Below are 453,069 nucleotides of genomic sequence, written 5' to 3'. Positions count from 1 at the left end.
TCGTCAGGCATGGCCGACATGTCGTGCAGATAGCGCCGTGACAGCGACAGGAAACGCGGCGTCGGGCCTACGTCTTCATACAAGGGATCACCTTCTTCATCGGTGGCCACCACGTTTCGGCCCTGGATATACGGAAAGCTGGCTTCCAGCTCTTCCAGGGCGGCGCCGATCAGTTCGCCGAGCAATTCCTCGGTGCTGCGCTTGGGGTACATCTCGCGGATGGCCGCCAGCCGTGCGGCGGCCTCTACATCCAGGTGGATGGCATATTCGGTCTTGGTCAATCGACCCTTGGCGGTCTCTTCCCATTGCTGGGCCAGTTCTCGGATTTTCATGGCAACCTCAGTAAAGCCCAGGGTAGCGGGCGGTGATGAGTGACCGGTCGCGGCGTGGATAACGCGTCGACGTAACCTTGAGACTAGCTGCAACCCACAAAGTTGTCGGAGCCGGCTTGCCGAACATTGCTTGTAAGACCGCGCCTTGATCGGCACTCTTGAAGGTCAAAGCATCCCGGATTCCTGGCTGGAGATTGGCTGATGAGCGATATCGATGCACGTTTGCGTGAAGATGTTCACCTGCTGGGTGAGCTGCTGGGCAATACGATTCGAGAACAATACGGTGATGAGTTTCTCGACAAGATCGAGCAGATTCGCAAGGGCGCCAAGGCCGATCGCCGTGGCGGGGCAACGGAGGCGGCGGCTGGCGAAGAGCTCAGCGCCAGCCTCAATCAGTTGCAGGAAGACGAACTGCTGCCAGTGGCGCGTGCGTTCAACCAGTTCCTTAACCTGGCCAATATCGCCGAACAGTACCAACTGATTCATCGACGCGATGAATCCCAGCCGGCGCCGTTCGAATCGCGGGTGCTGCCCGAGTTGTTAGCGCGTTTGCAACGTGAAGGCCATAGCAGTGAGTCCCTGGCCCGGCAGTTGGCGCGCCTGGACATCGAACTGGTGCTCACCGCCCACCCCACCGAAGTTGCGCGCCGTACCCTGATCCAGAAATACGACGCCATCGCCGCACAATTGGCCCTGCAGGACCACCGTGACTTGACCTGCGCCGAGCGCGAGCAGATTCGCCAACGCCTGCAACGCCTGATCGCAGAAGCCTGGCACACCGAAGAAATCCGTCGTACCCGGCCCACGCCGGTGGACGAGGCCAAGTGGGGTTTTGCGGTAATCGAGCATTCGCTGTGGCATGCCATCCCCAACTATCTGCGCAAGGCCGATCAAGCCTTGCATGCCGCCACTGGCTTGCACCTGCCCCTGGAGGCGGCACCGATCCGTTTCGCTTCGTGGATGGGCGGCGACCGTGACGGCAACCCCAACGTCACCGCACCGGTCACCCGCGAAGTGCTGCTGCTGGCGCGCTGGATGGCGGCAGATCTGTACTTGCGTGATATCGATCACCTGGCGTCCGAATTGTCGATGCAGCGGGCCAGCCCCGAGTTGCAGGCCAAGGTCGGTGATAGCGTCGAGCCTTACCGGGCGTTGCTCAAGCAATTGCGCGAACGCCTGCGTGCCACCCGCAATTGGGCGCATGCGGCGTTGACCAGCAGCCTCCCGGCGCCGGCCGATGTACTGCAAAACAATCGTGACCTGCTGGAGCCGCTGGAACTGTGCTATCAGTCCTTGCACGCCTGCGGCATGGGGGTAATTGCCGACGGCCCGCTGCTTGATTGCCTACGTCGCGCGGTAACGTTCGGTCTGTTCCTGGTGCGCCTGGATGTGCGCCAGGATTCCAGCCGGCATTCGGCGGCGATGACCGAGATCACCGATTACCTGGGCCTGGGTCGCTATGAAGACTGGGACGAGGATGCGCGCATCACCTTCCTGATGAAGGAGCTGGCCAACCGCCGCCCCTTGTTGCCGGGCTATTTCAAGCCTTCGGCCGATACCGCTGAAGTGCTCAATACCTGTAAGGAAATTGCCGCCGCGCCGGCGGCCTCCCTTGGCTCCTATGTCATCTCCATGGCGGGCGCGGCGTCCGATGTGCTGGCGGTGCAGTTGTTGCTCAAGGAGTCCGGGGTGCAGCGGCCAATGCGCGTGGTGCCGTTGTTCGAGACCCTGGCCGACCTGGACAACGCCGGCCCGGTGATCGAACGCCTGTTGCTGTTGCCTGGCTACCGTGCGCGGTTGCAAGGTCCGCAGGAGGTGATGATCGGTTATTCCGACTCGGCCAAGGACGCAGGCACCACCGCTGCGGCCTGGGCGCAATACCGCGCCCAGGAACGCCTGGTGGATATCTGCCGCGAGCAGCAAGTGGAACTGCTGTTGTTCCATGGTCGCGGCGGCACCGTTGGCCGTGGCGGCGGCCCGGCCCACGCGGCGATTCTGTCGCAGCCGCCGGGTTCGGTGGCAGGGCGTTTCCGTACCACCGAGCAGGGCGAGATGATTCGCTTCAAGTTCGGCTTGCCGGATATCGCCGAGCAGAATCTCAATCTGTACCTGGCCGCAGTGCTGGAGGCGACCTTGTTGCCACCACCGCCACCTGCGCCGGCCTGGCGGCATTTGATGGATGAATTGGCGGCTGATGGCGTCCGTGCTTATCGTGCGGTGGTGCGGGAAAATCCGCAGTTCGTCGAGTACTTCCGCCAGTCCACGCCCGAGCAGGAACTGGGCCGTCTGCCCCTGGGCAGTCGTCCGGCCAAGCGCCGTGCCGGGGGGATCGAGAGCCTGCGGGCGATCCCGTGGATTTTCGGCTGGACCCAGACCCGCTTGATGCTGCCGGCCTGGCTGGGTTGGGAAGCGGCGTTGAGCAAGGCGCTGGAGCGGGGCGAAGGTGAGTTGCTGGGGCAGATGCGTGAACAATGGCCGTTCTTCCGCACCCGTATCGACATGCTGGAAATGGTCCTGGCCAAGGCTGACGCGGATATCGCCCGGCTGTATGACGAGCGTCTGGTACAGCCCGACCTGCTGCCATTGGGTGCGCATTTACGCGACCTATTGTCGCAGGCGTGCGCCGTGGTGCTTGGCCTGACCGGCCAGTCGCAGTTGCTGGCCCACAGTCCCGATACCCTGGAGTTCATCCGCCTGCGCAACACCTACCTCGACCCGTTGCACCTGTTGCAGGCCGAGCTGCTGGCCCGGTCCCGCCAACAGGAAGCGACACAGGACAGCCCTCTGGAACAGGCGCTGCTGGTGTCCGTGGCCGGTATTGCCGCCGGGCTGCGTAACACCGGCTGACATTTGTCGCGTGTTCTCAAGGGCTTGCAGACAAAACCGCCGGCTGACCCGAAAGGGCTGTGCCGGCGGTTTTGTGTCGGGGTTGCACCAAGGGATACCGCGACCAAAAGGCTTGTGTGGTGCGGGTTCTTCCGACTTTTGGCGGCTTGTGTGGTTAGGGCTCGCTGTGTATCTTGATCAGCCTTTGGCCGTTTGGGCGGCCTGGATTCGTATTTTTACGAGCATATTCTACGAGATTGGCCCCATGCGGCGAATCCGAGCGTCATCTTTATAAAAAATTGAGGAGCACATCGATGCGCGTCATTCTGCTGGGAGCTCCCGGGGCCGGTAAAGGTACTCAGGCAAAGTTCATCACTGAAAAGTTCGGCATTCCACAAATCTCCACTGGCGACATGCTGCGCGCAGCCGTCAAGGCCGGCACCGAACTGGGCCTGATCGCCAAGAGCGTGATGGACAGCGGTGGCCTGGTCTCCGACGACCTGATCATCAACCTGGTCAAGGAACGCATCAGCCAGGACGACTGCAAGAACGGTTTCCTGTTCGACGGTTTCCCTCGCACCATTCCCCAGGCCGAAGCCTTGGTGAAAGCCGGTGTTGAGCTGGATGCCGTGATCGAAATCGCGGTTGAAGATGAAGAGATCGTCCAGCGTATCGCTGGTCGTCGCGTGCACGAAGCCTCGGGCCGCGTTTACCACATCGTCTACAACCCGCCAAAAGTGGCTGGCAAGGATGATGTGAGCGGTGACGACCTGGTGCAGCGCAAAGACGACACCGAAGAAACCGTGCGTCATCGCCTGTCGGTCTACCACTCCCAGACCAAGCCACTGGTGGAGTTCTACCAGAAGCTGTCGGCAGCCCAGGGCAAGCCGAAGTACAGCCACATCCCAGGCGTGGGCTCGGTTGAAGCCATCACTGCCAAGGTGATGCAAGCGTTGAGCTGATCTGACGATTGGCTTGATGTTCAACGGCCCGCTTGCGGGCCGTTGTTGTTTATACTGGCGAACTTTTTTTCGATTTGGACACCCACACCGATGAGCACCCTGCTGGCCCTGGACACCGCGACTGAAGCTTGCTCCGTTGCCCTGCTGCATGACGGCAAGGTCACGAGCCACTATGAGGTGATCCCGCGCCTGCATGCGCAAAAGCTGTTGCCGATGATCAAGCAGTTGCTGCTCGATGCCGGCACCACTTTGTCGGCGGTGGACGCCATCGCCTTTGGCCGCGGCCCGGGTGCGTTCACGGGGGTGCGTATTGCTATTGGCGTAGTGCAGGGGCTGGCGTTCGCCCTGGAGCGGCCGGTATTGCCGGTGTCCAACCTGGCCGTGCTGGCCCAGCGCGCGCTGCGCGAGCATGGCGCGCAGCAAGTCGCGGCAGCCATTGATGCGCGGATGGATGAGGTCTATTGGGGCTGCTACCGCGAGACCGCCGGCGAGATGCGCCTGGTGGGTATCGAAGCCGTGCAGCCACCCGAGGCCACTGCATTGCCGGCCGAGGCCACGGGTGACTGGTTTGGCGCCGGCACAGGTTGGGGTTATGGCGAGCGCATCGCCGTACCCACGGTCGGCCAGGATGCCGCGATGCTGCCCCATGCCGAAGACCTGCTGACCCTGGCGCGTTTTGCCTGGGAACGCGGCGAGGCGATTCCCGCCGACCAGGCCGCGCCGGTATACCTGCGCGATAAAGTGGCGCAGACCAAGGCCGAACGTGGGATTGTTTGACGTCAAAAAAACGGGGATTTAGCGGCGAATTTCACCAATCGTCAGAATTTGGCCGGGTGTTTAAACCTTTCTTCATTTATGTGTTCTAGTTATCACCAGAGCATTTGCGTGCCAAGGAAAGTGCCGCTAAATTGCCATCATTGATCGCGGATCTGCATGCATGCGTATAGACGGCTTTTCCTCCCAGTCCTACCCCCTCAAGCGCAAGCCACGCAAGGCGAACGTGACGGTAGATGAGTCCGTCGAAGAATCCCCCGACTTTATTGAAGTCCAGCCCGAAACATCCCAGGGCGCGGCGCTTTCCGCACGTTCCCAAGGGGCCAGCGGTGCGCGTATCGGCGGCGTTCCGGCCCGCCAGCAAGACATGGTCTTCCCGCGCTCCATGAGCAAGAACGTCGCCACGGCCCTGGCCAGCTACCTGACCACCGCCGGCTTTGTCGAATGGGATATGGAAGTGCTGGGTCTCGATATCCACATCTGATGTTGCTGCCTTATTTCCTCGGTTGCCCGTCCTGGAGTGAAAACGCCTGGCGCGAGTACCTGTACCCACAGGACGCCCGCACCACGGATTTTCTCGGCCTGTATTGCCAGGTGTTCAATGCCTGCGAAGGCAACACCACGTTCTATGCGCGGCCTTCGGTCGCGACGGTGCAGCGCTGGGCCGAGATCATGCCCGCGCACTTTCGGTTTACCGCCAAGTTTCCCGGTGATATCAGCCACAGCGCTGACCTGCGCGAACAACTACCCGCTGCCGAAAGCTTCCTCGGCTTGATGAGCCCGCTGGGCGAGCGGGTTTCACCGCTGTGGCTGCAACTGCCGGCCAGCTTCACCCCACAGCGCCTGGGTGAGTTGGCAGGCTTTATTGACGGCCTGGAGCGCCCGCTGGCGGTGGAAGTGCGTCATCGCGACTTCTTTGCCAAGGGTGAAGCCGAGCGCAGCCTCAACCGCCTGCTGCGTGACCGTGGAGTGGAGCGCATCTGCCTGGACCCTCGGGCCTTGTTCAGTTGCACTTCAACCTCGGCCGCCGTGCTCCATGCCCAATCGAAAAAGCCCAAGGTGCCACCGCGTCCGGCCGCGTTGACGCAGTTTCCCCAGGTGCGTTTTATCGGCCATCCAGAGTTGGAGGCCAACGATCCATACCTGGTGCCGTGGGTTGATAAAGTTGCGGGCTGGATCGAGGAGGGGCGAACGCCCTACGTGTTCCTGCACACCTCGGATAATCGCCTGGCGGCCCAGTTGGCGATGCGCTTTCATCAGCAATTGATGGCGCGTTTGCCGGGGTTGCCGGCGTTGGCGCAACTGCATCGGGAGCCCGCGGTGGAGCAGTTGGGGTTACTCTAGGATTCTTTTGTGCCTGGAGTCAGTCATGGATGCCCAAACCCTTCGCGCCGAATCCTTTAGAGCCCTGCACGAGCGTGATCGTGCATTCGTGATGCCCAATCCCTGGGACGCCGGCTCCGCCAAGATGCTCGCCAGCCTCGGCTTTGAAGCCTTGGCCACTACCAGTGCGGGGTTTGCCTTCAGTCTTGGGCGTCCGGATGCCGAGGGTGCGCTTTCGCTGGAAGATACCCTGGGCAACGCTGAGATGATCGTCCAGGCTACCGCGTTACCGGTGGCAGCGGATCTGGAAAACGGCTTCAGCGATACGCCTCAGGGTTGCGCCCAGAGCCTGTTGCGCGCCGCCGCTACCGGCATCGTTGGTGGCTCCATAGAAGACGCCACCGGGATTGCGGTCGATCCAATCTATCCTTTTGACCTGTCCGTTGAGCGGATTGAAGCGGCCGTCGTCGCCGCGCGCAGCTTGCCATTCCCCTTCATGCTGACGGCCCGTGCGGAAAACCTCCTGCATGGTCGCCTGGATTTACCCGACACCATTCGCCGTTTGCAGGCCTACGCTGAAGCGGGCGCCGACGTGCTATATGCCCCCGGCCTGCGCAGTGCCGAGGAAGTATTGGCGGTGGTGCGGGCGGTGGCACCCAAACCAGTGAATGTGTTGATGTCCGGTGGCCTCAAGCTCTCGGTGGTGCAATTGAGCGAGATGGGCGTCAAGCGCATCAGCGTCGGCTCGGCTATGGCCCTGGCTGCCTATGGCGAGTTCTTCAGGGCCGCACGGGAGGTTCAGGAGCTGGGAACCTTTACCTTTACCGAACGCTCGATGCCGTTCAGCCAGGCCAATCAGTTGTTCAAGGGGGAAGCGCCGAGTACGTAAGTGTCGTCGCCGTTACCGAGCTTGGGCGAGCCAGCGTTTTGCCGCGAAGCGGTCGTAAGCCATCTTGCACGGTCTAGCGGGTGGAGTGAGATCACCTGGATGGCGAGTGCTACGCGAAGGCGTAATCTGATCAAGCCGCCAGGCGCAGGTTCTGCAGGATCAGCGGGCGCGCCCAGCCGCAGTCGAAGTCCAGGGCCTTTTGCTGCTGCACCAATTCTTCTTGCGGGTACGGTTCGGCCGCAGGTGGCAGCAGGTCCAGTTCGAATTCGGCAATCGGCAGAAACAGCGGCTTGGGTTGCGGCGCAGGGCCGGGCTCGGGCAGTGGCTGGCCGGCAGTCAGCACGATTGGCCGCACCCAGCCACTTTCGAAGTTCTGCTGGCGCTGCTGGGCGACGATTTCATCCTCGGGGAATGGCACGGCCGCCGGTGGCAGCAATTGCAGTTCGAACTCGGCAATTGGCAGGAACAACGGTTCAGGCGGGGCGATCTCGGTGTCCTGAACATCGCAATGGCGCTGGGTAACGATTTGCGTCAGCAGGTCGCTGCCGGCGCTGGGTTCGACCGAGGCGTCCACCGGCACCGGATCTGCGGCCACCTGCGCACCTGGCTCCTGGCCAAGTTGCTCGGCCAGCGCCCGGGCGAAGAAGTCCTGCCACACATGACTGACGCCGGCCAGCGCTTGGGTATTGCGCAGGCCGAAGTGGTTGTGGGTCGGCAGTACACCGGTGAATAGGGAATGAATGTCTGACATTTCTCTCGGTCGACGCTCAGGGTCTGGCAAAATGCCTGATCCTTTTTTATCGGCCGCTGTTTGCCGATCCTTAATATTTTTGAGCGTAGTAAACGATGAGCGAACAACCTGCGGCCAGCCGCATTCGGGTCGAGGCCCTGGCCGATGGTTTCCAGGCCCGTGCCGAGCACTGGGCCGAGCAGTTGGGTCTGCCCTTACAGTTGGCAGACGCCGATTTTTCCCTGCAAGTGGGGGAGCATGGCTTGCAACTGCAACAGCTGGGGCCTGATGCACCGGGTGCGGTGCGGGTGGATTTTGTCGAAGGCGGCGCAGCTCATCGCCGGCTCTATGGCGGGGGCAGTGGGCAGATGATCGCCAAGGCCGTGGGGGTGTCTCAAGGCGTGCGCCCGCGAGTACTGGATGCCACGGCTGGCCTGGGCAAGGACGCGTTTGTGCTGGCCAGCCTGGGTTGCGAGATGAGCCTGATCGAACGTCAGCCGTTGATTGGTGCCTTGCTTGAGGATGGCTTGGCGCGCGCGGCAGATGATTTTGAAGTGGCGCCGATTGTGGCGCGGATGACCTTGCTCAAGGGCAACTCCATCGAGGTCATGCGCAACTGGGAAGGTGAGCCACCGCAAGTGATCTACCTGGACCCGATGTTTCCCCATCGTGAGAAAACCGCTTTGGTGAAGAAGGAAATGCGCCTGTTTCGCCCGCTGGTGGGCGACGACCCGGATGCCCCGGCGCTGCTGGCCGCGGCATTGGCCCTGGCCAGCCATCGGGTGGTGGTCAAGCGCCCGCGCAAGGCACCGTGCATCGATGGGCCCAAGCCGAGCCACGCGCTGGATGGCAAATCCAGCCGGTACGATATTTATCCTAAAAAAGCGCTCAAGAATTAAGCGACAAGCACTGGCCGCTTGCCGCTGCGTCAGCCCTATAAGCCCGCATAAACAACCCCACCACTTCCTGCACGTGCTCCTCGGCGGCCGCTTCGCTCAAGCGTTCGCCACAGCCATACAGCAAGCGGAAATTCGCCGTGCCCTTGAGCAGGCAAAAGAAGTGCTCGGCAGCGGTAAACGGTTTGTCGATATTCAGCGCCCCGCTCTGGTTGATCTTGCCCAGCAAGCGCTCCATCCCCTGCAACATCCGCATGGGGCCGGCTTCGAAGAAAATCTGCGACAGCTTGGGATCCTGATTGCCCGACGTCATCATCAGGCGATGCAGGTTCACTGATTCATCGCTGTTGATCAGCAGGTGAAAGCCACGGGCGATGTTCAGCAGCACCTTCTCCACCGGCACGCCGTCTGGCAGCTCGAAATACATCACCGGCAGTTGTGCTTCGCACTTGGCTTCGACGGCAGCGGTGAACAGTGTCTCTTTGTCGGTGAAGTGGCTGTAGACCGTCAACTTTGACACGCCAGCCTCAAGGGCCACGGCATCCATGCTGGTGCTTGCATAACCGTTGCTCAAGAACAGGATTTTCGCTGCGTCGAGGATTGCCTGGCGTTTTGCCATGTCCTTGGGACGCCCGGGGCTATTGGTGTTTACAGGATTGTTAGACATTTTCACTTTAATACTGGACTGGTGAGTTTGGTATTAATAACATACTGGCCAGTATAATTACTCCAAGCACCATTTGCGAAAGGTCCTTCAGCATGCGCAGCACTTTCCTGCCCCTCGCGTTGCCTGTCAGCCTGGCTTTTTTATTGGCCGCCTGCGGCCATGAAGAAGTGCCCCCAACCACCGTGCGCCCGGCGATGGTGGTGCAGCCGCAGCCCTCGGCGCTGGCAATGGACAGCTATCCTGGCGAGGTGCGTGCCCGTTATGAGCCGGACCTGGCCTTTCGCATTGCTGGCAAAGTCAGTCGACGGCTGGTGGAGGAGGGCGAGCGCGTCAAGGCCAACCAACCGCTGGCAGAGCTCGATCCCCAGGATGTGCGCTTGCAGCTGCAGGCCACGCGGGCCCAGGTCACGGCAGCCGAGGCCAACCTGAGCCTGGTGCGGGCCGAGCGTGATCGCTACAAGACCCTGATGGACCGTCAGATGGTCAGTCGTTCCCAGTACGATAATTCCGAAAACCTCTACCGCGCAGGTGTCGCGCGCTTGCAGCAGATCAAGGCCGAATTCGACGTGGCCAACAACCAGGCCGGGTATGCCGTGCTGCGCGCCCCCCAGGACGGAGTGGTGGCCAAGCGTGCGGTGGAAGTCGGGCAAGTGGTGTCTGCCGGGCAAACCGTGTTCACCCTGGCTACCGATGGCGAGCGTGAAGTACTGATCAGTTTCCCGGAACAAAGCTTCGGCCGCTTCAAGGTGGGCCAGCCGGTCTCGGTGGAGTTGTGGAGCCAACCCGAACAGCGTTTCGAGGGGCGCATTCGCGAGCTGTCGCCAGCGGCGGATCCCAAATCGCGCACCTTTGCCGCCCGTGTGGCCTTCAACGCCGGCAAAGTCCCGGCAGAGCTGGGGCAAAGCGCGCGGGTCTTCATACAGGCCGACGGTGTCATTCCCCTGTCGGTGCCGTTGTCTGCCCTCAGTGCAGAGAACGGTGCGTCCTACGTCTGGTTGGTAAAGCCGGACAACACCCTCAAGCGCACAGCCGTGCGTATCGGCGCGTTCGGTGAAAAAAACGTGCCGGTGCTGGAAGGCCTGAGCCCGTCCGACTGGGTGATTGCCGCCGGTGTCCATGTGCTCCATGAGGGCCAGCAGGTGCGCCCGGTGGATCGTTCCAACCGGGTGGTGAATCTGGCGGCCAACAAGGAGTAGTCCCCGATGGGTTTCAATCTTTCCGAATGGGCGTTGCGAAATCGCCAGATCGTGCTGTTCCTGATGCTGTTGCTAGCTGTTGTCGGTACGTTGTCCTACACCAAACTGGGGCAAAGCGAAGACCCGCCGTTCACCTTCAAAGCCATGGTGATCAAGACCAACTGGCCCGGTGCTACAGCCCAGGAAGTCTCGCGCCAGGTCACCGAGCGCATTGAAAAGAAATTGATGGAAACCGGGGAGTACGAACGCATTGTCTCGTTCTCCCGTCCGGGCGAATCCCAGGTTACGTTCATGGCCCGGGACTCGATGCACTCGGCGCAGATTCCTGACCTCTGGTACCAGGTGCGCAAGAAGATCAGCGATATCCGCCAGACCCTGCCGCCGGATATCCAGGGCCCGTTTTTCAATGATGAGTTCGGCACCACCTTCGGCAATATCTACGCCTTGACCGGCGAGGGTTTCGACTACGCAGTGCTCAAGGACTACGCCGACCGCATCCAGATCCAGCTGCAACGGGTGCCGGATGTAGGCAAGGTCGAGTTGCTCGGGTTGCAAGACGAGAAGATCTGGATCGAACTGTCCAACCTCAAGCTCGCCACTCTCGGCCTGCCCCTGGCGGCGGTGCAGCAGGCGTTGCAGGAGCAGAACGCGGTGTCCACCGCCGGCTTCTTTGAAACCCCGAGCGAGCGCGTGCAACTGCGGGTGTCGGGTAACTTCAAGACGGTCGAAGAAATCCGCAATTTCCCGATCCGCGTGGGTGATCGCACCTTCCGTATTGGCGATGTGGCCGAGATTCACCGTGGCTTCAACGATCCTCCTGCGCCGCGTATGCGCTATATGGGGGACGACGCGATCGGCCTGGCCGTGGCCATGCGCGATGGCGGTGACATCCTGGTGCTGGGTAAGGCTCTGGAAGGTGAATTCGCACGTCTGCAGAAGAACCTTCCGGCCGGGATGGAACTGCGTAAGGTGTCGGATCAGCCAGCGGCGGTGAAGACCAGTGTGGGCGAATTCGTCCAGGTGCTGGCCGAAGCGTTGGCGATTGTGTTGCTGGTGAGTTTCTTCTCCCTTGGCGTGCGTACCGGCATGGTGGTGGCACTGGCGATTCCGCTGGTGTTGGCGATGACCTTTGCCTGCATGTATTACCTGGGGATCGGCCTGCACAAGATTTCCCTCGGCGCCTTGGTCCTGGCCCTGGGCTTGTTGGTGGATGACGCGATCATCGCCGTGGAAATGATGGCGATCAAGATGGAGCAAGGCTACGACCGGCTCAAAGCCGCCAGTTTCGCCTGGACCAGTACAGCGTTTCCGATGCTGACCGGCACGTTGATCACTGCGGCCGGCTTCCTGCCAATTGCTACCGCGCAATCGAGTACCGGCGAATACACTCGGTCGATCTTCCAGGTAGTGACCATTGCGCTGCTGGCCTCGTGGGTGGCGGCCGTGGTGTTTGTGCCTTACCTTGGGGAAAAGCTCCTGCCAGATCTGGCGAAGATTCATGCAGCCAAGCACGGCACCGATGGCCCGGATCCCTACGGCACGCCGTTCTATCAGCGCGTACGGCGCTGGGTGGAATGGTGCGTGCGCCGCCGCAAAACCGTGATCGTGCTGACGGTGCTGCTGTTTATCGGCTCGGTGGCGCTGTTCCGCTTTGTCCCGCAACAGTTCTTCCCGGCCTCCGGGCGCCTGGAGCTGATGGTCGATCTGAAACTGGCTGAAGGCACCTCCCTGAGCAATACCGCCGAGCAGGTCAAGCGCCTCGAAGGTTTGCTCAAGGAACATGCGGGGATCGACAACTATGTGGCCTATGTCGGCACCGGCTCACCGCGTTTCTACCTGCCGTTGGACCAGCAACTGCCGGCGGCCAGCTTTGCCCAGTTTGTGGTACTGGCCAAGACCATCGAGGAGCGTGAAAACCTGCGCACCTGGTTGATTGAGACCCTCAATGAGCAATTCCCCGATGTGCGCTCGCGGGTTACCCGCCTGGAAAACGGCCCACCGGTTGGTTATCCGGTGCAGTTTCGCGTGACTGGCGAGCACATCGAAGAAGTGCGGGCCCTGGCGCGTAAAGTTGCAGCCAAGGTCCGTGAAAACACTCATGTGGCCAATGTGCATCTGGATTGGGAAGAGCCGAGCAAGATCGTCTACCTCAATGTCGATCAGGACCGTGCTCGTGCCCTGGGCGTGAGCACGGCCAACCTGTCGAAATTCCTCCAGAGTTCCCTGACCGGTTCCAGCGTCAGCCAATACCGGGAGGACAACGAGTTGATCGAGATCCTCCTGCGCGGCACCGTGCATGAGCGCACCGAGTTGTCGCTGCTGCCGAGCTTGGCGGTACCGACCGACAACGGCACCAGCGTGGCGCTGTCGCAGATTGCCACCCTGGAGTATGGTTTCGAGGAAGGCATTATCTGGCATCGCAATCGCCTGCCGACGGTGACTGTGCGTGCCGATATCTACGGCAAGGAGCAACCCGCGACCCTGGTCCAGCAGATCCTGCCGACCCTGGCCGAGGTGCGTGCCGAACTACCGGACGGTTACCTGTTGGACGTAGGTGGCACCGTGGAGGATTCCGCCCGAGGGCAGAACTCGGTGAAGGCCGGTGTGCCGCTGTTCATCGTGGTCGTACTGACCTTGCTGATGCTGCAACTGCGCAGTTTTTCGCGCACGGCCATGGTGTTCCTTACCGCGCCGCTGGGGTTGATCGGCGTGACGCTGTTCCTGTTGGTATTCCGCCAGCCGTTTGGTTTTGTGGCCATGCTGGGGACTATCGCGCTGTCGGGGATGATCATGCGTAACTCGGTGATCCTGGTGGATCAGATCGAGCAAGACATCAAGGCCGGCCTGGATCCGTGGCAGGCAATTATCGAGGCCACCGTGCGGCGCTTCCGGCCGATTGTGCTGACGGCGCTGGCGGCGGTGCTGGCGATGATCCCGTTGTCGCGCAGCGTGTTCTTCGGGCCGATGGCGGTGGCGATCATGGGCGGGCTGATTGTGGCGACGGCGTTGACCTTGCTGTTTTTGCCGGCGCTTTATGCGGCGTGGTTCCGGGTCAAGCCGAAGTCGGTATAGGCCTGCGTAAATCGGCTACAGGATTAGGAACTGTTTCTTGCGGATCTGCCACTCAGGGAAACCTGGAATGCAGGTACCTTTTTCTGGGTGACGGAGTTGCCACAGGACTAGGTTCTATTAAACCGTGAGGAGTTACCTATGGGCTTATTTGCGATGGGTGGAATAGGTATTGGTATCGGTATGATGCCGATGATGGGCTTCAAAATGGGGAAAGGTTTCGGCAAGGGCAAGGGCAAATCCAAGCCTCCGCCCTGCCATCATCATCACCACCACCACGCTCAACCGCCGTTTTCTAATAGCGTAAAGTTCGAGGGAAAAATCACCTACGGCTGATGATGGCCAGGTGCATACCCCTCGTGCAGTAACACAAACGCCCCGATTATTCGGGGCGTTTGTGTTTTGTGTCCGGCAGGCTGGGTGCAGCGTACTTACAGCGCGCCAAACACTTTCTTCGCCAGGCTGGTCGCGGCGGCTGCCGGGTTCTGGCGAATGCTTTCTTCCTGTTGGGCAATCATCTTGAACAAACCGTCCAGCGCTTGTTCAGTCACGTAGTTTTCGACGCTGTCGGCCTTGCCACCGAGCAAGCCCATTGGGGCTTTTTTGGCGAGTGCGTTGTACTGCTGGGCGACACCGACCTTGTCCGTGGATTGCTTGACGATCGGCAGGAACTTGGCGCGGATCTGCTCACGGCTGCTTTTGTCCAGGTATTGGGTCGCCGAGTCCTGGCCGCCGCTGAGGATGCCCTTGGCATCGCTCACGCTCATGTTTTTCACGGCATTCACCAGAATCGGCTGGGCCTGGGTCACGGCGGATTCGGCCGCTTTGTTCATGCTGGCTTCAAGTTGGGTGATCTGATCGCCCATGCCGAGCATTTTCAGGGCGCCGGAGGCTTTTTCCAACTTGCCGGGCAAGCCGATCTTGACCTCGGGGTTATTGCTGAAACCACCAGGAGCTCCCAGTTGCTTGACGGCAATCTGCGCGCCCTGGGTCAGTGCGTCCTTGAGGCCACCGGTTGCGTCGCCCTGGGACAGATCGCCCAGGGACAGGGCCATGGCGTTGGCGCCGAGCAGCAGGCCGGCACACAAGGTGGTGAGGCGAAGAGAGGTACGGAGCATGGGCGCTTCCTTTTAGTCGACGGGATCAGTGGGCAACGGCGTCAACGCGCAGGCGAAGCGGCTGCGGATCCTGGCCGTTCAACTGCACCGAATGGCGCTCGGTGGTGATAAACATTAGCTTGCCATCCAGCTCGATGCGAGCACTGACCGAATAGCTGTGGCCAGGCTTGACCTGTGCAGGGTCGTAGCTCAGGTGGAAGGGCAGCGGTACCTGCTTGCCATTGACCGGGCCTTTTTGCTCGGCCAGGGTGACGGCCGGTGCATCGGCCAGCGAAACATCTTGCAGGCTCACGCTCAGGGTCGCGGTAGGTGGCAGGGCTATGCGTTGCAGGTAGAACACTTCGCCATCAAGGCTGGCTTTAGGGGCAGGGTTCATCGAGTGACAGGCTCCCAGCAGGGCGGTCAGGCCCAGGAGAATGATTTTTTTCATGGTACAGCTCCTTGTCAACGGCGCCAGAAACACCCTGGCGCCTGGGTAAATCTAGCGGGTTTCGACCGGCTCGGCGTCCGGCGCGGACGTTTCCTCGTTGCGGTGCAACGCCACCTGGCGAATCGACAGGCGAATTTCCGCCGGCAACACCCGTTTGGCCGCGCCTTCGGCCAGCTCGCCGAGCAGGTCGTGGTAACTCAACTTACCGGCTTCATCGCGGCGCAGCACATCTTGCTCCAGCAACGTCTGAATGAAATGTCGGAAAAGGCTCTTATCGAAGAACTCCGGGGCATTCAAACCATGCAGGATCGACAGGCGCTGGGCCATGACCGTGCACAAGTCTTCCAGCTCTTCGGCGCTGATGCTGTTCTGGCCACTGTTGAGCAGCAGGGAAATGGCCATGTAGAAGCGTTGCAGGGTCTGGGCAATGCTCTTGGACAGCAGGGTCAGCAGTACAAAGTTGCGTGAGCTGGGGGCCGGGCGCAGGTAGATGTTGTTTTCAAAACGCAGCAGGCCTTGTTCCACCAGGGCTTGGAGCCATTGATCGACCACGGCGTCCAACTCGTCCAGGGACCAGCGGATAAACAGTTCCGACTGCAGGTACGGGTAGAGCGCGCGGGTGTAGCGCAGGATCTGTTCGCGGCTCATGCGCGAGCTGCTCTGGAAGAAGCTGGCGAGCAGCGCAGGCAGGGCGAAGATGTGCAGCACGTTGTTGCGGTAATACGTCATCAGGACCGCATTTTGCTCGTCCAGATACAGGATCTTACCCAGGGCATCGCTCTGTTCCGACAGCAGGTCCATGTCCTTGACGTGCTTGATCAGGGCCTGGCCATCGCCCTCGGGCAGCGTGGTGTGGGGCGAGTAGGGCACCCGGCGCAGCAGCGCCAGGTACAAGTCCAGCACCCGCGCCATGGCCTGGTCGTCCAGGGCCAGGCGGCTGGTAGACAACAGCGCCAGCGCCACCAGGTTCACCGGGTTGATCGCGGCGGCCTCGTTGAGGTGCTGGGCCACGCGCTCGCCGAGGCGGTTGGTGGTTTCATTGAGCCAGGCCGGCTTGTAGTTCGGTGCCAGTTCCTGGGCACGCCAGTCTGGTTGTTCCTGGTCGAGGAACTCAGCCAGCTTGATCGGCTCGCCAAAGTTGACCGCCACCTGGCCAAAACGCTGTTTCAAGGCGCCAATGACCTTGAAGATATCGAAGATCGACTCTTTCTTTTTCGTCGCGCCACGCAGCTCGCCCAGGTAGGTACGGCCTTCCAGCACCCGCTCGTAGCCGATATACACCGGTACAAACACAATCGGCATGCGTGAGGAGCGCAAAAAGCTGCGCAGGGTGATCGCCAGCATCCCGGTCTTGGGTTGCAGCATGCGCCCGGTCCGTGAACGTCCGCCCTCGACGAAGTACTCCACCGGAAAGCCTTTGGTGAACAGGGTGTGCAGGTATTCGTTGAACACTGAGGTGTACAGCGGGTTGCCCTTGAACGTACGGCGCATGAAAAACGCCCCGCCACGGCGCAGCAGGCTGCCGATCACCGGCATATTGAGGTTGATCCCGGCGGCAATGTGCGGCGGAGTCAGGCCGTTCTTGAACAGCAGGTACGACAGCAGCAAGTAGTCGATATGGCTGCGGTGGCAGGGCACGTAGATCACTTCGTAACCCTGGGCGACCTTTTGCACACCCTCGATATTGTTGACCTTGATGCCGTCGTAGATCTTGTTCCAGAACCAGCTCAGGACCACTTCGAGGAAGCGGATCGCGGTGTAGGTGTAGTCCGAGGCGATTTCGTTGCCATAGCGCAGGGCCTGGGCCTTGGCTTTTTCCGGGGCGATATTTTCTCGTTCGGCTTCATCGAGGATCGCCTGGCGCACCAGCGGCATATTGACCAGGCCTTTGACCAGGTTGCGTCGGTGGGACAGATCGGGGCCGATCACCGCGGTCTTCAGGTTGCGAAAATGCACCCGCAGGATCCGTTGGGCCATGCGCACCGTGCGTTCGTGGCCTTTATTGTGCTCGATCAATTCACGCAGGTTGATTGGCGCGGAGAATTGCACCCGAGTCTTGCGCCCCAGGATCAGGATGCTCAACAGACGGCGCAGGCGCCCGGTGACGGCCCAGCTGTCGGCGAACAGCAGTTTCCAGGGGCTCGACTCACTGGCTGGCGACTGGCCCCAGAACACACTGACCGGGATGATCTGCGCATTTTCTTCGGCATGTTCGGTCAAGGTGTTGACCAGGCGCGTCAAGGTCGGCGGTGCGCCGCGCTTGTCCTGGCGGCCGAGCCAGTCCGGGTCGGGGGTCAGGTAAAAGAATGCCGCCGGCTCCATCAATGGGCCAACGGACACCGGCAGCACCGGGCGCGGCAAGCCGGCCTTGGTGCACTCGGCATCCACTACGGCCAGTTCGGTCAGGGAGGGCGATTGCAGGACGTAGAACACCGGCCGGCTGCGGTCCAGGTTAAGGGTGAGGGACGACTGGTTGATCGTCTCGGAGCGAACCCAGAGGTACAACAGTCGGCGCAAGGTGCCAAATACCAGACGGCGGAACGGGGAGCGGGTCATAGGCGTGCTGCTTTGAGTGGAAAAAACCGAGCAGGCGCTCGGGCGGGTAGTGTGCCGTATTCGCCGAAAATCGGCAAAAAAGCAGCGATGTAAACTTGAGTTGATCGTTTTTGAGCCTGTCTTATACTCGGCAGTTCAATGCGAGCGACTCAACAATAAAAAGCATGTGGGAGTAAACAGATGACAACGCGCGAAACCGGTAATGTGAAGTGGTTCAACGACGCCAAGGGTTATGGCTTTATCCAGCGTGAAGATGGCAAGGATGTGTTTGTACACTACCGCGCCATTCGTGGTGAAGGCCACCGCTCCTTGGCAGAAGGCCAGCAGGTGGAGTACGCCGTGGTGACCGGCGAGAAGGGCTTGCAGGCTGAAGATGTAGTCGGTCTTTAAAGCAGATTTCTGCACCGCTGCTGAACCCATGTGGGCGCGGGCTTGCTCGCGATAGCGGTGAGTCAGTCACTGTAGAGGTTGACTGATTGACCGCTATCGCGAGCAAGCCCGCTCCCACATTTGATTGGGTTCACAGGTCAGGATCAGGCAGTTTTCCAGGTGATCTGTTCTTCACCGTCTTCGCTGATGCGGATCCAGGTATCGGCGCTTTCTTCACCTTCCTCTTCGACCCACGTACCCGGCGCGCAGCGCACTTCAACGTTCAGTGCGGCAAAGGCGGCACGCGCGCAGGCGATGTCGTCGTCCCAGGGGGTCTGGTCGCTTTCCAGGTACAGGCTGTTCCATTTGCCCACGGCTTTGGGCAGCCAGGTCACAGGCACGTTGCCGGCCTTGCACTTGTAGGTCTGGCCCTTTTGTACCCAGTCAGTACACGGCCCCAGGGCGCCGCCGAGCCAGGCAGCGATGGCCTTGTAGTCGACGTCGGCGTCCTTGAGGTAAATCTCGATATCGGGTTGGCGCATGGATGTTCCTCGTTGCGGGATTCGAAAATCCATTCGCGGATTCAGGTTGGGCATTGAATGCCCGGAAAGTCGGTTATTGAAGCACGAAATAGTCGTAGCGCATGGATACGGTGACCAGCAGCGGTTCGTCCTGCTCGATCACCTGGGCGCGGCGCTCGGCACTGGCACGCCAGCCGTGGGGCGTCATCGCCAGTAGGTTGGCGCGGTCCCTGGGCTCGGCCAGGCTGAGTTGGAACTCCAGGACTTCGCTGTGTTGCAGGCTCATGCCATCCGGTACCAGGGCCAAATGCTTGTCGTCGGTGTATTCGCGCACTTCGTCGTACAGGCGTTCGCGTAACTCCATCAGGTGGCCGCTGGTCGGGCCGACCTTCATCAAACCGCCGCCCGGGCTGAGCAGGCGCTTGGCTTCTTGCCAGTCCAGCGGGCTGAACACACTGGCGAGGAATTGGCAGCTGGCATCGGCCAACGGCACACGGGCCATGCTGGCGATCAGCCAGGTCAGTGTCGGGTTGCGCTTGCAGGCGCGCTTGACCGCTTCCTTGGAGATATCCAGGGCATAACCATCGGCGCGCAGCAGGGCGTCGGCGATTTGCGCGGTGTAATAACCTTCGCCACAGCCGATATCCAGCCAGCGCTGGGGCTTGCGCTCGGCGGCAAGTGCCGCCAGGCGTTTGGCCACGGGGGCGTAATGCCCGGCATTGAGAAAGTCGCGGCGCGCTTCAACCATCGCCAGGTTATCGCCTGGGTCACGGCTGTTCTTGTGCTGCACCGGCAACAGGTTCAGGTAACCCTGGCGAGCCCGGTCGAAACGATGCCCGGTCGGGCAGGCCACGCCGTTGTCCACTTCATTGAGTGGCGCGCTGCAAATGGGGCAAGCGAGCATCAGGCGAGCAACTTGATCAGGGTCTGGTAGTAGATTTCGGTCAGCACATCGAGGTCGCTGGCCAGAATGCGTTCGTTGACCTGATGGATTGTCGCGTTGACCGGGCCCAGTTCCACCACTTGGGTGCCGAGGGTCGCGATAAAGCGCCCGTCGGAGGTGCCGCCACTGGTGGACGCCTTGGTCTCGCGCCCGGTGATGGCCTTGATGCTGGCCGACACCGCGTCGAGCAACGCGCCCGGCTCGGTGAGGAACGGCAGGCCCGACAGCGCCCACTCCACATGCCAGTCCAGGCCATGTTTGTCGAGAATCGCCGCGACCCGCTGTTGCAGGCCTTCGACGGTGGACTCGGTGGAGAACCGGAAGTTGAACACCGCCGTCAGGTCGCCCGGGATCACGTTGGTCGCGCCGGTGCCGGAATTGAGGTTGGAGATCTGGAAACTGGTCGGCGGGAAGAAGGTGTTGCCGTCGTCCCAATGTTCGGCGGCCAGTTCGGCCAGGGCCGGGGCGGCCAGGTGGATCGGGTTCTTGGCCAGGTGCGGATAGGCCACATGGCCTTGTACGCCGCGTACGGTCAGGGTGGCACCGAGGGAGCCACGACGACCGTTCTTCACCACGTCGCCCACCAGGGTGGTGCTCGACGGTTCGCCAACGATGCACCAGTCCAGGCGCTCCTTGCGCGCGGCCAGGCGCTCGATCACGGCCTTGGTGCCGTGGTGGGCCGGGCCTTCTTCATCACTGGTGATCAGGAAGGCTACCGAGCCCTTGTGATCCGGGTAGTCCTTCACGAAGCGCTCGGAGGCGACGAGCATGGCGGCCAGGCTGCCTTTCATGTCGGCGGCGCCACGTCCGCAGAGCATGCCGTGCTCGTCGATCAGCGCGTCGAACGGGTCATTCTGCCAGGCTTGCACCGGGCCGGTCGGGACCACATCGGTATGGCCGGCGAAGCACAGCACCGGGCCTTCGTGCTTGCCGTGGGTGGCCCAGAAGTTATCCACATCTTCGATGCGCATTGGCTCAAGCGCAAAGCCGGCGTCGCCCAGGCGCTGCATCATCAGCTTCTGGCAATCAGCGTCGACAGGTGTCACCGACGGGCGACGGATCAGGTCGATAGCGAGTTGGAGGGTCGGCGAAAGGTCGGCGTGGGCCGTCATGGGGAAGCTCCGAAAGCGTGTTATGGGCGCAGGACGAATGTGGTAAAGCGGCGCAAATCCAATGTGGGAGCGGGCTTGCTCGCGAATACGGTGTGTCAGCCAATACATGTACTGACTGGCACACCGTATTCGCGAGCAAGCCCGCTCCCACATAAAGCAGGGCCTGAGCCATGCTCTGCAAAAGGGCCGTTATCTTATAGCAAAACGGCGACCAGAGGCCGCCGTTTAGTGGATTGCGCAAGTTTTTACGCCGCTGGGGCGGGCTCCACCACCGCTGCCGGCTTGGGCAGCGATGACAGGAACGCCATGATCAGCGCGGCGACATACGGCAGCGACTGCACCAGCAGCATCACCACCCAGAAGCGCATGTCATTGCTCGGCAGGCCTTGCACCAGGTAAATCCCCAGTGCTGCGCCCCACAGCAGCAACATGATGAACATTTCTTCGCGGGCTTCGGAAATCGCGACCCAGAAGCCGTGGTTATCCGCGTTTTTCGGTGTACGAAAGAACGGAATACTGGTGGTGAAGAAACCATACAGCACCGCCTTGGCAATGGTATGGGACAACGCCAATCCGGCCAGGGCCGCGCAGAACGCATCCTTGAGGTTCACGCCAACGGCGCGACGGTAGAGGAAGATGATCTTGCCGACCTTGAACACGAACAACGCCAACGGCGGGATCGCGAAAATCAGCAACGGCGGATCAACCCGCGTTGGCACAATGATCATCGCCGCCGACCACAACAGGGCACCGACGGTGAAGAAGATGTTCATGCCATCGGCCACCCACGGCAGCCAGCCCGCGAGGAAGTGATAGCGCTGGCCACGGGTCAGTTCGGTGTCCTTGCCGCGCAGCAGGCTGGCGGTGTGGCGCTTGATGATCTGAATCGCGCCATAAGCCCAGCGGAAGCGCTGTTTCTTGAAGTCGATAAAGGTATCGGGCATCAGGCCCTTGCCGTAGCTGGTGTGGTAGTACGCAGCCGACAGACCTTTCTCGAATACCCGTAGGCCCAGCTCGGCGTCCTCACAGATGCACCAGTCGGCCCAGCCCAGTTCTTCGAGCACCGAGCGCCGGGTCATGGTCATGGTGCCGTGCTGGATGATCGCGTCACGGTCGTTACGCGTGACCATGCCGATATGGAAGAAGCCCTTGTATTCGGCGTAGCACAGCTTCTTGAAGGTGCTTTCGTTCTGGTCGCGATAATCCTGGGGCGATTGCACCACGGCAATTTTCGGGTCGGCGAAGTGCGGCACCATGTGTTTGAGCCAGTTCGGCGATACGCAGTAGTCGGAGTCGATCACCGCGATCACTTCGGCATCCTTGGCGGTATGCGGGATCAGGTAGTTCAGCGCGCCGCCCTTGAAACCGGCCAGGGGCGCGACGTGGAAGAACTTGAAGCGCGGGCCTAGCGTCTCACAGTAGTCGCGCACCGGTTCCCACACGGCAGGGTCCTTGGTGTTGTTGTCGATGATCAGGACTTCGTAGTCCGGGTAATCGAGGGCGGCCAGGGCGTCGAGGGTCTGTTTGACCATCTCGGGGGGCTCGTTGTAGCAGGGCACATGGATCGACACTTTCGGGCGGTAGTCCGAATCCCCCTCAACCGGCAGGAATTCACGCCGGCGCTTGTGGGTCCAGACCGCTTCCGCCAACTCATGAGCCTCGGTCAGCAGCACGATAAACACCCCGAGCGCACCGAGTGCCAGGAGGAAACCCACTGTCAGGCTGAACCAGGTGCTGTATTGCTGGCTGTAGTCGTAGCCGATCCATACCAGCACCGAGCCACACAGGAACGCGATAAAGGTCAGGAAGGTGCGGCCACGCTGGCGCAGGGCCGAGCCGTCGATCATCAGTAAGGTCAGCGACAACAGCGCCAGCACCACCGAGCCGATGGCCAGCACCCGCCATTGCGGAATCGCCACCACCGGGCCTTCGAAGTTGAATTTCTGCTGGCGCGCGGCGTTGAACACGCCCCAATAGGCGCCGACCGAGCCTTCATCACTGGCTTTCCAGGGTTGGTCGAAGGCTTCGATCACGAAGTAGTTGTAGCCCTGGCGATTCAGCTTGTTCACCAGGGTACGCAGGTAGATCGCCTGGTCGGCAGGGGACGCGTCCGCGCCACCGCGCATCCGGCCATTGCTCGGCCAGCCGACTTCCGACAGCAGCAGCGGCTTTTTCGGGAAGGTCTTCTTCAGATCCTTGGCGCGGTCAAGGACGAATTGCCCGGCCTGGGCCATCGGCACATGTTCCCAATACGGCAGGACGTGCGCGGCGATCAGGTCGACATGCTTGCCCAGTTGCGGGTTGTGTTCCCAGATGTGCCACTGCTCGGAGGTGGTCACGGGCACTTTGACGGCGGCGCGCACCCGGTCCAGCAGGACAATCAGCTCTTCGGGGGTGATCTCCTTGCGGAAGATCGCCTCGTTACCTACCACCACGCGGACCACGCTACGCGAGCTGTTGGCAATCTCGATGGCGCGCTGGATTTCCCGCTCGTTGCGCTCAAGGTCCGGGCTGATCCAGATCCCCAGGGTCACCCGCAGGCCGAATTCTTCCGCCAGCTTGGGGATATTCCCCAGCGGGCCGTCGACCGAATAGGTCCGGATGTTGTCCGTCAGCTTGCTCATGATCGCAAGGTCCTGACGCATCTGCTCGTCGGTCGGGTACTGGTCTTTCTGCGGGTACTGGCCTTGCTGGAACGGCGAGTAGGAAAAACCGGAGATTTGCTGTGGCCAGTTGGGGGTGGTGACCGGGCGGTTGATCAGCGCCCAGAAACCGGTGAACAGCGCGGCAATCGCCAGCACTACCACCAGGTTGAGTCCAAATTTACGCGATGACATAGCTGTTTCGGGTTCCAAAGGGTGTGGAACGAATGGAGGTGTCGAACGGCGCGCATCCTACACCGGCCCTTCCCTGACCGTACAGCAAGCCGGGAAAAACCGGGCATTGGGCAGCGAAAGCACGAGTAAGTTCTTTACTTATAGCTTGTAGCTTAGAACTTATCGCTGCGTAGCCCTATAATGCGCGCCGGTTTTTGGGGTAATGGTCATGAGTACAGAAGATCCACGGTTTGCAGGCGTCGCCCGTCTCTATGGCATTGACGGCCTGGAGCGCTTGAAAGCGGCCCATGTGGCCATCGTCGGCGTGGGCGGTGTCGGCTCGTGGGCGGCGGAAGCCATGGCCCGTTGCGGTGTGGGCGAAATCTCGCTGTTTGACCTGGACGATGTGTGCGTCAGCAACAGCAATCGTCAGTTGCATGCCCTGGACAGTACGGTGGGCAAGCCCAAGGTCGAGGTAATGGCCGAACGCCTGCGCGCGATCAACCCCGATTGCACCGTGCATGCGGTGGCGGATTTTGTGACCCGCGACACCATGGCCGAGTACATCACGCCTGACATTGATTGCGTGATCGACTGCATCGACGCGGTCAACGCCAAGGCGGCGCTGATTGCCTGGTGCAAGCGTCGCAAGATCCAAATCATCACCACCGGCGGCGCGGGCGGGCAGATTGATCCGACGCTGATTCAGGTGTGCGACCTGAACCGTACCTTCAATGACCCGCTGGCTTCGAAAGTGCGCTCCACCTTGCGTCGCGACTATGGGTTCTCGCGCACCGTGACCCGCCATTACAGCGTGCCGTGTGTGTTTTCCACCGAACAGCTGCGCTACCCCAAGCCGGACGGCAGCATCTGTTTGCAGAAGAGTTTTGTCGGTGATGGCGTGAAGTTGGACTGCGCCGGCGGATTTGGCGCGGTGATGATGGTCACCGCGACGTTCGGCATGGTGGCGGCGACCAAGGCGGTGGACAAGATTGTGGCCGGGGTGCGCAGGCCTTCGGAACGGGTCAAGCCTGCATAAATATCACGACCCTGCATCAGTCAAAAATGTGGGAGCGGGCTTGCTCCCACATTTAGTGTTGTGTATGGCTCAAGTCGCGCATGCGTTGCAGGACTGCGTTCAGGCCATTGCTGCGCGACGGCGACAACTGGCGGGAAAGCCCCAGTTGGTTGAACCAGTCGGGCAGGTCGACCGCTTGTAACTCGTCGGCCGACAGCCCATTGACCCGCGCCAGTAGCAAGGCCACCAACCCGCGAATCAAGCGCGCTTCGCTGCTGGCAGCAAACTGCCAATGGCCGTCGTGCAGTCGCCCCACCAGCCACACCAGGCTTTCACAGCCTTGTACCAGATTGGCGTCGACCTTATCGGCATCAGCCAATGCCGGCAGCCGCTCACCCCATTGCATCAGCATTCGCGCGCGTTGCTCCCAACTTCCAACGGCCTGAAAGGCTTGCAGCGCGGCCAGCGCATCCACTGGCAAGTTCATCGCAGCATGTCCAGCGCCTGATCCAGCGCTTCAAAAAAGCGCTCCAGGTCGTCGGAATCGTTGTACAGCGCCAAGGACACCCGGATTGCCCCCGAGAGCTGCAGGCGTTTGAGCAGCGGCATCGCACAGTGATGGCCGGCGCGCACGGCGATGCCTTGTTCGGTCAGCAAGTGGGCGAGGTCGGCGTTGTGTACGCCCTCGACGACGAAGCTGGCCAGGGCCACTTGGGGCGCACCCAGCAGGCGCACGCCATTGCGTGCCCGCAAACCGCGCAGCAGATAGTCGTGCAGCGCGGCTTCATGGGCGATCAACGCCGATTGATCCAGGGAACTCAGGTAATCCAGGGTCGCGCCCAGGCCAATCACCCCGGCAATCGGCGGCGTACCGGCTTCGAAGCCCAGGGGGGCGGGACGGAAGCTGGCACTGTGGTAATCCGCCTGTTGCACCATCTCGCCACCAAACTGCCAGTGGCGGAGCAAATGCAAGGCTTCGGTGCGGCCGTAGAGCACGCCGACGCCGTCCGGGCCATAGAGCTTATGGCTGGAAAATACATAGAAATCACAGCCCAGCGCCTGCACGTCGTGGCGCCCGTGGACAATGCCCTGGGCGCCATCGACCACGGTCAGTGCATCGTGGGCCTTGGCCAGCGCCAACAGTTGCGGCAGGGGTTGCCAGACGCCCAGTACATTGGACAGTTGGCTCACCGCCAGCAAGCGGGTCTGCGGGCCGATAAGCTGGGCTGCGGCTTGTAGGTCGATCAAACCCTCGTCATCGAGGGGCAGCACCACCAGCTTCAGCTCGCGACGCTTGGCCAGTTGCTGCCAGGGCAGCAGGTTGGCGTGATGCTCCAGGGCGCTGATGACAATCTCATCGCCCGGGTTGAAAAGGGGCTCAAGGCCATAGGCCAGGAGGTTCAGCGCAGACGTCGCGCCGTGGGTAAAGATGATCTGCCCGCTGTCACCGACGTTGAGCCATTGCGCCACTTTGCTGCGACTGTCCTCGAACCCTTGAGTCGCATGGGCGCCCGGCAGATGCTGGGCGCGATGCACATTGGCTGCGCCATTGGCGTAGTAATGGTTCAGGGCGTCCAGCAGGGCTTGAGGTTTTTGCGTGGTGGCGGCGTTGTCCAGGTAGGTCTGGTCTTGCCGTTGCAAGGTAGCGATAGCCGGGAAGTCGGCGCGCCAGGGCGAGGGCACAAGCATGGTTTCAAGACTCATATGAACAGGCCGCGTTTTCGAGCGCGGCCTGTTCCGGTGGCATCGAGTCGCTGCTTAGTTGTGAGCGTGCAGCGCTGCGTTCAGTTCGATGGCCGACTTGTGGGTTTTGCACTCCACGGCACCGGTCTCGGAGTTACGACGGAACAGCAGGTCTGGTTGACCGGCCAATTCGCGGGCCTTGACCACCTTGACCAGTTGGTTCTGCTCATCGAGCAACGCCACTTTAGTGCCGGCAGTCACGTACAGGCCGGACTCCACGGTGTTGCGATCGCCCAACGGGATGCCGATACCGGCGTTGGCGCCGATCAGGCAGCCTTCGCCCACCTTGATCACGATATTGCCGCCACCCGACAGGGTGCCCATGGTGGAGCAACCGCCGCCCAGGTCCGAACCCTTGCCGACAAATACGCCGGCCGATACACGACCTTCGATCATGCCCGGGCCTTCGGTACCGGCGTTGAAGTTGACGAAACCTTCGTGCATCACGGTGGTGCCTTCACCCACGTAAGCGCCCAGGCGCAGGCGCGCGGCATCGGCGATACGCACGCCAGCCGGCACCACGTAGTCGGTCATTTTCGGGAACTTGTCCACCGAGAACACTTCCAGCAGCTCGCCACGCAGGCGCGCTTCCAGTTGACGCTCGGCCAGTTCGCCGATGTCGATCGCACCCTGGCTGGTCCAGGCCACGTTCGGCAGTTGCGGGAACACACCGGCCAGGCTCAGGCCGTGAGGCTTGACCAAGCGGTGGGACAGCAGATGCAGCTTGAGGTAGGCCTCGGGGGTAGAGGTCAGTGCAGCATCTTCGGCCAGCAGCGTGGCGACCAACGGCTTGTGGCTTTCGGCCAGGCGCGTCAGCAGGGCGGCTTGGGTGGCATCTACATTTTTCAGGGCGTCAGCCAGTTGCGAGGCTTGGGCAATGGTGAAAGTGATGGCCTGGTTGCCTTCGCTATAGCCGAGGATCGGCGCGATGGCGGCCACGATTTCAGCCGAAGGATTGAGCAACGGTTGCGCGTAAAACACTTCCAGCCAAGCACCTTGGCGGTTCTGGGTGCCGACGCCGAAGCCCAGGCTGAACAGGGAATTGGACATGTTGTTACCTCTACAAAAATGAAATGGCTGGCCTACTTGAGGGCCGCCGAATAACTATCTGGCTTGAAGCCAATCAGGGTTCTGTCACCGAGATCGAGCACCGGGCGCTTGATCATCGAGGGTTGTGCGAGCATCAGTTCAATAGCTTTCGCCTGGTCGAGATCGGCTTTGCGTTCGTCTTCGAGTTTGCGAAAGGTCGTGCCTGCACGGTTCAAAACCACCTGCCAACCGTGCTCGTTGCACCATTGGGTCAAGTGTTCGCGGTCGATACCGGCCGTCTTGTAGTCATGAAACTCATAGTTGACAGCGTGTTCATCAAGCCAGGTGCGCGCCTTTTTCATGGTGTCGCAGGCTTTGATGCCGAAAAGGTGCAAGGTTTTACTTGAATCGGTCAAGGAACTGCCCCCTTTGGGCTGATGGAAACGTAGGATCACGGATTATGCCATGACCGAAGGGTTTCGGTGCCGCTCGTCACGCCTTACGTGATCGGGTGCGACTTATGTGCAACGGTCAGCCGGCAGCATAGGCGGCTAATATGGCACTTCAAAGGCGCGCCGTTGCCTGATGTGTGTCGTAGTAAGTCGATTGTCCGGGAACTCCGCGTTATGCAAACCGCCTACACCGTTCTTATCCTGCTGATGCTGGTCAGCGTTTCGCGTCTGGTCGGGCGTGTTATCCCACTGCCGTTGCCGTTGGTGCAGATTGCCGCTGGTGCCTTGCTGGCCTGGCCAACCCTGGGGCTGCATGTGGCCCTGGACCCCGAGTTGTTTCTGTTCCTGTTCCTGCCGCCACTGCTGTTTTCCGATGGCTGGCGCATGCCCAAGCGCGAACTGTGGCGCCTGCGCGGGCCAATCCTGACGTTGGCGGTGGGCTTGGTACTGTTTACTGTGGTGGGTGCCGGTTACTTCATTCATTGGCTGCTGCCGAGCATCCCTTTGCCGGTGGCCTTCGCCCTGGCGGCGGTATTGTCACCGACGGATGCCGTGGCGGTGTCGGCTATTTCCCAGAACCGTTTGCCCACGCCCCTGATGCATATGCTTCAAGGCGAGGCCTTGATGAATGATGCGTCGGGCCTGGTGACGTTCAAGTTCGCCCTTGCGGCAGCGTTGACCGGGGTGTTTTCCCTGGCCGATGCCAGCCTGACTTTTGTGTTGGTGGCGGTAGGCGGCCTGGCGGTGGGCGTGGCGTTGAGCTGGCTGGTCGGTCGCCTGCGGGCCTGGATGATTGCCCGGGGCTGGGATGACCCGGCAACACACGTGGTGTTCATGTTGCTGTTGCCATTTGCCGCTTATGTGCTGGCGGAGCGTCTGGGCGCTTCGGGGATTCTGTCGGCCGTCGCGGCGGGCATGATGCAAAGCTGGCTGGACCTGTTGCCCCGCCAGACCAGCACACGTTTGCTCAACCGCAGTGTCTGGTCGCTGCTGGAGTTTGCCTTCAACGGTTTGATCTTCCTGCTGTTGGGCCTGCAATTGCCGGACATCATCAAGGCGGTGGTCAGTCATGAGTCAACCCTGTGGCCGACCTTGTTCTATCGCTGCCTGGATGTGGTCGCAATTTTCCTGGTGCTGCTGGTGTTGCGGTTTATCTGGGTGCAGAGCATCTGGCGCTTCTCGGGCCTGCTGCGACGCCTGCGTGGTAAAAGCGAGTTGACGTTGGTACCGACGGCGCGTTCCTGCTGGCTGTTGACCGTGGGCGGCGTGCGTGGGGCGGTGACCCTGGCCGGTGTGATGTCGGTGCCGTTGCTGCTGGCGCCAGGCGAGGCTTTTCCGGAGCGCGATCTGCTGATTTTCATCGCCGCCGGGGTGATTCTGCTGTCACTGGTGGCGGCCTGCATTGCATTGCCGCTGTTGCTGCGAGGGATTGAAAAAAGCCCGGACGACAAGCGTCGCGGAGAGATCCGCGATGCCTGGAAAAAAACCGCCGAGGCCGCCATTCATGCGCTGGAGGCCGAAGAAGCCAGCGAGCCCCAGGATGCTGCCCAGGCTGCATTGGCTGCCGAACTCAAAGCGCGGATCATGTCGGAGTATCGCCATCAACTTGACGTGTTCAACGACTCGGCCGAAGCCCAGGCGCTGGCGCTGCAGATGGACCAACTGGAACGCAAGTTGCGCCTCAAGGCACTGCGGGCGCAACGCTTGGAGCTGTATAGCCTGAGCCGTCATCACCAGATTGGTGATGACGTGCTACGGGAAGTGTTGGCAGACCTGGATATGAGCGAGGCCAATCTGGGTACTCAGAAATAGTCACGAACGGCCTTGTTCAATTCGCCCCGGTTATTTGGGGGGTGTACAGCCTTCTGATCGCCTCCTGGTCACCTTTGGAAAGGGATATGTTCTCAGAGCCTGTATGCCCGTTCTCGGTCAATTGTGCAGGGAAGGCATAGTGCATCACTGACTTGGGGTCGTAAGGCGTGATCTGTAAGTTGGGACCGGAAACGGGGTCGAGTACTTGTCTCTGAACGATCTCTTCGGGGTAGGCGTCGCTGACAAAATAGTCATGCACCGCTTGTTTGTTCCATTGCAGGGTGTTTTGCGGGTGTTGATGCTCATGCAGCAAGCCCAGGGCATGGCCGAACTCATGCAAGGCATTTGCGCGAAACAGCTTCGAGTTTTCCGTTCTGTCCAGGTGCAGGGTGGGCTCGTTTTTATCTCGCCATAATGCGTCTGTACCGATGTCGGACCAGTTGCCTTTTATGTTCTCGTCATCCGAGACACGAATATCCCCCTGTTTCCCGTCGACGACTTCAAAGCGCAGGTCGGGCGTGTGATGGGCCCACTCCTTGAGTGCATCGACTACCAGGGCTTTGCTTTTTTTATCCTTCAAGTCCAAGGCCACTGTAATAATGCCGGCCGGCCAGCGTGCGGAGATGTCTGCGACGCCTCTTTTCTTTCGCGCTGCACGTTCGGGAGGTGTGTTGTCGCTGAGGCGGGCAGGGTGGTGGATGGGAATATTGGGAGATAGTGGGGTTATCAGGCTCATGTTCTTTACTCGCCGAAGGGTTGTCGGGGGGAGTTAAAAGTGGGGCATATCAATTGAGTCAGGAACTCACCAGTTTCCTGATGGTGGTATTGAGCAGCTTGCCCAGCAATGAGTTATCTGCGGGATAAAGTGACTGGATAAAGTTTTTATCGCTCTCGGACAGTTGTGTGGGCTTGGAAATCGCTTTTGCGTCGTTGACTAATGACTCGGAAAAACCGTAATGCATGATGGAGTTTTGGTCGTAGGTGGAGAGCTTGACCTCGCGGCGTGGGAACGGCCTGATGATGTCGTGATTAGCCTCGTATCGTTCTTTTTCTAGTGACTTATACTTTTTGTAAATCTGCGCTTTATTGAGTTCCAGCGTGCGGTCAGGGTGTTGGTGCTCATGCTTCAAGCCCAGGGCGTGGCCGAACTCATGCTGTATCGTGGTAGCCACCGAGGCTGGCGGCCTGTCAAAACCAATGCTCATGGTCGGTTCTGGAGCGGGTGTGCGCTGCGCATCGGTACCGATCCGTGACCATGCAGCTTTGGTTTTATTGTTGGCAGTGATGCGTATATCACCGTCGGGCTTGTCGGTGAACTTGAAGAACAGGTTGGTGTGTGGCGCCCATTTGTTGATGTTCTCTTTGGTGACCTGCTTCTGTTCTGCGGTCATGTTCAGCAAAGAGATCTTCAGCACTGAATGTTGCGGCCAGGTTTTGTCCGGGCTGGCGACACCGCGCTTGTTTCTGGTGAGAGGGGGCTCGGTGAGTTGCGATTGTTCGCCGAGAGGTTGTTGGGAGGGCGTGGCGGGCGAGATGGTAAATGTCATGAGCGTGCACCAAGCAGCTGAAAACAGTTAGCCATTGGTGGGGGCTTCAAGCCTTTGTGTTCCAACTCAAAGGTGTGCAGATGTTGGCCGCTCCCGCACGGGAGCGGCCCTGGTGATCAACGACGACGCTGGATGAAGTTGCGAATTCGCTCTGCGGCTTCAACACACTCGGCCAGTGGCGCAACCAGTGCCAAGCGCACTCGGCCGGCACCTGGATTGAAACTGTCCACTTCCCGCGACAGGTACGAGCCCGGCACCACGGTCACGTGTTCTTCCACGAACAGGTCGCGGCAGAATGCGGCGTCGTCACCCTCGACGTTCGGCCACAGGTAGAAGCCACCGTCAGGGTTCTGTACGTCCAGCACCGGCTTGAGAATCGCCAGAACGGCCGCGAATTTTTCCCGGTACAGATCACGGTTGGCCAGTACATGGGCCTCGTCCTGCCACGCGGCAATGCTCGCCAGTTGGGTTTGCACCGGCATCGCACAGCCGTGATAGGTGCGGTACAGCAGGAAGGCCTTGAGGATCTCGGCATCGCCGGCCACAAACCCGGAACGCAGGCCCGGCAGGTTGGAGCGCTTGGACAGGCTATGGAACACCACGCAGCGCTTGAAATCCTGGCGACCGAGTTCCACACAGGCGCTGAGCAGACCTGGCGGCGGAGTCTGTTCGTCGAAGTACAGCTCGCTGTAGCACTCGTCGGCGGCGATCACGAAGTCGTATTGGTCGGCCAGGGCGATCAGTTTTTTCAGGACTGCGACGGGGATCAGGGCACCGCTCGGGTTGCCTGGGGAGCACAGGAACAGGATCTGGCAGCGTTTCCAGATATCCGGCGTCACCGCATCGAAATCCGGGTTGAAGCCGTTCTCATCCAGGCACGGCAGGTAATGCGGCTTGGCCCCGGCGAGGAACGCTGCGCCTTCGTAGATCTGGTAGAACGGGTTCGGGCTGACCACCAGGGCATCGTCGCCGCGGTTGACCACGGTCTGAGTGAAGGCGAACAGCGCTTCACGGGTGCCATTGACCGGCAGGATACTGCGCGCCGGGTCCAGCCAGCCCTTGGGCACGTTGAAGCGTCGTTCGCACCAGGCACCAATCGCCTCGCGCAATGCGGGAATGCCCAGGGTGGTCGGGTACACCGCCATCTGGTCGAGGTTGGTGGCCAGGGCCTGGGCAACGAAATCCGGGGATTTGTGCTTGGGTTCGCCGATGGACAGGGCAATCGGGCGCTTGTCCGGGTTCGGCGTGACGCTACCCAGCAGGGCACGCAGTTTCTCGAACGGGTAGGGTTGCAGCTGGTTCAGGGCGTTGTTCATCGCAAATCTCGTTCAATTCGGTTGAAAGCATGCGGCTTGCCAGGCAAAGCCATTCAAATGTGGGAGCGGGCTTGCTCGCGAAAGCAGAGTGTCAGTCGATGCTTCATTGACTGAATCACCGCATTCGCGAGCAAGCCTGCTCCCACATAAGCCAGGTTCCACTGGACTGGCCGGGTGTTCATAGGGTCAGGCGCGTCAGCTCGACTCCGGGCTCCTGGTTCACGCTCAATTGCGCGACGATGGCGTCCTGCAAGCGGCGGCACAATTCAGGGTCGGACAGGGGTTGGTTGTCGGCGTCGGTAATAAAGAACACGTCTTCGACCCGCTCGCCCAGGGTGGCAATCTTGGCGTTCTGCAGCGACAGGTCGAACTCCAGGAAAATCCCGCCGATCCGTGCCAGCAGGCCAGGGCGATCCGGTGCGCTGAGTTCCAGTACCGTCACGGGGCGCTGGGCGTCGTTGTGGATTGTCACCTGTGGCGCAAAGGCGAAGTGCTTGAGCTGGCGCGGTACCCGACGTTGGATGATAGTCGGGTAGTCGTCGGGGTTGCGCAGGGCTTCGGTCAGGCCTTCGCGGATCTTTTTCACGCGCTCGGGGTTGTCGCCGATGGACTCGCCTTCGGTGTCGAGCACGATATAGGTGTCGAGGGTGAACTGGCTGCTGGAGGTAATGACCCGTGCGTCATGAATGTTCAGGTTGAGCTGGTCCATTGCGGCCACGGTCACGGCGAAGAAGTCATGCTGGTCCGGGGCATAGATGAATATCTGCGTACCGCCTTCGAATTCGCGCTGAGTGGTTTCCTTGATCAACACCAGCGGGCCGCCGTCGGCCGGTTGCTGGAGGATGGCATCGGTATGCCAGGCCACGTCACCTGCGGTGTGACGCAGGAAATAGTCATCGCCCAGTTGGGACCAGAGCTGTTCGACATCATCCGGGTCATTGCCGCCGCGTACCAGGATATCCAGGGCCGCGCTCTGGGTGCGGCGGATCTGCTCTTCGCGATCCACCGGGTTTTCCAGGCCCCGGCGCAGCGCGCGCTTGGTCTCGGTATAAAGCTGGCGCAACAGGCTGGCGCGCCATGAGTTCCAAAGGGTCGGGTTGGTGGCATTGATGTCGGAGACGGTCAGCACGTACAGGTAGTCGAGGCGGGTTTCGTCGCCGACGATCTGTGCAAAGTCGTGGATGACCTGCGGGTCGGACAAGTCCTTGCGCTGGGCGGTGGTGGACATCACCAGGTGGTTCTGCACCAGCCACACGATCAGGCGGCTGTCCCACTGCGGCAGTTGGTGGCGCTGGCAGAAGGCTTCGGCGTCCACTGCGCCGATTTCCGAGTGGTCGCCATGCCGGCCCTTGCCGATATCGTGGTACAGGCCGGCCAGGTAGATCAGCTCAGGCTTGGGCAGCTTGGCCATCAACTTGCTGGCTAGCGGGAATTTCTCTGACACTTGGGTGTATTGCAGCTTACGCAGGTGCTTGATCAGGTTCAGGGTGTGGGCGTCGACCGTATAGATGTGGAACAGGTCGTGTTGCATCTGCCCGACGATAAAGCCGAACTCCGGCAGGTAGCGCCCAAGGATGCCGTAGCGGTTCATCCGGCGCAGGTTGCGGTGGATGCCGATCTTGCACTTGAACAGTTCGATAAACAGGCTGGTATTGCGGATGTCGTGGCGGAACTCGTCATCGATCAGATGACGGTTTTCCCGCAGCAAACGAATGGTGTCGGCGCGCACGCCCTTGATTTCCGGCTGCTGGGCCATCAACACGAAGATTTCCAGCATGGCAAATGGCGTACGCTTGAACACGTAGTCGTTGCGCGCCTCGATATAGCCGTCGTGCAGTTGGAAGCGTGCGTTGATCGGTTGCGGTGGCGCTTCGTCTTCGGGGGCCAGGATCACTTCTTCAAAGTGCTGGATGATCAGGTCGCTGAGCTGGGCGATGCTCATGACCACCCGGTAGTACTGCTGCATGAAGCTTTCGATGCTGGTCTTCGCGTCCTCGCCCTCGAAGCCCAGCAGGGCGGCGATGGAACGCTGGTGGTCGAACAGCAAGCGATCTTCGGAGCGTCCGGCCAGCATATGCAGGGCATAACGCACTTTCCACAGGAACTCCTGGGACGAGGCCAGCAGGGCGTTTTCGCTCTCTACCAAAAAGCCTTCGCCGGCCAGGGCCCGCAGGTTCAGGGTGCCGTACTGACGACGGGCGACCCACAAAATTGTCTGGATGTCCCGCAGTCCGCCAGGCGAGCCCTTGACGTTGGGTTCCAGGTTGTACTCGGTGTCGTTGTACTTGTGATGCCGGGCTTTCTGCTCGGCGCGCTTGGCCAGGAAGAACTCCTTGCTCGGCCACATATGCGCGGTACTGGTGACTTCCAGCATGCGCTGGCGCAGGCGCTCGGGGCCGCAGATGGTGCGGCTTTCCATCAGGTTGGTGACCACCGTCAGGTCGGCGCGGGCTTCTTCGGCGCATTCATCCACTGAGCGAACGCTCTGACCGACTTCCAGGCCGATATCCCACAACAGCGTCAGAAAACGCTCGATGGAATCGCGAAAGATCTCGTGGTCGGCACTGTCCAGCAGGATCAGCAGGTCGATATCGGAGTAGGGGTGCAGTTCGCCCCGGCCATAGCCGCCGACGGCCACCAGGGCAATATCGGCGTCCTCGCTCCAGTCGAACTGCTCCCAGGCCTTTTGCAGGATGTTATCGACGAACCAGGCGCGATCCTCGATCAGCCGGCGGATGTCCCGACCGCTGCGAAAGCGCTCGTCGAGCACCTCGCGGGCCTGGCGGATGGCCTTCTTGAAGGCGGCAATCGGGCTTGCCTTCAGTGCCAGTTCCGCCTGGAACTGGCCACGGTCGAAGAGTTCGGGATCCACCTGGGGCATCGATCGGCTTTCCTTTCTATCTATCTGGAGGTCACAGCGTTGCTATCTGGAAAGCCCGCTGCAAGCATCAGGCCGAAACGCGGGGAATCGTGTCATCGGCGCGCAGGGTGAAGATCTCGTAGCCGGTCTCGGTGACCAGCAGGGTGTGTTCCCACTGTGCCGAGAGCTTGCGGTCCTTGGTGATGGCGGTCCAGCCGTCGCCCAGTACCTTGGTGTCGGCCTTGCCCTGGTTGATCATCGGCTCAATGGTGAAGGTCATGCCTGCCTTGAGCTCCATACCGGTGCCAGCACGGCCGTAGTGCAGGATCTGTGGCTCTTCGTGGAACACTTTGCCGATGCCGTGGCCGCAGAATTCGCGGACGACCGAGAAACCGTTCTTTTCGGCGTGTTTCTGGATCACTTCACCGATATCGCCCAGGCGGCAGCCCGGCTTGACCAGTTCAATGGCCTTGTACATGCATTCCTGGGTGACCTGGGACAGGCGTTCGGCCCATACCGGCACGTTGCCGACGTGGAACATGCGGCTGGTATCGCCGTGGTAGCCGTCCTTGATCACGGTGACGTCGATGTTCAGGGTGTCGCCGTCTTTCAGCGGCTTGTCGCCTGGGATCCCGTGGCAGACCACGTGGTTGATCGAGGTGCAGATCGACTTGGGGAAGCCTTTGTAGTTCAGTGGCGCAGGGATGGCTTTCTGCACGTCAACAATATAGTCGTGGCAGATGCGGTCCAGGGCTTCGGTGGTCACGCCGGGTTTGACATGTTCGGCAATCATTTCCAGAACGTCGGCAGCCAGTTTGCCGGCAACGCGCATGCCTGCGATATCTTCGGCGGTTTTCAGGGTAACGGTCATACAGGCTCTCTCTAGCGCGACGCGCTGAAATCAGTACGGTTTACGGGCGTGCGACAAAAAGGTGCAACGTTCGCACAAGCCCAAAAAACGCGATTCTAACAGACGCAAGGTGCAAACCATGAGTGTCTGGCTATCGCTTCTCTCTATTAGGTGTGGGTATTTTCACCCGATTCAATGGCTTGGGTGGCGACGACGGGAGGTAAGTGCGATTGCGGGTTTCGTTTTTGTCGTTGCTGTGGTATAAAATGCGCCGCTTTCCGGGGATACCCCGCAAAGCTTAAATCCACACACGTGTCGACACGATGACCTGGGTGCCGGAGGCCTTGATGCCGCTGGTTGGTCATTGGGATACGTGGAGGCCAAACCCGACTTATTAAGGAACTATCATGTCCCAAGTCAACATGCGCGATATGCTGAAGGCCGGTGTGCACTTCGGTCACCAGACCCGTTACTGGAACCCGAAAATGGGTAAGTACATTTTCGGCGCGCGTAACAAGATCCACATTATCAACCTTGAAAAAACCCTGCCAATGTTCAACGAAGCTCTGACTTTCGTAGAGCGCCTGGCCCAGGGCAAAAACAAGATTCTGTTCGTCGGCACCAAGCGTTCCGCTGGCAAGATCGTTGCTGAAGAAGCAGCACGTTGCGGTTCGCCGTACGTCGATCACCGCTGGTTGGGCGGCATGCTGACCAACTTCAAAACCATCCGTGCTTCCATCAAGCGTCTGCGTGACCTTGAAGTGCAAGCCGAAGACGGTACTTTCGCCAAGCTGACCAAGAAAGAAGCGCTGATGCGCTCCCGTGACCTGGAAAAGCTCGATCGTTCCCTGGGTGGTATCAAGGACATGGGCGGTCTGCCTGACGCACTGTTCGTTATCGACGTTGATCACGAGCGCATCGCGATCACCGAAGCCAACAAGCTGGGCATCCCGGTTATCGGCGTAGTCGATACCAACAGCAGCCCGGAAGGCGTTGACTACATCATCCCAGGCAACGATGACGCAATCCGCGCTATCCAGCTGTACATGGGTTCGATGGCTGACGCTGTAATCCGTGGCCGCAACAATGTTGGCGGCGGCACCGTAGAGTTCGCTGCTGAAGAAGCACCGGTCGCTGCAGCTGAGTAATTGACGCCCTGGCGTTGACTCAGTAAGCAAAAAGGGGGCTTGGCCCCCTTTTTGCCACCTCGAAAACCATTTGTGAGCGGCACAGCTACAGCATCTGTAACGTGCAGCGGTTAACAAGGGTGGTTCGGGAAGAATTGAACGCCCGTACAAGTCGGGTGGAATGGTTGAAAACCTATCCAAGAGGAATTTGAAAATGGCAGCAATTACTGCAGCGTTGGTTAAAGAACTGCGTGAGCGTACTGGCGAAGGCATGATGGATTGCAAGAAAGCCCTGGAAAAGGCTGACGGCGACATCGAAAAAGCCATTGATGACATGCGTGCTTCGGGCGCGATCAAGGCTGCCAAGAAAGCAGGCAACGTCGCTGCTGAAGGCGCTATCGCTCTGAAAGAAGACGGCAAGTCCGCCGTTCTGCTGGAAGTGAACTCGCAGACCGACTTCCTGGCCCTGCAGGACGACTTCAAGGCATTTGTTGCTGCTAGCGTTGAAAAAGCGTTCGCCGACAAACTGACTGACGCCGCTCCGCTGATCGCCGCTCAAGAAGCCGATCGCCTGGTACTGGTCGGCAAGGTTGGCGAAAACGTCAACATCCGTCGCCTGGTACGTGTTGAAGGTGATGTTGTTGGTGGTTACCTGCACGGTAACAAGATCGGTGTTGCAGTTGTCCTCAAGGGCGGCAACGTTGAGCTGGCCAAAGACATCGCTATGCACGTAGCGGCCAGCAACCCTGAGTTCCTGCTGCCTTCGGAAGTTTCTGCCGAAGCGATCGAGCGCGAAAAAGCTGTGTTCCTGCAGCTGAACGAAGAAAAAATCAAAGGCAAGCCAGAAAACATTGTTGAGAACATGGTCAAAGGCCGTATCAGCAAGTTCCTGGCTGAAGCAAGCCTGGTTGAGCAGGCGTTCGTCAAGAACCCTGAAATCAAGGTTGGCGAACTGGCCAAGAAAGCCGGTGCTGAAATCGTTTCCTTCACCTACTTCAAAGTAGGCGACGGCATCGAGAAGCCGGTCGACAACTTCGCTGAAGAAGTTGCTGCCCAGCTGGCTGCCGCCAAGCAGTAAGACAGTTTTCAACTGTCGCCCAAGAGAGGCTGCCCGCTCACGCGCGCAGCCTCTTTTCAAATGGGATGTTCAATTTTATTTGGCTTCCCTTTGGAACTGGCTTACAAAGCCGTGTTCCGATGGCGCTGTGACAGCGTCCAGCTAGAGTGAACGCAAGCCGTAAACGGCTCGCCAAGAATTTTTTAAAAATACGCCGCAGGAGAGATTCGCAATGGCTCAGCAGGGCAGTGGTTATCAGGCTCGCTATAAACGCATTCTACTCAAGCTTAGCGGCGAGGCCCTGATGGGCTCGGAAGAGTTCGGGATCGATCCCAAGGTGCTTGACCGCATGGCACTGGAAGTCGGCCAACTGGTCGGCATCGGTGTCCAGGTCGGCCTGGTGATTGGGGGGGGCAACCTGTTCCGTGGCGCAGCGCTCAGTGCTGCTGGCATGGATCGGGTCACCGGCGACCACATGGGCATGCTGGCCACTGTGATGAACGCCCTGGCCATGCGCGACGCCCTGGAGCGTGCCAATATCTCGGCCATCGTGATGTCGGCCATTTCCATGGTTGGTGTGACCGATCATTACGATCGTCGCAAAGCCATGCGCCACCTGAACGCCAAAGAGGTGGTGATCTTTGCTGCCGGCACCGGCAATCCGTTCTTTACCACCGACTCTGCTGCCTGCCTGCGCGCCATCGAAATCGATGCCGACGTAGTGCTCAAGGCCACCAAGGTTGATGGTGTCTACACCGCTGATCCATTCAAGGACCCGCATGCCGAGAAGTTCGATCATCTGACTTATGATGAAGTGCTGGATCGCAAGCTGGGCGTGATGGATCTGACGGCAATCTGCCTGTGCCGCGACCACAAGATGCCGCTGCGCGTATTTAACATGAACAAGCCCGGCGCCCTGCTGAATATCGTACACGGCGGCGCAGAAGGGACTCTGATCGAGGAAGGCGAACAATGATCAACGAAATCAAGAAAGACGCCCAGGCGCGTATGCAAAAATCCCTGGAGTCTCTGGCCCACGCATTTGGCCAGATTCGTACCGGCAAGGCCCACCCAAGCATCCTGGGTAGCGTGATGGTGCCTTACTACGGCTCCGATACCCCGCTGAGCGGCGTTGCCAACGTTACCGTCAAGGACTCCCGGACCCTGCAGGTCGTGGCGTTCGAGCGCAACATGCTGGCCGCTGTCGACAAGGCGATCCAGAGCGCTGGCCTGAACCTCAACCCAACCAACCTGGGTGAGTTGCTGCTGATCTCCATGCCTGCCCTGACTGAAGAAACCCGCAAGGGCTTCACCAAGCAGGCGCGCAGCGCGGCTGAAGATGCCCGTGTTGCCGTGCGCAACATCCGTCGTGATGCCCTGGGTGACCTGAAGAAGCTGGTCAAGGACAAGGAAATCAGCGAAGACGAAGAGCGCCGTGCCGTCGCCGATATCGACAAGCTGACCAAGGACGCCGAGGCCCAGATCACCAAGGCCACGGAAGAGAAAGAAAAGGACCTGATGGCCGTATAAGGGGTCAGGACGCCTTCATGGAAAAGACCAAGCAGACTGTACCCTCTGTGGTGCCGCGCCATGTCGCGATCATCATGGATGGGAATAATCGCTGGGCGAAGAAACGCTTTATGCCAGGTGTTGCCGGGCATAAAGCGGGTGTCGATGCGGTACGGGCCGTGATCGAGGTGTGTGCCGAGGCCAAGGTCGAGGTCTTGACCTTGTTTGCCTTCTCCAGTGAAAACTGGCAGCGGCCGGCCGACGAAGTCAGCGCCTTGATGGACCTGTTCTTCAAGGCTTTGCGTCGCGAGGCCAAGCGCCTGAACGACAACAACATCAGCCTGCGCATCATCGGCGACCGCTCGCGGTTCCATCCGGAACTGCAGGCGGCCATGCGTGAAGCCGAGGCAATCACGGCTGGCAGCAACCGCTTCGTCCTGCAAATCGCCGCCAATTATGGTGGCCAATGGGATATCGCCCAGGCTGCACAGCGCCTGGCGCGTGAAGTGCAGGCCGGCCATCTGCGCCCGGAAGACATCACGCCCGAGTTGTTGCAAACCTGCCTGGTGACCGGCGACCTGCCGTTGCCGGACCTGTGCATCCGTACCGGTGGCGAACACCGCATCAGCAACTTCCTGTTGTGGCAGTTGGCCTATACCGAGCTGTACTTCTCCGACCTGTTCTGGCCGGACTTCAAACACGATGCCATGCGCAATGCGCTGGCCGATTTCGCTTCCCGTCAGCGTCGCTTCGGTAAAACGAGCGAGCAGATCGAAGCTGGAGCCCGGGTTTAATGCTTAAACAACGAATCATCACGGCACTGATCCTGTTGCCAATCGCCCTGTGCGGGTTTTTCCTGCTCGAAGGTGCAGGCTTTGCATTGTTCATCGGCCTGGTCGTGACCTTGGGCGCCTGGGAATGGGCACGCCTGGCAGGGTTTGCCGAGCAATTGCCGCGTGTGGTGTACGCCGCCATTGTCGCGCTGTTGCTGTTCCTGATGTATATCCTGCCGGATGTCGCCCCTTGGGTGCTGGGGGCTGCGGTACTGTGGTGGGCGTTGGCGACGTTCCTGGTGTTGACCTACCCGCGTACCAGTGGCCAGTGGTCCAGCGTCGCCTGCAAGCTGGTGATCGGTCTGCTGATTCTACTGCCGGCCTGGCAGGGACTGGTCTATATCAAGCACATGGCCCTGGGTAACTGGTTGATCATGGCGGTGATGGTGTTGGTCTGGGGCGCGGATATTGGCGCGTACTTCTCCGGCCGTGCCTTTGGCAAGCGCAAGCTGGCCCCGGCAGTCAGTCCCGGCAAGAGCTGGGAAGGGGTGTACGGCGGTCTGGTGCTGACACTGGTGATTACCGCTGTTGTCGGCGTCGTACGTGATTGGAGCGTCAAACAGATACTTCTGGCGCTGATTGCGGCGGCAGTGGTGGTGCTGATCTCGGTGGTCGGCGACCTCACCGAAAGCATGTTCAAGCGCCAGGCAGGTATCAAAGACAGCAGTAATTTGCTGCCCGGGCATGGCGGTGTGCTGGATCGCATCGACAGCCTGACGGCGGCGATCCCGGTCTTTGCCGTGCTGTTGTGGATGGCTACCTCGTGAGCCGCTTGCAGCAGGTTACCGTGCTGGGGGCCACTGGCTCGGTCGGGTTGAGCACGCTGGATGTGATTGCCCGTCACCCTGAGCGCTATCAGGTGTTTGCCCTGACCGGCTTCAGTCGCTTGAGCGAGCTGTTGGCGCTGTGCGTTCGGCATGTGCCGCAGTTCGCAGTGGTACCGGATGCCGTTGCTGCTCGTGGCTTGCAGGATGATCTGCGGGCAGCAGGGTTGTCGACCCAGGTGCTGGTCGGCGAGGAGGGCTTGTGCCAGGTGTCTGCCGCTTCTGAAGTGGATACCGTGGTCGCGGCCATTGTCGGCGCCGCCGGCTTGCGTCCAACCCTTGCGGCGGTCGATGCTGGCAAGAAGATCCTGTTGGCCAATAAAGAAGCGCTGGTCATGTCCGGCGCGCTGTTTATGCAAGCCGTGCGCAAGAGCGGTGCCGTGCTGTTGCCGCTGGACAGCGAGCACAACGCGATTTTTCAATGCATGCCTGGCGATTTCGCCCGCGGCCTGAGCCAGGTGGGCGTGCGCCGCATCCTGCTGACCGCCTCCGGCGGCCCGTTCCGTCAGACACCGTTGGCTGAACTGGAGCACGTTTCTCCGGATCAGGCTTGTGCTCATCCCAATTGGTCGATGGGGCGCAAGATTTCGGTGGATTCGGCGAGCATGATGAACAAGGGCCTGGAGCTGATCGAGGCCTGCTGGTTGTTCGATGCCCGGGCTGAACAGGTCGAGGTGGTGATTCATCCGCAAAGCGTGATTCATTCCCTGGTCGATTATGTGGACGGTTCGGTTCTGGCCCAGTTGGGCAACCCCGACATGCGCACGCCTATCGCCAATGCCCTGGCCTGGCCCGAGCGTATCGACTCCGGTGTTGCGCCCCTGGACCTGTTTGCCATTGCGCGTCTGGATTTCGAAGCGCCGGATGAGCAGCGCTTCCCTTGCCTGCGCCTGGCGCGTGAGGCAGCAGAGGCGGGCAACAGCGCGCCGGCGATGCTTAACGCGGCAAATGAGGTGGCGGTTGCCGCGTTTCTGGATCGACGCATCCGTTTTCCACAGATCGCGCGTATCATCGAGGAAATTTTGAGCCTGGAGCCCGTGGTTGCCGTGAATGATTTGGGCGCCGTGTTCGAGGCGGATGCCAAGGCCCGGGTCTTGGCCGAGCAATGGTTGAAGCGTCACGCGGGTTAGTCGCCAGGCGCTGGATTGGAATGCGGAGAGATTAGATGAGTGCGCTCTATATGATTGTCGGCACCCTGGTTGCTCTGGGTGTGCTGGTCACTTTCCACGAATTTGGTCATTTCTGGGTGGCGCGCCGTTGTGGCGTCAAGGTCCTGCGCTTCTCCGTGGGCTTTGGTATGCCGCTGCTGCGCTGGCATGACCGGCGCGGCACCGAATTCGTGATTGCAGCCATTCCCCTGGGCGGCTACGTCAAGATGCTCGACGAGCGCGAAGGCGAAGTGCCGGCTGATCAACTGGATCAATCCTTTAACCGCAAGACCGTCCGTCAGCGTATCGCCATCGTGGCGGCTGGTCCGATCGCCAACTTCCTGCTGGCCATGGTGTTCTTCTGGGTCCTGGCCATGCTGGGCAGCCAGCAGGTGCGCCCGGTCATCGGTGCGGTCGAGGCGGGCAGTATTGCCGCCAAGGCCGGATTGAGCGCCGGCCAGGAAATCGTTGCCATTGATGGTGAGCCGACCACGGGTTGGGGCGCGGTCAATCTGCAATTGGTCCGGCGCCTGGGCGAAAGCGGCACGGTGCAACTGGTGGTGCGCGAGCAGGACTCGACAGCCGAGACACCGCGTGAACTGGTGCTGGACAAGTGGCTCAAGGGCGCCGACGAGCCTGATCCGATCAAGTCCCTGGGCATTCGTCCGTGGCGCCCGGCACTGCCGCCAGTATTGGCAGAACTCGATCCCAAGGGCCCAGCCCAGGCTGCCGGCCTGAAGACCGGCGACCGCTTGCTGGCCCTGGATGGCCAGGCACTGGGTGACTGGCAGCAAGTGGTCGATCTGGTTCGTGTACGTCCTGATACGAAAATTGTGCTGAAAGTTGAGCGCGATGGTGCTCAAATCGACGTCCCTGTCACGCTTGCGGTGCGTGGGGAGGCCAAGGCGGCCGGCGGGTATCTGGGCGCCGGGGTCAAAGGTGTCGAATGGCCGCCATCGATGGTGAGGGAGGTCAGTTTCGGGCCGTTGGCAGCCATTGGCGAGGGCGCGCGACGCACTTGGACCATGAGTGTGCTGACCCTCGATTCCCTGAAGAAAATGTTGTTCGGCGAGCTCTCGGTAAAAAACTTGAGTGGACCGATAACCATTGCTAAAGTGGCGGGCGCTTCTGCCCAGTCGGGTGTTGCTGATTTCCTGAATTTCCTGGCTTATCTGAGTATTAGCCTTGGGGTTCTGAATTTGTTGCCCATTCCAGTATTGGATGGGGGGCATCTGTTGTTTTATCTCGTCGAGTGGGTGCGTGGTCGCCCCTTGTCGGATCGGGTGCAGGGTTGGGGGATACAGATCGGTATCAGTTTGGTGGTCGGGGTGATGTTGTTAGCCTTGGTCAACGATCTGGGACGACTGTAACGCTTCGCTGAATTGCGAATCTGCCGCATTTTGCGGCAGTTTGTTTATTGCCAGTTGGAATAAGAAAGGACTTCATGAAACGTCTGCTGCTAACTGCGGTTCTCACCGTATTGATGATCGCCGAAGTTCACGCCGAGTCCTTCACCATCTCCGATATTCGCGTCAACGGCCTCCAGCGGGTTTCCGCGGGTAGCGTGTTTGGCGCCTTGCCGTTGAACGTTGGGGAACAGGCTGACGACCGTCGCCTGGTGGAATCCACTCGTGCGCTGTTCAAAACCGGCTTCTTTCAAGATATCCAACTGGGTCGTGAAGGCAACGTCCTGGTCATCACTGTCGTGGAGCGGCCTTCTGTCGCCAGTATCGAGATCGAAGGCAACAAGGCGATCTCCACTGAAGACTTGATGAAGGGTCTCAAGCAATCCGGCCTGGCCGAAGGCGAGATCTTCCAGCGTGCCACCCTCGAAGGCGTACGTAACGAGCTGCAACGTCAGTATGTTGCCCAGGGCCGTTACTCCGCTTCCGTGGAAACCGAAGTGGTACCGCAGCCGCGCAACCGTGTCGGCCTGAAGGTCAACATCAACGAAGGCACCGTGGCGGCGATCCAGCACATCAACGTGGTGGGCAACACCAAGTTCGCCGACGAAGACCTGATCGACCTGTTCGAACTCAAGACCACCAACTGGCTGTCGTTCTTCAAGAACGACGACAAGTACGCTCGTGAAAAACTCTCCGGTGACCTGGAGCGTCTGCGCTCCTACTACCTGGACCGTGGCTATATCAACATGGATATCGCTTCGACCCAGGTGTCCATCACGCCGGACAAGAAACACGTCTACATCACCGTCAACGTCAACGAAGGCGAGAAGTACCGCGTACGTGACGTGAAGCTCAGCGGCGACCTGAAAGTGCCTGAAGACCAGGTCAAGTCCCTGCTGCTGGTCGAGAAGGACCAGGTGTTCTCGCGCAAGCTGATGACCACCACCTCCGAACTGATCACCCGTCGCCTGGGCAACGAAGGCTATACCTTCGCCAACGTCAACGGCGTGCCGACCTCCCATGATGATGACCATACCGTGGACATCACCTTTGTCGTCGATCCGGGCAAGCGTGCCTACGTCAACCGCATCAACTTCCGTGGCAACACCAAGTCCGAGGACGAAGTGCTGCGTCGTGAAATGCGCCAGATGGAAGGTGGCTGGGCTTCGACCTACCTGATCGACCAGTCCAAGACCCGTCTTGAGCGTCTGGGCTTCTTCAAGGAAGTCAACGTCGAGACCCCGGCTGTACCGGGTGTGGATGACCAGGTTGACGTGAACTACGCCGTGGAAGAGCAAGCGTCCGGTTCGATCACCGCCAGCGTCGGTTTTGCACAGAGTGCCGGCCTGATCCTCGGTGGCTCGATTACCCAGAACAACTTCCTGGGTACCGGTAACAAGGTTTCCATCGGCCTGACCCGCAGCGAATACCAGAGCCGCTACAACTTCGGTTATGTGGACCCCTACTGGACTGCTGATGGCGTGAGCCTGGGCTACAACGCCTTCTATCGCACCACCGACTACAAAGACCTCGACGTCGACGTTGCAAGCTATGCGATCGACAGCCTGGGTGCCGGTGTCAACGTGGGCTACCCGATCAGTGAGACCTCGCGTCTGACCTTCGGCCTGACCGCGCAGCAGGATGAAATCAAGACCGGTGTCTACACCGTGGACGAGATCTTCGACTTCACCCGCCGTGAAGGTGACAAGTTCCTCAACTTCAAGGCCTCGGCCGGTTGGTCCGAGTCCACCCTGAACAAAGGCGTGCTGGCCACCCGTGGTCACTCCCAGAGCCTGACCCTGGAAGCCACCACCCCAGGTAGCGACCTGTCGTTCTTCAAGCTCGACTACCGTGGCCAGTTGTTCACGCCGTTGAGCGATAACTACACCATGCGCCTGCACACGGAGTTGGGCTATGGTGATGGCTACGGTTCGACTGATGGCCTGCCGTTCTACGAGAACTACTACGCGGGTGGCTTCAACTCGGTACGTGGTTTCAAGGACAGCACCCTGGGCCCTCGTGGTACGCCGAGCCGTGGTGTTGGCATTACCGGTAATACCGGCACCGTAGCTGACTCCGACAACGACCCGCTGCCGTTCGGTGGTAACGTATTGATTCAAGGTGGTGCGGAAATTCTGTTCCCGCTGCCATTCGTCAAGGATCAGCGTTCCCTGCGTACTTCGGTCTTCTGGGATGTGGGTAACGTATTCGACTCCAAGTGCGAGCAGGTCCGGAACCCATCGGGTATCAAGTCCAACACTCAGTGCAACGATGTCAGCCTGAGTAACCTGGCCAGTTCCGTGGGTGTAGGTGTGACCTGGATTACTGCCCTGGGTCCATTGAGCTTCGCCTTGGCGATGCCGATCAAGAAACCGGATAACGCTGAAACCCAGATTTTCCAATTTTCCCTCGGCCAGACGTTCTAAGCGTCCGACCCAAGATAACGACAACGGATTCTGTAGGAGTGCATCGTGCGTAAGTTGACTCAATTGGTTCTTCTGGCAACCGTGCTGGTCGCAACCCCGGCGTTTGCCGAAATGAAAATCGCCGTCCTGAACTATCAGATGGCCCTGCTGGAATCCGACGCGGCCAAGAAGTACGCCGTGGATGCCGAGAAAAAATTCGGCCCACAACTGACCAAGCTCAAGACACTGGAAAGCAGTGCCAAGGGTATTCAGGATCGTCTGGTCGCCGGTGGCGATAAAATGCAGCAAGGCGAGCGCGAGCGTCTGGAGCTTGAATTCAAGCAAAAGGCCCGTGACTATCAGTTCCAGTCCAAGGAGCTGAACGAGGCCAAGGCTGTTGCTGACCGTGAAATGCTCAAGCAACTGAAGCCAAAACTCGACAGCGCTGTGGAAGAAGTCATCAAGAAAGGTGCCTTTGACCTGGTCTTCGAGCGTGGCGCCGTGATCGACGTCAAGCCTCAATACGACATCACCCGCCAGGTGATCGAGCGCATGAACCAGCTGAAGTAAACCATGACCGCGACTATCAAACTTGGCGAGTTGGCCGAGTTCCTGGGGGCCACCTTACGTGGCTCCAAGGAGAAAGAAATCACTGGGCTAGCCACCTTGCAGGAGGCTGGCCCAGCTCAGTTGAGCTTCCTTGCAAACCCCCAATACCGTAAATACCTGGGCGACAGCCAGGCCGCAGCAGTATTGCTGAAGGCCGCTGACGCCGAGACATTTGCCGGGGATGCGCTGGTGGTGGCAGATCCTTATGCGGCTTACGCGCGGGTGTCCCACCTGTTTGACCCGAAACCCAAGGCCGCTCCAGGCATACATCCTTCTGCGGTCATTGCCGATGACGCACAGGTAGATCCTGCGGCGAGCATCGGTGCTTTTGCGGTGATCGAGAGTGGTGCGCGCATTGGCGCCGGTGTAGCGGTAGGGGCTCATTGCTTTATCGGTGCGCGCAGTGAAATCGGTGCAGGCGGTTGGCTCGCACCACGCGTGACCCTCTACCACGATGTGCGTATCGGGCAGCGTGTGGTGATTCAGTCCGGTGCCGTGATCGGCGGCGAAGGCTTCGGCTTCGCCAATGAGAAGGGCATCTGGCAGAAGATTGCCCAGGTTGGCGGTGTGCTGATTGGTGATGATGTGGAGATTGGCGTCAACACTGCTGTCGATCGCGGGGCTTTGGCCGATACCGTGATTGGCAATGGTGTGAAGCTCGACAACCAGATCCAGATCGCCCACAACGTACAGATTGGCGATCATACGGCTATGGCTGCGTGCGTCGGCATTTCCGGCAGCACCAAGATCGGCAAGCACTGCATGCTGGCCGGCGGTGTCGGTCTGGTGGGCCATATCGATGTGTGTGACAACGTTTTCATTACCGGCATGACCATGGTGACCCATTCGATTACCGAGCCTGGGGCCTATTCTTCCGGCACGGCGATGCAACCCGCGGCCGAGTGGCGCAAGAGCGCGGCCCGTTTAAGGCAGCTCGACGACATGGCGCGGCGCCTGAAACATCTGGAAAAGCGTGTTGGGGACGTGACCCCTGGCAGTAATGTTTCATCAGATGGCTGATACCATTTCCATATCAAGTGTGCACAGCAGCTAGACTGCCTTCTTGATTTGCTAGAGGGGCGTGCCTTAGTCCGCGCGCTCCCAATCTTTATTACAGGCTTCCCCCCGAAATGATGGACATCAACGAGATTCGCGAATACCTGCCTCACCGTTACCCGTTCCTGCTGGTGGACCGTGTAGTGGAGCTCAATGTTGAGGAAAAGCGCATTCGTGCCTACAAGAATGTCAGCATCAACGAACCCTTCTTCAATGGCCACTTCCCGGCGCATCCGATCATGCCGGGCGTGTTGATCATCGAAGCAATGGCGCAGGCTGCTGGTATCCTGGGTTTTAAAATGCTCGACCTGAAGCCTGCCGATGGCACGCTTTACTATTTCGTGGGCTCCGACAAACTGCGTTTCCGCAACCCGGTTACCCCGGGTGACCAGTTGATCCTGGAAGCCAAGTTCGTGAGCTGCAAGCGCCAGATCTGGAAATTCGAGTGCCAGGCGTCGGTTGACGGCAAACCTGTGTGCTCCGCCGAAATCATCTGCGCGGAACGCAAACTATGAGTTTGATTGACCCTCGCGCAATCATCGATCCGACGGCCGTGCTGGCCGCCGACGTTGAGGTCGGCCCGTGGTCGATCATCGGCGCAGGTGTGGAAATCGGCGAGGGAACAGTCATCGGGCCGCACGTGATCCTCAAGGGTCCGACCCGCATCGGCAAACACAATCGTATCTACCAGTTTTCCTCGGTAGGCGAAGATACGCCGGACATGAAGTACAAGGGTGAAGAAACCCGCCTGGTAATCGGTGATCACAACATCATTCGTGAAGGCGTGACCATTCACCGTGGCACTGTGCAGGACCGGGCAGAAACCACCCTGGGCGATCACAATCTGGTGATGGCCTATGCGCACATCGGCCATGACAGTGTGATTGGCAACCACTGCATCCTGGTCAACAACACTGCATTGGCCGGCCATGTACACGTTGACGACTGGGCGATCCTGTCCGGTTTCACCCTGGTGCATCAGTATTGCCATATCGGCGCCCACAGCTTTTCCGGCATGGGTACTGCTATTGGTAAGGATGTGCCGGCGTTCGTCACGGTATTTGGCAATCCTGCCGAAGCCCGCAGCATGAACTTCGAAGGCATGCGCCGCCGAGGTTTCAGCGAAGATGCAATCCATGCCCTGCGTCGCGCCTACAAGGTGGTGTATCGCCAGGGCCTGACGGTTGACCAGGCGCTGGCAGAGCTGGCTGAGCCGGCGGCGTTGTTTCCTGAAGTTGCCATATTCCGTGATTCGATCCAGGCATCGACTCGCGGCATCACCCGCTGATCATGGTCACACTGCGTATTGCATTGGTGGCAGGAGAAGCTTCCGGCGATATATTGGGCGCTGGCCTGATGCGCGCGCTCAAGGCGCAGCATTCATCGGTGGAATTCATCGGGGTCGGCGGCCCATTGATGCAGGCCGAAGGCCTGACTTCCTACTTTCCCATGGAGCGTTTGTCGGTCATGGGGCTGGTGGAAGTGCTCGGGCGCCTGCGCGAGCTGCTCGCTCGACGCAAACTGCTGATCCAGACCCTGATTGCAGAGAAACCGGATGTCTTTATCGGTATCGATGCACCGGACTTCACCCTCAATATCGAACTCAAGCTGCGTCAGGCCGGGATCAAGACCGTGCATTACGTCAGCCCGTCCGTGTGGGCGTGGCGACAGAAGCGTGTCTTGAAGATCCGTGAAGGCTGCGACCTGATGCTGACCCTGCTGCCTTTCGAGGCACGGTTCTATGAAGAACAGGGCGTGCCGGTAAGGTTTGTCGGCCATACCCTGGCCGATACCATCCCGTTGCAGGCCGATCGTGCCGCAGCCCGCGCCGAGCTGGGCTTGCCCGAGGGGCCGCTGGTGGCGTTGATGCCCGGCAGTCGTGGCGGTGAGGTCGGTCGTCTGGGCGCACTGTTCTTTGATGCGGCTGAACGCCTGCAGGCCCTGAAGCCTGGGGTGCGTTTTGTGCTGCCGTGCTCCAGCCCGCAGCGACGCGCACAAATCGAGGCTTTGTTGGTGGGGCGCGACCTGCCGTTGACACTGCTCGACGGTCACTCGCACCTGGCCCTGGCCGCCTGCGATGCGGTGTTGATCGCTTCCGGTACCGCCACGCTTGAGGCCTTGCTCTATAAACGCCCGATGGTCGTGGCTTATCGCCTGGCGCCGCTGACCTACTGGATTCTCAAGCGCATGGTCAAAAGTCCCTACATCTCCTTGCCCAACCTGCTGGCCCAGCGTTTGTTGGTGCCGGAGTTGTTGCAGGACGCGGCCACGCCCGAAGCATTGGCCCAGACCATTGCGCCGTTGATCGACGGTGGCGAAGAGCAGACCCGTGGGTTTGACGAAATTCACCGTACCTTGCGCCGTGATGCGTCGAACCAGGCAGCAGATGCCGTGTTGACCTTGATCGGCCGCCAGCAGGAAACCCTATGAAGACGCAAATCGGCCTGGATTTCAGCCTGGTTGCCCAAACCCACGAACTGGTTGCCGGTGTCGATGAAGTAGGGCGTGGCCCGCTGTGCGGCGCGGTGGTCACGGCGGCGGTGATTCTGGATCCGAATCGTCCGATCCTCGGCCTCAACGACTCGAAGAAACTGACTGAGGCCCGTCGGGAAAAGCTGTTTGACGAAATTTGCGAAAAGGCCCTCAGTTGGTATATCGCCAGGGCCGAAGTCGAGGAAATCGACGAGCTGAATATCCTGCACGCCACGATGCTGGCCATGCAGCGCGCCGTCGAGGGGCTGCACATTACCCCGAAACTGGCGATGATCGACGGTAATCGCTGCCCGAAGCTGGCGATGCCGGCCGAAGCGGTGGTCAAGGGTGATAGCAAGGTTCCGGCGATTGCCGCCGCCTCGATCCTGGCCAAGGTCAGTCGTGACCGTGAAATGGCGGCGTTCGAATTGATCTATCCGGGCTACGGCATTGGCGGCCATAAAGGCTACCCGACGCCCGTTCATCTGGAAGCCCTGGCCCGATTGGGCCCGACACCGATCCACCGCCGCTCGTTTGCCCCGGTACGCCTGGCTTATGAGGCGCGCGAAAACCTGGCCGAGCGTTAGGCGCAGGCTGATGTTTTACTCAAGGCCCGGTACAATCCGGGCCTTGTTGTTTTCACACGTATCTAGACAGGATCACTATGCCGGCTTCATTCGTTCACCTGCGCCTGCACACTGAATATTCCCTGGTCGACGGCCTGGTACGGATCAAACCGCTGGTCAAAACCCTGGTGGGCATGAACATGCCTGCCGTTGCGGTCACTGACCAGAACAACATGTGTTCCCTGGTCAAGTTCTACAAAAATGCCATGGGCGCCGGGATCAAGCCGATCTGCGGTGCCGACCTCTGGCTGTCCAACAAAGACCCGGACAACGCCCTGAGCCGTATCAGCCTGTTGGCGATGAATGGCGTGGGTTATCGCAACCTGACTGAACTGATTTCCCGTGGTTTCATCGACGGCCAGCGCAATGGCTCGATCATCATCGAGCGTGAATGGGTTGCCGAGGCCAGCGAAGGCCTGATCATGCTGTCGGCGGCTAAAGAGGGCGAGATCGGGATCGCGCTGCTCGGCGGTAATCCGCACGAGGCAGAGGTACTGGCGAGCGAGTGGATGCAGGTCTTCCCGGGCCGCTTCTACCTGGAAGTGCAGCGCACCAACCGCCCCAACGACGAAGAACACTTGCATGCCGCCGTGGCCCTGGCCGAAAAGCTGGGTGCGCCGCTGGTGGCCACCAACGATGTGCGCTTTATCAAGAAAGAAGACTTCGAGGCCCACGAAACCCGCGTCTGCATCGGTGAAGGCCGGGCGCTGGACGATCCACGTCGCTCGAAGAACTATAGCGAAGAGCAATACCTCAAAAGTGCCGAAGAAATGGCCGAGCTGTTCAGTGACCTGCCCGAGGCGCTGGAAAACTCCGTCGAAATTGCCAAGCGCTGCAATATTGAAGTGAAGCTGGGCAAGCACTTCTTGCCCAACTTCCCGATTCCCGATGGCATGACCATCGATGAGTATTTCCGCAAGGTGTCCTTTGATGGCCTGGAAGAGCGTCTTTCCGTTCTGCTGCCCAAGGACACCACTGAAGATTACGAAGCCAAGCGCCAGGTGTATGTCGACCGGCTGAATTTCGAGCTGGATATCATCATCCAGATGGGGTTCCCCGGTTACTTCCTGATCGTAATGGACTTTATCCAGTGGGCCAAAAGCAACGGCGTGCCGGTGGGGCCTGGCCGGGGGTCGGGTGCCGGGTCGCTGGTGGCCTATGTGCAGAAGATCACCGACCTTGATCCGCTGGAATATGACCTGCTGTTCGAACGCTTCCTGAACCCGGAACGGGTATCGATGCCCGACTTCGACGTCGACTTCTGCATGGATGGTCGCGACCGGGTCATCGAATATGTGGCCGAAAAATACGGGCGTAACGCGGTAAGCCAGATCATTACCTTCGGTTCCATGGCGGCCAAGGCGGTCATCCGCGACGTGGCGCGGGTGCAGGGCAAGTCCTACGGCCTGGCGGACCGTTTGTCGAAGATGATTCCCTTTGAAGTCGGCATGACCCTGGAAAAGGCCTACGAGCAGGAAGAAATCCTGCGCGACTTCATCAAGATCGATGAAGAAGCTGCCGAAATCTGGGACATGGCCCGCAAGCTCGAAGGCGTGGTACGTAACGTCGGTAAGCACGCCGGTGGTGTAGTAATCGCGCCGACCAAGCTGACAGACTTTTCGCCGATCTATTGCGACGAAGAAGGCGGTGGCCTGGTAACCCAGTTCGACAAGGATGACGTGGAGGCGGCCGGCCTGGTGAAGTTCGACTTCCTCGGTCTGCGGACCCTGACGATCATCGATTGGGCGCTCAAGACGATCAACCGCGAGCGGGCCAAGGTCGATGAGGCGCCGCTGGACATCGCGTTTATCCCGCTGGACGACAAGCCAACCTACGCCCTGCTGCAAAAAGCCGAGACCACCGCGGTGTTCCAGCTTGAATCGCGCGGCATGAAGGAGCTGATCAAAAAGCTCAAGCCCGACTGCCTGGAAGACTTGATCGCACTGGTGGCCCTGTTCCGTCCGGGCCCGCTGCAATCGGGCATGGTTGATGACTTTATCAATCGTAAGCACGGGCGCGCCGAACTGGCCTACCCGCACTCCGATTACCAGTACGAGGGCCTCAAGCCAGTACTGGCACCGACCTACGGCATCATCCTGTATCAGGAACAGGTGATGCAGATCGCCCAGGTCATGGCCGGCTACACCCTCGGCGGTGCAGACATGCTGCGTCGCGCCATGGGTAAGAAAAAGCCCGAGGAAATGGCCAAGCAGCGCGGCGGTTTCATTGAAGGTTGTGCCACCAATAACATCGACGCCGACCTTGCCGGTAACATCTTTGACCTGGTAGAAAAATTCGCCGGTTATGGCTTCAACAAATCCCACTCCGCCGCCTATGGCCTGGTGTCGTACCAGACTGCCTGGCTGAAAGCCCACTATCCGGCGCCGTTCATGGCGGCGGTACTTTCGGCGGATATGCACAACACCGACAAGGTCGTGACCTTGATCGAAGAAGTGCGGACCATGAAACTGCGCCTCGACGCGCCGGATGTGAACGCCTCGGAGTTCAAGTTCACGGTGAACGACGAGGGCCGCATCATCTATGGCCTGGGCGCGATCAAGGGCGTGGGCGAGGGCCCGGTCGAGGCGATTACGGAGGCGCGCCAGGACGGCCCGTTCAAGGATCTGTTCGATTTCTGCGCTCGGGTCGATCTCAAGCGCATCAACAAACGTACCCTCGATGGCCTGATCCGCAGCGGTGCTCTGGATCGCCTCGGGCCGTATTTCCATGACGAGCCGAAGGCCTACCAGGCCAATATCGACCGTAACCGCGCGGTGCTGCTGACCGCCATGGAAGAAGCGATCAAGGCTGCCGAACAAACCGCCCGTACCCACGACAGCGGGCATGCCGACCTGTTTGGCGGGCTGTTTGTCGAAGAAGATGCCGATGTGTACGCCAATCACCGCAAGGCCAAGGAACTGACCCTCAAGGAACGCCTCAAGGGTGAGAAAGACACCCTGGGCCTGTACCTCACCGGTCACCCGATTGACGAATATGAAGGCGAGATCCGTCGTTTTGCCCGCCAGCGCATCATCGACCTGAAGCCGGCGCGCGATACCCAGACCGTTGCCGGGATGATCATTGCCCTGCGGGTGATGAAGAACAAAAAGGGCGACAAGATGGGTTTCATCACCCTCGACGACCGCTCGGGCCGTATCGAAGCGTCGCTGTTTGCCGACGCCTTCCACTCCGCGCAGTCGCTGTTGCAGACCGACGCGATGGTGGTGGTGGAGGGGGAGGTCAGCAATGATGACTTCTCCGGCGGCCTGCGCCTGCGGATCAAGCGCGTGATGAGCATGGAAGATGCCCGTACCAACCTGGCCGAAAGCCTGCGCCTGAAGGTTAAAACCGAAGCCCTCAAGGGCGATCAGCTACGCTGGCTGGGGGAGCTGCTCAAGCGCCACCGTGGCGCGTGCCCGGTGACCATGGAGTACACCGGCAGCGATGCCAAGGCGATGTTGCAGTTTGGCGAGACGTGGCGAATTGACCCGGCCGATGGCTTGATTCAAGCATTGCGTGACCAGTTCGGGCGTGACAACGTCTTCCTCCAATACCGTTGACGGTCAGGGCCATTGTTTTGCCCCTGACCTCGACTCAACATTTAATCTCGACCTTGACGCGCCTCTCCCTTAAGGTAGGGCGCGAATAGACCACCGGCAGGCCTGGCACTCCCTGGCCGTCGACCCAAGACGGACGCTTATGAACCCGAATTTTCTTGATTTCGAACAGCCGATCGCTGACCTGCAAGCCAAGATCGAAGAGCTGCGCCTGGTCGGCAATGACAATTCGCTGAATATCGGCGATGAAATCTTGCGCCTGCAAGACAAGAGCAAGACGCTGACCGAAGACATCTTTGGCAAGCTGACCAGCTGGCAGATCGCGCGCCTGGCCCGCCACCCGCGCCGTCCGTACACCCTGGACTACATCGATCACATCTTCACCGAGTTCGACGAGTTGCATGGCGACCGTCACTTCTCCGATGACGCGGCGATTGTCGGCGGTATTGCCCGCCTGGACGACCAGCCCGTGATGGTGATCGGTCACCAGAAAGGCCGTGAAGTGCGCGAGAAAGTGCGTCGCAACTTCGGTATGCCGCGTCCGGAAGGCTACCGCAAGGCCTGTCGCCTGATGGAAATGGCCGAACGCTTCAAAATGCCGATCCTGACCTTTATCGACACCCCGGGCGCCTACCCTGGCATCGACGCCGAAGAGCGTAACCAGAGCGAAGCGATTGCCTGGAACCTGCGGGTGATGGCGCGCCTGAAAACCCCGATCATCGCGACCGTGATCGGTGAAGGCGGTTCCGGCGGTGCGTTGGCCATTGGCGTCTGCGACCAGTTGAACATGCTGCAATACTCCACCTACGCGGTGATTTCGCCGGAAGGCTGCGCCTCGATCCTGTGGAAAACCGCAGAAAAGGCCCCGGATGCTGCCGAAGCCATGGGGATCACCGCTGATCGCCTCAAAGGCCTGGGCATTGTCGACAAAGTGATTGCCGAGCCACTGGGCGGCGCTCACCGCGACCCGGCCGCCGTTTCCGCAACCATCCGTGCCGAACTCTGCGAACAGCTGGCTATGCTCAAGAAGTTCGACAACGAAGCGCTGCTGGCTCGTCGCTACGAGCGCTTGATGAGCTACGGCCTGTAAGGTACCGCATAGCCATATGGATTCGGGCTTGTGTGGGAGCGGGCTTGCTCGCGATAGCAGTGTGTCAGTGCCAGATTAACTGACGGATACACCCCTATCGTGAGCAAGCCCGCTCCCACATTTGCTTTGTGTATGCTTGGCTACCGTATTTCAGTTTTGCGGCGGTAACGTGTGATGAAACCAGCTCTACCCGCCAAACTCCTGCAATCCCTCGCCCCCTGGCGCAACGCCCCGGCCTGGCATATCGCCTACTCCGGTGGACTCGACTCCACTGTCCTGCTGCACCTGCTCGTCGACCTGGCAAAAACCCAACCCCTGCCGCCACTGCGGGCTATCCATGTTCATCATGGCCTTCAGGCTGCGGCTGACGCGTGGCCAGCCCATTGCCAGGCGGTCTGTGATGCCGCAGGGGTGGCGCTGCGCGTCATGCGTGTGCAAGTGCTGCCTGGTGCAAGTCTTGAGCGTGCGGCTCGTGATGCGCGCTACCAGGCGTTCGCCGAGGCGATCAGCCCAGGGGAGTTGCTACTCACAGGCCAGCACCGTGATGATCAGGCTGAAACCCTGTTGTTCCGTCTGCTGCGAGGCGCTGGGGTGCGCGGTCTGGCCGGCATGCCGGCGCAGCGTCCCTTGGGCGCGGGGGGGCTGGCGCGGCCGTTGCTGGACGTATCGCGAACCGAGTTGGAAGCCTACGCCCGCGACCATCAACTGACCTGGATCGAAGACCCGTCCAACAGCGATCCACGCTTCTCGCGCAATTACCTGCGCCATCAACTGTTCCCGCTGCTCACCGCACGCTGGCCTCAGGCTGTGAATGCCCTGGCGCGTACCGCCGGGCATTTGGCAGAGGCCCAGGGGCTGCTCGATGAGTTGGCGCAACTGGATGTACAGGCCGCCAACCAGCCGTCGGGGCTTTCGTGGCTGGCGCTGCCATCGTTGAGCATTGCACCGTTGCGCACTCTTTCCGACGCCCGGCAGCGCAACGCCTTGCGGTACTGGCTGGCGCCTTTGACACGCTTGCCCGATAGCGAGCACTGGGTTGGCTGGAGTGCCTTACGTGATGCCAAGGCGGATGCACAACCCATCTGGCGTTTGGCCGACGGCCAATTGCACCGTTGCAACGATCGCATTTGGTGGTTGCCTACCCAGTGGTCAGAGTTTTCCGACAGTCCATTGAGCTGGTCGCGCCCGCAAAACCCACTACAGTTACCCGGCAACGGCCAACTGCATTTCAGCGGATGTGCCCCTGATGGGCCTTTGAGCATTGGCTACCGCCTGGGCGGTGAAATCATGGAAGTGCCAGGCCGTGGCCGGCGTGACCTCAAGCGTTTGCTCAACGAAAGTGCGGTGCCGGGCTTTGTCCGTGGCAGATTGCCGCTGCTGTACCAGGGCTCCCGTTTGCTGGCTGTGGCCAACCTGGCCAGGGCCTCGACAGGGCAGGGGGATGACTGGCAATTACATTGGACGCCACCAACCTGCGATCAAGGTTTGAGCTGATAGCGCCTTTCCGGTAGACTACGCTCCCTTCTTGATACAACTTCTGTGGATTCTCCTGAAACACAGTCGTTGCCGATTACCAAGCAGTCTTTGCTGGGCGATTCCAAAAAATGTGTAGCGATCAACGTACCGGTGTTCCATTGCTGGTCTGTCACAACGCGGCGGTTTTTTTGAAAGGTGCACTGTGATTAATGCAGGTGATCGGGGGCTTCGGCCTTCCTTCGCTTTCCCCGGCGGCTCCGACCGCTTTAACGCAGACTTCTAGGGTTTTTCATGACGCGCTACATATTCGTCACGGGCGGTGTTGTTTCTTCATTGGGGAAAGGCATTGCCTCCGCTTCGTTGGCGGCCATCCTGGAGGCGCGGGGACTTAAGGTCACCATGCTCAAGCTGGACCCGTACATCAACGTCGACCCGGGCACCATGAGCCCGTTCCAGCACGGTGAAGTGTTCGTCACCCACGACGGCGCCGAGACCGACCTGGACCTGGGCCACTACGAGCGGTTCATCCGCACGACCATGACCCAGAACAACAACTTCACCACTGGCCGTGTCTACGAGCACGTGCTGCGCAAAGAGCGCCGTGGTGACTACCTGGGTGCAACCATCCAGGTGATCCCGCACATCACCGACGAAATCAAGCGCCGCATCATCAAGGGTGCAGGCGATGCCGACGTAGCGATGGTCGAGATCGGTGGCACCGTGGGTGACATCGAATCGCAACCGTTCCTCGAAGCCATCCGCCAGTTGCGTTTCGAAGTCGGCGCCAAGCGCGCGATGCTGATGCACCTGACGCTGGTGCCGTACATCGCCACTGCCGGCGAAACCAAAACCAAGCCAACCCAGCACTCGGTCAAGGAACTGCGTTCCATCGGCCTGCAACCGGACGTGCTGGTGTGCCGCTCCGATCACCCGATCGACATTTCCTCGCGTCGCAAGATCGCCCAGTTCACCAACGTTGAAGAGCGTGCGGTGATTGCCCTGGAAGACGCCGACACCATCTACAAGATCCCGGGCATCCTGCATTCCCAAGGCCTGGATGATTTTGTGGTCGAGCGTTTCGGCTTGCAGTGCAATGGCGCGGACCTGTCCGAGTGGGAAGCGGTGGTTGACGCCAAGCTCAACCCTGAGCACGAAGTGACCATCGCCATGGTCGGCAAGTACATGGAACTGCTGGACGCGTACAAGTCGCTGATCGAAGCGATGAGCCACGCCGGCATCAGCAACCGGACCAAGGTCAACCTGCGCTACATCGATTCCGAAGATATCGAGAACCAGGGCACCGCGCTGCTCGAAGGTGTTGACGCGATCCTCGTTCCAGGCGGTTTCGGCCTGCGTGGCGTGGAAGGCAAGATCACCGCCGTGCAGTACGCTCGTGAGAACAAAGTGCCGTACCTGGGTATCTGCCTGGGCATGCAAGTGGCTGTTATCGAGTTCGCCCGTAACGTGCTGGGCTGGAAAGACGCCAACTCCACCGAGTTCGATCACACCAGCGGCCACCCGGTCGTGGGCCTGATCACCGAGTGGGAAGATGCCACCGGCGCTGTTGAAACCCGTACCGAAACCTCCGACCTGGGCGGCACCATGCGCCTTGGCGCACAGGATTGCCTGCTGGAGTCCGGTTCGCTGGTGCACGACTGCTACGGCAAGGACGTGATTGTCGAGCGTCACCGTCACCGTTATGAGGTGAACAACAACCTGCTGCCGCAGATCAAGGAAGCTGGCCTGAAAATCTCCGGTCGCTCCGGTGATGGCAAGTTGGTTGAAGTGGTCGAGGCACCGGATCATCCATGGTTCGTCGCGTGCCAGTTCCACCCTGAGTTCACCTCGACTCCACGCGACGGTCACCCGTTGTTCAGCGGCTTCGTCAAGGCTGCACTGACGCAACATCAGAAGAAGGCGTAAACCTGATGGCCCAGAAGATCATTCGCGTAGGCGACATCGAGATTGCCAACGACAAGCCCATGGTGCTGTTTGGCGGCATGAACGTGCTGGAAAGCCGCGACATGGCGATGCAGGTCTGTGAAGAGTACGTCAAGGTTACCGAGAAACTGGGTATCCCTTATGTATTCAAGGCCAGCTTCGACAAGGCCAACCGTTCGTCCGTGACCTCCTATCGCGGCCCGGGCCTTGAAGAAGGCATGCGGATCTTCCAGGACATCAAGCAAGCCTTTGGCGTGCCGATCATCACCGACGTCCACGAGCCTGAGCAGGCTGCGGTGGTCGCCGAGGTGTGTGACATCATCCAGTTGCCGGCCTTCCTGTCGCGCCAGACCGACCTGGTTGTCGCGATGGCCAAGACCGGCGCTGTGATCAATATCAAGAAAGCCCAGTTCCTTGCACCCCAGGAAATGAAACACATCCTGAACAAGTGCGTGGAAGCGGGTAACGACCAGTTGATCCTCTGCGAGCGTGGTTCGAGCTTTGGCTACAACAACCTCGTGGTGGACATGCTCGGTTTCGGCATCATGAAACAGTTCGAGTACCCGGTATTCTTCGACGTGACCCACGCGCTGCAAATGCCGGGTGGTCGCGCAGATTCTGCTGGTGGGCGACGTGCCCAGGTGCTGGACCTGGCCAAGGCGGGCATCAGCCAGTCCCTGGCCGGCCTGTTCCTGGAAGCCCATCCCGATCCGGACAACGCCAAGTGCGACGGCCCATGCGCCCTGCGCCTGGACAAGCTGGAGTCATTCCTGGCCCAGCTCAAGCAGTTGGACGAACTGGTCAAGAGTTTTCCGACGGTAGAAACCGCGTAACCCGCGTTTCTCCGGTAAACTTTCCGCGCTTTATGCTCAGGCCCTAGGGCCTGAGCCTTGTCGTCTGCAAGCCTGCCCCGTTGTTCCACCCTTGCGGTCGGTCAAAAGATTTCCTTCAGCTGCGTCGTTTTCGTCAACTTTGGAGTGTTTACAACAATGGCAAAAATCGTCGACATCAAAGGTCGTGAAGTTCTCGACTCCCGTGGCAACCCCACCGTCGAAGCCGACGTGCTTCTCGATAACGGCATCATCGGCAGCGCCTGCGCGCCGTCCGGTGCTTCCACCGGTTCGCGCGAAGCGCTGGAACTGCGTGATGGCGACAAGAGCCGTTACCTGGGCAAGGGTGTCCTCAAGGCGGTAGCCAACATCAACGGTCCGATCCGCGACCTGTTGCTGGGCAAGGACCCGCTGGACCAGAAAGCCCTGGACCACGCGATGATCAAGCTCGACGGCACTGAAAACAAAGGCAGCCTCGGCGCCAATGCGATCCTTGCTGTGTCCCTGGCGGCTGCCAAGGCGGCTGCGCAGGATCAGGACCTGCCGTTGTACGCGCACATTGCCAACCTGAACGGTACTCCGGGTGTCTACTCGATGCCGGTGCCGATGATGAACATCATCAACGGTGGCGAGCATGCGGATAACAACGTTGATATCCAGGAATTCATGGTACAGCCGGTTGGCGCCAAGACCTTCTCCGAAGGCCTGCGCATGGGCACCGAGATTTTCCATCACTTGAAAGCTGTGCTGAAGGCCCGTGGCCTGAGCACTGCCGTAGGCGATGAGGGTGGTTTCGCACCGAACCTGGCGTCCAACGAAGATGCACTGAAAGTGATCTCCGAAGCCGTGGCCAACGCTGGCTACAAGCTGGGCACCGACGTGACCCTGGCCCTGGATTGCGCGGCCAGCGAGTTCTACGAAGATGGCAAGTACAACCTGTCCGGCGAAGGCCAAGTGTTCACCGCCGAAGGTTTTGCTGACTACCTCAAAGGCTTGAGCGAACGTTACCCGATCATCTCCATTGAAGATGGCCTGGACGAGTCCGACTGGGACGGCTGGAAGATCCTCACCGACAAGATCGGCGAAAAAGTCCAACTGGTAGGCGACGACCTGTTTGTGACCAACACCAAGATCCTGAAAGAAGGCATCGACAAGAAGATTGCCAACTCGATCCTGATCAAGTTCAACCAGATCGGCACCCTGACCGAAACCCTGGAAGCCATCCAGATGGCCAAGGCTGCCGGCTACACGGCTGTGATCTCGCACCGCTCCGGCGAAACCGAAGATTCGACCATTGCCGACCTGGCTGTGGGCACCTCGGCGGGCCAGATCAAAACCGGTTCGCTGTGCCGTTCCGACCGCGTTTCCAAGTACAACCAACTGCTGCGTATCGAAGAGCAATTGGGCGGTAAAGCCAAATACAACGGTCGCGGTGAGTTTCGCGGCTGAGTAGTTGATGGTAAAAAGACAACAGATTGTGTCGGAAAACTCACTGTAGAGTGAATTTGCGCACTAATCTGATGCCTATCAAGCACAAGCCTGGTTCTTCCAGGCTTCGTGCTATCAGTTGTTTCAAAAGTTTTGCATGGCTGTCTTTTTTCACTGGATACCCGATATTCGATGCGCAGTCCCAATTGGTTGTTCCTCGTCTTGCTCTTGCTGCTGGCTGGCCTGCAGTACCGCCTTTGGGTGGGCAATGGCAGCCTGGCGCAGGTAACCGACCTGACCCAGCAAATTGCCGCGCAGCACGCCGAGAACGAGGTGTTGCTGGAGCGCAACCGTGTGCTCGATGCCGAAGTGCTTGAGTTGAAAAAAGGCATGGAGACCGTTGAAGAACGGGCTCGTCATGAGTTGGGCATGGTCAAGGAGGGCGAAACCCTCTACCAGTTGGCCCAATGAGTTTCTGTTTGCCGGCCTTCTGGGCCGTGATTCCTGCCGCGGGCGTCGGTGCCCGTATGGCTGCTGACCGTCCCAAGCAATATCTGCAACTGGGCGGGCGCACTATTCTCGAACACAGCCTTGGCTGTTTTCTCGACCATCCGAGCCTCGAGGGCCTGGTAGTCAGTCTGGCTGTCGATGATCCTTACTGGCCAAGCCTGGCGTGTGCTGGCGACCCGCGCATCCAGCGTGCGGACGGTGGTTCGCAGCGTTCAGGCTCGGTACTCAATGCGTTGCTGCAACTTAATGCCCTGGGCGCCAGCGATGACGACTGGGTGTTGGTGCATGATGCTGCACGGCCGAACCTGAGCCGCGAGGACCTCGACAAGTTGCTGGCGGAGCTGGCGGACGATCCAGTCGGTGGTTTGCTGGCCGTACCGGCCCGCGACACTCTCAAGCGTGTCGACAAGCACGGGCGGGTCGTGGAAACCATTGACCGCAGCCTGATCTGGCAAGCCTATACGCCGCAGATGTTTCGCCTTGGGGCGTTGCACCGTGCCTTGGCCGATAGCCTCGTGGCCGATGCGGTCATCACCGACGAAGCCTCGGCCATGGAATGGTCCGGCCAGGCGCCACGCCTGGTTGAAGGGCGAGCGGACAATATCAAGGTGACCCGGCCGGAAGACCTGGAGTGGCTCAGGTTGCGATGGGCCAATCGCAGCTAGTCAGTTACACCGAGTTGACTCTATCGCAGGCACTTGACCGCATCCCACCAAGTATATGCGGTCCAAAATGTGGGAGCTGGCTTGCCTGCGATGAGGCCGGGCCTGACACCCCAGCAGATCACCCGCCATACTCCGCTCGCCCAGCCAACCCTTCCTTCAGGTAATCCACCAACTTGCGCACCTTCGGCGACAAATGCCGCTGCTGCGGATATAGCGCCCACACTGCGGTATTCGGCGGTTGATGGGCCTCAAGCAGTGAAACCAGTGCCCCGTTGTGCAAGTGCTCCAGCACGTAATAATCCGGCAACTGGCACAACCCGACCCCCTGCAACGCCGCATCCAACACCGCCTGCCCACTGTTGCAGCGCCAGTTTCCCTGCACCCTTTGGGAAAACTCGCGCCCATCCTGGGCCAACTGCCAAATATCCGAGCTGCCGATCAGGCAGTTATGCCGGCTCAGCTCCGACAAGCTATGTGGGCGTCCATACCGCTCCAGGTAGGACGGCGACGCGCACAGGTACATGCGCCGGGGTGCCAGGCGGCTGGCGACCATCCGCGAATCCTGCAGACGCCCCAGGCGAATCGCCAGGTCCAGGCCTTCATGCACCAGGTCGAGCGGGCGATTGCTCAGTTCGATGTCTACCCGCAATTGCGGATACAGCCCCATGAAGCGGGTGACCAGCGGCACGATGAAGCGTTCGCCATAAGCCACGGCGCAGGTCATGCGCAACATGCCTTTGGGTTCGCTGGTCAGGTCGCCCACGGCGCGTAGGGCTTCTTCGCGCCCGTCTTGCAGGCGCTGGCAATGCTGTAGGAAGGTCTGCCCGGCCTCGGTCAGCGTCACGCGCCGGGTACTGCGATAGAGCAAGCGGGTTTGCAGGCGTTCTTCCAGGCGTGCCACCTGGCGGCTGATATGGGATGAGGACACGCCAAGGCGCTCGGCAGCGGCGGTGAATTGGCTGCATTCGGCCACGGCGACGAATTCATCGATGCCTTCCCAGCGGTTCTCCAGCATGTTGATTATCCCTGTGTAGCAATAATGTTTTGCTTTTGCCTAGATTATTAATCAGTGGGCCATGTTTTACACTGCCCGTCTCACTTTTCAAGCCCCTGGAGAAACCCGGATGATCAAGTCACGCGCCGCTGTCGCCTTTGAAGCCAAGAAACCGCTGGAGATCGTGGAAGTGGATGTCGCCATGCCCAAGGCTGGCGAAGTCCTGCTGCGGGTGGTCGCTTCCGGGGTTTGCCATACCGATGCCTACACCCTGTCGGGCGCGGATCCGGAAGGCATCTTCCCGTCGATCCTCGGCCACGAAGGCGGCGCAGTGGTCGAAGCGATTGGCGAGGGTGTGACCTCGGTAGCGGTGGGTGACCACGTGATCCCGCTCTACACCCCGGAATGCGGCAAGTGCAAATTCTGCCTGTCGGGCAAGACCAACCTGTGCCAGGCCATCCGTGCGACCCAGGGCAAAGGCCTGATGCCGGACGGCACTACGCGTTTTTCCTACAAGGGGCAGCCGATTTTCCACTACATGGGGACTTCGACCTTTTCCGAGTACACCGTGCTGCCGGAAATCTCCGTGGCCAAGATTCCTAAAGAAGCGCCGCTGGAAAAGGTCTGCCTGCTGGGCTGTGGTGTCACCACCGGGATCGGTGCAGTGATCAACACCGCCAAGGTCAAGCCGGGCGATACCGTGGCTATCTTCGGCCTGGGCGGGATTGGCTTGTCGGCTGTGATCGGTGCGGTGAAAGCCAAGGCCGGTCGTATCATCGCCATCGATATCAACCCGGCCAAGTTCGAGATCGCCAGGCAACTGGGCGCCACCGACTGCATCAACCCGAAAGACTACGATCGTCCGATCCAGGATGTGATTGTCGATTTGACCGACGGCGGCGTGGACTTTTCCTTCGAGTGCATCGGCAATGTACAGCTGATGCGCGCAGCGCTTGAGTGCTGCCACAAAGGCTGGGGCGAGTCGGTGATCATCGGTGTCGCCGGTGCCGGCCAGGAAATTGCCACCCGTCCGTTCCAACTGGTGACCGGCCGCGTCTGGCGCGGTTCGGCATTCGGTGGCGTGCGTGGCCGCAGCGAGTTGCCAAGCTACGTGGCGATGGCCCAGACCGGCGAAATCCCGTTGGATACCTTCATCACCCACACCATGGGCCTGGAAGATATCAATAAGGCGTTCGACCTGATGCATGAAGGCAAGAGCATTCGTACCGTCATTCATTTCTGAGGTCGGCCATGAGTCTGGAAAATCTGTCATGCCAGAAGAGCTTCGGCGGCTGGCACAAGCGTTACAAGCATCATTCCGAGGTGCTGGGCTGCGACATGACCTTCGCCGTCTACCTGCCGCCCCAGGCGGAGCAGGGCGGCAAGTTGCCGGTGTTGTACTGGCTGTCGGGGCTGACCTGCACCGATGAGAACTTCATGCAGAAGGCCGGCGCGCAACGCATGGCTGCCGAACTGGGGTTGATCATCGTCGCGCCGGATACCAGCCCCCGTGGGCCGGGTGTGCCGGGTGACCCGGACAATGCCTGGGATTTTGGCCTGGGTGCCGGGTTCTACCTGAATGCCACGCAGGAACCTTGGAGCAAGCATTATCGGATGCATGATTATGTAGTGCAGGAATTGCCGGCATTGGTTGAGGCGCATTTCCCGGCTTCTGACAAACGCGGCATCAGTGGTCATTCCATGGGCGGCCACGGCGCACTGGTGTGTGCCTTGCGTAACCCGGGGCGTTATCAGTCGGTGTCGGCATTTTCGCCGATCAATAACCCGATGGATTGCCCTTGGGGCCAAAAAGCCTTTTCTCGCTACCTGGGAGAAGAGCGCTCCAAGTGGCGCGAATGGGACGCCTGTGTGTTGATCAGCGAAGCCTCGGAAAAACTGCCATTGCTGGTGGACCAGGGCGATCGCGACGACTTCCTGGCCAACCAGCTCAAGCCCGAGGCCTTGCAGCAAGCTGCCAAGGCTGCCGGCCACCCGCTGGAGTTACGCCTGCAACCGGGCTATGACCACAGCTACTTCTTTATCGCCAGCTTCATCGAGGACCACTTGCGTCATCATGGACGTGCTTTGCTCGGTTAATGTCCGGCAAAAGTAGGTAGAATCACGCCCTGAATTAAATCGGGGCGTTTTTTTATGCGTATTGGCCACGGCTATGATGTGCACCGTTTCGCCGAAGGCGACTTCATCACCCTGGGCGGCGTGCGTATTGCACACCACCATGGGTTGCTGGCTCATTCCGACGGCGACGTTGTGCTGCATGCCTTGAGCGATGCCTTGCTCGGCGCGGCGGCGTTGGGGGATATCGGCAAACACTTTCCGGACACTGACCCCACTTTCAAGGGTGCAGACAGCCGCGTGCTGCTGCGCCATGTGGTCGGCCTGATCCATGCCAAGGGCTGGAAGGTCGGCAATGTCGATAACACCATTGTTGCCCAGGCGCCGAAAATGGCCCCGCATATCGAATCGATGCGCGCACTGATTGCCGCTGACCTGCAAATAGAACTGGATCAAGTCAACGTGAAAGCCACCACTACCGAAAAGCTCGGGTTTACCGGTCGTGAAGAGGGCATTGCGGTGCACTCCGTCGCCTTGTTGCTGCGCGCATGAACGAGGCGCAACTGTTGGGCCCGCGGGCCTATGGCGAGGCACTGGGCAGTGCGGTGCTCAAGGCAACGGCCGAAGACTTTCAGGTGGATGAAGTGCTGGATATCCCGCTGACCGGCGAGGGTGAACACCTGTGGTTATGGGTGGAAAAGCGCGGCCTGAACACCGAAGAGGCTGCGCGACGCATTGCCAAGGCTGCCGGCGTGCCTTTGCGCACGGTGAGCTATGCCGGCCTCAAGGATCGCCAGGCACTGACGCGCCAGTGGTTCAGCGTGCAGCTGCCGGGCAAGGCCGATCCAGACCTCAGTGGCGCGGAAAACGACACCCTGAAGATCCTCAAGATCGCCCGCCACAAGCGCAAGTTGCAGCGCGGTGCGCATTCGGCCAATGGTTTTACCCTACGCCTGACCCAACTGGCGGGCGACCAGGCCGCGATCGATGCGCGCCTGCAATTGATCGCCAAGCACGGTATCCCCAACTATTTCGGCTCCCAGCGCTTTGGCCACAACGGCGGCAACGTCGTCGATGCCCGCGACTGGGCGGCCCGCAAGGCGTTGCCGGAGCAGCGCAATGTGCGTTCGCGCCTGCTGTCGACGGCGCGCAGTTTTGTGTTCAATAAAGTGCTGGCGGCGCGGGTTGCCGATGGTTCGTGGCAGCAGGCCCAGGTCGGTGACCTGCTGGCATTCACCGACAGTCGCAGTTTCTTCCCGGCCGGGGAGGCGGAGTGCAGCGATCCACGCCTGGCGATCCTCGACCTGCATCCCACCGGCCCGCAATGGGGGGAAGGCGATTCGCCCGCCACTGGCGCCACTCATGAACTGGAGCAAGCCATCGCTGCGAGCGAAGCAGACCTGTGCGATTGGCTGGCCAAAGCCGGCATGAGCCAGGAACGTCGCATTCTGCGGCTGCCCATTGGCGGGTTGACGTGGCATTATCCCTCGCTGGACATTCTGCAATTGGAATTCGTCCTGCCGGCCGGATGCTTCGCCACTGTCTTGGTGCGCGAGCTTGTTGATCTGGTGCCGGTGGGGCAGACGGACAGCCCATGCGTATTCTGATATCTAACGACGACGGGGTCACCGCACCCGGCCTTGCCGCGCTTCATGCTGCGCTGGCGGATTACGCCGAGTGCGTGGTGGTTGCCCCGGACCAGGACAAAAGCGGCGCCAGCAGTTCGCTGACGCTCGACCGTCCTTTGCACCCGCAGACGCTGGCCAACGGCTTTATCAGCGTTAATGGCACGCCGACCGATTGCGTGCACCTGGCGATCAACAGCTTGCTGGCCGATGAGCCGGACCTGGTGGTTTCCGGGATCAACCTGGGCGCCAACCTGGGCGATGACGTGTTGTACTCCGGCACTGTGGCGGCGGCCCTTGAAGGGCGCTTCCTGGGACGCACGGCATTCGCCTTTTCGCTGGCGTCGCGGCAGGTGGATAACCTGGCGACCGCGGCGTATTTCGCGCGCAAGCTGGTCGAGGCCCACGGCACTCTGGTGTTGCCGCCGCGTACGGTGCTCAACGTCAATATCCCCAATCTGCCCCTGGACCATATTCGCGGCATCCAGTTGACCCGCCTGGGCCATCGCGCGCGCGCGGCGGCACCGTTGAAGGTGGTCGATCCGCGTGGCAGGGAGGGCTACTGGATTGCCGCAGCGGGCGACGCCGAGGATGGCGGGCCGGGCACGGACTTTCATGCGGTGATGCAAGGTTATGTTTCGATTACTCCGTTACAGCTTGATCGCACCTTCAATGATGCCTTCGGTGGTCTCGATCCCTGGCTGGAGGGGCTGCGCTGATGGCTCGTGAACAGGACGACCTGTTGCGCCGGGGCATCGGCATGACCTCTCAACGCACCCGTGAACGCTTGATCCAGCGGCTCTACGAGGAGGGCCTGTCCAACGCCCAGGTATTGGAAGTCATCCGTCGAACCCCGCGCCATCTGTTTGTCGATGAAGCCCTGGCCCATCGCGCATACGAAGACACTGCGTTGCCCATTGGTCATAACCAGACCATCTCCCAGCCCTATATGGTGGCGCGGATGAGCGAGCTGTTGTTGGCCGCGGGGCCATTGGACAAAGTGCTGGAGATTGGTACGGGCTCCGGCTACCAGACCGCTGTGCTGTCGCAATTGGTTGAGCGGGTGTTTTCCGTCGAGCGGATCAAGGTTCTGCAGGATCGGGCCAAGGAGCGCCTGGTGGAGCTGAACCTGCGCAACGTGGTCTTTCGCTGGGGCGACGGCTGGGAAGGCTGGCAGGCATTGGCGCCTTACAACGGTATTATCGTGACGGCCGTGGCCACCGATGTGCCCCAGGCGCTCCTCGACCAATTGGCTCCGGGCGGGCGCCTGGTGATTCCGGTGGGGTCGGGCGAAGTGCAACAGTTGATGTTGATCGTGCGTGAAGAAGAAGGCTTTTCCCGGCATGTTCTGGGGGCGGTGCGTTTCGTTCCGTTACTCAATGGCCCATTGGCCTGATCATTTATGACGGCATACTGAATTCTATCCTTGGGTATGTGTCTTACAGCGGGGTTCATTGAGTCAACATCAAGTTGGGTAGTTATTAAACGAGATGAATTTTTCGTTTCTACCTTGTTGCCGGTTAAAGTCCGGCAGCCAGTTATACTTGCAGCATATTTCAAGCCTGATACAGGCGTTCATGTTTCAGCCACCACAAAGGGAGCGGCGGGTGAGTCTCACAGTCATTGCGCAGCGTATGAGTAAAACGAGCTTTCAGCGACTGGTGATTGGCCTTGTCTTGAGTTCCTTGTTGGCCGCCTGCTCCAGCACGGGCAGCGGGGCGCGGGTCGTCGACCGCAATAATGCGGCACCGCAACGGCCTACAGTGACCACCGGGCAATACGTGGTGCGCAAGGGCGATACGATGTTCTCGATCGCCTTCCGGTATGGCTGGGACTACAAGGCGCTCGCCGCGCGTAACAATATTCCTGTGCCTTATACGATACATCCTGGGCAGACCATTCGCTTCGATGGCCGCACCGGTTCAACGCCTACGGCAGTTGTGACAAAATCCGGTTCCTCGCCTTCCTCTTCCAGCAAAACCACGGTCTTTACGCGCCCCGCCGGCACTGCTGCGCCGGCTGCTGCGAGCAAGCCGGCACCCGCGCCGTTGCCACCTGCCGGGCCTGCACCGAAGGGGTGGGGATGGCCCTCAAATGGCATCCTTATTGGGAAATTCTCCTCAAACGGTAGTTTGAATAAAGGCATTGATATCGCCGGGGATTTGGGACAGCCTGTTTTAGCTGCGTCTGATGGGACGGTTGTATACGCCGGGAGTGGTTTACGGGGCTACGGCGAATTAGTCATCATCAAACACAGCGATACCTACGTCAGTGCCTACGGTCATAACCGCAGGTTGTTGGTTCGGGAGGGGCAGCAGGTCAAAGTCGGACAGACAATTGCCGAAATGGGGTCAACTGGTACAGACCGGGTGAAACTGCACTTTGAGATTCGCCGCCAAGGGAAACCTGTAGATCCGCTGCAATTCCTACCCCGTCGTTGATGTGTTGCCAGCCTGTTCCCTCACGTAGAAGGAACAGGCTCCAGCGTTGCCAAGGATAAAGGCGTCGCTTGAGCTTGAGGTCGAACTCACCAAAGGACTATAACAATGGCTCTCAGTAAAGAAGCGCCGGAGTTTGACATCGACGATGAGGTTCTCCTTATGGAGACCGGCATCGGGACGGAATCGATGTCGAATGAGGGACCCGCTGTACCTTCAGTTCGCACCAAGTCCAAAAACTCCACAGCGTTAAAACAGCATAAGTATATTGACTACACCCGGGCGCTTGATGCGACCCAGTTGTACCTCAATGAAATCGGCTTTTCCCCCTTGCTCACTCCCGAAGAAGAAGTCTTTTTTGCGCGCTTGTCGCAGAAGGGCGATCCGGCTGGGCGCAAGCGCATGATTGAAAGCAACTTGCGACTGGTGGTGAAAATCGCCCGACGCTACGTCAATCGTGGGCTTTCCCTGTTGGACCTGATCGAAGAGGGCAACCTCGGCTTGATCCGGGCAGTCGAGAAGTTCGACCCTGAGCGGGGTTTCCGCTTCTCGACCTACGCGACATGGTGGATTCGCCAGACCATCGAGCGGGCAATCATGAATCAGACCCGGACCATCCGGTTGCCGATTCATGTCGTCAAGGAGCTTAACGTCTACCTGCGGGCAGCGCGTGAGCTTACCCAGAAACTTGATCATGAACCTTCGCCTGAAGAGATCGCCAACCTGCTGGAAAAACCAGTGGGCGAGGTCAAGCGCATGCTGGGTCTCAATGAGCGTGTGTCTTCGGTCGATGTCTCGCTGGGTCCGGATTCGGATAAAACCCTGCTGGACACCCTGACGGATGATCGTCCAACAGATCCTTGTGAGCTGTTGCAGGACGATGATCTGTCGCAAAGTATCGACCAGTGGCTTTCAGAGCTGACGGACAAGCAGCGTGAGGTGGTGATTCGCCGCTTCGGGCTGCGCGGCCATGAAAGCAGCACCCTGGAAGATGTTGGCCTGGAGATCGGCCTGACCCGTGAGCGGGTGCGGCAGATCCAGGTGGAGGGTCTCAAGCGCTTGCGGGAGATCCTGGAGAAGAATGGTCTGTCGAGCGAGTCGTTGTTTCAATAGCGACGCTTGACCCAATGTGGGAGCGGGCTTGCTCGCGAACGCGGAGTATCAGTCGACAGATGTACTGACTGATCCACCGCATTCGCGAGCAAGTCCGCTCCCACATTTTTTATGCTCGACCATAACGGTCGAATGGCAGGCATAAAAAAACCCCGCTTTTAAGGGCGGGGTTCTTTCGACTAAGTCAGTACAAGTTAGATAACTTGAACTTCTTCAGCTTGCATGCCTTTCTGACCGCGGGTAGCGATGAAAGAAACCTGTTGGCCTTCTTTCAGGCTTTTGAAGCCGTCGGATTGGATAGCTTTGAAGTGAACGAACAGGTCGTCACCGGATTGTGGAGTGATGAAGCCGAAGCCTTTTTCATCGTTGAACCACTTAACGGTACCAGTTTGGCGATTAGACATGGTGTATCTCCTTGGACAAAGTTAACTGCGACTCAGGAAAAGCCCTGGCCGAGACTGAGTGCAAAGAGCAGGAAAAATTCTTGGAGATGGTTGGATCGAAATTCAACATCGTGTAGAGATTCTCAGTGACACAAGCAGCACAGTGGCGCCACCTTAACCCTTTTTCCGGAACGTGCCAATGGTATTTCCGAAGGTTTCTCTATTTTCGTGACTGGCGGTGCCCTTTACAGGCCCGCGTGCCATCAATTCAGGGCCAGGGCCCGGTCTACACGGCTGACAGTGACCGGGCGCAACTTAATCAAGAAAAACCCCCGCGTCCTTTGAACCGCGAGGCCAGCCCCGGTAAGATGCCCAACAGAATTTTCCACCTCGCTATTCAGGACACCCGCCATGAGCATCAAATCGGACAAGTGGATTCGCCGCATGGCGCAAGAGCACGGCATGATCGAACCCTTCGTCGAGCGCCAGATGCGCGGTGAAGGCGCCGAACGCCTGATCTCGTTCGGGGTTTCCAGCTACGGCTACGATGTGCGTTGCGCCGATGAGTTCAAGGTCTTCACCAACATCAACTCGGCCACCGTCGATCCGAAAAACTTCGACGAGAAGAGCTTCGTCGATGTGAAGAGCGACGTGTGCATCATCCCGCCAAACTCCTTTGCCCTGGCGCGCACTGTCGAGTTCTTCCGTATTCCGCGCAACGTCCTGACCATCTGCCTGGGCAAGAGCACCTACGCGCGCTGCGGCATCATCGTCAACGTGACGCCGCTTGAGCCGGAATGGGAAGGCCACGTGACCCTGGAGTTCTCCAACACCACCACCTTGCCCGCCAAGATCTACGCCAATGAAGGTGTGGCGCAGATGCTGTTCTTCGAATCCGATGAAGAGTGCGAAGTGTCCTATAAGGACCGTGGCGGCAAGTACCAAGGCCAGCGCGGCGTCACTCTGCCACGCACCTGATAGAAACGTCTTACAGATCAAGGGAATTTGTCAGCGGGCAGGCACTCTATTGGGTGTACTGCCTCGGCGCGTGCACAGCGCGCCGAGCCACGCTTGAGGAGTACCCTATGAAGATCGACCCGCGAATCAGCGCCGAACTTGCCCGGCTGGAACCCAATCAGATTGGTGTTCTGGCCTGGTCCCTGATGGCCGACCCCGCCGCCGGCGGCATTCCAGGCCAGCCAGACCCCGACACCCCGGAACAACCCTCCGAACCTGGCGTTCCGACCCTGCCGGACGAGCCACCTCCCGCACCTGTGGCCTGACGCCTACACGTGTCCCGTCAGAAACTGTTGCAGCCGCTCGCTTTTCGGGTTGCCCAGCACGTCTTCCGGTGCGCCATGCTCCTCCACCAGGCCTTGGTGCAAAAACAGCACCTGGCTCGATACCTTGCGTGCAAAGCTCATCTCGTGGGTCACCATGATCATGGTCCGCCCCTCTTCAGCCAAGCCCTGGATCACCCTCAGCACTTCGCCGACCAATTCCGGGTCCAGGGCTGAGGTCGGCTCGTCGAACAGCATCACTTCCGGCTCCATTGCCAGGGCGCGGGCGATAGCCACCCGCTGCTGCTGGCCACCCGAGAGGAACGCTGGATACTGGTCGGCCACCCGTGCGGCCAACCCCACCTTGTCCAGATAGCGCCGGGCACGCGCCTCGGCGTCCTTTTTGCTGCACCCCAAGACCCGGCGCGGGGCCATGGTGATGTTTTCCAGCACGCTCATATGGCTCCACAGGTTGAAGTGCTGGAACACCATCGCCAGACGGGTGCGCAGGCGCTGCAGCTCATCTTCGTCGGCCACGCGCATGCCGTTGCGGTCGCTGACCATGCGGATTGGCTGGCCGTCGAGGCTCATGGCACCGTCATTGGGTTGTTCAAGGAAGTTGATGCAACGCAAGAAGGTGCTTTTCCCCGAGCCGCTGGCGCCGATCAGGCTGATCACATCACCGCTTTTGGCCTTGAGCGAAACACCTTTGAGCACTTCATGGTCGCCATAGCTTTTATGCAGGCCTTCAACGGTCAGTTTGTACATGGGGCGTGCATCCTCAAGGCGATAGTAAATAGCCGCTGCGATAGGGCGTAAGCCCGGCGATATGGGCAATGACCATGCCGGCCGTGGCCATGCGCCGCAACGATCGGGCATACATCAGGCCGGCGTGGCGGTTGTGAATGGGGGTGACGCGGTCGTGAATAGGGTCGATGACCTCGGCGACCAACTGCCCGGCGTCCAGGTATTCCCCTGGCAATGCGTGGAACACCAGCAGGCCACCCTCCGGGGTGGCTACCGGCTCGACGGCGGCCAGTGGCGTGGCGGGGTAGGGCAGGTCGGGCAGCGGGGCAGGCTCGCCGCTGATGGCGCCGAACTGGATCAGGTAGTCGATGATCGCCTGGCAGTCGAGGCTGGCCAGGCCGTGATTGACATCGCCCTGGCCGCGTAACTCCAGGGTCACGGAAAAGCTGCCGAGGGGAATCTTGAAGCGTTCGCCAAAACGTTGCTGCAACTGCCACCAGAGCAGGGTGAAACACTCATCGAAGGATTGCCCGCCGGAGTCGGTGGCCAACAGGCTGGCTTCGGCGCCGATGTAGCGGGCCAGCGGTTCGACCTGGGGCCAGGCCTCGGGTGTGGTGTACAGATGGGCGACGGCTTCGAAGTCGCAATGCAGGTCCAGCACCATATCGGCATCACAGGCCAGGCGTTGCAGCACCAGGCGCTGGGATTGCAGTTGCGTGACCGGTGCATGGCGGTCGAGAGCCTGGCGCAGGCTGTCGCGGATCAATGCGACGTTAAGCCTGGGATCATCCCCCAGCAGGCCTTCGACCTGGTTGCCGACCTCTTCGCTGAGGTCGATAAACAGGCGATTGAAGTTCTGCCCGCTCTCCAGTTCGTAGCGGCCCAGGGGAATATCCATCAGCACCTGCTCCAGGCCCACCGGATTGGCCACGGGCACCAGCACGATTTCGCTGCGCAGGCGCCCGGCGGCCGCCAGCTCTGCCAGGCGGGCCTTCAAGTGCCAGGCCACCAGCATGCCCGGCAGTTCATCGGCGTGCAGCGAGGATTGGATGTAGATTTTGCCTTCGGCCTGCTCGGGCCCGAAATGGAAGCTGTGGATCTGCCGTGCCGTGCCCGGCACGGGCGCCAGGAGGGGATAAATCTGTTGCCGCATAGGGGCTCCTTAATGGCTCGGCCCGAGAAAGGCCAGCCAGCGACGCTCCGCCAGACGAAACAGACCGACCAGGGCAAAGGTCACGGTCAGGTAGATCAGCGCAGCGATACCGAACGATTGGAAGGTCAGGAAGGTAGCCGAGTTGGCATCCCGGGCCACTTTGAGAATGTCCGGGATCGTCGCGGTAAAGGCTACCGTCGTCGAGTGCAGCATCAGGATCACTTCATTACTGTAGTACGGCAATGAGCGGCGCAGGGCCGAGGGCATGATCACGTAGGCGTACAGTTTCCAGCCGCTCAGGCCATAGGCTTTGGCCGCCTCGACTTCGCCGTGGGCCATGCTGCGGATGGCGCCGGCGAATATTTCGGTGGTGTAGGCGCAGGTGTTGAGGGCGAATGCGAGCAGGGTGCAGTTCATTGCGTCGCGAAAGAACGCATCCAGCACCGGTTGCGCGCGAATGGCGGCAAGGCTGTAGATGCCGGTGTAGCAAATCAGCAACTGGATATAGAGCGGTGTGCCGCGAAACAGATAGGTGTAGAACTGCACCGGCCAGCGCACCCAGCGGCTGGGCGAGACGCGGGCGATGGACAACGGGATCGACACCACGAAGCCGATGCAGAGCGAGGCCGTGAGTAGCCACAGCGTCATGGCAAGGCCGGTGATGTGGCTACCGTCGCTGTAGAGGAAGGGGCGCCAGTATTCCTGCAGCAGTTCGATCATCGCACCGCCTCCCGTACGCCTGCGGAGTAACGGCTTTCCAGCCAGCGCAGGACGAAGTTGGAGACGCTGGTGATGACCAGGTAGATCAAGGCCGCGACCACCAGGAAAAAGAACAGTTGGTAAGTGCTCTTGCCGGCGTCCTGTGCGGCCTTGACCACGTCGGCCAGGCCGATGATTGATACCAGCGCCGTGGCCTTGAGCATCACCATCCAGTTATTGCCGATGCCCGGCAGGGCGAAGCGCATCATTTGCGGGAAGGTTACGTAGCGAAAACGCTGCCCGCGCTTGAGGCCATAGGCGGTGGCGGCTTCCAACTGGCCACGGGGTACGGCGAGGATCGCACCACGAAAGGTCTCGGTGAAATAGGCGCCGTAGATAAAGCCCAGGGTAATCACCCCGGCGCCGAACGGGTTGATCTCGATGTACTCCCATTCCATGTAGTCGGTGAACCCGGTCAGCCAGGTTTGCAGGCTGTAGAAAATCAGCAGCATCAGCACCAGGTCCGGCACCCCGCGAATCAAGGTGGTGTAGAGCTGTGCGGGAATGCGCAATAACGCCAGGCTGGACAGCTTGGCGCTGGCACCGATCAGCCCCAGCACGACGCTGACGGCCAGGGACAGTACCGATAACTTGAGGGTCATCCAGGTACCTTGCAGCAACAGCGGGCCAAACCCTTTCAGGCTGAACGCGCCAAGCCCGAGGGTCTGCAACAGGTCTTCAAACATAGGGTATGCCTTTGGCCATCGGTCGTGCGCCCGCCCCTTGCCGGAGCGGGCACCGCAGCATTACTTGCCGCTGAACAGGTTCAGATCGCCAAAGTGCTTTTTCTGGAGGGTGGCGTAGGTGCCGTCATCGTGTAACGCTTTGATACCTTTATCCAGAAGGGCTTTCAGCTCTTTGTTACCTTTTGCGATGCCCACGGCGGTCTTGGAGGGCAGCAGTTCGCTGTCCACCGGCTTGCTGACTTCGTAGTCCGCGCCTTGTGGCGATTTCAAAAAGCCCAGTTCGGCTTGCAGCATGTCCTGGATCGATGCATCGAGGCGGCCCGACGTCAGGTCGGCATAGACCTGGTCCTGGTTCTGATAGGCCTGGGTTTTCACCCCGGCCTTATCCAGCACGGCCTTGGCGTAGGCTTCCTGGATGGTGCCTTGCTCATACCCCACCGTCTTGCCTTTGAGGGATGCGGTGTCTTCGCTCAGGCCCGAGCCTTTTTTGAAGACATAGGAGGTGGGCCCGGAAAACAGCTCATTGGAAAAATCGATGACTTTTTCGCGGGCCGGGGTCACGGTCATGGAGGAAATCACACCGTCGAATTTCTTGGCTTTCAGGCCCGGGATCATGCCGTCGAAGTCGCTTTCCACCCACTTGCACTTGACCTTCAGCTCCGCACAAATGGCATTGCCCAGGTCGATGTCGAAGCCCACCAGGCTGCCGTCGGCGGCCTTGGATTCAAACGGCGCGTAGGAAGGATCCACACCAAAACGCAATTCTTTGTATTCCTTGGCCAAGGCGGTACCGGCGGCCATGCACAGCGCGAGTGCAGAAAGGGTCAGCAATGCTTTTTTCATTAAGTAATCCCTGGAAACCAAGATAAGCGCTTGTGGCGCGATTAGGACTGTTACTGAACGGTGTCAGACGTATCCCAGGTAGCAATTTCTGCACCATAGTTCTGAACAGTCTTTTAAATTGGCAGGATTACGCGAAGGGCAACGTGGTAAGCGCCCGATATCGGGCGCTACAGATCTTCAGCACCATTGCAGTGCGGGCGGGTCACGAACTGTAGGAGCTGGCTCGTCAGCTCCTATATGGGGTTATTTCCCAGGGACCAGAGTCAATCGAGTCTTGCCGTACACCTTGTCAAAGTTCTGCGGCTGCATCGGGAAGCTCAAGTATTGCGCCTTGAGCCACGGATCGATGCCATTGGCATAGTTCGGGCTGGCGGGGTTGCCGGATTGGCCGATACCGCCCTGGCCCATCATCGGTTCCACCTGGCCGAAATCCACAATCATGCGCAGGGCCTGGACCTGAGTGGTGGCGAAGTCCTGCCCCCAGTTGTAGGGCGATGCATTCAAGGTGGTGTGATCGCCACCTGCCGCCACCGGACCACGCAGGGTCTGGCCGCTGGTGTTCTTCCAGGTGTAGCTGTGCAATTTGCCCCATTGCCAGGCCTTGTGATCTGCGCCCAGCAGGCTGTCGCCGGCGGTGATCGCAGCGGCCAGGCTGCGGGCGAGGATCACCGGTTTGTCTTCTTTTTGCGCAGTGCGCAGGTCGTCCCAGAATGGGCTGTCTTCGCGCCCCAACAGATGATCGGCCTGGGCGGCGTAGGACAGGTTGGCGTTGCTGACAAAGGCTTTCCAGGTGGCACTGGTTTGCGGGCCCAGTTCATCGAGGAAAATCTGCTTGGCGCTTTCTTGCAGGAACAGTTGGTAGATCGCAGCATCGCTCGACGTGGCAGCCAGGCGCCCGTCGAACGCCATCAGGCGGCCCAGGGTCTCCTGCGCCTTGGCCCGATCGGCAGCAGGCAGGGCATCGATCGCCTGTTTCAGTGGCAGGGCCATACCCGGCGCCTGGAACATGCTTTTGAGCTTGGCAGCGAACAGCGTGGTCTGGTCGTACTGCATGGCGATTACGCTACGGCTGTCGTGCTTGCCGTTACCGGCCAGTTGCCCCAGGCGTTCGCTGCGCTCTGGCGCGGCCCAGGAGTTGGACAGTTGCATGCCATAGCCGTGGGGCACGGTGCGCTGGTTGGCCGTGCCGACCCAACCTTGTGGCGGGTCCTGGTCATAGGGGTGCAGCATCGCGTCGGCGTAGCCATCCCAGTCAAAGCGCCCGTCCCAGCCTGGCGACGGCAGCAGGCCTTCGCCTTCGCGGCGGTTGGGGAAGCGCCCGGTGACCTGCCAGCCGATATTGCTGGCGTCGGCAAACACCATGTTCAGGGGGATCGCACGAATTTCGCGGCTGGCGTCCGAGGCTTTTTCCACGTTCTGCGCCCGGGACAGGTCGAAAAACGCATCCAGGCTCTTGTCATCCTTGAAGTCGGCGGTTTGCAGGGCCAGGCCATAACCGCTGGTCAGCGACTGGGCGCTGTTGAGCAGCGGCCCGTGGCGGGTTTCGTACACCGCCTCGCGGATCGGTCGCTGGCCCTTGGCGAAGAAGGTTTCGTTACGCACGATGGTCGGCAGCCATTTGCCATTGTGTTCGTAGTACAGCGCGCTGCCCTGGCGTTTGACCTTCTCCAGGAACAGGTCCTGGGTATCGCCGGACACCTGGCTCATGCTCCAGGCCACCTTGCCGTTGAAACCCGACAGCAGGGTAGGAATCCCGGCAATCGACACCCCGGCCGCCTGGTATTTCGGCGCGCGGATTTGTACGAAAGTCCACAGGGACGGCGCCTGCATTGGCGTCGACAGGTCGTTCGCCAGCAGGCTGCGGCCACTGCGGCTGCGTTGCGGGGCGATGGCCCAGTTGCTGGAGGTGGAAACCCCGAGGGTGTTGAGGCTGCCGAGGCGCTCGTTGATGCTGGTGAGCGTGGCGAGACCGGGAATCTGGCCGAGGTTGACGCCCTTGAGCTTGTCGGACTCCGCCGCAGGCAGCGGCTCGTCCGGGTAGCTTGGGGTCAGCCAGGCGAGTTTGTCGGCGCCGATTTTTTGCGCCAGTACCAGGGCGGACAGTTCTTCCTGCAGGTTGGCCGACTCACTGAAGTTGAGCAGGCAGAACAGCAGCGCCGAATCCTCCGGCTTCCAGTATTCGGGCTTGTAGCCGGTCTGGGCCAGGTCTGCCGGCAGCTTGTCGCGGTAGCGGAACAGGTAGGCGTTGACCCCGCGTGCATACACTTCGAAGAAGCGCTTGAGGCGCGGCGACGAGGCGTTGTACAGCTCGCTGGCGCTTTTCTTCAGGTTGACGGCACGCATGAAACGGTCGACATCCAGCACATCCGGCCCGGACATTTCCGCCAGACGGCCCTGGGCCAGCAGGCGCAGGGTGACCATCTGGTTGATCCGGTCGCTGGCGTGCACATAACCGAGGGTGAACAGCGCATCGTGGAACGTGCTGCTTTCAATCAGCGGCATGCCCTGGCTGTTGCGTCGTACGGAAACATTTTGCGCCAGGCCCTTGAGCGGCTGTACGCCGGAGACGGGAGGCAGGGTGTCCTGGCTGTTCAGTGACTGGCAACCGGCCAGGCCCAAGGCACTGGCCACTGCCGCGGCAACGCCGAACCGGGGAAGAAAACGTGAGAGGGCTGGCGAGGCCATGGCAAAGCTCCTGCGGGGGGTAACGTCAGTAAAGGCGCTACGTTAGTGAGCGCGGCGAACCGACGCAAGCGGGAGGCGATGCTAATTTTTTCAAATCCCTGTAGGAGCCGGCTTGCCGGCGAAAAACTACCCGGCGCCACGTTTATCCAGGCACTCAGCGTTTTCATTAACGATCTTCGCCGGCAAGCCGGCTCCTACAGGGCACGATCAGGATTTTGGCGGGTTGACCTTCTGCACCCAATCATAGGCCCGCACCGTCGCCGGACGCTCCTTGATCAGGTTGAACCAGCGATGCAGGTGGGGAAAATCTTCCAGGCGCTGGCTCTGCCATTTGTGGGAAACGATCCACGGGTAGATCGCCATATCGGCAATGCTGTAGGCCTCGCCGGCGACGAAGCTGCGATCGGCCAGGTGTCGGTCCAGTACGCCATAGAGGCGGGCGGTTTCATCGACGTAGCGTTTGATGGCGTAGGGGATTTTTTCCGGGGCGAACTGGCTGAAATGGTGATTCTGCCCGGCCATCGGCCCCAGGCCGCCCATTTGCCAGAACAGCCATTGCAGCGCTTCCTGGCGACCGCGCAGGTCCCTGGGCAGGAACTGGCCGGTCTTTTCTGCGAGGTACAACAGGATGGCACCGGATTCAAACAGGGAAATCGGTGCGCCACCGTCGCTCGGCTGCTGATCGACAATGGCGGGAATACGGTTGTTGGGCGCGATCTTCAGGAAGTCTGGCTTGAACTGGTCGCCCTGGCCAATGTTGATCGGGTGCACCTCGTAGGGCAGGCCGGCTTCTTCCAGGAACAACGAAATCTTGTGACCGTTGGGTGTGGTCCAGTAATACAGGTCGATCATGAAGCTCTCCAGGATTGGTGATGCTTGAGCGGGCAGGACGCCCGATGATGTGCCTGTAGGTATAGGTAATGTTCGACTACCGAAAATTCAATGAAATATTTGGGTCTATCGATAGAACTGTAGGAGCCGGCAAGCCGGCTCCGTGGGGTGTATCAGACACCGTGGCACTTCTTGAACTTCTTGGCGCTGCCGCATGGGCATGGGTCGTTGCGGCCCACATCCTTCAGGGCATTGCGCACGGGTTCCTGGTGGGCATGGCCGCAGTTCGGGCCGTGGACATGACCATGGTCGTGATCGTGGTGATCGTGATCGTGGTTGCAGTCAGGACCATGGACATGGGGTTGCTGAGTCATTGGTGTCGCTCCGGAATAAAATCGCCGGGGATTATCTCGTCATTGCGCATCACGTGCACGTCGTTACCGATGAATAATCCGGTTTTCAACTCACCTTCCAGGCGATAGGGGATGGGACGATCCGGATTTTTCAGCAGGTCGGCGATTTCCCGCACCTGCGGCCACAGGTTGGTGCGCACCGTGACTTTGAAAAATCCCCGGCCATGGGGCGCAATGGTCAGCCATTCGTTGGACTCGCCTTCGGTCAGTTCCACATTGGCCAGGCTTATCTTGTAGATCAGGCCGCGCACGGTCAGGTCCGAGTCACTGCGGTTATCCACACGAAAGTGCAGTTTGAATTTCTGCTCCAGCAGCTTGGCGCGCACCAACTCGACCTTGACCAGATGGATCTGCGGTGGCGGCGTGTCATCGGCGAACCAGGACGCGCAACCCGAGAGGCCAACGGTCACTGCGAGCAGGCAGCTATACGCGAGTAACCGGCTAACCATGGCGTGGTCCCTGTAGGAGCGAGCTTGCTCGCGAAAGACGTTAACGATAACGCACGTAGCCTGGATAAACGCGATGCCCTTTAGTTCTTCGCGAGCAAGCTCGCTCCTACAAAGAAGCGGAATTTTACAGATAGCTGGAACAGCACTTCTTGAACTTCTGCCCGCTGCCGCACAGGCAAGCATCATTGCGACTGGCCTTCACTTGTACCGTGGGATCAATGAAGTACCAGCGCCCATCGTTCTGTACGAAGGATGACTGTTCCCGGTGGCTGTGTTCTCCGGTGCTGTCATGCCAGCGCGCGGTAAAGGTGACGAAGGCGTGTTCAGGCTGCCCGCCAAACACCTCGGAGCTTTCCACTTCCAGGCCCAGCCAGGTGCTTTGGGCGCTCCAGGCACCGATGGCGTCACGGTCCAGGCCGCTCTGTTGCGCCGGTAGCGTGGTCGCCACCAGATAATCCACCAGCCCCAGCACATAGGCGCTGTAGCGCGAGCGCATCAACGCGGTGGCGCAGGGCGCGGGGTGGCCGGTGTGGTAATGGCCGCAGCAGGCGTCCAACAGGTTGCCGCTGCCGCAAGGGCAAATGGATGTACTCATGGTTACCACCAATACTTTCCGAAATTTTCCGGGTTGGCCCAGAACCGAGCGTTCAACCAATCCGGTACTTGTTTGTATTCAAGCAGATCGTAGGTAAATAGCGTCAGTACCTGATTGTCGCGGCAAAAGTGCTCGCTGGTCTGTAGGGCCAGGGAGAAAAAGTCGGTGTCCTTCCAGCCGCAGGCAGCCAGGTCGGCGAGGACGGCGATGCGGCTCGCGTTCAGGTTGCGTACCCCACCGAGTAACTCCAGCCCTGCACGTTTTGACAGGTGCTCCAGGCAGTCGACCACCAGGGCCAGGTCAAATCGCTGGGCGGCCAGTTCGCCAGGCAATGGTCCTGGCCCTGCGACGCAGACGACCGTATCAGGGTGTGCCTGCTTGAACGCATCCAGCGCCGGGAAGTGGCCGGCACCCAACACCAGCAGGCGTTTGGGGGCTTGTCGATCAAGTAGGGCAGCCAGTGCTTGCTGCGGCGTACGGGAAGAATTGCCGGCGGTCATCGAAGATCCTCACATCAGAACCGTGAAGACTAGCCTGCTTGAGCGTGCGGGCCTAGAGCGGGTGATGGCTTGTTGCTCGGTAAAAGCAGCCTGGGCCAATGAATACGGGCTTTTACGGGCTGGCGCAGATGAAAAGAGCGGTCTTTACTCCACCCATCGGCTTGCGGCCGATCCCCTCAGGAGAAATCAAATGAGCATCATGCGGACAGCTCTACCCTTGGTTCTGCTAACCGGAGTATTGACAGGTTGCGCAGGCTTGCAAAAAACCGACTGGCCCACCTGTGCAGCCCTCGGCGGCGTCACCGGTGCCGCGCTTGGCGCTACCGAAAGCTCGTCATGGGCTGGCGGCGGCGCGTTGTTGATTGGCGGGATGGCCGGCGCCTATTGCTGGGTGCATGGCGACGGTGACGAAGACGGCGATGGCGTACCGGACAGCCGTGACAAGTGCCCGGGCACCCCCAAAGGCGTGCAGGTCGATGCCAATGGTTGCCCGCCGGAACCTGAGGTGGTCGTCGTGGAAGAGGTAGTGGTGATCAAGGAAGAGACCATCGTGATCCGTGACGTGCACTTCGAGTTCGATTCGGCCAGGCTCACGGCGGCCGATAAAACCAAGCTCGACACGATTGCCACGCGCCTCAAACAGGAAGCACCGAGTGCGCAACTGCGGGTCAGTGGGCATACCGACAGCGTCGGTAAAGACGCCTACAACCAGAAACTCTCGCAAAAGCGCGCACATTCGGTGACCGAGTACCTGGTCCACTCCGGTGTGCCCCGCAGCAACTTTGTGTCCGTGACCGGGGCCGGTGAGAGCCATCCGGTGGCCGACAATAAAACCGCTGACGGCCGAGCCCTGAACCGCCGCGTGGAAATCCAGATCAACCGCTAGGGCATTTGCGATATGCCCTTGGGTGACTCCAAGGGCATTTCTGACGGCTGATTCCGACAAATCTCGGCGATCAGGACGCCAAGTTGTACGTTTCTCAAGTTTTTTAATCCTTCACTGGCAAATCGCCTGTAGAACTCGTTACTGTGCGCCCAAAGAATAATGTGCAAGGGGGCATGGGGCATGAAGCTGTTTTTGCGAGTGGGGAAGTTGCTGGCGTTGCTGTTCTGGGCGGTTGTATTGGTCAATCTGTTCAAACCACTGACCAATCCATTTCATCTGTTGGTCAACCTCGTCGGCAGCCTGCTGTTGCTGACCCATCTGCTGGAGTTGGTGCTATTCAACGCCAGCGTCAAACATCGTGCCCACCCCTGGCGTGACCGCCTGCTGATCCTGTTGCTGGGGATGTTCCATATAAAGAGCCTGCCTGCGCCTACGGCTGTTGATGATCAAGACAACAAGGATGCCAATCATGCGTAAGGTTTTTTTCCTGGCCCTGCTGGTCAGCCCCATTGCCCTGGCCGAAAGCGTCAGTGTCGAGACTCACTCGTTGCTGCGCCTGCCCAACAGCACCAGCGTGCTGCAGTTGGAGCGCCTGGAAGTGGCCGACTACGGCACCTTGTTGATTCCGGCGAATATCACACAGGTCACTGTCGACGAACTGCATCTGGGGCGAGAGGCACGGATTGCCATCGTGCCCAGCGCCTCGGCCCTGCAATTGCAGGTGCGGCATGCGCAGTTGGAGCATGGCAGCCAGATCACTTCCCGTGGCGCGCCTGGTACCCATGAAAAACCGGCCAAGCCGGGGCGTGACCTGACCTTGCGGATCACCCAGTTGAGCGCGGATGAACTGTCGGTTGATGCCCGTGGGGGCACGGGTGCCCAAGGCTATGCCGGCCTGGATGGCGCCAATGGCGAAGACCCGGGTTGCACCTGGGGTTCGGCCGGGCGTGGTGCCAATGGTGACAACGGCGGCGACGGGCTGCCAGGCGCTGCGGGTGCGGCAGTGCGCATCGAGTTGCCGCAGGATTATCCGCGCGAGCAGATCAAAGTCTGGGTTGATGGCGGTGCTGGCGGCTTGCCAGGTGTTGCCGGCAAGCCGGGCAAGGGCGGGCAGTCCAAGGGCTGCCTGGTGTACCGCGCCGATGGGGGCGAGAAGGGGCGGCCGGGGCTCGAAGGGCAGTCGGGGCCGGCGGGGCCTGCCGGTTCAGTGACCATCCAGCGGCTTTGATTCGCTGGGGCTGACGCTATCGCGAGCAAGCCCGCTCCCACACTTTGATTTGTGAATACCTTCAAAGTGTGGGAACGGGCTTGCCCGCGATGAGGCCCTGAAGCACACCCTCAGAACATCGGCCGAGCCGAGGCAATCGCCACCACCACCAACCCGACAATCAGATTGATCCCCACCAACTTTCGGATTTTTCCCAGCACCTGCGCGCCCGTCGCCCAGTCCTCGGCTGCCACAGCCGTGCGCAGTTCAGGCAGTTGCAACGCCTGGATCCGGATAAACAGCGCCGTCATCACCACATACAACCCCATCATCACCTGCACATAACGCGGTGCGGTTTCAAACCCGCTGAAGCGCAGTTGCAATAGGCCGACGCCACTGATCGGCAAGATCAGCACCGCCACCCAGACCCACACGAAAAAACGCGGAAACACATTCGCCCACAGTTTCAGCCGCGCCGGCCCCTCAAGCGCCGCCACAGCGGCCGGGCGCAGGATCATCCAAGCGAAAAACATACCACCGACCCATACCAGGGCGGCTAATACATGCAGGGTGTAGGCAAGGCTAAAGGCGGTCATTGAGGTACTCCGTTCTGCGCGGGATTAATTAGCGGGGTATGATAGCGGCCGATCCGAACCACTGAAAATTTATCCAGCGTTTTTTGCGCCCGACTATCCATGATCAGCACTGAACTCAAAACCACGATCCAGGGCGCCTACTCGCGTTTTCTCGAAGCCAAGAGCTTGAAACCGCGCTACGGCCAGCGCCTGATGATCGCCGAAGTGGCCAAGGTCCTCGGGGATATCGACACCGACGACGAAGGCCGGCGCAGCGGCGACCCCGCGGTCGTGGCCGTCGAGGCCGGCACCGGTACCGGCAAGACCGTGGCCTACAGCCTGGCGGCGATTCCCACCGCCAAGGCCGCCGGCAAGCGCCTGGTGATTGCCACCGCCACCGTGGCCCTGCAAGAGCAGATCGTCTACAAAGACCTGCCGGACCTGATGCGCAACAGCGGCCTGAGCTTTACCTTTGCCCTGGCCAAGGGCCGTGGCCGCTATATGTGCCTGTCCAAGCTGGATGTGTTGCTGCAGGAAGGCCATGCGCAAACCGCCACGGCCTCGCTGTTCGAAGAAGAAGGTTTCAAGATCGAAGTCGACGAAGCCAGCCAGAAGCTGTTTACCAGCATGATCGAGAAACTGGCCGGCAATAAATGGGATGGCGACCGCGACAGCTGGCCCAATGCCCTGGAAGACGCCGACTGGGCGCGCCTGACCACCGATCATAGCCAGTGCACCAACCGTCATTGCCCCAACTTCGGCCAGTGCGCCTTCTACAAGGCCCGCGAAGGCATGGGCAAGGTTGACGTGATTGTCACCAACCACGACATGGTCCTTGCCGACCTGGCCCTTGGCGGCGGCGCGGTGCTGCCTGACCCGCGCGACACGCTGTACGTGTTCGACGAAGGCCACCACCTGCCGGACAAGGCCATCGGCCACTTCGCCCACTACACCCGCCTGCGTTCCACTGCCGATTGGCTGGAAACCACCGCCAAGAACCTCACCAAGCTGCTGGCCCAGCATCCGTTGCCGGGCGACCTGGGCAAGCTGATCGAACAGGTGCCGGAGCTGGCGCGGGAGATCAAGACCCAGCAACAGTTCATGTTCAGCGCCTGCGAGCAGGTGGCGGACTTCAAGCCCGGCGAAGACGTTGAAGGCCGCGAACGGCCACGCCATCGCTTCGTTGGCGGGCTGATCCCCGAGCATATGCGCGAGATGGGCGTCGAGTTGAAGAAGGGTTTTTCGCGCCTGACCGATTTATTCACTCGTCTGACCGACCTGCTCAAGGAAGGCATGGACGGCGAGGTCAATATTGGCATCGCCAGCAACCAGGCCGAGGAGTGGTATCCGCTGTTTGGCAGTCTGCTGTCCCGTGCCCAGGGCAACTGGGAGTTGTGGACTGCCTTCACCGTCGAAGACCCGGAAGACAATCCGCCCATGGCCCGCTGGCTGACGCTGTCGGAGAGTGGTGCGTTGTTCGATATCGAAGTCAACGCGAGCCCGATCCTTGCGGCGGAAATGCTCCGGCGCAACCTGTGGAACGTGGCCTATGGCGCATTGGTGACCTCGGCCACCCTGACTGCCCTCGGGACCTTCGACCGGTTCCGCATGCGTGCCGGCCTGCCGAAAAAAGCCGTCACCGCCGTGGTGCCCAGCCCGTTCCATCATGCCGACGCTGGCGTGCTGCGGGTGCCGGACCTCAAGGCCGACCCACGGGATGCGCCGGCCCATACCGCGGCAATCATTCGTGACCTGCCGTCGCTGGTGGAGGGTTCCAAAGGCACGCTGGTGCTGTTCTCGTCACGCAAACAGATGCAGGACGTGTTCGACGGCCTTGACCGCGACTGGCGCAAGCAGGTGTTTATCCAGGGCAACCTGTCGAAACAGGAAACCCTGAACAAGCACAAGGCGCGGGTCGATGGTGGGGACTCCAGCGTGCTGTTCGGCCTGGCGAGTTTCGCCGAAGGTGTCGACTTGCCCGGGGCTTACTGTGAACACGTGGTGATCGCCAAGATCCCGTTCTCGGTGCCGGACGATCCGGTCGAGGCCGCACTGGCCGAATGGATAGAAGCCCGCGGAGGCAATCCGTTCATGGAAATCTCAGTGCCGGATGCCTCGTTGAAACTGGTCCAGGCCTGTGGTCGCTTGCTGCGTACCGAAGAAGACCGGGGCACCATCACCTTGCTCGACCGCCGCCTGGTTACCCAGCGCTATGGCAAGGCTATCCTGAATGCCCTGCCGCCTTTCCGGCGCGAAATTTCTTAATCCACAGTGGGCGATTTCGCCCACTTCGTGGTCTATCTCATGTATGTCATCAGGCCATTCACCGGCCGAATTGGGAGAACCTTGTTCGTATGATTCGCACGCTGCCTGCTCTTTTTGCCCTGTTGCTCGCTGCGCCATTGCTGGCCGCGCCGGTCGGGCAACAGACGCTGTTCAACTTTGTCCGGCCGGCCGACGTGGTCAAGGTGGCGACCCAGGACGCCAGCCTGCCGCAATACAATGCCGAACAGACTCCGGAAGGCGAGGTGTTGCGCCGCATCACCTTCAACCCGGCGGCGGAACCGAGCCTGGTGCTCAGCCCGCAGAACGGCGTGTGGGACTGGTCGCAATCGAGTGCCATGAGCCTGCGTATCCAGAGCGCGATGGACTGGGCGCTGACGTTGTACGTCAAGGTGCAGAGCAGCGACGGCAAGACTCTGGTCAGTCGTATTGATTTGCCAGCGGGGCCTGCGCAAACCCTGCTGGTGCCGCTGCAAGCCAACTCGCCCTTGAGCCAGGGCATGAAGGCCGGGCCGCCGATGCCGATCACCGTGGACGGTCAGCGCGTGATGCTGGCCGGCAGTGCGGGTGAAATCGATCGCAGCCAGGTGGTTTCGGTCACCCTGTCGATGATCAAGCCGGTTGCAGCGCAAAGCATCCTGCTGGAACGCTTTGGCGTGCAGGACAGCGAACCGGTGCTCAAGGCCGCCTACAGTGAGCTGGTCGATGCCTATGGGCAGTCCAACCGTGCGCGCTGGCCGGAAAAAGTCAGCAGCGACGAGCAGTTGAAAGCCGCTGCCGCCAAGGAGCAGCTACAGCTCAAGGGCTGGCTTGCGGAACATGACAAGGCCGCCCTGGACAAGTTTGGCGGCAGCACCAAGGGCCCGGCCTTTGAGGCCAGCGGTTTCTTCCGCACCCAGAAGCGTGATGGGCGCTGGTACCTGGTGACACCGCTGGGGCATCCGTTCTACTCCCTGGGCGTCAACACCGTGACCCCGGACAACAGCCAGACTTACGTCGCGGGGCGCGAATGGATGTTTGGCGCACTGCCCAAGGCGGGTGAGCCCTTCGACAAGTATTACGGCAGCGGCGACAACCGTGGCGGCAATGGTGCCGATGCTGGGCGCGGCTTCAATGTGGGGCGCTGGTACGATTTCTACGGTGCCAACCTGCAACGTACTTATGGCACCGAAGGTTTCGACCAGGCTCGCTGGCTCGGCCACACCCTGGACCGCCTGCAAGCCTGGGGTTTCAACACGGTCGGCAACTGGAGCGCCCCGCAATTGGGTGATGCTGATCGCGTGCCTTACACCATGCCCCTGTCGATCATTGGCGACTACACCAGCATCAGCACCGGTATCGATTGGTGGGGCGGCATGCCCGACCCCTTCGACCCGCGCTTTGCCATGGCCACCGAGCGGGCCGTGGCGATCGCCACCCGTGACCATCGCGACGATCCCTGGTTGATTGGCTTCTTTGCCGATAACGAGCTGGCGTGGGCCGGTCCCGGCGATGATGCGAAATCCCGTTACGCCCTGGCCTACGGCACCCTGCGCATGACCACGGATGTCCCGGCCAAGCGTGCGTTCCTCAAGCAACTGCGCGACAAGTACCGTAACGAAGAGGGCCTTTCCAAAGCCTGGGGCATCCACCTGGCTGGCTGGGAATTGATGGAAGATCCCGGTTTCGAACCGCCGGTTCCGAACGCCGAGCACCCGGAAATCGAGGCCGATTTCCAGTATTTCCAGAAAACCTTCGCCGATGCCTACTTCAAGACCATCTCCGATGCGCTGAAATGGCATGCGCCCAACCAGTTGCTGCTGGGGGGACGCTATGCGGTCAGTACCCCGGAGGCCGTGGCGTCCTGCGCCCAATATTGCGATGTGTTGAGCTTCAATATGTACACCCTGACCCCTCAGGACGGCTACGACTTTGCGGCCTTGCGCGCACTGGACAAACCGGTGTTGATCACCGAGTTCAACGTTGGCTCGGCCGACCGTGGTCCGTTCTGGGGCGGTGTGACGCAATTGGCCAGGGAAGAGTTGCGCGGCCCGGCCTATGCGACCTTCCTCAAGCAGGCCATGGCCGAGCCGTCGATTGTCGGCGTGCACTGGTTCCAGTACCTCGACCAGCCGGTGACCGGGCGTTTGCTGGATGGTGAAAATGGTCACTTCGGCCTGGTGGGGATCACCGACGTGCCGTTCCAGGGCTTCGTCGAGAGTGTGCGTAAAAGCAACCTGGCGGCGATCCGGCAGTTGGGCCGGGAAGCCGAAAAAGCCAAGGCAGCGGCGGGTTCCCAAACCCAGTAATGACTGGAACAATGGGCGCCACTTTACGTAGGTCTTTTCCGAGGGGGATGCAGGTGCAGATTCAGGGTCATTACGAGCTTCAATTCGAAGCGGTGCGTGAAGCCTTCGCCGCACTGTTTGACGACCCTCAGGAGCGCGGCGCGGCGCTGTGTGTGCAGATTGGCGGCGAAACCGTCCTCGATCTGTGGGCCGGCACTGCCGACAAGGATGGTGCCGAGGCGTGGCACAGCGACACCATCGCCAACTTGTTCTCCTGCACCAAGACATTCACCGCCGTTGCCGCTCTGCAACTGGTTGCCGAAGGTAAATTGCAGTTGGACGCCCCGGTTGCCAACGACTGGCCGGAGTTTGCCGCTGCCGGCAAGGAAAACATTACCCTGCGCCAACTGCTGTGCCATCAGGCCGGGTTGCCAGCGCTGCGCGAAACATTGCCCGCCGAGGCCCTGTATGACTGGCCCTTGATGACGGCGGCCCTGGCTGCCGAGGCCCCTTGGTGGACGCCCGGTGAAGGCCATGGTTACGCCGCCATCACCTATGGCTGGCTGGTCGGTGAACTGCTGCGCCGCGCCGATGGGCGGGGGCCGGGAGAGTCGATTGTGGCCCGGGTTGCCCGGCCGCTGGGCCTGGACTTTCATGTCGGGTTGGCGGACGAAGAGTTTTATCGTGTAGCCCACATTGCCAGGAGCAAAGGCAATATGGGCGATGAGGCAGCCCAGCGCTTGTTGCAGGTCACCCTGCGAGAACCCGCGGCAATGAGCACCCGGGCGTTTACCAATCCGCCTTCTATACTAACCAGCACTAACAAACCCGAGTGGCGTCGTATGCAGCAGCCTGCGGCAAATGGGCATGGCAATGCGCGCAGTTTGGCCGGCTTTTATAGTGGTTTGTTGGATGGAAGTTTGTTGGAAGCCGATATGCTTGAACAATTGACCCGTGAGCACAGTATCGGGTCGGATAAAACCTTATTGACGCAAACCCGTTTTGGCCTGGGCTGCATGTTGGATCAGCCTGGCGTACCCAATGCAACGTTTGGCCTTGGCCCACGTGCATTTGGGCATCCTGGGGCCGGAGGCTCGGTGGGATTTGCCGATCCGGAACATGATGTAGCATTTGGTTTTGTGACCAATACTCTGGGGCCGTATGTACTTATGGACCCGCGTGCGCAAAAGTTGGTAAGAATATTGGCCGGTTGTCTGTAAATAGCTTGCTGTCTGGTGTTTTTTTGTTAAAAAGGCACCTACAAAAGGCGCTGGAAAAGTATTGTTACTTTAAACTTCGTGAAGCGTCTGTTTAACGGGTCATTCAGACCCCTGTATTTTCTCATTTTGTGGATATCTCATGTTATCGAACAAGTCCTTGGCACTGGCGCTCTGCCTCACTCTTACTGGCTGTGCACAAACTCCACAAAATGATGCGTCTGGCGAGCATTGGTGGGCATTCGGGTTCGACAAGTCGGCGGCCAAGGATGTTACTGCCAAAACCGATGCCAAGGCGGCTGATGCAAAGGCTGACCTCAAGGCTGATCTGAAGGCGGCCACACCTGCCCCGACGACTGCCCCGGTGGTCGCCAAGACTGAAACCGACACCAAATGGTGGTGGCCGTTCGAAAGCAAGCCAAAACCCCTGAGCAAAGTCGATGTGACCAACATCCCGATGCCAGATCCGAAAATCACCCAAGCCTGGCTGGACGACTACGAGCCGCGCCTGCGGGCTGCGATCAAGGACAGCAACCTGCAACTGGAACGTCGCGATAACGTGTTGGTGGTGATTGCCCCGGTCGATGGTTCCTATAACCCGAAACGCCCGGCGATGCTGCTGCCAGTGACCCTGGGTCCGTTCACCCGTGTAGCCAAGGCCGTTGAAAGCGATCCCAAGACCGCCGTGCTGGTACTGGGCCACATCGACACCGTACAAAACCAGCCCCTGACCAAGGAACGTGCCCAGTCCATTGCGTCGATCTTCAGCCTCAGTGGCTTGAAGCAGGATCGCCTGATGTTGCGTGGCATGGGTGACCTGATGCCTCGCGCCGCCAACGACAGTACCCAGGGCCGCGCCTTGAACCGTCGCATGGAAATCATGTTCACCCAGCGCACCACCATGCTGGCACTGCTGAGCAAGTACAACTCGCCAAACCCGCCGAAGCCTGAACTGGTTGCGGTACAGGACGTAGTTGCCCCAGCGCCGGTCGCCAAGAAAGCCGCTGCTGCCAAGAAAGCACCTGCCAAGAAGGCTGCCGCCAAGCCCACCGCGAAAAAAACGGCCGCCAAGCCCGCCGCGAAAAAGCCGGTTGCCGCCAAGGCTGCAGCACCGGCGAAAAAAGTAGCGGCAAACGACCAGGCGAAAAACTGAGCAGTTGAGCAAGAAGGATAAAGCCGCATGACCCAGGCACTGGCTGATATGCGCCGTGACTACACACGGGACGGTTTGAGCGAGGCCCAGGCCCCGGACGAGCCGTTTGCCTTGTTCCACCAGTGGTTCGCCGATGCGGTCAAGACCGAGCAACCGCCGGTGGAGGCCAACGCCATGACCCTGGCGACCGTGGACAAGGAGGGCCGTCCGCACTGCCGTATCTTGCTGCTCAAGGGCCTGGACGCCCAGGGTTTTACCTTCTTTACCAACTACCAGAGCGCCAAGGGTGAGCAATTGGCGGCACGCCCCTTTGCTGCCATGACGTTCTTCTGGCCGACCCTGGAGCGCCAGGTGCGCATCGAGGGGCGGGTGGTCAAGGTCACGCCCCAGGAGTCGGACGCCTACTATCAGGTGCGTCCGCTGGGCAGCCGGATTGGCGCCTGGGCATCTCCCCAGAGCCGGGTGATTCGGGATCGCGAAGAGTTGCAGGACCTGCTCAAGGCCACCGAGCAACGCTTCAGCGATACCCAGCCGGATTGCCCTGAGCATTGGGGCGGCTATCGCCTGCTACCGGAGCGCATCGAGTTCTGGCAGGGCAGGACCAGCCGTTTGCATGATCGCTTGAACTATCGTTTGCAGGGGGCCAACTGGACCCGCGAGCGACTGGCGCCCTGAAGACATCACACGTGTAGGCGCCGGCAAGCTGGCTCCTACACGTCCTTCACTAAGAAGCTTCTACTCTGTGGCTTTGACCACATATTGCCGGGCTGCATCCTGCAGCCACTGCGGCAAATCCTTACGCTTGACCTTCTCCGCCTTGGCGCGGTCCAACTGTTGCAGCATAAAGATGCGCTTGCGCTGATCGTCTCCTGCCAGGGACAACGCAAGGTCGCGGTCTATCCAGCGCTTGATCCGCCGGTACAGCCACCAGTGGAAATACAGGCCGGCGGCGGTAGTCGCTACAATAATGAAGTAGTCCATGAAATTCCTTGTCTGGGTGCAGGTGCTACCGTTCGTCGATTTTCGCGATACAGCCTGTCTGTACTGGGGCTGAATGAAAGCAATTTTCTCCGGGCCGTGTCGTGACAGGCGTCAAGCAGCGGAGTCTAATAAAGATATGTCCTTTGGAGTTGATGCTATGCGTAAGTCTGTTCTGCTGGTTGCCTGCTTTACCACCATGTCGTTGCTGCTGGGTGGCTGCGCCTCCAGCCTGACCGGCGACTCGTACTCCCGTGACGAAGCCCGTCGCGTACAGAGCGTACGCATGGGCACCATCGAGTCCCTGCGTCCGGTCAAGATCGAAGGCACCAAGACCCCAATCGGTGGTGCAGCGGGTGCAGTTATCGGTGGTGTGGGCGGTAGTGCCATCGGTGGCGGTCGTGGCAGCATCGTGACAGCCGTTATCGGTGCCGTGGCTGGCGGCCTGCTGGGCTCGGCCACCGAAGAAGGCCTGACTCGCACCCAGGGTGTTGAAATCACCGTGCGCGAAGACGACGGCAGCATGCGCGCCTACGTCCAGGCTGTGCAGGAAAACGAAATCTTCCGCATCGGCGACCGCGTGCGCATCATGACCGTTGATGGGACCAGCCGCGTTACCCGTTAAGGGTTGGCAGGCGGTAAAAGAAAAACCCCGACCGGGTGACCGGGCGGGGTTTTTATTGCGCGCTCAGGTGAACAGAGCGCGTTACGCGTTGACCGTCGCCTGTTTGCGACTGGCCATCGCCGTCACGGCATAACCAATCAGTGCCGCAAGGATCGAGCCGGTGAGAATGCCCATCCGGTCCATCCCGGCGTATTCGCTACTGCCCGGCAGGAACGCCAGCGAGCCGACAAACAGACTCATGGTAAAGCCAATGCCACACAGGATGGCCACGCCCATGACCTGGCCCCAATTGGCGCCGGTCGGCAGGGCCGCAAGGCCGGTTTTCACCGCGAGCCAGGTCAGGCCAAACACACCGACGGTCTTACCCACCAGCAGGCCAGCGGCGATACCCATTGGCACATGATGGGTGAAGCTCTCCAGGTTGACGCCGGTCAGGGATACGCCGGCGTTGGCAAAGGCGAACAGTGGCAGGATGCCGTACGCCACCCAGGGATGCAGGGCATGTTCCAGGCCCAGCAGGGGCGACGGCTCGGCGTTCTTGGTGCGCAGCGGAATGCAGAACGCCAGGGTGACGCCAGCCAGGGTCGCGTGAACACCACTCTTGAGTACGCAGACCCACAGGATCAGGCCGATGATCAGATACGGCCCGAGCTTCACCACCCCCAGGCGGTTCATGGCGATCAAGGCGACAAGACAGGCGCCGGCGCCTGCCAGCGACGCGGTGGACAGGTCGCCGGAGTAGAAAATCGCGATGACGATGATGGCACCCAGGTCATCGATGATCGCCAGGGTCATCAAGAACAGCTTCAGCGACACCGGCACACGCTTGCCCAGCAGCGCCAATACCCCGAGGGCAAAGGCGATATCGGTGGCCATCGGGATGGCCCAGCCGCCCAGGGCGGCCGGGTTATCCTTGTTCAGTGCCCAGTAGATCAGCGCCGGCACCACCATGCCGCCAATGGCCGCAGCGCCTGGCAGCACGACCTGGGAAGGTTTGGACAGGTGGCCGTCGAGCAACTCGCGCTTGACCTCCAGGCCGATCAGTAGGAAGAACAGGGCCATCAGGCCATCATTGATCCACAGCAGCGAGGGCTTGGCGATTTGCAGGGCGCCGATCTGGACGGCGACGGGCACTTCAAGAAAGCTGTTATAGAACGAGGACAGCGGCGAATTGTTGATGATCAGGGCCAAGGCGGCTGCAGCGATCAGTAACAGACCACTGGCCGCTTCGAGCTGGAAGAAACGGGTAAACGTGCTACGCAGAGGCAAGGGATGCTCTCCAATCAAAGTTCAATAGGGGCGTACCCTAACCCGTACTGTTAGTTGTTAAAACAAAAGTTATATTCTTTTTTGTTATATAAAAGCGCCGTTGTATGGATTGCGTCAACGCCTGGCAATTATGTATCGAATTGAGTCATGACTGTATCTGTGTGCAGTGTAGGAAACACCCTAAGATCAAGCCTGAAAACTTAATGGAACTTGAGCATGAACGACCACCGTCCGTGGGCCCGAGAGGCCATCCGCATTATTGAAGCGGACTTCCAGCGCAGCGCCGACACCCACCTGATCCCACTACCGTTGCCGGGCTTGCCGGGAATCGAGTTGTATTTCAAGGATGAGTCCAGCCATCCCACCGGGAGCCTGAAGCACCGGCTGGCCCGTTCCTTGTTCCTGTATGCCCTGTGCAATGGCTGGCTCAAACCGGGCGCGCCAGTGATCGAAGCTTCCAGCGGTTCGACGGCGATCTCCGAGGCGTACTTCGCGCGCTTGTTGGGCCTGCCGTTCATTGCGGTGATGCCGGCCACCACCTCCCAGGAAAAGATTGCGCAGATCGCCTTTTACGGCGGCAAGAGCCACCTGGTGCAGGATCCCACGCAGATCTACGCCGAATCCGAACGCCTGGCGCAGGAAAGTGGCGGGCACTTCATGGACCAGTTCACCTACGCCGAACGGGCCACCGACTGGCGGGCGAACAACAATATTGCCGAATCGATCTTCCAGCAGTTGCGCTTCGAACGGCATCCCGAGCCGAGCTGGCTGATTTCCAGCCCGGGTACCGGCGGTACCACCGCAACCCTGGGGCGTTATGTGCGTTATCGCCAGCATTGCACCCGGGTGTTGTGCGCCGACGCCGAGCGTTCAGTGTTTTTTGAGTACTACCAGAGCGGTGATGCCAGCTTGCGCCTGGACTGCGGTTCGCGGATCGAGGGCATCGGCCGGCCACGAGTAGAGGCATCGTTCTTGCCCAAGGTGATCGATGCGATGGTCAAGGTGCCAGATGCCTTGTCGCTGGCGGCCATGCATTATCTGGCGCAACGCTTGGGACGGCGGGTCGGGGGGTCCAGCGGCACCAACCTGATTGGCGCATTGATTGCCGCGCAGCAGATGCAGGCGGCGGGGGAGTCGGGGTCTATCGTGGCGATTCTGTGTGATGGGGGCGAGCGTTATGCCACAACCTATTACGACGATGCGTGGTTGATCGGGCAAGGGTATGAGCTGGAAGTGTTGATTGACGCGGTGGCTGCCACTGTCGAACGGGGCGAGCCGTTGCCGGACAGCATCCTGCGCGCCAATATCTAAAATTTCCTGTGTATGGAAACCATTGTGGGAGTCGGGCAAGCCCGGCTCCCACAATAGAGAGGGGTCGTTTACGAGTGAACTGTCAGGCCTCGATACCGAGGATGTTGCGCGCCACGGCTTCAGCAATCCGAATCCCGTCAACGCCTGCCGACAAGATCCCACCGGCATAACCGGCGCCTTCACCAGCCGGGAACAGGCCTTTGACATTCAAACTCTGCATCGACGCGTCACGGGTGATCCGCAGCGGCGACGAGGTGCGAGTCTCGATCCCGGTCAGTACTGCGTCATGCAGCGAGTAGCCCTTGATCTGCTTCTCAAAGGCCGGCAGCGCTTCGCGGATGGCCTCGATGGCAAAGTCTGGCAAGGCCAGGGCCAAATCACCGAGGGCTACACCTGGCTTGTAGGACGGTTCTACAGTGCCAATGGTGGTGGACGGCTTGCCGGCGATGAAATCACCGACCAGTTGCGCCGGCGCTTCGTAGTTGCTGCCGCCAAGGATGAACGCGTGGGATTCCAGGCGCTCCTGCAACTCGATCCCGGCCAGCGGGCCGCCCGGATAGTCCACTTCCGGGGTGATGCCGACCACGATCCCGGAGTTGGCATTGCGTTCGTTACGCGAGTACTGGCTCATGCCATTGGTCACGACCCGATTCGGCTCGGAGGTGGCTGCCACCACCGTACCGCCCGGGCACATGCAAAAGCTGTACACCGAACGGCCGTTCTTGGCGTGGTGCACCAACTTGTAGTCGGCCGCGCCCAGTTTCGGGTGCCCGGCATACTTGCCCAGGCGTGCGGCGTCGATCAGCGATTGTGGGTGTTCGATGCGAAAACCCACCGAAAACGGCTTGGCTTCCATGTACACGCCACGACCGTGGAGCATGCGGAAGGTGTCGCGGGCGCTGTGGCCGAGGGCAAGGATCACGTGCTTGGAGAGGATCTGCTCGCCACTATCGACCACCACGCCATTCAACTGGCCATCTTCGATCAGCACGTCGGTGACCCGCTGTTCGAAACGCACCTCACCGCCCAGGGCGATGATTTGTTGGCGCATGTTTTCCACCACGCCGGTCAGGCGGAAGGTGCCGATGTGCGGTTTGCTGACGTAGAGGATCTCATCTGGCGCGCCGGCCTTGACGAACTCATGCAAGACCTTGCGCCCGTGGAATTTCGGGTCCTTGATCTGGCTGTAGAGCTTGCCGTCGGAAAAGGTCCCGGCGCCGCCCTCGCCGAACTGCACGTTGGACTCGGGGTTGAGTACGCTTTTGCGCCACAGGCCCCAGGTATCCTTGGTGCGTTGGCGCACTTCGCGGCCGCGTTCGAGGATGATCGGCTTGAAACCCATCTGCGCCAGCAACAACCCGGCAAAGATCCCGCAAGGGCCGAAGCCGACAACGATGGGCCGCTCGCTCAGGCCTGCCGGGGCCTGGCCCACGACCTTGTAGCTGACATCGGGCGCGGCATTGATATTGCGGTCGTCGGCGAACTTGAGCAGCAGGGCGGCTTCACCCTTGACCTCAAGGTCGACGGTGTAGATGAAGCACAGCTCCGACGATTTCTTGCGCGCGTCGTAGCTGCGTTTGAACAGGGTGAAATCGAGCAGATCATCACTGGCGATGCCCAGGCGCTGCACGATGGCAGGCCGCAGGTCTTCTTCGGGATGGTCGATGGGCAGCTTGAGTTCGGTGATTCGTAGCATGACAGGATCCGATATGCGGCGTTTGGTAGAGCCGGCGGTTTTGCAAACCGGCGATTATAAGCCCCAACGGCGCTTTCCCGTCATGCTAAAACAGCGCAGGGCCGAATCAGTCGTCCCGTGAGCCACCAAATGCCGCGCAGCCACGCTGTACCTGACCGTTGATCCGAAGTTCGGCGCTCATGTGTTGCAGGCTGCCGCTGACGCTGTCGATGCAGCGCTGGGGCGCGACCCACAATTCAATTTGCTGGCCGTTGGCTTCGGTGGTGAGGTTGAAGCGGCCATCACCCAGTTGCTCTTCCACATAAGGCACCGGCAACGGTGGCTGGCCTTCGCGTTGCAGGACCATGCCCTTGTTGGTCACATTCAGTGCCCAGGCTGGCTTATGCCCGTTGGCGCGCAGGATCATGCGCTTGAAGTCCGGGTCGTCACAGGCTGAGGTCGAGCGTTCGACGCGGTACAACTGTTGCAGGTCAACCTGGCCCTGGGTACCGCTGGCGACCCCGGAGAACTTGCCGCGCAAGTCGGCAAACAACGCCCCTTGCTGGCCGGCCAGGGACGCTGCTTCCTGGAGGATGCTGGTGCCGCCGGTATCGCTGACCACGTAGTTGCGCTGATCATGGCAGGGCTGGAACAGCAACTTGTCGCCGATGGCCGTCAACTCGCCCTGCATGCGAGTCAGGCCCGCAGTGGAGGACGTCTCCGGATCGTTTTCAAACACCTGGCAGGCGGCGAACAGGGGCAGCAGGGCAAACAGAGCAAGGATACGGGCGGCAAGCATTATCGGGTCTCCTGATAAGTGCCGCCACGTTACGCAGGCTGGCGCTGCATCACAAGCCTGGAATACAGGTTGAATTCATCCAACGATGTAAGTCTGCCCTGTCTGTAAACCTTCAACGCTTTTTGCGTAGGACAATGCCACATCCGCCGCAGGAACCGGCTTAAAACCCCTGAAATAAGGGGCATAGCTACCCATGGCTTCAACCAGCACGTTCGGGCTGACCGAGTTGATGCGCAGACCCCGTGGCAACTCTATCGCTGCAGCCTTCACGAAGGCGTCTATGGCGCCATTGACCAGCGCGGCAGAGGCGCCGGTGCGGATCGGATCGCGATTGAGGATGCCGCTGGTGAAAGTGAACGACGCACCGTCGTTGGCGAACTCGCGGCCTATCAGCAGCAGGTTGACCTGGCCCATCAGCTTGTCTTGCAGGCCGAGGTCGAAGTGGCTGGCGTCCATTTCGCCCAGGGGCACGAAGTTGACGCTGCCGGCGGCGCACACCAGGGCATCGAACTTGCCGGTTTGCGCAAACAGTTGGCGGATCGACGCGCTGTCGCTGATATCGACCTGAAAGTCGCCACTCTTGCGGCCAATAGTGATCACTTCATGGCGTTGGGACAGCTCGGCCTTGACCGCAGAACCGATGGTGCCGCTGGCGCCAATCAACAGGACTTTCATGGTGTCGTTCCTCCAGATATTCAGATGAGCCTTGAGTCTAGAGTGGTTTTTTCTGCAGATAAGCGCACTAATAGGCAACCTTTGGTTTTCAAATGGAAACAATCCATGAGCGTAATGGATGATCTGGCGGCGTTTGCAGTGTTGATCGAAGCCGGCAGCTTTACCCTGGCAGCCCAGCAATTGGGCTGCAGCAAGGGCCAGTTGTCCAAGCGCATCAGCCAGTTGGAGGCGCAGTTTTCGGTGGTGTTGTTGCACCGCACCACTCGGCGACTCAGCCTGACGGCCGCAGGTGCAGCGCTATTGCCCCAGGCGCAGGGGCTGGTGATTCAGGTCGAGCGTGCCCGACAGGCATTGGCGCGGCTCAAGGACGATTTGGCCGGGCCTGTGCGTATGACGGTTCCGGTGTCCTTGGGTGAGACTTTTTTCGATGGCCTGTTGCTGGATTTTTCCAGGCGGTATCCGCAGGTGCAGATCGAGTTGGATCTCAACAACAGCTATCGCGACCTGGCCCGGGACGGTTTTGACCTGGCGGTGCGTTCAGAGGTGGCCAACGATGAGCGCCTGGTCGCCAAGCCCCTGTTGGCCTGGCATGAAATGACCTGTGCCAGCCCGGCCTATCTGGAGCAATACGGTGAGCCGCTGACGCCGGCCGACCTGGTTGGCCACCGTTGCTTGCTCAACAGCCACTACAGTGGGCGTGAGGAGTGGTTGTATCACCAGCAGCACGAGTTGTTGCGGGTGCGGGTGGATGGCACCTTTGCCTCCAACCACTACAACCTGCTGAAAAAGGCCGCACTGGTGGGGGCCGGTATCGCCCGGCTGCCATCCTATCTGTTGCAGATGGAATTGGCTGACGGCCGGCTTCGTTGGCTCCTGCGTGATTATCAGACCCGCAGCATGCCGATGTACCTGGTCCATCCGTATCAGGGCGGGCTACCACGTCGTACCCAGGTGCTGGCCGATTACCTGGTGGGCTGGTTCAAGCGCAACGGTGAGGCACTGGACCGGCTTTAGCGCCAGCGCCGGGTAATCCAGTGATCAATCGATACCCGTCCTGGCCCCTTGGCCATCAACACCAGTAGCAAAGCGATCCAGGTGCCGTGGGTCGGGTACGCGTCGGGGTAGACAAACAGCTGAATCACCAGCGTCATGCCCAGTAGTGCCAGGGCTGAAAAACGCGTGGCAAGCCCCAGCAAAATCAGGATCGGGAAAAAATGCTCGGCGAACGTGGCCAGGTACGCGGCCACTTCTGCAGGCACAAACGGTATCCGGTATTCACTTTGAAACAACGGCACGGTGGAGTTGGCCAGGTGGGGTACGCCGAGTTCGAAGGTGCCGTCTACCAGATCGACAGCAAACCCCTGGACTTTGGTCTGGCCGGACTTCCAGAACACCGCCGCAATGGAAAAGCGTGCGACAAGGGCAATCAGGCTGTAGGGGATTTTCTCGAAGGTTTGAATGACGCGTGCAATCAGACTCGGGGCGGTAGTGTTCATGGTTGTACCTTGATATGGGTGATGGCGCGGTGGCTGATCAGCAGCCCCAGGCATTGGTGCAGGTCAAATTCACTGGACGCATCCAGGGCATACGCCACCGCCATTTCCAGAGGCCAGGCGTTGTTCAGGCTGTTGATAAACGTCACGCAACCGGCGTCGATGCAGAACACTTCGACTTCCAGGCCGTTGCGCAGGACCAGCGCACTTTGCCCATGCCATGGATCAAGGCTGGCGACGCTATCGGTGGTTTGATGCGCGGCCCATAACGCCACCACGGCATAGTTCGATTGCAGGGTGGCAACGGATGGATGCAATTGCAGGCTTACGCTGCCCAGGCTGGGCAGTTGTTGCAGTTGATTGATGACGGCCTGTGGGTCAGCGACAGGGGTGTCGGCGGCGTGATACGCATTGACCCGCAAGCGCTCCAGCCGGGCGATGTCGGCCAGGTACGGCACAGTGGCGGCGGGGGCGAACCCCTGGATAAAGTCGGCCAAGTCACTGCCGTACTCGTTGAGCAGTGGGCTGGTGGGCGGATACGCCTGGACGTACAGCCCGGCCATGGCCCGGAAAAACCCATCGCCCACCAGTTGCCGGGTCACGGGGTAGCTGTCGAGCAGGGCGTTGATCAACGAACTGTGGACGTTGTTGCGGTACACCGCAAAACGACTGGCGGGATCGGCGCCATTGTTGCTGAACAGGCCATCGGGGCAGGGCTGGTCTGGCGCCAGGAGAGCCTTGGCAAAATCCTCCTGCAGATTCATGAGTGCACCGCCACGGCCAGCAGGTGCTGGTCAGCTTGCTGGACCTCCGCCTGTAATACGTGTAATGCCGGTACATCGTTGTCACGCTCAATCAGCGTGGCCACCGGCCCGACCCGTTGCAGTGCCTGCTGATACAGGTGCCATACGGCGTTGTCGATGGGCGCACCGTGATCATCAATCAGCAGGCGGTCACCGAGGCTGTCGGAGTCTTCGGCAAAGCCTGCCAGATGAATTTCACCCACCGCGTGCAATGGCAAGGCGTCAAGGTAAGCCAATGGATCCTGCTGATGATTGATGCAGGACACGTACACATTGTTCACGTCCAGCAGCAAACCGCAGCCGGTGCGCCGGATGACTTCGCTGATGAAGTCGGTTTCATCCAGGGTGGAGCGTTGGAACTGCAGGTAGGTCGACGGGTTCTCCAGCAGCATTCGCCGCTTGAGGGTGGTTTGTACCTGGTCAATGTGCTCGCACACCCGCTTGAGGGCCGCGTCGTCATAGGCCAGGGGCAGCAGATCGTTGAGAAACACCGGGCCGTGGCTGGACCAGGCCAGGTGTTCGGAAAAGGATTGGGGCTGATAGCGTTCTATCAGTACCGCCAGGCGTGCAAGGTGGTCCTGGTTCAGCGGGCCTTCGCCGCCGATGGACAGGCCAACGCCGTGCAGCGACAGTGGGTACTGTTCGCGGATCAATCCCAGGTAGTGATGAAAAGGCCCGCCGGCCACCATGTAGTTTTCGGCGTGGACTTCAAAAAAACCAATATCGGGCAGGGTCGCGAGCACTTCTGCCAAGTGCTCGCTCTTGAGTCCCAGCCCAGCCCGGCGTGGAAGGCCGGGCGCCTGAGCCTGGGCGACATTGGGTAGGGATGAAAGCGTCATCGTCAGTACTCAGGCGGGGGGCTCAGGACTTGGCCTTGAAGGCTTCCAATTGGCCAAAACCGGTCGGCGAGGTTTTGCTTTCCATCTTCACGCAGGTGCCTTCAGGGACCAGATTCCAGGCGTTGGCCTGGTAGTCGGTTTTCGAGGTGCCCGCACAGGTGGTGCCGGCGCCTGCGGCGCAGTCGTTCTTGCCTTTGAGGGCGACGCCAAAGCATTTTTCCATCTTCGCGTCGTCAGCATGGGCAACAGTGGTCAAGGTGCTCAGGCTCAAGGCAGAACCCAGGGCCAGGACGAGGGTGGCGGCGGACAGAGAACGGGTGGTCATGGTGTTTCTCCAGCAGTGAGGTAGGTAAGGAAGCGTTTGTGCTTGCTTACCCCACTAGAGAAAGGGGGGAGGGGATTGTTACAAGGGGATCGAAGAAAACTTGAAAACAACGCAAATTTATCGGACCACACAAAGCAAATGTGGGAGCGGGCTTGCTCGCGATGGCGGTGGGTCAGTTAATAAATATTTGACTGACCCACCACCATCGCGGGCAAGCCCGCTCCCACACAAGCCCACCCACAGTTAGACCCGGTTTATCCAGCAACCGTTTTTAGCCGCCCAGGTAAGCCTCGCGCACTTTCGGATCGGTCAGCAGTTGTTCGCCGCTGCCCTGCATCACCACCCGGCCGTTTTCCAGCACATAGGCACGGTCTGCAATCTTCAATGCCTGGTTGGCGTTTTGCTCCACCAAAAACACCGTCACACCGTCCTTGCGCAGTTGTTCGATGATATCGAAGATCTGCTGGATGATGATCGGGGCCAGGCCCAGGGAAGGTTCGTCCAACAGCAGCAGCTTGGGCTTGCTCATCAGCGCACGGCCGATGGCGAGCATTTGCTGTTCGCCACCGGACATGGTGCCGCCGCGCTGGCTGAAACGCTCCTTGAGCCGAGGGAACAGGTGCAGCACCTTGTCCATCTGCTCCTGGTAGTCGCCCTTGTCGGTAAAGAACCCACCCATGGCCAGGTTCTCTTCCACGGTCAGGCGGGCAAACACCCGACGGCCTTCCGGAACCACAGCAATGCTTTTGCGCATGATCGCCGCTGAATGCTGGCCCACCAGTTCCTCACCCATGTAGCGGATGCTGCCGCTGTGAGCCTGGGGCGAACCGCACAAGGTCATCAGCAAGGTGGATTTGCCGGCACCGTTGGCGCCGATCAGGGTGACGATCTCGCCCTGGCGCACTTCCACGTTGACGTCATGCAGGGCCTGGATCTTGCCGTAGAAAGTGGAAACGTTTTCGAATTGCAGCATTTACGCTTCCCCCAAATAGGCTTTGATCACTTGCGGGTTGTCGCGGATCTGCTCCGGCGTCCCGTTGGCCAACGGCGTACCCTGGTTGATCACGACGATATGGTCCGAAATACTCATGACCAGTTTCATGTCGTGTTCAATCAGCAGCACGGTGGCGTTGTTTTCTTCACGCAGCACACCGATCAACGCTTTGAGGTCTTCGGTTTCCTTGGGGTTGAGACCCGCAGCCGGTTCGTCGAGCATGAGGATCCGCGGGCGGGTCATCATGCAGCGGGCGATTTCCAGGCGACGTTGCTGACCATAGGCCAGGGTGCCGGCCGGCCGGTTGGCAAACTCGGTGAGGTTGACCTTGTCCAGCCAGTACGCGGCGTACTCCATGGCCTCGCGCTCGCTCTTGCGGAACGCCGGGGTCTTGAACAGGCCCGCGAAGAAGTTGGTGTTCAGGTGGCGGTGCTGGGCGATCAGCAGGTTTTCCACTGCTGTCATGTCCTTGAACAACCGCACGTTCTGGAAGGTCCGCACCACGCCCTTGCGAGCGATCTCGTGACCGGCCAGGCCCTGGATCGGCTGGCCGTCCAGCAGGATGCTGCCACCGGCCGGCTTGTAGAAGCCGGTCAGGCAGTTGAACACCGTGGTCTTGCCGGCGCCGTTGGGGCCGATCAGCGCTACAACCTGCTTCTCTTTCACGGTCAGGGCCACGCCATTGACCGCCAGCAGGCCGCCGAAGCGCATGCTCAGGTTTTCGACTTTCAGGATCTCGCGGCTCATTTGCGCAGCTCCATATGTGGACGTTGCATGGGCAGCAAGCCTTGAGGGCGCCAGATCATCATCAGCACCATCATGGCGCCGAACATCAACATGCGGTATTCGCTGAACTCACGCATCAGTTCCGGCAACAGGATCATCACGATGGCTGCGAGGATCACGCCCAACTGCGAGCCCATGCCACCCAATACCACGATGGCGAGGATGATTGCCGACTCGATGAAGGTGAACGACTCCGGCGTCACCAGGCCTTGGCGCGCGGCGAAGAAGCTACCGGCAAAACCTGCGAACGCGGCGCCCAGGGTGAAGGCCGAGAGCTTGATGACGGTCGGGTTCAGGCCCAGCGCACGGCAGGCGATTTCGTCTTCACGCAATGCTTCCCAGGCACGCCCGATCGGCATGCGCAGCAGGCGGTTGATCACGAACAGCGCGGCCAGGGCCAGCAACAGGGCGACCAGATACAGGAACACCACCTTGCTCACCGGGTTGTAGGCAATCCCGAAGTACTCGTGGAAGGTCTGCATGCCTTCTGCAGCGGAGCGGTCAAACGACAAGCCGAAGAACGTCGGCTTGGGAATGCTGCTGATGCCGTTGGGGCCGCCAGTGATGTCGGTGAGGTTACGCAGGAACAGACGGATGATCTCACCAAAACCCAGGGTCACGATGGCCAGGTAGTCACCACGCAGGCGCAACACCGGGAAGCCCAGCAGGAAACCGAACGTCGCCGCCGCCATGCCCGCCAGTGGCAGGCAGATCCAGAAGCTCCAGCCCAGGTAATGCGAGAGCAGCGCGTAGGTGTAGGCACCCACCGCGTAGAAGCCCACATACCCCAGGTCGAGCAGGCCGGCCAGGCCCACCACGATGTTCAGGCCCAGGCCCAGCAGCACGTAGATCAGGATCAGGGTGGCGATATCCACCGCACCTCGGGAGCCGAAGAATGGCCAGATCAACGCGGCCACGATCAGGCCGATGATGATGTAGCGCTGGGTGCGCGGCAGGGTCAGGAACTGGCTGACCTTGGGCGATACCAGCGGGCCACGATTGGACTTGAGCAGCGCCCCGACCTGCTGGGTGAACAGCACCCGCAGGAACATCAGCACCGAGCACAGGGCAATGATGGTCAGGGTTACTGGCCCGGTGCCGTGTACTTCAAGGTTGATCCCGACAATGCTCAACTTGAGCCCGAGTACCGGAAAGGCCACGGCCCATACCAGCAAGGCGCTGAAAAACGCCGATTTAAGATATCTGCTCATACTTTCTCAACCTCCGGACGGCCCAGGATGCCGGTCGGCCGGAATAACAGCACCAGAACCAATAGACCGAAGGCCACCACGTCCTTGTACTGGTCGCCGAAGATATCGGCACCAAAGGCTTCGGCCACACCCAGCACCAGCCCGCCGAGCATGGCGCCCGGAATACTGCCGATGCCGCCCAGGACCGCCGCAGTGAAGGCCTTGAGGCCCACCAGGAAACCGGCGTTGGGGTTGATCACGCCATACTGCATGCTCAGCAACACGGCGGCGACAGCGGCCAGTGCGGCACCGATGACGAAGGTCAGGGCGATGATGTTATTGGTGTTGATGCCCAGCAGGTTGGCCATCTTGATGTCTTCGGCACAGGCCCGGCAGGCGCGCCCCAGACGGGAGCGGGAGATGAACAGGGTCAGGCCCAGCATCGCCACCAGGGTGACGACGAAGACCAGGATCTGCATGTAGGAAATCAGCACTTCTTGTGCGCCACCTGGGCCGAAGGAAATGCTCCCCGGGATCAGGTTGGGAATGGACTTGTCCTTGGAGTCCTGGGACAGCAATACGGTGTTCTGCAGGAAAATCGACATGCCGATGGCGGAAATCAACGGGATCAGGCGGTTGCTGCCACGCAAGGGGCGGTACGCAACGCGTTCGATACTGTAGCCGTAGGCACTGGTTACGACGATTGACGCAAGGAACGCGGCAGTCATCAACAGCGGCAGGGAGTGGATACCCATCATGGCCAGCCCGGCAATGGCAATGAAGGCCACGTAGGAACCAATCATGTACACCTCGCCGTGGGCGAAGTTAATCATTCCAATGATGCCGTAAACCATTGTGTAGCCAATGGCTATCAAGGCATAGGTGCTGCCAATGGTCAGGCCATTAACCAGCTGTTGGAAAAAATGATAGATCTCAGGCATTACAGCGCTCCTAAAAACCCGATACGCATTTCACTGGTGGAGTCATCTTCCAGCCCGGTGCTGTGTTCTGTGAGCACATTTGCACCAAGCATTTGCCAGCGAACCGCTGGTGACGGTTTTAAGATTTTCAGGTGAACCAGCGCCCGGATCGCGGGTGCGTGGCCCATAAACCTCGTAAAACAAAACCCACTGCTTGCACAGTGGGCTTGTTGTCCAGTAACGCCTGGCTTACTGAGGGGAAACTTCGGTTTTTGGTTGACCGAAGTGCCATTCGTAGACCACGAACTTGAAGTCCTTCAGGTCGCCCTTGGCATCGAAGCTCAGGTCGCCGGTCGGGGTCTTGAAGGTGCCTGCGTGGATGGCCTCGGCCACTTTGGTGGTGTCTTCGCTTTTCGCGGCAGTGATGCCGCCAGCGATGATTTCAACTGCCGAGTAGGCTGGGAACACGAACGGGCCGCTTGGGTCTTTGCCGTCAGCCTTGAGTGCGTCGACGATTGCCTTGTTGGCAGGGTCGGCGTCGAAGGATTTCGGCAGGGTGACCAGCAGGCCTTCGGAGGCTTTCTGGGCGATTTGCGAGATGGAGTCGTTGCCGACACCTTCCGGGCCCATGAACTTGGCTTTCAGGCCTTTTTCCTGGGACTGGCGCAGGATCAGGCCCAGTTCTGGGTGGTAGCCGCCGTAGTAGACGAAGTCGACGTTGGCTTGCTTGAGCTTCTGGATAATCGAGGAGAAGTCCTTGTCGCCGGCGTTCAGGCCTTCGAAGACGGCGACTTTCACGCCTTTTTCTTCCAGGGTCTTCTTCACGGCAGACGCGATGCCTTCACCGTATTGTTGCTTGTCGTGCAGTACTGCGACGACCTTCGGCTTGACGTGGTCGGCGATGTAGTTGCCGGCCGCAGGGCCCTGGGCGCTGTCCAGGCCGATGGTACGGAAGATCAGCTTGTAGCCACGGGCGGTGATATCCGGGCTGGTGGCAGCCGGCGTGATCATGATCACACCTTCGTCTTCGTAGATGTCGGTAGCGGGTTGAGTGGAGCTGGAGCAGAGGTGGCCGACCACGAACTTGACGCCGTCGTTGACCACTTTGTTGGCTACGGCAACGGCTTGTTTAGGATCGCAAGCGTCGTCGTATTCCTTGGCTTCGAGCATCTTGCCGTTGACACCGCCTTTGGCGTTGATGTCCTTGATGGCTTGCTTGGCGCCCATGAACTGCATGTCGCCGTACTGGGTCACAGGGCCGGTCTTGGGGCCGGCAATACCGATCTTGATGGTGTCAGCTGCGAACGAATGGCCGGCAACCCCAGCCAGGACCATAGCGGCAAACAGTTTGGAAATCTGCTTAGTAGCCTTATTCATAGTGCTCCACTCTTACTGTTGTATTTTTTATAGTTCTAGCGGCCTTGTGAGCTGCAGAACCGGATCAGATATCTCGGATATCCCCCCGGCGGCGGCCTGGCAACTGTACCGGTACAGTGTAGAGCGCCGGTTGATCGCTTGAAAAGCTGGCAGCTGGGGGCAAACGCCGGGTGTGTCGCTTAAATGAAAGAAAAAGACAGAATTGCGGCGGGCTTATGCCAGAGTTTCGGGCAATCCTTGGCATTCCTGACACTTTCAATCGGTGCCTCAATTGCTACTGGGTTTTTCTGGGGAAGTCTCGACGGTATCATTGCGCCGATTTTTTCCTCAGGTGAGTTCCCATGACGCAAGAACCTAGCACCCTCTATGCCAAGCTGCTCGGCGAAACCGCGGAAATTTCCTGGAAGGAGCTTGAGCCGTTCTTCGCCAAGGGTGCCCTATTGTGGGTCGAGGCTGGCCTGGATTTGATCGAGGCCGCCGAGGGCATGGCCGAAGACAAACGTGACAAAGTGGCCGCCTGGCTGGCCTCGGGGAGTCTTGGCGAAGTGTCTGCGACGCGGGCATTGGACTTGCTGGAGCGTGATCCGAGCCTGTGGGCAGTGGTGGTTTCACCGTGGATTCTGATCCAGGAAAGGGCATCGAATTAAGTGATGGCACCGAAATGGTGCGCGTTTTTCCCGGTTAGAAGTGTGTAGCGGAGTAACCGCTTTCACCATGATGGCAACTGGCCGTGAAGAAAGGTCACAGGCGAGGGTGACGTAAACGTCATGGGAACAGTTTTGCGGGCCGCGAAGTGCCTGGGGAATTGTTTCTTGGTGTGGCGAACTTGTAGAGGTTTGTTGCCTGTAAGACCGCTTTCGCGAGCAAGCCCGCTCCCACATTCGGCCGCATTCCAAGGGTGGCACTCGGTCAGCTGTGGGAGCGGGCTTGCTCGCGAAGGGCGCGCCTCGGTCTAGGCGGTCTTGCCCGTATGGTTGTTCAACGAGATCACCTTAGTCTTGCCAATCCTGTGACGGTAGATCTCACGCAAGTACTTGATCGCCTTCTTCACGCAATCGCGCGACAGACGGATGTCGTTGATCGAGACAAACTTCTCTTTGTCATTGATCAGCTCGCGGTACTTCTTCTCATACATCGGCTTGATCGCGTACCAGTTGGTATCGAGGATCTTTGCCGGGTTTTCGAATTCGTTGAGCAACTCGTCGATACGGTCCTCGTCGAAGTCTTCGTGGATGATGAAGTCCAGGATCGAGTTGTCCAGGGTCTCGTCGAAACGGTACGGGTTGCGGGCAAAGCAGCGTTTGATAAAGGCCACGATCAACGTCAGGAAGTCATCCGACAGGCACGGGCTCTTGGCGATCAGCGTGGTCAGCGACAGGTTGGCTGAAGCACCGATTACCAATGCGTAACGCTTGAGGGTGGTGTTGGGGAACAGGCTGTTGAGGTGAGTCTTGAGCCGGTTCAGGTCCATATAGGACAGCTTGTAGTCCTTGGGCAGGGAGACGATGGACACCACCGACGAGCAGTTCTTGAAGAAGTGCAGGTCATGCAGGGCCGCTGCGTCGTAGCCGGAATTCTTGTACTGCTCCAGCGACGCCCGATAGCGCTTGGACTCGATCGGCAGCAGGCTGATGCCTTCGATGGCCTGGGTGACCTTGTTGAAGTGGGGCAGGTCGATGGAGCGGAAGAACAGGTCGTCGATGTTCAAGCGCTGCGGTTCTTTTTCGAACACCTTGAACTTGTCATTCGACGGCGGCGGGGTTTCCGGGACCACGGATTCGGCATAGGCAATCGCCACCGGCCCGGCCAGGCTCATGAACAGGTCGTTGGCGTCCAGGCGAATGGTTTCGCCGATGTCGATGCCGGCGCGGCGGAAATAGTTCTGGTCGTAGTCGGTGGTGACCGCCTGGGCCGTCAGAATGTTGAAGATCTGCTGTGAGATGTACTGGTTGGCGTGTTTTTCCATGGCATTGACGTCAATGTTCTGGATGTTGCCATCATCACTTTCTTCGGCGTAACGCATGATGTCGTTGGAGATCAGCATCATGGCGTTCCACGGGCGAATACGCCCTTTGACGCTGGCTTCGCTGCTGTCTTCATTGTCGAAGTTGTACGAAAAGTCCCATTCCTCCGACAGGTACTTGCACAGCAACCGTCCGGCGTTGATGTGCAGCGCCTCGGACATTTCACTGCGATGGTCGGAGATATTCGGCAGCACACAAATGCCGCTGGTGAAGATCGGCTCGAACACAAAGGCGTGGCCGCTCTTGCTGTCGTGCTCGTCGGCGGGCTTGGTGTCGAAGGTCTTGTTCATGTACGAGTGTTGCTGGGCCAGGCCAAACTCCGAGGCCATGCCCGAGCCGGTACCGCCACCGGCGCTGAAAATCGAGAAGTACAGGCGCGACTGGTTGGCTTTGATGCCGCAGGAGTCGATCAGGTACGAATGGATCATCTTCCAGTCGGGGCTGGAAAACCGCTGGGTGTCTTTATTGAGGATGATCTTGGCCAGGTACTGGCCGAGGATCGGTGCGTTACCGGCGCCACCGGCATGGACTTCCGACAGGTCCATGATTTTCATCTTGCTGTAGTCGCGTAAAAAGCCGCTTTTCTCACCCTTGCGCGAAAATCGGATCCGCCCGGCGATGTCTTTGTCGAGGTCGCCGAGCATCACCAAGGGTTCTACCAGGAACACCGGTTTACTGGCCTTGTTGGCCCCCAGGCGCAAGTTGTTGCGGATCCACTGGGCCGGGCTGTAGCCCTTTTCAGCGTAGGACTTTTCTTCGGTGCTGAACTCGTTCAAGTAGAACTTGCGGGCGTTGTACACCAGCTCCGCGACATCCAGGGCAATGTTGGAGCCGCAGCGCCCGAGGCCGATCAGGCACACCGAGGGAAATTCCTGCTCGCTGCGCAACTCGCTGTCACCCTCAAGGTGGAGCGGGCGCGGGAACACCATGTCGCGCAGGCCGTCGAGGTTATCGAGGATGCGATCAGTATTGGTTTCGGTGAAGTACAGGTATTGCTGGGTGGCCAGCGCACGTTGACCGTTCAATGACTTTGGGCCTGAGGGCTTTTCCGCAGGAGCTGTGAGCAACACGTCGGATACCGCAGTAACAGGATTATTTTTAGAAGTCATTGTGCGCCATGTGCCTGGACGGATGGCTGGAAAGCATCAAAGAGCCATCACCGAGTGAGAGTTCGCGACTTTTACAGTGCGTTTAGGCCTCAGCGAGCGGTCTTAACCTTATTGTTTCTAGGGAAAAGCGACGCTGGACTCTCATGAATCGGCCGTTCGTCGGCGTTCTTTAATCAAAATGATGGCGATTTGCCAAGTCATCTGCACTTCAGCGGATGGGGCGCACAACCGCCGATGTGTCTTTGCCGCCCGCCAGGCTTAACGGTGTCAGCGGGTGGTGCTGGTCAAGCGCCATGATCACCGCGCTGATTTCACTGGCCGGCACCGCGGCACTGAGCAGGTACCCCTGCACGTAATCGCAGCCATGTTTGATCAACAGCTCCAGTTGTTGCGGGGTTTCCACCCCCTCGGTGATGACTTGCAGGTGCAGGGTGTGGGCCATGCCGATGATCGCCTGGACAATCTCCATATCAGTGGTGGATTTGGGAATATCCTGGATAAACGAGCGGTCGATCTTCAGCGTGTTGAGGGGTAGGCGCTTGAGGTAGGAGAGGGAAGAGTAGCCGGTGCCGAAGTCGTCGATGGACAGCGCAACACCCAGCGCGCGGATTTGTCGCAGCAGGATCAGGGTGCTGCTGATGTTGCCCATCAAGGCGTTTTCGGTCACTTCCAGTTCCAGGCGGCTGGCGGCGATGCCACTGCTGCGCAAGGCGTATTCGATTTCATCGGCCAGTTCGTCGCGGGACAGGTTCAAGGCCGAGCAGTTGACGGCCATGATCAGGTCCGGATGACCCTGGTCCGTCAGCCAGCCCAGGTCGGCACAGGCTTGGCGTAGCACCCAGTTGTCCAGTTCGGCAATCAGGCCGTTGTTTTCGGCAATGCCGATAAACCGCTCGGGGGCCAGCAGCCCATGTTGCGGGTGTTGCCAGCGCACCAGCGCTTCGAGTCGTGTGACCTTGCCTTTGCGCAGGTCCAGAATCGGCTGGTAGTGCAGGACCAGTTCCTTTTGGTTGCGCAGTGCATTGCGCAGTTCTTCTTCCAGCTGCAGTTCTAGAAAGGCTCGGGTTTTCAGGTTGGAACTGAAGAAGTTCAGGCTGTTGCGCCCGCCATCCTTGGATTGATAGAGCGCCAGGTCGGCGGTTTTCAGCAGTTCCTCGCAGGTGGTTCCGTCCTCGGGAAACACGCTGATGCCGATGCTGGTGGTCATCACCATGCGTCGGCCGGCCAGTTCGATTGGCTCTTTCATTTTCTGCATGATGCGCTGGGCCATGTGCCGCGCTTCGTCGCGATGATGGATGTTGATCAGGATGCAGAACTCATCGCCGCCGAACCGGGCCACGACATCATTGTGGCTACGTACCGAACTCTTGATATGGCCGGCCAGGACTTTGAGTAGCTCATCGCCGGCGTCGTGGCCCAGGCTGTCGTTGATCCGTTTGAAGTGATCGATGTCGAGGAAGATGACCGCGAGCATGCCCCCGGTCTGGTTTTTCTCCACGAGTTTTTCGGCGAAGATCTGGTTGAAGCCCCGACGATTGAGCAGGCTGGTCAAGGCATCGTAATGAGCGACTTGCTGCAGGGACGCACGTGCCTGGTCCAGCTCGGTCAGCAAGGCATTGACCCGACGCAGGTCCCGCTCCTTGTGTTGCAACTTCTTGTCGGCGAGGGCCGCGCTGATGCTGCTGCCGATCACCAGCAACGTGATGACGGCCACCGACAGGCCCAGTTGTGTTGGGTTGTCGTCGATTGGCAATGAGGGCATGGCGCCGTTGGGCACCAGCAATTGCATAGCGGCCATGCCGGTGAAGTGCATGCTGATAATGCCGGCGCCGAGTACCAGGCTGGCTCCGTACTTGAGCAGTTGGTGGAACATGCCGCTGCCATTGCGCAGGTAGCTGGACAGCAGCAAGGCCGCGAGGCTAGCCCCGATGGCGATCGCCACCGATAACACAAACAGCCCTGTTGAAAAATACACCTGCGCCTCGGAACGCATGGCGGACATGCCCACGTAATGCATGAGGGCGATGCCCAGGCCCATCCAGATGGACGCCACCAGGTACCGATTAAAGCGCAGCTGGGCATGACTGAGGGTTTGCATGGCAAACAACGACGCGATCATTGCGATCAGCAATGACGCAAAGGTCATGAACAGTTCGTAATGGATGGCGATGGGCGCCTGGAACGCCAGCATGCTGATGAAGTGAGTCGACCAGATTCCGCCAGCCAGGCAACCGGCGCCGATCCAGCGCCAGCGGCGTTGTGCTGTCAGGTTGTCAACGTGGCCGACACGCTCGGCCATGTCCAGGGTACCGAAGCCCGCAGCGCAGGCGACCAAGTAGGCCAGTAGCACCAGGAAAGGGTTATGGGTGCAATTGAGTATTAGCTGCCCGCTCTCGGGAAGGGGGGTAAAAAAATGCAGACCCAGCCATTCCATAGCATGTCCCGTTACAGAGTCATCTCGTGTCACTGCGCGCGGCGATGACCTATGGAATCGAGTATAGAAGGCTCAACGGAATCGCAAGCAGTAATGGCATTTTGATTGCTTCGATTTTGGCATGCCAATCATAGCCAATGGTGCTAAGCGCTGATGGGCAGCTCAAACTCGTAAGGCGGCTGCTCCAGTGGCGCCAGGCCAAACGCGGCGCGTGCGGCGTCGCAATCGACGTTCACTTCCCCCTGGCTCCACGACGACTCGAAGTCTCGGCACACGCTTGACCGTTGCTCGTAGATTGAACAGCGTGTGCCGCTGCCCACTTCACCTTCCAGGCTGCAGCAACGGGCGGGTTTTTGGTCGGTGCCGATCATCGCCACCCGACTGGGGTTGATCTGTACTACAAGGTCATCGGGCACGGTGCCGCCTGATGAAGCGCATTCGCCCCAAAAGAAAGACACGCGAAAGTATGAACAGCAGGCACCGCAACTCAGACACGGACTGGCATCGGACATGGCACGTCATCAATAAGAGGTAAGGGGGGAACTGCGGAAGGCTCGCTATTCTATTCCTGCCAAGGCGCTTGGGAAGGGGGGCCAGTGCTTATTTTTTTGTCGGCCGAAACGCTGTTGTTGCAGATGGAATTACGCCCTATCAGCTTTACGAATCATTACAGACAACTGGGCCGCGCCTGACTAGATTGCAGGTTCCGGGCAGGATGCGTCGGCATCGAGCCTCTATAACAATAAAGAGACGGACCCATGCAGAACTCGACCCAAGCGGCGAATGCCTGGCGCATTCTGTTCCTGCTGTTCCTGGCCAACCTGTTCAACTTCTTTGATCGCACCATCCCGGCGATCATCATCGAACCGATCCGTATGGAATGGCACCTCAGTGACTTCCAGCTCGGCATCATCGGTACCGCGTTCACCATCGTCTATGCCATTGCCGGCTTGCCCCTGGGGCGCCTGGCCGATACCGGCTCGCGCAGCAAACTGATGGGCTGGGGCCTGGCGAGCTGGAGTGCGCTGACGGCGGTCAACGGCATGGTTGGCAGTTTCTGGACTTTCCTGCTGGTGCGCATGGGCATCGGCATTGGCGAAGCCAGTTATGCACCCGCCGCCAACTCGCTGATCGGCGACCTGTTCCCGGCACACCGCCGCGCCCGAGCCATGGGGATTTTCATGCTGGGCCTGCCCTTGGGCCTGTTGCTGGCGTTCTTTACCATCGGCGCGATGGTCCAGGCGTTCGACAGTTGGCGTGCACCGTTCTTTATCGCGGCCATCCCGGGGCTGATCCTCGCGGTGTTCATGTTCTACATCAAGGAGCCCAAGCGCGGCGCCGCCGAGACCGTGCAAGTCTCCCAGGAGAAAGTCGACCGGCCGATCCGGCGTGTGCTGGCGGTGCCGACTTTCCTGTGGTTGGTGCTTGCCGGGCTGTGTTTCAATTTTGCCACCTATGCCTGCAACTCGTTCCTGGTGCCGATGCTGCAACGCTACTTCCTGATGCCGCTGCAAGAAGCTGCGGTGGCAACCGGGGTGATTGTCGGTGTGACCGGCTTGTTTGGCCTGACCCTGGGCGGGCTGGTGGCCGACAAGATTCACCAACGTATCCCCAACGGCCGGCTGCTGTTTGCCGCGTTCAGCCTGATTATTTCCACGGTCTGCACCGCCTGGGCCCTGCACGCGGGGCGTATCGAGATTGGCGTGTTTGTCGCGGTGTTCAGTGTGGGCTGGCTGTTTGCCTATAACTTCTATACCTGTGTGTACACGGCGATTCAGGACGTGGTGGAGCCCCGCCTGCGGGCTACGGCCATGGCGTTGTTCTTTGCCGGCCTGTATCTGCTGGGTGGCGGTATGGGGCCAGTGGTGGTGGGTGCGTTGTCCGATCATTTTGCCCATGCGGCGATGTACGCGGCGGGTGCCGAACAAATGACCGAAGCGTTCAAGGCCGTGGGTTTGCATGACGCCATGTACCTGATTCCGGTAGCGCTGTTCCTGACCATGCTGTTTCTGTTCCAGGCTTCGCGGTGTTTTGTGCGCGATGCCAAGCGGATGAAGGATGGCTTGGGGGTGGTGGAGGTGCCGGGCCCTGCGGTGACTGCTTGAGGCTGAGGTGACTGCATGGGCTTGCTCGCGATGAGGCCCTGACTCACAGCACACATCCAACATGAATAAAAAAGGCCCGCATTGCGCGGGCCTTCTTGTTCAACAGGGCCGTGCGCGGATCAACCCGCGACCAACACCCGAATCGCTTCCAACCGCAGCGCCGCCTTGTCGAGCATGGCCAGGCCTTGCTCGCGTTGTTGGCGCAGGGCAACCAGTTCGCTGTCGCGTACGGTCGGGTTGACCGCTTGCAGGGCGGTCAGGCGTGCCAGCTCTTCGTCGGTGTCTGCCGCGAGGCGACGTTGTGCCTCGGCCACACGCTCGGCGTGGCGCGGGGCGATTTTCTCTTCGCCGGCGTTGATCCGTGGCGTCAACTGATCACGCTGGGCCTGCACGAATTTGTTGGCGCTGGCCCGTGGCACGCTTTCCAACTGATCGTTCAGGGTGGTGAACGACACTCGGCCCGACAAGTCATTGCCGTTGGCATCCAGCAGGCAGCGCAAGGCTGCCGGTGGCAGGTAGCGGCCCAGTTGCAGCGAGCGCGGCGCCACGACTTCACTGACGTAGAGCAGTTCGAGCAATACCGTGCCCGGCTTGAGCGCCTTGTTCTTGATCAGGGCCACGGCGGTGTTGCCCATGGAGCCGGACAGCACCAGATCCATGCCGCCCTGGACCATCGGGTGCTCCCAGGTGATGAACTGCATGTCTTCGCGAGACAGCGCCTGGTTGCGGTCGTAAGTGATGGTCACGCCTTCGTCGTCGCCGAGGGGGAAGCTGGCATCGAGCATTTTTTCGCTGGGCTTGAGGATCAGCGCGTTTTCCGAATGGTCTTCGCTGTCGATGCCAAATGCATCGAACAGGGTTTCCATGTAGATCGGCAGGGTGAACTGATCGTCTTGCTCCAGGATGTCCTCGACCAGCGCATCACCTTCGCCAGCGCCGCCGGAGTTGAGTTCCAGCAAGCGGTCGCGGCCGGTGTGCAGCTCGGCTTCCAGGCGCTCGCGCTCGGCGCGGGCTTGGTCGATCAGGCCTTGCCATTCGCCATCGTCGGCGTTTTCCAGCAACGGCAGCAGGCGCGGGCCGAACTGATGCTGCAAGGCGTTGCCGGTCGGGCAGGTATTAAGGAAGGCGTTCAGCGCTTCGTGGTACCACTGGAACAGCCGCTCTTGCGGGCTGGTTTCCAGGTACGGCACGTGCAGCTCGATCACATGCTTCTGGCCGATCCGGTCCAGGCGGCCGATGCGCTGTTCCAGCAAGTCCGGGTGCGACGGCAGATCGAACAGCACCAGGTGGTGGGCGAACTGGAAGTTGCGGCCTTCACTGCCGATTTCCGAACAGATCAGCACCTGGGCGCCAAACTCTTCATCGGCGAAGTAGGCGGCGGCGCGGTCTCGCTCAAGGATGTTCATGCCCTCGTGGAACACCGTGGCCGGAATGCCGGAACGCACGCGCAGGGCGTCTTCCAGGTCCATGGCGGTTTCCGCGTGGGCACAGATCACCAGGACCTTGGTGCGCTTGAGCATTTTCAACTGGTCGATCAGCCACTCGACGCGCGGGTCGAAGCGCCACCAGCGGTTTTCTTCTTCGATGTCCGGCTGCGACTGGAAGCTGACTTCCGGGTACAACTCGGCGTGCTCGCCCAGCGGCAGCTCCAGGTACTCGTCCGGGCACGGCAGCGGGTAGGCGTGCAGCTTGCGCTCGGGGAAGCCTTGCACCGCGGCGCGGGTGTTACGGAACAGCACGCGGCCGGTACCGTGGCGGTCCAGCAGCTCACGCACCAGGCGCGCGCTGGCTTCGGTGTCGCCATCGTTGACGGCGGCCAGCAGGGCTTCGCCTTCGTCGCCGAGGAACCCCAGGATGGTCTTGTGCGCGGCTGGCGAGAGGCGGCCCTTGTCCATCAGTTCCTGCACGGCTTCGGCTACCGGGCGATAGTTTTCGCTCTCGGCGCGGAAGGCTTTGACGTCGTGGAAACGGTTCGGGTCCAGCAGGCGCAGGCGCGCAAAGTGGCTGTCCTGGCCCAGTTGCTCCGGGGTTGCGGTCAGCAGCAGCACGCCGGGAATGGTCTCGGCCAATTGCTCAACCAACTGGTATTGCGCGCTGGCTTTTTCTTCGTGCCAGACCAGGTGGTGCGCTTCGTCGACCACCATCAAGTCCCAGCCGGCGGCGAACAGCGCATCCTGGGCTTTCTCGTCGTCCACCAGCCATTCCAGGGCCACCAGCGCAAGCTGGGTGTCTTCGAACGGGTTGCTGGCATCGCTTTCGATAAAGCGTTCTTCGTCGAACAGCGCAACCTGCAGGTTGAAGCGCCGGCGCATCTCCACCAGCCATTGGTGCTGCAGGTTTTCCGGGACCAGGATCAACACGCGATTGGCGCGCCCGGACAGCAACTGGCGATGGATCACCAGGCCGGCTTCGATGGTCTTGCCCAGGCCTACTTCGTCGGCCAGCAGAACCCGTGGTGCGATACGGTCAGCCACTTCACGGGCGATGTGCAATTGGTGCGCAATTGGCTGCGCACGCACACCACCCAGGCCCCAGAGCGAGGACTGCAATTGGCGGCTGGTGTGTTCCAGGGTGTGGTAGCGCAGGGAGAACCAGGCCAGCGGGTCGATCTGCCCGGCGAACAGACGGTCGCTGGCGAGGCGGAACTGGATGAAATTCGACAGTTGGGTTTCCGGCAGGGTGACCTGCTCGTTCTGCCCATTGAGGCCGTGGTAGACCAGCAGGCCGTCGACATCGTCGACTTCGCGCACGGTCATTTTCCAGCCCTCGAAATGGGTGATGGTGTCACCCGGCGAGAACCTCACGCGAGTGAGGGGCGCATTCCGTAGCGCGTACTGGCGGGTGTCGCCAGTGGCCGGATAGAGCACGGTCAACAAGCGCCCGTCCTGTGCCAGAACGGTGCCTAACCCCAGCTCTGCTTCGCTGTCACTAATCCAGCGTTGCCCCGGTTGATACTGCTGCGCCATGCTGCCTGACTCCCGCCGTGAAAAAGCCGACTATTCTAACGGAACAAGGCCCCCAGCCAAAGGACTCTGACAAAAACTACTCCGCTTGCAGGGATGAAAGCGGACGATTCGACGGGTGGCAGGGCACGGCTGACTGACGACTGGGTCACAAGTTGGCGGCCCCAGCCTCAAGTCGTTGGTGCAGCAGCCGACAGCCTGCTGACAGGAGACCCATAATTATGCTGCCACCGATCTTGCCCTTGAGTGTTGTGCCGGTCACGTCGCAACTCGACCCCGTGCGCCCAAAACCCGATATTCCACCGGTGGTCCCCGCGCAACCGAGCTCCAACGAAAGCACCATCGACCTCAAGCACCGTGACGCCGAACAATCGACCTTAATGCTGCGCGAAGAACAACGGCGCCAACAGGAACAGCAGAAACGCCGGCGTGAGGCCGATGAAGATCCCGAGCAGCACTTGGCCATTCCCGGTGATGAGCTCAACGCCGATAACACGGTGCCTGTGGCGCCGCTGATCGAGGACGCGCCCCGCCAGGGGTTGTGGGTGGACGTCGAGGTTTAGCCAGGGCGGTTTATCGGGTGACGTTGCCCTGTCCATGGCGTTTTTTCTCCCCTTTGCCGACCAGGCAATCATCTGCGTCACAGTGTCGGACCGTTTCTCGATTTTTTCAGTACCCGGTGTTTGAGATAACTCCTACATCGGCGCGTCTGTATTCAGGCAAGGGTATCTCCAGGGTTCTGCCCGCTATTGAGAAATACTGGAGAAATATCAGCGTGAAAAAAGTCCTGAAGACCCTATCGACTGTGCTTGGCGTTGCCGTGGCAATCCCAGGTGTGGCCCAGGCGAGTGAATCGCCTTTGGCTGGGGCCTGGCAATTGGTTGGCTATCAAGTCCAATCCCAGGGTTCGTTGAAAGAAGTTCCGGCCATGGGAGAGCATCCGACCGGGCGTGTGATTTTTACCGCAGATCATCGGGTTGCTTTCGTTCTGACAGGGGAAGGACGAACTGTTGGCAAGACGGACGCTGCAAAGTCGGCGTTACTGAACACGCTCGTTGCCTATACGGGAATTGAACAGATCGATGGAAACCAGTGGTGTACCCAGGTTCAGGCGGCCTGGAATCCTGAGTGGGTCGGTACCACCCAGTGCCGTGAGTTTCAGGTTGAAGGCGATCGCTTGAAAGTGCTGACCCCTTGGCGGCACATGCCGAACTGGCCAGGGGTAACGCGTTCGATTATTACCTTTGAGCGCGACAAGTAACCAGGTTTTGCCTACGCCTGTTTAATGGACGTGGAAGCTAAAGCAGGTTTTGTTACTTGGCTATTTGCCGCAAGGTGGATGAAGACGCATTATTAGGTCATCCCAACCACCACGTAAGCCATGCCATGAGTGATGACAAGCTGATCGACCTGAATACCGAACGGGCCAAACGGGTCCATGACCTCAATGACAAGCGCCTTAATGAAGTGCGCCAGGCGTTCGAGCAGGCCATGCCCTTGGGCAAAGCGAAGAAAAAGTCGAAAAACAAACCGAAAAAGCGCTGAACTGACCTGAATCTGTTGATTCAGGTCAGTTATTCCCCTTCTTTACGCCCCGTTGCGGGCGACATTGATCCCCGTCAATTTCTCCTCCCGACTTCTTGGTTAACTTAGCCCCATCGCAACAGGGCAAGAGCAGGAGGCCGGTCATGTTTTTCGATAATGTGGTTTTCGCCGGGGTGCTGACTGTCGGCCTCATGGTGCTGTTTTTTGTAGGGTTTGGTTTTTTTATCTGGAAAGACGCGAACAAGCGTAAAAAACCATAGGTTTTTCCAGGTTATATGAGCACGCAAGGCATTTTGGGCGACTTCGGTCGCCCTTTTTTTTTGCCCGGATTTTGAAGCCATTCCTGTAGGAGCCGGCTTGCCGGCGAAAATCGTCAACGATAACGCGGTGTGTCCGGTGGCCCGCGTTGCTTTCCAGTTTTTCGCCGGCAAGCCGGCTCCTACAAGGGGGGCGATAAAACGGCACAAAAAAAGGCGCGACCCTCGCAGGTCACGCCTTTTTCAATTGCGCGGGCTGTTAACTGCCCAGCGCCTTGGAGGCCAGCCAGAACAAGCCGGCCGACAGGCTCACCGTCGCAGGCAGGGTCAGTACCCAAGCCATCAGGATGGTTTTCACCGTACCGCCTTGCAGGCCGCTTTTGTTGGCGACCATGGTCCCCGCCACGCCCGAAGACAGGACGTGGGTGGTGGATACCGGCAGGGCGAAGATGTTGGCAAAGCCAATCATGGTGGCCGTGGTGATTTGCGCCGACATGCCCTGGGCATAGGTCATGCCCTGTTTGCCGATCTTCTCACCGATGGTCAGTACCACACGTTTCCAACCCACCATGGTGCCCAGGCCAAGGGCCAGGGCCACGGCGAGGATCACCCAGAATGGAGCGTATTCGGTGGTGGCGGTCAGGTCTTTGCGCAGTTTTTCCAGGTCTGACTTCTCGCGGGCTTCAAGGCCGGGCAGCTTGCCGACTTTCTTCGCGGTGTCGTCCAGGCACAGCAGGTAGCGACGTACTTCAATACGCTGGTCGGAAGTCAGTGAACGGTAGTCGGAGACACCCTTCAATGTGCCGAGAAGGGCGTTGATGGTCGGCTCGGTCTGTTGCGGGTTGCAGCGGAACTTGCCAGGCAGGTCGTCTTTGACACTTTTGCCCAGGGCGAGGAATTCACCGAGGGTTTCGTGGTTGCGCTGGTAGAACTGGTTGAGGTGCAGGGTGGCGTCGCGGGTACGCTCGATCTGGTAGGTAGTGCTGCCCAGATCGAGTACGAACTGTGCGGGCACGATACCAATCAGCACCAGCATGATCAGGCCGATACCTTTCTGACCGTCGTTGGAGCCATGCACGAAACTCACGGCCATCGCGGAAATCACCAGTACCAGGCGGTTCCAGAATGGCGGGTGTTTCTTGTCGTCGAGCTTGCGGCGCTGGTCCGGCGTCTTGTGCATCTTGGACAGTGGACGCCACCATTTAAGGCCAATCAACACCAGGGCTGCGACCAGGAAGCCGGCCATGGGCGAGAACACCAACGAGGCGCCGATATCGATCGCCTTCTGCCAGTTGACCCCGTCAGCCAGTGGAATGTCGTTGATCAAGGCATTGGCCAGGCCGACACCGAGGATCGAACCGATCAGGGTGTGGGAGCTGGATGCCGGGATCCCGAAATACCAGGTGCCAAGGTTCCAGGTGATGGCGGCGGCTAATAATGAAAACACCATGGCCAGACCATGGCCGGTATTCACATTGATCAGCAACTCCACCGGCAGCAGATGCACGATGGCATAGGCAACGCCTACCCCGCCGAGCAACACGCCAAGGAAGTTGAACACCCCGGAAAAGAATACGGCCAGGTGCGGCGGCATCGCTTTGGTATAGATGACTGTGGCCACCGCGTTAGCGGTGTCATGAAAGCCATTGATGAACTCGAAGGCGAGGACAAAGGCGAGGGCGAGCAGCAGGCTCACAAGAACCCAAGCATCTAGTCCGCTGAATAAATCGATCATGAAGGTTTTATGACCCGGTCGTAAGGGGGCGCGATTATGCCAGAAAACCTCAGTAATCTATGCACTAGCTGCTCGCCGGTAACATTCTTCAACGAATTAGTTTGGAGGAGGGGTGTGGCTACCAGATATTTCGGTGGTTTGGCAACTCATTGATTTATAAAGAATAGGCGTGTCGATGGAGGGTGCGACAATTGGGAGGAGTGGTCTGAAACGGCTGTATGAAATTTCGTGATGGTGCGAAAGGTGCCGATTGGCGGGCATAGCCAAGGCGCCCCTGCCAGGAGGTGCTGGCAGGGCGATGACTTGTCAGGAAGGCTCAGTCCGACAGCGCTTATGGCTCTTCGGCCTTGAGGTCCTTTTCGATCTTTTGGATTTCCTGGGCAAAAGCCTGGTCGAGCAGGCTGGCCCGTTTGCGCCACGGTTTGCGCTCAGGTTCTGGTTGGGCGGCGTAGGTGGTGACTTCCCCGCCGTAAACATCCTTGTAACGTTGTTCCTGGCGCTCAAGTTCCGCGCGCAGTTCGTCTTTCGTCACATTGTTACCTAAATGAGTTGAGTTGATTGCAGTGAAACGCGATGCCACTTTGTTACCGCACACGGCCACGGTACGAGGCAAGAACAGCTGTCGTAGCAACAGTTTTCTGTTATTTCACAATAATGGGCTGACAGTGGAACTGAGCACCCTTTAATTGCGACCAAGGCCAGGACAAGGCAACAGCGAGGTTCGCTGGCGTCACGGATCGTTCTCGGTGCCGACTCGACCTTATCGTACGGTGCATTATAGCGGCGTATTTGAATAAGACTATCGCCAACAAGTTAAAAATCGTCAACTTTGTTTGTGTGTTGTGACCCAATAGTGTCGAGAACTTGACGCCACACTTGCCTAATAGTCTGTGTGTGACAGTTGAATGTAAATGGGCATTAATTAAATCAACGCCGTTGCGCCTAATACCCATCAGTTAATCGGGCACCTTGAAAATTCTGGAGGGCTGTCGATGCCCGGCAGGGCTCAACAGCCCCACAGGAGTAAATTGCGATTATCGAATGACCGTCCGATAATCGCCCAATGTTGGCGGCCTTGCCTTGTGTATCCGTTGCCGGCCAGCTTGTAATGGTGATCGACAATAAGAGAAAGGACCTGAAATGAACGATCAATTGCGCAACTCTTTCGCCTCAGTGGCGCCGCCGATCGTTGCATCACCGGCCAAGCGTATCCAGGCATTTACCGGCGACCCCGACTTCATGACCTCCCTGGCCCGTGGGTTGGCTGTGGTGCAGGCGTTCCAGGAACGCAAGCGTCACCTGACCATCGCGCAGATCAGCCATCGCACGGAAATCCCCCGCGCTGCCGTCAGGCGTTGCCTGCATACCTTGATCAAGCTCGGCTACGCCACCACGGACGGGCGCACCTACTCCCTGCTACCCAAGGTTCTGACCCTGGGGCACGCCTATCTGTCTTCCACGCCCCTGGCGGTTTCTGCCCAGCCCTATCTGGATCGCATGAGCGAGCAACTGCACGAAGCCTGCAACATGGCGACCCTGGAAGGCGACGACATCCTCTATATCGCCCGTTCCGCCACGACCCAGCGCCTGATCTCGGTGGACCTCTCGGTGGGTGGACGGCTGCCGGCCTATTGCACATCCATGGGCCGGATCCTGCTGGCCGCCCTGGATGATGCGTCGTTGCAGGACTACCTCGATCATGCCGAGCTGCAAACCAAGACCAGCCGCACCCTGACCACCCCCGCAGAATTGCTGGAGTGTCTGCAACAAGTGCGGCAACAGGGCTGGTGCATCGTCGATCAGGAGTTGGAGCAGGGCCTGCGCTCCATCGCCGTACCGGTGTACGACGCGTCGGGCCAGGTATTGGCCGCGCTCAATGTCAGCACTCACGCCGGCCGGGTCAGTCGCAGCGAGTTGGAGCAGCGCTTCCTGCCGAGCATGTTGAGCGCCAGCCAGGAACTGAGCGCCCAGTTGTTTGCGTAAGCTGTTCGGTGACCGCACAGATCCCAGCCTGGGCAATTGACGGTGTTTCCCCTGGCTCATTAATGTCGCGGCAGCGTCATTGACCGCGACGACGCCTACCGTCGCGGCATCGGTTTCGCCCCAATAATAATGACGACTCGCCGTCGTTCGCCCGCCCATCGGTGTGGAAATAAAAATAATGAATCAGCCTTCACCTTCTGTTGGTACGTGTCTGGACGTGCAGTCCTTTATCAATGCACAACCGTTGTCCCGCTATCAGTGGCGGGTGGTGATCCTGTGCTTCCTGATTGTCTTCCTCGACGGGCTGGACACCGCGGCCATGGGCTTCATTGCGCCGGCGCTGTCCCAGGATTGGGGGATTGACCGTGCCAGCCTCGGCCCGGTGATGAGTGCCGCGCTGATCGGCATGGTGTTTGGCGCCCTGGGCTCCGGTCCCTTGGCCGACCGTTTTGGTCGCAAGATGGTGCTGGTGGGCGCCGTGCTGGTGTTCGGCGCCTTCAGCCTGGCCTCGGCCTACAGCACCAATGTTGATCAGTTATTGGTGTTGCGTTTCCTGACCGGCCTGGGCCTGGGCGCCGGTATGCCGAACGCCACGACATTGCTGTCCGAATACACGCCGGAGCGTCACAAGTCGTTGCTGGTGACCAGCATGTTCTGCGGTTTCAACCTGGGCATGGCCGGTGGCGGATTTATCTCGGCCAAGCTGATTCCGATGTTCGGCTGGCACAGCCTGCTGCTGATCGGCGGCATCCTGCCATTGATTCTGGTCGGCGTGCTGGTGCTGTGGTTGCCGGAGTCGGCGCGCTACCTGGTGGTGCGCAATCGCGGCACGGACAAGGTGCGCAAGGCCCTGGCGCCCATCGACCCGGCCATCGTCGCCCAGGCCTCAAGCTTCAGTGTCCCGGAACAGAAAACCGTCAAGGCGCGCAACGTGTTCGCGGTGATCTTTTCCGGCACCTACAGCGCCGGCACCCTGTTGCTGTGGCTGACGTACTTCATGGGCTTGGTGATTGTGTACCTGCTGACCAGTTGGCTGCCAACCCTGATGCGCGACAGCGGCGCCAGCATGGAGCAGGCGGCTTTCATTGGCGCGTTGTTCCAGTTCGGCGGCGTACTCAGTGCCGTGGGTGTGGGCTGGGCCATGGACCGGTTCAATCCGCACAAGGTCATCGGAGCGTTCTACCTATTGGCCGGGGTATTTGCCTACGCCGTGGGCCAGAGCCTGGGCAACATCACCCTCTTGGCGACCCTGGTGTTGATTGCCGGGATGTGCGTCAACGGTGCGCAATCGGCGATGCCTTCGTTGGCTGCGCGGTTTTACCCGACCCAGGGACGTGCCACAGGTGTCTCGTGGATGCTGGGGATCGGGCGCTTTGGCGCGATCCTCGGTGCGTGGATGGGCGCCACCTTGCTGGGGTTGGGCTGGAACTTCGAGCAGGTGCTGACGGCGCTGGTGATTCCGGCGGCACTCGCTACCACGGCGGTGGTGATCAAGGGCATCGTCAGCCACGCCGACGCTACCTGAGACTTAAAGCGGACACGGTTCAAAAATGTGGGAGCGAGCAAGCCCGCTCCCACATTTGACCGTGTTCGTCTTGAAAGATAGCTAGGCAACAATCTGTTCGATTATCGAACTGATAGTCGATTATCGGATTGTTTGGCCCATTGCCCCGGCTTACTCTTCAAGCACTTCGGCGCTGCCTCCAGCGTCTTTTTCGACCTATATCGGGAGCCCAACCCCATGGCTGAAATCCTTTCGCTGGCTGATGCGGTAAAGCAGTTCGTCAATGACGGCGATACCGTCGCGCTCGAAGGCTTTACCCACCTGATCCCTACAGCGGCAGGTCATGAAATCATTCGTCAGGGCAAGAAAGACCTGACGCTGGTACGCATGACGCCTGACCTGATCTACGACCAACTGATCGGGGCCGGCTGTGCGCGCAAGCTGATTTTCTCCTGGGGTGGCAACCCTGGCGTGGGCTCCCTGCATCGCCTGCGGGACGCGGTCGAGAAGCAATGGCCGCAACCGTTGGAGATCGAAGAACACAGCCATGCCGACCTGGCCAACGCCTACGTGGCCGGCGCTTCCGGCCTGCCGTTCGCGGTACTGCGGGCGTATGCCGGCTCCGACCTGCCCAAGGTCAACCCGTTGATCAAGACCGTGACCTGCCCCTTCACTGGTGAAGTGCTGGCGGCGGTACCGTCGGTGCGCCCGGACATTACGGTGATCCATGCACAAAAGGCCGACCGCAAGGGCAACGTGCTGTTGTGGGGGATTCTCGGGGTGCAGAAAGAGGCGGCGTTGGCGGCCAAGCGTTGCATCGTCACCGTCGAAGAAATCGTCGATGACCTTAACGCGCCAATGAACGCCTGCGTGCTACCGACCTGGGCCCTGACCGCCGTGTGCCATGTGCCGGGTGGTGCGCATCCGTCCTACGCCCACGGTTACACCGAACGCGACAATCGCTTCTATCAAGCCTGGGACCCGATCGCTCGGGATCGTGGGACATTTACCGCCTGGATCGATGAATACATCCACGGCACTGCTGACTTCAGTCAATTCCAGGCCAAACTGGCTGCCGCGCAGGAGGCCAAGTAATGGCTTACTCGACCAATGAAATGATGACCGTCGCCGCCGCGCGCCGCCTGAAGAACGGTTCGGTGTGCTTCGTCGGCATCGGCTTGCCGTCCAAGGCCGCCAACCTGGCACGCCTGACATCTTCCCCCGATGTGGTGCTGATCTACGAGTCCGGCCCGATTGGCGCCAAGCCGTCGGTATTGCCGTTGTCCATTGGTGACGGCGAGTTGGCGGAAACCGCCGACACCGTCGTACCCACCGGTGAGATTTTTCGCTACTGGTTGCAGGGCGGGCGCATTGACGTCGGTTTTCTTGGGGCGGCCCAGGTCGACCGTTTCGGCAATATCAACACCACCGTGGTCGGTGACTATCACCAACCCAAGGTCCGCTTGCCGGGCGCCGGTGGCGCGCCGGAAATTGCCGGCTCCGCCAAGAGCGTACTGATCATCCTCAAGCAGTCGTCCCGTTCGTTCGTCGACAAACTGGACTTCATCACCTCGGTAGGCCATGGCGAAGGCGGCGACTCGCGCAAGCGCCTCGGCCTGCCAGGCGCAGGCCCGGTGGGGATCATCACCGACCTGTGCATCATGGAGCCGGAGGAGGGCACCCATGAATTCGTGGTCACGGCTTTGCACCCTGGCGTGACCTGCGAACAAGTAATCGCCGCCACCGGTTGGGCGGTGCGTTTTGCCGATCAACTCGGTACCAGCGCCGAACCGACCGAGGTCGAACTGAACGCCTTGCGCGACCTTGAAGCCCGTACCGCCGCCGCCCATGGCCAAACCCCAGGAGAAGCCTGATGCGTGACGTGTTTATTTGTGATGCCATCCGCACCCCCATCGGCCGCTTCGGCGGTGGCCTGTCCACCGTGCGCGCCGATGACCTGGCGGCCTTGCCGATCAAGGCGCTGATGGCGCGCAACCCGTCGGTGGACTGGAACGCGGTGGACGAGGTGTTCCTCGGCTGTGCCAATCAGGCCGGCGAAGACAACCGCAACGTGGCCCGCATGGCTTCGCTGCTGGCCGGCTTGCCATCGAGCATCCCTGGCGTGACCCTCAACCGTCTGTGTGCCTCGGGCATGGACGCCATCGGCACCGCGTTCCGCGCCATCGCCAGTGGCGAAATGGAGCTGGCGATTGCCGGTGGCGTCGAGTCGATGTCCCGTGCGCCATTCGTGATGGGCAAGGCCGACGCTGCGTTCTCGCGCAATATGAAGCTGGAAGACACCACCATCGGCTGGCGTTTTATCAACCCGGTGATGAAGGCCCAGTACGGCGTCGATGCCATGCCGCAGACCGCCGACAACGTGGCGGATGACTATAAAGTCTCGCGCGCCGACCAGGACGCCTTCGCCTTGCGCAGCCAGCAACGCACGGCCGCTGCCCAGGCCGCCGGGTTCTTCGCTGAAGAAATCGTGCCGGTACGGGTCGCCCACAAAAAAGGCGAGACCCTGGTTGAACACGACGAGCATCCACGCGCCGACACCACCCTCGAAGCCCTGGCCAGGCTCAAGCCGGTCAATGGCCCGGACAAGACCGTCACCGCCGGCAACGCCTCCGGGGTCAACGATGGGGCTGCGGCCTTGATCCTGGCCAGCGCCGAAGCCGTGAAAAAGCATGGTTTGACTGCCCGCGCCCGCGTGCTGGGCATGGCCAGTGCCGGGGTCGAGCCCCGTGTGATGGGCATCGGCCCGGTGCCTGCGGTGCGCAAGTTGGTCGAGCGCCTGGGCCTGGCCGTCAGCGACTTTGATGTGATCGAGCTCAACGAAGCCTTTGCCAGCCAAGGCCTGGCGGTGCTGCGTGAGTTGGGCCTGGCGGACGACGCGGCGCAGGTCAACCCGAACGGTGGCGCGATTGCCTTGGGCCATCCGCTGGGCATGAGTGGTGCGCGCCTGGTCTTGACCGCGCTGCATCAACTGGAAAAAAACGGTGGCAGCAAAGGCTTGGCGACTATGTGTGTCGGTGTTGGCCAAGGCCTGGCCCTGGCGATCGAACGCGTTTGAGACTGACAAGAATAAAGAGGATTGCTCCATGAGTGACAAGCCCGGATATCGGCGCCCGCAAGCGGGTACTCAGCCTGATTACCTGCACCCGGCCTACCAGTCGACGAACCTGCGTTCGCCGTCCAAGCCGTTGGTGTTTCTGCCCCATTCGCTGTCGGAAATCACCGGCCCGACCATCGGCGCCGAACGCATTGCCGAGAAAGACAACGACCTGACCGCCCAGCACGATGGCGAGCCGCAAGGCGAGCGCATCATCATTCACGGTCGGGTCCTGGACGAAAACGGCCTGCCGGTGCCGGGCATCCTGGTCGAGATCTGGCAGGCCAACGCCGCCGGTCGCTACAACCACAAGCGCGATTTGCACGACGCGCCCCTGGACCCGAATTTTACCGGCACTGGCCGCACCGTCACCGATGCCGATGGCTGGTACCAGTTCCAGACCATCAAACCCGGCGCTTATCCGTGGGGTAACCACCATAACGCCTGGCGCCCCGCGCACATCCACTTCTCGCTGTTCGGCCCCAGCGTGCTGACGCGCTTGGTGACCCAGATGTACTTCCCCGGCGACCCGCTGCTGGCCTATGACCCGATCTACAACTGCGTGCCGGACACCTCGGCCAAGGAACGCCTGATCGCCCGTTTCGACCTGGAAAAGACCGTGCCGCACTACGCCCTCGGCTACCGCTGGGACATCGTCCTGCGCGGCCGCGACGCCACGCCGATGGAGAAATGACATGACCCTTAATGCGACCACGTCCCACACCGTCGGGCCGTACTACCACATCGGCCTGACCTGGCTGAACCGCGAAGACCTGGCCAATGCGGGCACCCTCGGCGAGCGCGTGGCGATCACCGGGCAAGTGGTGGATGGCAATGGCGATGTGGTCAACGATGCCATGCTGGAAGTCTGGCAGGCCAACGCCGCCGGCAAATATGACCACCCCGAGGATGACCAGGACAAAGCCCTGGACCCCAATTTCGAAGGTTTTGGCCGGGTGCCGGTGGATGCGCAGGGGCGGTTTCGCTTCAGCACCATCAAGCCCGGTAGCGTGCCGGGCCTCAAGGGCACGACCCAGGCGCCGCATCTGGTGGTGCTGGTGTTTGCCCGTGGTTTGGTGAAGCACTTGCTGACGCGGATTTATTTCGACGGTGAGGCAGCGAATGGCGATGACCCGTTGCTGGCGTGTGTGCCGGCAGAGCGGCGGCATACATTGGTGGCCAAGACGGATGCGTCGGGGGTGTATCAGTGGAATGTGATTCTTCAAGGGACAGATGAAGAAACGGTGTTTTTCGATTACTGATGCCCCCGTGTAGGAGCGAGCTTGCTCGCGAAAATCTTCAACGATAACGCAGGTTTCCTGGATAAACGCGGTGTCCTTGGGTCTTTCGCGAGCAAGCTCGCTCCTACAGGGGCAACCCACCCCCCAAAGGTCTGCTTGCGGAACGAGGTTGTTGCAAAGTATGTCTAGACTCTAACCCGTTCCCCTCGAGTGAAAACAACATGACAACAACTACCAGTCACTACACCGGAGAAGAGCGCAGCAAACGGATTTTTGCGATTGTCGGGGCCTCTTCCGGCAACCTGGTCGAATGGTTCGACTTCTACGTCTACGCGTTCTGTGCCATCTACTTCGCCCCAGCGTTTTTCCCCTCTGACGACCCCACGGTGCAACTGCTCAACACCGCTGGCGTGTTCGCCGCAGGCTTCCTGATGCGTCCCATCGGCGGCTGGCTGTTTGGCCGGGTCGCCGACAAGCACGGGCGCAAGAATTCGATGATGATCTCGGTGCTGATGATGTGCGCCGGCTCCCTGGTCATCGCTTTTCTGCCCACCTATAAAGACATTGGCGCCTGGGCCCCGGCCCTGCTGCTGATGGCGCGGCTGTTCCAGGGGCTGTCGGTGGGTGGCGAGTACGGCACCACGGCGACCTATATGAGTGAAGTCGCGCTCAAGGGCCAGCGCGGCTTCTTCGCTTCGTTCCAGTACGTGACCCTGATCGGCGGGCAACTGCTGGCGGTGTCGGTGGTGGTGATCCTGCAACAACTGCTCACCGAAGAAGAGCTACGGGCCTGGGGCTGGCGCATTCCGTTTGTGATCGGCGCTGTCGCGGCGGTGATCTCGCTGCTGCTGCGTCGCTCCCTGAAAGAAACCACCAGCCAGGAAATGCGTGAAAACAAAGACGCCGGCAGCATCAGGGCGCTGTTTCGCGATCACAAGGCCGCGTTTATCACCGTGCTCGGCTACACCGCTGGCGGCTCGCTGATTTTCTACACCTTTACCACTTACATGCAGAAGTACCTGGTGAACACCGCCGGGATGCACGCCAAGACCGCCAGCTACATCATGACCGGCGCGCTGTTCCTCTACATGTGCATGCAACCGCTGTTCGGCATGCTCTCGGACAAGATCGGCCGGCGTAACTCGATGCTCTGGTTCGGCGCCCTCGGCACCCTGTGCACGGTGCCGATCTTGCTGACCCTGAAAACCGTAACCAGCCCGTTCCTGGCCTTTGTGCTGATTACCCTGGCGCTGGCGATTGTCAGTTTCTACACCTCCATCAGCGGCCTGGTGAAAGCGGAAATGTTCCCGCCACAAGTGCGCGCCCTCGGTGTGGGCCTGGCCTATGCGGTGGCCAACGCGATCTTCGGTGGTTCGGCGGAATACGTGGCACTGGGCCTGAAGTCCATCGGCCTGGAAAACACCTTCTACTGGTACGTGACCGGCATGATGGCTATTGCGTTCCTGTTCAGCCTGCGCCTGCCGAAACAGGCTGAGTACTTGCACCACGATCTGTAAGGGAAGAGTTATGACGCTGCGCACGAGCAACCAATTGTTCGACGCTTATTTCACCGCTGACAGCATGGCCGAGGTGTTCTGTGACCAGGGACGCTTGCAGGGCATGCTGGATTTCGAAGCCGGATTGGCCCGGGCCCAGGCCCGGGTTGGGCTGATCCCGACGGCCGCTGTCGCACCGATTGCCCAGGCGTGCCTGGCCTCGTTGTACGACGTGGATGCCCTCGGTGTAGCGATTGCCACTGCGGGTAATTCGGCGATTCCATTGGTGAAAGCGCTGGGCAAGTTGATTGCCAGTGAAGACGCCGGCGCCGAGCGCTATGTGCATCTGGGTGCGACCAGCCAGGATGTGATGGACACCGGCCTGGTGCTGCAACTGCGGCGGGCGCTGGAGTTGATCGAGGCAGACCTGGCCCGGCTGGGCGCGGTGCTCGCCGCCCAGGCGCAGCGCTATGCCGATGTGCCATTGGCCGGGCGCACCTGGTTACAGCACGCCACGCCGGTGACCCTGGGGATGAAAATCGCCGGTTGGCTGGGGGCGGTGACGCGCAGTCGCCAACGGCTGGTGGAGTTGAAGCCGCGCCTGCTGGTCCTGCAATTCGGCGGGGCGTCCGGTACCTTGGCGGCGTTGGGCGAACAGGCAATACCGGTGGCGCAAGCCCTGGCGACGGAGTTGCAACTGGCGCTGCCGGAACAACCCTGGCACACCCAGCGTGATCGTCTGGTGGAGTTCGCCAGCGTTCTTGGCCTGATCGCTGGCAGCCTCGGCAAGCTCGGTCGGGACATCAGCCTGCTGATGCAGACCGAAGCGGCGGAAGTGTTCGAACCCTCGGCACCGGGCAAGGGCGGTTCTTCCACCATGCCGCACAAACGCAACCCGGTGGGCGCCGCTGTACTGATCAGTGCTGCCACCCGTGTACCTGGCCTGGTGTCGACGATGTTCAGCGCCATGCCCCAGGAGCACGAACGCAGCCTGGGCCTGTGGCATGCCGAGTGGGAGACCTTGCCTGAAATCTGCCGCCTGGTGTCCGGTGCCTTGCATCAGGCGTTGCTAGTGAGCGAGGGCCTGGAAGTCGACGCGCAACGCATGGGCAACAATCTCGACCTGACCCAGGGGCTGGTGCTGGCCGAAGCCGTCAGTATCGTGCTCGCCCAGCGCCTGGGCCGCGAAACCGCCCATCACTTATTGGAGCAATGCTGCAAACGCGCCGTCGCCGAGCAGCGCCATTTGCGCGCCGTACTGGCCGATGAGGCACAAGTCACGGCTCAGCTGTCGGCGGCTGAACTGGATCGTCTGCTCGACCCGGCCCACTACCTGGGGCAGGCCCAAACCTGGGTCAGCCGCGCAGTGACCGAACACGTTGCATTTTCTGCCTGAGGAGGCTGCTGTGGGATCTGTACAACTCGCCGATGGCGAACTGAATTACCAACTGGAAGGCCCCGAAGGTGCACCGGTATTGGTGTTGTCCAACTCACTGGGCACTGACCTGCGGATGTGGGACACACAGATGCCGGCGTTCACCGAACATTTTCGGGTGTTGCGCCTGGACACCCGTGGCCACGGCAAATCCCTGGTCACCGCAGGCCCCTACAGCATCGAACAGCTGGGGCGGGATGTGCTGGCGCTGCTGGATGCGCTGAACATCGAACGCGCGCATTTCTGCGGCCTGTCCATGGGCGGCCTGATTGGCCAGTGGCTGGGCATCAATGTGGGCGAACGCTTGCTCAAACTGGTGGTGTGCAACACCGCAGCGAAAATCGGCACCCCGGACATCTGGAACCCTCGCATCGAAATGGTCTTGCGCGATGGCCCTGCGGCCATGGTGGCATTGCGTGATGCGTCGATTGCGCGCTGGTTCACGGCTGATTTTGCCCAGGCTCATCCCGAACAGGCCAAGCGGATTACCGACATGCTCGCCGCGACAGATCCGGCAGGTTATGCCGCCAACTGTGGCGCGGTGCGCGATGCTGATTTGCGTGAGCAAGTATCGTCGATCACCGTGCCGACCCTGGTGATTGCCGGAACCGAAGATGCGGTAACGCCGCCGTCTGGCAGCCGTTTTATCCAGGAACAGGTGAGCGGCGCCGAATACGCCGAGTTCCACGCAGCGCACCTGTCCAACGTACAAGCCGGTGCTGCGTTCAGCGATCGGGTACTGACTTTCCTGCTGGCTCGCTGAGGACGCTCTTGTGGACGAAAAACAACGTTACGCCGATGGCCTCAAGGTGCGTCGTGAAGTGCTGGGCGATGCGCATGTCGACCGCAGCCTCAATGCCTTGACCGAGTTCAACAGCGAGTTCCAGGAAATGATCACCCGCCACGCCTGGGGGGATATCTGGACTCGGCCGGGCTTGCCACGGCACACCCGCAGCCTGATCACCATCGCCATGCTGATCGGCATGAACCGCAATGAAGAGCTCAAGTTGCACCTGCGCGCCGCCGCCAGTAATGGCGTGAGCCGCGCCGAGATCAAGGAAGTGCTGATGCAGAGCGCGATCTACTGTGGGATCCCGGCGGCTAACGCGACGTTTCACCTGGCGGAGTCGGTGTGGGATGAACTGGGTGTCGAGTCCCGCAGCTAATCTTCTGTTCTAAAGCAGGCCATGGGTGAGCGTCAGCTATAGCTATTGCGCTGGACAAGCCCCATTTCTTTACGCAAAGCGCTCTCTGTGAACGGTTCGGGATTGGTTGAGGTCGGCGGGGTGAGGGGGGCATCGTTAAAGTCGAACGGCTCGGCATCAGTCGGCAGACCGACAGCCTGCCGTTCGAAATAGGGTGTGTCTGTGTCATCGGCAGGTTCGCCAGCGACCGGCTCTTTAGTCGTCCCAGGCAGCACGGGGAAGTATCACTATCAGTGGGCGTCGGCGTCCCACACCCAGCTCCACACTCCCGGCAGGTACACCCTCTCGCTGGCATCTTTTACCGTCCGCGCCAGGGCGCCGCGCTCCAGTGCTGCACGGTCGGTGTAGAACGGCTCGGTCGCCGTCTTCAGGCCATTGGCCTGGGCGCTCTCTATCAGGATTTGCAGGTACTCCTGCAGGTGCCGGGCGGTGTAGCGGTTGATGTCGTGAAAGGTCACCACCACGGGGATCACCCCGTCTACGGTCGGCAACTCGCCCAGGGCAATGCGCTCGCGCACCAGTGACAGCTGCCGCAGCAGGTTGGCCCGTCGCCGGGGGCTGGCGTTGAACCCCCAGATTTTGCCGTCATTGGCGCTCAAGTCGGTCAACAAGATGTGCATGCCGTGGCGCTGATAGGCGGCGAAGGTGCGCTTGTCGTAATTCCAGAAGGGCGGGCGCACCAGGCTGGGCGCGACGCCGGTGACCGAGGCAATGCTGGCAGCGCCCAGATTCAGGGTGCGCTCCAACTCCTGATCGTTCAGCAGGCGATGATTGCTATGCCAGCGCGTGGCGGTGTGAAAGGCCAGGATGTGCCCAGCGGCATGCTCGCGTTGCATGGTTTTGCGCCCACGCGGGCTGCCGCCGGCGCGCCAGGCGTCGGTCTGTAAAAAGAAAATCGCTTTGATCCCTGGCTGCACTGGGTTGTGGGCCAGGTCCTGGATCACCGAGCGGCTCGGATTGGCATAACCCGAGGCGCTGGGGCCGTCATCAAAGGTCAGCAGAAAGCGGATCGGCGCCTGTGCGATCAGGCGTTGCTCGGTGCGCTCGGTCAGGGCGATGGGCGCGCTGATGCAACCGCTGAGGCTCAGGGTCGTCAGCAAACTCGATAAGACGATGGTGATGAGTTTCATGAAGGCCGGGTTCCAGGGATGTCGTCCTTGCCATCGTGATACGAGCAGTGGCGCTGAGTCGGTGCAACATACAGCAAAAAGCCCATGACTCAATGGGCACGGGGCTTGCGTAGGCGAGGAACTCAATGCTTCGTTGCAGTTAGGGGGGCCTGGCAGGAACCTTTTCACACGGGAGACCAAAGAAACAACACCTCTGCGAGGGTGCGAAAACCGTCAGGAACAGCGCTGCCAACAGGGGCAATCGACGACCCACTCTCCCGGAGAAACTCCATGATACAGCCCTTTACATTGCCTCCCTTTACGGGGAATACCTCGACTCAGCCCGAGACACCAGTGTTTCAGGCCAGCGCCTATGAACCCGAGACTGAACCTCATCTTAAATACGATCCAGACAATCGCTTCGAGACCCGTATCCAGCCGTTTTTCAATGATGGCAATCTCAAAGCAAGTTCACGGCTGACGTGGGAGTTGGACCCTGTGTCCAACCCATACCGACTCGGCAGTAGCCTGGTCCTGGAAACCGCTGATGCGGCAGATAATGTGCATGTACGCCAGGGTGCCGATGGTCAATTGAGTATTCGGGTCAATGGCCGGGATTACCTCTTCGCCAGCCATGACAAACACGGCAACGCCATGGAATTACTGATCCGGACAAACGGTGGCGATGACAAGGTGCTGATTGACGCCAATGTCACCCAGGCCGTGCGCATCGAAGCCGGTGATGGCGATGACCGAGTCCAGGCCGGAGGTGGCAGCACCCGGTTGTTCGGCGGCAAGGGCAATGACACCTTGAACCTTTGCAGCGCAAATGGTTACGTCGAAGGTAATGAAGGGGATGACATACTCATCGGCGGTACGGGTAACAACGTCATGTATGGTGGCCCGGGCCGCGACCGGTTGTACGCCGGCGCCGGCAGTAAGCGCAGCTATCTGGATGGCGGCAGCGGGGATGACCATCTGTATGCGGGTAATGGTCATACGGTCTTGAGCGGTGGGACCGGGGATGACGTCATGGTGGGGCACGATCGCAGCACGTTTTATACGGGCGCGGGCCGCGATAGCATTCGGCGCAATGGCCTGGGAGATCTTGTCTATGGCAAGCACAGTGATTTGATCAATCCTTCTCGCGGCTCGGTTTTCTGCGCCGTGACGCCTAAGGATGTTGGCTCACAAGCCTTTGCTGTGCGTGGTTCTGTCGAGTTCAAACAGCGGGTCGAGGATGACCTGGAGCTATTGCGCAGTTCTCCCCAAGGCCAGGCCATGCTCGCGCACATGGATGCCATGGCGAGAAGCAATGGTGCCCCGGTCACGCTCATCGAAGATATCCAAGATGAGGGCAGTCACTACCTCTTTGGTAGCCAGGAGCTCAAGCAGCTCTTTAACAACGAAAGGGCGCCTGTCATCGGTGACGATCCGAGATGGGGCTTCATGAAGGATGGCCTTGCGGGTTCCCGTGCAGATCGTGCCGTCATCGCCTATAACCGAGCGCAAATAGCTGAGTTAAACGGGGTGGCCTACTCGCCGATTGTCAGCCTTTACCATGAGATGGCTCACGCCTGGAACGGTGCCAATGGCACGTTTATTCCCGGTTTTACGCTGGAGTTCCCTCGTGGACGCTCAGCAATGATCCCCAACAGTGAGCGGCAGGCGATGGGGCTCGAAAACACGGGACGCCCCTTTGATTTTGATGGTGACCCTTCGACCGAACCTACGACCAGCAACCCCAAGCCATTGACTGAAAATACACTGAACGAAGAAATGGGTGTCCCGTTGCGCATGACCTATTCCTGAGCCTGAAAGTGTATGCCTGGCTGCTGCTCAGCAACGGCCTTGTTTCTGCTCTTTGGCGCAATGTCAGCAACAGCGGGACCGTAAGGGGCGGCCCATTTCTTCGTGCAAGGCAGGCAGCGTGCAGGTTCTACAACAGGGTTAATGGATAGCTGACAATCAATCGATTCTCATCGAACTCATTGTTGCTGTAGTCCCGGCGCATGCTGGAATTGCGCCAGCGCAGGGTCAGGTTTTTCAGGCTGCCGCTTTGCACGGTGTAGCCCACTTCGCTTTCCCGACCCCATTCCTTGCCGTTGCTGACGGTGGCAGTGTGCACGTTGCTGCCGCTGATGTAGCGGTTCATCAGGGTCAGGCCCGGTACGCCTAGCGCGGCGAAGTTGTAGTCGTGGCGCAGTTGCCAGGATTTTTCCTCGGCGTTGTCATAGCTGGCGTTGTAGCTGTCGTTGGCCAGGGTGCCGCCACTGGTGCCGTTGACCCGCATCCAGGCGCTGTTGCCGGTGAGTTTTTGCAGGCCGACGTAGAAGGTGTGGCCGCCGTATTTGGCTGAGAGCAGGCCGGACCAGGTCTTGTTGTCCAGGTTGCCTGCGCGGGCGCTGCCGTCGTCCTTGCCGTAGAAAAAGCCCAGGTTGGCGCCCAGGGTCCAGTCGCCAATCGGCTGGCTGTGGATCAGGTTGAGGTACTGCTGGCGGTAGATGTCCTTGAGCTGGGCATTCCATACACCGACTTGGGTGCGCTTGTCGTTGAACGCATATTCGGCGCCCTGGAAGTTGAAGCGATCCGAGGTGAAGGCGGTTTTACCGAACATCGACAGGTCCGTCATGCTGCTGTCGTCACGTGGGCTGTTGGCGCGGAACTGGCCGCCATACAGGGTCAGGCCGTCGATCTCTTTGGAGGTGATCTGCCCGCCGCGCAAGGTTTGCGGCAGGGAGCGGCCGTCGTCCGAGCGCAGGATCGGCAATACCGGCATCCATTCCCCGACTTTCAATTCGGTCTTGGAGAGCCGCGCCTTGAACGCGACACCCAGGCGCCCGAAATTGTCGGCCGGCTTGCCATCATAGTCCAGCGGTAGCAACTGAGTGCCGCCGGAACCGCCGCCGCCATCGAGTTTCTGCGAGTACATGCCCAGTACATCCAGGCCAAAACCGACGGTGCCCTGGGTGAAGCCGGACTTGGCATCGAGAATGAAACTCTGCGTCCACTCCTGCGCGCCGCCCTGGGCCTTGGTCGGGTTGGTGAAGTTGCGGTTGATGAAGAAGTTGCGCAGGTTGAGGTTGGCGCTGGCGTCTTCGAGAAAGCCGTGTTCTTGGGCGATGGCTGGCAAGGCAAGGCTGGCAACAGCGGTAGCCAGCAATAGCCGGCAAGGATGAAAAGTGCTCATGGCGTGGGACCTGTTGTTATTGGGGTTATGCAGGTGCGGGCCATGGTGCGGGGCGTTGCGGGGGCGGTTCAATCGGGGGAGGGCGGGTTCTGGGCGGTGATCGAACGGAACTGTATGCCCATGAAAAAGCCCACCAAAAGGTGGGCTTCCTGTGTCGCTACGCCGGTCAGAACAACTTGAGCTTCGGCGCTTCTTCTTTCAGCGGTTCATTCTTCGCCGTTTGCTCATTCCAACCGCCGCCAAGGGCCTTGTACAAGGTCACTTCGCTGGTCAGTTGGGCCAGGCGGTCGGTGATCAGCGTTTGCTGGGCACTGAACAACTGGCGCTGGGCATCGAGGAAGGTCAGGTTGCTGTCGACCCCGATACGGTAGCGACGCTCGGCCAGGCGGTAGTAGTCCTGGTTGGCCGCGACGAAATCACGTTGGGCCTGCAACTGTTGGTTGTAGGTCGCACGTGCTGCCAGGCCGTCGGAAACTTCCTGGAATGCCGTCTGGATCGACTTCTCGTAGGTCGCGACGTTGATCTCTTTCTGGATCTTCGAGTAGTCCAGGCTTGCGCGCAGGCTACCGGCGTTGAAGATCGGGATGTTGATCTGCGGGGCGAACGACCAGGTGCCCGAACCACCCTTGAACAGACCACCGAGGTCCGGGCTCAGGGTACCGGCATTGGCTGTCAGGCTGATGCTCGGGAAGAACGCAGCCCGTGCCGCGCCGATGTTGGCGTTGGCAGCCTTGAGGTTGTACTCGGCCTGCAGGATGTCGGGACGGCGTTGCAGCAGGTCAGATGGCAGGCCTGGTGGAACTTCGCTCAACAGGTCATCGGACAGCGGCTGGGTGGCGAGATTCGCCGGCAGGCCGGTGCCCAGCAGCAGGGTCAGGTTGTTCTCGTCCTGGGCCACCTGGCGGGTGTAGCGGGCCAGTTGGACGCGGGCGCTTTCAACCGAGGTCCGCGCCTGGCTCAAGTCCAGGGCCGAGGCCACGCCGACTTCGTTGCTGCGCGAGGTGAGCTTGAAGCTCTGCTCGTAGGCCGCCAGGGTGTCCTGGGTCAGCTTGAGCAGCTCTTTGTCGGCCTGCCAGGTCAGGTAGGCATTGGCCACGCTGGCCACCAGGCTGATCTGCGTGCTGCGGCGTGCTTCTTCGGTCGCGAAGTACTTTTGCAGCGCTTCTTCACTCAGGCTGCGCACCCGGCCAAACAGGTCCAGCTCATACGAGCTGACCCCGAGGGTGGCCGAGTAGGAGCTGGAAATGTTCGATTCGCCGGTTTGCGAAGCCCGTGCCGGAGTGCGCTGGCGGCTGCCGCTGCCATTGGCCGAGACGGCCGGGAACAGGTCGGCGCGCTGGATGCGGTACTGCGCGGCAAAGGCGTCGATGTTCAGCGCCGCGACACGCAGGTCGCGGTTGTTCTCCAGTGCAACCTGGATCAGCTGTTGCAGGGCCGGGTCGTGGAAAAACTGCTTCCAGCCTTGCTCGGCAGCGGCCTGGCTCGGCGCCTGGGCCGCCGAATACGCCGGCCCCTGTGGGAACTGGGCGGCAACCGGCGCTTCAGGCTGCTGATAATCAGGAATCAGCGAGCAGCCACTGAGCACGAATGCCGTGACTGCCAGGGAAAGTAGCGACTTGCGCATTAGCCAGCCTCTTTAGATGTGTGCGGTGTATCGGACTTGTCAGTTTTTTTGCGGCTGCCAATGGCAGACACGGTCACAAAGAACAGTGGCACCCAGAAGATCGCCAGGACGGTGGCGGTGATCATACCGCCAATTACCCCGGTACCGATTGCGTGCTGGCTGCCTGAACCTGCGCCCGAGGAGATCGCCAGCGGCAGTACGCCGAGGATGAACGCCATGGACGTCATGATGATCGGTCGCAGACGCATGCGGGAGGCCTCCACGGCCGCCTCGACGAGGCCCTTGCCCTGTTCATGCAGTTCTTTGGCGAACTCCACGATCAGGATCGCGTTCTTCGAGGCCAGGCCCACGGTCACCAACAAGCCCACCTGGAAGAACACGTCGTTGGACAAACCTCGCAGGCTGGTAGCCATCAATGCCCCGATGACACCCAGCGGTACAACCAGTACCACCGCAATCGGGATCGACCAGCTTTCGTACAGTGCTGCCAGGCAGAGGAACACGACCAGCAACGACAGGGCATACAGCGCAGGTGCCTGGGAGCCGGACAAGCGTTCTTCATATGACAGGCCGGTCCAGGCATAGCCCACACCTGCAGGCAGTTGCTTGGCGATGCGCTCGACTTCCGCCATCGCATCACCGGTGCTGTAGCCCGGCGCCGGCGTACCGAGGATTTCCATCGCCGGTACACCGTTGTACCGCGACAGTTTCGGCGAGCCGTAGATCCAGTTACCAGAGGCAATTGCTGATAGTGGCACCATTTTTCCGTCGTCGGCGCGCACGAACCATTTGTTCAGGTCTTCAGGGGACATACGGCTTGAGGCGTCGCCCTGGATATAGACCTTCTTCACCCGACCACGGTCGATGAAGTCGTTGATGTAGCTACCCCCCAGGGCAATTGCCAGGGTCTGGTTGATGCTCGACAGGCTGATGCCCTGGGCACTGGCCTTCTCGTCATCGATGGTCAGTTCGTACTGCGGCTCGTCGTTCACGCCGTTGGGACGAACGCCAGCCAGGATCTTGCTTTGCGCGGCCATACCGAGGAACTGGTTACGTGCGTTCATCAACGCTTCGTGACCTACACCGCCCTGGTCCTGCAGGAACACGTCGAAGCCGGTGGCGTTACCCAGCTCCAGTACCGAAGGCGGCACGATGGCAAATACCATGGCGTCCTTGAAGGTCTGGAAGAAGTAACCCTGGGCGCGCTTGGCCACCTCGAATACCGACGTCGAGGCATCGCGCTCATCCCATGGCTTGAGCATGACGAACGCCAGGCCCGAGCTTTGGCCACGACCGGCGAAGTTGAAGCCGTTCACGGTAAATACCGACTTCACAGCCTTGCCTTCGCCTGGCTCGCCTTCCTTGTCGTTCAACAGGAACGCGCGCATGTCGTCGATGACCACCTGGGTGCGTTCTGCCGAAGAACCGACCGGCGTCTGCACCTGGGCGAAGATCACACCCTGGTCTTCCTCGGGCAGGAATGCACTTGGAATACGGGTGAACAGCCAGATCATGCCGGCGAAGATGATCAGGTACACCAGGAACGAAGGCGCCTTGTGCTTGATCATGTTGCCCACGCCGCGCTCGTAGCTCAGTACGCCACGGTCGAAGGTGCGGTTGAACCAGCCGAAGAAACCACGCTTGGGTTGGCCGTGCTTCTCAGGGTCGATCGGCTTGAGCATGGTGGCGCACAAGGCCGGGGTGAAGATCAGGGCAACCAGTACCGAGAGGGCCATCGCTGACACAATGGTGATGGAGAACTGTTTATAGATCACCCCCGTGGAGCCGCCGAAGAATGCCATTGGCAGCAGTACCGCCGACAGAACCAGGGCAATACCTACCAGGGCGCCCTGGATCTGGTCCATGGACTTGATCGTCGCCTCTTTGGGCGACAGGTGCTCCTCGGCCATCACCCGTTCGACGTTCTCCACCACCACGATCGCATCGTCCACCAGCAAGCCGATGGCCAGGATCATGCCGAACATGGTCAGGGTGTTGATGGTGAAACCGAAGGCCGCAAGAATGCCGAACGTACCCAGCAATACCACCGGTACGGTCATGGTGGTGATGATGGTGGCGCGGAAGTTCTGCAAGAACAGGTACATCACCAGGAACACCAGGATGATCGCCTCGACGAGGGTATCGACTACCCCGGAAATCGATTCGGTCACCACCGGGGTGGTGTCATACGGAACCACGGCTTTCATGCCAGGCGGGAAGAACGGCTCCAGGGACGCGACCGTGGCGCGAATCGCCTTGGCAGTGTCCAGGGCGTTGGCGCCCGATGCCAGCTTGATCGCCATGCCGGAAGCCGGCTTGCCGTTGAACTGCGCGCTGATGCTGTAGTTCTGGCCGCCCAACTCGACACGGGCGACATCGCCCAGGCGCACCTGGGAGCCGTCGGTGTTCACGCGCAGCAGGATATTTTCAAACTGCTCGGCGGTTTGCAGACGGGTCTTGCCGATGATCGTGGCGTTCAGCTGAGTGCCGGGCAGGGCTGGCAGGCCACCCAGTTGGCCAGTGGCCACTTGGACGTTCTGAGCCTGCACGGCGGTGCTGACATCCACCGGGGTCATTTTGAAGTTGTTCAACTTGGCCGGGTCCAGCCAGATACGCATAGCGTACTGGGAACCGAAGACCTGGAAGTCGCCCACGCCAGCCGTCCGCGAGATCGGGTCCTGGATGTTGGAGGCGATGTAGTTGGACAGGTCATCCTTGGTCATGGTGCCGTCTTCGGACACCAGGCCGATCACCATCAGGAAGTTCTTCACCGACTTGGTCACACGGATCCCTTGTTGCTGCACTTCTTGCGGCAGCAATGGGGTCGCCAGGTTCAGCTTGTTCTGCACCTGCACCTGGGCGATGTCCGGGTTGGTACCCTGGTTGAACGTCGCGGTGATGGTCATGCTGCCGTCGGAGTTACTGTCCGAGGCGGTATAACGCAGGTTGTCGATACCGTTGAGCTGTTGCTCGATGACCTGCACCACGGTGTCCTGCACGGTTTGTGCGGACGCGCCTGGGTAGGTCACCTGGATATCAATGGCGGTGGGTGCGATCGCCGGGTACTGGTTGATGGGCAACTTCAGGATCGACAAGGCCCCGACCAGCATGATCACCAGGGCAATTACCCAGGCGAAAATGGGGCGGTTGATAAAAAACTTCGACATGAATTACTCCCCTTTGCCAGCGGCGGCAGGAGCAGTACCGGCAGGCTTGGCGTTGCTGGCCTCAACCGCTTTGACCTCAATGCCCGGCTTGATGAACTGCAAGCCTTCGGTGATCACGCGGTCACCGGCATTCAGACCCTTTTCCACCAGCCAGTAGGCGCCGGCGGTACGGTTGGCGACCAGCACGCGCTGTTCGACCTTGTTATCGGCGGTGACAACCAGCGCAGTCGGGATGCCCTTGATGTCGCGGGTCACGCCTTGCTGAGGTGCGAGGATCGCCTTGCTGTTCACACCGGCCTGCAATTGGGCGTGGACAAACATGCCTGGCAGCAGGGTGTGATCAGGGTTGGGGAACACGGCGCGCAGAGTGACCGAACCGGTGGTCTGGTCGACCGACACTTCGGAGAACTCCAGGCGGCCTTGCTGGGTGTACTCGCTGCCGTCTTCCAGGGTCAGCTTGACCATGGCTGCGTTTTCGCCGGCTTTCTGCAGTTGGCCGCTTTCCAGGTCGCGACGCAGTTTCAGCATCTCGGCGGAGGATTGCGTCACGTCGACGTAGATCGGGTCCAGTTGCTGGATCACCGCCATGGCGTCGGTCTGGCCGTTGCTGACCAGTGCGCCTTCAGTGACCGAAGAACGACCGATACGCCCGGAGATCGGCGCGAACACCTTGGTGTAGCGCACGTTGATCTGGGCGGTCTGCAGGTTGGCTTCCGAGGTCATGCGGTTGGAGACGGCGGTGTCGTATTCCTGGCGGCTGACCGCCTGCTCGTTGACCAACAGCTTGTAGCGGTCGGCAATCGACTTGGTCTGTTGCAGGTTGGCCTGGGCGCTTTTCAGGGTGGCGTCATAGACCGACGGGTCGATCTGGTAGAGCTGCTGGCCTTCCTTGACGTCGCCGCCTTCCTTGAACAGGCGTTTGAGAATGATGCCATTGACCTGGGGACGTACTTCCGCGATGCGGAATGCAGTGGTGCGGCCCGGCAAGTCGGAGGTCAGGGTATAGGCTTGAGGTTGAAGAGTGACCACGCCGACCTGAGGGGTTTGAGCGGGCGGCGCCGCTTCTTCCTTTTTACATCCGCTGAGCAGCGATGCCAGGGCGACGGCAGTGACCAGAGCGGTAACAGCTGGCTTAAGTTGCATGAAGATCCTCGGGTCAGGCGCGCTCAATGCGCACAAGAAGTGTGGAAGGGTAAAAAACAGGCATTGAGTAGATAAGTAGCTTGCTAGGCAATATACTTACGTTCATGGTTGTTTGTAAACTCTTGACAGGCTTCGCGGATTCCTTACAAAGCAACGCTGTAAGCCTCGATTCTAGTACGTTCGATGCCCATGAAGGCGTCGTCCCATAATTATTCAGATGGTGGTTATCAACCACCGCTCGTGTCCTGATTGAGGTGTTACTGCCATGGTTCGTCGTACCAAAGAGGAAGCTCAGGAGACGCGTAGCCAGATCCTTGAAGCTGCCGAGCAAGCCTTTTATGAGCGCGGCGTTGCGCGCACTACGCTGGCGGATATCGCGGCGCGGGCGGGTGTGACGCGGGGCGCGATCTATTGGCACTTCAGCAACAAATCGGACCTGTTGCAGGCACTGCTCGACACGCTGCACGAACCCCTGGACGAATTGGCCAGGGCCAGTGAAAGCGAGGATGAGGTAGATCCGCTGGGCTGCATGCGCAAGCTGCTGATCCATCTTTTTCATCAGGTGGCCCTGGACCCGAAAACTCGGCGCATCAATGAGATCCTGTTTCATAAGTGCGAATTTACCGACGAAATGTGCGACATGCGCCGTCAGCGCCAGACCCACAGCCTTGAGTGCAACCTGCGTATCGGCCTGACACTGCGCAATGCAGTCCACCGCGGGCAACTCCCGGAAAACCTCGACACCGCGCGCGGGGCGGTGTGCATTCATGCCTACATCAACGGGCTTGTTGGCCAGTGGCTACTGGTGCCTGACAGCTTTGAGCTGTATCAGCAGGCCGAGCGTCTGGTTGATATAGGGCTGGACATGCTGCGTTTGAGCCCCAGCCTGCGCAATTGATACAAAATGCGTAATTGTGCCCGCTTGTGTCAACAGTAAAGCCCAATGACGGTCAATCGTCCTTGCGGCTTATTTGTGGGGTGACTTTATATACGCGCTGGCGCTGGGTTGAAAGGTAGCCGGCTAAGTATTTTGTAGCAATATTGTTGCATTGCTGTGAAGGAATGTTTCCCACAGGACCGCACGCATAAAAAAGCCCCGGCTCTCGCGAGCCGGGGCTTTTGCTTTTCTGCTTTTCTGCTTTTCTGTAGGAGCGAGCTTGCTCGCGAAGAACCTGAGAGCGCCGCAATTAACCAGATGCACGGCGTTATCGTTTACGTTCTTCGCGAGCAAGCTCGCTCCTACAGGGAGGCTGGGTCAGAGCGCCAGGGTCGGGTAGTCGATGTAACCGACCGGGCCTTTACCGTAGAACGTCTGCGGGTTGGCTTCATTCAGCGGCGCATCGGCCTTCAGGCGCGCCGGCAAGTCCGGGTTGGCGATAAACGGCACGCCAAAGGCCACTGCATCGGCCTTGCCCGAGGCCAGCCAGGTATTGGCGCTGTCCTTGGTGAAGCGTTCGTTGGCGATGTACGGTCCACCGAACGCGGCTTTCAATTGCGGGCCAAGGCTGTCACCGGCTTCTTTCTCGCGTGCGCAGATAAACGCGATGCCACGCTTGCCCAGTTCGCTGGCCACGTAGGTGAACGTTTCTGCCAGGTTGTCATCGCCCATGTCATGGGCGTCAGCCCGGGGTGACAAGTGCACACCGACACGACCGGCGCCCCAGACTTCGATCGCGGCGTCAGTCACTTCCAGCAACAGTCGTGCACGGTTTTCCAGGGAACCGCCGTACTGGTCGGTGCGCTGGTTGGTGCTGCTTTGCAGGAACTGGTCGAGCAGGTAGCCGTTGGCACCATGCACTTCCACGCCGTCAAAACCGGCAGCCTTGGCGTTCTCGGCGCCCACGCGGTAGGCGTCGACGATATCGGCGATTTCCGCCGTTTCCAGGGCGCGTGGGGTCGGGTATTCGGCCAACGGACGCACCAGGCTGACATGGCCTGCCGGCTGGATGGCGCTCGGTGCCACCGGGCTCTCGCCATCGAGGTAGGACGTGTGGGAGACACGCCCCACATGCCACAGTTGCAGGAAAATCTTGCCGCCTGCGCCATGCACGGCCTTGGTGATGTTGGCCCAGCCGCGCACCTGGTCGTTGGACCAGATGCCCGGTGTGTCCGGGTAACCCACGCCCATCGGCGTCACCGAGGTGGCTTCGCTGAGGATCAGCCCGGCTGACGCCCGCTGCACATAGTATTCAGCCATCAGCGCATTGGGCACGCGGCCGGCGTCGGCACGGCAGCGGGTCAGCGGGGCCATGATGATGCGGTTCGACAGCTGCACATCACCCAGTTTGATCGGATCGAAAATAGTCGTCATCGCAAACACTCGTCTGTTCTAAGTGATTAGTTAGTGGCCGGGGCCAGGTCGGCATCGCCGCTCTGGCGGAACGTGATCAGCGTGACCACCAGCGCCAGGATCGCCAGGGCCGCAGCCGCCAACGGCACGCTGGTCAGGCCGAAGCCGTGGGCAATCACGCTGCCGCCGACCCAGGCGCCCAGGGCATTACCGATGTTGAAAGCGCCGATATTCAGGGTCGACACCAGGTTGGGCGCGGCCTTGCCGAAGGTCACCACGTTGATCTGCAATGCCGGGACGGCAGCAAACGAAGCGGTGGCCCAGAGGAACAGGGTGATTTCGGTGGGGATAATGGCGACGCTGGTCCAGGTCAAGGCAGTGGACACCACGGCCATGCTGATGAATACGCCGATCAGGGTGGCCGCCAGGCGTTTGTCCGCCAGCTTGCCGCCGATGATGTTGCCCACGGTCAGGCCCAGGCCGATCAGCAGCAGGGTCCAGGTCACGCCTTTGGGCGAGATGCCGGTGACATCGCCCAGCAGCGGCGCGACGTAGGTGAAGAGGGTGAACATTGACGCGGCAAACAGTGCGGTCATGCTCAACGACAACCAGATCCCGGCACCCTTGAGGGCCGCCAGTTCGGCGCGCATGTCGAGTTTTTCTTCATCGCGCTTGGCCGGCAGGAAGCGGATCAGGCCGATCAACGCAATCACGCCAATCACCGTCACGGCCCAGAAGGTCGAACGCCAACCGGCTTCCTGGCCCAGTGCGGTGCCCAAGGGCACACCGAGCACATTGGCCAGGGTCAATCCGGTAAACATCAGAGCCACCGCCGAGGCGCGCTTGTTGGCCGGCACCAGGTTGGCGGCCACCACCGAACCGATCCCGAAGAACGCACCGTGGCACAACGCGGTGACTACCCGGGCAAACATCAGCACGTTGTAGTCACTGGCCAGGGCGCAGAGCAGGTTGCCGATGATGAAAATGCCCATCAACGCTACCAGGGCCGCCTTGCGCGGCAGCTTGGCGGTGGCCAGTGCCATGAAGGGGGCACCAATGGCCACGCCCAGGGCGTAGCCGGTCACCAGCCAGCCAGCGCCAGGGATCGACACACCGAGGTCGGCCGCCACATCGGGCAACAGGCCCATGATGACGAATTCGGTGGTGCCGATGGCGAAGGCGCTTAAGGCCAGTATGAGTAGCGAGAGAGGCATTGTGGAATCCTTTACTGCGGTGGGCTGAGTTCTTGGGTGATGGCTTGGATAACGTCGTGGATCACATCTTCATTGCGCCGGAAAAAGTGCCACTGGCCAACTTTCTGGCTGCTGATCAATCCCGCCCGTTGCAGGGTGGCCAGGTGCGCCGACACGGTGGACTGCGACAGGCCGCAGCGCTGGTCGATCTGGCCGGCGCAGATGCCGTACTCGTGGTTGTGGACTTGCTCGGGGAACTGCACTTTCGGGTCTTTCAGCCAGTTGAGAATGTCTCGCCGTACTGGGTGTGCCAGGGCTTTTATTATTTCGTCGAGGTCAATGGACATGGCAGGGCTCGGTGTGGGTAAAACGTTATATCGCGATGAGGCGAACTTTAAATCGTCATATCCCGATATACCAATACGAATTTGATCTTGTTACCAGATAAATCGGTATATCGGGTTATAACGATACGATGTGGGCAGTGCTAGACTGCGCACTATGAATTATCTCGCACATCTGCACCTCGGCGGCCAACTTCCTGCACAACTGCTGGGTAGCCTCTATGGCGATTTCGTCAAAGGCCGCCTGCAGGGCCAGTACCGCCCGCAAATCGAGGCGGCCATTCAACTGCATCGCTCAATCGACCGATTTACCGACAGCCATCCACGGGTCGGGCAGGCGTTGTCGCGCTTTAGCCTGACGCGGCGGCGTTACGCGGGGATCGTTCTCGACGTGTTTTTTGACCATTGCCTGGCGCGGGATTGGGCGCTGTATGCCGATCAACCGCTGGAGCGCTTTACTTCCCAGGTTTATCAGGTACTGGCGGCCGAACCGCAGCTGCCGGGGCGCCTGGCGCAGATTGCGCCGTACATGGCGGCTGATGACTGGCTGGGCTCCTACCGCGAGTTTGCGGTGATGGAGCAAGTGCTGCGGGGGATTTCCCGGCGCCTGAGCCAACCCGAGGAACTGGGCCAGGCGATGCAGGAATTGCGGGTGCTGTATGAGCCGTTGAGCGAGGATTTCCGGGTGTTCTACCCCCAGTTGCAGGTATTTGCCGCCCAACACACTGCCTCTATGTAGGAGCGAGCTTGGCTCCGGGCGGCGTTCCGACGAAGAACGTCAACGATAACGCAGCACATCTGGTTTATCGCGGCGCTCTCAGGTTCTTCGTCGGAACGCCGCCCGGAGCCAAGCTCGCTCCTACAGGGAGGCTCATGCAGCTGCCAATGTTCCTATTTGCCTTGGTTCTGCTGGCAGGGCCACCTCGCCGAACAACGCCTTCTGCACCGCCTGCTGCGCCTGATACGCCAGCGCCGCACGCTCCTGCCCGGCGCAGGCAATCGGCTTGAGCAGGTGAATCTCCACATCGCCCTGATCATTGGCAAACAGGCGCATCAGGTGCGAGAGCAAATCATCGTCGCCAATAAACGGCGCCAGCGGGTCAACCTGACCAGCGCGCAAATAACGGATAGCCACCGGTTGCAGGGCTACGTCGGCATCTATCGCACTGGCCAGCAGCCGGCCATGGAAAGTACGCAGGCTGCGGCCATCCGTGGTGGTGCCTTCCGGGAACATCAGCAGCGGATGTTTTTGCAGCAGGTGACGGGTCATCTGCTTGCGGATCAATTGGCTGTCACCCGAGCCGCGACGGATAAACAGGCTACCGGCCTTGGCCGCCAGCCAACCGGCCACCGGCCAGGTGCGCACTTCGGCCTTGGACAGGAAGGACAGCGGCGCGACCATACCCAGCAACGGGATATCGGTCCACGACACATGGTTGCTGACCCACAGCATCGGCTGTTGCGGCAGTTCACCGTGCACCGTGACGCGAAAGGGCAGGGCATTGCCAAGGCGCGCCATGAAAAACCGCGACCAGCGCTGGCGCCGCACCATGGAATTGGCCACGCCCAGGCGTTCGAACAGGCCAAACACACCGGCCATGCTCAAGCCCAGGCCGACCACCAGCAGCACGCGGGCGATCCGCCCGTAGACCCGCAGGCGGCCCATCACATGGCCGCCTTGAAGTGGCGGGCATAACGCGGGCACAACTCGTCGCGCTTGAGCAGGATGAACACGTCGGCCACCTGGAAGTCCTCGTCCCAGCATGGCTCGCCGCAGATCTTCGCGCCCAGGCGCATATAAGCCTTGAGCAGCGGCGGCATTTCGGCGATGACGTTGGACGGCAGGTCCAGGTACGGCAGGGGTTTTTTCGGCTCGGCACGCAAGTGTTCGTTGCACAGATAGCGTTCGCGCAGGCGCTGCATGATCGCGTGGGCCTGGATGCCACCGTCGTGCATCGGGATGCTCGCGCAGCCCATCAGGTAGCTGTAGCCACCCTGATTGAGGACTTCAGCCAACTCGCCCCACAACACGGCGATGGTGCCGCCGTTGCGGTAGGCCGGGTCGACGCAGGTACGGCCAATCTCCAGGATCGGCCCCTGCAGGTGCAGCAGGCCATGCAGGCTGAACTCTTCTTCGCTATAGAACCGGCCCAAGGTGCTGGCCGCCTGGTGATCCAGCAGCCGGGTGGTGGCAACCAGTCGCCCAGTGTTCAAGTCCCGTACGCCAATGTGGCTGCAGTGAACATCATAGTCATCCATGTCCAGGCCCAGCTCCGCACCTTTCAGCTTGGCATTGAACTCGCCACTGAAAACGGTGAAACGCAGGGCCTGGGCTTCCTGCAAGGCCTGGGCGCCGATCAGGCGTTCGGCTTGCAGACGGCGTTCATTGCCGGTGTCACTGATGCGGGCGATCTGAGTCATGGCGAGTCTCCAGGTGCCGGCCAGGGTTGCGGCCAGTCGACTTTGTTGTGCAAAGTCAGGCTATGTACCCCCGGTGTCATCTCCATGAATCTACGGTGACGCTTAGATGACAGCCCCCAAGGAGCCTTCCATGCCCTGGCACGCTTTGCTCGATCGAGCTGACCGACTGCCCGTCCACGCCAACCTGGCCGAGGGCTACAGCGTTTTATTACAGCGTCTGGGGCCGGTGGCGCCCTTTGAGCTGGCAACACAGGGCGCGCGCCTGATGGCCACGCCTGGCCTGGCGTTTCTGGTGGGCTATCAAGCCGCTTTGCGCGCGTTATGGCCCAGCGCGCCCCACAGCCTGGGTGCTTTATGTGCGACCGAACAGCGCAGCCTGCGCCCGCTGGACATGCAGACACGCCTGGACGACCTGCGCCTGAGTGGGCGCAAGGACTTCGTCACCGCCGGCGATGCGGCCGACTGGCTGCTGATCGCCGCGCGCAGCGAGGCCGTTGGTGAAAAACCGCGCCTGAGCCTGGCGGTGGTCCTGGCCGGTGAGCCCGGCGTACGTGTGGAGCCCTTGCCTGCGATCCCGTTGATGCCCGACATCAGTCACGGGCGCGTCCACCTCGACCATGCCGCCTGCGAGCGTTTGCCGGGGGATGGTTGGGACGATTACGTCAAACCCTTCCGCACGCTGGAGGACACCTATGTATTGAGCGCGATGACCGCCTGGCTGCATGGCATCGGCCAGGAGTGTGATTGGCCCCAGGCCCTGCGTTTGCAGCTATTGGCGTTGCTGGCCGGCTGCGCCGAGGTCATTCGCCAGCCCACGGCCTCGGCGGCGGGGCATGTGTTGCTGGGGGGCTTGTTTGCACAGTTCGAGGCGCTGAAGCCGCAGGTTAATGACGCGATGGCTGCTGGGCAGTGGGCCGCTATGTGGCAGCGCGACCAGGCCGTGCTGGACCTCGCCGCCAGCGCCCGGGCCAAACGCCTGGAAAAAGCCCTGAACCCACCCCCTCTCTGACTGTGGGATGAGCGTGTGTGGGAGCGGGCTTGTCGCCAAACCGTCATTTATCTGCATTAGGCTCGCCGGTTTGAATGCCCCCGAGTGCTTGCCCATGGTCAAAGGCCTGCTGTGCGTCGCCTTACTGCTGTTCACTGTTAACGCACATGCTCAGGCCTGGCCGGCGAAGGATTGGCCCCAGGGCGCGCAATTGGCCGGCCCTGCCGTCAAGGCGCTGGAGGACTATGCGTTCCCGGCACGCAATGACATCACCCACGCAGGCATCCGCACCGACGCGCTGTTGGTGATTCGGGACGGCGAAGTCATTTATGAACACTACGCCGCCCCCACTACCGCCACCACGCCGCACTTGACCTGGTCCATCAGCAAAAGCCTGATGGCCACGGTGTTGGGCGTTGCCTACGGCGAGAACCGCTTCAAACTGAGCGACCCTGCCGCGCGTTTTTATCCGCCGATGAAACAGCACCCGAACATCACCCTGGCACACCTGCTGAACTGGACCTCAGGCCTGGACTGGCAGGAAGACTACGAATACGCACCGCTGAAATCCTCGGTAGTGGCCATGCTCTACACCCGTGGCCGCGCCGATATGGCGCAGTTTGCCGCTGATACCACCCCCTTCGCCGCGCCGGACCAGGCGTTTCGCTACTCCAGTGGTGACAGCAACCTGCTGTCCGCCGCCCTCAAGGGCATGCTCGGGCACAAGGCCTATGTCGATTACCCGTGGACCGCGTTGTTCACGCCCCTGGGTATTCGCAGTGCGGCCTGGGAAAGTGACGCCAATGAAACCTTTGTCGCCTCGTCCTATGCCTATATGACCGCCCGCGACTTGGCGCGGATTGGCTTGTTGATGGCACGGGATGGGCGGTGGGGCGAGCGGCAGTTGCTGCCCAAGGACTGGGTCGCGTTCAACCGGCAACCTGTAGCGCAATACCAGGCCGGGCAGGACAGTGCTGTGCCGGGTGGCCATTGGTGGCTCAACCGCGAGGCACAAGGCACCCCACGGCCCTGGCCAGATGCGCCCGACGATACCTTCGCGGCGCTGGGGCATTGGGGCCAGGCGTTATATGTGTTGCCCGAGGCAAAGCTGGTGATCGTGCGCTACGGCGATGACCGTGACGGCAGCTATCGCCACAACGAACTGCTCAAGCGCGTGCTCGCGGCGGTGCAACCATGATCCGTCGGCGTCCGTTTATCAGCCTGTTTCTCTTGCTGTTGCTCGCCTTGCTGGGGTGGGTCTGGCATGAGCGCGTCAACCTGCAAGCCTTCCCCGACATCATCGCTGCCTACACCGCCAAGGAGTATTGCTCCTGCCGTTACGTGGCGGGCAACCCGGCGGACTATTGCCTGGGCTACGTGAAGCAATATGTCCCCACCAGCGCCTTTGCCGATCATCCGGATTCGCGCCTGGTCACCGCCAGCGGACTGGGCCGCACCCACAGCGCCCAATGGCTGGGCGAACGCCAGGGCTGTCGCCTGTTGCCCTGAGGTTCCACAGGGTGGAACCACCTTTGATTGTCCTCGCACGCCCATCGCGGTTATCTGTGGCAATGCCACAAAAAAGAACGGGAATACCCGCCTGCGAGGAGAATCACCATGAGCCCACACCAGCACATCCTGGATTGGCTGAGCGATGTCGCCAGCGACCTGCACGCCGTGCGCCAGGATATCCACGCCCACCCCGAACTGGGGTTTGAAGAAAACCGCACCTCGGCCCTGGTCGCCCAATCCCTGCGCAGTTGGGGTTATGAAGTGCATACCGGCATCGGCCACACCGGCGTGGTCGGCGTGCTGCGCAATGGCAGCAGCTCGCGCACCTTGGGGATTCGGGCCGACATGGACGCCTTGCCGATCATCGAAAACACCGGCGTCGCCTACAGCAGCCAACACGCCGGCTGCATGCATGCCTGCGGTCACGACGGTCACACCACCATGTTGCTGGGCGCCGCGCGTTACCTGGCGGCGACGCGTCAGTTCGACGGCACCCTCAACCTGATTTTCCAGCCGGCCGAAGAAGGCCAGGGTGGCGCCGAAGCGATGCTCGCCGATGGCTTGCTGGAGCGCTTCCCCTGTGACGCGCTGTTCGGCATGCACAACATGCCCGGCTTGCCTGCCGGCCACCTGGGCCTGCGGACCGGGCCGATGATGGCTTCCCAGGACCTGCTCACCGTGACCCTCGAAGGCGTCGGTGGCCATGGCTCCATGCCGCACCTGACCGTCGACCCGCTGGTAGCCGCCGCCAGTACGGTGATGGCCTTGCAGACGGTGGTGGCGCGCAACATCAATGCCCAGGAAGCGGCGGTGGTCACCGTCGGCGCCCTGCAAGCGGGGCAAGCGGCCAACGTGATCCCCCAGCAAGCGGTGTTGCGCCTGAGCCTGCGTGCCCTCAACGCACCGGTGCGCGAGCAGATGCTGGAGCGGGTCAAGGCGATCATCCTGACCCAGGCCGAGAGTTTTGGCTGTAGCGCGCAGATCGAACATCGCCCGGCCTATCCGGTGCTGGTCAACCATGCCGCAGAAACCGAGTTCGCCCGTCAGGTCGGCATTGCCTTGCTCGGCGAAGCGGCGGTCGACGCCAATACGCCCAAGTTGATGGGCAGCGAAGACTTCGCCTGGATGCTCCAGCGCTGCCCTGGCAGCTACCTGTTTATCGGCAACGGTGTTTCGCGGCCGATGGTCCACAACCCCGCCTATGACTTCAACGACGACATCCTGCTGACCGGTGCTGCCTACTGGGGCGCCATGACCGAGAGCTGGCTCAAACCGGCCTGACTCCCTGCCTTTTTCCTGCCGCTGGACCTTTCCTCAACAGGTTGAATGGAGTGTTCTCATGCAGACTTCAATAAAAGGTGTGTCCCGCACCCGGCAAGTGGTTGCGGCGGTGGTGGGTAACGCGTTGGAGTGGTACGACTTCATCGTCTACGGTTTTCTGGCCAGCATCATCGCCCGGCAGTTTTTCCCTTCGGACGATGAGTATTCGTCGCTGCTGATGGCCCTGGCCACCTTCGGCGTCGGCTTCTTCATGCGCCCGGTGGGCGGCATTCTGCTCGGCATGTACGCCGACCGCAAAGGCCGCAAGGCGGCGATGCAGTTGATTATTCGCTTGATGACCGTGTCCATCGCGCTGATCGTGTTTGCCCCCAACTACGCCGCCATCGGCATGGGCGCGCCGCTGTTGATCGTGGTGGCGCGCATGCTCCAAGGCTTTGCCACGGGCGGTGAATATGCCAGCGCCACGGCCTTCCTGGTAGAAAGCGCACCGGCCCACCGCAAGGGTTTGTACGGCTCCTGGCAATTGGTCGGGCAGTGCCTGGCAGTGTTTGGCGGCGCGGCGATGGTGGCATTGGTCACACACTTCTTCACCCCCGAAACCCTCGACCTGTGGGGCTGGCGCCTGCCGTTTGTGTTCGGCCTGCTGATCGGCCCGGTGGGCTTGTGGATTCGCCGGCACATGGAAGACCCGGAGGAATTTATCGAAGCGCGCAAACAGGCCACCGGCCCGGCGCCAAGCCTGATGGATGTATTGCGCAACCATCGGCGCAGTATCCTGGTGAGCATGGGCCTGGCCTGCGGGGCGACGGTGTCGTTCTACGTGGTGCTGGTGAATATGCCGACCTTCGCCCACAAGAACCTCGGCCTGCCCCTGGACCAGGTATTGATGGTGCAGATGTTCGCCGTGGCGCTGATGACCGTGGTGATTCCGCTGTCTGGCCTGTTGTCCGACCGCCTGGGCCGGCGGCCGGTGTTGATGGGTTTCACCCTGGCGTTTTTCGTGATGGTTTACCCGTTGTACGTGTGGGTCGCGGCGGCGCCGTCCATCGAGCGGCTGCTGGTGATGCAAGTGATGTTGTGCATCGCCATCGGCGGCTTCTTTGGCCCGGCGCCGACGGCCCTGGCCGAGCAGTTTCCCATCGAGGTGCGCTCCACCGGGGTGTCGGTGGCCTACAACGTGGCGGTGATGGTGTTCGGCGGCTTTGCCCCGCTGATCGTCACCTGGCTGAGCAAGGAGCTGGGTACACCAGTGGCTCCGGCGTTTTATGTGCTGTTCGCTTGCGTCCTGACGCTGCTGGGCACTTACTGCATGCATGAAGCTCCGAGGGCTGCAGCGCCGGCGCGCTTTACCAAGGGAGTGAAGCCTTGAAGATTGTTGAGCTCGATGCAATTGCGTTGTCCCAGGCGATCCACGCCCGGCAGGTGTCCTGCCATGAGGTGATGCAGGCCTATCTGGCGCAGATCGCGCGTTTCAACCCGTCGGTCAATGCCCTGGTGTCATTGCGCGACGAAGAGCACGTGCTGGCCGAGGCCCGGGTCTGTGACCGGGAGCTGGATCAGGGCCGCTCTCGTGGCTGGATGCATGGCATGCCCCAGGCGATCAAGGATCTGGCGGCGACCAAGGGGTTGCGCACGACCATGGGCTCGCCGCTGTTCGCCGAACAGATTCCCGCTGAAGACGCCATCGCCGTGGCGCGGGTGCGGACCAGTGGCGCGATTATCATCGGCAAGAGCAACGTGCCCGAATTCGGCCTGGGCTCGCAGACCTACAACAGCGTGTTCGGCACCACTGGCAATGCCTATGATCCGGCCTTGGTGGCCGGCGGCAGCAGCGGCGGGGCGGCGGTGGCGCTGGCGTTGCGCATGCTGCCGGTGGCCGATGGCAGCGACATGATGGGTTCGCTGCGCAACCCGGCGGCGTTCAACAACGTGTTCGGCCTGCGCCCGTCCCAGGGCCGCGTGCCCCATGGGCCGGCGCCGGAGGTGTTTGTCCAGCAACTGGCCACCGAAGGCCCGATGGGCCGCAGCGTAGCGGATGTGGCGCGGTTATTGAGCATCCAGGCGGGCTTTGACGCACGGGTGCCGTTGTCGCTCAAGGATGATCCCAGCGTATTCGGCGCGCCGTTGGCCCGTGACTTCAAGGGCGCGCGCCTGGGGTGGCTGGGAGACTACAACGGCTATCTGCCAATGGACGACGGCGTGCTGGGCCTGTGTGAATCAGCCCTCGGCGATTTCAGCGCGTTGGGCTGCGCAGTGGAAAGCTGCCAGCCGGACTTTTCCATGGCGCGCCTGTGGCACACCTGGCTGGTGCATCGCCATTGGCTGGTGCAGGGCGCGCTGGGGGCGGCGTATGCCGACCCGCAAAAACGTGGGTTGCTCAAGCCTGAAGCGCAGTGGGAAGTGGAGGGCGGCCTGGACCTGAGTGCGGCGGATGTGTATCAAGCCTCCTTGGCGCGCAGCGATTGGTACCGCGCCTTGGCCAAGTTGTTCGAACGTTACGATTTTCTGCTATTGCCCAGTGCCCAAGTGTTCCCTTTCGATGCACAGCAGCCCTGGCCGCGCGTCGTTGGAGGGCAAACCATGGACACCTATCACCGCTGGATGGAGGTGGTCATCGGCCCGACATTGGCGGGGCTGCCGAGCATGAGTGTGCCGGTGGGCTTCAACCCCCGGGGACTGCCCATGGGCCTGCAAATCATTGGCCCGGTCCAGGCCGATCGCGCCGTGCTGCAACTGGCGTATGCCCATGAACAACTGACGCACTGGGTGCAGCGCCGGCCTCCAGAATGCTTGAAGGCGAACGCCTGAGCGGGCACGGCCTGTATCTTGCTGTGAAATTCGATCATCCATCAGCCACCGGGAGATCAAGCCATGGGCAGCAACGCCGACACAGGGACTGTACGTTCAGTGGAGCGGGCACTGGCGATCATCGAGCTGCTGGGTGAACACCAGGCGCTGGGGCTGGAGGAGCTGCATTACCTGACCTGCCTGCCCAAGGCCACGGTGTCGCGGATGTTGCTGACCTTGCAGGAGCAGGGCTGGATCTATCGCGGCCTGAGTGACCGGCGTTATCGCATCAGCGCCCAGCGCTTGTTCGGCGATACCCAGCAACGCTTCAAGCGCCGCCTGGTGGAATGCGCGGCGCCCTGGTTGCTGGAACTCAGCGAGCGCACGGGGCTAGTGGCGGACTTGTCGAACTTCGACGGCGAGCGCCTGGAAGTCATGGAAAGTGCAATCCCCACGGTGCTGCGCAAGCTGTACCCGAACAACTGCCAGATCGTCGGCCAGCACGCCAGCCTGTTCCACTCGGCCATGGGCAAGGCGTGCCTGGCCGAGCTGGCGCCCGACGAAGTGCAGCGCCTGGCCAGTCGCGAGCGCGTGGCGGCCGACGATCAGTACCGTGCTTGCGAACAATCCCAGCACCAGGGGTTTGGCCAGCGTACCGAAGGGTATTGGGAGTATCCGGTGCGCTTGCCGTTCCTGATCCGCGCGGTGGCGCTGCCGATACGGGCCAATGGGCGATTGGTGGGGAGCATGGCGTTGCATTGGCCGATGCACCAGGCGCCGGTGGAGCGGGTGTTGAATTTGCACCTGGCGAGCCTGGAGGCGACCGTGCAAGGCGTGCAGCACGCACTGGCCTGAAGCGGCACCCTCCTTGTAGGCGCGAGCGTGCTCGCGAAAAACCTGAGCACACCGCGAGCATCCAGGATGCACGCGTTAGCGTTGACGATTTTCGCGAGCACGCTCGCTCCTACAAAGGGTCTTTGCTACTGTTCGAGCAGGTTTTTCTCCGCGCGAGTGTTTAATGTTCAACGTATCCGTCTTCAAACCCCTGGCCTTCCTGCTACTGGCCGCCATCGCCGTGCCTGCGCAGGCCGCCTGGTACCTGGATAACGAATCCTCACGGCTGTCGTTCGTCACCACTAAAAACACCGACCTGTCCGAAGTCCATCGCTTCCTGGTGCTGCACGGCAAGGTCGATGACAAAGGCGCGGCGCAATTGGAAGTCGAGCTGGAGTCGGTCAACAGCGGCATCCCGCTGCGCGATGAACGCATGCGCAACGACCTGTTCCAGATCAAGACCCATCCCGATGCGCTGATCAACGCGCAAATCAACCTGCAACCAATCAATGACCTGGCCACCGGCGCACAGCTGGAGTTGCGCCTGCCGCTGTCGGTCACCCTGCACGGCAAGACCCAGGTCTACAACGCCGAATTGCTCGCCACGCGCCTGGATGACCGACGTTTCCAGGTGGTGACCCTGGAGCCGCTGGTGCTGCATGCCAAGGATTTTGATTTGCTTGCCGGTGTGGAAACCCTGCGCAAAGTCGCCGGCCTTGACGCGATCAGCCTGTCGGTGCCGGTGGGTGCGGTGCTGATTTTCACGGCGCGCTGACATGGGCGGCGCGGTGTTCCCTTGGCGCAGCGCGAACCGCTTCGAATTACTCATCGACGGGCCGAACTTCTTCCCGCAGATGCTGGTGGGCATTGCCCGCGCCGAACAGCAGGTGGAACTTGAGCTGTATCTGGTGGAGGCGGGCGCCTGTGCCGAGGCGATGGTCCAGGCGCTGGTGCAAGCGGCCGAGCGCGGGGTCCGGGTGCGTTGCCTGTTCGATGACTACGGCAGCCTGGCCTTTACCCTGGGCCTGCGCCGACGCTTGACCGATGCCGGCGTCGAGTTGCGTTTCTACAATCGCCTGCGCTGGCGGCGCTGGATGCGCAACCTCTACCGTGACCACCGCAAGTTGCTGTTGATCGATCAGAACGTTGCCGTTGTCGGTGGCACCGGTGTCACCGATGAGTTCTGGACCCCAGGCCAGGACACCTGCGATTGGCACGAGGTCATGGTGCAAATCAGCGGCCCGCTGGTGCAGGACTGGCAAGCCCTGTTCGACCGCCAATGGCTGGTCAACGATCACCGCCGCGCCTGGAAACCGGCCCGGCACTTTGGCCTGCCGCGCCTGCCCAAAGTGCCGGCGACCGGGCCGGGCCTGGGCCGGGTGGCGTATGCCGACGCCGGCCAGCACCGCGATATCTTGCAGTCACTGATCCGCGCCTTGAACAACAGCCAGCAACGTATCTGGCTGGCCACGCCGTATTTCCTGCCGACCTGGGGCGTGCGCCGAGCCCTGCGCCGGGCGGCCGGGCGCGGTGTGGATGTGCGCCTGCTACTGACCGGGCCGCGCACCGACCATCCTTCGGTGCGCTATGCCGGGCATCGTTACTACCCGCGCCTGCTCAAGTCCGGGGTGCAGATCTTCGAATACCAGCCGTGCTTCCTGCACCTGAAGATGGTGCTGGTGGACGATTGGGTCAGCGTCGGCTCGTGCAATTTCGATCACTGGAACCTGCGCTTCAACCTGGAGGCCAACCTGGAAGCTTTGGACCCTGAGTTGACGCTGGCGGTGGCGGGCAGTTTCGAGCGCGATTTTGCCCAGAGCCAGGCGGTCAGCCTGCAGGCATGGAAGGCTCGGCCATTGTGGCGTCGGGTGAAGCAGCGGGTGTGGGGCTGGATTGATCGGTTGGTAGTTAACCTGCTGGATCGAAGAGGTTAGGGAACACACCACCAATCCAATGTGGGAGCTGGCTTGCCCGCGCTTGCAGCACCTCGGTGTAATTGATAGACCGAGGTGTCTGCATCGCAGGCAAGCCAACTCCTACATACAGCTTCGAATCAGAGCAGTTCAAAGCTCTGCTGCTGCACATCCTGGGAATCCAACCCGATCTGCACATTGAACTCACCCGGTTCGGCGGCGAACTTGAGCTGGGTGTTGTAGAACTTCAAGTCATCCTCGCTAATGCTGAAGTGCACCACCTTTGATTCGCCGGCCTTGAGCAGGATCTTCTGGAAGTTCTTCAACTCCTTGATCGGGCGGATCATCGAGCCGGCCACGTCCTGGATATACAACTGCACCACGGTTTCGCCATCCACCTTGCCGGTGTTTTTCAGGGTGACACTGGCGTCGAGCTTGCCGGTCTTGTTCAGGGTGGTGGACGACAGCGCCATGTCCGACAGGCTGAACGTGGTGTAGCTCAGGCCATAACCGAACGGGTACAGGGGGCCTGTGGTGTCGTCGAAGTACTGCGAGGTGTAGTTGCCCGGTTTGCCCGGCGTGAACGGCCGGCCAATGGTCAGGTGGTTGTAGTAGGTCGGAATCTGCCCCACCGAGCGTGGGAAGGTGATCGGCAGCTTGCCCGACGGGTTGTAGTCACCGAACAGCACGTCGGCAATCGCGTTGCCGCCTTCGGTACCGGAGAACCAGGTTTCGAGGATCGCATCGGCCTGCTGGTTCTCTTCGAGAATCGACAATGGTCGACCGTTCATCAGCACCAGCACCAGCGGCTTGCCCGTGGCCTTGAGGGCCTTGATCAGGTCACGCTGGCTTTGCGGGATGTTCAGGTCGGTACGGCTGGAGGACTCGTGGGACATGCCACGGGACTCGCCTACGGCAGCCACCACCACATCGGCATTTTTCGCGGCCTTGACCGCTTCGTCGATCAGCACCTGGGCTGGACGTGGGTCATCCACCACTTCCGGGGCATCGAAGTTGAGGAAGTTGAGGTAATCGAGCACGGCTTTGTCGCTGGTGATGTTGGCGCCACGGGCATAGATCACTTTGCCTTTTTCGCCGATCACCGCGTTCATGCCATCGAGCAGGGTCACCGATTGCGCGGGTTTGCCGGCGGCGGCCCAACTGCCCATCATGTCGATGGGGGCCTTGGCCAACGGGCCGACCAGGGCGATGGTCGCGGATTTCTTCAGCGGCAGGGTATCGTTCTGGTTCTTCAACAACACCTGGCTGCGCCGCGCGATGTCGCGGGCTTCGCTGCGGTGCAGGCGGCTGTCGGCATAGGTGTCGACCGGATCATCCTCGACCTTGCCGATACGCAGGTACGGGTCGGCGAACAGGCCCATGTCGTACTTGGCGCCGAGCACTTCACGTACGGCGTTGTCGATATCTTTTTGCTCGATCTCGCCGGACTTCAGCAGCCCCGGCAGTTCCTTGTCGTAGAGCTGGTCGTTCATGCTCATGTCGATGCCGGCCTTGATCGCCAGCTTGGCCGCTTCACGCCCGTCCTTGGCCACGCCGTGCTTGATCAGCTCGAAGATCGCGCCGTGGTCGCTCACGGTCAGGCCCTTGAAGCCCCACTCCTTGCGCAGCAGGTCGTTCATCAGCCAGGTGTTGGCGGTGGCCGGTACGCCATTGATCGAGTTCAACGCCACCATCACGCCGCCGGCGCCGGCCTTGATTGCCGCGTGGTACGGTGGCAGGTAGTCCTGGTACATCTTGACCGGGCTCATGTCGACCACGTTGTAGTCGCGGCCGCCTTCCACCGCGCCGTACAGGGCGAAGTGTTTGACGCTGGCCATGATGCTGTCGGCCTGGGCCGGGCTTGGGCCCTGGAAGGCCTTGACCATCACTTCGCTGATCCGTGACACCAGATAGGTGTCTTCACCGAAACCTTCGGAGGTACGGCCCCAACGGGCATCGCGGGAAATATCGACCATCGGTGCGAAGGTGATGTCGAGGCTGTCTGCCGCCGCTTCCTTGGCGGCAATGCGCCCGGAGCGGCCGATGGCGTCCATGTCCCAGCTAGAGGCCAGGGCGAGGCTGATCGGGAAAATGGTGCGGTGGCCGTGGATCACGTCATAGGCGAAGAACATCGGGATCTTCAGGCGGCTGCGCATGGCCGCGTCCTGCATCGGACGGTTTTCCGGGCGGGTGATGGAGTTGAAGGTACCGCCAATGCGGCCGGCGGCGATTTCCTTGCGGATCATCTCGCGCGGCATTTCCGGGCCGATGCTGATCAGGCGCAACTGGCCGATCTTTTCATCCAGGGTCATCTGCTTGAGCAGGTCGCTGACGAAGGCGTCCTTGTCCTTAAGCGCAGCGGGCTTGGTCTCGGCAACGACAGGGTGACTGGCCAGAGTGGCAACAAGGCCCAGCAAACACAGCTTTTTCATGAATATCCTTTTTCGGCTCACTGCACCGTGTTCAAGGTAAACGCGGTTCGGCCAAAATGTGGGGAACGTCTATTGTTGTTCGGGTGTTGTTCAGATAAATAACGCACACTTCTGAACTCTGATTCGCGTTGGGCATCTTTTTAGCTGATTGATTCGATGCAATCCAGTTACGGTGGCCGATTATGCCCCAAGCGCGTGATGTATAGGGTGAGTCGTCACATTCCATTAAGGTTGGCCAGGAGAAACACCATGCAAGCAGCACAAACTATTCGATGGGGCTGGAAAGCCGCGGCCCTGCTACTGATCAGCAGCGTGCTGAGCGGTTGCGGCATCAACAAGATCCCGACCCTGGACGAACAGGTCAAGGCGGCCTGGGCCCAGGTGCAGAACCAGTATCAGCGGCGTGCCGACCTGATCCCCAACCTGGTGGAAGTGGTCAAAGGCTACGCGGCCCATGAGCAGGACACCCTCACCGCCGTGATCGAAGCGCGCGCCAAGGCAACCTCGATCCAGGTCGATGCCAGCACCCTCGACAACCCGGAAAAACTCAAGCAGTTCCAGCAGGCCCAGGAAGGCTTGAGTGGTGCCCTCAGCCGCCTGATGGTGGTGTCCGAGCGCTATCCGGACCTGAAGGCCAACCAGAACTTCCTGGCCCTGCAATCGCAGCTGGAAGGTACCGAAAACCGTATCAGCGTGGCCCGTCGCGACTTTATCGCCGCCGTGCAGGCCTTCAACACCGAGATCCGTACCTTCCCAGGCCGCCTGTGGCACAGCGTGATGTACAGCGACTTGCCAATGCGCGCCAACTTCGAGGCCACCAGTGCCGATGCCGATAAAGCGCCGCAAGTGAAGTTCTGATGGGCCAGCGCGTTTGGTGGCTGGCGGCGTGGCTGCTGTCTTTTTGCCTGACGGCCCAGGCAGCACCGGACTTTCCGGCGCTGACCGGGCGGGTGGTCGATAACGCACAAATGATCGACCCGCCGGTGCGTGCGCAACTGAGCCAGCAATTGCAGACGCTGGAGCAGACCACCGGCGCCCAGGTCGTGGTGGTCACCGTGCCCGACCTGCAAGGCCTGCCCATTGAAGACTTCGGTTTTCAACTGGGCCGGCACTGGGGCATCGGGCAAAAGGGCAAGGACAACGGCGCGCTGCTGATCGTCGCCCGGGACGAGCGCCAGTTGCGCATCGAAGTGGGTTATGGCCTGGAAGGCGTGCTCACCGATGCGCAGTCGTGGGTGATCATCAACCAGGTGATTGCGCCGGCGTTCAAGGCCGGCAACTTCACCAAGGGCATCAGCGACGGCGTGGCGGCGATGGTGCAAGTGGTTGGCGGTGAACCGCTGGCGGTGCCGGCCCATGTGGCCGACCCCAACTTTGCCAAGGACAACCCGGCGTTCTCCATCGGTCTGTTTATTTTGCTGCTGGTGGTGTTGTGGCTGTGCAACCGCATGGGGCTGCCGGTAGGCGCCATTCTGCTGGCCATTCTCAGCAGCAGTGGGCGTGGCGGCGGTGGAGGCGGGGGCGGCGGCGGTTTCAGGGGCGGCGGCGGTGGTTTTGGCGGCGGCGGGGCTTCAGGTGGCTGGTAATGACAATAACTAAAGAGCATCTACAACCATGGCTTTACTGACTGAACACGAGCAGCGCCAGGTCGCCGAAGCGATCGCCAGGGTCGAGCAACAGACCGACGCTGAACTGGTGACCGTACTTGCCGCCCGCGCCGATGACTACGCCTACATCCCGCTGTTGTGGGCCAGTGTGGTGGCATTGGTGGTGCCGGGGATCGTGCATTACCTGTCGGGTTGGCTGACCATGCACACCTTGCTGCTGGCGCAGTGGGCGACGTTTGTCGTGCTGTGCCTGGTGTTCCGCCTGCCAAAGATCACCACCCATTTGATCCCGCGTTCGGTGCGGCATTGGCGTGCGTCGAACCTGGCGCGCCGGCAGTTCCTGGAACAGAACCTGCACCACACGCTGGGCAGCACCGGGGTGCTGATTTTTGTCAGCGAAGCCGAGCGTTACGTGGAGATCCTGGTGGATGACGGGATTTCCCAGCGCCTGGATGACAGCAGTTGGGATGCCATCGTCAAGACGTTTACCCAGCAGGTGAAACAGGGGCAGACGTTGGCTGGGTTTATCGCCTGCATCGAGGCCTGTGGCGAGTTGTTGAAAGTGCATGTGCCGGTGACGCACACGCGTAATGAACTGCCCAATCGCCTGATCGTCCTCAAATAGTCCAGCTCACACAGATCCCAATGTGGGAGGGAGCAAGCCCCTTCCCACATTGGGATCTGCGGTGGCCGTCTAATCCTACCGTTGGGCAAATAACTCCGTGCCCTGGCGCCCCATCCCCCCTAAAATGTCCGGCATTCCCTGCCCGAGGCGTTTTTGTTCATGTCTGTCACCGCTAAACCCGCCAGCCCTGCGCCGGATCATCACGCCCAGTTCATCGAACTGTTGAGCGCAAGCCTTGGGCAAAACGCCTTTATCAAGCTGGTGCTGGCCAAGTACGTGGGTGAAGAAGCCGAGTTGCAGCGGCTGATCATCAAACCGGTGACGGTCAAGGAGCAGCCGTGCCTGTCCTTCGTCTATCGCTACAAGACCCGTGACATCACCAAGAACTTCTCCGTGGACGACGGGGTGGCGGCGATTGCCGCGCTGCTGCCTGCCTCGTTCAAGAACGCGCACCTGCTGTCGTTGACCGACGAGGCGCAGCTGGAATACAGCAAGAAGAACAAAAGCTCGCTGTTCAAGAGCAAACCCCAGCAACTGCGGGAAGCGCCGTCGGCCGAGCACAACCGCGAGAAGCATCGCTTCCTCGACCTGAATCGGCCGTTCCTCGCCGACCTGGGCGTGACCAACGCCAGGCACGAGCTGATCCCGGCGATGTCGCGCAAGTGGAAGCAGATCAACAAGTTCATCGAAGTGTTCAGCCATGCGCTGACCTCGTCCCCCTTGCAACTGGACCGGCCAGTGCGGGTCGCGGATTTTGGTTCGGGCAAGGGCTACCTGACATTCGCCATCCACGACTACCTGCGCAACACCCTCAAGGCCGAAGGCCAGGTGACGGGTGTCGAGTTGCGCGAAGACATGGTGACCCTGTGCAACAACGCCGCCGCCCGCCTGGAGCATCCGGGGCTGGTGTTCAAGTGCGGTGACGTGCGCAGCGTGGCGCCCAGCGAGCTGGACGTGATGATCGCCCTGCATGCCTGCGACATCGCCACCGACTATGCGATCCACACTGGCATCCGTTCCGGCGCGTCGATCATCATGTGCTCGCCGTGCTGCCACAAACAGATCCGCTTGCAGATCCAGAGCCCGGCGCTGCTCAAGCCGATGCTGCAATACGGCCTGCACCTGGGCCAGCAGGCGGAAATGGTCACCGACAGCTTGCGCGCGTTGTTCCTGGAGGCTTGTGGGTATGAAACCAAAGTGTTCGAGTTCATCTCGCTGGACCACACCAACAAGAACAAGATGATTTTGGCGGTCAAGCGTGCCGAGCCTTCGGATAATGCGCAGTTGCTGGAGAAGATCCGCGAGTTGAAGGCGTTCTACCAGATCAGCGAGCACTGCCTGGAAACCCTGCTGCGCGCCGATAACTACCTGCCCTGAGCCGCACGCAGAACCAAAAGTGTGGGAGCGAGCAAGCCCGCTCCCACAATTAGATTGTATGCGGCTTGGGAGTGGGCGCAGGCTGCACGGCCGTCTTGCGCCCCAGCATCACCGTCACAATCACCCCGCAGGCAAACAGCCAGGTAATCGGCTCGATGTGCTCGCCAAAAAACAACGCGGAAAAGGCGATGGTGAAAAAGATCTGCAGCAGTTGGATCTGGCTGACCCGGGCGATCCCACCCATGGCCAACCCGGCGTACCAGGCAAAGAACCCCAGGAACTGCGAGAACAGCGAGACGTAGCCAAACGCCCACCAGGTGCGGGGCGAAATCGCGCCTTCGTGTTGCAGCGCCAGGTACGCCACCGGCCCGATCAACAGTGGCGTCGACAGCACCAGTGCCCAGCAGATCACTTGCCAGCCCCCCATTTCCTTGGCCAGCCGGCCGCCTTCGGCATAGCCCAGGCCACCCACGGCAATCGCTCCGAGCATCAGCAAGTCCCCGGCCTGGATGCTACCGGCGCCGCTGATCAGCGCATAACCAAGCACCAACGCACTGCCCAACGCCGCGCAGGCCCAGAAGGCTTTTGACGGTCGTTCATGGGACAACCACGCCGCATACAGCGCCACGCACAGGGGTTGCAGGCCGTTGACCAGGGCGCCGTGGGAGGCGGGCAGGGTTTGCATGGCCCAGGCCGACAGCACCGGGAAACCGAGGATCACTCCGGCAATCACCAGGCTCAGGCCGCGTACCTGGCGCCAGGTCGGCCAGGCTTCGCGACGCCACAGCAACAGCAAGGCTGCCGGCACCGCCGCGAACAACGCGCGGCCCAGGCCATTGAGCAACGGATGGATTTCCTGCACCACGATGCGGGTGAAGGGCAGGGTCAGGCTGAAGATAATCACGCCGAGCAGGCCGAGGGCCATGCCGGTGTTTTCGCGCGAATTCATGGGAGAACCGGATCGAATGGGCTGGAAGAGATTGCCCATCTAGCCACAAAGCCCGCAGGACGCGGGCTTACAGCTGGGTGCAGATTGAACCGTACAGTTTCTGAAGGTGTGGGTGGGTTAGAAGAAGCGGGTCACGCTGATCTTGGCATTGCGTCCGACGCTGGTGGCGCTGTCGCCACTCAAGGCCGGCATGTAGCTGCGGTTGAACAGGTTGTCGACGGTGAAGTTGACTTCGGTGCCCTTGAGGTACGCCTGTTGCGGGGTCCATTTGGCAAACAGGCCCTGGGTGTCGTAGCTGTCGTTGGCGTACTGGTCATAAAAACTGTCGCCAAAACCGCTGTTCAGGCCACTTGAATATTTGTCGCTGGGCAGGCGGTCGGTCTTGCGCACGAACTGGCCTTGCCAGCCCACTTGTGCGTCCCAGGCAGGAATCTTGGTGCCCAGCATCGCGACCCATTTGGCCGGTGGAATGTCACGGGCCCAGACGTGGATGTCGGTCGCCCATGGGTTGGTGTAAGGGTTTTCGCGTTTGCCGGTGGCCCACGAGTAGCTCAGGGAGCCGAACAGGTAGGTCGAGTCGTAGTAGCCTTCGAGTTCGAAGCCCTTGATGGTCATGCTGCCGATGTTGCGGTAGTTGGTCTTCGACGCCATGTCGGTGCAGACCTTGGCGATGGAGCCTTCCATGTAGTTCTGTTGCTGGCAGCCGAGGCCAGTGGCCTTGAAAATCTCGTCTTCGATCGTGTTGTGGAACAGCGTCGTGCGCAGTTGCAGGCTGTCGCCGCTGGCAATCACGTTGGCGAAGCTGGTGACATTACCCACGGTAATGGCGGTGATGCGCTCCGGATCGAGGTTGCGGCTGGTGGAGGTGCGGCTGCCCAGGCCCTGGACTTCGTACTGTTCGTCGATCACCGGCGCGCGCCAGGTGCGGCTCCAGTTGGCAAACAGCGCCACGTCCGGGGTGACCTTCCAGAACGCCGCCAGGCGCGGCGACCAGCCGGCATAGGTGCGGTCGCCGTAATCGTGGCCGTAGGCCGGGTCGGGGTTGCTGTAGTACGGCGCGTCGTTGGCTTTGCCACGGTTGACCACATGGTCATAACGCAGGGACGGGGTGATGGTCACGTCGCCCAGGGTTACCGCGTCCTGGATGTAGAACGCGTTGGTGTCGACCTTGCCGTGGGGCATGAACGCCGGCTGGAAATGCCCGTAGTTGTACTCAGGCGTGTCGTACTTTGCGCCGGGCATCCAGCTTTCGGTGTCGCGGATGTGCTTGCGGATCTGCACGCCTGTGGTCAGGGCATGGTCCAGCGGTCCGGTGTTGAAGCGGCTGATGTTGCGCAGCTCAAGAATCTTGTCGGTGTAGGCGGTGTCCATCTTGCGCCCGCCGGTGGACAAACCGATGACGGCAGTGGCGTCGCGTTCGTCGGTCTGGTCGGTGTTGGACTCCGAGTAGCTGAGCTTCATGTCGATCAGCGGGTTGTCCAGGGGTTGGTATTGGTACTTGCCCGACCACGTGGTATCGACGGTGTGGCGACTGGCCAGGAACCGTCTGACGGCCGCATCGTAGCCATAGCGGTCGATATCGCTCTTGCGCGGTGGCGATGGATAGCTTCTGGCCGAGAAGGGCGTCCAACGTTCGCTGTTGGCCCGGGAGTAAGAGAAACCGAGGCTGTGCTCATCGGTGAGGTACATGTTCAGTTTGAACAGCTGACCGTCCACATCCTGGGCGCTGTTGGGCAGGCGCTGCGGGTTGATCGGGTAGTCCTTGCTGTCGTAGTCGCGCTTGTCGGCCAGCTTCATGTCGCCGCCGTCGCGCTTGGTCAGGTAGGCCAGGGCGTCGATGCGGCCGTCGTCGGTGCGGCCATACACGGCACCGCTGTAGACCTGCTCGTGGTCATTGCTGGAGTAGCCGTACTTGAGCATCGCACCGCTGTTGCGCCCGTCCTTGAGCAGGTCCGGTGCATCCTTGGTGACCATGTTGACCGTACCACCGAACCCACCGTTACCGGTGAAAGCCGAGTGCGGACCTTTTTCCACCTCGACGCTCTTGATCATCTCGGGCTCGATAAACACGGTGCCCTGTTGATAACGCTCGAAACCGCTTTTGGTCGCGCCATCGACAGTCATCGGCACGTCTTCAGCTTCACCCATCCCGCGAATGTTGATGATCTGCCCACCCGGTTTCATCGAGCCGCCCATGGTCACGCCCGGCAGCGTCTGTACCAGGCTGGCGATGTTGTTGGGCTGCAGGCGGTCGATATCGGCCTGGGACAGGGTCGAGCGGCCGACGGTGCTGGCATCGACTTGGTTGCCGGTGCCGATCACGCTCAAGGCGTCCAACTGGACGCTGGCGCTGTTGGTGGTGCGGCTTTCTTCGGGGCGCACGACATAGGTGCTGCCCACTTTGATCAGGGTGAATTCGCCGGTCTTGAGCAGGGTGCGGATCGCCACTTCGGGGGTGAAATCGCCGTTGATCGCTGGCGCCTGGATATTCTTCAGCAGGTCCTCATCGAACAGCAGCTGGATTTTTGCCTGTTGCGCCACCTGGCTCAGGGACGTGGCCAACGGTTGGGCCGGCAGTTGCAGTTTGAGCGACTCGGCCTGGGCGGTCAGGCTGACGGTCAGGCAGGCGGCGATCAGGGACGGTCGAAGAAACAGGTGCTGGGCAAGGCAAGGCGCGCGAAACATGAAATCCCCCAAGGCGGCTAAATAGCCAAAAAAGGCATGCGTATCAAACGCAGACCGGAGGAAGACGCGGCAGGAAAAAAAATCCTCACATGCGAATGCAAAATATTCTCATATGGTGTTACTTGCGGGCCTCGATACGGATATTGCCGTCACCCAGGGCCACGGTTTTCACCGGCAACAGAGCCGGCAGGGCATTGAGCAGCGCATCCGGGTCATTCACGTCGAGATTGCCGGAAACTTTCAGGTGCGCCACCGGGCCATCGGCCAAGACCACGGCCTTGGGCCGGTACAGGCTCAACTCATCGAGCAGGCTGGCCAGTTCGCGGTTGCGAAAGGATAAGTGGCCACTGCGCCAGTCGGCGACTTCGCCAGCGGCCAGGTTTTGTTGCTGCACGGAGCCCTTGGCATAGCTGTAGGTCGCCCGTTGCTGGGCGCCGAGCATCACGGCGCTGGCTTTCGGGTCGGGGGCGAAGGCGACCATTCCGTGGGCCACGCTGACCACCAGTTGCTGCTGGCTGCGACGCACATCAAAAGCGGTGCCTACCACCCGCACGTCGGCCTCGCCGGCACGCACGAACAGTGGTCGCTCCTTATCGGGCGCCACCTCCAGGTACAACTGGCCCTGGTCCAGGTGGATCACGCGGCGCTGGGCATCGAAGTCCACCCGCAATCGTGTGCTGGCGTTGACGTACAAGGTGCTGCCATCCGGCAGGTCCAGGGTGCGCATGCCTTTGTCCTGCGCCGCGACCTCGGTGTGATAGAGCCCGCGCGGGGCGCCCAGGTTGCTCGCGAGCAAGGCGCAGACCAGCGCGGCAGCCACGGCCAGCGCCGGGCGCCAAGGCGCTGGCTTGCGTGTGGGCAAGGGCACGGGTTTGTTCAGTTGCTGCAGCTCGCCAAGGTCGGCCCACAGTTGTTCGAATTCGGCGTAGGCACGCGCATGGGCCGGCACGGCCTGCCAGGCGACGAAGGCCTTGCGATCGAGGCTGCCGCCTTCGTTGCGATTGCGCGCAAACCAACTGGCAGCCTGTGCATCGATGTTGTCGTGCTCATCAATTGCGTGGCCGTCGCGGTTGCTCAAGCGGGTCATTCTGGCTGCTCCTTGCCCGGATCTTTTTGAAGTCGCTGCTTGCAGTGCAGCAGGGCAAAGGCGATGTGCTTTTCCACCATGCTGATCGAAATACCCATGCGCTCGGCGATCTGCGCCTGGCTCAAGCCTTCGAAGCGGTGCAGCATAAGGGCTTCTCGCCTGCGGGGCGAGAGTTCGGCGAGGACTTCTTTCAACTGTTCCAGGCGTTGGGTGCGTTGAGCGGCAGCCATGGGGTCGTTTTGCTCGTCGGTGACAGGCTCGGCATCCCATTCGGCCTGCTCGTTGTGGACGATGTGCCGCACTTTCTGTTTGCGCCAGTGATCACGCAACAGATTGCGTGCCATCTGAAACAGAAAGGCCCGTGGCTGCTCGACCTTGGCCCGGTCGCGGTAGTCCAGCCATTGGGTAAAGACATCCTGGGTCATGTCCGCCGCGTCGCTGGCGTTGTCCGTGCGTTTGCGCAGGTAATGCAGGATATCTGCATAAAACCCGCGAAAGGCGTCGGCCGACAACGGGTCGGGCTTGAAACGAGACATGGATATCCTTCTTGACGCAGCATGCTGCAGAAAAGTCGCGAATGATATCGAGAATTATTGCTATTTGTCTCCGTAAATTTAAAGGCCCATGCGATCCAATGTGGGAGCGGGCTTGCTCGCGATTGCGGTGTGTCAGTCACCCAATGATTGACTGATCCACCGCTATCGCGAGCAAGCCCGCTCCCACACAAGCCTATCTCTACACCGGATGGTGTTTAGCGCAGCAAGGTCAGCAGCTTCTGCAACTGCGCCTGGCCCGCCATGTCCAGCGGGAACACCGGCAATCGTGGATCACCGACTTCCAGCCCGGTCATGCGCAAGCCAGCCTTGATCGTCGCCGGCAAGCCACCCTTGAGGATGAAGTCGAGCAACGGCAATTGTCGATAGAACAGTGCGCGTGCCTGGTTCAGGTCGTTGGCCAATACGGCCTGGTACAGGTCCAGGTTGAGTTGCGGGATCAGGTTCGCCGCAGCGGTGCACCAACCCTTGGCTCCGGCGGCGAAGGCTTCCAGGGCCAGTGGGTTGCAGCCGTTGTAGAACGGCACCTGGCCTTCGCTTTGGCGGTACAACTGGTGCATGCGCTGGATATCGCCGGTGCTCTCCTTGACCATCGTCACGTTATCGACGCTGTTGACGATGCGCAGGATCAACTCCACCGACATGTCCGTGCCGCTGGTGGCCGGGTTGTTGTAGAGCATGATCGGCACGCCGACGCTGTCGCCGATGGCCGCGTAGTGCGCAAGGATCTGCGCCTCGCTGAGCTTCCAGTAGGAGGTCGGCAGCACCATCACCACATCGGCGCCCTCGGCTTCGGCAAAGCGCGCGCGACGCACGGCCTTGGCGGTGGTCAGGTCGGACACGCTGACGATGGTCGGGACGCGTTTGGCGACTTTTCGGATGCTGTAGGCGCTGACTTCATCCCACTCTGCATCGCTCAGGTACGCGCCTTCACCGGTGCTGCCCAACGGCGAGATGGCGTGGACGCCGCTGTCGATCAAGCGGTCGATGGACTGGCCCAGGGCGTCGAGGTCTAGGCGGCTGCCGTCGGCGCTGAACGGGGTGATGGTGTAGCCGATGATGCCGTGAATAGTAGGGCTGGACATGGAATATCTCCGGTCGAAAAAGGCTTCAGTTCAGGCAATCGGCGTGTTGGCGCAGGTTCTGCCGAGCGTAGTAGTTGAACGCGGCGCCGTGGCGCTTGGGCTTGGAGATCCAGTCATGGGCCTCGCGTCCCAGGGCCGGCAGAATCGGCTTGACGGTACCGGCACTCATGGCCAGCAGTTGCAGTTTGGCCGCCCGTTCGATCAATTGCGCGATCACGCAGGCTTCTTCGATGGTGCCGCCAGTGGACAGCTGACCGTGGTGGGACAGCAGGATTGCGCGCTTGTCGCCCAGGGCCTGGGTGATGATTTCGCCTTCTTCGTTACCCACTGGCACACCCGGCCAGGCTTCGAGGAATGCACAGTCTTCATACAGCGGGCACAGGTCCATGTGCGACACCTCCAACGGCACTTCCAGCATCGACAGGGCGGCGATGTGCGTCGGGTGGGTGTGGATGATGCAGTTCACATCCGGCCGGCCACGGTAGACCCAGCTGTGAAAGCGGTTGGCCGGGTTGGGCATGCCGTGACCTTCCAACACTTCCAGGTCTTCGTTGACCAGCAGCAGGTTGCTGGCGGTGATTTCATCGAAACCCAGGCCCAGTTGCTGGGTGTAGTAGGTGCCAGGCGTCGGGCCACGGGCAGTGATCTGCCCGGCCAGGCCGGAGTCGTGGCCGTTCTCGAACAGAATCCGGCAGGTCAGGGCCAGCTTTTGCCGGTCGGTCCACGTATTATCTGCCAGGCTGCTTTGCATCTGGGTCAGCGCTTGCTTGACCAGTTGGTCTTTGGGGAGTGCTAATGTCTTGGCCATATCGGTGTCCTTTGGGTGGTTCAATGGACGTCGATTTGCTGGTTCCCGCAGCTCGCAAGGTCGTTGGGTTCTGCAAATGACACCAAAGAGGCTATATGACACAATGTGTCATTGGCAAGTAAAAATCATCATCCTCTGGCTGGATTAATCGCTGCGCATGTCTATCCGTTTGAAATTATTGAGAAAAAAACTCGGTGTTACCTTGGAGGCACTGGCCGAGAAATCCGGGATGACCAAGAGTTATCTGTCGAAAGTCGAGCGCGGGCTGAACACGCCGTCGATTGCCGCCGCGCTGAAACTGGCCAAGGCGTTGAACGTTAAGGTCGAAGAACTGTTCAGCGAAGACAACGTCAGCCTCGACAGCTACAGCCTGGTGCGCAGCCATGAGCGGCCCGACACGTCGCCGGGTTATGCGGTGCTGGCCCATCAGGTCAGCGAGCGCAGCCTGCTGCCGTTCATCATCTATCCGCCAGCGGAGTTCAGCGACAAGACCTTCAAGGAGCACTTGGGGGAGGAGTTTCTGTTTGTGCATGAAGGCCGGGTGGAAGTGGACTTCATGAACGAACGGGTACTGCTGGAGCGCGGCGACGCATTGCACTTCAATGCGCAAAAACCGCACCGCATTCGTTCGGTGGGAGAAGTGCAGGCGCAGTTACTGGTGGTGGTACACAGCGCCGAAGAATGACAGAGATCTAATGTGGGAGCGGGCTTGTGTGGGAGCAAGCCCGGGTCTCCAGTGAGGCTGGGATCAGTGCTCGACCGGCACCGACAGTGCCGCTTTGCCCAGCGCATGGCTGCGTGCCGCAAAGAACCGCAGCTCCACCTCCATCCCTTCAAACAGCCCCGCATACCGCCGCTTCTGCTGCTGGATAAATCCTTCGCTGCGGCCAAATACCGAAATCGCCAGGGTCTTGATCTTCGAGCGGCGAATCGCCTCCACCAAGTGTTGATCCTGCTCGCCCAGGTGATGGCCGAAGATACACAGCGCACCTTCCTGGCCCAGCAACTGTTCATAGCAGAACGACAGATAATCCGAACTGCGGATGGTCTTGAGCTTTTCGCCGGTGGGCCCTTCGTTGATGAACAGCGGCACATCGTCGAGGGTCTTGATGGTGTTGTTGATCGCAAAACTGCTGAGCAACGTACTGTCGGTGGACGGCAATTTACGCGCCGAGCCATCCAGGTTACGCACCAGGTGCAGGCCGCCGTGCAGGTACAGAATGCGCGTCGCGGCGGTGGCGGTATCGCGCAGGTCAAAGCGTGATTCGGCACCGCGAAACAGGTCGTCAATGCCTGGCGTGTGCAGGATCGACCAGTAGTTGAGCAGGTCGTAATTGCTGGTGAACACTGTCTTGTAGCTCGCCAGTTCCTGATTGATCGTCACTAGCGTCGAAGGCTGCACCAGGCGCCAGGGGATGTGCACGGCGTGGATGGTGTTGATCAGCGCTTCCTTGATCGCGTAGTAGCGATTGCGCGGCGCAGCGGAGCTGACGGCCAGGGCCTTGTTGACGCGGCTGGTGGTTTTCAGGGCACCCAGCACTTGTTCGAAACTGCGGGTCTGCATCGCATCAAACACGCTCAGTTCGGAAGCGCTCAAGGGCTTTTCTTCCACGGTGCGTGCGTTTTCAAACAGTGAGTCGTAGGCAAAGTCTTCCCACACCGCGCGACTGGCACCGTTGCCGATCAGGATCGCGGCGAAGGCGGTGCTGCTGCGCAGTGCGCTCCAGTCTTCAAGGGCGGCGTCGATATCCTGGAAATCCTTCATTGCGGCGGGTCTACTCAAAAACGGCTGGGTGGTGACTTTATCACGGGCGGGCGTTGATCTTGGTCAAGATGCCGCAGCCCGCTGCGGTCGATGCTGTAGGCATCAACGTATCCCCGAGGGTTCACCATGAGCAGCACGTTCTTCATTCCCGCCGTCAACATCATGGGCATCGACTGCCTCGACGAAGCCATGAGCGCGATCCGCAACTACGGTTTTCGCAAGGCGCTGATTGTCACCGACGCCGGCCTGGCCAAGGCGGGCGTGGCCAGCATGATTGCCGAGAAACTGGCGATGCAGGACATCGACTCGGTGCTCTACGACGGCGCCAAACCCAACCCCAACGTGGAGAATGTCGAGAACGGCCTGGCGTTGCTTCAGGCCAGTGGCTGCGATTTTGTGGTGTCGCTGGGCGGCGGTTCGCCCCATGACTGCGCCAAGGGCATCGCCCTGTGTGCCACCAATGGCGGGCATATCGGCGACTACGAAGGGGTCGACCAATCGAGCAAGCCGCAGTTGCCGCTGGTGGCGATCAACACCACCGCCGGTACCGCCAGCGAAATGACGCGTTTTTGCATCATCACCGACGAAACCCGTCACGTGAAAATGGCCATCGTCGACCGCAACGTCACACCGTTGCTGTCGGTCAACGACCCGGCGCTGATGGTGGCCATGCCCAAGGGCCTGACCGCCGCCACCGGCATGGACGCACTGACCCACGCTATCGAAGCCTATGTTTCCACCGCCGCCAACCCGATCACCGATGCATGCGCGATCAAGGCGATCGAACTGATCAGCGCCAACCTGCGCCTGGCCGTGCGCGACGGCAGCGATATGGCGGCCCGGGAAAACATGGCCTATGCGCAATTTCTTGCGGGCATGGCCTTCAACAACGCCTCCCTGGGTTTTGTCCACGCCATGGCCCACCAGTTGGGCGGCCTCTATGACTTGCCCCACGGCGTGTGCAACGCGGTGCTGCTGCCCCACGTGCAAAGCTTCAACGCCAGCGTCAGCGCCGCGCGCCTGAGCGACGTCGGCCGCGCCCTGGGCGTGACCGATAAACACGTCAGCCCCGAAGAAGGCGCACAAGCGGCCATCGCGGCGATTCGCTGCCTGTCCCAGGATGTCGACATCCCGGCCGGCCTGCGTGAGTTGGGTGCCAAGCTGCAAGACATCCCGCTGCTGGCAAGCAATGCCCTCAAGGATGCGTGCGGCCTGACCAACCCACGGCGGGCGGATCAGCGGCAGATCGAGGAAATTTTCCGCAGCGCGTTTTAGTCTGTCCTGGCCCGGACGACGCACCACAGTGCGCCGCTCGCCAGCGCTACACATAACGCCGCCAACGGCCAGACCTGCTGACTGACCAGCAAGCTGGCCATGCCACCAATCAGCGCCGCCATCAACTGGTGCAAAAAACCACTTAGGGCCATGGCGTAGGAGCCGCCTACCGGAGAGTGGTCGTTGGCCAGGGACAGGCTGATGGGGTAACTCATCGACTGCCCGAACACCGCCACGCAATAAGGCAACCACAGCAGCAAGGCCCAATCACTGGCGAACCAGCCAGCGAGCAACATCACCGAACTGCCGCCCACTACCAATGTCACTCCCCATGTCATCATCGACAGGCGCCCGCTGCGGGCAACCCAACGATTGACCGTCAATGCACCCGCCAGATAGGCCGCGCTGATCGGCCAACCCAGCAGCCCATACTGCGTGGCAGTCCACTCGAAGCGGCCCTGCAGAATCAGCGGAGCGCAGGTATTGAACGCGATGATCACGCCATACCCCAACCCGCCCGCCAACGCTGCCCGTAGAAACGCCGGGTGTTGCAAAATCATGCTGTAGATACGCCATGCAGAAACTTGCCCATCGGCTTTCACCCGTGCCGGGAACGCCACCGCTTGCAGTACGCAAATCAGCCCGATTGCCGCCAATGCCAAGCCGTAGAAGATCGCCTCCCAACCCAACGCTACCTGCAATACCGAGCCAATGAACTGGCCGATACCCAGGGCGATCACGAAGGTCATGCCCAGCCACGACAGGCCTTTGGCCAACAATGCACCGCTGAAACTATCGCGCACCAACACCCGTGCCATCACCGAAACGCCACCAGCCCCCAGGCCCTGGACGAACCGTAGCGAGAGAAACGTCTCGATGTTGTGAGCCATGGGGATGGCCGCGCTGGCCAGGGCATACAGGGCCAATGCCGCCAGCAGCACCGGTTTCCTGCCCAGGCGTTCACCCAGGCTGCCCCATAGCAGCATGGGCAACGCCATGCCCACCAGATACACCGCCAAGGCCAGCGAGGCCTGGGACTCGGCGGCCTGCAGTGCCTGGGAAATGGCCGGCACTGCGGGCAGGTAAATGCTGATGCCGACTTGGGACAGGAAGGCGGTGCAGCAGGCTATGGCAAGGGTTGTGGTGTTTTTCAAAGGGTAAGGATTTTCTTTTTTGGGCGGTGGCGTCGCGTTGGCGAGAGTTGTGTTGTGTCAACGCAGACCATTAAAGCTTTCCGTGCTCCTTTAGCAAGTCTTTGAGATGTTCACAAAAAGAATGGATCAAGGCAGGTGGCATGTCCGCACGAAGTGTAATACGTATGGCTGCTTTGTTTTGCGGTACAACTGGGAAGAACACCGCAGATGTAAAAAAACCAATGTCAGCAAGTCTTCGTGAAATTTGAGTGGCCAGTGTTGCTTCGCCACAAGCTACTAAGCGTATCGCGGAGAATGATCTCTTTTGCTCTGTTTCTACTAAACTATCGAATAATCGAATATTTTTCTGAAGCTTTTCCTGAAGGACAGTTAATTCATCTGAAAGGTGGATTTTGATTGATGCCAAGCCCGCGCCGATGGCAGCTGAATTCAGGCTTTGGGACCAGTTGCTAGGGCCGCCGTAGCGATGCACTAAACTCTTTTGGCGTTCGCTCCCAAACATTACCAAACCACCACCTGCCGCGAATGACTTTCCGAGGGAAGCCACCAGCAGAATTTGGTCGTCTAATGCCGATAAGTGCGGGCGTACAAATCCTGCTCCATTCTTCCCTACTGCGGACAGCGCGTGAGAATCATCCAAGTAGAGAAAAAGTCCGTAGCGTGCCTTCAAATATAATAAGCTTTCTATGTCGGCAATGCCTCCCATGCTGTAAACGCCATCAGCGACATAAGCAACTTTTTTATGTTTTTTGCATAGATCTTCTATAAAGGAAATGTCGTTGTGGGGGGCTGTGATTACCTCTGTTTCGTCAGCGCACGCAGCTTTCAGATGATTCATTGAATAGTGGGATAACTTGTCGAAGATCATGACGGGAGGCGTGTCATTTGTAAAAGCACCGCTGGCGAGCAAAGGTAATATTCCAGAGCTGGCGGCACTACACGAAAGTGTACTCAGGCAGTTTGCACCGAATAACTCGGATAGCGCGGTTTCAAATTGCTCTAGTAATACCAGTTTGCAGCGGTTTTTTGAATTGGCTATGCGCAGTGTTCCCGCATCTTTTAATCCATCAATAGCTCCATTAAGGATGCTGGGGTGGTAGTCGAGTCCTAAATAAGACGTGGTGCAGAAGTGATGGATGTTTCGGTTATACTGATCGGTTAGGAAGTTGTTGCTGTTTACCGTTACATTTAATTCACTGATTCGTCCGGCTTTTGCACTTTGCCAGTCTGGGTCAGCGAGTGCTATGAGCTTTTTGTAGTTTGAATAGTTATTGATGTTGACGTTTGTAGTCATGGTTTACTGTCCTTGTAAAAGTGGTCCTGACTTTCGGAGTCGTAAGCTATCGGAATGAAATCTCTATGAAAAGTCAGCTGTTTCCTATGCCCATGGTTCTAAGTTGAGTTTTTGTCGTGGGTAATCGGCTACAGATTTTTAGTGCAAGGTTTGGGATGAGTTACACTATCCCTGTGTTCGACATTTTCGCCTCTGCGATTCGCTCGTCGCGTCTGATGACAAGCTGTTAATCTGGGCACCTCGTACTGCTCTTAACTTGAAGCTTGCAGCTAAAAGCTTGCCACTGAGGCCCCCCCTTATGAGAGTTCTGCTATTCGGCGCCACCGGCATGGTCGGCCAGGGCGTGTTGCGTGAGTGTCTGCTGGCCGCTGATGTGCAGGAAGTGGTGGCGGTGGGGCGCACGGCGTTGACCCAGGAGCACGGCAAGCTGCATCAGGTGTTGCACGCCGATATGTTCGACTTCCAACCCCTGGAGCATTTGCTGCAAGGGTTTGATGCCTGTCTGTTTTGCCTGGGGGTGTCGTCGGTGGGGATGGATGAGGCGACTTACACCCGTCAGACCTATGACCTGACGCTGGTCGCTGCCAGTACCCTGGCGCGGCTCAACCCGCAGATGACGTTTGTCTATGTGTCCGGCACGGGCACCGACAGTTCCGAGCAGGGCAAGGTGATGTGGGCACGGGTCAAGGGCAAGACCGAGAATGCCTTGCTGCGCCTGCCGTTCAAGGCGGTTTACCTGTTCCGTCCGGGGATCATCCAGCCGCTGCATGGCGTGCGTTCGAAAACCCGGCTCTACCAGGCGTTCTACACCTTGCTCGGCCCATTGCTGTCATTGGTTCGCCGTGTACGGCCGGCCTGGATCGTGAGTACCGAGAGCGTGGGTCGGGCGATGCTGGCGGTGGTCCGGCAAGGCGCCCCGCAAGCGGTGATCGAACCCGCCGACATCCACCGTCTGGCCGCCGAACGTATGTGATAGCAACGGATCAGCCCGCAGCAGCCAATGCCTTGGCTGGCGCGGCACTGAACTGAATCAACGCCACACCGCCGATCAACATCAGTACTCCGAGTAAACGGGGGGCGGTGAGGTGCCGTTCCACCAGGCCGAACAGGCCAAAGTGGTCGAGCAGCAACGAGGCGAGAATCTGTCCAGTCATGGCCAGGGCGATAAATCCCGAAGCCCCCAACTTCGGCAACAAGATCAGGGCCAAGGCAATAAAGCACACCCCAAATGCGCCACCCGCCCACATCCACATTGGGGCCTGGGTGATAAAAGCCATGCTTGGCAGCGGCAGTCGCAACGCCAGAATGACAGGCAATAACACCAGGATACTCACCGTTAGCGAAGCCAGGGTCGCCCACAGGGGATGCCCCAGGCCACGCCCGAGGTTGGCGTTAATCGCGCTTTGAAACGGCACCACCGCACCGGCAAACACCGCTAACAGCAACAAGCCCAGCCAATGCCACGTCGTCATATTCGTTCTCCCAAAGGTTTTACTGGACTCTACGGTATTCGTCGCGCAGATTTAAATTCCAAGTTCTTATGCTGAATATGCACGCTATGAATGATTTACGGCGCATCGACCTCAACCTGCTGGTGATCCTCGACGCACTGCTCAGCGAGCAACACGTCACCCGCGCCGCCGAGCGCCTGCACCTGAGCCAACCGGCGGTGAGCCATGCGCTGGCGCGGTTGCGAGATCTGCTCGGCGACCCGTTGCTGGTGCGCCAGGGCGGGGGGCTGGTCGCTACTGCCCGCGCGCTGGAGTTGGCGGCGCCACTGGCCGATGCGCTGGCCCAGGTGCAGTCATTGCTGGCACCGAACCGTTTCGACCCGGCATCGGCCAGGCGGACCTTTCGCCTGGCCATGTCCGATTACGGCGCGGCGCTGCTGTTGCCTGGGTTGGTGCGGGCACTGCGTGAGCAGGCACCGGGGATTGATCTGGCCATCACCCATGCCAGTCGCGAAGGCATGCAAGAAGGGGTGCTCAGTGGCGAGATCGACCTGGCGGCCGGCGTGTTTCCCGACCTGCCGGGCGAATTGCGCAGCACGCCGTTGTTTGAAGAGCACTACGCTTGCCTGGTCGACCGCGACAGCTTGCCTGCCGGTGGTGCGCTCGACTTGCCCACTTACCTGGCGCGGCCCCATGTGCTACTGGAAATGCGCGGCAGTGGTACCCCGGAAATCGAACGGGCGCTGACCGCGATCCGTGAGCGGCGCCATGTGGCAATCAGCCTGCCGCATTGGGGGATTGCCCCGCAGCTGATCCAGGGCACCGATCTGATTCTTACTGTTTCTTCGCAGGGGTTGCTGAACATCGATCCCCGGCACCTGCTGGTGGTGCCACCGCCGTTTCATATCCCGTCTTTCGGTTTTGTACTGGCCTGGCATAAACGCCGTGGTGGGGATGGCGCCTTGCACTGGCTGATCGCTCAAGTGCAGGACGTGCTGGCCAAACGCGCGGCCTAGCATTGCAGTGCCGAGTGGATTGTGCACAATCGACGCGGCCCTCCTATTTTCTGTCAGAGCGTGTAACCCATGACTTCATCATTGCTGTTTGCCGTCATTGCCTCGGGCTTTATTTATGGCATCACGCCGGGCCCCGGTGTGCTGGCGGTATTTGGCATTGGTGCGGCCCGTGGCCGCCGGGCCGGCGCAGGTTTTCTGTGCGGGCACCTGTTGGGCGATGTGGTGTGGTGCAGCACCGCCCTGGTCGCGATTGTCGGCGCGCGGGAGATCGGCAGCAGCGCATTTGATGTGCTGGGTGTGCTCAGTGCTCTCTACCTGTTTTGGCTGGGCATCCGTGCGATCCGCACCCGCAACCGCAGCAGTGAAGCGCCCCAGGGCGCGGCGCGCCAGCCGTTCTGGCATGGCATCCTGTTTGGCCTGACCAATCCCAAGGCGTATCCGGTGGCTGTGGCCACTTTCACGGCGCTGCTGTCCAGCCGTGCCGAATTGCTGACCTGGGCCATGCTGCCGTGGTTGATTGTCTTGAGCTTTATCGGTGGTCTGGTGGCCTATGCCATCCTGATCGGCATCGTTGGTGCCCGGCAGGTGCGTACGGTGTATCAGCGTCATGAAGTGTTGATCACCAAGCTGTGCGGCGTGATGTTTATCGGCTTCGCCATCAATGCCCTGGCGCATGCGTTGCCGGGCTTGATGGGCAGTAAAACGTCATGAGTCTGTGACGACCGTTCGTCGCGGCAACAAGTTTTTTCTAAACCTTTGCCGCCCTGAAAATTCAGATTCAGGGCGGGGTTCTTTCCCCGGCATGTATTTATTACCTGGAGGAACCCATCATGAGCCGCATGGCTAGCCGGTTACGCACCGCCACTTTCGCGATGCTGCTGGGCCTCGGCGCCAGCAATGCCTTGGCCCAAGGGCCTGCCGAGTTTATCGAGCAAGCCTCGGCCAAAGGCATGGCCGATATCGAAACCAGCCGCATGGCCCACGCCAAGACCTCGTCCCAGGAAATCAAGGACTACACCATCGAGGTCATCAACGAACGCACCCTGGCCAATCAACATTTGGCGGCCATTGCGAAAAAACTCGACTTGCCAGTGGCACCTCGCGAGCAGATCGCCGACAAGGCCGAAACCCTGATGCCTGAACTGACTGATGGCGACTCCTTTGACGCCGCCTACACGGCCCAGCAGGTCAAGGCCAACGAAGATGCCATCGCGCTGTTCAAGCAGGAAGGCGCGGCGTCGCAGATTCCCGAAATAAAGGCACTGGTCGACGAAACCCTGCCCAAACTGGAAACCCGTCTGGAAAAAGCCCGGGCGCTGGCTTCGTCCTATGGCAAGAGCCGTAACGGCGACGGTTGATTGCGAGGGCTGTGGTATTGAAACGGTGGTTGGACTACTCCAGCCGCCGTTTTTTTGCGTCGTAATTCCCATCACCCGTGGCAGCTTTCTACTGTCGCTTTCGGAAACAGCCGACAGTGACCCTCAGACGTTGAAGCAAGACTGGTTTTTTTGCCTGGACTTGCCGATGCCTACGACCGTCAATTCGCTTTACCACCGGACCGAAGCCCATTTTTTTTCCGCGACCTGCCCGTTGCACCGCAGCTTCAACGCCTGTGTGAGCGCCTATTTTGCTGACGAAGTCGTCAATGAATGGAACCTGTTGTTTGTCCGGGTCGGCAGTGAGCCGTTGGGTGGTGGGATGGCCGCCTGTGAGCAATTGATCCACAGCGTGGTTTTGCCCGTACGGATAGTGATTCATCAGGAAAAGGTCGAGGAGTTGGCGCAAAGCCTACAGGCGATGGGCTTTATCTTCGTGCAACAGACCAGCGCAATGGTCCTTGACCTGAAGAGCTTCACCGCTGCCGTCCGAACACCTGTCAGCGATACCATCAGTTTGACCCAGAGCCTCGACGATTGGGCGGCTCCCCTGGGCAGTGCGTTTGGCCTGACAGCCGAGGGCGTTGCGCGTTATCAGGCCAGGCATCAGGTTGCAATTGATCGCGGCGAAGGCTTTTATCATTTTGCGCTGTCAGTGGAGGGGCGGCCGGTGAGTGCCATAACCTTGTCCATGTGTGACGGGCTGGCGCGGCTCAATGACATGGGCACTCACATTGAGTTTCGCGGGAGAGGCTACGCAACTCGGTTGATCCAGGTCGCGTTGGCGCACGCCGTGAGCCTGGGTGCGCAAACGTGTTTTCTTGAGGCATCGAACGATGGGTTCTTACTTTATCGCTCGTTTGGCTTTCAAGCGCTGTTCGATTATCAGGCATTTGTACGTGGCCCATTGGTGAACGGGCGGTAGCTTCAGCCTGTTGCGCAATAGCCATCAAAACAGCGACCTTGTGGCCTCGCCATCCTCCAATGTCAGCAAGTACTGCTTGGCTACAAGCCCACCGGCAAACCCGGTCAGCCCGCCCGACGCACCAATGACCCGATGGCAGGGTGCGACGATCGAAATGGGATTGCGCCCGTTGGCCGCACCCACCGCCCGTACGGCTTTCGGGTTGCCGATCTGCTGGGCGATCTGGCTATAGCTGCGGGTTTCACCGAAGGGAATGGTCAATAGCGCGCCCCAGACTTTTTTCTGGAACTCGGTGCCATCAAAGTCCAGCTCCAGCTCGAAACGGTCGCGGGTGCCGGCAAAATACTCTTTCAACTGCCGCTCGGCTTCCAGCAGCACCGGGCTGTGGTTGACCTCCACCAACTCGCCCAGGCGCACGCGGTTGGCGCGCTCGGTTTCCCACAGGATCGCGGCGAGCTTGCCGTTGCGGGCTACCAGGGTCAACTGGCCGACGGGAGAGGGCATGAGTTTGTATTCACATGGCATGAGCGAGCTCCTTGTTGAGTGGGTCATTGACCGACAGGCCTGCACTTTAACGCTCATCGCTGATGGCCGAACTACGTTTCTTGCGGTCAAATTCGGTGGTGTTATCGCTCTTGTTGCAGCACCTTCAGCGCTGCCGAAGCGAGAAACCCCGAGCGGCTTTTTTCTTCCGGGTGATGCAGCACGTATTCATCAATACGGTTGAGCAAATAGCCAGGCAGCGTGATGTTGAGTTTCTGCGCCTTGCCCAGGTACTTGGTGACATCGATATCGACCACGGCCCAGGTGCAGCCGGCGTACTGCGGGTTGGCCGCATGCAGGGTGACCTTTTGCGCACTGGGAATCGGTGCTCCGTCTTCTGCCAGAAGCTCAAAATGACCCTCTATGGCTTCCCGTGCCATGGCCATGGCGTCGTCCAGATCATCACCAGCAGAGAAACAGCCAGGGATGTCAGGGACTTCTACACCCCAGGCGTGGTTGTCGTCACCGGTTGAAATTGCAATCGGATACAGCATGTTCGTTGTCCTCCAAGGGCGGTTTAACCGAGCAGGGCCTGTTTCAAAATGCTTTTGGCGGTCTTGTCCAGCAGGTCTTTCTTGGGATGGGGAATAGTCACCAGCCCAGGCTTGGTTGGGTGTTTGAAATGATGATGGCTGCCCCTGACGCGCGCCAGGTACCAGCCATCTGCAACGATATGGCCTATTAAATATCGGCTATCCACATCACCTCCTTGTGGTGTGTTGGTGGTGACTATAACCACTAAATAAAAATTATCAACACTCTACCCACCAATAAAAACGGCAGGGGTGTAAGAAGTGTATGGGCGTGGGGCGAGGCTGCAGAACGGAGGTATTACGGGGTTTTACTGGCAAATCCCAGGCATAAAAAAACCGGCCTCATGAGCCTAATGCCGATCAGTTAAGCGAACGCAATGCTCAAAGCAGGGGATCTGCGCTTAACTGATATGAACCTACTCGTAGTCTAGAAAAGGCATTAGATAGGTTTTGTGGTGTGATCAATCAGGTGAAACGACTCTAACGGTGTAATGTTAGAGTCGCAAAGCTATTCAGTTGGATGGGTTATTTTTTGAAAATTTTTCTTTTGGGTGGATGAATTTTTTCATGGAGTTTTTTTGCAATACTTGATCTGGATATTCGCACTAATATACAGAATACGGAGAAAATCGAAGTTGCGATGATCGTCAGAAGAAGCCCTCGTTGCCCCTTGAGCCCATTGTTTACATGCTCGCGGTATTTCTTGTCGTCAAAGAGCGAGCAGATGATGTTGATGTTTTTTTCTGTAAATTCTTTATTGAAAATTTCTTTAAGTGATTCCGGTGACTGGCACTCTTTTTCTGTCAGCGTTGGAGTGGATCTGAAAAAGCTAAATTTAGCATCACCCTCGGATAGGTAAAATGATGGCGCTTCCGGAGCGTCTCTCAATGAAACCATCAGGTATTTTGCGTTCGTAAGTGGTGCTGAGATGCTGATAATTAAGAAGAAAATGAAGAGTAGCCCAAAAAACATATATTGAGCATATTTAGAAAATAGAGCTTCTTTAAATGTGAGGCTGTTAAAGTCTTTCCAGTCTATATATTTTCTTACCCTTGCAACATCTCTATGACAGAAGCCATTTTTCTTGATCCATTCCTCAGCGAGTTTGGTGTCAGCCAAGTTCTGTGCAGGTATGTTGAACTCGAATCGGTAGTATTCAACTTCTCTCAGATTTTTTCGTATGTTTTCGTAGTCTTCGGTTTCAAATTTTGTGGAGCCTCCGAAAAAGCGCCACATTAAATCGCGTAGAAATATCAGTGAGCCGGAGCGTGAATAAATGTAAAAAACTAACAAACAGATAGCGATGCCGCTAACCAAGCTTGCCAGTGTTGCGTAGTTTTCAAATGTCCAGTTTACGATGTTGTCGTTGAAATTTTGCTGTGACACAAAGTCATCCTTGGTTTAATTCTAATGGAAGGTTTTATTGGTTCTTTAGCTTCGTTAGCCATTAAGAAATAGGCATTTTTGACTCATCCTTGACCTGGCGACTATGCAATTCAAGGTGCTGAGCATTATGTGCGAGCAACAAGCTATGCCCACGACATACCTGACAGTGTTGCTATACCGCCTCTTGCGCCTCCTCAAGTTCTTCCTGAGGTTCAAACTCAAGCTGATGCCGCGTCCACTGCTGCGCAATGACCGGGTTTTCTAGAATCTGCTGTTCAAGTCGGATAGTTTCCCGGAACTCATGTGCATCGGCTGCCATGGTCCAATGGGTTTCGACACCCAGGTTTTCCAATTCGGCGCGAATTTCTGTGAGCACCAAGCGGAAAAACTCTTTCCGTGGATTAACCTTGTTCATCTGGCGACGCAGGAAGTGGCGATGTAAGGTCTTTTCAAGGCCTGGAGCATCGTCACTGAAGATCATTGCATGCACGTCAAACTCAAACGGTACGCTGGCATCGCCGAGTTCGCGGATGCGGTCCTTGGGTTCCAAGCGTCGGGTCATGCCAATTTTGAACACCTCCTCACCGAAAGATCCAATATTAGAAATCACATACACATGGCCTGCTCTCGTCTGCTGAGCCATGGATAGCGCACGCTGGTTCTTTTCCTCGGCAACTTGGAGTTTGGCTTCAAGTTCTCGAAGTTTTACCTCGTACTCGGCACGTTGAGCATCGTTGGCGGTAGCGACTTGCTGGAGAACTTTATCCATCGCCTTTTTGATGGTTTCTTCTTCTTTCGCGGCGTCTTTTATTGCGCGTTCAAACTCTCGACGCGCTTTTTCTTCTTCTCGAATTTGTTCGCGCAGCTGTCGTTGTTCTTCTCGTTCCTGGTCTTTCAGTGCTTGTGCAGTGGCTGCCCACTTGAGTTCTTCAAGCCGGGAGGCAAGATATTCGTCAGTAATTCGAGCGTTTCTGAAGGCTGTACCATTATGGTTGACCAGCGCGAACGCATCCCGGATTTCCTGTTCCAATTTGCCGTGGTTGTCAGCTTTGTTTCTTGAGAGGATCGAGTCGACTTTGCCGTTGAAGGCATCGATAACAAAACGGATCGCGGTTCCCTTTCGATTGGCTTCAGCATAATCACAGGTTGCAGCTCTGCCTGATTTGACCATCGAGCGAGTTGCATCGCGGGCAGCTTTAAGCCTTTTCCCGGCGTCAGTAAAGGCGAACTCTTCAGCCAGGTCATCCAGCAGGTTATAGGTCGGTACGATATACGCATCACCATAACCCTCGACGATGTTTTTCATTGCTTTGGCGGTTTCTGCAAACTCCTTGGCACGGTTCATCGCTGCATAGGCTTCGCCTGCAATTTCTTCGGCTCGCTTGTTGGCCAACTCGATAATACGTTCAGCAGCCAACCTGGCTTGCTCCAGCTTTTCTTCGGACTGCTCGATTCTGGTTTTTGCAGAGAGATTGGCGCTTTGGCGTTCCAGGGCGGCGTCTTGTTTGGCTTTTGCCAATTCGAGCTCTGCTTCGGAAATGAGTTTCTTGGCCCATTCTTCGGCATCGATAATAGTTTGATACTTTGACAGGGCTGCGACTCGACTTAGCAGATCGAGGTTTTCCTGCTGCTGCCGGGCGATCACTTCTTCCCGTTGACGCAGGTCTCCTGTCAGCTTGGCAATAATCTTTGCGGCTTTGAATCGAAGAATCAAAAGCGCAAGGATGCAAGCGGCAGCAATGATGAGCAGTAGCTCCATGTGATCCCTCACAGATGGTCTGATTGAATATCGGAGCTGGACGCTATCCTTTAGCCAGTACGGTGTCCACACTCATTCTGATTCGGATTTTTTCTGTGGTGGGATTTGTACCTTCGAGAGATGGGTACGAAATGTAAGGAGAGCGGTTAGCCCGGATGTAGCAACATCCCGACTGACCGCCAAACCCGCAGACTGCCCCATTTCCCATTGGGCTTCTTGTACCGCAGCACCGTATCGGCCAAGGGCAGGCACTTGATATCGGAGCGTTTCATGGCATTTGTATAGCGTGGTTCGATCTAACTCCACTATACAAACCGCTATACAAGAAATTCCAGGCTGAAAAAACAAACGGCGGAATGCGAGGGAACGTGTTGGGTCGCTGAAAGCCCCGTTTTTACTGGGCTGGTCGCTGATGTTGAAACGTGGGGGATGATACGGAAAAACGAGGGAAAAGCAGAAGTGGAGCGGGTAGAGGGAATCGAACCCTCAACTAAAGCTTGGGAAGCTTTCGTTTTGCCACTAAACTATACCCGCTCAAAGCGGCTGACTTTGTACCAGATGTGCGCGGCAATTTGAAGTTTTTCTTTGGGAAATGTGCAAGTTGCGAGCGTCAGCCGAATTTTTCAGGCAACCCTGGGCAGTCTTTGTGCATCGTGCCCACCCAGGGTTCGCTTTCAAATCGCAAGTGCGTGCAGGGTCTGCCCCTGCTGATACCGCAGTCGACTCACTGACTGTTCCGGTTTCAAAAAGCTCATCAATGCCTGCCGACTGTCATTGCACGCGGCCTTGTGCTCCATGTCCAGGAAGTGCCCGGTGGCCTGGATGGTGCCAAAGCTGCTGTTTGCCACATGTTGCCCAAATATCCGGGCATCCTCGGCGCTGGTGTATTCGTCCCACTCGCCATTCAAGAACAGTACTGGAATGGCGATCTGCCGTGCGGCCTTGAGGTAGCACTGGCGGTCGCTATTGAGGACCTGGCTGATGTGGTAGTGCATCTGCCCGTATTCATGTTCGGCCAAAGTGCTGACATGCCGATAGTTGAAGCGCTTGAACAGCGGCGGCAGGTGTTTGCCGATGGTGCTGTTGACCAGATTCCCAACGCTGTGGCGGTCGAGGTTGCCGAGGTAGTCGACACCGCGTTCCAGGTAGTCGCGCATGGGCGTATTGATCACTGGGGAGAATGAGCTGATCACGGCTTTCTCCACGCGCCGCGGCCGCTGGGACAAGGCGACGAGGGTGGCGACGCCGCCCCAGGAAAAGGACAGCACATGCTCGGCGGCGAAGTGGTCGATGAGTTCCAGGAGGATCTGGCCTTCAATGTCCTTCGTCAGCATTTGTTCATGGCGGTTGTGGGCTTTGGAGCGACCGGCGTAGGGCTGGTCGTACAAAACCACATTGAATTGCGGGTACAGGCTTTTCACGGTCTGGGCGAAAGACGCAGTGGTGGCCATGGAGCCGTTAACCAGGATGATGGTCTTTTGAGCAGCGTCCGCGCGATAGAACTCCGTGTAAACCCGATACTGACCCTGTATATCCAGCACAGCGATTTCTGGCCTCATGTCATAAGACTCCTGGCAAGCGGGTGGTGCGCGCAGATCACTCTGCACGAGCTTTGTGACAGGTAGGCATACGCCTGGAAGGGAGGCCCATGTCGGTCCGTTGAAGCTGGCCGACGGGTGTTGTTATGGCGGGCAACTTGCCTGTAAGGCCCACACGTCAAGCAGTGCGGGCAGGCAATGTGTTTCTTGGACGGTTGGGTGACTCACCAGTCAGATGGCGGCTGGCGTTTTGATTCAAGCAGGAGGCGGGCCAGGTCGCAAGTTTCACCCAAAAGTTTTGCTGGTCATCGGCTGAACGGTCATATCTGACGGATTTCAGCCTCGGTCAGCGGTCGATATTGGCCGGGCGCCAGGTGTTCATCCAGCGCCAGCGGCCCCATGCGTTCGCGATGCAGGCGCGTCACTTTGTTATCGAAGTGCCCGAACATGCGCTTGACCTGGTGATAACGCCCTTCAATGATGCCCAGGCGCGCCGTTCTGGGGCCAAGGACTACCAGCTCTGCCGGTTGCGTGGTGAGGTTTTCGAAAGCGAAATACAGACCTTGCGCAAAAGTTGTCGCGTACTGCGGGCCGATCTCCTGCGCGGTCTCGACATAGTAGACCTTGGGCAGTTTGGTCAGGGGCTGGGTCAGGCGCCGCGACCACTGACCGTCATTGGTGATCAGCAGCAGGCCGGTGGTGTTGAAGTCCAGGCGGCCGGCGATATGCAGGTCGCCCTTGTCCGGTTCATCCAGCAGGTCAAGGACGGTACGGTGCTGCGGGTCCGAGGTGGCGCTGACACAGCCCTGAGGCTTGTGCAGCATAAAGTAGCGTGCCGGTTTCCCTGCTTGCAGGACGTCGTTGTCCACCATGACGTGGCTGAATTCGCGCACCTCATGATGCGGGTCGCTGACCACTTGGCCGTCGACCTTGACCCGCCGTTCCACCAGCAGCAGGCGCACTTGCTGGCGATTGAAGCGGGGCAGGTTGCTGAGGAAGCGGTCGACGCGCATTACGGCTGGGCCCTGCGCAATTGCTCATCGACCTGGGCACAGCGTGGGCACAGGCAAGCCTTGTTGCGCAGTGCCTCGGGCAACGCTTCAAGCACCGCCGGGTCGATACTGACGCTGTAGCACCAGCAGGCCTGGTCGACGGTACGTGGGTCGGCCAGGGTGCAGTCGTTGCGGGCGCCACAGGCCGGGCAAAGTGTGGGAGTGGTCATCGGTCGGTTCAGGCGTCATTCAGTCGAGGTTCCGGTGAAAACCGGTGTTCCTGGCACGATACAGACCTGGGCGATTTATTGCGCCACAGATGTATCAATCTATGTCGGGGTCGCACCAGATTCGGTTTTTGAGGTCTGATCCTTTGTCAGTCAGTGAAAGCTGTCTGGCGCCTCCCAGCGTCGCTGGTGTGTGCTCTTCCGCGGTCCAGGAGGCCGCCATGTATCGTCGATTGCTCATCACAGCTGTGCTCGGCTTGACCCTTTCTGCCTGCGTGCCTTATTACGGTGGAGGCTCCAGCTACTATCGATCCGAAGTCTATACCACGCCCGCGCCGGTCTATTACTACGGTGGCGGCCCGTCTTACCAGTACCGGCGCGGCTATTACGCACCGCCACCACGGTATTACCCGGCGCCGCGTTATTACCAGCCGGCACCCCGTTACTATCAGGCCGGGCCAAGGGCAGGCTACCGGCCATATCCCAATCAGGGCTGGGGTGATCACCGGGGCTATAGGGGACATGGCCGGGGTGGCGATCATGGCTCAGGTCATGGCGGGCACCGTTAAATCAGCTTTTCCTTGAAACGGCGCGTAATGCGCCGTTTTTTTGTGGTAGACCGTCTGTCCAGGCTGTCATATTTAACAGCTATATTAAGTGCCTTTCTAGGACTCTACTGAGTGGCAATTGCTCAGTAGCTCAACGGAATGACACATGATTAGCCGGATGCTTATCGTTTTTATCTTCGGGCTTTTCCCACTCGCTCACGCCAGCGTAGAGTTCGGTTGCCCATACCCCTCGTCGATCAAGCGCAAGGCCGACCATTTTCAAAGTGACAATGGCTATTGGAAAAGCCCCAAGGTCGAGTTTCCAGGCTTTTTGGACACGTTTGTCGGCGCGGTCTTCATCCCTGCCGAGGACGGGGAGCGCAAGCGAGGCCATTTGGAGTACTGCTCCTACAAAGCAGCCAACAACCAGTGGGTCAACCTCAGGTTCCAGGCACCCGAGCCCCTGGCCAGCATGTCACTGACCGACTCCACCCATTGGGTGCTGGCCCACGGGCCTTTTGACCAGGAAATCTACGTGTGTACGGACAGCCAGCCCGACAACTGTTCGTTCACCCTCGTCCCCCCAAAATCCTGGCCCGCCGGTTGACTCACGTCTGTCATAAATCAGAGAGATCTGCCAGCGGATGCCGTCCTTCCCAAGCCTTGTGAAAGTGCGCCTCGACCACGGCTTCGGGAACGCGGTTGATATCCGGCCAATGCCAGTGCGGCTGCTGATCCTTGTCGATCAGGCGTGCCCGAACCCCTTCACTGAACTCCGGATGCCGACAGCAATTGAGGCTCAAGGTGTACTCCATCTGGAAAACCTGCGACAGAGACAGGTGCCGTGCCCGTCGGATCTGTTCCCACACCAGGTGCGCGGTCAGCGGGCAGCCCTCGCTCAGGGTCCTGCCAGCCCGGCTGAACAGCGGGTCGCTATGCTCACGCAGTTGGCTCAAGGCGCGCCAGGCGCAGCGCACATCGCCCACATCCAGCCATTCGTCGATTGGTTGGCGTCGCGGTAGCCATTGTGCTTCGGGTTGCTGGCTGGCGGCTTCCTGGGCCAGGGCCTTGAACAGACTGTTGAGCTGCATCGCCGTCTGTTCCTGCCAATTGAGTTGCAGCAGGCCTTCGAGCATTTCGTCCTGTTGTTCATCCAGCAGGAAACGGTCGGCCAGGCCCAGGTCCAGGGCGTCGCGACCATTCATATGGGCGCCGGTAAGGCCGAGGAACAGGCCGAGCTTGCCGGGCAGGCGCGAGAGGAACCAACTGGCGCCGACATCCGGGTACAAGCCGATGCTGATTTCCGGCATGGCCAGGCGGCTGCTCGGTGTGACGATGCGGATGGCGGCGCTCTGCAGCAACCCCATGCCACCGCCCAGCACATAGCCATGACCCCAGCAAATCAGCGGCTTGGGGTAGGTGTGCAGGTGGTAGTCCAGGCGGTACTCGGCGGCAAAAAACTGCGCGGCCAGGGCGGGCACTTCACCTGGGTGCTCACGGCACGCCTGGGCCAGGCTGCGCACTTCACCGCCGGCGCAAAACGCCTTGGTGCCGTTACCACGCAGCAGCACGCAGACGATTTGCGGATCCCTGGCCCAACTGTCCAGGCGTTCGCTCAGGGCCAGGATCATCGGGAGAGAGAGGGCATTGAGAGACTTTTCCGCGTCCAGGCTGGCGATGCCGATACGGGCGCCGTCTGTGCCAGTGAGCTCTTCGAAGTGCAGATTCATCATGACCTCAATCGGTAAATTGAACGTTGAGTATGATCCCTTCGTGGGAAAGTGCCGGTTATGCGTCAGATCAATTGACAAGTGGGGTGGGCTTTCCTAGGGTTCGCCCATTCTTTTTACATGATGTGTTTCTGATGACTTCCGACGACCGTATCAAACTCGAACCGAGCTGGAAACACGCCCTGCGCGAGGAGTTCGAGCAGCCGTACATGACCGCGCTGCGCGAGTTCCTGCGCCAGGAGCATGCGGCGGGCAAGGAAATCTACCCGCCGGGCCCGTTGATCTTCAATGCGCTCAACTCCACGCCGCTGGACAAGGTGAAGGTGGTGATCCTCGGCCAGGACCCCTACCACGGCCCGGGCCAGGCCCACGGCCTGTGTTTCTCGGTGCAGCCGGGCGTGCCGGCGCCGCCGTCGTTGGTCAACATCTATAAAGAGCTCAAGCGCGACCTCAATATCGACATCCCCAGCCACGGCTGCCTGCAAAGCTGGGCTGACCAGGGCGTGTTGATGCTCAACACCACCATGACTGTGGAGCGCGCCAATGCCAATGCCCATGCGGGCAAGGGCTGGCAGTTCTTCACTGACCGGGTGATCGAGGTGGTCAGCGAGCATCAGCCGCACCTGGTGTTCCTGCTGTGGGGCGCCCATGCCCAGGGCAAGCAGAAGCTGATCGATGCGACCAAGCACCTGGTGCTGACCTCGGTGCATCCGTCGCCATTGTCGGCGTATCGCGGGTTTTTGGGCTGCGGGCACTTCAGCCGGACCAACAAGTTTCTTGAGCAGAATGGCGAGACGCCGATCGAGTGGCGGTTGCCGCCCATCTAAGGCCCAACACAAAAAATGTGGGAGCAAGCCCGCTCCCACATTAGAGTTGTGCCAGGTTTTAGACGGTGTCCGGCTGGCGGTTCCAGTGGCGAAACAACGGCTCCGCCAGGAACAACACAAACAGCAACCGCATCACCTGCATCGCCGTCACTAACGGCACCGACAGTTGCAGGGTCTCCGCCGTCAAACTCATCTCGGCAATCCCTCCGGGCATCATGCCCAGCGTCAGCGAACGCAGATCCAACTGCGTCAACGCACTCAAGCCCACCGCCGCCAGGGTGGCGATCAACATGGTCAGCACTGTGCCGATCAAGGTGCGGGCCATGAAGGCTGGCGCCCGGCGGAAGAACTGCCGGTTGAAGTGGCAACCCAGGCCACTGCCGATCAGCCACTGGCCAATCTGGCTGCCGCCGTCAGGTAAACCGATGTGCAAGTCCCAGGTGATGCTGGCAATGGCACTGACCAGCAGCGGCCCGAACAGCCAGGGGTTGGGTTGACGCAGGCGCTGCCAGCCCCAGGCGACTAGCGCGCCGACGGGAAACAACAAGGCCAGCCAGGCCCAATTGACGGGTGCCGGATGAAACTGCGGTGCGCCACCCCCCAGCAAGTACTTGAAGATCGCTGGCACGCACAGCACCACCAGCAACACCCGCAGACTCTGGCCCGCCGCCACGCGGCTGAGCACCGCGCCATTGCGCGCGCCCAGGTTGACCATCTCCCCGGACCCGCCCGGCATGCTTGAGAAAAACGCGGTGGCGCGGTCTTCACCGCTGCGGCGCATCAACCACACACCGACAATGCTCGACAGGCTGGTCACCAGCGCGCCGAAGAAGATCAGGCCAAAGTGGCTCATCACCTGCTCGATCACCACTGGGGTGAAGTGCAGGCCAATGCCGATGCCCACTACCCACTGGCCGCATTTGCGCCCGCCGGGAATCTCAGCCAACTGCCAAGGCGTTAGACAGCGCACCAGGATGATCGCCAGCAACGAGCCGACCATATACGGCAAAGGCCAGCCGACGAGGCTGGCCAGGTAACCGCCGGCCAGGCCGACCAGCGGTGTTGCCCACCAATGTCTAAGGGTGACCTCAGACATCGGCTACGGCACGACGCTGCAGGGAGCGCTTGCGCCAGATGCGCAGCAATGGCACGAGCAGCATGATGGCGGTCAGTACCCAGACGCCGAAGGTGATCGGGCTGGACCACAGGATTTCCAGTGCACCATTGGAAATCGACAACGCACGACGCAGGTTCTGCTCCATCAAGCCACCGAGGATAAAGCCCAGCAGCAGTGGCGACAGCGGGAAGTCCAACTTGCGCAGGATGTAGCCGAAGATGCCGATGGCGATCATCAGGAACAGATCGAAGGTGGTGGCGTGTACGGCGTAGACGCCAATCGCAGTGATGATTGCGATCACCGGCACCAGTGCCCAGTTCGGCACCGCGAGGATGCGGGTGAAGATGCGGATCATCGGGATGTTGAGGATCACCAGCATGATGTTGGCGATAAACAACGAAGCGATCAGGCCCCAGACGATGTCCGGTTGCTGTTGGAACAGCAGCGGGCCTGGCGTGATGTTGTACAGCGACAGTGCGCCGATCATCACCGCCGTGGTGCCCGAACCTGGAACGCCGAGGGTCAGCATCGGCACCATGGCGCCGCAGACGGAAGCGCCGATGGCGGTTTCCGGGGCGGCCAGGCCGCGCATGTCACCCTGGCCGAATTTGCCGCTGGCGCCTGCGATACGTTTTTCGGTCATGTAGGCCACGGCCGAGGCCATGGTCGCACCGGCACCTGGCAGTACGCCGATGATGAAGCCCGACACACCGCACCGCAGGTTCACGGTCAACACCGACAGGGCTTCCTTGACGTTGAACATCATGCGCCCGGTGGCTTTCACTGCTTCCTGGCCACGGTGGGTTTTTTCCAGGAGCAGGAGGATCTCACTGATGGAGAACAGGCCCAGCACCAGGACCACGAACTGGATGCCGTCGGTCAGGTGAATATTGTCGCCGGTAAAACGGTATACACCGCTGTTGGCATCGATGCCCACGCAGGCAAGGAACAGGCCGATCAACGCCGAGACAAAGGTTTTCAGCGGCTTGTCACCGGCCATGCCGCCCAGGCAGACAATCGCAAACACCATCAGTACGAAATATTCCGCCGGGCCGAAGGCAATCGCCCATTTGGCCAGCAGTGGGGCGAACAGCACCATGCCGCAGGTGGCGATAAACGCACCGATGAACGAACTCCAGGCAGACAGCGACAACGCCACGCCGGCCATGCCTTTGCGGGCCATCGGGTAGCCGTCGAGGGTGGTCATCACGGTGGAGGCTTCGCCCGGGATGTTCAGCAGGATCGAGCTGATCCGGCCGCCGTATTCGCAGCCCAGGTACACTGCTGCCAGCAGGATCAGCGCCGATTCCGGCGGCAGGCCCAGGGCAAATGCAATGGGGATCAACAGGGCCACGCCGTTGATCGGGCCCAGGCCCGGCAACAGGCCGACCACGGTGCCGATCAGGGTGCCGCACAGTGCGGTCACCAGGTTATAGGGGCTCAGCGCGACGCCGAAACCCTGGCCCAAATAGCCAAAAGTATCCATATCAGTTCTCCAGAACGTCGAGCAGACCGAGGGGCAGTGGCACGTCCATGGTTTTATCGAACAGCAGATAAAGACCGATGCTCATCAAGGTGATGATCACCGCGCTGGGCAACCATCGGCCGCCATACAGCCGAGCCATCGGTATACCAATCAGAATGCTGCTGAGAATGAAGCCCAGGGGTTCGAAAGTGCCGGCAAACACCAGCAGCAGGGCCACGCAGATCCCGATCTTGATCAGGGTCGGGCGGTCCAGCGCCGGCTCATCGTCGGTGTGTTTGGTCGGTTGTGGGCGAATCAGCATGTAGAGCAGTGCCAGCCCCATCAGCCCGATCAACAACAGCGGGAAGGCCCGAGGCCCTACGGGCTCGTAGGAAAAGGCCGCCTGATACGGCCAGGCCATCAGCGCCAGGCCGATACAGGCCAGTAACATCACGGCAGCGAAAATGCGTTGTAAGAGCATGGAAAACTCCAGGGCCACCTTTGTAGGAGCGAGCTTGCTCGCGAAAAACGTCAACGAAAACGCGGCTCATCTGGTTTGACGCGGCGCTCTCACGTTCTTTGCGAGCAAGCTCGCTCCTACAGCGGCATTACATGACAGGGGGCGATTACTGGATCAGGCCGAACTCTTTGGCCAGCACTTTGTAGTCAGCCACCTGTTTTTTCACGTAGGTGTCCAGCTCCTGGCCGGTCATGGCAAACGGGAACAGCTCGCGCTGGTCACGCAGCTTGGCGAACTCTTCGGAGGCCAGCAGTTTGTCAAAGGCAGCTTTCCACCAGGCGTAGTCTTCATCGCTGACTTTTGGCCCGAGGTAGAAACCGCGCACCACTGGCCACACGATGTCGTAGCCTTGTTCCTTGGCGGTCGGAATGTCTTTCATTTCCGGTTCGTCGAGGCGGTTTTCCGCGAACACGGCCAGCAGGCGCATATCGCCGCTCTGGATGTGCGGCATGGAGTCGGAGATGTCGGTACTGCCCACCTGGATGTGGCCGCCGAGCAGCGCCGTGGCGATTTCGCCGCCACCTTCGAGCGCCACATAACGCAGGTCACGCGGGTTGATCCCGGCGGCCTTGGCGATCAGCGCGGTTTGCATCCAGTCCTGGCTGCCAACAGTGCCACCGGAACCAATCACGACCTTGCTCGGATCTTTCTTCAGTGCCTGGACCAGATCGTCGAGGGTCTTGTAGGGCGAATCGGTTTTCACCGCGATGGCGCCATAGCTGGTGCCAACCGCCGCCAGCCAGCGCACGTTGGTTTCATCGAAACGACCGAATTTGCCTTGGGCCAGGTTCAGCAGCGAGCCACTGGACCAGGCCACCAACGTACCGGCATCCGCCGGGCGCTGGGCCACCACTGCGTTGTAGGCCACCGCGCCCACGCCGCCTGGCATGTAGGTCACACGCATGGGCTTGGTCAAAAGCTTTTCGTTGACCAGCGCGCTTTGCGCCAGCTTGCAAGTCAGGTCAAAACCGCCGCCAGGGGAGGCGGGGGCAATGCATTCCGGGCGCTTGGGTTCGCCGGCGGCCAGCAATTGGCCGGCAAACAGCATGCAGCCGGCGGCCAGGGCAAATTTACGCAGTGATGAGGACATGGGGTACTCCGTCATTGTTGTTATTGGGGGAAGTGACGTTCAGGTTTACCAAAGTGCGACGCTGTAGCTGACCAGTACGCGCATTTCATCTGCGTCCCGGGCCGAGTAATTGGAGCGGTAGGTGGCGTTACGCAGGCGCACGGCCACGTCCTTGAACGTACCGCTTTGCACTACGTACTTGATTTCAGTGTTGCGTTCCCACTCTTTGCCGGTGTCGCCGTTCTTGAGTTTGATATTGTCGCCGGACAGGTAGCGGCTCATGAAACTCAGGCCGGGAATCCCCAGTTTGGCGAAGTCGTAATCGTAGCGGGCCTGCCAGGAGCGTTCTTCGGCGCCGGCAAAGTCATTGATCTGTACGAAGTTGACCAGGTACGGGTCGCTGCCATCCACATACGGGAACGCGCTGTCGCCGGACATGTGCTGGTAGCCGGCGCTCAGTTTATGGCCGTTGAGGGCGTAGCTGAAAATGCCGTTGAGGGATTTGTTATCAATGCTGCCGCCGCGCGCGCTGCCGGTGTCATCGCTGATCGCCAGGCGCAGGTCGGTGGCGAAGGTGCCAGGGCCCATCGGGCGGGAGGCGACCAGGCCAAGGAAGTGCTGGCGATACACATCATCGAGCTGGGCGAAGTGGTAGCTGCCAGTGATCTTGTCGGCAAACTTGTAGTCCACACCACCGAAGTTGAAGTGCTTGCCGGTGGCCCCGCCGACGAAGCGACCATTTTTGTTGTTGAGGGCGATGTCCTCGTAGTTGCTGTCGTCGCGGTCCTTGGCCTGGTCCAGGCGACCGCCGGTGAACGTCAGGTTCTTGAACTCACTGGAGGTCAGCAGGCCACCGTTGAAAGTCTGCGGCAGGATGCGCCCGTCGTTGGCCTTGAGGATTGGCAACTCAGGGATCAGCGAACCGATTTTCAACTCGGTGGCAGAGATTTTCACTTTGCCGGTCAGGCCCAGCTTGGAGTACTCGTCGGCGGCGCGCCCGTCATCGTGGGTTGGCAGCAGGCCACTGCCGGTGCGGTCTGGGCTGGAGTCGAGCTTGACCCCGAGCATGCCCAGCGCGTCAACGCCAAAGCCGACGGTGCCGTCGGTATAACCCGATTGCAGATTGAGCATGAAGCCCTGGGCCCATTCGTCGCGCTTGGATTGCTGGGCGCTGGTGCCGTCGCGAAAGTCGCGGTTGAAGTACATGTTGCGGGTTTCCAGGGTCGCGCTACTGTCTTCAAAGAAGGCAGCCTGGCTAAGCGGCGAAAAGCCGGCAAGGGCTGCGGCACTGGCGAGGGCGGTCTGGGTCAGGCGGGAAAAACGAACAGGCGGGCAAGCGTGGGGCTGTGTCGACAGCATCGTGGTGCACTCCGTTATTGTTCTTATTTGGCGAAAACGCATCGAGGCGTTTTTCGGGCGCTATCGGTGAAATAGCTCGGAGGGTGTAACCATCCGTTTCTGGATGCTAATCGGCGAACCTTTCACTAACCTTTCAGCGCCCTTTCAATGTTTTCGGGCTTCACAGCACAGGCAGCGGCTGTAAACTGCGCCGCGAGTTGGTAAACACAGGGCGGTATCGACCACCCCTTAACGAGGTACAAAACCATGCGTGTCCTGCTCGTCGAAGACCATCTGCAACTGGCCGAAAGTGTTGCCCAGGCGCTCAAGAGCACCGGGTTGACGGTCGATGTGTTGCACGATGGCGTGGCTGCGGACCTGGCCTTGAGCAGCGAGGAGTACGCCGTGGCGATCCTCGATGTGGGCTTGCCGCGCATGGATGGCTTCGAGGTGCTGGCGCGCTTGCGGGCCCGTGGGAAAAATCTTCCGGTGTTGATGCTCACTGCCCGCAGTGATGTAAAGGATCGGGTGCATGGCCTGAACCTGGGCGCCGATGACTACCTGGCCAAACCCTTTGAATTGACCGAGCTGGAGGCCAGGGTCAAGGCCCTGCTGCGGCGCAGCGTGCTGGGCGGTGAGCGCCAGCAGACCTGTGGCGTGCTGGTGTATGACGTGGAAACCCGGCGCTTCACCCTCGGCGGTGAACTGCTGACGCTGACCTCTCGCGAGCAGGCGGTGCTCGAAGCGCTGATCGCCCGGCCTGGCCGGGTCATGAGCAAGGAGCAACTGGCGTCCCAGGTGTTTGGCCTGGATGAAGAAGCCAGCCCCGATGCCATCGAAATCTATGTGCACCGCTTGCGCAAGAAACTCGACGGCCAGCCGGTCGCCATCGTTACCTTCCGCGGCCTTGGCTACCTGCTGGAAGCCCGCGATGCGTAAGCACAGCAGCCTGCGTTGGCGCCTGCTGTGGAACCTGGCGCTGCTGTTGGTGGTGCTGATGCTGGCCAGCGGCCTGAGCGCGTACTGGAATGGTCGCGAGGCGGCAGACACCGCCTACGATCGCACCTTGCTGGCTTCGGCGCGGACCATCGCCGCCGGGCTGTCCCAGCGCGACGGCACCTTGAGCGCCGATGTGCCCTACGTGGCCTTGGACACATTCGCCTATGACAGTGCCGGGCGGATCTACTATCAGGTCAATGATATTCACCAGAAGCTGATTTCTGGCTACGAACACCTGCCAGGCCCGCCGCCGGGCACGCCGCGCACCGACGATTACCCGGCCCTGGCGCGTTTTTATAACGCCAAGTACCAGGGGCAGAATGTGCGGGTGGTGAGCCTGCTCAAGGCGGTGTCGGAGCCGAACATGAATGGCATGGCAGAAATCCGCGTCGCAGAGACCGACGAGGCCCGTGTCAGCATGGCTCGCAGCCTGATGGCCGACACCCTGTTGCGTCTGGGCATGCTGGCCATTGGTGCCTTGCTGCTGGTGTGGTTTGCGGTGAGCGCGGCGCTGCGTCCGCTGGAACGTTTGCGCACGGCGGTGGAAGAACGCCAGCCGGACGATTTGCGGCCGCTGCCGCTGGTTGAAGTGCAGCACGAACTCGGGCCGTTGGTACGGGCGTTGAACCACTTTACCGAACGCCTGCGCGGGCAGTTCGAGCGCCAGGCCCAGTTTATTGCCGACGCGTCCCACGAGTTGCGCACCCCGTTGGCGGCGCTCAAGGCCCGCCTGGAACTGGGCCTGCGCGCCGAAGAACCGGCGATCTGGCGCAGCACCCTGGAAACGGCGGCGCAAGGTACGGATCGCCTGACCCACCTGGCCAATCAGTTGCTGTCCCTGGCACGTATCGAAAACGGCGCGCGGGCGATTGCCGAGGGTGGCGCGCAGTTGCTCGATCTCAGTCAATTGGCCCGTGAACTGGGCATGGCCATGGCGCCCCTGGCACATGCGCGGGGGGTGGCGCTGGCGTTGGAGGCGGATCAGCCGGTGTGGTTGCGCGGTGAGCCGACCCTGCTGAACGAGCTGTTGAGCAACCTGGTTGATAATGCCCTGGCGCACACGCCATCAGGTGGCAATGTGATCCTGCGGGTCACGGCGCCGGCGGTACTGGAAGTGGAAGATGATGGCCCGGGCATCCCGCTGGACGAGCGCGACCGGGTGTTCGAGCGCTTCTATCGGCGTAACCAGCAGGGCGCGGGTTCGGGGCTTGGGTTGGCGATTGTCGGAGAAATCTGCCGTGCGCACCTGGCTCAGATCAGCCTGCATGATGGTGAGCTGAAAGGGCTCAAGGTGCGGGTAAGCTTTATTGCCGGTTAACAGCGTTGGCGCAGGGTCAGTAGAACATCGAGCGTGCTTCGTCCAACTCGCTGCGCACCGCTTCATTGAGCGGGTCGATACGCAGCTTCTTGAGCGCCGGTAGGTTCGACAGCGCAGCGTTGGCCAGCGGGTGGTCAGTGTTTTTGTGGCAATACAGCACGGCCACCTGTACCAGGTCGACATAGTCCAGGCTGGCCGAGTCGCGTTCAAGATCCTGGTAGTGTGCGGGCACATTCACCAGCATTTCCGGAAAGTCCCAACCCCGCAGCAGCTTGTCCCCCAGCAACGGGTGAATGTTATCAATCACATGATTGAGGCTGACCGGGTCGGACAGCAACTCGTAGTGGTCTTCGGCGTAGGTCAGGATCGGCAGCACGCCGATCTGATGCACCAGCCCGCCGAGCGCCGCCTGGTCCGGCTTGAGCTGGCTGTGGTTGCGGCACAAGGCATAGCACACGCCCGCGACTTCGAGGCTGCGACGCCAGACGTCGCGCATCTTTTGTTCGACGACGTCGGAGCGGGCATGGAATATCTGTTCCATCACCAGGCCAATCGCCAGGTTGCTGCTGTAGTTGGTGCCCAGGCGGGTGATGGCGGTGTGCAGGTCGGTGACTTCCTGGGATGCGCGCAACAATGGGCTGTTGACTACCTTGATCAGCCGCGCCGTCAGGGCGGTATCGCGGCCGATGACCTTGCTCAGGTGGCTGATGCTGATTTCTGGGTCTTCGGCGGCCTGACGAATTTTCAGGGCCACTTCCGGTAACGTGGGCAGAACCAGGTCATCGTTATCGATGGCCATCACCAACGCCTGTTGGACTTTTTCCGCCAGTTTGTTCATTCATGCTCTCTAGGGTGCTGCAAAAGGGTATGGCGATTAACGCTGGATCTCGCGATCACGGTCCAGTGGGTAGGGCAGGTCGAGCAACTTGAGGCCTGGGCCTTCCAACGCACCTAAATGCACATCGCCACTGTCGGCTGCTTCGGCTTGCAGCACCGCCAGAAGTTCAATCCCTTCGTCGGCCCGGGCGGCAATCACCACCTCGCCGATGGCACTGTTATGGCTGGGGGCAAACAGGGGTGTGCCAGGCTCGGGCAGTTCGGTGCCTTCCAGGCTCAGGCGGTACAGGCGCCGCTTGAGTTTGCCCAGGTATTGCATGCGGGCGACGATTTCCTGGCCGGTGTAGCAGCCTTTCTTGAAGCTCACGCCACCGACCGCTTGCAGGTTGAGCATCTGCGGGATGAACATCTCGCGGGTCTGGGCCATGACTTGGCCGATGCCGGCGCGGACCTGCCCCAGCAGCCAGGCATTGAGATCGCCTGCGGCCATTTGTGCGGCCAGTTGGCTGCGCAGGGTGTCGGCTTGTGCCGCAGGTGCCCAGAGTTCGGCGCGGCCAGGGGACACGCGAATGGCGATCAGATCATCTGTACGGGCCACGCTGTCGGTGTCGGCTGGCAGTTCCAGGCCCAGGCCGATGAGTGCCTGATCGGCGTTCACCAGGCCAAAGCGTGCCCAGGCAGCGCTTTCGTCAGTCAGCTTGGACTTGGAAAACACCGCGTACTTCTTCAGGTCTGCCAGTTGTGCTTCCAGCAGTTCGCTGGCCATGGCCAGCAGCACGCCGTCACCTTGCAGCACGATACGGAAGCTCGACTGCATGCGTCCCTTTTGGGTGCAACGCGCGCCGAGGCTGGCATGGGTGTCGTTGAGGTAGTTGAGGTTGCAGGTCAGTTGCCCCTGGAGGAACTTGGCCGCGTCAGCGCCGCGAACGGCCAGGACGCCTTCGTGGGACAGGGGGCAGAAGAAAGCAGAATCAGCCATGGGTCATCGCAGTTGGAAAGTCATGGGTGCATCATAGAGGGGCGCCCGGCAAATGGGTAGTTTCATCAGCCCGACCAAAGCCGACTGTTCCGAGGGGCGTGGGCCTGTATACTTGCGCCCTATTTGAGGAGCGCTCCATGGTCGAAGATGTAGAAATCAATCGCCTGTACTGGCACAGCCGTCGCGGCATGCTGGAGTTGGATGTGTTGTTGGTGCCGTTCACCAAAGAGGTGTACGCGACCCTCGATAAGGTAGACCGCGACCTCTACGTCAGGCTGCTGACCTGCGAAGACCAGGACATGTTCGGTTGGTTCATGGAACGTGCCGAGTCAGAAGACCCGGAGCTGCAACGCATGGTCCGGATGATCCTGGATCGTGTCCAGCCCAAGTAATGCCTTCGAATGCCGCTGGCAGGCCTCGGGGCTGTTGCTGGCGGCGTATCTCTTTGCCCTGTGCCTTGCGCTGCTTGCGCTGTGCTTTCTCGATGTACCTCTGCTGATTGCCGTCCTCGGTGCCGTGGCGTGCCTGGCTCATGCCGTGTGGACGCTGCCGCGCTCTATTCGCCTGACTCACCCTTCGTCGGTTCGTGGCCTGCGCCGTACTGCTGATGGCTGGCAGTTGTGGAGCGTGGCACGGGGCTGGCACCGTGTGCAGTTGCGTCCCGACAGCCTGGCATTGCCGTTGATCGTGGTGCTGCGCTACCGGTTGCCGGGTGATTGGCGAGTGCGCTCGATCTGTGTGCCGCGCGATTCGCAGGTCGCCGATGTGCATCGGCGCCTGCGGGTGCGCTTGAAGTTCAGTCGCCGTAGGTGGTTGGCACCAGGATAGTGTCGAGGGCCTCTGGCAGCATCTGCGGATAGTCGAGGGTGTAATGCAGGCCCCGGCTTTCCTTGCGCGCCATGGCCGAGCGGATCATCAGCTCGGCGACCTGGGCCAGGTTGCGCAACTCGATCAGGTCGCGGCTGACCTTGTAGTTACTGTAGAACTCATCGATCTCATCGAGCAGCAACCGCACCCGATGCTGTGCCCGCGCCAAGCGCTTGTTGGTGCGCACGATCCCCACGTAGTCCCACATGAAGCGCCGCAGCTCGTCCCAGTTGTGGGCGATGATCACGTCCTCGTCCGAGTCGGTGACCTGGCTGGCGTCCCAGCGGGGCAGGGCGGCCGGCACCGGGATGCGCGGCAGTTGTTCGAGGATATCGGCAGCAGCGGAGCGGGCGTAGACGAAGCATTCGAGCAGCGAGTTGCTGGCCATGCGGTTGGCGCCGTGCAGGCCGGTGAAGCTGGTTTCGCCAATCGCATACAGGCCGGGGACGTCGGTGCGGCCTTGCTGGTCGACCATCACCCCGCCACAGGTGTAGTGCGCCGCCGGGACCACCGGGATCGGCCCTTTGGTGATATCGATATTGAAGGTCAGGCAGCGTTCGTAGACCGTCGGGAAGTGGGTCTTGATGAAGTCGGCGGGCTTGTGGCTGATGTCCAGGTAGACGCAGTCGATGCCCAGGCGCTTCATTTCGTGGTCGATGGCGCGGGCCACGATATCCCGGGGTGCCAGCTCGGCCCGCGGGTCGAAGCGCTGCATGAAGCGCTCGCCATTGGGCAGCTTCAAGTGCGCGCCTTCACCCCGCAGGGCTTCGGTGATCAGGAAACTCTTGGCCTGGGGGTGATACAGGCAGGTGGGGTGAAACTGGTTGAATTCCAGGTTCGCCACCCGGCAGCCGGAGCGCCAGGCCATGGCGATGCCATCCCCGCAGGCGCCATCGGGGTTGCTGGTATAGAGGTAGACTTTGGCGGCGCCACCTGACGCGAGGATGGTGAAACGCGCGCCGTAGGTATCGACTTCACCACTGGCGCGATTGAGGACGTAGGCGCCCAGGCAGCGCTCGCCGGCCAGGCCCAGGCGTTTTTCGGTGATCAGGTCGACCGCAACCCGTTGCTCCAGCAGTTCGATATTCGGCCGCAGCCGAGCCTGGGCGAGCAGGGTCTTGAAGATCGCGGCGCCGGTCGCATCGGCGGCATGAATGATGCGTCGATGGCTGTGGCCGCCTTCGCGGGTCAGGTGGAACTCGAAACCTCCGTCATCACTGCCGGCATGCTCGTCGCGGGTAAACGGCACACCCTGGTCGATCAGCCACTGGATGGCTTCGCGGCTGTGCTCGACGGTGAAACGCACCGCGTCTTCATTGCACAGGCCGCCGCCGGCGTTGAGGGTGTCTTCAACGTGGGATTGCACCGTGTCGGTGTCATCCAGCACGGCGGCAACCCCGCCCTGCGCCCAGAACGTCGAGCCGTTGGCCAGGTCGCCCTTGCTCAGTACGGCTATGCGCAGATGGCTCGGCAGGGTCAGCGCAAGGCTCAGGCCTGCGGCGCCGCTGCCAATCACCAGGACATCGTGTTGAAACTGTTGGCTCATTTATGGGATTCCGCAAAAAGCGATCCGAAGGGTTGGCGCAAACAGGACGCCTGGATCGGCGAATCAAAGGGTCACACGGCCCACTAGTATATAGAGGGGGGGATCGGCACAATAGTCGGGCATTCGTGGCATTGTGAGACTACGGTGAACGAACTGCACGGCTTTTGATGAGGCGTTCTGGTATCGAAACGGGAACTTTTACACTCGTTCCGACTCTATAACAGGATGCCCGAAAGCTGGGAATGCGTTGGTTTTATTGAGCGGCCTGGAGCATGAGGCGTGTCAGAAAACCGGCGACAAGATTATTCACGCAGCCGGCTATGCCCGCGCTGCGTTTTTCGTGTGTGCCAAAACAGAGCCCACCGGAAACTTGCTTGAAGGGGGAGAACTTTTGCGAAAAGTCCTAGTCTATGTTTGCAAGCCTGATCGTTTAGTGATGCAAGCCTCCTTCAAGTTCAACGAGGAGTGTTCATGCTAACCCAGGAAGAGGATCAGCAGCTGGTCGAGCGCGTTCAGCGCGGCGACAAGCGCGCATTTGATCTGCTAGTGCTGAAATACCAGCACAAAATTCTCGGGTTGATCGTGCGGTTTGTGCACGACACCCATGAAGCGCAGGACGTTGCACAGGAGGCCTTTATCAAGGCTTACCGTGCACTCGGTAATTTTCGCGGTGACAGTGCGTTCTACACGTGGCTGTACCGCATCGCCATCAACACGGCGAAGAACTATCTGGTGTCTCGCGGACGCCGCCCGCCAGATAGTGATGTGAGTTCGGAAGATGCAGAATTTTACGATGGTGATCACGGCCTCAAGGATTTGGAGTCGCCGGAGCGTGCATTGCTGCGCGACGAGATTGAAGGCACCGTCCATCGCACTATTCAGCAACTGCCAGAAGATTTGCGTACGGCGTTAACTTTACGTGAATTCGATGGTCTGAGTTACGAGGACATTGCGAGCGTCATGCAATGTCCGGTGGGGACCGTACGCTCCCGGATTTTCCGGGCTCGGGAAGCCATCGATAAAGCCCTGCAACCGTTGTTGCAGGAAAACTAAAGACAGCGGCGACAGCCAAGAGAGGAACCGCCATGAGTCGTGATGCCCTGCAGGAATCGCTGTCCGCAGTGATGGATAACGAAGCGGATGAATTGGAACTTCGTCGAGTGCTCAACGCATTTGATGACGCCGAAACCCGTGATACCTGGTCTCGTTACCAAGTCGCTCGGGCGGTGATGCACAAGGATCTACTAATCCCTCGTCTGGATATTGCTGCGGCCGTTTCTGCTGCGCTGGCCGATGAAGCCGTTCCGGCAAAAGTTGCGCGTGGTCCTTGGCGTAGCCTGGGTCGCCTGGCAGTCGCTGCTTCGGTAACTGTGGCCGTACTGGCCGGTGTGCGCCTGTACAACCAGGACGAGATCGCCGGTGCCGAACTGGCCCAGCAAACCCAGCAGCCGGTCATGGCCGGTCCGCAGGTCAAAGGCCCAGCCGTACTGGCCGGCTACAAGGAAAGCGCTGAAACACCTGGCCCGATGGCCAATGGCGTGCTTCAGGGGCAATCCGGCTGGCAGGACCAGCGTCTGCCAGGTTACCTGCGTCAGCACGCTCAGGAGTCGGCAGTAAAAGGCACTGAAAGCGCATTGCCTTACGCTCGCGCTGCAAACCTGGAAAACCGCTAGACCGCTAAGGAGCCTTATGCGTGCCATACCGCTCCTTGCGCTTTTGCTCAGTGGCTGGTTTGCAGCTCCTGCCCAAGCGGATGAAGGCCAGGATTGGCTGAAACGCCTTGGGCGGGCAGGGCAGCAAAACTACCAGGGCACGTTCATCTACGAGCGTAACGGTAGTTTTTCTACCCATGAGATCTGGCATCGCGTCCAGAATGGCCAGGTTCATGAGCGCTTGTTGCAGCTCGATGGATCGGCTCAGGAACTTGTCCGTATCGATGGACGCATCCAATGCGTTACCGGCAGCTTGGTGGTTGGCGTCGATAACTCCCCGGGCGCTCCCGCCCACGTATTCGATCCACAAAAGCTCAATACTTTTTACGAGATTGCCGTCAGCGGAAAATCGCTTGTGGCCGGGCGTAAAGCGGTGATCGTATCGTTGACCCCGCGTGACCAGTACCGCTATGGGTTTGAGTTGCACCTGGACCGTGAAACCGCACTGCCTCTCAAGTCGCTGTTGATTAACGACAAGGGGCAATTGCTGGAGCGGTTCCAGTTCACTCAACTTGAGACAACACTCCCTGATGAGCGTGATCTGCAGCCTGGCAGCGACTGCAAGCCATTGACGCCGTCCAGCGTCAAGACTTCAGCGGTGACGGGCCAGCCCCAGGCTTGGCATCCGCAATGGTTGCCGCCAGGGTTCGAGTTGACCCGCAGTGACGCGCGCAAGGATCCCAAGACCCAGATAGTTGTAAGCAGTCTGATGTATGAGGATGGGCTCGCGCGATTTTCACTGTTTCTTGAACCTGTAACGGGCGAGGTCGCCCCCGAAAGTCGTGTTCAGCTTGGGCCTACGGTTGCCGTATCCCGCCGCATGAGTACGCCTCAAGGCGATATTGTCGCGACGGTTGTCGGTGAAATCCCGATGGGCACCGCTGAACGGATTGCCCTCTCTGTTCGCAGCGGTCCGGCGCCCGAAAAGCCGTGAACCGTTAATCCTGTGCTCATCCAGATCGTTCACAGTGCGGCAGGAGACAGGCGATGGCTGCCTTGCTCTTGTGCCGAGAACATGAAATGTCTGGAGAGTATTTTCACTTGCAAAATCTCCTTATGTTTTTTATAGGTCAACTCCTCGGCTCTGGCCTTGCGTTGTTCACGCAATATTGACGTCGGTAGTAGTAGTCTTCGGCGTTTATTGAACCCTGTCGCCCAACCCTGCTCGTCGTAACGGGAGCTGTATGTCGATACCACGTTTGAAATCTTACCTATCCATAGTCGCCACGGTGCTGGTGCTGGGTCAGGCCATTTCCGCGCAAGCGGCGGAGTTGCCTGACTTCACCCAACTGGTGGAGCAGGCTTCGCCTGCCGTGGTGAACATCAGTACCACCCAGAAGCTGCCGGATCGTAAAGTCTCGAACCAGCAGATGCCCGACCTTGAAGGCTTGCCGCCAATGCTGCGCGAATTCTTCGAGCGCGGCATGCCCCAGCCGCGTTCGCCACGCGGCGGCGGCGGTGGTCAGCGTGAGGCCCAATCCCTGGGCTCGGGCTTTATCATTTCGCCAGACGGCTACATCCTGACCAACAATCACGTGATTGCCGACGCTGACGAAATCCTCGTGCGCCTGGCTGACCGCAGTGAACTCAAGGCCAAGCTGGTCGGCACCGATCCGCGTTCGGACGTTGCCTTGCTGAAGATCGAAGGCAAAGACCTGCCGGTGTTGAAGCTGGGCAAATCCCAGGACCTCAAGGCCGGGCAATGGGTGGTGGCCATCGGTTCGCCGTTTGGCTTCGACCACACGGTGACCCAAGGCATCGTCAGCGCTATCGGCCGCAGCCTGCCGAACGAAAACTATGTACCGTTCATCCAGACCGACGTGCCGATCAACCCGGGTAACTCCGGTGGCCCGCTGTTCAACCTGGCGGGCGAAGTGGTGGGGATCAACTCGCAGATCTACACCCGCTCCGGTGGTTTCATGGGCGTCTCCTTCGCTATCCCGATTGATGTGGCCCTGGACGTTTCCAACCAACTCAAGGACGGTGGCAAGGTCAGCCGTGGCTGGTTGGGCGTGGTGATCCAGGAAGTGAACAAAGACCTGGCTGAGTCCTTTGGCCTGGACAAGCCGGCCGGTGCCCTGGTCGCGCAGATTCAGGATGATGGCCCGGCTGCCAAAGGCGGCTTGAAGGTTGGCGATGTGATTCTGAGCATGAACGGCCAGCCGATTGTCATGTCCGCTGACTTGCCGCATCTGGTGGGCGCACTCAAGGCGGGTGGCAAGGCCAAGCTTGAAGTGATCCGTGAAGGCAAGCGCCAGAACGTTGAGCTGACTGTCGGAGCCATTCCGGAGGAAGGCCAGGAGCTCGCTCTGGGTGGTAAATCCGGCGCCGAGCGTAGCAGCAACCGCCTGGGTATCGCCGTGGTCGAGTTGACCGATGAGCAGAAGAAAAGCTTCGACCTCAAGAGCGGTGTGGTGATCAAGGAAGTCCAGGACGGCCCAGCCGCCCTGATCGGCCTGCAACCCGGTGACGTGATTACCCACTTGAACAACCAGGCCATCAATTCCACCAAGGAATTCACCGACATCGCCAAGGCGCTGCCGAAGAATCGCTCGGTGTCGATGCGGGTCCTGCGTCAAGGGCGTGCCAGCTTCATCACCTTCAAGCTGGCTGAGTAATCCGCTAGCGGTTGGTCAATAAAAAGCCCCGCTTTCGAGAGTCGAGAGCGGGGCTTTTTTGTGGGCGCCGGCTTTAGCTCATCATGCCTTTGACGATGCGTTCCTGTTCGATCAGTTCACGTTGGCGCGCGTCGATGCGTGACGACAGGGGGAAGTTGCTGCCGGCTCGGCGCTTGGCAAAGTCCAATTGCTGGATCGCCTGCTGGAAGTCGCCGACCAGTGCGAAGTACTCGGCGCGGGCTTGATGCAAGCCGATGATATTGCCTGACAGGCCACGGGTCTCGGCGACCTGATACCACACATCCGGATCGTCGGAGCGTGACTTGAGCAGACCTTCCAGGGCTTTTTCCGCATCAGCGGTGCGGTTCTGCTTGAGTAGTAGATCCACGCGCACCTGGTTCAACGGATAGTTGCTGGGATACTGGGCAAGCATGCGGTCGGTGCGTTGCTGTGCGTCGGGCATGCGATTGTTGGTGATATCCAACTCGATCTGCGCCAGGTTGTAGGTGATGTCATTGGGCGCCTTGGCCAGCAGCGGCTTGAGGGTTTCCCGCGCTTCATTGAGCTGGGTGCCCTTGATCTGGGCGATGGCCAGGCCGTAGCGCGCCACATCGCTTTTCGGGTTCTCATCCAGTTGGGCGCGGAAGCGCTTGGCGGCCAGTCCGGGTGTGTCTTCGTAATACAGCTGTACCCGGGCGCGTATCAGTTGATAGCGCAGGCTGTCTTCCGTACCGCCGACCTTGGCCTGTTCGGCGCGGTTGCGGGTGTCGGCAATCCGCGATTCGGTGACCGGGTGCGTCAGCAGGAATTCTGGTGGCTTGGCATCGAAGCGGTACTGACGCATCAAGCGCTCGAACATGGTCGGCATCGAGCGCGGGTCGTAGCCGGCCTTGACCATGTTGAGGATGCCGATGCGGTCGGCTTCCTGTTCATTTTGCCGGGAGAAGCGCCGCTGCTCCTGGATGGCGGCGGCCTGGCTGCCGGCAATCGCGGCAATCCCGGCATCCCCGGCGCCGGCGGCCGCAGCGATAATCCCACCGAGCAGCGCGGCCATCATCGGGATCTGCATCCGTTGCTGGGCCTCCACGCCACGGGCGAAGTGGCGTTGCGACAGGTGCGCCAATTCGTGGGCCATGACCGAGGCGTATTCGCCTTCGGTCTGGGCATTGAGGAACAGGCCGCCGTTGACCCCGACAATCCCGCCCGGCGCGGCAAATGCGTTGAGTTGCGGGCTGTTGATCAGGATGAACTCCAGGCGCCGGTCGTTGACCTGGCTGGTCTCCACCAACTTGTAGACGCTGGTCTCGACGTAATCCTTGAGTTGCGGGTCATTGAGAACCGAGACCTGGCCGCGCAGGAACGCCAGCCAGGCCCGGCCCAGTTGGTGTTCCTGTTGTGGCGAGACAATGGCAGAACTGGCGTCGCCAAGTGACGGCAGATCGTCGGCGAAGCCTGGGGAGGCAAGCAGGCAAGCTAGCGTCAGCAGGGTAGGGCGCAAAAAAGTCATGCACAAAGCCTTTCGACAAAGACCTTACTGTAGCCGGACACTGAGCCTGGGACCAGATATTCTAAGCACCCTCTGAAGCCGCCTGGAGCAAAACCATGACCGATGCTGTAAACCACGACGCCGAGCTTGATGCCAGTGGCCTCAACTGCCCGTTGCCACTGCTCAAGGCCAAGATGGAGCTCAATCGGCTGGCCAGCGGTGCGGTGCTCAAGGTGATCGCCACGGATGCGGGTTCCCAGCGCGACTTCCGCACCTTTGCCAAGCTGGCGGGGCATGCGCTGTTGCACGAAGAGGCCGATAACGGCGTGTATCGTTATTGGTTGCGCAAGGCCTGATGGCCTCATCGCGGGCAAGCCCGGCTCCCACACTTACCGGGTTGTCTGGCCGAGCACCGATCTAATGTAGGAGCTGGCTTGCCAGCGATAGCTATCTAACTGCCACCAACCACATCAAGCCTTGTCCAGGGCCTGCGCCGCAGCCAGCACCGCATCCACATGCCCCGGCACCTTCACGCCGCGCCATTCCTGGCGCAGCACGCCATTTTTGTCGATCAGGAAGGTGCTGCGATCCACCCCCATGTATTCCTTGCCATACAGTTTCTTCAGCTTGATCACATCAAACAGCTGGCAAACTGCTTCATCCTTGTCGCTGATCAGCTCGAAGGGGAAGGCCTGCTTGGCCTTGAAGTTCTCATGGGACTTCACGCCGTCCCGAGACACGCCAAACACTTCGGTGTTGGCCGCCTGGAAGGCTGCGTACTGGTCACGAAAACCCTGGCCTTCAGTGGTGCAGCCTGGCGTGCTGTCTTTCGGGTAGAAATACAGCACCACTTGCTTGCCCTTGAGCCCGGCGAGGCTGAACGTCTGCCCGCTGGTCGCCTGGGCTTCGAAGTCGGCGACCGGTGTGTCGATGGCTACAGCCATGAAAACTTCCTTACATTGGGTTCTGTGGGCGCCACGGTTCAATCAGTGCGTCCAGGTTCAGCGCATCGGCGAAATCCAGGAACTGGTCACGCAACCAACTGATCTGCACACCGGCCGGCAACGTCACGGTAAAGGTGGCATTGAGCATGGTGCCGCCGGTCTGTGGCGCCTGGTAGGTATCGCAGGTCAGGTTTTCCAGCTCCACGTTATGGTCGATAAAGAACTGGCACAGTTCATTGACGATGTCCGAACGGTAGGCCGAACTGACATAGGCCACGTACGGCAGCGCCTGGGGACGGTTCTCCAGGGCCGCACTGCGCACCACATTGACGGTGAAGTCGTGCTTCTTGGCCAGGGTCGGCAAGCCGGCTTCCAGGCGTGCCAGGGCGTCCCAGCTTCCGGAAATCTGCAGGACCAGCGCACTGCACTCGCCATGGCGAGTCAGGCGTGAGGTCACGACGGCGCAGCGATTCTCATGGCTGGCGCGGCACAGGACGTTAGTCAGCTCCATGGGGTTGGCGCCAAGGGCACTGATAACAAGGAATTGTTCGCGGACTGTGGGGGTGGACATGCAGCATTCCTAAAGCGATGAGCGGTCGATACGAACGTGCGGTACCGATCAAAGGATCAAGGGTAGCGAAAAGCGCCGCCAAGGGCTAGGACGTGGCGTTTTCATTGCATATTCAGTGGCCGTTGGCTGTGCTTTGGCCCAATGATGGCATTGCCGGCAACTAAGTTGATCCAGAACGCATCCTCAGAGGGTACTTCGCTTGTGCAAGCATCTTGGCGCCAGTACCATTACGGCTCTCTTTTTCCGGCAGGAGCGGTTGCATGATTGCGGGCAGTATGGTGGCACTGGTCACACCCATGGATGCACAAGGTAATCTCGACTGGGACAGCCTGGGCAAACTGGTGGACTTTCACCTGCAAGAAGGCACCAACGCCATTGTGGCCGTCGGCACCACGGGTGAATCGGCCACGCTTGATGTGGAAGAACACATCGAGGTGATCGAGTTTGTGGTCAAGCGCGTTGCAGGGCGTATCGCGGTTATTGCCGGTACGGGCGCCAACTCGACGCGCGAAGCGATCGAGCTGACCAAGAACGCCAAGAAAGCCGGTGCCGATGCCTGCCTGCTGGTGACGCCGTACTACAACAAGCCGACCCAGGAAGGCTTGTACCAGCACTTCAAGACCATCGCCGAAGCCGTCGACATCCCGCAGATCCTCTACAACGTGCCGGGTCGCACAGCGTGCGACATGCAGGCCGCGACCGTGATCCGCCTGTCGACCGTGCCGAACATCATCGGTATCAAGGAAGCCACGGGCGACCTGCAGCGCGCCAAGGACATCCTGGCCGGCGTAAGCAGCGATTTCCTGCTGTACTCCGGCGACGACGCCACGGCGGTGGAGCTGATCCTGCTGGGTGGCAAGGGCAATATCTCGGTGACCGCCAACGTGGCCCCGCGTGCCATGAGCGAGCTGTGCGCCGCCGCCATCGCCGGTGACGCCGTGACCGCTCGCGCGATTCACGAGAAGCTGATGCCGCTCAACAAGACCCTGTTTATCGAATCCAACCCTATTCCCGTGAAATGGGCGCTGCATGAAATGGGCCTGATGCCGGACGGTATCCGTCTGCCGCTCACCCAGCTCAGCCCAGCCTGTCACGAACCGCTGCGACAGGCCCTGCGCCAGTCCGGCGTCCTGGTTTAATTGAGGAAGCATTACGCATGAAGCGATTGGCCGGACTTTCCGCACTTGCCTTGATTATCTCCAGCACCAGTGGCTGCGGTTGGATCTGGGGCCCGGAAGGCTACTTCCGTGACCGCGGCAGCGATTACCTGGAAGCACAACAAACCGCACCGATGCAATTACCGCCGGACGTCAACGTCGCCAAGCGCCTTGACCCGTTGCTGCCGATCCCGCGCAACGTGGCCGACGACACCGTCAAGGGCGAGTACGAAGTGCCGCGTCCACAGCCGATTTCGGCCCTGGCCGATGCCAGCGACTACAGCCTGCAGAAAAGCGGCGATTCACGCTGGATCATGGCCCAGCGCCCACCAGCCGAAGTCTGGCCGGTGGCGGTGCAGTTTTTCCAGGACAATGGCTTCCGTATTGACGAGCAACGTCCGCAGACCGGTGAGTTCACCACTGCGTGGCAGCAGCCGAACGAATTGTCGGCCAACATGGCCAAGCGCTTGCAGTCCGGTGGTGTCGCCGCCGGTAGCGAAAGCCGCATCCGTGTGCGCATCGAGCCAGGCGTGCAGCGCAATACCAGTGAAGTCTACGTGGTCAGCGCCGAGCGTCCTGCCGGCAGCACCGCCAACGTCGAGTTCACCAATCGCTCGGTCAACAGCGGTGTTGATGCTGCGCTGGTCGACGAGATGCTTGCCAGCATGAGCCGCATCTCCGAGAAGGGTGGTTCCGTTTCCCTGCTCGCCGCCCGTGACTACGACACCCCTAGCCGTGTCAGCCTCACCGAAGACGGCAGCGGCAACGTTGTGCTCAACCTGGGTGAAGACCTGGACCGTGCCTGGGCCAGCGTCGGTCGTGCCCTGGAGCAAGGGCCATGGCGTGTCGAAGACATCAACCGCAGCCTGGGCCTGTACTACATCAACGTGGCTGAAAAGGCCGAGAAGAAAGACGACGAGCGTGGTTTCTTCAGCAAGTTGTTCGGCAGCGAGCCGACCAAGGAAGAGATCGAGACCCGCGCCGAGCGCTATCAAGTACGCTTGAGCAAGGTCGGCGACAACGTGCAAGTCACCGTCGAGAAAAACATCAACACCGTGGCACCAGCAGAAACGGCGCGCAAAGTGTTGGGCGTGATTCAGGACAACCTGGGCTGATCCGATGCGTTTTGCTGTTCTCGGCAGCGGTAGCCAAGGGAACGGCACGCTTGTAGCCCATGACGATACGTACGTCCTGGTGGATTGTGGTTTCTCCCTGCGGGAAACCGAGCGACGCCTGCTGCGCCTGGGGGTTCACCCCGCGCAGCTGAGCGCGATTCTAGTGACCCACGAACATGCCGACCACGTGCATGGCGTGGGTTTGCTGTCTCGGCGCTACAATCTTCCGGTGTACCTGAGTCGCGGCACCTTGCGCGGGATGCGCAAACCCATTGAACCCGCAGGTTTCCTGGCCGGTGGCGAGCAACTGCAGATCGGAGCCTTGAGCATCGACGTGATTGCTGTGGCGCATGATGCCCACGAGCCCACGCAATATGTATTCAGTGATGGCGAGCGCCGTTTTGGCCTGCTTACCGACCTGGGTTCCTACTGTGCCAAGGTGCTGGAAGGCTATCGTGACCTCGATGCGTTGATGATCGAGTCCAACCATTGCCGTGACCTGCTGGCGCGCGGTCACTACCCGTACTTTCTCAAGCAGCGGGTCGGTGGCGAACTGGGACATTTGAACAACCACCAGGCGGCGTACCTGGTGTATGAGTTGGGCTGGCAAGACCTGCAACACCTGGTCCTGGCCCACCTGAGCAGCAAGAACAACCTGCCGCAGCTTGCCCGGCAATGTTTTGTCGACACCCTCGGGTGCGACCCGGACTGGCTGCAACTGGCCGATCAAGATTCAGGGCTCGACTGGCGACATATCGCCTAGCCCACCTACTTACCAAGCGGAGCCCATCATGGAAAAACGTGAAGAACTCTACCGCGGCAAAGCCAAGTCGGTGTACAAGACCGACGACGCCAACCGCTTGATCCTGCTGTTTCGCAACGACACCTCGGCGTTCGACGGCAAGCGCATCGAACAGCTCGACCGCAAGGGCATGGTGAACAACAAGTTCAACGCCTTCATCATGCAGAAACTCGAAGCGGCCGGCATCCCGACCCAATTCGACAAACTGCTGGGCGACAACGAATGCCTGGTGAAAAAACTCGACATGATCCCGGTCGAGTGCGTCGTGCGTAACTACGCCGCCGGCAGCCTGGTCAAGCGCCTGGGCGTGGAAGAGGGCCTCAAGCTCAACCCTTACACGTTCGAACTGTTCCTCAAGGACGACGCCAAGGGCGACCCGTTCATCAACGAATCCCACGTCGTGGCATTCGGCTGGGGCACCGCTGAGCAACTGGCGCGCATGAAAGAACTGTCGCTCAAGGTCAACGACGTCCTGAGCAAACTGTTCGACGACGCCGGCCTGCTGCTGGTGGACTTCAAACTGGAATTCGGCGTATTCCACGACGGCTCCATCGTCCTGGGCGACGAATTCAGCCCGGACGGCTGCCGACTGTGGGACAAAGACACCCGCAAGAAGATGGACAAAGACCGCTTCCGCCAGGGCCTTGGTGACGTTATCGAAGCCTACGAAGAAGTCGCCAACCGTCTCGGCGTACCGCTGTAATCGACGCAAGCATCTGATAGCACGGAAAAAAATTGCTTCGGCGCTTTGCTTCCACGAAACAGGCTGTTATGATGCGCGCCGTTGGAGAGATGCCAGAGTGGCCGAATGGGACGGATTCGAAATCCGTTGTACCTTCACCGGTACCTAGGGTTCGAATCCCTATCTCTCCGCCATTATTGAACAAGACAAAGCCCCCGTAATTGTTATTGATTACGGGGGCTTTTTCGTTTCTGGCGTTCAAGTTAGGGCATTTTTAGGGCAAGCGCCGATTAAATACTCCCTGCACTTCGATCAAACACCTGTTCGCTCTCAACGTTCTGATCATCCAAAATGCATGCGCCTGTGACAGTTCGGACAGAGGGCAATTGCGTTCTCTACCGAGTCATCGCCGTTATCTGCCAAGCGAATTAAATGATGCACCTCAAGGTATGCGGTGCCATTTGATCGCCGGTGAAAGGGCGCTGGCTCACCGCAGTCTTCACAAACACCTTGAGCTCGGTCAAGAACCTCTACGACGACGTCAGCGTTGCGATAGTAGTCGTGGACGATACGTACGGAACGTTTTGGTTTTTTTGTGGCGAGCGCCAACCGCTGGCGTCGAAGTGCGGGATCATCCAAAGACGATGCACGTACTCGACTCTCAAGATCAAGTTCGGACTGAAGAACTTGAGCCGTATGTGCGAGCTGCAACTGGAACTCTTGGAGTAGGGCTTGTAGAGCGATAAGTGTTTTGCCACGACCAGCAAAGTATTCCAAGTGACCTTTTACGGACTGAAGGGCAGTGAGCAAATCATTTGCTCCACCAGTAGCGATAGTTTCGAGCATCACTCGGACAGCGTTCACAGATACCGTTGCTTTCCAAGGTGTACCGCGACGTAGGTGTGGGTAGCAATTCAAGTAAGCGTTGGCGGTGTGTGGTGCGAACTGGTACGTAGTCGTTAGGAGATTGAATGCAGCAACGCGTCGTAAGTGACCGCTTTCTACGCGTAGCGCAAGGTCCAGCGCAATCGCAGCATCTGCTTCTGAAACAAAGTTGCGAGACATGAAATACTCTTTGGGAATGGGGGCGTATCGTCATGTAAAGAAACAGGGTCGTTGCTCTCATAAAATGACGAATTAGAGAGATTGTGACTGCACGGCGAAGTCTAGTTTCGAAATCCCAACATGTTCGACATGATCCCCGCCATGATCCTCGTATCATTGGGGGGCCACCGTCCATAGTGCTTTCTCACCATCGTCGTATCGTCATGGCCAAGTTGTCTGGCGACCTATTCAATGGGGACATAGTTTGAAAGCATCAGCTATACAGGCTGTGAATCAGAGGTAAGGCGTCCTGTGAGCTCTGCGAATGTGCCCACAGGATTATCTCGCGACGTTACTGCGAAGCTGCCAGCTCGCATTTTTGCAGGTGTGCTTGACCTACAGCTTCAGGGACGACAGTGAGGCTGGCACCACCTACGAACACCCCCATCTTTATTGACTGACGTATGTAGTAGTTCTTTCCACCTACAGCGACTAGGTTGATCAGGTTATCGCTGAACTCTGATTCTGTACCAATCGTATGGCTACCAGCGTTTACAAGTCGGTAGAAGTAAACGCGGTTAGCTGTCTCTCCAATCGCCTTGCCATCCACAGTCACAGTCTTCTTCAAGCCCTGTCCTGCGAAGCTATCCCGATAAATGTACAGTCCGGCTTGGTCCTGTGGGGGGGCTGAGAAGGTCTTGAGCTTGGCGTCCGCATCAGGGGCGCCCATTGGCACGGATGCGCAGCCGGTGAGGAAAGCGAAGCCAATACTACCTACAAACATCTTAATGCGAGAGTGCATCGTAAGTCCTTTATCGGTCTGGGCTTTATCAGGTTTCAGGCGACTCCAAGTCGCCATAGATATCATTATGCCATGATCGAGTGGCCGCATCAGATACTAAAGAGGTTCAGGAGCGGGTTGCCTGTCTGCTGGGTATCGACGACGCCCTGAAATGTACAGCGGTAAGCCAGCGGTCACCTTACCCAGCCTGCTGAAACGCCCGTTCGATGTCGTAGAACCCAACAAAGTTTGGGGCACCGACATCATCCAACGTCGAAACCTGACCATCAATCAAAGCACGATCTCCACTTGACGCTTAGAAAGACGTCGGCAGCAGCCGCCATCTTCTAAAGCCTTCTTTCCAGGTTTGGCTGCCGTGTTCTGATGATTTGCGGTGGGTGTTTTGCCTGGCGAAATGCTCGATCAAATGACGACCAGGCTTTTATTAAAAATAATAAATATAAAACAATCACTTACCCATTAAGCGATTTTGTTTTCCTGGCAGCACTTTACTTAAATTTCGCGAAATGCTTATATTTTGTCGTTAATTCAAAATACGATTTCGCACAGCGAAACTTATTGGATTATAAAAGCTGTAGCGCGCCTTTGCCCCTGGCAAGGCGCCGCAGGAGCTTCACACATAACAACAAAAATAGGGCTGCATCATGGAGCGCCATTCCCGCGTTATTGCCACGTGTCTGCTGTTTTCCATTGGGCAAATTGGCCTGTCAGCATCGGCGCAGGCTGGTTTTTTCGAGGACAGCAAGGCCAGCGTCGAGCTGCGCAATTTCTACATCAATCGCGACTACAGCCAGGCCAGCACCACTCAATCCAAGCAGGAAGAGTGGGCCCAGGGCTTTTTGCTGCGCTACGCATCAGGGTTCACTGCAGGCTCTGTCGGCTTTGGGCTGGATGCGATCGGTTTGGCCGGTTTGAAGCTCGACTCCAGCCATGATCGCGCCGGTTCCGGTTTGTTGCCTCGTCAACGAGATGGCCGTTCAGTCGATGAAAGTGGCGCCCTTGGCCTGACTGCCAAGGTGCGGGCGTCCAAGAGCCTGCTCAGGATCGGTACGCTGCATCCGCGTTTGCCGGTGGTGCAATTCAATGACACGCGTTTGTTGCCGCAAACGTTCGAGGGGGTGCATTTGAATTCCCAGGAGTTCGCCAATGTGACCGTCGATGCGGGCCAGATCCGCCAGGTGACCCAGCGCGATTCGACCAACCGGGAAGACCTGACGCCGTCAGTGGCCAACGCCAAGGGCATTCGTGTGACCAAGGGCGCGACCACCGATGAGTTCAACTTTGCCGGTGTCGGTTACAAGTGGAGCAACCAGTTAAGCGGCAATTACTTCTACGGTGAGCTCGACAGTTTTTATCGCCAGCACAATTTCAGCCTGTTGCATCTATTGCCACTGGGCGAAGGGCAGTCGCTCAAGAGTGACGTGCGCTACGCAAGGTCGACTAACCAGGGCAACAGCAATATCGACAACACGGCCCTGGCGGCGATGCTCACCTACACCCTGGGCGGTCATGCCTTTGGCCTGGCCTATCAGAAAATGAGTGGCGACACCGGCTACGCCTATATCCATGGCGCCGATGCCTTCCTGCCCAACTTTGTTTCCAATAACGACTTTGCCAATCGGGACGAGCAGTCCTGGCAGGCCCGCTACGACTTCAACTTCACCGCTATCGGTATCCCGGGCCTGACCTTCATGACCCGCTACCTCTATGGCAGCGGGATTGAGCTGGGTGCTGGCAAGCCGACCGGTTCGGAATGGGAGCGCGATACCGATATCGCCTACGTATTCCAGAGCGGCACGTTGAAAAACCTGGGGGTTAAGTGGCGTAACTCGTCCCTGCGCATGAATCACTTTGGCAGTGACCTGGACGATAACCGCCTGATCGTCAGTTACACCTTGCCACTCCTGTAGTCGAGTCGATGACAGCCTTCCGGGCGGGTCCATAACAACAATGAGGTCGTAGCGGCTATGAAGAACACACTTTATCCATCACGTGTACGCGCCTGGTTCACCGTCAGTGTGCTGATGCTGGCCTACGTTTTATCGTTCGTGGACCGGCAGATTCTCAACCTGCTGGTGGGGCCCATTCGTCAAGACATGGACATCAGCGACACCCAGATGAGCCTGCTGATGGGCCTGTCGTTTGCGATCTTCTATACCTTCTGTGGCATTCCCCTGGGGCGGATTGCCGACAGCAAGAGCCGGCGCAATCTGCTGATGTGCGGGATTTTGGTGTGGAGTGGCATGACCGCCGCGTGCGGGATGGCCAAGGGTTACTGGCAGTTTCTCTTTTGCCGCATCGGTGTGGCGGCGGGCGAGGCATCGTTGGCGCCTTGTGCCTACTCGATGATTTCCGACAGCTTCACCCCTGAGCGTCGCGGCACGGCCTTCAGCGTGTACTCGACGGCGATTTATCTGGGGTCGGGCGTGGCGCTGTTGCTCGGCGGCGTCGCGGTGCATTTCGCAACCAGCCAGGGCGATATGACGTTGCCGCTGATTGGCATCGTGCGCCCGTGGCAGATGGTGTTTTTGATTCTTGGCGCCATTGGCGTGGTCTTCTCATTGTGCCTGCTGTTGCTGCGCGAGCCGGTGCGCCAAGGGGTCGGTGCGGGGCTGCAATTGCCGTTCTCGGAGTTTGTCGACTACCTGCGTAAAAACCGTCGGACCATGCTCTGCCACAACCTCGGGTTTGCCTGCCTGACCTTCACGGCCTACGGCAGCAGTGCCTGGATCCCGACTTTCTTTGTGCGTTCGTTCGATATGAGCGTGCCGCAAGTCGGGGTGATTTACGGCAGCATGCTGGCGATCTGCGGCTCCCTTGGCCTGCTGCTGGGTGGACGCCTGTGTGACTGGCTGGTCAAGCGCGGTCATCGGGACGCCCCCCTGCGCATCGCGATCCTTGCCGCAGTGCTGACTTTGCCGTCGAACCTGGGCTACTTGGTTGACGACAAGAACCTGGCCTTGGTGCTGATGGCGTTTCACGTGTTTACCGTGAGCATGCCGTTCGGTGTTGGCCCCCTGGCGGTCCAGGAAGTCGTGCCCAGCCCGATGCGCGGGCAGGCATCGGCGCTCTATCAGTTTGCCGTGACCCTGATCGGCCTGGGTATCGGCCCGACCGCCGTAGCCTTGGGCACGGATTACGTGTTTGGCAGTGATTCGGCGCTGGGTTACTCGTTGGCCGTGGTTACTGGCATCTCCCTGGTGCTGGCGGTGGTGATTTTGATGGCCGGCCTGCGCTCCTACCGCGAGAGCTTGGAGCGCCTGAAAAGCTGGGCACCCAAGGATCCTGCCGTGGTGGTGCCTGGCCGGCAGGTGCCAGCGGCTGACGCCTGAGCCTTCAAGTTCTCCCGCTGACCAAGCTGACACCCTCCAAGGTGTCAGCTTTTTTTTAATCGGAGATCTTTCCATAAACCGTTTGCCAAAACATGTCTCTTTGATAATATCGATCCGCATGTTCCGCAGCGCGGAATATGATTCCAATAAAAACAATGTGTCGAGGCTCAGATGAATTCCAGCGTCAACTACGAGCGCCAAGGCGAGGTTGCACTGATCACCCTCAACAACCCGCCGGTCAACGCCCTTGGCCAGGCCCAGCGTGAAGGCTTGCTGCGGGCCTTGCACCAGGCCCAGATCGACACGCAGGCCAAGGTGCTGGTGTTGCTGTGCAGCGGCCGCACGTTCATTGCCGGGGCGGATATCAAGGAGTTCGGCAAACCACCTCAGGCGCCGAGCCTGCCGGAAGTGGTCAACGCCTACGAACAAAGCGACAAGCCCTGCGTTGCGGTGATCCATGGCACGGCCCTGGGCGGTGGCCTGGAAATGGCCCTGGGTTGTCACTATCGAATCGCGCGCCGCGATGCCAAGGTTGGGCTGCCGGAGGTCAAGCTTGGGTTGCTGCCGGGGGCGGGTGGCACGCAGCGCTTGCCCCGTTTGGCGGGGGTGGCCAAGGCGCTGGAGATGATTGTCTCAGGCCAGCCCATCAATGCTCTTCAAGCCCGGGAACATCAGATTGTCGATGAGCTGTTTGACGGTGATCCCCGCGCCGCCGGGATCGCTTTTGCTCAACGGGTATTGGACAGCGGCTTGGGCGTACGGCGTACCGGCGAGCAGGCTGCGGCGCTCAAGGGCGTCGACAACGGCGCATTGATCGCCGCCAAGCGCGCCGACGTCGCCAAGCGTTTGCCGGGGTTCTTTTCGCCACCCCGTTGTGTCGCCGCCGTAGAAGCGGCGACCTTGTTGCCGCTGGTCGAAGGTTTGCAACGCGAGCGCGCACTGTTCCAGGAATGCCTGGCTTCCGAGCAGCGTGCGGCCCTGGTCCACGGTTTTTTTGCCGAGCGCCAATGCGCTCATATCGACGACTTGCCCAAGGACACACCGGTGCGTGTCATTGAGCGCGTCGGGGTGATCGGTGGCGGCACCATGGGCGTGGGCATCGCCTTGAGTTTTGTCAGCGCCGGTATTGCCGTGATGTTGATGGAAGTCGACGAGCCCGCCCTGCAGCGGGCATTACAACGCGCCCGAGAAACCTGCGAAGCCAGCGTCGCCCGTGGCAGCTTGAGCCCTGCCGTGATGGAGCAGCGCCTGGCACTGCTGCATGGCGGGGTGGACTACAGCGAACTGGCCACTGCCGACCTGGTGATCGAGGCGGTGTTTGAAAGCCTGGAGGTCAAGCGCCAGGTGTTCGAGCGCCTGGATCAGGTGTGCAAGCCCGGCGCGATCCTTGCCAGCAACACCTCGTCGCTGGATCTGGACGTTATCGCCGGCTTCACTTCACGGGCTGAAGACGTGGTGGGCCTGCACTTTTTCAGCCCGGCCAACGTCATGCGTCTGCTTGAAGTCGTGCGCGGTCGGCACACCGGTCTTGAGGTGTTGGCCACGGTCATGCAACTGAGTAAGAGGCTGAACAAGATTGCCGTGGTGGTGGGCGTCTGTGATGGCTTTGTCGGCAACCGGATGATCTTCCAGTATGGCCGCGAGGCCGAGTTCTTGCTGGAGGAGGGCGCTACCCCGGAGCAGGTTGATGGTGCCTTGCGCAACTTCGGCCTGGCCATGGGCCCGAATGCCATGCGCGATCTGTCCGGGCTGGATATTGGCTGGAGCATTCGCCAACGCCAGCGCGCCACGCTGCCATCGAACTACCCGCTGCCCGATGTCCTCGACACGTTGTACGCGGCCGGAATGCTCGGCCAGAAGACCGGCCAGGGCTTCTACTGCTACGCCCCCGGCTCCCGCCGTCCCGAGCCCAACCCTGAACTGTTGCCGTTGCTGGAAGCCGTCTCCCGCGAGAAAGGCATCGAGCGCCGCGCCTTGAGCGATGACTACATCGTCGAGCGCTGCGTGTTCGCCTTGATCAACGAGGGCGCAAAAATTCTTCAGGAAGGCATCGCCCGACGCAGCAGCGACATCGATGTGATCTACCTCAACGGCTACGGTTTTGCCGCCTGGCGAGGCGGCCCGATGTTTTATGCCGACAGCCTTGGCCTGGACAACGTACTGGCCCGTATTCGCGAGTTCCACCAACGCTTCGGCGCCTGGTGGGAGCCGGCGCCACTGCTGGAACAGCTGGCGGCAGAAGGGCGGCGTTTCGCCGACTGGAAACTGGAGTCATAACGGCCTGCTTCACGGTCTATCAACGGCTTGGAGAAACAACATGGATATTCATTTTACCGCTGAAGAACTGGCGTTTCGCGATCAAGTCAGGGCCTTCTTGAACAACAAACTACCCCAGGACCTGGCCGACAAGGTGCGCCTGGGCAAGCCCTTGTCCAAGGATGACCACCTGCGCTGGCAGGCAATCCAGAACGCGCAGGGTTGGTACGCCACCCATTGGCCAGTAGCCTTTGGGGGGACTGGCTGGGGCGCGGTAGAGAAGCACATTTACGAAGAGGAATGTGCGCTGGTGGGTGCGCCGCGCAGCATTCCGTTTGGGGTCAACATGGTAGCCCCGGTGCTGATCAAGTTCGGCACGCCACAGCAACAAGACCACTACCTGCCGCGCATCCTCAGCGGCGAGGACTGGTGGTGCCAGGGCTACTCGGAGCCCGGCGCCGGTTCTGACCTGGCCTCGCTGAAAACCCGTGCGGTGCGCGAGGGTGACGTTTACATCGTCAATGGCCAGAAGACCTGGACCACCCTGGGCCAGCACGCCAACATGATTTTCTGCCTGGTGCGTACCGACCCGCAGGCGCAGAAGCAGCGGGGTATTTCCTTCCTGCTGATCGATATGACCAGCCCTGGCATCAGCGTGCGGCCGATCATCACCCTGGATGGCGAGCACGAAGTCAACGAGGTGTTCTTCGACAACGTCAAGGTGCCGGTGCAGAACCTGGTTGGCGAAGAAAACCACGGCTGGACGTGTGCCAAATACCTGCTCACTTATGAGCGCACGGGCCTGGCGGGGATCGGCGCGTCAAAGGCCGCGCTTGCCCACCTCAAGCGCATTGCCCGCAAGCAGATGAGCGAAGGCCGGCCGATATTCGACGACCCGCTGTTTCGCGCCCAGGTCGCGGAGGTGGAGATGCAACTCATGGCCACCGAAATGAGCACGCTGCGTACCCTGGCTGCGGCCAAGGACGGCGGGGTGCCGGGGGCAGAAAGTTCGATCCTCAAGGTCAAGGGCACTGAAGTCCGCCAGGCGATCAGCCACTTGCTGCGCAAGGTGATCGGGCCGTACGCGTTGCCGTTTCTGGAAGAAGAGTTGGACCTGGATTACCCAGGCGAACCCCTGCACGCCGACTACAGCGTGGCGTTGGCCAGCCAGTATTTCAACCTGCGCAAGCTGTCGATCTTCGGCGGCTCCAACGAAATTCAGAAAAACATCGTCTCCAAGATGATTCTCGAACTGTAAGGGGCTCTGACCATGGACTTCAAACTGACCGAAGAGCAGCAAATGCTGCAAGACACGGCGACACGCCTGGTACGCGATGCCTACAGCTTCGAGGCGCGAGAGCAGTATGCCCAGAGCGATGCGGGCTTCAGCCTTGCCTTCTGGCAGCAACTGGGTGAGTTGGGGCTGACGGCAGTGCCGTTTCCCGAGGCCCTGGGTGGTTTTGGCGGGGGCGGCGTCGACACGATGCTGTTGATGACTGAGTTCGGCCGAGGCTTGTGCCTGGAACCTTATGTGGAGTCGGTGATTTATGCGGGAGGGTTACTGATGCAACTCGGCAGCCCGGCCCAGCAAGACCTGTTGCAACAAGTGGCCAGCGGTCAATTGCTGCTGGCCACGGCCTTTGCCGAACCCCAGAGCCACTACCACCTGAACGATGTGCAGACCCGTGCCGAACAGACGGCCGAGGGCTGGACGCTGACCGGTAGGAAAGCGGTGGTGATCGGCGGGCATCAGGCCGGCTTGATGCTGGTCAGCGCACGGGTCAGCGGTGAGAGTCGTGATGAGCAGGGCATTGGCCTGTTCTTGATTGATCCGCAGGCCGTCGGTGTCGAGCGCCGCACTTATCCTACGGTCGATGGCCGCAAAGCCTGCGACCTGTATCTGGACAAGGTGAGGGTCTCTGCCGATCAGGTACTCGGTGAACCAGGCCAGGCCCTGGCAGCGTTGCGTTATCAACAAGGGCGAGCGATTGCCGCACAGTGCGCGGATGCCCTGGGCAGCATGCAGGAAGCCTGTCGCCTGACCCTGGAATACCTGAAGACCCGTCAGCAGTTCGGTGTGGCCATTGGTCAGTTCCAGGTGCTGCAGCACCGTATGGTCGACATGCGCACCGAACTGGAACAGGCCACCAGCATGGCCATCCTGGCCGCGTGCTGCTGCGACGAAGCGCACAGCCTTGAACGCACCCGGACCCTGGCCGCCGCCAAGTTCATCGTCACCCGCGCCGCGCGCAGCATTGCCGAACAGGCAATCCAGCTGCACGGCGGGATCGGCATGACGTGGGAATATTCCCTGGCGCACCACGCCAAACGCCTGGTGATGCTCAGCCATCAATTCGGTGACGATGACTATCACCTCAAGGCCTATGCCGCCTTGCTTGATGCCGCTTGAATGCCGTTTTTTTCACACTGAGAGATCCATTATGAAAGTCCTCGTCGCAGTCAAACGAGTGGTCGATTACAACGTGAAAGTTCGCGTCAAGGCGGACAATTGCGGCGTCGATCTGGCTAACGTCAAAATGTCGATGAACCCCTTCTGCGAAATCGCTGTGGAAGAAGCCGTACGCCTGAAAGAAAAGGGCATCGCGACTGAAATCGTCGTCATTTGCGTAGGGCCATCCACTGCTCAAGAGCAGCTGCGTACCGCTCTGGCGCTGGGTGCCGACCGCGCGGTGCTCGTCGAATCCGCTGAAGAACTGACCTCGCTGGCCGTTGCCAAGCTGCTCAAAGCCGTTGTCGACAAGGAGCAGCCACAACTGGTGATCCTCGGTAAACAGGCGATCGACAGCGACAACAACCAGACTGGCCAGATGCTGGCTGCACTGACCGGTTATGGCCAGGGCACCTTCGCTTCTAAAGTCGAAGTCAGCGGCGACAGCGTTGCCGTGACCCGCGAAATCGACGGCGGCGCACAGACGGTTTCCCTGAAACTGCCGGCCATCGTCACCACCGACCTGCGTTTGAACGAGCCGCGTTATGCGTCCCTGCCAAACATCATGAAAGCCAAGAAAAAGCCTCTTGAAGTGCTGACTCCTGATGCTTTGGGCGTTTCCACCGCCTCCACCAACAAGACCGTCAAAGTCCAAGCGCCAGCTGCACGCAGCGCGGGGATCAAGGTCAAGTCGGTGGCTGAACTGGTCGAGAAACTGAAAAACGAAGCGAAGGTGCTTTGAATTGGAGAGCCTGATCATGACTATCCTCGTAATCGCCGAACACGATAACAAGGTGCTGGCCCCGGCCACCCTGAACACCGTTGCTGCCGCCGCCAAAATCGGTGGCGACATCCACGTACTGGTCGCCGGTCAAGGCGCTGGCGCCGTGGCTGAAGCCGCAGCAAAAGTAGCTGGCGTGAGCAAAGTACTGCTGGCTGACAACGCTGCCTATGCGCACCAACTGCCGGAAAACGTTGCCCCGCTGGTTGCAGAGCTGGGCGCTGGCTACAGCCACATCCTGGCTGCCGCCACCTCCAACGGCAAAAACATCCTGCCACGCGTTGCCGCGCAGCTGGACGTTGACCAGATCTCCGAGATCGTTTCGGTGGAAAGCGCCGACACCTTCAAGCGCCCGATCTACGCCGGTAACGCCATTGCCACCGTGCAATCGACAGCTGCCGTCAAAGTCATCACCGTGCGTGCCACCGGTTTCGACCCGGTTGCCGCGGAAGGGGGTTCGGCTGCCGTTGAAGCCGTTGCGGCTGTGCACAATGCTGGCACTTCCAGCTTCGTTGGCGAAGAACTGGCCAAGTCGGATCGTCCTGAGCTGACCGCTGCCAAGATCGTTGTTTCCGGCGGTCGTGGCATGCAGAACGGTGACAACTTCAAGCACCTGTACGCCCTGGCCGACAAGCTGGGCGCGGCGGTCGGCGCTTCGCGCGCGGCGGTCGACGCAGGTTTCGTACCCAACGACATGCAGGTCGGCCAGACCGGCAAGATCGTTGCGCCACAGCTGTACATCGCGGTCGGTATCTCCGGCGCGATCCAGCATTTGGCCGGTATGAAAGACTCCAAAGTGATCGTTGCGATCAACAAGGACGAAGAAGCGCCGATCTTCCAGGTGGCTGATTACGGCCTGGTGGCGGACTTGTTCGAGGCGGTTCCCGAGTTGAGCGGTAGCCTGTAAATGGCTCCTGCAGGCGCGAACAGTTTCGCGCCTGCAGGACCCATGGCGATCAGGCGCCCAGGCTTTCGATGTCCCTGGCCAACATCACCAGTTGATGTGCCAGGGAGCTTTGCAGGGTGTCGGTCGGCAGTTGGAATTTCGGCGCGCCACAGGTCAGGGCCATGATGCTGCCGTCGGTCAGGCGCAGCGGAACGCCAGCGGCGTTGACGTTGCGGTCCCATTCGCCGAGGGACAGGCAAAAACCGAACTCCTCATACTCGCGAAACGATTCGTTCAGCGAGGCTTCCAGGGCCGGCCATTCGTCACCGGCCTTCTTGGCAATTTCGCCGATCAGGTGTGCCCGCTCGTTTTCCGGGGTGGCGGCCAGGTAGGCACGGCCCGCCGCAGTAGTGCTCAGGGGCAGGCGCACGCCGGCTTCCATGCGCAGGCTGGCCACGTCGGGTGGGCGGCAGCTTTCCACATAAATCATCGACAACCGATCGCGGCAGGTGAGGCCAACGGTGGTGTTGGTGCGCCGTGCGAACTCGTCCATCAGCGGTTTGCCCAACTGGCGGACCCGCAGGTTGTTGACATAGGCATACCCCAGGGCCAGCACCCCGGAGTCGAGTTGGTACTTTTCCACGTCTTGGTTGTAGCTCAGGTAGCCAAGCTGCGTCAGGGTGTAGGTCAGGCGCGAAACCGTGGGCTTGGGCAGCCCGGTAATCCGCGCGATGTCCTGGTTGCCCCGGGTGACGTTGCCGTGGGTGAACGCGCGCAACACTTCGAGACCCCGACTCAGGGCCTCGACGAATTTCCGGTCCTTGGGTTCGTTCTCGGGCGTTTCGATTTCTTCAGTCATGGAGGCTCATGTGGGCAGCGGGCTGGCAGTGGAAGAGGTTAGCCGATAATGCCAGGCAGTGTGGGCAGTAACCGGCGTGATTTCAATGCAATGACTTATATAGTCGCGCGAAATGGCAGCATAGCGGAATCCTGTTCCGCTAATGGTTCCATTGCACGACCCAGGACAGGGCGAGTAATACCGGGATGGCGATCAGCGCAAAGCGGCCATTCCAGGTAAGGACAATCGTCCACGGCAAGGTGCCTGCGGTACGCGCGAGGATCAACACGGCGGGCCCAAAGGGCGAGAGCAGCATCGCCAGGGAGAAGGCGCAGACCAGGCTGACGGCGGGGCCCAGAGGGTTGACACCGGCCGCCTGCAATTGGGCCAGCAAACCGGCACAAATGCTCAGGGTAATAATCGGCGCAATGCCGATCAGCGCGAGCCCGACGATACCCAGCAGGGCAATGCATTGCAGCACAAATACCTGGGAGGAACCGCCCAGTAGCGGCACCAGTTGATCCAGGGACACCAGTTGATTGAACAGCGCGCCGAACAGCGCGGAACAGCCGAAGATAAAGACCTCATTGCGCATGCCCGCCAGATGCTCGGCCAATTCGTCGTAGGCTTTGCCAGGGCTTTCAAGGAACAACCAGCCACTGACCAGCAGCGGCACCACCACCAACGACGCCTGGGTGATGTTCAGCCAACTGAAGCTTGCCAGCGCGACAATCGCGCCAATGCCCAAGGCCGTGCCAAGGACCAGAGGCGTGAGCGAGGCTGCGGGGATTTCTGGCGACTCATCCACCAATGTCTGCAAATGGCGGTTTTCCGTGCGTGCGCCAATGAGCATCAGCAGCACCGTGGCGATCACGCCGTAAGGCAACAGGTCGGTCCAGGTCAGGCTGGGGACTTCACGGGTAATGATCGCCACCACAATGCTGGTTGGCGCGATTAACGGCACCAGGGCAAAGCCGCGAATGGCAGCGGTCAGCACACCTCGCTGGCCATCGCGTTGGGCCGGGTGATCGGGTGCAAAGTGTTGCAGGTAACTGTGCAGGGTTGAACACATCAGGTTGAGCATGCCGAAACTGAGGATTGACCCCAACCCGAGCGCCGCCAACAAGTAGCGCGGATAGAGCAGGGCCCGTGGTCCACGCAACAAAAAACGATGTACCTCGCGCAGTGCCGGCAGGCGCTTGACCAGGCAACCCATCAGCCCCAGGCCACCAATGAACGCCGCGTAATAGGCGGCCGCGCTGCTGATGCGCTGGACGGTGGGCAGGTCCAGTGGGGCCTTGACCAGCCATATCGCGAGCAGCGCCAGCGTCGCCAGGCCCAGGCGCCGAGGGTAGGGCATGAGCGACTGCCAGTGACGGATAAAAAACAAACCGAACAGCAGCGCCGCGATCAGGCTGAACGCAGTGGTACGTGTGCCCAGGGCAATCAGTTCGCAGAGCAGGGCCAGTGGCAGCAGGCGTGTCAGCTTCACGCGGGCAGGCGCCGCAGGCGGCTGCGTTTGAACACCCCTTCAGCGCTGGCCAGCAGGTTGTCCTCGGCATCGAGCACATCACAAGCGGCCATGTAGATTTTCGGCCCACCGCCCCGCACCCGGGCAATGACCCGCACCCGACTGCCTGCGGGGGCGGGAGCCATGTAATTGATGTTCAGTGACAGGGTCAGGGACAAGCGCCACAGGTCCGGGTCGATATTCCAGGTGCCGCACATGCCCAGCGCCGCGTCGGCCATGGCCGCTATCACACCGCCGTGCAGGTTGCCGGCCTGGTTGAGATGCTCGGGGTTGACCAGCAACGCGATGACGGTTTGCGCCTGGCCGTATTCAACCAGATCAAGGCCCAGGTACGCAGCGAATCCACTGAACAGGCCTTGCAGGTCGCAGGGTGGTGAGACGGTCATGGTGTGTTCTCTTTTTGTTATGGGGTGAACGGCGGCACTTGCTACGCACGGTATGTTCCGCAAAGAGCCGTTTTTAGATTGAAGTTGAGCCTGACAATAATTAGTATTCTAGTCAATATGGAATTAGGTTCTGCACAGCGAAACATAAAATCGGAGAAACCATGTTTTCACGTATCGGTGTGATTGGCAGTGGCGCCATGGGGCGTGGCATTGTTCAGGTGTTTGCGACGGCAGGTTGCGAGGTGCTGCTGTATGACGTGCGTCCCGAGGCGGTCGAGCAGGCGCTGAGCTTTAACAAAGACCTGTTGGCGCGCCAGGTGGCCAAGGGCAAGCTCAGCCCCGAGCAATTGGAGCAGACCCTGGCGCGCATGCAGCCGGCTGACAGCCTGGAAGCCTTGGCCGGTTGCGATCTGTTGATCGAAGCCATCGTCGAGAACCAGGAGGCCAAGCAAGGGCTGTTTCGCCAGTTGGAGGCCATCGTTGCGCCGAGCGCCGTGTTGGCGACTAACACGTCTTCGTTGTCTGTTACACAGATTGCCAGCGGTTGCCAGCACCCTGAACGGGTGGCCGGGTTTCACTTCTTCAACCCGGTGCCGCTGATGAAGATCGTCGAGGTGGTGCGCGGTGAACGTACCCAGGCGCAGGTGGTAGAGCGCTTGTGCGCGTTGGCCGAGGCAGCGGGCCACTTTGCGGCGCAAACCCCGGACACACCGGGTTTTCTGGTCAACCATGCTGGTCGCGCCTATGGCACTGAAGCCTTGCGCATCCTTGGCGAGAACATCGCCGATGTCGAACAGATCGACCGCATCCTGCGCGATGGCCCGGGGTTTCGCATGGGGCCTTTCGAGTTGTTTGACCTCACCGGGCTGGACATTTCCCACGGGGTGATGGAGTCGATCTACGCGCAGTTTTATGGTGACCCCCGCTACACGCCTTCCTACCTGGCAGCCCAGCGCGTGGCCGCCGGTTTGCTGGGACGCAAGAGTGACGGGCATGGTTTCTATCGGTATGTCGACGGCCAGCAGCTGCGTTCGCCACCGCTCAAGCGCGCGGCTGTAGCGGTCGAGCGTGCCTTCTGGCTCGACAGCCAGGAGCCGCACGTGCGCGCTGAGGTGGCAACCTTGCTCGCCGCTGGCGGGGCGACGCTTGAAGAGGCTGTTCAACCACCGGCCAACGCGATCTGCCTGATTACCCCATTGGGCGAAGATGCCAGCAGCATGATTGCGCGCCTGGGTTTACCGGCTGAGCGCACCCTGGCCCTGGACACCTTCTGCGATTTCTCCAAGCGCCTGGTGTTGATGCGCCAACCGGCGCTTGAGCCTGCGTTGGAAGCCCAGGCGGTGCAGGCCCTTGGCAGCAGCGGCGTGCCGGTGGAAGTGATCAATGACTCGCCCGGTTTCATCATCCAGCGCGTGGTGGCCTGCGTGGCCAACCTGGGGGCGGAAATCGTCCAGCGTGGCATCGCCACCCCGGCCACCCTCGACCGTGCGGTGATGCTGGCGCTGGGTTATCCGCGCGGCCCGCTGGCCTTCGCCGAATTCTATGGTGCAGACAAGATCCTCACGGTGTTGCGCGGCATTCAAGGTTGTTATGAAGAGCCGCGCTACCGCCCCAGCCCCTGGCTGCGTCGCCGGGTGCAACTGGGCCTGAGCCTGCAATCCCCCGATCATCCCTCTGCTGTGCAGGAGCAATAACCATGTCCGCTTATATCTATGATGGCCTGCGTACACCTTTTGGTCGCAGCGCCGGCGCCTTGGCCAGCGTGCGCCCCGATGACTTGCTGGGCGAGGTCATTCGCGCCCTGGTGGCGCGCAGCCCGTTCGCTGGCGCCGACTATGAAGACGTCGTGGCGGGGTGTGCCTGCCAGGCCGGTGAAGATGCGCGCAACGTTGCCCGCAATGCGGCATTGCTCGCGGGGTTGCCATTGACCACGGGGGGCCTGACTGTCAACCGCTTGTGCGGCTCGGGGCTGGCGGCGTTGCTGGATGTGAATCGGATGATCCGTTGCGATGAAGGCCAGTTGTTTATCGCTGGCGGCACCGAGAGCATGAGCCGTGCGCCGTTTGTTGTCGGCAAGAGCGAGGCGGCGTTTTCCCGGGCCTTCCAGGTCTTCGACAGCAGCATCGGTGCGCGTTTTCCCAACCCGCTGATCGAGGCCGAATTCGGCGCCGACAGCATGCCGCAAACCGCCGATAACATTGCGCGCGATCTGGGCATCAGCCGTGCCGACAGTGATGCGTTCGCGGCGCGCAGCCAGGCGCTGTATGCCAAGGCGCTGGCCGAGGGTTTTTATGACGGGGAACTGATGCCGGTGCTGGTGCCACAAGGGCGCAAGTTGCCGCCCAAGGAGGTAGGGGCTGATGAGCACCCACGGCCGTCCACCGATGAGCCGGCGCTTGCCCGGCTGGGGGCGCTGTTCGACGGTGGCGTGGTCACGGCGGGGAATGCCTCGGGGATCAACGATGGGGCGGCGGCGCTGATCGTTGGCAACCGTGCGATCGGTGAGCGGTACGGGGTCAAGCCACGGGCGCGGATCGTGGCCGGTGCGGTCGCGGGGGTTGCGCCGCGGGTGATGGGGCTGGGGCCGGTACCGGCCATTGGCAAGGCCTTGGCACGTGCCGGGCTCAGCCTGGCGGATATGGATGTGATTGAAATCAATGAGGCCTTCGCCACCCAGGTACTGGGGTGCGCCAAAGAGTTGGGCCTGGCCTTTGACGACCCACGTTTGAATGCCCAAGGCGGTGCGATTGCCATTGGCCACCCGCTGGGTGCCTCGGGTGCCCGCTTGGCCCTGACGGCCTTGCGTAGCCTGGAGCGCCAGCAAGGGCGCTACGCGCTGGTGAGCCTGTGCATCGGGATTGGCCAGGGCATTGCCTGTGTGATCGAGCGGCTTGACTGAAGCCACTACATACTAGTGTGGGAGCGGGCTTGCAGCTTCGCGCTCTGGCTCGGTTTTTAGACGATCTCGAACAACCCCGCAGCGCCTTGTCCGCCGCCGATGCACATGGTCACTACCACATATCTGGCGCCGCGCCGTTTGCCTTCGATCAGGGCATGGCCGGTCAGGCGTGAGCCGGTGACACCATAAGGATGACCGATGGAGATGGAGCCGCCGTTGACGTTGATCTTCTCTAGGGGAATGCCCAGTTTTTCACGGCAGTAGATTACCTGCGAGGCGAAGGCTTCATTGAGTTCCCACAAGTCGATATCGTCGATTTTCAGGCCGTTGCGCTTAAGCAGGCGCGGGATGGCGTAGACCGGGCCGATGCCCATCTCGTCCGGCTCGCAACCGGCCACGGCAAAACCGCGGAAAATCCCCAGCGGTTCGAGGTTGTTGCGTTCGGCATACAGACTGTCCATGACCAGGCATACCGATGCCCCGTCAGACAACTGGCTGGCGTTGCCCGCCGTGATGAATTGCCCGGCTCCGCGCACAGGCTCCAGCAAGGCCAGGTTGGCCAGGGTGGTGGAGGGGCGGTTGCACTCGTCTTGGGTCAGGGTTACCGCCTGTTCACTGACCTCGCCGCTGTGTTTGTCCTTGACCAGCATGCGGGTGCTGAAGGGAACAATCTCATCATCAAACAACCCAGCGGCCTGGGCGGCGGCGGTGCGCTGCTGGCTGAGCAGGGCGTATTCGTCCTGGGCCTCGCGGCTGATGTTGTAGCGATGGGCAACGATGTCGGCGGTTTCAATCATCGACAGATAAAGCTCAGGCTTGTGCTCCAGCAGCCACGGGTTCTGCCCGCGATAAGTATTGAGCTTGTCGTTTTGCAGCAGGCTGATGGATTCCACGCCGCCGGCAATCATCGCCGGGACTTTCTCCGACACGATACGTTGGGCCGCGAGGGCAATGGCTTGCAGGCCCGAACTGCAAAAACGGTTGATCGACAACCCCGCCGTGGTGGTGGACAACCCGCCACGAATGGCTGCCAGGCGCGCCATGTTCTTGCCCTGGGCGCCTTCATGAAACGTCGCGCCGAGGATCACATCTTCAATCAGCCCCGGGTCAATCCCGGCCCGGGCCACGGCGTGCTGGATCACATGCCCGGCCAGGTCGATGCTGTGGGTGTTGTTCAGGGCGCCCCGGTAGGATTTGCCGAGGGCGGTACGCGCGGTGGAGACAATAACGGCGTCAGACATCAATCAGTTTCCTGTGCCAGTACTGGTGGGGGCGTGGGCAGCCCATTCTTCATCCTGCAACTGGCGCCATAGCAGTTTGCCGGCGCCGGATTGCGGCAGATGCTCGCGAAACTCAATGGTGGCCGGGACTTTGTAGGCCGACATATTGGCTTTGCACCACTCGGTGATGTCGTCGGCCGTGGTGTCCTGTCGCTCGGGGTGCAGGGTCACCAGGGCTTTGACGGCTTCCCCTCGGCGTGCGTCGGGGGAGGAGATGACGCAGCACTGCTTGATCGCCGGATGGCGGTACATCAGGCTTTCGACTTCCGAAGGCCAGACCTTGTAGCCGGAGGCGTTAATCATTCGCTTGATACGGTCGACCATGAAGAAGTAGCCGTCTTCGTCGTAGTAACCGAGGTCGCCGGTACGCAGGAAACGTTTACCTTGCAGTTCGATAAAGGCTTTTTCGGTGTCTTGCGGAAGCCGCCAGTAGCCTTTGAAAATTTGCGGGCCACGGCAGACGATTTCCCCCACCTCATGGGGCGCCAGTTCCAGACCAGTCGTACTGTCGATAACGCGCGAGTCCACGTCGAACGCCGGAATGCCCAGGCATTGGGATTTGCTGCGCGCCTTGGGGTTCATATGGGTCGCTGCCATGGTTTCGGTCATGCCGTAACCTTCGATGTAGTCCAGGCCCAATAGCTGTTTGAGCTTGTCCTTGACCGGGCCGGGCATCGCCGCACCGCCACCGCCAATGTAGTTGAGGCTCGATAAGTCATAGCGATCGAGCCCGTCCTGGGTCAGGAAATCCACGGCCATGGTGACGATATTGGACCAGTTGCTGACGCGATAACGTTGCATCAACTGCGCGGCGACTTCGCGGTTCCAACGGGTCATGACCACCACACAGGCGCCACTGAAAATCGGCCCGTTCATCGACGACTGCATGCCGGCGACATGGAACAGCGGCAGTGTGGTCAGTACCACGTCTTCGCAAGTGCGGTTAGTCCAGGCCTGGCGATGCACGGTCGTCGCCATCACTGATGCATGGGTGTGCAGGCAACCCTTGGGCACGCCGGTGGTGCCGGAGCTGTAAGGCATCACGCAGTGATCGTCCGCGCCACTGAGGTGCGGGCCGGGCTGTTGGCCGCAATCGAGTGCAGCCTGCCAGCGCACCACGCCAGGCAACGTCGCGGTTTGTACCGCAACGAGCAATTCGGGCGGCAGGGGCAGGTCGGTGGGCTGGCGCAGGTATTCGCAATAGGCGGTCGTCAGCACCTGGCGCAGCTTGAAACGGCCGAGCAGCGGCGTGACAAAAGGCGCGAGATCCTGAGCGCAGACGACGATCTCGCCGTCAGTATCTTGCAGGTAGTGTTCCAGTTCGCTGGCGCGGCTCATGGGGTTGAGCGGTACCACCATGGCGTCGGCGCGCAAGGCGGCGTAGTAGGTGATGATGAATTGAGGCGAGTTCTGCATGAACAGCAGCACCCGGTCGCCACGCTTGATCCCTTGGGACTGGAAATACCCGGCCAACCGCTCGACCTCATCAAGCAACTGGGCGTAGGTGATGAGGGTGTCGTAGTAAATGATCGCGGTCTTTTGTGGATAACGCCGGGCAGCGATCTCCAGGTTACAGAAAAGACTGGTGTCCGGCAGTGTCAGGTGGTGGGGCGCACCCTCCGGCCAATGGGGCAGGTGACGATTGAACATTCTAAAACCCTATTGTTATGAGTCTGGGTTAATCGATATGCGGGCGGTATGGCGAGTGCCATCTCGCTGGAGATTTGCATGCAATACGGCGGGATGTCAAATATATGGAATGTTATTTCGCTGTGCGGAATTATTGATTGGTTTTTCGTAAGGCCAGGAAGTCTGCAGGCCGCTTGTCGAAGAACGCCGCAATCCCCTCGCCAGCCTCATCGTCACCCATGGACTCCACCATATGGGTGGCTTCCAGTTCCAACTGCTGCTCCAGGCTTGCGCTGCCGGCCTGACGGCACAGGCTCTTGATCCGCGCCATTGCCCGCTGTGGGCCTGCGCCAATCCGGGCTGCCAGCGTGATGGCCGCCGCGAGCGCCTCACCGGGCTCGGCCAGGGTATTCACCGCGCCCAGGGCATGCAGGCGTTCACCGCTGATACGATCACCGGTCAGGCACAGTTGCGTCAGTACCTGGCGCGAGACAAATTCGGCGAGGAATGCCGTGGCGCCACCATCCGGGGTGAGGCCAACCTTGACGTAGGCCACCGAAAACGAAGCATTGCGAGCCGCTACCAGCATGTCGCACGCCAGCGCAATCGACAGGCCGGCCCCGGCGGCTGCCCCTTCGACGGCGGCGATCACCGGTTTGCTGCAGGTGTGGATCGAGCGGATCAGGTCATGCAGGCCTTCAAGGTTGACCCGTCGCTCTGCCGGCGTCATGGCCCGGCGTAATGCCAGCCGATGCAGATCGCCGCCGGCGCAGAAATGACCGTCAACACCGGTCAATACCACGGCGCCAATCGCCGGATCTGCCTCGGCCCGGGCCAGGGCCTGGGGTAATGCGGCATAGAACTCGGGCGTGAGGGCGTTACGTGCGCCGGGGTTGTTATTGGACAGCACTAGAACGGCACCTTCGCGGTGCACAAGAATCGGTTCACGCATGGTTTCACCTGTGGTGCTCAGCGGCTGATTATCCGAAGGATTATCGGAAGGCAAAGCTTCGTTGACAATCACAGCTCTGGTTGACAGGCTGTTCAAAATTCTTTGACAGTGATCGCCCATGGACCTCAAGTCGCTTACCTTGCTGGTCGAAATCATCGATGCAGGCAACCTCAGTGAGGCCGCACGGCGCCTCAAGGTCAGCCGGGCCAACATCAGCTACCACCTCAGCCGCCTGGAGCAGTCGATCGGTTTGCAACTGGTACGGCGCACTACGCGCCGCATCGAGCCGACCGAGATCGGTCTGCGCCTGTATGAGCATGGGCGAGCCATCCGCAATGAGCTGCTGGCGGCGCAAGAGTCGGTGTCTTCACTGGGGCAGAGCCTGCAGGGCCGGGTGCGTGTCAGTGTCCCAAGTGGCTATGGGCAATGGGTCATGGCCGACTGGCTGCTCGACTTCAAGCGGCTGTATCCCGGGATTGTGCTGGACGTGATGTTCGAAAACCGTGTCGAAGACCTGATGCGCGATGAAGTGGACATCGCGGTACGGGTCATGTCCGAGCCGCCGCAAAACCTGGTGGCGCGGGACATGGGCGTGTTGCGCTACGTGGCCTGCGTTTCTGCGGCCTACGCCCAGGAGCATGGTGTGCCAGAGCAACTCAGCGACTTGCGCACCGCGCCGCTGATTACGGCGGCGGTGGTCGGCCGGCAATTGCGGGTCGCCGCTTACCTGGATGAGGAGCGGCATGAGGTACTGCTGGAGCCCACCCTGATTTCGGAGAACTTCCTGTTCTTGCGCCAAGCCGTATTGGCCGGGTTGGGCGTCGGGCTGGTGCCGGACTACCTGGTGCAGGATGACGTGCGCCAGGGCACGCTGGTTACCGCACTGGACGCCTGGCGGCTGAGCATCTTCGGCACCAACATGTATATGCTCTACATGCCTGATCACCATCACACCCGCGCGACCTCGACCTTCATCGACTTCATGCTCGCCCGGGCCAGAACCGCGGAGGTAGACTGCGCCCCATGTCCATCCAACACGCACTCCTGACCTCACTCCTGGAAAAGCCCTCGACGGGGTATGAGTTGGCCAATCGGTTCGACCGCTCCATTGGTTATTTCTGGCAAGCCACCCATCAGCAAATCTATCGTGAGCTGGGCCGTATGGTCAGCGCCGGCTGGCTCGTGGCGCACGATGGCCCTGAGGATGACAAACGGCGCAAAAAAACCTACCAGGTGCTGCCTGCGGGGCGCGCCGAGTTGATGCGCTGGGCGGGCGAGCCGCAAGAAACGGGGGATCAGAGCCAGGCACTGCTGATCAAGCTGCGTGCCGAGGCGGTGATTGGCCCGCTGGGTCTGGGGGATGAGGTCCAGCGCCTGATCAAGCAGCATCAGGCATTGCTTGAGACGTACCGGCAGATTGAACAGCGTGACTTTTCATCCGCGTCTTTAACCACTGCACAGCGCCTGCAATATATGGTGCTGCGGCGTGGAATCATGCTCGAAGAAAGCTGGCTGGCTTGGGCGGACGAGGTATTGCCGTTGATTGAGGCTTGAGGCCAGGTAGGGCTCGACATTCATCCAGACCGAAATCCCGGACCCGCCGCCAATCCCCTGTGGGAGCTGTCGAGCTTCAGCGAGGCTGCGATGGCGGCGGTACAGGCACTGAAGATATCGCCTGATCCACCGCTAATGAGTAACGCCGAGGTCCAGGCGTTTGCGCGAGGCTTGATACTCACCCTTGAGCCGCTCGATCAGCTTGCCGGCCGGCAGGACCGACTTGACGGCGCCCACGCCCTGGCCTGCGCCCCAGATATCTTTCCATGCCTTGGCCTTGGCCCCTTCACCGGTGCCGAAATTCATTGTCGAAGGGTCGGACACCGGCAGTTCATCCGGGTCCAGGCCGCTGTTGGCGATGCTTTGGCGCAGGTAATTGCCATGCACACCGGTGAACAGGTTGGAGTAGATGATGTCGTCAGCCGAGCTCTCGACAATCATTTGCTTGTAGGCCGATTGGGCATGGGCCTCTTCAGTGGCGATGAACGCCGAGCCGATATAGGCCAGGTCAGCGCCTGCCGCCTGGGCGGCGAGAATCCCATTACCGTGTGAAATGGCCCCCGACAGCAGCAGCGGGCCGTCGAACCATTCACGGATTTCCTGGATAAGCGCAAACGGCGAAATTTTCCCCGCATGCCCTCCAGCACCCGCAGCCACGGCAATCAGGCCGTCGGCGCCTTTCTCAATGGCTTTTCTGGCGAAGGTATTGTTGATCACGTCGTGCAGCACGATGCCGCCGTAGGCGTGTACCGCCTCATTCACATCCACCCTCGCACCCAGCGAGGTGATGATGATCGGGACTTTGTACTTGGCGCACAGTGCCAGGTCATGTTCGAGCCGATCATTGGACTTGTGCACGATCTGGTTGACCGCAAACGGTGCAGAGGGCTTATCCGGATGCAGGGCATCGTACTCGGCCAGCTCGGTCGTGATTTGTTTCAGCCAATCCTCCAGTACTGGCGCCGGCCGCGCGTTCAGCGCGGGGAATGAACCCACTACGCCGGCCTTGCATTGGGCGATCACCAACTCAGGGCTGGAAATAATAAACAGCGGCGAACACACCACTGGAATCGAAAGACGGCCTTGCAAAACAGTTGGGAGAGACATGACGGCTCCAATCGGATCGGGTGTCGGGTACCCGGCGAGGAGAAATTAGCAGGGTGAATTTTAATATGCAACCAGTTGCATAGTTGGCTCCCTGACTGTTACCCGCAAGAAATGTGTTGGCTGTTCTATGCTTGTTTGGCGTGACTCATTCTTATGGACGGGAGGTAGGTATGACCAATCAAGACAAGCCGCGCGATGAGGCGCAACAGGAGCAGGAGCGCGCCAGGCAACGTCGCGAGGAAGAGAAGCCACAGACCTGGAAGCATCCGGATGACGGTACGGAACTGTCCGAACGCGATCAGGAACGTCCGCTAAAACCCTGACTGTAGGAGCCGGCAGCCGGCTCCTATCCGATAAGGCCCGCGTCAGTTTTGGATCGGCGTACACAACTCCACCAGTGTCCCATCCGGGCAGCGCACATACGACACCACCTGGCCCCAGGGTTTGCTGATCGGCGCCGTCAGCTCGGTTGCACCTGCGGCCAGCGCCTTGGCGTGGGCGGCCGGCACGTCATCGGTGACAAACCCCAACTCCATGCCCAGTGGTTGTTTCGAGCTGTGGGCTGGCACATGCCCACCGGGAAAATTCATCTCGCCCAGCTCATGGGCGGCGAAAGACAAGGTGGTGCCACCTGTTTCAAGTTCGCCATAGGTGCCTGATTCGTGCAGGAAACGCCGATTGAAACCGAAGGCGTTTTCAAAAAACTGCAGCGACGCGGCGACGTCCGGGACGTAGACGATGGTGTAGGCGAATTTCATGGCGAAGCGCTCCGTGCTTGAATGAGGCGCTTATTAGAGGGGCCGAGATGGGCATCGTCAACCGGCCGATACCAGCAACGCGGTCGGAAACCCTGACGCCAGCACCAGGTACGCGACGATGGCGGCCAGGCATAGCCCGACAAATACCCGCAGCAGTGTCCTGGCGGTCGGGTGGGCGATGAACCTGATGCTCCAGATGCACAGCCCGGCCATCAGGATGGCCAGGGCAAGAATGACCAGCACGGGGGTGTTCTCGGTTGCCATGGAAGCTGATTTATAGTCCCAAACAGGTGGGTTGGATAGTCGGCGCATAGACGCAGGCCCCGCTGTGTTCCTAAACTGCCGGCAGTCTTGGGCTGTAGGGCGTTCGCCATGAACCGCAATGAATTACGCAAGGCCGACATCAACTTGATGGTCGTCTTCGAAACACTGATGCTCGAACGCAACGTGACACGCGCGGCAGAGAAGCTGTTTCTCGGCCAGCCGACGATCAGCTCGGCCCTCAACCGCCTGCGCACACTGTTCAACGACCCGTTGTTTATCCGTGTCGGCCATCGCATGGAGCCTACGGCGCGAGCCGAGGAACTGATCCGGCATCTGTCGCCGGCGCTGGACTCGCTGTCGGCGGCGTTGAGCCTTACCCATGATTTCGACCCGTCTGTCAGCACCATGACATTTCGCATTGGCCTGTCCGATGACGTCGAGTTTGGCTTGCTGCCACCGCTGCTGCGGGCCCTGCGTATCGAAGCGCCGCAGGTGGTGTTTGTGGTGCAGCACGTTGATTACTGGCGTATCCCCGATTTGCTGGCCTCCGGCGATATCACTGTCGGCATCACCCAGACCCGTGGCCTGCCGGCCAATGCCAAGCGCAAGTTGTTGCGCCATATCCGCCCCAGCGTGCTACGCGCCGATGCCTCGGACCAGCCCCTGACCCTCGACGAATACTGCGCGCGCCCCCATGTGCTGGTGTCCCACACCGCCAACGTCGCAGGGTTTGCCGATGAGTGGCTGGCCGAGATCGGTCGCAAGCGGCACGTGGTGTTATCCGTGCCGCAATACAGCTCCTTGCCGGCATTGCTGGCCGGCACCGATATGATCGCCAGCCTGCCGGACTACACGGCCCAGGCCATGGCCGCGGCGGGCAACCTGTTTTGTGAGCCATTCCCGTTCGATACGCCGACCCTGGACCTGTCCATGGTCTGGCTCAGCCACGTTGACAGCGACCCGGCCGAGCGCTGGATGCGCTCGCGACTGGAAGCGTTTATGGGGGGATGACAGCTACAAGCAGCAAGCTTCAAGTGGCAAGTGATGTCTGTGCATCTCTTGCCGCTTCTAGCTTGCAGCTTGCCGCTGCCTGCACCACCTGCTCGCGAAACCACGCGTTGGCAGTTTCCTGCTCGCTGGCGTCGTTCCACTGCATATCCAGGGTAAACCCCGGCAGGCCGTTGGGGGCTTCGCAGTGGCCAAACGGCGGTTCCACGGCCAGCAGCTGTTGCACGCGCCGGGGCAGGGTGACGATGAAGTCGGTGCCGGCAATCATCTTCAGCGCGGCGCTGTAGCTGTTGGCCCGGGCGATAACCTGGCGTTTTTGGGCCTGGCGCGCCAGCCAGCCGTCGATCATGTTGGTGTCCGAGGTCCAGGGGGTGGGGAACACATGGCGCCGGGCGACGAAGGATTGCAGGCTGAACGCCGGTTCCCGGGGGGCGGCGCGTTTATCGAAGACACAGACCAGATCGTCTTCGAGCAGCATCTGGGTCCTGAGGTCCTTGTGCTCGCGATGAAAGTGCGGGCCGAAGCAGATCACCAGGTCCAGGCGCCCGTCGCGCAGCGCTTCGACGGGAATCTCGGTTTCCAGCTTCTGCACGTTGACGATCACTGGTAGGTCGGCATGATCGAAGTGTTTCAACAACCTGGGCAGGATCAGTTGCTCGAAGTACTCGGGCGCACAGAGGTTGAAGGTGACGGCTTTTTGCGTGGGGTCGAATGTCTGCGCACCTGCGTGGCAGAGGTTGATGCTTTCGAGGATTTTCTGCACATGCCCGTACATGGTGCTGGCCTTGTAGGTCGGGCGCATGCCGGCACGGGTGTTGATAAACAGGTCGTCCTCGAAGCTGGTACGCAGCTTCTTCAGGCTGTAACTGACGGTGGACTGGCTGACAAACAGGGTTTCGGACACATCGGTGACGCTGCTTTGCTCATACACAGCGACAAACACCATCAGGTCCTGCATATCGAGCTTTCTAAGCAAGTTACTGTTTAGCATTCGTTCCGTCCGTGAGCCTGTTGCGCGACCGCAGCGCAAACAAGTCAAAATGTTAACGGAACGCTCGTACCAATAGAAAGGTCCGTAGGACCTTTCTGTGTCGGTTGTGGGACAGATACTGTTTGGAATACGACGCCCTAGCGAATATGCCGTGCATAGTGGCGTGGGTCGAAGCGCAGGACGATCAGCAGCATCACCACCACCACGGCGGTGAGCGACCACCAGGCCCATTCGAAACTGCCCAGTTGGTCGCGGATCATCCCGGCAATCAGCGGCGACACGCCAGCAATCAGGTAGCCGATGCCCTGCACGAATGCCGTCAGGCCACCGGCGCGGCGCGGGTTGTCCAGGTGGTCGAGGGACAGGATCAGGCTCATCGGGAACAGCCCGCCAATGCCCAGGCCCAGCAGGCACGGCCACAGTAATGTGAGGTGCTGCGGCGAGAGGATCAGGCCACAGAAACCCGCAATGATCAGCACCAGCAACACGGCAACCACGCCGCGCTTGTCCTGGCGCCGGTTGGCGATGGCCGGGGTGATCAGCCCGGAGACCACTTCCATGGCCGTCAGGAAGCCCAGCAGCAGGCCGGCATTCTGTTCGCTCCAGCCTTGCTCGACGTAGTACGGCGCCAGCCACGCCAGTACGCAGGTGTAGGAAGCGGTACCGAGGCCGAAGAAAATCGCCAGCAACCACGCGCGGCGATTACCGAAAAATGACTCCTGCGGGCCGGCGCCGGCTTGGGGCAGGGGAGGCAGCGCCGCGCGCTGGGCGTACCAGAACAGCAGCGCCAACACGGCAAGCACTGCCCAGATGGCCAGGCCGATGCGCCAACTGCCGGTGTGCACCTGGATGAACGGCGAGAACGATGCCGCCAAGGCTGCACCGCCCATGATCGCGGTGACGTACAGGCCCATGAACAGCGAAACATTGTCACGAAAGTGCGACTTGATCAGCGCGGGCATCAACGCCTGGATCAAGGCAATGCCCACGCCGGCGGCAATGGCGCTGAGGATCAATTCAGCCGCAGAGTCGAGAAACAGCCGCGACAGGGTGGCGAGGCCAATCACCACCAGCGACAGCACAATGCTGCGATGCTCACCCAGCCGTTTGCCCAGGCCGATGCCAAAGAACATCGCCAAGCCCATCGCCATCACTGGCAGCATGGTCAACAACGAAGCGGTGCTGAAACTCAGGGGCACATCGGCGCGTATCGATGACAACAACGGACCAACCGCCGCCATGGACGGGCGCAGGTTCAGGGCCACTAGCACAACACTGAGCATCAGCCAGAGAGCGGTGGTGGGTTTTGCGTGGACGTTTTCCATGGGCGGGTCTTGAGCGGACAAGGTCGCTATTAGGCGGCGGTGCAGGGCGGGGGGCAAATGAGAAAGTCGCAGGGGCTATTGAAAAACTGCAGTTGCTGGAGCCGGCAAGCCGGCTCCAGCAGCGGTTGTGTGCTTAGTAGCCCACGGTAAAGCGCTGGCGGGAGTGTTTCGGTGTTTGCACTTCGTCAATCAGGGCAATGGCGAAGTCGGCAAAGCTGATCCAGCTACGGCCTTCGCTGCTCACCAGCAGGTCGTCCTGGCCCAGGCGGAATGTGCCGGTGCGCTCAGTCTCGACAAACTCTGCCGAAGGCGAAAGGAAGCTCCAGTCCAGCTCCTTTTCCTGGCGCAAGGTGTCGAGGAACACTGCGCCAGCACTGGCCTCGGCCTTGTATTCGGCAGGGAAGCCTGCGCTGTCGATAACCCGCCCACCGCCCGGCAACAGCAGCGAACCGGCACCGCCCACTACCAGCAGACGCTTCACGCCGGCCTGTTTTACCGGCCCGATCACCGCGGCAGCGGGCAGGGTGGCGAAGTGCGCGGCGCTGATCACCACGTCGTTGCCGCTGATCGCCTGTTGCAGGGCTGTCGCGTCCAGCGCATCCGCCTGTTTAACGATCAAGCCGGGACGCGCTGCGATAGTTGCGGTGTTGCGGGCGATGGCCGTGACGGTATGGCCGCGACGCAGGGCTTCTTCCAGCAGTTGGCTACCGGCACGGCCGGTGGCACCAATGATTGCAATCTTGCTCATGACGTTCTCCAGGGTGGGTAAAGGGTTGGATCAATTCACCACTTCATTTCGCCCTTGGCGACTTTGGCGCTCAGTTCCAGGGAGCTTTCATCGGCCAGGTTCGGGTAGCGTTTTTTCATGGCAGCGATCAGTGCGGTGAAATCCTTGGCCTTGGCGGTTTCTACATCGAACGCCTTGATGTAGTCGGCAGTGAAGGCGACAGATTTGGCTGTAGGCGTGCCCAGGTAGTGACCGGGTACCACGGTGACCGGTTTGAGTTTTTCGATACGTTGCAGGGTGCTCAGCCAATCGGCGTGGGATTGCGCGCCCTGGGTGTCGGCCATCCACAGGTGGATGTTTTCTGAGACCACCACGCCGCCGACCACGGCCTTGATCGATGGGATCCAGACGAAGCTGCGATCCGGCTGCGGGCCGTCCAGGCCGATCACTTCCAGCGGTTGGCCTTCGAGCGTCAGGCTATGGCCTTCGAGGACTTGGGGAATAATGGTTTTGGCCGGCTTGTCGGCGCCCATTTTCGGGCCCCAGTATTCGATCTTTCCGGCAACGGTGGCCTTGATATGGTCGACCACTGGCTGCGGTGCGAGGATCTTGGCCTGTGGGAAGGCGTTGGCCAGGGTGTCGAGGCCGAAGTAGTAGTCCGGGTCGCCATGGCTGATATAAATGGTGGTCAGCTGTTTGCCGCTGGCGCGGATCTTCTGCACCAGTTGCTCGGCCTGGCCTTTGCCGAACTGCGCGTCCACCAGGATCGCGTCTTTCTCGCCGCTGACCAGCACTGAACTGACGGGGAAGATCGCCGATTCGCCCGGGTTGTAAACATCGAGGGTAAGGTCGGCGGCGACGGCGTGGGCGGCAAAGCCGAGAACGGTAGTGGCCAATACAAAGCGCTTGAGGGTGGTGAGCATGGGCAGGTCCAGGTCAGAGGTGCCTTGATAGGCGATGGACAGAGCTTAGTTGCACTGAACGCAGCAAAAAATGCGATGCTGGAACATAGTTTGTTTCTGAAATCGGGCAAATCATGGATCGTCTTCAAGCAATGCGGGTGTTTGTCACCGTGGTCGACCTGGGCAGCCAATCTGCCGCCGCCGATCATCTGGACCTGTCGCGCCCGGTGGTATCGCGCTATCTGGCGGAGCTGGAGGACTGGGTCGGCGCCCGCCTGATGCACCGCACCACCCGCAAGCTCAGCCTGACTGCCGCCGGCAGTGAAACCCTGCCACGCTGTCGGCAGATGCTGGAATTGTCCTGCGACATGCAGGCCGCCGTCAGCGAACCGGACGACGCCCCCCGGGGCCTGGTGCGCCTGAGTGTCAGCACCTCGTTTGGCCAGGCACAACTGGCCGATGCGATGGCCGAGTACGTCAAGCGTTACCCGTTGGTCAGTATTGACCTGCAAATGCTCGACCGCACAGTGAACCTGGTGGATGAGCGCATCGACCTGGCGATCCGCACCAGCAACGACCTTGACCCCAACCTGATTGCGCGTCAGTTGACGGTTTGCCGCTCGGTAATCTGTGTCTCGCCGGCTTATCTGCTGGAACACCCGCAACCACAGCGCGTGGAAGAACTGGCCGGGCACAATTGCCTGACCCACTCTTATTTCAGCAAGAGCCTGTGGCACTTCGAGGAAAACGGCGAGCCGGTGTCGGTGCCGGTGCACGGCAATATCAGCGCCAATGAAGCCAGCACCTTGCTACGCATGGCCCTGGCGGGAGCGGGGGTGGCAATGTTGCCCAGCTATCAGGCCGGTGATTACATCCGTCGCGGCGAGTTGATTCGTCTGCTGCCCCATGCCGAGCCTCGGCAGATGAACATCTATGCGGTATATGCCTCGCGCAAACACATGCCGCAGGCGTTGCGCAGCCTCCTGGATTTCCTGGTCTTGAGGTTCCCGCCAGAGCCGCAATGGGATGCAGGATTGTAGGCCCGATAAGGCCCCTGAATACCCGTCAATACTGGCAACTCGCCCTGGCTGGCCTATGCTTAAGACAGCACCTTCTTGATCTGTCCGGAGGTCACCGCCATGACGATCAAAACCAGAAAGTACCTGATGATCTTTGCCCTCTGCGCCTTTGCCACGGCCCTCTACGGCACCGCCGCCTATCGCGCCGAACAGGCCCGCCTGCAACCGGGCATGGCCGCGGCGTGCAACCATGGGCAATGCACCTACTCGGCGACCTTGAGCGCTTTGCGCTGACACTCGGCCTGTAGGCGCCCGGTCAATCCGCGTTCAGTTGCTCACGAAACGCCTTGGGCGAAAACCCTACGCGTCGGCGGAACAGTCGGGAAAAGTTCGTCGGATCAGAGAACCCCAGCACGTCCGACATTTCATTGATGGTCATGCTGGTGTAAGTCAGCAGGCGCTTGGCCTCCAGCAATTGGCGGTCGTGCATGATCTGCAAGGCCGGCTGGCCGCCCAGTTCGCGGCAGGTGCCGTTGAGGTGCGACACCGAGATCCCCAGCTTGTGCGCCAGGTCTTCGATCTTCGGATGCTCACGGTAGTGCTGTTCCACCAACTGGGTGAAATGGCGGAAGTACTCACGACTGCGGGGTGCCCGTGGATGGCGGCGCTGGATGGCCTGGCGGCTGATCCACACCAGCAGCACGCTGACCAGGGCGTGCATCATCATGTCCCGGGACGGAAAGTCGTCGTTGTATTCATTTTGCAACCGCGCGAACAGGCTGTTGAGGTAGTCACTGTCCTTGCCCGCCGGGTAGCTGCCCAGGGCGCTCAAGCTGTCTACCGCCGAGCCCAACTGGCCTTGCAGGTGCGCCACCAGCGGTGCGGCCAGTGTCACCACAAAGCCTTCGACATCTTCGGCAAACCGAAACCCATGCACACACAGCGGCGGCAGTACTTGCAGGGTCGATTCCGTCAGCGTCGTGCGCTGGCCCTCGATCTCCAGTTGCGCCTGGCCCTTGTACACATAGAGCAATTGGCACAAGTCCGCATGTCGGTGGGGCTGGATCTCCCACTGGTACTCGCGGCTGCGCCGGGAGATGGTTTCACAGTGCAACAGATCCGGGGTCGGCCACTCTTGGCTTTCCCCATAAAGTTTGAACACTGGAATCGCGGGACTGGCGTTTTTGGTCATGGTTTCAATCCGATACTCAGGACAGTGGTTCGGTAATCGCCCCGATTGGCGAAAAGCGCAGGCTTTAGCTCAGTTTTCACCTTCTTATGGCGGCCACTCAAGTTAAAAATGCCAGCACCAAATCCAATGACAACGCTTTCACCGAATACGTTCGGGTGAAGTGTGCGGACCATAAAAATAATGAAAACGCTAAAAACCCAAGTCGCCATTATCGGCGCCGGCCCTTCGGGGCTGCTGCTCGGCCAGTTACTGCACAACGCGGGGATTGAAACCCTGATTCTAGAGCGCCAGGCCCCCGATTATGTCCTCGGGCGTATTCGCGCCGGTGTGCTCGAACAGGGCATGGTCGACCTGTTGCGCCAGGCCGGCGTCAGCCAGCGGATGGACGCCGAGGGCCTGGTGCATGAAGGTTTCGAGCTGGCGTTGAACGGCCGTTTGCAACATATCGACCTGAAATCCCTGACCAACGGTAAGACCGTCATGATCTACGGCCAGACCGAAGTCACCCGCGACTTGATGGCAGCGCGCGAGCAGGCCGGCGCGATCACTTTGTATGAAGCGCACAATGTTCAACCCCGCGACCTCAAGGGCGAACGGCCCTGGCTGACCTTCGAGCATCAGGGCCAGCAGGTGCGCCTGGAGTGCGACTACATTGCCGGTTGCGACGGCTTCCACGGTGTGGCGCGCCAGTCGATCCCCGGCGATGTGCTCAAGACGTTCGAGCGGGTCTATCCATTCGGCTGGCTGGGTATTCTTGCCGATACCCCGCCGGTCCACGAGGAGCTGGTATACGCCAAGCATCCGCGTGGCTTTGCCCTGTGCAGCATGCGTTCGCCCAGCCGCAGCCGCTATTACCTGCAAGTGCCGGCCGAGGAGACGCCTGACGCGTGGTCCGACCAGCGCTTCTGGGATGAACTCAAGGCGCGCCTGCCAGAAGAACTGGCAGCGCAATTGGTGACCGGACCCTCGATCGAAAAGAGCATCGCCCCGTTGCGCAGTTTCGTGGTGGAGCCGATGCAGTACGGGCGCCTGTTCCTGCTGGGCGATGCGGCCCACATCGTGCCGCCCACCGGCGCCAAGGGCCTGAACCTGGCCGCCAGTGATGTCAGCACCTTGTTCACGATCCTGTGCAAGGTGTATCGGGAAGGGCGTGTGGAGTTGCTGGAGAAATACTCACAGATCTGCCTGCGCCGCATCTGGAAGGCCGAGCGGTTTTCCTGGTGGATGACCTCGATGCTGCACCAGTTTCCCGAGGCGGATGGTTTCAGCCAGCGTATCGCCCAGAGTGAGCTGGAGTACTTTGTCGAGTCTGAGGCCGGGCGCAAAACCATTGCAGAAAATTACGTCGGACTTCCTTACGAGGCTATCGAATAGCCGGCTATCGAGTAACATGACAGGCATTGCCGCGGGCCTCTTTTCCGTGGCCTTGCCTGCAGGTTCTGTCGTGACTCAACCCACACCTTCCGTACGCAGTGTCCTCGCCGCGCTGATGCTGGCGATTTTCCTCGGCGCGCTGGACCAGACCATCGTCGCCGTGTCGATGCCGGCTATTTCCGCCCAGTTCAACGACGTCAACCTGCTGGCCTGGGTCATCTCCGGCTACATGGTGGCGATGACCGTAGCGGTGCCGATCTACGGCAAGCTCGGTGACCTGTATGGGCGCCGGCCAATGATGCTGATTGGCATGGGCCTGTTCACCATCGCCTCGCTGTTTTGTGGCATGGCGCAAAGCATGGAGCAGTTGGTGCTGGCACGCATCCTCCAGGGCATTGGCGCGGGCGGGATGATTTCCGTGAGCCAGGCGATCATCGGCGACATTATTCCGCCTCGCGAGCGCGGGCGTTACCAGGGTTACTTCAGCAGCATGTACGCGGTTGCCAGCGTGGCCGGGCCGGTGCTGGGCGGCTATATGACCGAATACCTGTCGTGGAGCTGGGTGTTTTTGATCAACCTGCCATTGGGTGCGGGTGCCTGGTGGGTGGCCCATCGCACCCTGGTGGGGCTGCCGGTGCCGCAGCGCAAGCCGATCATCGATTACCTCGGCACGTTGCTGATGATTGTTGGCCTGACGGCGCTGCTGCTGGGCATCACCGAAATCGGCCAGGGCCATCACTGGCGCGATGATCAGGTGCTGGGCCTGCTGGGGTGTGCGCTGGTGGCGCTGAGTGTATTTGTCTGGCATGAGCGCCGGGCGCGGGAGCCGTTGTTGCCCATGCACCTGTTCGCCAACCGCAGCGCGGTGCTGTGCTGGTGCACGATTTTCTTCACCAGCTTCCAGGCCATCTCGCTGATCGTGCTGATGCCCCTGCGCTATCAGAGTGTCACCGGCGCCGGTGCCGACAGCGCGGCCCTGCACCTGCTGCCGCTGGCGATTGGCCTACCCATGGGCGCGTTCTTCGCCGGGCGCATGACCTCGGTGACCGGCCGCTACAAACCCATGATCCTGACCGGGGCAGTGCTCACGCCGATTGCCATCCTCGGCATGGCTTTCAGCGCGCCCCAGTCCCTGATCCTGAGCAGCCTGTTCATGGTGCTCAGTGGCATTGCCTCCGGCATGCAGTTCCCGACCTCCCTGGTGGGCACGCAAAACTCGGTGGCGCAACACGACATCGGCGTGGCCACCAGCACCACCAACCTGTTTCGCTCCCTGGGTGGCGCGGTCGGCGTGGCGTGCATGTCAGCCTTGCTGCTGGCGTTGCTGCAGGACTCGAGTTTTGCCCACCTGGCCAGTGGTTCGATGATGGCTGAAGGCAGCTCCGGCAACGTCCTGCTCGACGGTCTCAACGCCGCGCCTGGCCCCGCGCAGGATGCCTTGCGCGCCGAGTTGCTGAGCACGTTCCGGCATTTGTTGATGGTCAGCGCGGCGGTGTCGCTGCTGGGGCTGGCGGCAGCGATTGTGATGCCTAACCACCTGTTGCGTGGGCGCGAAGACAAGGCGCGATAGTGTAGGCGCCGGCTTGCCGGCTCCTACAAGGAATGCAACTGCGCGCGTTGCCCGCTCAAGGGCTGTAGTAACCCACCGCCACCAGGAAATGCCCACTCTTGCGCAGGTAGGCATGCTTGTTTTCCACCTTGGCGGTCACCGGGTTTTTCCAGCGGTACTCGTACTCACCCTGCTCTTGTTCCTTCATCAATTGCAGGATCGGCTCACCCACGGGCTTGCCGTCCGGGTCCTTGATCTTGGCAAAGTCGGTGTTGATCAGGCGCAGGTTGGTGCCGTGGGCCACATAACGCCCGGTATCCAGGTCGACCACAAACACATACAGGTCGTCCTGCAGGAAGCCGCCCTGCAGTGCATTGATCGCCTTCAGCGTAGCGGTTTCGTTGTTTTCCAACGCCTTGACCGCCTTGTCCCGCAGGGCCTTGGCCTGTTCGGGCGTGGCCCGGGGCAGGTAGTAGCCGACGGCGAGGATGCGCTGGCCGATACGCTGGTAGAACACATGCTTGCGTTCGACCTTGCCATCGCTCCAGTTCTGCCAGCGGTATTCGGCCTGTTGGATGCCGTTGCCTTCGGGAATTCTCAACGCGTCCTTGAAGGATTTGCGCAGGTCCGGCCCGAGCACTTCGGACACGTCACGCCCAATCAGCGCCGATGAAGGCCCGCCGCTGGCCAGCAGCACGCCCTTGGTATCGACCACGAACACATAGCGGTCCTTGTCGACAAACTCGCCCTGGCGGCTGAAGGCGGCAAAGGCCTTGTCACCATTATCGTGATAATAGGCCAGGGCTTTCTCCAGCAAGGCCACGGCGGCTTTGGCGTCCTGTTCCTGGGTGGTTGCAGCGTGCACCTGGCTGAAACACAGCAACAGCAACAGCCAGGTGGTTCGGAGCATTGCCTTCATTACCCGTCCCTCGTTCTTGTCAATGTTTCAAGAGCGTAGACGGTTGTCGGCAAATCAGAACGGCTTGGTTGGCAGGTATTTACCGTCCAGGGTAATCACCGCGCGGGAACCGCCGTCCGGGTCCTCGACCTTCTTGATGTCCAGCTTGAAGTTGATGGCGCTGATGATACCGTCGCCAAACTGCTCGTGGACCAGGGCTTTGAGGGTTGAGCCATAGACCTGCAGCATTTCATAGAAGCGGTACACGGTCGGGTCCGTTGGAATGCCGCCCTGGATACTGCCGCGCAGAGGCACGCTTTGCAGCAGGCGACTGGCGTCCGCGTCCAGGCCAAGTTTGTCGCACACCCCATCGGCGGCGTCCTTGGGTAGCGGGTGCTGGCCAAGCAGGGCGGCGGTGACGAACGCCAGGCTCAGGCCGGTGCCGTCGGTGAGGTCCTGCCAGGACAGGTTCTTGCGGGCCTTGATGTCGATCACGGTGTCGGCCAGGGCCAGGCGTGGGGTTTGGGAAAATTGGGATTGCAACATGATGGTTTCCTCTTGGTTTGAATAACGTTCAGGCGGCGTGCGCGCGGGTCTGCGGGTGGTCCAGCAGGGAAATAAAGCGCCCGGTGCGGCCATCCAGGGCATTGATGCCGCCGCTTGCGATGTCATAGACCCAGCCGTGCAGGTTCAGCCGGCCTTGCTCCAGCGCCAGTGCAACGCTGGGGTGCGTCTTGAGATTGGCCAGTTGCGCGACTACGTTTTCCCGCACCAGGGCGTCCAGTCGCTCGGCTGCCGAGGCATGGGTGCGTGCGGCGTTGATCACCTTGGCCGATTCGGCATGACGCAGCCAATTGGCCACGGCGGGCAAGTGATCCAGGCATTTACAGGTGGAGATGGCCGTCATGGCGCCGCAATCGGAATGACCGCAAATCACGATGTCGCTGACCCCCAGGACGGCCACGGCATATTCCACCGTGGCCGAGACACCGCCCGGTTCCGGGCCGTAGGAGGGCACGATATTGCCGGCGTTACGGATTACAAACAGATCGCCGGGTTCTTGCTGGGTCAACAGCTCCGGGACTACGCGGCTGTCTGAGCAGGACACAAACAGCGTGCCGGGTTTTTGCGTGGTGGCTAGTTGTTTGAACAGGTCGCTGCGCTGGCTGAAGGCCTCACCCTGGAACTTGCGAAAGCCGTCGATGAGATGCTGCATGGTGGTTCTCCTTGCGTCGCTGATGGGGCAAGGATGGAAGTTTCAGGCTATAGCGTCCAAGACTGGCTTGTTATAGTTTCTATAAGCAGTACCTATAGTTGGAGAGGTTTTTATGCTGTTGCGCCATATCCGCTACCTGTTGGCCGTCGCCGACCACCGCAACTTCACGCGGGCGGCCGAGGCACTGCATGTGTCGCAGCCGACCTTGTCGCAACAGATCAAGCAGTTGGAAGAGACCCTCGGGGCACCGTTGCTCGATCGCTCCGGCCGTACTGTCAGCCTGACCGACGCGGGCCAGGCCTATGTGCGGTTTGCGCGCCTGGCGTTGCAGGACCTGCAGGCCGGTACCCGCGCCATGCACGACGTGCAGGACCTGAGCCGGGGCAATTTGCGCCTGGCCATGACCCCGACCTTTACCGCGTACCTGATCGGGCCGCTGCTGGCCCAGTTCTATCGCTTGTATCCGGGGATTAGCGTCAGCGTCGAGGAAATGACCCAGGATCGCCTTGAGCATGCATTGACCGAGGACTTGCTGGACATTGGCCTTGGCTTCACCGGTGAGCACATGCCGGACATTGCCTGCCAGGCGTTGTTTGTCGAGGCGTTGAGCCTGGTGGCCAGCGCCAGCCATCCAAGCCTGAATCGCAAGCAGTGGCTCAAGCTGGCGGACTTCCAGCAGCAACCCTTGGTGCTGTTGAACGCCGACTTTGCGACGCGTCGTTACATCGATGACTATTGCCGCACGCTGGCGATAAAACCGCAGATTGCCATGGAGGCCAACTCAATCAGTGCCGTGATTGAGATCATCCGCCACACCCACCTGGCGACGATCCTGCCCCGGGAAGTGGCGCAGACCCAGCAAGGCTTGCACGCGGTGCAACTGCGTCCGGCGCTGGCGCAGCGCACGGTGGCCCTGCTCAGTCGCAAGGGCGCCTATCGCAGTGCGGCATGCGGGGCGTTTGTCGAATTGGCGAGTACGTGGCGAATGTTTAGCGATTGCGAGAGTGAACTCCATCAAGACTGAATTTAATGGACTGACCCGGCATGTGACGCTGCCACTCATCTCTTCACTGTGATCACTGCATGGACGGTTCCCCCGACACTCACCCCGAGGCCTCGCCTGGCGCCATCGCGCCCAGCCGCCCGGTATGTCGGATGGACATTGATGCACTGCCTTCCGAACTGGCCTTTTGGGCGCTGTGGCACTGTCGCCATGCGCGCCCGCCGGATACCACCTCCTTACGCTGATTGCCCACCTCCGGGGCGCGCCGTCGTGCGTGCCTGCCTGACGCAAATGTAAGAGAGTTGCCATGAGTACCGTCTTTGCCAGCCTGCACGAAGCCCAATCCTTTCTTGATCACAACCCCGATATCGAGATGTTCGAACTGTTCATCCTCGACAGCAACGGCGTGCCCCGGGGCAAGTTGCTGCACCGTGATGAACTGCTGGCGGTCTACGCAAGCGGTCGGCCGCTGCCCAGTACCATTCTTGGCCTGACCCTCAATGGCGATGACGTGGAAAACTCCGGCCTGGTGTGGGAAGTGGGCGATATCGATTGCCGTGCCTACCCGATCAGTGGCAGTTTGCAACGCATGCCGTGGCGGTTGATTCCCACCGCCGCGGTGCAGGTCAGCATGCACCCTGAAGAAGGCCTGCCGGCGACGGTTGCCGATCCCCGGCATCTGCTGTCCAGGGTCATCGACGGGCTCAAGGCCGATGGTTATTACCCGGTGATGGCGGCGGAACTGGAGTTCTACCTGCTCGACCAGAAACCCGACAGCAATGGCCGCCCGCAACCGGCGCGGGATGTGGATGGCGGCCGCCCACGCTCGACCCAGGTCTATGGCCTGCGCGAGTTGGAACAGATCGAGCCGTTTCTGGCTGACCTGTACAGCGCCTGCAAACTGCAAGGCATTCCCGCGCGTACGGCGATTTCCGAATACGCCCCCGGCCAGGTGGAGATCACCCTGGAGCATCGCAGCGATGCCTTGCAGGCGATGGACGAGGCGGTGCGTTACAAACGCCTGGTCAAGGGCGTGGCCCACAAGCACGGGATGACCGCCTGTTTCATGGCCAAGCCGTTCGATGACCTGGCCGGCACCGGCATGCACATGCACGTTAGCCTGGCAGATGCCGACGGCAACAACCTGTTTGCCAGTGAGGCCCCTGACGGTACGCCGCTGCTGCGCCAGGCAGTCGGCGGGATGCTCAGCACCTTGCTCGATACGCTCTTGATGTTCTGCCCCAACGCCAACTCCTACCGGCGCTTCCAAAGCAACAGCTACGCGCCGCTGGCGGCCACCTGGGGTGTCGACAATCGCACGGTGAGCCTGCGGGTGCCGGGAGGCCCTGCGTATTCGCGGCATATCGAGCATCGGATCTGCGGCGCCGATGCCAACCCGTACCTGGCAGCGGCGGCGATCCTGGCCGGTATTCACCGTGGTATTCGCGAACAGCGCGACCCCGGAACCCCGGTTGAAGGCAACGGCTATGCCCAGGCCAAGGAGCTGCTGCCCACCGACTGGCTGACCACCTTGCGTGCACTGGAAGGCTCGGCCTGGGCGCGTGAAACGTTCGGCCAGGAGTTCCTCGGTGTGTACCTGGCGGTCAAGCGGGCCGAGTACCGGCAGTTCATGGGCGAGGTGGGCGAGCAGGACTGGCGCTGGTATCTGCACCAGGCGTGATGATGAACCTTTCGACCTTTTTTTCACGCGGGGGTGGTTAAGCTCAAGATCCAGTGTCCGTAGAGACCGGTTCATCTACATGAGTCCCGTGATGTCGCCACAACCCCCGTCGTCCATTGAGGCTGAGTTTGCCGCGCGCTGTGATCGTGATCACGCGCGGGTCTGTGGCGACACGCGGCCGCCCGGTTTGCTGCGGCGCTTGTGGTCATGGCGCGACGAGCGCCTGGTGCGCCACGCCCTTAAAGTCGCGGGGGAGCCCGGGCTGTTGCTGGACCTTGCCTGTGGGGCGGGACGTTTCTGGCCGGTGCTGGCCGAACACAGTAATCGCGTGATCCTCGCCTCGGACCCTTCCCAGGCCATGCTCGACCACGCCATGAGCCACCACGGCGCGACATTTTTGCGGCGGGTCAAGACGTTCCAGGGTTCGGCATTCGCCATCGGTCTGTCGGCCAACGCGGTGGACTGCATTTTTTGCCTGGAACTGTTTCGCCACGTCCCCACGGCCGATGCGCGATTGGCACTGTTGCGCGAGTTTCACCGGGTCAGCCGCGACACGCTGATTGTCTCGGTGGACAGCGACAGTCGCCATCGTCAACGCCATCCCGCAGGTGCGGGGCAACCCATGCTGTCCCATCGCGTCGAGGTGGAAGCGGAGTTTCGCCAGGCAGGCTTCACTGTGCTGAACCAGCAAGAGTTCATGCCCGGCTCGGCCTTGTGGCGGGTTTATGTGTTGCGTAAACGAGGATAACCCTCAACTGTCGGGCTATTCTTCGTCTCCTGTCAGAGTTTTCATGATGGCTGGCACACTGCGGGTGCTCGAAAGACCCTCGGGCGATATATACTGCGCGCCATTCTTCAAGGGAGAGCCGTGTGGCCATCGATATTCACTGGATCTGCGACAACGATAGCCTCGGCCAGCATTGCGCCAAATGGCAGCAGTTGCCATTCGTCGCCCTCGACACCGAATTCATGCGGGTCGATACCTTCTATCCCATCGCCGGGTTGATCCAGATCGGGGACGGTATCAGTGCTTATCTGATCGACCCCCTGACCATCGATAACTGGCAACCGTTGGCCGCCTTGCTGGAAAACCCGGCGGTGATCAAGGTGGTGCACGCCTGCAGCGAAGACCTGGAAGTGCTGCTGCGCCTGACTGGCAGCCTGCCGGTGCCATTGTTCGACACCCAACTGGCCGCCGCCTACCTGAACCTCGGTTTCTCCATGGGCTACTCGCGCCTGGTGCAAGCGGTGCTCGACATCGACTTGCCCAAGGGCGAGACCCGTTCGGACTGGCTGCAGCGGCCATTGTCCGAGACCCAGGTCAGTTACGCCGCCGAAGACGCGGTGCACCTGGCGCAAGTCTACACACGCCTGCGCCCGCAACTGTCCGACGAAAAATACGCCTGGGTCCTGGAAGATGGCGCCGAACTGGTGGCCAACCTGCGTCGAGAAATCGACCCTTTTGATGTCTACCGCGACGCCAAGCTGGCCTGGAAACTGTCCCGTGCCCAGCTCGCCGTGCTGCGTGAGCTGTGCGCCTGGCGCGAGCAGCAAGCCCGCGCCCGCGACCTGCCACGCAACCGTATCATCCGCGAACACTCGCTATGGCCCCTGGCCAAGTCGCAGCCGGATAACCTCGCCGCCCTGGGCAAAATCGAAGATATGCACCCGCGCACCGTGCGCCAGGACGGCGAGTTCCTGCTGGGCCTGATCAAGCGTGCCGCCAGCGTGTCGATGGACCAATGGCCGCCAGCCGTGCCTGAGCCTTTGCCGGTGGATGCGGCGGTGCTGATCAAGCAACTGCGCGCCCTGGGCCAGACCTTCGCCGAACGTCTGGACATGGCCCCGGAGCTGATGCTGCGCAAGAAAACCCTTGAGGCGCTGGTCAAGAGTGGCTACCCCGATGGGCCTTACCAATTGCCTGACTCGCTGCGTGGCTGGCGCCGCGAGTTGATGGGCCAGGCGCTGCTGGACAGCCTGGCCACTGCCGGAGAACAGCCTTGAAACATATTTGTTCCATCTACCGCAGCCCGAAACGCGCCGGCATGTACCTCTACGTGCTCAAGAGCGATGCCCTGGAGCGCGTGCCCGAAGGCCTGCTGACGGTGTTCGGCAAGCCTGTCCACGCGTTCAACCTGGTGCTGACGCCGGAACGCAAGCTGCAGCAGGAAGATATCGTGGCGGTCCTGGCCAACCTGCAAAAGCAGGGTTACCACCTGCAGATGCCACCGCCGGATGACGAGTACATCGAACACCTGCCCGAAGAACTGCTGCGCCGTAACGACCCGATGTGATCGACCCGTGCCCCGTTCGGGATACGTTTGAATCGAATGACCTGGCGAGCCCCGAGTTCAGCAGTAGTTTGCTGCCGGCGGCCGCCTGCACTGTTTTTGAAAGGTTTGAACCATGCGCGTTCTGATTGCAGAACAGGACCACCCGCTGTATGCCCGGCTGCTGCGCGAAGCGGCGCCGGATCTTGAAGTCCTGACCAGTGGCGACTCGGCCGAACTGTCGCGCCTGGCCGCCGATTGCCCGGTGTGGCTGGGCCAGCCGGACCTGCTGGCAACCCTGCTGCGCCAGGGCCACCACCCGCAGTGGCTGCAATCGACCTGGGCCGGCATCACGCCGCTGCTGGCCGATGGTTTGCCACGCGATTATCGGCTCACCCGCGCGGTCGGCATTTTTGGCCAGGTGATGGCCGAGTACGTGCTCACCTACATGCTCGGTCACGAGCGTGAAGTGCTGGCGCGGCTGGTCAGTCAGGTCGAGCGAAAATGGGATAACCGCATGGGCCAGAGCCTGGCGGGGCGCAAGGTGCTGATCGTTGGCACCGGTGATATCGGCCAGAGCGTGGCGCAGTTCCTGCTGCCCTTTGGCGTGGAGTTGTACGGCATTGCCAGCGAAGCCCGGGAGCAGGCCCCGTTTATCGAGGTGGCCGGGCCGGATCAACTGGGTCGCCTGGTGGGCGAGGTGGATTATGTAGTCAACCTGCTGCCCAACACGCCCAATACCCACGATCTGTACGATGCTGCGCTGTTCAAGCAGTTCAAGCCGACGGGGCTGTTTATCAACGTTGGGCGTGGTGTGGCGGTGGTCGATGCCGATCTGGTCGAGGCCCTGAAAGAAGGGCACCTGGCCGGGGCGGTGATCGACGTTTGCCGTCAGGAACCACTGCCACAGCGCCATCCGTTCTGGACCGCCTGGGGCTTGCTGTTGACGGGCCATAGCTCGGCGCCGACCTGCCCGCGCTTGATGGTGGCGCTGTTTGTCGAGAACCTGCGGGCTTATCAGGCCAAGGATGCGTTGCGCGGCGAAGTGAGTTTCGAGCGCGGTTACTGACCCTGTAGGAGCCGGCAAGCCAGCTCCTACAGCGTGTTACAGGCTGAAATCACCTGCCGCTACCAACTCGCTCAACGGGCGGCGCGGGCTTGGGGCTTCCCGGGCTTGCAGGTAGTCGGCCAGGGTGGCCTTGTCCCCCAGCTTGCCCACGGCGACCGCCGCATGCAGCGCATAACCCTCGGGAATTTTCAGCTCCTTGCGGGTCAGTTCCTGATCGAAACCGGCCATGCCATGGGTGTGCCAGCCGCTGATGCTGGCTTGCAGCGCCAGGTGGCCCCAGGCCGAACCGGTGTCAAAGGTGTGCCACAGCGCTGGAGTTTCTTCGCTGGCGCCCGGTACCGCGAAATCGGTTTTCGAGACCACGATGACCAGTGCCGATGCATGCTGCGCCCAGCTCCGGTTGAATTCGTTGAGCAAACCCAGGAAACGTTCCCAGTCTGGTGTATCGCGACGCGCGTAGAGAAAGCGCCATGGCTGCGAGTTATAGGCCGAAGGCGCCCAGCGCGCGGCTTCGAAGAAGCTCAGCAGGGTTTCCACCGGGATGCTCTCGCCAGTAAACGCACGCGGCGACCAGCGCTCGGTGAACTGCGGGTGGATCGGATAATCGGCAATACGTGGCTCAGTGCTCATCAGCGGATCCTGGAGAAAAAACGGCCTTCAAAGCTACTTCGCCACTGCGCGCCTGACAAGTCTTGCCCTACCGGCAGTCGTAAGCGCTTGGCCCCAGGGGGCTTGGGCACTAGACTGGCGGCCTTTTCACCTACCGAAACTGATGTAGAGCCATGGCCGCCAAAGTCGAACCTTTCTGGATACGCAAAACCCTTGAGCACCTCGACCAGGAGGAATGGGAGTCGCTGTGCGACGGCTGTGGCCTGTGCTGCCTGCAAAAGCTCGAAGACGAAGACGACAACAGCGTCTATTACACGCGTATCGCCTGCAAACTGCTGGACCTGAACACCTGCCAGTGCACCGACTATCCTAACCGTCGCGACTCGGTACCTGATTGCATCCAGCTCACGCCGGGCCAGGCCGATCAGTTCAAATGGCTGCCGCCGACTTGCGGCTATCGCCTGGTGAGTGAGCGCAAGGACTTGCCGCTCTGGCACCACCTGGTTTGCGGTGACCGCGATGCCGTGCACCACGAACGCATTTCCCAGTCCGGACGCATGCTCAGCGAAGGCAGCGTGCCCGAGGACGATTGGGAGGATTACCTGATTTTCCGCGCAGGCTGAAAAGGAGAGCGTATGACGGTCCAAGCCAAGCTGGCGGTGAGTCTGCTGTTGTTGGGGTTGAGCGCGGCGGCGTGGTCGGCGAAAAAAGTCGACCTCGATTATCACGTCAAACTCTTGCCCCAGAGCGATCAGGCCGAAGTCCGTTTAAGCCTGTCCCAGGGCTCGGCGGTGCGCAGCCTGGACTTCGACTTGGGCCGCGACGGTGACTACAGCGATTTCAAGGCCGACGGCCAGTGGCAGGTCAGGCCTGACGCGGGGGCCAGTCGTGGCCTGTGGCAGCCGGGCGCCGACAAGGCCAGCCTGACCTACCGCGTGCGCCTGAGCCATGCGCGCAAGGCCGGCATCTACGAGTCACGCATGACGCCCGGTTGGGCGCTGTTTCGTGGTGAAGACCTGGTGCCTGCGGCGCGTCTTGACCAGCAGGACGGTGTGGAGCTGGTGTCGCGGCTGACCTTTGAGCTGCCGGCGGGCTGGAAAAGTGTCGAGACCCCCTGGCCGCGCATCGGCAAGCACAAATTCCGCATCGACAATGTGTCCCGCCTGTTCGACCGTCCCACCGGCTGGATGCTCGCCGGTAACCTGGGCAGCCGCAGGGTGCGCCTGGGCGAAACCGAAATCACCGTGACCTCGCCCAAGGGCCAGGCCATGCGCCGCATGGATGTGCTGACGTTGCTGACGTTCGTCTGGCCCCAGGTACAAGCGGCGTTCCCCCGGCACCCGGCCAAGTTGCTGGTGGTGGGTGCCAGCGACCCGATGCGCCGTGGCGTGTTCTCCGGACGCGATTCGATCTATCTCAATAGCCGTACGCCGCTGGTCAGCGAAAATGGCAGCAGCCCGTTGATCCGCGAGGTGGTGCAGGCCATTGGCCGGTTCAATGACCATCAAGGCAGTGACTGGATCAGCGAAGGCCTTTCGGAGTATTACGCTATCGAGTTATTGCGGCGCGCAGGCGGTATCAGCGATGAGCGTTATGTGGCGATACAGGCGCGCTTGAGCAAGGACGGCAAAGGCGTGACGACCTTGCGCGGCGAGCACGTCAGCGGTGCCACGGTGGCGCGGGCGGTGGTGGTGTTGCAGGAACTGGATCGCGAAATTCGCCTGAAAACCCACAACAAGCGCTCCCTGGATGACCTGACGCAGGCACTGATGCGTTTGGATAGCATCAGTACCAAGGCGTTTGTGCAGTTGGCTGAAAGCGTGATCGGCGAATCGTCAGTGGTACTCGACAGCAAGCTGCTGCACTGACCGAGAAGGCCCGTGTAGGAGCTGGCTTGCCAGCGATAGCATCACCTCGGTGTGCCTGATGGACCGAGGTGCCTGCATCGCTGGCAAGCCAGCTCCTACAGTTTGATTGGATGTCAGTGGGTGGTTTTTTCGGCAGCCACTTCAGCGCGGGTCTTGAGGTTTTTCAACTCCTCGCCGGCGCGTTCGATCTTGGTCCGCACATTGTTCATATCCCGGCGGCTTTTTTCCAGCAGCGACTTGGCCGAACTATGGCCGCTGATCCCGCGCGCGAGCGCCACGCCGCCAATCGCCACCTGGATCAGGCCGAAAAAGCCACCTCGGCGAATGCCCTTGCCCATCATCACCACGCCACCGGCCAGCGAGCCAATGCGCTCCCAGCCTTGCACGTTCTGGGTCGGGTGGGTCTGGAACGGCGTCGATTCAATCACAGGTTTCAGGGGTTTGCTGTCGCTCATGGTCTGTCTCCAACAAAGGGCCATTGATATGCAACTGACTGCGCGCGGGTCGCGGATGTTCCCGAAAACTCAGTATTTGGGGCCCGAACGGGTGTTATTGCCCTTGGCCAGGCGGTCGTAGAGCACCACATTGACGGTGGCCGCGAGGTTCATGCAACCGGTGGTCGGGATGTAGATCACATCTTCGCACCAGTCACGAATCTCTTTGTCGAGGGAGCCGTCTTCGGGGCCGAAAATGTACAGCGCACGATCAGGATGGGTGTATTCCGGCAGCGGTCGGGCACCGTCCACCAGCTCCACGGCGACCGGGATACAGCCCAGGGGCAGGATCTTCTTCAGGTCGTCGATGCCGATCAGCGGGATGTCGTGGTGGACCTTCTTGGTGTCGGTAATAAAGTCCCGGGCCCGCTCATAGCGTTTACCGGTGTAGAACACCGAAGCCACGCCATAGCAGCCGGCGGCGCGCATGACCGAGCCGACGTTTTCGGGGGATTTGGGGTTGTACAGACCGATGCAGCTGTAGCGTTTATTGCCCACGGGGATGCCTTAAAAAGGCAGCATTATAACGGCAAGCTGCAAGCGGCAAGTTAAAAAGCGGGGCGGCTTTTTCTTGTAGCTTGCAGCTTCATGCTTTTAGCTGTCTTTTTTCATCAGCCCGGCCAACGCGGCAAACGGGTTGTGCGTGGCTTTGGCAATGGTCGGGCTGCTGGTGGAGCCTTCGCCAAAATACTGTTGGTCGGTATAGCGCGAGTGTTCGTTGTCGTGGCAGTACAGGCACAGCAACTCCCAGTTGGAGCCGTCCTGGGGATTGTCGTCATGGTTGTGGTTACGGTGGTGCACGGTCAGTTCGCTCAGGCGCTTGCCGGCGAATTCACGGGCGCAGCGGCCACACACGTGGGGGTACATTTTCAGGGCTTTGTCGCGATAGCCCATTTCCCGGTCGCGCTGGGCATCGGCGAGGATACGGTCCAGCTTGGCGGTGTGGGAGGGCGGGTTGGTCGAGCTCATCATGGCTCCTGTTCATTTATTTATTGGATAGATCACGGGTGACGTTGATTCTAGCTGCTCGCCTGGCAATTTACCTCAGCCCTTGAGCTTCTCGGCAATCCAGATGGTATGCCGGGTGCCCTTGTTGCCATGGGCGAAGACTTGCACTTCCTCGGCCTTGAAGCCGGCCTTGCGCAGTTTGTCGCTGAACTGCTTGTCGGCGCTGGCTGACCACACGGCCAGCACGCCTTTTGGACGCAGGGCCTTGGCGCAGGCGCTGAGGCCACCGGCGGAATACAGCCAGCTGTTGGCTTTCTGTGTCAGGCCTTCGGGGCCGTTATCGACGTCGAGCATGATCGCATCAAAGCCCAGGGGCTCGGCTTGCAGCACCTTGGCCACGTCTTCCAGGCGGATCACGGTGCGTGGGTCCTGCAACGGGTTGCCGGATTTTTCTCCAAGCGGGCCGCGATTCCATTCCACTACGCCAGGTACCAACTCAGCCACTACCACTTCGGCCGTCTTGCCCAGGTGCTTGAGCGCCGAAGCCAGGGTAAAACCCATGCCCAGGCCGCCAATCAACACCCGCGAGCCTGGACGACCGGCGACCTTGCGGCAGGGAATCTCTGCCAGGGCATCTTCGGAACCGTGCATGCGCGTGTTCATCAATTGCCCGCCGTCACCGCCCTGGATCTTGATCACAAAATCTTCGCCGTACTCGAACAGGCACAGGGCGCCGCCGTTATCGGGGATCGGAGTGGTGTCGAGCAGCACGAAACGTTTCATGGAAATCTCATTGGGAAGGGCATTCTTGCGCGGTTGGGAGTAGCCTTGGGACTGGTTAACAGTCAGGCCATGGAGCCATCGATGAAGTGCAGCATTCTAGCGGTCATTGTAGGAAGTGTGCTCACATTGGGTGCTGCGCACGCCCAGGAGTTGCAAGCCGTGCCGAACACACCGGCGACCACCACGGGTGCACCGGGTACCGCAACGCCGACGCCGTATCCGCAAGTCACACCGCCGACGGCACCCAAGCCACAAGGGACTGGGGCGCCTTTGTTGCCGCCGATTGAAATGCCCAAGCCGCCGAAGGACCAGACCTTGCCCGGCCTGCAGCAAAACGACAGCAAGCCGAAGGCGCCGGCGGCGGGGTCTTAAACCAGCCCCAGGGCCTTGAACACAAAGGCATATTCCAGGGCTACGTCACGCAGGCCCTGGTAGCGCCCGCTCATGCCGCCGTGGCCGGCCCCCAGTTCGGTCTTGAGCAGCAGCAAGTTGTCGTCGGTCTTGGTCGCACGCAGCTTGGCCACCCATTTGGCCGCCTCCCAGTACTGCACACGGCTGTCGTTGTAGCCGGCGATCACCAGCATCGCCGGGTAGGCCTGGGCGCTGACGTTTTCGTAGGGCGCATAGGCCTTGATCCGGGCGTACACCTCGGGTTCCTGGGGATTGCCCCATTCGTCATATTCGGTGACGGTCAACGGCAGGTCCGGGTCGAGCATGGTGTTGAGCACATCGACGAACGGCACTTCGGCAATCGCCGCCTGGAACAGTTCCGGGCGCTGGTTGAGCACGGCACCGATCAGCAGCCCACCGGCGCTGCCACCACTGATGGCCAACTGCTCTGAGGTGGTCAGGCCCTGGGCGATCAAGTGCTCGGCGCAGGCAATAAAGTCGCTGAAGGTGTTTTGTTTGTGCTCCTGCTTGCCGGCGCGGTACCAGGCTTCGCCCAATTCGCCGCCGCCGCGCACATGGGCAATCGCAAACGCCACGCCGCGGTCCAGCAGGCTCAGACGCGCATGGGAAAACCACGGGTCGAGGCTTGAGCCGTAAGCGCCGTAGCCATACAGGTACAGCGGTGTTGGCTGGCCCACCTGGTCGCGCCTGACCACCAGGCTGATCGGCACTTGGGTGCCATCGGCCGAGGTAGCCCACAGCCGCTGGCTGACATAATCGTCGGCATTGAATACGCCCAGTACCGGGGTTTCCTTGAGCACGTGTTGCACGCCGCTGGCCAGTTCCAACTGGCGAACCTGGGCCGGGCGATTCAGCGCTTCATAGCGCAGGCGGATCTTGTCGCTGTCGAATTCCAGGCTGTTTTGCACGTACAGGCTGTAGGCCGTGTCTGGCAGTTCCACACGATAGCTCGGCAGGCCTTGTGGGTGCACGTCGATCACCGGCAGGCCGCCGATACGCAGGCTCAGGGTCATGGCCCGGGCGTTGAGGGTCACGCCATCAAGCATCACCGCGTTATCGTGGGCGATCAGGTTTTGCCACTGGTCTTCGCTGGGCACGCCGGTGTTGTCAGCCGCCTGGAACAGCGCAAAGTTGATGCCGTCGCGGTTGCTGCGGATAAACCAGGTCCACTGTTCATTCAGCTTGCCGTGGTCGACATCGTACTCATGACCTTCAACCCGTGGCGCCAGGCAGGCAAACGCCTGTTGCGGCTGCTCGGCGTCCAGGGCCCAGATTTCACTGGTGGTCTTGCTGCCCAGGGACAGCAGCAATTGGCGTTCGGAGCTTGAGCGGTAGCAATGCAGGAAGAAACGTCCGTCGGGCTCGTGGAACACTTCTTCGGCAGTGGTACCGTCCAGGTGATAGCGATACAGCTTGTGTGGGCGATGAGTCTCGTCCAGCTCGCCGAAAAACAGCGTCAGGCTGTCGTTGGCCCAGGTCATGCTGCCGTCGCAGTCTTCGAAGGCCAGTTCGCTGACCTTGCCCGAAGACAATTCCTTCACGTACAGGGTGTAGATCTCTTCGCCGTTGGTGTCCAGGCTGTAGGCTAGGCGCTTGTGGTCCGGGCTGATGCTGAAGGCGCCAAGGGAGAAAAAGCCGCCATTGGCCAGGACGTTGGGGTCCAGCAGCAGTTCTTCGGCGTGTTCATCGATCTGCTGGCTGTCATCGGCCGGGCGTGGGCAGCGGTAATGGCGTGCGTATTCGTCACCGGCGGTGGTGCGCGTGTAATACAGGTATGGCCCCCAGGGCGAGGGCAGTGAAAGGTCGGTTTCGAGGATGCGCCCCTTAATCTCTTGAAACAGAGTTTCGCGCAGCTCTTTTTGATCTTCAAGCTGCGCCTCCTGCCAGGCGTTTTCGGCCTTGAGGTAGTCGAGCACCTCGCTGCTGTCGCGTTCCTGCAACCAGGCATACGGGTCCTGGCCTGGGGCGCTGCGGGCAATCGGGGCAGCAGTGATGTGGGTCGATGGAGGCATGGATCACTCTCTGTCTGGCAGTGGGCCGACGGCATTGCAGCCGTGGCACGGAAAAGCCGTTATCATACGGGCCTGTTTGCCTACCTTGCCATGGACACCATGACCGAGAACGACTATCTGACCGCTTGGGGCCTCTACGCCTTCGCCGCTTTGGGCTGCCTGTTGGTGTGGTTTCGCCTGACCCGCTGGATCTGGCGCTGGCTGCGCGAACCGCTGCGGTTGCTGATGGCGGTGCTGCTGTTGAGCCCGACCATTGTCGATCCGGTCAAGGAGCAGTTTGCCCCTGCCGTGGCCATCACCGCCCTGGATCTGCTGCTCAAAGTGGGTAATAACGCCTGGCGGGCGATTTCCGATTTGCTCATGTACGCGATGATCGCCTTTGGCCTGTACCTGGTCTTTGTGCTGATTCGCTGGCCCATCGAGCGTGCTGCCAAGGCCCGTCGCGAAGAGAAGGCCGCCGCTGCGGCAGCGGTCGCGGCCGAGCCTGAGGACGACGAGCCCTATGGCCGTCCGCCGGCCCCTGTCGGTGGCATGCGGGTCGAACCGCGCCTTTAACGTTGTCTGCCCTGCATCGAGAGTCCTGGCATGTGTGAATTATTGGGCATGAGTGCCAACGTACCGACCGATATCGTGTTCAGCTTCACCGGGCTGATGCAGCGTGGTGGGCGCACCGGTCCGCATCGCGATGGCTGGGGCATTGCCTTCTACGAGGGCCGTGGCCTGCGGCTGTTCCAGGACCCGGCCGCCAGCAGTGAGTCGGAAGTCGCGCTGCTGGTGCAGCGTTATCCGATCAAGAGTGAAGTGGTGATTGGCCATATCCGCCAGGCCAACGTGGGCAAGGTGAGCCTGTCCAATACCCATCCGTTCGTGCGTGAGCTGTGGGGGCGCAACTGGTGTTTCGCGCATAACGGCCAATTGGCAGACTTCACGCCCCAGGCCACGTTCTACCGCCCGGTGGGGGATACCGACAGCGAAGCGGCATTCTGCGACCTGCTCAACCGTATCCGCGAGGCGTTTCCCGAGCCGGTGGATATCGAACAGGTGCTGCCTGACCTGATCGCCGCCTGTGCCGAATACCGCAGCAAGGGCGTGTTCAACTGCCTGCTCAGTGATGGTGATTGGCTGTTTTGCTACTGCTCGACCAAACTGGCACAGATTACCCGTCGTGCGCCTTTTGGCCCCGCGCGCCTGAAAGATGTCGACGTGATCGTCGATTTTCAGGCTGAAACGACTCCCAACGATGTGGTGACGGTGATTGCCACCGAACCCTTGACCGAAAACGAGACCTGGACCCGCTACGAGCCCGGCCAGTGGAGCCTGTGGCGGCGCGGCGAATGCGTCAGCCAGGGCACAACCGAATAAGGACGTCGACTATGTTGCTCAGCTATCTGCGACTGGTGTTGTTTGCCATCGGCTTGTTGGTCGGGGTGCAAGTCCCGGGGTTCATCAACGACTACGCCAAGCGCGTCGAAGCCCATTTGATCGAAGCCCAGACCGGCCTGCGCGGTTTTGAAAGCACCGCTCAGCAGTTCTTCAATGGCGACTTACAGGCCCTGGTGGCGCATTACCGTGCCAGCGAGGATCCGGTGTTCCGCAGCGATGCCAACAGCCTCGGCAGCTTGCTCGATCGCCAGGTGGCATTGGACAAGCAGTTCCAGGCCATGCAGGGGCCGTGGTACATCCGCGCCTTGCAGGTGGCGGTGGCCGCCGACCCGGATATCCGCAAGGAGACCTGGAATGGCTACAGCTACCAGATCCTCCTGACCCCCGAAGCCATGGGCTGGGGCCTGGGCGGGGCGATGCTGTTGTCGTTCGGCCTGGAATGCCTGTTCCGCCTGATCGACTGGGTGGTGCTGGGCGGCAAGCGTTTGCGCCAGAGCCGGCCGATTGAAGAGCGGGACCTCAAGGGCCTTTAAGTACGCCGAAAATCCAACTGTGGAGCTGGGCTTGTGTAGGAGCTGGCTTGCCAGCGATAGCGGTATTTCAGTCGCCGGATACATTGACTGATCCACCGCTATCGCGAGCAAGCCCGCTCCCACAGGTTTAATCGGGTTTCTTCAGTGAGAGTGGTTGACTGAGCACCATGCGCTCTTCACCCACTTCCTCGGCATATCGCGCCACGACGCTCTGGCACAACGCAACCATCTCCTCCACCAACTCCACTCCCACCCGCCACGACACCACCACCTGCAGGTTCGGCAAACGCTGCGCCATGGGAAGCACTATCAACTCGCCGCGCGCCAATTCCTCGCTGACCAGCACCGGTGGCAACGCGCCAATACCGAAACCATCGCGCAGCAAGCGAGTGATGGCCGACACCGAGTTCACACAGTTCATGCGCGGTGCCGCTACGCCATGGGCCTGCATCAGGCTCAATACGTCCTGGTGTGGATGAGAGTTTTTCGAGTAGGTGATGATCCGTTCCTGGGCCAGCTCGGCGAGGGAGGCGTAGTCACGGTTGTAGATCGAATGGCTGGCGACGATCCAGCCCATGGGGTGGCTGGCCAGATCCAGGCTGCGCACTGATTCCTGGCGCAGCAGGTCGGTTTGCAGGATCAGGTCGAGAAAGCCTTTTTGCAACTGATCGCAGAGGTTCAGCGCGGTATCGGCCACCAGTTCGATTTCCACCAGCGGAAAATGGTCCATCAACTCGGTCACCAGCGGGCTGAGCCAGGTGTGGATCACGGTGTCCATCGCGCCGATACGGATCCGTCCGACCTTACTGCTGGTGGTTTCCAGCGACTGCTTGAGCCCCTGCATGGTGACCATCATCTGCTCGGCATAATCGAGCACCTTCACCCCGTCCGGGGTCAGGCTCACACCTCGTGAGTCACGCAGGAACAGCTTCACCCCCAGCTCGCTTTCCAGCACCGCAATGCGGCTGGAGATCGAGGCCTGGGTGGTGAACAGCTTCTCTGCCGTCAGCCGGAAGCTCTTGAGCCGGGCCACCCAGACGAAGGTTTCGAGGAACTTCAAATTCATGGGATCAACTTTTTCTTATGCATGGATCGGTTTTTATTAGTTGGACGCAACAGGGGCTGCGCGCCAAAAATCGGGCTGTCTCACGATAAGCGTCGTCGGGGCTCAGGACAACATCATTGCGGGATCTTGGTAAAAGATCCCACACTACAAAAAAATAAAGCCTACAGGAGTCCTCACCGTGAGCCGCCTGCTACTGAATTGCGACATCGGCGAAAGCTTTGGCGCCTGGACCATGGGTCTGGATGCCGAAGTCATGCCATTCATTGATTGCGCCAATATTGCCTGCGGTTTCCATGCTGGCGATCCGAGCATCATGCGCAAGACTGTCGCCCTGGCACTGCAGCATGGCGTGCAAATCGGTGCGCACCCGGCCTATCAGGACCTGGCAGGCTTTGGCCGCCGCTCCATGGCGTATGCGCCCCAGGAACTCCAGGACCTGCTGCATTACCAGATCGGTGCCCTCGACGGTATTTGCCGGGCCCAGGGCGGTCGTGTCAGCTACGTCAAACCCCATGGCGCGATGTACAACGACATGATGGCCAAGCCTGCGCAATTGCGCGCGGTGATCCAGGCCGTGGCAGCGTACGACGCCAGCCTGCCGTTGATGCTGATGGCCACCCGTGACAATCGTGCTGCCCAGGCCCTGGGTGATGAGTACGGCGTGACCCTGTGGTTCGAAGCCTTTGCCGACCGTGCCTACGACAATGCCGGGCATCTGGTCTCGCGCCAGTTGCCTGGAGCTGTGCATCACGATGCGCAGGTCATCCTCCAGCAAGCCCTGACCATTGCCCGTGGCGAAACCCTGGTCGCCAGCGATGGCAGCCCGCTGCTGTTGCAGGCCAACACCCTTTGCGTGCATGGCGATAACGCCAGCTCGGTGGCGGCGGTGCAGCGTATTCGCCAGGCGTTGAGGCCACAATGAAGCCACGGATTGAAGTAGTGGCCATCGATTGTTTGATGGTGCGCCTGTTTGAGGTGATCGCTGAAGACAACATGCCCTGGATGCTCGCCGCTACGCGTCGGTTGCGTGAAGGGTTTGGCGCAGCGCTGGTGGATTTGGTGCCGTCCTACACGACCCTGATGGTGCATTACGACCTGCTGGCGTTGAGTCCGACACAGGCCCGTGAATTGATCGATCAGGCTCTGACGGACTTGCAGCCACAGGCCCAGGGTAGTGGGCAGTGTCATGTATTGCCGGTGTGGTACGACCTGAGCGTCGGCCCTGAACTGGCCTTGCTCGCACGGCGTAGCGGGCTTGAGGTCAACGAGGTGATCCGCCGCCACAGCCAGCATCAATACCAGGTCTTCGCCCTCGGGTTTGCCCCGGGTTTTGCCTTTATGGGGCTGGTGGAAGAACAGCTTGCCGCGCCACGTCTAGGCACCCCGCGCAAACGGGTGGCGCCAGGCAGTGTCGGCATCGCCGAGCGGCAGACCGCAGCCTATCCGGTGGAATCCCCTGGCGGCTGGAACCTGATTGGCCGCACCCCGGCCAAATTGTTCGACCGTGAGCGCGATGGCTACAGCTTGGTGCAGCCGGGCGACAGCGTGCGTTTCGAAGCCATTGGACGTGCTGAATTTATCAACCTGGGTGGCGATGACACGCCCTTGGAGGCCCAGGCATGAGCCGCTTGTTGATCGAGGCCAGCACCGCGTTATGCCTGTTGCAGGATGCCGGGCGCTTTGGTGTGCGGCATCTGGGCGTGACCCAGGGTGGCGCGCTGGATTGGGTGTCGATGTCCTGGGCCAATTGGCTGCTGGGCAATCCATTGGATGTGCCGGTGGTGGAAATCACCTTGGGCGGTTTTACCGTACTGGCCGAGGACTATTGCGTGCTGGCCCTGGCCGGTGCTGACCTGGGGGCGTACATCGATGAGCGTGCCATCAGCCCTGGGCGTAGTTTCATTCTGCAAAAAGGCCAGCGTTTGCGTTTCACCCAACCCCACAGTGGAGCGCGGGCTTACCTGGCGGCGCCAGGTGGTTTTGATGCACCCAAGGTGCTGGGCAGTTGTGCCAGCGTCGCACGTGAAGCTTTGGGCGGGCTGGATGGTTTTGGCCGCGCCCTGGCTGAAGGCGCATCCCTGGTGTATTCCGGCACGGGCACTCATTTACGGGAGTTGCCTGTTGAGCGGTTGCCCACAGCGGCGTCCCTGGAGGTGATCCTTGGCGCACAGATCGGCCAGTTCAGTGGCCAGAGTCTGTTCGATGTGTTCAATACCGAATGGACCCTGGACAGCCGTGCCGACCGCATGGGTATGCGCTTGCTGGGCACACCGTTGCAGTATCAGGGGCCGTCGTTGATCTCTGAAGGCATTCCCTTGGGCGCGATTCAGGTGCCGCCCGATGGGCAGCCGATTGTCTTGCTTAATGACCGGCAGACCATCGGCGGCTACCCGCGATTGGGCGCGTTGACGCCGTTGTCATTGGCGCGCATGGCGCAATGCCTGCCGGGGGAGAAGGTGCGGTTGGCGCCGGTGATGCAAGAGACGGCGCACCGTGAGCATCTGAGCTATTTGCAGCGATTTACGAACCGCTAAAGGCATCGCAGGCAAGCCAGCTCCCACATTTAAACTGCGCTCACACAGTAAAGTATGTGAATGCATTCCATGTGGGAGCTGGCTTGCCTGCGATAGCGTCAGTGAATTCACCGCCTATTTAGAGAGAAAACGCATCCCCTCTTCAAGCCCCCGCAAGGTCAGCGGATACATCTGGTCCTCGATCAAATCGCGCACGATATTGGTCGACGAGGTATAGCCCCAGGTATCTTTCGGGTACGGGTTAATCCAGATCAGCTTCTTGTACTTCTCCATGAACCGCTGCATCCATACATACCCCGGCTCCTCGTTCCAGTGCTCCACGCTGCCCCCGGCCTGGGTGATTTCGTAGGGGGCCATGGCCGCGTCGCCGATGAAGATCACCTTGTAGTCGGCGCCATACTTGTGCAGCAAATCCTGGGTCGAGGTGCGCTCGGAGGTGCGGCGCATGTTGTTCTTCCACACCGATTCATAAATGAAGTTGTGGAAGTAGAAGTACTCCAGGTGCTTGAACTCGGTCTTGCAGGCCGAGAACAGTTCCTCGCAGATCTTCACATGGGCATCCATCGAGCCGCCGATGTCGAACAGCAACAGCAACTTGACCGTGTTGCGCCGTTCCGGACGCATCTGGATATTCAGCAGGCCGGCATCGCGGGCGGTGTGGTCGATGGTGCCGTCGATATCCAACTCTTCGGCCGCACCCTGGCGCGCGAATTTGCGCAAGCGGCGCAGCGCGACCTTGATATTGCGTGTGCCCAGCTCCACCGAATCATCGAGGTTCTTGTACTCGCGCTGGTCCCAGACCTTGACCGCCTTGCCCTGGCGCTGGCCGGCATCGCCCACGCGGATGCCCTCGGGGTTGAAACCGCCGGAACCGAACGGGCTGGTGCCGCCGGTGCCGATCCACTTGTTGCCGCCGGCGTGGCGTTCCTTTTGTTCTTCCAGGCGTTTCTTGAACTCTTCGATCAGCTTGTCCAGGCCGCCCAGGGACTGGATCTGCGCGCGTTCTTCAGCGCTCAGTGAGCGTTCGAACTCCTTGCGCAGCCAGTCTTCGGGAATCAGGGCCTGCAAGTGATCGTCGAGTTTTTCCAGGCCATTGAAGTAGGCGCCGAAGGCTCGGTCGAACTTGTCGAAATGACGCTCGTCCTTCACCAGGATCGCCCGGGACAAGTAGTAAAACTCGTCCATGTCGGCGAAGGTCACCCGCTGTTTCAGGGCGTTGATCAGGTCCAGCAGTTCACGCACCGAAACCGGTACCTTGGCTGCACGCATTTCATTGAACAGGTTGAGCAACATGGCAGAAGCCCTTATCGAGTGCCGCGACGGCTCATGAACGCCAGGCGTTCAAGCAGTTGCACATCCTGCTCGTTTTTCACCAGGGCGCCGGCCAGTGGCGGGATGGCCTTGGTCGGATCACGCTCGCGCAGCACTGCTTCGCCGATATTGTCGGCCATCAGCAGCTTGAGCCAGTCCACCAGTTCGGAGGTGGAGGGTTTTTTCTTCAGGCCCGGCACCTTGCGCACGTCGAAGAACACGTCCAGCGCTTCGCTGACCAGGTCTTTCTTGATGTCCGGGTAATGCACGTCGACGATTTTCTGCAGGGTGGTGCGGTCGGGGAAGGCGATGTAGTGGAAGAAGCAGCGACGCAGGAACGCATCCGGCAGCTCTTTCTCGTTGTTGGAGGTAATGATGATGATCGGGCGTTTCTTGGCCTTGATGGTCTCGTCGATTTCGTAGACGTAGAACTCCATCTTGTCGAGTTCTTGCAACAGGTCGTTGGGGAACTCGATATCGGCCTTGTCGATCTCGTCGATCAGCAGGATCACCCGCTCCTCGGACTCGAAAGCCTCCCACAGCTTGCCCTTCTTCAGGTAGTTGCGCACGTCATGGACCTTGTCCACGCCCAACTGCGAGTCGCGCAGGCGGCTGACCGCATCGTATTCATACAGGCCTTGATGCGCCTTGGTGGTGGACTTGATGTGCCAGGTGATCAAGCGTGCGCCGAACGATTCGGCCAGTTGCTCGGCGAGCATGGTCTTGCCGGTGCCCGGCTCGCCCTTGACCAGCAGCGGGCGCTCCAGCGTGATGGCGGCGTTGACGGCCAGTTTCAGGTCATCGGTGGCAACGTAGGCCTGGGTGCCTTCGAACTTCATCTATCAATCCTCGAACGTGACGCCGGTAGTCAGCATGGCTGCGACTATACCGCGCAGCCCCGGCGACTGTGAACGCAGACGGGTTATTCAGTCTCTGAATGACCAGTCACGCCAGGGTTAATCGGCATTGGTTTTTCTTCCCAGTGTATAGGCGGTTGACTGCGCAGGAGCCGGCAACGTTCCTCGACTGGACGCCTTGGAGTACGAGGCATACCCTTGTTGCCTTCTTGAACACCGCCTAAAGGACCCCGCCATGAGCCGCATTTTTGCAGACAACGCGCACTCCATCGGTAACACGCCCCTGGTTCAGATCAACCGTATCGCGCCGCGTGGCGTGACCATCCTGGCCAAGATCGAAGGGCGTAACCCTGGGTATTCGGTGAAATGCCGGATTGGCGCGAACATGATCTGGGACGCGGAAAGCAGCGGCCGACTCAAGCCGGGCATGACCATCGTCGAGCCGACTTCGGGCAACACCGGGATTGGCCTGGCCTTTGTTGCCGCTGCCCGTGGCTACAAGTTGCTGCTGACCATGCCGGCGTCCATGAGCATCGAACGGCGCAAGGTGCTCAAGGCACTGGGGGCCGAACTGGTGCTGACCGAGCCGGCCAAGGGCATGAAAGGCGCCATCGAGAAAGCCGGCGAAATCCTTGCCAGCGACCCGGCGACCTACTTTATGCCGGCCCAGTTCGACAACCCGGCCAACCCGGCCATCCATGAAAAAACCACCGGCCCGGAAATCTGGAATGACACCGATGGCGCTGTGGATGTGCTGGTAGCAGGTGTCGGCACGGGGGGGACCATCACAGGTGTTTCGCGCTATATCAAGAACACGGCGGGCAAGCCGATCCTCTCGGTGGCGGTGGAGCCGATCAGCTCGCCGGTGATTACCCAGGCGCTGGCCGGTGAGGAAATCAAGCCCAGCCCCCACAAAATCCAGGGCATTGGTGCGGGTTTTGTGCCGAAGAACCTCGATCTGTCGATGGTCGACCGGGTGGAGTTGGTCAGTGACGATGAATCCAAGGCCATGGCCCTGCGGTTGATGCAGGAAGAAGGCATCCTGTGCGGGATTTCCTGTGGTGCGGCGATGGCAGTAGCGGTGCGCCTGGCCGAGACACCGGAAATGCAGGGCAAGACCATCGTGGTGATCCTGCCGGACTCCGGAGAGCGTTACCTGTCGAGCATGCTCTTCAGCGATCTGTTCACCGATCAGGAAACCCAGGCCTGACCCTGTAGGCGCGAGCTTGCTCGCGAAGACCCTGAGGGCGCCGCGTCTAATCAGAAGGCACGCGTACCGTTTTCATTCTTCGCCTGAATGCCCCTTGCAAACACGCTCGCTCCTACAGAAAACGGGTTGATCCAAATCAGCCCGTTTTTAAGCCCCTTATGCATAATTGATTACTCGCCGCGCCCCCCTTAAAACGGATTGTTGTCTATCGCGGGTTTTTCCTCCGGCCTGGAATGTTTATCATGGCCGGCTGCTATGTCTGGTTTCCCGCTGCCGGGAGGCTATTTCCAGGAGTTGCTGCATGACCTTTTCTTTGGCCGCCAAGCTGTCGGTGCTGCTGCTGTTTATCGGCAGTACGCTTTACGTGCATCTGCGCGGCAAGGCGCGTTTGCCGGTGCTGCGCCAGTTCGTCAACCATTCGGCGCTGTTCGCCCCGTATAACGCCTTGATGTACATCTTCTCGGGCGTGCCGTCCAAGCCTTACCTGGACCGCAGCAAGTTCCCGGAACTGGATGTGCTCAAGGACAACTGGGAAGTGATCCGCGACGAGGCCATGCATCTGTTTGACGAAGGCTATATCCGCGCCGCCGAGAAGAACAACGACGCCGGTTTTGGCTCGTTCTTCAAGAAGGGCTGGAAGCGCTTCTACCTCAAGTGGTACGACAAACCGCTGCCATCGGCTGAGTTGCTGTGCCCGAAAACCGTGGCCCTGGTCAGCAGTATCCCCAACGTCAAGGGCGCTATGTTTGCGCTGTTGCCGGGTGGCAGCCACCTTAACCCGCATCGCGACCCGTTTGCCGGGTCCCTGCGTTATCACCTGGGGTTGTCGACACCCAACTCCGACGACTGCCGCATTTTCGTCGATGGCCAGATCTATGCCTGGCGCGATGGTGAAGATGTGATGTTCGACGAAACCTACGTGCACTGGGTGAAGAACGAAACCGAGAAAACCCGGGTGATTCTGTTCTGTGACATCGAGCGGCCTTTGAGCAACCGGTTGATGACTCGTATCAACCGTTGGGTCAGTGCCCAGTTGGGCCGCGCAACCGCACCACAGAACCTGGATGACGAGCGTGTGGGCGGGATCAACCAGGCCTATGCCTGGAGCAAGGGCTTCAGCGATCGTTTCAGTGGTGTGGTCAAGCAGTGGAAGCGCAAGCACCCCAAAGCCTATCGCGTCATGCGGCCGGTGCTGGCAGTGGTGGTGTTGGTGGCGCTGGGTTATTGGTTGTTTGGCTGATACTGGCATCCGAAATAAAAAAACGCTCTTTATCAGAGCGTTTTTTTATGTGCCGGATTACATGCGTCCTGCCAGCACGCCTTGCGGCTCGTCAACGCCCTCAAGTAGCGCCTGGATAATGCGCGGGTCAACTTCAGCAGGTCGCCCGTTGTTCCGGTCAGGGGCACGGTGTGCTTTTTTGCTCTTGCCTGATTTGGTTTTGATGAGACCTTTCATGGTGTCTCCAAAGTGATCATTAATTGAGCGATTTGCATGATGCTAGGTTCAGGTTATGTCCTTTGCAAGCCTGCCCGACGCATCGAATGCAAAACCGAGCTTTTCGTAGGTAGGGACCGCTCCCTGCATCGGTTCCTGTATTTCAATGGTCTTGCTGCCGACTATCTGCGCGTAGTGTTCAACGGCCATTAACGCGAGAGGGGCGATGTACCCGCGTAATGAATGTGTGCCTCCTGGCGTTGCTTCCAGTCGTACAACTCGCATCCGCATACGGCTGTGGTTCGGGTTAGCGAAACACAACCCGCAGAGTTCAAGATCCAACCAGATCGCTAAGTCGAAATACATCAGCTCTTTCGCTTTCCACTGTACGACGTCATCCCATGAAAAGTGGCTGGATTCCCAAGTGTGATAAGCGTTCAGTGCTGCCGTATCGATGGCTTCGAGCCTGACTCCCTGTAGGTCGATGCCTGTGTGCTTGGTTTGCCTTGTGGATGGCGGCAGCCGGGCAAGTGTTGCGTTGGCAATGTTCCTAGTTTTGGATCTGTTTAGTTGATACCTGAGAAAGGTGTGTGGTCGTGGTATCGATGCTCTTGAGTAATAATGGGTGGGTTTTTCGAGCCTAGGTACTGATCAGCCGCCTGTCCTTACTGGCCTTTTGGCAAAGCCATTGCAAAGCGTGTCACCGGCTGGTTATAGTCGACGCCAGGTGTTTCACGACACCTTTAAATCCCTTCAAAAAAGATCAGCCCATGCCTGCTTCCCAACGCATAGCGGTAGTCGATTCAGCGGTCAACGCTGCGGTCGTGCCGTGTGGGAGCCAGCAGCCTGCGCAGATCAGTCATTACCCCCCACCTGTCAGTAGCACGCCGGTGTACGCAGTCGTATCACCGCCGGGTGTTGGCATTTCGGGCTGATCAGCAGATCGCTGTTGCCCGTTGCCCGCCTGTACCGAACCTACTGAATTTCAGCCTTGGCTGAGTTGGCTTTTTGCCTGACTACAGGTGTTCATCATGTCTGTTCTTTCGAAACAATCCGTGGCCGCGGCGGCCTCGACGAGCCTGTTTGTCCTGCTGTGGAGCAGCGGGGCGATTTTTTCCAAGCTGGGCCTGGCCCATGCGTCACCCTTTGCTTTCCTGCTGATCCGCTTTGCCATTGCCCTGGCGGGTCTGGTGGTGCTGGTGCCGGTCCTCAGGCTCAAGTTGCCACGCCCGGGTAAACCGCTGTGGTATGCGGCGGCCACCGGGTTGGTGTTGTTGGGCGCCTATCAGATTTTTTATCTGCTGGCCCTGGACCTGAAGGTTACCCCCGGCGTGATGGCAACCATCATGGGCGTGCAACCGATCCTCACCGTGGTGCTGATGGAACGCCAGCGTTCATGGCGCCGGATGTTCGGCCTGGCGCTGGGGTTGGCGGGCCTGATCATGGTGGTGTACCAGGGCATCGGTCTGGCCGGCATGTCCCTGGCCGGGATGCTTTTCGGCTTGCTGGCGTTGGCGAGCATGACCCTGGGCTCGATCATGCAAAAGCGCATCACCGATAACCCACTGGGCACCTTGCCGGTGCAATACCTGGCGGGTTTGTTGTTGTGTGCGGTGTTTGTGCCGTTCCAGCCTTTTCATTTCGAGCACAACAGCGGCTTCTACTTGCCGGTTCTGTGGATGGGGCTGGTGGTGTCACTGTTGGCGACGCTGTTGCTGTACCGCCTGATTGCACGGGGCAACCTGGTGAATGTCACCAGTTTGTTCTACCTGGTGCCGGCCGTCACCGCCGTGATGGATTACCTGATCTTTGGTAATCGGCTGGCGTTGCTGAGTGTGATGGGGATGGGGTTGATCATCATCGGTCTGGTGTTCGTCTTCCGTAAAGCCTGATACCCCGCGTAGGAGTCGGCAAGCCGGCTCCTATGCGGTTTTGATCAGTTTCCCAGGGCGTAGCACCAGCCACAGCGCCCCCGCGATCAACAGCCCGCCATACAGATGGGCCATGGACAACGGCTCATCCAGCAGCAACGCCCCCCACAACACCCCAAACGGCGGAATCATGAAGGTGACGGTCATCGACTTGACCGGCCCGATGGCCGTCAGCAGGCGGAAGTACAGGATGTAGGCAAATGCCGTACACAGCAGCCCCAAACCGAGCAGCGACAACCACACATTCCAGCCGCCCCAACTGGCGGGCGGATGACTGAGGGCGCTCCAGCCAAACCACGGTAATAGAAACAAGGTGGCGCCGAGCATGCTGCCCAATGCCGAAAGACGGCTGTCCAGGCCACCCTGTTGATCCAGCCAGCGCCGCGCCAGGAAACCGGCGAAGCCATAGCAGGTGGTTGCCAGCAGGCAGGCGAGGGCGCCCATCAGCAGTTCCAGGTCAAAGGCCACCGGCCCGGCCCGCGTGAGGATGCCCACGCCGAACAGGCCCAGGCCTACCCCGGCAATCTTCGACAGCGTCAGCCGCTCATGGAAAAACAGCCCGCCAATCAATACGCCCATCAACGGCGTCGTCGCGTTGAAAATCGCTGAATAACCTGCGGGTAATACCTGGGCCGCCACCGAATACATGGTCGCGGGAATCCCCGAGTTGATCACCCCCAGCAGCAGGACCGTCTTGAATTTGCCCTGGAAGTCCCAGCGCACCCGCAGCATGGCCAGGATCACCAGCAAGCCGGCGGCGGCAATTGACACGCGGAAGAATGCTGTAGGGATCGTGCCGATCTCGGGGGCGATAATGCGCATGAACAGAAAACTCGCGCCCCAGATGGCGGCCAGTACCAGCAGGTACAGGGTGTCGACAGGTCTCACAGACAGCTCCTTTTTAATCAGGGCGAGAGTGTTGCCCAGGGACCTGTCCGACACAATCTTTTACTTGTTCCTACAGAGTAAAGCGCGTCACCAGGCCATAGAGGTCTGCCGCCAGACGCGACAATTGTTTGAGTCGCCCTTATCCGTGGCACATCGTCCTGCAAAAATTGTACTTCTCCTGTTTGCGCACACTGGCTAATCTCAGGTCTTCCGAATGCCCGCAGAGGTCTCCGACATGCCGCAGCAAACGCCTGCCATCGACACCGCGCAGTCCATCGCACAGATGATCCTTGATGGCTTCGACGATTACCGCGAGCACTTTCGCCAGATCACCGACGGCGCTCGCGAGCGTTTTGAAAAGGCCCAGTGGCAAGAGGCGCAAACCGCCTCGGCGGCGCGGATCAACCTGTATGAAGAGAAGGTCGGTGAAGTCACCACGCGCCTGCGGGCAACCTTTGACGAGGAGGCGCTGCTGGATATCCAGTCCTGGCCCCTGGTAAAGAGCGCCTATATCAGCCTGATCGACCTGCGGTTTGACGATGAACTGTCCGAGACCTGGTACAACTCGATTTTTTGCGGGCTGTTCAGTCATGACCTGATCAGCGACGGCTGCATGTTCATCCACACCACCCGCCCCAGCCTGCGCCGGGCCCGCGCCGCGCAAACCCGCACCTACAAGCCCCAGGGCCAACTGGCGGGCATGCTGGAGCAGATTTTCAGCGACTACCGCTTCAGCGAGCCCTACGCCGACCTGCCCGCTGACCTGCAGCGCCTCGAAGCGCAGTTGCGCGAGAACCTGCCGGATTGGGTGTGCAAGGACCCGGACCTCAACGTCGAACTGTTTTCCTCGGTGCTCTATCGCAACAAGGGCGCGTACCTGGTGGGCCGCCTCTATACCCGCGATGAACAATGGCCGCTGGTCATCCCGCTGCTGCACCGCGAAGGCCAGGGCATTCGCATCGACGCGTTGATCACCGACGAAGCCGATGTGTCGATCATCTTCTCGTTCACCCGTTCCTATTTCATGGTGGATGTGCCGGTGCCAGCGGAGTTCATCGGCTTTCTCAAGCGCATCCTGCCGGGCAAGCACATCGCCGAGCTGTACACCTCCATTGGCTTCTACAAGCACGGCAAGTCGGAGTTCTATCGTGCGCTGATCAACCACCTGGCCAGCACCGACGACCAGTTCATCATGGCGCCGGGCGTGCGCGGGATGGTCATGAGCGTGTTCACCCTGCCCGGGTTCAACACCGTGTTCAAGATCATCAAGGACCGTTTCTCGCCGTCGAAAAACGTCAACCGTGCCACGGTGATCGAGAAGTACCGCCTGGTCAAAAGTGTCGACCGGGTCGGGCGCATGGCCGACACCCAGGAGTTCGCCGACTTCCGTTTCCCCTTGAGCAAGTTCGAGCCCGAATGTCTGGCCGAGTTGCTGGAAGTGGCCGCTGGCACGGTCGAGGTGGAAGGCGACACAGTATTGATTCGCCACTGCTGGACCGAACGGCGCATGACCCCGCTCAACCTCTACCTGGAGAACGCCAACGAAGCCCAGGTACGCGAAGCCCTGGAAGACTACGGCCTGGCGATCAAGCAACTGGCGGCGGCCAATATCTTTCCCGGCGACATGCTGCTGAAAAACTTTGGCGTCACCCGCCATGGTCGCGTGGTGTTCTACGACTATGACGAGATCTGCTTTCTGACCGAGGCCAACTTCCGCCATATCCCGGCCCCGCGCACCCCGGAGGATGAAATGGCCTCCGAGCCCTGGTACTCCATCGGCCCGCTGGACGTGTTCCCCGAAGAGTTCCCACCGTTCCTGTTCGCCGATGCCGGGCAGCGACGCTTGTTTGATGAGTTGCATGGCGAGTTGTACAACGCCGACTACTGGAAAGGCCTGCAAGAGGCGATTCGGGCGGGGAAGGTGATTGATGTATTCCCGTATCGCAGGAAGGAGCAGCTATAAGCGGCAAGCTTCAAGCGGCAAGTAAACGCGCAACGGCTCTTACTTGCCGCTTGAAGCTTGCCGCTAGCCACTGCTTTTCTGCCACAATTGCCGGCCGTGCATTAATAGACGACCTCCAAAGTACCTGATGACTGACCAAGCGCCCGCTATCGACCAACTCCTGAAAAACCTCGATCACGCCATGCTCGCTGACCGCCACCGCTTGCGTCGACAGTTGCTTGAGCTGCGCAAGAAGCCCGATGAGGAGAAGCTGGCGCAATGGGTGGTGCGTATGCAGGCGTCCTGTGCCCAGGTGACGGCGCGTGGTGCCAGCGTGCCGCAGATTCGCTATGACGACAGCCTGCCCATCGCCGCCAAGCGCGACGAAATCAAGGCGGCACTGCAAAAGCATCAGGTGCTGATCATTGCGGGCGAGACCGGCTCGGGTAAAACCACGCAGTTGCCGAAGATCTGCCTGGAAATCGGTCGCGGCCAGTACGGCTTGATCGGCCATACCCAGCCCCGGCGTATTGCGGCACGCAGTGTGGCGAGCCGGGTTGCCGAAGAACTGGCGACGCCTTTGGGCGCGCTGGTCGGCTATCAGGTGCGGTTCGAGGACCAGAGCGATTCCAACACCCTGATCAAGCTGATGACCGACGGCATCCTGCTGGCCGAGACCCAGAATGATCGCTACCTCGAACGCTACGACACGATCATCGTCGACGAGGCCCACGAACGCAGCCTGAACATCGACTTTTTGCTGGGTTACCTGAAAACCCTGCTGCCACGTCGTCCGGACCTGAAAGTCATCATCACGTCGGCCACCATCGACCTGGAGCGCTTTTCCAAGCACTTCGACGATGCGCCGATTGTCGAGGTCTCGGGGCGTACGTTCCCGGTGGAAACCTGGTACCGCCCGCTGACCCTGGAGCAGGACGAGGAAGGTAACCGCGTCGAAGACGACTTGACCGTGGACCAGGCGATCCTCGCCACCCTCGATGAAATCGCCGCTTTTGAACGCAGCGAGCGCAAGAGCCCGGGTGATGTGCTGGTGTTCCTGCCTGGTGAGCGCGAGATCCGCGATGCCGCCGACATGCTGCGCAAGGCCCAGCTCAAGCACACGGAAATCCTGCCGTTGTACGCGCGCCTGTCGCCGGCCGAACAGCAGCGCATTTTCCAGTCCCATCCGGGGCGGCGCGTGGTGCTGGCGACCAACGTTGCGGAGACCTCGCTGACGGTGCCGGGCATCCGCTACGTGATCGATAGCGGTACCGCACGCATCAGCCGCTACAGCTACCGCGCCAAGGTCCAGCGCCTGCCGATCGAGGCGATTTCCCAGGCCAGCGCCAACCAGCGTAAAGGCCGTTGCGGCCGGGTCGAGCCGGGCATTTGCGTGCGCCTGTACAGTGAAGAAGATTTTATCGGGCGCCCGGAATTTACCGATCCGGAGATCCTGCGCACCAACCTGGCGGCAGTGATCTTGCAGATGCTGCACCTGCGCCTGGGCGAAATCACCGACTTCCCGTTTATCGAGCCGCCGGATGGCAAGGCCATCAGCGATGGCTTCAACTTGCTGCAAGAACTCTCGGCAGTGGACCGCAACAGCCAGCTGACGCCCCTGGGTCGGCAACTGGCGCGTCTGCCAGTGGACCCGCGCATGGGCCGCATGTTGCTGGAGGCGGCCAAGCTCGGCAGTTTGCAGGAAGTGTTGATTGTCGCCAGTGCCATGTCGATCCAGGACCCGCGCGAGCGTCCGCCGGAGCGCCAGCAGGCCGCCGACCAGGCCCACGCGCAATGGAAGGATCCGGACTCGGACTTCGCCGGGCTGGTCAACCTGTGGCGCGGCTTTGAAGAGCAGCGCCAGGAGTTGACCGCCAGCCCGTTGCGCAACTGGTGTCGCAAGAACTTCCTCAACTACCTGCGCCTGCGCGAGTGGCGCGACTCCCATCGCCAGTTGAGCCTGATCTGCCGCGACATGCAGTTGACAGTCAACAAGGAACCGGCGGATTTCCCGAAACTGCACAAGGCGGTGCTGTCCGGCCTGCTGAGCCAGATCGGCCAGAAAACCGAAGACGGCGACTATCTCGGTGCTCGTCAGCGGCGTTTCTGGATCCACCCGTCATCGGGGATCGGCAAGAAGCGCCCGCAGTGGCTGATGACTGCCGAGCTGGTGGAAACCACCAAGTTGTATGCGCGCATGGTGGCCAAGATCGATGCCGACTGGATAGAACCGCTGGCCGGGCATTTGATCAAGAAAAACCACTTCGAACCCCATTGGGAAAAGAAGCGCGGCCAGGTCGTGGCCTTTGAACAGATCACTCTGTTTGGCCTGATTGTGGTGGGGCGCCGGCCAGTGCATTACGGGCCGGTGGACCCGGTGGTGTCGCGCGAGCTGTTTATTCGTGAAGGCCTGGTGCGTGGCGAGATCCAGTCCCGGGCCAAGTGCCTGGTGGCCAATCAGCAGTTGCTGGAGCAATTGGACGAACTGGAAGCCAAGGCCCGGCGCCGCGATATCCTGGCCGACGAAGAAACCCTGTACGCCTTCTATGACGCACGCCTGCCAGCGGAGATCCACCAGACGGCGACGTTTGACAGTTGGTACAAGATCACCAGCCAGAAAGACCCGCAACTGCTGATCATGCGCGAAGAAGACGTGCTGGCCCGTGAGGCCAGTGAAGTCACCGCTGCGCATTATCCGGATACATTGCACCTGGGTGACCTGGCCCTGGCCTTGAGTTATCACTTTGAACCCAACCACCCTCGCGACGGCGTGACCTTGCGCGTGCCGGCGCCGCTGTTGCCGGCCTTGCCCGCCGAGCGCCTGGAATGGCTGGTGCCCGGGCTGATCGAGGCCAAGTGCATTGCCCTGGTGCGCAACCTGCCCAAGGCCCTGCGCAAGAACTTCGTGCCGGTGCCGGATTTCGTCAAGGCTGCGCTGCAACGTATCGAATTTGCCCAGGGCTCGCTGCCCCAGGCCCTGGGGCGCGAACTGCTGCGCATGACCGGGGCGCGGGTCAGCGATGAAGCCTGGAGCGAAGCCGCGCAGCAGGTGGAAAACCACCTGAAGATGAACCTTGAAGTGGTTGACGCCCAGGGCGAGTTCCTCGGTGAGGGCCGCGACCTGGCAGCGCTGACCGCACGTTTTGTCGAAGCCAGCCAGGCCGCCCTGGCGGTGCCGCAGACCGCCAAAAGCCAGCAGCCGGTGGAGGCCAAGGTCTTCGCCGCCGTGGCCGAGACCACCCAGCAGAAGATTGCCGGGTTGTCGATGACGGTGTATCCGGCATTGGTGGAGGAAAACGGTACGGTCAAGGAAGGACGTTTCTCTACTGCTGCCGAAGCCGAGTTCCAGCATCGACGAGCCTTGCAGCGTTTGTTGATGCAGCAATTGGCCGAGCCGGCAAAATTCCTGCGCGGCAAACTGCCGGGTCTGACCGAGCTGGGGCTGATGTACCGCGAGCTGGGACGTATCGACGCCCTGGTGGAAGACATCCTGCTGGCCAGTCTCGACACCTGTGTGCTGGAGGGCGAGGCCAGCCTGCCCAGGGATGGCGCGGGCCTGGCAGCCCTGGCCGAGCGCAAACGCGGCAGTTGGACCGAACATGCCGAACGCCTGGCGCGCTTGACCCTGGAAGTATTGAAGCTGTGGCATGGCCTGCAAAAGCGTTTCAAGGGCAAGATCGACCTGGCCCAGGCCGTGGCACTCAACGATATCAAGCAGCAACTGAGCAATCTGGTGTACCCGGGTTTTGTGCGCGAAACCCCGGCGCAGTGGTTCAAGGAACTGCCGCGCTATCTCAAGGCCATTGAGCTGCGCCTGGAGAAACTGCCCAGCCAGGTGCAGAAGGACCGGGTCTGGAGCGGCGAGTTGAGTGGCCTGTGGAGCCAGTACCAGACACGCCTGAACAAACACACCCAGGAAGGCAAGCGCGACCCGCAGCTGGAACTCTACCGCTGGTGGCTGGAGGAATACCGGGTGTCGTTGTTTGCCCAGCAGTTGGGCACCAAGGTACCGATTTCCGACAAGCGCTTGAGCAAACAGTGGAGCCAGGTCGAGCCTTGACCTGCAATACCGGGGGCAGGTGTGCGCGTGACAGGCGCCAAACCCCCCGGTTTATGGCAAACTTCGCCGCTATAAATGCCAGGATCGTCTAGATTGGCTGTATCAGCCTCGACGCGCCGGGACAAAGCGTTTCCCCGTTTGATGTCCGCACGGCGGACTAGAACGACTTACGGTTTGGTACGACGGTACCAATCCCTTCTGCCTGAACAGATTTAGAGGAACGACCGTGCATAACGTCGTCATCAGCGGCACAGGCCTGTATACCCCGGCCAACAGCATCTCCAACGAAGAGCTGGTGCAGTCTTTCAATGCTTACGTTCAACAGTTCAATGCCGACAACGCCGTGGCCATCGAGCAGGGTGACGTTCAGGCGTTGACCGAATCCAGCGCCGCCTTTATCGAAAAGGCTTCGGGTATCAAGAGCCGCTTTGTCATGGACAAGGAAGGCATCCTGGACCCCAAGCGCATGACCCCACGCTTGCCCGAGCGCTCCAATGACGAGTGGTCGATCCTCTGCCAGATGGCCGTGGGCGCCGCCGAGCAAGCCTTGCAGCGTGCCGGCAAGACGGCCGCCGATATCGACGGGGTGATCGTTGCCTGCTCCAACCTGCAACGGGCCTATCCGGCCATCGCCATCGAAGTCCAGGAAGCCCTGGGCATCCAGGGGTTCGGTTTTGACATGAACGTGGCCTGTTCTTCGGCCACTTTCGGCATCCAAAACGCCTGCAACAGCATCCAACTGGGCCAGGCCCGGGCGATCCTGATGGTCAACCCGGAGATTTGCACCGGCCACCTGAACTTCCGTGACCGTGACAGCCATTTCATCTTTGGCGATGCGGCCACGGCAGTGATTCTGGAGCGCGCCGACCTGGCCACGTCCGAGTATCAGTTCGACATCGTCAGCACCAAGTTGCTGACCAAATTCTCCAATACCATCCGCAATAATTTCGGCTTTCTCAACCGCGCGGCGGAAGAGGGGATTGGCGCACCAGACAAGCTTTTCGTGCAAGAAGGCCGCAAAGTCTTCCGTGATGTCTGCCCGATGGTTGCCGAGCTGATCGGCCAGCACCTGGTTGAAAACCAGTTGAGCATCACGGACGTGAAGCGCTTCTGGCTGCACCAGGCCAACCTGAGCATGAACCACCTGATCGTCAAGAAATTGCTGGGCCGTGAGGCCGAGATCGAAGAGGCACCGGTGATCCTCGACACCTACGCCAACACCAGTTCGGCGGGTTCGGTGATCGCGTTCCACACCTATCAGGACGACCTGCCCAAGGGCGCGCTGGCGGTACTCAGCTCGTTTGGCGCCGGGTATTCGATTGGTAGCGTGATCCTGCGCAAGCGCTAGGAACTAGCGCCTACAGGCAATTGCGGTCATATCCTGCACAATGAGGTTCTGAATGGCAGCAGCCGACGACGCGCACCTGCTTGAACGCCTGCTCAAGGGCGAACAGCGGGCCTACAAGGAATTGGTCACCACCTATCAGAGTGCGATGCGTGCGGTGGCCTACGCTATCGTTGGCCAGCGCCATGCCGACGAAGTGGTCCAGGACGCCTGGCTCTCAGTGGTGCGCAGCCTTGCCAGGTTTGAGGGGCGCTCCAGCCTCAAGACCTGGCTGCTGACCATCACCGCCAATTCGGCCAAGGGGCGCTACAAGCAGAACCGGCGAGAGGTGCTGCTGGACGACCTGCCGTCGCCCCACGGGACCATTGGTGATGAGCGCTTTGCTGCCGGTGACGGTCATTGGCTGGTCGCGCCGTTCGCCTGGCATGAAGACACGCCCGAAGCACTGTTGACCGAAAACGAGCTGCGCGAGTGCCTGGAGCACACGTTGCTGAGTCTTTCCGAGCTGCAAAGCAGCGTGCTGCTGTTACGCGAGCGTCAGGGACTGGAGTTGGAGGAAATTTGTAATCTTCTGGAGATCTCGCTCTCCAATGTGCGAGTACTGCTGCATCGGGCGCGGCTTAAAGTCTTCGCTACGGTGGAGCATTTCGAGGAAACCGGCGAATGTTGACCTGCAAAGAACAAGTGGCGCGCTCCAGCGATTTTCTCGATGGGCAACTGACCTTTCGTGAGCGCCTGCTTATGCGCCATCACTTGTTGTTCTGTGCCAATTGCCGGCGTTTCATCCGCCAGATGCGTCTGATGCAGGCTACGTTGCGCATCTTGCCTGAGCCAGAAGTGAGCGATGCCCAAGCGTTGGCCGAACGCCTGGCCGCGGAGCTTAAACGCAACTCCTGATCCCTGAGCTGTCCGTAGCACCCCAAGCCTGCGATGTCCCCGTCGCGGGCTTTTTTGCGTCCCTGAAACGCTTTTGGGTGGAAAACATTGCAGGTTTGTAAGTTTTTTTCACCTTTTTTTCACCTGGCATTTTTCGTACTTTTCCAGCTCAAACCCGCGCCGGCCATGGCGTTGCGCTTATGTCTCCTGGTTGTAAGAAAGTTCCCCTGTAATAAAATATTTATCTTCTGGCAACTTGTCTGAAATATCCCCTCGCCAAGATCCCCTCCCAACACCAGCGGGCCAGAACCCGTGTGTTTTCCAACGCTAAAGACCACCAATTAGGGGAATTCTTCGATGATCCGTAAGCACTTCGCCGGTTTCGCGGCCAGCGCCCTGGCCCTGGCCGTTACCGCCCAGGCTTTCGCTGGTACTGTCACTACTGACGGCGCCGATATCGTTGTCAAAACCAAGGGCGGCCTTGAGGTTGCTACTACCGACCAGAACTTCAGCTTCAAGCTGGGTGGTCGCTTGCAAGCCGATTACGGCACATTTGACGGCTTCTACACCAAGAACGGTGACTCGGGCGACGCCGCTTATTTCCGTCGCGCCTTCCTGGAACTGGGTGGCACCGTCTACAAGGATTTCAAATACCAGCTCAACTACGACTTCTCCCACAACTCGGGTAACTCCGACGACGGTTACTTCGACGAAGCGTCCATGTCCTACGTGGGCTTCAAGCCGGTAACCATCCGCGTCGGTCGTTTTGACCCGGATTTCGGCCTGGAAAAAGCCACCAGCTCCAAGTGGATCACCGCCATGGAGCGTAACTCGGCCTACGAGGTTGCAGACTGGGTCAACACCCACGAAAACGGCATGGGCATCCAGGTCAGCGGCACTGCGGCTGATCTGTTCTACGGCTCCGCCAGCCTGGCCTCCAAGGACATCAACGACGAAGACGGCAAGGGCGTGAAGCAATTCAACGGCCGTATCGTGCTGGCACCGATGAACAAAGGCGGCAACGTCCTGCACTTCGGCTTGAACGTAGCGGCGCGTGACTTGAACGACGCGGCCTTCGACTCCCGCATCCGCCCGCGTCTTGGCGCTCGTGGCGTGGCTACCACCGGTGGTAACGATGCCGGTACCAACGGCAACCGCGCTACCTTCGGCGGCGGTGTGGGCCTTAACGCCAGCAACCTGACAGCAGTGGGCGCCTACGACACCGATACCGTGTTCGGTGGTGAATTTGCCTTCGCCAGCGGTCCATTCTCGGTACAGGCTGAAGCCCTGAGCCGCAAGATGAAAGCTGACAGCAACGCCTACCAGGACGTGAAAACCAGCGGCTTCTACGGCCAGTTGGCGTACACCCTGACCGGCGAATCCCGTGCCTACAAGCTCGATGGCGGCAAGTTCGACGCGATCAAGCCCGAGAACAAGCAATACGGCGCCTGGGAAGTGTTCTACCGCTACGACAACATCAAGGTTGATGACAAGAACATCGTCGTCAGCAGCGCTACCCGTGAAACCGGCGACGCCAAGGCCAACGTGAACACCCTGGGTGTGAACTGGTACGCCAACGAAGCAGTCAAGCTGTCCCTGAACTACAGCAAGGTCAGCACCGACAAGATCACCAACGCCAATGGCGATGACAGCGGTGATTCGATCGTCGGCCGTGTGCAGTACGTGTTCTAAGCAACGGTAATACCGCACCAACGCGCTCTTTCTTCATCCGTTAAAGCGCGATCCTCTTTTTCACCCCGCCGATTGGCGGGGTTTTTTTTTGCTCCCCGCGCAGGCAGCGGGTTCTGTCAGAATGGCCCGAATATCGTGAGCGAGCGTTTACCGTCGGGGAATGGCATGCCGTTGAAACGTTTGAATAGCCTGTCCGAGATAGCGCCTGATGAGTGGAACGCGTTGGTCCCCGAGGATCAGCCGTTTCTGCGCCATGGGTTCCTCAGTGCACTGGAGGACAGTGCCAGCCTTGGCCGGCACTCTGGCTGGCAGCCGGAACACTTGCTGCATTACGAGGGTGAACGGCTGGTCGCGGCGCTGCCCAGCTACCGCAAATGGCACTCCTATGGCGAATACGTGTTCGACCATGGCTGGGCGGATGCTTGTGAACGCGCGGGTATCGATTATTACCCCAAGCTGCTGACTGCAGTGCCCTTCAGCCCGGTCAGCGGGCCGCGCCTGTTGGTGGCCAGTGGCGCGGACGGCTTTGAGCTGCTCAAGAGCCTGCCCGGCTACCTGGAGATCGAAGGGCTTTCCAGCGCCCATATCAACTTCACTGACGCCATGGCCGATGCCGCGCTGGGCCAGCAACCCGGTTGGCTTGCGCGCCTGGGTTGCCAGTTTCATTGGCAGAACCGGGGCTATCGCGATTTCCAGGACTTCCTCGATGCCTTGAGTTCGCGCAAGCGCAAACAGATGCGCAAGGAGCGCGAGCAAGTGGCGGGGCAGGGGATCGAGTTCGAGTGGCTGCAAGGCCATGAGTTGAGCGAGGCTCAGTGGGATTTTGTCTACGCCTGTTACGCCAACACCTATGCCGTGCGTCGGCAGTCGCCGTACCTGAGCCGGGCGTTTTTCAGCCTATTGGCCGAACGCATGCCGCAGGCGATCCGGGTGGTGCTGGCCAAGCAAGGGACGCGGCCGGTGGCCATGGCGTTCAGCCTGGTCGGTGGCGATAGCCTATATGGGCGCTATTGGGGTTGCCTGGGCGAGTTCGACCGATTGCATTTCGAAACCTGTTTCTATCAAGGCATGGATTACGCGATTGCCAATGGGCTGCAACGTTTCGATGCCGGTGCCCAGGGCGAGCATAAGTTGATTCGTGGGTTTGAACCGGTGATTACCCGTTCCTGGCATTACTTGCGCCATCCTGGCTTGAAAACCGCCGTGGCAGACTTCCTGGAGCGCGAGCGCGTGGGGATTCTGGCGTATGCCGAAGAAGCGCGTGCGGCGTTGCCGTATCGGCAGGAATAACGCTCAGGGAATTCAACCTGTTCCCCTGTAGGAGCGAGCTTGCTCGCGAAGAACCTGAGGGCGCCGCGTTTATCCAGAATGAACGCGGTGTACTTGAGTTCTTCGCGAGCAAGCTCGCTCCTACAGGGGGGGGTCAATACTGTTGGATCAGGCGTTTTCTTCCTTACCCAACCAGCGATAGGTGATGCCACCGATCACCGCGCCAAGGATCGGCGCCAGCCAGAACAGCCACAGTTGCTGGATTGCCCAACCGCCGACAATCAGCGCAGGCCCCGTGCTGCGGGCCGGGTTGACCGAGGTGTTGGTGACCGGGATGGAGATCAGGTGGATCAGCGTCAGCCCCAGGCCAATGGCGATGGGTGCCAGGCCCGCCGGTGCACGACGGTCAGTGGCGCCGAGGATGATCAGCACGAACATTGCGGTCATCACCAGTTCAGTGACAAACCCAGCCGCCATCGAATACCCACCCGGCGAATGTTCACCATAGCCATTGGACGCCAGCCCAGAAGCCAGTTCAAAACCCGGTTTGCCACTGGCAATGAAGTACAGCAGGGCCGCTGCGACCACGCCACCAATGACTTGCGAGACGATATACGCTGGCATCTCTTTGGCCGGAAACCGGCCGCCGACCACCAGGCCCACGGTGACTGCCGGGTTGAGGTGACAGCCACTGATATGGCCAATGGCAAACGCCATGGTCAACACGGTAAGCCCGAATGCCAGCGATACACCCAGCAGGCCGATTCCGACATCGGGAAACGCTGCGGCCAGAACCGCACTCCCGCAGCCACCCAACACCAGCCAAAACGTACCTAACCCTTCTGTAACGGAACGTTTGAACAGAGACATGAATGCGTCCTTCTAAATCAACTGATCGGTGATGCTTCCTTGCTGTCTGATGTCAGGGTCCTCCTGGACCCTGATTGCAGTACAGCAGGATTGTGATGTAACACCAGTGAGACGGTGAAAACTGTCAGATTTGTTCGGAATTGGTGGTGTTGCCTGTAGCCTCAAATCAGTCGATGCCGACGAACCCTCCGGTCTGGTGTTGCCACAATCGCGAGTAGAGCCCGCCGTGTGCCAGCAACTGGGCATGGCTGCCACTCTCGGCGATCTGGCCTTTTTCCAGGACTACCAACCTGTCCATTCGCGCAATCGTGGACAGGCGGTGGGCGATGGCAATCACCGTCTTGCCTTGCATCAGGGTTTCCAAGCTCTCCTGGATCGCCGCTTCCACTTCCGAGTCCAGGGCCGAGGTGGCCTCGTCCATGATCAGGATCGGAGCGTCCTTGAGCAGGACCCGGGCGATGGCGATGCGCTGGCGTTGCCCGCCGGACAGTTTCACCCCGCGCTCGCCGACATGGGCATCCAGGCCGGTACGGCCCTCGGCGTCCGACAACAGCGGGATAAATTCATCGGCGCGCGCCTTGCGTATGGCGTCCCAGAGTTCCTGATCGGTAGCGTCGGGCTTGCCATACAGCAGGTTGTCGCGGATCGAACGGTGCAGCAGCGAGGTGTCCTGGGTAATCATGCCGATGCGTTCGCGCAGGCTTTCCTGGGCCACTTCGGCAATGTTCTGGCCGTCGATCAGGATGCGTCCGCCTTGCAGGTCATAGAGGCGCAGCAGCAGGTTGACCAGGGTTGACTTGCCGGCACCGGACGGGCCGATCAGGCCGATTTTTTCCCCCGGTTTGATCACCAGGTTCAGGCCGCCGATGATGCCGCTGCTTTTGCCATAGTGGAAATCCACCTGTTCAAAGCGCACTTCGCCGTGGGGCACGCTCAGGCGCGGGGCGTTTTCGCGGTCGGTCACTGCCAGCGGCTGGGCGATGGTTTTCAGGCCGTCCTGGACCATGCCGATATTCTCGAAAATACCGTTGACCACCCACATGATCCAGCCGGACATGTTGACGATGCGGATCACCAGGCCAGTGGCCAGGGCAATGGCGCCCACCGAGATCAGCGACTGGGTCCACAGCCACAGGGCCAGGCCGGTGGTGGTGACGATCAACAGGCCGTTCATGCTGGTGATGACCACGTCCATGCTGGTGACCACACGGCTGGCCAACTGGGTTTTTTCGGTTTGTTCGATGATCGCTTCCTTGGCGTACTCCTGCTCGGACTGGGTGTGGGCGAACAGCTTCAAGGTGGTGATGTTGGTGTAGCCATCGACGATGCGGCCCATCAGCTTGGAGCGCGCTTCGGAGGAAATCACCGAGCGCTCCTTGACCCGTGGCACGAAGTAGCGCAACGCCAGGCTGTAGGCGACGATCCAGGTGACCAGCGGGATCATCAGGCGCCAGTCGGCCTCGGCAAACAGCACCAGTGAGCTGATGGCGTAGATTGCCACGTGCCAGATGGCATCCACGGCGGCCACTGCCGAGTCGCGCAATGAGTTGCCGGTCTGCATGATGCGCTGGGCAATGCGCCCGGCAAAATCGTTCTGGAAGAAGTTCAGGCTCTGCTTGAGCACATAGCTATGGTTCTGCCAGCGGATCAGGCTGGTCATGCCAGGGCTGATGGTCTGGTGGACGAGCAGGTCGTGCAAGGCACCGAAGATCGGGCGCAGCAGCAGGGCCACCACGGCCATCCAGATCAGTTCGGTGGCGTGGATCTGGAAGAAATTGGCCGGCGGCGTGCCCTGGGCCAGGTCGATGATGCGGCTCAGGTAGCTGAACAGCGCCACTTCGATCAGCGCGCCGATCAGGCCCACCACCAGCAGTGCGGCGAAGCACGGCCACACCTGGCGCAGGTAATAGAGGTAGAAGGGCAGGACTTTATCGGGAGGGGCCGCGCTGGGAGCGTCGCGGAAAATATCGATCAGTTGTTCAAAGCGACGATAGAGCATTGGGTCTGACGCCCGCCGGGCGGGCTCTCCTTGTTAAATACGCGCGCGGCCTTGTGGGCGGCGCGCGAGACTCCCTGTCGATCAGTCGATGATTTTGGCCGACTTGATAAGCACAGGGTCGATGGGCACGTTTTGCATGCCTTGCTTGGTGGTGGTCTGCGAGTTGACGATCTGGTCTACCACGTCCATGCCGCTGACGACCTTGGCGAAGACTGCATAGCCAGCATCGCGGCCCGGATCAAGGAAGGCATTGTCGGCCACGTTGATGAAGAACTGGCTGGTCGCCGAGTTGGGGTTGGAGGTACGGGCCATCGACAGGCTGCCGCGTACGTTATGCAGGCCGTTGCTGGCTTCGTTGCGGATCGGGTCCTTGGTGTCTTTCTGGACCATCTGCGGGGTAAAACCACCGCCCTGGACCATGAAGCCTGGAATCACACGGTGGAAGATGGTGTTGGTGTAGAAACCACTCTTCACGTACTCCAGGAAGTTCTTGCTGGAGATCGGCGCCTTGACCGGGTCCAGTTCGATTTCGATTTTGCCAAAGCTGGTGTCCAGTACGACATGCGGTGCCTTGGCGTCAGCCGCCATCAGGTTGGCAGCAAACAGCACAGAACCGGCAAAGAGGGCGATTTTTTTCAGCATGGGTCAGTGATCCTGAGTAGTGGTTGGAACGGTCTTGAGAAAGTCGAGCAGGGTTGTATTGAACGTTTCGGGCTGGTCCAGCGGTGTGGCGTGGCGCGAATCCTCGATCACCACCAACCGCGCATCAGGCAGCAGTCTTACATAGATTTCTTTCTGCGCCACTGGGGTGTAGTCGTGGTCGGCGCTGATGACCAGGGTTGGACAGGTGATTCGCGAAAGTCGTTCCTGCACGCCCCAGCCCACAATCGCATCGAAGCTTTCGAGGTAAGCACGTTTGTCGTTTTTTGCCCAGCGTTCAGCCATCTTGCGCCGCAGGTCGGCCTGGCCGGGTTTGGGAAACAGCCGGTCGCCGAGCGCCTTGCCGATGGTGTTCAAACTGAGCAGGCGTGCCAGGCTCCAACGCTTGGCCCATTGCCAATAGTCGTCGGCACTGCGCACCTTGACCTCGGGCGCGCTGTTGACGATGCACAGGCTCTTGAGCATCTGCGGTTGGTCGACCGCCAGTTGAAAGGCAATCATCCCGCCCATCGACAGGCCGACCACATGGGCGGCGGGCAGTTGCAGGTGTTCGATCAGCGCCACCAGGTCGGCGGTAAAGCCGGCGATGCTGTAGCGCTCGCGGGGCTTGTCGGAGCGGCCGTGACCGCGCACATCCATCACAACCAGGCGGTAATACCGGGACAATACCGGTATTTGCAGTTCCCAATCCTGGCAACTGGAGCCCAGGCCGTGGATCAGGATCAGCGGCTCGCCGTGGCCATATTCCTCGTAATGCAGGGTGCAACCTTCATGTTCGAAATAGGCCATGGGTGAACTCCGTGTCAGGCTTGCCGAGGGGCGGCAAAGGGTGCGTCCAGCGGTGCGGTATCAAAGGTGCGCAGCAGTTCGACGAGAATCTGCGTCGCCGGGCCCAGGGGCTTGTCCTTGTTCGAATACAGATAGAACGTCGGGTGCCGGCTGCCGCCTTGCTCCAGGGGCAGTTGCTTGAGCACGCCTTCCTTGAGCTCGCGCTCGATCAGGTGGCGGGGCAGCCAGGCAAACCCCAGGCCGCTGCCGACAAAGGTGGCGGCGGTGGCCAGGCTGCCCACGGTCCAGCGCTGTTCGGCACCGAGCCAGCCGACGTCGCGCGGTTGCTGGCGGCCGGAGTCGCGGATCACCACTTGCATCTGGCTTTCCAGGTCCTGGAAGCTTAACTCGCGATTAAGCCGGTGCAGCGGGTGCTCGGGGTGGGCCACGGCGACAAATTCGACATCGCTCATTTCCGTACCCAGGTAACCGGGAATGCTGAAGCCGCTGATTGCCAGGTCCGCCACACCTTCAATCAGCAGTTCCTCGACCCCGGACAACACTTCTTCGCGCAGGCGCACGCGGCAGCCACGGCTTTGCGGCATAAAGGCGGTGAGGGCGCGCACCAGGCGGGCGTTGGGGTAGGCGGCATCGACCACCAGACGCACCTCGGCTTCCCAACCTTGTTCCATATGATGGGCCAGGTCTTCCAGTTGGCTGGCGTTCTTCACCAGTTGCCGGGAGCGGCGCAGCAGCACTTCGCCGGCTTCGGTGAGGACCGCCTTGCGTCCGTCGATACGCAGCAGGGGCACGCCCAGTTGGTCTTGCATGCGGGCCACGGTGTAGCTCACCGAGGATTGCGAGCGGTGCAGTACTTCGGCCGCCTGGGCGAAGCCGCCATGGTCGACCACGGCTTGCAACGTACGCCATTGATCAAGGGTCACGCGGGGCGCTTTCAAGATGGGCTCCTCTTGTCCTAAGCTGGCGGTCCTTATTGGAGACTGCCGAATGAGAAAATTCTGTTGTGTGGTGCTGGCACTGTTGCCGTTGAGCGCGTTTGCCTACCCGATTGATGTCTCGAAATCGATCAAGGGGGTCAGCGTCGATTACAACGCGTCCGACGTTGATAGCGAGATCAGCTCCATCGAATTAAGTAACTACGGCACCAACGACGCCGCGTGTACGGTAGCGTTTACCAACGGCCCGGAGCCGGCGCGTGTGCGCAAGGTGACGGTCCCTGCTGGCAAAAGCACCAACACCACGGTCAAGTTCAGCCGCGCGATTATCAAGATGCGCATCAAGCTGACCTGCGAACCCAAATAAACCAGGCGCGGGGGCACGGCTATCGTGATGCTCCGCTTATAAACAACTTTATAGATGGTTTATAGCAGTTTTTTACGCTTTTTTATCGAACTGGCTCTGTTTAACCTCCACTTCATCGACTTACAGCAATTACCGATGGAGCCTACATAGTCATGTCCAACGTTCTGATCATCGAAAGCAGCGCCCGCCAGCAGGATTCTATTTCCCGCCAACTGACCCAACAGTTCATCAGCCAATGGCAGGCTGCCCACCCGGCCGATCAGATCACTGTGCGCGACCTGGCCGTCAACCCGGTACCGCACCTGGACGCCAACCTGTTGGGCGGCTGGATGAAACCGGCCGAACAGCGCAGCTCGGATGAGCAGGCTTCATTGGCGCGCTCCAACGAGCTGACTGATGAGCTGCTGGCCGCCGACGTGCTGGTCATGGCCGCGCCGATGTACAACTTTGCCATTCCCAGCACCCTCAAGGCCTGGCTCGACCATGTCCTGCGTGCCGGTGTGACCTTCAAATACACCGCCACCGGCCCCCAGGGCTTGCTGACCGGCAAGCGCGCCTTTGTACTGACCGCCCGCGGTGGCATTCATACCGGCGCGAGCAGTGACCATCAGGAACCTTACCTGCGTCAGGTCATGGGTTTTGTCGGCATCCATGACGTCACCTTCATTCATGCCGAAGGGGTGAACCTGGGGGGCGACTTCCAGGAAAAAGGCTTGAACCATGCCAAGGCGCTGTTGGCCCAGGTCGCCTGAGGCGTTAATCGCCAGATAATCGCGGGGTGTTTTTATAACCCCACGCAACCCTTCAAGTACGCGTATCGAACCTCCCTTTGCACTTGTTGCTCCTGAGTGCTCCTGCCCGACTGCCGCTTTAGCGAGGTCGGGTTTTTTTTGCCCTGAGTTTCGCCTGGCCGTGAAAAACGCTAATGTCGCGCCCATTCAAAGATGAGGCGAACATGGGCTATTTACTGATTGTCACGCTGATCCAGGCGTTTTCCTTCAGCTTGATCGGCGAATACCTGGCCGGTCATGTCGACAGCTACTTCGCCGTGCTGGTACGCGTGCTGCTGGCCGGGCTGGTGTTTATCCCGCTGACCCGTTGGCGCTCGGTGGAGCCTGCGTTCATGCGCGGCATGCTGCTGATCGGCGCGTTGCAGTTCGGTGTGACGTATGTGTGCCTGTATTTGAGCTTCCGTGTGTTGACGGTGCCGGAGGTGTTGCTGTTCACCATTCTCACGCCGCTGCATGTGACGTTGATCGAAGACGCACTGAACCGACGTTTCAATCCATGGGCATTGGTGGCTGCCCTGGTGGCAGTAGCGGGGGCGGCGGTGATCCGGTTTGACCAGATCAATCCGGACTTCTTCATGGGTTTCTTGCTGCTGCAACTGGCCAACTTCACCTACGCCGCAGGGCAAGTGTTGTACCGGCGCCTGGTGGCACGCCATCCAAGCGACCTGCCGCACTATCGGCGGTTTGGTTACTTCTACCTGGGGGCATTGGCGGTGGTGTTGCCGGCGTTTCTGTTGTTCGGCAAGGCCAACTTCTTGCCTGAGGCACCGTTGCAGTGGGGCGTATTGCTGTTTCTTGGCCTGGTCAGTACGGCGTTGGGCCTGTACTGGTGGAACAAGGGGGCGTGCATGGTCAATGGCGGCACCCTGGCGGTAATGAACAACCTGCATGTGCCGGTGGGGTTGCTGCTGAACCTGCTGATCTGGAACCAGCATGAGCCGTTGGGGCGGTTGTTCCTGGGCGGGGCGGTGATTGTGGCGGCGGTGTGGATCAGCCGGTTGGGTGCTCGCCCGGCTGTGGGGCTTGCAAACCGGTGATGAACGTTGTGGGAGCGAGCAAGCCCGCTCCCACAAGGGTGCAGCTTAGAGCGCGGCCTTCTCCGGTACCGGCAAATGACTGGCGCCCAGCACCGCCGGCAACACCCCGGCCCGCAGGTCATTGCCACTCGGTTGCTGGTACAGGCTCAAGCCAAACTCCGGCAATACCGCCAGCAGGTAGTCAAAAATGTCCCCCTGGATCCGCTCGTAATCGCCCCACGCCGTGGTGCGGGTAAAGCAGTAGATTTCCAGCGGCACACCCTGGGAGGTGGTCTGCATCTGGCGCACCATGCACGTCATGTTCGGCTGGATATCCGGATGGCTCTTGAGGTACGCCAGGGCATAGGCGCGGAAAGTCCCCAGGTTGGTCATCCGCCGGCGGTTGGCCGACAGTTGTGCGCTGTGGCCCTGGGCTTCGTTCCAGGCTTTCAATTCCGCCTGTTTGCGGCTGATGTAGTCGGTCAGCAGGTGGACCTGGGTCATCCGCACTTCTTCAGCGTCGTTCAGGAAGCGCACGCCCGCGGCGTCGATAAACAGGCTGCGCTTGATCCGCCGCCCACCCGAAGCCTGCATGCCACGCCAGTTCTTGAACGATTCGGACATCAGGCGCCAGGTGGGGATCGAGACGATGGTCTTGTCGAAATTCTGCACCTTGACCGTGTGCAGGGTGATGTCCACCACATCGCCATCGGCGCCGACCTGGGGCATTTCGATCCAGTCGCCGACCCGCAGCATGTCGTTGCTGGTCAACTGCACGCTGGCGACAAACGACAACAGCGTGTCCTTGTAGACCAACAGGATCACCGCCGACATCGCACCCAGGCCTGACAGCAGCAACAACGGCGAGCGGTCGATCAGGGTGGCGACGATGATGATCGCGCCAAACACGAACAGCACCATCTTTGCCAACTGCACATAACCCTTGATCGAGCGCGTGCGGGCATGCTCGGTGCGGGCGTAGATATCCAGCAGGGCGTTGAGCAGGGCGCTCATGGCCAGGACCTGGAACAGGATGGTGAACGCCAGCGCCACATTGCCGATGAACAGCGCGGCGTTTTTGCTCAGTTCCGGCACCAGGTGCAGGCCGAACTGGATCACCAGGGACGGCGTCATCTGTGCCAGGCGATGGAAGACTTTGTTGTGCCGCAGGTCATTGAGCCAGTGCAGCGCCGGCTGGCGCCCGAGCAGTTTGACGGTGTGCAGGATGAGGTAGCGTGCCACCCGTCCGACGATCAGGGCCACGACCAGCAGCACCAGCAGGGCGATGCTTGAATGCAGCAGCGGATGTTGGTCCAGGGCACCCCAGAGGTCTTGGACGTTGAGCCAGAGCTGTTTGATATCCATGGTTTAACGCGATTCTTCTGTAAGACATGACGGGTCGATTAGAGCATTTAAGTGCTGTAAAGTTGTGCAGGCAGACAAATCACCTGACAAAAAACCATCTGATTGGCCCACTTCGCGTAAAGAAACTCGGCCTGGGCGCCCGAAACCGTTACCCTATGCAGCTGATTTTTTGTATTTCTTCGAGGTAGCACCCGTGTTTTCCCAATTCGCCCTGCACGAACGCCTGCTCAAAGCCGTGGCCGAGCTTAAATTTGTCGAGCCTACGCCTGTGCAAGCAGCGGCCATCCCGCTCGCGCTCCAAGGGCGTGACCTGCGGGTGACGGCTCAAACCGGGAGTGGCAAGACCGCCGCTTTCGTCCTGCCGGTCTTGAACCGCTTGATCGGCCCGGCCAAGGTACGCGTCAGCATCAAGACCCTGATCCTGCTGCCGACCCGCGAACTGGCCCAGCAGACCTTGAAGGAAGTGGAGCGCTTCTCGCAGTTCACCTTCATCAAGTCCGGCATCATTACCGGCGGCGAAGACTTCAAGGTCCAGGCCGCGATGCTGCGCAAGGTACCGGATATCCTGATCGGCACTCCTGGGCGGATGATCGAGCAACTGAACGCCGGCAACCTGGACCTCAAGGAAGTCGAAGTGCTGGTGCTGGACGAAGCCGACCGCATGCTCGACATGGGCTTTGCCGACGACGTGCAGCGCCTGGTCGCCGAATGCGTCAATCGCCAGCAGACCATGCTGTTCTCCGCCACCACTGGCGGTTCGACCCTGCGCGACATGGTCGCCAAGGTCCTGAACAACCCTGAGCACTTGCAGGTCAACAACGTCAGCGACCTGAACGCGACCACGCGCCAGCAGATCGTCACCGCCGACCACAACGTGCACAAAGAGCAGATCCTCAACTGGCTGTTGGCCAACGAGACCTATCAGAAGGCTATCGTGTTCACCAACACCCGCGCTGCGGCCGACCGTATCTACGGGCGCCTGGTGGCCCAGGAATACAAGGCGTTCGTGCTGCACGGCGAAAAAGACCAGAAAGACCGCAAACTGGCCATCGACCGCCTCAAGGCCGGTGGCGTGAAGATCCTGGTCGCTACCGATGTTGCCGCACGCGGCCTGGACGTTGATGGCCTGGACCTGGTGATCAACTTCGACATGCCGCGCAGCGGCGACGAATACGTGCACCGTATCGGCCGTACCGGGCGTGCCGGCAACGATGGCCTGGCCATCTCGCTGATCTGCCATGGCGACTGGAACCTGATGTCGAGCATCGAGCGCTACCTCAAGCAGTCGTTCGAGCGCCGCACCATCAAGGAAGTCAAAGGCACCTACACCGGGCCGAAGAAGGTCAAGGCGTCGGGCAAGGCTGTCGGCGTTAAGAAGAAAAAGGTCGACGCCAAGGGCGACAAGAAAAAAACCGGCGCCAAGTCGCCGACCAAGCGCAAGATCGCCAACCGGCCGAAGACCGACAACCTGTCGTTGGTCAGCAAGGACGGCATGGCTCCGCTCAAGCGCCGCAAGCCAGAAGCCCCCGCTGCCGAGTAATCCTTGGCGCACTGAAAAACCGGACATTGTCCGGTTTTTTTATGCCTTCAGTTTTTTGCCTTGGCGGCGGCTTCCTTGAGTTCCTTGAGCCGGGCGTTGATCAATTGGCACTTGTCGGGGACCTTGGCACTTTCGGTGTCCAGGTCCATTTTTTGCAGCTCGTCATTGATCTCCTTGGCCTTGGTCGGGTTTTGCTGGGTGAGCGTCGCGACCTCCTGGGCCAGTTGTTCGCGTTTGGCCGTGGCCTCTTCCAGGGTGCAGGCCCAGGCGGGCAGGGCGCTGCACAGGGCAGCGGCAACAGTCAGTTGCATCAGGGTTTTCATGGTTTGGACCTCCATGGCGGTGATACCCGGTTGAGGCTGCGGGCCAGCAGAAAGTTCAGTCCAATCGCGCCCCGAGCAGGCTGAAGCTGTCAAATCTGTAATCTATCGCTAAGCCAACTGACAGGCGCCGATCCCTACTCTGCGGTGATTCAATTGACGGGAATGGAATCGGCATGCACTCCAACACTTCTCGACGAACCTTCGTCAAAGGCTTGGCAGCGGTCGGCTTGCTGGGTGGGGCAGGGCTGTGGCGCCCGCCCGTGTGGGCCCTGGCCAGCCCAGGCCAGCCGGGCGTATTGGCAGGCAGCGAGTTTGAGCTGTTTATCGGCCAGACCCCGGTCAATATCACCGGCAACGTGCGCACCGCGCTGACCATCAATGGCAGTTTGCCGGGCCCGCTGCTGCGCTGGCGTGAAGGCGATACCGTGACCCTGCGCGTGCGTAATCGCCTGGCAGAGCCGACGTCGATCCACTGGCATGGGATTATCCTGCCGGCCAACATGGATGGTGTGCCGGGCCTCAGTTTCAAGGGGATCGAGCCGGGCGGGGTGTATGTCTATCAATTCAAGCTCAACCAGCATGGGACCTACTGGTATCACAGCCACTCCGGGCTCCAGGAGCAGCAAGGGGTCTACGGCCCGTTGGTGATCGATCCCAGGGAGCCCGAACCCTTCACGTACCAGCGTGACTACGTGGTGATGCTGACGGACTGGACCGATGAAGACCCCGCCAGCCTGATGAAAACCCTGAAGAAACAATCCGATTACTACAACTTCCATAAGCCCACCGTGGGCGACTTCATCAAGGATGTGGCCGAGAAGGGCTGGTCGGCCACCGCCGCCGACCGTCTGATGTGGGCGCAAATGAAGATGAATCCCACGGACTTGGCGGATGTCAGCGGCGCGACCTACACCTTCTTGATGAACGGCCAGCCACCTGCGCAAAACTGGACCGGGCTGTTCCGCACCGGCGAGAAGATCCGCCTGCGCTTTATCAACGGCTCGGCCATGACCTACTTCGATGTGCGTATTCCGGGCCTGAAGATGACGGTGGTGGCGGCCGACGGCCAGCCGGTGAAACCGGTCAGCGTGGACGAGTTCCGCATCGCCGTGGCTGAGACCTACGACGTGATCGTCGAGCCGAGCGAAGCCGCCTACACCCTGTTCGCCCAATCCATGGACCGCACCGGCTACGCACGCGGCACCCTCAGCCGTGAGCCGGGCTTGCTGGCGCCGGTCCCTGCGCTGGACCCTCGCCCCTGGCTGACCATGGACGACATGGGGATGGGCGGGATGGACCACGGTGCCATGGATCATGGGACCATGGCTAATATGCCGGCCATGGATCACAGTCAGATGACCGGTATGGACGGTGGGGCTATGCAAGGTATGTCCGGCGGGGCGATGGAGGGCATGGACCACGGCGCCATGGCGGGGATGCCGATGGCGATGCCAATGCAAAGCCATCCGGCCAGCGAAAACAACAACCCGCTGGTAGACATGCAGGCGATGAGCACCTCACCCAAGCTCGACGACCCGGGCATCGGCTTGCGCAACAACGGGCGCAAGGTCCTGGCCTATGCCGATTTGCGCAGCACCTTTGAAGACCCCGACGGCCGCGAGCCCAGTCGCACCATCGAGTTGCACCTCACGGGGCATATGGAGAAGTTTGCCTGGTCCTTTGACGGGGTGAAGTTCTCCGATGCCGAGCCGCTGAGGCTGACTTATGGCGAGCGGGTGCGGGTGGTGCTGGTCAACGACACCATGATGACCCACCCGATTCACCTGCATGGCATGTGGAGTGACCTGGAAGACGAAAACGGCCAGTTCATGGTGCGCAAACACACCATCGACATGCCGCCGGGATCGCGCCGCAGCTACCGGGTAACGGCCGATGCCCTAGGGCGTTGGGCCTATCACTGCCATCTGCTGTACCACATGGAAATGGGCATGTTCCGTGAAGTCCGGGTGCAAGAATGAGGAACCGAGCATGAGCCATCTATTTCGTCCCGTAGCGCTGCTGATCGCAACATTTGCCCCCGTAGCGCTGGTCAGCGCCGAAACCATGGACCACAGCCAGATGCAGGGCATGACGCCAGCCAAACCGGTGGCGACCAGCCAGAGTCGTACGCCGATTCCACCGTTGACCGACGCTGATCGCGCCGCGGTCTACAACGCCCCGGGCGGGCATATGGTGCATGACAGTGGCATCAACTCATTGTTTGTGATCAATCAACTGGAATGGCAAGGCTCTGACGATGGCCGCGCCGTGGGTTGGGATGCCAAGGGCTGGATTGGCGGTGATATCGACCGCTTGTGGCTGCGCACCGAAGGTGAGCGCGCCAAGGGCAAGACTGAAAAAGCCGAGATCCAGGCCCTATGGGGGCATGCCATCAGCCCCTGGTGGGACGTAGTGGCCGGTCTGCGCCAGGACTTCAAGCCCGGTGACAGCGAGAGTTGGGCGGCGTTCGGCTTGCAAGGCATGGCCCTGTACAACTTTGAGGCCGAGGCCACGCTGTTTGTCGGTGAAGGTGGGCAGACCGCTGCGCGCCTTGAAGGGGACTACGATATTTTGCTGACCAATCGGCTGGTGCTGCAGCCTACCGCCGAGGCTAATTTCTACGGGAAAAACGATCCCGGACGCGGGATTGGTTCAGGCCTTTCGGAAACCGAGGTCGGGGTCCGGTTGCGCTACGAAATCCGTCGCGAGTTTGCGCCTTATGTCGGTGTGACCTGGAATCGTGCCTACGGCCAGACGGCCGAGTACGCCAGGGACGAGGGCGAGGACCGCAGCGAGGTGCGCTGGGTACTGGGTGTACGCCTGTGGTTTTGATGGATGCTGATTAAACAACTCTACCTATAACCTGCCGCCATGAGCGGCCAGGAGCCTTGCATGTCTGTGTTTAAAACTACGTTGGTGGCGGTTGCGCTGTGTTCTGGATTATTGCTCAGTGGACCTTCTTGGGCCCATCCGAAGTTGCTGTCTTCACTGCCAGCGGCCGGGGCAAGCGGGCCGGCGCCCGAGGCCATCGAGTTGCACTTTTCGGAAAACCTGATGACCCAGTTTTCCGGGGCCAAGCTGATCATGACCGCGATGCCCGGTATGGCCCATTCGCCCATGCCAATCAAAGCCAGTGTGTCGGGCAGCAGCGACCCCAAGGTGATGCTGATCAAGCCTGCGGCGCCGTTGCCGGCCGGGACTTACCGGGTGGACTGGCGCGCGGTGTCGTCTGACACCCACCCCATTACCGGCGATGTGGTGTTCAGCGTCCAGCCATGAGTGATTCAGTGGGCGTCGCCTTGCGGTTTGCGCTGTACCTGGACTTGATGCTGCTGTTCGGCTTGGGCTTGTTTGGTCTGTATGGTCTGAAGGCATCGGAGCGGATATCCGGTGCTGTGTTGAATTTCAAGGGCTGGCTGGTCGGTGCCGCGCTTCTTGGCGTGTTGCTTTCGATGGCTTCGTTGTTGGTTATGACTCAGGTCATGAGTGGCGAGCAAGAGTGGCAGGCGCTTGGGCCGCATCTGCAGATGATGCTGTGGCAGACCGAGTTGGGCTTGACCTGGATGCTGCGTATCGGCGCGATGTTGGTGGCCGTTCTGGCTGTCTTGACCAGTGCAAGATGGCCCAGTGCCAGTCTGTGGCTGGCGACCTGGGCAGCGGGTGTCGCCCTGGCGACACTGGCCTGGGCCGGTCATGGTGCGATGGATGACGGAGCGCTGCGGGCCTGGCACCTGATCGCGGACAGTGCACATCTGTTGGCGGCCGGCGCGTGGGTCGGGGCATTGGCGGCGTTTGGGTTGTTGTTGATGCCAGGCAGTGTGCAGGACATTAAGCGTGCAAGGATCCTGGCCAGGGCACTGACCGGCTTTGAGGTGATCGGCGCGGCGCTGGTGACGGTGTTGATACTGACCGGCGTGGTGAATTACCTGTTTATTGTCGGGCCGAACCTGGATGGCATCACGAGTGGCACCTACGGCATTTTACTCAGCCTGAAACTGGCGCTGTTTGGCGTGATGCTGGGGATGGCGGCACTCAACCGCTTCCACCTGAGCCCATTCATGCAACGGGCGGTGGATGCTGGCGAGTACACGGTGGCCTGTCGTGCCCTGCGGCGCAGCTTGAGCCTGGAGTTTGGCGCGGTGTTGCTGATCCTCGGACTGGTCGGGTGGCTGGGGACATTGGGCCCGATGTCGCCGGACTAGGCTTGGCTGCCCTTGAGACACTTGAGTGACTGGAAGTCGCTGCGCACCTTGTCGATTTTCTGCACCAGTTTCTGGCGCTGCTGCACTGTGCTTTCGGCCATCAAGTCCACCAGCAGGCTGCGGGCCGCGGCTTCGGTCTGGGCATAGGCCTGGCGATAGTCGGCGGTCCACAGGCTTTCACGGTCCACCAGCAGTTGCTCCATCCTCTGCGGGAAGTCGCTGTTTGCCCGTTGATCGAGCGCCGCGATGAACTGCGCCTGCCACTGGGCGCGGTTGCCGATCCATTGTTGGTTCTGTGCACCCAGGGCGGTGGACCAGTTGCGCACACGTTCTTGCTGACTGGCGCTCAATGGGCCCAACCAGCCATCCAGGCGTTTACTCATGCGCTCGCTGCGGTCCTTGATCTGTTGCGCCAGGGGCGGCTTGAGGTATTCGTCCTGGCGTTTACGCAGATCCTTGGCCAGTGCCAGGTCCATCTCGTGCACCTGTTGTTCATCCAGCCCGCGCAGCAACTCGATGGCTGATGGCGTGATTTGCCGGGCAACGTCGGCAATCGCCTGTTTGGCTTCAAGGGTGCGGGCTTGCAGTGTGGCGTCTGTCACTTGATGGTTGGCGACCATCTGTTGCAGGCGGTCGAGCCAGCCCAGGTAACCCGGCAATTGAGTGGTGCAATGCCAGGCCAGGTGTTCCTTGAGGGTGTCGTTGAACCAGCTCTTCTGCCCTGGGTTCATGTCCAGGTAGTCGTTGAGGGTCCAGGGGATGATCACGTCGAGGTTGCGATAGGCCAGGTCGACACGGCTACAGCCAGCCAGAGCGGCGCTCAAGGTCAGCAAGACTACCAGCAGTTTTAACCGACGCAGCATGGGCGTGTCCTTGTGCGGGCCAGGGGTGTTCATCTGAACCCGCCAGTGGCGCGACAGTTCAGCCCATCAATAAAACGACCGCTCGGCCTTCAAGGTCAACAGGCCATCACATTGCGAATTGTGTCCGGAGTAGGCCGAGCAGTCGCTGCCGCTGAGGTTGGAGTCGCTGTAGATCAGGTCCAGGTCGATGCCCATCCACGGCCGGGAGAATTTCACCGACCAGTCGCTGAAACTGCGAATCGAGCCACCATCCACTGCCGCTGGGGTGCCCAATTGATGGGTGGTGTACTTCATGCTAACGCCAATACCAAACGGCTGGGTGCCGCCGAGGTCGGCAAACAGGGTGCTGTCGCGGCGGTCGGGGTCGTTGCCCAGTGAAACGCCAAACCGATTGCCCAGCACATTCAGGCCGCCGTAGAACTCCTGGCTGTCGAGGGGGCTCAGCTTGGGGTAGCTGTAGTGAATCATCCCCAGTTCATAGCCCAGGGTCTGGTCGAACGGGCGCTTGAAGCCCATATAGGAGTCGACTTCGAGGTTGTTTGCAGGCGACAGGCCCATGCTCGGCGAGAACTGGCCGAAATACAGGCCGCTGGCGTGGCTCAGGTCGAGGCCGCCGTGGAACGAGTTGCTGCCCGGTGACGTGGGTTTGACTAGGCCCTGGGCCATGCTGCGGCTGGGCGTGGTACCCAGTTTCAGGTCGAAGTCACCCAACTCACGCTGGAACACCTGCGCTTCGGCAAGGGGGCTGGCGAGCAGGGCGCTGACCAGGAAAATGCAGGGTTTGAGCATGCGTCACTCCATGAAAAGCGAGGAGCAGTAACAGAAGGAATCGGGCAAACGCCCGTGCTAGACGTGTGCAAGCATACCGGCGAAAGTCAGGGGTTGAGGCCCGTTCGTCGATTGGCATGATTTGAGTGTGTGTCGGGGGGATGTTGCTTGCTCTAGTCCTAGCGCCTTGATAGGCAAGGCGCTTAGGGACCAGGTAGGCGGCTTGGCGCGCTTACTTTTTACCCAGGGTGATCTGCTTGGACGGGCCGAAGGTCTGGCCGCTCACGCCCTTGGCGATCTGCTGGATTTCGCCGCCAGACTTGAGGAACGCGGCGATTTGGTTGTTGATCGATTCGCTGGTTTCAACGGCGGGAGCTGGCTTTGCTTTGCTGTTGGATGCTTTTACGCGCATGGCGGCCACTAACCTGTAGAAAATTAACTTGGCCAGCTATCGTACATGAAATGCTTGACAATTGCTTGGTAAATATCTCCCAGGAATAAGCTGCGTTATTATAAATACCCTAAGTTGGTGTTTGGCTGAGGGCCCTAACTCGCTGTTTTAAATAGAAACCCCGGGTGAAAAATAGCACCTGGCCAGCGGTGCCGGCCTGTGGGTTGACCTGACGAGCGGAGCGATTGGCCAAAATCCTTGGCAAACCCGCGATTTTTCAGGGGGGCGCGCGCCTGGATACGGGACCGCGGCCTTCAACTCGGGTAGAATGCCGCCCACGCAATGAGGGTATTGGAAATGGCTTTAGTCGGGCGCTACAACAGTTTGCAAGTGGTTAAACACACTAACTTTGGTTTGTATCTGGACGGTGAGCAAGAGGGCGAAATCCTCTTGCCTAATCGTTATATTCCCAAAGATATTCCCAGTGAAGATGAAGACTGGCTTAACGTTTTTATTTATCTGGACAGCGATGACAAACTTATCGCGACCACCGAAAAACCGAAAGTGCAGGTGGGCGAGTTTGCCAGCCTGAAAGTGGTAGAAGTCAACAGCATCGGGGTGTTCCTCGACTGGGGCCTGCCCAAGGACCTGTTGCTGCCGTACTCCGAGGAAAAGCGCCAACTGACCGCCGGTGAATACTGCGTGGTACACGTTTACCTCGACAAGCACACCAAGCGCATCACCGCCACTGCGCGCCTTGACCGTTACCTGGACAAGACCCCGGCCAACTACACCGTGGGCCAGGAAGTCGACTTGCTGGTTGCCGAAGCCACTGATATGGGCTTCAAGGCAATCATCAACAACAAGCACTGGGGCCTGATCCACAAGAACGAAGTGTTCAAGTTCCTGCGTCCGGGCAAGGAAGAGAAGGGCTTCATCAAGGAAATCCGCGCCGATGGCAATATCAGCCTGAGCTTGCAACCGGTCGGCGAGCAAGCGGCGTCCAGCCTGAACTCGAAGATCCTCGCCAAGTTGCGTGAAAACAACGGCAGCTTGCCGGTCAGCGACAAGAGCGACCCGACCGTGATCAGCAACCTGTTTGGCGTCAGCAAGGGCAACTTCAAGAAGGCCATTGGTGCGTTGTATAAGCAGGGCCAGATCGTGATTCATGCCGATCGCATTGAACTGAGCTGATCAGTGGCTGGCCGGTTTGGCGCAATGGATCATTGCGCCAAACCGGCGGCAACAGCAGCGCTCCCGCCACTATCAAGCCACTTCCCTCGCGCAAAACACGCGGTCAGCAGGCCCGTGTTGGGTTGCGCACCGTGAGGCGCGACTACCCGCAAGCGTGCATCACCAACTGCATGCACACGCCAGGAGCGGCAGCCCCCAATGCCAAGCCCATGCCACCACCTCGCTGATGTGGCGCAAGGGCATGCTCGGGGCTAATCTCAATGCATGGATTGACCTGCAGCAAGAGGGCAAGACGCGGCAGGCACAAGAGCCCCGCGCGATTGCCTGACCGGCCCGTCAGGATTTGTATCAATTCAGTAATGGTTCGTTGCGGTTTCAAGCAAGCATTGCGTGGGACTTAGTACTACTATCTGTAGGAAGCAGCCACAGAATTCCAGCTGCTCAGCACTACCCTCAAAGGGGGCACCATGAAAGAAAAACTGCAAAACTGGCTGCACGACCTCGGCGTCGCACTTGGCTTGATCGAGCCACCGCTGCAACCGGTGCCTATCCGCACCGATGACGAACAGCGCCGTCCGCGTCGCAGGTAAGGCCTGAAAAGCGCTCAGACATTGGTGTTTGGGCGCGATCACTCGTCACACTGTCCCTGGATCACAGTAGATTGGGGCGTGCGTGCTTGTATGCGATAGCCCTGTACCGGTCGAAGACCTGGTTCCTAAATTAAGTTGCGTTCGTTTTGTCTGACTCTGGAAGTGCTCTGGTCGGACGTTTCCTTTTGTCTGTTTCCTCGACCTTTTCTGTATTTGCACGCTTTATATTCCTGCCCTCTTCAAGGAAGGAGGACAGGGCTATGTCGTTTGTTAACAGTTTTGCCTGTGACGAGTGCGACGACCTTTTTGAAAAAACTGGGCAGTAAACAAAAAAACGGATGCGACAACACCGACGTCGCACCCGCTGAAGAAAGCCTTGCTCAGGCTGCGTCGGCCGCCGTGGCCTCTGGTCGACGCGACAGCACACTCACCAGCACGAAACTCACCACGCTCACACCCAGGCTGTAGTAGATCGGTGTGTTTGCCTCCAAGCCATCCTTGATCATGAACACCAACGCCGTGGTGACGCCCAGTGCCATGGCGCTGATTGCGCCCGAGGTGGTGGCACGTTTCCAGTAGATTGCCCCGATCAATGGGATCAGCATGCCGCCTACCAGCAGGTTGTAGGCCAGGGTCAGTGCGCTGATCACATCGGTGACCACCAGGGCGATACCCAACACGGCGATGCCGGTGAGCAGGGTGAACAGGCGGTTGATGTTCAGGCTCGACTGTTTGCCGCCGCGCAGGCGTGGCAGCAGGTCTTCGGTCAGTACGGTGGATGCTGCGAGCAGGCCGGCACTGGCGGTGGACATCATGGCAGCCAGCGCCGCAGCGATCACCAGGCCGCGGATGCCATCGGGCAACGACAGTTTGACGATGGCGGCGAAGGCGTTGTTGACGTTGCCCAGGTCCGGGATCAGCACGTGGGCCGCCATGCCGATCAATGCGCAGGCCAGGCCGTAGAGGATGCAGTAGAAACCGGCGAAAGTGCCCGCATACCTGGCGACCTTTTCGTCACGGGCGGTAAACACCCGCTGCCAGATGTCCTGGCCGATCAGGATGCCGAAGAAATAGATCATGAAGTAGGTGAGGATGGTGTCCCAGCCGATACTGGTGAAGCTGAAGCTGGCCGCCGGTAGCTTGGCCACCAGCTCATCCCAGCCGCCCACGCGGTACAGGCAGATCGGCAGCAGGATAAACATCAGGCCGACGGTCTTGATCACGAATTGCACGATATCGGTCAAGGTCAGCGACCACATGCCGCCAATGGTCGAGTAGATCACCACCACCACACCGCCCAGCAGTATTGCTGCCCAGAATGGCAGGTCAAACATCACTTGCATCACGGTGCCGATCCCCAGGATCGAGGTCACCGCCAGCATCAGCGCATAGGCCAGCATGATCAGTCCGCTGGCCTGGCGGGCCATGGGGTTGTAGCGCTGCTCCAGGACTTGGGTCACGGTGAAGATCTTCAGCTTGAGCAAGGGTTTGGCAAGGAACAGGTTCAGCGCAATGATCCCCGCACCCAGTGCTGCGCAGAGCCAGAAGCCGGAAATACCGTGGACATAACCCAGGCGCACGCTGCCCACGGTGGATGCGCCACCGAGCACCGTCGCGGCCATGGTGCCCATGTACAGCGTCGGCCCCAGGTTGCGACCGGCGACCAGGTAGTCTTCATGGGTCTTGGCCCGGCGCATGCCGTAATAGCCGAGCACGAGCATGCCGGCGGCGTAGATGAGTACGACGAATAGATCCAGAGCCATAGTGGCGAGTCTCCCATTATTATTTTTATAGGTGTCCGGGCGGCGGGAAGCGCCGCCGGTTTATCGGTCTTACATCAACGGTGCGTGACGCCAGGCAGCACGCAGAGCATTTCGTACAGCAGGTTGGCGCCCAGCAACGAGGTGTTGCCGGTGGTGTCGTAGGGCGGCGAAACTTCCACCAGATCACAACCAATCAGGTCCAGGCCCTGGCAGCCACGGATGATCTCGATCGCCTGGATAGTGGTCAGCCCGCCGATTTCCGGGGTGCCGGTGCCGGGCGCCCAGGCCGGGTCGATGCCGTCGATGTCGAAACTCAGGTACACCGGGCCGCCGCCGACCTTTTCCCGAACTTCGGCCATCAAGGGCGCAAGGGACTGGTGCCAGCACTCTTCGGCCTGGACCACACGGAACCCCTGTTTGCGGCTCCAGTTGAAGTCTTCGGCGGTATAGCCCTGGGCGCGCAGGCCGATCTGCACCACGCGGTCGCAATCGAGCAGGCCCTCTTCGACGGCCCGGCGGAAGGTGGTGCCGTGGGCGATTTTCTCACCGAACATATGGTCATTGACGTCGGCGTGGGCATCGATATGCACCAGCCCGACCTTGCCGTGCTTCTTGTGGATCGCCCGCAGGATCGGCAGGGTGATGGTGTGGTCGCCACCCAGGGTCAGCGGGATCACGTCGTGCTTGAGGATCTCATCGTAGGATTCTTCGATGATGCGCACGGCGTCCAGCAGGTTGAAGGTGTTGATCGCCACATCACCGATGTCGGCAACCGACAGCGAGTCGAACGGCGCAGCGCCGGTGGCCATGTTGTAGGGGCGGATCATCACCGACTCGGCACGGATCTCGCGGGGCCCGAAACGGGTACCGGCACGCAGCGAGGTGCCGATGTCCAGGGGCACGCCGACAAAGGCGGCGTCCAGGCCGGCAGCGGTTTGCAGGTGGGGCAGGCGCATCATGGTGGCGATGCCGGCAAAGCGCGGCATTTCGTTGCCGCCCAGTGGTTGGTGAAAGATCTTGTCCACGGGAGTGCCTCATCGTTGTTGTGTTTATCAGAGGCTGATTCTGCGAAATGCCGGGCAAGGGAAGAATCGCTGTGGGGAAATACTTAGTTCAGATTTTTATGAACTAATGCCTGAGGTAGACTCCACCGGATTGCCGAACCCGTTCCCTGTAGGAGCGAGCTTGCTCGCGAAAAACCAGAGAGCGCCGCATGCATTCTGAATGCACGCGCCATCGTTAACGTTTTTCGCGAGCAAGCTCGCTCCTACAAGGGGGGCTATGTCAGCCGATTTTTTTGCCTGGAGGTTCCATGGCCAGCGCTTTACCCGACCTGAAACTGCTGCGTATCTTCGTCAGCGTCGTACGCCACCAGGGGTTTGCCTCTGCCCAGCACGAACTCAACCTGTCGACGTCGGCCATCAGCACCTATATGAGCCAGTTGGAAGGCGCGTTGGGCCTGGTGCTGTGCCATCGCGGGCGTGGCGGTTTCAGCCTGACCAGCAAGGGTGAGTTGTTTCATCAGGAAACCCTGCGCCTGCTGGGCGAACTGGAGGGCTTCGAGCAATATGCGGCGGCGCTCAAGGGCGAGTTGCGCGGCACGCTCAAGCTGGGTGTGCTCGACTCCACCGTCAGCGACAAGGCTCTGCCATTCGCCGAAGTCATTGGTGCTTACAGCCTTGAGCACCCGGCGGTGCATTTGCACTTGTCGGTGATGAGCCCCTACGAGTTGCAATTGGGGGTGCAGGACAACCGCCTGGACCTGGCCATCGGCGCTTTTTCCAACCGTATGAGTGGCTTGGTCTACATGCCGCTGTACCGCGAACAGCACTGGCTCTATTGCAGCTCGCGGCATCCGCTGTTCAGCGAGCGGCGTATCCCGGAGCAGGTGATTACCCAGCAACGCATGGTCGGGCGTGGTTACTGGAGCCAGGCGGAACTGGCGCGCCATGGCTTCAAACACAGCGCTGCCACGGTGGAAAGCATGGAGGCGCAGTTGATCCTGGTGCTGTCCGGCGCCTATGTCGGCTATTTACCCGAACACTACGCCCAGGCCTGGGCCGACAAGGGCGATTTGCGAGTGCTGCTGCCGGCGACTTTTGGCTACCAGGCGCCGTTTTCGATGATCATGCGCCGTGGGCGCAGCCGCGAGCCGTTGATCCAGACCTTCCGCGACTTACTCAAAGCACAGCTCAATCAGGCCTGACCATGTCCAGACCCCAATGCCCCCGCTGCCTGCGGCCGACCACCCATTGCCTCTGTGCGTTGATCCCGAGCCTGGACAGCCGCACCCGGGTGTTGCTGCTGCAGCATCCCAGCGAGGTCAACCACGCGCTCAACACTGCGCGCCTTGCCGCGTTGGGGTTGCTCAATGCGCAACTGGTGGTGGGCGAAGTGTTCGAGGATTTGCCGGCCTTGCTCAACCCGCCGGGGTATCAGGCGCGGCTGCTGTTTCCCGCCGAGGATGCGCAACCGTTGCAGGCGTATAGCCCATCCGACCTGCCGTTGCTGCTGGTGGTGCCCGACGGCACCTGGCGCAAGGCGCGCAAGTTGCTGCACCTCAACCCGCTGCTGGCGGCGTTGCCCCGGGTGACGCTGGCGGCGGGCGCCGTGTCCCGTTATCGGTTGCGCAAGGCGCCGGGGCCGGGAGCGTTGTCGACGGTGGAGGCGATCGTGCAGGCGTTGCAGGTGCTGGAGGCGCCGCAGTCATTCGAGCCGTTGTTGCGGCCGTTCGAGGCGTTGATCGAGGGGCAGATTGCGGCGATGGGGGAGGAGGTTTTCCAGCGCAATCATGGGGGTGATTAGCAGGCTCACCGAGGTGAGGCCATCGCAGACAAGCCAGCTCCCACATTGACCGCGTATGTCTTGAACGACGCGGTCAATGGACTGCCCCCCAAAAGTCACCTCAACGCTCACGCATCGCCTCCGTCCGCGCCTTCAACACCGGCTTGAGCAAGTAATCCAGCACGCTTTTCTCCCCGGTAATAATGTCCACCGTCGCCACCATTCCGGGAATGATCAGCAGCGGTTTGTTATCCCCGCCCAAATGGTTCTTATCGGTGCGCACCTGGATCAGGTAGAAGCTGTTGCCCTTGTCGTCGGTAATCGTATCGGCGCCGATCAGTTCCAGTTTCGCCGCCAGCCCGCCGTAGATGGTGTAGTCATAGGCACTGAATTTGACCATCGCCTTCTGCCCCGGATGCAAAAACGCCACGTCCTGGGGCCGCACTTTGGCCTCGATCAGCAGGTTGTCTTCCAGTGGCACGATTTCCACCATGTCGCTGCCCGGCTGGACCACGCCGCCGATGGTGTTGACCTTCAGTTGCTTGATCACCCCATGTACCGGCGAGACCACGGTGGTGCGGCTCACGCGGTCGTCAATGGCGATGCTGGTGGCGGTGATTTTCGACAGATCAGTGCGTTTTTCATTGAGTTCCTTGGCCGCTTCCGAGCGAAAGCTCTGCACCGACTCGTCGATCTTGCTCTTGATCTCATTGATCGCCGACTCCGCGCGGGGAATCGCCAGGGTCGTGGCGTTCAGCGAGCCACGGATCTCCACGGCGCTGCGTTTGAGGCGCAGGATTTCCACCGGTGATACCGCGCCGGTGCCCACCAGCGGCGCCGACATGTTCATCTCTTGTTGCAACAGCGCCAGGCTGGAGCTGAATTGGCCCTGCTTGGAACGAAACTCCGCCAGTTCCTGGGTTTTCTGCCGCAACTGTTCGGTCAGGGTCCGCTGCTCGCTGCTCAGGCGCCGCTGGCGTTGTTCAAACAGCGAGCGTTCGTCCTCGGCCACTTGCGGGGCCTTGGCGATCACTTCATCGGACAATTTGAACGGCCGCCCCTCGGCCTCGGCGGACAGGCGTTCGACCTGGGCGGTGAGGGCATAGCGGTCGACTTCGCTTTCGCCCTTGTTCGAGCGAAAGCGCGTGTCGTCCAGTTGCAGCAGCTTGTCGCCCTTGTCCACCATCTGCCCTTCGCGCACGTAGATCTGGGTGACGATGCCGCCCTCCAGGTTCTGGATCACCTGCACTTTGCTTGACGGGATGGCCTTGCCTTCGCCCATGGTCACTTCATCGAGTACGGCAAAGTTGGCCCACAGCAGGGCGCAGATGATCAGACCGGCGGTAAGCCACACGATAATGCGTGAACGGCGCGGCGAATCCTGCAGCGAAGCGCCCGCCAGTTCGGGCATGAATTCGCTGTCGGCGGTTTTGCCAAAACTCTTGAAGTAGCCCGGTGACGAGGGAGTGGCTGACATGGTGGGGCTCCTAGACCGCGGCCGAGCCGACACGGCCCTTGCGCAATGCATCGATCACACTTTCCTTGGGGCCGTCGGCCACGATGCGGCCGTTGTCCAGCACGATCAAGCGGTCGACCAGGCTGAGCATCGAGGTGCGGTGCGTGACCAGGAGCAACGTCTTGCCCTTGACCCACACTTCCAGGCGCTGGCGCAGGGTTTCTTCGCTGCTGTTGTCCATGGCGCTGGTGGGCTCGTCCAGCAGCAGGATCGGCGGATCGAGCAGCAGCGCGCGCGCCAGCAGCACGGCCTGGCGTTGGCCGCCCGACAACAACTGCCCGCGCTCGCCCACCGGCCGGTCGAAGCCTTGGGGGTGCTGGCGGGCCAGTTCGCTGACGCCGGTCAGCTCCGCCACTTCCAGCATCCGCGCATCGCTGACATAGCGCGCGCCGAGGGTCAGGTTGTCGCGCAGGCTACCGGCCAGCAGCGGCAGATCATGGGCGACATAGCCCACTTGCTGGCGCAGGTCGGCCACATCCAGTTGCCGCAGGTCGAGGCCATCGAGCAGCAGTTGGCCTTCTTGCGGCGTATAAAAGCCCATCACCAGCCGGCCCAGGGTACTTTTGCCCGAGCCGCTGCGGCCGATAATCCCCACGCGTTCGCCGGCCTTGAGCTGGAAACTGACCTGGCTCAGGGCCGGGGCGTTCTGCCCGGCGTAGCGGAAGGTCACCTGGCTGACTTCCAGGGCACCCGTCAGTTGCGTGCGTTCCAGCGGGCGCTGTTGCGGGTCGCGTTCCTGGGGCAGGGCCATCAGCGCGTCGGTGCTGCGCATGGTCAATTGCGCCTGCTGGTAGCGTGTGATCAACCCGGCGATCTGCCCCAGCGGCGCCAATACCCGGCTGCCGAGCATATAGGTGGCCACCAGCGCACCGACGCTGAGGCTGCCGGCAATAATGCTGTAGACCCCGGCGACAATGGTCGCCATCCCGGAAAACTGTTGGATGAACAGGGTGCCGTTGGTGGCCAGCGCCGAGAGGTTGCGCGCATGGCTGTCGAGGCGGGTGAGGGCGCCATGGGTGCTTTCCCATTGGTGCTGGCGCTCGCTTTCAGCGCTGCAGGCCTTGAGGGTTTCCAGGCCGCCGAGGGTTTCGATCAACAGTGCCTGGCGTTCGGCGCCCAGGCTCAGGCTTTTTTGCACGGTATCGCGCAGGCGGGCCTGGATCAGCATCGCAAAACCGATGGTCAGCGGGAACGCGCACAAAGGGATGATCACCAGCCAACCACCGAGCAGGCCGATCACCACCAGCATCAGCACGGCAAAGGGCAGGTCGATCAGGCTGGTGAGGGTCACGGCGGTGAGGAATTCGCGCAGGCCCTGGAAGTCATGGATGCTCTGGGCAAAACCACCGATGGTGGCCGGGCGCGCCTTCATCGACATGCCGGTGATGCGCTCGAACAGGGTTGCCGACAGAATCACGTCGGTTTTCTTGCCGGCGGTGTCCAGCAAGTGGGCGCGGACCACCCGCAGCACCAGCTCGAAACCCGTGCCGATCAGCAGGCCGATCACCAGCACCCACAAGGTCGACGTGGCCTGGTTCGGCACCACGCGGTCGTAGGTCTGCATGACGAACAGCGGCACCATCAGGCCCAGCAGGTTGATCAATAAGCTGGCGAGAATCGCATCGCTGTATAGCCAGCGCGACAGCTTCAAGGTGTCGCGAAACCACGCCTCGACCCGCGGCACCAGCGGCGCGCGCAGGTCTTCGATCTCATGCCGAGGCCGTGCGAACAATGCCTGGCCGCTGTAGGCCGCGTCGAGTTCTGCGCGGCTGACCCATTGCTCGCCGCCCTCGGCTTCGCTGGGCAGGATCAGCGCCTGGCCATCCTCGCTCCAACGCCGCAGGACCGCACAACGCCCCTCCTTGAGCAGCAGCAGCACGGGCAGGTTCAGTGCCGAAATCGCCCCCAGTTCCCGACGCAAAACCCGCGCCTGCAAGCTGGCCCGGGCCGCTGCACGTGGCAGCAAGTCCAGGCTCATGCGTTGCTCTGCCAGGGGCAGCCCGGCGCTCAGGCTGGCGCGGCTGACAGTGCAACCGTGCAGCTTGCACAGGATCAGCAGGCCGTCGAGCAACGGGTCATCAAAGCTCTGGCGCGGGTCGACACCCGGGTTCAGCGGTTCCATCTGGCTCACGGCGGTCTGCTCCACGTCGTTGGCTACTTCAGGTCAGGCAAGTGGGCTTCGCTTCTGACTTCCGACTGGGCAATGGCTTCGGCCGGTACGACCACGCGCTCCTTGTTCAGCAACTCGCCCATGTTGGCTAGCACGCGGTACATGGAGAACTCTTCGGTGTAGCGCACTTCGGTGTAGCGCCGGTTGGCGTTGTACAACTCGTTTTCACTGTCCAGCAGGTCCAGCAGGGTGCGCTGGCCCAGGCCGAACTGGTCCTGATAGGCCGCACGCACGCGCTGGGTGGTTTCGGCGTATTCGCGGGCGGTGGGGGTCTGGATGCGCGCGTTGTTCATGGCATGCCAGGCCAGGTTGAGGTTTTCATTGAGCATGCGCAGGGCGTTGTTGCGGATGTCCATGGCCTGGTTGATCTTGTGCGAGTCCGACGCCAGGCGGGCCTTGTCGCTGCCGCCGCGGAACAGGTTGTAGTTCATCACCACGCCCACCCGCCATTCGTTGTCGTGGCCCAGGTCGCCCTGCACATTGTTATTGGCGCCCACTGCCGCCTCGGCGTCGAAACGTGGATAGAACGGTGATTTGGCCACTTCGTACTGGCTCTCGGCGGCCATCACATCGGATTGGGCGGACTTCAGGTAGGGGTTGTTCTCCAGCATGCTGCGCCGGGCGCCGAGTTGGTCGGCGGGCAACTCGCCCTTGATCGAGGCCGGGCTTTCCAGTTCGTCCGGCATGCGCCCGACCACGCTATAGAAGTTCGATTCGGCGTCTTGCAGGTCGACCATGGCCGTTTGGTAGTTGTTGTCCGCCAGGGCCCGACGGGCGGTGGACTGGTCGCGGTCGGCGGTGCTGCCGATGCCGCGTTCGGTACGCAGGCCGATCTGGTCGGTGACCCGCAGGTGGGCCTGCAGATTGTTCTTGGCCAGGGTCAGCAGGTCGCGGCGCTTGAGCACTTCCAGGTACACCTCGACGGTGCGCAGGGCCAGGCTTTCGGCAGTGCCACGGGTGTAATAGGCACGGGAGTTGACCACGGCCCCCGTGCGCTGCACTTCATTGGATGTGTTGAAACCGTCGAACAGCATCTGGCGCAGGCGCAGTTCCGACTGGGTGTAGTTGTCGGTTTCGGTGTGGTGATTGCCGCCACGGGCGCGGGTGGTGCTGTTGTCGCTGTAGCCACGGCCGTAGGCGGCGTTGAGGTCGAGGCTGGGGTAGAAGCCACCCTTGGCGACTTTTACATCTTCGTCGGCTGACAACCGGCTGTTACGGCTGGCGTTCAGTTCCGGGTGAGTGTCCAGCGTGCTTTGGATGGCTTGGGTCAGCGACATCGCTTGGGCATTGGTGCAGGCCATGGCGATCAGAATCGCGCTGCAGAGGGGGGTCAAGACGCGCATGGGTACATCTCCTGTGGATCAATGTTGCTGGTCTGTCGCCATTTATTTGACGAATTTATAGGGCCAAACCGTCTCAGGCTTGTAACAACAGAGCTAAGAACATTTGCGAGAGGACCTAAGAAGGATTTCTCATAATGTTTATGTCCAAAAAAACTTATGCGTTCTGCGCGAAGCAAGACATTGTTCAAAGCACAAGCCTTGAGTTATGTGCGCTTTGGCGCGTTTTCAGGCTTAAGGAAAGTTCAATCGCAAGTGCAAGCGGATGATGGGGTAGAGGAAAAAAGGGAATTTTCTGGTGACGGTTTTTTGTCACTTTGTCCCTGGGAAGGTTCTCTGCAAACGGCTTGAAGCGCGGGTTGGCGGCTGATTTGAATCAGTTTTGTGCCACTTTCGGGCGAGGCCCAGACCACCGGATCTGTTGCGCTTGTGCACGTAACCGAGGTTTCGACTACTGGGGTCGGACAGGGAGATAAGCACATGGCCAAGTTAATCGGTGTTGTCAGCAAGGTGGTTGGGGAAGTCTTTGCCGTGGCGGGAGATGGCAGTCGCCGTAGCCTGATCGAAGGCGACCGACTGTTTGCCGGCGAGCAACTGCAGACCGGCGCGGCGGGTGCGGTGGCGGTGCAACTGACCAACGGCCATGAGCTGACCCTGGGGCGCGACAGCAGCCTGGGCCTTTCCCCGCAATTGCTGGCCGGCCAGGCGCCGCAGGTGCATGGGTCTGAAGACCTTGCGCCCAGCCAGGCGCAGTTGACCGATGTGCAGCAACTGCAAAAAGCCATTGCTGCCGGTGCCGACCCGACCCAGACCGGTGAAGCCACGGCCGCCGGCCAGACCGGCAGCACCGCGGCTGGTGAATTGGGCGGTGGGCACTCCTTTGTGTTGTTGACCGAAGTTGCCGGGCGCGTGGAGCCGGTCATCGGGTTCCCGACTGCAGGCTTTGGCGCGATTCCAGAGTTTCCGTTGTTCCAGGTCGCCGGGCAGCCGGATACCGGCAATGGTCCGCCGGTAGTGGTGCCTCCCGATAACCCGGTGAGCCTGGATGGGCTGGCGGTCGAGGGCGGCGAGTTGACGCTCAACGAGGCCAATCTTGCCCAAGGCTCGGCCAGCAATCCGGCAGCGCTGGTGCAAAGCGGCACCTTCAACGTCTCGGCGCCCGATGGCCTGCAGAGCCTGACGGTGGGCGGCATCAGCGTGGTCAGCGGCGGGGTGGCCAGCAGTTTCCCGCAAAGCATCACCACCGGGTTGGGCAATACCTTGAGTATTACCGGGTATAACGCGGCCACCGGGGTGATCAGCTACAGCTACACATTGACGGGCAATGAGGCCCATCCGTCGGGAGCTGGAACCAACAGTCTCGGCGAAAACTTTGCGGTGGTTGCCATCGATAGCGACAACGACACCGCCACGGGTTCGCTGGATATCACGGTTATCGACGATGTCCCCAAGGCGCGGGATGACAGCCATGAAGGCAGCGCATCGGAAAGCCTGTTGACCCTTGTCGGCAATGTCCTGGACAACGATACCCAGGGCGCCGACCGCGTCGCCAGCGGCCCGATTGTCGGCGGTAGCTTCACGGGTCAATACGGGACTCTGGTCCTGGCTGCCGATGGCAGTTACACCTACACACTGAACACCGGCGATCCTGACTTTGTAGCGCTGCTGGGCGGCGGCAATGGCACCGAAACCTTCACCTACACCCTGACCGACGCCGACGGCGACACCAGCACCGCCAACCTGGTGCTGCAAGTGCATAACAACGATGACCCCGTGGTGATCGGTGGCATCAGTGTCAATGGCGCCGACCTGACGCTTTATGAAAAAAACCTGGTGGACGGCAGCAGTCCCGATGCTGGCGCACTGATCCGTACCGGCAGCCTGACGGTGTCGGCGGTGGATGGTTTACAGAACCTGTCAGTGGGCGGGATCAGCGTGGTATCCGGCGGTGTCACCGCCGGCTTCCCGCAATCGATCGCCACCGGACTGGGCAATACCCTGACCATCACCGGGTTTGATGCGGGCACCGGGGTGATCAGCTACAGCTACACCCTGACGGGCACTGAGGCGCATCCGCTGGCCGCTGGGGCCAATGAGCTGAGCGAAAGCTTCAGCGTGATCGCCAATGACACCAACAACAGCACGGCCACTGGCACGCTGCATATCAGCGTGGTGGACGATGTGCCGACGGCGGCCGATGACAGTAATGCGCAAGTGGCCTCTGAGAGCCAACTGATCCTGACCGGCAGCGTGCTGGGCAATGATGTGCAAGGTGCTGACCGCATCCCTACTGGTCCGGTGACACCCGCAACCATCGTCGGCACCTACGGCACCCTGAACTTGCTGGCCGATGGCAGCTACACCTACACCCTGGACAAGACCGATACGCAGTTCCTCGCTTTGAACGGCGGCGGTAATGGCACGGAAACCTTCACCTATACGTTGACGGATGCCGACGGCGATACCAGCCCTGCCAATCTCGTCTTGCAGGTGCATAACAACGACGATCCGGTGGTGTTGACCGGTCTTGAGGTAAATGGCGGCGAAGTCACCGTCTACGAGAAAAACCTGCCGCTGGGCAGCGCCAATGATGGCTCTGCGTTGACCCAATCCGGGACCTTCACCGTGACGGCGCTGGATGGTTTGAAAAACCTTACCGTGGGCGGTATCAGCATCGTCACGAATGGTGCGGTTTCGACTTTCCCGCAATCCGAACCCACCGGTTTTGGCAACACCCTGACCATCACCAACTACAACGCCACCACCGGCGTGATCAGCTACAGCTACACCCTCAACGGCACCGACACCCACCCAACCGGTGCCAATGCCAACAGTATCAGCGAGTCGTTTACGGTAACCGCGACCGACAGCAACAACAGCAGCGCAACCGGCTCGCTGGACGTCAACGTGGTCGATGACGTGCCCAAGGCCAACGACGACACCAATGCGCAAGTGGCCTCTGAAAGCCAACTGATCCTGACCGGCAGCGTGCTGGGCAATGATGTGCAAGGCGCTGACCGCATCCCTACTGGCCCTGTTACGCCCGCAACCATCGTCGGCACCTACGGCACCCTGAACTTGCTGGCCGATGGCAGCTACACCTACACCCTGGACAAGACCGATGCACAGTTCCTCGCCTTGAACGGCGGCGGTAATGGCACGGAAACCTTCACCTATACGTTGACGGACGCCGATGGCGATACCAGCCCGGCCAATCTCGTCTTGCAGGTGCATAACAACGACGATCCGGTGGTGCTGACCGGTCTTGAGGTAAATGGCGGCGAAGTCACCGTCTACGAGAAAAACCTGCCGTTGGGCAGTGCCAATGATAGTTCTGCGTTGACCCAATCCGGAACCTTCACCGTGACGGCGTTGGACGGCCTGAAAAACCTTACCGTGGGCGGTATCAGCATCGTCACGAATGGTGCGGTTTCGACTTTCCCGCAATCCGAACCCACCGGTTTTGGCAACACCCTGACCATCACCAACTACAACGCCACTACCGGCGTGATCAGCTACAGCTACACCCTCAACGGCACCGACACCCACCCAACCGGTGCCAATGCCAACAGTATCAGCGAGTCGTTTACGGTAACCGCGACCGACAGCAACAACAGCAGCGCAACCGGCTCGCTGGACGTCAACGTGGTCGATGACGTGCCCAAGGCCAACGACGACACCAATGAACAAGTGGCCTCAGAGAGCCAACTGATCCTGACCGGCAGCGTGCTGGGCAATGATGTGCAAGGTGCTGACCGCATCCCTACTGGTCCGGTGACACCCGCAACCATCGTCGGCACCTACGGCACCCTGAACTTGCTAGCCGATGGCAGCTACACCTACACCCTGGACAAGACCGATACGCAGTTCCTCGCTTTGAACGGCGGCGGTAATGGCACGGAAACCTTCACCTATACGTTGACGGATGCCGACGGTGATACCAGCCCGGCCAATCTCGTCTTGCAGGTGCATAACAACGACGATCCGGTGGTGTTGACCGGTCTTGAGGTAAATGGCGGCGAAGTCACCGTCTACGAGAAAAACCTGCCGCTGGGCAGTGCCAATGATGGGGCGGCGTTGACCCAATCCGGGACCTTCACTGTGACCGCGTTGGACGGCCTGAAAAACCTCACCGTGGGCGGTATCAGCGTTGTCAGCAACGGCATCGCCGCGACGTTCCCGCAATCGCAACCCACCGGTTTTGGCAACACCCTGACCATCACCAACTACAACGCCACTACCGGCGTGATCAGCTACAGCTACACCCTCAACGGCACCGACACCCACCCAACCGGTGCCAATGCCAACAGCATCAGCGAGTCGTTCACGGTAGCCGCGACCGACAGCAACAACAGCAGTGCCACCGGTTCGCTGGATGTGAACGTAGTTGACGATGTGCCAAAGGCCAACGACGACACCAATGGACAGGTTGCGTCGGAAAGCCAACTGATCCTGACCGGCAGCGTGCTGGGCAACGATGTCCAAGGCGCCGACCGCATCCCTACTGGCCCGGTGACACCCGCAACCATCATCGGCACTTACGGCACCTTGAACTTGCTGGCCGATGGCAGCTACACCTACACCCTGGACAAGACCGATACGCAGTTCCTCGCTTTGAACGGCGGCGGCAATGGGACGGAAACCTTCACCTACACGTTGACGGACGCCGACGGTGATACCAGCCCGGCCAATCTCGTGTTGCAGGTGCATAACAACGACGATCCGGTGGTGCTGACCGGTCTTGAGGTAAATGGCGGCGAAGTCACCGTCTATGAGAAAAACCTGCCGCTGGGCAGCGCCAATGATGGCTCTGCGTTGACCCAATCCGGGACCTTCACCGTGACGGCGCTGGATGGTTTGAAAAACCTTACCGTGGGCGGTATCAGCATCGTCACGAATGGTGCGGTTTCGACTTTCCCGCAATCCGAACCCACCGGTTTTGGCAACACCCTGACCATCACCAACTACAACGCCACCACCGGCGTGATCAGCTACAGCTACACCCTCAACGGCACCGACACCCACCCAACCGGCGCCAATGCCAACAGCATCAGCGAGTCGTTCACGGTAACCGCGACCGACAGCAACAACAGCAGCGCAACCGGCTCGCTGGACGTCAACGTGGTCGATGACGTGCCCAAGGCCAACGACGACACCAATGCGCAAGTGGCCTCTGAGAGCCAACTGATCCTGACCGGCAGCGTACTGGGCAACGATGTCCAAGGCGCCGACCGAATCCCTACTGGCCCGGTTACACCCGCAACCATCGTCGGCACCTACGGCACCCTGAATTTGCTGGCCGATGGCAGCTACACCTACACCCTGGACAAGACCGATACGCAATTCCTGGCCTTGAACGGCGGCGGTAATGGCACGGAAACCTTCACCTATACGTTGACGGACGCCGATGGCGATACCAGCCCTGCCAATCTCGTCTTGCAGGTGCATAACAACGACGATCCGGTGGTGCTGACCGGTCTTGAGGTAAATGGCGGTGAGGTCACCGTCTATGAGAAAAACCTGCCGTTGGGCAGTGCCAATGATGGGGCGGCGTTGACCCAATCCGGGACCTTCACTGTGACCGCGTTGGACGGCCTGAAAAACCTCACCGTGGGTGGTATCAGCGTTGTCAGCAACGGCATCGCCGCGACGTTCCCGCAATCGCAACCCACCGGTTTTGGCAACACCCTGACCATCACCAACTACAACGCCACTACCGGCGTGATCAGCTACAGCTACACCCTCAACGGCACCGACACCCACCCAACCGGTGCCAATGCCAACAGCATCAGCGAGTCGTTCACGGTAACCGCGACCGACAGCAACAACAGCAGCGCAACCGGCTCGCTGGATGTGAACGTAGTTGACGATGTGCCAAAGGCCAACGACGACACCAATGGACAGGTTGCGTCGGAAAGCCAACTGATCCTGACCGGCAGCGTGCTGGGCAACGATGTGCAGGGCGCTGACCGCATCCCTACCGGCCCTGTTACGCCCGCAACCATCGTCGGCACCTACGGCACCCTGAACTTGCTGGCCGATGGCAGCTACACCTACACCCTGGACAAGACCGATACGCAGTTCCTGGCCCTGAACGGTGGTGGCAATGGGACTGAAACCTTCACCTATCAACTCAACGATAGCGACGGCGATACCAGCCCCGCCAACCTGGTCCTGCAGGTACATAACAACAACGATCCTGTTGTACTCACCGGTCTTCAATTGAACGGCGGCGAGTTGACCGTCTACGAAAAAAACCTGTTCGACGGCACCAGCCCGAACAGTCCCGCACTGACCCAGACCGGCACCTTCACGGTCACTGCCCTGGATGGCTTGAAAAACCTGACAGTGGGCGGCATCAGTGTGGTCACCAACGGTGTCACCGCAACCTTCCCGCAATCTGAGGCCACAGGTCTGGGCAACACCTTTACCGTGACGGGCTACAACGCCACCACGGGGGTGGTCAGCTATCGCTACACCTTGCTCGACAACGAGGCCCATGCCACGGGGGCCGGAACCAACAGCCTCGTCGAGCAGGTCACCGTCACGGCCAGCGACAATGACACCAGCACCGCAACGGGTGTGATCGATATCAATATCATCGACGACGTGCCCAATGCCGTGTCCAGTGAGCGCATGGTCACGGCAACCGAGGTGGACTCCAACCTGCTGCTGATCATCGATATCTCCGGCAGCATGAACGATGCATCGGGGGCCGGCGGTACGCGGCTGGACCTGGCCAAGGCATCCATCACCGAGTTGCTCAACCGCTATGACGAGATGGGCGATGTGAAGGTGCAGATCGTGACCTTCAACGACAGCTCTCAACAGTTGAGCAGCCAGTGGGTCAGCGTTGCCACGGCCAAGACCCTGGTCAACGGCCTCACGGCCTTCAACGGCACCAACTACGATTCGGCCCTGGGCACCGCGCAGACCGCCTATGGCACCGCCGGCAAGCTGGACGGCGCGCAGAACGTGGCGTATTTCTTCTCGGACGGTAACCCCACCACGTCCAATACCAATAACCCGAACAACCCCGGCAACGCGGTCAACCCGGAATACGGCGATGGTATTGATGTCACCGAAGAAGGGGTATGGAGGGCATTCCTCGACGCCAACGGCATCAAGGCCTATGCCATTGGCCTGGGGGCAGGGGTCAACAGTATTTACCTGGACCCGGTGGCCTACGACGGCAGCACCCACACCAATACCAACGCGGTGGTAGTGGCCAACCTGGCGGGCCTGGACGCGGTGCTGGCCGGCACGATACAAGGCGCTCCGGTGACGGGTAGCCTGATGACCGACGGGACGTTTGGCGCCGATGGTGGTTTTATCAAGTCCCTTACGGTGGATGGCATTACCTACACCTACAACCCGGCGGCAGGAGGTTCGATGAGCGCCAACCTGCCGGGTGGCCAGGGCACGTTCGATACAGTGAGCAACAGCATCAGCATCACCACCAGCCAGGGTGGCACGCTGGTGGTAGACATGGACAACGGCGAGTTCCGCTACACGCCGCCGAAGCTGACGGACGCGCTGATTACCGAGAACTTCGGGGTCACCATCAGTGATAACGACGGCGATCTCGCGACTTCCAGCCTGGTGGTCAAGGTCAACCCGAACGCGGCGCCGGTGGCCGGTGATGACCATGTGATCACCAATATCCTGTCGAGCAATATCGTGGTGCCTGCGCAGTTGCTGCTGGCCAATGACAGCGATGCCAACCATGACAACCTGACGGCTATCCCAACCAGTTTTCCAACCGGTTGGGTGGCCAAGGGCGCTGCTTTTACCGGGACGGGAGCCAGAACGCTCAGCGGTACAACCCTGGCGGATGTACGCACCTCGTTTGCCGATATCGGGGCCATGACCGCAGTCCTTGTGATCACTGGCAGTCTCGGCAATGTCAGCGGCAGTACGGCCGACGATCGCATAACGGTCAGCCTCAAGGCGGGGGAAACCCTTAACCTGGATCACAATCGGCCGTTCGGTAACGTCCTCATGACCTATTCGATCAATGGGGGCAGCGAGCTCCCCCTCGCAGATGGCACGACGCTGACTGCGTTAGCGAACGCTACCTATGAGATTCACATTGCCAACACCACCAATCCATCAGGCGGCAACGCCAATGGCGCAGAAAACTACCAGTTGGACATGACCATCAACTATGCCGGCGCTCAGGACTACACGCCGGACTACCACGGTAATTATTCGGTCAGTGATAACCACGGCGGCAGTGACAGCGCCGCCGTAGACATCACCTACCAGGCCGGCGGCACCCTCACCGGTACCAGCGGGGATGACATCATCATGGCCGGCCCCGGCAACAATATCCTCAATGGCGGCGATGGCAACGATGTACTGAGCGCTGGCAACGGCAACAACGAGATGCATGGCGGCAACGGCAATGACCTGTTGTTCAGCGGCATCGGCAACGACCTGCTCGATGGCGGAGCAGGCATCGATACACTGAGTTACGCCAATGCCACGTCAGGGGTGACCGTCAACCTTGGCTTGGCAGGGGGGCAAATCACAGGTGGGGCCGGGACCGATACATTGACGGCCCTGGAGAACCTGATCGGCTCCAACTTCAACGACTTCCTCACCGGCAACGGCAACAACAACCTGATCTCGGGCGGACTGGGCAATGACACCCTCAAGGGCGAGGGCGGTGATGACATCCTGATTGGTGGTCCGGGCAACAACACCCTGACCGGCGGCGCGGGTGCCGATACCTTCCAATACCTGGCAGGCGGTAGTGGGCACGACGTCATCACCGACTTTGCCGTGGGCACCGACAAACTGGACTTGTCACAACTGTTGCAAGGAGAGAACGCGACGACGGCGTCCCTGGATGACTACCTGCACTTCAAGGTGGTGAGTGGTACGACCACCATTGATATCAGCGCCGTTGCAGGTGCCACGCCGACCCAGACCATCGACCTGGCCGGCGTCAACCTGGCGACCCAATACGGCGTGACGCCGGGGGCCGGAGGCTTGATTGCGAGCGGTGCGGATACGGCGACGATCATCAATGGGATGTTGAATGACCATTCATTGAAGGTCGATACGGTCTGAAGACAGTGACAAGCTGCAAGCTGTTAGCGCCACGCTTGCAGCTTGTGGCTTATAACTCGCAGCTATAAGCACCGCGAATTGCGTGATATGGCCTGCCAGCGTTTGCCGGTATGATAGGCGCCCCCGCAGTCTGGATTGCGAATACGCCATGACCTTGCAGTACCCAACCATCGCCGATTGCGTCGGCAACACCCCCCTGGTCCGCTTGCAGCGCATGGCGGGTAACACCAGCAATACCTTGTTGCTCAAGCTTGAGGGTAATAACCCGGCAGGTTCGGTCAAGGACCGCCCGGCGTTGTCGATGATCACCCGCGCCGAGTTGCGTGGGCAGATCAAGCCCGGCGACACCCTGATCGAAGCCACCTCCGGCAATACCGGGATTGCCCTGGCCATGGCCGCGGCGATCAAGGGCTACAAGATGATCCTGATCATGCCCGACAACGGCAGCGCCGAGCGCAAGGCGGCGATGACCGCCTATGGTGCCGAACTGCTGCTGGTCACTCCGGAAGAAGGCATGGAAGGCGCGCGTGATCTCGCCGAGCGCATGGCCGCCGAAGGCCGTGGCCAGGTCCTGGACCAGTTCGCCAACGGTGACAACCCCGAGGCGCACTACACCAGCACCGGCCCGGAAATCTGGCGCCAGACCCAGGGCACCATCACCCATTTCGTCAGCTCCATGGGCACCACCGGCACCATCATGGGCAACTCGCGCTACCTCAAGGAGCAGAATCCGGCGATCCAGATCGTTGGCCTGCAACCGATGGAAGGCGCGGCGATCCCGGGGATCCGCCGCTGGCCCGAAGAGTATCTGCCAAAGATCTACAACGCCGCCCGCGTCGACCGCATCATCGACATGGCCCAGCGTGAAGCCGAAGACACCACCCGTCGCCTGGCCCGTGAAGAAGGCATCTTCTGCGGCGTGTCCTCCGGGGGGGCAGTGGCCGGCATGTTGCGCTTGTCCGCAGAACTGGAAAACGCGGTGATCGTCGCGATCATCTGTGACCGAGGCGACCGCTACCTGTCGACCGGCATTTTCGACGCGCCCAACTGATGGCCAAGCAAGAGCGAGGCCTGCGTTTCCAGCCAACGGGCGGTAATCGAGCGCCACAAATCCCGGTTGGCAAAAAACAGCGCCTGACCATCGAGCGCCTGGCCAACGATGGCCGGGGGATCGTGTTTTTCGAGGGCCGCACCTGGTTTGTCGTGGGCGCACTGGCCGGCGAAGAGGTCGAGGCGCGGGTGCTGGGGGCTCATGGCAAAGTGGTCGAGGCCCGTACCGAGCGGGTGTTCAAGGCCAGCGAACTGCGCCGTCCGGCACCGTGTGCCCAGGCCGGTCGTTGTGGCGGTTGCAGCCTGCAACATTTGCCCCATGACGAACAGCTTGCCCTGAAACAGCGCATGCTCGCCGAGCAACTGTCCCGTGTTGCCGGGGTCGAGCCCCAGGAGTGGGCGGCGCCGTTGAGCGGGCCCGAGTTCGGCTATCGCCGCCGGGCCCGCGTGGCCGTGCGCTATGACGTCAAGGCCAAGCGCCTGGATGTTGGCTTTCGCGCCGTGGCCAGCCAGGACATCGTTGCCATTGATGATTGCCCGGTGCTGGTACAGGCCTTGCAACCGATCATGCAGCGTCTGCCCAACATGTTGCGGCGCCTGAGCAAACCTCAGGCCCTGGGGCATGTGGAGCTGTTCAGTGGCTCGTCCATCGCCGTGTTGCTGCGGCACATGGCGCCACTGTCGGACGCTGACCTGGTGGTGCTGCAAGAGTTTTGTGCATTCCATCACGCGCAGTTGTGGCTGCACGGTGAAGGCGAGCCGCAGCCGTTCGAGACTGGGCAGGCGCTGGGCTATCATCTGGAGCAGTGGGGCCTGGAGCTGGCTTACCGGCCGGGGGATTTTGTGCAGGTCAATGCCGGGGTCAACGAGGCGATGGTGGCCCAGGCGCTGGACTGGCTGGCACCGCAACCTGACGAACGGGTTCTGGACCTGTTCTGTGGCCTGGGCAACTTTGCCTTGCCCCTTGCTGGCAAAGTGCGTGAAGTGGTGGCGGTAGAAGGCGTGCAGACCATGGTGGACCGCGCGGCCGCGAATGCCGTCAGTAATAATTTGCATAATGTGCAGTTTTTTCAGGCCGATTTGTCCCAGCCGTTGGCTGATGCCGAATGGGCCAAAGCAGGCTTTTCTGCGGTACTCTTGGACCCACCCCGCGATGGTGCCCTGGAGGTTGTGCGCAAGCTCGCCACTCTGGGGGCTGATCGCCTGGTGTATGTGTCCTGCAACCCAGCCACGCTGGCGCGGGACACTGTCGAGTTGGTCAAGCAAGGCTACCGGCTAAAACGTGCCGGGATCCTCGATATGTTTCCGCAAACGGCGCATGTCGAGGCGATGGCGTTATTTGAAGCGAGCTAGGATGCTCGCTTAGTCCGACTGGCCTGCGTTCTCCAGGGCCTGTGACCTGCCAGGGAGTTCGCGTTACAAGGGTCAGCGATTTTGACGCGCTCAAGGCGCGTCGTAGGGAAGGTAAGCAAGATGGTACAGGTGAGAGCACACCAGCCGATCAACACCGACGGCAGTATCAATCTCGAGGCATGGCTGGATCATGCCGTCAGTGTCGATCCGGCACTGGACCGTGAAGCCTTGAAAGCCGCCTGCGAGTTCGCTCGCGAGGCAGAACAGCAAGACAATGCGGCCAAGAATCTTTGGGCCGAAGGAACATCGAGTTTTCGTACCGGGCTTGAAATCGCCGAGATCCTCGCCGACCTCAAGCTGGACCAGGATTCGCTGATCGCCGCGGTGCTCTATCGCGGTGTGCGCGAAGGGCACATTGCGTTGCCGCTGGTCAGCCAGCGTTTCGGCGCGGTGGTGGCCAAACTGATCGATGGCGTGCTGCGCATGGCGGCGATCAGCGCCAGCCTCAGCCCGCGCCAGTCGATGGTGCTGGGCACCCAGGGCCAGGTGGAAAACCTGCGCAAGATGCTGGTGGCGATGGTCGACGACGTACGCGTCGCGCTGATCAAACTGGCGGAACGCACCTGCGCGATCCGTGCGGTGAAAACCGCCGATGACGAAAAGCGCAACCGCGTCGCCCGTGAGGTCTTCGACATCTACGCGCCCCTGGCTCATCGCCTGGGGATCGGTCATATCAAGTGGGAGCTGGAGGACTTGTCCTTCCGCTACCTGGAGCCTGATCAATACAAACAGATCGCGACCCTGCTGCATGAGCGGCGGCTGGACCGTGAGCGTTTCATCAGCGATGTGATGGGCCAGTTGCGCTCGGAGTTGCAGGCCACCGGTGTCGAGGCCGATATCAGCGGCCGGGCCAAGCACATCTATTCGATCTGGCGCAAAATGCAGCGCAAGGGCCTGGCCTTCAGCCAGATCTACGACGTACGCGCCGTACGCGTGCTGGTGCCGGAAATGCGCGACTGCTACACCGCGCTGGGTATCGTCCATACGCTGTGGCGGCATATCCCCAAAGAGTTCGACGACTACATCGCCAACCCCAAGGAGAACGGCTACCGCTCGCTGCACACTGCGGTGATCGGCCCCGAGGGCAAGGTGCTGGAAGTGCAGATCCGCACCCACGCCATGCACGAAGAAGCGGAACTGGGCGTGTGCGCGCACTGGCGCTACAAGGGCACCGACGTCAAGTCGGGTTCCAACCAGTACGAAGAGAAAATCTCCTGGTTGCGCCAAGTGCTGGAATGGCACGAGGAATTGGGCGATATCGGCGGCCTGGCCGAACAGTTGCGGGTGGATATCGAGCCCGACCGGGTCTACATCTTCACCCCCGACGGCCACGCCATCGACTTGCCCAAGGGCGCGACGCCGCTGGACTTTGCCTACCGCGTACACACCGAGATCGGCCACAACTGCCGTGGCGCCAAGATCAACGGGCGCATCGTGCCGCTCAACTACAGCCTGCAGACCGGTGAACAGGTCGAGATCATCACCAGCAAGCACGGCACGCCGAGCCGTGACTGGCTGAACCCGAACCTGGGCTACATCACCACGTCGCGGGCGCGGGCAAAGATTGTCCACTGGTTCAAGCTGCAGGCGCGGGACCAGAACGTCGCCGCCGGCAAGACCCTGCTCGAACGTGAACTGGGTCGCCTGGGCCTGCCCCAGGTGGATTTCGACAAGTTGGCCGAAAAAGCCAACATGAAGATTGCCGAAGACATGTTCGCCGCTCTCGGTGCCGGCGACTTGCGCCTGGCGCAATTGGTCAACCTGGCCCAGCAACTGGTGGAGCCGGAGCGTGGCAGCGAGCAACTGGAACTGATCCCACGCAAGGCCACCGGCTACAAGCCGGGCAAGCGCGGCGATATCCAGATCCAGGGCGTGGGCAACCTGATGACCCAGATGGCCGGCTGCTGCCAGCCGTTGCCGGGCGATGCCATCGTCGGCTACATCACCCAGGGCCGTGGGGTGAGCATTCACCGCCAGGACTGCGCCTCGGTGCTGCAGTTGGGCGGGCGTGAGCCAGAGCGGATCATCCAGGTCAGTTGGGGGCCGGTGCCGGTGCTCACCTATCCGGTGGACATCATCATCCGCGCCTACGACCGTTCGGGGTTGCTGCGCGACGTCTCGCAAGTGCTGCTCAACGAGCGGATCAACGTGCTGGCGGTCAATACCCGCTCGAACAAGGAGGACAACACGGCGTTGATGTCCCTGACCATCGAGATTCCGGGGCTGGACGCGTTGGGGCGGCTGCTGGGGCGCATCTCCCAGTTGCCGAACATCATCGAGACGCGGCGCAACCGCACGCCATGAGACGGAGCGCTTGACTGTAGGAGCGAGCTTGCTCGCGAAAAACGTTAACGAAAACGCAGGCTATCTGGATAAACGCGTTGTCCTTGAGTTTCTCGCGAGCAAGCTCGCTCCTACAGGGAGCGGATAGAGCGATCTATGTATTCACTTGAAGACCTGCTACACCTGATGAACCGCCTGCGCGACCCGCAATACGGTTGCCCGTGGGACATCAAGCAAACCTACGCCACCATCGTGCCCCACACCCTGGAAGAAGCCTACGAAGTCGCCGATGCCATCGAGCGCGGGGATTTTGATCATCTGCAAGGCGAGTTGGGCGACCTGTTGTTCCAAGTGGTGTATTACAGCCAACTGGCCCGGGAAGAGGGGCGCTTCGAATTCGCCGGGGTTGTCGACAGCATCACTCGCAAGCTGATTCGCCGGCATCCCCATGTGTTTCCTAGCGGCGACCTGTATGCGCCGCTGGATATCCCGAAGCTGAGCGAAGAGCAGGTCAAGGAGCGCTGGGAAGCCATCAAGGCAGAGGAGCGCGCAGAAAAGTCTGACGCCCCCGAGCAACTGTCCCTACTCGATGACGTGCCCAGTGCCTTGCCGTCCCTGTCCCGTGCCGCCAAATTGCAAAAGCGCGCCAGCCAGGTCGGTTTCGACTGGCCAGCGGCATTGCCCGTGGTGGATAACGTGCGTGAAGAGCTCGATGAAGTACTCGAAGCCATGGCCGATAACGACCCGGCAGCCATTGCCGATGAAGTCGGTGACCTGCTGTTTGCCGCGGTCAACCTGGCCCGGCACCTCAAGGTCGACCCGGAAACTGCCCTGCGCGGTGCCAATGCCAAATTCGAAAGGCGATTCCGATTTATCGAACAGGCATTGCGCGACACCCACCGTCCCATGGAAGATTGCACCCTCGAAGAGTTGGACGCCCTGTGGGGCGAAGCCAAACGTCAGGAAAAGAATGTGTCCAGCTGCGGTTGAATAGCTGCCTAAGTGAGTAAGCACCATGAGCATTTCCCTTCGCGACCAGTTGCTTAAAGCAGGTCTGGTCAACCAGAAGCAGGCCAAGCAGGTCGGCAAAGAGAAGCAGAAACAACAGCGCCTGGTCCACAAGGGGCAGGCCGAGGCTGACGACACCCAGGCACGCCTGGCCCAGGAAGCGCAGGCCGAGAAGGTCAAGCGTGACCAGGAACTCAACCGTCAACAGCAGGAAAAGGCCGAGGCCAAGGCCCGTGCCGCGCAGGTCAAGCAATTGATCGAGACCTCGCGCCTGCCCAAGTTGACCACCGAGGACTACTACAACTTCGTCGATGACAAGAAGGTCAAACGCCTGTCGGTCAATACCTTGATGCGCAACAAGCTGAGTAACGGCTCGTTGGCGATTGTCCATCACGGCGGTAGTTACGAAGTGATCCCGCGCGAAGCTGCGCTGAAAATCCAGGAACGCGCGCCTGAGCGTATCGTCCAGCTCAACATCCTCACTGAAGCCCAAGTGCCGGATGAGGACGATCCATACGCCGCCTACCAGATCCCTGACGATCTGATGTGGTAAGGCTGTAACAAGGCTTCACTGTAGGAGCGAGCTTGCTCGCGAGAAACTCAAGGACAACGCGTTTATCCAGGTAGCCTGCGTTTTCGTTAGCGTTTTTCGCGAGCAAGCTCGCTCCTACAGGATTTCAGCTGTTCAGGAGCTGGATGCCTGGCGTCTCATCTCAAGGGTTTCGAGCTCGTTTTTATAATTATGAGCATCGCACTCGTTGTGAAACATGCCGACCAGCAGGTCTTGTTGGTGCACATCCCAGATGTGAATCCCGTGGGCCAGGGCTTCATGGGACATATGGGCATCGTCGCGTTCAGTTACTTTTACAGTCATCTGCTTGCTCCAGTCTCTGGTTGATCTGCGGCAAGGCGTCGCAGGCTTTTGTTATATATTTTGTTAGCTTGCTAAGTAAACTGACTTTGCGTGCAACAATTCATTGCAGTAAAAGCAACAATGCTCCAGGCCACGTAAACCGCGACATCACGTCGCAGGGGGCTGGGTTTTATGACAAAAGTTTCATGTTTGAGTAAGGCTTTGGCCTTGTACTAGTCGCCTCACTACAAACGCCAGGCGAAAAAAAGCCCCGCGTTCAGCGAGGCTCTTTCAATCAGCCAACGATCAGCTGCCTTTCACAACCTTGCCATTGACCGTGCCGTCCAACAGCATGATGTTGTATTCCTTGCCGTCGGTTTCGACTTGTTGCAGGCGAACCAGCAAGTAGTCCCAATCCTTGGCAAACCACATCACGGTGGTGCGCTTGCTTTGCGTCGGGTCGCGCACGCGCTCAACCTTGATGGCGTCGATCTTGCCGGCCTTGGTATCGACTTTCTCGGTACCCAGTACGCGGAAGTCATAGGTCTCGACTTCGCCGTCGTCCACCACCTGGTAGCTCATGGTTTTCTTGCCGGCGGCCACGTCATGTTGCAGGGCCAACTGGTAAGTGGATTTATCGACCATGCCACGGTTCAGCGGGATCTTGACCGCGTCGCCGCGATCAGTGCCGGTGACCATCTTGGCGGTCCAGTCGAAGTCCAGGTCGGCCTTCTTGGCCTTGCCCAGGCCACCGCGTTCAAAGTGGTAGGACTGGGGCAGCAGGGTGTCCTTGTCCAGGGTCAGGGTGCTTTCTTCCGTCAGGCTGGCGATCATCATCGAAGCCTTGAAACTGAGCTTCCAGACGCCGTTGCCGGTGCTTTCCAGGCTGCGGGAGGCCTGGCCGCTCATGGGCAACTGCTTCCAGTCGGCGGTGTAGCTGGCGGAGAAAGGCTGAAGATCTGCCGCGTGCACGGTAGGCAGGGCAAGCAGAGCAAAAGCGAAGAGCAGGGCGCGACGCATAAAATCTCCTAGGTACGAATCAAGTGGCCGCTGGCCGCAAGTAACTGGCCGTCCAACAATGCACCTTGTTCACCGAGCACCAAGCGTCCTTCGGCAAACCAGCGAACCGCCAGCGGGTAAATCCTGTGTTCCTGGGTGTGAACCCGTTGCGCAAGGCTCTGCGCCGAGTCCGCAGACTCTACCGGAACTACTGCCTGTACGACCAGTGGCCCGCCATCGAGTTCCTCGGTGACAAAGTGCACGCTGCAGCCGTGCTCCGTATCGCCGGCCTCAAGGGCCCGTTGGTGGGTGTGTAACCCTTTGTATTTGGGCAGCAGGGAAGGGTGGATATTCAGCAGGCGCCCCTGGTAATGACGCACGAAATCAGCGCTGAGAATGCGCATGAAGCCGGCGAGGACCACGAGCTTGGGCTTGAAGGCGTCGATCAGTTCGATCAAGGCTGCATCGAAGGCCTCGCGACCTTCGAACGCCTTGTGATCCAGGGAGCGGGTATCGATACCCGCGTCCTGGGCGCGTTGCAGGCCGTAGGCGTCGCTGCGGTTGGAGATCACCGCAGCGATGCGCACCGGGCTGTCGCCGGCGCGCGTGCTGTCGATCAGGGCCTGCAAGTTACTGCCGGTGCCGGAGAGCAGCACCACGACATCACAGGTTGCTGGCATCAGTGAGCCTTGAGGTTCTTCAGTTCAACCTGGGCAGCACCTTCGGCAGCGGTGGCGATCTGGCCGATCACCCATGGCTGCTCGCCGGCTTCACGCAGTACGTTCAGCGCGGTTTCCACGTGCTCTTGAGCCACGCAGATGACCATGCCCACGCCGCAGTTCAGCACGCGGTGCATCTCGGTCTCGTTGACGTTGCCTTTCTCTTGCAGCCAGTCGAAGACTGCCGGGCGCTGCCAGCTGGCCACGTCGACAATGGCCTGTGCGCCTTTTGGCAGTACGCGCGGGATGTTGTCCAGCAGGCCGCCACCGGTGATGTGGGCCATGGCCTTGACTGCGCCAGTGTCCTTGATCAGCTTGAGCAATGGCTTGACGTAGATGCGGGTCGGGGCCATCAGCAGGTCGGTCAAAGGCTTGCCGTCGAGTTGGGTGTTCTCGATGTCGGCGCCGGACACTTCGATGATCTTGCGGATCAGCGAGTAGCCGTTGGAATGCGGGCCGGACGATGGCAGGGCCAGCAGGGCGTCGCCAGCGGCAACCTTGGAACCGTCGATGATCTCGGCTTTTTCTACAACGCCGACGCAGAAGCCGGCCAGGTCGTAGTCTTCGCCTTCGTACATGCCTGGCATTTCAGCGGTTTCGCCGCCGACCAGGGAGCAACCCGACAGTTCGCAGCCAGCGCCGATGCCGGTGACCACTTGTGCCGCGGTCTCCACGTTCAGTTTGCCGGTGGCGTAGTAGTCGAGGAAAAACAACGGCTCGGCGCCGCACACCACCAGGTCGTTGACGCACATGGCGACCAGGTCGATGCCGATGGTGTCATGCTTGTTCAGGTTCAGCGCCAGGCGCAGCTTGGTGCCCACGCCGTCGGTGCCGGAGACCAGGACAGGCTGCTTGTAGCCGGCCGGGATCTCGCAGAGGGCGCCGAAACCGCCCAGGCCGCCCATGACTTCGGGGCGCGCAGTGCGCTTGGCGACGCTCTTGATGCGTTCGACCAATGCTTCACCGGCGTCGATGTCTACACCGGCGTCCTTGTAGCTCAGGGAGGGTTGCTTGCTCATGATCCAGGCCTTTAGGGGGGGATTCAGGGGTAACGACCGATGCGGTGGGGGTACGGAAGTTGAACACTTCAGGACGCCCAACCGTTGACGGTCTGCGAAGGCGCGCGATTTTATCAGGCTTGAGGGGCAGCGGCCATCCTCGGGCCGACGGGCAGAGGCATATGGCGCTAAAAAAACCTTAATCGGCACCGCGATCGCCTGTATTAAGGTATAGCCTTTAACCCGCTATCGTTATGACAGTACGAAAACTTACCGGGGCCTTGTGAATGTTTTGCCGGTCGCTGTGGTCACAGCCTTGCTTAACCTTCTTCACGCGGTCTGTTCCAGCCGCTTTTTTGTCGTTCGGGAATCTTTGTTCATGGGTCTGAGTAGATACATTTTTGTCGGCTGTTTGTCGTTGGTCAGCCTGGCGAGTCATGCCGAAACCCTCAATGGCCTCTATCAAGTGCTGGAGCCGGTCAGCAGCCAGGCGCCACAGGAGCGCGAGCAAGCCACCCAGCGCGCCTTGCAGACCCTGGTGATGCGCCTGACCGGCGACGCCAAGGCCGCCCAGGGCCCGGGCCTGGCGGCGATCCGCAAGGATCCGCAACAGATCATCAGCCAGTACGGCTACGACGCCGGCCCACCGGAAAGCCTGCAAGTGGATTTTGACCCGGTCAGCACCGACCGTGCGTTGCGCGATGCCGGCCTGGCGTTGTGGGGCAACAATCGCCCGTCAATCCTCGGCTGGTGGCTGAACGATTCCACTGAAGGCAGCAGCCTGGTTGGTGATGGTCAGTCGGCTGCCGAGCCACTGCGTCGTGCGGCGCAACACCGTGGCTTGCCGTTGCGCCTGCCGCTGGGCGACCTCGATGAGCAGATCGTTGCCACCGCGCCTAATCTTGAAAGCGCAGATCCGGCGCCCCTGCGCTCGGCCTCCGAGCGTTACGGCGCCGACGCGCTGCTGGCGGTGCATGCCCGTGAAGAGGCGGGCCAATGGCAAGCCAAATGGCGCCTGTGGCTGGGCGACAAGGCCGAGAACGGCACCGTACAAGGCGCGGACACTGCGGCCTTGGCCGATGCCGTTCTGCTGGCGGTCAGTGAGCGTCTTGCGCCGCGTTTCGCCGTAAAAGCCGGGGTTTCCAGCGAGCAGTTGCTGCAAGTGCAAGGCATGACCCTGGAGCGCTACGCCGCCCTCGGCCATCTGCTGGAGCCGTTTGGTGCGCAGTTGCAGCGGGTGGATGGCGACCGAATTGTCTATCGGGTCAATGGCAGCAGCGAGCAATTGCGCAGCCAACTGAGCCTGGCGAATTTGCAGGAAGTGCCAGCGGGTGAAGCGCTTGCGCCACCCCCTGTGCAGCAACCCGTGGCCGAAGGCGCACAACCTGCGCCCGTGCCGCAGGCCGAGCCCGAGCCGCAACTACGTTTTCGTTGGTAAATGATCTTCCTTATATAGAAGCAACTGAAAGATGGAGTGGTTTATGGTGGATACGCGTCGTTGGGTGTGGCTTGGCGGGATTGTCCTGCTGTGCGTTTTTGTGTTCCTGCTGCATTCGATCCTGACGCCGTTCCTGGTCGCCTTGCTGCTGGCCTATCTGTTCGACCCGGTAGTGGATCGCCTGGAGAAGGCCGGCCTGTCGCGTACCTGGGGCGTGGTGGCGGTGTTTGCGCTGTTTACCCTGATCGTCATGGCGCTGCTGTTGGTGCTGGTGCCGATGCTGGCCAAGCAACTGATCCGTCTGTACGAACTGGCGCCGCAGATGCTCGACTGGCTGCAACACACGGCGATGCCGTGGGCGCAGTCCAAGCTGGGCCTGGCCGATGGCTTCTGGAAGTTCGACAAGGTCAAGGCTGCGATCAGCGAGCATATGGGCCAGACCACCGATATTGTCGGGGTGATCCTCAGTCAGGCCACGGCGTCGAGCCTGGCGTTGATTGGCTGGTTGACCAACCTCGTGCTGATCCCGGTGGTGGCGTTCTACCTACTGCGCGACTGGGACATCATGATCGCCAAGATCCGCAGCCTGCTGCCCCGTGATAGCGAGGAACGCATCGTGTCTTTGGCCGAAGAGTGCCATGAGGTGCTGGGCGCCTTTGTCCGTGGGCAATTGCTGGTGATGGTGGCGCTGGGCATTATCTATTCTGGCGGGCTGATGGCGATTGGCCTGGAGCTGGGCCTGTTGATCGGCATGATTGCCGGCCTGGCGGCGATTGTGCCGTACATGGGCTTCGTCATCGGTATTGGCGCAGCGCTGGTGGCCGGCCTGTTCCAGTTTGGCGGCGACTTGTACCCGATGCTGGGGATTGTTGCGGTATTCATGGTCGGTCAGGCCCTGGAAGGCATGGTGCTGACGCCTTTGTTGGTGGGTGATCGTATTGGCCTACATCCGGTGGCTGTGATCTTTGCGATCCTGGCTGGCGGCGAGCTGTTCGGCTTTACCGGCATCCTGCTGGCATTGCCGGTGGCGGCAGTGATCATGGTGTTGGTGCGCCATGTACATGATGTGTACAAGGATTCGGACGTCTATACCGGCGCCGATGACCCCCAGCTGTAAGGCTCGACACAAACCCGGCTAAACGCCGGGTTTGTTGTCTGTGGGGCTTGGCATTTGGCGATCGCGTCAAACAATCTCCAAAAAATCCAATGAGTTAACGCAAACCTTTGATTTTGCTTATGGTCTGTTGCATTGTGCGCCCGGCGTCACGGGTATAAACTTTGCAAACTTTTCACAGAGGCCACTAACGGTTCGATTGGAGCCGTTCAGTCAGCATGAAACCGATTCAGCTGCCCCTAGGTGTGCGTCTGCGTGACGACGCTACCTTCATCAATTACTACCCAGGCGCCAATGCCGCTGCACTCGGCTATGTCGAGCGGCTCTGCGAAGCCGACGCCGGGTGGACGGAAAGCCTGATCTACCTCTGGGGCAAGGACGGCGTGGGGCGTACCCACCTGTTGCAGGCTGCCTGCCTGCGCTTTGAGCAGATAGGCGAGCCGGCGGTCTACCTGCCATTGGCCGAACTGCTGGACCGTGGCATCGGTATCCTCGACAACCTTGAGCAATACGAACTGGTGTGCCTGGATGACCTGCAAGCGGTTGCCGGTCGGGCGGACTGGGAAGAGGCGCTGTTCCATCTGTTCAACCGCCTGCGCGACAGCGGCCGACGCCTGCTGATTGCTGCATCAACCTCGCCTCGGGAGTTGCCGGTCAAGCTGGCCGACCTCAAGTCGCGGCTGACCCTGGCGCTGATTTTCCAGATGCGCCCACTGTCCGACGAAGACAAATTGCGCGCCTTGCAATTGCGTGCATCGCGCCGTGGCTTGCACCTGACCGATGAAGTCGGGCATTTCATCCTCACCCGCGGTACCCGCAGCATGAGTGCGCTGTTCGACTTGCTCGAACAACTCGACCAAGCCTCCTTGCAGGCTCAGCGCAAGCTGACCATTCCCTTCCTCAAAGAAACCCTCGGCTGGTAGCCAGCCCTTTGAAGCCGGGGCCTCTGGCAAATTACAGGCGCCAGAAAACCTGCGTTTTGGCCGGTTTGGCCACGCAAAAGGGTTTAAATGGGGTGTAAGGGCTTAGATGACATAGGTCAAACAAGAAGTCACATAGATCACGATTGAATTTGCAAATCGATGTCATAGAAGGCATAGTCTCGGCTTCTTTACACATCAGCCACGGTCGTGCCCATGCTAAATCGCTTCGCACCCCTCGTGCCTCTCGCACTCGTTACCCTGTTGTTTGGTTGCGCCACCCACCCTCAACAAGTGGCTGAGCAGCAAAAACCACAACAACAGCACCAAGCCAAATTCGTTGCAACACAGTCTTCTTCTGTTTATGAGGAAGAGGTGGCAACCGAAAAAGAACTGGCCGAACTCTCCGATAGCAAGCCTTATCAGCTGCCTTTGCTGGCTGATAGCATCCTCGAACGCGGCATGTCCCTGATCGGTACCCGTTACCGTTTCGGCGGTACCTCTGAAGCCGGTTTCGACTGCAGTGGCTTTATCGGTTACCTGTTTCGTGAAGAAGCTGGCATGAACCTGCCGCGTTCCACTCGCGAAATGATCAACGTGGATGCACCGTTGGTCGCACGGAACAACCTCAAGCCTGGCGATCTGCTTTTCTTCAGTACCAATGGCCGTGGTCGTGTCAGCCACGCCGGTATCTACCTGGGTGATGACCAGTTCATCCACTCCAGCAGCCGCCGCAGTGGTGGGGTACGGGTCGATAAATTGGGCGACAGCTACTGGAGCAAAACCTTCATCGAAGCCAAGCGCGCCCTGGCCATGGCCCCTACTAGCGTTACCGCTCGCAAGTAAAGTTAAAGTGATACTTGAAGTTTGACGCGTAAGCGCTAGAATCCTGAGATATTGTTGCGAACCTGACCGCGCAAGCTTTGCTTGCGCGGTCTAGTTTTCAGCGTTCGGCAGCGAAAGCCGCATCCAGATCAGGATTGTTCTGCCCATGTCGACCTCGGCCCGCCTAATTCTTCTCGTTTGCGCCGCACTGCTCAGTGCCTGCGCAAATCGTCCTCCACCCGCGCCTGTGGCCGTCAAGTCCAAGCCGGTGTTCAACTACACCACCCAGAACTTTTCGCCGGTTGCCGAAGACGTGCTGTTTCGCGCCCTGGGCCTGGTCGGCACGCCTTATCGCTGGGGCGGCAATACACCGGACTCAGGGTTTGATTGCAGTGGCCTGATTGGTTTTGTCTACCGCGATGCGGCGGGCATCTCGCTGCCGCGCACCACTCGCGAGCTGATCGTGATGCGTGCCCAGGACGTGCGTGAAGATGCGCTGCAAACCGGCGACCTGCTGTTCTTTGCCACGGGCGGCGGCTCGCAAGTCAGCCATGCCGGCATCTATGTGGGCGAAGGGCGTTTCGTCCATGCACCACAAACCGGCGGCACGGTGAAGCTTGATACCTTGTCCAAGGCCTATTGGCAGAATGCCTATTTGAGCGCCAAGCGCGTATTGCCGGCGGAGCATCTGGCGCGTAACCCTTAAGACTGCACCGATCAAAAATGTGGGAGCGGGCTTGCTCGCGAAAGCGGTGAATCAGTAACAGATGCACTGACTGATCCACCGCTTTCGCGAGCAAGCCCGCTCCCACATTGGTTTTGTGGCGTTGTCGAGTCTTGCTATTTAGCGGCCCACACCCGCCACACCTTATTCCCCACATCATCCGCCACTAGCAACCCACCTTGCGGGTCGATCACCACACCCACCGGCCGCCCCATGGCTTTCTCATCACTGTTGAGAAACCCAGTCAGCACATCCACCGGTTGCCCCTTCGGCTTGCCGCCTTCGAATGGCACAAAGATCACCTTGTAGCCACTGTGCGGTTTGCGATTCCACGAGCCATGCTGGCCGATGAACGCGCCGTTGCTGAACTGCGCGGGTAGCGTGTTGCCTTGTGCGAAGGTCAGGCCCAATGATGCGGTATGCGGCCCGACGGCATAGTCTGGCGCAATCGCCTTGGCCACCAGGTCCGGGTCCTGTGGTGTGACCCGCACATCGACATGCTGGCCGTAGTAGCTGAACGGCCAGCCATAGAAGCCGCCATCCTTGACCGAGGTGATGTAGTCCGGCACCAGGTCGCTGCCGATTTCATCGCGCTCGTTGACCGCCGTCCACAGCTTGCCGCTTTGTGGCTCCCAGGCCATGCCATTGGGGTTGCGCAGGCCGGAGGCGAAGATCCGCTGCTGGCCGCTGGCCCGGTCGACTTCCCAGATGGCAGCGCGTCCCTGTTCGGCCTCCAGGCCGTTTTCGCCGACGTTGCTGTTGGAGCCGACGCTCACATACAACTTGCTCCCGTCTTTGCTGGCGATGACATTTTTTGTCCAGTGGTGGTTGAGCGGGCCGCCCGGCAAGTCCACGACCTTGGTGCCTGGGGCCTTGATTGCGGTTTCTCCTGGTTGATAGGGAAAACGCAGTAGCTTGTCCGAATCGGCGACATACAAATCGTTGCCGACCAGAGTCATGCCAAACGGCGAGTTGAGGTTTTCCAGGAACACCGTGCGGGTTTCTGCCACGCCATCATGGTCGGCATCGCGCAGCAGGGTGATGCGGTTCGGGCTGGGCACACCCGCGCCAGCGCGGCCCATGACCTTCTCCATGACCCAGCCGCGAATACCCTTGCCATCCTCCGGCTTGGGCGGTGCATTGGTCTCGGCGACCAGTACATCGCCATTGGGCAATACATACAGCCAGCGCGGGTGATCCAGGTCTTCTGCAAAGGCTGCGACCTGGGTGCCGGCTGCGGCGGTTGGCTTGGCGCCTGCGGGCCAGCCAACCGCCGGGGCGATGTTGACGGTGGGGATCAGGGTTTTGTTCGGTTCCGGCAGTTTCGGTGAAGGCCCGGTGCCATCCGAGACCTGCAAGGTTGAGCTTTCCCCGCAGGCGGCGAGTACGCCTGCAGCCATGATCAGTAGGGCGAGTCGGGTCTTGTGCATGTTTTTCTCCTCAATGCCTGTAGTCATAGAGGTACAGCGCGTGGCGATGGTTCAAGTGTGTGGCCGGCTTTAATTGACGCTGTACCCCCAACCCACTAACCTTCGCCGCTTGTTTCAGGTGCTCTGTGGCGTGCGCGTCGACCGAGTGAAACAGGGAAGCCGGTGAGTGCGTGCACTTTTCTACAGTGCGGCCACGATCCCGGCGCTGCCCCCGCAACGGTAAATGAGTCAAGACGCTGCTTTTGCCACTGTATCGCCTGCGATATGGGAAGGCGCATCGTCGGACTGCCCTGTTCAACAGGGCACCACTCATGAGCCCGGAGACCGGCCTGATTCATCCAACAGCATCACGGTGGGCGATGCTTGGCTTCATGTAGATTGTCTTTTCCTGCCCGCCGTTTTTGTCCAGCCCCAACGGAGAGCTGCCATGACTGATTCCCCTGATCGTGACGAACGCCACCTGGCGCGCATGCTGCGCAAAAAAGCGGTGATTGATGAGCGCATTGCCAATTCACCGAATGAATGCGGATTGCTGCTGGTATTGACCGGCAATGGCAAAGGCAAGAGCAGTTCGGCGTTTGGCATGCTGGCCCGTGCCATGGGGCACGGTATGCAATGCGGCGTGGTGCAGTTCATCAAGGGCCGTAACAGCACCGGTGAAGAGCTGTTCTTCCGGCGTTTCCCCGAGCAGGTACGTTTCCATGTGATGGGCGAAGGCTTTACCTGGGAAACCCAGGACCGCCAGCGCGATATCACTGCCGCCGAAGCGGCCTGGAAAGTCTCCCGGGAAATGTTGCAGGATCCGTCCATTGGCCTGGTGGTGCTGGATGAGCTGAACATCGCACTCAAGCATGGTTATCTCGACCTGGACCAGGTCCTGGGCGACCTGCAAGCCCGCCCACCGATGCAGCATGTGCTGGTCACCGGTCGTGGCGCCAAGTCGGAACTGATTGAAATGGCCGACACCGTCACCGAAATGGGCATGCTCAAGCACGCGTTCCAGGCCGGGATCAAGGCACAGAAGGGCATCGAACTTTGAATCAGCCGCGCCATTGCCCTGCCGTCCTGATCGCCGCGCCGGCGTCGGGCCAGGGCAAGACCACCGTCACCGCCGCCCTGGCCCGTTTGCACCGCAACCTGGGGCGTAAGGTCCGGGTATTCAAATGCGGCCCGGACTTTCTCGACCCGATGATTCATGAGCGCGCCAGCGGCGCGCCGGTCTATCAATTGGACATGTGGATGGTCGGCGAGCAGGAAAGTCGCCGCCTGCTGTGGGAAGCGGCGGGGGAGGCGGACCTGATCCTGATCGAGGGCGTGATGGGGTTGTTCGACGGCACGCCGTCCAGCGCCGACCTGGCCCGCCATTTTGGTGTGCCGGTGCTGGCGGTGATCGACGGCACCGCCATGGCCCAGACCTTTGGCGCCCTGGCGTTGGGGCTGGCGCGTTATCAGGTGGACTTGCCGTTCGCCGGGGTATTGGCCAACCGCGTCGGTACCGTGCGCCACGCGCAATTGCTTGAAGGCAGCCTGACCGAAGGCCTGCGCTGGTACGGTGCGTTGTCCCGAGAGACCGGTATCGAGCTGCCCAGCCGCCACCTGGGCCTGGTGCAGGCCAGCGAGTTGAATGATCTGGATCTGCGCCTGGATGCGGCCGCCGAGGCCCTGGCCAGCAGTTGCGAGGTAGCGCTGCCACCACCGGTGGCGTTCGCCGCCCCCGAGCTGATCGAGGCCGAACCTTTGCTGGATGGGGTGCGGATTGCCGTGGCCCGTGATGAAGCCTTCGCGTTCACCTATGGTGCCAGTCTCGACGTGCTGCGGGCGATGGGCGCTGAGTTGCGCTTCTTCTCGCCGATCCACGACCAGGCGTTACCCGACGCCGACAGCCTCTATCTGCCGGGTGGCTACCCGGAGCTGCATCACCAGGCGTTGTCGCAAAACACCGCGATGTTGCAGGCGATCCGTGCCCATCACGCCGCCGGCAAGCCGTTGCTGGCCGAATGCGGCGGCATGCTCTATCTGCTCGACTCATTGACCGATGTCGAGGGGTGCCGCGCTGAACTGCTGGGGTTGCTCCAGGGCGATGCAGTCATGCAGAAACGCCTGGCGGCCCTGGCCCTGCAAACAGTCGAATTGCCGGAAGGCGTGCTGCGCGGCCACACCTATCATCATTCCCTGACCAGCACGCAATGGCAGCCGATTGCCCGTGGCCTGAGCCCCAATGGCGGGCGCGGTGCCGAGGCGGTGTATCGCCAGGGGCGGATGACGGCCTCCTATGTGCACTTTTATTTCCCGTCGAACCCGGCTGCGGTGGCTGCGCTTTTTGCGCCAGACCCTGAGGCCTCCATCGCAGGCGATTGCATTGCAACTGTAGGAGCGGGCTTGCCCGCGATAGGGCCATGACCGACAACGCCTTCCCCCAGGCTGAACGCCAGGCCATCTACCGCGCCATCGCCGAGCGCCGCGACATGCGCCACTTCAGCGGCGGCACGGTGGCCCCCGAACTGCTCCAGCGCCTGCTGCAGGCTGCGCACCAGGCCCCCAGTGTCGGCCTGATGCAGCCCTGGCGCTTTATCCGCATCAGCGACCGCACCCTGCGCGGCCAGATCCAGCAGTTGGTGGAAGCCGAGCGCATACGCACCGCGGCGGCCCTGGGCGAGCGCTCGGACGACTTCATGCAGCTCAAGGTCGAAGGCATCAACGACTGCGCCGAGGTGCTGGTCGCGGCGCTGATGGATGATCGCGAGCGGCATATCTTTGGCCGTCGCACCTTGCCGGAAATGGACCTGGCCTCGCTGTCCTGCGCGATCCAGAATCTGTGGCTGGCCTCCCGCGCCGAAGGCCTGGGCATGGGCTGGGTGTCGCTGTTCGAACCCCAGGAGCTGGCCGACCTGCTGGGCCTGCCGCCCGGCGCCAAGCCACTGGCCGTGCTGTGCCTGGGCCCGGTAGCGCAGTTCTACCCGGCACCGATGTTGCAACTCGAAGGCTGGACCGAACCGCGTCCGCTGAGTGACATGCTGTATGAGAATTATTGGGGAGTGAATCAATGAGTGTGGCCTTGCTGAGTGTCGCTGCAGTGGCGCTGGATGCGCTGCTGGGCGAACCCAGGCGCTGGCATCCGCTGGTGGCGTTCGGCAACTTTGCCGGGCGCATCGAGCAACGTTTCAACTCCGCTGGGCGTGGCTGGCGCAGCCATGGCGTGACCGCCTGGTTTATCACCGTGATACCGCTGACGTTGCTGGCCACGGCGTTGTCCTGGGCGCCTTACTTCGGTTGGGTAATCGAGATCCTCGCGTTGTACCTGGCCCTGGGCATGCGCAGCCTGGGTGAACACGTGTTGCCGGTGGCCCAGGCCCTGCGCAGTGGTGACCTGGACGAAGCGCGCACGCGCGTCAGTTACCTGGTCAGCCGCCAGACCAGCGAACTGGACAGTACTGAAGTGGCGCGCGCCGCCACTGAGTCGGTGCTGGAAAACGGCAGTGACGCGGTGTTCGCCGCGCTGTTCTGGTTTGTCGTGGCCGGGGTGCCCGGCGTGGTGCTGTACCGTCTGAGCAATACCCTGGATGCCATGTGGGGCTATCGCAACGAACGCTTTGAACGCTTCGGCTGGGCGGCGGCGAAGATTGACGACGTGCTTAATTACATTCCTGCGCGCCTGGTCGCCCTGACCTACGCGCTGCTGGGCAAGACACGCCTGGCACTCAAATGCTGGCGCCGCCAGGGCCCGACCTGGGATAGCCCGAATGCCGGCCCGGTGATGGCTGCGGGCGCTGGCGCGCTGGGTGTCGAGTTGGGCGGGGCGGCGATTTATCACGGTGAGTTGCACCAGCGTCCACCCCTTGGCGAAGGGCCGCCGGCCGATGCCGACTCCATCGAGCGTGGTTGGCAATTGGTGCAGCGCGGTGTGTGGTTGTGGGTGTTGATCCTGTGTGCAGGGGCGCAATTCTATGCTTGAACACGGTGGGCGGCTGCGCAAAGCCGCGATGCAGTACGGCATCGCTCAGGAAGACTGGTTGGACCTGTCCAGTGGCCTCGCGCCCTGGCCCTGGCCAATCTCGCCTATCTCACTGCGGGCCTGGGCACGTTTGCCAGAAACCGATGACGGCCTGGAACAGGCGGCCTGCGATTACTACGGTGCAGCCCAGGTGTTGCCGGTGCCGGGCTCCCAGGCGGCCATCCAGTTGCTGCCGCGCTTGCGTCGGGCGGGCAAGGTCGGCGTGTTGTCGCCGTGCTATGCCGAGCATGCCGAAGCCTGGCGTCGCGCCGGTTACATCGTGCGCGAAGTGCTGGAGCAGGAAGTGGATTTCTTCCTCGACAGCCTCGACGTGTTGGTGGTGGTCAACCCCAACAACCCTACGGGCTTGAGTATTGCGCCCCAGCGCCTGTTGGACTGGCATGCACGGCTGGCCCAGCGCGGTGGCTGGCTGGTGGTGGATGAAGCCTTTATGGACAACACCCCGCAGTTGAGCCTGGCGAACCAGGCCCATCAGGTGGGGTTGATTGTGTTGCGCTCGTTCGGCAAGTTTTTCGGCCTGGCGGGGGTGCGCCTGGGCTTTGTGTTGGCCGAGCGCAAGCTGCTCAAGCTGTTGGCCGAACAGGTCGGGCCATGGGCGGTGAGCGGGCCGACCCGGGAGTTGGGCCAGGTTTGCCTGCGCGACAGCGCCGGCCACACCCACCAGCGCCAGCGCTGCGAAGAAGCCAGCCAGCGGCTGTTCAGCCTGCTGGAGCAGTATGGCCTGCGCCCCCAGGGCGGCTGCGCGCTGTTCCAGTGGCTGATCGCCGATCGCGCCGAGCAGTTGCATGAGTTCATGGCCCAGCGCGGCATCCTGCTGCGCCTGTTTGTCCACGACAGCAGCCTGCGTTTTGGCCTGCCCGGGACTGACGCCGATTGGCAGCGCCTTGAACAAGCCCTGGCTGCCTGGAAGCAAGCCTCATGAGTACGTTGATGGTGCAAGGCACCACCTCCGATGCGGGCAAAAGCACCCTGGTGACCGCGCTGTGCCGTTGGGTGGTGCGCCAGGGCGTGCCCGTGGTGCCCTTCAAGCCGCAGAACATGGCGCTCAACAGCGCAGTCACGGCAGAAGGTGGCGAGATTGGCCGCGCCCAGGCCGTGCAGGCCCAGGCCGCCAACCTGGCGCCGCACACTGATATGAACCCGGTGCTGCTCAAGCCCAACAGTGACACCGGTTCACAAGTCATCATCCATGGCCGTGCCGTGACCAGCATGAATGCCGTGGCCTATCACGACTACAAAGCCATCGCCATGCAAGCGGTGCTCGCTTCCCATGCACGTTTGAGCGCCGCTTACCCGGTGGTGATGGTCGAAGGCGCGGGCTCGCCGGCCGAGATCAATCTGCGGGCCAATGACATTGCCAACATGGGCTTCGCCGAAGCGGTGGATTGCCCGGTGCTGCTGATTGCCGATATCAATCGCGGCGGGGTGTTCGCTCATCTGGTGGGCACGTTGGAGTTGCTGTCGCCGTCGGAGCAGGCGCGGGTCAAGGGCTTTGTGATCAACCGCTTTCGCGGCGATATCGCGCTGTTGCAACCCGGTCTCGACTGGCTTGAGGCGCGCACCGGCAAACCGGTAATCGGCGTGTTGCCCTACGTGATGGACCTGCACCTGGAGGCCGAGGACGGCATCGACCAGCGCCAGACTGACAAGGCGGCGCAGGTGCTCAAGGTGGTGGTGCCGGTGTTGCCGCGCATCAGCAATCACACCGACTTCGACCCGCTGCGCCTGCATCCCCAGGTGGACTTGCAATTTGTCGGGCCGGGGCAGGCGATTCCTGCCGCAGACCTGATTATCCTGCCCGGCTCGAAAAGCGTGCGCAGCGACTTGGCCTACCTGCGCGCCAACGGCTGGGACAGCGCGATTGCCCGGCACCTGCGCTATGGCGGCAAGGTCCTGGGCATTTGCGGTGGCCTGCAAATGCTCGGCGAGCAGGTTCATGACCCGTTGGGCCTGGAAGGGCCCGAGGGCTCCAGTGATGGCCTGGGCCTGCTGGCCTTCAGCACCACCCTGGAAGCCGAAAAGCAATTGCGCAATGTGCGCGGCCGACTGGCGCTGGAAGAGGCGCCGGTCAGTGGTTATGAGATCCATGCGGGCGTGACCCGTGGCACGGCCCTGGAGCGTCCGGCGGTGCTATTGGATGACGGTCGCAGTGACGGCGCGCAGAGTGACGACGGACAAATCCTCGGCACGTATCTGCACGGTCTGTTCGAAACCCCAGCGGCGTGCAGTGCATTGTTGCGCTGGGCCGGTTTGCAGGATGTGCAGGAAGTCGATTACCACGGCTTGCGCGAGCGCGATATCGAGCGTCTGGCGGACCTGGTGGAGCAGCATCTGGATACCCGGTTATTGCGCCAGTTATGTGGGATTTGAGGGATTGACCATGTTGCAATTGATCCTCGGCGGTGCCCGTTCCGGCAAGAGTCGCCTGGCTGAAAAGCTCGCCAGCGACAGCGCCCTGCCTGTCACCTACATCGCCACCAGCCAACCCCTGGATGGTGAAATGAACCAGCGGGTCGCCCTGCACCGGGAGCGTCGCCCGAGCCATTGGGGGCTGGTCGAAGAACCGCTTGAGCTGGCCCGGGTCCTGCGCGAACACGCCGCCCCTGGCCAGTGCCTGCTGGTCGATTGCCTGACCCTGTGGCTCACCAACCTGCTGATGCTGGACGATCCGCAGCGCCTGGGCATGGAGCGCGAACAACTGCTGGACTGCCTGGCGTCGCTGCCGGGTGAAATCATTTTTGTCAGCAACGAGACCGGTCTGGGTGTCGTGCCGCTGGGCGAATTGACTCGCCGTTATGTGGATGAAGCCGGTTGGCTGCATCAAGCCTTGGCCGAACGGTGTCAGCGTGTGGTGCTGACCGTTGCGGGCCTGCCCCTGACTTTGAAAGGTACTGCGTTATGAGCCCATCCTGGTGGCTGGAACCCTGCAAGGCGCTGGATGCCGTGGCCCATGAACAAGCCTTGGCCCGCCAGCAGCAACTGACCAAACCCGCCGGTTCCCTGGGGCAACTGGAGGCGCTGGCGGTGCAACTGGCCGGCTTGCAGGGCCAGGTCAAACCGACGGTCGAGCAGGTGTGGATCGCCATCTTTGCCGGTGATCACGGTGTGGTCGCAGAGGGTGTCTCGGCCTATCCCCAGGAAGTCACCGGGCAGATGTTGCACAACTTCGTCAGCGGCGGCGCGGCGATCAGTGTGTTGGCGCGCCAACTGGATGCACGTCTGGAAGTGGTGGATCTGGGCACTGTCACACCGTCGCTGGACCTGCCGGGCGTGCGTCACCTGAATATCGCCCCAGGCACGGCCAACTTCGTGCTGGGCGCGGCCATGACCGAGGCGCAGGGCCGTCTGGCCCTGGCGGCGGGGCGTGACAGCGTGCAGCGGGCGATCAGTGCTGGCGCGCAACTGTTTATTGGCGGCGAGATGGGCATCGGCAACACCACCGCCGCCAGCGCTTTGGCCTGTGCATTGCTCGATTGCCCGGTCAGCGACCTGACCGGCCCGGGCACCGGCCTGAATGCCCAGGGCGTGAGCCATAAAGTAGCGGTGATCGAGCGCGCATTGGCCTTGCATGCCGGGCAGCGCGGTGACCCGTTGCAGACCCTGTTCAATCTTGGTGGCCTGGAGATCGCCAGCCTGGTGGGGGCTTATCTGGCCTGCGCCCAGGCGGGTGTGGTGGTGCTGGTCGATGGGTTTATCTGCACTGTCGCGGCCCTGGTCGCTACACGCCTGAATCCATCTTGCCGGCCATGGCTGTTGTTCGGCCACCGCGGGGCTGAGCCGGGCCATCGCCACGTGCTGCAAAGCCTTGGCGCCGAGCCGCTGTTGGAACTGGGCCTGCGTCTGGGCGAGGGCAGTGGTGCGGCGTTGGCGGTACCGCTGTTGCGCCTGGCCTGTGCGTTGCACGGGCAGATGGCGACGTTTGCTGAGGCGGCTGTGGCGGATCGCCCGGCATGACCTTGCACCTGGACCTGCTGCGCCATGGCGAAACCGAACTGGGCGGCGGCTTGCGCGGCAGCCTGGATGATGCCCTGACGGATAACGGCTGGGAGCAGATGCGCCAGGCTGTGCTGGCGCAAGGGCCGTGGGATCGCCTGGTCAGCTCGCCGCTGCAACGCTGCGCGCGCTTCGCTGAAGCGTTGGGCGCACGGCTGGATTTGCCGGTGAGCCTGGAGCCGGATCTGCAGGAGCTGCATTTCGGTGCCTGGGAAGGGCAGAGCGCGGCGAAGTTGATGGAAACCGACGCCGAGGCGCTGGGGCTGTTCTGGGCTGACCCGTATAGCTTTACGCCGCCAGATGGCGAGCCTGTCGAAGCGTTTTCCCTGCGCGTGCGCGGCGCTGTCCTACGCCTGCACCAGCGGTATGCCGGGCAACGGGTGCTGTTGATCAGCCATGGTGGTGTCATGCGTTTATTGTTGGCCCAGGCCCGTGGCTTGCCCCGTGAGCAGTTGTTGAATGTCGAGGTGGGGCACGGTGGCTTGTTCAGCCTGCGGGTCGAGGCTGATGGCGTATTGAGCGAGGGCGTCTGAATGCTGCCATTCTGGATCGCCTTGCAGTTCCTCAGCAGCCTGCCGATTCGCCTGCCGGGCATGCCGCAACCCCAGGAGTTGGGGCGCTCGCTGCTGTTTTATCCGCTGGTAGGGTTGCTGTTCGGGCTACTGCTGTGGGGCTTGAACACGCTGTTGATGGGCGCGCCGTTGCTGCTGCATGCGGCGCTGCTGCTGACCGCGTGGGTGTTGCTCAGTGGCGGCCTGCACCTGGATGGCCTGGCGGACAGCGCCGACGCCTGGCTGGGCGGCTTTGGCGACCGTGAGCGCACCCTGACCATCATGAAGGACCCGCGCAGCGGCCCAATTGCCGTGGTCACCCTTGGCTTGGTGCTGCTGCTCAAGTTCACGGCCCTGGTAGCCTTGATCGAGCAGCACAACGGCGCGGCATTGATTCTTGCGCCCTTGATCGGCCGGGGTTCGCTGCTGGCGTTGTTCCTCACGACTCGCTATGTGCGCGCCGGGGGGCTGGGCCAGTCGTTGGCCGACCATTTGCCGCGGATTGTCGGGCAACAAGTACTGATCCTTACCGGTCTGGCCTGTGTGTTGATCGGTGGTTTCAGCGGTGGGATCGCCGTACTGCTCGCAGCCATCTGCTTTATGGGGCTGCGCCAGGTGATGATCAATCGGCTGGGCGGCACCACCGGCGACACGGCCGGCGCGTTGCTGGAGCTGCTCGAAGTGGCGGTGTTGATCGGCCTGGCCCTGTAACACTTTCTTGCATTTCCTTAATCGCGGGTATATACACGCTCTATGCTTGCCTCCCAATGTTTATGCACCAACCTGCGTCGTGCCGCCCGTGGCGTCAGCAGGCACTATGACGGCGCCCTCGATGGCTTCGGGATCAACGTCGCCCAGTATTCCTTGTTGTGTAACCTGCAACGCCTGGATCAGCCGAGCATTTCCAGCCTGGCCGATGCCATGGGCCTGGATCGCAGCACCCTGGGGCGTAACTTGCGGGTGCTGGAGGGTGAAGGCCTGGTGCGGTTGGTCGAAGGTAATGATCTGCGCAATCGCCTGGTGGTGTTGACCAACATGGGTAAGGAGCGCCTGGCAGCGGCGTTGCCGGCCTGGGAAGCGGCGCAGCAGAAGTTGATCGATAAATTGGGGGCGCAAAAACGCGAAACCCTGTTGGCCTTGCTGGACGAACTCGCTTAAACGCGAGCTGGTTCGATTATAAGCGGGTATATACCCGTAAGCGGAGAATAATAATGACCTCGATGTGGCGTACCAGTGGCTGGATTCTTGTCGGGAGTGCGCTGATCCTGGCCCTTTCCCTGGGTGTGCGGCATGGCTTTGGCCTGTTCCTGTCGCCCATGAGCAGCGAGTTCGGTTGGGGTCGTGAAACCTTTGCCTTTGCCATCGCCTTGCAAAACCTGATCTGGGGCCTGGCACAGCCGTTTACCGGGGCCCTGGCCGATCGGTTTGGCGCGGCAAGAGTAGTGATGATCGGTGGCGTGCTGTATGCCTTGGGCCTGGTGTTCATGGGCCTGTCCGATTCGGCGTGGTCGCTGTCCCTGAGTGCGGGCTTGCTGATTGGTATCGGCCTGTCCGGCACCTCGTTCTCGGTGATCCTTGGCGTGGTCGGGCGTGCCGTGGCCCCGGAAAAACGCAGCATGGCCATGGGCATTGCCAGTGCCGCCGGCTCTTTCGGCCAGTTCGCCATGTTGCCAGGCACCCTGGGCCTGATTGGCTGGCTGGGCTGGTCCGCCGCCTTGCTGGTGCTGGGCCTGCTGGTGGCGTTGATCGTGCCGTTGGTGACGATGATCAAGGACCGCCCGCTGCCAGTGATGGCCGGCCAGCAAACCTTGCGCGAGGCCCTGCATGAAGCCTGTTCCCATTCCGGTTTCTGGTTGCTGGCCTTCGGCTTTTTTGTCTGCGGATTCCAGGTGGTATTTATCGGCGTGCACCTGCCGGCGTACCTGGTAGACCAGCATCTGCCGGCGACCGTTGGCACCACGGTGCTGGCCCTGATCGGCCTGTTCAACATCTTCGGTACCTACACCGCAGGCTGGCTCGGCGGGCGGATGTCCAAGCCGCGTCTGCTCACCGCACTGTACTTGCTGCGGGCGGTGGTGATTGTGCTGTTTCTGTGGGCGCCAGTGACGCAGACCAGTGCCTACTTGTTCGGCATGGCCATGGGCTTTTTGTGGCTGTCGACGGTACCGCTGACCAACGGTACGGTGGCAACCTTGTTTGGCGTAAGAAACCTGTCGATGCTGGGTGGGATTGTGTTCCTGTTCCATCAGTTGGGTTCGTTCCTCGGCGGTTGGCTGGGGGGCGTGGTCTATGATCGAACGGGCAACTACGATTTGATCTGGCAGGTGGCGATCGTCTTGAGCCTGGTCGCGGCCGCCCTGAACTGGCCAGTGCGTGAGCGGCCTGTGGCAAGGTTGCAGGCGCAGATGGGGGTCGCATGAATTCGACGTGGGGCTGGATTGGCGCAGCGGGGCTGCTGACGCTGTTGCTGCTCGCCTGGTGGGGCTGGCAGCGCAGCGGGCTGGCGTTGATGCAACTGGGCATGGCGATCTGTTAAGTTGCTTGTCTGACTTTGTCTAAGGACACCCAACATGTTGATGCGCTGGCTTGCAGTACCTGCCCTGATGGTGGCTTTTGGCGGTGTGGCCATGGCCGCCGATTGCCCGTCGTTGCTCGAAGGCCAATTGCCGAAGTTGCGCGCCAAGGAATCCATCGACCTGTGCCAGCGCTTTGCCGGCAAGCCTCTGGTGATCGTCAACACCGCCAGCTTTTGTGGGTTCGCCCCACAGTTCAAAGGCTTGGAGGCGCTGTATCAGCGCTACAAGGGCGACGGCCTGGAAGTGATTGGCGTGCCTTCCGATGACTTCAAGCAGGAAGCCAAGACGGGCGAAGAAACGGCCAAGGTCTGTTATGTGAACTACGGCGTGACCTTCACCATGACCGAGCCACAGAAGGTCAGGGGCGCGGATGCCGTGCATCTGTTCAAGGTGCTGGCCGAGCAGAGCAACGCGCCGAAATGGAATTTCTACAAGTACGTAGTGGATCGCCAGGGCAAGGTGATTGCCAGCTTCTCCAGTATGACCAAACCCGACAGCCCGGAACTGATCGAGGCTGTGGAGCAGGCGCTGGCTTCCAAGCCCTGACTATCAGCCACTAAAAAGCCCCGCCTCCTTTGCAGGAGAGCGGGGCTTTTTCATGCAGCGTTGAATCAGAACTTGTACGTCATGCCCAGGCCGAAACCGTTGGCGCTGTTTTTGTACTTGGCGTTGTAGCTAGCCAGAGCGTTGGAGCGGTTGACGCTGACTTCTTCTTCCTTGAGGTAGGAGTAGGCCAGGTCGATGGTCATGTTATCCATCACCGCGTAGCCCAGGCCAACACTAAAGATGGTCCGGTCGCCGGTAGGGATACGTGGCGAACGATCAGTGTTGTTGGTTGGCGACTGGTCGAAGGTCAGGCCGGTGCGCAATACAACCTGCTTGGTCAACTGGTACGAGGTGCCCACGGCATAAGCCCAGGTGTCGTGCCAGTTCTGGTCTTCCTTGATGGTGCCCACAAGACCAGGGGCGAGGCCGCCACCGGCTGTGCTCACGCCTTTGTTGTTGACGGTGATGTCCTTCAGACGGCTCCAGCGCGTCCAGGTTGCACCGGCATACAGCTTCCAGGCATCGTTCATGTCCTGGGTAACCGACAGATCCCAGGATTCAGGCGTGTCGATTTTCAGCGAAGCGTCATAACGACCGGTCGCCAGGGCGCCGGAGGTCGCAGCAGGCGCGTTGACTTCGGTGTGGCCTTCAAGCTTGTACTTGACCTTCGAGTGGTACGTCAGGCCAACACGGGTGGTGTCGGTCGCCTGGACCAATACGCCTGCGTTGAAACCAATGGCAGTATCGTCACCCTTGATCTTGATCCTGGTATCTGGAACGGCCGGGTTAAGGGTCAGCTCAGATTCCAGGGTGCCGGCAATGCGGTTGAAAGTTGGGCCAAAACCGACGGAAACCCGATCGTTGAAGGCGTAGCTGACAGTCGGCTGGAAAGTGATGACTTGAACTTCACTCTTGCTGCCGAAGCCACGGCCCTGATATTTGCTTTCGTAGTCGGTAATCAGGCCGAACGGTGCATACACACCAAAGCCGACAGCCCACTGGTCATTGAGTTTATTGGTGTAGAAACCGAACGGTACCGCCGTGAAGGGGACCATGTCGCCTTTGTTGGTGCCGCGGGAACGACCGCTGACATCTTTGATATCGGTAGATGCGTCAATCACCGCAACACCGCCAGTGACTTGCTGGCCTTGCAGGCGAGCCATACCGGCAGGGTTGCCATAAACAGTACTTGCATCATCGGCAGAAGAAGAACGACCCGCAAAACCGGTACCCATCCCGCTGACACTTTGTTCGTTGAGGGCAAAGCCGCTTGCGAACAGTTGGGATGAGGCCATGGCAACGGCGAGGCTAAGTGTGGTCTTGAGCATTACTTTTTTCATTATTAGAACTCCTAGGTGATCACCGCTGCGGAAAGTAACAATAAAATTCACTTAGCGCTATAGGCTGTAATGTAGGAGATAGAGCGGTTTTGTAGGACAATCCGACCAAAATTACCGAATTTTGCCGAATCTTGCAAAGTGCCCGATCAGCAGGCGACCTGATTCACGGGTGATACACAGGTTTGCCAGGCATGGGTGTAATCGCGCAGGCGGCCCTGAGGATGAAATATTTCTTTCCAGATACGGGCCATGGCCAGCACATCGTCGGATCGAGGCAGTTCGGGGCGGTGTTGTTCCACCAGCAACCAGGCGATAGCGGTGGCGTAACGCAGGTTGACGGTCAGCTCCAACTGCGGCCCGCTGAGGAAGGCATGCTGGCTGGCGAGGCCGCGCACCAGGCTGGCACGTTCCGGGTCGAGGGCCAGGTAGTCATCCCACAGGGCTCTGTGGCGGGTTTCGGTAATGCGATACAAACCGTGGCCGCGTCGGTCGTGCAAGGCTGAGCCCAGTTCCGATTGGCTGGCGGCGACCCCCAGCAGCAGGGTTTCTGCGGTCTGGCTGTGGCGACCCAGGTAAATCAGCGTGGGGCGGATCACATAGCGACACAATTCGCTGGCGGCAATGCCCATAAAACCCTCGAAACCCTATAAATGGTCGACGAGGCCTGAGAAGGGGGGGCTTGGCAGCGGTGGATCGGATCTCAGGCTCGCCGGAGGCGGAACATGCCGCCTGAGTTGAAGTGTAGTGTCAGATTCGCGACGTAAAGGACTGTTTTTAAAATATTTCTGGCTGGTGGTTATAAGCGTTATATCTGTTTGGCCTAAAGGACCTCGGCAAAAACCGCGAATCGCAGGCAATAAAAAACCCTGCCTTGTGGGCAGGGTTTTCGATGTTCAGCGTCGGGTCAATCAGGCAACCAGGGCCTGACGGGTACGCTCGATCACGGCCTGCAGCGGCTCTGCGCTGGAGTATTGATCGGGGTACAGGCGTTCGCTGTGACGAGCGATGCCGTGTTCGTTGACCAGGGTGAAGCTGAAGCAGCCTTTGCGAGCGGCCATGATCAGGCAGTTCATTGGGGCAAAAGCATTGGTGAGGGTGCGAATGGCATCCTGAGTATGGATTTGAGTGGACATATTATGGGTGTTCCTACAAATGACACGGATAAGAACCGTGCAACGTTAAAACGTTCCAGTGACGCTGATCACCATTGATCATGCGAAGAACCCGACTGGAACAAAGCAGCCAGTTTGAAGCGCTAAATAGTTTGGCGCGCTTGGGCTGGCAGGTAGGTACTTAGGAGGGCAGGCAACACAACAGGGGCAAAGGTTCTGGGCCCAGGGTGAAGATCCTGATCAATCTGCAGGTTGGTTCGGTCAGAGTATGGAGACTTCGCGACACCCTTTGCATTGTTCAAAGGCAGTGTCGTCGCAAGTGATACCTGGAAACCATCGAGGTGGTCGATCCCATCAAGATTGACAGAACTTCTCTTTAGGGAAGCTACGTCGCGGGGATTTGTTCGACCAGAATTGACTTTCAGCTTGGTACTAACACCGCAGATAGTAATGGCTTGAAACGGGTAAAGCAAGTGTGTTAGCAAAAATACTTCAATCAGCCGCCCATCAGAGCGCGATAAACCAGCACTGTTGCCGCCGCCGCCAACGAACAGCCCAGCGCGTAGGCCGCCAGGGTCAGGCGTAGGGATTGGCCGGTTTCTATGACTCTCATTACATCCTGCATGGCATTGATCCGCCCATCCCCCAACTCGATGCACAGGCTGATTGCCGTGAAGGCCGCCGACAACAGGATTGCGATGGCAAACAGCGCGCCGTCAGGGGAGGGCAGTGCGGCATTGATCCCCAGGGACATCACACAAACGGCGAGTAGCAGTAATGCGAACACCAGGATCCCTTTCATGAAGCGGCGCCTCCTTGCTGTAGGGCCAACAGTGTGGCGAGACCAGGGTCGTTTGAAAAGTGGCGTTTAGATGTCACCCGTAACGTTTTGTCGTGCTGTTGGGCCACAAAACGGTGGGGATATAACCGCCAGGCAGGTAGTTGTGCACATTGGTTGCGCAGTGTGTCACCGGGATGGCAGCGTGCAGGATTGGCTTACGAATGCCTGCGTCTAAAATTTAAGTCAATGAAAAACCTGGCTTTTTTTTATTGGTGAAAAAATCGTCAGTTTAAGCGCGGCCCCCGTTCCATGGGGCTTTGCGCGAGTTAAAGCACGGTTGTCCACTGAGTTATCCACAGCTTCTGTGGATTGTCCCAAGCGCTTGCTCTAGAACGGGCGTGCAGGGTTTTTTCAGCTTTACGCGTACGAAAAAAGGAGTAGAGTGGCGCGCCTTCCGTTCTGCCCTACAGTGCTTTATGAAGTTTCGCTCCGTATCACCTTCTGTTACCGACAACCCTCCGAGTGTTACCGCACCCAAGCGTTTCTCCTTGAAGGTTGCCCTGTGGCTGCTGGATAGCCCGCGCATTGGCGACAACCCCAATATCAAGCATTTTGCCGGGCGTCTGCTCAAGCAACCGGCGCGTGAAGGGGTGGTTGTGGCACAGAGCCGCCTGGGCCTGTTGATGTGTCGCGAGTGCGGCAATGCCAGGGATCGTCGCATCGGCCACGACCTCCTGCGCCAGGCCGCCCGTGCCGGCGACCTGGGCGCCCAGCGTGAACTGGGTCAGATCAAAGACTGAGCTGTCCACGAAGCGCCTGCTTGGTTAACCTTCCTCTTTTACCGTAATGGCAGGAATGGCTATGGCTTTTGACTGGACCAGTGTTGCGCTGGGTCTCGCCGCTGCGGCGTTGCCTTTGTTGGTCCTATGCTGGCAGATCCAGCGCCGCCTGAATGCACGCAGCGCCGGTTGGGAGCTGTTGGAGGAGCGCCTGGCTACGGCGCAGATGGCCCAGGAAGGACTGGCCGCGCAACTGGACGCCAGTCGTGACGAAATCAGCGACCTGAGCCAGGCCAATGCGGCGAAACAGGCGGATCTGGCAGCGGTGCGCCGGGAAGTCGAGTTGCTGCAGATCGACCGCGATAACGCACGTGATGCGGCCCACGCCTGGAACATCGAGCGCTCCGGCAAGGAAGGGGAACTGCGTCGCCTGGACGCCTTGTCGGCCTCCCTGCGCGCCGAACTGCGCGAGCAGCAGGACAGTCATCAACAGCGCCTCAACGACCTGCAAGGCTCGCGGGATGAACTGCGCGCACAGTTCGCCGAGCTTGCGGGGAAAATCTTCGACGAGCGCGAGCAGCGGTTTGCCGAAACCAGCCAGCAGCGCCTGGGGCAATTGCTCGACCCGTTGAAGGAACGCATCCAGTCGTTCGAAAAACGTGTGGAAGAAAGCTATCAGAACGAGGCGCGCGAGCGTTTTTCCCTGGCCAAGGAGCTGGAGCGCCTGCAGCAATTGAACCTGCGCCTGTCGGACGAAGCCACTAACCTCACCCGCGCCCTCAAGGGGCAGAAGACCCAGGGTAACTGGGGCGAGTTGATTCTGGAGCGGGTGCTGGAACATGCGGGCCTGGAGAAAGGCCGCGAGTACCAGACCCAAGTCAGCCTCAAAGGCCCGGATGGCGAGCGTTTCCAGCCGGACGTGCTGATCATGTTGCCGGGCGACAAGCAGGTGGTGGTCGACTCCAAGGTCAGCCTGACGGCCTATCAGCAGTACGTGGCGGCCGATGACGAGGTGATCGGCCAGGTTGCCCTCAAGCAGCACGTATTGTCGCTGCGCAACCATGTCAAAGGCTTGGCCGGCAAGGACTACAAGCGGCTGGAAGGCTTGCACAGCCTGGATTTCGTGTTGTTGTTCGTGCCTATCGAGGCGGCGTTTTCCGCCGCGTTGCAGGCTGAGCCGAACCTGTTCCAGGAAGCCTTCGACCGCCATATCGTGATCGTCAGCCCGACCACCTTGCTGGCGACCCTGCGGGTGATCGACAGCCTGTGGAAGCAGGAGCGGCAAAGCCAGAACGCCCGGGAAATCGCCGAGCGCGCCGGCTGGCTGTACGACAAGTTCGTGCTGTTTATCCAGGATCTGGATGAAGTGGGCAATCGATTGCAGCAGTTGGATAAGGCTTACAGTGCAGCGCGTAATAAACTTACAGATGGTCGCGGAAATCTGGTCAGCCGGGTCGAGCAGTTGAAGCTGCTGGGGGCGCGTGCCAGCAAAGGCTTGCCGTCCGAGCTGCTGGAAAAAGCGATGACTGATGAAGATGGCGTCGCCCAACTCCCTGACTAAACGCAGAACCCCAATGTGGGAGCAGGCTTGTGTGGCATTAGGGCAAGCCAGCTCCCACACGTTACAAAGGCAGATGCCGGTTCAGCAGCGCCCGCAACGCCGCCGGCTTCACCGGCTTGGCCAGGTAGTCCAGCCCCGCTGCGTGCACCTCGGCCACCATCTCCGGCCGGCCATCGGCGCTGATCACCACCCCCGGAATCGGCTCCGCCAGTTGTGCACGCAGCCAGCCCATCAACTCGGTCCCCGTCTCGCCATGGTCCAGGTGGTAATCGACCAGGGCCAGTTGCGGGCGCATGCCTTCGGCCAGCAACGCCGCGCATTGCGCCTGGTCGCGTGCGGTCCAGACCTGGCAACCCCAGCGACTCAACAGGCTGCGCATGCCAATCAGGATGCTGTCTTCATTGTCCACGCACAGCACCTGGGCGCCACTCAGTGGCAGGCCCTTGTCCGGCGCGGCTTGTACCTGCAAGTGGGTCTGCGCCTTGGCCAGCGGTACGCTGACGCTGAACACGCTGCCTTTGCCGGGCCACGAGCGCACGCGCAAGCGGTGGCCGAGTACGCGGCACAGCCCGTCAGCGATGGCCAGGCCAAGCCCCAGACCCTTCTCGGCACGGGTCTGGTGGCTGTCCAGGCGCTTGAACTCTTCGAAGATCACTTTCTGTTTATCCAGCGGAATTCCCGGGCCACGGTCCCACACCTCCAGGCGCAGTTCGCCGCGACGCCGACGTACACCCAGCAGCACCGGGCCGTGGGCATAACGGAAGGCGTTGGTCAGGAAATTCTGCAGAATCCGCCGCAGCAGCTTGATATCACTGTCGACGCGCAAGCGGCTGCCACGCAGGCGGAAGCGCAAGCCTTGCTCCTGGGCCAGCACCTTGAACTCCGCACCCAGTGCGTCGAACAACTCACTCAAGGCAAACGGCTGACGCTGGGGATTGATCTTGCCGTTTTCCAGGCGCGAGATATCTAGCAAATCGCTGATCAGGTCTTCGGCCGAGCGCAGCGAACTGTCCAGGTGCTGCACCAATTGCCGGGCCTCGCCGGACAAGCCTTCGCTCTGGTGGGAGAGGGCAGCGGAGAACAGGCGTGCCGCGTTAAGGGGCTGCATCAGGTCATGGCTGACGGCGGCGAGGAAGCGGGTTTTCGACTGGTTGGCCGACTCGGCCACGCCTTTGGCATCGGTCAGGGCAACATTGAGTTGCGACAGTTCATGGGTGCGTTCGGTGACCCGCTGTTCCAGGCCTTCATTGGCCTCGGTCAGGGCCTGTTCGGCCTCGCGGAAGGCGGTGATGTCGGTGAAACTCATGACAAACCCGCCGCCCGGCATCGGGTTGCCGATCAGTTCGATCACCCGGCCGTTGGGAAATAGCCGTTCCGAGGTATGCGCGCGGCCCTGGCGCATCCAGTGCAGGCGCCGCGCCACGTGGACTTCGGCTTCGCCCGGGCCGCACAGCCCGCGCTCGGCGTTGTAGCGGATAATGTCGGCAATCGGCCGGCCGACGCTGATCAGGCCGTCGGGGTAGTTGAACAGCTCCAGGTAGCGGCGGTTCCAGGCCACCAGCTTGAGGGACTGATCCACCACGCTGATGCCTTGGGTGATGTTCTCGATTGCGCCTTGCAACAGCGCTCGGTTGAACTGCAGCACTTCGGAGGCTTCGTCAGCGATACGGACTACGTCCTCCAGCTGCATTTCGCGGCCTTCAATCGCCGCTTTCACCACCGCCCGCGTGGATGAGGCACCCAGTACGCCCGCCAGCAGCCGCTCGGTGTGGGCAATCCAGTCGTTGTCGGCATTCTGGTTGGGGTTAAAACCTTTGCCTTGGCGGTAGGCAAAACGGATGAAGCTTTGCTGCGCCCGTTCTTCGCCGACAAAACGCGCAGCCAGGCTCAACAGGTCATTGATCTGCACCGACAGCATGGACCGCGCACTGGCGCGCTGGCTGGTTTCCTGGCCGATAAACCGCCCGGCCTGCCAATGCTCCGAGACCCGTGTGCGCGACAGCACCGAGACCCAGGCAAACAGGGTGAAGTTACCGGCCAGGGACAGCACCACGCCCTGGGTCAGCGGTGTGATCGGCAGCCCCAGCGGGTTGCCATGCAGCCAGGCCAGCCCCGGGAAGATATCCAGTGACCAGCCCAGGCTATGGGCGGCAATCGGCAACACCAGGGTGTAGAACCACAGGAAGGTGCCCGCCGCCAGGCCGGCAAACACGCCGCGACGGTTGGCCTGCTTCCAGTACAGCGCGCCGAGCATCGCCGGTGCCAGTTGGGTTACGGCGGCAAAGGCGATCTGGCCGATGGTCGCCAGGCTGGCGGTGGAGCCGAGCAGGCGATAGCTGACATAGGCCAACAGCAGAATAATCACGATGCTGACCCGGCGCACCGAGAGCATCCAGTGGCGGAAGACTTCGAATGGGCGCTCGGCGTTGGTGCGGCGCAGCAGCCACGGCAGCAGCATATCGTTGGACACCATGGTCGACAGCGCCACACTGGCGACGATGACCATACCGGTCGCTGCCGAAGCACCGCCGATAAATGCCAGCAGCGCCAGGGCCGGATGGGCTTCGGCCAGGGGCAGGCTGATCACGTAGGAGTCTGGCAGCACTGAGCTTGGCAGCAGCATCTTGCCGCCCAGGGCAATCGGCACCACAAACAGCGCGGCCAGCACCAGGTACGCCGGGAAGACCCACTTGGCCAGGCGCAGGTCCTGGGGCTCGATGTTCTCCACCACGGTGACGTGGAACTGCCGGGGCAGGCAGATAATCGCCATCATCGCCACGCCGGTCTGTACCACCATCGACGGCCAGTTGACGGTCTCTTTCCAGTATTCCTCCAGCCTCGGCGCGAGCATCGCCTGGCTGAACAGGTCGTTGAAACCGTCGTACAGGCCGTAGGTGACAAACGCGCCGACGGCGAGGAATGCGAACAGCTTGACCAGGGATTCAAAGGCAATCGCCAGCACCATGCCACGGTGGTGCTCGGTGGCGTCGAGGTTGCGGGTGCCGAACACAATGGTGAACAGCGCCAGCACCAGGGACACGATCAGGGCGGTGTCCTGGGCCCGTGTGCCGGTGGCATCGGCGCCGGCGCCAATCAGCAGGTTGACCCCCAGCACGATGCCTTTGAGTTGCAGGGCAATATAAGGCAGCACGCCGACCAGGCAGATCAGCGCCACCACCACCGCCAGAGACTGGGATTTGCCATAGCGCGCAGCGATAAAGTCAGCGATGGAGGTAATATTTTCCTGCTTGCTGATCAGAATCATCTTTTGCAGGACCCAGGGCGCCAGCACCAGCAGCAGTACGGGGCCCAGGTAGATCGGTAAAAATGCCCACAATTGTTCTGCGGCCTGGCCCACAGCGCCAAAGAAGGTCCAACTGGTGCAGTACACCGCCAGCGAGAGGCTATACACCCACGCACGCACCCGTGGCGGCAGCGGCGCGTGGCGGCGGTCACCGTAGAAGGCGATGGCAAACATAATGGCCATATAGGCCAGGGCAACGGCGGCGATCAGCCCGCTGGACAGCGTCATGAGTACTCCGGACATAAGAACACCCAGGCTTCCAGGCCCGGGACGACAGTCTCGCATGATGCTCGGGGTTAGTCAGTGTCGACGAAGGTCGTGTAGGGGGGGCCTACAATCGCGGCGGCAGGGTTTTCTGGCGCAGGATGTAGATTGTCACCAGCACCGCACTGGTCAGCATGAATCCACGTGCCCAGGGCAATGGCACCAGGTAACAGGACAGACCGATGCTCAACCACATCAGGCCGATGGCGTACACCTTGCCCTTGAGCGGGATGCCGTTGCCATCCAGATAATCCCGAATCCAGGGGCCCAGGCGCGGATGGTTGACCAGCCAGTGGTAGAAACGCGGTGAGCTGCGGGCAAAGCAGCCGGCAGCCAATAACAGGAAGGGGGTGGTTGGCAAGACCGGCAGGAAGATCCCGATCACCCCGAGTGTGACGCTCAACCAGCCAATGGCCAGCAGTGCGTAGCGCACAATCGGGGAACGGTTGCCCATGGGCGCCACGGGCGGGGGACTCAGTGGTGGCGAGGCTTGAGGATCGCCGGTTTTTCGTCGGGGGCGTTGCACAGCAGGTACAGGGCGGTCAGTGCTTCCGGGATCTGTACGATCATGTCGTCCATCAGGTTGGCATCGCTGGCGATATCGGCGAACTCAGGTTGGTCGTCGAACAGACCGGAACCGACCATGATCGGCAGCAGCATTTCGCTGACTTCTTCTTCGGCGGTTTCGAACCAGGCCGCTTCGCGCAGGAACACGCCTTCCATGAAACCGATGCACCAGCCGCGCAGGTCGGAGTCATCCGGCTCCTCGCCGAGGTCGAGGTCGCATGGCAGCTCGAATTCTTCATCGGACGCCAGTTGGCGGGAGATGTGGGCCTTGAGCTGGACCAGGGTTTCTTCGATTTCGGTGCGCTGGGCCTCGTCCTTGTAATGAGGTTCTTCGGCGAACAGCGCGTCGATCCATTCGCGATCAGGTACCGGCTCCGAGCAGATCGACAGCGCGGTCAGGTAGCCGTGGGCGGCCACATAGTCCAGCGCCTCGTCATGCAGCTCATCGGCATCGAGGAAGGCTTGCAGGCGGTTTAGTTGCTCAGCGAAGGACATTGAAAGACTACCTTGGGAATAAACGATGCTGAATTCTAGGCTTTCTTGAGCGTGCAGGCCAGCCGCACTGCATATTTGCAAGGTTTTCAGATGGGCCGCTATTCGTCAGTGGCGCCCTTTGCCGCAGAGTGCTCGGGTATACTGCCGCGTTTTGTGATGCCCCTGCAGGCCGGAGGTGGTTGCGGGAAAAGTTCGCTTACGGATTATTTTCCGGCCGGGCGCGCTTTTTCAACCAGCCTGTACAGAGGGATTTCGGTGGAATTTGGAGTTTTTCATGCTTGAACAGGCTCAACGCGTCCTCAAGGACATCTTCGGCTACGACAGCTTTCGTGGCCGCCAGGGTGCGATCATTGAGCGCGTGGCCAGCGGTGGTGATGCGCTGGTCCTGATGCCTACCGGTGGCGGCAAGTCGTTGTGCTTCCAGGTGCCTGCATTGTTGCGCGAAGGGCTGGCAGTGGTGGTCTCGCCGTTGATCGCGCTGATGGACGATCAAGTGGCTACCCTGGAAGAACTGGGTGTCGCCGCCGCTGCATTGAACTCGACCCTGAGCGCCGAACAGCAACGCGACCTGGCCGCGCGGATCCGCCGTGGTGAAGTGAAGATGCTCTACCTGGCGCCCGAGCGCCTGGTGCAGCCGCGGATGCTGGCGTTTTTGCAGAGCCTGGAAATCTCCCTGTTCGCCATCGACGAGGCCCACTGCGTGTCCCAATGGGGTCACGATTTCCGGCGTGAATACCTGCAACTGGGGCAACTGGCCGAACTGTTCCCCAATGTGCCGCGCATCGCCCTGACTGCCACGGCCGACAAGCGCACCCGCGAAGAAATCGTCGAGCGCCTGCACCTGCAGAATGCCGAGCGTTTTCTCTCCAGCTTCGACCGTCCCAATATCTTTTATCGCATCGTACCCAAGGAGCAGCCGCGCAAGCAGTTGCTGGCGTTCCTTTCGGAGCGGCGCAGCGATGCCGGCATTGTCTACTGCCTGTCGCGCAAGAAGGTCGATGAAGTGGCCGCGTTCCTCTGTGAGCAGGGCTATCCCGCATTGCCGTATCACGCCGGCCTGCCCAACGAGTTGCGGGCCTATCATCAGAAGCGCTTCCTCAACGAGGAGGGCCTGATCATGGTGGCGACCATTGCGTTTGGCATGGGCATCGACAAGTCCAACGTGCGCTTTGTCGCGCACATGGACCTGCCCAAGTCTCTTGAAGCGTACTACCAGGAAACCGGGCGTGCCGGCCGTGATGGCCTGCCGGCGGACGCGTGGATGGTCTACGGCCTGCAGGATGTGGTGATGCTCAAGCAGATGCTGCAGAACTCCGAAGGCGATGAGCGCCACAAGCGCCTGGAGCAGCACAAGCTCGATGCCATGCTGTCGCTGTGTGAAGAAACCCGCTGCCGTCGCCAGACCCTGCTCGCGTATTTCGACGAAGACATGCCCCAGCCGTGCGGGCATTGCGATAACTGCGTGGACGGCGTGCAGACCTGGGATGCCACCGAGCCGGCGCGCCAGGGCCTGTCGGCGATCTTCCGTACCGGCCAGCGTTATGGTGTTGGTCATCTGGTCGATGTGCTGCTGGGCAAGGACAACGAAAAAATCCGCAGCTTTGGTCACCAGCACCTGTCGGTGTATGGCGTGGGCAAGGCGCGTGCCGAAGGCGAATGGCGCTCGCTGTTCCGCCAGATGGTGGCCCGTGGCCTGGTGGATATCGACCTCGAAGGCTATGGCGGCTTGCGCCTGAACGACAGTTGCCGGCCACTGCTCAAGGGCGAGGTCAGCCTGGAGTTGCGCCGCGACCTCAAGCCGCAGACCACTGCCAAGTCCAACAGCACCAGCCAGGCCAGCCAACTGGTGCGTGGCGAAGAACGCGAACAGTGGGAAGCCCTGCGTGCATTGCGCCGCAAGCTGGCGCAAGAGCACAGCGTGCCGCCTTACGTCATCTTCCCCGACTCCACCTTGCTGGAGATGTTGCGCGAGCAGCCCACCACCATGGCCGAAATGGCCAGGGTCAGTGGTGTTGGCGCGCGCAAGCTGGAGCGTTATGGCCAGGCCTTCCTGGAAGTCCTTGGCGGCCAGGCCGAGGCGCCGAAGGAAGTCGCCGATATCCGCCACGAGCTGATCAGCCTGGCCCGTGCCGGTATGACACCGATCCAGATTGCGGGGCAGTTGCAGTGCTCGGAAAAGAACGTCTACACCTTGCTGGCCGAGTCCATCGGCAAGCAGCAACTGTCACTGGAGCAGGCCCTCGACTTGCCGGAAGACTTGCTCGGTGAAATCCAGGACGCGTTTCTCGACGGCGAAGGCGAATTACCACCTGTTTCCGATATAGCGCCGCTGTTTACCGGCCGGGTGCCCGAGGGCGTTTTGTACTGCGTACGGGCCGCTTTGCAGTCGGAATTCGAGATTTGATGCGTCAATTACGACAATGTAACGAATCAGTACATTGCAAACCTTGCCTACTGTCATGGGTCATGCTTAGCTGACTAATAATTAGCCACACTTTATTTTCAGTCTAACCCATGAGTTTTTTATGCCGTTAACCGATCAACACCGTTTTGGCATGCAGCTGGCGCAAATGTCCCGTGGCTGGCGCGCCGAACTGGATCGCCGCCTGGCGGGGCTGGGTTTGTCCCAGGCACGCTGGCTGGTACTGCTGCATCTTGCCCGCTTTGAAGAAGCGCCGACCCAGCGCGAATTGGCACAGAGTGTCGGGGTGGAAGGGCCCACATTGGCGCGTTTGCTCGATAGCCTGGAAGGCCAGGGCCTGGTGCAACGCCAGGCTGTGGTGGAAGACCGGCGTGCCAAGCGCATTGTACTGTGTGATACCGCACGGCCATTGATCGAGCAGATCGAGACGATTGCTACTGCCTTGCGCCAGGAACTGTTCGTCGGTGTTGATGAAGAGGATATGCGGGTGTGCATGCGGGTGCACGGGCACATCCTGGCTAATCTGGAAAAGACCTGAGCCGACTACGCCGCTGATCAAAATGTGGGAGCAAGCCCGCTCCCACACAAGTTCGCTCCACATTGGTCAAGGGCTGTTTTAGAAGGTCTGGCCGAGGTTCAGGTACACCGCCTTCTGATTGTCATCATTAAACCCATAGCTGAAATTCAACGGCCCCAGCGGCGTATCGAACCCGAGGAAGATGCTCGCGGCATTGATGTAGCCACTGTCGAATTCATTGTCGTTGTTCCACGCCCGCCCGCGTTCCAGGGAGGCGCCCAGGTACAGTGGGAAATCCAGTGGCAAGTACGAACGTGGGGTCAGGCGGCGGTAGTAGACGGCGCGCATCAGGCTGATGTTCTGCCCGGAAATCGCATCCTGGCGGAACCCTGACAGTTGTCGCGCACCACCCAGCAGGAAGCTGGAGATCACCACGTCCGAATCGTCCAGAGTGCGCCCATAGCGCCCGCCCAGCACCAGGGTGTCCGGACCGTGGCTCATGGCCTTGTCCAGCTTGAGCTCCCATTGCCGGTAGCGCTGGTCAGAGCCCAGGCCCGGTTCGAACTCACGGTAGGCCAGGCCAATATCCTCACCCGTGTGGGGGAAGTACACGTTGTCCAGGGAGTCGAACGAGTACTTGAGCTCATAGAAGCCCTCGCTGAAGCTCACACTTGGCAAGTCGCGGTCGCCGATGCGCACATCGGCCTTGCCCCAGGCTTCGCCGACGCCGAAGCGAATTTCGCCGTTGTTACCAATCTGTCGGCCGACGTTCAGGCCAAAACCATAGCGTTCCAGACGGTATTCGGAGATCGGATCGTTATCCAGGATCAGTTCGACGTTTTGCGCCTGGGCGCTGATATAGGGCGCGACGAAATAGCGTGAGCCGGTATCCATCGGCTGATAGAACTCGCTGTACAGCTCCTGGCGATCACCGATCTGCACCCGTGTCAGCCATTCGGCACCGAGGCGGTTGATGCCATTGACGCGGTAGCTGGCGCCAAGGTTGAAGGCACTGTCACCGCGCATATCATCGGACAGGTTGAGCCCCAGGCGCAGGTAGTCGGTGCCGCTGCGTTTACCGCGCGCGCTGATGACCAGGGTGTTGTCCGGACCTTTCTTCACTACCCGGTATTGCACCTGTTCGAAGTAATCCAGGCCGTACAGGGTGCCCATGTCCGATTGCAGGCGGGCCAGGTTCAGCGGTTCGCCGATCGGCTGGCGGATGTAGTAGCGGATCACGTCGTCGCCGACTTTCGAGTCGTTCTCCACCCTGATCGCGGTCACTATCGGGTTACGTTGGCCGGGCGTGCGGGCGGCGGTCAGTTCGGCATCCACTGAGCCTGTGGGGCGCAGGCGTGCCAGGCGGGTATCCAGCGCGCGGGTGGCGCGGTAGCCGGCGTCGATCATGTCCTCGGCGCGGCCAAAGTCGGTCACGCCATAAGCGGCCAATGGCGGCTGGATCAGCACGTCGCCGGGCTGCAGGGCCTTGAGTTGTTCTTCGGAGTTCTTGCGGGTCATCAGGGTGATGGATTGGTTGAGTACGTCCACCACCGTCGCCAGTTGCTTGCGGCTGCGCAGCGGCGTGCCGATATCCACCACGATGGCGATATCGACCCCCATCTCCCGCGCCACATCCAGGGGGATGTTGTCGGTCATGCCGCCGTCCACCAGCAGGCGGCCGTCCAGCTCCACCGGGGCGAACACCGCTGGGATCGACATGCTGGCGCGAATCACCTGGGGCAGGTGGCCTTTGCGAAACACCACTTTTTCGCCACTGGTGATATCGGTGGCCACGGCGCGAAAGGGGATTGGCAGTTTGTCGAAGTCGCGGGTGTCGCTGCTGTGGGCGAACATGCTTTCGAGCAACAGCGCCAGGTTCTGGCCCTGGATCACGCCCAGGGGCAGGCCGAGGCTGCCATCGTCGCGAAAGCTCAGCTTCTGCTTGATCAGGAAGTCCCGATCATCCTGCTTGCGCCGGAACGGTACGTCTTCCCTGGGCGGGGCATCGGACAATGCCAGTTGCCAGTCGATGCTCAGTGCGAGCTTTTCCAGTTCGTCGATCTTGTAGCCTGACGCATAGAGCCCGCCAATCACCGCGCCCATGCTGGTGCCGGCAATGGCGTCGATGTGAATACCTTGCTCCTCCAGGGCCTTGAGCACACCAATGTGCGCCAGGCCACGGGCGGCGCCGCCGGAGAGCACCAGGCCGATCTTCGGGCGTGGTGCTTCAACGGCTTGGGCAAGGAGAGGGAGCAGGCACAGCAGCAGGCAGGACAACAGGCGGCGCATCATCAATCTCGGGGCTGGACGGCAAAGGTCGGTATTATAGCCATCCGATTCCCCTGTCTCGTCATCTCAGGAGTTCTTCATTTTATGTCTGCGTCCAAGCCCGAGATTGTTATCACCTATTGCACCCAGTGCCAGTGGCTGCTGCGCGCCGCGTGGCTGGCCCAGGAACTGCTGAGCACGTTTGCTGACGACCTCGGCAAAGTGGCACTGGAACCGGCGACCGGCGGGGCATTTCGGATTACCTGTGACGGCGTGCAGATCTGGGAGCGCAAGGCCGATGGCGGGTTCCCGGAGGCCAAGGTGCTCAAGCAACGGGTGCGCGACCAGATTGATCCGCAGCGCGACCTGGGCCACAACGATCGCGTGCAGTAAAAGGCACTGCCGGCGCTGGGCCGGCAGTGACGGGCGGTTTATTTGGCCGCCATCTTGTTTTTGATCCAGCCGACGACAAACGTCAACACCAGGCCGCCCACGCCCCCGCCGACGATATTGCTGCCGACGGCGGCAATATCCAGCGCGCCCCCGGCGGGCATGCCAGTGATGGCTGCGAGGATCTGCCCCAGCACCAGGCCGCCGACGCCGCCGACCACGGTATTGAGCCCGGAGCCCAGGCCTTGCTTGCTCAGGCCAGCGATATTGCCGCCGACTGCGCCACTGATGATCTGAATGATCAGGGTGATGAACATGTCCATGGTGAAACTCCTGCGTAACGTTAGGGGAGTGACCACTCGCATGCAGCAACTTCAAGGACCACGGCTGTCGTCGAGGAGTCTGTATCCGTTGAACGACTGCTGACTGTTGCGGATACAAAAAGTATAGATCAGGCCACGACTGCCGGCTGTTTGGCCTTGGCGGGGCGCCTCATCAGGCCGGAGACGACGATGGCGGCAATGATCAGCGTGCCGCCGAGCAGCATGCGCAAGGTCGGGTTTTCGCCAAACAGCAACCAGGCCACGGTGATGCCGTACACCGGCTCCATGGCGAACACCACCGCCGCGGTGCGTGCCTTGAGCACTTTGAGGCTGGCGACAAACAGGCTGTGGGCCAGGCCGGTACAGAACACCCCCAGCAGACCGATCCACAGCCAGTCCAGGGCGCGCACTTCGCTGAGACCGGGTGCGGCAACGGGCAATAGGCACAGCGCCACCACCACGTTCTGGCACAGTGCGGCCTGTACCGGCGGGATGCTGCCGCTGGCCCGGTTGTTCAACGACAGCAGCGAGAACAACAGACCGGAGGCCACGGCCCAGATCAGGCCGCTGGTGGCCTGGCTGGCGAGGTCGAAGTCCGGGGTGACCAGCACCAGGCCGATGCTGACCAGCACCACCAGCACCATTTCATTGGCGCGGATCCGCTCGCGGAAGATCAACCCTTCGAGAATCACGGTGAACGCCGGGAACGTGGCAAAACCCAACGTTGCAATCGCCACGCCGGCCACTTTCACCGCAATAAAGAAACTCACCCAATGCCCGGCCAGCAGCAAGCCGCTGAGCAGCAGGCGTCGCAGGTCGGCGCTGTAGAGTTTTTGCCACGGCGTGCTGCTGGCAAAGCGCGCGAACAGCGCCAGGGCGAGCACTGCGAAAGCGGCGCGACCAAACACGATAATGCTCGGCGAGGCGGCGGCGAGCTTGCCGAAGACGCCGGTGAGGCCAAACATCAATGCACCAATATGCAAGGCGCCGAGGGCAGTGCGCGGAGTCATGACAGTCCTTAAAACAGTAAACAGGCAGGCATCCAGTCTAGAGCGGCGTGCGCTGGGGTGTCTGTCGTGGGAATCGCCGGTTTTATCGCAGGACTAGCGCCCGTTGTCGAGCCGACGCAGGGCTCCGGGAGAGTGGCCGAACGCACGCAAGACAGCGGCAGCAAATGCGCTTTGCGAGCCATAGCCGACCTGCGCAGCGATCTCGCCAATCGGCAGGAGGGTGTCGCGCAGCAGCCCACGGGCCATTTGCAGGCGACGGGTGCGAATATAGTCCATGGGCGTCAGCCCGCATTCGGCGATAAAACGTGCATGGAGGCGGGCGACGGAGATATCTGCCAGGCGCGCCAGATCCGCGACTTGCAGCGGGTAGGCTGCATGCCGGTCGATATGGGCGTTGAATGCGCCATAGGGCAGGCGTCGTGCCCCTTGCTGGGCGGGCGATTGGCCATTGAGGGTTGCCAGCAGCAAGACCGCGCCTTGCTGGGCGATCAATGGGTCGTCCAGTGTGCTACCCGCCAGCCAGTTGACCAATTGGCCTTGCCGGGTATCCAGTGTCACCCGTTGCGGTTGATCCAGCAGGCGCCGGCTGGCATCCGCGTGTTCGCCCAAAGATTGCACCAGCCAGTGTTCGTCGGGCACATCCAGCACCAGGCATTGGCTGCCCCGGGGGCTGCCACAGCTGTGATGGGTGGAGAAGGGCAGGACCATCACCCCTTGCGGGCGGATTTCGCCGCCGATGCCTTCCACCTCGAAATCCAGGCAGCCGGCCAGGCCGAACACCAGTTGCGCATGGTCGTGGCTATGGGCAATCAGATCATGGGTGTAATGGCGTAGCGTGAGGGTCGGTCTCATCGCAATCTCCCGGGCAGGCCGGCAGTTTACACCGAGCGATGAGTGGCAGGCGCTGTCATCTGACTGACGCAAGACTGTCATGGGCTATTAATTGCCCGGGAGCAAGCTGGCGAAAACACCCTTGAGGTATGCCCATGACCAGCGCCGAGCTCGCCAAACCCAGCCGCAAGCAACGGGTTCGTACCCTGTGGATCTCCGACGTGCACCTGGGCACCCGGGATTGCCAGGCCGAACACCTGTCGCAGTTCCTCAAGGGCTACCACGCCGACAAGGTGTACCTGGTGGGCGATATCATCGACGGCTGGAAAATGCGCGGCGGCATGTATTGGCCCCAGGCCCATACCAATGTGATCCGCCGCCTGCTGACCATGAGCAAGCGCGGCACCGAGGTGATCTACGTCACCGGTAACCACGACGAGTTCCTGCGCCGCTATTCAAAGCTGATCCTGGGCAATATCCAGTTGGTCGACGAAGCGGTGCATGTGACCGCCGATGGCCGGCATCTGCTGGTGATCCACGGCGACCAGTTCGACGTGATCACCCGTTACCACCGCTGGCTGGCGTTTCTTGGCGACTCTGCCTACGAATTCACCCTGACCCTCAACCGCTGGCTGAACCACTGGCGGGCGCGCTACGGCTACGGTTACTGGTCGCTGTCGGCGTACCTCAAGCACAAAGTGAAAACTGCGGTGAGCTTTATCAGTGACTTCGAGGAAGCCATCGCCCATGAAGTGACCAAGCGCGAGTTGCACGGCGTGGTGTGCGGGCATATCCACCACGCGGAGATTCGCAAGGTGGGCGAGGTGGACTACCTCAACTGCGGGGATTGGGTGGAATCGTGCACGGCATTGATCGAGCACTGGGATGGGCATATCGAGCTGTATCGACTGGCGGATGCCCAGGCCAAAGAGGCGCAGGTCAAGGCCGAGATGGTAGCGGGCTAAAGATCGCCTCGGTCAAAAAATGTGGGAGCGGCGGTGCGACGATTCGACTTGCTCGCGAATGCGGTGGGTCAGTGATGGATAGGTTGACTGATACACCGCACTCGCGAGCAAGCCCGCTCCCACATTTGATTCGGTTTCGTCAGTTGCGGCACACGTCTGCAATGGCCTCGGCCAGCAGACCCAGGCGCGTCTCATCAATCCCGGCGACGTTGGCCCGTCCGGAGTTGACCATGTACACGCTGTGTTTTTCCCGCAGCTGTTTCACCTGTTCGGCGCTGAGGCCGGTGTAGGAAAACATCCCGCGCTGCACGCCGACATGGGCAAAACGCTCGGCCAATCCATGGGGCACCAGCGCTTCTACCAACCCCGAACGCAACTGCGCGATGCGCGAGCGCATGCCTTCGACTTCTGCGCTCCAGAGCTGTTTGAGCTCGGCGTCACCCAAGATGGTGGCGACTACCGCCGCACCATGGTCCGGTGGGGTCGACCACAGGTTACGCGCGATAAACGCCAGTTGGCTGCGCACATCCAGCAGTTTCTCGGCATCGTGGGCGCAGACAATCAGCGAGCCTACGCGGTCGCTGTACAAGCCAAAGTTCTTCGAGCAAGAGCTGGTGATCAGTACTTCGGGCAGCTCATCGGCAAACAAGCGCACGGCCCACGCGTCCTGCTCCAGGCCGTCGCCAAAGCCCTGGTAGGCGAAGTCGATCAGCGGCAGCAGTTGGCGCTCGCGTACGATCTGCAGCACCTGGCGCCAGTCATCCTGGGACAGGTCGAAACCGGTAGGGTTGTGGCAGCAGGCGTGCAGCAGCACCACGTCACCCTCGGGCACGGTGGCCAGGGTGGCGAGCATGGCTGGCACGTCCAGGCGGTTGTCACTGCCCACGTATGGGTAGTGGCTGACCTTGAGCCCGGCCTTGGCGAAGATGGTTTCGTGGATCGGCCACGTCGGGTTGCTCAACCACACGCCACGGCCGGGCAGGCTGTGGGCGATAAAGTCGGCGCTCAGGCGCAGGGCGCCGGTGCCGCCAGGGGTTTGCGTGGCGCCAGCGCGTTGTGCCTTGAGCAGCGCGGAGCCGGCGCCCAGCACCAGTTCACTGACCAGTCGGCCGAAAGCCGGGTCGCCATGGCCACCGATATAGGTCTTGGTGGTTTGCTGCTCGACCAGGCGCTGCTCGGCGCGTTTCACCGCCTGCAGGATCGGGGTCAGGCCCTGGGCATCTTTATAGACACCCACGCCGAGGTCGAATTTTTGCGGGTTGGTGTCCTTGGCGTAGGACTCCATCAGCCCGAGGATCGGATCCCCAGGCACCCGGCCAATCGCGGCGAAATGCATCACTTGCGGCCCTCGGCATCCTTGGCCACTTCGTCGGTGCGTGCGGCCATGATGAAGTCGTTGCGGTGCAGGCCCTTGATGGAGTGGCTCCACCAGGTCACGGTGACTTTGCCCCATTCGGTCAGCAGGCCCGGATGGTGGCCTTCGGCCTCGGAGATCTCGCCCATGGCGTTGGTAAAGGCCAGGGCGAATTTGAAGTTCTTGAACAGGAATACTTTTTCCAGCTGCATCACGCCGTCGCGCACTTCGATGTTCCAGTCGGGGATCTGCTTGATCAACACCGGCAGTTCTTCGTCGCTGACTTGTGGGGCGTCGGCGCGGCAGGCTTCGCAATGGGCTTGGTTCAAGGTGGTCATAAAGGTGTTCCTGAAATCGAGTATGTGGAATTCGGTTGCCAGTGGCGTCACCCTAAAGCAACGCGCGGCCAGGGAACAGACTCACCTGGCCTTTAAAGTGGCAGTTCAAGCCGCCTTGGGCTTTGGGGGAAACTTCGGCGCGTGCAACCCCAACTGCATGCCGCGCTCGACCATGCCCATGATGTCTTCCTGCGCCACTTCGAACAGGCGCTTGAGGTTGGGCAGGGCGAAATACAGCGGCTGCAGGATGTCGATGCGATACGGCGTGCGCATCGCTTCCAGCGGGTCGAAGGCTTGGTGCTCGGGCTCGTCCGACAGGCAGTACACCGTCTCCTTGGGCGAAGACAGAATGCCGCCACCGTAGATGCGCCGGCCTTGCGGCGTGTCCACCAGGCCGAACTCAATGGTCATCCAGTACAGGCGCGCCAGGTACACCCGTTGCTCCTTGGTGGCCGCGAGGCCGAGCTTGCCGTAGGTGTGGGTGAATTCGGCGAACCAGGGGTTGGTCAGCAGTGGGCAGTGGCCGAAGATCTCGTGGAAAATATCCGGTTCTTGCAGGTAATCCAGTTCTTCGCGGGTACGAATAAAGGTCGCCACCGGAAACTGCTTGTTGGCCAGCAATTCAAAGAAAGTCTGGAAGGGAATCAGCGCCGGCACCCGCGCCACTTGCCAGCCGGTGGTCTCGGCCAGCACTTTGTTGATCTCCGCCAGTTGCGGAATACGGTCATGGGGCAGGCCGAGCTTGTCGATGCCGTCCAGGTATTCCTGGCAGGCGCGACCCTCGATCACTTTCAGCTGGCGAGTGATCAGGGTGTTCCACACCGCATGTTCTTCGGGCGGGTAGTGGATAAAACCTTGCGCATCGGGCTCGCGGGCCACGTATTGCGTCTGCTTCATACGGCTCTCCTGCTAGGCATTCGTTCTTGTTATGTCCTGCTATGGGCTTATTGATACTCCGCCTGGCCATGGATTCCACCTGCCTCCAAGGGAAGACTGTAGGAAAAAACGGCGATTTTTGTAAAGTATTCGTTACGGTTTTGCCGTTGCGCACGCTACATTGCGATTTGTCGGTTTGAAAAGGTCGGTACCTGTCACATAATCTTGACGACTATCTGCGTCTGGCGACAAAAAGACGCAGCCCGATCAGCCCTCCTACAACAAACCGGGCCTTTACATGCGTATCAAAGTGCATTGCCAGAACCGCATCGGCATCCTGCGGGACATCCTCAACCTGCTGGTGGAGTACGGCGTCAACGTCGCCAAGGGCGAGGTCGGTGGCGAGCACGGCAATGCCATTTACCTGTATTGCCCGAATCTGGTGAACATGCAGTTCCAGGCCCTGCGCCCGCAATTCGAGGCGATTGCCGGGGTATTTGGCGTCAAGCGGGTAGGGCTGATGCCCAGCGAGCGTCGGCATATGGAGCTCAACGCCTTGCTGGGTGCGTTGGAATTCCCTGTGTTGTCCATCGACATGGGCGGCTCGATTGTCGCGGCCAACCGGGCGGCGGCGCAGCTGCTCGGGGTGCGCGTGGATGAAGTGCCGGGCATTCCTTTGTCGCGCTACGCCGAGGACTTCGACCTGCCGGAACTGGTGCGCGCGAGCAAGTCGCGGATCAATGGCTTGCGGGTCAAGGTCAAGGGCGATGTATTCCTGGCCGATATCGCGCCGTTGCAATCTTCCGAGCATGACGACAGCGAAGCCATGGCTGGCGCCGTGTTGACCTTGCACCGCGCCGACCGCGTCGGCGAGCGTATCTACAATGTGCGCAAGCAGGAACTGCGCGGTTTCGACAGCATTTTCCAAAGCTCCAAAGTGATGGCGGCGGTGGTACGTGAAGCCCGGCGCATGGCACCCCTCGATGCGCCGCTGTTAATAGAAGGTGAAACCGGCACCGGCAAGGAACTGCTGGCGCGCGCCTGTCACCTGGCCAGCCCGCGTGGGCAGTCGCCGTTGATGGCGCTCAATTGCGCAGGTTTACCGGAGTCGATGGCCGAGACCGAACTGTTCGGCTACGGCCCCGGTGCGTTTGAAGGGGCGCGTGCAGAAGGTAAGCTCGGGCTGTTGGAGCTGACGGCGGGCGGTACGTTGTTTCTCGATGGCGTGGGCGAAATGAGCGCGCGGTTGCAGGTGAAGTTGCTGCGCTTTCTGCAGGACGGCTGCTTCCGCCGTGTAGGCAGCGATGAAGAGGTTTACCTGGATGTGCGGGTGATCTGCGCGACCCAGGTGGACTTGTCGGAGCTGTGTGCCCGCGGGGAGTTTCGCCAGGACCTGTATCACCGGCTCAATGTGTTGTCGTTGCATATCCCGCCGCTGCGCGAATGCCTCGACGGTTTGCCGCCGCTAGTCGAACACTTTATCGACCAGGCCAGCCGCTTGATTGGCTGCCCATTGCCCAAGCTGGCACCGGCGGCCATGGAGCGCCTCAGTCACTACCATTGGCCGGGCAATGTGCGGCAGTTGGAGAACGTGCTGTTCCAGGCGGTTTCGCTGTGTGAGGGCGGCACGATCAAGGCCGAGCATATTCGCTTGCCGGACTATGGCGTGCGCCAACCGCTTGGCGATTTTTCCCTTGAGGGAGGCCTGGAGGAGATTGTCGGGCGGTTTGAGAAAGCGGTGCTGGAAAGCCTGTATGCCGAGCATCCCAGCAGTCGCTTGCTGGGCAAGCGTCTGGGGGTTTCCCACACCACCATCGCCAACAAATTGCGCGATTACGCAGTGCTCAAGGCCGACAAATAACCCGCTGACACAACGGGATTAAAAATGTGGGAGCGGCGGTGCGACGATTCGACTTGCTCGCTCCCACAATGGATCTGTGTCCATGCCAGGGCCGGTGCTTGCCGCAAGCGGCAGAACTCCGCCGTTTTTCCGACTCTCCCCCATCCGCGCAGCAATGCGCAATACCGCCCAACCCCTTGCCCCTCCTGCCTTTCCCCGACTTTTAAAAAGTTGGTGCGCAAATTGCTAAAGACTCCTCAGTACATCGGTGGGCGGCAAACGTCCGTCAGTAAGAGGAATGAGCGTGGACAAGTACCTTTATGTGGCAATGACCGGCGCCAGCCAGAACGCACTGGCGCAGAAGGCTCATGCCAACAATCTGGCGAACATTTCCACCAACGGTTTTCAGCGTGACCTGGAACAGGCCCGCTCGATGCCGGTGTTTGGTGACAGCTTTCCGGCGCGGGCGTTTGCCCTGACCGAGCGGCCGGGCACTGATTTTTCCCCTGGCTCGATGGTCGAGACCGGTCGTGACCTGGACGTTGCCGTCGGCGGCGATGGCTGGATCGCGGTACAGACCCCCGATGGTGGCGAAGCCTACGTGCGCACCGCCAGCATGAATATCGATGCGCTCGGCGTACTGCGGGCCGGCAACGGCATGCCGATCATGGGCAATGGCGGGCCGATTTCCGTGCCGCCCGAGCAGAAGGTCGAAGTCGGCGAAGACGGCACCATCAGCATCCGCGCCATGGGCGAAGGCCCGCGGGTGATGGCTGAAGTGGACCGCATCAAGCTGGTCAAGCCGGACCTGGCCAACATGGTCAAAGGCCTGGACGGCGCGATCCACACCAAGGACGGCCAGCCAGCGGTGGCCGATGCCAGCGTCAAGGTGAATTCGGGCTTTTTGCAGTCGAGCAACGTCAATGCCGTCGAAGAAATGACCGCGGTGCTGGCCCTGTCCAAGCAGTTCGAATTGCACGTGAAAATGATGAACAGCGCCAAAGAAGACGACCAGGCCATGACCCGCGTCATGCAGATGAGCTGATTGCAGCGCCACTGAATACCAATTTCGTAACGCGGCGCCAACAAACAGGCGCACGAAGGAGAACAGCATGCTTCCGGCTCTATGGGTTGCCAAAACCGGTCTGTCCGCCCAGGACACCAACCTGACCGTCATCTCCAACAACCTGGCGAACGTTTCGACCACGGGCTTCAAACGTGATCGCGCCGAGTTCCAGGACCTGCTCTATCAGATCAAGCGCCAGCCGGGTGCGCAGTCGACCCAGGACAGCGAATTGCCGTCGGGCCTGCAAGTGGGTACCGGTGTGTCCATCGTCGGCACCCAGAAGAACTTCACCGCCGGCAACCTGCAGCAGACCGGGCAGCCGCTGGACATGGCGATCAATGGCCGTGGTTTCTTCCAGATACTGCAACCGGATGGCACTACCTCCTACACCCGTGACGGTACTTTCCACCTGGACTCCAACGGCCAGGTCGTGACCGCCAATGGCTTTGCCCTGGAGCCGGCGATTGTCGTGCCCAACGATGCCCAGACCTTCACGGTCGGCGCCGACGGCACCGTGTCCATCACCATCGCCGGCAACCCGGCGTCGCAAGTGATCGGCAACCTGCAGACCGCTGACTTCATCAACCCGGCCGGCCTGCAAGCCACCGGCAACAACCTGTTCCTGGAAACCGCCGCCAGCGGCGCACCGCAAGTCGGCACCCCGGGCCTCAACGGGTTTGGCACCACCCTGCAAAGCACCCTGGAAACCTCCAACGTCAGCACGGTGGAAGAGATGGTCAACATGATCACCACCCAGCGCGCCTACGAGATGAACTCCAAGGTGATTTCCACCGCCGACCAGATGCTTTCGTTCGTTACGCAGAATCTGTAATTCAGTCTATGGGGCGCTCGCAAGGCGCCTGCAACACCGTGAGGTAAGGGTCATGAGTCGCTTTGTTTCTGTTCTGGCATTGAGTGGGATTGCCGTGCTCGCGGGCTGCGTTGCCCCGACGCCAAAACCCAATGACCCGTACTACGCGCCGGTGTTGCCGCGCACGCCGCTGCCTGCTGCCGCCAACAACGGTTCGATCTACCAGGCCGGTTTTGAACAGAACCTGTACAGCGACCGCAAGGCGTTCCGGGTCGGGGACATCATCACCATCACCCTGAACGAGCGCACCACGGCGAGCAAGAACGCCAACTCCCAGGTGGCCAAGAACAGCAAGACCGGCATCGGCCTGACCTCGCTGTTTGGCGGAGGCTTGAACACCAACAACCCGCTGGGCAGCGGTGACTTGAGCCTGGACGTCGGCTACAGCGGCGACCGCGCCACCAACGGCAGCAGCAAGGCCGGGCAGGGCAACAGCCTGGTCGGTTCGATCACCGTGACCGTCGCCGATGTATTGCCTAACGGCATCATTGCCGTACGCGGCGAGAAGTGGATGACCCTCAACACCGGCGATGAGCTGGTGCGCATTGCCGGCATGGTGCGGGCAGACGATATCGCCACCGACAACACCGTGCCGTCCACACGGATCGCCGATGCACGCATTACCTATTCGGGTACGGGTTCGTTTGCCGACGCCAGTCAGCCGGGCTGGTTCGACCGTTTCTTCCTTAGCCCGCTGTTCCCTTTCTAGGTGATCACTTTGAACCTTAAACAGCTGATGGCAGCGGTGTTGTTGCTCTCCTTGAGCGTCGCTGCCCAGGCCGAACGCCTGAAGGACATCGCCAGTATTTCCGGGGTGCGCACCAACCAGTTGATCGGTTACGGCCTGGTGGTGGGCCTCAACGGTACGGGCGACCAGACCACCCAGACCCCGTTCACCCTGCAGACCTTCAACAACATGCTCTCGCAGTTCGGGATCAAGGTGCCGCCGGGTTCGGGCAACGTGCAGTTGAAAAACGTCGCGGCGGTGTCGATCAGTGCCGACCTGCCGGCGTTCTCCAAGCCCGGGCAAGTGGTGGACATCACCGTATCGTCGATTGGCAACTCGAAAAGCCTGCGTGGCGGCACCTTGCTGATGACGCCGCTCAAAGGTATCGACGGCAACGTCTACGCCATCGCCCAGGGCAACCTGGTGGTGGGCGGGTTTGATGCTGAAGGTCGCGACGGTTCGAAGATCACCGTCAACGTGCCATCGGCCGGGCGGATTCCCGGCGGCGCCACGGTGGAACGCACCGTGCCCAGCGGGTTCAACCAGGGCAACAGCCTGACCCTGAACCTCAACCGTTCGGACTTCACCACCGCCAAGCGCGTGGTCGACAAGATCAACGACATGCTCGGCCCTGGCGTGGCCCAGGCCATCGACGGCGGCTCGATCCGCGTGACCGCGCCGCTGGACCCAAGCCAGCGTGTGGATTACCTGTCGATCCTGGAAAACCTTGAGGTCGATCCGGGCCAGGCGGTGGCCAAGGTCATCATCAACTCGCGTACCGGCACCATCGTGATCGGGCAAAACGTCAAGGTGTCGCCAGCGGCCGTGACCCACGGCAGCCTGACCGTGACCATTACCGAAGACCCGATTGTCAGCCAGCCTGGGGCGTTCTCCAACGGCGAAACCGCCGTGGTCCCACGCTCGCGGGTCAACGCCCAGCAAGAAGCCAAGCCGATGTTCAAGTTCGGCCCCGGTACCACCCTGGATGAAATCGTGCGAGCGGTGAACCAGGTGGGCGCGGCGCCCGGCGACTTGATGGCGATCCTCGAAGCCCTGAAACAGGCCGGCGCCTTGCAAGCCGACCTGATCGTGATTTGAGGCCGTAGTCATGGACATGCGCAAGAGCGGTATCGCCAGCACGGCAGACTCGGGTTCCTACTCCGACCTCAACCGGCTTAACCAGCTCAAGTTCGGCGACAAGAACAGCGAAGGCAATATGCGCAAAGTGGCGCAGGAGTTCGAGTCGCTGTTTCTCAACGAGATGCTCAAATCCATGCGCTCGGCCACCGATGCCCTGGGCAAGGACAACCCGCTGAATACCCCAGCGGCCAAGCAGTATCAGGAAATGTACGACCAACAATTGGCGGTCTCGCTGTCCCGCGAGGGCGGCGGTATCGGCCTGGCGGACGTGTTGCTGCGCCAGATGCAAAAGAACAAGCCAGTGGAAGGGCAGGCCTCGACGTTGCAGGGCCCGGACGCAGTTGAGAAGAAAGTCGACGTGCCGACACCAATTGCCGCCGGCACCCAGGCCGATGGCCCGCTGGGTCGCGCCAATGGCCAGCGCGCGCTGTGGGCGGCGCGGGTCGAGGTGGCGCCACGGGCCGATGATGGCACCCTGCGCAATGATATGACGCTGATGAATCAGCGGCGCATCGCGTTGCCGAGCAAGCTTACCGATCGCCTGTTGGCCGGCATCGTGCCGGGCGTCGAAGCGACGGGGGCTGCCAAGGCCGCGCCATTGCGCAACAGCGCCGCCGAAGATGGCGTGATCAACGGCGCGGCGCGCACCTTTGCCGCCCGCGATTCGCGCATGCAGATTTACGGCCGCGCCGTGGCCCAGCCACCGCTGGCACCGGCGAAAAAAGCCTTCGGTTCGCAAGATGAGTTTGTCGCCACCATGCTGCCAATGGCCAAGCAGGCGGCCGAGCGCATCGGCATCGACCCACGCTACCTGGTGGCCCAGGCCGCCCTGGAAACCGGCTGGGGCAAATCGGTGATGCGCCAGCAAGACGGCAGCAGCAGCCACAACCTGTTTGGCATCAAGGCCGGCCAAAGCTGGCAGGGGGCCCAGGCGCGCGCGATTACCAGCGAGTTTCGCAATGGCGAGATGGTCAAGGAAACGGCGCAGTTCCGTTCCTACGACTCTTACCAGGACAGCTTCCACGACCTCGTGACCTTGTTGCAAAGCAATGAAAGATATCAAGAAGTGCTGAAGTCGGCCGATAACCCGGAACAGTTTGTACGCGAGTTGCAAAAAGCCGGTTATGCAACGGATCCGGACTACGCCAGCAAGATTTCGCAGATCGCCAAAACCATGAACAGCTACCAACACTACGCTGCCGCTGGCGCATCCACTCATTTATAAGGTTTGAACCATGGGTTTGCTCAATATCGGGATGTCAGGACTCAATGCGGCTCAAGGATCGCTTTCGACCCTGAGTAACAACATTGCCAACGCCAAGACCCCTGGATACTCGCGCCAGCAGACTACACAGACGGCCAACGGCATGTCCGGCGTCGGCGGTGTGTTCATCGGCAGCGGCACCACGCTGTCGGACGTGCGCCGGGTGTATAACCAGTTTCTTGACACCCAGTTGCAGACCACCACGTCGCTGAACTTCGACGCCAAGGCTTATCTGGACCAGATCGGTTCGGTGGACAAGCTCTTGTCCGACAAGTCCACCGGGGTCGGCGCAGCCTTGAACAGCTTCTTCGCCGCGTTGCAGACGTCTTCGGCAAACCCCAGCGACAACTCCGCGCGCCAACTGGTATTGACCATTGCCCAGACCCTGGGCAACCGCTTCAACTCGATTGCGAGCGAACTGAACAAGCAGAAAGAAGGCATCAACAGCCAACTGGAGACCATCACCGGCCAGGTCAACCAGTTGACCGCCTCGATTGCCTCCCTCAACCAGCAGATCTCCCAGGCCAAGGGCCAGGGCAACGGCGAGCCGGCGAACCTGCTGGACGCGCGCAACGAAGCCGTGCGCTCGCTCAATGAGTTGGTGGGGGTCAAGGTCACTGAGTCGGACGGCCACTTCAATGTGTCCCTGGGCACTGGCCAGACCCTGGTGGCGGACGGCGTGTCGAACAAACTGTCGGCGGTGCCGAGCAAGGATGACAAGAGCCAGTACTCGGTGGTGTTGACCACTGGCGGGCAGCCGATGGACGTCAGCTCGGTGGTCAGCGGTGGCTCCATCGGCGGCTTGCTGCGTTATCGTCAGGAGGTGTTGATGCCGGCTATCAACGACCTGGGGCGTACCGCCATGGTCGTTGGTGAAGCGATCAACACCCAGCTGGGGCAGGGCCTGGACGCCAACGGGCAGTTCGGTGCCGCGTTGTTCAATGACATCAACAGCGTATTCGCCATTGGCCAGCGCAGTGTTGGCGGCTCCAGCAACAGTGCGAACTCCGGCAACCTGAATGTCACGATCAAAGACACCAGCAAACTGAGCACCTTTGACTACAAGGTGACCTTCAGCGACGACAAGATGTACACCGTGCTGCGTTCGGACGGTAAGTCCATGGGCACCTTCGACATCACCCAGACACCGCCGGAAATCGACGGCTTTACCCTGGCCCTTGATGGTAAAGGGCCGGTGGCTGCTGGCGATACGTTCAAGGTCAGCCCGACCGCTGGCGGCGCGATGGACCTCAAGGTGGTGATGACCGACCCCAACAAACTGGCGTTTTCCGCGCCATTGCTGGCCGAGGGCAACAAGAACAACAGTGGTACCGGCGTGTTCACTCCGCCGACCCTGACCTTGCCCCTGGACATCCATGGCGGTGCCGACACCGCGCAGTTGGAAGCGGCAATCAAGAGTTCGATGCCGGTCAAGATGACCTTCGCCAAGCCCGCTGCCGATGGCACCCAGAGCTATGTGATCAATAACGCCCAGGGCCAGCCGATTGGCACCGGCACCATCGTGCCGGGCCAGGACAATAAACTGACGATCAAGGTGCCGTACGTCGACGCCAATGGCGACCCACAGACGTTCGGGGTCGACACGGTGATCCGTGGCGAACCGAAAGCCGATGACAGCTTCAGCGTGTCGTTCAACGCTGGCGGCAAACTGGATAACCGCAACGCCCTGCAATTGCTCGACCTGCAAACCCGCAAGACCGTGGGCGCGACCGATGGCAACGCCGGCGTGAGCATGAGCACCGCGTACAGCCAGTTGGTGTCGACCGTCGGCGGCAAGGCCAGCCAGGCCAACGTCGACAACAGCGCGACCGGGGCCATGCTGGCGGCCGCCACGTCCAATCGCAGCTCCGTGTCCCAGGTCAACCTGGACGAGGAGGCCGGCGACATGATCCGTTTCCAGCAGTACTACACCGCGTCGTCGCAGATCATTAAAGCTGCGCAAGAAACCTTCAGCACGCTGATCAACAGTCTTTAAGGGAGTTTGAGACGATGCGAATCTCGACCGAACAGTATTTCAATACCACGACTGCGCGTTATACCAACAACTTCTCCAACGTCACCAAGACGCAGCAGCAGATCGACTCCGGCGTGCGTATCCAGACCGCAGCAGATGATCCGGTGGGCGCGGCGCGTTTGCTGCTGCTGCAACAGCAGCAGGATATGTTGGGGCAGTACGCGGGCAATATCAGCAGCATGAAGAACTCGCTTAATAGCGAGGAAAGCGTACTTGCCAGTATCGACACCGCCCTGGCGCGCGCGGGTGAACTGTCGCTCAAGGTGGCGGGCAAGGGCGGTGGCGGTATCAGCGATGACGACCGCAAGGCCGTTGCCGCCGAGATTGGTGAAATCGAGAAACAGGTCCTGAGCCTGCTTAACAGCAAGGATTCGTCCGGCCATTACCTGTTTTCCGGTGGCAAGAGCGATACACCGCCCTATGCGCGCAACAGCGATGGGACCTACAGCTATCAGGGGGATGAGACGCCCTTGAGCCTGAAGGTTTCCGACACCTTGTCGATGGTGGTCAATGACACCGGAAAATCGATCCTGGAAGGTACGGTCAATGCCGGTCGTACTCAGGCCACCGGTTCGGTCAACGATGGCAAGGTGCTGGTTTCGGGCGGGATCGTTACCTCGCCGTCGACCTACGACAACAGCTTCACCGACGGTCAGCCGTACAAGCTGACCTTTATCAGCAGCACCGAATACACCGTAACGGACGGGGCGGGTAACGACATCACCGCGCAAACTCCCGGCAACGGCAAGTTCGATGCGACCAAGGAAGGCAGTGCTTCGGTCACCGTGCGCGGCGTGACTTTTGATGTCGACCAGAACCTGGGGGGGGCCAAGCCCGGCGCCGAGGCTGATGCGATCTACAAGGATCGTGAATTCACCCTGCAAAGCAAACCGGACAGCTTCAGTATCTCGCGCACGCCGAGCAACCAGTCATCGGCACAGTTGTCGGGCGGCACGGTCACCAGTCAGGCGGATTACAGCAGCACCTTCCCGAACAAAGGTGCGGTGATCAAATTTACCTCGACCACAGAGTACGAGGTGTATGCCCAGCCGATCACCGCCGACAGCAAACCGGTTTCCAACGGCACTGTGGTGCCTGGCACGCCAGCCCAGCCGGGGCCACCGCCTGTTCCCGCAACGCCAGACAGCATCACGGCCGCTGGGGTTAAGTTCGACATCACCGGCGCCCCAGGCATCGGTGACCAGTTCGCCGTGGGCTCCAATACCCACAAGACGCAAAATGCGCTGGATACCCTCAGCCAATTGCGCCAGGCCCTGGAAACCCCGTCCGACGGTGACCCGATTGCCCAGGCCAAGCTGACCGATGTGGTCAACGCAGCCATTACCAACATCAAGGCCTCCCAGGCCCAGGTCGATGGCGTGCGCGGTTCCATTGGCGCGCGGATGAACTCGCTGTCGATCCAGGAAACGGAGAACACCAGCATGGTGCTGGCCAACAAGTCGACCACTGCGGCTATTGGCGACACCGATGTGGCCACGGCCTCGATTGACCTGGCGTTCCAGAAGGCAATGCTGGAGGCCTCGCAGCTGGCCTTTGTGAAAATCTCCCAGTTGAGCCTGTTCAGCCGCATGTAATCGGCCCGGCAAGACCTGACGGCCCACCCTGGAAACAGGGTGGGCCGTTGTCGTTTCTGGCGCAGGCTTTTAAACAAAGCGCACAAAAATGAGTGACCTATGAGTCATAAAGCGCATCTTCACTGTATCGTGTGAAAAGGCCAGACCGCTTTCCAGGCGCTGGCTTCGGTAGTTTCGGCGGGTTTTTGCGGGGTTATCCCCTTTATTGTCAGCGCTCCTGAAGGGTTTTCAGGGGTGTTCTCCAGCTATTTTGTATTGGGAAGCCACAATGATTGGCATAAAAAGCATCGCCAGCTACGTGCCGGCAGAAGGGCTGGACAACTACGCCCAGGGTGCCAAATTCGCCAAGGATGAAGAGTTCATCATTGGTAAGATCGGCTCGGCATTCCTGCCGCGCAAGGATGCAGGCCAGGAAACCTCGGATTTGTGTGTCGAGGCGGTCAACGCCTTGTTTGCCAACAACCCCGAGCTCAAGCGTGAGTCGATTGACGCGCTGATCGTCGTGACCCAGAACGGCGACGAAGAAGGGCTGCCGCACACCGCAGCCATCGTCCAGGACAAACTGGGCCTGCCGACCCACGTCGCGGCCTTCGATATCTCCCTGGGTTGCTCCGGCTACGTCTACGGCATCTACGCGATGAAAGGCTTCATGGAAGCCGCCGGCCTGAAAAACGGCCTGCTGGTGACCGCCGATCCGTACTCGAAGATCGTCGACCCGGAAGACCGCAACACCACCATGCTCTTCGGCGACGCCGCCACCGCCACCTGGATGGGCGAAGACGCCCCCTGGCAGCTGGGCAAGGCCAAGTTCGGTACCGACGGCTCCGGCGCGCCGCATTTGAAGGTCAGCGACGGCGTGTTCTTTATGAACGGTCGCCAGGTCTTCAACTTCGCCTTGCTCAAGGTGCCGGCGCATTTGCACGAACTGCTCAATGAGTCGGACCTGAAGGCCGACGATATTGACGCGTTCTGCATCCACCAGGGCAGTGCGGCCATTGTCGACGCCGTGGCCCGCCGTTTTGAAGATGCGCCGGTGGAGAAATTCATCAAGGACATGGTCGAGACCGGCAACACCGTGTCGTCGAGCATTCCGCTGCTGCTGGAAAAGCACGTGATGGACGCCGAGTGGAAGCGCGTGGCCCTCAGTGGGTTTGGTGTTGGCCTGTCGTGGGGTTCGGCGATTATCTATCGGCCGTGATGCGCTGATAGGCTGCACAAAAAACGCCCGGGATCGAAAGATCCCGGGCGTTTTTTTGTGCACATCATGGTAGGAGCGAGCTTGCTCGCGAAAAACGTTAACGATAACGCGGGCATTCAGAATGCACGCGGCGCCCTCAGGTTCTTCGCGAGCAAGCTCGCTCCTACAGGGAGGATGTCCTTAACCCGTGATTGCTGGCATTTCGCGCTTCTATAAGGTCTTGAAATACAAGGGGTGGCACAGGGCTAGTAAAAAAATTCAAAAAAATCCTCAAGCAACCTGCTTTCACGACGATAACTATTACGAAGGTTCTCTAGGCCACACCCGGCGGTTGCCAGGGCCGGAAGCCGCAGTATCCAACTCACGAGGATTTCGTCATGGCAATGTCCGTAAACACCAACATTACTTCCCTGGGCGTCCAGAAGAACCTGAACAAAGCATCCGACGCTTTGAGCCAGTCGATGAACCGTCTGTCTTCCGGCCTGAAAATCAACAGCGCCAAAGACGACGCCGCTGGCATGCAGATCGCCAACCGTCTGAACAACCAGGTCAAAGGCCTGAACGTTGCAATCTCCAACGCCAACAACGGCGTGTCGATTGCCCAGACTGCTGAAGGCGCGATGCAAGAATCCACCAACACCCTGCAGCGTCTGCGTGAACTCGCCCTGCAAGCGGCCAACGGTGATAAAAGCGACGCTGACCGTGTTTCCCTGCAACAAGAATTCACCGCTAAAGTTGGCGAGCTGAACCGTATCGCCTCTACCACCACCTTCGGTGGTCGTAACCTGCTGGACGGTTCGTTCAACAACGTAGCGTTCCAGATCGGCGCCAACGCCAACGAAACTATTTCGTTCGGCATGACTGATATCAGCTCGACTGCTCTGAAGGGTAACTTCAAAGAGGCCGCTGTAGATGGCACAGCTATGACTGGTCTGGCGGCCACTGCGACTGGTTCTGCACTGGGTGAAAAGGCGGTTAAAACTGGTGCAGCAGCAACAGCTACAGTTGCTACAGATGCGTTCACCGTTAACGGCGTAGAAATCGCTCTGGGCGTCGCTGCTGCTGGTGGTCCTGCCGGTACTGCTGCAGCTGCAGCTATCAACGCTAAAACTGCTCAGACCGGTGTTAGTGCGACTACTACTGCTGCTGGTATCGTGACCCTGACCTCCAAGAGCGATATCGTTCTTGGCGCCTCCGCTGTAGGTGGTGCTACTGACGGCCTGGCTAAGCTTGGTCTCGGCGCTCCGGGTACTACCACAGCAGCGGCTCCAACAGCAGCTAGCGCTATGGGTGTTACCGGTTCGATCTCTGTTAACGGTACAGCAGTAACCTGGGCTGGTGCTGACACCATGACCGACGTGCTGACAGATATTGCAACCGCAGCCGGTGCTGGTGCCACTGCAACTTTCACTGACGGTCGCGTTAAAGTTACTTCGGGTGGCGGTGCAGATATCAAGCTGGCTAACACTGCATCTGGTTCGTTGTCGCAACTGGGTCTGTCGGCAGGTACTTCCCAGGCCAAGCTGACTGCTGATACCTCCATTGATGTGAACGGCGTTGAAGTCAAGTTCAAGAAGGGTGATACCGCTGACGCAATCGTAGCTTCGATCAACAGTGCCAGCACCGGTGTTCAAGCTAGCAAGAATGCTGACGGTACCCTGAATCTGTTCGCTGACAAAGACATCACCATCAAGGACGGCAGCGCCGGTACTGGCCTGGCTGCCCTGGGTCTGACTGCTGTAGCCAACGCCGGCACCAAAACTGCGATCACTATGGAAACCAGCGTTTCCGACCTGAGCATCCTGTCTGCCGCTTCGTCCCAGCAAGCCATCCAGGCCCTGGACGACGCCATGCAGCAGATCGACAGCCAGCGTTCGCAGCTGGGTGCGGTGCAAAACCGTTTCGCCAGCACCGTGGCCAACCTGCAGAGCATTTCGCAGAACTCCTCGGCCGCCAAAGGCCGCGTAGAAGACGCTGACTTCGCTGCCGAAGCCGCTGAACTGACCAAGCAACAAACCCTGCAACAGGCGTCCACTGCGATCCTGTCCCAGGCCAACCAACTGCCATCCGCTGTACTGAAGCTGCTTCAGTAATATCGGCTAGCGGTTAATCAACGGGGGGGTGCTAACGTGCCCTTCCGTTTTTTCAGTTTGGAGGTGATGACATGGACATGAGCATCAAGCTGAACGCGTCTTACCCGGCTGCTACCACCCAGGCTCCTGGCGCTGCGACGACACAGGCCAAACCGCCTGTCGCGCAGACCGATAGCGAGTCCGCCGAGGAACCACAGCGCGTGGCACTGGAAAAAGCTGTCACCGATATGCGTGAGTTTGTGCAGGCTTCACAGCGCAACCTGGATTTTTCCATCGATGACTCCACCGGCAAAGTGGTGGTCAAGGTGATCGCTACCGATAGCGGCGAAGTGATTCGACAAATTCCATCGGAGACTGCGCTGAAGTTGGCGCAGAACCTGAGCGATGCCAGCAGCCTGTTGTTTGATACAAAGGCTTGAGTTGGCACGAAACATGTTTCTGATTGCTGCTTGGGCGTTCGTACGCCAAAAAAGCGGCAACCGCAGGACAAGGAGAGTAGCAAATGGCTAGTTCAACGATTTCCGGCCCAGGTTCGGGCTACGACACCCAAGCGATCGTCAAGGCGTTGGTGGGGGCCGAAAGGGCGCCCAAAGACGCGCAGATCACTGCCCAGCAGAAAGACGCCACCGTCAAGCTGTCGGCCGTGGGCTCTGTGAAAACGGCGCTGGAAGCCTACCAGGCGGCAATCACCAAGTTGAACAACCAGGCCGCCTTCAATGGCCTGGCGGCCACGACCTCCGAAGAAAAGAACGCCAAGGTCACCCTGGGTGATGGCGCAGCCCCCGGCAAGTACATCCTCAAGGTCGATAATCTGGCGACCTCGTCGAAGGTCTCCAGCAAAGTTATCGAAGGTGGTGCCTCGGGCAAAGCCAACGCCAGCGATGAAACCCAAACGCTGACGATTACCCAGTCGGGTAAAAGCTACGATGTATTGGTGCCGGGTGGCGCGACCCTGCAGGAGGTTCGCGAATCCATCAATACCCAGCTCTCGGCCCAGGGCATCAGCGCCAACGTACTGAGTGACTCCAATGGCGGACGCTTGGTCCTGACCTCCAGTAACAGTGGTGTAGGTACCGACATCACCTTGAGTGGTAATTCGGAACTGGCGGTCGGTTATGACAAGGGCACGGCGCCGGTGAACGCCAAATACTCCATCGACGGCATTGAGATGGAGTCCACCAGCAACAAGATCACCTCCGCGATCAGCGGCGTGACCCTGGATCTGCTGGATGGCGACCTGACCAAGAAGGTCACGCTGACCGTCGCCAGCAACACTGACACCCTGAAGACCTCGGTGCAGTCGTTCGTCACCGCCTATAACACGTTGATGACCGCCATCAACACCCAGACCAAGGTCACCGCCACCGGCGATGCCTCGACCACCACCGCTGGCGCCCTGACTGGCGATGCGTCGATGCGCCAGTTGGTCTCCAGCCTGCGTTCCGAGCTGGTCAACGGCAAGGGTGCGGGCAGCATGACCAGCCTGGCCCAGATGGGTATCACCACGGACCAGAAAACCGGCCTGCTGAGCCTGGAAGACAAGGCGTGGGACAAGGCTGTGGTCAAGGGCGCAGGGGATATCGCCAAGCTGTTCACTGGCGATACCGGTTTGATCACGCGGATGAACAAGGCGACCAGCAGCTACGTCGGCTCCTCCGGCACCTTGGCGACCCGTGCGACGGATCTCAACACCAAGCTGACCGACCTGACCACCGAGAAGGCTGATCTGGATCGCCGCATGGAAGCCCTGCAAAAATCCCTGTCGGCCAAGTACACCGCCATGGACACCATGATCGCGCAGATCAACGCCAGCAGCTCCAGTATCCTGACCACCCTCAACTCGCTGAACAATCCTAAGTCGAACTGATGGATGGTGCGCCCGCAGGCCCTGAAAAAGGGCCCGGGCAGCGGGTAAGGGATTAAAGTTTTTCTCGGCACAGTCGAAAAACTGGTTAAGCAAATCTATTCGACTGTGGCCTGTAACGAGGTAGCAACATGAACCCAATGAGAGCCCTTCGCCAATACCAGAAGGTCAATTCCCACGCCCAGATCTCCGAAGCCAGCCCGCACCGTCTGGTGCAGATGCTGATGGAAGGTGGTCTCGATCGCATGGCCCAGGCCAAGGGCGCATTGAGCCGTGGCGATATTGCCCAGAAGGGCCTGATGCTGGGCAAGGCGATTGAGATCATCTCCGGTCTGCGCGATGGCCTGGAGCCGGAAAAAGCCGAGGATCCAGCGGCAGTTCAACAACTCGATGCGTTGTACGAGTACATGAGTAACCGTCTGGTTGAGGCCAATGGCGTCAACGATGCCGACATGATCGACGAAGTCGCGCGTTTGCTGATTACCGTCAAAAGTGGCTGGGATGCCATCGCGCCACAATAAGGCCGCCGGCCTTGAGGAACACAGCATGAGCCACGCACTGCAACGGATTGACGAAACCCGCGACGCCTTGATCGGCGCGCTGGCAGAACGCAATTGGGATGCTATCGGCGAATTGGACATGGGCTGCCGTGCCTGCATCGACGAGGTGCTCAGTGAAGCGCCGGTGGACGAGGGCGCGCTGCGCGAGAAGCTGGAGAGCCTGTTGGTGGTCTACCAGCAGCTGCTTGAGGTGACGACCGGCGAGCGTCAGGCGATTTTTGAAGAGATGTCGCAGATCAACCAAGCGAAAAATGCGTCAAAGGTTTACCATCTGTTCGGCTGATCTGGCTCAGTTAATCCGAACATAGCGCGTCATAAATTTGACTGTGCAGTCTTTTTTGACTTAACTAGTGCTATTTTCAGACGTCAGATGGCCGTAGCGCAGAAAATGCCTACAGCAATCTAGATTGCCCCGATTCGAGGGCATTAGAGTTTTACTAGGGAAGTTGCTATTGCATGTGGCGTGAAACCAAAATTCTGCTAATCGATGACGATAGCGTTCGCCGCCGCGACCTGGCGGTGATTTTGAATTTTCTTGGCGAAGAAAATTTGCCCTGCGGCAGCCACGATTGGCAGCAGGCGGTCAGCTCTTTGTCATCGAGCCGTGAAGTCATCTGTGTGCTGATCGGGACGGTAAACGCTCCTGGCGCAGTTCTAGGCCTGTTAAAGACACTCTCAACCTGGGATGAGTTCCTTCCCGTGTTGCTAATGGGCGATATTTCTTCCGTGGACTTGCCGGAAGACCAGCGCCGCCGAGTGCTTTCCACCCTGGAAATGCCCCCCAGCTACAGCAAATTGCTCGACTCCCTGCACCGTGCCCAGGTCTATCGCGAGATGTACGACCAGGCCCGCGAGCGTGGCCGTCACCGCGAACCCAACCTGTTCCGCAGCCTGGTCGGCACCAGCCGTGCGATCCAGCACGTGCGCCAGATGATGCAGCAAGTGGCCGATACCGACGCCAGCGTGCTGATCCTCGGCGAGTCCGGCACCGGCAAGGAAGTGGTCGCGCGTAACCTGCATTACCATTCCAAGCGCCGTGACGGACCTTTCGTGCCGGTCAACTGCGGGGCAATCCCTGCAGAGCTGCTCGAAAGCGAATTGTTCGGCCACGAGAAGGGCGCCTTTACCGGGGCGATCACCAGCCGTGCCGGGCGTTTTGAGCTGGCCAATGGCGGCACCCTGTTCCTCGACGAAATCGGCGATATGCCGCTGCCGATGCAGGTCAAGCTGCTGCGTGTGTTGCAGGAGCGTACCTTCGAGCGCGTGGGCAGCAACAAGACCCAGAGCGTCGACGTGCGCATCATCGCGGCCACGCACAAGAACCTCGAAAGCATGATCGAGGTCGGCAGCTTCCGCGAAGACCTGTACTACCGCCTCAACGTATTCCCTATCGAGATGGCTCCGCTGCGCGAGCGTGTGGAAGACATCCCGTTGCTGATGAACGAACTGATTTCGCGCATGGAACACGAAAAGCGCGGCTCGATCCGTTTCAACTCTGCCGCGATCATGTCCCTGTGCCGCCACGGCTGGCCGGGCAACGTACGCGAGCTGGCCAACCTGGTGGAGCGCATGGCGATCATGCATCCGTACGGGGTGATCGGCGTGGTCGAGTTGCCGAAGAAATTCCGCTACGTCGACGACGAAGACGAGCAATTGGTGGACAGCCTGCGCAGCGATCTGGAAGAGCGCGTGGCGATCAACGGCCACACCCCGGACTTCGGTGCCAACGCCATGTTGCCGCCCGAAGGCCTGGACTTGAAGGACTACCTCGGCAGCCTGGAACAAGGGCTGATCCAGCAGGCGCTGGACGACGCCAATGGCATCGTTGCCCGCGCCGCCGAGCGCCTGCGCATCCGCCGCACCACGCTGGTGGAGAAGATGCGCAAGTACGGCATGAGCCGTCGTGAAGGGGATGAACAGGCGGAGGATTGACGCCTGTTTTCCAAGCCGCTGATTAATCAGCGGTTTTTTTTCGGCACGGGTATTGCTACAGCACTCGCAACGTTCCGTTTAACTGACGGTCAGCCAAGCGAGAGAGCACGATGCCCCACGCCGCCCAACTTTCTTCAGTCCCCGACACCCAGGGACTTGTCCCGTCCGTAGAGCAGATCAGCCGGCAAGGGCTTGAGCAGGCGTTTTCGCTGTTCAGCCAGATGTCCAGCCAGTTGACTGACTCCTACAGTCTGCTGGAAGCCCGGGTTTCGGAGCTCAAGGGCGAGTTGGCGGTGGTCAGTGCCCAGCGCATGGAAGAACTGGCCGAGAAAGAACGCCTGGCCAACCGTCTGCAAAACCTGCTCGACCTGCTGCCCGGTGGCGTGATCGTGATTGACGACCAGGGCCGCGTGCGCGAAGCCAACCCCGCGGCCTGCGACCTGCTGGGCCTGCCGCTGGAAGGCGAGCTGTGGCGCCATGTCATCACCCGCTGCTTTGCCCCTCGTGAAGACGACGGCCATGAAATCTCCCTCAAGGATGGGCGCCGCCTGTCCATCGCCACTCGCTCCCTGGACGCTGAGCCCGGCCAACTGGTGCTGCTCAACGACCTGACAGAAACCCGTCACCTGCAGGACCAATTGGCGCGTCATGAGCGCCTGTCGTCCCTGGGGCGGATGGTCGCTTCTCTGGCGCATCAGATTCGTACGCCGTTGTCGGCCGCGTTGATCTACGCCAGTCATTTGACTGATGAGCAATTGCCGGCCGCCACCCATCAGCGTTTCGCCGGGCGCCTCAAGGAGCGCCTGCATGAGCTGGAGCACCAGGTGCGCGACATGCTGGTGTTCGCCCGGGGCGAGTTGCCGCTGACTGATCGCGTCACGCCCGCTGCCTTGATGCAGTCGTTGCAGGCCGCCGCCGCCACCCATGTCCAGGAAGCCTCGGTGCGCTGGCAGTGCGACAGCCACTGGGGCGAGTTGCTGTGCAATCGCGACACCCTGGTGGGCGCGCTGCTCAACCTGATCGAAAACGCCAGCCAGGCCAGCGGCCCGGCAGCGCGCCTCAAAGTGCACCTGTACAGCCGCGAGCAAACCCTGCGCCTGTGCATCAGCGACAGCGGTAGCGGGATTGATCCGCTGGTGTTGCAGCGCCTGGGTGAACCCTTCTTTACCACCAAAACCAACGGGACCGGCCTGGGGCTGACCGTGGTCAAGGCAGTGGCCCGTGCGCATCAGGGAGAATTGCAGTTGCGTTCCCGTGTGGGGCGCGGCACCTGTGCATTGATAACGCTGCCGCTGTTTTCAGGCGCGGCAAGCGCGGAGTAAGGATAAATGGCTATCAAGGTTTTACTGGTTGAAGACGATCGCGCCCTGCGTGAAGCACTGGCTGACACGCTGTTGTTGGCGGGCCATGACTATCGGGCGGTCGGTTCGGCCGAGGAAGCCTTGGAGGCGGTGGAGCAAGAGTCCTTCAGCCTGGTGGTCAGCGACGTCAACATGCCCGGCATGGACGGCCACCAGTTGCTCGGCCTGTTGCGTGCACGCCAGCCGCAATTGCCGGTGCTGTTGATGACCGCTCACGGCGCGGTAGAGCGCGCGGTCGATGCCATGCGCCAGGGCGCGGCAGACTATCTGGTCAAGCCATTCGAGCCCAAGGCCCTGATCGAACTGGTGGCGCGTCACGCCCTGGGGGTGATCGGTGCCGCAGACGGCGAGGGCCCGATTGCCTTCGAGCCGGCCAGTACGCAATTGCTGGAGCTGGCGGCCAAGGTCGCCCGCAGCGACTCCACGGTGCTGATCTCCGGTGAGTCCGGCACCGGCAAGGAAGTGCTGGCGCGCTACATCCACCAGCAATCCCACCGGGCCAGCCAGCCGTTTATCGCGATCAACTGCGCGGCGATCCCCGACAACATGCTTGAAGCGACCTTGTTCGGTCATGAAAAAGGCTCCTTCACCGGCGCCATCGCGGCCCAGGCCGGCAAGTTTGAACAGGCCGACGGCGGCACCATCCTGCTCGACGAGATCTCGGAAATGCCCCTGGGCCTGCAAGCCAAGTTGCTGCGCGTGTTGCAAGAACGCGAAGTGGAGCGGGTGGGTGCGCGCAAGCCGATCCAGCTGGATATCCGCGTGGTCGCCACCACCAACCGTGACCTCGCCGGCGAAGTGGCGGCAGGGCGCTTTCGTGAAGATTTGTTCTACCGGCTCTCGGTTTTCCCATTGGCCTGGCGCCCGCTGCGTGAACGCCCGGCGGATATCGTGCCGCTGGCCGAGCGCCTGTTGAACAAGCACGTCAATAAAATGAAGCACGCCCAGGCGCGCCTGTCGGCCGAGGCCAAGGCTTGCCTGATCAGCTACCCATGGCCCGGTAACGTGCGCGAGCTGGACAACGCGATCCAGCGCGCGCTGATTTTGCAGCAAGGCGGCCTGATCCAGCCCCAGGACTTCTGCCTGGCCATCGGCGTGGGCGCTGCGCCCATGCCGAGCCTGGTTCCGGCGCCGGCTGAAAGCGTTCCGGCAGAAGCAGCCGGTGGCCTGGGCGACGACCTGCGCCGCCGCGAATTCCAGATGATCATCGACACCCTGCGCGCCGAGCGCGGCCGCCGCAAAGAGGCTGCCGAGCGCCTGGGCATCAGCCCACGCACCTTGCGCTACAAGCTGGCGCAAATGCGCGATGCCGGAATGGATGTGGAAGCGTTCCTTTTCGCCAGCTGAGATACACATCAGCTGACAAGGTTTGTCGGCTTTTCTTACAAGTTGCCATGGAGCTGGCACCCTTGTTGCACCACCCGTACTAACCGCTGCGTAGTGTCAAAAAATTGCGGGTCGTCGGAGAGAGAAGTTCATGAGCCAAGGTGTTGAGTTCAATCGGTTGATGTTGGATATGCGATCCATGCAAATGGACGCCATGTCCCAGCCGAAATCCGTCGTGCAAGCGCCGGAATTGGGCCAAAGCAGCTTTGCCGATATGCTCGGCCAAGCCATCAACAAAGTCAGCGATACCCAGCAGGCATCCAGCCAGCTGTCGACCGCCTTCGAAATCGGCAAGAGTGGCGTGGACCTCACCGACGTGATGATCGCCTCGCAAAAGGCCAGCGTTTCCTTCCAGGCCCTGACCCAAGTGCGTAACAAGCTGGTTCAGGCTTATCAAGACATCATGCAGATGCCGGTTTAAGGACGAGATTTAAGTCATGGCAGAAGCAGTCGTGGATAACGTACCCGCCAAGACAGACGGCAAGCCGCCGCTGTTTGGCCTGTCGTTCCTGGAAAACCTCTCCGAAATGACCATGTTGCGTCAGGTAGGCCTGATGGTCGGCCTGGCTGCCAGCGTGGCGATTGGTTTTGCCGTGGTGTTGTGGTCCCAGCAACCCGATTACCGGCCGCTCTATGGCAGCCTGGCGGGGATGGATGCCAAGCAGGTCATGGAAACCCTGGCCGCCTCCGATATCGCCTACACCGTGGAGCCCAACTCCGGTGCCTTGCTGGTCAAGGCCGACGACGTGGCCCGTGCCCGCCTGAAGCTGGCCGGTGCAGGTGTGGCACCGACCGATGGCAACATCGGTTTTGAGATTCTCGATAAAGACCAGGGCCTGGGTACCAGCCAGTTCATGGAAGCCACCCGCTACCGTCGCGGCCTGGAAGGCGAGCTGGCACGCACCATCGCCAGCCTGAACAACGTCAAGGGCGCCCGTGTGCACCTGGCGATCCCGAAAAGCTCGGTGTTTGTGCGTGATGAGCGCAAACCCAGCGCTTCGGTATTGGTCGAGTTGTTTGCTGGCCGCTCCCTGGAGCCGGGCCAGGTCCTGGCCATCGTCAATCTGGTGGCGACCAGTGTTCCCGAGCTGAGCAAGTCACAGATCACCGTGGTCGACCAGAAGGGCAACCTGCTCTCCGACCAGGCGGAAAACTCCGCGCTGACCATGGCCGGCAAGCAGTTCGACTACAGCCGTCGCATGGAAAGCATGCTCACCCAGCGTGTGCACAACATCCTGCAACCGGTGTTGGGCAATGACCGCTACAAGGCTGAAGTGTCCGCCGACGTGGACTTCAGCGCCGTCGAATCGACCTCCGAGCAGTTCAACCCGGACCAGCCGGCCCTGCGCAGCGAACAATCGACCAGCGAACAACGCACCGCCGCCAATGGTCCTCCGCAAGGTGTGCCCGGTGCCCTGAGCAATCAGCCGCCAGCCCCGGCCAGTGCCCCGCAAACCACCGGCGGCGCCGCCACCGCTGCCGCCGCGATCCAGCCCGGCCAGCCACTGTTGGACGCCAATGGCCAGCAGATCATGGACCCGGCCACCGGCCAACCGATGCTCGCGCCGTACCCGGCCGACAAGCGTTCGCAATCGACCAAGAACTTCGAACTGGACCGCTCCATCAGCCACACCAAGCAACAGCAAGGGCGCTTGAACCGCCTATCGGTGTCGGTGGTGGTGGATGACCAGGTCAAGATCAACGCCGCCAACGGCGAAACCACCCGTGCGCCGTGGACCGCCGATGAATTGGCGCGCTTCACCCGCCTGGTGCAGGACGCCGTGGGCTTCGATGCCAGCCGTGGCGACAGCGTTAGCGTGATCAACATGCCGTTCTCCCAGGAGCGCGGTGAGGTGATCGCCGATATTGCGTTCTACTCTCAGCCTTGGTTCTGGGACATCGTCAAGCAAGTGTTGGGGGTGTTGTTCATCCTGGTGCTGGTGTTTGGCGTGCTGCGCCCTGTGCTCAACAACATCACCGGCCACGGCAAGAAGCAGTTGGCACCGTTCGGTGATGTCGAGTTGGGTGGCATGGGCGGCCTGGATGGCGAACTGGCCAACGACCGCGTCAGCCTTGGCGGCCCGCAGAGCATTCTGCTGCCAAGCCCGAGCGAAGGGTATGACGCGCAGTTGAACGCAATCAAAAGTCTGGTGGCAGAAGACCCGGGTCGTGTGGCCCAGGTCGTGAAAGAGTGGATCAACGCAGATGAGTGATAATCGAGCCTCTGTTGCCAAGCTGACCAAGGTCGACAAAGCCGCCGTGCTGTTGCTGTCCCTGGGTGAGACCGACGCGGCCCAAGTGCTGCGCCATATGGGCCCCAAGGAAGTGCAACGGGTTGGCGTGGCGATGGCGCAGATGCGCAACGTGCACCGCGAGCAGGTCGAGCAGGTGATGAGCGAGTTCGTCGAAATCGTCGGCGACCAGACCAGCCTGGGCGTCGGCTCCGACAGCTACATCCGCAAGATGCTCACCTCGGCCCTGGGCGAAGACAAGGCCAATGGCCTGATCGACCGTATCCTGCTGGGCGGCAACACCAGCGGCCTCGACAGCCTCAAGTGGATGGAGCCGCGCGCGGTGGCGGACGTGATCCGTTACGAGCACCCGCAGATCCAGGCGATTGTCGTGGCTTATCTGGACCCGGACCAGGCCGGCGAAGTGCTTGGCCATTTCGACCACAAGGTGCGCCTGGACATCATCCTGCGCGTCTCGTCGTTGAACACCGTGCAGCCAGCGGCCTTGAAAGAGTTGAACACGATCCTGGAGAAGCAGTTCTCCGGCAACTCCAACGCAGCACGCACCACCCTGGGCGGTATCAAGCGCGCGGCCGATATCATGAACTTCCTCGACAGCTCGGTCGAAGGCCAGTTGATGGACTCGATTCGCGAAATCGACGATACCTTGTCGGTGCAGATCGAAGACCTGATGTTCGTGTTCAACAACCTGTCCGATGTCGACGACCGTGGCATCCAGGCGTTGCTGCGCGAAGTCTCCTCCGATGTGCTGGTGCTGGCCCTCAAGGGCTCGGACGAGGGCGTCAAGGAAAAGATCTTCAAGAACATGTCCAAGCGCGCCTCCGAACTGTTGCGCGACGACCTCGAAGCCAAGGGCCCGGTGCGCGTCAGCGACGTGGAAACCGCACAGAAAGAAATCCTCACCATTGCCCGCCGTATGGCCGAAGCCGGAGAAATCGTTCTCGGCGGGAAGGGCGGCGAAGAAATGATCTAAGGCGCCGCGCATGTCGAACAAAGATGAGACGCCCAGCGACCTGATTCGCGCCCGGGACGTCGGCGGGTTCGACGTCTGGTCGCTGCCCAGCTTCGACCCGCACCGGCCCGAACCCGAGCCGGAACCCGTGGTAGAAACCCCGGTGGAAATGGAAGAAGTGCCGCTGGAGGAAGTCCAGCCACTGACCCTCGAAGAGCTCGAAAGCATCCGTCAGGAGGCTTACAACGAAGGCTTTGCCACGGGCGAGAAAGAGGGGTTCCACAGCACCACCCTCAAGGTTCGCCAGGAAGCTGACGCGGCCCTTGTTGTGAAGCTGGCCAGCCTCGAACGGCTGATGGGCAACCTGTTTGCGCCGATCGCCGAGCAGGACTCGCAGTTGGAAAAGGCCATGGTGGATCTGGTGCAGCACATCACCCGCCAGGTCATCCAACGTGAACTGGTGCTGGACTCCAGCCAGATCGAAAGCGTCATGCGCGAAGCCCTCAAGCTGTTGCCCCTGGGCGTCGGCAATGTGCGGTTGTACATCAACCCGCAGGATTTCGAGCAGGTCAAAGCCCTGCGCGAGCGCCACGAGGAAACCTGGCGCATCGTCGAGGATGCCGCGTTGCAGCCCGGTGGTTGCCGGGTCGAGACCGAGCACAGCCGCATCGATGCCACCGTCGAAACCCGCATCACGCAGATCATGGCCAAGTTGTTCGACCAGCTCCATGAACAGGCGCTGCACCCGGCGGCGCCGGACCTGAATATTGACCTGGACGCGCCGGATGCGCCTTGACCGCACCAGCTTTGCCAAGCGCCTGGGGGGTTATATCGAAGCCACCGAGTTGCCCGGCCAACCGATCCTTGAGGGTCGCCTGCTGCGTATGGTCGGCCTGACCCTGGAAGCCGAAGGCCTGCGCGCGGCCATGGGCAGCCGCTGCCTGGTGATCAACGACGACAGCTACCACCCGGTGCAGGTGGAAGCTGAAGTCATGGGTTTTTCCGGCAGCAAGATCTTCCTGATGCCCGTGGGCAGCCTCGCCGGTATTGCGCCGGGCGCACGCGTGGTGCCGCTGGCTGACACCGGGCGCCTGCCGATGGGAATGAGCATGCTCGGCCGCGTGCTGGATGGCGCCGGCCGTGCGCTGGACGGCAAGGGCGGGATGAAGGCCGAAGACTGGGTGCCGATGGACGGCCCGACCATCAACCCGCTCAAGCGCAACCCGATCAGCCAGCCGCTGGACGTGGGTATTCGTTGCATCAACGGTTTATTGACGGTCGGTCGCGGCCAGCGCCTGGGCCTGTTCGCCGGTACCGGCGTGGGCAAGAGTGTGCTGCTGGGCATGATGACGCGCTTTACCGAGGCCGACATCATCGTGGTCGGCCTGATCGGTGAGCGGGGCCGTGAGGTGAAGGAATTCATCGAGCACATCCTGGGTGAAGAAGGCCTCAAGCGTTCCGTGGTGGTGGCGTCGCCGGCGGACGATGCGCCATTGATGCGCCTGCGTGCCGCCATGTACTGCACGCGGATTGCCGAATATTTCCGCGACAAGGGCAAGAATGTCCTGTTGCTGATGGACTCCCTCACGCGTTTCGCCCAGGCCCAGCGGGAAATCGCCCTGGCCATTGGCGAGCCGCCCGCGACCAAAGGCTATCCGCCATCGGTCTTCGCCAAGCTGCCCAAGCTGGTGGAGCGCGCCGGCAATGCCGAGGCCGGTGGTGGCTCGATCACCGCGTTCTACACCGTGCTGTCCGAAGGCGATGACCAGCAGGACCCGATTGCCGACTCGGCGCGGGGCGTGCTTGACGGGCACATCGTGCTGTCCCGGCGCCTGGCCGAGGAAGGGCATTACCCGGCCATCGATATCGAAGCGTCCATCAGCCGGGTCATGCCGTCGGTGGTCAGCGCCGAGCACATGGTCCGCGCCCAACAGTTCAAGCAGTTGTGGTCGCGTTACCAGCAAAGCCGTGACCTGATCAGCGTCGGCGCCTATGTCGCCGGTGGCGACCGCGAGACCGACCTGGCGATTGCCCTGCAACCGCAACTGGTGACCTACCTGCGCCAGGGGCTGAACGACAACATCAGCATGGCCGAAAGCGAAGCGCACCTGGCGTCGGTGTTCGCACCAGCGCCTGGCGGTTAACCCCTGATGGCCAGCAGTCGCGCCGCGCGTCTTGCTCCGGTGGTGGAGATGGCCGAAAGCGCCGAACGCACCGCCGCCCAGCGCCTGGGGCATTTCCAGGGCCAGGTGCGCCTGGCCGAGAGCAAACTGGGCGACCTGGAGCGCTTTCGCGGCGAATACCAGCAGCAGTGGATCGATCGCGGCAGCAAGGGCGTTTCCGGGCAGTGGCTGATGAACTACCAGCACTTTCTCAACCAACTGGAAAGCGCCGTCGGCCAGCAGCGCCAGAGCCTGGCCTGGCACCAGAACAACCTCGACAAGGCCCGCGAAGGCTGGCAACAGGCCTACGCCCGGGTCGAAGGCCTGCGCAAGCTGGTGCAGCGTTACATCGACGAAGCGCGCGCTCTGGAAGACAAGCGCGAACAGAAGCTGCTCGATGAACTGTCCCAGCGCCTGCCGCGCCAGGACCAATACTAACTACCCGCGCCCGCCCCTGTAGGAGCGAGCTTGCTCGCGAAAAACTGGCGGGCACAGCGGGGCGTCAAGTTTCCCGCGTCATCGTTGACGACCTTCGCGAGCAAGCTCGCTCCTACAGGGGCGGGCGTGAGCAGTTCCGCCAAGGCAAGGTTGCCCACTCTGTGATCACCTGCTACACCTTGTTGCACATGCCCACGACAAGGAAGCAGTCGTATGTCGGTTGAATCAGAAGTATCCCTGGATGGGACGAAGTTGACGATCGCAGTCAAAGGCCGGTTCGATTTCGGCAGTCACCAGGCTTTTCGCGATTCCTACGAGCGGTTCTATAAGGTCCCTGATATCTATGTGGTGGACTTGAAGGAGGCCACCTACCTCGACAGCTCGGCCCTGGGCATGCTGTTGTTGCTGCGTGATCATGCCGGAAGCGATGACGCTGATGTGCGGGTGATCAACAGCAGCTCCGATGTGCGCAAGATCCTCGCCATCTCCAATTTCGACAAGTTGTTTGATATCTCTTGAGCCTGCTGACGGTCCTGATCGCCGAAGACAGCGCTGCCGATCTGTTGTTGCTATCGACCATTGTGCGGCGCCAGGGCCATCGGGTGCTCACCGCGACTAACGGTCAGCAAGCGCTGGAGGTATTCACTCGCGAACGCCCGCAGTTGGTATTGATGGATGCCTTGATGCCGGTGATGGACGGCTTTGAAGCCGCCCGGCAGATCAAGCAACTGGCGGGCGAGACGCTGGTGCCGATCATCTTCCTGACGTCCCTGAGTGGCAGCCAGGCCCTGGCCCGTTGCCTGGATGCCGGTGGCGATGACTTCCTGGCCAAGCCCTACAACCCGATCATTCTCGCGGCGAAGATCAACGCCATGGACCGCCTGCGCCGGCTGCAGGCCACGGTGTTGCAGCAGCGCGACCAGATCGCCCGCCATCATGAGTACCTGCTGCATGAACAGCGGGTGGCCAAGGCGGTGTTCGATAAGGTCGCCCATTCCGGCTGCCTGAACGCCGCGCGTAATATCCGTTACCTGCAATCGCCTTATGCGCTGTTCAACGGCGACTTGCTGTTGGCGGCCTACACGCCGTCGGGCGACATGCATGTGCTGCTCGGTGACTTCACCGGCCATGGCTTGCCAGCAGCCGTTGGCGCAATGCCGCTGGCCGAGGTGTTCTACGGCATGACCGCCAAGGGGTACGGCCTGGCGCAGACCCTGCGGGAGATGAACGCCAAGCTCAAGCGTATCCTGCCGGTGGACATGTTCTGTTGTGCGACGCTGTTGTGTCTCAGCGCCCAGCGTCGGGTGGTGGAGGTGTGGAACGGCGGGATGCCCGACGGCTACGTCCATGAAGTGGCCACGGGCAGGCGCACGCCGCTGGTGTCGCGGCATCTGCCCTTGGGTGTGCTGGCGCCCGAGGTTTTTGACGACTGCACGCAAGTCTGGCCGATGGCCCTGGGCGATCGGGTCTTCCTGTTGTCCGATGGGGTGATTGATACGGCGGATGCCAATGAGCAATTGTTTGGCGTGGAGCGTTTGCTACAAGTGTTCGCCGCCAACCGTGAGCCTGAGCGCCTGTTTGAGGACATCGAACAAGCCCTTGCCGGCTTTCGCGGCGAGGTGCGTGATGATGTCAGCCTGGTGGAAATCAGCCTGCTGCCTGAGCAGGCTCTGCATGCGTCGGCTATTCAGTACACCGACAGCGGCCAATCCTGCCCGCTGGACTGGTCGGTGAGTTTCGAGTTTCGTGCCGAGACACTCAAGCGTTACAACCCGTTACCGTATTTGCTGCAATTGCTCCTGGAAATCCACGGCCTGCGCGGCCAGAGTGGGGCGTTGTACAGCGTGATGGCCGAGCTGTATTCCAACGCCCTGGAGCATGGGGTGCTGGGCCTGGATTCACGGCTCAAGCGCGATGTGCAGGGTTTTGCCGACTATTATCGCCAGCGCAATGAGCGCCTGGCCCTGTTGAGTAACGGCTATATCCGTGTGCATATCGATGTCTTGCCGACAGGTGCAGGCGGTTGCCTGAGCCTGCGGATCGAAGACAGTGGCGCGGGTTTTGATGTGGAAACAGTCCTGGCGCGGCCGCTGGATATCGACCGTCTGTCCGGGCGCGGGCTGAACCTGGTCCGGCAACTGAGCAGCCATGTACGCTGGTCCGATGGCGGGCGCAGTGTGTGCGTGGAGTTTTGCTGGGAGGCTCTGGCATAATCCGCCGATTCTTGATCAAGGAGCGAACAAGTGACGCAGATACATATGGACCCTGAAGTGTTGATGGGTTTGCAGGAAGTCATGGAAGGCGAATACCCCCATTTGCTCGACACCTTCCTCGATGACTCGCAAAAGCGCGTCGAAGCGCTGCGCCAGGCGCGAGATGATGCCAAGGCGCTTGGGCAGATTGCCCATAGTTTCAAAGGCAGCAGCGGCAACCTGGGGGCCGTGCGTCTGGCGCGGTTGTGCCAGCGCCTGGAGGCCGAGTCGGCCAAGGCGCAGGTCGCCGACCTGGGCAAGCTGGTGGACCAGATCGATCATGAGTTCGCCCTGGTCAAGCCGATGTATGAGTCGGAGCGCCAGCGCTTCTAGGGTTCAATGGGCCGGTTGGCAAAGCTGGCCCGACTTTTGCTCTATCTCTCTTGACTGCGCCCTCGACCCTGCGCAGCGGAGACCAGACCTATGCCTCTCGCCCCTAACTCGCTCCTGCAGGCCGCCCCCGCGGTCAAGCCTCAGGCTTCCTCCGTCAATGCCCAGGCAGTGGCCGTGGACGCGCGGGCCAAAGCGCCAGGCTTTGCCCAGGTGTTCGCCAAGGAGTCCAGCGTTGCGCCTGCCAAGGCCACCGATATGGCGCCCAAGCCAAGCCGTGACAAGCCGGCGGATGTCAGTGCCAAGAAAGAGGTGGGCAACGACAAGCCTGCCGCTGGCACCCCAGCGGTTGCCGATAGCGGCAAGACCTTGCCTGCCAGCCCGCAGGTCAAGGACGACAAGACGGCCAGCCGCGATGACGAGACAAGCACCGGCAAGGATCCGGCATTGGCTGTACAGCCGGTGGCCGATCCGGTGGTTGACCCGGCGCTGATCGCGGCGGTCACGCCGGCTCCGGTTGCTGTCCCGGCCGCCGTGGTGGATGACGCCGTGGCGCCGTTGCTCGTGACCACCGCGCCGGTCACCGAAGAGGTTGCGCCAACCTTCGACCCCGAGGCCGATCCATTGGATGCATTGCCGGCCGTGCGCCTGGCGATGGAGCAGGGCGGGCATGTCTCCGCCAGCAGCCAGGCAGCGCAAAAAGCCGCGCCGACCCAGGCTGAGCCTACCGCCGCGCAGAACTTCACTAACGGCCTGGCGGCGATGGTCGATCAGCAAGCGGCCAAGGACAGTACCGACCAGGGGGGCGAGAAGGCTTTCAGCGGCCTGATCGAAGAGGGCCTCAAGGATTTGAAGGGCGCGAGCAGCGACACCCGCGTCGATGACTTTGCCAATCGCCTGGCCGCCCTGACCCAGGCCGCCACGCCCAAGACCGCCAACGCCTTGCCGCTCAATAACCAGCCGCTGGCCATGCATCAGAGTGGCTGGACCGAGGAAGTGGTGAACCGGGTCATGTACCTGTCCAGCATCAACCTCAAGTCCGCCGATATCCAATTACAGCCTGCCGAGTTGGGCCGCCTGGATATCCGCGTGAACATGACCGCTGACCAGCAGGCCCAGGTCAACTTCATGAGCGGCCACGCCGCCGTGCGCGAGGCCCTGGAAAGCCAGTCCGGGCGCCTGCGGGAAATGTTCGCCCAGCAGGGCATGGGCCAGGTTGACGTGAATGTCTCCGACCAGTCCCGTGGCTGGCAGGGCCAGGGTCAGGAGCAACAGCAGAACCAGGCGCGGGGAGTCAGCGGCAGCGGTGGGCACAACGATGGGCATGACACCGGCCTTGCCGGCGAAGCCACCGAAGTGGCGGCGCCGATAGCCCAATCCGTCATCGGCTCCAGCGCCGTGGACTACTACGCCTGAAACCTGACCTCTGTGGGAGCTGGCTTGCCTGCGATAGCGGTGGGTCAGCAATATAGCTCGTGCCTGACACACCGCTATCGCAGGCAAGCCAGCTCCCACACTGGTTTTGTAGCGTTGCTGAAATCCGTGACAACTCTGGCATAACACTTGCTCTTGCCTTCCCGTGGATCTATGAAACCCCGAATAGTGACGGATTATTGGCATGGCGAAGAGTGACGACGCAGCAACAGCACCTGCAGGCAAGAGCAAGCTCAAGATGATCCTGTTGATCGTCGTGGCCTTGTTATTGGCCATCGGCGTGTCGGTGGGCGCTACCTGGTACTTCATGCACAGCGCCCAGAGCAAGCCTGCACCTGCGGCCGAGACCGCGACCAACGTCAAGCAACCGGCAATCTTCGAGCAGATGCTTCCGGCCTTTGTCGCCAACTACAACCAGAACGGTCGGCAACGCTACCTGCAGGTGAGCATTTCCCTGCTGGCGCGCAACCAGGCGGACCTGGATGCCCTCAAGGTGCATATGCCGGTGATCCGCAACAACCTGGTGATGCTGTTCTCCGGGCAGAGTTTCGACAGCCTGGCCACCCCGGTGGGCCAGGAAATGCTGCGCCAGAAGGTCACTGCCAGCGTGCAGGAAGTGGCCCAGAAAGAACTGGGCAAAGTCGTGGTCGAGCAGGCGCTCTTCACTAATTTCGTATTGCAGTAGGATCACGACATGGCCGTGCAAGACCTGCTGTCCCAGGATGAAATCGACGCCCTGTTACATGGCGTCGACGATGGTCTGGTACAGACCGAAATGGCTGCCGAGCCCGGCAGCGTCAAAAGTTATGACCTGACCAGCCAGGATCGCATCGTCCGTGGACGCATGCCGACCCTGGAAATGATCAACGAGCGTTTCGCCCGCTACACCCGGATCAGCATGTTCAACATGCTGCGCCGTTCGGCAGACGTAGCGGTGGGCGGCGTGCAGGTGATGAAGTTCGGTGAATACGTGCACTCGCTGTACGTGCCCACCAGCCTCAACCTGGTCAAGATCAAGCCGCTGCGCGGTACCGCGCTGTTCATCCTCGACGCCAAGCTGGTGTTCAAGCTGGTGGACAACTTCTTCGGCGGTGACGGCCGTCACGCCAAGATCGAAGGCCGCGAATTCACCCCCACCGAATTGCGCGTAGTACGCATGGTGCTGGAGCAGGCCTTCGTCGACTTGAAAGAAGCCTGGCAGGCGATCATGGAAGTCAATTTCGAGTACATCAACTCGGAAGTGAACCCGGCCATGGCCAACATCGTCGGGCCCAGCGAAGCCATTGTGGTCTCCACTTTCCATATCGAACTCGATGGCGGGGGCGGCGACCTGCACGTGACCATGCCGTACTCGATGATCGAACCGGTGCGCGAGATGCTCGATGCGGGCTTCCAGTCCGACCTCGACGACCAGGACGAACGCTGGGTCAAGGCCCTGCGCGAAGACCTGCTGGATGTCGATGTGCCGCTGAGCGCCACCGTGGCGCGTCGCCAGTTGCGCCTGCGGGACATTTTGCATATGCAGCCGGGGGATGTGATCCCTGTCGAGTTGCCAGACGAATTGATCATGCGCGCCAACGGCGTGCCGTCGTTCAAGGTCAAGCTCGGTTCCCACAAAGGCAACCTGGCGTTGCAAGTGGTCGAGCCGATCAACCGTCGCTGATTCCCCTCTAACTCCTGTTTTTTGCTGCGCCGAGGACATGTAATGGCTACCGAACACGAAAACACTTCCGCCGAAGACCAGGCCCTGGCCGATGAATGGGCCGCTGCCCTGGAAGAAACCGGCGATGTAGGCCAGGACGATATCGACGCTTTGCTGGCGGCCGATGCTGCCACTGCACCGGTGGGCAACCGCTTGCCCATGGAAGAGTTCGGCAGCGTGCCGAAGAACCATGAGCCGGTATCGCTCGATGGTCCGAACCTGGACGTGATCCTCGATATCCCGGTATCGATCTCCATGGAAGTGGGCAGCACTGAAATCAACATCCGCAACCTGCTGCAACTCAACCAGGGTTCGGTGATCGAGCTTGACCGCCTGGCCGGCGAGCCGCTGGATGTGTTGGTCAACGGCACGCTGATCGCCCATGGCGAAGTGGTGGTGGTCAACGAAAAGTTCGGCATCCGCCTGACTGACGTGATCAGCCCCAGCGAACGCATCAAGAAGCTGCGCTGAGATGAGTCGCTGGGTGGTGGGACTGTTGTGGGCGCTGCCACTGGGCGCATTCGCGGCTGAGCCGGTGGCCTTGGCCGCTGCACCGGCCGTCGGTGGCAATGTGGCCGGGCAACTGACTCAGTTGGTGCTCGGCCTGCTGCTGGTGGTGGGGTTGATCTTCGTCCTCGCCTGGCTGTTGCGCCGGGTGCAGCGGATCGGCCCGGGCAATGCCCAGGTCATCGAGCTGGTGGGTTCGCGGGCCTTGGGCGCGCGGGATCGCCTGGTGCTGGTGCAGGTGGGCGAAGAGCAGATCCTGCTCGGCCTGACGCCTGGTCGTATTACCCCGCTGCACGTGCTCAAGCATCCGGTGAGCGTGGCCCAGACCGAGGCCGCCACCCCGGAGTTCGCCCAGCGCCTGATGGAGCTGATGGGCAAGGACCAGAAGGATAAGAAGTAATGCGCGTTCTATTGGCGCTCATGCTGTTGCTGGCCGCGCCCTTGGCGTTCGGCGCCGACCCGTTGTCGATCCCGGCGATCACCCTGGGCACCAACGCGGCCGGGGCCCAGGAATATTCGGTCAGCCTGCAGATCCTGCTGATCATGACGGCGCTGAGTTTTATCCCGGCGTTCGTCATGCTCATGACCAGCTTCACTCGCATCATCATTGTGTTCTCGATTCTGCGTCAGGCCCTGGGTTTGCAGCAGACGCCGTCGAACCAGATCCTCACCGGCATGGCCCTGTTCCTGACGTTGTTCATCATGGCGCCGGTGTTTGACAAGGTGAACCAGCAAGCCCTGCAACCCTACCTGGCCGAGAAGCTCACAGCCCAGGACGCGGTGGACAAGGCCCAGGGCCCGATCAAGGACTTCATGCTATCGCAGACCCGCTCCAGCGATCTGGAGCTGTTTGTACGCCTGTCCAAGCGTACCGATATTGCCAGCCCCGACCAGGCGCCGTTGACCATCCTGGTGCCGGCGTTCGTGACCTCGGAGCTCAAGACTGCATTCCAGATCGGCTTCATGATCTTCATCCCGTTCCTGATCATCGACCTGGTGGTGGCCAGTGTGCTGATGGCCATGGGTATGATGATGCTGTCGCCGCTGATCATTTCGTTGCCGTTCAAGATCATGCTGTTTGTGCTGGTGGATGGTTGGGCGCTGATTATCGGCACCCTCGCCGGCAGTTTCGGAGGGGTATAGCGCCATGACTCCGGAAGTCGCCGTCGACCTGTTTCGCGAAGCACTGTGGCTGACCACCCTGATGGTCGCGGTGCTGGTGGTGCCCAGCCTGTTGGTGGGTTTGCTGGTGGCGATGTTCCAGGCTGCCACGCAGATCAACGAACAGACCTTGAGCTTCCTCCCGCGTTTGTTGGTGATGCTGGTCACGCTGATCGTTGCCGGGCCCTGGCTGGTGCAGACCTTCATGGAATACATCCTGCAGCTGTACGGCAGTATTCCGCAGTTGATCGGCTGACCTGATGCAGTCCTTGCTGGCATTGACCGACACCCAGATCAGCACGTGGGTGGCCGCGTTCATCCTGCCGCTGTTTCGCGTGGGCGCGATGCTGATGACCATGCCGGTGATCGGCACGACCCTGGTGCCCAAGCGTGTGCGCCTGTTCTTCACCGTGGCGATCACTGTGGTCATTGTGCCGACATTGCCGGCGATGCCACCGGTCAATGCCCTGGACCTCAGTGCATTGCTGCTGATTGCCGAACAAATCCTGATTGGCGCCTTGATGGGCTTCTCTTTGACCCTGTTCTTCCAGGCGTTTGTGATTGCCGGGCAAATCGTCTCGATCCAGATGGGCATGGGCTTCGCGTCCATGGTCGACCCCACCAACGGCGTGTCGGTGGCGGTGATCGGGCAATTTCTGACCATGCTGGTGACCCTGCTGTTTTTGGCCATGAACGGCCATCTGGTGGCCTTCGAAATCCTCACCGAGAGCTTCACCACCTTGCCGGTAGGCGAGGGCTTGATCGTCAACCACTTCTGGGAAGTGGTCGGGCGCCTCAGTTGGGTGCTGGGCGCGTCATTGTTGCTGGTGTTGCCGGCGATCACTGCGCTGCTGGTGGTCAACATTGCCTTCGGCGTGATGACCCGTGCCGCGCCGCAGTTGAACATTTTTGCTATTGGTTTCCCGCTGACCCTGGTGTTGGGCCTGGGGATTTTCTGGATCGGCCTGGCCGACATTCTCAATCAGTATCAACCGCTGGCCAGTGATGCCCTGCAGTTCTTACGTGATCTGGCACGGGCGCGCTGAGCCATGGCCGAGAGCGAGAGTGGTCAGGACAAAACAGAAGACCCCACGGAGAAACGGAAAAAGGACTCCAGGGAAAAGGGCGAAATTGCCCGTTCCAAAGAGCTCAACACCCTGGCGGTGATGCTCGCCGGGGCCGGCGGCCTGTTGATCTACGGCGGCGGCCTGGCCCAGGACCTGATGGAGATCATGAAGCACAGCTTTTCCCTGCCCCGGGAAGTGCTGCTTGACCCGCGCGCCATGGGCATCTACCTGCTGCACTCGGGGAAGATAGCGATCCTGGCCTCGCAACCGGTGCTGATCACCTTGCTGCTGGCGGCGCTGATCGGGCCGATTTCCCTCGGTGGCTGGTTGTTCGCGGCCGGCAGCCTGGCGCCCAAATTCAGCCGCATGAACCCGGCGGCCGGGATCAAGCGCATGTTCTCGGCCAAGGCCGTGGTGGAACTGCTCAAGGCATTGGCGAAGTTCTTCATCATCTTGTTTGTGGCGCTGGTGGTGCTCAAGTCGGATATCGACGACTTGTTGCGCATCGCCCATGAACCGCTGGAGCTGGCAATCATTCATAGCGTGCAACTGGTGGGGTGGAGTGCGTTGTGGATGGCCTGCGGGCTGATCCTGATTGCGGCGGTGGATGCGCCGATCCAGCTGTGGGAAAGCCACAAGAAGCTGCTGATGACCAAGCAAGAAGTGCGTGACGAGCACAAGGATCAGGAAGGCAAGCCGGAAGTGAAGCAGCGTATCCGTCAGCTGCAACGCGAGATGTCCCAGCGCAAGATGATGGCTTCGGTACCGGATGCCGATGTGGTCATTACCAACCCGACCCACTATGCGGTGGCGCTCAAGTACGACGCCGAGAAGGGCGGCGCACCGATGTTGCTGGCCAAGGGCAGCGACTTTACCGCCTTGAAAATCCGCGAAATCGCCCAGGCCAACGACATTTTGCTGCTGGAGTCGCCGGCGCTGGCGCGTTCGATCTTCTACTCCACCGACCTTGAACAAGAGATCCCGGCCGGGCTGTATCTGGCGGTGGCGCAGGTGTTGGCCTATGTCTATCAGATTCGCCAATACCGTGCGGGCAAGGGCAAGCGACCGGATCCGCTCAAGGATTTGCCGATTCCGCCGGATTTGCAGCGCGATTCCTGAGTTTTGAGCCATCGCGGGCAAGCCCGGCTCCCACAGTTGATCTCGGTCAAATGTGGGAGCCGGGCTTGCCCGCGATGGCGTCCGAACAGGTAGCAAGCATCAATGCCTGGCAACTAGCATCGCTTGCCCCCCATGTCTACCTGTCAACTCTGACAGTAGCCACCGCCTCTGCTTCGCGGTTTGATGGCGCGCGGATGTTCAAGCAAGGTTTCGGGAGAAGGGCAATGGCAACGGGCACTGTGAAGTGGTTCAACGACTCAAAGGGCTTTGGCTTCATTAAGCAGGATGATGGGGGAGAGGATCTGTTTGTGCACTTCTCGGCCATTCAAACCGAGGGGTTCAAGGCGCTGACAGAGGGCCAAAAGGTGCAATATGCGGTTGTCCACGGCCCTAAAGGCATTCAGGCAGAAAACGTCCAGCCACTCTAGCGGCTAACAATAATCCTCCCCCGGTATGCCTCAAGCAAAAGTTGGAAGGCTTCTTGCACAAGCCCTTCCAAGTCGCCTCCTGGCGTCAAAGTTTTGCTTCAAGGCAACGAGGAATACCGGTGGTGGATCGCTCTCAAATGCTCAACAACGCCCGTGGCACCCTGACGGACCTCTCGCGAGGCAACCTGGGTGTGCCGTTGTTGCTGTTGGTCATGCTGGCAATGATGATGTTGCCGATGCCGCCGTTCCTGTTGGACGTGTTCTTCACCTTCAACATTGCCCTGTCCATCGTGGTGCTGCTGGTGTGTGTATACGCGCTGCGGCCTTTGGATTTTGCGGTCTTTCCCACCATTTTGCTGGTTGCCACGCTGCTGCGCCTGGCCCTTAACGTGGCCTCCACGCGGGTGGTGATGCTCCACGGCCAGGACGGTCACGCCGCCGCCGGCAAGGTGATCCAGGCTTTTGGTGAGGTGGTGATCGGCGGCAACTACGTGGTCGGTATCGTGGTGTTCGCGATCCTGATGATCATCAACTTCGTGGTGGTGACCAAGGGCGCCGGGCGGATTTCCGAGGTGAGCGCACGGTTTACCCTCGACGCCATGCCTGGCAAGCAAATGGCGATCGACGCCGACCTCAACGCCGGCCTGATCGACCAGAACCAGGCCAAGGCCCGTCGTTCCGAAGTGGCCCAGGAGGCCGAGTTCTACGGTTCGATGGACGGTGCCAGCAAATTCGTACGTGGCGACGCCATCGCCGGCCTGCTGATCCTGTTTATCAACCTGATCGGCGGCATGGCGGTGGGGATCTTCCAGCACGGCATGACCTTCGGCGATGCGGGCAAGGTGTACGCCTTGCTGACCATTGGTGACGGTTTAGTGGCGCAATTGCCATCACTGTTGTTATCCACAGCTGCGGCGATCATGGTGACCCGTGCGTCCGGCTCCGAAGACATGGGCAAGCAGATCAACCGCCAGATGTTTTCCTCGCCCAAGGCCCTGGCCGTGGCGGCCGGCATCATGGCGATCATGGGCATTGTGCCGGGCATGCCGCACTTCTCGTTCCTGAGCATGGCCGCCCTGGCCGGCGGCGGTGCGTACCTGTTCTGGAAGAAGCAGAACACGGTCAAGGTCCAGGCCTTGAAAGAGGTGGAACGCCAGCAGGACTTACTGCCGTCGCCGGCCCGCGCCCAGGAAACCAAGGAGTTGGGCTGGGATGACGTGACCCCGATCGACATGATCGGCCTGGAAGTCGGCTATCGCCTGATCCCGCTGGTCGACCGCAACCAGGGCGGCCAGTTGCTGGCGCGGATCAAGGGTGTGCGCAAGAAATTGTCCCAGGACCTGGGCTTCTTGATGCCCACCGTACACATTCGCGATAACCTCGACCTGGCCCCCAGTGCCTACCGTCTGACGCTGATGGGCGTGACCCTGGCCGAAGCCGAGATCTACCCGGACCGCGAGTTGGCGATCAACCCGGGCCAGGTGTTTGGCACCCTGAGCGGCATCACCGCCAAAGATCCGGCTTTTGGCCTGGACGCGGTGTGGATCGAAGTCAGCCAGCGTAGCCAGGCGCAGTCCCTGGGTTACACCGTGGTGGATGCCAGCACGGTGGTCGCCACGCACCTCAACCAGATTCTGTACAAGCACTCCCACGAGTTGATTGGCCACGAAGAAGTCCAGCAACTCATGCAATTGCTGGCCAAGGCCTCGCCAAAGCTGGCCGAAGAGCTGGTGCCGGGCATCCTGTCGTTGTCGCAGTTGCTCAAGGTGTTGCAGGCACTGTTGGCCGAGCAGGTGCCGGTACGCGACATTCGCAGCATTGCCGAGGCCGTCGCCAACAATGCCGCCAAGAGTCAAGATACTGCCGCTCTGGTGGCTGCGGTGCGCGTCGGTTTGTCGCGTGCCATCGTCCAAAGCATTGTCGGGCTTGACTCCGAGCTGCCTGTCATCACCTTGGAACCAAGGTTGGAACAAATATTGCTCAATAGTATCCAGAAGGCAGGACAAGGCCAGGAAGAGGGCGTCCTGCTGGAGCCAAGCATGGCTGAAAAGCTGCAGCGTTCGTTGATCGACGCCGCACAGCGCCAGGAGATGCAGGGCCAACCGGTGATCCTGCTGGTGGCCGGCCCCGTCCGGGCGATGTTGTCGCGGTTTGGACGCCTGGCAGTACCGAATTTGCACGTATTGGCTTATCAGGAAATTCCTGACAACAAGCAAGTGACTATCGTCGCGACAGTAGGGCCCAACGGCTGAGGTAGTGGGTTATGCAAGTAAAGCGTTTTTTCGCCGCCGATATGCGTCAGGCCATGAAGCTGGTTCGTGATGAACTGGGCGCCGACGCGGCTATTATCGGTAACCGTCGCATTGCCGGCGGTGTCGAGCTGACGGCTGCCCTGGATTACAAACCCCAGGCCTTGGCGCCGCGCGTGCCGAACATGGAACTCGAAGACGAGTTGCGCAAGACCGCCTCGCGCATTGTCTCGGCCCAGGCCGAACTGAGCATGCGTGGCGACAGCGATGCGACCACCAACCGCCAATTGTTTGCCGGCCTGCCGCTGACTGCGGCCGAGCCATTGGTTGAGCCGACCTTCGTCGAGCCGCCGCGTCCTGCTGCGCCGGCGCCGGCTGCGGCGGTCGACCAGCGCGTGTTCGACTCGATGCGTTTTGAACTCAATGGCCTGCGCGAACTGTTGGAAGTGCAGTTGGGCTCGCTGGCCTGGAACCAGTTGCAAGGCAGCAAGCCGCAACAGGCCAACCTCTGGCGTCGCCTGCAGCGCATCGGCCTGTCCGGCCCGTTGTCGCGCGACCTGCTGGAGCTGACCACCGGTATCGAAGAACCTCGCCAGGCCTGGCGCATGCTGCTGGCCCACTTGGCGCGGATGATCCAGACCCCGGAAATCGAACCCCTTGAAGAAGGTGGCGTGATTGCCATGGTCGGCCCTGCCGGCATGGGCAAGACCACCACCCTGGCCAAATTGGCCGCCCGTTATGTACTCAAGTACGGCGCGCACAATATTGCGCTGGTGAGCATGGACAGCTACCGCATCGGTGCCCAGGAGCAGCTCAAGACCCTGGGCCGGATCCTCAATGTGCCGGTGACCCATGTCGACCCGGGCCAGTCCCTGGCCAACGCCCTCGACCCGCTGCTGCGCAAACGCGTGGTGCTGATCGACACCGCGGGCCTGCAAGCCAGCGACCCGGCGTTGCGTATGCAGCTGGAAAGCCTGGCCGGACGCGGGATCAAGTCGAAAAATTACCTGGTACTTGCAACAACCAGCCAAAAACAGGTTCTGACTGCTGCGTACCACAGCTACAAGCGTTGCGGGTTGGCCGGTTGCATCCTGACTAAGCTGGATGAAACCGCAAGCCTGGGCGAAGTGTTGAGCCTTGCCATCAGCCATGAATTACCGGTCGCCTACCTGACCGACGGGCCGCGGATCCCGGATGATTTGCATCTGCCGCGCCGTCATCAACTGGTCAGCCGTGCAGTCAGTGTGCAAATGCAGGACGAACCCAGTGAAGAGGCGATGGCGGACATGTTCGCCGACCTCTATCACAACCCAGCCAAGCGGGTCGGCTGAAGGCAACATGAAACACAGTGCAATGTACCTACATCGATGGTCTGCTACCGCGGCCACCCTATGTAGCCTGCGGCTAAGCAAGACAAGGTAAAGAAAGAACATGGGCAGCATGCATCCCGTACAGGTGATCGCGGTGACCGGCGGCAAAGGTGGCGTCGGGAAAACTAACGTGTCAGTGAATTTGTCCCTGGCCCTGGCAGAGCTTGGCCGCCGTGTCATGCTGCTGGATGCCGACCTGGGACTGGCGAACGTTGACGTTCTGCTGGGACTGACCCCCAAACATACCCTGGCCGATGTCATTGAGGGCCGCTGTGAACTGCGCGATGTGCTGTTGCAGGGGCCAGGGGGGATTCGCATCGTCCCGGCCGCCTCCGGCACCCAGAGCATGGTGCATCTGAGCCCGGCGCAGCATGCCGGCCTGATCCAGGCCTTCAGTGATATCGGCGACAACCTCGACGTGCTGGTGATCGACACCGCCGCCGGGATCGGCGAGTCCGTGGTCAGCTTCGTGCGCGCCGCGCAGGAAGTGTTGCTGGTGGTCTGCGACGAACCCACCTCGATCACCGACGCCTACGCCCTGATCAAACTGCTCAACCGCGACTACGGCATGAACCGCTTCCGCGTGCTGGCCAACATGGCCCAGAGCCCACAGGAAGGGCGCAACCTGTTCGCCAAGTTGACCAAGGTCACGGATCGCTTCCTCGATGTCGCCTTACAATACGTCGGCGCAGTTCCCTATGACGAGTGTGTGCGCAAGGCTGTGCAAAAGCAGCGTGCAGTCTATGAAGCGTTCCCTCGTTCGAAATGCGCGTTGGCGTTCAAGGCAATTGCTCAGAAGGTCGATACCTGGCCACTGCCCGCCAATCCTCGGGGGCATCTGGAGTTTTTCGTCGAGCGATTGGTGCATCAGACGAGTGCAGGACCGGTGCTATGACAGCCAGCGGCTACAACCTTTACAAAAAATCAGCGCGTGACAGCCAGGGCGAATTGATCGAGCGCTATGCGCCTCTGGTCAAGCGCATTGCCTACCACCTGCTGGCACGCCTGCCCGCCAGTGTCCAGGTCGAAGACCTGATCCAGGCGGGGATGATCGGCCTGCTCGAAGTGTCGACCAAGTACGACGCGAGCAAGGGTGCGAGTTTCGAGACGTATGCGGGTATCCGTATCCGTGGCGCGATGCTCGATGAAGTGCGTAAAGGTGATTGGGCGCCGCGTTCGGTTCACCGCAATACCCGGATGGTGAGTGACGCAATTCGCTCAATTGAAGCAAAAACCGGCCGCGACGCTAAAGATCACGAAGTTGCGGCCGAACTCCAATTGAGTCTCGACGATTACTACGGGATTTTGAACGATACCTTGGGCAGCCGCCTGTTCAGTTTCGACGACCTGCTACAGGACGGCGAACATGAAGGGCTGCACGAGGACGGCGCGAGCGCTCACCAGGAGCCTTCACGCGACCTGGAAGATGAACGCTTCCAGGGCGCCCTGGCAGAGGCGATTGCCAATCTGCCGGAACGTGAGCGACTGGTGTTGGCGCTGTACTACGACGAAGAGCTGAACCTCAAGGAAATCGGTGAGGTCCTGGGGGTCAGCGAATCGCGGGTCAGTCAGCTCCATAGCCAATGCGCGGCCCGCTTGCGGGGGCGTTTGGGAGAGTGGCGAGCGCGCTGACAGGCAGTGTGGGGACAGTGCGAGCGATAACCGCCAGGGCGCAAGCCGGGCGGGAGCGACCTGTGGTGTGCCCTAGCAGTCCTTTTTGTGTAATGCCTGTTGAATGATATGGCGCGCCCAGGTGCTGGACGCGTTTAAGACTGCTTGGAGGTCGAATTGGACAAGAACATGAAAATCCTCATCGTTGATGACTTCTCAACGATGCGGCGGATCATAAAAAACCTGTTGCGTGACCTTGGGTTCACTAACACGGTCGAGGCGGATGACGGCATTACGGCGATTCCGATCCTCAACAGCGGGAGCATCGACTTTCTGGTAACCGACTGGAACATGCCTGGCATGACCGGTATCGATCTGCTGCGCCATGTGCGCGCCGATGAAAAACTGCGCAATCTTCCGGTGTTGATGGTGACCGCCGAAGCCAAGCGTGAACAGATCATCGAAGCCGCCCAGGCCGGGGTCAACGGCTACGTGGTCAAGCCATTCACTGCATTGGCCTTGAAAGAGAAGATTGAAAAAATCTTCGAACGCATCGGTCATTGATGCTGCCACGGGGGAGCTATGGAGCATAAAGAATCATCGCAGGCCGACTTTGAATCGACCCTGAAAAAACATGCTCACCAACTCGTCGAAAGCCTGGAAAAAGGCCAGTTCGGCGACGCAGTGCAGTTGATCCATGAGCTCAACCAGACCCGCGACCGCGGCCTGTACCAGGAAGTGGGCAAGCTCACCCGTGAGTTGCACAGTGCGATCGTCAATTTCCAGATCGACCCGCACATGCCCCAGGCCGAGGAAATCTCGCAGATCACTGATGCCACCGAACGCCTGTCCTATGTGGTCAGGCTGACTGAGGCGGCAGCCAATCGCACCATGGACCTGGTGGAAAACGCCACGCCTTTGGTGAACGGCATGGCCAATGAGGCCAAGGCGTTGAGCGCTGACTGGGGGCGTTTCATGCGCCGCGAAGTGGGCGCAGAAGAATTTCGTGAGCTGGCGCGTCGGGTCGAGGGCTTCCTGTCACGCAGCGAGCAGGACAACCGCACGGTTTCCAGCAACCTCAATGACATTCTGCTGGCCCAGGATTACCAGGACCTCACCGGCCAGGTGATCAAGCGCGTGACCCTGTTGGTCACTGAAGTGGAAAGCAACTTGCTCAAGCTGGTGCTGATGGCTGGCCAGGTCGACCGTTTTGCCGGCATCGAACATGACCGCGAAGCGATCCTCTCGGAAAAAGATCCACAAAAACACCTCGCCAAGGGTGAAGGTCCGCAGATTCATGCCGATAAACGTGAAGACGTTATGTCAGGTCAAGATGACGTAGACGATTTGCTGTCCAGTTTAGGCTTTTAGGTCCTGATAACGGCAAATGACGGTCGCGCCGCGCCCCGCAAGGCGCAAGACTAGGCATGAGGAGAGAAGTTTGGTTTTTCCAAATGAACGACGAATAACGACGGATTGCGCCTTGCGGGGCGCGGCCCTCCGGGTTGGAGCTGTGAGCGCGCCATGCTGCGTTGCGGAACTTGACAAGGAAACAACCCTTGCCTGCGTTCCGCGCCTTGCCTGGCCCGCTCACAGCTCCAACGCGATCCGCCATTTGCCGTTATCAGGACCTAAAGGAGCACGTATATGAGCTTCGGCGCCGATGAAGAAATCCTTCAGGATTTCCTTGTAGAGGCCGGCGAAATTCTAGAGCAGTTGTCCGAGCAACTGGTCGAGCTGGAAAGCCGACCGGATGATGCGAACCTGCTCAATGCAATTTTTCGCGGTTTTCACACTGTAAAAGGGGGCGCCGGCTTCCTCCAGCTCCATGAGCTGGTGGAGTGCTGCCACATCGCCGAAAACGTGTTCGACATCCTGCGCAAGGGTGAGCGGCACGTTGATTCGGAACTGATGGACGTGATCCTTGAAGCCCTGGACGCGGTCAACGGCATGTTCAATGAAGTGCGCGAACGCGCACCGATTACCGCCGCCACCCCGGAACTGCTGGCCGCCCTGGCGCGCCTGGCAGAGCCTGCTGCCCTGAATGCCGCCCCGGTGGTTGAAGCCGCGCCTGAACCGGTGGCCGAGCCTGACGTTACCGACAGCGAATTCGAACAACTGCTGGACTCCCTCAATGCCGTCAAGGCGCAGGCAGAAGCACCGGCAGCGGCTGCGCCAGCCATGGTGCCGACCAGCGAAGACATTACCGATGCCGAGTTCGAGTCGTTGCTCGATCAGTTGCACGGCAAGGGCCAGTTCGCCCCGGACGCCGTGGCGGCAACGCCGGCGGCTGTGGAGCCTGCCCAGCCGGTCAGCACCGACATCACCGATGACGAATTTGAAGCACTGCTGGATCAGTTGCATGGCAAGGGCTCGTTTGCGGCTGATGCCTTGCCGGCAGTTGCAGCGGCGGCTGCACCGGTCGCTGCCCCGCCTGCTGCTGTTGCCCCTGCTGCGGATGGCCTGATTACCGATCACGAATTCGAATCCCTGCTCGACGAGCTGCACGGCAAGGGTAAGTTCTCTGAAGTGGCACCTGCAGCAGCGGCCACCGCCACTGCTGCCGTCGCCAAGCCGGCAGCGGTGGCAGCCAAGGCTGCTGCGCCTGCTCCAGCCCGCGCCGCTGCACCGGCACCGGCCCGCGCGCCGGCGGCTGCCGACAAGGCTCCGGCCAGTGAAGCCGAAACCACCGTGCGGGTCGATACCGCGCGCCTGGACGACATCATGAACATGGTGGGCGAACTGGTGCTGGTGCGTAACCGCTTGGTGCGCCTGGGCTTGAGCAGCGGCGATGAAGCCATGCAAAAGGCCGTGTCGAACCTCGACGTGGTCACGGCCGACCTGCAGACCGCGGTGATGAAGACGCGCATGCAGCCGATCAAGAAGGTCTTCGGGCGCTTCCCGCGCCTGGTCCGTGACTTGGCCCGGCAGTTGAAAAAAGAGATCGCCCTGGAACTGGTGGGCGAAGAAACCGACCTCGACAAAAACCTCGTCGAGGCCCTGGCCGACCCGCTGGTCCACTTGGTGCGCAACGCGGTCGACCACGGTGTGGAAACCCCCGAAGAGCGCGAAGCCAGCGGCAAGCCGCGCCTGGGCAAAGTGATCCTGGCGGCCGAACAGGAAGGCGACCATATCCTGCTGTCGATCACCGATGACGGCAAAGGCATGGACTCCAACATCCTGCGCGGCATCGCGGTCAAGCGCGGCGTCATGGACAAGGACGCCGCCGACCGCCTGACCGACACCGAGTGCTACAACCTGATCTTTGCCCCGGGCTTCTCGACCAAGACCGAGATTTCCGACGTGTCCGGCCGTGGCGTGGGCATGGATGTGGTGAAGACCAAGATCAGCCAGCTCAATGGCTCGATCAATATCTATTCGACCAAGGGCCAGGGCTCGAAGATCGTCATCAAGGTGCCGTTGACCCTGGCGATCATGCCGACCCTGATGGTGATGCTGGGCAACCAGGCGTTCGCCTTCCCGCTGGTCAACGTCAACGAAATCTTCCACCTCGACCTGTCGCGCACCAACGTGGTCGACGGCCAGGAAGTGGTGATCGTGCGCGACAAGGCGTTGCCACTGTTCTACCTCAAGCGTTGGCTGGTGGCGTCCGCCGCTCATGAAGAGCAGCGCGAAGGCCACGTGGTGATCCTGTCCGTGGGCACCCAGCGTATCGGCTTTGTCGTCGATCAACTGGTTGGCCAGGAAGAAGTGGTCATCAAGCCATTGGGCAAGATGCTGCAAGGAACGCCAGGCATGTCGGGTGCGACCATTACCGGTGACGGTCGGATCGCGCTGATTCTCGATGTTCCGAGCATGCTCAAGCGTTACGCCGCACGGCGTATTTGATTCGGCCCGGGCAGGGCGGTTGTCCCTCGCCCTGCCTAACGGAGTGGTTATGGTAGTCAAGGTTCTGGTGGTGGACGATTCGGGTTTTTTCCGCCGCCGCGTCTCGGAAATTCTTTCAGCGGATTCCAACATCCAGGTGGTCGGTACGGCCACCAACGGCAAAGAGGCGATTGACCAGGCACTGGCATTGAAGCCGGACGTGATCACCATGGACTACGAGATGCCGATGATGGATGGCATCACAGCGGTGCGCCACATCATGCAGCGCTGCCCGACCCCGGTCTTGATGTTCTCGTCGCTGACCCACGAAGGCGCCCGGGTGACCCTCGATGCGCTGGACGCTGGCGCCGTGGACTTTTTGCCGAAGAATTTCGAAGACATCTCGCGCAACCCGGAGAAGGTCAAGCAGATGCTCTGCGAGAAGGTGCACAGCATCTCGCGCAGCAATCGCAGCAGCTTCCGTGCCCCGGTGGCTCCCGCCCCGGTAGCGGCACCTGCACCGACCAGCAGCAGTTTCGGGCGCCCGGCGCCGGCCCCAGTGGCACGGCCTGCCGTGGCCCCGGCGCGTACAGCGGCGCCGAGCCCAGCGTCGCCTCCGCCCAAGCGCAAGGCCTACAAACTGGTGGCGATCGGTACTTCCACCGGCGGCCCGGTGGCTTTGCAGCGCGTCTTGACCCAGTTGCCGGCCAACTTCCCGGCGCCCATCGTGCTGGTCCAGCACATGCCCGCGGCCTTCACCAAGGCCTTTGCCGAGCGGTTGGACAAGCTGTGCCGCATCAGCGTCAAGGAAGCCGAAGACGGCGATATCCTGCGCCCGGGTCTTGCGTTGCTGGCCCCGGGTGGTAAGCAAATGATGGTCGATGGTCGCGGCGCGGTGAAAATCCTGCCGGGCGACGAGCGCCTGAACTACAAGCCGTGCGTGGATATCACCTTCGGTTCGGCGGCCAAGTCCTACGGCGACAAAGTTCTGGCGGTGGTCCTCACCGGCATGGGCGCCGATGGCCGCGAAGGCGCGCGCCTGCTCAAACAGGGCGGCAGCTCGATCTGGGCCCAGGATGAAGCCAGTTGCGTGATCTATGGCATGCCCATGGCCATCGTCAAGGCTGACCTGGCTGACGCGGTCTACAGCCTGGATGACATTGGCAAGCACCTGGTGGAGGCCTGTCACTGATGGATGTGTTGAGCCTGGTTGGGATACTCCTGGCGTTTGTCGCCATCATTGGCGGCAACTATCTGGAAGGCGGCCATTTGGGCGCCCTGGCCAACGGTCCGGCGGCGCTGATCGTGATCGGCGGCACCGTCGGCGCGGCGCTGTTGCAGTCGCCTTTAAGCTCGTTCAAGCGGGCGATGCAGATCCTGGTGTGGATCATTTTCCCGCCGCGCGTGGACTTGGCCGGCGGGATCGACCGCGTGGTCAACTGGAGCCTCACCGCGCGCAAGGAAGGCCTGCTGGGCCTCGAAGGCGTGGCCGATGCCGAGCCCGACAGCTACGCGCGCAAAGGCTTGCAACTGCTGGTCGACGGCGCCGAGCCGGAAGCCATCCGCAGCATCCTTGAAGTGGACTTCTACACCCAGGAAAGCCGCGATATCAACGCGGCCAAAGTCTTTGAAAGCATGGGCGGCTACGCGCCGACCATCGGCATCATCGGTGCGGTCATGGGCCTGATCCACGTAATGGGCAACCTGGCCGACCCCTCGCAACTGGGCAGCGGCATTGCCGTGGCATTCGTCGCCACCATCTACGGCGTGGCCAGTGCCAACCTGTTGCTGCTGCCGGTTGCCAGCAAACTCAAATCCATTGCCATGCGCCAGTCCCGTTACCGGGAAATGCTCCTGGAGGGCATCCTGTCGATTGCCGAGGGTGAGAACCCGCGTTCCATCGAATTGAAGCTCCAGGGCTTCATGGATTGATGGGCATGAGCATGCGCCTCCCTCTCCCTGTAGGAGCGAGCTTGCTCGCGAAAACCCCGAGAGCGCTGCGTTTAACCTGCCAGCCAGCGTTATCGTTCGCGACTTTCGCGAGCAAGCTCGCTCCTACAGTTGATGTGTGTTGCGAGGGGGATTGCCTGTGAGCCGTCGCCGCCGTGAGCCTGAAGAGCACGTCAACCATGAACGCTGGCTGGTGTCCTACGCCGACTTCATCACCTTGCTGTTCGCGTTTTTCGTGGTGATGTACTCCATTTCCTCGATCAATGAAGGCAAATACAAGGTCATCTCTGAAGCCCTGGTCGGCGTATTCACCGACTCGGACCGGGCCCTCAAGCCGATTCCCATTGGCGATGAGCGGCCCAAGACCACGACCCCGGCCAAGCCCCTGGTCAAGGACAGTGAAGAGACCGACGCCGGCATCAGTGGCGGCAGCGACCCGCTCAAGAGCATCGCCGACGATATCAGCGCGGCATTTGGCGACCTGATCAGCTCCAACCAGATGACCATTCGTGGCAACGAGCTGTGGGTGGAGATCGAGCTCAACTCCAGCCTGCTGTTCGCCAGCGCCGATGCCCTGCCCAGCGATATTGCCTTCAGCATCATCGACAAGGTGGCGGCCATTTTGAAACCCTTCGACAACCCGATCCATGTCGAAGGCTTTACCGATGACCAGCCGATCCATACCGCACAATTCCCCACCAACTGGGAGTTGTCGTCGGCGCGTTCGGCGAGCATCGTGCGTATGTTGGCGATGCAGGGCGTAAACCCTGGGCGCCTGGCGTCGGTGGGGTATGGTGAATTCCAGCCGGTGGCCAATAATGCGACGGCCGAAGGCCGCGCGCGCAACCGCCGGGTGGTCTTGGTGGTGTCGCGTAACCTGGATGTACGCCGCAGCCTGACCGCGACGGGTGCGGCCAATGCACAACCTGATGCAGCAATGAAGCGGGCTGGCACACAAACTGCACCGACGCCCGTAAAGCCGCCGGAACGCGGGAGTGCCGTCAATTCTCCGTCACCGGCTCTATAACCTCGTGCTATTTCTCGGTCGAGCCAGTGCCCACCGGGAGGAACAATCCGAATGAGAGTCTGGGCAGTTGCCAATCAAAAAGGTGGGGTCGGCAAGACCACCACCTCCATCGCCTTAGCCGGCTTGCTGGCCGAGGCGGGCAAGCGCGTGGTCATTGTCGACCTGGATCCCCACGGCTCGATGACCAGCTATTTCGGCTATGACCCCGATGCGCTGGAGCACAGCTGCTTCGACCTGTTCCTGCACAAGGGCAGCGTCCCCCAAGGCTTGCCCGGGCAACTGTTGTTGCCCACCAGCAACGACAAGATTTCGCTGTTGCCCTCCAGCACCGCGCTGGCCACCCTTGAGCGCCAATCGCCGGGGCAGAGCGGCCTGGGCCTGGTGATCGCCAAGAGCCTGGCGCAATTGTGGCAGGACTTTGACTACGCAATCATCGACAGCCCGCCATTGCTCGGCGTGCTGATGGTCAATGCCCTGGCGGCCAGCCAGCAACTGGTGATCCCGGTACAGACCGAGCACCTGGCGGTCAAGGGCCTGGAGCGCATGGTCAGCACCCTGACCATGATCAACCGTTCGCGCAAGCAGGCGTTGCCGTTCAGTATCGTGCCGACTCTGTTCGACCGCCGCACCCAGGCCTCCCTTGGCACCTTGCGTGTACTGCGTGACGCCTATCCAGAGACCATCTGGCAAGGCTATATCCCGGTGGATACGCGCCTGCGAGACGCCAGCCGCGCGGGCCTCACGCCTTCGCAGTTCGACGGCAAAAGCCGTGGCGTCCTGGCTTACCGGGCCTTGCTCAAGCATCTGCTGGCCCAACAACTTGTGGCACAGGTGGCGTGAGATGAGCACACATTCAAGTCCACGGGGCATCGCGCCGATAACCTTTGAATACACGGTTAACGGGGCTTGCGCGTGGGCATACAGATGAGCCGTCCAGTCGATATCAAGAGCCGCCCGCAGCTGGCGTTGCAGTCCTACCTGGACGCGCTGCTGCAGGATGCCACCGAGGAAGAACTGCCCGAACCGATCCTGGTGCTGGACGAAGTCGAACCGCTGCCTGTTCTTGAGCCTGAGACCCAGCTGGATGAGTTTCAATTGGCGGTCCTGGAAGAGCAGGCCCGCGATGCGGTGGTGATGCCTGTTGTGGTTGCGGTCGAAGTCCCGGCCCTGGAGGCGCCTGCGCCCCTGGTCCTGGTGCCACCCGTGGCCGAGGTGCATCGCCCGCCAAGCATTACACCGCCACCGGTGGAGACGGATGGCCGGCCGTCCTGGGCCGCCGAGCCGTTTGAATGCCTGCTGTTCGACGTTGCCGGGCTGACGCTGGCGGTGCCGCTGGTGTGCCTGGGTTCGATCTACTCCCTGGAAGGCCAGGAATTGACACCGTTGTTTGGCCAGCCGGAGTGGTTCCTCGGGATCCTGCCGAGCCAGGCCGGCAACCTCAAGGTGCTGGATACCGCGCGTTGGGTGATGCCCGACCGCTACCGCGATGATTTCCGCCAGGGCCTGCAATACGTGATTTCGGTGCAGGGCTACGAATGGGGGCTGGCGGTGCATCAGGTCAGCCGTTCGTTGCGCCTGGACCCCAACGAAATCAAATGGCGCAGCCATCGGGGCCAGCGGCCATGGCTGGCGGGCACGGTGATTGAACATATGTGCGCGCTGCTGGATGTCGCCGAATTGGCGGAGCTGATTGCCAGCGGCGCGGTAAAGGATCTGCCAGGTAACAAACGTACTTGATAAAAGACGCAGCGCCACGGCGCTGCCCAAGAAGAACACACGCCGTGCTCAACGGTATTTGAAGGGGTCAGGGGTATGAACAAGTCAGCGTCCGCACAGGGTTTGGATGATCCGATTCTGCAATGGGTGACCTTCAAGCTGGACAACGAGTCCTACGGCATCAACGTGATGCGCGTGCAGGAAGTATTGCGCTACACCGAGATCGCCCCGGTACCGGGTGCGCCGAGCTACGTACTGGGCATCATCAACCTGCGTGGCAACGTGGTGACGGTGATCGACACCCGCCAGCGCTTTGGCCTGATGCCGACTGAAGTCAACGACAACACCCGTATCGTCATCATCGAAGCCGACAAGCAAGTGGTCGGGATCATGGTCGACAGCGTCGCCGAAGTGGTTTACCTGCGTCAGTCGGAAGTCGAGACTGCGCCGAATGTCGGCAACGAAGAGTCGGCCAAGTTCATCCAGGGCGTGTGCAACAAGAACGGCGAGCTGCTGATTCTGGTTGAGCTGGACAAGATGATGAGCGAAGAAGAGTGGTCGGACCTGGAGAACATCTGATTGATGCTTGAGGTAGCGGTAATCGTCCTGGCCCTGCTGTGGGTCGGGACTCTGGTGGTGTTGCTGCGCCATATGCGCCAGCAACGCGAATTGGCGCTGCAACAGGCCGAGCGCGATGCCGTGCGCGACCAGCGCCTGCGCGAGATGGCCAAGCGCGTCGACAACTACCAGCAAAGCGCCGTGCGGGTAGGGGAGGACGTGCATGAACTGCGCGCCATCCTCGCTCCGTTACCCGACAAATTGTCGGCGCTGGAACAGCGTGACCCGGCCAACCTGTCCTTTGCCCAGGCGGCCAAGCTGGTAGGCATGGGTGCCACGGTGGACGAACTGACCCAATCCTGCGGCCTGACCCAGGCCGAGGCGCAGTTGATGAGCAAGTTGCACAAAAGCTGAGCTTGCCGCAGTTCCAATGTGGGAGCGGGCAAGCCCGCTCCCACATTTTTGATTGGGGTACACCTGCTGGGTTTCAGTAATCATCCCCGCGCGCGGTCACATCCCGCTCAGTCGGCTCAGCCTGAGGGTCATAGCCCACCGGGAACTTGCCCTTCAACGTCCAGGCGAAGGCAATAATCTCGGCGATGGTCCGGTACAACTCTTCCGGGATGCTGTCGCCCAGTTCCATGCGCGCCAGCAATTTCACCAATTCGGCGTTTTCATAAATCGGTACTTCATGTTCCCGCGCCAATTTGAGGATGGCTTCGGCCAGTGCGTCGTCGCCTTTGGCGGTCAGGGCGGGGGCGGCCTTGCCGTCGTATTTGAGGGCTATGGCCTGGCGTGGCGGGTTGGGATTTTTCATGCGGTTTCATCCACCCAGCGTTGTTCAAGCCCGGTCTTTGGCCCGCGTGGCGGGGTGCCGAGGTGGCAGTCGATGTCGCCGACGTTGAGGCCCGATGACACCAGGCGCTCGCGCAGGCTGCCCAGGTGGCTTTCGATCAGGCTGGCGGTGAAGGGGCGGGAGGCCCACAGCTGGCTGGAGAGTTTGCCCTCGCTCAGTTGTGCCTGGACCTGCAACGGGCCCAGAGGCTCCATGTCGAAGGCCAGTTCCACGCGCCACAGCATCTTTTTCGCGTCGCGCTCGATCTTGCGCTCGGGTTCGTCCTTGTCCGGCGCCGGTTCTTCGCGCTGGAACTTGACCTGCAACGGCACGATGTCCTGCAAGGTGCGCAGGGGGATTTCCATCTGCCAGGTGGTTTGCAGGCGACCATCGGCGGTGGTGCCGGTCTGTTCCAGGCTCGACAGTTGATGGCTCTGCAAGCGCGAGATGGCAGCGGCGGCCAGGCGTAGCAGGTTTTCCAGGCTGTTTTCACCGTCCAGGCGCTGCAACAGGCGCTCCGGCAGCGGGAAACCGCCCGGCGCGGTGCGGGCGCCCACCTGGCCGAGGGTGCCCAGGGGGCTGCGCACGAAGCTGGGCAGCATCTGCGCCAAGGTGTTGGCGGCCAGGATTGCATTGAGGTTGGTGCTGGCGGGCAGGGCGGGCATCAGTTCGGCCACCAGGCGTAGCAGGCTGCCCTTCATGTCCAAGGGCGGGATCAGCGGGTTTTGCCCGGCCAGCAGTTTGGCTTCGAGGAGCGCGCCACTGTTGTGCAGCAACTGTGCGAGGACCTTGGGGTTGCTGACCTGGGTCAGGTCCGGCATCCCGGCCAGTACCCGTTCCACGGCGGCGCGCAGATCCGCTGGCAGTTCGGCATTGCGCGGCAGGTTTTGCAGGGCGTTGAGCAAACCTTCCAGCGAGCCCTGGCGGCTTTGCTGGGTTGCAAGCTGCTGGCTGATCGCCAGTTGATCCTGGCGTCCGCTCAAGGGCACGAAGTCCAGGGCCTGTGCGCCCTGGACCACGGCACTGAGTAAACTGCCGATGCGCAGCGGCTGCGGGCTTTCCAGGGTCAGGGTCGTGCCGCTCAACGCGTTGTTGAGCACCGATACCAGCGAGCGGTACAGCGCCGGCTGCCCGGCGCCCTGGGGCAGCATCTGCGAGGTCAGCACCTTGGCTTGCAACAACGTGCCCACCGGCAACTGGTTTGTGTCGATACGGGTCAGGGCCGCGACATTGGCACTCAAGGCCTGTTGCAGGCTGATCGCCAGGTCGCCCGAAGCCGTCTGGCTCACCGCCACGTTGCTGCCCAGGGGCAACGGTTGACTGCTGGCGGCCTGCACCAGGGTTTGCCGGCCACCTTCCAGGGTCAGCTTGAGCAGCAGCTGAAAGGCTTCACCGCCTTGTTTGAGCGCCAAGACTTCGGCGTTCACGGTTTTGCCAGCGTCGATCAACCCTGTCTGGGGTTCCAGCAGTTTCAGCAACTCACCCACCGCAGGCGCAGGCCTGGGCCCGGTAGCGGGTGCTGGGGGAAGGATCGGAAGGTTGATGTCACCGCTCATCGTGGCCGCCGTCTCAAGGAAATTGCCCTCTTTAGAGTAGGGCATCGCATGTATAATGCCGCCCGTCTGCAAAGAGCGGCGCAAAAACATCACAACTGATTGATCCAGCTCTCTAAAACAGGCCGCCAATGCGTTTATTCTGCATCTCTTTAACGGCCGTTCCACCGCCGACTTGAACCGTAAAGGCCCGCGATCTTGTGACCAGTCCACTACTTGAAGCCGTTGCGCTTGCCTGTGAGCGAGACCTGCGGATGCTGTTCGAACATCTCGAACTGCGTCTGGCGGGCGGCGACATGGTGCAGATCAGTGGGCCCAACGGCAGCGGCAAGACCAGTCTGCTGCGCCTGCTGGCTGGCTTGATGCAGCCGACGGCGGGCCAGGTACGCCTCAACGGCAAGCCCCTGCACGAGCAACGTACGGAGCTGGCGCGCAACCTGGTGTGGATTGGCCACGCCGCGGGCATCAAGGATGTGCTGACGCCTGAAGAAAACCTCAGTTGGCTCAGCGCCCTGCATCACCCGGCCGCGCGCGAGTCAATCTGGCAGGCCCTGGCCGCCGTGGGCCTCAAGGGCTTTGAAGATGTGCCGTGTCACACCCTGTCGGCCGGCCAGCAACGCCGCGTGGCCTTGGCCCGCCTGTATCTGCCGGGCCCGCCGCTGTGGATCCTCGACGAACCCTTCACCGCCCTCGACAAACAAGGTGTGGCGCAACTTGAAGAACATCTGGCAAAGCACTGCGAACAAGGCGGCATGATCGCCCTCACCACCCACCACACCTTGACCCGCATGCCCGCCGGTTACCGTGAGCTGGATCTGGCACGGTGGTCGGTATGAGTGTATTTGCCCTGTTGGTCGCTCGCGAAGCGCGTTTGTTGTGTCGGCGCCCGGCTGAGTTGGCCAACCCGCTGGTGTTCTTCGCGATTGTCATCGCCCTGTTCCCTTTGGCGGTCGGTCCCGAGACTAAACTGTTGCAAACCTTGTCTCCGGGACTGGTGTGGGTCGCGGCACTTTTGTCCGTCCTGCTCTCGCTGGACGGGCTGTTTCGCAGTGATTTTGAAGATGGTTCCCTCGAACAGTGGGTCCTTTCGTCGCACCCCCTGCCTCTTCTGGTACTGGCCAAGGTACTGGCACACTGGGCCTTCTCCGGCCTGGCGCTGGTCCTGCTGGCGCCGCTGCTGGCGATGATGTTGGGCTTGCCTGCCGAATGCCTGCCGGTGTTGCTGGCCTCGTTGTTGCTAGGTACCCCGGTGCTGAGCCTGCTGGGGGCGGTGGGTGCGGCACTGACCGTCGGCTTGAAACGTGGTGGGCTGTTGCTGGCCTTGCTGATTTTGCCTTTGTATATCCCGGTGTTGATCCTGGGCAGCGGTGCCTTGCAAGCCGCGCTCATGGGGATGCCGGCGACCGGTTACCTCTTGTGGCTTGGCAGCCTGACCGCCCTGGCGGTAACCCTGACACCGTTTGCTATAGCGGCCGGCCTGAAGATCAGCGTCGGCGAATAATGAGGTCTGACTAGGCGTTGTCTTAGTCAGTAAAGACCCTAAGCTTCTTGCCACGACAAGAAGCAACCGTGATGGAAACAGCAATGAACTGGACCTGGTTTCACAAGCTCGGCTCGCCCAAGTGGTTCTATGGCATCAGCGGCAAAATGCTGCCCTGGCTCGCCATCGCCGCCTTCCTGCTGATCGGTATCGGCCTGGTCTGGGGCCTGGCCTTCGCGCCGCCGGACTACCAGCAGGGCAATAGCTTTCGCATCATCTATATCCATGTTCCTGCCGCGCTGCTGGCCCAGTCCTGCTACGTGATGCTGGCGGTGTGCGGCATCGTCGGGCTGGTGTGGAAGATGAAGCTGGCCGACGTCGCCCTGCAATGCGCGGCGCCCATTGGTGCGTGGATGACGGCTGTGGCGCTGCTGACCGGGGCGATCTGGGGCAAGCCAACCTGGGGTTCGTGGTGGGTCTGGGATGCGCGACTAACGTCCATGTTGATCCTGCTGTTTCTGTACTTCGGTCTGATTGCCCTGGGCAATGCCATCAGCAATCGTGAGAGTGCGGCCAAGGCTTGTGCGGTGCTGGCGATTGTCGGCGTGATCAACATCCCGATCATCAAGTACTCCGTGGAGTGGTGGAACACCCTGCACCAGGGCGCGACCTTTACCCTCACCGAAAAACCGGCGATGCCCGTGGAAATGTGGGCGCCGTTGCTGCTGATGGTCCTGGGCTTCTACTGCTTTTTCGGCGCGGTGCTGCTGATGCGCATGCGTCTGGAAGTGCTCAAGCGTGAAGCCCGCGCCAGTTGGGTCAAGGTCGAAGTACAAAACAGCCTGGGAGCCCGTGGATGAGCTTCGCCTCTTTCAGTGATTTTCTCGCCATGGGCCATCACGGCCTGTATGTCTGGACCGCCTATGGCATCAGCCTCGCGGTACTGGCCCTGAACGTTGTTGCGCCGATCCTGGCCCGCAAGCGTTACCTGCAACAAGAGGCGCGTCGTCTGCGCCGGGAGACCGAAAAGTGAATCCGCTGCGTAGAAAGCGTCTGTTGATCATCCTTGCCATCCTGGTGGGCGTCGGCATTGCCGTGGGCCTGGCCTTGAGTGCCTTGCAGCAGAACATCAACCTGTTCTATACCCCGACCCAGATCGCCAATGGCGAAGCGCCGCAAGACACGCGCATCCGTGCCGGCGGCATGGTCGAGGCTGGTTCCCTGAAGCGCTCCGGCGACTCCCTGGACGTGACCTTCGTGGTCACCGACTTCAACAAATCCGTGACCATCACCTACCGCGGCATCCTCCCGGACCTGTTCCGCGAAGGGCAGGGCATCGTCGCCCTCGGCAAGCTCAACGCCCAGGGCGTGGTGGTGGCCGATGAAGTGCTGGCCAAGCACGATGAAAAATACATGCCGCCGGAAGTGACCAAGGCCCTGAAAGAAAGCGGCCAATCCGCGCCAACCCCAGCCAAGGAGGGTTAAGCGATGACCTCTACATTGTTTATTCCCGAGTTGGGCCAGTTGGCGATGATCCTCGCCCTGTGCTTTGCCATCGTCCAGGCCATCGTGCCGCTGCTGGGCGCCTGGCGCGGTGATCGGTTGTGGATGAGCCTGGCGCAGCCGGCCGCCTGGGGGCAATTCGCGTTCCTGGCGTTCGCCTTCGCTTGCCTGACCTACGCCTTTATGACCGACGATTTTTCCGTCGCCTATGTCGCCAGCAACTCCAACAGCGCCTTGCCCTGGTATTACAAGTTCAGCGCCGTCTGGGGTGCCCACGAAGGTTCCCTGCTGCTCTGGGCCCTGATCCTCGGCGGCTGGACCTTCGCCGTGTCGGTGTTCTCCCGGCAGTTGCCGCAAGTGATGCTGGCGCGGGTGCTGGCGGTGATGGGTATGATCAGCATCGGCTTCCTGCTGTTCCTGATCATGACGTCCAATCCGTTCGAGCGGATCTTGCCGCAGATTCCTACCGATGGCCGCGACCTCAACCCGCTGCTGCAGGATATCGGCCTGATCGTCCACCCGCCTATGTTGTACATGGGCTATGTGGGTTTCTCCGTGGCCTTCGCCTTTGCCATCGCGGCCTTGCTCGGCGGGCGTCTCGACGCCGCCTGGGCACGCTGGTCGCGACCGTGGACCATCGTCGCCTGGGCCTTCCTCGGTATCGGCATCACCCTGGGCTCGTGGTGGGCCTACTATGAACTCGGCTGGGGCGGCTGGTGGTTCTGGGACCCGGTGGAAAACGCCTCCTTCATGCCCTGGCTGGTGGGCACGGCGCTGATCCACTCCCTGGCCGTCACCGAAAAGCGTGGCGTGTTCAAGAGCTGGACCGTGTTGCTGGCCATTGCCGCTTTCTCCCTGAGTTTGCTAGGCACTTTCCTCGTACGTTCCGGCGTGCTGACCTCGGTGCATGCGTTCGCCGCCGACCCTGAGCGCGGTGTGTTTATCCTGATTTTCCTGCTGTGCGTGGTGGGTGGTTCGCTGACGCTGTTCGCCCTGCGCGCGCCGGTGGTCAAGAGCCACGTAGGCTTCAACCTGTGGTCGCGGGAAACCCTGCTGCTGGGTAACAACCTGGTACTGATAGTCGCTGCCTCGATGATCCTGCTGGGCACCCTGTATCCGCTGGTGCTCGATGCCCTGACCGGCGCCAAGCTGTCGGTCGGCCCGCCGTACTTCAACGCGCTGTTCATCCCGTTGATGGGCCTGCTGATGGTGGTGATGGCCATTGGCGTACTGGTGCGCTGGAAAGACACCCCGGTCAAATGGTTGCTGGGTATGCTGATCCCGGTGCTGCTGGGCAGTGCCGCCTTGTCGGTGATTGCCGGGATTGCCTACGGCGATTTCAACTGGGCGGTGCTCGCCACCTTCATGCTCGCTGCGTGGGTGCTGCTGGCCGGTGTGCGCGATATCTTCGACAAGACCCGCCACAAGGGCCTGATCAAAGGCCTGCCGACCCTGACCCGCAGCTACTGGGGCATGCAGATTGCCCACATCGGCATCGCCGTGTGCGCCCTGGGCGTGGTGTTGTCCAGCCAGAACAGCGCCGAGCGCGACCTGCGCCTGGCCCCTGGCGAGTCCATGGACCTGGCCGGTTACCAGTTCGTCTTTGAAGGCGCCAAGCACTTCGAAGGGCCGAACTTCACCTCCGACAAAGGCACCGTGCGCGTCGTGCGCAATGGCAAGCAAATCGCCGTGCTGCACCCGGAAAAACGCCTGTACACCGTACAGAGCTCGATGATGACCGAAGCCGGGATCGACGCCGGGTTCACCCGTGATCTCTACGTGGCCCTGGGCGAACCGCTGGGCGATGGCGCCTGGGCCGTGCGCGTACACGTCAAACCGTTTGTGCGCTGGATCTGGTTCGGCGGCCTGCTGACCGGTTTTGGTGGTCTGCTGGCCGCGATGGACCGGCGTTACCGGGTCAAGGTCAAGAGCCGGGTGCGTGAAGCCCTCGGCATGCAGGGAGCTGCGGTATGAAGCGTTGGTTGATGGTGTTGCCGCTTGCAGTGTTTTTGGTGGTTGCGGTGTTTTTGTATCGCGGCCTGTCCCTGGACCCGGCCGAGCTGCCGTCGGCGATGATCGGCAAGCCGTTCCCGGCGTTCTCGCTGCCGACGGTGCAGGGCGACAAAACCCTGACCCAGGCCGACCTGATCGGCAAGCCGGCGCTGGTCAACGTGTGGGCCACCTGGTGCATCTCGTGCCGCGTGGAGCACCCGGTGCTGAACAAACTGGCCGAGAAGGGCGTGGTGATCTATGGCATCAACTACAAGGACGACAATGCGTCGGCCTTGAAGTGGCTGGCCGAGTTCCACAACCCGTACCAACTGGATATTCGCGATGAAGACGGCAACCTCGGCCTCAACCTCGGCGTCTACGGTGCCCCGGAAACCTTCTTTATCGACGCCAAGGGCGTGATCCGCGACAAGTTCGTGGGCGTGATCGACGAAGTGATCTGGCGCGAACAACTGGCGGCCAAGTACCAGGCCCTGGTGGACGAGGCCAAGCCATGAAGCGTTGGTTGACCGCCGCTGTATTGGTGCTGGGGCTGGTGGGTGTGGCCCATGCCGCCATCGACACCTATGAATTTGCCCGCGATGGCGACCGCGAGCGTTTCCGCGAATTGACCAAGGAACTGCGCTGCCCCAAGTGCCAGAACCAGGACATCGCCGACTCCAACGCGCCGATTGCCGCTGACCTGCGCAAAGAAATTTTCCGCATGTTGGGCGAAGGCAAGGACAACCAGCAGATCATCGACTTCATGGTTGATCGCTACGGTGATTTTGTGCGCTACAAGCCGGCGCTGACCGGCAAGACCGCTTTGCTCTGGTTTGGCCCCGCCGCCCTGTTGCTGGGCGGCCTGGTGGTCATGGCCGTGATCGTCCGCCGTCGCCGTGCGGCTCCCACCGATGGCTCCGACGCGCTATCTGCCCAAGAGCGCCAACGCCTCGACCAACTGCTGGACAAAAAAACTGATGATTGATTTCTGGCTCGCAGCTGGCCTGCTGCTCCTGGTTGCCTTGAGTTTCCTGTTGATCCCGGTGTTGCGCGTACGTCGCGCCCAGCGTGAAGAAGACCGCACCGCCTTGAACGTCGCGCTGTATCAGGAACGTGTCGCCGAACTGCAAACCCAACAAAGCGAAGGTGTGCTCAACGCGGCGCAACTCGACACCGGCCGCGCCGAAGCTGCCCGTGAATTGCTCGCCGATACCGAAGGCGTGGAAAAACCCCGCGAATCGCGCCTGGGCAAGCCGCTGCCACTGCTGGCCGCGGTGCTGGTGCCGGTATTGGGCCTTGCGCTGTACCTGCATTACGGCGCCATCGACAAGGTTGAACTGACCCGCGAATTCGCCGAGCCGCCGGTGTCTCTTGCTGATATGACCCAGCGCCTGGAACGGGCGGCGGCGGCGCAACCGGATTCGGCCGAAGGCCTGTACTTCCTGGGCCGCGCCTACATGGCCCAGGACCGTTCGGCCGATGCGGCCAAGGTCTTCGAGCGCGCCGTGGCCGTGGCCGGTCGCCAGCCCGAATTGCTCGGGCAGTGGGCCCAGGCGCAGTACTTTGCCGACAACAAACAGTGGTCACCCAAGCTTCAGGCCCTGACCGACGAAGCGCTGAAGCTCGACCCGAAGGAAGTCACCAGCCTCGGCCTGCTGGGTATCGCCGCCTTTGAAGGGCAGCGTTACCAGGAAGCCATCGACTACTGGAACCGTCTGTTGGCCTTGTTGCCGGAGAAAGACAACTCCCGCGCCGCGCTGCAAGGCGGCATCGACCGCGCAGCCGAGAAGTTGAAAGAGGGCGGTGGTACCGTCGCACCGACTGCCAAGACCTCCGTGATGAAAGTACGGGTGGACCTGGCGGCCGACGTCAAAGCCCGCGCTCTGCCGACTGACAGCGTCTTCATCTTCGCCCGTGCCGTTTCCGGCCCGCCCGCGCCACTGGCCGCCAAGCGCGTCACCGTGGCTGACCTGCCGGTGACCGTCGAACTGGGCGATGCCGACGCGATGATGCCGCAGTTGAAACTGTCCAACTTTCCCGAAGTCCAACTGGTTGCGCGCATTTCACGGGCCGGTCAACCGACTGCCGGCGAGTGGATCGGGCGCAGTCAACCCCTGGCCAGCAGCACCACCGCGACCCAGCAGTTGACCATCGACAGTCCGGACAAATAATTTCGAGGAAACCCCCATGACCGCCATCGCTCGTATCACCCTGCTCAGCCTGGTATTGGGCCTGAGTGCTTGCGCGGTCCACCGGCCACCTCCTGCCCCTACGGGCCCGACCATTCCACCGTCGGGTCCGTCGACCAAACCGGTGACCAAACCTTCCGGCCCGGTCACCGCCCCACCCAAAGCACTGCCCAGTTCCTCTCCCACCTTCGCTCCCCCTCCGGGCGCTGCCAGCCACTGGGACGGCAAGATGGGCGTCTACGTGCTGGACGAACAACCGGACACTTTCTACCGCCAGCGCACCTACTACCGCTGGAGCAACGGCTGGAGCCGCTCCATCAGCCCGAACGGGCCATGGGAAGAGACCAATGTGCAGGGCGTACCGCCGGGGTTGAGTAAGCACTACGCGCAATGACAAAAGGCGACCTTCGGGTCGCCTTTTTCTTTCCCGCCTGGAACACCGCCGTCCAGTCAACGCAGATCAAATGTAGGCGCTGGCTTGCCAGCGAAAAACTCCCAGACGCTGCGGTCATCCTGAATGCCCGCGTCATCGTTGACGTCCATCGCTGGCAAGCCAGCTCCTACAGGGACTCGCTTTCGCGAGCAAGCCCGCTCCCACAAGGGGGCGGCGGCTTCAAGAAACACGTGCCTGCGTCATTCCAACCTTTCACAAAACCTTAACCAAACCGTCCCCCTCCCGTCATGTGCAAGTCATAGGTCTGACACCTGCCGCGCCTACTGTCGTTTGAACTCAAACACAGCCATGGAAGGCTGTTCAAACCAAGACAGAGAAGCCCATGACTCCCGCTATCCATGTCGATCACCTGAACAAGACCTTTGCGAAGAAAACCGCACTGGTCGACCTCGAACTCACCATCGCCACGGGTGAGATGGTCGCGCTGATTGGTGCGTCCGGTTCCGGCAAGTCCACGTTGTTGCGTCATTTGGCAGGCCTGGCCTGTTGCGACAAGGGCAATGGCGGCAGCGTCAAGGTGCTGGGCCGGGAGGTGCAGGCCAGTGGGCGGTTGAATGGCAAGGTGCGCAGGTTGCGGGCGGATATCGGCTATATCTTCCAGCAGTTCAACCTGGTCAATCGCCTGAGTGTGATCGACAACGTGCTGCTCGGTTGCCTGGGCCGCATGCCGCGCTGGCGCGGCAGCCTCGGGTTGTTCAATGCCGAGGAAAAGCAATGTGCCATGCAATCCCTGGCGCGGGTCGGCCTGGCGGACCTGGCCCAGCAACGCGCCTCCACTTTGTCCGGCGGCCAGCAGCAACGCGTGGCGATTGCCCGGGCGTTGACCCAGCGTGCCGAAGTGATCCTCGCCGATGAACCCATCGCCTCACTCGATCCGGAGTCGGCGCGCAAGGTCATGGAAATCCTCGCCGACATCAATCGCCGCGACGGCAAGACCGTGGTGGTGACCCTGCATCAAGTCGATTACGCCATGCGTTATTGCCCGCGTGCCGTGGCGCTCAAGGGTGGGCGCATTCATTTCGACGGGCAGGGTAGCGCGATGAGCAGCCAGTTCCTCAACGATCTGTACGGTGCCGATGTCGACGCCAGCCTGATGATTTGCGACCAGTCCCGCCACGCCGAGCTGCCCCAACGGCTGGCCCTGGCACGCGCTTGAACCCTTACTCACGAGCCACAGGAGCCTGTTCCATGTTGAACCGTATCGGTCATGTTTTTCTGTCTGCGGTGTTGTTGGCCAGCGTCGCCATGGGCAATGCCCAGGCTGCCGACAAGGCGATCAACTTCGGCATCATGTCCACCGAGTCTTCGCAGAACCTCAAGAGCATCTGGCAGCCATTTCTGGATGACATGCACAAGAAGACCGGCCTGACCATCAACGCCACTTTCGCCTCCGACTACGCCGGCCTGATCCAGGGCATGCGTTTCAACAAGGTCGATGTGGCCTGGCTCGGCAACAAGGCGGCAATGGAAGCGGTGGACCGCTCCAACGGCGAGATCTTCGCCCAGACCGCCGCCGCCAACGGTGCTGCCGGCTACTGGAGCCTGCTGATCGTGCGCAAGGACAGCCCCCTCAACTCCGTTGAAGACATGCTCAAGAACGCCAAGAACCTGACCTTTGGCAACGGCGACCCGAACTCCACCTCGGGCTATCTGGTGCCGGGCTACTACGTGTTCGCCAAGAACAATGTGGACGCGGCCACCGCCTTCAAGCGCACGCTCAACTCCAGCCATGAAGTCAACGCACTGAGCGTGGCCAAGGGGCAGTTGGACGTGGCCACCTTCAACACCGAAAGCTGGGACCGCCTGGAGGTCACCCAGCCGGACAAGGCCGCGCAACTCAAGGTGATCTGGAAGTCGCCGCTGATCCCCGCCGACCCGCTGGTGTGGAGCAAGGCGTTGACCGACAGCGAGAAAACCAAGATCCGCGACTTCATCTTCAACTACGGCAACACCGATGAAGAGAAGGCGGTACTCAAGAACATGCAACTGGGCAAGTTCCTCGCTTCCAACGACGACCAGTTGCTGCCGATCCGCCAACTGGAGCTGTTCAAGCAGCGCACCACCATCAGTGCCGACAGCAAGCTGGCCGAGGCTGACAAGGCCAAGAAACTGGCAGAGATCGATGCTGACCTGGCCAAGCTGCAACAGCGCCTGACCGAGCTGGACAAGAAAACCGCCGCCAACAGCTAACCCCCTGTGGGAGCGGGCTCCCACAGGGGCCCAGTTCCTACAATCATCGAGAGTGACCCATGACTACGTTGCACGCTGAAGCCGTCGGCAAGCGCACCTGGCCGCAATACCTCGGCTGGGGCCTGTTCCTGGTGCTGCTGGCCTGGGCCTGGAAGGGCGCCGAGATGAACCCGCTGGCGCTGTATCGCGACTCGGGAAACATGGCGACCTTCGCCGCCGACTTCTTCCCGCCGGACTTCCATGAATGGCGCTCTTACCTCAAGGAAATGATCGTCACCGTGCAAATCGCCCTCTGGGGCACGGTACTGGCGATTGTCTGCTCGGTGCCCCTGGGCATCCTCTGCGCCGACAACATCACCCCATGGTGGATTCACCAGCCGCTGCGCCGGGTGATGGATGCCTTCCGTTCGATCAACGAAATGGTGTTCGCCATGTTGTTCGTGGTGGCGGTCGGCCTGGGTCCGTTTGCCGGCGTCCTGGCCTTGTGGATCAGCACCACCGGGGTCCTTGCCAAGTTGTTTGCCGAAGCGGTCGAGGCTATCGACCCAGGCCCGGTGGAAGGGGTGCGCGCCACCGGTGCCAGTGCCTTGCAGGAAGTGATCTACGGCGTGATCCCGCAAGTGATGCCGCTGTGGGTGAGCTACGCGCTCTACCGCTTCGAAGCCAATGTGCGCTCGGCAACGGTGGTGGGCATGGTCGGCGCCGGCGGGATCGGGGTGATCCTGTGGGAGAACATCCGCGCCTTCCAGTTCGTCCAGACCTGCGCGGTGCTGCTGGTGATCATCGTGGTCGTGAGCCTGATCGACGTGCTGTCCCAACGCCTGCGCAAGCGGTTTATCTGACTTCGGAGGGGTGCCTGAGGGCGCTTTTTTAAAGCATGCAGTTGTCTAGACAAGATGAGCCGGTGTACCGCGAACTCGCCGATATCCTGCGTCGCGAACTCAGCGACTACCAGGCCGGTGACTTCCTGCCGGGCGAGGTGCAATTGGCCGAACGTTTTGGCGTCAACCGCCACACGCTGCGTCGGGCCATTGATGAGTTGGTGTTCGAAGGCAGCCTGCTGCGTCAGCAGGGCAAGGGCACGCAAGTGCTGGACCGGCCGCTGATCTACCCGATGGGTGCCGACACTGCCTACAGCCAATCGCTGTCGGCCCAGGGCCACGGGGTGCAGGCGCTGTTGCTCAAGCGCCGTTATTGCTACGCCAGCCGTGACGAAGCGCAGCACCTGGGGATCGCCGAGATGGCGCCGATGATCGAGCTGCAAACCCTGCGCAAACTCGACCAGCAGCCGGTCAGCCTGATCCGCCATCGCTACTGCGCCAGCCATGCGCCGCTGCTGGCGGACTACAACGGCGGCTCCCTGCGTCAATACCTGCGCGAGCGCGACCTGCCGCTGACCCGCACCCAGAGCCTGATCGGTGCGCGCCTGCCCAACCGTGATGAAGCCGCGCTGCTGATGATGCCCCGGCACTTGCCAGCCTTGACCGTATTCACCCTTTCCCGCGATCGCGATGGCCGCCCGGTGGAGCTGGCGCAGTCCACCAGCCGTTCGGATCGCTTCCAGTACCAGGTGCTGACCTGATGGAGACTTTGATGAGCCTGTCCCCGCGTCAACACTGGATCGGCGTGCTTGCCCGCGCCCTTCGCAGTGAGCTGATCCCCCACGAAGCGGCCCTGCGCGACGCCGATTACCAACTGATCCGCGCCCCGGAAATCGGCATGACCCTGGTACGCGGGCGCATGGGTGGCAATGGTGCGCCGTTCAACGTCGGCGAAATGAGCGTGACCCGTTGCGTGGTACGCCTGGCCGATGGGCGCACCGGCTACAGCTACCTGGCGGGGCGCGACAAGGTGCATGCCGAATTGGCGGCCCTGGCCGATGCCCATCTGCAAAGCGCACAGCCGAGCCAATGGCTCAGTGATTTGATCCGCGTACTGGCCAACGCCCAGGTCCGGCGCCGCGCGCAAAAAGAAGCCGATACCGCCGCCACCAAGGTCGAGTTCTTCACCCTGGTGCGAGGAGAAAACTGATGAATGCTCAATTATTACAACCGGCGTTTGTCGATCCGGTCCTGGATGCCCAACGCAGTTTTCGTGCAGCGCTCAAGGCCTTGGCCGAACCGGGTTTGATCCAGCCTCTGCCTGCGGCCCCGCACCTCGAAGGCCTGGCGCCGGCCACCTACGCCTTGTGCCTGGGGCTGCTGGATGCAGACACGCCGTTGTGGCTGGCGCCGAGCTTCGATACGCCGCTGATCCGCGCCAACCTGGCCTTCCACTGTGGCTGCCCGCTGGCCGCGCGCCGCGAAGACGCGGTGTTCGCCTTGTTGGGGGAACACGACCTGCACGACCTGAGCGGCTTCGACCACGGCAATGACCGTTATCCCGACCAGTCGTGCACCTTGCTCGTCCAGTTGAGCGACCTCGATAGCGGGCGCGGCCTGAATTGGAGCGGCCCGGGCATCCAGGCCCAGCGCCAGGTCAGCCTGCCACTGCCCCAGGCGTTCTGGCTGGAACGCCAGCGTCGCGAGGCGTTCCCCCGTGGCCTGGACGTGCTGTTCGGCGCCGGCCACTACCTGCTCGGCTTGCCCCGCAGCACCCGCGTCGCAGAGGAGTGTGCCTGATGTACGTAGCCGTCAAAGGTGGCGAACAAGCCATCGACAATGCCCACCGCCTGCTGGCGAAAAAACGCCGGGGCGACACCGCAATTCCTGAATTGAGTGTGGAGCAGATCCGCCAGCAACTGCCGCTGGCCGTTGCACGGGTGATGACCGAAGGCTCGTTGTACGACGAAGAACTGGCCGCACTGGCAATCAAGCAAGCGGCGGGGGACCTGGTGGAAGCGATCTTCCTGTTGCGCGCCTACCGCACCACGTTGCCACGCTTCAGTCCCAGCCTGCCGATCGACACCGCGCAGATGCAGCTCAGCCGACGCTTGTCCGCAACCTTCAAGGATGTGCCCGGCGGCCAGTTGCTTGGCCCGACGTTCGACTACACCCATCGCCTGCTGGATTTTGCGCTGCTGGCCGAAGGTGAGTATCCCGGCCCGCAGACCTCTGTGGATGCGTGCCTGGAACCTTGCCCGCGTGTGCTGGGGTTGTTGGCCAAAGAAGGCTTGATCAAGAACGAAGCCGACGACAATGCCCGCGTTGCCGATATCACCCGCGACCCGCTGGAGTTCCCCGCCAGCCGTGCCGAGCGCCTGCAAGCCCTGGCCCGTGGTGACGAAGGGTTTCTGCTGGCGCTGGGCTACTCGACCCAGCGTGGCTATGGGCGCAATCACCCCTTTGCCGGGGAAATTCGCATCGGTGACGTAGAGGTGTGGATTGATCCCGAAGAGCTGGGCTTTCCCATTTGCCTGGGCAGCATCGAAGTCACCGAGTGCGAGATGGTCAACCAGTTCGTCGGCTCGGCCACTGAGCTGGCACAGTTCACCCGTGGCTACGGCCTGGCGTTCGGGCATGCCGAGCGCAAGGCCATGGGCATGGCGCTGGTGGACCGTTCACTGCGCGCCGAAGAGTTCAACGAAGAGGTGGTGTCGCCGGCCCAGCGTGAAGAGTTTGTGCTGGCCCACTGCGACAACGTCGAGGCAGCCGGTTTTGTCTCGCACCTCAAATTGCCTCATTACGTGGACTTCCAGGCCGAACTGGAGCTGATCCGCAAACTGCGCCAACCGGCTGAGGGTTCCCGCCATGAATGACATTACCCAGATACCCACGCGTGATCCGGCGTACAACTTCGCCTACCTCGACGAGCAAACCAAGCGCATGATCCGCCGCGCCTTGCTCAAGGCCGTGGCAATCCCGGGTTATCAGGTGCCATTCGGTGGCCGCGAAATGCCGCTGCCCTATGGCTGGGGCACCGGTGGCATGCAATTGACCGCGGCAATCCTGGGCGCCGAGGACGTACTCAAGGTCATCGACCAGGGCGCCGACGACACCACCAACGCCGTGTCCATCCGCCGTTTTTTTGCGCGCACCGCCGGCATCGCCACCACCGAGGCCACCCCCGACGCGACGGTGATCCAGACCCGCCACCGCATCCCCGAAACGCCGTTGCAGGCCGGACAGATCATGGTCTATCAAGTGCCGATCCCCGAGCCGCTGCGTTTTATCGAGCCCTCGGAAACCGAGACCCGCACCATGCACGCCCTCAATGACTACGGGGTGATGCACGTAAAACTCTACGAAGATATCGCCACCTTTGGCCATATCGCCACGGCCTATGCCTACCCGGTAATGGTCGACGAACGCTATGTGATGGACCCCTCGCCAATCCCCAAATTCGACAACCCCAAACTCGACATGAGCCCGGCGCTGATGCTGTTTGGTGCCGGTCGCGAAAAGCGCTTGTACGCAGTGCCGCCGTACACCCAGGTCAGCAGCCTGGACTTCGAGGATCACCCGTTCGAAGTGCAGAAGTGGCAGCACTGCTGTGCGATCTGTGGCAGCCACGAATCATTCCTCGACGAGCTGATTCTGGATGACGCCGGCACCCAGAGTTTCGTGTGTTCCGATACCTGGTATTGCGCCCAACGGGTCAAGGAGAACAACCAGTGAGCCAGCCCTTATTGCAAGTGCGTGATCTGTCCCTGTTATACGGCCCGCAGAAGGGTTGCCAGGGCGTGAGCTTTGATCTGTACCCCGGCGAAGTGCTGGGGATTGTCGGCGAGTCCGGCTCGGGCAAATCCACCTTGCTCTCGCTGTTGAGCGGGCGCTTGCCACCCCAGGCCGGCAGCATCGGTTATCGGAGCAAGGAGGGCGAATGGCTGGACCTGTACAGCGCCAGCGAAGCCGAACGGCGCACTTTGCTGCGCACCGAATGGGGCTTTGTTGAACAGAATCCCCGCGACGGCCTGCGCATGGGCGTTTCGGCTGGCGCCAACATCGGCGAGCGCTTGATGGCCCAGGGCGTGCGCAACTACCAGCAGCTGCGCGGCGCCGGCCTGGATTGGCTGAGCCAGGTGGAAATCGACCCGCAGCGTATCGACGACTTGCCACGTACCTTCTCTGGCGGTATGCAGCAACGCCTGCAAATCGCCCGCAACCTCGTCTCCAGCCCGCGCCTGGTGTTTATGGATGAGCCAACCGGCGGCCTCGATGTGTCGGTGCAGGCGCGCTTGCTTGATCTGTTGCGCGGCCTGGTGCGCGAGCTGGACCTGGCGGTAGTCATCGTCACTCACGACCTGGCCGTTGCGCGTCTGCTGGCCGACCGCCTGATGGTGATGCGCCGTTCACGGGTGGTGGAAACCGGCTTGACCGACCAGATCCTCGACGATCCACAGCACCCTTATTCCCAACTGCTGGTGTCTTCGGTATTGCAGCCATGATGAATACGTTGATTGAGGTCCGAGACCTGTCGAAAACCTTCACCTTGCACCAGCAGAACGGCGTGGTGCTGAACGTGCTGCGCGGGGTGGATTTCAGTGTGCAGGGCGGTGAGTGCCTGGTGCTCCACGGCCAGTCCGGCGCCGGTAAAAGCACCTTGCTGCGCACCCTGTACGGCAACTACCTACCAGCGGGCGGCAGCATTCGCATCTGCCACGACGGGCAATGGCTGGAACTGGTGGGCGCACAGCCCCGGGACATTCTGCAGGTGCGCCAGCAGACCCTGGGCTATGTCAGCCAGTTCTTGCGGGTGATCCCACGGGTGGCGTGCCTGGATGTAGTGATGGAACCGGCATTGGCCCGTGGTTGGCCGAAACCTCAGGCCCAGGCGCGGGCCGAGCACTTGCTGGCGCGCCTGAATATCCCGCAGCGCCTGTGGCAGTTGGCGCCGGGCACGTTTTCCGGTGGCGAGCAGCAGCGGGTCAATATTGCACGCGGTTTCATGGTGGCCTGGCCGGTGATGTTGCTGGACGAACCGACAGCGTCCCTGGATGACAGCAACCGCCAGGTTGTCCTGGAACTGATGAACGAAGCCAAGGCCGGCGGTGCCGCACTGATCGGCATCTTCCATGATCGCGCCGCCCGTGAGGCGGTGGCCGATCGTCACTTGGACATGACTCCTGCCCATCAAGCCGAAGAGGAATACGCTCATGCCCGCTGAACAGATCCTCAGCAATGCCCGGCTGGTCACGGCTGATCGTGTATTTCTCGGCAGCGTGGTGCTGCGTGACGGGATGATCGTCGATCTCGCCGAAGGCCGCAGCCAGTTGTCCCAGGCCCAGGACCTGGGCGGTGATTTCCTGCTGCCGGGGCTGGTGGAGTTGCACACCGACAACCTGGAAAAGCACATGACCCCACGGCCCGGTGTGGACTGGCCGTCGACTTCGGCGGTGCTCAGCCATGACGCGCAAATCATCGCCGCCGGTATCACCACGGTGTTCGACGCGGTGTCCATTGGCGACGTCAATCCCAAGGGCAACCGCATGCAGAAACTGCCGGCGATGCTCAATGCCATTGCCTCGGCGCAAGAGGCTGGCCTGACCCGCGCCGAACACCGCCTGCATCTGCGTTGCGAGCTGTGCCACCCGGACACCTTGAGCGTGTTCCGCGACCTGGTGGAAAACCCGCTGGTGCAACTGGTGTCGGTGATGGACCACTCACCGGGCCAGCGCCAGTTTGTGCTGGAGTCCAAGTACCGTGAGTACTACATGGGCAAGTACCACCTGAACGACGAGACCATGGACGCGTTTATCGTGCTGCAAATGGCCAATTCCAAGGCCTACAGTGACCGCTATCGTGCTGCGATTGTCGAGCATTGCCTGGGGCGCGGCCTGTCGGTGGCCAGCCATGACGATGCAACGTTGGCCCACGTCGAGGAGTCGGCGCGCTACGGCATGAGCATCGCTGAGTTCCCCACTACCCTGGAAGCGGCGCGTGGTTGCCGGCAACTTGGGATGAACGTGCTGATGGGCGCCCCGAACGTGGTGCGCGGCGGGTCGCACTCGGGTAATGTGGCCGCCGCCGGCCTGGCCGCCGAGGGATTGCTGGATATACTTTCCAGTGACTATTACCCCGCCAGCTTGCTACAGGCGGCGTTCGTCCTGGCCGATCAGCAGGACGGCGGCGATCTTTCGCGTGCGGTCAGGATGATCAGCCTGGCTCCGGCACGCGCTGCGGGCTTGAACGATCGCGGTGAAATTGCCATTGGCCTGCGGGCGGACCTGGTGCAAGCTCGGAGCCGTGAAGGGCTGCCAGTGGTCCAACAAGTCTGGCGACAAGCCAAGAGGGTGTTTTGATGGCAGGCAGGTTGATCTATCTCATCGGGCCATCGGGTTCGGGCAAGGACAGCCTGCTGGATGCCGCGCGCCTACGTTTGGCCGAGCGCGGTTGCCGCATTGTGCGGCGAGTGATCACCCGCTCGGCGGAGGCGGTGGGTGAGGCGGCCGAGGGGGTCAGCCCCGCACAATTTGCGGCGATGAACGCCGAGGGCGCCTTTGCCCTCAGTTGGCAGGCCAATGGTTTGTCCTATGGCATTCCCCGGCAGATCGACGACTGGCTGGCGGTGGGGGACGATGTACTGGTCAACGGCTCGCGCGGTCATCTGGCGCAGACTCGCGAGCGTTATCCGACGCTGTTGGTGGTGTTGCTGACGGTTGATCAGGCGGTGCTGCGCCAACGCCTGCTGGCGCGAGGGCGTGAGTCGGTGGCAGAAGTCGACGCACGCCTGGCGCGCAATACACAGTTCACTGACAGCCTGACGGCGACTCCCGGCGTATTTCTGCTGGATAATTCCGGGTCGCTGGCACATACCGTTGAACGTTTGTTCAGGTGCCTGGACGCAGGGCACTCGGCATGCGCCTGACCTTGTTGGGCACCGGTGACGCCCGCCAGGTCCCGGTGTATGGCTGTGAATGCGCCGCCTGTGCCCTGGCCCGCAGCGATGCACGCTTGCGTCGCCGCGAATGCAGTGCGTTGGTCGAGTGCGGTGACCAGCGCTGGTTGATCGACAGCGGGCTGACGGACCTGACCGAGCGCTTCCCGCCACGCAGCCTCAGCGGCATTCTGCAGACCCACTACCACGCCGATCATGCCCAGGGCCTGCTGCATCTGCGCTGGGGCCAGGGCCTGACTATTGCGGTGCATGGCCCGGCAGACCCCGAAGGCCTGTCGGACCTCTACAAACACCCCGGCATCCTCGATTTCAGCCAGCCCTTCGCCGAGTTCGAGACCCGGCAGTTTGGCGAGCTGACGGTCACCGCGTTGCCGCTGCAACATTCCAAGCTGACGTTCGGTTACCTGCTGCAAGGGCAGGGCCGGCGTATCGCTTATCTCACCGACACCACGGGCCTGCCCCCGGCAACCGTCGACTGGTTGCGGCGCGAACCCCTGGACGTACTGGTCATCGACTGCTCCATGCCGCCGCAACCCCAGGCGCCGCGTAATCACAATGACCTGACATTGGCCTTGCAATGCATCGAAGCATGCGGCGCCGAGCTTGGCGTACTGACCCACGTCGGGCATACGCTCGATGCCTGGCTGTTGCAGTATCGCGGTGAACTGCCGCGCCACGTGACGGTGGGCTGGGATGGGCGGGTGCTTTAACTCAAGGCCTTCAGTTTTTCAATATCCGGCAAAACAACCGCCAGTCTGTTCCGGTAAATCTGTGCTTGAGTAAAAATAACTCTAGGGTTACTTTTATTCGGGCCAGAGCAAGGAGGCTGTGGTGCAAAGCAGGTTATTGATCAAGGAACTGCAAGAGGCGGGCTGGGTGCTGGATCGGGTTACGGGCAGCCATCATATTTTCACCCACCGTTATAACCCGTACACGATACCGGTGCCTCATCCCAAGAAGGACCTACCCTTAGGCACCGTGCGAAGTATCAGGCGGCGCGCCGGGCTGTTTTCGTTCTAGAACGGTTTTTCAGGAGAATATTCATGCAATACCCAATCTGTATCGAATGGGGCGATGACTTTACCGCCTCCGGTATCCAGATCCCCGATATTCCAGGTGCGGTGACCGCCGGGGACAGTTTTGAAGAGGCTTACAACGCCGCAGTGGAAGTGGCCCACATCATGCTGCAAGAGATGGCCAGCGAAGGCCGTGCGATTCCCATGCCGACCTCGGTCGCGGCGCATCATGGCAACACGGAATATGCCGGGATGGGCTGGGGCATGCTGGAGCTGGATATTTCGCCTTACCTGGGCAAGACCGAGAAGGTCAATGTGACCTTGCCAGGGTATGTGATCCAGCGCATTGACCGTTATGTACGCGAGCACAAAGTCAAAAGCCGTTCGTCATTCCTGGCGGATGCCGCGTTGGAGAAATTGGTGCGTTCTTAGTGGGTGGCCCCTCCATAGGTGAGGGAAAGTGCCTGACGTTGAGGCTGAAAATGTAGAGAGGATATTTCTTAAGATAGCGACGGTTTGGATTATACAAGCGTGTTCTTTTTTACGTTTTCTTAGTGGTGTCAGCGACTTGAACGCGCATTTTCGAGGCCGGGTGACACCGGGTAAATGTAAAAAACCATGTGTTTTGTCAGCAAACTAAACCGCAGCTCAACGCGTTTCAATAAGACTCAAAGCCCAGGTGGCGAGGTGGTTTTCTGCATGAAAGATTAGAGACGGATGACGCCGGCTGAGGCAGCTTTCTGCGATGAAAGGCGACGCCATTGGACGCTGTTATCCCTGTCATTAATCGATTTGGAGATCGCCATGAGTCAAATAAATAACGCTGTTATTCATCCTGGTTGCTGCCCGGAAGAAATGTATGGACCGTCCAAGGAGCAATTTTCCGCTCGCGGGAAACGCACCATCAGTACTGATCAGGCCGCCCAGCATCTTACGCGAGAGGGGACGCGCTTTCATGATCGGGATAGGGACGGCAAGACGCAGGTGTCTTTCAACTTGAGTAGTTTCACCGAGCAGCAAAAAACCTGTGCCCGCCGGGCGATGCAGGCTTGGCAAGACGTGGCCGATATCAGTTTTCATGAGAATGCCCGCAAGGCTGACGGTTCTATTCAGGTATCCGGCGCCCATAACTCGGACAGGGGGGTGGCATGGCGATCTGGCGAGCAAAACTCCAAGACAACCGCGCAGATCGGCACAAAAGGTGTGTCACATGACCCAAAGCCTGGGAGTCATTTTCACACCACCATGATTCATGAGATCGGTCATTGTCTTGGGCTCGCCCACCCCGGCCATTACAACGGCGGAGGTACGTACGAGAAGAATGCACAGTTTGCGCAGGACACGAAGGCTGGCACAGTCATGAGTTATTGGTCTGAACGCGAGAACGCTGGCCACAACTTCAACAACAAGGGGCCCTCGGCGCCCATGATGTACGACATCGCGGCCGTCCAACGTCTTTATGGTGCAAACCGCGCTACCCGTAACACGGACACGACCTATGGCTTCAATTCCAACACCGGGCGTGAGTCGCTGAGTGTCAAGAGCGCTGCTGATTCAGCAATATTTTGTGTGTGGGACGGTGGCGGGAACGATACGTTGGATTTTTCCGGGTATTCACAGAACCAGAACATTAATCTTAATGAACAATCATTCTCGGACGTCGGGGGAATGAAAGGTAATGTTTCCATCGCCAAGGGCGTAACACTGGAAAATACCATCGGCGGTTCAGGTACTGACGTGATTACGGGAAATGATGCGGACAATCGTCTCAAGGGTGGCGGGGGCTTAGACAGGTTGAGAGGGGGAGGCGGCGCTGACACATTTGTCTACGACAAAGCCAGCGAGTCCACATCGAAGAACTCAGACCTGATCGAAGATTTTACCAGCGGTGTCGACAAGATCGATGTTTCCGGCGCCTTGAGAGAAGCCGGTATCAAAGGTCTCAACTTTTCCAGTCAATTCAATGGCCGGCCCGGTAACGCAGTGCTGAGCCATGACCCGAACACAGGGCGTGGCAGTTTGGCTATCGATATGAACGGCAATGGCAAGTCTGACTTGCTGGTTACCACAGTGGGCAAAATTCAATCCGCCGATATCGTGACGGGAGGGCAGGTGCCGGCACCGGCACCAACACCGGCACCGGCACCAACACCAACACCAACACCAACACCAACACCAACACCAACACCAACACCAACACCAGAACCCACTGCTTCTCTACTTGCTACGCTGGGAAGTGTTCTGCACGGAACCCTCATGATGTTGCAGGGGCTTGTCCGTCTGTTGGAGAAAAGCCCGTCAGAGCAGCGATAAACGATAGGCAGGATCCTGAGCGTGTTGATGAGATATCGAACGTCAGGCGCTCACTGTCGAAGCGGCTCTGGACACACTCAGGAATCGTAACAGTGCCACCAGCGGGAACAGGCTGCCGACCACAATCACCCCAAGCCAGCCGCCATGTTCATACACACTGCTGGCAATCGCCGAACCGAAGGCCCCGCCGATGAAGATGCTGGTCATGTAGAGCGCGTTCAGGCGACTGCGGCTGTGGGCGTCCAGGGCGTAGATGGTGCGCTGGCCGAGGACCATGTTCATCTGCACGCAAAAATCCAGGACCACGCCGGTGACCATCAAGCCGATGACGCTGTAGGCCGGGTGTACCAGCGCTGGCAGAAAACTCAGGGCCGCCAGCAACATCGCCAGCAATGAGGCGCGATGGGTGTGGCCAGCGTCTGCCAGGCGTCCGCTGATCGGTGCGGCGATGGCGCCCAAGGCCCCAACCAGGGCAAACAGGGCAATCTCGCTTTGGCTCAGGCCATGGTTGCGTGAGAGCTCCAGCGGCACGGCGGTCCAGAACAGGCTGAAGGCGGCGAACATGCAGCCTTGATAGAACGCCCGTTGGCGCAGCGATGGCTGCTCGCGCAGCAAAGTGCCCAACGAGCGTAGCAACTGGCCATAGCTGGCGCTGTGGTCTGGCTGGCGCTTGGGGACAGTCAACAACAGCACCACGCTGATCACGGCCATCATCGCCGCTGCGGTCATGAACATCGCCCGCCAGCCGAAGTGGTCAGCTACCAGGCTGGAAACCGGACGCGCCAGCAGAATGCCCAGCAACAGGCCGCCCATGATACTGCCCACCACCCGGCCCCGTGATTCGGCGGGCGCCAGGTGTGCAGCCAGGGGGATCAGGATTTGCACCGATACCGAACTGAAGCCGATCAACAACGACACCAGCAGGAACAGGTTCGGCTGTTCGGTAAAGGCCGCGCCCAACAGGCTGGCGATGGCAACCACGGTGGTGATGATCATCAGCCGGCGGTTTTCCAGCAGGTCGCCCAAGGGCACGAGGAAGAACAGGCCCAGGGCATAGCCGATCTGGGTCAGGGACACGATCAGGCTGGCCATGGCCGGGGTCAGGCCGATGTCCGGGGCAATCAGCTCGATGATCGGTTGGGCGTAGTAGATGTTGGCGACAATAGCCCCGCAGCAGAACGCGAATAGCAGCACCATGCCACGGGTCAGGGTGGCGGTCGCGGGTGGGGTAGCGGTCATGGTGTTCTCGTTAAAGCGGGGAAGGAGGGGGTGAAGGGTAAAGGGTAGGCGAAGGAAGGGAGTAAGTGTTACTGATGATTTCAGTCATGCCTGGCATTGATGCCTTACGCGCAAGCCAATGTGGGAGCGGCGGTGCGACGATTCGACTTGCTCGCGAAGGGGGTGTATCAGTCAAAAACTATTTGTCTGACCCACCGCATTCGTGAGCAAGTCGAA

At 60.6% G+C, this 453,069-nt stretch carries 436 protein-coding genes, 2 tRNA genes, 1 pseudogene and 1 riboswitch (1 of these 440 only partly in view); of the genes and pseudogenes, 276 read left to right on the top strand and 163 right to left on the bottom strand.

The annotated features are described in order from the left end of the window. Positions 1-332: the 5' portion of a hypothetical protein gene (locus FJD34_RS13890; RefSeq protein ID WP_032858198.1), read on the bottom strand. The gene continues 13 nt to the left of window position 1, outside the view; 332 of the gene's 345 nt are visible here — the first part of the coding sequence; the start codon lies at positions 330-332; its stop codon lies beyond the left edge, outside the window. Positions 333-533: 201 nt separating this feature from the next. On the opposite strand from FJD34_RS13890, the gene ppc reads away from it, so the two are divergent. The 6 genes from ppc (at position 534) to FJD34_RS13860 (ending at position 7,106) form a co-directional block, all read left to right on the top strand. Beyond that, positions 534-3,179, top strand: coding sequence for a phosphoenolpyruvate carboxylase (gene ppc, locus FJD34_RS13885; RefSeq protein ID WP_065943333.1), 2,646 nt, complete (start codon positions 534-536; stop codon positions 3,177-3,179). Between the two features lie 293 nt (positions 3,180-3,472). Further along, a complete protein-coding gene (adk, locus tag FJD34_RS13880; protein WP_032858195.1) occupies positions 3,473-4,120 on the top strand; it encodes an adenylate kinase in 648 nt (215 codons plus the stop codon). A 90-nt stretch (positions 4,121-4,210) separates the two neighbouring features. Continuing rightward, complete coding sequence (gene tsaB, locus FJD34_RS13875; protein WP_032858193.1) at positions 4,211-4,897, top strand: tRNA (adenosine(37)-N6)-threonylcarbamoyltransferase complex dimerization subunit type 1 TsaB; 687 nt, start codon at positions 4,211-4,213, stop codon at positions 4,895-4,897. A gap of 160 nt (positions 4,898-5,057) precedes the next feature. Next, positions 5,058-5,378 carry a hypothetical protein gene (locus FJD34_RS13870; protein WP_032858192.1) on the top strand — a complete coding sequence of 107 codons (321 nt, stop codon included), beginning with the start codon at positions 5,058-5,060 and terminating at the stop codon, positions 5,376-5,378. Further along, positions 5,378-6,238 carry a DUF72 domain-containing protein gene (locus tag FJD34_RS13865; protein WP_090290569.1) on the top strand — a complete coding sequence of 287 codons (861 nt, stop codon included), beginning with the start codon at positions 5,378-5,380 and terminating at the stop codon, positions 6,236-6,238. Before FJD34_RS13870 ends, FJD34_RS13865 begins: the two co-directional genes overlap by 1 nt. A gap of 25 nt (positions 6,239-6,263) precedes the next feature. After that, the gene (locus FJD34_RS13860; protein WP_032858190.1) at positions 6,264-7,106 is read left to right on the top strand and encodes an isocitrate lyase/PEP mutase family protein; all 843 of its coding nucleotides are present in this window, start codon (positions 6,264-6,266) and stop codon (positions 7,104-7,106) included. A 130-nt stretch (positions 7,107-7,236) separates the two neighbouring features. Here the strand turns inward: FJD34_RS13860 and FJD34_RS13855 are convergent, their stop codons facing one another. After that, positions 7,237-7,857: a hypothetical protein gene (locus tag FJD34_RS13855; protein WP_032858189.1), complete on the bottom strand. Its 621-nt coding sequence runs from the start codon at positions 7,855-7,857 to the stop codon at positions 7,237-7,239. 95 nt (positions 7,858-7,952) lie between these two features. Between FJD34_RS13855 and FJD34_RS13850 the strand changes: the two genes are divergently transcribed. Beyond that, positions 7,953-8,735 carry a class I SAM-dependent methyltransferase gene (locus FJD34_RS13850; protein WP_032858188.1) on the top strand — a complete coding sequence of 261 codons (783 nt, stop codon included), beginning with the start codon at positions 7,953-7,955 and terminating at the stop codon, positions 8,733-8,735. Here FJD34_RS13850 and FJD34_RS13845 read toward each other — a convergent pair. Beyond that, positions 8,725-9,399 (bottom strand): TetR/AcrR family transcriptional regulator, encoded by a 675-nt coding sequence (locus tag FJD34_RS13845; RefSeq protein WP_090290570.1) that lies wholly within the window; start codon positions 9,397-9,399, stop codon positions 8,725-8,727. The genes FJD34_RS13850 and FJD34_RS13845 overlap by 11 nt on opposite strands. 92 nt (positions 9,400-9,491) lie before the next feature. Between FJD34_RS13845 and FJD34_RS13840 the strand changes: the two genes are divergently transcribed. The 3 genes from FJD34_RS13840 (at position 9,492) to FJD34_RS13830 (ending at position 14,000) form a co-directional block, all read left to right on the top strand. After that, complete coding sequence (locus FJD34_RS13840; RefSeq protein ID WP_065943336.1) at positions 9,492-10,595, top strand: efflux RND transporter periplasmic adaptor subunit; 1,104 nt, start codon at positions 9,492-9,494, stop codon at positions 10,593-10,595. Between the two features lie 6 nt (positions 10,596-10,601). Then, positions 10,602-13,667, top strand: coding sequence for an efflux RND transporter permease subunit (locus tag FJD34_RS13835; RefSeq protein ID WP_032858185.1), 3,066 nt, complete (start codon positions 10,602-10,604; stop codon positions 13,665-13,667). Positions 13,668-13,805: 138 nt separating this feature from the next. Then, positions 13,806-14,000, top strand: a complete 195-nt coding sequence (locus FJD34_RS13830) for a hypothetical protein (RefSeq protein ID WP_032858184.1) — start codon at positions 13,806-13,808, stop codon at positions 13,998-14,000. 95 nt (positions 14,001-14,095) lie between these two features. Here the strand turns inward: FJD34_RS13830 and FJD34_RS13825 are convergent, their stop codons facing one another. From FJD34_RS13825 to plsB, 3 genes are read right to left on the bottom strand one after another with little or no spacing between them, the layout of a single operon-like run. Continuing rightward, entirely contained in the window at positions 14,096-14,782 is a 687-nt protein-coding gene (locus FJD34_RS13825; protein WP_032858183.1) for a DUF4197 domain-containing protein, read from the bottom strand. Between the two features lie 25 nt (positions 14,783-14,807). Next, on the bottom strand, positions 14,808-15,212 hold the full coding sequence (locus FJD34_RS13820; RefSeq protein ID WP_029300136.1) for a YbaY family lipoprotein: 405 nt from the start codon (positions 15,210-15,212) through the stop codon (positions 14,808-14,810). 51 nt (positions 15,213-15,263) lie between these two features. After that, the gene (gene plsB, locus FJD34_RS13815) at positions 15,264-17,768 is read right to left on the bottom strand and encodes a glycerol-3-phosphate 1-O-acyltransferase PlsB (protein ID WP_032858182.1); all 2,505 of its coding nucleotides are present in this window, start codon (positions 17,766-17,768) and stop codon (positions 15,264-15,266) included. A 180-nt stretch (positions 17,769-17,948) separates the two neighbouring features. Here plsB and FJD34_RS13810 point away from each other — a divergent pair, with 180 nt between their 5' ends. Beyond that, positions 17,949-18,158 carry a cold-shock protein gene (locus FJD34_RS13810; protein WP_003189131.1) on the top strand — a complete coding sequence of 70 codons (210 nt, stop codon included), beginning with the start codon at positions 17,949-17,951 and terminating at the stop codon, positions 18,156-18,158. Between the two features lie 143 nt (positions 18,159-18,301). Here the strand turns inward: FJD34_RS13810 and FJD34_RS13805 are convergent, their stop codons facing one another. The 4 genes from FJD34_RS13805 to FJD34_RS13790 form a co-directional block, all read right to left on the bottom strand. Continuing rightward, positions 18,302-18,679: a hypothetical protein gene (locus tag FJD34_RS13805; protein ID WP_032858180.1), complete on the bottom strand. Its 378-nt coding sequence runs from the start codon at positions 18,677-18,679 to the stop codon at positions 18,302-18,304. A 73-nt stretch (positions 18,680-18,752) separates the two neighbouring features. Beyond that, on the bottom strand, positions 18,753-19,562 hold the full coding sequence (locus FJD34_RS13800; protein WP_065943340.1) for a putative RNA methyltransferase: 810 nt from the start codon (positions 19,560-19,562) through the stop codon (positions 18,753-18,755). Then, complete coding sequence (gene dapE, locus FJD34_RS13795; protein ID WP_029300128.1) at positions 19,562-20,713, bottom strand: succinyl-diaminopimelate desuccinylase; 1,152 nt, start codon at positions 20,711-20,713, stop codon at positions 19,562-19,564. Before dapE ends, FJD34_RS13800 begins: the two co-directional genes overlap by 1 nt. A gap of 245 nt (positions 20,714-20,958) precedes the next feature. Next, entirely contained in the window at positions 20,959-23,550 is a 2,592-nt protein-coding gene (locus FJD34_RS13790; protein WP_065943341.1) for a glycosyltransferase, read from the bottom strand. Between the two features lie 208 nt (positions 23,551-23,758). Between FJD34_RS13790 and tcdA the strand changes: the two genes are divergently transcribed. Next, complete coding sequence (tcdA, locus tag FJD34_RS13785; RefSeq protein WP_373290106.1) at positions 23,759-24,568, top strand: tRNA cyclic N6-threonylcarbamoyladenosine(37) synthase TcdA; 810 nt, start codon at positions 23,759-23,761, stop codon at positions 24,566-24,568. Positions 24,569-24,620: 52 nt separating this feature from the next. Here tcdA and FJD34_RS13780 read toward each other — a convergent pair whose 3' ends face one another. The 4 genes from FJD34_RS13780 to FJD34_RS13765 form a co-directional block, all read right to left on the bottom strand. After that, positions 24,621-25,034, bottom strand: coding sequence for a SufE family protein (locus tag FJD34_RS13780; RefSeq protein WP_065943343.1), 414 nt, complete (start codon positions 25,032-25,034; stop codon positions 24,621-24,623). Next, complete coding sequence (locus tag FJD34_RS13775; RefSeq protein ID WP_090290571.1) at positions 25,031-26,236, bottom strand: aminotransferase class V-fold PLP-dependent enzyme; 1,206 nt, start codon at positions 26,234-26,236, stop codon at positions 25,031-25,033. Before FJD34_RS13775 ends, FJD34_RS13780 begins: the two co-directional genes overlap by 4 nt. A gap of 69 nt (positions 26,237-26,305) precedes the next feature. Further along, positions 26,306-27,340 (bottom strand): 2,3,4,5-tetrahydropyridine-2,6-dicarboxylate N-succinyltransferase, encoded by a 1,035-nt coding sequence (gene dapD, locus FJD34_RS13770; RefSeq protein ID WP_032858174.1) that lies wholly within the window; start codon positions 27,338-27,340, stop codon positions 26,306-26,308. A gap of 32 nt (positions 27,341-27,372) precedes the next feature. Continuing rightward, entirely contained in the window at positions 27,373-27,681 is a 309-nt protein-coding gene (locus FJD34_RS13765; protein ID WP_229689212.1) for an arsenate reductase, read from the bottom strand. Between the two features lie 264 nt (positions 27,682-27,945). Here FJD34_RS13765 and FJD34_RS13760 point away from each other — a divergent pair, with 264 nt between their 5' ends. Next, positions 27,946-29,583 carry a Na+/H+ antiporter gene (locus tag FJD34_RS13760; RefSeq protein WP_090290572.1) on the top strand — a complete coding sequence of 546 codons (1,638 nt, stop codon included), beginning with the start codon at positions 27,946-27,948 and terminating at the stop codon, positions 29,581-29,583. A 16-nt stretch (positions 29,584-29,599) separates the two neighbouring features. Here FJD34_RS13760 and FJD34_RS13755 read toward each other — a convergent pair whose 3' ends face one another. From FJD34_RS13755 to map, 5 genes are all read right to left on the bottom strand, one after another. Further along, the gene (locus tag FJD34_RS13755) at positions 29,600-30,319 is read right to left on the bottom strand and encodes a M12 family metallopeptidase (RefSeq protein ID WP_090290573.1); all 720 of its coding nucleotides are present in this window, start codon (positions 30,317-30,319) and stop codon (positions 29,600-29,602) included. A gap of 58 nt (positions 30,320-30,377) precedes the next feature. After that, positions 30,378-31,130 (bottom strand): M12 family metallopeptidase, encoded by a 753-nt coding sequence (locus FJD34_RS13750; RefSeq protein ID WP_090290574.1) that lies wholly within the window; start codon positions 31,128-31,130, stop codon positions 30,378-30,380. A gap of 116 nt (positions 31,131-31,246) precedes the next feature. Continuing rightward, complete coding sequence (gene dapC, locus FJD34_RS13745) at positions 31,247-32,446, bottom strand: succinyldiaminopimelate transaminase (protein ID WP_090290575.1); 1,200 nt, start codon at positions 32,444-32,446, stop codon at positions 31,247-31,249. A gap of 178 nt (positions 32,447-32,624) precedes the next feature. After that, complete coding sequence (locus FJD34_RS13740) at positions 32,625-35,327, bottom strand: [protein-PII] uridylyltransferase (protein ID WP_032858169.1); 2,703 nt, start codon at positions 35,325-35,327, stop codon at positions 32,625-32,627. Positions 35,328-35,394: 67 nt separating this feature from the next. Continuing rightward, positions 35,395-36,177: a type I methionyl aminopeptidase gene (gene map / locus FJD34_RS13735; protein ID WP_032858167.1), complete on the bottom strand. Its 783-nt coding sequence runs from the start codon at positions 36,175-36,177 to the stop codon at positions 35,395-35,397. Positions 36,178-36,563: 386 nt separating this feature from the next. Between map and rpsB the strand changes: the two genes are divergently transcribed. The 23 genes from rpsB (at position 36,564) to ispD (ending at position 62,725) form a co-directional block, all read left to right on the top strand. Then, on the top strand, positions 36,564-37,304 hold the full coding sequence (gene rpsB / locus FJD34_RS13730) for a 30S ribosomal protein S2 (protein ID WP_029297291.1): 741 nt from the start codon (positions 36,564-36,566) through the stop codon (positions 37,302-37,304). Positions 37,305-37,497: 193 nt separating this feature from the next. Further along, a complete protein-coding gene (gene tsf, locus FJD34_RS13725; protein ID WP_003172264.1) occupies positions 37,498-38,361 on the top strand; it encodes a translation elongation factor Ts in 864 nt (287 codons plus the stop codon). A 211-nt stretch (positions 38,362-38,572) separates the two neighbouring features. Further along, complete coding sequence (pyrH, locus tag FJD34_RS13720) at positions 38,573-39,316, top strand: UMP kinase (protein WP_019692086.1); 744 nt, start codon at positions 38,573-38,575, stop codon at positions 39,314-39,316. Beyond that, complete coding sequence (gene frr, locus FJD34_RS13715) at positions 39,313-39,870, top strand: ribosome recycling factor (protein ID WP_032858165.1); 558 nt, start codon at positions 39,313-39,315, stop codon at positions 39,868-39,870. Before pyrH ends, frr begins: the two co-directional genes overlap by 4 nt. 17 nt (positions 39,871-39,887) lie before the next feature. Then, positions 39,888-40,643 carry a polyprenyl diphosphate synthase gene (gene uppS / locus FJD34_RS13710; protein WP_029297283.1) on the top strand — a complete coding sequence of 252 codons (756 nt, stop codon included), beginning with the start codon at positions 39,888-39,890 and terminating at the stop codon, positions 40,641-40,643. Next, a complete protein-coding gene (locus tag FJD34_RS13705) occupies positions 40,643-41,449 on the top strand; it encodes a phosphatidate cytidylyltransferase (RefSeq protein WP_032858164.1) in 807 nt (268 codons plus the stop codon). Before uppS ends, FJD34_RS13705 begins: the two co-directional genes overlap by 1 nt. Beyond that, a complete protein-coding gene (ispC, locus tag FJD34_RS13700) occupies positions 41,446-42,636 on the top strand; it encodes a 1-deoxy-D-xylulose-5-phosphate reductoisomerase (RefSeq protein WP_032858163.1) in 1,191 nt (396 codons plus the stop codon). The genes FJD34_RS13705 and ispC overlap by 4 nt, the downstream gene beginning before the upstream one ends. A 35-nt stretch (positions 42,637-42,671) precedes the next feature. Next, a complete protein-coding gene (gene rseP / locus FJD34_RS13695; RefSeq protein ID WP_029297276.1) occupies positions 42,672-44,024 on the top strand; it encodes a sigma E protease regulator RseP in 1,353 nt (450 codons plus the stop codon). A 74-nt stretch (positions 44,025-44,098) separates the two neighbouring features. After that, the gene (gene bamA / locus FJD34_RS13690) at positions 44,099-46,486 is read left to right on the top strand and encodes an outer membrane protein assembly factor BamA (RefSeq protein ID WP_090290576.1); all 2,388 of its coding nucleotides are present in this window, start codon (positions 44,099-44,101) and stop codon (positions 46,484-46,486) included. A 45-nt stretch (positions 46,487-46,531) separates the two neighbouring features. Continuing rightward, a complete protein-coding gene (locus FJD34_RS13685; RefSeq protein ID WP_003219314.1) occupies positions 46,532-47,035 on the top strand; it encodes an OmpH/Skp family outer membrane protein in 504 nt (167 codons plus the stop codon). Positions 47,036-47,038: 3 nt separating this feature from the next. After that, positions 47,039-48,094, top strand: a complete 1,056-nt coding sequence (gene lpxD / locus FJD34_RS13680) for a UDP-3-O-(3-hydroxymyristoyl)glucosamine N-acyltransferase (RefSeq protein ID WP_090290577.1) — start codon at positions 47,039-47,041, stop codon at positions 48,092-48,094. A gap of 110 nt (positions 48,095-48,204) precedes the next feature. Continuing rightward, on the top strand, positions 48,205-48,645 hold the full coding sequence (gene fabZ, locus FJD34_RS13675) for a 3-hydroxyacyl-ACP dehydratase FabZ (RefSeq protein ID WP_029297270.1): 441 nt from the start codon (positions 48,205-48,207) through the stop codon (positions 48,643-48,645). Beyond that, complete coding sequence (gene lpxA, locus FJD34_RS13670) at positions 48,642-49,418, top strand: acyl-ACP--UDP-N-acetylglucosamine O-acyltransferase (RefSeq protein ID WP_032858160.1); 777 nt, start codon at positions 48,642-48,644, stop codon at positions 49,416-49,418. Before fabZ ends, lpxA begins: the two co-directional genes overlap by 4 nt. 2 nt (positions 49,419-49,420) lie before the next feature. Next, complete coding sequence (lpxB, locus tag FJD34_RS13665) at positions 49,421-50,560, top strand: lipid-A-disaccharide synthase (RefSeq protein WP_090290578.1); 1,140 nt, start codon at positions 49,421-49,423, stop codon at positions 50,558-50,560. Further along, positions 50,557-51,189 (top strand): ribonuclease HII, encoded by a 633-nt coding sequence (gene rnhB / locus FJD34_RS13660; RefSeq protein ID WP_065943347.1) that lies wholly within the window; start codon positions 50,557-50,559, stop codon positions 51,187-51,189. The genes lpxB and rnhB overlap by 4 nt, the downstream gene beginning before the upstream one ends. 77 nt (positions 51,190-51,266) lie before the next feature. After that, complete coding sequence (gene dnaE, locus FJD34_RS13655; RefSeq protein ID WP_090290579.1) at positions 51,267-54,788, top strand: DNA polymerase III subunit alpha; 3,522 nt, start codon at positions 51,267-51,269, stop codon at positions 54,786-54,788. Positions 54,789-54,927: 139 nt separating this feature from the next. Then, complete coding sequence (locus FJD34_RS13650; protein ID WP_032858155.1) at positions 54,928-55,875, top strand: acetyl-CoA carboxylase carboxyltransferase subunit alpha; 948 nt, start codon at positions 54,928-54,930, stop codon at positions 55,873-55,875. A 174-nt stretch (positions 55,876-56,049) separates the two neighbouring features. Then, the gene (gene tilS, locus FJD34_RS13645; protein WP_090290580.1) at positions 56,050-57,369 is read left to right on the top strand and encodes a tRNA lysidine(34) synthetase TilS; all 1,320 of its coding nucleotides are present in this window, start codon (positions 56,050-56,052) and stop codon (positions 57,367-57,369) included. Positions 57,370-57,642: 273 nt separating this feature from the next. Next, positions 57,643-59,274 (top strand): CTP synthase, encoded by a 1,632-nt coding sequence (locus FJD34_RS13640; protein ID WP_029297256.1) that lies wholly within the window; start codon positions 57,643-57,645, stop codon positions 59,272-59,274. 5 nt (positions 59,275-59,279) lie between these two features. Then, the gene (kdsA, locus tag FJD34_RS13635; RefSeq protein ID WP_090290581.1) at positions 59,280-60,125 is read left to right on the top strand and encodes a 3-deoxy-8-phosphooctulonate synthase; all 846 of its coding nucleotides are present in this window, start codon (positions 59,280-59,282) and stop codon (positions 60,123-60,125) included. A gap of 156 nt (positions 60,126-60,281) precedes the next feature. Beyond that, the gene (gene eno, locus FJD34_RS13630; protein WP_032858151.1) at positions 60,282-61,571 is read left to right on the top strand and encodes a phosphopyruvate hydratase; all 1,290 of its coding nucleotides are present in this window, start codon (positions 60,282-60,284) and stop codon (positions 61,569-61,571) included. Positions 61,572-61,742: 171 nt separating this feature from the next. Beyond that, positions 61,743-62,021 carry a cell division protein FtsB gene (ftsB, locus tag FJD34_RS13625; protein ID WP_029297251.1) on the top strand — a complete coding sequence of 93 codons (279 nt, stop codon included), beginning with the start codon at positions 61,743-61,745 and terminating at the stop codon, positions 62,019-62,021. Beyond that, complete coding sequence (ispD, locus tag FJD34_RS13620; protein ID WP_090290582.1) at positions 62,018-62,725, top strand: 2-C-methyl-D-erythritol 4-phosphate cytidylyltransferase; 708 nt, start codon at positions 62,018-62,020, stop codon at positions 62,723-62,725. The genes ftsB and ispD overlap by 4 nt, the downstream gene beginning before the upstream one ends. Positions 62,726-62,843: 118 nt before the next feature. Here ispD and FJD34_RS13615 read toward each other — a convergent pair whose 3' ends face one another. Next, a complete protein-coding gene (locus FJD34_RS13615) occupies positions 62,844-63,740 on the bottom strand; it encodes a LysR substrate-binding domain-containing protein (protein ID WP_032858147.1) in 897 nt (298 codons plus the stop codon). 109 nt (positions 63,741-63,849) lie between these two features. Here FJD34_RS13615 and FJD34_RS13610 point away from each other — a divergent pair, with 109 nt between their 5' ends. The 8 genes from FJD34_RS13610 (at position 63,850) to rpoS (ending at position 70,968) form a co-directional block, all read left to right on the top strand. Beyond that, positions 63,850-64,962: an S-(hydroxymethyl)glutathione dehydrogenase/class III alcohol dehydrogenase gene (locus FJD34_RS13610; RefSeq protein ID WP_032858146.1), complete on the top strand. Its 1,113-nt coding sequence runs from the start codon at positions 63,850-63,852 to the stop codon at positions 64,960-64,962. Between the two features lie 8 nt (positions 64,963-64,970). After that, on the top strand, positions 64,971-65,816 hold the full coding sequence (fghA, locus tag FJD34_RS13605) for an S-formylglutathione hydrolase (RefSeq protein ID WP_090290583.1): 846 nt from the start codon (positions 64,971-64,973) through the stop codon (positions 65,814-65,816). A 54-nt stretch (positions 65,817-65,870) separates the two neighbouring features. Further along, positions 65,871-66,344 (top strand): 2-C-methyl-D-erythritol 2,4-cyclodiphosphate synthase, encoded by a 474-nt coding sequence (gene ispF, locus FJD34_RS13600; protein ID WP_012722614.1) that lies wholly within the window; start codon positions 65,871-65,873, stop codon positions 66,342-66,344. Next, positions 66,341-67,399, top strand: a complete 1,059-nt coding sequence (gene truD / locus FJD34_RS13595; RefSeq protein WP_090290584.1) for a tRNA pseudouridine(13) synthase TruD — start codon at positions 66,341-66,343, stop codon at positions 67,397-67,399. The genes ispF and truD overlap by 4 nt, the downstream gene beginning before the upstream one ends. Beyond that, positions 67,387-68,136 (top strand): 5'/3'-nucleotidase SurE, encoded by a 750-nt coding sequence (gene surE / locus FJD34_RS13590; RefSeq protein WP_029297237.1) that lies wholly within the window; start codon positions 67,387-67,389, stop codon positions 68,134-68,136. The genes truD and surE overlap by 13 nt, the downstream gene beginning before the upstream one ends. A 41-nt stretch (positions 68,137-68,177) precedes the next feature. Continuing rightward, positions 68,178-68,813, top strand: a complete 636-nt coding sequence (locus tag FJD34_RS13585) for a protein-L-isoaspartate(D-aspartate) O-methyltransferase (RefSeq protein WP_174553301.1) — start codon at positions 68,178-68,180, stop codon at positions 68,811-68,813. Positions 68,814-69,024: 211 nt separating this feature from the next. Then, positions 69,025-69,858, top strand: a complete 834-nt coding sequence (locus FJD34_RS13580) for a peptidoglycan DD-metalloendopeptidase family protein (protein WP_032858339.1) — start codon at positions 69,025-69,027, stop codon at positions 69,856-69,858. 105 nt (positions 69,859-69,963) lie between these two features. Continuing rightward, entirely contained in the window at positions 69,964-70,968 is a 1,005-nt protein-coding gene (rpoS, locus tag FJD34_RS13575; RefSeq protein WP_032858137.1) for an RNA polymerase sigma factor RpoS, read from the top strand. A 194-nt stretch (positions 70,969-71,162) separates the two neighbouring features. Here rpoS and FJD34_RS13570 read toward each other — a convergent pair whose 3' ends face one another. Continuing rightward, the gene (locus FJD34_RS13570; RefSeq protein WP_002554837.1) at positions 71,163-71,372 is read right to left on the bottom strand and encodes a cold-shock protein; all 210 of its coding nucleotides are present in this window, start codon (positions 71,370-71,372) and stop codon (positions 71,163-71,165) included. 390 nt (positions 71,373-71,762) lie between these two features. Here FJD34_RS13570 and dcd point away from each other — a divergent pair, with 390 nt between their 5' ends. After that, positions 71,763-72,329, top strand: coding sequence for a dCTP deaminase (dcd, locus tag FJD34_RS13565; RefSeq protein ID WP_003219273.1), 567 nt, complete (start codon positions 71,763-71,765; stop codon positions 72,327-72,329). Between the two features lie 107 nt (positions 72,330-72,436). After that, on the top strand, positions 72,437-72,634 hold the full coding sequence (locus FJD34_RS13560) for a hypothetical protein (RefSeq protein ID WP_032858134.1): 198 nt from the start codon (positions 72,437-72,439) through the stop codon (positions 72,632-72,634). A gap of 3 nt (positions 72,635-72,637) precedes the next feature. Here the strand turns inward: FJD34_RS13560 and FJD34_RS13555 are convergent, their stop codons facing one another. From FJD34_RS13555 to FJD34_RS13505, 11 genes are all read right to left on the bottom strand, one after another. Next, a complete protein-coding gene (locus tag FJD34_RS13555; RefSeq protein WP_090290586.1) occupies positions 72,638-73,399 on the bottom strand; it encodes an ABC transporter ATP-binding protein in 762 nt (253 codons plus the stop codon). Positions 73,400-73,412: 13 nt separating this feature from the next. After that, positions 73,413-74,531, bottom strand: coding sequence for a succinylglutamate desuccinylase/aspartoacylase family protein (locus tag FJD34_RS13550; protein WP_090290587.1), 1,119 nt, complete (start codon positions 74,529-74,531; stop codon positions 73,413-73,415). Positions 74,532-74,540: 9 nt separating this feature from the next. Then, positions 74,541-75,251 (bottom strand): ABC transporter permease, encoded by a 711-nt coding sequence (locus FJD34_RS13545; RefSeq protein ID WP_032858129.1) that lies wholly within the window; start codon positions 75,249-75,251, stop codon positions 74,541-74,543. Next, positions 75,248-75,976, bottom strand: coding sequence for an ABC transporter permease (locus FJD34_RS13540; RefSeq protein WP_090290588.1), 729 nt, complete (start codon positions 75,974-75,976; stop codon positions 75,248-75,250). The genes FJD34_RS13545 and FJD34_RS13540 overlap by 4 nt, the downstream gene beginning before the upstream one ends. 60 nt (positions 75,977-76,036) lie before the next feature. Next, entirely contained in the window at positions 76,037-76,819 is a 783-nt protein-coding gene (locus FJD34_RS13535; RefSeq protein WP_032858125.1) for a transporter substrate-binding domain-containing protein, read from the bottom strand. A 243-nt stretch (positions 76,820-77,062) separates the two neighbouring features. Beyond that, on the bottom strand, positions 77,063-79,504 hold the full coding sequence (locus FJD34_RS13530; protein WP_090290589.1) for a penicillin acylase family protein: 2,442 nt from the start codon (positions 79,502-79,504) through the stop codon (positions 77,063-77,065). Positions 79,505-79,711: 207 nt separating this feature from the next. Then, positions 79,712-80,356 (bottom strand): glutathione S-transferase N-terminal domain-containing protein, encoded by a 645-nt coding sequence (locus tag FJD34_RS13525; RefSeq protein WP_090290590.1) that lies wholly within the window; start codon positions 80,354-80,356, stop codon positions 79,712-79,714. A 152-nt stretch (positions 80,357-80,508) separates the two neighbouring features. Next, entirely contained in the window at positions 80,509-80,709 is a 201-nt protein-coding gene (locus tag FJD34_RS13520) for an SEC-C metal-binding domain-containing protein (RefSeq protein ID WP_032858122.1), read from the bottom strand. Further along, complete coding sequence (locus FJD34_RS13515) at positions 80,706-81,197, bottom strand: LEA/WHy family protein (protein WP_032858121.1); 492 nt, start codon at positions 81,195-81,197, stop codon at positions 80,706-80,708. The genes FJD34_RS13520 and FJD34_RS13515 overlap by 4 nt, the downstream gene beginning before the upstream one ends. A gap of 124 nt (positions 81,198-81,321) precedes the next feature. Next, entirely contained in the window at positions 81,322-81,792 is a 471-nt protein-coding gene (locus FJD34_RS13510; RefSeq protein WP_032858120.1) for a YchJ family protein, read from the bottom strand. Between the two features lie 2 nt (positions 81,793-81,794). Beyond that, positions 81,795-82,292 (bottom strand): DUF6231 family protein, encoded by a 498-nt coding sequence (locus FJD34_RS13505; RefSeq protein WP_032858119.1) that lies wholly within the window; start codon positions 82,290-82,292, stop codon positions 81,795-81,797. A 190-nt stretch (positions 82,293-82,482) separates the two neighbouring features. Between FJD34_RS13505 and FJD34_RS13500 the strand changes: the two genes are divergently transcribed. The 3 genes from FJD34_RS13500 to FJD34_RS13490 all read left to right on the top strand — a co-directional run bounded on the left by FJD34_RS13500 (position 82,483) and on the right by FJD34_RS13490 (position 84,406). Beyond that, a complete protein-coding gene (locus FJD34_RS13500) occupies positions 82,483-83,178 on the top strand; it encodes an OmpA family protein (RefSeq protein WP_032858118.1) in 696 nt (231 codons plus the stop codon). Positions 83,179-83,358: 180 nt separating this feature from the next. Further along, complete coding sequence (locus FJD34_RS13495) at positions 83,359-83,655, top strand: DUF1145 domain-containing protein (RefSeq protein ID WP_032858117.1); 297 nt, start codon at positions 83,359-83,361, stop codon at positions 83,653-83,655. Further along, positions 83,648-84,406: a hypothetical protein gene (locus FJD34_RS13490; protein ID WP_032858116.1), complete on the top strand. Its 759-nt coding sequence runs from the start codon at positions 83,648-83,650 to the stop codon at positions 84,404-84,406. The genes FJD34_RS13495 and FJD34_RS13490 overlap by 8 nt, the downstream gene beginning before the upstream one ends. Positions 84,407-84,516: 110 nt before the next feature. On the opposite strand, the gene FJD34_RS13485 is transcribed toward FJD34_RS13490, so the two are convergent. Continuing rightward, a complete protein-coding gene (locus tag FJD34_RS13485; RefSeq protein ID WP_090290591.1) occupies positions 84,517-84,981 on the bottom strand; it encodes a CopD family protein in 465 nt (154 codons plus the stop codon). Between the two features lie 99 nt (positions 84,982-85,080). Between FJD34_RS13485 and dinG the strand changes: the two genes are divergently transcribed. The 5 genes from dinG (at position 85,081) to pdxH (ending at position 92,555) form a co-directional block, all read left to right on the top strand. Next, on the top strand, positions 85,081-87,225 hold the full coding sequence (dinG, locus tag FJD34_RS13480; RefSeq protein ID WP_032858113.1) for an ATP-dependent DNA helicase DinG: 2,145 nt from the start codon (positions 85,081-85,083) through the stop codon (positions 87,223-87,225). An 89-nt stretch (positions 87,226-87,314) separates the two neighbouring features. Then, on the top strand, positions 87,315-89,531 hold the full coding sequence (locus FJD34_RS13475) for a beta-galactosidase (RefSeq protein WP_373290104.1): 2,217 nt from the start codon (positions 87,315-87,317) through the stop codon (positions 89,529-89,531). 53 nt (positions 89,532-89,584) lie between these two features. Next, complete coding sequence (locus tag FJD34_RS13470) at positions 89,585-90,730, top strand: serine hydrolase domain-containing protein (RefSeq protein WP_090293060.1); 1,146 nt, start codon at positions 89,585-89,587, stop codon at positions 90,728-90,730. Between the two features lie 139 nt (positions 90,731-90,869). Next, positions 90,870-91,880: an OmpA family protein gene (locus tag FJD34_RS13465; RefSeq protein WP_032858111.1), complete on the top strand. Its 1,011-nt coding sequence runs from the start codon at positions 90,870-90,872 to the stop codon at positions 91,878-91,880. A gap of 27 nt (positions 91,881-91,907) precedes the next feature. Then, positions 91,908-92,555 carry a pyridoxamine 5'-phosphate oxidase gene (gene pdxH, locus FJD34_RS13460; protein ID WP_090290592.1) on the top strand — a complete coding sequence of 216 codons (648 nt, stop codon included), beginning with the start codon at positions 91,908-91,910 and terminating at the stop codon, positions 92,553-92,555. 60 nt (positions 92,556-92,615) lie between these two features. Here pdxH and FJD34_RS13455 read toward each other — a convergent pair whose 3' ends face one another. After that, positions 92,616-92,861, bottom strand: coding sequence for a hypothetical protein (locus FJD34_RS13455; protein WP_032858107.1), 246 nt, complete (start codon positions 92,859-92,861; stop codon positions 92,616-92,618). 157 nt (positions 92,862-93,018) lie between these two features. Between FJD34_RS13455 and FJD34_RS13450 the strand changes: the two genes are divergently transcribed. Beyond that, a complete protein-coding gene (locus tag FJD34_RS13450; RefSeq protein WP_029297142.1) occupies positions 93,019-93,483 on the top strand; it encodes an outer membrane lipoprotein in 465 nt (154 codons plus the stop codon). Between the two features lie 81 nt (positions 93,484-93,564). Here FJD34_RS13450 and nhaA read toward each other — a convergent pair whose 3' ends face one another. Next, positions 93,565-94,752, bottom strand: coding sequence for a Na+/H+ antiporter NhaA (gene nhaA / locus FJD34_RS13445; RefSeq protein WP_032858105.1), 1,188 nt, complete (start codon positions 94,750-94,752; stop codon positions 93,565-93,567). 216 nt (positions 94,753-94,968) lie between these two features. Here nhaA and FJD34_RS13440 point away from each other — a divergent pair, with 216 nt between their 5' ends. Beyond that, positions 94,969-96,063 (top strand): PLP-dependent cysteine synthase family protein, encoded by a 1,095-nt coding sequence (locus FJD34_RS13440; RefSeq protein WP_032858103.1) that lies wholly within the window; start codon positions 94,969-94,971, stop codon positions 96,061-96,063. Between the two features lie 82 nt (positions 96,064-96,145). Here the strand turns inward: FJD34_RS13440 and FJD34_RS13435 are convergent, their stop codons facing one another. The 3 genes from FJD34_RS13435 to FJD34_RS13425 form a co-directional block, all read right to left on the bottom strand. Next, the gene (locus tag FJD34_RS13435) at positions 96,146-97,759 is read right to left on the bottom strand and encodes an NAD(P)/FAD-dependent oxidoreductase (protein ID WP_065943361.1); all 1,614 of its coding nucleotides are present in this window, start codon (positions 97,757-97,759) and stop codon (positions 96,146-96,148) included. A gap of 106 nt (positions 97,760-97,865) precedes the next feature. Then, positions 97,866-98,537 carry a COG3650 family protein gene (locus FJD34_RS13430; RefSeq protein ID WP_032858100.1) on the bottom strand — a complete coding sequence of 224 codons (672 nt, stop codon included), beginning with the start codon at positions 98,535-98,537 and terminating at the stop codon, positions 97,866-97,868. Positions 98,538-98,612: 75 nt separating this feature from the next. After that, a complete protein-coding gene (locus FJD34_RS13425; RefSeq protein ID WP_090290593.1) occupies positions 98,613-99,212 on the bottom strand; it encodes a short chain dehydrogenase in 600 nt (199 codons plus the stop codon). Positions 99,213-99,317: 105 nt separating this feature from the next. On the opposite strand from FJD34_RS13425, the gene FJD34_RS13420 reads away from it, so the two are divergent. After that, positions 99,318-100,226 carry a LysR family transcriptional regulator gene (locus FJD34_RS13420; RefSeq protein ID WP_090290594.1) on the top strand — a complete coding sequence of 303 codons (909 nt, stop codon included), beginning with the start codon at positions 99,318-99,320 and terminating at the stop codon, positions 100,224-100,226. On the opposite strand, the gene FJD34_RS13415 is transcribed toward FJD34_RS13420, so the two are convergent. From FJD34_RS13415 to FJD34_RS13375, 9 genes are all read right to left on the bottom strand, one after another. Further along, positions 100,223-100,708, bottom strand: coding sequence for a DoxX family protein (locus FJD34_RS13415; protein WP_090290595.1), 486 nt, complete (start codon positions 100,706-100,708; stop codon positions 100,223-100,225). The genes FJD34_RS13420 and FJD34_RS13415 overlap by 4 nt on opposite strands. Further along, complete coding sequence (locus tag FJD34_RS13410; RefSeq protein WP_090290596.1) at positions 100,705-101,469, bottom strand: HvfC/BufC N-terminal domain-containing protein; 765 nt, start codon at positions 101,467-101,469, stop codon at positions 100,705-100,707. The genes FJD34_RS13415 and FJD34_RS13410 overlap by 4 nt, the downstream gene beginning before the upstream one ends. Next, positions 101,466-102,347 (bottom strand): MNIO family bufferin maturase, encoded by an 882-nt coding sequence (gene bufB, locus FJD34_RS13405; RefSeq protein WP_090290597.1) that lies wholly within the window; start codon positions 102,345-102,347, stop codon positions 101,466-101,468. Before bufB ends, FJD34_RS13410 begins: the two co-directional genes overlap by 4 nt. Positions 102,348-102,369: 22 nt before the next feature. After that, positions 102,370-102,672, bottom strand: a complete 303-nt coding sequence (locus FJD34_RS13400; RefSeq protein ID WP_032858087.1) for a BufA1 family periplasmic bufferin-type metallophore — start codon at positions 102,670-102,672, stop codon at positions 102,370-102,372. 271 nt (positions 102,673-102,943) lie between these two features. After that, positions 102,944-103,645: an ABC transporter ATP-binding protein gene (locus FJD34_RS13395; protein ID WP_029297115.1), complete on the bottom strand. Its 702-nt coding sequence runs from the start codon at positions 103,643-103,645 to the stop codon at positions 102,944-102,946. Next, positions 103,646-104,413, bottom strand: a complete 768-nt coding sequence (gene livG, locus FJD34_RS13390) for a high-affinity branched-chain amino acid ABC transporter ATP-binding protein LivG (protein ID WP_032858084.1) — start codon at positions 104,411-104,413, stop codon at positions 103,646-103,648. It abuts the gene before it with no gap. Further along, the gene (locus FJD34_RS13385; protein ID WP_032858082.1) at positions 104,410-105,663 is read right to left on the bottom strand and encodes a high-affinity branched-chain amino acid ABC transporter permease LivM; all 1,254 of its coding nucleotides are present in this window, start codon (positions 105,661-105,663) and stop codon (positions 104,410-104,412) included. The genes livG and FJD34_RS13385 overlap by 4 nt, the downstream gene beginning before the upstream one ends. Then, positions 105,660-106,583, bottom strand: coding sequence for a high-affinity branched-chain amino acid ABC transporter permease LivH (gene livH, locus FJD34_RS13380; protein WP_032858079.1), 924 nt, complete (start codon positions 106,581-106,583; stop codon positions 105,660-105,662). The genes FJD34_RS13385 and livH overlap by 4 nt, the downstream gene beginning before the upstream one ends. Positions 106,584-106,811: 228 nt before the next feature. Next, positions 106,812-107,939, bottom strand: coding sequence for a branched-chain amino acid ABC transporter substrate-binding protein (locus tag FJD34_RS13375; protein WP_032858077.1), 1,128 nt, complete (start codon positions 107,937-107,939; stop codon positions 106,812-106,814). A 183-nt stretch (positions 107,940-108,122) separates the two neighbouring features. Between FJD34_RS13375 and FJD34_RS28070 the strand changes: the two genes are divergently transcribed. Both FJD34_RS28070 and FJD34_RS13370 read left to right on the top strand, forming a co-directional pair. Beyond that, entirely contained in the window at positions 108,123-108,284 is a 162-nt protein-coding gene (locus FJD34_RS28070) for a hypothetical protein (RefSeq protein WP_167360813.1), read from the top strand. Next, entirely contained in the window at positions 108,281-108,586 is a 306-nt protein-coding gene (locus FJD34_RS13370; RefSeq protein ID WP_032858075.1) for a DUF2288 domain-containing protein, read from the top strand. Before FJD34_RS28070 ends, FJD34_RS13370 begins: the two co-directional genes overlap by 4 nt. Before the next feature lie 305 nt (positions 108,587-108,891). Here the strand turns inward: FJD34_RS13370 and FJD34_RS13365 are convergent, their stop codons facing one another. The 3 genes from FJD34_RS13365 to FJD34_RS13355 form a co-directional block, all read right to left on the bottom strand. Next, complete coding sequence (locus FJD34_RS13365; protein WP_032858072.1) at positions 108,892-111,072, bottom strand: hypothetical protein; 2,181 nt, start codon at positions 111,070-111,072, stop codon at positions 108,892-108,894. 208 nt (positions 111,073-111,280) lie between these two features. Beyond that, positions 111,281-113,506 carry a putative bifunctional diguanylate cyclase/phosphodiesterase gene (locus FJD34_RS13360; protein WP_032858071.1) on the bottom strand — a complete coding sequence of 742 codons (2,226 nt, stop codon included), beginning with the start codon at positions 113,504-113,506 and terminating at the stop codon, positions 111,281-111,283. A 143-nt stretch (positions 113,507-113,649) separates the two neighbouring features. Next, complete coding sequence (locus FJD34_RS13355) at positions 113,650-114,018, bottom strand: YkgJ family cysteine cluster protein (RefSeq protein ID WP_032858069.1); 369 nt, start codon at positions 114,016-114,018, stop codon at positions 113,650-113,652. A 246-nt stretch (positions 114,019-114,264) separates the two neighbouring features. Between FJD34_RS13355 and FJD34_RS13350 the strand changes: the two genes are divergently transcribed. After that, positions 114,265-115,611, top strand: coding sequence for a spinster family MFS transporter (locus FJD34_RS13350; protein ID WP_090290598.1), 1,347 nt, complete (start codon positions 114,265-114,267; stop codon positions 115,609-115,611). Positions 115,612-115,730: 119 nt separating this feature from the next. On the opposite strand, the gene rapA is transcribed toward FJD34_RS13350, so the two are convergent. Then, the gene (gene rapA / locus FJD34_RS13345) at positions 115,731-118,577 is read right to left on the bottom strand and encodes an RNA polymerase-associated protein RapA (RefSeq protein ID WP_032858064.1); all 2,847 of its coding nucleotides are present in this window, start codon (positions 118,575-118,577) and stop codon (positions 115,731-115,733) included. 218 nt (positions 118,578-118,795) lie between these two features. Between rapA and FJD34_RS13340 the strand changes: the two genes are divergently transcribed. From FJD34_RS13340 to ccoM, 4 genes are all read left to right on the top strand, one after another. Continuing rightward, positions 118,796-119,137 (top strand): hypothetical protein, encoded by a 342-nt coding sequence (locus tag FJD34_RS13340; RefSeq protein WP_029297088.1) that lies wholly within the window; start codon positions 118,796-118,798, stop codon positions 119,135-119,137. A gap of 212 nt (positions 119,138-119,349) precedes the next feature. Beyond that, a complete protein-coding gene (locus tag FJD34_RS13335; protein WP_197677880.1) occupies positions 119,350-119,835 on the top strand; it encodes a lipocalin-like domain-containing protein in 486 nt (161 codons plus the stop codon). Between the two features lie 125 nt (positions 119,836-119,960). Next, the gene (locus FJD34_RS28065; RefSeq protein ID WP_090290599.1) at positions 119,961-120,119 is read left to right on the top strand and encodes a hypothetical protein; all 159 of its coding nucleotides are present in this window, start codon (positions 119,961-119,963) and stop codon (positions 120,117-120,119) included. Positions 120,120-120,262: 143 nt separating this feature from the next. Continuing rightward, entirely contained in the window at positions 120,263-120,379 is a 117-nt protein-coding gene (gene ccoM / locus FJD34_RS28690; RefSeq protein ID WP_029297086.1) for a cytochrome c oxidase subunit CcoM, read from the top strand. A gap of 256 nt (positions 120,380-120,635) precedes the next feature. Here ccoM and FJD34_RS13330 read toward each other — a convergent pair whose 3' ends face one another. Beyond that, the gene (locus tag FJD34_RS13330; RefSeq protein ID WP_032858061.1) at positions 120,636-122,111 is read right to left on the bottom strand and encodes an inorganic phosphate transporter; all 1,476 of its coding nucleotides are present in this window, start codon (positions 122,109-122,111) and stop codon (positions 120,636-120,638) included. Positions 122,112-122,442: 331 nt separating this feature from the next. Next, positions 122,443-122,643, bottom strand: coding sequence for a hypothetical protein (locus tag FJD34_RS13325; protein ID WP_029297082.1), 201 nt, complete (start codon positions 122,641-122,643; stop codon positions 122,443-122,445). Between the two features lie 608 nt (positions 122,644-123,251). Here FJD34_RS13325 and pcaR point away from each other — a divergent pair. From pcaR to pcaC, 11 genes are all read left to right on the top strand, one after another. Further along, positions 123,252-124,094 carry a pca regulon transcriptional regulator PcaR gene (gene pcaR / locus FJD34_RS13320; RefSeq protein WP_032858059.1) on the top strand — a complete coding sequence of 281 codons (843 nt, stop codon included), beginning with the start codon at positions 123,252-123,254 and terminating at the stop codon, positions 124,092-124,094. Between the two features lie 178 nt (positions 124,095-124,272). Next, the gene (locus tag FJD34_RS13315; protein WP_032858057.1) at positions 124,273-125,619 is read left to right on the top strand and encodes an MFS transporter; all 1,347 of its coding nucleotides are present in this window, start codon (positions 124,273-124,275) and stop codon (positions 125,617-125,619) included. Between the two features lie 216 nt (positions 125,620-125,835). Continuing rightward, the gene (locus FJD34_RS13310; RefSeq protein ID WP_029297076.1) at positions 125,836-126,693 is read left to right on the top strand and encodes a CoA transferase subunit A; all 858 of its coding nucleotides are present in this window, start codon (positions 125,836-125,838) and stop codon (positions 126,691-126,693) included. Then, entirely contained in the window at positions 126,693-127,472 is a 780-nt protein-coding gene (locus tag FJD34_RS13305; RefSeq protein WP_090290600.1) for a CoA-transferase subunit beta, read from the top strand. The genes FJD34_RS13310 and FJD34_RS13305 overlap by 1 nt, the downstream gene beginning before the upstream one ends. Further along, complete coding sequence (gene pcaF, locus FJD34_RS13300) at positions 127,469-128,674, top strand: 3-oxoadipyl-CoA thiolase (protein ID WP_174553302.1); 1,206 nt, start codon at positions 127,469-127,471, stop codon at positions 128,672-128,674. The genes FJD34_RS13305 and pcaF overlap by 4 nt, the downstream gene beginning before the upstream one ends. Before the next feature lie 28 nt (positions 128,675-128,702). Then, positions 128,703-129,407 carry a protocatechuate 3,4-dioxygenase subunit beta gene (pcaH, locus tag FJD34_RS13295; protein WP_032858047.1) on the top strand — a complete coding sequence of 235 codons (705 nt, stop codon included), beginning with the start codon at positions 128,703-128,705 and terminating at the stop codon, positions 129,405-129,407. 1 nt (position 129,408) lies between these two features. Next, positions 129,409-129,975 carry a protocatechuate 3,4-dioxygenase subunit alpha gene (gene pcaG / locus FJD34_RS13290; RefSeq protein WP_032858045.1) on the top strand — a complete coding sequence of 189 codons (567 nt, stop codon included), beginning with the start codon at positions 129,409-129,411 and terminating at the stop codon, positions 129,973-129,975. A 200-nt stretch (positions 129,976-130,175) separates the two neighbouring features. Then, complete coding sequence (locus tag FJD34_RS13285) at positions 130,176-131,471, top strand: MFS family transporter (protein ID WP_090290602.1); 1,296 nt, start codon at positions 130,176-130,178, stop codon at positions 131,469-131,471. A gap of 10 nt (positions 131,472-131,481) precedes the next feature. Further along, positions 131,482-132,846: a 3-carboxy-cis,cis-muconate cycloisomerase gene (locus FJD34_RS13280; protein WP_090290603.1), complete on the top strand. Its 1,365-nt coding sequence runs from the start codon at positions 131,482-131,484 to the stop codon at positions 132,844-132,846. A 10-nt stretch (positions 132,847-132,856) separates the two neighbouring features. Next, a complete protein-coding gene (gene pcaD, locus FJD34_RS13275; RefSeq protein WP_090290604.1) occupies positions 132,857-133,648 on the top strand; it encodes a 3-oxoadipate enol-lactonase in 792 nt (263 codons plus the stop codon). Positions 133,649-133,658: 10 nt separating this feature from the next. Further along, a complete protein-coding gene (gene pcaC / locus FJD34_RS13270; RefSeq protein WP_032858038.1) occupies positions 133,659-134,051 on the top strand; it encodes a 4-carboxymuconolactone decarboxylase in 393 nt (130 codons plus the stop codon). Positions 134,052-134,083: 32 nt separating this feature from the next. On the opposite strand, the gene FJD34_RS13265 is transcribed toward pcaC, so the two are convergent. Further along, a complete protein-coding gene (locus FJD34_RS13265; RefSeq protein ID WP_090290605.1) occupies positions 134,084-134,305 on the bottom strand; it encodes a M91 family zinc metallopeptidase in 222 nt (73 codons plus the stop codon). Between the two features lie 15 nt (positions 134,306-134,320). Continuing rightward, complete coding sequence (locus FJD34_RS13260) at positions 134,321-135,220, bottom strand: polysaccharide deacetylase family protein (protein ID WP_090290606.1); 900 nt, start codon at positions 135,218-135,220, stop codon at positions 134,321-134,323. A gap of 270 nt (positions 135,221-135,490) precedes the next feature. Between FJD34_RS13260 and FJD34_RS13255 the strand changes: the two genes are divergently transcribed. Beyond that, entirely contained in the window at positions 135,491-137,011 is a 1,521-nt protein-coding gene (locus tag FJD34_RS13255) for a M91 family zinc metallopeptidase (RefSeq protein WP_090290607.1), read from the top strand. A gap of 127 nt (positions 137,012-137,138) precedes the next feature. Here FJD34_RS13255 and FJD34_RS13250 read toward each other — a convergent pair whose 3' ends face one another. The 4 genes from FJD34_RS13250 to FJD34_RS13230 all read right to left on the bottom strand — a co-directional run bounded on the left by FJD34_RS13250 (position 137,139) and on the right by FJD34_RS13230 (position 144,323). Next, positions 137,139-138,389, bottom strand: coding sequence for an OprD family porin (locus FJD34_RS13250; RefSeq protein WP_090290608.1), 1,251 nt, complete (start codon positions 138,387-138,389; stop codon positions 137,139-137,141). Between the two features lie 166 nt (positions 138,390-138,555). Beyond that, positions 138,556-140,013 (bottom strand): AdeC/AdeK/OprM family multidrug efflux complex outer membrane factor, encoded by a 1,458-nt coding sequence (gene adeC, locus FJD34_RS13240; RefSeq protein ID WP_032858031.1) that lies wholly within the window; start codon positions 140,011-140,013, stop codon positions 138,556-138,558. After that, positions 140,013-143,180 (bottom strand): efflux RND transporter permease subunit, encoded by a 3,168-nt coding sequence (locus tag FJD34_RS13235; protein ID WP_032858028.1) that lies wholly within the window; start codon positions 143,178-143,180, stop codon positions 140,013-140,015. The genes adeC and FJD34_RS13235 overlap by 1 nt, the downstream gene beginning before the upstream one ends. Before the next feature lie 3 nt (positions 143,181-143,183). Beyond that, entirely contained in the window at positions 143,184-144,323 is a 1,140-nt protein-coding gene (locus FJD34_RS13230) for an efflux RND transporter periplasmic adaptor subunit (RefSeq protein WP_065943372.1), read from the bottom strand. 265 nt (positions 144,324-144,588) lie between these two features. Here FJD34_RS13230 and FJD34_RS13225 point away from each other — a divergent pair, with 265 nt between their 5' ends. Continuing rightward, positions 144,589-145,221: a TetR family transcriptional regulator gene (locus FJD34_RS13225; protein ID WP_032858025.1), complete on the top strand. Its 633-nt coding sequence runs from the start codon at positions 144,589-144,591 to the stop codon at positions 145,219-145,221. Between the two features lie 357 nt (positions 145,222-145,578). Here FJD34_RS13225 and FJD34_RS13215 read toward each other — a convergent pair whose 3' ends face one another. The 3 genes from FJD34_RS13215 to FJD34_RS13205 are packed head-to-tail and all read right to left on the bottom strand — an operon-like array spanning position 145,579 to position 148,153. Further along, positions 145,579-146,634: an alkene reductase gene (locus FJD34_RS13215; RefSeq protein WP_032858335.1), complete on the bottom strand. Its 1,056-nt coding sequence runs from the start codon at positions 146,632-146,634 to the stop codon at positions 145,579-145,581. Between the two features lie 26 nt (positions 146,635-146,660). Beyond that, positions 146,661-147,827: an MFS transporter gene (locus tag FJD34_RS13210; RefSeq protein WP_032858023.1), complete on the bottom strand. Its 1,167-nt coding sequence runs from the start codon at positions 147,825-147,827 to the stop codon at positions 146,661-146,663. Between the two features lie 11 nt (positions 147,828-147,838). Continuing rightward, complete coding sequence (locus tag FJD34_RS13205) at positions 147,839-148,153, bottom strand: ArsR/SmtB family transcription factor (RefSeq protein WP_032858020.1); 315 nt, start codon at positions 148,151-148,153, stop codon at positions 147,839-147,841. Between the two features lie 154 nt (positions 148,154-148,307). Between FJD34_RS13205 and FJD34_RS13200 the strand changes: the two genes are divergently transcribed. After that, entirely contained in the window at positions 148,308-148,889 is a 582-nt protein-coding gene (locus FJD34_RS13200; protein WP_032858018.1) for an acyl carrier protein phosphodiesterase, read from the top strand. 132 nt (positions 148,890-149,021) lie between these two features. Here the strand turns inward: FJD34_RS13200 and FJD34_RS13195 are convergent, their stop codons facing one another. Both FJD34_RS13195 and olsB read right to left on the bottom strand, forming a co-directional pair. After that, complete coding sequence (locus FJD34_RS13195) at positions 149,022-149,816, bottom strand: lysophospholipid acyltransferase family protein (RefSeq protein WP_032858015.1); 795 nt, start codon at positions 149,814-149,816, stop codon at positions 149,022-149,024. Continuing rightward, positions 149,816-150,571 carry an L-ornithine N(alpha)-acyltransferase gene (gene olsB, locus FJD34_RS13190; RefSeq protein WP_032858013.1) on the bottom strand — a complete coding sequence of 252 codons (756 nt, stop codon included), beginning with the start codon at positions 150,569-150,571 and terminating at the stop codon, positions 149,816-149,818. Before olsB ends, FJD34_RS13195 begins: the two co-directional genes overlap by 1 nt. A gap of 130 nt (positions 150,572-150,701) precedes the next feature. On the opposite strand from olsB, the gene FJD34_RS13185 reads away from it, so the two are divergent. The 9 genes from FJD34_RS13185 to FJD34_RS13140 all read left to right on the top strand — a co-directional run bounded on the left by FJD34_RS13185 (position 150,702) and on the right by FJD34_RS13140 (position 159,907). After that, a complete protein-coding gene (locus FJD34_RS13185; protein ID WP_090290611.1) occupies positions 150,702-151,580 on the top strand; it encodes an acyl-CoA dehydrogenase middle domain-containing protein in 879 nt (292 codons plus the stop codon). Between the two features lie 94 nt (positions 151,581-151,674). Further along, the gene (locus FJD34_RS13180) at positions 151,675-152,757 is read left to right on the top strand and encodes a serine hydrolase domain-containing protein (RefSeq protein ID WP_090290612.1); all 1,083 of its coding nucleotides are present in this window, start codon (positions 151,675-151,677) and stop codon (positions 152,755-152,757) included. Then, positions 152,754-153,068, top strand: a complete 315-nt coding sequence (locus FJD34_RS13175) for an amidase (protein ID WP_090290613.1) — start codon at positions 152,754-152,756, stop codon at positions 153,066-153,068. The genes FJD34_RS13180 and FJD34_RS13175 overlap by 4 nt, the downstream gene beginning before the upstream one ends. A gap of 108 nt (positions 153,069-153,176) precedes the next feature. Continuing rightward, a complete protein-coding gene (locus FJD34_RS13170) occupies positions 153,177-154,352 on the top strand; it encodes a M20 aminoacylase family protein (protein WP_032858004.1) in 1,176 nt (391 codons plus the stop codon). A gap of 58 nt (positions 154,353-154,410) precedes the next feature. Then, positions 154,411-155,721, top strand: a complete 1,311-nt coding sequence (locus FJD34_RS13165; RefSeq protein WP_032858001.1) for a citrate-proton symporter — start codon at positions 154,411-154,413, stop codon at positions 155,719-155,721. Next, entirely contained in the window at positions 155,718-157,160 is a 1,443-nt protein-coding gene (locus FJD34_RS13160) for an amidase (protein WP_090290614.1), read from the top strand. Before FJD34_RS13165 ends, FJD34_RS13160 begins: the two co-directional genes overlap by 4 nt. A 63-nt stretch (positions 157,161-157,223) precedes the next feature. After that, on the top strand, positions 157,224-157,994 hold the full coding sequence (locus FJD34_RS13155) for an IclR family transcriptional regulator (RefSeq protein ID WP_090290615.1): 771 nt from the start codon (positions 157,224-157,226) through the stop codon (positions 157,992-157,994). A gap of 163 nt (positions 157,995-158,157) precedes the next feature. Beyond that, positions 158,158-158,748, top strand: coding sequence for a YceI family protein (locus tag FJD34_RS13145; RefSeq protein ID WP_032857995.1), 591 nt, complete (start codon positions 158,158-158,160; stop codon positions 158,746-158,748). A gap of 1 nt (position 158,749) precedes the next feature. After that, positions 158,750-159,907 (top strand): phospholipase D-like domain-containing protein, encoded by a 1,158-nt coding sequence (locus FJD34_RS13140; protein ID WP_032857992.1) that lies wholly within the window; start codon positions 158,750-158,752, stop codon positions 159,905-159,907. Between the two features lie 119 nt (positions 159,908-160,026). Here the strand turns inward: FJD34_RS13140 and bglX are convergent, their stop codons facing one another. Next, positions 160,027-162,318 (bottom strand): beta-glucosidase BglX, encoded by a 2,292-nt coding sequence (gene bglX / locus FJD34_RS13135; protein WP_090290616.1) that lies wholly within the window; start codon positions 162,316-162,318, stop codon positions 160,027-160,029. A gap of 249 nt (positions 162,319-162,567) precedes the next feature. Here bglX and FJD34_RS13130 point away from each other — a divergent pair, with 249 nt between their 5' ends. From FJD34_RS13130 to FJD34_RS13115, 4 genes are all read left to right on the top strand, one after another. Further along, entirely contained in the window at positions 162,568-163,176 is a 609-nt protein-coding gene (locus FJD34_RS13130; protein WP_032857987.1) for a LemA family protein, read from the top strand. Further along, on the top strand, positions 163,176-163,904 hold the full coding sequence (locus tag FJD34_RS13125; protein WP_032857986.1) for a TPM domain-containing protein: 729 nt from the start codon (positions 163,176-163,178) through the stop codon (positions 163,902-163,904). The genes FJD34_RS13130 and FJD34_RS13125 overlap by 1 nt, the downstream gene beginning before the upstream one ends. Before the next feature lie 28 nt (positions 163,905-163,932). Then, a complete protein-coding gene (locus FJD34_RS13120) occupies positions 163,933-164,550 on the top strand; it encodes a TPM domain-containing protein (RefSeq protein ID WP_032857984.1) in 618 nt (205 codons plus the stop codon). Positions 164,551-164,709: 159 nt separating this feature from the next. Next, on the top strand, positions 164,710-165,927 hold the full coding sequence (locus tag FJD34_RS13115) for a class I SAM-dependent methyltransferase (RefSeq protein ID WP_090290617.1): 1,218 nt from the start codon (positions 164,710-164,712) through the stop codon (positions 165,925-165,927). Positions 165,928-165,976: 49 nt separating this feature from the next. Here FJD34_RS13115 and FJD34_RS13110 read toward each other — a convergent pair whose 3' ends face one another. From FJD34_RS13110 to FJD34_RS13085, 6 genes are all read right to left on the bottom strand, one after another. Beyond that, positions 165,977-166,876, bottom strand: coding sequence for a DMT family transporter (locus tag FJD34_RS13110; protein WP_090290618.1), 900 nt, complete (start codon positions 166,874-166,876; stop codon positions 165,977-165,979). Between the two features lie 117 nt (positions 166,877-166,993). Further along, positions 166,994-169,561: a TonB-dependent receptor gene (locus FJD34_RS13105; protein ID WP_090290619.1), complete on the bottom strand. Its 2,568-nt coding sequence runs from the start codon at positions 169,559-169,561 to the stop codon at positions 166,994-166,996. Positions 169,562-169,679: 118 nt separating this feature from the next. Next, complete coding sequence (locus FJD34_RS13100) at positions 169,680-170,648, bottom strand: FecR family protein (RefSeq protein WP_032857974.1); 969 nt, start codon at positions 170,646-170,648, stop codon at positions 169,680-169,682. Further along, positions 170,645-171,184, bottom strand: a complete 540-nt coding sequence (locus FJD34_RS13095) for an RNA polymerase sigma factor (RefSeq protein WP_032857972.1) — start codon at positions 171,182-171,184, stop codon at positions 170,645-170,647. Before FJD34_RS13095 ends, FJD34_RS13100 begins: the two co-directional genes overlap by 4 nt. A gap of 215 nt (positions 171,185-171,399) precedes the next feature. Next, positions 171,400-172,287 (bottom strand): dihydrodipicolinate synthase family protein, encoded by an 888-nt coding sequence (locus FJD34_RS13090; protein ID WP_090290620.1) that lies wholly within the window; start codon positions 172,285-172,287, stop codon positions 171,400-171,402. A 25-nt stretch (positions 172,288-172,312) separates the two neighbouring features. Then, on the bottom strand, positions 172,313-173,095 hold the full coding sequence (locus tag FJD34_RS13085; protein WP_032857967.1) for an aldolase: 783 nt from the start codon (positions 173,093-173,095) through the stop codon (positions 172,313-172,315). A gap of 157 nt (positions 173,096-173,252) precedes the next feature. Between FJD34_RS13085 and FJD34_RS13080 the strand changes: the two genes are divergently transcribed. Beyond that, entirely contained in the window at positions 173,253-173,780 is a 528-nt protein-coding gene (locus tag FJD34_RS13080) for a helix-turn-helix domain-containing protein (RefSeq protein WP_032857965.1), read from the top strand. A gap of 63 nt (positions 173,781-173,843) precedes the next feature. On the opposite strand, the gene FJD34_RS13075 is transcribed toward FJD34_RS13080, so the two are convergent. Beyond that, on the bottom strand, positions 173,844-174,860 hold the full coding sequence (locus FJD34_RS13075) for a DUF4917 family protein (protein ID WP_032857962.1): 1,017 nt from the start codon (positions 174,858-174,860) through the stop codon (positions 173,844-173,846). A 126-nt stretch (positions 174,861-174,986) separates the two neighbouring features. Here FJD34_RS13075 and yiaY point away from each other — a divergent pair, with 126 nt between their 5' ends. Next, on the top strand, positions 174,987-176,135 hold the full coding sequence (yiaY, locus tag FJD34_RS13070; protein WP_065943866.1) for an L-threonine dehydrogenase: 1,149 nt from the start codon (positions 174,987-174,989) through the stop codon (positions 176,133-176,135). On the opposite strand, the gene FJD34_RS13065 is transcribed toward yiaY, so the two are convergent. Next, positions 176,132-177,289 carry an MFS transporter gene (locus FJD34_RS13065; RefSeq protein WP_032857957.1) on the bottom strand — a complete coding sequence of 386 codons (1,158 nt, stop codon included), beginning with the start codon at positions 177,287-177,289 and terminating at the stop codon, positions 176,132-176,134. The two genes, yiaY and FJD34_RS13065, sit on opposite strands and share 4 nt — an antisense overlap. A gap of 70 nt (positions 177,290-177,359) precedes the next feature. Next, entirely contained in the window at positions 177,360-178,583 is a 1,224-nt protein-coding gene (locus tag FJD34_RS13060) for an 8-amino-7-oxononanoate synthase family protein (protein WP_065943867.1), read from the bottom strand. 298 nt (positions 178,584-178,881) lie between these two features. On the opposite strand from FJD34_RS13060, the gene FJD34_RS13055 reads away from it, so the two are divergent. Then, positions 178,882-179,556, top strand: coding sequence for an NAD-dependent epimerase/dehydratase family protein (locus tag FJD34_RS13055; protein WP_032857955.1), 675 nt, complete (start codon positions 178,882-178,884; stop codon positions 179,554-179,556). A gap of 10 nt (positions 179,557-179,566) precedes the next feature. On the opposite strand, the gene FJD34_RS13050 is transcribed toward FJD34_RS13055, so the two are convergent. Beyond that, positions 179,567-180,055: a DMT family transporter gene (locus FJD34_RS13050; RefSeq protein ID WP_032857953.1), complete on the bottom strand. Its 489-nt coding sequence runs from the start codon at positions 180,053-180,055 to the stop codon at positions 179,567-179,569. 77 nt (positions 180,056-180,132) lie between these two features. Here FJD34_RS13050 and FJD34_RS13045 point away from each other — a divergent pair, with 77 nt between their 5' ends. From FJD34_RS13045 to FJD34_RS13030, 4 genes are all read left to right on the top strand, one after another. Further along, positions 180,133-181,050, top strand: coding sequence for a LysR family transcriptional regulator (locus FJD34_RS13045; protein WP_411736490.1), 918 nt, complete (start codon positions 180,133-180,135; stop codon positions 181,048-181,050). Positions 181,051-181,119: 69 nt separating this feature from the next. Further along, positions 181,120-181,761, top strand: a complete 642-nt coding sequence (locus FJD34_RS13040) for a LysE family translocator (RefSeq protein ID WP_032857947.1) — start codon at positions 181,120-181,122, stop codon at positions 181,759-181,761. A gap of 119 nt (positions 181,762-181,880) precedes the next feature. Continuing rightward, complete coding sequence (locus tag FJD34_RS13035) at positions 181,881-182,408, top strand: DUF4142 domain-containing protein (RefSeq protein ID WP_032857945.1); 528 nt, start codon at positions 181,881-181,883, stop codon at positions 182,406-182,408. Then, entirely contained in the window at positions 182,380-183,351 is a 972-nt protein-coding gene (locus FJD34_RS13030) for a GNAT family N-acetyltransferase (protein WP_223232740.1), read from the top strand. The genes FJD34_RS13035 and FJD34_RS13030 overlap by 29 nt, the downstream gene beginning before the upstream one ends. A gap of 24 nt (positions 183,352-183,375) precedes the next feature. Here FJD34_RS13030 and FJD34_RS13025 read toward each other — a convergent pair whose 3' ends face one another. The 9 genes from FJD34_RS13025 to FJD34_RS12985 all read right to left on the bottom strand — a co-directional run bounded on the left by FJD34_RS13025 (position 183,376) and on the right by FJD34_RS12985 (position 190,332). Further along, entirely contained in the window at positions 183,376-183,876 is a 501-nt protein-coding gene (locus FJD34_RS13025) for a methylated-DNA--[protein]-cysteine S-methyltransferase (protein WP_032857942.1), read from the bottom strand. Between the two features lie 101 nt (positions 183,877-183,977). Beyond that, positions 183,978-184,388, bottom strand: coding sequence for a type II toxin-antitoxin system HicB family antitoxin (locus FJD34_RS13020; protein ID WP_032857941.1), 411 nt, complete (start codon positions 184,386-184,388; stop codon positions 183,978-183,980). 23 nt (positions 184,389-184,411) lie between these two features. Continuing rightward, entirely contained in the window at positions 184,412-184,594 is a 183-nt protein-coding gene (locus FJD34_RS13015) for a type II toxin-antitoxin system HicA family toxin (protein WP_032857937.1), read from the bottom strand. Between the two features lie 358 nt (positions 184,595-184,952). Continuing rightward, positions 184,953-185,813: a DUF6216 family protein gene (locus FJD34_RS13010; RefSeq protein ID WP_090290621.1), complete on the bottom strand. Its 861-nt coding sequence runs from the start codon at positions 185,811-185,813 to the stop codon at positions 184,953-184,955. A gap of 172 nt (positions 185,814-185,985) precedes the next feature. Then, entirely contained in the window at positions 185,986-187,572 is a 1,587-nt protein-coding gene (locus FJD34_RS13005; protein ID WP_090290622.1) for a DUF4041 domain-containing protein, read from the bottom strand. A 460-nt stretch (positions 187,573-188,032) separates the two neighbouring features. Continuing rightward, positions 188,033-188,106, bottom strand: a tRNA-Gly gene (locus tag FJD34_RS13000). Positions 188,107-188,246: 140 nt separating this feature from the next. Next, complete coding sequence (locus FJD34_RS12995) at positions 188,247-189,131, bottom strand: alpha/beta fold hydrolase (RefSeq protein WP_032857929.1); 885 nt, start codon at positions 189,129-189,131, stop codon at positions 188,247-188,249. Between the two features lie 299 nt (positions 189,132-189,430). Continuing rightward, entirely contained in the window at positions 189,431-190,123 is a 693-nt protein-coding gene (locus tag FJD34_RS12990; protein WP_090290623.1) for a 16S rRNA pseudouridine(516) synthase, read from the bottom strand. Then, a complete protein-coding gene (locus tag FJD34_RS12985) occupies positions 190,123-190,332 on the bottom strand; it encodes a cysteine-rich CWC family protein (RefSeq protein WP_032857925.1) in 210 nt (69 codons plus the stop codon). The genes FJD34_RS12990 and FJD34_RS12985 overlap by 1 nt, the downstream gene beginning before the upstream one ends. A gap of 218 nt (positions 190,333-190,550) precedes the next feature. Here FJD34_RS12985 and FJD34_RS28330 point away from each other — a divergent pair, with 218 nt between their 5' ends. After that, entirely contained in the window at positions 190,551-190,898 is a 348-nt protein-coding gene (locus FJD34_RS28330; RefSeq protein ID WP_090290624.1) for a hypothetical protein, read from the top strand. Between the two features lie 157 nt (positions 190,899-191,055). Next, positions 191,056-191,484 (top strand): DUF3757 domain-containing protein, encoded by a 429-nt coding sequence (locus FJD34_RS12975; RefSeq protein WP_157695971.1) that lies wholly within the window; start codon positions 191,056-191,058, stop codon positions 191,482-191,484. 10 nt (positions 191,485-191,494) lie between these two features. Here the strand turns inward: FJD34_RS12975 and FJD34_RS12970 are convergent, their stop codons facing one another. Further along, a complete protein-coding gene (locus tag FJD34_RS12970; protein ID WP_090290626.1) occupies positions 191,495-192,607 on the bottom strand; it encodes an enoyl-CoA hydratase/isomerase family protein in 1,113 nt (370 codons plus the stop codon). A 131-nt stretch (positions 192,608-192,738) separates the two neighbouring features. Here FJD34_RS12970 and ung point away from each other — a divergent pair, with 131 nt between their 5' ends. Further along, positions 192,739-193,434 carry a uracil-DNA glycosylase gene (ung, locus tag FJD34_RS12965; RefSeq protein WP_167360827.1) on the top strand — a complete coding sequence of 232 codons (696 nt, stop codon included), beginning with the start codon at positions 192,739-192,741 and terminating at the stop codon, positions 193,432-193,434. A gap of 58 nt (positions 193,435-193,492) precedes the next feature. On the opposite strand, the gene FJD34_RS12960 is transcribed toward ung, so the two are convergent. The 5 genes from FJD34_RS12960 to FJD34_RS12940 form a co-directional block, all read right to left on the bottom strand. Continuing rightward, the gene (locus FJD34_RS12960) at positions 193,493-194,530 is read right to left on the bottom strand and encodes an AbrB family transcriptional regulator (protein ID WP_032857914.1); all 1,038 of its coding nucleotides are present in this window, start codon (positions 194,528-194,530) and stop codon (positions 193,493-193,495) included. Beyond that, entirely contained in the window at positions 194,523-196,037 is a 1,515-nt protein-coding gene (locus FJD34_RS12955) for a tripartite tricarboxylate transporter permease (protein WP_032857913.1), read from the bottom strand. The genes FJD34_RS12960 and FJD34_RS12955 overlap by 8 nt, the downstream gene beginning before the upstream one ends. A gap of 1 nt (position 196,038) precedes the next feature. Then, entirely contained in the window at positions 196,039-196,497 is a 459-nt protein-coding gene (locus tag FJD34_RS12950) for a tripartite tricarboxylate transporter TctB family protein (protein WP_032857911.1), read from the bottom strand. 145 nt (positions 196,498-196,642) lie between these two features. After that, positions 196,643-197,626: a Bug family tripartite tricarboxylate transporter substrate binding protein gene (locus tag FJD34_RS12945; RefSeq protein WP_032857908.1), complete on the bottom strand. Its 984-nt coding sequence runs from the start codon at positions 197,624-197,626 to the stop codon at positions 196,643-196,645. A gap of 45 nt (positions 197,627-197,671) precedes the next feature. Continuing rightward, a complete protein-coding gene (locus FJD34_RS12940) occupies positions 197,672-198,964 on the bottom strand; it encodes an OprD family porin (RefSeq protein ID WP_032857906.1) in 1,293 nt (430 codons plus the stop codon). Between the two features lie 246 nt (positions 198,965-199,210). On the opposite strand from FJD34_RS12940, the gene FJD34_RS12935 reads away from it, so the two are divergent. Both FJD34_RS12935 and FJD34_RS12930 read left to right on the top strand, forming a co-directional pair. Continuing rightward, on the top strand, positions 199,211-199,882 hold the full coding sequence (locus FJD34_RS12935; RefSeq protein ID WP_029299087.1) for a response regulator: 672 nt from the start codon (positions 199,211-199,213) through the stop codon (positions 199,880-199,882). Further along, a complete protein-coding gene (locus tag FJD34_RS12930; RefSeq protein ID WP_065943869.1) occupies positions 199,875-201,260 on the top strand; it encodes a sensor histidine kinase in 1,386 nt (461 codons plus the stop codon). Before FJD34_RS12935 ends, FJD34_RS12930 begins: the two co-directional genes overlap by 8 nt. Positions 201,261-201,276: 16 nt before the next feature. Here FJD34_RS12930 and FJD34_RS12925 read toward each other — a convergent pair whose 3' ends face one another. Further along, positions 201,277-202,098: an HDOD domain-containing protein gene (locus FJD34_RS12925; protein WP_065943870.1), complete on the bottom strand. Its 822-nt coding sequence runs from the start codon at positions 202,096-202,098 to the stop codon at positions 201,277-201,279. 36 nt (positions 202,099-202,134) lie between these two features. Continuing rightward, positions 202,135-203,076 (bottom strand): CAF17-like 4Fe-4S cluster assembly/insertion protein YgfZ, encoded by a 942-nt coding sequence (gene ygfZ / locus FJD34_RS12920; protein ID WP_032857897.1) that lies wholly within the window; start codon positions 203,074-203,076, stop codon positions 202,135-202,137. 137 nt (positions 203,077-203,213) lie between these two features. On the opposite strand from ygfZ, the gene FJD34_RS12915 reads away from it, so the two are divergent. Together FJD34_RS12915 and FJD34_RS12910 are read left to right on the top strand one after the other, a co-directional pair. Next, a complete protein-coding gene (locus tag FJD34_RS12915) occupies positions 203,214-203,468 on the top strand; it encodes an FAD assembly factor SdhE (protein WP_017736358.1) in 255 nt (84 codons plus the stop codon). After that, entirely contained in the window at positions 203,452-203,904 is a 453-nt protein-coding gene (locus tag FJD34_RS12910; protein WP_032857894.1) for a protein YgfX, read from the top strand. Before FJD34_RS12915 ends, FJD34_RS12910 begins: the two co-directional genes overlap by 17 nt. Here the strand turns inward: FJD34_RS12910 and nadB are convergent. Continuing rightward, positions 203,873-205,489, bottom strand: a complete 1,617-nt coding sequence (gene nadB / locus FJD34_RS12905; RefSeq protein ID WP_032857891.1) for an L-aspartate oxidase — start codon at positions 205,487-205,489, stop codon at positions 203,873-203,875. The two genes, FJD34_RS12910 and nadB, sit on opposite strands and share 32 nt — an antisense overlap. A gap of 471 nt (positions 205,490-205,960) precedes the next feature. On the opposite strand from nadB, the gene rpoE reads away from it, so the two are divergent. The 4 genes from rpoE (at position 205,961) to FJD34_RS12885 (ending at position 209,819) form a co-directional block, all read left to right on the top strand. Beyond that, positions 205,961-206,542, top strand: coding sequence for an RNA polymerase sigma factor RpoE (gene rpoE, locus FJD34_RS12900; protein ID WP_003172477.1), 582 nt, complete (start codon positions 205,961-205,963; stop codon positions 206,540-206,542). A 32-nt stretch (positions 206,543-206,574) separates the two neighbouring features. Beyond that, positions 206,575-207,162, top strand: a complete 588-nt coding sequence (locus tag FJD34_RS12895; protein ID WP_032857888.1) for a sigma-E factor negative regulatory protein — start codon at positions 206,575-206,577, stop codon at positions 207,160-207,162. Positions 207,163-207,178: 16 nt separating this feature from the next. Continuing rightward, on the top strand, positions 207,179-208,135 hold the full coding sequence (locus tag FJD34_RS12890) for a MucB/RseB C-terminal domain-containing protein (RefSeq protein ID WP_090290627.1): 957 nt from the start codon (positions 207,179-207,181) through the stop codon (positions 208,133-208,135). A gap of 250 nt (positions 208,136-208,385) precedes the next feature. After that, the gene (locus FJD34_RS12885; RefSeq protein ID WP_032857883.1) at positions 208,386-209,819 is read left to right on the top strand and encodes a DegQ family serine endoprotease; all 1,434 of its coding nucleotides are present in this window, start codon (positions 208,386-208,388) and stop codon (positions 209,817-209,819) included. 73 nt (positions 209,820-209,892) lie between these two features. Here FJD34_RS12885 and FJD34_RS12880 read toward each other — a convergent pair whose 3' ends face one another. After that, positions 209,893-211,326 (bottom strand): M48 family metalloprotease, encoded by a 1,434-nt coding sequence (locus FJD34_RS12880; RefSeq protein ID WP_032857881.1) that lies wholly within the window; start codon positions 211,324-211,326, stop codon positions 209,893-209,895. A gap of 95 nt (positions 211,327-211,421) precedes the next feature. On the opposite strand from FJD34_RS12880, the gene FJD34_RS12875 reads away from it, so the two are divergent. After that, the gene (locus tag FJD34_RS12875; protein ID WP_029299077.1) at positions 211,422-211,661 is read left to right on the top strand and encodes a sulfurtransferase TusA family protein; all 240 of its coding nucleotides are present in this window, start codon (positions 211,422-211,424) and stop codon (positions 211,659-211,661) included. A 114-nt stretch (positions 211,662-211,775) separates the two neighbouring features. Here FJD34_RS12875 and FJD34_RS12870 read toward each other — a convergent pair whose 3' ends face one another. Together FJD34_RS12870 and FJD34_RS12865 are read right to left on the bottom strand one after the other, a co-directional pair. Continuing rightward, on the bottom strand, positions 211,776-212,249 hold the full coding sequence (locus FJD34_RS12870) for a peroxiredoxin (RefSeq protein ID WP_032857879.1): 474 nt from the start codon (positions 212,247-212,249) through the stop codon (positions 211,776-211,778). Positions 212,250-212,259: 10 nt separating this feature from the next. Further along, on the bottom strand, positions 212,260-212,820 hold the full coding sequence (locus FJD34_RS12865) for a glycine cleavage system transcriptional repressor (RefSeq protein ID WP_032857877.1): 561 nt from the start codon (positions 212,818-212,820) through the stop codon (positions 212,260-212,262). A 260-nt stretch (positions 212,821-213,080) separates the two neighbouring features. Here FJD34_RS12865 and dapA point away from each other — a divergent pair, with 260 nt between their 5' ends. The 5 genes from dapA to FJD34_RS12840 all read left to right on the top strand — a co-directional run bounded on the left by dapA (position 213,081) and on the right by FJD34_RS12840 (position 216,770). Then, complete coding sequence (dapA, locus tag FJD34_RS12860; RefSeq protein ID WP_032857876.1) at positions 213,081-213,959, top strand: 4-hydroxy-tetrahydrodipicolinate synthase; 879 nt, start codon at positions 213,081-213,083, stop codon at positions 213,957-213,959. Positions 213,960-213,976: 17 nt separating this feature from the next. Next, positions 213,977-215,092 carry an outer membrane protein assembly factor BamC gene (bamC, locus tag FJD34_RS12855; protein WP_032857874.1) on the top strand — a complete coding sequence of 372 codons (1,116 nt, stop codon included), beginning with the start codon at positions 213,977-213,979 and terminating at the stop codon, positions 215,090-215,092. Between the two features lie 4 nt (positions 215,093-215,096). Beyond that, positions 215,097-215,855 (top strand): MBL fold metallo-hydrolase, encoded by a 759-nt coding sequence (locus FJD34_RS12850; protein WP_032857872.1) that lies wholly within the window; start codon positions 215,097-215,099, stop codon positions 215,853-215,855. 28 nt (positions 215,856-215,883) lie between these two features. Then, positions 215,884-216,597, top strand: coding sequence for a phosphoribosylaminoimidazolesuccinocarboxamide synthase (gene purC, locus FJD34_RS12845; protein WP_003211975.1), 714 nt, complete (start codon positions 215,884-215,886; stop codon positions 216,595-216,597). An 83-nt stretch (positions 216,598-216,680) separates the two neighbouring features. Further along, positions 216,681-216,770, top strand: a tRNA-Ser gene (locus tag FJD34_RS12840). 148 nt (positions 216,771-216,918) lie between these two features. On the opposite strand, the gene FJD34_RS12835 is transcribed toward FJD34_RS12840, so the two are convergent. After that, a complete protein-coding gene (locus FJD34_RS12835; RefSeq protein ID WP_090290628.1) occupies positions 216,919-217,641 on the bottom strand; it encodes an HNH endonuclease in 723 nt (240 codons plus the stop codon). A gap of 331 nt (positions 217,642-217,972) precedes the next feature. Beyond that, complete coding sequence (locus FJD34_RS12825) at positions 217,973-218,422, bottom strand: DUF2846 domain-containing protein (RefSeq protein WP_050593312.1); 450 nt, start codon at positions 218,420-218,422, stop codon at positions 217,973-217,975. A 644-nt stretch (positions 218,423-219,066) separates the two neighbouring features. Here FJD34_RS12825 and FJD34_RS12820 point away from each other — a divergent pair. The 7 genes from FJD34_RS12820 (at position 219,067) to FJD34_RS12790 (ending at position 228,147) form a co-directional block, all read left to right on the top strand. Further along, positions 219,067-220,332: an OprD family porin gene (locus tag FJD34_RS12820; protein ID WP_050593308.1), complete on the top strand. Its 1,266-nt coding sequence runs from the start codon at positions 219,067-219,069 to the stop codon at positions 220,330-220,332. 57 nt (positions 220,333-220,389) lie between these two features. Next, positions 220,390-221,754, top strand: a complete 1,365-nt coding sequence (locus tag FJD34_RS12815; protein ID WP_050593307.1) for a spinster family MFS transporter — start codon at positions 220,390-220,392, stop codon at positions 221,752-221,754. Between the two features lie 171 nt (positions 221,755-221,925). Then, entirely contained in the window at positions 221,926-224,031 is a 2,106-nt protein-coding gene (locus FJD34_RS12810; protein WP_090290629.1) for a 3-hydroxyacyl-CoA dehydrogenase NAD-binding domain-containing protein, read from the top strand. A 40-nt stretch (positions 224,032-224,071) separates the two neighbouring features. Then, entirely contained in the window at positions 224,072-225,268 is a 1,197-nt protein-coding gene (locus FJD34_RS12805; protein WP_032857863.1) for an acyl-CoA dehydrogenase family protein, read from the top strand. A 12-nt stretch (positions 225,269-225,280) separates the two neighbouring features. Further along, positions 225,281-226,420 (top strand): acyl-CoA dehydrogenase family protein, encoded by a 1,140-nt coding sequence (locus tag FJD34_RS12800; RefSeq protein ID WP_090290630.1) that lies wholly within the window; start codon positions 225,281-225,283, stop codon positions 226,418-226,420. Between the two features lie 31 nt (positions 226,421-226,451). Then, entirely contained in the window at positions 226,452-227,201 is a 750-nt protein-coding gene (locus tag FJD34_RS12795) for an electron transfer flavoprotein subunit beta/FixA family protein (RefSeq protein ID WP_090290631.1), read from the top strand. 16 nt (positions 227,202-227,217) lie between these two features. Further along, positions 227,218-228,147, top strand: a complete 930-nt coding sequence (locus tag FJD34_RS12790; RefSeq protein WP_090293065.1) for an electron transfer flavoprotein subunit alpha/FixB family protein — start codon at positions 227,218-227,220, stop codon at positions 228,145-228,147. Positions 228,148-228,196: 49 nt separating this feature from the next. Here the strand turns inward: FJD34_RS12790 and FJD34_RS12785 are convergent, their stop codons facing one another. From FJD34_RS12785 to FJD34_RS12775, 3 genes are all read right to left on the bottom strand, one after another. After that, on the bottom strand, positions 228,197-228,985 hold the full coding sequence (locus FJD34_RS12785; protein ID WP_032863533.1) for an IclR family transcriptional regulator: 789 nt from the start codon (positions 228,983-228,985) through the stop codon (positions 228,197-228,199). 139 nt (positions 228,986-229,124) lie between these two features. After that, positions 229,125-230,456, bottom strand: a complete 1,332-nt coding sequence (locus FJD34_RS12780) for a hypothetical protein (RefSeq protein ID WP_223232739.1) — start codon at positions 230,454-230,456, stop codon at positions 229,125-229,127. Next, positions 230,453-230,881 carry a PaaI family thioesterase gene (locus FJD34_RS12775; protein WP_032863532.1) on the bottom strand — a complete coding sequence of 143 codons (429 nt, stop codon included), beginning with the start codon at positions 230,879-230,881 and terminating at the stop codon, positions 230,453-230,455. The genes FJD34_RS12780 and FJD34_RS12775 overlap by 4 nt, the downstream gene beginning before the upstream one ends. Before the next feature lie 161 nt (positions 230,882-231,042). Between FJD34_RS12775 and FJD34_RS12770 the strand changes: the two genes are divergently transcribed. Both FJD34_RS12770 and FJD34_RS12765 read left to right on the top strand, forming a co-directional pair. Beyond that, positions 231,043-232,575 (top strand): 3-hydroxyacyl-CoA dehydrogenase, encoded by a 1,533-nt coding sequence (locus FJD34_RS12770; RefSeq protein ID WP_090290632.1) that lies wholly within the window; start codon positions 231,043-231,045, stop codon positions 232,573-232,575. A 2-nt stretch (positions 232,576-232,577) separates the two neighbouring features. Further along, the gene (locus FJD34_RS12765; protein WP_090290633.1) at positions 232,578-233,780 is read left to right on the top strand and encodes a 3-oxoadipyl-CoA thiolase; all 1,203 of its coding nucleotides are present in this window, start codon (positions 232,578-232,580) and stop codon (positions 233,778-233,780) included. 56 nt (positions 233,781-233,836) lie between these two features. On the opposite strand, the gene FJD34_RS12760 is transcribed toward FJD34_RS12765, so the two are convergent. The 3 genes from FJD34_RS12760 to FJD34_RS12750 form a co-directional block, all read right to left on the bottom strand. Beyond that, entirely contained in the window at positions 233,837-235,021 is a 1,185-nt protein-coding gene (locus FJD34_RS12760; RefSeq protein ID WP_032863528.1) for an acetyl-CoA C-acyltransferase, read from the bottom strand. A 3-nt stretch (positions 235,022-235,024) separates the two neighbouring features. Continuing rightward, positions 235,025-236,710 carry a long-chain-fatty-acid--CoA ligase gene (locus tag FJD34_RS12755; RefSeq protein ID WP_090290634.1) on the bottom strand — a complete coding sequence of 562 codons (1,686 nt, stop codon included), beginning with the start codon at positions 236,708-236,710 and terminating at the stop codon, positions 235,025-235,027. A 130-nt stretch (positions 236,711-236,840) separates the two neighbouring features. Continuing rightward, entirely contained in the window at positions 236,841-237,641 is an 801-nt protein-coding gene (locus FJD34_RS12750; RefSeq protein WP_090293067.1) for an oxepin-CoA hydrolase, alternative type, read from the bottom strand. A gap of 118 nt (positions 237,642-237,759) precedes the next feature. Here FJD34_RS12750 and FJD34_RS12745 point away from each other — a divergent pair, with 118 nt between their 5' ends. After that, entirely contained in the window at positions 237,760-238,689 is a 930-nt protein-coding gene (locus tag FJD34_RS12745) for a LysR family transcriptional regulator (RefSeq protein ID WP_050593454.1), read from the top strand. After that, positions 238,665-239,195 carry a PadR family transcriptional regulator gene (locus FJD34_RS12740; RefSeq protein WP_090290635.1) on the top strand — a complete coding sequence of 177 codons (531 nt, stop codon included), beginning with the start codon at positions 238,665-238,667 and terminating at the stop codon, positions 239,193-239,195. Before FJD34_RS12745 ends, FJD34_RS12740 begins: the two co-directional genes overlap by 25 nt. A 132-nt stretch (positions 239,196-239,327) precedes the next feature. On the opposite strand, the gene FJD34_RS12735 is transcribed toward FJD34_RS12740, so the two are convergent. Beyond that, a complete protein-coding gene (locus FJD34_RS12735; protein ID WP_065943486.1) occupies positions 239,328-240,302 on the bottom strand; it encodes an NAD(P)H-dependent flavin oxidoreductase in 975 nt (324 codons plus the stop codon). Between the two features lie 170 nt (positions 240,303-240,472). Between FJD34_RS12735 and FJD34_RS28055 the strand changes: the two genes are divergently transcribed. After that, positions 240,473-240,625 (top strand): hypothetical protein, encoded by a 153-nt coding sequence (locus FJD34_RS28055; protein WP_167360814.1) that lies wholly within the window; start codon positions 240,473-240,475, stop codon positions 240,623-240,625. 42 nt (positions 240,626-240,667) lie between these two features. On the opposite strand, the gene FJD34_RS12730 is transcribed toward FJD34_RS28055, so the two are convergent. Then, positions 240,668-241,060: a VOC family protein gene (locus tag FJD34_RS12730; RefSeq protein WP_090290636.1), complete on the bottom strand. Its 393-nt coding sequence runs from the start codon at positions 241,058-241,060 to the stop codon at positions 240,668-240,670. Positions 241,061-241,117: 57 nt separating this feature from the next. Continuing rightward, entirely contained in the window at positions 241,118-241,324 is a 207-nt protein-coding gene (locus tag FJD34_RS12725; protein ID WP_154220497.1) for a hypothetical protein, read from the bottom strand. Positions 241,325-241,432: 108 nt separating this feature from the next. Between FJD34_RS12725 and FJD34_RS12720 the strand changes: the two genes are divergently transcribed. Continuing rightward, entirely contained in the window at positions 241,433-242,335 is a 903-nt protein-coding gene (locus FJD34_RS12720; protein ID WP_032863522.1) for a LysR family transcriptional regulator, read from the top strand. 19 nt (positions 242,336-242,354) lie between these two features. Here FJD34_RS12720 and FJD34_RS12715 read toward each other — a convergent pair whose 3' ends face one another. From FJD34_RS12715 to FJD34_RS12700, 4 genes are all read right to left on the bottom strand, one after another. Beyond that, positions 242,355-243,323 (bottom strand): LysR family transcriptional regulator, encoded by a 969-nt coding sequence (locus FJD34_RS12715; RefSeq protein WP_032863521.1) that lies wholly within the window; start codon positions 243,321-243,323, stop codon positions 242,355-242,357. 137 nt (positions 243,324-243,460) lie between these two features. Beyond that, positions 243,461-244,648: a cyanate transporter gene (locus FJD34_RS12710; protein WP_032863520.1), complete on the bottom strand. Its 1,188-nt coding sequence runs from the start codon at positions 244,646-244,648 to the stop codon at positions 243,461-243,463. Between the two features lie 133 nt (positions 244,649-244,781). After that, the gene (locus tag FJD34_RS12705; RefSeq protein ID WP_032863519.1) at positions 244,782-245,396 is read right to left on the bottom strand and encodes an NAD(P)-dependent oxidoreductase; all 615 of its coding nucleotides are present in this window, start codon (positions 245,394-245,396) and stop codon (positions 244,782-244,784) included. Between the two features lie 35 nt (positions 245,397-245,431). After that, positions 245,432-246,298, bottom strand: a complete 867-nt coding sequence (locus FJD34_RS12700; RefSeq protein ID WP_090290637.1) for an MBL fold metallo-hydrolase — start codon at positions 246,296-246,298, stop codon at positions 245,432-245,434. Positions 246,299-246,411: 113 nt separating this feature from the next. Here FJD34_RS12700 and FJD34_RS12695 point away from each other — a divergent pair, with 113 nt between their 5' ends. Both FJD34_RS12695 and FJD34_RS28050 read left to right on the top strand, forming a co-directional pair. Further along, a complete protein-coding gene (locus tag FJD34_RS12695) occupies positions 246,412-247,317 on the top strand; it encodes a LysR family transcriptional regulator (RefSeq protein ID WP_065943483.1) in 906 nt (301 codons plus the stop codon). 99 nt (positions 247,318-247,416) lie between these two features. Then, complete coding sequence (locus tag FJD34_RS28050; protein ID WP_167360815.1) at positions 247,417-247,590, top strand: hypothetical protein; 174 nt, start codon at positions 247,417-247,419, stop codon at positions 247,588-247,590. A gap of 22 nt (positions 247,591-247,612) precedes the next feature. On the opposite strand, the gene FJD34_RS12690 is transcribed toward FJD34_RS28050, so the two are convergent. Beyond that, positions 247,613-248,488, bottom strand: a complete 876-nt coding sequence (locus FJD34_RS12690; protein WP_032863516.1) for a helix-turn-helix domain-containing protein — start codon at positions 248,486-248,488, stop codon at positions 247,613-247,615. A gap of 180 nt (positions 248,489-248,668) precedes the next feature. Between FJD34_RS12690 and pobA the strand changes: the two genes are divergently transcribed. Together pobA and FJD34_RS12680 are read left to right on the top strand one after the other, a co-directional pair. Then, positions 248,669-249,862, top strand: coding sequence for a 4-hydroxybenzoate 3-monooxygenase (gene pobA / locus FJD34_RS12685; RefSeq protein ID WP_090290638.1), 1,194 nt, complete (start codon positions 248,669-248,671; stop codon positions 249,860-249,862). Positions 249,863-249,977: 115 nt separating this feature from the next. After that, positions 249,978-251,432, top strand: coding sequence for an MDR family MFS transporter (locus FJD34_RS12680; protein WP_174553304.1), 1,455 nt, complete (start codon positions 249,978-249,980; stop codon positions 251,430-251,432). 55 nt (positions 251,433-251,487) lie between these two features. Here FJD34_RS12680 and FJD34_RS12675 read toward each other — a convergent pair whose 3' ends face one another. From FJD34_RS12675 to FJD34_RS12665, 3 genes are read right to left on the bottom strand one after another with little or no spacing between them, the layout of a single operon-like run. Continuing rightward, a complete protein-coding gene (locus FJD34_RS12675) occupies positions 251,488-252,330 on the bottom strand; it encodes a cache domain-containing protein (protein WP_032863514.1) in 843 nt (280 codons plus the stop codon). A 54-nt stretch (positions 252,331-252,384) separates the two neighbouring features. Next, a complete protein-coding gene (gene cynS, locus FJD34_RS12670; protein WP_065943481.1) occupies positions 252,385-252,855 on the bottom strand; it encodes a cyanase in 471 nt (156 codons plus the stop codon). A 28-nt stretch (positions 252,856-252,883) separates the two neighbouring features. Continuing rightward, positions 252,884-253,525 (bottom strand): carbonic anhydrase, encoded by a 642-nt coding sequence (locus tag FJD34_RS12665; RefSeq protein ID WP_032863512.1) that lies wholly within the window; start codon positions 253,523-253,525, stop codon positions 252,884-252,886. A gap of 112 nt (positions 253,526-253,637) precedes the next feature. On the opposite strand from FJD34_RS12665, the gene cynR reads away from it, so the two are divergent. From cynR to FJD34_RS12635, 6 genes are all read left to right on the top strand, one after another. Beyond that, a complete protein-coding gene (gene cynR / locus FJD34_RS12660; RefSeq protein ID WP_032863511.1) occupies positions 253,638-254,549 on the top strand; it encodes a transcriptional regulator CynR in 912 nt (303 codons plus the stop codon). A 286-nt stretch (positions 254,550-254,835) separates the two neighbouring features. Continuing rightward, on the top strand, positions 254,836-256,209 hold the full coding sequence (locus tag FJD34_RS12655; protein WP_032863510.1) for a glutamine synthetase family protein: 1,374 nt from the start codon (positions 254,836-254,838) through the stop codon (positions 256,207-256,209). Positions 256,210-256,300: 91 nt separating this feature from the next. Further along, a complete protein-coding gene (locus tag FJD34_RS12650) occupies positions 256,301-256,957 on the top strand; it encodes a class I SAM-dependent methyltransferase (protein ID WP_065943479.1) in 657 nt (218 codons plus the stop codon). A gap of 122 nt (positions 256,958-257,079) precedes the next feature. Further along, complete coding sequence (gene rnd / locus FJD34_RS12645) at positions 257,080-258,213, top strand: ribonuclease D (protein ID WP_065943478.1); 1,134 nt, start codon at positions 257,080-257,082, stop codon at positions 258,211-258,213. Continuing rightward, complete coding sequence (locus FJD34_RS12640) at positions 258,210-258,503, top strand: YcgL domain-containing protein (RefSeq protein WP_032863507.1); 294 nt, start codon at positions 258,210-258,212, stop codon at positions 258,501-258,503. The genes rnd and FJD34_RS12640 overlap by 4 nt, the downstream gene beginning before the upstream one ends. 112 nt (positions 258,504-258,615) lie before the next feature. After that, positions 258,616-259,548 (top strand): D-2-hydroxyacid dehydrogenase, encoded by a 933-nt coding sequence (locus FJD34_RS12635; RefSeq protein ID WP_032863506.1) that lies wholly within the window; start codon positions 258,616-258,618, stop codon positions 259,546-259,548. Positions 259,549-259,584: 36 nt separating this feature from the next. Here the strand turns inward: FJD34_RS12635 and FJD34_RS12630 are convergent, their stop codons facing one another. Then, positions 259,585-260,178 carry a nitroreductase family protein gene (locus FJD34_RS12630; RefSeq protein WP_090290639.1) on the bottom strand — a complete coding sequence of 198 codons (594 nt, stop codon included), beginning with the start codon at positions 260,176-260,178 and terminating at the stop codon, positions 259,585-259,587. Positions 260,179-260,330: 152 nt separating this feature from the next. Here FJD34_RS12630 and FJD34_RS12625 point away from each other — a divergent pair, with 152 nt between their 5' ends. Together FJD34_RS12625 and FJD34_RS12620 are read left to right on the top strand one after the other, a co-directional pair. Beyond that, positions 260,331-260,780 (top strand): YcgN family cysteine cluster protein, encoded by a 450-nt coding sequence (locus tag FJD34_RS12625; protein ID WP_032863504.1) that lies wholly within the window; start codon positions 260,331-260,333, stop codon positions 260,778-260,780. 12 nt (positions 260,781-260,792) lie between these two features. Further along, positions 260,793-262,025 carry a hypothetical protein gene (locus FJD34_RS12620; RefSeq protein ID WP_032863503.1) on the top strand — a complete coding sequence of 411 codons (1,233 nt, stop codon included), beginning with the start codon at positions 260,793-260,795 and terminating at the stop codon, positions 262,023-262,025. Between the two features lie 113 nt (positions 262,026-262,138). On the opposite strand, the gene FJD34_RS12615 is transcribed toward FJD34_RS12620, so the two are convergent. The 4 genes from FJD34_RS12615 to FJD34_RS12600 form a co-directional block, all read right to left on the bottom strand. Then, a complete protein-coding gene (locus tag FJD34_RS12615; protein WP_065943477.1) occupies positions 262,139-262,480 on the bottom strand; it encodes a YgaP family membrane protein in 342 nt (113 codons plus the stop codon). A gap of 69 nt (positions 262,481-262,549) precedes the next feature. Continuing rightward, a complete protein-coding gene (locus FJD34_RS12610) occupies positions 262,550-263,017 on the bottom strand; it encodes an RNA methyltransferase (RefSeq protein ID WP_032863501.1) in 468 nt (155 codons plus the stop codon). A gap of 96 nt (positions 263,018-263,113) precedes the next feature. Next, positions 263,114-263,488, bottom strand: a complete 375-nt coding sequence (locus FJD34_RS12605) for a YajD family HNH nuclease (RefSeq protein WP_003172528.1) — start codon at positions 263,486-263,488, stop codon at positions 263,114-263,116. Between the two features lie 75 nt (positions 263,489-263,563). Next, positions 263,564-264,250, bottom strand: coding sequence for a spermidine synthase (locus tag FJD34_RS12600; RefSeq protein WP_090290640.1), 687 nt, complete (start codon positions 264,248-264,250; stop codon positions 263,564-263,566). An 81-nt stretch (positions 264,251-264,331) separates the two neighbouring features. Between FJD34_RS12600 and FJD34_RS12595 the strand changes: the two genes are divergently transcribed. Next, positions 264,332-264,622: a hypothetical protein gene (locus FJD34_RS12595; RefSeq protein WP_032863499.1), complete on the top strand. Its 291-nt coding sequence runs from the start codon at positions 264,332-264,334 to the stop codon at positions 264,620-264,622. Here FJD34_RS12595 and FJD34_RS12590 read toward each other — a convergent pair. Beyond that, positions 264,619-266,673 (bottom strand): S9 family peptidase, encoded by a 2,055-nt coding sequence (locus tag FJD34_RS12590; RefSeq protein WP_090290641.1) that lies wholly within the window; start codon positions 266,671-266,673, stop codon positions 264,619-264,621. The genes FJD34_RS12595 and FJD34_RS12590 overlap by 4 nt on opposite strands. A 90-nt stretch (positions 266,674-266,763) precedes the next feature. On the opposite strand from FJD34_RS12590, the gene FJD34_RS12585 reads away from it, so the two are divergent. The 3 genes from FJD34_RS12585 to FJD34_RS12575 are packed head-to-tail and all read left to right on the top strand — an operon-like array spanning position 266,764 to position 268,589. Continuing rightward, complete coding sequence (locus FJD34_RS12585) at positions 266,764-267,228, top strand: MFS transporter (RefSeq protein WP_223232741.1); 465 nt, start codon at positions 266,764-266,766, stop codon at positions 267,226-267,228. Positions 267,229-267,258: 30 nt separating this feature from the next. Beyond that, positions 267,259-268,035: a class II glutamine amidotransferase gene (locus FJD34_RS12580; protein ID WP_032863497.1), complete on the top strand. Its 777-nt coding sequence runs from the start codon at positions 267,259-267,261 to the stop codon at positions 268,033-268,035. An 11-nt stretch (positions 268,036-268,046) separates the two neighbouring features. Then, a complete protein-coding gene (locus FJD34_RS12575; RefSeq protein ID WP_065943475.1) occupies positions 268,047-268,589 on the top strand; it encodes a DUF2937 family protein in 543 nt (180 codons plus the stop codon). A gap of 127 nt (positions 268,590-268,716) precedes the next feature. Here FJD34_RS12575 and FJD34_RS12570 read toward each other — a convergent pair whose 3' ends face one another. Then, a complete protein-coding gene (locus FJD34_RS12570) occupies positions 268,717-269,655 on the bottom strand; it encodes a LysR family transcriptional regulator (protein WP_032863495.1) in 939 nt (312 codons plus the stop codon). Positions 269,656-269,833: 178 nt separating this feature from the next. On the opposite strand from FJD34_RS12570, the gene FJD34_RS12565 reads away from it, so the two are divergent. The 3 genes from FJD34_RS12565 to FJD34_RS12555 are packed head-to-tail and all read left to right on the top strand — an operon-like array spanning position 269,834 to position 272,189. After that, entirely contained in the window at positions 269,834-270,577 is a 744-nt protein-coding gene (locus tag FJD34_RS12565; protein ID WP_032863494.1) for a 5-oxoprolinase subunit PxpA, read from the top strand. Further along, positions 270,574-271,278, top strand: coding sequence for a 5-oxoprolinase subunit B family protein (locus FJD34_RS12560; RefSeq protein ID WP_032863493.1), 705 nt, complete (start codon positions 270,574-270,576; stop codon positions 271,276-271,278). The genes FJD34_RS12565 and FJD34_RS12560 overlap by 4 nt, the downstream gene beginning before the upstream one ends. Next, on the top strand, positions 271,275-272,189 hold the full coding sequence (locus tag FJD34_RS12555; RefSeq protein ID WP_090290642.1) for a 5-oxoprolinase subunit C family protein: 915 nt from the start codon (positions 271,275-271,277) through the stop codon (positions 272,187-272,189). The genes FJD34_RS12560 and FJD34_RS12555 overlap by 4 nt, the downstream gene beginning before the upstream one ends. A gap of 114 nt (positions 272,190-272,303) precedes the next feature. On the opposite strand, the gene FJD34_RS12550 is transcribed toward FJD34_RS12555, so the two are convergent. Together FJD34_RS12550 and FJD34_RS12545 are read right to left on the bottom strand one after the other, a co-directional pair. Next, the gene (locus tag FJD34_RS12550; RefSeq protein WP_090290643.1) at positions 272,304-273,482 is read right to left on the bottom strand and encodes a vWA domain-containing protein; all 1,179 of its coding nucleotides are present in this window, start codon (positions 273,480-273,482) and stop codon (positions 272,304-272,306) included. Positions 273,483-273,493: 11 nt separating this feature from the next. After that, entirely contained in the window at positions 273,494-274,339 is an 846-nt protein-coding gene (locus tag FJD34_RS12545) for an AAA family ATPase (protein ID WP_029292347.1), read from the bottom strand. 253 nt (positions 274,340-274,592) lie between these two features. Between FJD34_RS12545 and cysK the strand changes: the two genes are divergently transcribed. Continuing rightward, positions 274,593-275,567: a cysteine synthase A gene (gene cysK / locus FJD34_RS12540; protein ID WP_032863490.1), complete on the top strand. Its 975-nt coding sequence runs from the start codon at positions 274,593-274,595 to the stop codon at positions 275,565-275,567. 301 nt (positions 275,568-275,868) lie between these two features. Beyond that, positions 275,869-276,807: an aspartyl/asparaginyl beta-hydroxylase domain-containing protein gene (locus tag FJD34_RS12535; RefSeq protein ID WP_032863489.1), complete on the top strand. Its 939-nt coding sequence runs from the start codon at positions 275,869-275,871 to the stop codon at positions 276,805-276,807. A 57-nt stretch (positions 276,808-276,864) separates the two neighbouring features. Here FJD34_RS12535 and FJD34_RS28045 read toward each other — a convergent pair whose 3' ends face one another. Next, positions 276,865-277,023, bottom strand: coding sequence for a hypothetical protein (locus FJD34_RS28045; RefSeq protein WP_156356829.1), 159 nt, complete (start codon positions 277,021-277,023; stop codon positions 276,865-276,867). Positions 277,024-278,033: 1,010 nt separating this feature from the next. Between FJD34_RS28045 and FJD34_RS12525 the strand changes: the two genes are divergently transcribed. Next, complete coding sequence (locus FJD34_RS12525) at positions 278,034-278,894, top strand: DMT family transporter (RefSeq protein ID WP_032863487.1); 861 nt, start codon at positions 278,034-278,036, stop codon at positions 278,892-278,894. A 30-nt stretch (positions 278,895-278,924) separates the two neighbouring features. On the opposite strand, the gene FJD34_RS12520 is transcribed toward FJD34_RS12525, so the two are convergent. Continuing rightward, entirely contained in the window at positions 278,925-279,821 is an 897-nt protein-coding gene (locus tag FJD34_RS12520; protein ID WP_032863486.1) for a DMT family transporter, read from the bottom strand. Positions 279,822-280,056: 235 nt separating this feature from the next. Here FJD34_RS12520 and aceK point away from each other — a divergent pair, with 235 nt between their 5' ends. The 7 genes from aceK (at position 280,057) to FJD34_RS12485 (ending at position 291,026) form a co-directional block, all read left to right on the top strand. Then, positions 280,057-281,784, top strand: a complete 1,728-nt coding sequence (gene aceK / locus FJD34_RS12515; RefSeq protein ID WP_032863538.1) for a bifunctional isocitrate dehydrogenase kinase/phosphatase — start codon at positions 280,057-280,059, stop codon at positions 281,782-281,784. A 127-nt stretch (positions 281,785-281,911) separates the two neighbouring features. Continuing rightward, positions 281,912-285,823: an ATP-dependent RNA helicase HrpA gene (gene hrpA / locus FJD34_RS12510; RefSeq protein ID WP_090290644.1), complete on the top strand. Its 3,912-nt coding sequence runs from the start codon at positions 281,912-281,914 to the stop codon at positions 285,821-285,823. Between the two features lie 226 nt (positions 285,824-286,049). Beyond that, on the top strand, positions 286,050-287,171 hold the full coding sequence (locus FJD34_RS12505) for a beta-ketoacyl-ACP synthase III (RefSeq protein WP_032863484.1): 1,122 nt from the start codon (positions 286,050-286,052) through the stop codon (positions 287,169-287,171). Positions 287,172-287,223: 52 nt separating this feature from the next. Beyond that, the gene (locus tag FJD34_RS12500; protein WP_032863483.1) at positions 287,224-287,838 is read left to right on the top strand and encodes an RNA polymerase sigma factor; all 615 of its coding nucleotides are present in this window, start codon (positions 287,224-287,226) and stop codon (positions 287,836-287,838) included. Next, entirely contained in the window at positions 287,832-288,065 is a 234-nt protein-coding gene (locus FJD34_RS12495; protein WP_032863482.1) for an anti-sigma factor family protein, read from the top strand. The genes FJD34_RS12500 and FJD34_RS12495 overlap by 7 nt, the downstream gene beginning before the upstream one ends. A 336-nt stretch (positions 288,066-288,401) precedes the next feature. Then, a complete protein-coding gene (locus tag FJD34_RS12490; protein ID WP_032863481.1) occupies positions 288,402-289,736 on the top strand; it encodes an OprO/OprP family phosphate-selective porin in 1,335 nt (444 codons plus the stop codon). Positions 289,737-289,901: 165 nt separating this feature from the next. Then, a complete protein-coding gene (locus FJD34_RS12485) occupies positions 289,902-291,026 on the top strand; it encodes a GNAT family N-acetyltransferase (protein WP_032863480.1) in 1,125 nt (374 codons plus the stop codon). A 147-nt stretch (positions 291,027-291,173) separates the two neighbouring features. Here the strand turns inward: FJD34_RS12485 and aqpZ are convergent, their stop codons facing one another. From aqpZ to FJD34_RS12455, 5 genes are all read right to left on the bottom strand, one after another. Then, positions 291,174-291,875, bottom strand: coding sequence for an aquaporin Z (gene aqpZ / locus FJD34_RS12475; protein WP_065943470.1), 702 nt, complete (start codon positions 291,873-291,875; stop codon positions 291,174-291,176). A 166-nt stretch (positions 291,876-292,041) separates the two neighbouring features. Continuing rightward, positions 292,042-293,874 (bottom strand): ABC transporter ATP-binding protein, encoded by a 1,833-nt coding sequence (locus tag FJD34_RS12470; protein ID WP_032863478.1) that lies wholly within the window; start codon positions 293,872-293,874, stop codon positions 292,042-292,044. Between the two features lie 81 nt (positions 293,875-293,955). Further along, the gene (locus FJD34_RS12465) at positions 293,956-294,516 is read right to left on the bottom strand and encodes a peptidylprolyl isomerase (RefSeq protein WP_032863477.1); all 561 of its coding nucleotides are present in this window, start codon (positions 294,514-294,516) and stop codon (positions 293,956-293,958) included. 3 nt (positions 294,517-294,519) lie between these two features. Next, entirely contained in the window at positions 294,520-295,323 is an 804-nt protein-coding gene (locus tag FJD34_RS12460; protein ID WP_032863476.1) for an alpha/beta fold hydrolase, read from the bottom strand. A 14-nt stretch (positions 295,324-295,337) separates the two neighbouring features. Then, entirely contained in the window at positions 295,338-296,261 is a 924-nt protein-coding gene (locus FJD34_RS12455) for a LysR family transcriptional regulator (RefSeq protein WP_029292366.1), read from the bottom strand. A 49-nt stretch (positions 296,262-296,310) separates the two neighbouring features. Between FJD34_RS12455 and FJD34_RS12450 the strand changes: the two genes are divergently transcribed. From FJD34_RS12450 to FJD34_RS12440, 3 genes are all read left to right on the top strand, one after another. Beyond that, positions 296,311-296,625 carry a hypothetical protein gene (locus tag FJD34_RS12450; protein ID WP_032863475.1) on the top strand — a complete coding sequence of 105 codons (315 nt, stop codon included), beginning with the start codon at positions 296,311-296,313 and terminating at the stop codon, positions 296,623-296,625. Between the two features lie 152 nt (positions 296,626-296,777). Further along, the gene (locus FJD34_RS12445; protein WP_032863474.1) at positions 296,778-297,377 is read left to right on the top strand and encodes an FMN-dependent NADH-azoreductase; all 600 of its coding nucleotides are present in this window, start codon (positions 296,778-296,780) and stop codon (positions 297,375-297,377) included. A 203-nt stretch (positions 297,378-297,580) separates the two neighbouring features. Further along, positions 297,581-298,453, top strand: coding sequence for a carboxylate/amino acid/amine transporter (locus FJD34_RS12440; protein ID WP_032863537.1), 873 nt, complete (start codon positions 297,581-297,583; stop codon positions 298,451-298,453). A 45-nt stretch (positions 298,454-298,498) separates the two neighbouring features. Here FJD34_RS12440 and FJD34_RS12435 read toward each other — a convergent pair whose 3' ends face one another. Continuing rightward, positions 298,499-299,797, bottom strand: a complete 1,299-nt coding sequence (locus tag FJD34_RS12435) for a mechanosensitive ion channel family protein (protein ID WP_032863473.1) — start codon at positions 299,795-299,797, stop codon at positions 298,499-298,501. A 193-nt stretch (positions 299,798-299,990) separates the two neighbouring features. Here FJD34_RS12435 and FJD34_RS12430 point away from each other — a divergent pair, with 193 nt between their 5' ends. After that, on the top strand, positions 299,991-301,337 hold the full coding sequence (locus FJD34_RS12430; RefSeq protein ID WP_032863472.1) for a DEAD/DEAH box helicase: 1,347 nt from the start codon (positions 299,991-299,993) through the stop codon (positions 301,335-301,337). A 47-nt stretch (positions 301,338-301,384) separates the two neighbouring features. On the opposite strand, the gene FJD34_RS12425 is transcribed toward FJD34_RS12430, so the two are convergent. Then, positions 301,385-301,660 (bottom strand): hypothetical protein, encoded by a 276-nt coding sequence (locus tag FJD34_RS12425; protein ID WP_032863471.1) that lies wholly within the window; start codon positions 301,658-301,660, stop codon positions 301,385-301,387. 173 nt (positions 301,661-301,833) lie between these two features. On the opposite strand from FJD34_RS12425, the gene FJD34_RS12420 reads away from it, so the two are divergent. The 4 genes from FJD34_RS12420 to copD are packed head-to-tail and all read left to right on the top strand — an operon-like array spanning position 301,834 to position 305,862. Next, the gene (locus FJD34_RS12420) at positions 301,834-303,639 is read left to right on the top strand and encodes a copper resistance system multicopper oxidase (protein WP_090290645.1); all 1,806 of its coding nucleotides are present in this window, start codon (positions 301,834-301,836) and stop codon (positions 303,637-303,639) included. A 10-nt stretch (positions 303,640-303,649) separates the two neighbouring features. Next, the gene (locus FJD34_RS12415; protein ID WP_090290646.1) at positions 303,650-304,492 is read left to right on the top strand and encodes a copper resistance protein B; all 843 of its coding nucleotides are present in this window, start codon (positions 303,650-303,652) and stop codon (positions 304,490-304,492) included. Positions 304,493-304,552: 60 nt separating this feature from the next. Further along, positions 304,553-304,939: a copper homeostasis periplasmic binding protein CopC gene (copC, locus tag FJD34_RS12410; RefSeq protein ID WP_090290647.1), complete on the top strand. Its 387-nt coding sequence runs from the start codon at positions 304,553-304,555 to the stop codon at positions 304,937-304,939. Next, positions 304,936-305,862 carry a copper homeostasis membrane protein CopD gene (gene copD / locus FJD34_RS12405; RefSeq protein WP_146552211.1) on the top strand — a complete coding sequence of 309 codons (927 nt, stop codon included), beginning with the start codon at positions 304,936-304,938 and terminating at the stop codon, positions 305,860-305,862. Before copC ends, copD begins: the two co-directional genes overlap by 4 nt. Here copD and FJD34_RS12400 read toward each other — a convergent pair. From FJD34_RS12400 to FJD34_RS12390, 3 genes are all read right to left on the bottom strand, one after another. After that, complete coding sequence (locus tag FJD34_RS12400) at positions 305,859-306,725, bottom strand: DUF6279 family lipoprotein (protein ID WP_032863466.1); 867 nt, start codon at positions 306,723-306,725, stop codon at positions 305,859-305,861. The genes copD and FJD34_RS12400 overlap by 4 nt on opposite strands. A 66-nt stretch (positions 306,726-306,791) precedes the next feature. After that, positions 306,792-307,514: a TorF family putative porin gene (locus FJD34_RS12395; protein ID WP_032863465.1), complete on the bottom strand. Its 723-nt coding sequence runs from the start codon at positions 307,512-307,514 to the stop codon at positions 306,792-306,794. A gap of 211 nt (positions 307,515-307,725) precedes the next feature. Further along, entirely contained in the window at positions 307,726-307,905 is a 180-nt protein-coding gene (locus tag FJD34_RS12390) for a hypothetical protein (protein WP_007946007.1), read from the bottom strand. A 336-nt stretch (positions 307,906-308,241) separates the two neighbouring features. Here FJD34_RS12390 and FJD34_RS12385 point away from each other — a divergent pair, with 336 nt between their 5' ends. The 3 genes and pseudogenes from FJD34_RS12385 to FJD34_RS28630 all read left to right on the top strand — a co-directional run bounded on the left by FJD34_RS12385 (position 308,242) and on the right by FJD34_RS28630 (position 309,668). Further along, entirely contained in the window at positions 308,242-309,078 is an 837-nt protein-coding gene (locus FJD34_RS12385; RefSeq protein ID WP_029292380.1) for a CvfB family protein, read from the top strand. Positions 309,079-309,283: 205 nt separating this feature from the next. Further along, positions 309,284-309,406, top strand: a pseudogene (locus FJD34_RS12380) (LysR family transcriptional regulator); the annotation flags it as partial. Between the two features lie 139 nt (positions 309,407-309,545). Next, positions 309,546-309,668: a PA1414 family protein gene (locus FJD34_RS28630; RefSeq protein WP_003210728.1), complete on the top strand. Its 123-nt coding sequence runs from the start codon at positions 309,546-309,548 to the stop codon at positions 309,666-309,668. Positions 309,669-310,048: 380 nt separating this feature from the next. On the opposite strand, the gene FJD34_RS12375 is transcribed toward FJD34_RS28630, so the two are convergent. Next, positions 310,049-311,431, bottom strand: a complete 1,383-nt coding sequence (locus FJD34_RS12375; RefSeq protein ID WP_032863464.1) for a sodium:solute symporter family protein — start codon at positions 311,429-311,431, stop codon at positions 310,049-310,051. 74 nt (positions 311,432-311,505) lie between these two features. Next, positions 311,506-312,456, bottom strand: a complete 951-nt coding sequence (gene speB, locus FJD34_RS12370) for an agmatinase (protein ID WP_032863463.1) — start codon at positions 312,454-312,456, stop codon at positions 311,506-311,508. A gap of 287 nt (positions 312,457-312,743) precedes the next feature. Between speB and FJD34_RS12365 the strand changes: the two genes are divergently transcribed. Together FJD34_RS12365 and FJD34_RS12360 are read left to right on the top strand one after the other, a co-directional pair. Further along, on the top strand, positions 312,744-313,637 hold the full coding sequence (locus tag FJD34_RS12365; RefSeq protein WP_032863462.1) for a LysR family transcriptional regulator: 894 nt from the start codon (positions 312,744-312,746) through the stop codon (positions 313,635-313,637). Between the two features lie 2 nt (positions 313,638-313,639). Next, complete coding sequence (locus FJD34_RS12360) at positions 313,640-314,236, top strand: tRNA-uridine aminocarboxypropyltransferase (protein WP_032863461.1); 597 nt, start codon at positions 313,640-313,642, stop codon at positions 314,234-314,236. 100 nt (positions 314,237-314,336) lie between these two features. On the opposite strand, the gene FJD34_RS12355 is transcribed toward FJD34_RS12360, so the two are convergent. From FJD34_RS12355 to FJD34_RS12345, 3 genes are read right to left on the bottom strand one after another with little or no spacing between them, the layout of a single operon-like run. After that, positions 314,337-315,692, bottom strand: coding sequence for an HlyD family type I secretion periplasmic adaptor subunit (locus FJD34_RS12355; RefSeq protein WP_032863460.1), 1,356 nt, complete (start codon positions 315,690-315,692; stop codon positions 314,337-314,339). Positions 315,693-315,702: 10 nt separating this feature from the next. Continuing rightward, positions 315,703-317,862 (bottom strand): type I secretion system permease/ATPase, encoded by a 2,160-nt coding sequence (locus FJD34_RS12350; RefSeq protein ID WP_032863459.1) that lies wholly within the window; start codon positions 317,860-317,862, stop codon positions 315,703-315,705. Between the two features lie 23 nt (positions 317,863-317,885). Then, positions 317,886-319,244, bottom strand: a complete 1,359-nt coding sequence (locus tag FJD34_RS12345; protein WP_090290649.1) for a TolC family outer membrane protein — start codon at positions 319,242-319,244, stop codon at positions 317,886-317,888. Positions 319,245-319,721: 477 nt separating this feature from the next. On the opposite strand from FJD34_RS12345, the gene FJD34_RS12340 reads away from it, so the two are divergent. The 6 genes from FJD34_RS12340 (at position 319,722) to FJD34_RS12315 (ending at position 334,626) form a co-directional block, all read left to right on the top strand. After that, on the top strand, positions 319,722-328,319 hold the full coding sequence (locus tag FJD34_RS12340; RefSeq protein WP_146552209.1) for a retention module-containing protein: 8,598 nt from the start codon (positions 319,722-319,724) through the stop codon (positions 328,317-328,319). A gap of 148 nt (positions 328,320-328,467) precedes the next feature. Beyond that, positions 328,468-329,370, top strand: coding sequence for a cysteine synthase CysM (cysM, locus tag FJD34_RS12335; protein WP_032857024.1), 903 nt, complete (start codon positions 328,468-328,470; stop codon positions 329,368-329,370). Then, positions 329,370-330,722 (top strand): 23S rRNA (uracil(1939)-C(5))-methyltransferase RlmD, encoded by a 1,353-nt coding sequence (gene rlmD / locus FJD34_RS12330; protein WP_032857026.1) that lies wholly within the window; start codon positions 329,370-329,372, stop codon positions 330,720-330,722. The genes cysM and rlmD overlap by 1 nt, the downstream gene beginning before the upstream one ends. Before the next feature lie 120 nt (positions 330,723-330,842). Next, positions 330,843-333,086, top strand: coding sequence for a GTP diphosphokinase (gene relA / locus FJD34_RS12325; RefSeq protein ID WP_032857027.1), 2,244 nt, complete (start codon positions 330,843-330,845; stop codon positions 333,084-333,086). Positions 333,087-333,221: 135 nt separating this feature from the next. Beyond that, positions 333,222-334,055, top strand: coding sequence for a nucleoside triphosphate pyrophosphohydrolase (mazG, locus tag FJD34_RS12320; RefSeq protein WP_090290651.1), 834 nt, complete (start codon positions 333,222-333,224; stop codon positions 334,053-334,055). 25 nt (positions 334,056-334,080) lie between these two features. Beyond that, on the top strand, positions 334,081-334,626 hold the full coding sequence (locus tag FJD34_RS12315) for a DUF2058 domain-containing protein (RefSeq protein ID WP_032857030.1): 546 nt from the start codon (positions 334,081-334,083) through the stop codon (positions 334,624-334,626). 132 nt (positions 334,627-334,758) lie between these two features. Here the strand turns inward: FJD34_RS12315 and FJD34_RS12305 are convergent, their stop codons facing one another. From FJD34_RS12305 to purM, 4 genes are all read right to left on the bottom strand, one after another. Then, positions 334,759-334,947 carry a hypothetical protein gene (locus tag FJD34_RS12305; RefSeq protein WP_032857031.1) on the bottom strand — a complete coding sequence of 63 codons (189 nt, stop codon included), beginning with the start codon at positions 334,945-334,947 and terminating at the stop codon, positions 334,759-334,761. A 285-nt stretch (positions 334,948-335,232) separates the two neighbouring features. Next, positions 335,233-335,946 carry a DUF3108 domain-containing protein gene (locus FJD34_RS12300; RefSeq protein WP_032857033.1) on the bottom strand — a complete coding sequence of 238 codons (714 nt, stop codon included), beginning with the start codon at positions 335,944-335,946 and terminating at the stop codon, positions 335,233-335,235. A gap of 8 nt (positions 335,947-335,954) precedes the next feature. After that, complete coding sequence (gene purN / locus FJD34_RS12295; RefSeq protein WP_032857034.1) at positions 335,955-336,605, bottom strand: phosphoribosylglycinamide formyltransferase; 651 nt, start codon at positions 336,603-336,605, stop codon at positions 335,955-335,957. Further along, positions 336,605-337,663 (bottom strand): phosphoribosylformylglycinamidine cyclo-ligase, encoded by a 1,059-nt coding sequence (gene purM, locus FJD34_RS12290; protein ID WP_032857036.1) that lies wholly within the window; start codon positions 337,661-337,663, stop codon positions 336,605-336,607. Before purM ends, purN begins: the two co-directional genes overlap by 1 nt. A 358-nt stretch (positions 337,664-338,021) precedes the next feature. Between purM and FJD34_RS12285 the strand changes: the two genes are divergently transcribed. From FJD34_RS12285 to FJD34_RS12265, 5 genes are all read left to right on the top strand, one after another. Then, positions 338,022-339,080, top strand: coding sequence for a DUF2066 domain-containing protein (locus FJD34_RS12285; protein WP_090290652.1), 1,059 nt, complete (start codon positions 338,022-338,024; stop codon positions 339,078-339,080). A gap of 43 nt (positions 339,081-339,123) precedes the next feature. After that, positions 339,124-340,197, top strand: a complete 1,074-nt coding sequence (locus tag FJD34_RS12280; RefSeq protein ID WP_090290653.1) for an AI-2E family transporter — start codon at positions 339,124-339,126, stop codon at positions 340,195-340,197. Positions 340,198-340,412: 215 nt separating this feature from the next. Then, entirely contained in the window at positions 340,413-341,117 is a 705-nt protein-coding gene (hda, locus tag FJD34_RS12275; RefSeq protein WP_090290654.1) for a DnaA regulatory inactivator Hda, read from the top strand. A gap of 213 nt (positions 341,118-341,330) precedes the next feature. After that, entirely contained in the window at positions 341,331-341,960 is a 630-nt protein-coding gene (locus FJD34_RS12270; RefSeq protein WP_032857042.1) for a C40 family peptidase, read from the top strand. Between the two features lie 145 nt (positions 341,961-342,105). Next, on the top strand, positions 342,106-342,645 hold the full coding sequence (locus FJD34_RS12265) for a C40 family peptidase (RefSeq protein WP_090290655.1): 540 nt from the start codon (positions 342,106-342,108) through the stop codon (positions 342,643-342,645). Positions 342,646-342,779: 134 nt separating this feature from the next. Here FJD34_RS12265 and FJD34_RS12260 read toward each other — a convergent pair whose 3' ends face one another. Then, positions 342,780-344,093, bottom strand: coding sequence for a PQQ-dependent sugar dehydrogenase (locus tag FJD34_RS12260; protein ID WP_090290656.1), 1,314 nt, complete (start codon positions 344,091-344,093; stop codon positions 342,780-342,782). Positions 344,094-344,192: 99 nt separating this feature from the next. Then, positions 344,193-344,440: riboswitch (cobalamin riboswitch) on the top strand. Positions 344,441-344,520: 80 nt separating this feature from the next. Here FJD34_RS12260 and cobO point away from each other — a divergent pair. The 13 genes from cobO to FJD34_RS12195 all read left to right on the top strand — a co-directional run bounded on the left by cobO (position 344,521) and on the right by FJD34_RS12195 (position 355,771). Further along, on the top strand, positions 344,521-345,132 hold the full coding sequence (gene cobO, locus FJD34_RS12255; protein ID WP_090290657.1) for a cob(I)yrinic acid a,c-diamide adenosyltransferase: 612 nt from the start codon (positions 344,521-344,523) through the stop codon (positions 345,130-345,132). Then, positions 345,129-346,493: a cobyrinate a,c-diamide synthase gene (locus FJD34_RS12250; protein ID WP_032857047.1), complete on the top strand. Its 1,365-nt coding sequence runs from the start codon at positions 345,129-345,131 to the stop codon at positions 346,491-346,493. Before cobO ends, FJD34_RS12250 begins: the two co-directional genes overlap by 4 nt. Further along, complete coding sequence (gene bluB, locus FJD34_RS12245; protein ID WP_032857049.1) at positions 346,490-347,140, top strand: 5,6-dimethylbenzimidazole synthase; 651 nt, start codon at positions 346,490-346,492, stop codon at positions 347,138-347,140. The genes FJD34_RS12250 and bluB overlap by 4 nt, the downstream gene beginning before the upstream one ends. Next, a complete protein-coding gene (gene cbiB / locus FJD34_RS12240) occupies positions 347,137-348,045 on the top strand; it encodes an adenosylcobinamide-phosphate synthase CbiB (RefSeq protein WP_032857051.1) in 909 nt (302 codons plus the stop codon). Before bluB ends, cbiB begins: the two co-directional genes overlap by 4 nt. Beyond that, positions 348,038-349,027 carry a threonine-phosphate decarboxylase CobD gene (cobD, locus tag FJD34_RS12235; protein ID WP_090290658.1) on the top strand — a complete coding sequence of 330 codons (990 nt, stop codon included), beginning with the start codon at positions 348,038-348,040 and terminating at the stop codon, positions 349,025-349,027. Before cbiB ends, cobD begins: the two co-directional genes overlap by 8 nt. Further along, positions 349,024-350,475: a cobyric acid synthase gene (locus FJD34_RS12230; protein ID WP_065944061.1), complete on the top strand. Its 1,452-nt coding sequence runs from the start codon at positions 349,024-349,026 to the stop codon at positions 350,473-350,475. Before cobD ends, FJD34_RS12230 begins: the two co-directional genes overlap by 4 nt. A gap of 10 nt (positions 350,476-350,485) precedes the next feature. Next, positions 350,486-351,007 carry a bifunctional adenosylcobinamide kinase/adenosylcobinamide-phosphate guanylyltransferase gene (gene cobU / locus FJD34_RS12225; protein WP_032857054.1) on the top strand — a complete coding sequence of 174 codons (522 nt, stop codon included), beginning with the start codon at positions 350,486-350,488 and terminating at the stop codon, positions 351,005-351,007. After that, a complete protein-coding gene (cobT, locus tag FJD34_RS12220; protein ID WP_090290659.1) occupies positions 351,004-352,059 on the top strand; it encodes a nicotinate-nucleotide--dimethylbenzimidazole phosphoribosyltransferase in 1,056 nt (351 codons plus the stop codon). Before cobU ends, cobT begins: the two co-directional genes overlap by 4 nt. After that, positions 352,056-352,631, top strand: coding sequence for an alpha-ribazole phosphatase family protein (gene cobC, locus FJD34_RS12215; protein WP_090290660.1), 576 nt, complete (start codon positions 352,056-352,058; stop codon positions 352,629-352,631). Before cobT ends, cobC begins: the two co-directional genes overlap by 4 nt. Then, entirely contained in the window at positions 352,632-353,360 is a 729-nt protein-coding gene (locus FJD34_RS12210; protein ID WP_090290661.1) for an adenosylcobinamide-GDP ribazoletransferase, read from the top strand. 42 nt (positions 353,361-353,402) lie between these two features. Continuing rightward, on the top strand, positions 353,403-353,807 hold the full coding sequence (locus FJD34_RS12205; protein WP_032857058.1) for a MarR family winged helix-turn-helix transcriptional regulator: 405 nt from the start codon (positions 353,403-353,405) through the stop codon (positions 353,805-353,807). Between the two features lie 62 nt (positions 353,808-353,869). Then, positions 353,870-355,069 (top strand): MFS transporter, encoded by a 1,200-nt coding sequence (locus FJD34_RS12200; protein ID WP_162237630.1) that lies wholly within the window; start codon positions 353,870-353,872, stop codon positions 355,067-355,069. A gap of 150 nt (positions 355,070-355,219) precedes the next feature. Further along, on the top strand, positions 355,220-355,771 hold the full coding sequence (locus tag FJD34_RS12195) for a glutathione peroxidase (protein WP_065944059.1): 552 nt from the start codon (positions 355,220-355,222) through the stop codon (positions 355,769-355,771). A 65-nt stretch (positions 355,772-355,836) separates the two neighbouring features. Here the strand turns inward: FJD34_RS12195 and FJD34_RS12190 are convergent, their stop codons facing one another. The 4 genes from FJD34_RS12190 to FJD34_RS12170 form a co-directional block, all read right to left on the bottom strand. Beyond that, a complete protein-coding gene (locus tag FJD34_RS12190) occupies positions 355,837-357,111 on the bottom strand; it encodes an OmpP1/FadL family transporter (RefSeq protein WP_032857061.1) in 1,275 nt (424 codons plus the stop codon). A 146-nt stretch (positions 357,112-357,257) separates the two neighbouring features. Further along, positions 357,258-357,740 (bottom strand): hypothetical protein, encoded by a 483-nt coding sequence (locus FJD34_RS12185; RefSeq protein ID WP_032857062.1) that lies wholly within the window; start codon positions 357,738-357,740, stop codon positions 357,258-357,260. A 279-nt stretch (positions 357,741-358,019) separates the two neighbouring features. Then, positions 358,020-358,244: a hypothetical protein gene (locus tag FJD34_RS12180; RefSeq protein WP_007898912.1), complete on the bottom strand. Its 225-nt coding sequence runs from the start codon at positions 358,242-358,244 to the stop codon at positions 358,020-358,022. Between the two features lie 475 nt (positions 358,245-358,719). After that, positions 358,720-359,025, bottom strand: coding sequence for a hypothetical protein (locus FJD34_RS12170; protein WP_032857063.1), 306 nt, complete (start codon positions 359,023-359,025; stop codon positions 358,720-358,722). Between the two features lie 455 nt (positions 359,026-359,480). Here FJD34_RS12170 and FJD34_RS12165 point away from each other — a divergent pair, with 455 nt between their 5' ends. Both FJD34_RS12165 and FJD34_RS12160 read left to right on the top strand, forming a co-directional pair. Next, positions 359,481-359,804 (top strand): SEL1-like repeat protein, encoded by a 324-nt coding sequence (locus tag FJD34_RS12165; protein WP_032857064.1) that lies wholly within the window; start codon positions 359,481-359,483, stop codon positions 359,802-359,804. A gap of 175 nt (positions 359,805-359,979) precedes the next feature. Continuing rightward, positions 359,980-361,344, top strand: a complete 1,365-nt coding sequence (locus FJD34_RS12160) for a DNA recombination protein RmuC (RefSeq protein ID WP_167360828.1) — start codon at positions 359,980-359,982, stop codon at positions 361,342-361,344. Between the two features lie 61 nt (positions 361,345-361,405). On the opposite strand, the gene FJD34_RS12155 is transcribed toward FJD34_RS12160, so the two are convergent. From FJD34_RS12155 to FJD34_RS12145, 3 genes are all read right to left on the bottom strand, one after another. After that, positions 361,406-364,876: a hybrid sensor histidine kinase/response regulator gene (locus FJD34_RS12155; RefSeq protein WP_032857066.1), complete on the bottom strand. Its 3,471-nt coding sequence runs from the start codon at positions 364,874-364,876 to the stop codon at positions 361,406-361,408. 103 nt (positions 364,877-364,979) lie between these two features. Next, positions 364,980-365,366 (bottom strand): YbaN family protein, encoded by a 387-nt coding sequence (locus FJD34_RS12150; protein WP_065944058.1) that lies wholly within the window; start codon positions 365,364-365,366, stop codon positions 364,980-364,982. 20 nt (positions 365,367-365,386) lie between these two features. After that, a complete protein-coding gene (locus FJD34_RS12145) occupies positions 365,387-365,974 on the bottom strand; it encodes a YecA/YgfB family protein (protein WP_032857069.1) in 588 nt (195 codons plus the stop codon). Between the two features lie 274 nt (positions 365,975-366,248). Here FJD34_RS12145 and recQ point away from each other — a divergent pair, with 274 nt between their 5' ends. Together recQ and FJD34_RS12135 are read left to right on the top strand one after the other, a co-directional pair. After that, complete coding sequence (gene recQ, locus FJD34_RS12140) at positions 366,249-368,378, top strand: DNA helicase RecQ (RefSeq protein WP_032857071.1); 2,130 nt, start codon at positions 366,249-366,251, stop codon at positions 368,376-368,378. A 121-nt stretch (positions 368,379-368,499) separates the two neighbouring features. Further along, positions 368,500-368,934, top strand: coding sequence for a MarR family transcriptional regulator (locus FJD34_RS12135; RefSeq protein ID WP_032857073.1), 435 nt, complete (start codon positions 368,500-368,502; stop codon positions 368,932-368,934). Positions 368,935-369,012: 78 nt separating this feature from the next. Here the strand turns inward: FJD34_RS12135 and FJD34_RS12130 are convergent, their stop codons facing one another. After that, on the bottom strand, positions 369,013-371,202 hold the full coding sequence (locus FJD34_RS12130; RefSeq protein ID WP_032857075.1) for a patatin-like phospholipase family protein: 2,190 nt from the start codon (positions 371,200-371,202) through the stop codon (positions 369,013-369,015). Positions 371,203-371,286: 84 nt separating this feature from the next. Here FJD34_RS12130 and FJD34_RS12125 point away from each other — a divergent pair, with 84 nt between their 5' ends. Further along, positions 371,287-371,574 (top strand): Rdx family protein, encoded by a 288-nt coding sequence (locus FJD34_RS12125; protein ID WP_032857076.1) that lies wholly within the window; start codon positions 371,287-371,289, stop codon positions 371,572-371,574. A 38-nt stretch (positions 371,575-371,612) separates the two neighbouring features. On the opposite strand, the gene FJD34_RS12120 is transcribed toward FJD34_RS12125, so the two are convergent. From FJD34_RS12120 to FJD34_RS12110, 3 genes are all read right to left on the bottom strand, one after another. Next, positions 371,613-371,894: a hypothetical protein gene (locus FJD34_RS12120; RefSeq protein WP_032857078.1), complete on the bottom strand. Its 282-nt coding sequence runs from the start codon at positions 371,892-371,894 to the stop codon at positions 371,613-371,615. Positions 371,895-372,022: 128 nt separating this feature from the next. Further along, entirely contained in the window at positions 372,023-372,904 is an 882-nt protein-coding gene (locus tag FJD34_RS12115) for a DMT family transporter (protein WP_090290662.1), read from the bottom strand. A gap of 93 nt (positions 372,905-372,997) precedes the next feature. Then, complete coding sequence (locus FJD34_RS12110) at positions 372,998-373,756, bottom strand: helix-turn-helix transcriptional regulator (RefSeq protein WP_032857081.1); 759 nt, start codon at positions 373,754-373,756, stop codon at positions 372,998-373,000. A gap of 134 nt (positions 373,757-373,890) precedes the next feature. Between FJD34_RS12110 and FJD34_RS12105 the strand changes: the two genes are divergently transcribed. After that, complete coding sequence (locus tag FJD34_RS12105; RefSeq protein WP_032857082.1) at positions 373,891-374,700, top strand: UDP-2,3-diacylglucosamine diphosphatase; 810 nt, start codon at positions 373,891-373,893, stop codon at positions 374,698-374,700. 139 nt (positions 374,701-374,839) lie between these two features. On the opposite strand, the gene FJD34_RS12100 is transcribed toward FJD34_RS12105, so the two are convergent. The 3 genes from FJD34_RS12100 to phhA form a co-directional block, all read right to left on the bottom strand. Then, positions 374,840-376,039 carry an amino acid aminotransferase gene (locus tag FJD34_RS12100; RefSeq protein ID WP_162276346.1) on the bottom strand — a complete coding sequence of 400 codons (1,200 nt, stop codon included), beginning with the start codon at positions 376,037-376,039 and terminating at the stop codon, positions 374,840-374,842. Beyond that, the gene (locus FJD34_RS12095) at positions 376,036-376,392 is read right to left on the bottom strand and encodes a 4a-hydroxytetrahydrobiopterin dehydratase (RefSeq protein WP_017134918.1); all 357 of its coding nucleotides are present in this window, start codon (positions 376,390-376,392) and stop codon (positions 376,036-376,038) included. The genes FJD34_RS12100 and FJD34_RS12095 overlap by 4 nt, the downstream gene beginning before the upstream one ends. A 105-nt stretch (positions 376,393-376,497) precedes the next feature. After that, the gene (gene phhA / locus FJD34_RS12090) at positions 376,498-377,289 is read right to left on the bottom strand and encodes a phenylalanine 4-monooxygenase (RefSeq protein ID WP_032858996.1); all 792 of its coding nucleotides are present in this window, start codon (positions 377,287-377,289) and stop codon (positions 376,498-376,500) included. A 277-nt stretch (positions 377,290-377,566) separates the two neighbouring features. On the opposite strand from phhA, the gene FJD34_RS12085 reads away from it, so the two are divergent. The 50 genes from FJD34_RS12085 to FJD34_RS11840 all read left to right on the top strand — a co-directional run bounded on the left by FJD34_RS12085 (position 377,567) and on the right by FJD34_RS11840 (position 428,727). After that, the gene (locus FJD34_RS12085; RefSeq protein ID WP_029292472.1) at positions 377,567-379,129 is read left to right on the top strand and encodes a sigma-54-dependent phenylalanine hydroxylase transcriptional regulator PhhR; all 1,563 of its coding nucleotides are present in this window, start codon (positions 377,567-377,569) and stop codon (positions 379,127-379,129) included. A gap of 283 nt (positions 379,130-379,412) precedes the next feature. Beyond that, entirely contained in the window at positions 379,413-380,153 is a 741-nt protein-coding gene (locus FJD34_RS12080; RefSeq protein ID WP_032859644.1) for a flagellar basal body rod protein FlgF, read from the top strand. 67 nt (positions 380,154-380,220) lie between these two features. Beyond that, a complete protein-coding gene (gene flgG / locus FJD34_RS12075; RefSeq protein WP_032858999.1) occupies positions 380,221-381,006 on the top strand; it encodes a flagellar basal-body rod protein FlgG in 786 nt (261 codons plus the stop codon). A 52-nt stretch (positions 381,007-381,058) separates the two neighbouring features. After that, positions 381,059-381,754, top strand: coding sequence for a flagellar basal body L-ring protein FlgH (gene flgH / locus FJD34_RS12070; RefSeq protein ID WP_032859002.1), 696 nt, complete (start codon positions 381,059-381,061; stop codon positions 381,752-381,754). A gap of 27 nt (positions 381,755-381,781) precedes the next feature. Beyond that, entirely contained in the window at positions 381,782-382,870 is a 1,089-nt protein-coding gene (locus tag FJD34_RS12065) for a flagellar basal body P-ring protein FlgI (RefSeq protein ID WP_029292480.1), read from the top strand. Positions 382,871-382,880: 10 nt separating this feature from the next. Beyond that, on the top strand, positions 382,881-384,137 hold the full coding sequence (gene flgJ, locus FJD34_RS12060) for a flagellar assembly peptidoglycan hydrolase FlgJ (RefSeq protein WP_090290664.1): 1,257 nt from the start codon (positions 382,881-382,883) through the stop codon (positions 384,135-384,137). 10 nt (positions 384,138-384,147) lie between these two features. Then, positions 384,148-386,172 carry a flagellar hook-associated protein FlgK gene (gene flgK / locus FJD34_RS12055; RefSeq protein WP_065944053.1) on the top strand — a complete coding sequence of 675 codons (2,025 nt, stop codon included), beginning with the start codon at positions 384,148-384,150 and terminating at the stop codon, positions 386,170-386,172. A gap of 14 nt (positions 386,173-386,186) precedes the next feature. Continuing rightward, the gene (locus FJD34_RS12050) at positions 386,187-387,806 is read left to right on the top strand and encodes a flagellar hook-associated protein 3 (protein ID WP_090290665.1); all 1,620 of its coding nucleotides are present in this window, start codon (positions 386,187-386,189) and stop codon (positions 387,804-387,806) included. Positions 387,807-388,074: 268 nt separating this feature from the next. Beyond that, entirely contained in the window at positions 388,075-389,004 is a 930-nt protein-coding gene (locus tag FJD34_RS12045) for a ketoacyl-ACP synthase III (RefSeq protein WP_032859011.1), read from the top strand. 377 nt (positions 389,005-389,381) lie between these two features. Next, positions 389,382-391,097: a flagellin N-terminal helical domain-containing protein gene (locus tag FJD34_RS12040; RefSeq protein ID WP_090290666.1), complete on the top strand. Its 1,716-nt coding sequence runs from the start codon at positions 389,382-389,384 to the stop codon at positions 391,095-391,097. Positions 391,098-391,168: 71 nt separating this feature from the next. Further along, positions 391,169-391,516 carry a flagellar protein FlaG gene (locus FJD34_RS12035; protein WP_090290667.1) on the top strand — a complete coding sequence of 116 codons (348 nt, stop codon included), beginning with the start codon at positions 391,169-391,171 and terminating at the stop codon, positions 391,514-391,516. Between the two features lie 83 nt (positions 391,517-391,599). Beyond that, positions 391,600-392,964 carry a flagellar filament capping protein FliD gene (gene fliD, locus FJD34_RS12030; RefSeq protein ID WP_090290668.1) on the top strand — a complete coding sequence of 455 codons (1,365 nt, stop codon included), beginning with the start codon at positions 391,600-391,602 and terminating at the stop codon, positions 392,962-392,964. A 128-nt stretch (positions 392,965-393,092) separates the two neighbouring features. Continuing rightward, positions 393,093-393,482 (top strand): flagellar export chaperone FliS, encoded by a 390-nt coding sequence (gene fliS, locus FJD34_RS12025; protein WP_029292498.1) that lies wholly within the window; start codon positions 393,093-393,095, stop codon positions 393,480-393,482. Positions 393,483-393,507: 25 nt separating this feature from the next. Then, positions 393,508-393,804, top strand: coding sequence for a flagellar protein FliT (gene fliT, locus FJD34_RS12020; RefSeq protein ID WP_029292500.1), 297 nt, complete (start codon positions 393,508-393,510; stop codon positions 393,802-393,804). A gap of 173 nt (positions 393,805-393,977) precedes the next feature. Further along, complete coding sequence (locus FJD34_RS12015; RefSeq protein WP_032859021.1) at positions 393,978-395,453, top strand: sigma-54 dependent transcriptional regulator; 1,476 nt, start codon at positions 393,978-393,980, stop codon at positions 395,451-395,453. A 110-nt stretch (positions 395,454-395,563) separates the two neighbouring features. Beyond that, on the top strand, positions 395,564-396,775 hold the full coding sequence (locus tag FJD34_RS12010) for a sensor histidine kinase (RefSeq protein WP_032859024.1): 1,212 nt from the start codon (positions 395,564-395,566) through the stop codon (positions 396,773-396,775). Positions 396,776-396,781: 6 nt separating this feature from the next. Then, positions 396,782-398,161, top strand: a complete 1,380-nt coding sequence (locus tag FJD34_RS12005; protein ID WP_032859026.1) for a sigma-54-dependent transcriptional regulator — start codon at positions 396,782-396,784, stop codon at positions 398,159-398,161. 130 nt (positions 398,162-398,291) lie between these two features. Beyond that, complete coding sequence (gene fliE, locus FJD34_RS12000; RefSeq protein WP_029292509.1) at positions 398,292-398,621, top strand: flagellar hook-basal body complex protein FliE; 330 nt, start codon at positions 398,292-398,294, stop codon at positions 398,619-398,621. Between the two features lie 16 nt (positions 398,622-398,637). Continuing rightward, entirely contained in the window at positions 398,638-400,413 is a 1,776-nt protein-coding gene (fliF, locus tag FJD34_RS11995) for a flagellar basal-body MS-ring/collar protein FliF (RefSeq protein WP_032859033.1), read from the top strand. After that, entirely contained in the window at positions 400,406-401,425 is a 1,020-nt protein-coding gene (gene fliG, locus FJD34_RS11990; protein WP_032859035.1) for a flagellar motor switch protein FliG, read from the top strand. The genes fliF and fliG overlap by 8 nt, the downstream gene beginning before the upstream one ends. A 10-nt stretch (positions 401,426-401,435) precedes the next feature. Continuing rightward, complete coding sequence (gene fliH, locus FJD34_RS11985) at positions 401,436-402,200, top strand: flagellar assembly protein FliH (RefSeq protein ID WP_032859037.1); 765 nt, start codon at positions 401,436-401,438, stop codon at positions 402,198-402,200. Then, entirely contained in the window at positions 402,190-403,548 is a 1,359-nt protein-coding gene (fliI, locus tag FJD34_RS11980; RefSeq protein ID WP_032859039.1) for a flagellar protein export ATPase FliI, read from the top strand. The genes fliH and fliI overlap by 11 nt, the downstream gene beginning before the upstream one ends. A gap of 6 nt (positions 403,549-403,554) precedes the next feature. Beyond that, complete coding sequence (gene fliJ / locus FJD34_RS11975; RefSeq protein WP_029292520.1) at positions 403,555-404,004, top strand: flagellar export protein FliJ; 450 nt, start codon at positions 403,555-403,557, stop codon at positions 404,002-404,004. A 213-nt stretch (positions 404,005-404,217) separates the two neighbouring features. Further along, positions 404,218-404,523 (top strand): STAS domain-containing protein, encoded by a 306-nt coding sequence (locus tag FJD34_RS11970; RefSeq protein WP_032859041.1) that lies wholly within the window; start codon positions 404,218-404,220, stop codon positions 404,521-404,523. Continuing rightward, positions 404,520-406,217, top strand: a complete 1,698-nt coding sequence (locus FJD34_RS11965; protein WP_090290669.1) for an ATP-binding SpoIIE family protein phosphatase — start codon at positions 404,520-404,522, stop codon at positions 406,215-406,217. Before FJD34_RS11970 ends, FJD34_RS11965 begins: the two co-directional genes overlap by 4 nt. Before the next feature lie 30 nt (positions 406,218-406,247). Further along, positions 406,248-406,589 (top strand): Hpt domain-containing protein, encoded by a 342-nt coding sequence (locus tag FJD34_RS11960; protein ID WP_032859044.1) that lies wholly within the window; start codon positions 406,248-406,250, stop codon positions 406,587-406,589. 90 nt (positions 406,590-406,679) lie between these two features. Then, entirely contained in the window at positions 406,680-408,002 is a 1,323-nt protein-coding gene (locus FJD34_RS11955) for a flagellar hook-length control protein FliK (protein ID WP_032859046.1), read from the top strand. A 202-nt stretch (positions 408,003-408,204) separates the two neighbouring features. Continuing rightward, on the top strand, positions 408,205-408,705 hold the full coding sequence (fliL, locus tag FJD34_RS11950) for a flagellar basal body-associated protein FliL (RefSeq protein ID WP_032859047.1): 501 nt from the start codon (positions 408,205-408,207) through the stop codon (positions 408,703-408,705). Positions 408,706-408,714: 9 nt separating this feature from the next. Next, entirely contained in the window at positions 408,715-409,683 is a 969-nt protein-coding gene (fliM, locus tag FJD34_RS11945) for a flagellar motor switch protein FliM (protein ID WP_032859049.1), read from the top strand. Between the two features lie 42 nt (positions 409,684-409,725). After that, complete coding sequence (gene fliN, locus FJD34_RS11940) at positions 409,726-410,193, top strand: flagellar motor switch protein FliN (protein WP_032859051.1); 468 nt, start codon at positions 409,726-409,728, stop codon at positions 410,191-410,193. A 1-nt stretch (position 410,194) separates the two neighbouring features. Continuing rightward, positions 410,195-410,629 (top strand): flagellar biosynthetic protein FliO, encoded by a 435-nt coding sequence (gene fliO / locus FJD34_RS11935; RefSeq protein ID WP_065942411.1) that lies wholly within the window; start codon positions 410,195-410,197, stop codon positions 410,627-410,629. Beyond that, positions 410,629-411,372: a flagellar type III secretion system pore protein FliP gene (gene fliP, locus FJD34_RS11930; protein ID WP_032859054.1), complete on the top strand. Its 744-nt coding sequence runs from the start codon at positions 410,629-410,631 to the stop codon at positions 411,370-411,372. Before fliO ends, fliP begins: the two co-directional genes overlap by 1 nt. Before the next feature lie 4 nt (positions 411,373-411,376). Continuing rightward, a complete protein-coding gene (gene fliQ / locus FJD34_RS11925) occupies positions 411,377-411,646 on the top strand; it encodes a flagellar biosynthesis protein FliQ (RefSeq protein ID WP_003192936.1) in 270 nt (89 codons plus the stop codon). Between the two features lie 4 nt (positions 411,647-411,650). Next, on the top strand, positions 411,651-412,436 hold the full coding sequence (gene fliR, locus FJD34_RS11920) for a flagellar biosynthetic protein FliR (RefSeq protein ID WP_032859057.1): 786 nt from the start codon (positions 411,651-411,653) through the stop codon (positions 412,434-412,436). A 3-nt stretch (positions 412,437-412,439) separates the two neighbouring features. Next, positions 412,440-413,576 carry a flagellar biosynthesis protein FlhB gene (flhB, locus tag FJD34_RS11915; RefSeq protein WP_032859059.1) on the top strand — a complete coding sequence of 379 codons (1,137 nt, stop codon included), beginning with the start codon at positions 412,440-412,442 and terminating at the stop codon, positions 413,574-413,576. Between the two features lie 224 nt (positions 413,577-413,800). Continuing rightward, complete coding sequence (locus FJD34_RS11910; protein WP_090293072.1) at positions 413,801-414,004, top strand: cold-shock protein; 204 nt, start codon at positions 413,801-413,803, stop codon at positions 414,002-414,004. A 137-nt stretch (positions 414,005-414,141) separates the two neighbouring features. Then, positions 414,142-416,256 (top strand): flagellar biosynthesis protein FlhA, encoded by a 2,115-nt coding sequence (gene flhA, locus FJD34_RS11905; RefSeq protein WP_229752343.1) that lies wholly within the window; start codon positions 414,142-414,144, stop codon positions 416,254-416,256. A gap of 11 nt (positions 416,257-416,267) precedes the next feature. Beyond that, the gene (gene flhF, locus FJD34_RS11900; protein ID WP_029292553.1) at positions 416,268-417,584 is read left to right on the top strand and encodes a flagellar biosynthesis protein FlhF; all 1,317 of its coding nucleotides are present in this window, start codon (positions 416,268-416,270) and stop codon (positions 417,582-417,584) included. 100 nt (positions 417,585-417,684) lie between these two features. Next, positions 417,685-418,518: a flagellar synthesis regulator FleN gene (gene fleN / locus FJD34_RS11895; RefSeq protein ID WP_003192912.1), complete on the top strand. Its 834-nt coding sequence runs from the start codon at positions 417,685-417,687 to the stop codon at positions 418,516-418,518. Beyond that, the gene (fliA, locus tag FJD34_RS11890; RefSeq protein ID WP_029292560.1) at positions 418,515-419,255 is read left to right on the top strand and encodes an RNA polymerase sigma factor FliA; all 741 of its coding nucleotides are present in this window, start codon (positions 418,515-418,517) and stop codon (positions 419,253-419,255) included. Before fleN ends, fliA begins: the two co-directional genes overlap by 4 nt. A gap of 168 nt (positions 419,256-419,423) precedes the next feature. Next, the gene (locus tag FJD34_RS11885; RefSeq protein ID WP_162237637.1) at positions 419,424-419,798 is read left to right on the top strand and encodes a chemotaxis response regulator CheY; all 375 of its coding nucleotides are present in this window, start codon (positions 419,424-419,426) and stop codon (positions 419,796-419,798) included. Between the two features lie 18 nt (positions 419,799-419,816). Further along, the gene (locus tag FJD34_RS11880) at positions 419,817-420,605 is read left to right on the top strand and encodes a protein phosphatase CheZ (protein WP_032859063.1); all 789 of its coding nucleotides are present in this window, start codon (positions 419,817-419,819) and stop codon (positions 420,603-420,605) included. A gap of 276 nt (positions 420,606-420,881) precedes the next feature. Next, complete coding sequence (locus FJD34_RS11875) at positions 420,882-423,083, top strand: chemotaxis protein CheA (RefSeq protein WP_032859065.1); 2,202 nt, start codon at positions 420,882-420,884, stop codon at positions 423,081-423,083. A gap of 49 nt (positions 423,084-423,132) precedes the next feature. Continuing rightward, positions 423,133-424,254 carry a protein-glutamate methylesterase/protein-glutamine glutaminase gene (locus FJD34_RS11870; RefSeq protein WP_090290670.1) on the top strand — a complete coding sequence of 374 codons (1,122 nt, stop codon included), beginning with the start codon at positions 423,133-423,135 and terminating at the stop codon, positions 424,252-424,254. After that, positions 424,254-424,994: a flagellar motor protein gene (locus tag FJD34_RS11865; protein ID WP_032859068.1), complete on the top strand. Its 741-nt coding sequence runs from the start codon at positions 424,254-424,256 to the stop codon at positions 424,992-424,994. Before FJD34_RS11870 ends, FJD34_RS11865 begins: the two co-directional genes overlap by 1 nt. A gap of 157 nt (positions 424,995-425,151) precedes the next feature. Further along, entirely contained in the window at positions 425,152-426,039 is an 888-nt protein-coding gene (gene motD, locus FJD34_RS11860; protein WP_065943496.1) for a flagellar motor protein MotD, read from the top strand. A 51-nt stretch (positions 426,040-426,090) separates the two neighbouring features. Beyond that, on the top strand, positions 426,091-426,879 hold the full coding sequence (locus FJD34_RS11855; RefSeq protein ID WP_032859072.1) for a ParA family protein: 789 nt from the start codon (positions 426,091-426,093) through the stop codon (positions 426,877-426,879). 84 nt (positions 426,880-426,963) lie between these two features. Further along, positions 426,964-427,776, top strand: a complete 813-nt coding sequence (locus tag FJD34_RS11850; protein WP_032859074.1) for a CheW domain-containing protein — start codon at positions 426,964-426,966, stop codon at positions 427,774-427,776. 75 nt (positions 427,777-427,851) lie between these two features. Beyond that, positions 427,852-428,334 carry a chemotaxis protein CheW gene (locus tag FJD34_RS11845; protein ID WP_032859076.1) on the top strand — a complete coding sequence of 161 codons (483 nt, stop codon included), beginning with the start codon at positions 427,852-427,854 and terminating at the stop codon, positions 428,332-428,334. Next, positions 428,335-428,727, top strand: coding sequence for a DUF2802 domain-containing protein (locus FJD34_RS11840; protein ID WP_032859078.1), 393 nt, complete (start codon positions 428,335-428,337; stop codon positions 428,725-428,727). 73 nt (positions 428,728-428,800) lie between these two features. On the opposite strand, the gene FJD34_RS11835 is transcribed toward FJD34_RS11840, so the two are convergent. Together FJD34_RS11835 and fliK are read right to left on the bottom strand one after the other, a co-directional pair. Next, the gene (locus FJD34_RS11835; protein ID WP_032859079.1) at positions 428,801-429,130 is read right to left on the bottom strand and encodes an EscU/YscU/HrcU family type III secretion system export apparatus switch protein; all 330 of its coding nucleotides are present in this window, start codon (positions 429,128-429,130) and stop codon (positions 428,801-428,803) included. Next, positions 429,127-430,704, bottom strand: coding sequence for a flagellar hook-length control protein FliK (gene fliK, locus FJD34_RS11830; protein ID WP_065943497.1), 1,578 nt, complete (start codon positions 430,702-430,704; stop codon positions 429,127-429,129). The genes FJD34_RS11835 and fliK overlap by 4 nt, the downstream gene beginning before the upstream one ends. A 197-nt stretch (positions 430,705-430,901) precedes the next feature. Between fliK and ccmA the strand changes: the two genes are divergently transcribed. The 26 genes from ccmA (at position 430,902) to FJD34_RS11695 (ending at position 451,614) form a co-directional block, all read left to right on the top strand. Next, a complete protein-coding gene (ccmA, locus tag FJD34_RS11825; RefSeq protein WP_032859084.1) occupies positions 430,902-431,537 on the top strand; it encodes a cytochrome c biogenesis heme-transporting ATPase CcmA in 636 nt (211 codons plus the stop codon). After that, the gene (ccmB, locus tag FJD34_RS11820) at positions 431,534-432,202 is read left to right on the top strand and encodes a heme exporter protein CcmB (RefSeq protein ID WP_032859085.1); all 669 of its coding nucleotides are present in this window, start codon (positions 431,534-431,536) and stop codon (positions 432,200-432,202) included. Before ccmA ends, ccmB begins: the two co-directional genes overlap by 4 nt. 83 nt (positions 432,203-432,285) lie before the next feature. Further along, positions 432,286-433,041, top strand: a complete 756-nt coding sequence (locus FJD34_RS11815; protein ID WP_032859086.1) for a heme ABC transporter permease — start codon at positions 432,286-432,288, stop codon at positions 433,039-433,041. Next, positions 433,038-433,214 carry a heme exporter protein CcmD gene (gene ccmD / locus FJD34_RS11810; protein ID WP_032859088.1) on the top strand — a complete coding sequence of 59 codons (177 nt, stop codon included), beginning with the start codon at positions 433,038-433,040 and terminating at the stop codon, positions 433,212-433,214. The genes FJD34_RS11815 and ccmD overlap by 4 nt, the downstream gene beginning before the upstream one ends. Further along, positions 433,211-433,666, top strand: coding sequence for a cytochrome c maturation protein CcmE (gene ccmE / locus FJD34_RS11805; protein WP_032859090.1), 456 nt, complete (start codon positions 433,211-433,213; stop codon positions 433,664-433,666). The genes ccmD and ccmE overlap by 4 nt, the downstream gene beginning before the upstream one ends. Before the next feature lie 3 nt (positions 433,667-433,669). Further along, entirely contained in the window at positions 433,670-435,658 is a 1,989-nt protein-coding gene (locus FJD34_RS11800) for a heme lyase CcmF/NrfE family subunit (RefSeq protein WP_090290671.1), read from the top strand. Beyond that, entirely contained in the window at positions 435,655-436,191 is a 537-nt protein-coding gene (locus FJD34_RS11795) for a DsbE family thiol:disulfide interchange protein (protein WP_032859094.1), read from the top strand. The genes FJD34_RS11800 and FJD34_RS11795 overlap by 4 nt, the downstream gene beginning before the upstream one ends. Beyond that, complete coding sequence (locus tag FJD34_RS11790) at positions 436,188-436,661, top strand: cytochrome c-type biogenesis protein (RefSeq protein WP_032859095.1); 474 nt, start codon at positions 436,188-436,190, stop codon at positions 436,659-436,661. The genes FJD34_RS11795 and FJD34_RS11790 overlap by 4 nt, the downstream gene beginning before the upstream one ends. After that, positions 436,654-437,847: a c-type cytochrome biogenesis protein CcmI gene (gene ccmI / locus FJD34_RS11785; protein WP_090290672.1), complete on the top strand. Its 1,194-nt coding sequence runs from the start codon at positions 436,654-436,656 to the stop codon at positions 437,845-437,847. The genes FJD34_RS11790 and ccmI overlap by 8 nt, the downstream gene beginning before the upstream one ends. Before the next feature lie 16 nt (positions 437,848-437,863). Beyond that, positions 437,864-438,259: a hypothetical protein gene (locus FJD34_RS11780; protein ID WP_090290673.1), complete on the top strand. Its 396-nt coding sequence runs from the start codon at positions 437,864-437,866 to the stop codon at positions 438,257-438,259. Between the two features lie 382 nt (positions 438,260-438,641). Next, positions 438,642-439,475: a phosphonate ABC transporter ATP-binding protein gene (gene phnC / locus FJD34_RS11770; protein ID WP_032859101.1), complete on the top strand. Its 834-nt coding sequence runs from the start codon at positions 438,642-438,644 to the stop codon at positions 439,473-439,475. Between the two features lie 32 nt (positions 439,476-439,507). Then, positions 439,508-440,509 (top strand): phosphonate ABC transporter substrate-binding protein, encoded by a 1,002-nt coding sequence (gene phnD / locus FJD34_RS11765; RefSeq protein WP_032859102.1) that lies wholly within the window; start codon positions 439,508-439,510, stop codon positions 440,507-440,509. A gap of 59 nt (positions 440,510-440,568) precedes the next feature. Further along, positions 440,569-441,351, top strand: coding sequence for a phosphonate ABC transporter, permease protein PhnE (phnE, locus tag FJD34_RS11760; protein WP_032859104.1), 783 nt, complete (start codon positions 440,569-440,571; stop codon positions 441,349-441,351). A gap of 35 nt (positions 441,352-441,386) precedes the next feature. Then, entirely contained in the window at positions 441,387-442,091 is a 705-nt protein-coding gene (gene phnF / locus FJD34_RS11755) for a phosphonate metabolism transcriptional regulator PhnF (protein WP_166647836.1), read from the top strand. An 11-nt stretch (positions 442,092-442,102) separates the two neighbouring features. Then, positions 442,103-442,540 (top strand): phosphonate C-P lyase system protein PhnG, encoded by a 438-nt coding sequence (gene phnG, locus FJD34_RS11750; RefSeq protein ID WP_090290674.1) that lies wholly within the window; start codon positions 442,103-442,105, stop codon positions 442,538-442,540. Then, a complete protein-coding gene (gene phnH / locus FJD34_RS11745) occupies positions 442,540-443,130 on the top strand; it encodes a phosphonate C-P lyase system protein PhnH (protein WP_032859110.1) in 591 nt (196 codons plus the stop codon). The genes phnG and phnH overlap by 1 nt, the downstream gene beginning before the upstream one ends. Continuing rightward, the gene (locus FJD34_RS11740; protein WP_032859113.1) at positions 443,130-444,206 is read left to right on the top strand and encodes a carbon-phosphorus lyase complex subunit; all 1,077 of its coding nucleotides are present in this window, start codon (positions 443,130-443,132) and stop codon (positions 444,204-444,206) included. Before phnH ends, FJD34_RS11740 begins: the two co-directional genes overlap by 1 nt. Then, positions 444,199-445,065, top strand: a complete 867-nt coding sequence (locus FJD34_RS11735; protein ID WP_032859115.1) for an alpha-D-ribose 1-methylphosphonate 5-phosphate C-P-lyase PhnJ — start codon at positions 444,199-444,201, stop codon at positions 445,063-445,065. Before FJD34_RS11740 ends, FJD34_RS11735 begins: the two co-directional genes overlap by 8 nt. Next, positions 445,026-445,835: a phosphonate C-P lyase system protein PhnK gene (gene phnK / locus FJD34_RS11730; protein ID WP_162237639.1), complete on the top strand. Its 810-nt coding sequence runs from the start codon at positions 445,026-445,028 to the stop codon at positions 445,833-445,835. The genes FJD34_RS11735 and phnK overlap by 40 nt, the downstream gene beginning before the upstream one ends. Beyond that, positions 445,835-446,554, top strand: coding sequence for a phosphonate C-P lyase system protein PhnL (gene phnL, locus FJD34_RS11725; RefSeq protein ID WP_065943503.1), 720 nt, complete (start codon positions 445,835-445,837; stop codon positions 446,552-446,554). Before phnK ends, phnL begins: the two co-directional genes overlap by 1 nt. Next, complete coding sequence (locus tag FJD34_RS11720) at positions 446,544-447,689, top strand: alpha-D-ribose 1-methylphosphonate 5-triphosphate diphosphatase (RefSeq protein WP_032859122.1); 1,146 nt, start codon at positions 446,544-446,546, stop codon at positions 447,687-447,689. Before phnL ends, FJD34_RS11720 begins: the two co-directional genes overlap by 11 nt. Beyond that, on the top strand, positions 447,689-448,255 hold the full coding sequence (phnN, locus tag FJD34_RS11715; protein WP_090290676.1) for a phosphonate metabolism protein/1,5-bisphosphokinase (PRPP-forming) PhnN: 567 nt from the start codon (positions 447,689-447,691) through the stop codon (positions 448,253-448,255). Before FJD34_RS11720 ends, phnN begins: the two co-directional genes overlap by 1 nt. Further along, on the top strand, positions 448,246-448,995 hold the full coding sequence (gene phnP / locus FJD34_RS11710) for a phosphonate metabolism protein PhnP (protein ID WP_032859126.1): 750 nt from the start codon (positions 448,246-448,248) through the stop codon (positions 448,993-448,995). Before phnN ends, phnP begins: the two co-directional genes overlap by 10 nt. A gap of 121 nt (positions 448,996-449,116) precedes the next feature. Then, positions 449,117-449,305: a type II toxin-antitoxin system HicA family toxin gene (locus FJD34_RS11705; RefSeq protein WP_032859128.1), complete on the top strand. Its 189-nt coding sequence runs from the start codon at positions 449,117-449,119 to the stop codon at positions 449,303-449,305. A 23-nt stretch (positions 449,306-449,328) separates the two neighbouring features. Then, positions 449,329-449,733 carry a type II toxin-antitoxin system HicB family antitoxin gene (locus FJD34_RS11700; RefSeq protein ID WP_032859130.1) on the top strand — a complete coding sequence of 135 codons (405 nt, stop codon included), beginning with the start codon at positions 449,329-449,331 and terminating at the stop codon, positions 449,731-449,733. Positions 449,734-450,105: 372 nt separating this feature from the next. Continuing rightward, positions 450,106-451,614: a M10 family metallopeptidase C-terminal domain-containing protein gene (locus FJD34_RS11695; protein ID WP_231996179.1), complete on the top strand. Its 1,509-nt coding sequence runs from the start codon at positions 450,106-450,108 to the stop codon at positions 451,612-451,614. 42 nt (positions 451,615-451,656) lie between these two features. Here FJD34_RS11695 and FJD34_RS11690 read toward each other — a convergent pair whose 3' ends face one another. Further along, on the bottom strand, positions 451,657-452,853 hold the full coding sequence (locus FJD34_RS11690) for an MFS transporter (RefSeq protein WP_032859132.1): 1,197 nt from the start codon (positions 452,851-452,853) through the stop codon (positions 451,657-451,659). Positions 452,854-453,069: the final 216 nt, after the last annotated feature.

Origin of the sequence: Pseudomonas brenneri (assembly GCF_007858285.1) — a bacterium.
Taxonomy (GTDB): Bacteria; Pseudomonadota; Gammaproteobacteria; order Pseudomonadales; family Pseudomonadaceae; genus Aquipseudomonas; species Aquipseudomonas brenneri.
This window is presented reverse-complemented; position numbering and strand designations above follow the sequence as displayed.

Bases quoted from the DNA above. Each gene is read 5' to 3' on its own strand.
- ppc (WP_065943333.1), top strand. From the start codon at position 534: ATGAGCGATATCGATGCACGTTTGCGTGAAGATGTTCACCTGCTGGGT.
- adk (WP_032858195.1), top strand. From the start codon at position 3,473: ATGCGCGTCATTCTGCTGGGAGCTCCCGGGGCCGGTAAAGGTACTCAG.
- tsaB (WP_032858193.1), top strand. From the start codon at position 4,211: ATGAGCACCCTGCTGGCCCTGGACACCGCGACTGAAGCTTGCTCCGTT.
- FJD34_RS13870 (WP_032858192.1), top strand. From the start codon at position 5,058: ATGCGTATAGACGGCTTTTCCTCCCAGTCCTACCCCCTCAAGCGCAAG.
- FJD34_RS13865 (WP_090290569.1), top strand. From the start codon at position 5,378: ATGTTGCTGCCTTATTTCCTCGGTTGCCCGTCCTGGAGTGAAAACGCC.
- FJD34_RS13860 (WP_032858190.1), top strand. From the start codon at position 6,264: ATGGATGCCCAAACCCTTCGCGCCGAATCCTTTAGAGCCCTGCACGAG.
- FJD34_RS13855 (WP_032858189.1), bottom strand. From the start codon at position 7,857: ATGTCAGACATTCATTCCCTATTCACCGGTGTACTGCCGACCCACAAC.
- FJD34_RS13850 (WP_032858188.1), top strand. From the start codon at position 7,953: ATGAGCGAACAACCTGCGGCCAGCCGCATTCGGGTCGAGGCCCTGGCC.
- FJD34_RS13845 (WP_090290570.1), bottom strand. From the start codon at position 9,399: ATGTCTAACAATCCTGTAAACACCAATAGCCCCGGGCGTCCCAAGGAC.
- FJD34_RS13840 (WP_065943336.1), top strand. From the start codon at position 9,492: ATGCGCAGCACTTTCCTGCCCCTCGCGTTGCCTGTCAGCCTGGCTTTT.
- FJD34_RS13835 (WP_032858185.1), top strand. From the start codon at position 10,602: ATGGGTTTCAATCTTTCCGAATGGGCGTTGCGAAATCGCCAGATCGTG.
- FJD34_RS13830 (WP_032858184.1), top strand. From the start codon at position 13,806: ATGGGCTTATTTGCGATGGGTGGAATAGGTATTGGTATCGGTATGATG.
- FJD34_RS13825 (WP_032858183.1), bottom strand. From the start codon at position 14,782: ATGCTCCGTACCTCTCTTCGCCTCACCACCTTGTGTGCCGGCCTGCTG.
- FJD34_RS13820 (WP_029300136.1), bottom strand. From the start codon at position 15,212: ATGAAAAAAATCATTCTCCTGGGCCTGACCGCCCTGCTGGGAGCCTGT.
- plsB (WP_032858182.1), bottom strand. From the start codon at position 17,768: ATGACCCGCTCCCCGTTCCGCCGTCTGGTATTTGGCACCTTGCGCCGA.
- FJD34_RS13810 (WP_003189131.1), top strand. From the start codon at position 17,949: ATGACAACGCGCGAAACCGGTAATGTGAAGTGGTTCAACGACGCCAAG.
- FJD34_RS13805 (WP_032858180.1), bottom strand. From the start codon at position 18,679: ATGCGCCAACCCGATATCGAGATTTACCTCAAGGACGCCGACGTCGAC.
- FJD34_RS13800 (WP_065943340.1), bottom strand. From the start codon at position 19,562: ATGCTCGCTTGCCCCATTTGCAGCGCGCCACTCAATGAAGTGGACAAC.
- dapE (WP_029300128.1), bottom strand. From the start codon at position 20,713: ATGACGGCCCACGCCGACCTTTCGCCGACCCTCCAACTCGCTATCGAC.
- FJD34_RS13790 (WP_065943341.1), bottom strand. From the start codon at position 23,550: ATGTCATCGCGTAAATTTGGACTCAACCTGGTGGTAGTGCTGGCGATT.
- tcdA (WP_373290106.1), top strand. From the start codon at position 23,759: ATGAGTACAGAAGATCCACGGTTTGCAGGCGTCGCCCGTCTCTATGGC.
- FJD34_RS13780 (WP_065943343.1), bottom strand. From the start codon at position 25,034: ATGAACTTGCCAGTGGATGCGCTGGCCGCGCTGCAAGCCTTTCAGGCC.
- FJD34_RS13775 (WP_090290571.1), bottom strand. From the start codon at position 26,236: ATGCTTGTGCCCTCGCCCTGGCGCGCCGACTTCCCGGCTATCGCTACC.
- dapD (WP_032858174.1), bottom strand. From the start codon at position 27,340: ATGTCCAATTCCCTGTTCAGCCTGGGCTTCGGCGTCGGCACCCAGAAC.
- FJD34_RS13765 (WP_229689212.1), bottom strand. From the start codon at position 27,681: ATGAAAAAGGCGCGCACCTGGCTTGATGAACACGCTGTCAACTATGAG.
- FJD34_RS13760 (WP_090290572.1), top strand. From the start codon at position 27,946: ATGCAAACCGCCTACACCGTTCTTATCCTGCTGATGCTGGTCAGCGTT.
- FJD34_RS13755 (WP_090290573.1), bottom strand. From the start codon at position 30,319: ATGAGCCTGATAACCCCACTATCTCCCAATATTCCCATCCACCACCCT.
- FJD34_RS13750 (WP_090290574.1), bottom strand. From the start codon at position 31,130: ATGACATTTACCATCTCGCCCGCCACGCCCTCCCAACAACCTCTCGGC.
- dapC (WP_090290575.1), bottom strand. From the start codon at position 32,446: ATGAACAACGCCCTGAACCAGCTGCAACCCTACCCGTTCGAGAAACTG.
- FJD34_RS13740 (WP_032858169.1), bottom strand. From the start codon at position 35,327: ATGCCCCAGGTGGATCCCGAACTCTTCGACCGTGGCCAGTTCCAGGCG.
- map (WP_032858167.1), bottom strand. From the start codon at position 36,177: ATGACCGTTACCCTGAAAACCGCCGAAGATATCGCAGGCATGCGCGTT.
- rpsB (WP_029297291.1), top strand. From the start codon at position 36,564: ATGTCCCAAGTCAACATGCGCGATATGCTGAAGGCCGGTGTGCACTTC.
- tsf (WP_003172264.1), top strand. From the start codon at position 37,498: ATGGCAGCAATTACTGCAGCGTTGGTTAAAGAACTGCGTGAGCGTACT.
- pyrH (WP_019692086.1), top strand. From the start codon at position 38,573: ATGGCTCAGCAGGGCAGTGGTTATCAGGCTCGCTATAAACGCATTCTA.
- frr (WP_032858165.1), top strand. From the start codon at position 39,313: ATGATCAACGAAATCAAGAAAGACGCCCAGGCGCGTATGCAAAAATCC.
- uppS (WP_029297283.1), top strand. From the start codon at position 39,888: ATGGAAAAGACCAAGCAGACTGTACCCTCTGTGGTGCCGCGCCATGTC.
- FJD34_RS13705 (WP_032858164.1), top strand. From the start codon at position 40,643: ATGCTTAAACAACGAATCATCACGGCACTGATCCTGTTGCCAATCGCC.
- rseP (WP_029297276.1), top strand. From the start codon at position 42,672: ATGAGTGCGCTCTATATGATTGTCGGCACCCTGGTTGCTCTGGGTGTG.
- bamA (WP_090290576.1), top strand. From the start codon at position 44,099: ATGAAACGTCTGCTGCTAACTGCGGTTCTCACCGTATTGATGATCGCC.
- lpxD (WP_090290577.1), top strand. From the start codon at position 47,039: ATGACCGCGACTATCAAACTTGGCGAGTTGGCCGAGTTCCTGGGGGCC.
- fabZ (WP_029297270.1), top strand. From the start codon at position 48,205: ATGATGGACATCAACGAGATTCGCGAATACCTGCCTCACCGTTACCCG.
- lpxA (WP_032858160.1), top strand. From the start codon at position 48,642: ATGAGTTTGATTGACCCTCGCGCAATCATCGATCCGACGGCCGTGCTG.
- lpxB (WP_090290578.1), top strand. From the start codon at position 49,421: ATGGTCACACTGCGTATTGCATTGGTGGCAGGAGAAGCTTCCGGCGAT.
- rnhB (WP_065943347.1), top strand. From the start codon at position 50,557: ATGAAGACGCAAATCGGCCTGGATTTCAGCCTGGTTGCCCAAACCCAC.
- dnaE (WP_090290579.1), top strand. From the start codon at position 51,267: ATGCCGGCTTCATTCGTTCACCTGCGCCTGCACACTGAATATTCCCTG.
- FJD34_RS13650 (WP_032858155.1), top strand. From the start codon at position 54,928: ATGAACCCGAATTTTCTTGATTTCGAACAGCCGATCGCTGACCTGCAA.
- tilS (WP_090290580.1), top strand. From the start codon at position 56,050: ATGAAACCAGCTCTACCCGCCAAACTCCTGCAATCCCTCGCCCCCTGG.
- FJD34_RS13640 (WP_029297256.1), top strand. From the start codon at position 57,643: ATGACGCGCTACATATTCGTCACGGGCGGTGTTGTTTCTTCATTGGGG.
- kdsA (WP_090290581.1), top strand. From the start codon at position 59,280: ATGGCCCAGAAGATCATTCGCGTAGGCGACATCGAGATTGCCAACGAC.
- eno (WP_032858151.1), top strand. From the start codon at position 60,282: ATGGCAAAAATCGTCGACATCAAAGGTCGTGAAGTTCTCGACTCCCGT.
- ftsB (WP_029297251.1), top strand. From the start codon at position 61,743: ATGCGCAGTCCCAATTGGTTGTTCCTCGTCTTGCTCTTGCTGCTGGCT.
- ispD (WP_090290582.1), top strand. From the start codon at position 62,018: ATGAGTTTCTGTTTGCCGGCCTTCTGGGCCGTGATTCCTGCCGCGGGC.
- FJD34_RS13615 (WP_032858147.1), bottom strand. From the start codon at position 63,740: ATGCTGGAGAACCGCTGGGAAGGCATCGATGAATTCGTCGCCGTGGCC.
- FJD34_RS13610 (WP_032858146.1), top strand. From the start codon at position 63,850: ATGATCAAGTCACGCGCCGCTGTCGCCTTTGAAGCCAAGAAACCGCTG.
- fghA (WP_090290583.1), top strand. From the start codon at position 64,971: ATGAGTCTGGAAAATCTGTCATGCCAGAAGAGCTTCGGCGGCTGGCAC.
- ispF (WP_012722614.1), top strand. From the start codon at position 65,871: ATGCGTATTGGCCACGGCTATGATGTGCACCGTTTCGCCGAAGGCGAC.
- truD (WP_090290584.1), top strand. From the start codon at position 66,341: ATGAACGAGGCGCAACTGTTGGGCCCGCGGGCCTATGGCGAGGCACTG.
- surE (WP_029297237.1), top strand. From the start codon at position 67,387: ATGCGTATTCTGATATCTAACGACGACGGGGTCACCGCACCCGGCCTT.
- FJD34_RS13585 (WP_174553301.1), top strand. From the start codon at position 68,178: ATGACCTCTCAACGCACCCGTGAACGCTTGATCCAGCGGCTCTACGAG.
- rpoS (WP_032858137.1), top strand. From the start codon at position 69,964: ATGGCTCTCAGTAAAGAAGCGCCGGAGTTTGACATCGACGATGAGGTT.
- FJD34_RS13570 (WP_002554837.1), bottom strand. From the start codon at position 71,372: ATGTCTAATCGCCAAACTGGTACCGTTAAGTGGTTCAACGATGAAAAA.
- dcd (WP_003219273.1), top strand. From the start codon at position 71,763: ATGAGCATCAAATCGGACAAGTGGATTCGCCGCATGGCGCAAGAGCAC.
- FJD34_RS13560 (WP_032858134.1), top strand. From the start codon at position 72,437: ATGAAGATCGACCCGCGAATCAGCGCCGAACTTGCCCGGCTGGAACCC.
- FJD34_RS13555 (WP_090290586.1), bottom strand. From the start codon at position 73,399: ATGTACAAACTGACCGTTGAAGGCCTGCATAAAAGCTATGGCGACCAT.
- FJD34_RS13550 (WP_090290587.1), bottom strand. From the start codon at position 74,531: ATGCGGCAACAGATTTATCCCCTCCTGGCGCCCGTGCCGGGCACGGCA.
- FJD34_RS13545 (WP_032858129.1), bottom strand. From the start codon at position 75,251: ATGATCGAACTGCTGCAGGAATACTGGCGCCCCTTCCTCTACAGCGAC.
- FJD34_RS13540 (WP_090290588.1), bottom strand. From the start codon at position 75,976: ATGTTTGAAGACCTGTTGCAGACCCTCGGGCTTGGCGCGTTCAGCCTG.
- FJD34_RS13535 (WP_032858125.1), bottom strand. From the start codon at position 76,819: ATGAAAAAAGCATTGCTGACCCTTTCTGCACTCGCGCTGTGCATGGCC.
- FJD34_RS13530 (WP_090290589.1), bottom strand. From the start codon at position 79,504: ATGGCCTCGCCAGCCCTCTCACGTTTTCTTCCCCGGTTCGGCGTTGCC.
- FJD34_RS13525 (WP_090290590.1), bottom strand. From the start codon at position 80,356: ATGATCGACCTGTATTACTGGACCACACCCAACGGTCACAAGATTTCG.
- FJD34_RS13520 (WP_032858122.1), bottom strand. From the start codon at position 80,709: ATGACTCAGCAACCCCATGTCCATGGTCCTGACTGCAACCACGATCAC.
- FJD34_RS13515 (WP_032858121.1), bottom strand. From the start codon at position 81,197: ATGGTTAGCCGGTTACTCGCGTATAGCTGCCTGCTCGCAGTGACCGTT.
- FJD34_RS13510 (WP_032858120.1), bottom strand. From the start codon at position 81,792: ATGAGTACATCCATTTGCCCTTGCGGCAGCGGCAACCTGTTGGACGCC.
- FJD34_RS13505 (WP_032858119.1), bottom strand. From the start codon at position 82,292: ATGACCGCCGGCAATTCTTCCCGTACGCCGCAGCAAGCACTGGCTGCC.
- FJD34_RS13500 (WP_032858118.1), top strand. From the start codon at position 82,483: ATGAGCATCATGCGGACAGCTCTACCCTTGGTTCTGCTAACCGGAGTA.
- FJD34_RS13495 (WP_032858117.1), top strand. From the start codon at position 83,359: ATGAAGCTGTTTTTGCGAGTGGGGAAGTTGCTGGCGTTGCTGTTCTGG.
- FJD34_RS13490 (WP_032858116.1), top strand. From the start codon at position 83,648: ATGCGTAAGGTTTTTTTCCTGGCCCTGCTGGTCAGCCCCATTGCCCTG.
- FJD34_RS13485 (WP_090290591.1), bottom strand. From the start codon at position 84,981: ATGACCGCCTTTAGCCTTGCCTACACCCTGCATGTATTAGCCGCCCTG.
- dinG (WP_032858113.1), top strand. From the start codon at position 85,081: ATGATCAGCACTGAACTCAAAACCACGATCCAGGGCGCCTACTCGCGT.
- FJD34_RS13475 (WP_373290104.1), top strand. From the start codon at position 87,315: ATGATTCGCACGCTGCCTGCTCTTTTTGCCCTGTTGCTCGCTGCGCCA.
- FJD34_RS13465 (WP_032858111.1), top strand. From the start codon at position 90,870: ATGTTATCGAACAAGTCCTTGGCACTGGCGCTCTGCCTCACTCTTACT.
- pdxH (WP_090290592.1), top strand. From the start codon at position 91,908: ATGACCCAGGCACTGGCTGATATGCGCCGTGACTACACACGGGACGGT.
- FJD34_RS13455 (WP_032858107.1), bottom strand. From the start codon at position 92,861: ATGGACTACTTCATTATTGTAGCGACTACCGCCGCCGGCCTGTATTTC.
- FJD34_RS13450 (WP_029297142.1), top strand. From the start codon at position 93,019: ATGCGTAAGTCTGTTCTGCTGGTTGCCTGCTTTACCACCATGTCGTTG.
- FJD34_RS13440 (WP_032858103.1), top strand. From the start codon at position 94,969: ATGAACGACCACCGTCCGTGGGCCCGAGAGGCCATCCGCATTATTGAA.
- FJD34_RS13435 (WP_065943361.1), bottom strand. From the start codon at position 97,759: ATGCTACGAATCACCGAACTCAAGCTGCCCATCGACCATCCCGAAGAA.
- FJD34_RS13430 (WP_032858100.1), bottom strand. From the start codon at position 98,537: ATGCTTGCCGCCCGTATCCTTGCTCTGTTTGCCCTGCTGCCCCTGTTC.
- FJD34_RS13425 (WP_090290593.1), bottom strand. From the start codon at position 99,212: ATGAAAGTCCTGTTGATTGGCGCCAGCGGCACCATCGGTTCTGCGGTC.
- FJD34_RS13420 (WP_090290594.1), top strand. From the start codon at position 99,318: ATGAGCGTAATGGATGATCTGGCGGCGTTTGCAGTGTTGATCGAAGCC.
- FJD34_RS13415 (WP_090290595.1), bottom strand. From the start codon at position 100,708: ATGAACACTACCGCCCCGAGTCTGATTGCACGCGTCATTCAAACCTTC.
- FJD34_RS13410 (WP_090290596.1), bottom strand. From the start codon at position 101,469: ATGAATCTGCAGGAGGATTTTGCCAAGGCTCTCCTGGCGCCAGACCAG.
- bufB (WP_090290597.1), bottom strand. From the start codon at position 102,347: ATGACGCTTTCATCCCTACCCAATGTCGCCCAGGCTCAGGCGCCCGGC.
- FJD34_RS13400 (WP_032858087.1), bottom strand. From the start codon at position 102,672: ATGACCACCCGTTCTCTGTCCGCCGCCACCCTCGTCCTGGCCCTGGGT.
- FJD34_RS13395 (WP_029297115.1), bottom strand. From the start codon at position 103,645: ATGCTGCAATTCGAAAACGTTTCCACTTTCTACGGCAAGATCCAGGCC.
- livG (WP_032858084.1), bottom strand. From the start codon at position 104,413: ATGAGCCGCGAGATCCTGAAAGTCGAAAACCTGAGCATGCGCTTCGGC.
- FJD34_RS13385 (WP_032858082.1), bottom strand. From the start codon at position 105,663: ATGAGCAGATATCTTAAATCGGCGTTTTTCAGCGCCTTGCTGGTATGG.
- livH (WP_032858079.1), bottom strand. From the start codon at position 106,583: ATGCCTGAGATCTATCATTTTTTCCAACAGCTGGTTAATGGCCTGACC.
- FJD34_RS13375 (WP_032858077.1), bottom strand. From the start codon at position 107,939: ATGAATAAGGCTACTAAGCAGATTTCCAAACTGTTTGCCGCTATGGTC.
- FJD34_RS28070 (WP_167360813.1), top strand. From the start codon at position 108,123: ATGAAAGAAAAAGACAGAATTGCGGCGGGCTTATGCCAGAGTTTCGGG.
- FJD34_RS13370 (WP_032858075.1), top strand. From the start codon at position 108,281: ATGACGCAAGAACCTAGCACCCTCTATGCCAAGCTGCTCGGCGAAACC.
- FJD34_RS13365 (WP_032858072.1), bottom strand. From the start codon at position 111,072: ATGACTTCTAAAAATAATCCTGTTACTGCGGTATCCGACGTGTTGCTC.
- FJD34_RS13360 (WP_032858071.1), bottom strand. From the start codon at position 113,506: ATGGAATGGCTGGGTCTGCATTTTTTTACCCCCCTTCCCGAGAGCGGG.
- FJD34_RS13355 (WP_032858069.1), bottom strand. From the start codon at position 114,018: ATGTCCGATGCCAGTCCGTGTCTGAGTTGCGGTGCCTGCTGTTCATAC.
- FJD34_RS13350 (WP_090290598.1), top strand. From the start codon at position 114,265: ATGCAGAACTCGACCCAAGCGGCGAATGCCTGGCGCATTCTGTTCCTG.
- rapA (WP_032858064.1), bottom strand. From the start codon at position 118,577: ATGGCGCAGCAGTATCAACCGGGGCAACGCTGGATTAGTGACAGCGAA.
- FJD34_RS13340 (WP_029297088.1), top strand. From the start codon at position 118,796: ATGCTGCCACCGATCTTGCCCTTGAGTGTTGTGCCGGTCACGTCGCAA.
- FJD34_RS28065 (WP_090290599.1), top strand. From the start codon at position 119,961: ATGAGTGATGACAAGCTGATCGACCTGAATACCGAACGGGCCAAACGG.
- ccoM (WP_029297086.1), top strand. From the start codon at position 120,263: ATGTTTTTCGATAATGTGGTTTTCGCCGGGGTGCTGACTGTCGGCCTC.
- FJD34_RS13330 (WP_032858061.1), bottom strand. From the start codon at position 122,111: ATGATCGATTTATTCAGCGGACTAGATGCTTGGGTTCTTGTGAGCCTG.
- pcaR (WP_032858059.1), top strand. From the start codon at position 123,252: ATGAACGATCAATTGCGCAACTCTTTCGCCTCAGTGGCGCCGCCGATC.
- FJD34_RS13315 (WP_032858057.1), top strand. From the start codon at position 124,273: ATGAATCAGCCTTCACCTTCTGTTGGTACGTGTCTGGACGTGCAGTCC.
- FJD34_RS13310 (WP_029297076.1), top strand. From the start codon at position 125,836: ATGGCTGAAATCCTTTCGCTGGCTGATGCGGTAAAGCAGTTCGTCAAT.
- FJD34_RS13305 (WP_090290600.1), top strand. From the start codon at position 126,693: ATGGCTTACTCGACCAATGAAATGATGACCGTCGCCGCCGCGCGCCGC.
- pcaH (WP_032858047.1), top strand. From the start codon at position 128,703: ATGAGTGACAAGCCCGGATATCGGCGCCCGCAAGCGGGTACTCAGCCT.
- pcaG (WP_032858045.1), top strand. From the start codon at position 129,409: ATGACCCTTAATGCGACCACGTCCCACACCGTCGGGCCGTACTACCAC.
- FJD34_RS13285 (WP_090290602.1), top strand. From the start codon at position 130,176: ATGACAACAACTACCAGTCACTACACCGGAGAAGAGCGCAGCAAACGG.
- FJD34_RS13280 (WP_090290603.1), top strand. From the start codon at position 131,482: ATGACGCTGCGCACGAGCAACCAATTGTTCGACGCTTATTTCACCGCT.
- FJD34_RS13260 (WP_090290606.1), bottom strand. From the start codon at position 135,220: ATGAAACTCATCACCATCGTCTTATCGAGTTTGCTGACGACCCTGAGC.
- FJD34_RS13255 (WP_090290607.1), top strand. From the start codon at position 135,491: ATGATACAGCCCTTTACATTGCCTCCCTTTACGGGGAATACCTCGACT.
- FJD34_RS13250 (WP_090290608.1), bottom strand. From the start codon at position 138,389: ATGAGCACTTTTCATCCTTGCCGGCTATTGCTGGCTACCGCTGTTGCC.
- adeC (WP_032858031.1), bottom strand. From the start codon at position 140,013: ATGCGCAAGTCGCTACTTTCCCTGGCAGTCACGGCATTCGTGCTCAGT.
- FJD34_RS13235 (WP_032858028.1), bottom strand. From the start codon at position 143,180: ATGTCGAAGTTTTTTATCAACCGCCCCATTTTCGCCTGGGTAATTGCC.
- FJD34_RS13230 (WP_065943372.1), bottom strand. From the start codon at position 144,323: ATGCAACTTAAGCCAGCTGTTACCGCTCTGGTCACTGCCGTCGCCCTG.
- FJD34_RS13225 (WP_032858025.1), top strand. From the start codon at position 144,589: ATGGTTCGTCGTACCAAAGAGGAAGCTCAGGAGACGCGTAGCCAGATC.
- FJD34_RS13215 (WP_032858335.1), bottom strand. From the start codon at position 146,634: ATGACGACTATTTTCGATCCGATCAAACTGGGTGATGTGCAGCTGTCG.
- FJD34_RS13210 (WP_032858023.1), bottom strand. From the start codon at position 147,827: ATGCCTCTCTCGCTACTCATACTGGCCTTAAGCGCCTTCGCCATCGGC.
- FJD34_RS13205 (WP_032858020.1), bottom strand. From the start codon at position 148,153: ATGTCCATTGACCTCGACGAAATAATAAAAGCCCTGGCACACCCAGTA.
- FJD34_RS13200 (WP_032858018.1), top strand. From the start codon at position 148,308: ATGAATTATCTCGCACATCTGCACCTCGGCGGCCAACTTCCTGCACAA.
- FJD34_RS13195 (WP_032858015.1), bottom strand. From the start codon at position 149,816: ATGGGCCGCCTGCGGGTCTACGGGCGGATCGCCCGCGTGCTGCTGGTG.
- olsB (WP_032858013.1), bottom strand. From the start codon at position 150,571: ATGACTCAGATCGCCCGCATCAGTGACACCGGCAATGAACGCCGTCTG.
- FJD34_RS13185 (WP_090290611.1), top strand. From the start codon at position 150,702: ATGCCCTGGCACGCTTTGCTCGATCGAGCTGACCGACTGCCCGTCCAC.
- FJD34_RS13180 (WP_090290612.1), top strand. From the start codon at position 151,675: ATGGTCAAAGGCCTGCTGTGCGTCGCCTTACTGCTGTTCACTGTTAAC.
- FJD34_RS13175 (WP_090290613.1), top strand. From the start codon at position 152,754: ATGATCCGTCGGCGTCCGTTTATCAGCCTGTTTCTCTTGCTGTTGCTC.
- FJD34_RS13170 (WP_032858004.1), top strand. From the start codon at position 153,177: ATGAGCCCACACCAGCACATCCTGGATTGGCTGAGCGATGTCGCCAGC.
- FJD34_RS13165 (WP_032858001.1), top strand. From the start codon at position 154,411: ATGCAGACTTCAATAAAAGGTGTGTCCCGCACCCGGCAAGTGGTTGCG.
- FJD34_RS13155 (WP_090290615.1), top strand. From the start codon at position 157,224: ATGGGCAGCAACGCCGACACAGGGACTGTACGTTCAGTGGAGCGGGCA.
- FJD34_RS13145 (WP_032857995.1), top strand. From the start codon at position 158,158: ATGTTCAACGTATCCGTCTTCAAACCCCTGGCCTTCCTGCTACTGGCC.
- FJD34_RS13140 (WP_032857992.1), top strand. From the start codon at position 158,750: ATGGGCGGCGCGGTGTTCCCTTGGCGCAGCGCGAACCGCTTCGAATTA.
- bglX (WP_090290616.1), bottom strand. From the start codon at position 162,318: ATGAAAAAGCTGTGTTTGCTGGGCCTTGTTGCCACTCTGGCCAGTCAC.
- FJD34_RS13130 (WP_032857987.1), top strand. From the start codon at position 162,568: ATGCAAGCAGCACAAACTATTCGATGGGGCTGGAAAGCCGCGGCCCTG.
- FJD34_RS13125 (WP_032857986.1), top strand. From the start codon at position 163,176: ATGGGCCAGCGCGTTTGGTGGCTGGCGGCGTGGCTGCTGTCTTTTTGC.
- FJD34_RS13120 (WP_032857984.1), top strand. From the start codon at position 163,933: ATGGCTTTACTGACTGAACACGAGCAGCGCCAGGTCGCCGAAGCGATC.
- FJD34_RS13115 (WP_090290617.1), top strand. From the start codon at position 164,710: ATGTCTGTCACCGCTAAACCCGCCAGCCCTGCGCCGGATCATCACGCC.
- FJD34_RS13110 (WP_090290618.1), bottom strand. From the start codon at position 166,876: ATGAATTCGCGCGAAAACACCGGCATGGCCCTCGGCCTGCTCGGCGTG.
- FJD34_RS13105 (WP_090290619.1), bottom strand. From the start codon at position 169,561: ATGTTTCGCGCGCCTTGCCTTGCCCAGCACCTGTTTCTTCGACCGTCC.
- FJD34_RS13100 (WP_032857974.1), bottom strand. From the start codon at position 170,648: ATGACCCGCTTGAGCAACCGCGACGGCCACGCAATTGATGAGCACGAC.
- FJD34_RS13095 (WP_032857972.1), bottom strand. From the start codon at position 171,184: ATGTCTCGTTTCAAGCCCGACCCGTTGTCGGCCGACGCCTTTCGCGGG.
- FJD34_RS13090 (WP_090290620.1), bottom strand. From the start codon at position 172,287: ATGTCCAGCCCTACTATTCACGGCATCATCGGCTACACCATCACCCCG.
- FJD34_RS13085 (WP_032857967.1), bottom strand. From the start codon at position 173,095: ATGGCCAAGACATTAGCACTCCCCAAAGACCAACTGGTCAAGCAAGCG.
- FJD34_RS13080 (WP_032857965.1), top strand. From the start codon at position 173,253: ATGTCTATCCGTTTGAAATTATTGAGAAAAAAACTCGGTGTTACCTTG.
- FJD34_RS13075 (WP_032857962.1), bottom strand. From the start codon at position 174,860: ATGAAGGATTTCCAGGATATCGACGCCGCCCTTGAAGACTGGAGCGCA.
- yiaY (WP_065943866.1), top strand. From the start codon at position 174,987: ATGAGCAGCACGTTCTTCATTCCCGCCGTCAACATCATGGGCATCGAC.
- FJD34_RS13060 (WP_065943867.1), bottom strand. From the start codon at position 178,583: ATGACTACAAACGTCAACATCAATAACTATTCAAACTACAAAAAGCTC.
- FJD34_RS13055 (WP_032857955.1), top strand. From the start codon at position 178,882: ATGAGAGTTCTGCTATTCGGCGCCACCGGCATGGTCGGCCAGGGCGTG.
- FJD34_RS13050 (WP_032857953.1), bottom strand. From the start codon at position 180,055: ATGACGACGTGGCATTGGCTGGGCTTGTTGCTGTTAGCGGTGTTTGCC.
- FJD34_RS13045 (WP_411736490.1), top strand. From the start codon at position 180,133: ATGCACGCTATGAATGATTTACGGCGCATCGACCTCAACCTGCTGGTG.
- FJD34_RS13040 (WP_032857947.1), top strand. From the start codon at position 181,120: ATGACTTCATCATTGCTGTTTGCCGTCATTGCCTCGGGCTTTATTTAT.
- FJD34_RS13035 (WP_032857945.1), top strand. From the start codon at position 181,881: ATGAGCCGCATGGCTAGCCGGTTACGCACCGCCACTTTCGCGATGCTG.
- FJD34_RS13030 (WP_223232740.1), top strand. From the start codon at position 182,380: ATGGCAAGAGCCGTAACGGCGACGGTTGATTGCGAGGGCTGTGGTATT.
- FJD34_RS13025 (WP_032857942.1), bottom strand. From the start codon at position 183,876: ATGCCATGTGAATACAAACTCATGCCCTCTCCCGTCGGCCAGTTGACC.
- FJD34_RS13020 (WP_032857941.1), bottom strand. From the start codon at position 184,388: ATGCTGTATCCGATTGCAATTTCAACCGGTGACGACAACCACGCCTGG.
- FJD34_RS13005 (WP_090290622.1), bottom strand. From the start codon at position 187,572: ATGGAGCTACTGCTCATCATTGCTGCCGCTTGCATCCTTGCGCTTTTG.
- FJD34_RS12995 (WP_032857929.1), bottom strand. From the start codon at position 189,131: ATGAGGCCAGAAATCGCTGTGCTGGATATACAGGGTCAGTATCGGGTT.
- FJD34_RS12990 (WP_090290623.1), bottom strand. From the start codon at position 190,123: ATGCGCGTCGACCGCTTCCTCAGCAACCTGCCCCGCTTCAATCGCCAG.
- FJD34_RS12985 (WP_032857925.1), bottom strand. From the start codon at position 190,332: ATGACCACTCCCACACTTTGCCCGGCCTGTGGCGCCCGCAACGACTGC.
- FJD34_RS28330 (WP_090290624.1), top strand. From the start codon at position 190,551: ATGTATCGTCGATTGCTCATCACAGCTGTGCTCGGCTTGACCCTTTCT.
- FJD34_RS12975 (WP_157695971.1), top strand. From the start codon at position 191,056: ATGCTTATCGTTTTTATCTTCGGGCTTTTCCCACTCGCTCACGCCAGC.
- FJD34_RS12970 (WP_090290626.1), bottom strand. From the start codon at position 192,607: ATGAATCTGCACTTCGAAGAGCTCACTGGCACAGACGGCGCCCGTATC.
- FJD34_RS12960 (WP_032857914.1), bottom strand. From the start codon at position 194,530: ATGTCTGAGGTCACCCTTAGACATTGGTGGGCAACACCGCTGGTCGGC.
- FJD34_RS12955 (WP_032857913.1), bottom strand. From the start codon at position 196,037: ATGGATACTTTTGGCTATTTGGGCCAGGGTTTCGGCGTCGCGCTGAGC.
- FJD34_RS12950 (WP_032857911.1), bottom strand. From the start codon at position 196,497: ATGCTCTTACAACGCATTTTCGCTGCCGTGATGTTACTGGCCTGTATC.
- FJD34_RS12945 (WP_032857908.1), bottom strand. From the start codon at position 197,626: ATGTCCTCATCACTGCGTAAATTTGCCCTGGCCGCCGGCTGCATGCTG.
- FJD34_RS12940 (WP_032857906.1), bottom strand. From the start codon at position 198,964: ATGCTGTCGACACAGCCCCACGCTTGCCCGCCTGTTCGTTTTTCCCGC.
- FJD34_RS12935 (WP_029299087.1), top strand. From the start codon at position 199,211: ATGCGTGTCCTGCTCGTCGAAGACCATCTGCAACTGGCCGAAAGTGTT.
- FJD34_RS12930 (WP_065943869.1), top strand. From the start codon at position 199,875: ATGCGTAAGCACAGCAGCCTGCGTTGGCGCCTGCTGTGGAACCTGGCG.
- FJD34_RS12925 (WP_065943870.1), bottom strand. From the start codon at position 202,098: ATGAACAAACTGGCGGAAAAAGTCCAACAGGCGTTGGTGATGGCCATC.
- ygfZ (WP_032857897.1), bottom strand. From the start codon at position 203,076: ATGGCTGATTCTGCTTTCTTCTGCCCCCTGTCCCACGAAGGCGTCCTG.
- FJD34_RS12915 (WP_017736358.1), top strand. From the start codon at position 203,214: ATGGTCGAAGATGTAGAAATCAATCGCCTGTACTGGCACAGCCGTCGC.
- nadB (WP_032857891.1), bottom strand. From the start codon at position 205,489: ATGAGCCAACAGTTTCAACACGATGTCCTGGTGATTGGCAGCGGCGCC.
- rpoE (WP_003172477.1), top strand. From the start codon at position 205,961: ATGCTAACCCAGGAAGAGGATCAGCAGCTGGTCGAGCGCGTTCAGCGC.
- FJD34_RS12895 (WP_032857888.1), top strand. From the start codon at position 206,575: ATGAGTCGTGATGCCCTGCAGGAATCGCTGTCCGCAGTGATGGATAAC.
- FJD34_RS12890 (WP_090290627.1), top strand. From the start codon at position 207,179: ATGCGTGCCATACCGCTCCTTGCGCTTTTGCTCAGTGGCTGGTTTGCA.
- FJD34_RS12885 (WP_032857883.1), top strand. From the start codon at position 208,386: ATGTCGATACCACGTTTGAAATCTTACCTATCCATAGTCGCCACGGTG.
- FJD34_RS12880 (WP_032857881.1), bottom strand. From the start codon at position 211,326: ATGACTTTTTTGCGCCCTACCCTGCTGACGCTAGCTTGCCTGCTTGCC.
- FJD34_RS12875 (WP_029299077.1), top strand. From the start codon at position 211,422: ATGACCGATGCTGTAAACCACGACGCCGAGCTTGATGCCAGTGGCCTC.
- FJD34_RS12870 (WP_032857879.1), bottom strand. From the start codon at position 212,249: ATGGCTGTAGCCATCGACACACCGGTCGCCGACTTCGAAGCCCAGGCG.
- FJD34_RS12865 (WP_032857877.1), bottom strand. From the start codon at position 212,820: ATGTCCACCCCCACAGTCCGCGAACAATTCCTTGTTATCAGTGCCCTT.
- dapA (WP_032857876.1), top strand. From the start codon at position 213,081: ATGATTGCGGGCAGTATGGTGGCACTGGTCACACCCATGGATGCACAA.
- bamC (WP_032857874.1), top strand. From the start codon at position 213,977: ATGAAGCGATTGGCCGGACTTTCCGCACTTGCCTTGATTATCTCCAGC.
- FJD34_RS12850 (WP_032857872.1), top strand. From the start codon at position 215,097: ATGCGTTTTGCTGTTCTCGGCAGCGGTAGCCAAGGGAACGGCACGCTT.
- purC (WP_003211975.1), top strand. From the start codon at position 215,884: ATGGAAAAACGTGAAGAACTCTACCGCGGCAAAGCCAAGTCGGTGTAC.
- FJD34_RS12835 (WP_090290628.1), bottom strand. From the start codon at position 217,641: ATGTCTCGCAACTTTGTTTCAGAAGCAGATGCTGCGATTGCGCTGGAC.
- FJD34_RS12825 (WP_050593312.1), bottom strand. From the start codon at position 218,422: ATGCACTCTCGCATTAAGATGTTTGTAGGTAGTATTGGCTTCGCTTTC.
- FJD34_RS12820 (WP_050593308.1), top strand. From the start codon at position 219,067: ATGGAGCGCCATTCCCGCGTTATTGCCACGTGTCTGCTGTTTTCCATT.
- FJD34_RS12815 (WP_050593307.1), top strand. From the start codon at position 220,390: ATGAAGAACACACTTTATCCATCACGTGTACGCGCCTGGTTCACCGTC.
- FJD34_RS12810 (WP_090290629.1), top strand. From the start codon at position 221,926: ATGAATTCCAGCGTCAACTACGAGCGCCAAGGCGAGGTTGCACTGATC.
- FJD34_RS12805 (WP_032857863.1), top strand. From the start codon at position 224,072: ATGGATATTCATTTTACCGCTGAAGAACTGGCGTTTCGCGATCAAGTC.
- FJD34_RS12800 (WP_090290630.1), top strand. From the start codon at position 225,281: ATGGACTTCAAACTGACCGAAGAGCAGCAAATGCTGCAAGACACGGCG.
- FJD34_RS12795 (WP_090290631.1), top strand. From the start codon at position 226,452: ATGAAAGTCCTCGTCGCAGTCAAACGAGTGGTCGATTACAACGTGAAA.
- FJD34_RS12790 (WP_090293065.1), top strand. From the start codon at position 227,218: ATGACTATCCTCGTAATCGCCGAACACGATAACAAGGTGCTGGCCCCG.
- FJD34_RS12785 (WP_032863533.1), bottom strand. From the start codon at position 228,985: ATGACTGAAGAAATCGAAACGCCCGAGAACGAACCCAAGGACCGGAAA.
- FJD34_RS12775 (WP_032863532.1), bottom strand. From the start codon at position 230,881: ATGACCGTCTCACCACCCTGCGACCTGCAAGGCCTGTTCAGTGGATTC.
- FJD34_RS12770 (WP_090290632.1), top strand. From the start codon at position 231,043: ATGTTTTCACGTATCGGTGTGATTGGCAGTGGCGCCATGGGGCGTGGC.
- FJD34_RS12765 (WP_090290633.1), top strand. From the start codon at position 232,578: ATGTCCGCTTATATCTATGATGGCCTGCGTACACCTTTTGGTCGCAGC.
- FJD34_RS12760 (WP_032863528.1), bottom strand. From the start codon at position 235,021: ATGTCTGACGCCGTTATTGTCTCCACCGCGCGTACCGCCCTCGGCAAA.
- FJD34_RS12755 (WP_090290634.1), bottom strand. From the start codon at position 236,710: ATGTTCAATCGTCACCTGCCCCATTGGCCGGAGGGTGCGCCCCACCAC.
- FJD34_RS12750 (WP_090293067.1), bottom strand. From the start codon at position 237,641: ATGCGTGAACCGATTCTTGTGCACCGCGAAGGTGCCGTTCTAGTGCTG.
- FJD34_RS12745 (WP_050593454.1), top strand. From the start codon at position 237,760: ATGGACCTCAAGTCGCTTACCTTGCTGGTCGAAATCATCGATGCAGGC.
- FJD34_RS12740 (WP_090290635.1), top strand. From the start codon at position 238,665: ATGTCCATCCAACACGCACTCCTGACCTCACTCCTGGAAAAGCCCTCG.
- FJD34_RS12735 (WP_065943486.1), bottom strand. From the start codon at position 240,302: ATGTCTCTCCCAACTGTTTTGCAAGGCCGTCTTTCGATTCCAGTGGTG.
- FJD34_RS28055 (WP_167360814.1), top strand. From the start codon at position 240,473: ATGACCAATCAAGACAAGCCGCGCGATGAGGCGCAACAGGAGCAGGAG.
- FJD34_RS12730 (WP_090290636.1), bottom strand. From the start codon at position 241,060: ATGAAATTCGCCTACACCATCGTCTACGTCCCGGACGTCGCCGCGTCG.
- FJD34_RS12725 (WP_154220497.1), bottom strand. From the start codon at position 241,324: ATGGCAACCGAGAACACCCCCGTGCTGGTCATTCTTGCCCTGGCCATC.
- FJD34_RS12720 (WP_032863522.1), top strand. From the start codon at position 241,433: ATGAACCGCAATGAATTACGCAAGGCCGACATCAACTTGATGGTCGTC.
- FJD34_RS12715 (WP_032863521.1), bottom strand. From the start codon at position 243,323: ATGCTAAACAGTAACTTGCTTAGAAAGCTCGATATGCAGGACCTGATG.
- FJD34_RS12710 (WP_032863520.1), bottom strand. From the start codon at position 244,648: ATGGAAAACGTCCACGCAAAACCCACCACCGCTCTCTGGCTGATGCTC.
- FJD34_RS12705 (WP_032863519.1), bottom strand. From the start codon at position 245,396: ATGAGCAAGATTGCAATCATTGGTGCCACCGGCCGTGCCGGTAGCCAA.
- FJD34_RS12700 (WP_090290637.1), bottom strand. From the start codon at position 246,298: ATGCTCACCACCCTCAAGCGCTTTGTATTGGCCACTACCGTTCTCGGC.
- FJD34_RS12695 (WP_065943483.1), top strand. From the start codon at position 246,412: ATGGATCGTCTTCAAGCAATGCGGGTGTTTGTCACCGTGGTCGACCTG.
- FJD34_RS28050 (WP_167360815.1), top strand. From the start codon at position 247,417: ATGACGATCAAAACCAGAAAGTACCTGATGATCTTTGCCCTCTGCGCC.
- FJD34_RS12690 (WP_032863516.1), bottom strand. From the start codon at position 248,488: ATGACCAAAAACGCCAGTCCCGCGATTCCAGTGTTCAAACTTTATGGG.
- pobA (WP_090290638.1), top strand. From the start codon at position 248,669: ATGAAAACGCTAAAAACCCAAGTCGCCATTATCGGCGCCGGCCCTTCG.
- FJD34_RS12680 (WP_174553304.1), top strand. From the start codon at position 249,978: ATGCTGGCGATTTTCCTCGGCGCGCTGGACCAGACCATCGTCGCCGTG.
- FJD34_RS12675 (WP_032863514.1), bottom strand. From the start codon at position 252,330: ATGAAGGCAATGCTCCGAACCACCTGGCTGTTGCTGTTGCTGTGTTTC.
- cynS (WP_065943481.1), bottom strand. From the start codon at position 252,855: ATGTTGCAATCCCAATTTTCCCAAACCCCACGCCTGGCCCTGGCCGAC.
- FJD34_RS12665 (WP_032863512.1), bottom strand. From the start codon at position 253,525: ATGCAGCATCTCATCGACGGCTTTCGCAAGTTCCAGGGTGAGGCCTTC.
- cynR (WP_032863511.1), top strand. From the start codon at position 253,638: ATGCTGTTGCGCCATATCCGCTACCTGTTGGCCGTCGCCGACCACCGC.
- FJD34_RS12655 (WP_032863510.1), top strand. From the start codon at position 254,836: ATGAGTACCGTCTTTGCCAGCCTGCACGAAGCCCAATCCTTTCTTGAT.
- FJD34_RS12650 (WP_065943479.1), top strand. From the start codon at position 256,301: ATGTCGCCACAACCCCCGTCGTCCATTGAGGCTGAGTTTGCCGCGCGC.
- FJD34_RS12635 (WP_032863506.1), top strand. From the start codon at position 258,616: ATGCGCGTTCTGATTGCAGAACAGGACCACCCGCTGTATGCCCGGCTG.
- FJD34_RS12630 (WP_090290639.1), bottom strand. From the start codon at position 260,178: ATGAGCACTGAGCCACGTATTGCCGATTATCCGATCCACCCGCAGTTC.
- FJD34_RS12625 (WP_032863504.1), top strand. From the start codon at position 260,331: ATGGCCGCCAAAGTCGAACCTTTCTGGATACGCAAAACCCTTGAGCAC.
- FJD34_RS12620 (WP_032863503.1), top strand. From the start codon at position 260,793: ATGACGGTCCAAGCCAAGCTGGCGGTGAGTCTGCTGTTGTTGGGGTTG.
- FJD34_RS12615 (WP_065943477.1), bottom strand. From the start codon at position 262,480: ATGAGCGACAGCAAACCCCTGAAACCTGTGATTGAATCGACGCCGTTC.
- FJD34_RS12605 (WP_003172528.1), bottom strand. From the start codon at position 263,488: ATGAGCTCGACCAACCCGCCCTCCCACACCGCCAAGCTGGACCGTATC.
- FJD34_RS12600 (WP_090290640.1), bottom strand. From the start codon at position 264,250: ATGAAACGTTTCGTGCTGCTCGACACCACTCCGATCCCCGATAACGGC.
- FJD34_RS12595 (WP_032863499.1), top strand. From the start codon at position 264,332: ATGAAGTGCAGCATTCTAGCGGTCATTGTAGGAAGTGTGCTCACATTG.
- FJD34_RS12590 (WP_090290641.1), bottom strand. From the start codon at position 266,673: ATGCCTCCATCGACCCACATCACTGCTGCCCCGATTGCCCGCAGCGCC.
- FJD34_RS12585 (WP_223232741.1), top strand. From the start codon at position 266,764: ATGGACACCATGACCGAGAACGACTATCTGACCGCTTGGGGCCTCTAC.
- FJD34_RS12580 (WP_032863497.1), top strand. From the start codon at position 267,259: ATGTGTGAATTATTGGGCATGAGTGCCAACGTACCGACCGATATCGTG.
- FJD34_RS12575 (WP_065943475.1), top strand. From the start codon at position 268,047: ATGTTGCTCAGCTATCTGCGACTGGTGTTGTTTGCCATCGGCTTGTTG.
- FJD34_RS12570 (WP_032863495.1), bottom strand. From the start codon at position 269,655: ATGAATTTGAAGTTCCTCGAAACCTTCGTCTGGGTGGCCCGGCTCAAG.
- FJD34_RS12560 (WP_032863493.1), top strand. From the start codon at position 270,574: ATGAAGCCACGGATTGAAGTAGTGGCCATCGATTGTTTGATGGTGCGC.
- FJD34_RS12555 (WP_090290642.1), top strand. From the start codon at position 271,275: ATGAGCCGCTTGTTGATCGAGGCCAGCACCGCGTTATGCCTGTTGCAG.
- FJD34_RS12550 (WP_090290643.1), bottom strand. From the start codon at position 273,482: ATGTTGCTCAACCTGTTCAATGAAATGCGTGCAGCCAAGGTACCGGTT.
- FJD34_RS12545 (WP_029292347.1), bottom strand. From the start codon at position 274,339: ATGAAGTTCGAAGGCACCCAGGCCTACGTTGCCACCGATGACCTGAAA.
- cysK (WP_032863490.1), top strand. From the start codon at position 274,593: ATGAGCCGCATTTTTGCAGACAACGCGCACTCCATCGGTAACACGCCC.
- FJD34_RS12535 (WP_032863489.1), top strand. From the start codon at position 275,869: ATGACCTTTTCTTTGGCCGCCAAGCTGTCGGTGCTGCTGCTGTTTATC.
- FJD34_RS28045 (WP_156356829.1), bottom strand. From the start codon at position 277,023: ATGAAAGGTCTCATCAAAACCAAATCAGGCAAGAGCAAAAAAGCACAC.
- FJD34_RS12525 (WP_032863487.1), top strand. From the start codon at position 278,034: ATGTCTGTTCTTTCGAAACAATCCGTGGCCGCGGCGGCCTCGACGAGC.
- aceK (WP_032863538.1), top strand. From the start codon at position 280,057: ATGCCGCAGCAAACGCCTGCCATCGACACCGCGCAGTCCATCGCACAG.
- hrpA (WP_090290644.1), top strand. From the start codon at position 281,912: ATGACTGACCAAGCGCCCGCTATCGACCAACTCCTGAAAAACCTCGAT.
- FJD34_RS12500 (WP_032863483.1), top strand. From the start codon at position 287,224: ATGGCAGCAGCCGACGACGCGCACCTGCTTGAACGCCTGCTCAAGGGC.
- FJD34_RS12495 (WP_032863482.1), top strand. From the start codon at position 287,832: ATGTTGACCTGCAAAGAACAAGTGGCGCGCTCCAGCGATTTTCTCGAT.
- FJD34_RS12490 (WP_032863481.1), top strand. From the start codon at position 288,402: ATGATCCGTAAGCACTTCGCCGGTTTCGCGGCCAGCGCCCTGGCCCTG.
- FJD34_RS12485 (WP_032863480.1), top strand. From the start codon at position 289,902: ATGCCGTTGAAACGTTTGAATAGCCTGTCCGAGATAGCGCCTGATGAG.
- aqpZ (WP_065943470.1), bottom strand. From the start codon at position 291,875: ATGTCTCTGTTCAAACGTTCCGTTACAGAAGGGTTAGGTACGTTTTGG.
- FJD34_RS12470 (WP_032863478.1), bottom strand. From the start codon at position 293,874: ATGCTCTATCGTCGCTTTGAACAACTGATCGATATTTTCCGCGACGCT.
- FJD34_RS12465 (WP_032863477.1), bottom strand. From the start codon at position 294,516: ATGCTGAAAAAAATCGCCCTCTTTGCCGGTTCTGTGCTGTTTGCTGCC.
- FJD34_RS12460 (WP_032863476.1), bottom strand. From the start codon at position 295,323: ATGGCCTATTTCGAACATGAAGGTTGCACCCTGCATTACGAGGAATAT.
- FJD34_RS12450 (WP_032863475.1), top strand. From the start codon at position 296,311: ATGAGAAAATTCTGTTGTGTGGTGCTGGCACTGTTGCCGTTGAGCGCG.
- FJD34_RS12445 (WP_032863474.1), top strand. From the start codon at position 296,778: ATGTCCAACGTTCTGATCATCGAAAGCAGCGCCCGCCAGCAGGATTCT.
- FJD34_RS12440 (WP_032863537.1), top strand. From the start codon at position 297,581: ATGGGCTATTTACTGATTGTCACGCTGATCCAGGCGTTTTCCTTCAGC.
- FJD34_RS12435 (WP_032863473.1), bottom strand. From the start codon at position 299,797: ATGGATATCAAACAGCTCTGGCTCAACGTCCAAGACCTCTGGGGTGCC.
- FJD34_RS12425 (WP_032863471.1), bottom strand. From the start codon at position 301,660: ATGAAAACCCTGATGCAACTGACTGTTGCCGCTGCCCTGTGCAGCGCC.
- FJD34_RS12420 (WP_090290645.1), top strand. From the start codon at position 301,834: ATGCACTCCAACACTTCTCGACGAACCTTCGTCAAAGGCTTGGCAGCG.
- FJD34_RS12415 (WP_090290646.1), top strand. From the start codon at position 303,650: ATGAGCCATCTATTTCGTCCCGTAGCGCTGCTGATCGCAACATTTGCC.
- copC (WP_090290647.1), top strand. From the start codon at position 304,553: ATGTCTGTGTTTAAAACTACGTTGGTGGCGGTTGCGCTGTGTTCTGGA.
- copD (WP_146552211.1), top strand. From the start codon at position 304,936: ATGAGTGATTCAGTGGGCGTCGCCTTGCGGTTTGCGCTGTACCTGGAC.
- FJD34_RS12400 (WP_032863466.1), bottom strand. From the start codon at position 306,725: ATGCTGCGTCGGTTAAAACTGCTGGTAGTCTTGCTGACCTTGAGCGCC.
- FJD34_RS12395 (WP_032863465.1), bottom strand. From the start codon at position 307,514: ATGCTCAAACCCTGCATTTTCCTGGTCAGCGCCCTGCTCGCCAGCCCC.
- FJD34_RS12390 (WP_007946007.1), bottom strand. From the start codon at position 307,905: ATGCGCGTAAAAGCATCCAACAGCAAAGCAAAGCCAGCTCCCGCCGTT.
- FJD34_RS12385 (WP_029292380.1), top strand. From the start codon at position 308,242: ATGGCTTTAGTCGGGCGCTACAACAGTTTGCAAGTGGTTAAACACACT.
- FJD34_RS28630 (WP_003210728.1), top strand. From the start codon at position 309,546: ATGAAAGAAAAACTGCAAAACTGGCTGCACGACCTCGGCGTCGCACTT.
- FJD34_RS12375 (WP_032863464.1), bottom strand. From the start codon at position 311,431: ATGGCTCTGGATCTATTCGTCGTACTCATCTACGCCGCCGGCATGCTC.
- FJD34_RS12365 (WP_032863462.1), top strand. From the start codon at position 312,744: ATGGCCAGCGCTTTACCCGACCTGAAACTGCTGCGTATCTTCGTCAGC.
- FJD34_RS12360 (WP_032863461.1), top strand. From the start codon at position 313,640: ATGTCCAGACCCCAATGCCCCCGCTGCCTGCGGCCGACCACCCATTGC.
- FJD34_RS12355 (WP_032863460.1), bottom strand. From the start codon at position 315,692: ATGTCAGCCACTCCCTCGTCACCGGGCTACTTCAAGAGTTTTGGCAAA.
- FJD34_RS12345 (WP_090290649.1), bottom strand. From the start codon at position 319,244: ATGCGCGTCTTGACCCCCCTCTGCAGCGCGATTCTGATCGCCATGGCC.
- FJD34_RS12340 (WP_146552209.1), top strand. From the start codon at position 319,722: ATGGCCAAGTTAATCGGTGTTGTCAGCAAGGTGGTTGGGGAAGTCTTT.
- cysM (WP_032857024.1), top strand. From the start codon at position 328,468: ATGACCTTGCAGTACCCAACCATCGCCGATTGCGTCGGCAACACCCCC.
- rlmD (WP_032857026.1), top strand. From the start codon at position 329,370: ATGGCCAAGCAAGAGCGAGGCCTGCGTTTCCAGCCAACGGGCGGTAAT.
- relA (WP_032857027.1), top strand. From the start codon at position 330,843: ATGGTACAGGTGAGAGCACACCAGCCGATCAACACCGACGGCAGTATC.
- mazG (WP_090290651.1), top strand. From the start codon at position 333,222: ATGTATTCACTTGAAGACCTGCTACACCTGATGAACCGCCTGCGCGAC.
- FJD34_RS12315 (WP_032857030.1), top strand. From the start codon at position 334,081: ATGAGCATTTCCCTTCGCGACCAGTTGCTTAAAGCAGGTCTGGTCAAC.
- FJD34_RS12305 (WP_032857031.1), bottom strand. From the start codon at position 334,947: ATGACTGTAAAAGTAACTGAACGCGACGATGCCCATATGTCCCATGAA.
- FJD34_RS12300 (WP_032857033.1), bottom strand. From the start codon at position 335,946: ATGCGTCGCGCCCTGCTCTTCGCTTTTGCTCTGCTTGCCCTGCCTACC.
- purN (WP_032857034.1), bottom strand. From the start codon at position 336,605: ATGCCAGCAACCTGTGATGTCGTGGTGCTGCTCTCCGGCACCGGCAGT.
- purM (WP_032857036.1), bottom strand. From the start codon at position 337,663: ATGAGCAAGCAACCCTCCCTGAGCTACAAGGACGCCGGTGTAGACATC.
- FJD34_RS12285 (WP_090290652.1), top strand. From the start codon at position 338,022: ATGGGTCTGAGTAGATACATTTTTGTCGGCTGTTTGTCGTTGGTCAGC.
- FJD34_RS12280 (WP_090290653.1), top strand. From the start codon at position 339,124: ATGGTGGATACGCGTCGTTGGGTGTGGCTTGGCGGGATTGTCCTGCTG.
- hda (WP_090290654.1), top strand. From the start codon at position 340,413: ATGAAACCGATTCAGCTGCCCCTAGGTGTGCGTCTGCGTGACGACGCT.
- FJD34_RS12270 (WP_032857042.1), top strand. From the start codon at position 341,331: ATGCTAAATCGCTTCGCACCCCTCGTGCCTCTCGCACTCGTTACCCTG.
- FJD34_RS12265 (WP_090290655.1), top strand. From the start codon at position 342,106: ATGTCGACCTCGGCCCGCCTAATTCTTCTCGTTTGCGCCGCACTGCTC.
- FJD34_RS12260 (WP_090290656.1), bottom strand. From the start codon at position 344,093: ATGCACAAGACCCGACTCGCCCTACTGATCATGGCTGCAGGCGTACTC.
- cobO (WP_090290657.1), top strand. From the start codon at position 344,521: ATGACTGATTCCCCTGATCGTGACGAACGCCACCTGGCGCGCATGCTG.
- bluB (WP_032857049.1), top strand. From the start codon at position 346,490: ATGACCGACAACGCCTTCCCCCAGGCTGAACGCCAGGCCATCTACCGC.
- cbiB (WP_032857051.1), top strand. From the start codon at position 347,137: ATGAGTGTGGCCTTGCTGAGTGTCGCTGCAGTGGCGCTGGATGCGCTG.
- cobD (WP_090290658.1), top strand. From the start codon at position 348,038: ATGCTTGAACACGGTGGGCGGCTGCGCAAAGCCGCGATGCAGTACGGC.
- FJD34_RS12230 (WP_065944061.1), top strand. From the start codon at position 349,024: ATGAGTACGTTGATGGTGCAAGGCACCACCTCCGATGCGGGCAAAAGC.
- cobU (WP_032857054.1), top strand. From the start codon at position 350,486: ATGTTGCAATTGATCCTCGGCGGTGCCCGTTCCGGCAAGAGTCGCCTG.
- cobT (WP_090290659.1), top strand. From the start codon at position 351,004: ATGAGCCCATCCTGGTGGCTGGAACCCTGCAAGGCGCTGGATGCCGTG.
- cobC (WP_090290660.1), top strand. From the start codon at position 352,056: ATGACCTTGCACCTGGACCTGCTGCGCCATGGCGAAACCGAACTGGGC.
- FJD34_RS12210 (WP_090290661.1), top strand. From the start codon at position 352,632: ATGCTGCCATTCTGGATCGCCTTGCAGTTCCTCAGCAGCCTGCCGATT.
- FJD34_RS12205 (WP_032857058.1), top strand. From the start codon at position 353,403: ATGCTTGCCTCCCAATGTTTATGCACCAACCTGCGTCGTGCCGCCCGT.
- FJD34_RS12200 (WP_162237630.1), top strand. From the start codon at position 353,870: ATGTGGCGTACCAGTGGCTGGATTCTTGTCGGGAGTGCGCTGATCCTG.
- FJD34_RS12195 (WP_065944059.1), top strand. From the start codon at position 355,220: ATGTTGATGCGCTGGCTTGCAGTACCTGCCCTGATGGTGGCTTTTGGC.
- FJD34_RS12190 (WP_032857061.1), bottom strand. From the start codon at position 357,111: ATGAAAAAAGTAATGCTCAAGACCACACTTAGCCTCGCCGTTGCCATG.
- FJD34_RS12185 (WP_032857062.1), bottom strand. From the start codon at position 357,740: ATGGGCATTGCCGCCAGCGAATTGTGTCGCTATGTGATCCGCCCCACG.
- FJD34_RS12180 (WP_007898912.1), bottom strand. From the start codon at position 358,244: ATGTCCACTCAAATCCATACTCAGGATGCCATTCGCACCCTCACCAAT.
- FJD34_RS12170 (WP_032857063.1), bottom strand. From the start codon at position 359,025: ATGAAAGGGATCCTGGTGTTCGCATTACTGCTACTCGCCGTTTGTGTG.
- FJD34_RS12165 (WP_032857064.1), top strand. From the start codon at position 359,481: ATGAAGTTTCGCTCCGTATCACCTTCTGTTACCGACAACCCTCCGAGT.
- FJD34_RS12155 (WP_032857066.1), bottom strand. From the start codon at position 364,876: ATGACGCTGTCCAGCGGGCTGATCGCCGCCGTTGCCCTGGCCTATATG.
- FJD34_RS12150 (WP_065944058.1), bottom strand. From the start codon at position 365,366: ATGGGCAACCGTTCCCCGATTGTGCGCTACGCACTGCTGGCCATTGGC.
- FJD34_RS12145 (WP_032857069.1), bottom strand. From the start codon at position 365,974: ATGTCCTTCGCTGAGCAACTAAACCGCCTGCAAGCCTTCCTCGATGCC.
- recQ (WP_032857071.1), top strand. From the start codon at position 366,249: ATGCTTGAACAGGCTCAACGCGTCCTCAAGGACATCTTCGGCTACGAC.
- FJD34_RS12135 (WP_032857073.1), top strand. From the start codon at position 368,500: ATGCCGTTAACCGATCAACACCGTTTTGGCATGCAGCTGGCGCAAATG.
- FJD34_RS12130 (WP_032857075.1), bottom strand. From the start codon at position 371,202: ATGCGCCGCCTGTTGTCCTGCCTGCTGCTGTGCCTGCTCCCTCTCCTT.
- FJD34_RS12125 (WP_032857076.1), top strand. From the start codon at position 371,287: ATGTCTGCGTCCAAGCCCGAGATTGTTATCACCTATTGCACCCAGTGC.
- FJD34_RS12120 (WP_032857078.1), bottom strand. From the start codon at position 371,894: ATGGACATGTTCATCACCCTGATCATTCAGATCATCAGTGGCGCAGTC.
- FJD34_RS12115 (WP_090290662.1), bottom strand. From the start codon at position 372,904: ATGACTCCGCGCACTGCCCTCGGCGCCTTGCATATTGGTGCATTGATG.
- FJD34_RS12110 (WP_032857081.1), bottom strand. From the start codon at position 373,756: ATGAGACCGACCCTCACGCTACGCCATTACACCCATGATCTGATTGCC.
- FJD34_RS12105 (WP_032857082.1), top strand. From the start codon at position 373,891: ATGACCAGCGCCGAGCTCGCCAAACCCAGCCGCAAGCAACGGGTTCGT.
- FJD34_RS12095 (WP_017134918.1), bottom strand. From the start codon at position 376,392: ATGACCACCTTGAACCAAGCCCATTGCGAAGCCTGCCGCGCCGACGCC.
- phhA (WP_032858996.1), bottom strand. From the start codon at position 377,289: ATGAAGCAGACGCAATACGTGGCCCGCGAGCCCGATGCGCAAGGTTTT.
- FJD34_RS12085 (WP_029292472.1), top strand. From the start codon at position 377,567: ATGCGTATCAAAGTGCATTGCCAGAACCGCATCGGCATCCTGCGGGAC.
- flgG (WP_032858999.1), top strand. From the start codon at position 380,221: ATGCTTCCGGCTCTATGGGTTGCCAAAACCGGTCTGTCCGCCCAGGAC.
- flgH (WP_032859002.1), top strand. From the start codon at position 381,059: ATGAGTCGCTTTGTTTCTGTTCTGGCATTGAGTGGGATTGCCGTGCTC.
- FJD34_RS12065 (WP_029292480.1), top strand. From the start codon at position 381,782: ATGGCAGCGGTGTTGTTGCTCTCCTTGAGCGTCGCTGCCCAGGCCGAA.
- flgJ (WP_090290664.1), top strand. From the start codon at position 382,881: ATGGACATGCGCAAGAGCGGTATCGCCAGCACGGCAGACTCGGGTTCC.
- flgK (WP_065944053.1), top strand. From the start codon at position 384,148: ATGGGTTTGCTCAATATCGGGATGTCAGGACTCAATGCGGCTCAAGGA.
- FJD34_RS12050 (WP_090290665.1), top strand. From the start codon at position 386,187: ATGCGAATCTCGACCGAACAGTATTTCAATACCACGACTGCGCGTTAT.
- FJD34_RS12045 (WP_032859011.1), top strand. From the start codon at position 388,075: ATGATTGGCATAAAAAGCATCGCCAGCTACGTGCCGGCAGAAGGGCTG.
- FJD34_RS12040 (WP_090290666.1), top strand. From the start codon at position 389,382: ATGGCAATGTCCGTAAACACCAACATTACTTCCCTGGGCGTCCAGAAG.
- FJD34_RS12035 (WP_090290667.1), top strand. From the start codon at position 391,169: ATGGACATGAGCATCAAGCTGAACGCGTCTTACCCGGCTGCTACCACC.
- fliD (WP_090290668.1), top strand. From the start codon at position 391,600: ATGGCTAGTTCAACGATTTCCGGCCCAGGTTCGGGCTACGACACCCAA.
- fliS (WP_029292498.1), top strand. From the start codon at position 393,093: ATGAACCCAATGAGAGCCCTTCGCCAATACCAGAAGGTCAATTCCCAC.
- fliT (WP_029292500.1), top strand. From the start codon at position 393,508: ATGAGCCACGCACTGCAACGGATTGACGAAACCCGCGACGCCTTGATC.
- FJD34_RS12015 (WP_032859021.1), top strand. From the start codon at position 393,978: ATGTGGCGTGAAACCAAAATTCTGCTAATCGATGACGATAGCGTTCGC.
- FJD34_RS12010 (WP_032859024.1), top strand. From the start codon at position 395,564: ATGCCCCACGCCGCCCAACTTTCTTCAGTCCCCGACACCCAGGGACTT.
- FJD34_RS12005 (WP_032859026.1), top strand. From the start codon at position 396,782: ATGGCTATCAAGGTTTTACTGGTTGAAGACGATCGCGCCCTGCGTGAA.
- fliE (WP_029292509.1), top strand. From the start codon at position 398,292: ATGAGCCAAGGTGTTGAGTTCAATCGGTTGATGTTGGATATGCGATCC.
- fliF (WP_032859033.1), top strand. From the start codon at position 398,638: ATGGCAGAAGCAGTCGTGGATAACGTACCCGCCAAGACAGACGGCAAG.
- fliG (WP_032859035.1), top strand. From the start codon at position 400,406: ATGAGTGATAATCGAGCCTCTGTTGCCAAGCTGACCAAGGTCGACAAA.
- fliH (WP_032859037.1), top strand. From the start codon at position 401,436: ATGTCGAACAAAGATGAGACGCCCAGCGACCTGATTCGCGCCCGGGAC.
- fliI (WP_032859039.1), top strand. From the start codon at position 402,190: ATGCGCCTTGACCGCACCAGCTTTGCCAAGCGCCTGGGGGGTTATATC.
- fliJ (WP_029292520.1), top strand. From the start codon at position 403,555: ATGGCCAGCAGTCGCGCCGCGCGTCTTGCTCCGGTGGTGGAGATGGCC.
- FJD34_RS11970 (WP_032859041.1), top strand. From the start codon at position 404,218: ATGTCGGTTGAATCAGAAGTATCCCTGGATGGGACGAAGTTGACGATC.
- FJD34_RS11955 (WP_032859046.1), top strand. From the start codon at position 406,680: ATGCCTCTCGCCCCTAACTCGCTCCTGCAGGCCGCCCCCGCGGTCAAG.
- fliL (WP_032859047.1), top strand. From the start codon at position 408,205: ATGGCGAAGAGTGACGACGCAGCAACAGCACCTGCAGGCAAGAGCAAG.
- fliM (WP_032859049.1), top strand. From the start codon at position 408,715: ATGGCCGTGCAAGACCTGCTGTCCCAGGATGAAATCGACGCCCTGTTA.
- fliN (WP_032859051.1), top strand. From the start codon at position 409,726: ATGGCTACCGAACACGAAAACACTTCCGCCGAAGACCAGGCCCTGGCC.
- fliO (WP_065942411.1), top strand. From the start codon at position 410,195: ATGAGTCGCTGGGTGGTGGGACTGTTGTGGGCGCTGCCACTGGGCGCA.
- fliP (WP_032859054.1), top strand. From the start codon at position 410,629: ATGCGCGTTCTATTGGCGCTCATGCTGTTGCTGGCCGCGCCCTTGGCG.
- fliQ (WP_003192936.1), top strand. From the start codon at position 411,377: ATGACTCCGGAAGTCGCCGTCGACCTGTTTCGCGAAGCACTGTGGCTG.
- fliR (WP_032859057.1), top strand. From the start codon at position 411,651: ATGCAGTCCTTGCTGGCATTGACCGACACCCAGATCAGCACGTGGGTG.
- flhB (WP_032859059.1), top strand. From the start codon at position 412,440: ATGGCCGAGAGCGAGAGTGGTCAGGACAAAACAGAAGACCCCACGGAG.
- FJD34_RS11910 (WP_090293072.1), top strand. From the start codon at position 413,801: ATGGCAACGGGCACTGTGAAGTGGTTCAACGACTCAAAGGGCTTTGGC.
- flhA (WP_229752343.1), top strand. From the start codon at position 414,142: ATGCTCAACAACGCCCGTGGCACCCTGACGGACCTCTCGCGAGGCAAC.
- flhF (WP_029292553.1), top strand. From the start codon at position 416,268: ATGCAAGTAAAGCGTTTTTTCGCCGCCGATATGCGTCAGGCCATGAAG.
- fleN (WP_003192912.1), top strand. From the start codon at position 417,685: ATGGGCAGCATGCATCCCGTACAGGTGATCGCGGTGACCGGCGGCAAA.
- fliA (WP_029292560.1), top strand. From the start codon at position 418,515: ATGACAGCCAGCGGCTACAACCTTTACAAAAAATCAGCGCGTGACAGC.
- FJD34_RS11885 (WP_162237637.1), top strand. From the start codon at position 419,424: ATGAAAATCCTCATCGTTGATGACTTCTCAACGATGCGGCGGATCATA.
- FJD34_RS11880 (WP_032859063.1), top strand. From the start codon at position 419,817: ATGGAGCATAAAGAATCATCGCAGGCCGACTTTGAATCGACCCTGAAA.
- FJD34_RS11875 (WP_032859065.1), top strand. From the start codon at position 420,882: ATGAGCTTCGGCGCCGATGAAGAAATCCTTCAGGATTTCCTTGTAGAG.
- FJD34_RS11870 (WP_090290670.1), top strand. From the start codon at position 423,133: ATGGTAGTCAAGGTTCTGGTGGTGGACGATTCGGGTTTTTTCCGCCGC.
- FJD34_RS11865 (WP_032859068.1), top strand. From the start codon at position 424,254: ATGGATGTGTTGAGCCTGGTTGGGATACTCCTGGCGTTTGTCGCCATC.
- FJD34_RS11855 (WP_032859072.1), top strand. From the start codon at position 426,091: ATGAGAGTCTGGGCAGTTGCCAATCAAAAAGGTGGGGTCGGCAAGACC.
- FJD34_RS11850 (WP_032859074.1), top strand. From the start codon at position 426,964: ATGAGCCGTCCAGTCGATATCAAGAGCCGCCCGCAGCTGGCGTTGCAG.
- FJD34_RS11845 (WP_032859076.1), top strand. From the start codon at position 427,852: ATGAACAAGTCAGCGTCCGCACAGGGTTTGGATGATCCGATTCTGCAA.
- FJD34_RS11835 (WP_032859079.1), bottom strand. From the start codon at position 429,130: ATGAAAAATCCCAACCCGCCACGCCAGGCCATAGCCCTCAAATACGAC.
- fliK (WP_065943497.1), bottom strand. From the start codon at position 430,704: ATGAGCGGTGACATCAACCTTCCGATCCTTCCCCCAGCACCCGCTACC.
- ccmB (WP_032859085.1), top strand. From the start codon at position 431,534: ATGAGTGTATTTGCCCTGTTGGTCGCTCGCGAAGCGCGTTTGTTGTGT.
- FJD34_RS11815 (WP_032859086.1), top strand. From the start codon at position 432,286: ATGAACTGGACCTGGTTTCACAAGCTCGGCTCGCCCAAGTGGTTCTAT.
- ccmD (WP_032859088.1), top strand. From the start codon at position 433,038: ATGAGCTTCGCCTCTTTCAGTGATTTTCTCGCCATGGGCCATCACGGC.
- FJD34_RS11800 (WP_090290671.1), top strand. From the start codon at position 433,670: ATGACCTCTACATTGTTTATTCCCGAGTTGGGCCAGTTGGCGATGATC.
- FJD34_RS11795 (WP_032859094.1), top strand. From the start codon at position 435,655: ATGAAGCGTTGGTTGATGGTGTTGCCGCTTGCAGTGTTTTTGGTGGTT.
- FJD34_RS11790 (WP_032859095.1), top strand. From the start codon at position 436,188: ATGAAGCGTTGGTTGACCGCCGCTGTATTGGTGCTGGGGCTGGTGGGT.
- ccmI (WP_090290672.1), top strand. From the start codon at position 436,654: ATGATTGATTTCTGGCTCGCAGCTGGCCTGCTGCTCCTGGTTGCCTTG.
- FJD34_RS11780 (WP_090290673.1), top strand. From the start codon at position 437,864: ATGACCGCCATCGCTCGTATCACCCTGCTCAGCCTGGTATTGGGCCTG.
- phnC (WP_032859101.1), top strand. From the start codon at position 438,642: ATGACTCCCGCTATCCATGTCGATCACCTGAACAAGACCTTTGCGAAG.
- phnD (WP_032859102.1), top strand. From the start codon at position 439,508: ATGTTGAACCGTATCGGTCATGTTTTTCTGTCTGCGGTGTTGTTGGCC.
- phnE (WP_032859104.1), top strand. From the start codon at position 440,569: ATGACTACGTTGCACGCTGAAGCCGTCGGCAAGCGCACCTGGCCGCAA.
- phnF (WP_166647836.1), top strand. From the start codon at position 441,387: ATGCAGTTGTCTAGACAAGATGAGCCGGTGTACCGCGAACTCGCCGAT.
- phnG (WP_090290674.1), top strand. From the start codon at position 442,103: ATGAGCCTGTCCCCGCGTCAACACTGGATCGGCGTGCTTGCCCGCGCC.
- phnH (WP_032859110.1), top strand. From the start codon at position 442,540: ATGAATGCTCAATTATTACAACCGGCGTTTGTCGATCCGGTCCTGGAT.
- FJD34_RS11740 (WP_032859113.1), top strand. From the start codon at position 443,130: ATGTACGTAGCCGTCAAAGGTGGCGAACAAGCCATCGACAATGCCCAC.
- FJD34_RS11735 (WP_032859115.1), top strand. From the start codon at position 444,199: ATGAATGACATTACCCAGATACCCACGCGTGATCCGGCGTACAACTTC.
- phnL (WP_065943503.1), top strand. From the start codon at position 445,835: ATGAATACGTTGATTGAGGTCCGAGACCTGTCGAAAACCTTCACCTTG.
- FJD34_RS11720 (WP_032859122.1), top strand. From the start codon at position 446,544: ATGCCCGCTGAACAGATCCTCAGCAATGCCCGGCTGGTCACGGCTGAT.
- phnN (WP_090290676.1), top strand. From the start codon at position 447,689: ATGGCAGGCAGGTTGATCTATCTCATCGGGCCATCGGGTTCGGGCAAG.
- phnP (WP_032859126.1), top strand. From the start codon at position 448,246: ATGCGCCTGACCTTGTTGGGCACCGGTGACGCCCGCCAGGTCCCGGTG.
- FJD34_RS11700 (WP_032859130.1), top strand. From the start codon at position 449,329: ATGCAATACCCAATCTGTATCGAATGGGGCGATGACTTTACCGCCTCC.
- FJD34_RS11695 (WP_231996179.1), top strand. From the start codon at position 450,106: ATGAGTCAAATAAATAACGCTGTTATTCATCCTGGTTGCTGCCCGGAA.
- FJD34_RS11690 (WP_032859132.1), bottom strand. From the start codon at position 452,853: ATGACCGCTACCCCACCCGCGACCGCCACCCTGACCCGTGGCATGGTG.